Origin of the sequence: Oceanobacillus sp. FSL K6-0127, assembly GCF_037983385.1 — a bacterium.
In the GTDB taxonomy this organism is placed as follows: domain Bacteria; phylum Bacillota; class Bacilli; order Bacillales; family Amphibacillaceae; genus Oceanobacillus; species Oceanobacillus profundus.
In genome coordinates, this window is the sequence record NZ_CP150287.1 from 634,385 (window position 1) to 1,095,757 (window position 461,373).

Below are 461,373 nucleotides of genomic sequence, written 5' to 3' on the forward strand. Positions count from 1 at the left end.
TCGTATGCAAGGTTAAGTGGAAGACACGGAGCCGCAGCGAAAGCGAGTCTGAATAGGGCGAATGAGTATGCGGTCGTAGACCCGAAACCGTGTGATCTACCCATGTCCAGGGTGAAGGTCAGGTAACACTGACTGGAGGCCCGAACCCACGTATGTTGAAAAATGCGGGGATGAGGTGTGGGTAGGGGTGAAATGCCAATCGAACACGGAGATAGCTGGTTCTCTCCGAAATAGCTTTAGGGCTAGCCTCAAGAAATAGAGTACTGGAGGTAGAGCACTGATTGGACTAGGGGCCCTCACCGGGTTACCGAATTCAGTCAAACTCCGAATGCCAGTTACTTTTACTTGGGAGTCAGACTATGGGTGATAAGGTTCATAGTCGAAAGGGAAACAGCCCAGACCGCCAGCTAAGGTCCCAAAGTATACGTTAAGTGGAAAAGGATGTGGAGTTGCCCAGACAACCAGGATGTTGGCTTAGAAGCAGCCATCATTTAAAGAGTGCGTAATAGCTCACTGGTCGAGTGACTCTGCGCCGAAAATGTACCGGGGCTAAACGTATCACCGAAGCTGCGGATTGTTCTTACGAACAATGGTAGGAGAGCGTTCTAAGTGCTGTGAAGTCAGACCGTGAGGACTGGTGGAGCGCTTAGAAGTGAGAATGCCGGTATGAGTAGCGAAAAAAGAGTGAGAATCTCTTTCACCGAATGCCTAAGGTTTCCTGAGGAAGGCTCGTCCTCTCAGGGTTAGTCGGGACCTAAGCCGAGGCCGAAAGGCGTAGGCGATGGACAACAGGTAGATATTCCTGTACCACCTCATGATTGTTTGAGCGATGGGGGGACGCAGTAGGATAAGGAATGCGCACTGATGGATATGTGCGCCCAAGCAGTGAGAAAGTCAGATAGGCAAATCCGTCTGGCAATTTCAAGCTGTGATGGGGAGGGAAATTTAGTACCGAAGTTCCGGATTTCACACTGCCAAGAAAAGCCTCTAGTTAGATCATAGGTGCCCGTACCGCAAACCGACACAGGTAGGCGAGGAGAGAATCCTAAGGTGAGCGGGAGAACTCTCGTTAAGGAACTCGGCAAAATGACCCCGTAACTTCGGGAGAAGGGGTGCTTCATTTACATGGAGCCGCAGTGAATAGGCCCAAGCGACTGTTTAGCAAAAACACAGGTCTCTGCGAAGCCGAAAGGCGAAGTATAGGGGCTGACACCTGCCCGGTGCTGGAAGGTTAAGGGGAAATGTTAGCCGCAAGGCGAAGCTTTGAACCGAAGCCCCAGTAAACGGCGGCCGTAACTATAACGGTCCTAAGGTAGCGAAATTCCTTGTCGGGTAAGTTCCGACCCGCACGAAAGGTGCAACGACTTGGGCACTGTCTCAACGAGAGACCCGGTGAAATTATACTATGCGTGAAGATGCGCATTACCCGCGACAGGACGGAAAGACCCCGTGGAGCTTTACTGTAGCCTGATATTGAATGTCTGTGCAGCTTGTACAGGATAGGTGGGAGCCTTGGAAACCGGAGCGCTAGCTTCGGTGGAGGCATCCGTGGGATACCACCCTGGCTGTATGGACATTCTAACCCAGGACCGTGATCCGGTTCGGAGACAGTGTCAGGCGGGCAGTTTGACTGGGGCGGTCGCCTCCCAAAAGGTAACGGAGGCGCCCAAAGGTTCCCTCAGAATGGTTGGAAATCATTCGTAGAGTGTAAAGGCACAAGGGAGCTTGACTGCGAGACCTACAAGTCGAGCAGGGACGAAAGTCGGGCTTAGTGATCCGGTGGTTCCGCATGGAAGGGCCATCGCTCAACGGATAAAAGCTACCCCGGGGATAACAGGCTTATCTCCCCCAAGAGTTCACATCGACGGGGAGGTTTGGCACCTCGATGTCGGCTCATCGCATCCTGGGGCTGTAGTCGGTCCCAAGGGTTGGGCTGTTCGCCCATTAAAGCGGTACGCGAGCTGGGTTCAGAACGTCGTGAGACAGTTCGGTCCCTATCCGTCGTGGGCGTTGGAAGTTTGAGAGGAGCTGTCCTTAGTACGAGAGGACCGGGATGGACACACCGCTGGTGTACCAGTTGTTCCGCCAGGAGCATCGCTGGGTAGCTACGTGTGGAAAGGATAAGTGCTGAAAGCATCTAAGCATGAAGCCCCCCTCAAGATGAGACTTCCCATCACTTCGAGTGAGTAAGATCCCTCAGAGACGATGAGGTTGATAGGTTCGGTGTGGAAGCGTGGTGACACGTGGAGCTTACGGATACTAATCGATCGAGGACTTAACTAAATTCTTTATTTGATGTCTTGTTTTCTCTTATTTAGTTTTTAAGGTATAAATTCAAAAAAACCTTGCATTTTTATTCAGAAATGCATATAATAAAACTTGTCCTTGTTTTTGAGGATTGTCTGGTAGCAATAGCGAAGAGGCCACACCTGTTCCCATGCCGAACACAGAAGTTAAGCTCTTCAGCGCCGATGGTAGTTGGGGCTTTGCCCCTGCAAGAGTAGGACGTCGCCAGGCAGATGAAAAAGAGTTAAAATACAGATAATGTATTTTAACTCTTTTTGTATATCTATAATAAATTATGGCTTGCTAGCTTTTTCAATAAAAATGTAAGGATGTATATAGATAACGATGATATTGAAATGAATAAGTGCAATATCATCGTTTATTTTTATCTTCTATAGATATCAATAGAAGCAACTCACAAAGTAGGAACTTGATGGATACTATAAGGCGGTTTCTTGAATCCGGAATAATGGATTTAGAAACCTATAAAATAATTCGATTTTATTGTAAGAGATCATTGTAGTTACGGTGAATATATTGAAGACCTGGTGGCTAGAGATAATACTGGAGTTCTGCGTGTAGAAATATATAGGATGCTGTAGAAATACCATTTAAAATCTCTTATTTAGTTTTTTTCGACATAAAACAACTTATTTTATCTTTGCTAAGTTAAAATCCGGTAAAGTTTGAGCTTTTCAAGGAGCGTGTCAAATCTTATACAAGTTTGGAAAAAGCAAGTCGTTTTACTGTTTTAATTTTATCCAGAAAATCTCTTTCATCATTATGAATTGTTTTCATATAGTTAATAAAAGGTTTAACAATCTTTTTAACAAGGAATAAACTCGAGAAGGGTATTTCCATAAAAAATTCTTATATAAGATTAGAAAGTCGTGATGAAACGATTTATATATAGAAACAGATAGTAATTCTTAAAGGGGGGATAAACTTTGCAATCATGGGCAGATCAGCTATTAGGGGAAGACTTTTTATTAATTATTACAAGATTGCTTGTTGCATTAGTATTATCTGGTTTAATTGGTTTTGAACGGGAGATTAATAATCACTCTGCTGGGTTCCGCACGCATATTCTTGTTGGTGTAGGTGCTTGTTTAATGATGATTTTGTCCCTATTTGGGTTTAGTACATTTAATGAAGTAAATGATAATATTCGATTTGATCCTGCGCGTATCCCCTCTTATGTTATTAGTGGAATTGGATTCCTTGGAGCAGGAACGATTATTGTTTATGGTGGAACAGTCCGTGGGCTGACAACAGCAGCTTCTATCTGGGCTGTAGCTGGAATTGGCCTTGTTGTAGGATCAGGTATGTATAGTGTTGCTATTTTCACAACGCTTATTATATTAATCAGTCTGATTTTCCTCAATCATATTGAAAGAATATTTCCTAGGTCAAGGACTACCACGTTTATTGAATTGGTTGTTGATGAAACGATTCAAATCAATCAAGTAGTAGAGGTAATCGAAAAACAGCAATTTTCTATAACAAATATCGAGATTATAAGGCAAGAAAGCAGCTTAAGGAAATTCTATATAAAAATGGGTCGGAAAGATAAACAGAGTCTGATTACCATTTTTGAAGAGATCTCCCGATTTCAGGGAGTAAAAAACATCTCCGAATTAACGAAATAATGCCATTTCAAAAACCTTCCACAGATAATTTGTGGAAGGTTTTTGGTTTCGTTTTTGTTAATTTTGTCTAAGATATATACATAAGTTGTTTGCATCTCCTTCATTTTGGCGTATAATGAAACTATAGTCAAAGATAGTCAAAGTCAAAAGACAACGTGCTGGATAATTCATACAGAAAGGTGTAGGGCAGATGAGCAATATTTCGGATGTAATTGAACAGTATCTGAAAAAGGTTCTACAGGCGAAGGGGCAGAATGCAATTGAAATTAAGCGAAGTGAAATTGCAGATCAATTTCAGTGTGTTCCCTCGCAAATAAATTATGTAATTAATACGCGTTTTACTGTAGAAAAAGGGTATATAGTAGAAAGTAAGCGGGGTGGTGGAGGTTATATTCGTATCATGCGAATTAAGCATCAGGATAAGTCCGAACTTATTGATGAAATTATCCAGATGATTGATGGCTCTATTTCCCAGCGATCGTCTATTGATGTTTTAGAACGTTTATTAGAAGAAGCCATCATTACAAAGCGCGAGGCAAAGATTATGCTTAGTGCAATGGATCGTACGACATTAGCTTTTAAACTTCCATTACGAGATGAATTACGTGCTCGTATACTATCAAAAATGCTTTTGACCTTAAAGTATGCAGGTGAGTAAAGCAGTATTTTACAGATGATTTTGTAAAGAGGTTGTATGTAAAGGGGGAATAGATATTGGAATGTCAGGAATGTCATGAACGGCCAGCTACACTTCATGTAAAACAGGTAATTAATGGACAAGAAACTAAAGTAAGTATGTGTGAGACATGTGCTAAGAAAAAGGGGTATATCACTTATCCAGAGGAAGGCTATTCTCTTCATGATTTACTAACTGGTTTATTTAATTTTGACACGATAAAGATGACGAGCATGAGTGATAATCAATTAAACCAGGTAAAAGAATTGCAATGCTCGAAATGTGGAATGACATTTTCAAAGTTTAAGCAAGTTGGTAAGTTTGGCTGTGCCCATTGCTATGAGTCTTTTGCTTCCAAGCTAGAGCCAATTTTTCGTAGAGTACATTCCGGCAATACGAAGCATTTTGGCAAAATACCAAAACGTGCTGGAAGTGGCTTACAATTAAAAAAACAACTGAAAAGCTATCGAGAAGAGTTGCAACAATTAATTGAAGCAGAAGCTTTTGAAGAAGCTGCAAAAGTTCGGGATAAAATAAAAGCATTGGAAAAAGGGGATAAAGAGCCGGAAGCAGGTGATGAATCTTGAGCTTAGAGCATTTTATCAAAGAAGCACTTAGCCCCTGGATGCACGAACAAGGGCCTGATAATGATATTGTGATGAGTAGTAGAATTCGCTTAGCACGGAACTTTGCAAATGTTACGTATCCAATCCTTGCTGAACAGGAGAAATTGGATGATATTCGTAGTTTTTTTAAGAAGGAATATGAACATCAAACCTTCCAAAACTATAAGAATTTAGAATTTGTCTCAATTAAAGATTTGACACCTGTAGAAAAAAGCGTGCTTGTTGAAAAGCATTTAATTAGTCCTCATTTAGTAAAGCACGATGAGCATGCTGCTGTTATGATTTCACAAAATGAGCAAGTTTCAGTCATGATAAATGAAGAAGATCATATTCGTATTCAGCTTTATTTCCCTGGTTTACAGTTAAAAAAGGCATTGGAAGAAGCTTTTGATTTCGATGATTGGATTGAAGAGAAGGTAAATTATGCATACGATGAAACAAAAGGTTATTTAACTAGCTGTCCAACAAATGTAGGAACAGGAATGCGAGCATCTGTTATGATGCATCTTCCCGCCTTATCGATGACAAAGCAAATTAATCGAATGATTCCAGCGATCAGTCAGCTTGGCCTTGTTGTTAGAGGGATTTATGGAGAGGGCAGTGAAGCGCTTGGTAACATTTTCCAAATATCCAACCAAATTACGCTTGGAAAGTCTGAGGAAGATATTGTAGAGGACTTAGAGAGTGTTGTGAATCAGTTAATCGATCATGAACGAGTCGCACGAAATTATATTATGAAGCGATCAGGTATAGAACTCGAGGATCGTATCTTTCGTTCCTACGGTGTACTGCAGTATAGCCGGAAAATTGAATCAAAAGAAGCTGCAAAATGTATTTCTAACGTGCGATTGGGCATAGACTTAGGTATTATAGAAAATACATCAGGAAATATACTAAATGAATTGATGGTTCTTACACAACCGGGTTTTCTTCAACAATATGCGAATAGAACTTTAAATGCAGGTGAACGTGATGTATTGCGTGCATCGCTCATACGCGAACGATTAAAATTGGAAAACTAGGAGGGAAATCCAGATGATGTTTGGACGATTTACAGAAAGAGCACAAAAAGTATTAGCATTATCACAAGAAGAAGCAGTACGACTTGGCCATAAGAATATTGGCACAGAACATATTTTATTAGGACTTGTCCGTGAAGGTGAAGGAATTGCGGCAAAAGCACTGCAGTCCCTAGGCCTTGAAGTCTCGAAAATTCAAGAAGAGGTAGAAAAATTAATCGGTGTCGATAAGCAGCCGATGCAATCGATTCACTATACCCCACGTGCAAAGAAGGTCGTTGAGTTATCACAGGATGAGGCAAGAAAGCTAGGCCACTCTTACGTAGGTACAGAGCATATTTTACTTGGGCTTATCCGCGAAGGTGAAGGTGTTGCTGCACGCGTATTGAATAACCTCGGTGTGAGCTTAAATAAAGCAAGACAGCAAGTGTTACAGCTATTAGGAAGCAATGAATCACAGGCGGGAAGACAAGGGCGTTCTGGACAACAATCGAGTGCAAGTACACCTACATTAGATTCGTTGGCACGAGACTTAACCGTTAGCGCAAAAGAGGGTAAAATTGATCCTGTAATCGGGCGTGCGAAGGAAATCGAACGGGTTATTCAAGTGTTGAGCCGTCGTACGAAAAATAATCCGGTATTAATTGGTGAGCCAGGTGTCGGTAAAACGGCTGTAGCTGAAGGTTTGGCGCAGCAAATTATTGATAACGAGGTTCCAGAAACCCTTCGTGATAAGCGCGTGATGACATTAGATATGGGTACAGTTGTTGCAGGTACGAAATATCGTGGTGAATTTGAGGATCGTTTGAAAAAGGTGATGGAGGAAATCCGCCAAGCTGGAAATATCATTTTATTTATTGATGAACTTCATACATTAATTGGCGCTGGTGGAGCAGAAGGTGCAATTGATGCATCAAACATTTTAAAGCCATCCCTAGCTCGAGGCGAATTACAGTGTATCGGTGCAACAACACTTGATGAATATCGTAAATACATTGAAAAAGATGCTGCATTAGAACGAAGATTCCAACCGATTCAAGTCGATGAACCAACATTGGATGAAACCATCCAGATTCTGCACGGATTACGCGATCGCTATGAAGCACATCACCGTGTAACGATAACGGATGAAGCAATTGAAGCAGCAGCAACACTTTCTGATCGTTATATTACGGATCGGTTCCTTCCAGATAAGGCAATTGATTTAATTGACGAAGCAGGCTCTAAAGTACGCCTGAGCTCTTATACTGTTCCACCGAACTTGAAAGAACTTGAGCAGAAGCTTGAAGAAGTACGAAAAGAAAAAGACGCTGCTGTACAAAGCCAAGAATTTGAAAAGGCAGCATCTTTACGTGATTCAGAACAACGTTATCGTGAACAACTCGAAAAAACGAAAAATGAATGGAAAGAAAAGCAAGGACAAACCGATTCAGAGGTTACTGTTGAAGATATTGCAAGTGTTGTATCGATCTGGACGGGAGTACCTGTAGCGAAGCTAACGAAGGATGAGAGTGAGCGTCTCTTAAACATGGAAGAGATCTTGCATAATCGTGTGATTGGCCAAGGAGAGGCAGTAAATGCGATTTCGAAGGCTATTCGCCGAGCGCGTGCGGGCTTAAAAGATCCGAAGCGACCAATTGGCTCCTTTATTTTCCTAGGACCTACAGGTGTTGGTAAAACAGAACTTGCTCGAGCTTTAGCGGAAGTGATGTTTGCAGATGAAGATGCGATGATTCGTATAGACATGTCTGAATACATGGAAAGGCATGCGACGTCTCGTCTAGTTGGATCCCCTCCAGGATATGTTGGTTATGAGGAAGGTGGTCAGCTAACAGAAAAGGTGCGACGTAAGCCATACTCTGTCGTGCTTTTAGATGAAGTTGAAAAAGCACACCCTGAAGTATTTAATATTTTATTACAAGTGCTTGAGGATGGTCGTTTAACAGATTCCAAAGGAAGACTTGTTGACTTCCGTAATACGGTAATTATTATGACATCCAACGTTGGAGCAAGTGAGCTAAAACGGAATAAATATGTTGGCTTTAATATTGCTGATGAAGGAAAAGAATATAGCGATATGAAGTCAAAAGTAATGGAAGAATTGAAAAAAGCATTTCGTCCTGAATTTTTAAACCGAATTGATGAGACGATTGTATTCCATTCATTAGAGAAGAAGCATATGAAGGATATTGTGACACTTATGCTCGAACAATTGCAACGTCGCCTGAAGGATCAAGATATTCATTTATCATTGACTGATAAAGCGGTAGAAAAGGTTGCAAATGAAGGGTTCGATCCGGAATACGGTGCCCGTCCATTGCGCAGATCGATTCAGAAAAATATCGAAGACCTTCTATCTGAAGAGTTGCTGAAAGAAACAATTGATAAAGGGCAAGAGGTAAAAATCGGTTTAAATAATAAAGGAGATTTCATCGTTCTCTCGTAATGAGGAAAGCATAAAAGCGCGAATGCCGGTTAGTGAGGTAAAAACTGCGCACCGTAATATGGACCTGTTTACGTTGTTATGGTAACTAAAGGTATCCAGGTAATTCAATTTTTATAAATTCAAGAGAAAGTAAAAAGCTAGAAGAGCAGTATCTTCTAGCTTTTCCTTCCATATTGAGGGGTGTTCTAAACCCTCTTTACCCTACTTTAAACACCCAATTCTAGTGGAAAGGGTACTAAACGACCCAGTTGTGGCATAAATAAGGAAATATGTTTCATAAATTGATAGGAAGCTGTAACCTATTTGAGCCAAAAATGTTTTACAATAGTAAGAGAAGGGGATAGTGATTTGGCTAAGCGAAAAACGAAGTATGTTTGTCAAGATTGTGGATATGAATCTGCGAAATGGATGGGCAAATGTCCTGGGTGTAATAATTGGAATACGATGGTGGAAGAAGTTGAAGCAACCACTGTCAGAGGAAAACAAGTAAGTGGTACACATGTCGTTAGTAAGCCAGAAAGGATTACTTCGATCGAGTCACAGAAAGAACCGCGTATCACCACAACGATGAAGGAATTCAATCGTGTGCTTGGTGGCGGTATTGTTCTCGGATCGCTTGTTTTAATTGGTGGTGATCCTGGGATTGGCAAATCTACCTTGTTATTACAAATCTCTTCACAGCTTGCAGGGAAGCAATTGCCAGTTCTGTACGTTTCTGGTGAGGAATCGATCCGCCAAACAAAGCTGCGTGCTGATCGACTAGGAGTAAAAGAGGATCTGCTATATGTCCTTTCTGAAACGAATTTGTTTGATATTCAAAAACAAATTGAGGAGATTCGCCCCTCATTTGTCGTAATTGACTCCATTCAAACGATTTTTAAGGAAGATGTAACGAGTGCTCCTGGTAGTGTTTCACAAGTACGAGAATGTACTGTTGATTTAATGAAGGTCGCAAAATCAAACGGCATTCCGATATTTATAGTTGGTCACGTGACGAAAGAAGGGGCGATAGCTGGTCCAAGACTGCTCGAGCATATGGTTGATGCCGTATTGTATTTTGAAGGAGAAAGGCATCATACGTATCGAATATTACGAGGTGTGAAGAATCGCTTTGGAAGTACGAATGAAATGGGTATTTTTGAGATGAAAGAAGAAGGCCTTCGAGAAGTAATGAACCCTTCGGAGATTTTTCTAGAAGAGCGTTCAGAAGGATCAGCAGGCTCTACTGTCGTTGCATCGATGGAAGGGACAAGACCTGTACTCGTTGAAATTCAAGCATTGATTTCTCCAACTAGCTTCGGTAATCCACGCCGCATGGCCACAGGAATTGATCATAACCGTGTTCCTTTATTGATGGCAGTTCTCGAAAAGCGTGTCGGCCTTATGCTGCAAAACCAGGATGCCTACATTAAGGTAGCTGGTGGTGTGAAGCTTGATGAACCTGCAATTGATCTAGCGCTAGCTGTAAGCATTGCTTCAAGCTTTCGGGATAAGCCGACGAATCCAGATGATATATTTATTGGAGAAGTTGGGCTTACTGGGGAGATCAGACGTGTGTCGCGTATCGAACAGCGTGTTCAAGAAGCAGCTAAGCTTGGCTTTAAACGTGTCATTTGTCCGGAAAACAATCTGGATGGCTGGACATACCCGAAAGGAATTCAAGTACATGGGGTTCGTACCGTACAACAAGCATTAGATATAGCGATGGCCCAGTGATTCTTAGCGATTTTTATCATAAAAATGACATATTTATACTGTTATTTGTGAAATACAATGCTTTTTTCGCCCATTTATGAGGGTTAAATTATAAATTTCTAGGCAATACTAAACATTAGGAGGTGACGATGTTGCTCAAAAAAATAGTGCATTTATTTTTTATTGTTCTAGGCGGTACTATAGGTTATCTATATGTACCAGAAATAATTCGGTTATTGAACATTACAAATTTGGATTGGGCAAGATCCCCATATTTAGGCATGATCATCGGTGCAATTATATTCTTTATTCTTTCTTATTGGCTGGCAGATTATATTGTTGACTTTTTGAGGTGGGTAGAAGACGCACTGATAAAGCTCCCAGCAGTTGATTTATTCTTTGGTAGTATCGGTTTAATTGTCGGATTGGTTATTGCTTACTTTGTTAACATGCCCTTACAAGATATTAATATTGAGGTTGTATCACAGGTTCTGCCACTCTTTATTATGATTGTTCTTGGTTACCTTGGTTTCCAAGTGGGTTTCAGGCGGAGAGATGAATTTGTCAATCTAATGAAAACAAATAAAAAGGACAAACGCCGACCTATTGAAGGTGACGATGTAGATGCAATCGTACCAAAGGCAAAAATTCTGGATACAAGTGTTATTATTGATGGTAGAATCGCAGATATTTGCCAAACGAACTTTTTAGAAGGAACCGTTATAATACCGCAATTTGTACTCGGGGAACTGCAGCATATTGCCGATTCCTCAGATACACTCAAACGTAATAGAGGCCGCCGTGGACTAGATGTATTGAATCGCATCCAAAAGGAATTGCCAGTGAAAGTCGAGATTTATGAAGGAGACTTTGAAGAAATTCCAGAGGTTGATAGTAAGCTAATTAAACTTGCGAAGGTAATTGATGGTATTGTTGTAACAAATGATTTTAATTTGAATAAAGTTTGTGATTTACAGGGTGTTAACGTGTTGAATATTAACGATCTTGCCAATGCTGTGAAGCCGGTTGTACTTCCAGGTGAAGAGCTAATTGTACAAGTAATTAAAGATGGGAAAGAGCATAATCAAGGGGTTGCCTATCTTGATGATGGTACAATGATAGTTGTGGAAGAAGGTCGGGATTATATCGGAAAAACGATCGAAGTAATTATTACAAGTGTACTGCAAACATCAGCTGGCCGGATGATCTTTGCAAAACCAAAATTACTTGAAAAAGCACTGTAAAAGAGGTATAACTGATTAAGGTGAAGTAAAGTGATAACATGAATGATATGTTATCACTTTTTCATATAGAGTGCGTGTTCAAAAGGGAGGATGAAAAGGACCGAGAAGTTAGATTCGGCGTAGCTTTGAGCAGCGGAACGTATGGGTTTAATACGTGAGCAGTGGAAAAGCAAGCCAACGAAGAAATTCGATGTGTCATTTTTACCGGACTTTTTGAACAACCTTATAGACGTAAATTTATACTTATATCGGAATCCATAATTAAGAGAGGAGCAACACCATGAGTAAGGAAGTTCGTGTGCGTTATGCGCCAAGTCCGACAGGCCATCTGCATATTGGGAATGCACGTACAGCTTTATTTAACTATTTATATGCAAAACATTTTAACGGGAAGTTTATTATTCGTACAGAGGATACGGATGAAAAACGGAATGTAGCGGGTGGAGAAGAGAGCCAGTTGAAGTTTTTAAAATGGCTTGGATTAGAATGGGATGAAGGTGCTGATATTGGTGGTGACTATGGTCCATATCGTCAAACAGAGCGCTTAGATTTATATAATAAATATGTTAATGAACTACTGGAAAGAAACCTTGCCTATAAATGCTATATGTCAGAAGAAGAGCTTGAGGCTGAACGTGAGGAGCAACGTGAAAAAGGACAAGTACCTAAGTATTCTGGAGCCCACCGTAATTTAACGGAAGAGCAAATCGCGGCTTTCGAGGCGGAAGGTCGTAAGCCGAGTATCCGTGTTCGTGTTCCAGAGAACAAAACGTACATGTTCCAAGATATTGTTCGCGGCGAAATTACGTTTGAATCGAGTGATTTCGGTGACTGGGTTATTGTGAAGAAAAATGGTATCCCGACGTATAACTTTGCTGTAGCCATTGATGACCATCTGATGGAAATCACACATGTATTGCGTGGTGAGGAGCATATTTCCAACACACCGAAGCAAATGATGGTCTATGAAGCATTTGGCTGGGAAGCGCCAAAATATGGCCATATGACCCTGATTTTGAATGAGGAGCGTAAAAAGCTAAGCAAGCGTGATGAGCATATCCTTCAATTTATTGAGCAATATCGCAATCTAGGATATTTACCTGAAGCAATGTTTAATTTTATAAGCTTATTAGGCTGGTCTCCAGTTGGAGAGGAAGAGATCTTTTCTCAAGAAAAGCTAATTGAAATTTTTGATCCGGAACGTCTATCTACATCTGCAGCGATTTTTGACCAACAAAAACTGAAGTGGATGAACAACGAATACATCAAAGCGGCTGACATAGAAACGGTGATTGATCTAGCGATGCCGCATTTGATTGAATCTGGTAAATTACCGGAGGATATGGATGCAGATAAAAGAACGTGGGCAGAAAATGTGATTAGCTTATATCGTGAACAATTACGTTATGGTGCGGAGATTGTGGAACTAACGGAACTATTCTTTAATGATGAGATTTCCTATGATGACGAAGCGATGGAGGTCTTAAAAGGGGAACAAGTACCAGAAGTATTGCAAGTTTTTACAGATAAGCTGATCCATTTAGATGAGTTTAATAAAGATACAATTAAGGCACAATTTAAAGCAACACAGAAGGAAACTGGTCACCGTGGAAAGAAACTATTTATGCCAATCCGGATTGCGACAACTGGACAAATGCACGGTCCAGAGCTACCGTTTGCGATTGAGCTTTTAGGAAAGTCTGTTATTATCGCAAGGCTTGATAAAGTATTGAAGCAATTAGGAGCGTAATGGTTCACATTTCGCCGATTGTATAATATAGTATTACTAAATAAGTGAACGTTGAAAAGGGAAAGTAAGAATCGATCTGCTTATTCAGAGAGAATCACCAAGGGCTGTGAGTGATTTTAAGCATCGTTTCTGAAGTGCCCCTTGGAGTCTGTTATGGAAAATGAGTAGTCTTTAGTACATGACAGCGATACTCTCCCGTTACGAGAGCCAAAGTTGGAAGGATACGTCCTTCAAACAGAGTGGAACCGCGCTAATCTAGCGTCTCTGTGTATAAACTACACAGGGACGCTTTTTATTTTGGCAAAAAGTAAGGTATAAAACGTTCCTTTCTGCGTAAGGCGGGATAAGGCATTCACTCTGGAATTAGCCAAAATAAAAAAGATTCTATGAAAGTAGAGAGCCCCATCTAAAAATCCCTTTTACGAAAGCCAATTTTACTAACTATAAAGGAGGAAGGCACATGGGAATTTTCAAAACAATGAAGGAAGATATGGATGTTGTGTTTGAACAGGATCCTGCTGCACGTACGTATATCGAAGTGATGCTAACGTATTCGGGTCTTCATGCCGTATGGGCACATCGAATTGCGCATCGTTTTTTCAAAAGAAGGCTTTTCTTTATTGCACGCGTCATTTCTCAGGCTAGCCGCTTCTTTACAGGAATTGAGATTCACCCAGGAGCAAAGATTGGGCGACGTCTTTTTATCGACCATGGTATGGGAGTAGTTATTGGAGAGACGTGTGAGATTGGGGATAATGTTACCATTTTTCAAGGAGTAACGCTTGGCGGTACTGGTAAAGAAAGAGGGAAACGACATCCAACAGTGAAAGATAATGCACTCATTTCTACAGGGGCAAAAGTGCTTGGGGCAATAACAATCGGTGAAAGCTCGAAGGTCGGAGGCGGTTCTGTTGTGTTAAAGGATGTGCCTGATCATTCAACGGTAGTTGGTGTTCCTGGGAGAGTTGTAATCCAGAATGGGGAAAGAGTAAGAAGGGACCTTGATCATCATAAGATTCCTGATCCTGTAGCTGATCGTTGTGAACATATGCAGGTGCAGATTGATGAACTGAAGGCTGAAATTGCAAAATTGAAACAAGGGAGTGTAAAACAATATGTCGATTAAGTTATATAATACATTATCGCGCAAGAAGGAAGATTTCACACCATTAGAAGAAGGAAAGGTTCGTATGTATGTATGCGGACCGACTGTATATAACTATATTCATATCGGTAATGCACGTCCGGCTATTGTTTTTGATACAGTAAGAAGGTATTTCGAATACAAAGGCTTTCAAGTTGACTATGTATTAAACTTTACCGATGTCGATGATAAAATAATTAAAACAGCAAATGAATTAGGGGAAGATGTTCCTGAGATAGCAAATAAATTTATACAGGCTTATCTAGAGGATGTTGGAGCTTTAGGTGTGAAAGAGGCAACACATAATCCACGTGTTATGGAAACGATGGAGGATATCATTCGTTTTATTGATGTGCTCGTTCAGAAAGGGTATGCCTATGCAGCAGAAGGAGACGTCTATTTTAAACCGAGAGCGTTTGAAGGATATGGCAAATTATCCCATCAGTCAATTGATGAGCTTCGCTCTGGTGCGCGAATCCAAGTTGGAGAGAAAAAGAATGATCCGCTTGATTTTGCATTATGGAAAGAAGCAAAGTCTGGAGAAATTGCTTGGGATTCACCGTGGGGGAAAGGCCGACCAGGCTGGCATATCGAATGCTCTGCAATGGCTAAGAAATACCTTGGAGATACGATTGACATTCATGCTGGTGGGCAGGATTTAACATTCCCGCATCACGAAAATGAAATTGCTCAGTCTGAAGCCATGACAGGTCATACATTTGCGAATTATTGGATGCATAATGGGTATATAAATATTAATAATGAAAAAATGTCGAAATCACTCGGAAATTTTGTTTTAACAAGAGATTTAATTGCAAAGCATAATCCGGAAGTGCTACGTTTCTTCATGCTAAGTGTGCATTATCGTAATCCGATTAATTTTACAGAGGAGCTTCTGGAAAGTGCTAAAAATAGCTATGACCGAATTAAAACGGCATACGAAAACTTAGAGCATCGCAAACCGACGAGTATGAACCTTGTTGATAATACAGAGGAATGGTTAACGAAAATAGCGGAAATGAAACATCGCTTTGAGCTGGAAATGGATGATGATTTCAATACAGCGAATGCAATTTCTGTCCTGTTTGATTTAGCAAAAGAAGCAAATGTCTATTTACAATCCAACCAAACATCAACAGAGGTAATTGATGCATTTCAGGAAGTGCTCAAGACTTTACTAAATGTACTTGGGATTACTCTTGATACAGCAGATGAACTGTTAGACGAAGCGATTGAGGCGTTAATTGAAGAACGGAATGAAGCAAGGAAAAACCGTGATTTCGCTCGAGCAGATGAGATAAGAGATTTGTTAAAAGACAAAAATATCATATTGGAAGACACACCTCAAGGGGTTCGCTGGAAAAGAGGCTAATCATGAAGTTGGATCCAAAGCAATTGAAAAGCCTAGCACTCGCGTATATGGGAGATGCTATATATGAAACCCATGTCAGGGAGCATTTGCTTCAAAAAGGAACCGTAAAGCCGAACCAGCTACATCAAGAAGCGATTACTTTTGTTTCTGGAAAATCCCAAGCGGCTGTCATTCTTAACTGGGCAGCCAAAGCGGATTTTTTAAATGAGGAAGAACGGGCTGTTGTAGGGAGAGGGAGAAATGCTAAGTCTGGTTCTATTCCGAAAAACACAAGTGTACAAACCTATCGTTATAGTACGGCATTTGAAGCATTAATCGGCTATCACTATTTATCTGGAAACGAAACACGTCTTAAGGAACTGTTAGAAAGTGCGATTGAATTTGTAGAAGAGAGGAGTGGATAACATGGATCAAGAGTTAATAATTGGAAAAAATCCAGTAATGGAAGCATTAAAATCCGGCCGTTCTGTTAATAAAGTGGTTATATCGGAGCAATTGAATCCGAATGTGCAAAAGAAATTGCAACAAATGGCGAGAGAAGCTGGAACGATTGTACAAAAAGTGCCGAAATCAAAGCTTGAACAACTTGATTCCGGTAATCACCAAGGTGTGATTGCTTATGTTGCGTCCTATCAATATGCAACACTTGATGATTTATTTCAGCGGGCAGAAGAAAGAAATGAAGACCCCTTCTTCATCATTTTGGATGAATTGGAGGATCCACATAATCTAGGATCTATCTTGCGGACTGCGGATGCAACAGGGGCGCATGGAGTCATCATTCCGAAGCGGCGCTCGGTAGGTTTAACCGCAACTGTTGCGAAAACAGCTGCAGGAGCGATGGAGCATATTCCAGTAGCGCGGGTGACGAATATCGCCAATACAATTGATGAATTAAAAGAAAGACAGGTATGGGTTGTCGGTACAGAAGCAGAAGCAACGGAGGACTATCGCAAGTTGGACGGGGCATTGCCGATCGCTCTTGTAATTGGCAATGAAGGAAAGGGTATTAGTCGACTTGTTCGGAAGAAGTGTGATTGGACAGTAAGCTTACCAATGAAGGGAGCAGTATCTTCCTTGAACGCCTCAGTTGCCTGTAGTTTGCTTCTCTATGAGGTATATCGTAAAAGATACCCATTGGGTGATGTATAGATGGTCGTTCTTATTGTAGATGGCTATAATATTATTGGAGCATGGGAAGAGCTGCAACAACTAAAGGAAAAAGAAATTGGACAAGCTCGTGACCGTCTGGTTGAGTGGATGGCTGAATACCAAGCGTATTCCGGCCATCGTGTCATTATCGTATTCGATGCGTACTATGTTAAAGGGATTTCAAGTAAATTAAAGCAATATAAAGTTGAAGTAATTTATACAAAGGAAAAGGAAACAGCTGATGAATGTATCGAAAAGCTTGTGAAAGAAGTAAAAAATGTGAAGACACAAGTATATGTAGCTACATCTGATTATGCAGAGCAGCGTACGATTTTCGGACAAGGAGCTCTTCGTAAGTCTGCTCGTGAACTATTTATTGAAATGCAGGACATTGAAAAGGAAATTGAAGTTAGCATTGAACTGCATAAAAAAATGCAACCACAATCTAAAATTAAGTTGGACGAAGAAATCCTTCAGAAATTTGAAAAGATGAGAAGGGGAGAAATATAGCATAAAAATAGTGTTCAAAAAGGGGGATGAAAAGACATGTCGGAAATTAGTCGAATGCCCTATTTCTCGGGGTGTTATTTTCGCCGGACTTTTTGAACAACTAAAAAGTTTGATTTTTGCGCTATTTCGACATGTTTTGCATGTAAACGCTTCTTATTCATGTTGACGGTTCTGAAACGAGTACTGTATACTATGTCCTAAGTGACAACCGAGATAGTCAGGGGGCAATCTTAATGAGCGTCGAGCAAATAGTAAAAGACAATCGAAGTATTAGTAAGCTTGAAGATGACGATTTGCTGCAACTTGTTCGTCGAGGCGACAGTCGAGCGCTGGACATATTAATTAACAGGTACATTAATTTTGTCCGAGCAAAAGCACGAACGTATTTTTTAATTGGCGCAGATAAAGAGGACATCATTCAAGAAGGAATGATCGGATTATATAAAGCAATTCGCGATTATAATGGGGACAAGCTATCTTCATTTAAAGCATTTGCTGAGCTCTGTGTGACGCGTCAGATTATCACTGCAATTAAAACAGCGACAAGACAGAAGCATATTCCACTTAACTCCTATGTTTCCCTCGATAAGCCAATCTATGATGAAGAATCAGATCGCACATTGTTGGATGTAATTGCAGGATCGAAAGAGATTGATCCTCAAGAGCTTCTCATTAACCGAGAAAATTTCGGAGATATGGAAATGAAATTATCCGAATTATTAAGCGAGTTGGAAAGACAAGTGCTCCATTTGTATTTGGACGGAAGGTCCTACCAGGAAATATCGATTGAATTGAAACGACATGTCAAATCGATTGATAATGCTTTGCAACGTGTAAAACGAAAGCTCGAACAACTGATGGATGTGACTGAAACACCATAAATAATCAAGATTTAGATTGGGAGAATAACAGAAAGCTAACCTTCACCGTTTTTGTTTAAAACATTTGATATTATTTGGCTCACGGGTTGTTGAGACGTTGACACGTTATGGCAAAACGTGCTAAATTAGAACAAAAGGAAAATACCCTATGTGTGGGGTGAAATAGATGAGTAATAAAATCACGTTAGCGTGTGCAATTTGTTCAAGCAGAAATTATTCAACGAATAAGAATGTATCCACAAAGGCTACGAGATTAGAAGTACGTAAATATTGCAAAACATGTGGGCAACATACATTGCATCGTGAAACAAAGTAAGTGCGCATTTTAAGCGGAGTTTTTGGGGGGTACAAGCATGTTCAGATTCTTTAAAGATGTATCTAGAGAAATGAAAAAAGTTAGCTGGCCAAAAGGTAAAGAGCTGACCAATTATACCATTATCGTTATTTCAACCGTAGTATTTGTAGCACTATTCTTTTTTATTGTTGATTTAGGTATTTCTCAAGTTTTAAACTTATTTTGAATAAATGTGTTTAATTATGCTATAATGAAAAATAATATACCCTTTTAAAAACCCGGTCAAAGCGGGTTTTTTAAATTGGAGAAAATGGTAGACGATTCGTGATTGAATGATAAATCAAGCTGCTATAAAGTGTGTGTTCAAAAGAGGATAAAAAGGACCGAGAAGTTCGAGGTGGTGTAGCTCCTGATAGCGGAACGTATGGGTTTAATACGTGAGCAGACGTTCTTGCACGCGGGAAAAGTGTTTTTCTTTTGCAAGGAATGGAAAACCAAGCCAACGAGCTTCCGCAGGATGTGGTGACTTCGATGTTCGACACAGGACGTGTCGGTATTTAATCGAAGGTCTACTGTTCTCGATGTGTCATTTTTACCGGACTTTTTGAACAGCCTTATAAGGGAGGGAGCCCTGTATAAATGGAGAAAAATTGGTATGTTGTTCATACGTATTCCGGTTATGAAAATAAAGTAAAGATGAACTTGGAGAAACGTGTAGAAACAATGGGAATGGAAGATAAGATCTTCCGTGTAATCGTTCCAGAAGACGAGGAAACAGAAATTAAAAACGGTAAAAAGAAAGTCATGAAAAAGAAATCATTCCCTGGTTATGTATTAACAGAAATGATTATGACAGACGATTCCTGGTATGTTGTAAGAAACACGCCTGGCGTAACTGGTTTTGTTGGATCTAGCGGGCACGGTGCAAAACCGACACCATTACTTCCAGATGAAATTGATGTTGTTTTAAAGCGTATGGGTGTATCAGAACCGACCGTACAGGTTGATTTTGAAATCAAAGAAAATGTACGAGTTGCTGACGGCCCATTCACTGATTTCACAGGATCAATTGAGCACATTGATATGGACAAGCAAAAACTAAAAGTTCATGTTAATATGTTTGGTAGAGAAACCCCTGTTGAATTGGATTTCTCGCAGGTTGAAAAGCTGTCTTAAAATGAACTTCTAAAAAAAGAGACAACAAAACCTTGCATTATTTAGCATTTCATGCTAAAATTTTTTTGTTATTTATGCTCTGAATAGGGCGTTGATAAATGGAGTGGGAGGGTATACCAATACAATCATAGGACCCTATTACCACATCACGGACTTTAAGGAGGTGTGTCTCGTGGCTAAAAAAGTAATCAAGTTAGTGAAATTGCAAATCCCAGCTGGTAAAGCAAACCCAGCACCGCCAGTAGGACCGGCACTAGGTCAAGCAGGTGTTAATATCATGGGATTCTGTAAAGAATTTAATGCTCGTACACAAGATCAAGCGGGTTTAATTATTCCTGTTGAAATTACGGTATTTGAAGACCGTTCATTTACATTTATTACAAAGACTCCACCAGCAGCTGTTCTTTTGAAAAAAGCAGCAGGTCTTGAATCTGGTTCTGGTGAGCCTAACAAGAACAAGGTCGCTACATTGAAACGCGATCAAGTAAAAGAAATTGCGGAATCTAAAATGCCTGATTTAAACGCAGCTGATGTTGAAGCGGCAATGCGTATGGTTGAAGGTACTGCACGAAGCATGGGAATTGTTATCGAAGATTAATTTTTGCAAATAGGAAAGTGTCAAACTTTGCTATTTGTACAAGTGCAACTAAGGCATTTGCCTAACGCTTGGCGATTGCTGAGTTTTCTAATACGGTATAGGTTGCGGTTGGCTGACCATTCGCAACCTTTTTCGTGGGTGTGATGGACCTAGTTTTAGGTTCGTTACACGCTTTATAAAAGCTGTTTGCTTTTATAAGTGGGAGGTATTACCGTTATAACCACAATAGAGGAGGAAATAAAATGGCAAAAACAGGTAAGAAGTATCAAGAAAATGCAAAGCTTGTTGACCGTACAAATTTGTATGAAATTAAAGAAGCTGTTGCATTAGCGAAACAAACTGCTAAAGCAAACTTTGACGAAACAGTTGAAGCTGCATTCCGTCTTGGAGTAGATCCGAAGAAAGCAGATCAACAAATCCGTGGAGCAATGGTATTGCCACATGGAACTGGTAAAACACAACGCGTGCTTGTGTTCGCTAAAGGTGAAAAGGCAAAAGAAGCAGAAGCTGCAGGAGCAGATTATGTAGGAGAGACAGAATTCATTGAGAAAATCAACAAAGGTTGGTTTGAATTTGATGTTATTGTAGCGACTCCTGATATGATGGCTGAAGTAGGTAAGCTTGGACGTGTGTTAGGACCAAAAGGTCTAATGCCAAACCCTAAAACTGGAACAGTTACTTTTGAAGTAGAAAAAGCTGTTAAAGATATTAAAGCTGGTAAAGTAGAATACCGTGTAGATAAGTCTGCAAATATCCATGTTCCAATTGGAAAAATCTCATTTGAAGATGAGAAATTGGTTGAAAACTTCGTAGCACTTACAGAACAACTTGTGAAAGTAAAACCGCAAGCTGCTAAAGGTACGTACATGAAGAATGTTTCAATCGCTTCTACAATGGGACCTGGAATCAAAGTTGACGTATCTGATTTTCGTTAATTAGGTGTTGACTTTGTCGCAGTGTTCCGTTATACTAAATTGCGTCATAATAAAATGAATATGTTATACCGTAGACAGTAGGTGCGGATTTCCGCTTAATATCCTGCCGAGGTTTGTTTATATACAGATGAGTTAATCTATGTTAATGTCCATTTGTTATATTAAGCTCCCATGTCTACGTGGGAGCTTTTCTTATATATCCCAGCGGTGTAATGATATGAAGGAAATGATAATAGGAGGTGGAACAATGTCTGCAGTAATTGAACAAAAGAAACAATTAGTTGAAGAAATCACAGAAAAATTCCGTGCTAGTCAAACTTCAATAGTGGTTGACTACCGTGGTCTTGATGTGGCAGAAGTTACAGCATTACGTAAAGAACTACGCGATGCGGGAATCGACTTTAAAGTTTACAAAAATACAATGACTCGCCGTGCTGTAGAAGCAGCTGAACTTTCAGGCTTGAACGATGTGTTGGTAGGACCAACAGCTATCGCTTTCAGTAACGATGATGTAGTAGCACCAGCAAGAATTCTTAATAACTTCATGAAAGAACATGAGGCATTAGAAATCAAAGGTGGCGTTATCGAAGGTCAAGTAGCTAGCCTTGAACAAATTCAAGAGCTTGCTGAGCTTCCGAACTACGAAGGTATGGTGTCTATGCTGCTTAGCGTGCTTCAAGCACCTATCCGTAACTTTGCTTACGTTACGAAAGCAGTTGCAGAACAAAAAGAAGAACAAGGCGCTTAATAATCGCCTGACGATATTACTAAATTAAACTAAAATATTAGGAGGAAAATATATCATGACTAAAGAAGAAATGATTGGCGCAATCAAAGAAATGTCCGTTTTAGAATTAAACGATCTTGTTAAAGCAATCGAAGAAGAATTTGGAGTAACTGCTGCTGCACCTGTAGCTGCTGCTGGTGCTGCTGGTGGAGCTGCTGTTGAAGAGCAAACTGAGTTTGATGTAGTACTTACAAGTGCTGGAGCATCAAAAATCAAAGTTGTTAAAGCTGTTCGTGAAATCACTGGTCTTGGTCTTAAAGACGCAAAAGACTTAGTAGATAACGCGCCAAAAGCAATTAAAGAAGGCGTAGCTAAAGAAGAAGCTGAAGAAGTTAAAGGTAAACTTGAAGAAGCTGGCGCTGAAGTAGAAGTTAAATAATTTTGCTAATAGAAAATGATAGAGCTCGTCGAATTTCGGCGGGCTTTTTATCACGCGTTAATGGAGTGAAGAACCCCAACCTCTAATTGCGAGGGGGATCTTGTGGTATGAACAGCCGTAATCTCCTGATTCTGTTTAACTAACATCCAGAAGGCTGACTGCCTGAATAAAGTTTCGCTTTATTATTGATGCGGTATTTTATTGCCGGATCAAAATAATTAAGAGTAATTCATGTCGATTGTATAAAAGAGAAGATCTTGATCTAACTACTTTCGGCATTTTCTTTTTTGTGCCTGTCGATGTATATGGTGCAAGAGAGGTATCTTCGATTGAATTAAGTTTTATATATTATCTGGAGGTAGTTTGCTTTCAGGTATCTTCTAATTTTAAATATAACTAAGAAGTAGGTGCCCAAATGTCTGAGCATTACTTTTCTAATAAACCTCAATCTAAAACTTTACCAAAAACATGGACGTACCAACTAAGAGGAAAAAAATATACGTTTACAAGTGATGTTGGCGTGTTTTCAAAAAACGAAGTCGATTTTGGTTCGAGACTTTTAATAGAGCAATTTCAGGAGCCAAGTGTTCCTGGCGATCTATTGGACCTTGGTTGTGGTTATGGTCCAATTGGAATCGCGCTTGCGAATGATTTTGTTAATCGCCAAGTTGTGATGGTGGATGTAAATGAGCGTGCGCTTGCGCTTGCTGAGAAAAATGCGGCTATCAATAATCAAATAAACACTGAGGTTATCCAAAGTGATCGTTTGTCAGGTTTGCCTGGACGGAAGTTCGCGGCCATCCTCACGAACCCGCCGATTCGAGCGGGAAAGCAAGTGGTTCATCAAATGTTTGAGGATTCGAAAAAAGCTTTGCTTCCGGATGGTCAATTATGGGTGGTTATTCAAAAGAAGCAAGGAGCACCTTCGGCGATGGATAAGATCGAGGACTTGTTTGGAAATGTAGATGTTGTTATCAAAAGTAAAGGATACTATATATTAAGAGCTTTAAATGTTTGACCACATAGAATTAGTGTGGTAAGATTGGAAGATGGTAACATGGGGATTCTTTTGTCAAGGGAATCTTTATAAAATATGGGACGTATATTTGATTGCTGAACGGCAACACTGGTAGAATCGGAAAAAATGCAGGGTTTTATAATAAAGCCTTTTTTCTAGTTTACCAAAATAAATGCTATGTGTACAACTAGTATTTGTTGTATTGCTTTCAAATGCTGGTGAAGGGTAAGAGATGTAAAACACTTCGACGGCACGCTGGCAAGCATGTTCCATGAATTTCAATGCTTTAAAATTTGTTCGGCATATTGCTGAGCGAAAAGTTTAGCTAGGTAGATAGGATAGTGAAAAGCTTACTATTTACATCAATGCAACGAAGGTATTTACTTAAATAATTTGTGAATGCCTAAGTTTTGAAAAGTTAGGTTCGAAAAACAAAACTGAGAATCACTTTTTCTCGTATTGTTTTTTTCTAAATATGATTCTCTTTTTGTCAGACAGCGACAAAAAGACACGATTTAAGGGGTGAAGCAGTTGACAGGTCAACTAGTTCAGTATGGACGGCACCGCCAGCGCAGGAGCTATGCACGTATCAGTGAAGTTTTAGAATTACCGAATCTAATCGAGATTCAAACCGCTTCATATGAATGGTTCCTCGAAGAAGGCTTAAGAGAGATGTTCCAGGATATTTCTCCAATTGAAGATTTTACAGGAAACCTATCACTTGAGTTTGTAGATTACAGTTTAGGTGAGCCGAAGTATCCTGTAGATGAATCAAAGGAAAGAGATGTTACGTACAATGCTCCGCTTCGCGTGAAGGTTCGTTTAATTAATAATGAAACCGGTGAAGTGAAAGAACAGGAAGTATTTATGGGAGATTTCCCACTTATGACAGATACAGGTACATTTATTATTAATGGAGCTGAACGAGTTATCGTTTCACAGCTCGTACGTTCACCTAGTGTCTACTTTAATGAAAAAATCGATAAAAATGGTAAGCGTGGTATTGCTGCTACCGTTATTCCGAATCGTGGTGCATGGCTTGAGTTCGAAACGGATGCGAAAGACATTGCATATGTCCGCATTGATCGTACACGTAAATTACCAATTACAGTATTGTTACGTGCATTAGGCTTTGGCACAGATCAGGAAATCGTCGATCTATTAGGCGAGAATGAATACTTACGAAATACACTTGAAAAAGATAATACAGAGACCACAGAAAAGGCATTATTGGAAATCTATGAGCGTTTACGCCCGGGTGAGCCACCTACAGTGGAGAATGCGAAAAGCTTACTAATTTCCCGTTTCTTTGATCCGAAGCGTTATGACCTTGCGCATGTTGGTCGTTACAAGATGAATAAAAAGCTTCATATTAAAAACCGTCTGTTCAATCAGATTTTGGCTGAGTCTATTGTTGATCCTGAAACAGGAGAGGTTTTAGCTGAAAAAGGTGAACGATTAGAACGGAAACTATTAGATAAAATTCTTCCGTATTTAGAAAGGGAAGAAGATCGTTTCGGCGAGCGAATTCTTGAACCGAACGATGGTATTTTAGAAGATGAAATCAATATTCAGTCCGTTAAGATTATGGATCCAACTGATCCGAGCGGTGAGCGTGAATTAACTGTAATCGGAAATGGCGGCGTAACAAAAGAAGTTAAAAATATAACGCCAGCAGACATTTTAGCTTCTATTAGCTATTTCTTTAATCTGCTTTACAAGGTTGGGGACACAGATGATATTGACCATCTTGGAAACCGCAGACTTCGTTCGGTTGGTGAGTTGTTGCAAAATCAATTCCGTATCGGATTATCTCGTATGGAGCGAGTTGTACGTGAAAGAATGTCAATTCAGGACACGTCAAGCGTAACTCCACAACAGTTAATTAATATTCGTCCAGTAATTGCTTCAATTAAAGAGTTCTTCGGTAGCTCTCAGCTTTCGCAATTTATGGATCAGACAAACCCATTAGGCGAATTGACGCATAAGCGTCGTCTATCAGCGCTAGGGCCAGGTGGTTTGACGCGTGAACGCGCTGGTTTCGAAGTGCGTGACGTTCACTATTCTCACTATGGTCGTATGTGTCCGATTGAAACGCCAGAGGGGCCAAACATTGGATTGATTAACTCTCTGTCAAGCTATGCAAAGGTAAATAAATTTGGTTTTATTGAATCGCCATACCGTCGTGTAGATCCGGAAACCGGTGAAGTAACGATGAAAATTGATTACCTAACAGCAGATGAACAAGATAACTATATCGTGGCACAAGCAAACGCGAAACTTGATGAGAACAATAAGTTTGTTGATGCTGAAGTGATCGCTCGTTTCCGTGAAGACAATATCATTGTTTCCCGTGATAAGATTGATTACATGGATGTATCGCCGAAACAGGTAGTTTCTGCTGCGACAGCTTGTATCCCGTTCTTGGAAAACGATGACTCTAACCGCGCATTGATGGGTGCGAACATGCAACGTCAGGCGGTTCCGTTAATGAAGCCTGAAGCACCAATTGTGGGCACTGGTATGGAGTATGTAAACGGGAAAGACTCTGGAGCTGCGGTAATTAGCCGTGGTGAGGGTGTTGTGGAACGTGTAGAAGCGAAGGAAATTGTTATTCGTCACATTTCGGAAGTTGACGGTAAAGAAGTTCAAGGTGATGTTGTTCACTATAAGCTGCAAAAATACAAACGTTCGAACCAAGGAACTTGTTATAATCAACGCCCTATCGTTAGTGAGGGTGACCGCGTAACAAAGGGTGAGGTACTTGCTGACGGGCCTTCAATGGAAGATGGAGAGCTTGCTTTAGGTCGTAACGTTCTTGTTGGATTTATGACTTGGGAAGGTTATAACTATGAGGATGCGATCATCATGAGTGAAAGACTCGTGAAAGACGATGTATATACATCCATCCACATTGAGGAATTTGAGTCCGAAGCCCGTGATACAAAGCTTGGACCGGAAGAAATAACAAGAGATATCCCGAACGTTGGGGAAGACGCACTGAAGAACCTGGATGAGTATGGAATTATCCGTGTCGGTGCAGAAGTAACCGATGGAGATATTCTAGTTGGTAAAGTAACACCTAAAGGGGTTACGGAATTATCTGCAGAGGAAAGACTATTGCATGCTATCTTTGGCGAGAAAGCTCGTGAAGTGCGTGATACGTCCTTACGTGTTCCACATGGTGGAGGCGGTATTGTACTGGATGTTAAAATCTTCAATCGTGAAGATGGAGACGAACTGCCACCAGGTGTTAACCAGTTGGTTCGTGCGTATATTGTACAAAAACGTAAAATCCATGAAGGGGATAAAATGGCCGGTCGTCACGGTAACAAAGGGGTTATCTCCAAAATTTTACCGGAAGAAGATATGCCGTTTTTACCAGATGGTACACCAATCGACATTATGCTTAACCCACTTGGCGTTCCGTCACGTATGAACATCGGACAAGTGTTTGAGTTACATTTAGGAATGGCTGCTAGACAGCTTGGTATCCATGTTGCAAGTCCTGTATTTGATGGAGCAACAGAAGAAGATGTATGGGAAACACTTGAAGAAGCTGGTATGCCAAGAGATGCGAAAACAATTCTTTATGACGGCAGAACTGGAGAAGCGTTTGATAACCGTGTGTCTGTAGGGGTCATGTACATGATCAAACTTGCGCACATGGTTGATGATAAGCTTCACGCACGTTCAACTGGACCTTACTCACTTGTAACACAGCAGCCACTTGGTGGTAAAGCACAATTTGGTGGACAGCGTTTTGGTGAGATGGAGGTTTGGGCATTAGAGGCTTACGGTGCGGCGTACACACTACAGGAAATTCTTACTGTGAAATCGGATGATACAGTAGGACGTGTGAAAACATACGAAGCAATTGTGAAAGGTGATAATGTTCCAGAACCAGGAGTACCAGAATCTTTCAAGGTACTAATCAAGGAATTACAAAGTCTTGGTATGGATGTTAAAATGCTTTCGAGCGATGAACAAGAAATCGATATGCGTGAACTAGAAGAGGAAGAAGTTCAGGCGGCAACAAAGCTTAATATCGATGTAGAAGAGAATTAATGACACAATCCAGAATTGGTTCCAGGGTCTTTTCAAGGGCCCTCTGAACCGTTCTGTTGTATATAATTATTTTTACATGAATCCAGAGGTAAAATTGCACATTAAAAAGGGAGGATTGCCCCTTGTTAGATGTAAATAATTTTGAGTATATGAAAATAGGTCTTGCTTCACCAGAAAAAATCCGTTCTTGGTCTTACGGTGAAGTGAAAAAACCAGAAACAATTAACTATCGTACGTTAAAGCCAGAAAAGGATGGCTTGTTCTGTGAGCGTATTTTTGGACCACAGAAGGACTGGGAATGTCATTGCGGGAAGTACAAACGCGTGCGCTATAAAGGCGTAGTTTGTGATCGTTGTGGTGTTGAAGTGACGAAGGCGAAAGTTCGCCGTGAACGCATGGGTCATATTGAACTTGCTGCACCTGTTTCCCATATCTGGTATTTTAAAGGAATTCCAAGTCGAATGGGCCTTGTGTTAGATATGTCTCCGCGTGCGTTGGAAGAGGTTATTTATTTCGCTGCGTATATCGTTACAGATCCAGGCGGCACTCCTTTGGAGAAAAAACAGTTATTATCGGAAAAAGAATACCGTGCTTATTATGATAAGTATGGCAATACATTTAAAGCACAAATGGGTGCAGAAGCGATTCGTAAGCTTCTTCAGGATATTGACCTTGAAAAAGAAGTAGATGCATTGAGAGAAGAACTAAAATCAGCACAAGGGCAACGAAGAACACGAGCAATCAAACGTTTAGAAGTGATGGAAGCATTCCGTCATTCTGGTAATGATACGAGTTGGATGGTATTAGATGTTCTTCCGGTTATACCACCAGAAATTCGTCCGATGGTACAATTGGATGGTGGACGTTTCGCAACTTCCGACTTGAACGACTTGTATCGCCGTGTAATTAATCGTAACAATCGTTTGAAACGCTTATTAGATCTTGGAGCACCAAGCATTATTGTGCAAAACGAAAAACGTATGCTTCAAGAAGCGGTTGATGCATTGATCGATAATGGTCGTCGCGGCCGTCCGGTTACAGGACCAGGTAATCGTCCATTGAAATCCTTATCTCACATGTTAAAAGGGAAGCAAGGACGTTTCCGTCAAAACTTACTTGGAAAACGTGTGGATTATTCCGGACGTTCCGTAATCGTTGTAGGTCCAAACCTAAAAATGTACCAATGTGGACTGCCTAGAGAGATGGCATTAGAGCTTTTCAAACCATTTATCATGAAAGAGCTCGTAGAACGAGGTCTTGCACATAACATTAAATCAGCTAAGCGTAAAATTGAACGTGTACATCCTGATGTATGGGATGTATTGGAAGATGTGATTAAGGAGCACCCTGTTCTCCTTAACCGAGCACCAACCTTGCACCGATTAGGTATCCAAGCATTTGAACCGACATTGGTAGATGGTCGTGCAATTCGTCTGCATCCACTAGTATGTACTGCTTATAACGCTGACTTTGATGGTGACCAAATGGCTGTTCACGTACCTTTATCAGCAGAAGCGCAAGCAGAAGCTCGTATTCTAATGCTTGCTGCTCAAAATATCTTAAACCCGAAAGACGGGAAACCGGTTGTAACACCGTCACAGGATATGGTATTAGGAAACTATTACTTGACGCTTGAGCGTGAAGATGCTGTCGGTGAAGGAAGTATCTTTAAAGATGCTAACGAAGCGTTTATTGCATATCAAAACGGTTATGTTCACTTGCATACGCGTGTGGGTGTAGATGCCTCTAGTCTTCATAACAAGACATTTACAGAGGAGCAAAACAGCCAAATAATGCTAACGACGGTTGGTAAGTTAATTTTCAATGAAATCTTACCAGAGTCATTCCCATATATTAATGAACCGTCCAAAACAAATCTTGAGGAAAAAACTCCAGAGCATTATTTTGTAGAACGCGGCGCTAATATTAAAGAGGAAATTAAAAAACGCGAAATAATCAAACCGTTTAAGAAAGGCTTCTTAGGCGATATTATCGCAGAAGTATTTAAACGATATAAAATCACGGAAACGTCTAAAATGCTTGACCGAATGAAGGATCTTGGATTTAGCTATTCAACAAAAGCTGGTATGACAGTTGGTATTTCGGATATCGTTGTATTGGCTGAAAAAGAAAAGATCTTAGATGAAGCACAAATAAAAGTAGACAAAGTACTAAAGCAATTCCGTCGTGGGTTGATTACCGAGGAAGAGCGCTATGATCGAGTTATTTCGATTTGGTCTCAAGCGAAAGATGTCATTCAAGATAAATTGATGGGTTCATTAAGTAATCGAAACCCAATCTTTATGATGAGTGATTCTGGAGCGAGGGGTAACGCTTCTAACTTTACACAGCTTGCAGGTATGCGTGGACTTATGGCCGACCCGGGTGGACGTATCATTGAGATCCCGATTAAATCAAGTTTCCGTGAAGGTTTAACAGTACTTGAGTACTTTATTTCAACACACGGTGCACGTAAGGGACTTGCGGATACAGCACTAAAAACTGCTGACTCTGGTTACTTAACAAGACGACTTGTTGATGTAGCACAGGATGTTATTATCCGTGAAGCAGATTGTGGAACTGATCGTGGCTTGTCCGTGTCTGCATTAGTCGATGGTTCGGAAGTCATTGAACCACTACTCGACCGTTTGATTGGCCGAACTGCTTTCATGAATGTAAAACATCCAGAAACAGGAGAGCTGATTGTCGGAAAGAACGATCTGATTACAGAAGACCAAGCGAAAGTAATTGTGGAAGCAGGTATTGAAGAGGTAACGATTCGAACTGCGTTTACATGTAATACGAAACATGGTGTTTGTCAGAAATGTTATGGCCGCAACCTAGCAACAGGTGCTGATGTGGAAGTAGGAGAAGCTGTAGGTATTATTGCAGCTCAATCGATCGGTGAGCCAGGTACACAGCTTACAATGCGTACGTTCCATACCGGTGGGGTTGCCGGAGACGATATTACACAAGGTTTACCGCGTATTCAAGAATTATTTGAAGCACGTAATCCAAAAGGGCAAGCAGTAATTACTGAAATTGATGGTACTGTTCTAGAATTTAAAGAGGTCAAGGATAAGCAAGAGGTTGTTATCCAAGGCGCTGTTGAGCAACGCTCGTATGCAGTTCCATACAACGCTCGCATGAAGGTTACAATCGGAGATACAGTTGTAGCCGGACAAGAGCTCACTGAAGGTTCTGTTGATCCAAAAGAACTCCTTCGTATAAAAGGTGTAGACGGTGTTCAAGATTACTTGCTTCGTGAAGTGCAACGCGTTTACCGTATGCAAGGGGTAGAAATTGGTGATAAGCACGTAGAAGTAATGGTTCGTCAAATGCTTCGTAAAGTTCGTGTTAATTCTGCTGGTGATACTGACGTTTTACCAGGTTCCTTACTTGAATTACACCAATTCAAAGATGCCAACCATACCGTGCTAAACACTGGCGGAGACCCGGCAACAGGTCGACCGGTATTACTTGGTATTACAAAAGCATCTCTTGAAACAGACTCATTCCTTTCTGCCGCATCATTCCAAGAAACAACTCGTGTTCTTACGGATGCAGCAATTAAAGGAAAGCGCGATGAATTACTCGGCTTAAAAGAAAATGTTATTATCGGTAAACTGGTTCCAGCAGGTACTGGAATGCAACAATACCGAAGCATTAAAGCAGATATGGATCGTCCAGAGGAAGCGCAAGTTGAAGAAGAAACAGAAACAGTTCAATAATAACGGCTGTTTTAAGTTAACGTGATGATTCTAGTCCGTTCCTGATTAAAGAACTGATAGAAGCTAAACAAGTAAAAAAATCGGGATCACCAAAAAATATAGCCATTTATATGTTGACATTAAAAAACGAGAATGGTACTATATTCAAGGTGCTCCCGTTATACTTGTTACTTTGGAGGATAGCAAAATGTCTTATGAAAAAGTGACAAAGCTCAAGTCAAGTATAATCGTTGGGAAGAAGCAAACACTGAAAGCCATGAAAAATGGTGAGGTAAGTGAAGTGTATATTGCTGAAGATGCTGACAAGCAATTAACACAAGAAGTAGTCAGTCTGGCAATTGAACAAGGTATACCATATCAGCGTGTGGATTCCATGAAAAAGCTTGGTGCCGCTTGTGGCATTAAGGTAGGTGCAGCAACAGTAGCGCTTAGGAAATAACTATTTTAGTGTGTCAAATCACTAAAATCTTATTTTTTACCTAAATATGAACCACCTGGATGTGTGGTATTACAATCGGTGTTCAGGAAGATCTGATTGCTGATTTTAATTTAATAATTTAATTTGGAAGGGAGGACATCAATAATGCCTACTATTAATCAGTTAGTCCGCAAAGGACGTGTTAGTAAAGTAAAGAAATCCGATTCACCAGCACTTAACAAAGGGTACAACAGTTTCAAAAAGAGACTTACGGACCAAAGCTCTCCACAAAAACGTGGTGTTTGTACACGTGTTGGTACACTAACTCCAAAGAAACCGAACTCTGCACTTCGTAAATATGCGCGTGTTCGTTTATCAAATAACATGGAAGTAACTGCATATATCCCAGGTATCGGACACAACTTACAAGAACATAGTGTTGTACTAATTCGTGGTGGTCGTGTAAAAGACTTACCAGGGGTACGTTACCACATCGTTCGTGGTGCGCTTGATACTGCAGGAGTAGAAGGACGTATGCAAGGACGTTCTAAATACGGTACGAAAAGACCAAAAGAGAAAAAATAAGCTTTAAAATATAATAGATAGGAAAGGAGGATACTAGTATGCCTCGTAAAGGACCAGTGCCAAAACGTGATGTATTGCCAGATCCGCTTTATAATTCAAAATTAGTAACTCGTTTGATCAATCAAATTATGATTGATGGTAAACGTGGGAAAGCACAAAAAATTCTTTATAATGCGTTTGAACTAGTTGCTGAAAGAAGCGGTCAAAACGCAATGGAAGTTTTTGAGCAAGCTATGAAAAACGTAATGCCTGTACTTGAAGTTCGTGCCCGCCGTGTTGGTGGTTCTAACTACCAAGTACCAGTTGAGGTTCGCCCTGAGCGTCGTCAAGCATTAGGATTACGTTACATCGTTAACTATTCACGTCTGCGTGGAGAGAAAACAATGGAAGAGCGTCTTGCTAATGAAATCTTGGATGCTTCTAACAACACAGGAGCTGCTGTTAAGAGACGTGAAGAAATGCATAAAATGGCAGAAGCGAACAAAGCATTCGCTCACTACCGTTGGTAATATAAATCTAACAAAAGCTTTTAAGAGGAAGGAGAAGAATACATGGCTAGAGAGTTCTCCTTGGAAAAGACGCGTAATATTGGGATTATGGCGCATATTGATGCAGGTAAAACCACTACTACTGAGCGTATTCTTTTCTATACAGGACGTATTCACAAGATTGGTGAAACACATGAAGGTGCTTCACAAATGGACTGGATGGAGCAGGAGCAGGAGCGTGGAATTACAATTACTTCCGCTGCAACAACTGCTGCTTGGAAAGAACACCGCATCAACATCATTGATACACCTGGACACGTAGATTTCACAGTTGAAGTTGAGCGTTCATTGCGTGTACTTGATGGAGCTGTTACAGTTCTTGATGCACAATCAGGTGTAGAACCACAAACAGAAACGGTATGGCGCCAAGCTACAACGTACGGTGTACCACGTATCGTTTTCATTAACAAAATGGATAAAACAGGTGCAGACTTCTTGTATTCTACTGGAACATTGAAAGATCGCTTGGGTGCAAACGCACATCCGGTTCAGATGCCAATCGGTGCTGAAGATCAATTCAGCGGCATTATCGATTTAATCACGATGGAAGCTTATTCTTATAAAGATGATTTGGGTACACTTTCTGAGTCAAGTGAGATCCCGGCAGAATTGGTAGAACAAGCTGAAGAATTACGTGGTAACTTAATCGAAGCTGTCTCTGAAACTGATGAAGAGCTGATGATGAAATACCTTGAAGGAGAAGAAATCTCTAACGAGGAATTAAAAGCAGCGATTCGTCAAGCAACACTAAATGTTGAATTCTACCCAGTATTCTGTGGTTCAGCATTTAAAAACAAAGGTGTTCAATTGATGCTTGATGGTGTTATTGACTATCTTCCAGCTCCAACAGATGTACCTCCAATCGAAGGTATCGTGCCTGGAACTGAAGAAGCTGTATCTCGTCCATCATCTGATGACGCACCATTCTCTGCTTTAGCATTTAAAGTTATGACAGATCCATTTGTTGGAAAGTTAACTTTCTTCCGCGTATACTCTGGAACGTTAGATTCAGGCTCTTACGTGAAGAACTCCGTTAAGGATAAGCGTGAACGTGTAGGACGTATCCTTCAAATGCACGCAAACTCCCGTGAAGAGATTTCTACTGCATATGCAGGTGAAATTGCTGCTGCGGTTGGATTAAAGGATACATCTACCGGGGATACACTATGTGATGAAAAAAATCTTGTTATTTTAGAGTCCATGGAATTCCCAGAACCAGTTATCTCGGTTGCTATTGAGCCAAAAACAAAAGCTGACCAAGATAAAATGGGTACTGCTTTAGCTAAATTAGCTGAAGAGGATCCAACATTCAGAACTGAAACAAATCCAGAAACTGGTCAAACAATTATCTCTGGTATGGGTGAGCTTCACCTTGATATTATTGTTGACCGTTTGAAGCGCGAATTTAAAGTAGAAGCAAACGTAGGTGCACCTCAGGTTGCATACCGTGAAACGTTCCGTCAAGCTGCTGAAGTTGAAGGTAAATTCGTACGTCAGTCTGGTGGACGCGGACAATTCGGTCACGTTTGGATCAAATTCGAGCCTAACGAAACAGGTGCTGGATTTGAATTTGAAAACAAAATCGTTGGTGGTGTAGTACCACGTGAATACATTCCTGCAGTTGAGCAAGGTGTATCAGAAGCGATGGATAACGGTGTATTAGCTGGATTCCCACTAATCGACGTAAAAGCAACATTATTCGATGGAAGCTATCATGATGTTGACTCCAACGAGATGGCATTTAAAGTAGCTGCATCAATGGCATTAAAAGCTGCTAAAAACAAATGTAATCCTGTCCTTCTAGAACCAATGATGCGAGTAGAAATCGTAATTCCGGAAGAGTACATGGGAGACATCATGGGTGATGTAACATCACGTCGTGGACGTATTGAAGGTATGGAAGCACGCGGAAACGCACAGCTTGTTAAAGGTTTTGTACCATTAGCAGAAATGTTTGGTTACGCAACTGCCCTACGTTCAAATACACAAGGTCGTGGAACATACACAATGACATTCGACCATTATGAAGAAGTGCCGAAAAGCATTTCTGAGGAAATTATCGAGAAAAACACAGGTAAATAATTGATTTTTTCCTTAATCTAACGTATAACAATTAGTATAAAGGCTAAGGGATAACTTGAAGTTGTTACTTCTTAGTTGATTATATAATTTTAAAAAAACACTTTTATTTATTTAAAGGAGGAACTATAAATGGCTAAAGAAAAATTCGATCGCTCCAAAAGCCACGTTAACGTTGGTACTTTAGGACACGTTGACCATGGTAAAACTACATTAACAGCTGCTATCACAACTGTACTTGCAAAACACGGTGGTGGGGAAGCTCGTGGCTATGACCAAATTGATGGTGCACCAGAAGAAAGAGAACGTGGTATCACAATCTCAACTTCTCACGTAGAATACGAAACTGAAACTCGTCACTATGCACACGTTGACTGCCCTGGTCACGCTGACTATGTTAAAAACATGATCACTGGTGCTGCACAAATGGACGGAGCTATCCTAGTAGTATCTGCTGCTGATGGCCCAATGCCACAAACTCGTGAGCACATCCTTTTATCTCGTAACGTTGGGGTACCAGCTTTCGTAGTATTCCTTAACAAAACAGATATGGTAGATGATGAAGAGCTTCTTGAATTAGTAGAAATGGAAGTTCGCGATCTATTAACTGAGTACGATTTCCCTGGTGATGATGTACCAGTAATTAAAGGTTCTGCACTTAAAGCTCTAGAAGGCGATGCAGAATACGAAGAAAAAATTCTTGAGTTAATGGCTGCAGTTGATGAGTATATCCCAACTCCAGAACGTGACAAAGAAAAACCTTTCATGATGCCTGTTGAGGATGTATTCTCAATCACTGGTCGTGGAACAGTTGCAACTGGTCGTGTTGAGCGTGGAGAAGTTAAAGTTGGAGATGAAGTTGAAATCATCGGTCTTGCTGAAGAAGCAAGCAAAACAACTGTAACAGGTGTTGAAATGTTCCGTAAGCTTCTTGACTATGCTGAAGCTGGTGACAACATTGGTGCACTACTACGTGGTGTGTCTCGTGATGACATCAACCGTGGTCAAGTACTAGCTAAGCCTGGTACAATTACACCACACACAAACTTCAAATCTGAAGTTTATGTATTATCAAAAGAAGAAGGCGGACGTCATACTCCATTCTTCTCAAACTATCGTCCGCAGTTCTATTTCCGTACAACTGACGTAACTGGAGTTATCCAACTTCCAGAAGGCGTTGAAATGGTAATGCCTGGCGATAACATTGAAATGACAGTTGAACTAATTTCACCAATCGCTATCGAAGAAGGAACTCGTTTCTCTATTCGTGAAGGTGGACGTACAGTAGGTTCAGGTGTTGTATCTACTATCCAAAAATAATAAGTTTTTCTATGAAAACAGGTGACGTGACGACGTTACCTGTTTTTTTGCATTTTGCACGTTTGCTTACCTTGCTATCGGAACATTGTACGCAAAATATATAAACTTCGAACTAATGTGTATTAAGAGATTGTACGTATACCGCTCCGGAAACACACTACGCTTTCCGCGGGTGACCCGTGAGCCTTCTTGAACTACGTTCTGCGAAGTCTCACTCTGGCCACGTATCCCGCAGGAGTCTTCGTGTGTTTCCTCCGCTAGTGCTGGTTCACTGGCTATACTGACATGGTTTATCAAAATAAAAATGTTGTTCTAACCAGTCCGGGTGAGTGTAGGGCGGTGACTCCTGTGGGAACAGCACGTGTCTGAAGACTCGCAGGAAGTGGTTTTCTTCCGCAGAGGCTGAAGCCGTGCCCACGGAAAGCATCCGCCCGGAGCGATCCCGGACGGCGATTGTTCCACAGATTAAGCAAATAATCACTAGTTCGGATTTTCTTTCAAATACCAATCAAGTTTATCCAATATGCTATCTGTCAAAGAAACGCAAAAAACTTCTGTATATCTAAAAAACTTTCTAGAATAACTTGCAATCATTAGGGCACATATGTATAATATAGAAATGCGCAAACGACTATGTGAAAATAGTGGTTGCAAAGACTAGACATTTTTAGTATACTAATAATGTTGGTCATAAGGCGATGATGTGAAAGGTTGTTGGCACACCCGGCCCCTTTGCCATGGCGGGGTGCTAAGAAATTTTCGCGGAGAATGTCTATAATAATATGGGCGAGAAGGAGGGAAAATAATGGCAAAAGAGAAAATCAGAATTCGTTTGAAAGCATATGATCACCGTATTTTAGATCAATCTGCTGAAAAAATCGTAGATACTGCGAAACGTTCAGGTGCTAAAGTGTCTGGTCCGATTCCATTACCTACAGAGAAATCAATCTATACTGTACTTCGTGCGGTGCACAAGTATAAAGATTCTCGTGAACAATTCGAAATGCGTACACATAAACGCTTAATCGATATTGTTGAGCCAACACCAAAAACAGTTGATGCATTAATGCGTCTTGACTTACCATCTGGTGTGGACATTGAAATCAAATTATAAAATCGTGTTTAATATAGGAGGTGTAACGGATGACGAAAGGAATCTTAGGTCGTAAAATCGGCATGACTCAGCTTTTTTCTGAAAATGGAGAGTTAGTTCCAGTAACAGTAATACAGGCTGAGCCCAATGTAGTTTTGCAAAAAAGAACATTAGAAAATGATGGTTATGAAGCAATACAAATCGGTTTTGCTGATAAAAAGGAATCACGTACGAATAAAGCGGAAAAAGGTCATGCTGAAAAAGCAAGCACAGCCCCTAAGCGCTACGTTCGTGAAATCCGTAACGCAAATCTTGACGAGTATGAAGTAGGTCAAGAGATTAGTGTAGAAGCTTTCCAAGCTGGAGACAAAATTGATGTAACTGGAACTTCCAAAGGTAAAGGATTCCAAGGATCAATCAAACGTCACGGACAGAGTCGCGGACCAATGGGTCACGGATCTCATTTCCACAGATCTTCAGGTTCTATGGGTGCAGCAGCTTATCCAGCTCGTGTATTCAAAGGTAAAAAATTACCAGGACAAATGGGTTCTGAGCAAATCACAATCCAAAACCTAGAAGTAGTAAGTGTAGATGCAGAACGTAATCTACTATTAATTAAAGGTAATGTACCTGGTGCAAAGAAATCATATGTGAAAATCACAAGTGCATTAAAAGGTAACTAATCACACATACGAAGGGAGGATATGTCATGCCTAAAGTAGCACTTTTAAAACAAGATGGAAGTAATGCTGGAGAATTCGAATTAAACGATTCCGTTTTCGGTATTGAGCCAAATACACATGTATTACATGAAGCAGTAGTGATGCAACGCGCATCTATGCGTCAGGGTACTCACGCGGTAAAAAACCGCTCTGAAGTTCGCGGCGGTGGTCGTAAACCATGGCGTCAAAAAGGAACTGGTCGTGCTCGTCAAGGATCTATTCGCTCACCACAATGGGTTGGCGGTGGAACTGTGTTCGGACCAACTCCACGCAGCTACAGCTATAAACTACCAAAGAAAGTACGTCGTTTAGCACTTAAATCTGCATTGTCTTCTAAAGTAAAAGAAGATAGCTTAGTTGTTTTAGATAGCATTGCAATTGATGCTCCGAAAACAAAAGAAGTTATTAAAATGTTAGACGCGCTAAGCGTTAATGCAAAAGCATTGATCGTGACTGCTGAAACAGACGAAACAGTAATTCGTTCTGCTAACAACCTTCAATCTGTAAAGGTATTGACTGTTGATGAAATCAATGTACTCGACTTGCTTGCGCATGACAAGCTGATCATTACAAAAGATGCAGCTGAAAAAGCAGGGGAGGTGCTTGCATAATGAAAGACGCACGCGATATAATTAAACGCCCTGTCATTACAGAGAATTCCGCTGATTTAATGGCAGAGAAAAAATATACGTTTGAAGTATCCCCGAAAGCAAACAAAACTGAAATCAAAGATGCTGTTGAAGTTATCTTTGGTGTCAAAGTAGAAAAAGTTAACACAATGAATGTTAAAGGTAAGTTCAAGCGAATGGGTCGTTACGGCGGGTATCGCTCAGATCGCAAGAAAGCTATCGTACAGCTTACAGAAGACAGCAAAGAACTGGACTTCTTTGAAGCATAATCTAAAAAATTCGTGAAGGAGGGAAAAAGATGGCGATTAAAAAATTTAAACCAACCTCAAACGGTAGACGTAACATGTCTGTGCTAGATTTTGCAGAGATTACTACGGATACTCCGGAAAAATCCTTGTTGGCACCTTTAAGTAAACGTGGTGGTCGTAATAACCAAGGTAGATTAACTGTTCGTCATCAAGGTGGCGGTCATAAGCGTCAATATCGTATCATCGATTTCAAACGTGATAAAGATGGTATACCAGGACGCGTTGCTACAATTGAATATGATCCAAACCGTACAGCTAATATTGCTCTAATCCATTACGCAGATGGAGAAAAGCGTTATATCTTAGCTCCAAAAGGACTTAAAGTAGATCAAGTAATTGAATCAGGTGTAGATGCAGATATCAAAGTTGGTAATGCACTTCCACTTGTAAACATCCCAGTAGGTACAATCATTCACAACATTGAATTGAAGCCAGGACGCGGTGGACAAATCGCTCGTTCAGCTGGAGCAGAAGCTCAAATTCTTGGACGTGAAGAAAAATACACGCTTGTACGTCTAGCATCAGGCGAAGTTCGCATGATCCTTTCTACTTGCCGTGCATCCATTGGCCAAGTTGGTAACACGGAACATGAACTAGTTCGTGTAGGTAAAGCAGGTCGTTCACGCTGGAAAGGTATCCGCCCAACAGTTCGTGGATCTGTAATGAACCCTAACGATCACCCGCACGGTGGTGGTGAAGGACGCGCACCTATCGGACGTAAGTCACCAATGTCACCATGGGGTAAACCGACACTTGGTTACAAAACGCGTAAACGTAACAAACCATCTGATAAGTATATTGTTCGTAAACGTAAAAAATAAACGTAAAGTAAGGACGGGAACTAATGCCCGTCTGCAACTCTGGAAGGAGGTTTATTCATGGGTCGTAGCTTGAAAAAAGGACCTTTTGCAGATGACCATCTAATGAAGAAGATTGACAGCCTAAACGAAGGTGAAAAGAAACAAGTTATTAAGACTTGGTCACGTCGATCTACAATTTTCCCAACATTCATCGGTCACACAATTGCTGTTTATGACGGACGTAAACATGTACCAGTTTATATTACAGAAGATATGGTCGGACATAAATTAGGTGAATTCGCGCCAACTCGTACGTACAGAGGGCACGCTGCCGACGATAAGAAAACAAGACGCTAATAAGAGAGGAGGTACTAAGGCATGCAAGCTAAAGCCGTTGCGAAATCAGTTCGTATTGCTCCTCGTAAGGTTCGTTTAGTAGTTGATCTAATTCGAGGAAAAAATGTTGGCGAAGCAATTGCGATTCTACGCCACACACAACGCGGTGCTTCTCCAGTAGTAGAGAAAGTTCTAAAGTCTGCTGTAGCAAACGCAGAACATAACTATGAAATGGATGCAGATAATCTAGTGATTTCTGAAGCATTCGTAAATGAAGGTGCTACATTGAAACGTTTCCGTCCACGTGCACAAGGACGCGCAAGTAAAATTAACAAACGCACAAGCCACATTACAGTTGTGGTAACTGAAAAGAAGGAGGGATAGTCAGTGGGTCAAAAAGTGAATCCAACAGGTCTTCGCGTAGGTATCATTAAAGACTGGGAGTCAAAATGGTATGCTGGTAAAGACTATGCAGACTTACTACATGAAGATATTAAAATCAGAGAATATCTTGAAAACCGCTTAAGCACAGCTGCTGTTTCTTCTATCGAAATCGAACGTGCAGCTAACCGTGTTAATATTACAATTCATACTGGTAAGCCAGGAATGGTAATTGGTAAAGGCGGTTCAGAAGTTGAAGCTTTACGTAAATCATTAAATAGCTTGACAGGTAAAAGAGTTCACATCAATATCGTTGAAATCAAGAAAGTTGATCTAAACGCTAAATTGGTAGCTGACAACATTGCTCGTCAATTAGAAAACCGTATTTCTTTCCGTCGTGCTCAAAAGCAAGCAATTCAACGTGCAATGCGCGGAGGAGCTAAAGGAATTAAAACACAAGTATCCGGACGTCTTGGTGGAGCAGATATCGCTCGTGCGGAACATTATAACGAAGGAACAGTACCACTACACACTTTGCGTGCTGATATTGATTATGGTACAGCAGAAGCTGATACAACTTATGGTAAATTAGGTGTTAAAGTGTGGATCTATCGTGGAGAAGTCCTTCCAACTAAAAACAAATAAATAAGGGAGGGTGCTCATTACTATGTTAATGCCTAAACGTGTTAAATATCGTAGACAACATCGTGGTAAAATGAGAGGCCAAGCAAAAGGCGGTACAACAGTTGCTTTTGGTGAGTTTGGTTTACAAGCAACAGAGGCTTCTTGGATTACAAGCCGTCAAATTGAGGCAGCTCGTATTGCAATGACTCGTTACATGAAACGTGGTGGTAAAGTTTGGATCAAAATTTTCCCAGACAAACCATACACTGCTAAACCGCTCGAAGTTCGAATGGGTTCCGGGAAAGGTGCTCCTGAAGGATGGGTAGCAGTAGTTAAACCAGGAAAAATTATGTTTGAAATCGCAGGTGTATCCGAAGAGGTTGCTCGTGAAGCATTAAGACTTGCTTCTCACAAACTGCCGATTAAAACTAAATTTGTAAAACGTGAAGAAATTGGTGGTGAAAGCAATGAAGGCTAATGAAATAAGAGATCTAACCACTGCCGAAATTGAACAAAAAGTTAAATCATTAAAAGAAGAACTATTTAATTTGCGTTTCCAACTTGCTACAGGTCAGTTGGAAAACACTGCACGTATCCGTGAGGTACGTAAAGCAATCGCACGTATGAAAACTGTAGTACGTCAACGTGAATTAAGCGTAAATAACTGATTCTACAGAGAGGAGGTTAGCCTCAATGACTGAGCGTAATAATCGTAAAGTTTACACAGGACGTGTTGTTTCTGACAAAATGGATAAAACAATCACTGTTCTAGTTGAAACATATAAATTCCATAAATTATATGGAAAACGTGTTAAGTATTCGAAGAAATTCAAGGCGCATGATGAAAACAACCTTGCAAAAACAGGAGATGTTGTTCGTATCATGGAAACTCGACCACTATCAGCTACGAAGCGTTTTCGTCTAGTTGAAGTAACAGAAGAAGCCGTTATTATATAATTAAAGTTCGCTCGGAAGGTATCCGAAGGGAGGTCACAGTGTTATGATTCAACAAGAAACTCGTTTAAAAGTTGCAGATAACTCTGGTGCTCGTGAAGTATTAACCATCAAAGTATTGGGTGGATCAGGACGTAAAACTGCTAATATTGGTGATGTAATTGTTTGTACTGTAAAACAAGCAACACCAGGCGGCGTTGTCAAAAAAGGCGAAGTTGTAAAAGCGGTAGTTGTACGTAGTAAATCTGGTGCACGTCGTAAAGATGGATCTTATATCCGTTTTGATGAAAATGCTGCCGTAATTATCCGTGATGATAAAAGTCCAAGAGGAACACGTATTTTTGGACCAGTTGCGCGTGAATTACGTGATGCTAAATTCATGAAAATCGTATCTCTAGCTCCAGAAGTTCTATAATTGTTGTTCATATGAAGGTAAAAGACCATGAAGTTCGACGCAGATAAGCTCTGTATTCGGGATGGCAGTTACAATGATAACTCGTTAACTGTGATATTCAGGAAACGTAATGTTTCGAAGAACAATAAAGCATATCGCCAGAATTTCGATGTGTCATTTTTACCAACAGTTTCGAACAACATCGATAAGTAAGAATTACCTTGTCAAGGAGGTGCGTTAAGCATGCATGTAAAAAAAGGTGATAAAGTTAAAGTATTATCCGGTAAAGACCGCGGTAAAACAGGTACTATTTTAGAAGCATTTCCGAAGAAAGAGCGTGTGCTTGTAGAGGGTGTTAACATGATTCAAAAACACGCAAAGCCTTCTCAAGACAATCCGCAAGGCGGAATTCTTAACATAGAAGCTCCTATTCATGTTTCTAATGTAATGCCGATTGATCCAAAAACCGGTGAACCAACTCGTGTTGGACACGAAGTGCGAGACGGTAAGAAAGTCCGCATTGCGAAAAAATCCGGTGAAGCATTAGATAAATAATTTGTGCTGAAAGGAGGGCGCCACTATGAACGAATTAAAACAAAAATATCAAGATGAAATTTCACCATCTTTAATGAAAAAGTTTGAATATAAATCCGTAATGCAAGTACCAAAAATTGAAAAGATCGTGGTTAATATGGGTGTTGGTGATGCAGTTCAAAACTCAAAAGCATTAGATAGTGCAGTTGAAGAACTTGCATTACTATCAGGTCAAAAACCATTAATCACGCGTGCGAAAAAATCTATCGCTGGATTCCGTCTACGTGAAGGAATGCCAATCGGTGCGAAAGTAACCCTTCGCGGTGAGCGCATGTACGAATTCCTTCAAAAGTTAATTGCGGTATCACTTCCACGTGTACGTGACTTCCGTGGTGTTTCTAAAAAAGCTTTTGATGGTCGTGGGAATTACACTTTAGGTGTGAAAGAACAATTGATTTTCCCTGAAATCAATTACGATAAGGTAAGCAAAGTTCGTGGTATGGATATTGTTATTGTTACAACATCTAATACTGACGAAGAAGCTCGTGAACTACTAACTCAGCTAGGCATGCCTTTCCAAAAATAAGCTTACAGCTAACAAGGAGGGAAATTTGTGGCTAAAAAATCGATGATTGCGAAGCAAAAACGCCCGCAAAAATTCAAAGTACAAGAATACACACGCTGTGAACGTTGTGGTCGTCCGCATTCTGTAATTCGTAAATTTAAACTTTGCCGTATTTGTTTCCGTGAACTTGCCTATAAAGGTCAAATTCCTGGTGTCAAAAAAGCAAGCTGGTAAACCCCGATTCGGGAAGGAGGTAATTAGTAATGGTTATGACAGATCCAATCGCAGATATGCTTACTCGTATTAGAAATGCAAACATGGTTAAACATGAAAAATTAGAGCTTCCTGCTTCTAAAATGAAAAAAGAGATCGCTGATATCCTGAAACGTGAAGGTTTTGTTAAAGATTATGAATTCGTTGAAGATAACAAGCAAGGTGTTCTACGTATTTTCTTAAAATACGGTGTAAATGAAGAACGAGTAATCACAGGTATCAAACGTATCAGTAAACCAGGTCTACGTGTATATGCTAAATCTACAGAAGTACCACGCGTGCTTAACGGTTTAGGTATTGCTATCGTTTCAACATCTAAAGGTGTGTTATCTGACAAAGAAGCACGTTCACAAGCTGTTGGTGGCGAAGTTCTAGCATACGTCTGGTAATTATTATTTTTTAATGAGGAGGTGCATGGAATGTCTCGTATAGGACTTAAACCGATTGAAATTCCACAAGGTGTAGAAGTTAAACTTGACGGTGTTACAGTTACTGTTAAAGGACCTAAAGGTGAATTAACAAGAGATCTACACCAAGATATGAAAGTTAACATTGAAGAGAATGTAATTACAGTTGAACGTCCAAGTGACCATAAGGATCATCGTGCCTTGCACGGAACTACTCGTAGCTTGATCGCAAACATGGTTGATGGCGTAAGCAAAGGTTTCGAAAAATCACTTGAAATCATTGGTGTCGGATATCGTGCTCAAAAACAAGGAGACAAACTTGTAATTAACGCTGGATATTCACATCCAATCGAGATCGATCCAATTGAGGGAATCGAAATTGATGTTCCTAAAAACACAGAACTTACTGTAAAAGGTATTGATAAAGAATTAGTTGGTGCAGTTGCAGCTAACATCAGAGCAATCCGCTCACCAGAACCTTACAAAGGCAAAGGTATTCGCTATGCTGGTGAATATGTACGCCGTAAAGAGGGTAAAACTGCTAAGTAAGAATAGTTAATAGTTAGGCGAGAAAGGAGTGACCTAGATGATCACAAAACCTGCCAAAAATGTTGTACGTAAAAAAAGACATGGTCGCGTTCGTAAAAACCTTTTCGGAACTGCTGAGCGTCCTCGTCTAAACGTATATCGTTCAAATAAAAATATTTATGCACAATTAATAGATGATATTACTGGTGTAACGGTTGCGAGTGCTTCAACAGCTGATAAAGAGCTTAACATTGGAGCTGGATCGAACGTTGACACTGCTAAGAAAGTCGGAGAAGCAATTGCTAAGCGTGCTCAGGATAAAGGTTACAAATCAGTCGTTTTTGACCGTGGAGGATACCTGTATCATGGACGTGTAAAGGCATTAGCTGATGCTGCTAGAGAAGCAGGACTTGAATTTTAGTTGATAAGGAGGGGACCATTGGAATGAGAATTAACATTGATCCGAACAAATTAGATCTTGAAGAACGCGTTGTGACGGTCAACCGTGTTGCTAAAGTTGTTAAAGGTGGACGTCGTTTCCGCTTTGCAGCACTTGTCGTTGTTGGTGACAAGAATGGCCATGTTGGTTTTGGTACTGGTAAAGCACAAGAAGTACCTGAAGCTATCAAAAAAGCTGTTGATGATGCAAAGAAAAACTTAATTAAAGTACCAATCGTTGGAACAACAATTCCTCATGAAATTCATGGAAGATTTGGTTCTGGTAACGTACTAATGAAGCCAGCTACAGAAGGTACTGGAGTTATCTCTGGTGGACCGGTTCGTGCTGTCTTAGAATTAGCTGGTGTCGGTGATATTTTAACTAAATCACTTGGTGCAAATACACCAATTAATATGATTCGTGCAACATTAAATGGCTTAACAAACTTAAAAACAGCTGAGGACGTAGCAAAATTACGTGGAAAGTCTGTAGAAGAACTGTTAGGATAAGGAGGGAATCACTATGTCTAAAAAATTAGAAATCACCCTCACACGCAGTGTCATTGGTGGAACTGCTGTACAAAGAAATACTGTTCAAGCATTGGGCTTGAAAAAGATTCGTCAATCCGTTGTACTTGAAGATACTCCAGCCGTACGTGGTATGGTAAACCGAGTGTCCCACTTGTTGACAGTGAAAGAAATTTAATTTTACATTAGCGTAAAGAGGAGGTGCTCGCATGAAACTTCATGAATTGAAGGCGGCAGAAGGAACTCGCAAAGAGAGAAACCGTGTTGGTCGTGGAACGGCTTCTGGAAACGGAAAAACATCAGGTCGTGGACACAAAGGTCAAAAAGCTCGTTCAGGCGGCGGTGTACGTCCAGGATTCGAAGGTGGACAAATGCCTTTGTTCCAACGTCTACCAAAACGTGGATTCACAAATATCAACCGTAAAGATTACTCAATCGTAAACTTAGATACATTAAATCGTTTTGAAGAAGGCACTGAAATCACACCAGAGCTATTACTTGAAGAAGGTGTCGTAAGTAAGCTGAATGCTGGTATTAAAATACTAGCAAGTGGCACTATCGAAAAGAAACTGACAGTAAAAGCTCACAAGTTCTCAGCTTCAGCTAAAGAAGCAATCGAGGCAGCGGGCGGTCAAACTGAGGTGATCTAATGTTTCGTACAATCTCCAATTTTATGCGCGTAGCTGATATTAGACGGAAAATAATTTTCACATTATTAATGTTGATTGTCTTCCGTCTAGGCACTTTTATACCTGTTCCATTTACGGATAGAGCAGCTATTGATTTTATGAACCAACAAAATGTATTTGGGTTTCTAAACACCTTTGGTGGTGGAGCCCTTCAAAATTTCTCCATTTTTGCAATGGGAATTATGCCATACATTACAGCATCCATCATCATGCAATTATTGCAAATGGATGTTGTGCCTAAGTTCACCGAGTGGAAAAAACAAGGTGAAATGGGACGTAAAAAGATCGCACAGGTTACTCGCTATGGAACGATTGTGCTTGCATTTATTCAAGCAATTGCAATGTCAGTTGGATTTAATGCGATGGCTGGTGGTTTACTAATTGTAGACCCTAACTTTATGAAGTTTCTTGTCATTGCAATCACACTGACTGGTGGAACAGCATTCTTAATGTGGGTTGGTGAGCAAATTACCGCAAATGGCGTCGGTAACGGGATTTCAATCCTAATCTTCGCCGGAATCGTAGCAGCAGTACCAAATGGTGTAGGTCAACTATTCAGTCAGTATTTTGTTAATCCTGGCGATGAGTTGTTTATCAATATCATTATTGTACTATTAATTGCTTTGGTTGTTGTTGCAGTTACCGTTGGGGTTATATTTGTAAACCAAGCATTACGGAAAATACCAATCCAATATGCAAAAAAACTTGTTAATCGTTCTCCTGTTGGAGGGCAATCAACGCATTTGCCAATTAAAGTAAATGCTTCAGGGGTTATTCCTGTTATCTTTGCAATTGCATTTATGATGGCTCCAACAACGATTGCTGGTTTCTTTGAAGGCAATCAAGTAGCATCAACTATTATGTATCTATTTGATTATACGCAGCCAGTTGGTATGGTAGTATACGTAGCATTAATTATTGCTTTCACTTATTTCTATACCTTTGTTCAAGTAAACCCTGAACAGATGGCTGAAAACCTACAAAAACAAGGTGGGTATATCCCGGGGATTCGTCCGGGGAAAAATACAGAAACCTATCTAACACGTGTTTTGTATCGCTTAACATTTGTTGGAGCTATTTTCTTAGCAGCTGTTTCTGTGCTGCCTATTCTATTAGGTAGTCTTGCAAATCTGCCTACCGCAGTACAAATCGGTGGCACAAGCTTACTAATCGTTGTAGGGGTTGCATTACAGACAATGAAGCAATTAGAAAGCCAGCTAGTGAAGCGTCACTACAAAGGATTTATTAAGTAATTTCCTGCTGCCAATGAGAGCGAGGGGAAAATGTTGAATTTAATTTTAATGGGATTACCTGGTGCTGGTAAAGGTACACAGGCAGAGAAAATAAAAGAGAAATATAACATCCCTCATATTTCAACTGGGGATATGTTCCGTTTAGCAATCAAAGAAGGTACTGACCTTGGTTTGAAAGCTAAAGGATTTATGGATCAAGGTGAACTTGTTCCAGATGAAGTAACCATTGGAATTGTAAAAGAACGTTTAAGTAAAGCTGATTGTGAAAATGGTTTTCTTTTGGATGGATTTCCAAGAACAATTGCACAAGCAGAAGCTTTACAAGAACTTCTAACAGAGCTAAACCGAAAAATTAACTACGTATTACATGTAGATGTACCAGAAGAAAAATTGGTAGAGCGTTTAACAGGACGGAGAATTTGTCCTACATGTGGAACAACGTATCATGTTGTATACAACCCACCTAAAGTGGAAGGTGTATGTGACAAAGATGGTTCTACATTAATTCAACGGGAAGACGACCAACCAGAGACAGTTAAGAAACGTTTATCCGTTAATATAAAGCAAACAAAACCGTTACTTGATTTTTATCAAGATAAAGGATATCTTGTGACAGTAGATGGAGATCGAGATATCGATGAGGTCTTCCAAGATATTCAAGCAATTCTTGAGAAATAAGTTATTTATGTAACTTTTAACACAGAATAGATGCAATTCTATTCTTGAAAAGTTATAATATATGACGTAAGTAAACAGGGAATATACATGTATTACTTTATATAAACTGGCACAGGATGATAATAGTTATGCCCTGTCCTGTGGAACTTTTAAACTAAAGCCTAAGTGATGGTGATCGCTGTTGTGCAAAAAAATTCGGGTTCTCTGCTCGGTCAGATGGTTCGTATTAAGCAAGGACGTGAAGCAGGCCAATACGCAATAATCATTGGAGTTTTAGATGATCAGTTTGTCCTGTTAGCTGATGGGGAGAAGCGTAAAACGAATAGACCAAAGAAGAAGAATCTGCATCACGTTGAGATGGTGGATTATATTTCCCCAGAAGTCCAAAACAGCCTTCTAGAAACTGGTCGCGTCACAAATGGGAAATTGCGATTTGCCATAACCACATTTATAGGTAAAGTTGTGACTGATTTAAAGAAGGGAGATCTACACGATGGCGAAAGATGATGTAATTGAAGTAGAAGGTACTGTAACGGAAACATTGCCAAACGCAATGTTTAATGTTGAGCTTGAAAATGGCCATACGGTCTTAGCGCATGTATCTGGTAAAATCCGTATGCACTTCATCCGTATCTTACCGGGTGATAAGGTAACGGTTGAACTTTCTCCGTATGATTTAACCAGAGGACGAATTACGTACCGTTATAAATAAACGAGCTCCGATATAAAAGGAGGTAAAGATGATGAAAGTAAGAGCATCTGTAAAACCAATTTGTGAAAAATGCAAAGTCATCAAACGCAAAGGCAAAGTAATGGTGATTTGCGAAAATCCGAAGCATAAACAAAAACAAGGCTAACAGTAGGAGGTGCAAGTATAGATGGCACGTATTGCAGGTATTGATATTCCACGTGATAAACGTGTAGTAATTTCATTAACGTACATTTATGGAATTGGAAAAGTTACCGCACAGAAAGTCCTCAAAGAAGCAGGCGTTTCTGAAGACACTCGTGTACGTGATTTAACAGAAGACGAGTTAGGAAGAATCCGTCAAACGATTGATGCATACACAACTGAAGGTGACCTTCGTCGTGAAGTTTCCCTTAACATCAAACGTCTAATCGAAATCGGCTCTTATAGAGGTTTACGTCACCGTCGTGGATTACCAGTTCGTGGACAGAAAACGAAAAACAACTCACGCACACGTAAAGGCCCACGTAAGACAATGGCTAACAAGAAAAAGTAATGTAAGGAGGTAAGCTAATCAATGGCACGTAATACTAATACACGTAAACGTCGTGTGAAAAAAAATATTGAAACAGGTATAGCACATATCCGTTCTACATTTAACAATACGATCGTTACCATTACAGACACACGAGGCAATGCTGTTGGCTGGAGCTCTGCAGGTGCATTAGGCTTTAAAGGTTCTAAAAAGTCAACACCATTCGCAGCACAAATGGCTGCTGAAACTGCAGCTAAATCAGCAGTCGAAAACGGCATGAAAACTTTGGAAGTAACAGTAAAAGGACCAGGCGCTGGACGTGAAGCAGCTATTCGTTCACTTCAAGCAGCAGGTCTGGAAGTTACAGCAATCGTGGATGTAACTCCTGTTCCTCACAATGGTTGCCGCCCACCAAAACGTCGTCGTGTTTAATTATACCGTATAGAATTTGTCACCCTGTCTATAATGGGTTATGATAGCTTAAAAATAAAGCAATAATCTAACAGCATCCGAGACAGAATCGTACGAAAGAAATACAGGTAGCGCAGAAACGCCAACTGCCTTAATTGAGGAATTTCGGTTAGACAATCAGTCTAGCCGGGGTTTCGACGTTTTAAAGGAGGGTTTTATTGAATGATCGAAATTGAAAAGCCGAAGATTGAAACGCTTGAAATTAGCGAGGATGCTACATTTGGGAAATTTGTAGTGGAGCCGCTTGAACGTGGATATGGTGCCACTCTTGGAAACTCCTTGCGTCGTATCTTATTATCCTCACTACCAGGTGCTGCTGTTACATCTGTTCAAATCGATGGAGCACTGCATGAGTTTTCAACGATTGATGGTGTTGTTGAGGATGTAACAACAATAATTTTGAATCTAAAAAAACTCGCTCTAAAAATCTATTCTGATGAGACGAAGACATTGGAAATTGATGTTCAAGGTGAGGGGAAAGTTACAGCTGCTGATCTAACTTATGATAGTGATGTAGAAGTAATGAACCCTGATTTGCATATTGCTACGCTAAACAGCAAAGGCAGCTTGCATATGAAGCTAACTGCTGAGCGTGGACGTGGTTATCGCCAAGCTGATGATAATAAAAATGATGAGCAACCAATCGGGGTAATTCCGATTGATTCCATTTTTACACCAGTTTCACGTGTTACGTATCAAGTTGAAAACACACGTGTCGGCCAAGTAGCAAACTATGATAAATTAACATTGGATGTTTCGACTGATGGAAGCATTCGTCCTGAAGAAGCTGTTTCTTTAGGCGCTAAAATTATTTCAGAACACCTTAATATCTTTGTAGGTTTAACAGATGAAGCGCAAAACGCTGAAATTATGGTGGAAAAAGAAGAAGATCAAAAAGAGAAAGTCATGGAAATGACAATCGAAGAACTTGATCTGTCTGTAAGATCTTACAATTGCCTAAAACGTGCTGGTATTAATACTGTTCAGGAGCTTGCTAACAAGTCTGAAGAGGATATGATGAAAGTGCGTAATTTGGGCCGTAAATCTTTGGAAGAAGTAAAAGTTAAATTAGCGGACCTAGGTTTAGGTTTACGCAATGATGACTGATTTATACAGTCACCTTTAGAGTTTCAGAAAAGGGAGGGATAGTCCGTGGCTAGAAAGTTAGGACGTACAACAGACAATCGTATGGCGCTACTTCGTAACCTTGCATCTGATTTAATTATTCATGAGCGGATTGAAACAACAGAAGCAAAAGCGAAAGAGCTTAAATCGATCGTAGATAAAATGATTACACTTGGGAAACGCGGTGATCTTCACGCACGTCGTCAGGCTGCAGCGTTCTTATATAACAAAGAAGCTAATGAAGAAAACAGTGTTCTTCAAAAACTTTTTGATGATGTTGCTGCTCGTTATGAAGACAGACAAGGTGGATACACACGTGTTCTTAAACTGGGTGAACGCCAAGGTGATGGAGCTAAAATGGCAATCATTGAATTGGTTTAATCAAGCAAAATGCGGCAAGGGCAGGACTCAATCTCTCTCGAGGTTAATCCAAGCCCTTTTTTTGTAGAATGAAAGGCGGAGGCGACTGTTCAGAAACGCACGCATAAGCAAGGCACCGAAAAGCGCATGGTTTTGGCGCTTGAAGTGTGAATTGCTTATGACGGGAGTTTCTAGGAGCCATAGCTGGATCTAGAAAGAAAAGTAAAGCGGGCTTGTTCAGAGACGCAGGACATAAGCAGGAGACCGCAGAGCGCATGGTTTTGGCGCTCGGAGTGTCTAATGCTTATGCTCCGTAGTCTCTAGCCCACGCGATACTAGACAGAGAATGCGCCAGGATACTGCACATTTTAAAGTAGACAATACATAATTCAATACATAAAACCAGGGCTATAGCAAGGTAGAGGGGGATTTTAGATGAGAAAAAAGATAATTGAGTTTAGAAATGTATCGTTTAGATATGGAGATGAGGGGCCCTGGGTGTTAAAAAACTGCTCTTTTGAAATCTATGAAAATGAGTGGGTAGCAATTATCGGACACAATGGATCAGGGAAATCGACAATAGCTAAGTTGTTAAACGGTTTGCTGTTTCCTCAAGAAGGAGAAATTATTATTGATGGCGAGGTAGTGAATGAGGAGTCCATCTGGAATATTCGTAAAGAAGTAGGAATGGTTTTTCAGAACCCAGACAACCAATTTGTTGGAGCGACCGTACAGGATGATGTTGCATTTGGAATGGAAAATCGCGGGGTTCCTCGTGAAGAAATGAAAAAGCGGATCATAGACACATTAGCAGCCGTTGGTATGCAGGACTATCGTATAACAGAACCACATCGTCTGTCTGGTGGTCAGAAACAGCGGGTAGCGATTGCAAGTGTATTAGCAATTGCTCCAAAGGTTCTAATTCTAGATGAAGCAACCGCAATGCTTGACCCAAGCGGTCGTCAGGAGATCATGCAAACTGTGGCAAGTATTCAAGGCCGGGAAAAGTTATCATTAATAACCATAACACATGACCTGCAAGAGGTTGCCCAGGCTGATCGAGTTATTGTTATGAATAGTGGTGAAATTTGGAAAGAGCAGACACCTAGAGAGATATTTTCACAAAAAGAAGCTCTAAGAGAAATTGGACTGGATGTTCCGTTTGTCGCTATTCTAGCAGGTGAATTGAAACAAGCAGGAGTAGCTATTTCTACCGAGCCGTTAAATCATAAAGAACTGTTGGAGGACCTATGGACATTACATTCGAGAACGTAACCTATATCTATCAACAAAACACACCCTTTGCACATAAAGCGATTGATGATCTGTCTTTTCAAATAAAATCGGGCTCATATGTTGCTATCATTGGTCACACTGGTTCTGGGAAATCAACATTAATTCAGCATCTCAACGGGCTTGCAATTCCAACAGAGGGTAAAGTATCCATTGGCAGCTATCACTTATCAAAGGAAGAGAAGCCAAAGGATATGAAAGAATTGCGCAGTAAGGTCGGCGTTGTATTCCAATATCCGGAGCATCAATTATTTGAAGAAACCGTTGCAAAAGATATTGCATTTGGTCCACAAAATTTTGGTGTATCAGAAGCAGAGATTCAAAATCGGATTAACGAAATTACCCCTGCAGTTGGACTTGATGAATCACTTCTAGAACGATCTCCCTTTGACCTCAGCGGTGGCCAAATGCGCCGCGTTGCGATTGCTGGAGTGCTCGCCGTGAAGCCTGATGTCCTTGTGCTTGATGAACCAACAGCAGGGCTTGATCCAAGAGGTCAAAAAGAAATTATGGATATGTTTTATAAACTCCATCAGGATCAAGGCTTAACCACTATACTTGTGACGCACAGTATGGAGGATGCTTTAAAATATGCTGACCATGTACTGATTTTAAATAAAGGAACAAAGTATATGGAAGGTTCTCCTGAGGAAGTTTTCAGCCAAAAGGAAGCACTTCAGCGTGTACAACTCGATGTCCCGGAAATAGTTCAATTCTTGGATGAATTCCAAGAGAGATTTGGTACGTCAATTCCATTTAAAAAGCAATCGGTAAAAGAACTTGCAGAAGCGATTCAGCAGCAAATCAAGGGGGCTGAATCAACATGAATAACACCTTAATTATTGGACAATATGTGCCAGGGGATTCAATCGTACACAGACTTGATCCGAGAACAAAGATAACCATCATTTTCTTTTTTGTCTTTATCGTATTTTTTGCAAATAATGTAGCGGGATATAGCTTGCTAACCGTCTTTGCCCTAACGTGTATGCTTACCTCAAAGGTGCCAATACGGTTTATTATAAAAGGCCTAACACCGGTTTGGTTTTTAATTGTGTTTACCTTTATTTTGCACTTATTTGTTACGAAGGAAGGAACAGTCATACTCGACTTCTGGATTTTTGAATTTTATTCTGGTGGCGTGGTTCAAGGGTTTGCGATTTCAATTCGGTTCTTCTTGCTTATTCTTGTTACATCGTTATTAACACTCACAACAACACCGATTGAAATAACCGACGCTATTGAGGATATGCTGCACCCATTGAAACGATTTAAGTTTCCTGTTCATGAATTAGCATTAATGATGTCTATTTCCTTACGATTTATTCCAACGTTGATGCAAGAGACAGACAAGATTTCCAAGGCACAGGCATCTCGTGGCGTTGATTTCCGCACAGGGCCGATTAGAGAACGAATTAAAGCGATTGTCCCACTCCTTGTGCCGCTTTTTGTTAGTGCATTTAAGCGAGCAGAAGAGCTGGCAATGGCTATGGAAGCTCGTGGATATCAGGGTGGGGAAGGTCGAAGCAAGCTTCGGGAATTAAAAATTGAAAAACGTGATATTTTTGTTCTTATTTTATTTATTCTCGTAGTGGCGGGTTTAATCCTCGCACGTATGTATGGGTAAGGAAAGGCTGGAAGGCGATGCCAAGGTTAAAATGTAAGATTAAATATGATGGCTCCCGATTTTCAGGGTTTCAGAGACAACCCCAAAATCGGACCATACAGGGGTCTATTGAGGGCGTTTTGAAAAAGATGCATAAAGGGTTGGAAATCCATCTGCAAGCGTCAGGACGCACTGATACGGGTGTACATGCCATTGGTCAGGTAATTCACTTTGATTCACCATACACCATACCAGAGGAAAACTGGAAACGAGCAATGAATACACTGCTCCCCGATGATATATACATCGATGAGGTGGAAGAGGTCTCTGAAGACTTTCACGCAAGGTATAGTGCAAAGGAGAAGGAGTATCACTACTTCGTTTGGAATGCAGAAGAACCGAATGTTTTTAAACGAAATTATTCCTACAATTTTCCGTATGCATTAGACATGGAAAAAATGCAGGAAGGCTGTACCTACTTAATTGGCACACATGATTTCACAACCTTCTCATCAGCAAAATCGACAGCAAAGGGCAGTAAAATTCGTACACTTTACCAGGCTTCATGTCAAAAAAATGGTGATGAGATCGAGTTTGTTTTCAAAGGGAGCGGTTTCCTGTATAACATGGTACGCATTATGGTTAGTGTGTTATTAGATATTGGACAAGGAAAGCGAGAACCTAGCGATATTATTGTTTTACTAGAGAAAAAGAACCGTCAGCTAGTAGGAAAGACAATATCCCCACAAGGGCTCTATTTGTGGAATGTAACCTATGAAAAATAATATGTTGATTATCGTTTCTTTTTGCAAAATAAATTGCAAGTTAACTTGACAAATCTGTGTGATTTGGTATATTATGATTTATGGCATTTTATTTCTAAACCATGATTAGCCCCGGAATCTAATTATGTTAAGAATATAAAAATCGAATTAAAATTAAATCAAATAAAATGATTAAATATATGGAGGGAACTTATCATGCGCACAACTTTCATGGCGAATGAATCTAATATTGAACGCAAATGGCTCGTTGTGGATGCGGAAGGCCAACGTCTTGGTCGTCTGTCAAGTGAAGTTGCTGCAATCCTTCGCGGAAAGCATAAACCAACTTACACACCACATGCAGATACTGGTGACAATGTTATCATTATCAATGCAGAGAAAATCGAATTAACTGGAAACAAAATCAATGACAAAATGTACTACCGTCACTCAAACCACCCAGGTGGATTAAAAGAGCGCAACGCTGACGAAATGCGTACAAAATACCCTGAGCAAATGCTAGAGCTTGCTATCAAAGGGATGTTACCAAAAGGGCCATTAGGTCGTAAAATGGCTAAAAAATTGCACGTATTCAAAGGTGCAGAGCATAATCATCAAGCACAAAAACCAGAAGTTTATGAGCTTCGTGGGTAATTAAAAGGGAGGTAAAACAATTGGCACAAGTACAATACTATGGAACAGGTCGTCGTAAAAAATCAACTGCCCGTGTACGTTTAGTACCAGGTACAGGTAATGTTACAATCAATGGTCGTGATGCAAAAGACTATTTCCCATATGAAACACAACTTTTGATTCTTAACCAGCCATTGGCTGCAACAGAAACTCAAGGAACATATGACGTTTTAGTAAACGTTCATGGTGGAGGATTCACTGGTCAAGCTGGTGCTATCCGTCATGGTATCGCTCGCGCACTATTAGAAGCAGATCCAGAATACCGTTCAACTCTAAAACGCGAAGGTTACCTAACTCGTGACGCTCGTATGAAAGAACGTAAGAAATACGGTCTTAAAGGCGCACGTCGTGCACCTCAGTTCTCAAAACGTTAATAAACCTTATATACCAAGGGTTTTCCCTCTTTGCTTTTATGAAGCAGAGAGGGTTTTTTATATTCTAATTTAGAATTGAATACCCCTTAAATACCCCGAGCTTAAAACGTCATGTACTCCTGGAACATCTCTGCTGTTTTCTCCTTCGCTTCATCGGTAACATGCGTGTAAATATCCATCGTGGTTTTAATATCGGTATGACTGAGCCGGAATTGGACATCTTTGATAGAAGCACCGGCTGCAAACAACAAACTGGCTTTAAAACGAATCAAAATAAAGAAAACCGGCACGAAATGTACGGTGCGAGTGAGGTTATCCTACAAGGAGAAAAGGAAATAATAAATGTTTCAGATGAACCCCCTAAATCAAAAAAGAAATGTTGGATGCATTAGGGCTCCGGTGGTAAATAGTATGAACCTTCAAATAGGAGGTTTATTTTTTTTAACACTTCTTAACAGTTCAGTTCGAGTAATGAAACCAATATAAATAGTTATTTAGATGCTTTCATCTACATTAGAATTCTTTCAAAGTGTAATGCAAGGCCAAATTAAGTATTTTTAAAATTTCTAATATGAGGTAAAATAATAATCATAATGTAGTAAGGTAAAGAGGACAGGAAATACCTTTTAGGGGGAATTAGTTGAATAGGGACAACGAAATAGCAAAGCCGGATAATGAACCTGCTGCAAAAGCAAAGAGAAAAGGCATTATCATCAGTTTATTTATGATATTAATTGTAGGGTGGGCATTGCGATATATGTATCTCGAATATGAGATTTATATAGCAAAGGAAAAGGTGGGTAATTTATTTGAGGTGGTAGACGAAGATGAGGAAAAACCCAGCAAGATAAAAGCCTCAACAAATCAGGCGCTAATTAATGATGCACAGAAAGCGGTCAATAACATTAATACAAATGGCGAAGAAGAGGGTAGAAACGAGGGGGTTGTTTTTGCACTACAATCCGCTTTGGTAGTTGCCCAGGCGCAACTAATGAAGCGAGAAGGTGAGATTGAGTCAACGACATTCCCTGCCCCAGACCCCGAAGAGCAGCAACAATTGGTAGATTATCAACCGAATGTAGATGATGTTGTATCAACTTATGACGATGTGGAAAACAGAGATATACTTGAAGAGTTTATCGAAATCGCTGGAGAAAACGGAAAAAATGATGAAAGTGAGATCAGAATAGTAAAAAATGAAGGGAAAAACGGGGTGATTATTTACGATTTAAAATCAAGATATGATAAAAATGCCGACCAAGGATGGATTGATGTTACTCCAGATTTGAGTCACTATAATCCCCCGGAAGATTACGTACAAGAGATTTTCAATAATGCGTCTCAACAATGTGGATATATGTCAAAAGATGAAACGCAGGGGTTTTATAAATTGTATGAATGCAGAACTCATTGGGAATATCATCTTCTTCCTATTGATAAGAGCAAACTACCTTAGCGATTCTTTAGGGAATAATGATTCTTCCTAACTATAAATCTCCTTTGAATTCGGGTATAATAGATTATGTTGATTTATCCCACTAATTGGCAAATTAGGTAAATTATAAAAATAAACACATCTTAACAAAATCTAATGAACACCATCTAAAGAAAGTTTTAGAAAACCAGGGAGTGTTACGATGAAAAGAACAATGATATGGTTTTTAGGCACACTACTGATCTTAGCGAGCTGTGCGCCAAATATGGAGGAAGAAACATCACAAAAAACGGATAACGAACAGGAAGTATCAGTTCTAAGTAGTCAATCATCTAAAGAAACATACAGAATGATTGCTCCATATAAAACGAATGTGGCAAGGGGATTAATTACAAACCAGATCTCGAATCGTGTAGATATAGACGAAATAGAGGAAGGGCTGAAACATCACTCACAAGATGTATTTGATCCAAGTGAACTGTACTTTCAAGAGGGGCAATATTTAACGGAAGATATTATACTAAGTTGGATCACTGATTTAAATCCGGCCAGGGAAGATGACTGGGATGTAGAAACACATAGAAAAAACCCCCGTATTTTTTCACATGTTTTAGAACATAATTATTTAAGACAAGTTGGTGACAAAGAGGTTGAATTGGCGGGAATCTCTATTGGGATTGCATTAAAGTCTGTCTATCATTTTCGAGTTCCTGTGAATGGTGATCCCTATAGTGAAGAGATTGAAATGAACGCCATGCTAGAAAAAGGGTATGAAGTAGCTCAAGTAGTATTGGAGAACATGAGGGAAACGGAAGGACTTTCTGACATACCCATAATGATTACCCTATATCGTGAGGAAGACCCATACTCTCCCGTACCTGGAAACTTTGCAGCCAAAACGAGCGTACCTGGTGGTAGTAATTCAATTGAGGATTGGGAGACCATTAATGAAGAACATATCCTTTTTCCTTCTTCTGAAGGGGAAAAAAAATATCCGGAAGAACATGAGATTTTGAAGCATTTCGGGAATGAAATCGCACAATATTTTCCGAATTATGTAGGAATAGTTGGGGATGGTTTCTATGTTGATGAAGAATTACAATCGTTAAACATTGAGATTCCAATTGAAACCAGTGGAAAAACGGAGCTAATTGGTTTTATGCAGTATGCATATGGTCTAGTACAGGACGTGTATGAAAATTATTACGAACTGGAAATTAATATAACTTCAGGTGGTAAGGTAGTGGGTTTGATTTATCGAGAAGCTGGTGGAGACTCTCCTGAAGTACACGTTATTCATTAGACCATAACTTATCTTTTTTTATAAATTCAACAAATAATGTTGCTTATCTGGTAGCACTCCTCTTTTGAATAATAAGGGAAGCGAAGAAGAAATGTACGGTATATTTATAGCAATTGCAGGGCAGTTTTAGTTTGTCTAAATTCATAGATGGTAATTTACTCAGGAACCTTAAAAAAATAACAGTTGTTGCACAAACCTATTGAGTTAATTCAACAAAAGTATCATTTTACTAAAACGCTATCCTTTACGATAGTGGATGTCATCAAAGTGCATACTTATCTTAAATTCTACTTTCTATATAATGAGGGTATCCCAGGAAATCGGGACACTTGGTACAGGCATGTGGAACCGGATTGGTTCCTATTATATTGGATGAGGATAAAATATTTTTTACACTACCCGAAGCTCAAATAACATCAATTGATCATCATGAAGATATAAAAGAACTTGCAGATGCTCTAGGTGTATCTTCAGATAACGTACAGAACCAAGGCTTTCTCAAAAAAATCAAGTATATCCTTATTTTTATATCAAGCAATACAAAACAATATTAACGTTGTGCACCTAAGTTCTCAAAATGAATAATTAAAACAGTTATATATCAACATTTACAGGCTATCTCATTTATGAGGAGACAGCCTGTTTTTTAAAACAGAGTGTATGAATAAAACTTTGGGAGAGCCACTATCCAGGTTATTTTGGGACAGTTCCGTCTAATAAGTTTGCACAAAAATTCCGTCGTCTTCTAGCCATTCAGCTATAAAAACACTTTTATAATCTGCCACATTTTTCGATAAGAGCTGTGACTTTAACCAGTCTTCATCAAACCCGAGATCATTAACTTCATCCCATAATACTTTACTATCGCGAATGAGCGTAACAGGAGCATAAACAGGTTTAACGGGTAAATTGAAATCCTCTACTGTTGTTTTCTGGTATGGTGTTTTCTTTAAAATGCTTATTGATCCGTTCGCCTCCAAGTAACAAAAGGCAACTTCCCGAATAGAAAATGTTTCGCTTTGGCGAAGTAAGCTTTGCAGTTGATTGATATTCATTCGATGTTTTTTCAGTGCCTCTCTGTCGACAATACCATTTTTTATAAGAGCAGCAGGTTTTCCCTCAAAAAGACCACGGAAAAATAAAAGCTTCTGACCCAAAAATTCAACAATAATTAATAAAAATCCCCATAAGCACATGGAATAGAAAATATAAAAAGCTCCAATTTTATCTTCATATACAGCGTTTCCAAGTAATTCTCCCAAAATGATAGAGGCAATAAAAGTAAACGGTGATATTTGATTAATGATTTTCCTTCCAACAATCTTAACAATAATAAACAACAAGAAAAACCCGAGGATAAGTTCGAAAGTTAGCTTAATAATCATTATAATTCCCCAATCTATTCCCATTCTAGTAAATCATTTTATTTATTGCCACTTAGCATAAAATTATTACATATCCTCAAGAATGATTTACAGGTAACAATTCATAACATTAATGTTACACCATGTTGATAGACGGTCAATTCAATACATAGCATACTAAGGGAGGAGGTGTGAAATGTATGATAAATATGAATTTGAAACGACTCAGGCAACAGTATCAATATACACAGGAAGATTTAGCAGAAAAGTTAGGCGTCTCCCGCCAAGTAGTTGCCAAATGGGAAAAGGGGGAGTCGACACCTGATTTGTATTTCTGTATCAAACTAGCGGAACTATACGATGTTACGATTGATAATTTGGTGAACTATGATGAAGAGAAATCCGGTGTATCTGTACCGCCGAAAGGGAAGCATTACTTTGGTGCAACGACAGTTGGAGAACGTGGGCAAATTGTTATCCCGAAAAAAGCGCGAGAACTTTTTCATATTGAAGCAGGTAATACTCTTCTTATTGTTGGTGATGAAGAACGAGGACTTGCGATTGTCCCACAAAATTATATGCAAGGATTTTTCCCGCAAAATGTCCTCCTTAATAAAAAGGAGGAATATGAATGATTGCAATTGAAACAAGAAATATAACGAAACAATATGGTAATAAAAAGTCTATAAATGACGTGTCACTGACAATTAAAAAAGGCGAATTATTTTCACTGCTTGGTGTCAATGGCGCTGGAAAATCAACACTTATCAAAATGCTATCTTGTCTTGTTAAGCCAACTGGCGGCAAAGCCTCTATTTTCGGGTATGATGTGACGAAAGAGCCAGAACAAGTGAAAAATGTTATTTCTGTCTCCCCGCAAGAAACAGCGATTGCACCGAATTTAACGGTATATGAAAATTTAGAGCTAATGACAGGAATACATGGTTTTTCAAAAAGGGACCGTGAACAAAGAGTGAGAGAAATAATGGATACCTTTTCGCTTATGCCCTTCCAAAGGCAACGAAGCAAGACATTATCAGGAGGATGGAAGCGTCGTTTAAGTATCGCGATGGCTTTAATTACTGAGCCAGATATTTTATTTCTAGACGAACCAACTCTTGGGCTTGATATTTTAGCAAGGCGTGAACTCTGGAAAGTTATTAAAGGGTTAAAAGGCAATGTTACAATTATATTAACGACACACTATTTAGAGGAAGCGGAAAGTTTATCAGATCGTATTTGTATTTTAAAGCAAGGTGAAGTGAAAGCGCTTGGTACAGCAGAGGAATTAATCGTCAAAACATCCACGCTATCTTTTGAGGATGCCTTTGTTGCTTTAGTAGAAGGGGTGTCGATATGAAAATGATGATGTTTGGCTTCCGCACAACGAAAGAAATCATACGTGATCCTTTATCCATGTTCTTTGGCTTAGCGTTTCCGATTATTCTATTATTATTACTAACATTCATTAACCAGAATATTCCGAACGATTTGTTCCATATTAGCAGTTTGGCGCCTGGTATAGTAGTCTTTGGCTTGTCGTTTATGACTTTATTTTCAGCACAAATGATTGCAAAAGACCGAGTTAGTGAATTATTAGCACGTTTGTTTACGACTCCAATGAAAGCATATGATTTTATACTCGGCTATACGCTGCCCCTAATTCCGATGTCGTTGGTGCAGGCAATGATTTGTTATGGCGTGTCAATCATGTTAGGAATGGATTTTACATTAAATGTTTTATTAGCGATTATTACTGTTTTACCAGTAGCGATTCTATTTATAGGGATAGGACTTTTATGTGGCAGTATTTTCAATGAAAAGGCGGTAGCAGGTATTTGCGGGGCATTGCTAACGAATTTAACAGCTTGGCTCTCAGGAATATGGTTTAGTTTAGAATTAGTTGGCGGTTGGTTTGAAAAAATCGCGTATGCTCTTCCATTTGTGCATGCTGTTGATATGGGGAAAGCAGTGTTTAGTGGAGATTATGCAAACATCTTTCCTCATATATGGTGGGTAGTAGGTTATGGTTTAGTGATTACCGTGTTAGCAATTTATATCTTTCAATGGAAAATGAAAAACAGATAAAGTGATGCAAAAGGTAAACATTTAGCATCAAAACGTTTCAAAGGCTCTTTTCATTTATGTAAAAAAGGGTCTTTTTTGTGTTTTTAACGGAGAAAATCATAATTAGACAACGACATGATTTTCTATTGTTGAATAAATCGCTATAGGAAAAATGGAGCTATATCTATATTATAAACTCGTGGCTTTTCTAAGCTTACCTGCCAACAAATAAAGTATAGGAAATGAATCTAGAATTAAAAAAATTCTTGACAATCTATTAAAGTTAGCATAAATTTGATAATGATAATCATTATCAACATAATGGGGGGTATGTCAAATGAATACATATCGAAAAAGTTTAATTAGCGCATTACTATTTTTAATAGTGTTTATGATTGCTTTAGTTGGCTGTTCACAAAAATCAGATACAGCACCTGCACCGGCTGATGATAATGACGCATCAGAATCCGCGTCTGCAGAATCTGAATATCCAATTGTTATCGAGCATGCTTTCGGCGAAACGGAAGTAACTAGCAAGCCTGAACGTGTAGTTACGGTTCAATGGGGCAATCATGATGTTGCACTTGCTCTGGATGTTGTACCTGTAGGCTTCTCTGCAGCAAATTTTGGCGTTCAGGATGATAGTGGTCTTTTGCCTTGGACAGCTGAAAAGCTTGATGAGCTTGGTGCAAAAGATCCAAATGTCTTCCAAGATACAGACGGTCTTGACTTTGAGGCCATTTCAGATGCAGACCCAGACGTCATTTTGGCAGCATACTCTGGTATAACACAGGAGGATTACGACCTTCTCAGTCAAATTGCTCCAGTCGTAGCATTTCCGACAGCTGCTTGGGCAACTACATGGCGTGAGCAAGTTAGTTTAAATGCAGCGGGAATGGGCATGAAGGAAGAAGGCGAACAGCTTATTAAAGACATCGAAGACATGGTAAACGAGAAATTGACGGAATATCCGCAGATTGAAGGCAAGAAGGTTGTTTGGGTTAACTTCTCGGCTGACGATATGTCTAAATTGCATATTTACACTCCGATAGACTCTCGAGTCTCTTTCCTGCATGAGCTTGGGATGGATTATCCTGATAGTATTACGGAACAAATTACGGACCCTAACAGCTACTCGCTGAATTTAAGTGCTGAGAATGCTGCGGATCTTTACGATGCTGATCTAATTATTGGTTATGGTAATGATGAATTACTACAAACTCTTCAAGCAGATCCATTGCTTGGAAAAATCCCTGCAATCGAGAGAGGTTCTGTTGCGTTCATTGAAAGTGATACACCTTTAGTAGCTGCTGGAACTCCGAATCCACTTTCGATTACGTACACGATTGATGAATACCTGGAATTAATAGGAGGAGCTATTGACAAGATAGATGAAAAGTAGTTCAGCAGTTTCAAAGATGCATGAAGTCAATTCACATATACCGAAAAATTTCATGGTAGTTTTAGTAATTGGTTTTGTCTTGCTCGGGTTGAGTGTGTTTCTCTCCTTATCACTAGGCTCTCGAATGGTAGGCTTACAGGAAGTACTGGACGGCTTATTCCGTCAAGATATAGACTCTTATGAAGCAAATGTTGTCCGTAAAAGGATATCACGTACCGTTTTCAGTTTGTTTTGCGGAGCGGCACTCGGAGTTTCGGGAGCGCTTATGCAGGCGGTCACTCGCAACCCGATTGCCGACCCAAGTATATTGGGAGTGAACACGGGAGCATCCCTATTTGTTGTTTTTGGAATAGCATTTTTGAATATAAGCAGTGCACATCAATATATATGGCTAGCGTTGGCTGGTGCTGCAATTACTTCGGTTTTCGTATTCGGAATCGGTTCTCTTGGGCGTAGTGGGGCCACGCCGATCAAACTTGTTCTTGCGGGGGCTGCCACAACTGCAGCCCTTTCCTCTTTGGTTGTCGCAATCATGATTCCACGTTCTCATGTTATGGATCAGTTTAGATTTTGGCAGGTTGGAAGCGTCGGTTCGGCAACTTGGGATGGTATTGCTACCTTCATTCCCTTTTTGCTAATCGGAATACTGATAGCTATTCTGTCTGCACCAGCACTAAACGCATTGGCATTAGGGGACGCTATTGCGACTGGACTAGGTGTCCGGATCGGAATATTAAGGCTTGTTGCAGCTCTTGGGGCTGTTCTTTTATGTGGTGCAGCTACAGCGTTGGCGGGTCCAATTGGCTTTGTGGGACTTTTATCTACTCATGTTATGCGCCTTGTACTTGGTCCCGATCTGCGTTTTGTTATTCCGATGTCGGCAATTTCAGGTGCAGTCATATTGACGATTTCTGATGTGAGCGGCAGGGTAATCGGGAGTCCTGGCGAGCTTGAAGTCGGCGTGGTTACAGCATTTATTGGGGCTCCATTACTAATTATATTAGCTATGAGATCGAAAGTGAGTTCGTTATGAAAAATGAAACTATTGCGTTTATTATGGCGGGAAGGCGTCAAAGGCACCGCCGATGGATACTGGTTACCAGCTTTCTAGTTGTTCTTGCATGCATTCTTTGCGGTGCGATGCTTCTATTAGGAAATACGATTCACCCAGTGAAAGATGTAATCCGAGCACTTTTGGGAGAGCAGATTCAAGGTGTCTCATTTGCAGTTAATACGATACGTCTGCCGAGAATGCTAGCAGGTGTTTTTGCTGGTTTTGCATTCGGTGTTGCGGGTGACATTTTCCAAACGATGTTGCGTAATCCACTTGCAAATCCGAATGTAATTGGTATTACCACAGGATCCAGTGCAGCGGCTGTTTTTTGTATTGTTATTTTGCATGCAAGTGGTGCTGTCGTTTCAATTGCTTCCGTGATTGCCGGTCTTGCTACAGTAACATTCATCTATATTTTATCCAGAGGAAGGTCCTTTTCCATCGGACGATTAATCCTGATTGGAATAGGCGTCCAAGCAATGCTTAATGCGCTGATATCCTATCTTTTGCTAGTTGGTGCGGAGCAAGATATACCAGCGGCGCTCAGATGGCTCAGTGGTAGTCTGAATGGCTCTCAAATGCATGAACTGCCACCGCTTATCCTATCGGTTTTTATCTTTGCGCCTATCGTTATCATGCTAGCGAAGCAGCTTAGTATATTAGAACTCGGAGAACAGTCGGCAACTTCTCTTGGGGTAAATACCGACAGGACAAGAATGTTGCTGATTTTGAGTTCCGTCTGTATGATTTCCCTTGCGACTTCTACTACTGGACCAATAGCCTTTGTATCTTTTCTTTCAGGTCCAATCGCAAAGAGGCTGGTCGGTGTTGGGTTCTCAAATGTAATTCCAGCAGGCCTTGTTGGTATTAATTTGGTTTTGGCAGCAGATCTAATCGGGCAGTTTGCTTTTGTGGTCAGATATCCTGTAGGCATCATAACGGGAATAATCGGAGCACCGTATTTGATTTACTTGCTAATCCGAATGAATCGAAAGGGGGAATTATAATGAAACAGACACATCTTTTCGAAGCTGAGCAATTAGTAGCAGGCTATGATAATAAAACGGTTATCCAAGAGGTAAGCCTTACGATTCCCAGTAATAAAATAAGCGTTATTATTGGAGCGAATGCTTCTGGAAAATCAACACTTCTTAAAACATTAGCACGGCTTATAAAACCGATATCTGGAAAAATCAATCTGGATGGGAAATCAATTACCAAAATACCGCCAAAACAGTTGGCGCGGGTTTTAGGGCTGCTGCCACAATCGCCCATTGTGCCAGAAGGAATCTCTGTCGCAGATTTAGTAGGAAGGGGAAGATTCCCGCATCAATCCATGCTTAGCGGATGGACAAAGAAAGACTATGAGGCAGTTGCTGAAGCGATGAGAATTATGGATATAACAAAGCTTGCCAATCATAATATTGACGAGCTGTCAGGTGGCCAAAGACAGCGTGTCTGGATTGCAATGGCGCTAGCGCAACAGACAGATATTCTATTTCTCGATGAACCGACAACCTTTTTAGATATTACATACCAGGTTGAAATTCTTGATATGCTTACAGACCTTAATCAAAAGATGGGAACTACAATTGTAATGGTTCTGCATGATATCAACTTGTCTGCCCGTTATGCGGACAATATATTTGCTATTCATAATGGAAAACTTGTTGCTGAGGGGGAGCCATCAAATGTCATTACAAGCTCTTTAGTGAAGGACGTCTTTGGTCTTGATTGCATTGTGGTAGAGGATCCGATTTCAGGTTCCCCTTCTGTGGTGCCGATAGGACGACATCATGTTAACAATGCGTATACGCCTTGAAGACATGTATAAAGCAGTGGATATCTTTTTATATCCACTGCTTTATATTAGCTACTTAAATAGCTATCCTGGGTTTTCCATCATTAAAAGTTTATTTTTTGTAATTCTTTCGGTTTCAATACACCTATATCTTTAATCAAGATGTGTAGCATAACTAAATTTGACCACTACGATTTAAAAATCCGATCAATCGTTTCAATTTCCTCATTTGTTAATGTAACATCAAGTGTTTTTAAATTGCTTTGCACCTGATCAGGGTTTTTTGCCCCAGGAATAATGACATCAATGGCACCTCTTGTTAAATACCAAGCAAGCACAATATTTGCAACATCTGTATCTTTTCCATTTGCAATGTTTCGAATCTGTTCTACCTTTTCAAGATTGTTTTTAAATGTCTCTCCCTGGAAATATGGAAGTCCTGCGCGTAAATCATCAAATTTCGAGTCTTTATTGTATTTCCCCGCTAATAAGCCAGCTACAAGCGGGAAAAACTGCACAAAGGAGATGTTTTGTTCCAACGCGTAAGGCAATAATTCTTTTTCTGCCTCACGATTTAGCAAACTGTATTCTCCCTGGTATACATCGACATAGCCATCTTTATTGGCCTCTTTTAATTGATCCATTGAAAAATTCGATAGGCCAATTGCTCTTATTTTCCCTTCATCCTTCAATGCTTTTAATGCGCCAACTGCTTCATCTTTAGGTGTATTCTCATCTGGATAGTGAATATATAATAAATCAATATAATCGGTTTTCAATCGTTTTAGGCTTTTTTCAACCTCTTCTTTTAAGAAAGCAGGAGAATTATCATGGCTCATTTCATTTCCATTGAAAATTGGAGAAACCTTTGTTGCAATGACTAGGTCAGAGCGCTTTCCTGTTTCTTGCACGACTTCACCGATCAATTCTTCTGAGTAACCGGGACCATATAGATAGGCGGTATCAATAAAGTCTACTCCATTGTTAATTGCAAAACGAACCGTATCCTTACCCTGTTCATTATTCAAATTAGGGAAAAGGTTATGTCCACCAATCTTATTTGTCCCAATACCAACCGGATTTACATATAAATCTGTCTTGCCAATTTGCACTTTCTCTGTCATAGGGAGCACTCCTTTTACAGTTTTATATATTTTAAATAACCTCCTATTGGAGATTAAATAATTAATGCCGTGTTGAAATGGTAAATTCTAAATTACGCATAAATTTAAAAATCTTCTTCTCTAAGGAAGTATATATCAGCTGTGTTTCTTGGGCAATAAATCTGCTTTTTTATTTCATCGTAAAATAATAAGTGTTAGTTCCTTAAAAAAGGCATGGTATATAGGTTATACTGAAAGCAATTAGATAAGAAATAACAGTAAAACTTAAAAGGACGGTTTCCGATGGCGAAGATTTTAATTATAGAAGATGACCCAAAGATCGCATTACTTCTGCAAAATCACCTTGAAAAGTATGGATATAAAGCGGTTATAACGGAACAGTTTGATGCGGTAACCGAAGTGTTTAAACTGGTGCTGCCAGATCTTGTTTTATTAGATATTAATTTGCCGAGCTTTGATGGGTTCTATTGGTGTCGCCAGATTAGACAAATTTCAACTTGTCCGATTTTATTTATTTCGGCACGATCTGGAGAAATGGATCAGGTAATGGCATTAGAGAATGGCGGCGATGATTTTATCACGAAGCCATTTGCTTATGAAGTGGTCACGGCAAAAATTCGCAGCAGTCTGCGCCGGGCATATGGAGCGTATGCCCCCAAGGTAAAGGAACGGGTAGTTGAATTGAATGGTTTGACACTTTATGTGGAACGAATGGAACTAGGCAAGGATAAAGGACTTGTTTCGCTTACAAAGAAAGAGGCTGTTCTGCTTGAGGTGCTAATGAAGCGTTCGCCGCGGGTGGTTGCAAGAGAAGTGCTATTGGAAAAATTGTGGGATGATCAATCATTTGTCGATGAAAATACGCTTAATGTTAATGTAACGAGAGTTCGTAAAAAGCTGCAGGATTTGAGTATAGAAGATGCTATTGAAACAATTCGAGGTGCAGGCTATCGACTCGTGCCGAATTGGGAGACTTCCTAATGGTAAGGTTATTTTTACGTGACCAGTTCCCTCTTATTCTAATCAATTTTATTCAGCTGCTGCTCGTTCTGTTTGTTGTTTGGATGAGTGGCTTCCAGCAATTTTCCTTGTTGATCTATGCCTTATTTCTCGGAATTTTTCTTTTGACCATTTATTTAGTTTTCCGTTATATAACCCACCGCAGGTTTTACCACCGATTAACAAGGCAAATTAGCAGTCTGGATGAGGTTTTTGAATCATTGGATACTGCTCCTGTTTCAGCAGCTCTCAGTGATTTGCTCAAAGCGCAGCATCGACTCTACGTAAATGATATGCAGCAACAAGAGAAAAAGCGAAAAGACCATTTAACCTTTATTAATCAGTGGGTCCACCAAATGAAGACGCCATTGTCTGTCGTGGAATTGATCATTCAGGATCGTGATGATGAGCAAATGATGAGTATCCAAGAGGAAACGGATAAATTAGAAAAGGGACTTGAGATGGTTTTATATGTCGCGAGATTGGACGCTTTTGAACAAGATTTCCATGTACAGCCCGTATCACTGAAAGCTGCAGTTGACGAAGCGATCCAGGATAATAAACGTCTTTTCATTAAGAATCAGGTTTATCCGGATGTACAAGTTTCTCCCGCAATGGTTGAATCGGACGAAAAATGGCTGGAATTTATCTTTAATCAGGTTATAACCAATGGTATTAAATACTCTAGTGGAATTGGGAAGAAGATATCGATATACGACCAAAAAACGGAAAACGGAATAGATTTAGTGATTCAAGACATGGGTGTTGGAATTCCGATGACTGATTTAAAGCGTGTATTTGACCCATTTTTTACAGGTGAAAATGGTCGCGTTTACCGGGAGTCTACAGGTATGGGGCTATATCTTGTAAAAGAAGTTTGTGAAAAGCTGGGACATGAGGTTCACATAGAATCCGCGCAGGGAGAAGGCACACTGGTTAAGGTAAGTTTCATTTCTTAAATCAAAAAACAAAACCTTACATGAATGTAAGGAAAATGAAAGTTAGAGCGATGTTTAAATTCCCCATTTTCTTTTACACTGTATATAAGAGGAAAGGGGATTTTGAATTGGATATATTAAAAATTAAAAACTTAAGCAAGGTATACGACGGAAAAGTAGCCCATAAGGCATTAACAAATATAGATTTAACAATTGAAGAAGGAGAATTCGTAGGAATCATGGGGCCTTCTGGGAGCGGGAAATCAACCTTGCTCAATCTGGTAGCAACAATTGATCAGCCAACCTCGGGGAGCATTATGGTGAATGACAAGGATCCGTTACGAATGAAGCATAATGAGCTAGCGATATTTCGGCGCAGGGAGTTAGGCTTCATTTTTCAGGATTTTAACTTGCTGCCTACATTAACGGTAGAAGAGAACATTGTTCTCCCGCTCACGCTTGAGGGTGTTCGCGTGAAGGAGATGGAGGAAAGGGTAGTGGCTGTTGCAGAAAAGCTTGGGATTACGCCAATCTTGAAAAAACGGATTTACGAAATATCAGGTGGACAGGCGCAGCGAACTGCCATTGCCAGGGCAATTATTCACCGTCCTAAGATGGTTTTAGCGGATGAACCGACAGGTAATTTGGATTCGAAATCTTCCCGGACTGCAATGGATATGATGGAGAAAATCAACAAGCAGGATAAGACAACGATGATGATGGTAACACATGACCCCGTAGCAGCAAGCTATACAGAGCGAGTTGTTTTTATTAAAGACGGAAAGCTGTTTAACGAAATTCATCGCGGGGATAATCGCCAAGCTTTCTTCCAAAAAATTATTGACGTGTTATCGCTGTTGGGAGGGGATGCAAGTGACCTTTCGTCAATTCGCGTTTAATAACGTTTTACGAAATAAGCGTATCTATGCAGCATATTTCCTAAGTAGTCTTTTTTCGGTACTCGTCTTTTTTGTGTATGCAATCTTTGCTTTCCATCCAGGATTATCAGCGGTACACCCAGCTGTGTCCAAGGGTCTTCACTTTGCCGAAGGGATTATTTACGTATTTTCCTTTATCTTTGTCCTTGTATCGATGAGTGCCTTTTTACACTCGCGAAAAAAGGAATTCGGTCTAATGGTGATGCTCGGCATGACAAATCAGCAATTACGCCGAATGGTCTTTTTAGAGAATATACTAATTGGCTTTTTAGCAACGGCTTCAGGAGTAGGGCTAGGGCTCGTATTTGCTAAACTGTTCTTGATGACAGCAGAAACAGTCCTGGATTTAAAGGAAATGCTGGATTTTTATATCCCGTGGCAAGCTGTTGTTTTAACATGTGTTGCTTTCTTGTTCTTATTTATTGTCATTTCCTTCTTTACAGTCATGATATTAAAAGGAAATAAATTAATCGACTTGATTAAAGGAAGCTCAGCACCTAAGAAAGAGCCTAAAGCTTCTGCTGTCCTTTCGATATTGTCATTCCTTTTATTAGCAGCTGGCTATGCAATTGCATTGGCAGTAAGCGGAGCGATGGTCGTTGCTGCAATGATACCTGTTACGATTATTGTTATTATCGGCACGTATTTTCTTTTTACCCAGTTAAGTGTATTTATGATTCATCAGCTAAAGAAACGCAAACTCTTGTTTTGGAAAAAGACAAATCTTGTCCTGTTTTCTGACCTGGCCTATCGAATGAAGGATAATGCTCGTGCCTTTTTCTTTGTAGCGATTGTTTCAACTGTTGCTTTTACTGCAATTGGCAGCCTTGTAGGTTTTCGCTATATGTCTACGACTTCAATGGTAGAAAATACACCATTTGCAATGGATTATGTCTCAAAATACGATAATGACGATGAAGAAGAGCATATTAAGCTAATCGAATCAAATTTAGCTGATTTCCCTTATACAAAGGTGGCTGTTCATATCAAAAAGGTGTCCATACCTAGCTTGGCTAGTGAGTATGTTCCTCTTACAGGGATTATATCGGAGTCTGAATACAATGAGCTCGCTAAGGAAGCTGGTCAACAAGACCAGCAGCTTGAACTGACAGATAATCAGACAATCTTCCTTTACTATCAAAATTCTACCTCTGAAGCAACAGAGCATGTGGAGAGTATGGATCTAGAAGTTGATGGTAAAGAACTGAATCAGATTTCAAATCAGGGTTCAAATCTGATTCGAACGTATGATGACTACCTTGTAGTAGATGATCAATTCTATAATGATATAGAAGCAACCGAATCAGAGAGTTATTATGGGTTTCAAGTGAAAGATTGGAAGGCTACCGGAGAGGTTGGTGAGCAGCTTCTCCAGGAAATGGATGTAGCTGAAACAAGCGGATATGGAGAGGATTTTCGCTATGCTAGTCTTGGCTATGATTGGATGGAGCTAAACCAGGCATTAGGTGCCACGTTATTCATTGGATTATTTATCGGTGCAGTATTTTTTGTTGCTGCGGGAAGCTTTTTATACTTCCGTTTATATGCTGATTTAGAAAATGAGAAACAGAAATTTGCTGCGATTAGCAAAATAGGTCTTACGGATAAAGAATTATCCAAGATATTAACGACTCAATTAGCTTTGTTATTCTTTGTTCCAATTGCTGTGGCAGTCATTCATGGGGCAGTAGCTTTAACTGCACTGCAAAATATGTTTGATTTCAGCTTGTTTAAGAGCTCAGCTCTCGTTTTAGGAAGCTTTAGTCTTATTCAAATTGTTTACTTTATAGTTATTAGACATAATTATATCCGAAAAATAAAAAGTTATTTATAAAGTGAAACTTCATTCAGTGGGGGTTTCCCTTCCTCCCCACTGAATGTTAGTTGAACAGAATCAGGAATTTATGGGCTGTTTATCCCCCGCCTTTACATGTTTTTGGTTCCCTTATGCATAGAGGCGGAGGTGTTACAGCCCGTGAATGCGTGATAAAAAGGAACACGGGAGAAGTGCTTATCTTCTCTTGTGTTCTTTTTTACTAGATAAAAAGATACGGGATAACGCAGCAAAAATCTATTTTTACCAGGACAAACAAAGGCAAATGGATTTTTTACATACAATGGATAAAAAAACACAAAAAAACTTTGCAAAACTCCATGTACAAATAACGAAAATTTGCTATTATTTTAATTGAGGATGATTATCATTATCATCATGTTGCTAGTGTTTAAGAAAAGGTTACATATGGCTGGGTTAATTTAAAAGAGTTTTCCGCATATTAATTGCATATTGTGTATCCCATAGGATTATTTCCCTGCATCTGAAGGAGTGGGTAGGAGATATGACAAATATGGAGCAAATAAAAGAATTATATACAACAGCTCCACTATCCTTTGTTGATATTATTACGCAAAAGGTTACATATACAAATTCAGTCCGAACCATTTTTACGAATGAAAAATTAAGTGGGTTGGTATTCCCTTTAAGAGGAAAGGCACAATTTTCAATTGATGGGTTGACCTATGAAATTGAACAAGGATCCATTTTACATGTAGGGCCTAACATGGAGATGAAGCGCACGGCTGAGAATGACGAAGTTTTTGAATATGCAGTGATTCACTTTGAACTTTCGAGTGAATCAGCAAATCGATTTCCGATTTTTAGGGAGCACTTTATGCTTCGGATTGGCGATAGTATGAAATTAAATAATCGTGTTCAGCAGCTTATGCAAAACTTCCTAATTCCTGGTGGTTTGGCATTTTTACAATCGAAGCGGTTATTTTTAACGATTTTGGCAGAGATGATTGTGGCAAGTGAGAAGACGGATTTAGAAAAAGCAGAAAATATGGATGTCATTATTCAGTATATGCATCAATTTTTTCCGAAGGGGATAACCGTTCTACACGTTGCAAAGCATTTTCAGATAGACCGCAGGAGACTATCGTCTTTATTTGAAAGACAAATGGGTGTTAGCCCAAATATGTATTTAACCGACTTGCGGATTCAGAAGGCGAAGTTATTGCTTCGCACCTCTAATCTATCAATTGCTCATATTGCTGAAAGCATTGGTTACAGAGATCATTTTTATTTTAGCAGAGTTTTTAAAAAGGAAACTGGATTATCCCCCACTCTTTACCGGAGGCATTTGGGATAATAATTCACTACAAAATGAATCTAAAGGGAGCGTTACGATATGAAGCTAAAATCACGGTTATGTATTCTATTATTTATTAGTCTGCTTGCATTAGGCGGATGCAATACAGGGGATGCGTCGAAGGAATCGGAAGCATCCGTGAACGGGGGAGAAAAGAGTGAATCGGACACACGGGAGATTACCTATTTAGGAGAAACGTATACGGTTCCTGTCGATGTGGAGCGCATTGTCATTACTGGTGCAATGGAAGCGATGGAAGATGCTACGGCATTGGATGTTGAGCCTGTAGGGGCTATTACGCTTGGCGGAGAGTTCCCAGAGGTATTTAAGGAATCGATGGGGCAAGCAGAATCAATTGGGGAGAAGCAAGAGCCTAATTTTGAGAAAATATTACAGTTGAAGCCCGATGTTATTTTGGGAACAACTAAATTTCCGGAAGAGGTTGTAAGTAAGCTGGAACAAATTGCTCCAACCATTTTAGTTTCCCATATTTCAACAGATTGGGAGGATAATCTGCTGTTAATGGGAGCGCTAAACGGAAAAGAGAAGGAAGCTGAAACATTATTGAGTGATTACGGTCAGCTTGTTGATACGGCTAAGGCAGATCTAGCAGAGGATTTCGAGGATAAAACTGTTGTTGCAATTCGCGTTCGGGCGGGTAAAATGTTTATTTATCCAGAAGACGTCTTCTTCAATCCAATTTTGTATAGTGAGCTGGAATTAAATGCTCCAGAAGCAGTAAAGAACGCTAAAGCACAAGAGGAAATATCGATCGAACAGCTTGCCGAAATGAATCCTGACTATATTTTCATGCAGGTACAGCAGACAGGAACGCAGGAGAATGAACAAGCTTTTGAGCAATTAAAACAAAATTCGATTATCCAAAATATCGATGCATTTAAAGAGGAACAAGTCTATGTAAACATCGTTGACTCCTTATTAGAAGGGGGATCCGCATTCAGTAAAAGTGAATTTGTGAAAGCATTAGAGAGTAATTGAGATTACAGGAGGAAATAGGGGTAACGTGCATGTCTAGTATCCGAAATAAAACGATTCTATTACTGATTAGCATACCAATTGGTCTCGTGATTACAATATTTTGTTCGGTTATGTATGGTGCGAACACCTATAACATATCGACCGTTTTTGAGGCTATCTTCCATGCTGATCTTTCTAATATGGATCATCTGATTATTCGCACGTCCCGTATTCCGCGTGTTATCGGGGCTCTGTTAGTCGGACTGTTTATAGCCATTTCAGGTGCATTAATGCAGGGGATGACGAGGAATTATCTCGCATCCCCTAGTATTATGGGAGTTTCAGATGGATCCATTTTTGTTATTACGCTGAGCATGATATTTTTACCGAACACAACACCATTGACATTAATTATTTTTTCGTTTATTGGGTCTGTTCTAGGTCTATTATTTGTGTTTGGAGTTGCTCGTTTAATACCCAATGGATTGTCTCCCATTTCTTTGGCCATCATTGGGACGATTCTTGGTATGTTCCTGAATGGCGTTTCCCAGGCGCTTGCTACATATTATCAGGTTTCACAGAATATTAGTTTTTGGTATAACACAAGGCTGCATCAAATTGACCCGCTTGTTATTAAATGGTCAATTCCTATTGCAATCATTGGGCTCCTTCTGGCATTGGCGGTTAGCAAAGCAATTACAGCAATTTCTTTAGGAGATGAAGTCGCCAAAGGATTGGGAATTAAACTGATGAAGATGAAATTACTAACAATACTAAGCGTAGCAATTCTAACCGGTATTTCGGTAGCGATGGTTGGGAAAATAACATTTATTGGGTTAGTTATCCCGCATATCGCCCGCTTTATTGTAGGAGAAGATTATAAACGGATTATTTTTTTTGCTGGCATACTAGGGGCGTTTTTCTTAGCTTGGGCAGATATTATCAGCAGGGCAATCAATCCGCCATTCGAAACTCCAATTGGCGTCGTAACAGCCTTAGTCGGTGTCCCGTTCTTCCTTTATTTAATTCGAGTAAAGGGAGGAAAACAACATGCATAAACGTAGGGAAAATCGGCGTTTTATTCGAATATTTTTGTTGGGAATCGTGTTCACCATTTTCATCATGTATATGAGTTTAGCAACTGGCATATTTGATCTAACGCATTTGGAAATCATCCAGACTCTCCTGGGACTTGATGCCCTCTGGGAAAATCATCTTGTTATCTATGAATTTAGACTGCCCCGTATTGTGATTGGTGCATTTGTCGGATGTGCTTTAGGAATGGTAGGTTCTGTTTTACAAGGTGTAACAAAAAATTACTTAGCAGATCCAGGCATTTTAGGAATACAAGCCGCAGTTGGGTTTTCTGTAGTTTGTTATATGCTTATCGTTCAAAGTAATGTAACTGGGATGAGCGAGCTGTCTATCATTAGTATGTCCCTGTTTGGTTGGATTGGGGGCATACTGGCTGCTATCTTTCTCTTTTTGTTTTCAATGAAGCGAGGGGAAATCGATCCAAGACGGCTGATCTTAGTCGGGATTGCGCTGAATGCTGGATTCGGTGCACTTACCCTTTTTGTATCATTAAAGATGAACCCGCAAGATTTTGAAATGGCAACAGTTTGGCTATCTGGAAGTATTTACAGTGCCTCTTGGGAACAAATTTATTCGATGATTCCATGGTTTATTCTGGTAGTCCCGCTTTTTTTGTCGAAGGCTCGTATATTGAACCTTTTACAGCTTAATGAGATGACTATCATTGGTTTAGGAATACGGGCTAACCGAATCCGTTTCTTGCTTCTTTTAGGAGCGGTAGGATTAATCAGCTCCTCTGTGATTGTCTCTGGGAGTATTGGTTTTGTTGGCCTGATTGCTCCGCATATAGCAAGACGCTTGGTAGGAATCCACTATCCATACATATTGCCAATTAGTGGTCTGACTGGCATGCTATTGGTTGTGGTGGGAGATTGGATTGGCAGAACCATCTTTGCACCTGCTGAATTGGCTGTAGGAATAGTCATATCCATAATTGGTGTTCCATATTTTATATATTTATTAATGCGTTCAGCGCGCAACGTTTAACATTATGAAAAAAGGGGGGCAGGTAGACTATGCAACACGAATTAATACAGACATTTCGACATCCGATATCTGATATATCTTATCAAGTAAGCATATCGATTCCTACTGATCGTGCTCCTAAGGAAGGTTTCCCGGTTTTATATGTTTTGGATGGAAATGCATATGGAACGTTATGTAGAGAGATTGTAAAGATACAGTCCAGGCGCGCTGAGAAGACGGGAGTATCTCCGATGATTATCGTTAGTATAGGATACGCTGTAAATGATATTTTCCCTTCTTTAAGAGTATATGATTTTACACCTGCATCAGATGCTGCGTCCCTTCCGCCCAAGCCAGATGGTGCATCATGGCCAACGCATGGTGGGGCAAAAGAATTTCTCGATTTTTTAGAGACGATTGTTCAGCCATTTGTATATCAGTCAGCTCCTGTTAATCCACATAATCAAATACTGTTTGGCCATTCATTAGGTGGGTTATTTGTTTTAAATACGTTGTTTGAACGTCCCAATTTATTTCGGAATTATATTTGCTTTAGTCCATCCATTTGGTGGAATGACAAGGAGATTTTAAATAAGGAACGAGCGGATTTTCTCATGCATGATCGAAATCTGTTTATAGCTGCGGAAAGAACGGAGAAAATGGATATGCACGAAAATGCCTTCCTCCTTTTTCAAAGGCTGCAAGTAAATAATCCAAGAGCTGTTGCTTTTCGTTCTCCCACGGGAGAAAACCATATGTCGATTGTTCCTACTGTTTTAAGTGATGCGCTTCGTTACTTATTTAGCCGTTAGCAAAAGCTACAAACGTCGCTAGCTGCTTAAATGAAACGAAAGTAATGATTCAGGAAGGTTGAAATCTCTGAATGCCTAGAAGAAATTAGAATCATACATACTATCATCCAGATGTGGCACCATAGAAGCATGGAGGTGCTTATCTGTGAGCAAATCAGGAAACAATAAACGTGAAGTCGTAAGTGACAAGCATGCAGTAAGAGAAAAGCTATCGACTGAATTTGACCATGAATTTGCTAATGAACCATTAACAGCAGAAGAAAGACATAATAATAAAAAAACGAAGAAACGACAATAGTAAAAATGACACTTCTTAGGGAAATCCCGGGAAGTGTCGTTTCTTAATGAATTTTGGAAAGATATGTACACAAAAAAGGGTAGCTATCCCTTGAATATTAAACCGGTTACATATATTATAAACATATAGCAATCAAATAATTTGTTGAACAAACAAACTATTTGATTTTTTAAAAAATTATTTTTATATGCTTTTGCTGTTTCTATTTATAATAGTCTTCATGCATCGTTTACATCAATTTCCCAATGTTGGGGATTGCTATAGAAACAAAAGCAGTATTCTCTAATAGGTTTAGTTTCATCAGGGCAAATGATATAATATACAACGAAAAGGATAAATTTGAGTTGCTATATTGAACAAATCGTTCTAAATGAGTGAGTAGCTCGATTTTAACATCTAGTGTTAGAGGTATAGTCTTGACTAAGACTAGGTGTTAGGAAAAGTTTATAGCATATTGTGTAATGGTTTTTAAAATAAAGGTATAAAGGAAGGTAATAAGATGTCACAACAACAAATTGGTGTTATCGGTTTAGCGGTAATGGGGAAAAACTTAGCTTTAAATATTGAAAGCAGAGGATATTCTGTAGCAGTATTCAATCGTTCTTATGAGAAAACAGAGGACTTTCTTCAGAACGAAGCACAAGGAAAAAACTTTGTTGGAGCCAAAACCATTGAAGAGTTTGTGAATTCACTAGAAACGCCTCGTAAAATTCTATTGATGGTTAAAGCAGGAGCGGCAACGGATGCAACAATTGAATCTTTACAACCTTACCTAGAAAAAGGCGATATTCTAATCGATGGTGGAAACACGTTGTTTGAGGATACGATGCGCCGTAATAAAATGCTTGATGAAACAGGTATCCACTTTATTGGAACAGGGGTTTCTGGTGGAGAAGAGGGGGCTCTAAACGGCCCATCTATGATGCCTGGAGGACAAAAAGAAGCTTATAAGCTTGTTGCACCTATCTTTGAAGCTATTTCTGCGAAAGTGGATGGAGATCCATGTGTCACATACATTGGACCAAATGGTGCTGGGCACTTCGTGAAAATGGTACATAATGGAATTGAATACGGTGATATGCAATTAATCGCAGAGGCGTATGATATTTTAAAAAATGTACTTGGCATGGATGCTGGGGAGCTGCATGAGGTATTTACAGAGTGGAACAAGGGTGAGCTTGACAGTTACCTGATTGAGATTACTGCAGATATCTTTACGAAAACAGATGACGAAACAGGAAAGCCTCTAGTAGATGTCATCATGGATAAAGCGGGACAAAAAGGAACTGGAAAATGGACAAGTAAAAATGCGTTGGATCTAGGTGTTCCACTACCACTTATTACGGAATCTGTATTTGCACGATTCATTTCTTCCTTGAAGGATGAGCGTGTAAAAGCTAGTGGTGAACTATCTGGTCCAAGCGTACAAAAACACGAAGGTAATCGCAAAGAGCTAATCGAAGCGGTTCGTAAAGCACTATATATGAGTAAGATTGTTTCCTATGCACAAGGATTTGCACAAATGCGTGCAGCATCTGAAGAGAATGGCTGGGATCTTCAATATGGTGATATTGCGATGATCTGGCGTGGAGGCTGTATTATCCGTGCAAACTTCCTGCAAAAGATTAAAGATGCATACGATCGTGAACCACAACTAGCTAACTTGATGCTAGACCCATATTTTAAAGAAGTTGTGGAGAACTATCAATCTGCCTTACGTGAAGTTGTTGCTTTAGCAGTACAAAACGGAATTGCTGTACCAACATTCTCTAGTGCAGTTGCTTACTACGATAGCTATCGTACAGCTGATCTACCAGCAAACTTAATTCAAGCGCAACGTGACTACTTTGGTGCACATACGTATGAACGCAAAGACAAAGAAGGTACGTTCCATACAAATTGGTTTTAATAATTCTGTACATCTTATAATTTAAATACCTAAGCCCTTCATACTCTGTGTGAAGGGCTTTTTCACGGTTGAAAGTTGGATCATTGTGTTACGAACAGACCGAGAGTATATCTCACAGCTGGAACTCGAAACATTTCGCTCCAATACGAGACCGTGATAGACAATATTTCAGCCGCGTATCCCTTCTTTTTTAAACAACCGAGAAAATAAATTCGGGAATGCGTGCAAGAGCAAGATTGAGGGATGGAAACTTATCATTATATAAAAAATAGAGTGTAAAAACCTCGAAAGATTTCCACACTCTTGACTAGCTCCTAACAATTAAACGCTAATAAACCAGATTTATTACCAAAGTTAGTTTTCGCCGTTCTTAAAACTAACTTCCTGTACATCGAGAAAATTTTGAATTGCAAGTGCACATGCGCCTTGAACGATTGCGTTTCTACCTAAATCAGACAGTACAATTTTACGATAAACACTCACAGAAGATTGGAGGTTATTTTCGATTTCTTCAATAGCATTCGGATATAAATGTAATAGTTCACTGTTTAAAACTAATGTCTCTGGATTATAGGAATTAATCATATTATTGAGTCCGATAGAAACATAGCTGATAAATGTCTTCATCTCTTCACATGTCGTCGGATCGTTTTCTGCTATTAACCGTTTCAGGTCTTGGTGTGTTAAGTTTGGACGATCAAGCTTTTCAGCAAGACTTGAAAACACAGCAGGTTCGGCTGCATAAAGCTCCCAGCAGCCATGATTTCCACATCTGCAAGCTTTTCCAAAAGGAGAAATAATCATATGCCCAATTTCACCAGCATAACCATCATGGCCTTTAACCAAATTGCCGTTGTGCATGATTCCAGCTCCAATACCAGAACTAAGGACAATGGCTAATAAATTGTTGCTATGATGATGCTTGTATACTCTTTCAGCATAGACGGAAAGGTTGGCAGTATTTTCAACAGAGACATCGACATCTATTTCCCGTTCTAAATCTGACTTTAAGTCTTTGTTTCGCCATTGATATCTAGGAACAAAAAGGATGGATTGATCATTATTTACAGTACCATGAACGCCGATTATGGTTTGGACCAAACCATAATAACAGTCAGCATATTTTTGCTTGTATTTTTTAATCTGTTTGATTAGAATGTTTACGACTTCTTCATAAACTTCGGTGTCAAGCTTTGTAGTATTAGTTTCAATTTTATTCCCTTGAAGGTCGGATATTCGGTATTGAATTTCTTTGTAGTCAAGGTCAATTCCAAGTACATATCCAGCTTCTCCATTAATGGAAAGCATGATTGGCCGTCTTCCAACAGCATTATGTTCCTGCTGTGTTTCACATACGAGCTTTTCTTCAAGTAAATCAACAACCTGAACAGAAATGGTTGCCTTATTTAATCCAGTAATCTTGGAAAGCTCGGCCCTGGATATAAAACCGTGTTCAATTATTTTTTGTAAAATGATACTTCTGTTTATCTTTTTGATGTAAGCTCCATCGCCTGTAACCATGATGTTTCTCCCCCTTTGTCATAACGAAATGAGAATTATGTATAAAAACATGTTATTATTTGTTTAGTAAACAAATAATAAATCATTGCAAAAAAAATAGATAGCTGCCATACTATTGTGTTCGGTTGAAAAGGCTTTCAAAATGTTGTGCGCTAATAGTAATTCTATTATAACAAAAAAAGGAGATTTTGGAATGAAAATTCTATATTTTGATTGTTTTTCTGGTATAAGTGGAGATATGACGATTTCATCATTAGTTGATGCCGGTGGGGATCCGATTCATTTAGAGAGTGAATTGAAAAAGCTGGGCATGGAAGATGAATATCAATTAAAATGGAATAAGGTTGTTAAAAATGGTATCACAAGCACGAAGTTTGATGTTGTACTTTTAAACGAAGAAGGACATCACCACCATCATAGTCATGGACATAATGAGGAAGGACATCACCACCATCATGATCATGGACATAATGAAGAAGGACATCACCACCATCATGATCATGGACATAACGAAGAAGAGCATCACCACCACGCAGACGACCATGGCCACCACCACAGCCATGAACATCATCATGCGCATGACCATCGCTCCTATAAAGATATTGTAAACCTGATTAAAAGAGCGGAGTTTTCGGAACCAGTAGAGGAAACTGCATTAAAGATTTTTAGAAAAATTGGTGAGGCAGAAGGGCGTATTCATGGGATGCCACTAGAAGATGTCCATTTTCATGAAGTGGGTGCAGTAGATTCTATTATAGATATTGTTGGGACAGCTATACTACTCCATCAGATGGAAATCGATTTGGTTATATCAGCTCCAGTTCCAGTGGGAAGTGGGAAAATACGTATTGACCATGGGATATATCCAGTACCAGCACCAGCAACTTTAGAGATTTTGCGTGGTGTACCAATTGCTGCCAGTGAGCTGAGAGCAGAATTGACAACACCAACTGGAGCGGCAATTATTGCAGTTTTAGCGGAGGAGTTTGGTAATATGCCGACGTTGAAAGTTGATGCAATTGGATATGGTGCAGGAACCAAAGCATTCCCAGAACATCCGAATGTATTGCGTACCATTGTAGGTGAGAGGTATTAACATAAGAAATGAGGGATAACGATGAAAATAGCATTGATTGCTCATGACAAAAAGAAGACAGATATGGTTCGATTTACACAAGCTTATAAACACAGTCTCCAAAAGCACGAGCTGTATGCAACTGGTACGACGGGAATGAAAATAGCTGAAAATACTGGGCTAACTGTCCATCGTTTTCAGTCCGGGCCACTTGGTGGAGATCAGCAAATCGGCGCAATGATTGCAGAAAACAAAATGGATATGGTTATATTCTTTCGCGATCCACTTACTGCTCAACCACATGAACCAGATGTTTCAGCATTAATGCGTCTTTGTGACGTATACGCTGTCCCGCTGGCTACCAATATGGGTAGTGCTGAAGTATTCATTCACGGCTTAGAGCGGGGCGATTTACAATGGCGTGAAATTATTGAGGACAATCAGGGCGAGTAATAGCTAAATGAAGGTTTATATCAGTTAATCAGTTGACTGTAAAAAACCTTCATGTTATGCTTTTTATATAATTAGTTTGGCGGACAAATTAATTAAAGTGCTTTTTGAAAGGGATTACAAAAATAGCTTGCAGTTAGTAAAGCAAGAGTGGAACGAGAAATCAATCTCATGTTTTACCAAAGAGGAGCTTTCACATAGCATACCAAAAGGGTAATCCTTTGCTTGCTAGGGAATTATAGTATGTAGTTATTTGTTATAGATAATTTTACAGTGAAATGGAGTGAATCGCTTTATGGGTATTTTGCAGGAGCTGCTACAGGATATTCCTGTACCGAAATTGGCAAAAGTAAAGCAAACGTTTGACAGCACAAAAGAAGAAGATGTTGCTGGAACATTACAGGCACAGTTAGAACAGGTCAAGGATACCGTCAAACCGGGCATGGAAATTGCTATTGCAGTTGGTAGCCGAGGGGTGGATCGACTTGTTGATTTAACTGCAGTAACCGTTAAGTTTCTGCAAGATTTGGGAGCGAAGCCTTTTATCGTCCCATCTATGGGTAGTCATGGGGGAGCGACAGCAGAAGGGCAAAAAGCCGTACTGGAGCATTTAGGTGTTACAGAAGAAGCAGTAAATGCAGAAATTCGTTCTTCCATGGAAGTAGTAAAAATCGGGGAGCTTTCGAACGGCTTACCAGTATACATTGATAAACTTGCGTCACAAGCTGATGGTATCGTTGTCATTAATCGGGTCAAACCACATACTGCATTTCGAGGTCCAGTAGAAAGTGGCATCATGAAAATGATCAGTATTGGTCTTGGAAAACAAAAAGGTGCAGAGGCTTGTCACCAGTTAGGCTTTAAGCATATGGCTGAGCATGTTCCTGCAATGGCTAAAATGACAATGGAAAAAATGCCAATTATATTCGCTGTAGCGACAGTTGAAAATGCCTTCGATAAAGTGGCAAAAGTGGAAGTACTTCGCCCAGAAAACATTGAATCAAGAGAAACAGAGCTTCAAAAGCTTTCGAAGCAGCTGCTGCCGAAGCTTTTCTTTGATGAAATTGATGTACTCATTATTGATGAGATTGGTAAGAATATCAGTGGAGACGGGATGGACCCGAATATTACAGGTAGATATCCGACACCATACGCACATGGCGGACCAGATGTATCCAAAATGGTCGTTTTAGATGTAACACCACAGTCAGAAGGAAATGCTAATGGGGTTGGTACAGCAGATTTTACAACTGAGCGACTAGTAAACAAGATGGATAAGCATGGAACATATGCAAATGGTTTAACTTCTACGGTTGTTGGACCGACACATATCTCAACAACGTTGCCGAATGATAAGATGGCGATTCAGTCTGCGATTAAAACATGTAATATTCTTGATTTTACTAAGGTGAAATTAGTTAGAATCAAAAATACGTTAGAAATAAGTGAAATTGAAGTATCCGAAGCATTTCTTGAACATGTGCAGGAGCATGAGAATTTAGAACAAGCTTCAGAGCTATATGAATTTGATTTTAATAAAGAAGGTAACTTATTTTAATACATTAGTAGGGGGAATTTAGAGTGAGTAATCTATTTGATTTAACAGGGAAAATTGCAGTTGCGATCGGTGGAAATAGTACATTAGGCGCTTCTATGGCAAAAGGGCTTGCTGCGCACAGGGCAACGGTAGCAATTGTTGGTCGTAATTTAGAAAAAGCTGAAGCAGTTGTAAAAGATATTGAAGCAGACGGTGGATCGGCAAAAGCTTTTCAAGCAGATGTAAGTGATTTGGAATCCGTAGAGAAAGCTGCAAAAGATATTGAAGCATGGTCTGGTGGCTGGGACATCGTTTTAAACGCTCCTGGTAAAAATAGCTCTACGCCGTTTCTTGAGCTTGAAACAGATGAGTGGGATGACATTATGGATGTAAACTTACGTGGCCTTGTATTCGCTACGCAGATTTTTGCAAAGCGTATGATTGAGCAAGAGCGCAAAGGGAGCATTATCAATATTTCATCTGTATCATCAACAACACCATTGTCTCGTGTGTTTACGTATTCAGCATCTAAAGCTGGTGTTAACAGTGTAACACAATATTTGGCGAAGGAATTTGCACCTTATAGTATTCGGGTAAATGCGATTATTCCAGGTTTCTTCCCAGCAGAACAAAATCGTAAAATTCTTGATGAATCACGTATTAATTCGATCATGAATCATACACCAATGGAGCGATTCGGTGAACCGGAAGAACTGCAAGGTGCAGCAATTTACCTTGCATCCGATAAAGCATCTGGCTTTGTAACGGGATCTTTACTTCGCGTTGACGGTGGTTACGGGAGCATGACAATATAAAGAGATAGAGGCTCCTTGTGAATTAGGAGCCTTTGGTTAATATAGGTCTGTAAAGGGTGAGATTACTTTGAAAAGGAAATTAGTTATTGGACTGGACATAGGGACGACAAGCGCAAAAGCTGTCGTCTTTGATATGAAAGGGAAGTTAATTGCAGAAGCAGAAGAAATGATTGAAACATATTATCCACAGGCAGATTGGGTAGAACAGAACCCCATAGAAGTAGAGGCTGCTTGTTTAGTAGCGATGAAACAGGTTGTGAATAAAGCGAATGCTAATCAGGATGAATTTCTCGCCACGGGAATTTCCTGTGCCATGCACTCGCTCATTTGCATGGGCGAGCAGTTCGAGCCACTATCCAACATGCTGATTTGGTCAGATGGCAGAAGCAGCAAACAAGCAGAAGCGCTTATGCAGTCAGAGCAAGGGAAAGAAATCTATGCTCGCACTGGAACACCGATTCATCCAATGACACCATTGATGAAGCTGATATGGATGCGCGAGAACAATTATGAAGCTTATGAAAAGGCAGCCCATTTTATGACAATGAAGGAGTATTTATTGCAAAAATGGTTTGGCAAACGCGCTATTGATTATGCGATGGCATCTTCTACTGGTTTAATGAATGTAAAGGAGTTAGATTGGGATAGCACTGCACTTGCTGCAGCAGGTGTTGAAAGGGAACAGCTTTCTGCGATCGTGGCGCCAACAGAGACCTTCACAACAATTGATACTCAAATTGCAGCGGAAATCGGAATTGCTCATGACCATCCATTTGTGATTGGAGCGGCTGATGGCCAATTAGCGAATCTTGGAAGCGGTGCTACTGCGCCAGGGGAAGTTAATATTTCAGTTGGGACGAGTGGAGCAATAAGACAGTTTGTTCAAGGTTCCCCAGTTAATGAGGTAATGGAAACATTTACGTATGCCTTTTCAGAAGAGCGTTCGATTATTGGCGGACCAACGAATAATGGCGGAATTGCCCTGCAATGGTTCAAAGACATCATTGAATTTAATGGTACGCATGATGAATTGCTTGCGGGTGCAAAGGACGTAGAACCAGGAGCAGATGGGATTATTTTTCTCCCTTATGTAAATGGAGAGCGTGCGCCACTTTGGAATCAAAAGGCAAAAGGGAATTTCTTCGGACTTTGCATTGGGCATAAAAAAGAACATATGACGCGTGCTGTATTAGAAGGAATCGCATTCAATATTTACCAAATCAGCCAATCATTAGAGAAGATGGCAGGAGAATCGAAAAAAATCAGTGTTAACGGTGGACTTTCCAAATCCGAGCTTTGGGTACAAATTCTTGCCGATATTTTCGGCAGTGACATCCATATATCTGATACACATCATAACGCCGCATGGGGGGCAGCTTGGACAGCTTTGGTAGCTATTGGTGAAGCAGAAAGCTTTGACGATATTAAGGAGAATATGCCTGCTGAGAAAGTAATCCATGCAAACAATGATAATCATGAAATTTACTTAAAAATCTTTGAAAAGTATGAGAGAATGGTTAGTGACTTAATGGTGTATTTTACTTAAAGAGGTTATTTAATAAAGGTGTTCAATATGTCCTATCAGTAAATAGGAGTTGCAAGGTGAGGAAACGTGATGGATGAAATTTTAAAACAACTGCAAGATGGAAAAATCAGTATTGAACAAGCAAAGGGACAATTGGCTCCATACGAGAACCTAGGCTTTGCTAAGGTTGATCATCATCGCCCGAAAAGGCAAGGATTTCCAGAAGTAATTTATGGTGAAGGAAAGACTGTGGAGCAAATTCAAGCAATTATCCATGCAATAAAAACGAAGGGTAATAATGTACTTGTTACGAGAGTTGCAAAAGAAAAGGCGAGTGCTATTTTAGAAGAGCATCCAGAATTGCACTATGATGAAACTGCAGCGTTAATTTATTGGAAACGTGAAGTATCACCAGCCAATCGAGATCAAGGATACATTGCTGTTGTCTGTGCTGGAACATCAGACTTAAAGGTGGCAGAAGAAGCAGCAATAACAGCTGAGGTTATGGGTAGCAATGTCAGACGTATTTATGATGTCGGAGTTGCAGGACTCCATCGCTTACTAGATAATTTAGAAGCGATTCAACGAGCAACTGTAACCATTGTAGTGGCAGGGATGGAGGGTGCACTTCCAAGTGTTGTCGGAGGACTTGTCGCTAATCCATTAATTGCTGTTCCAACGAGTGTGGGATATGGAACCAATTTCCAAGGGCTCTCTGCACTGCTTTCCATGTTAAACAGTTGCTCATCTGGTGTAAGTGTTGTCAATATTGATAATGGCTTTGGTGGAGCGTATAATGCAGTGTTAATTGATCGTTTAGCGAATAAAGTGTAATGGTAAAGAAGGTGTATTGATCTGAATTCTTATCGACCTCCAAATGAAGAGCATATTGATAATCACATGATTAAAATGGAAGTTAATTTAGATGATATTTCTGGTGAGTGGCTAGGGTATGTGATGGACATGCTTTTTAATGCTGGTGCAAATGATGTGTTTTACACACCTATTTACATGAAAAAAAATCGGCCAGGCGTGTTACTACAGCTGCTTTGCCGCGAAGAAGCCATTGAAGAGATGAAGGAAATATTACTGCGGGAAACAACCACACTTGGTATTCGTTATTACCCATTAACCGTCCATCGAATGGAACGGGTCTTTACGAAAGTAGATACGAAATGGGGACCTGTAACGGTGAAACAGGGAGTTCGGAATGGAGAAGTATTTCAAAGTTCTCCAGAATACGAAGAATGTAGAAAGATTGCAGAAACTCACGATATTCCATTGAAGCGTGTTTATGAGGAAGTTTGGAGTCAACTGAAAAAAGGGGATTAATCATTATATCTCTGAAGCACGTTGTGTCAGTTTAGCTTTTGATAAATCGTTTAAAAAGACCTTAAAGATGCCGCATCAGCCCATCTTTAAGGTCTTTTTTCTGTAAATAGATGCTGAAGGTATACGATAATTCTAAGATTAATCTTTAGATAAGCGAGCAATAATTATTGTTTATTTCCAAAAAAGGAATCTTATAAAACACTTGTTATTCTAAACGCTTACAACTATAATAGGTAATGTTGTAAATTTGTTGAGTATACAAATTAAAAATTCATGCTAATGTGATAATATATAATTTTTTGATTGTTGCATTTAAATAAGTGATTTCAGAGGTGAAATAATGAAAGCGATTAGAATACCTGAAGCGCATATTATTGAGGTTTTGGATATTCCAGTACCAGAGCTTGAAAAGGAAAACGAAGTGAAAGTAAAAATTAAGCGAGTAGGAATTTGTGGCTCGGACATGCATATTTACCACGGTACAAATCCACTTGCAACGTACCCAAGAATTGTTGGACATGAAGTGACAGGGGAAATAGTCGAAGTTGGTTCTGGGGTTTCTAAAGTATCGATTGGAGATCATGTTGTTATTGAACCAATTACCTACTGTGGGGAATGCTATGCATGTAAAAACGGTAGACCAAATGTCTGTAAAGAAGTTTCTGTATTTGGTGTCCATGAAGATGGTGGAATGAGAGAATTTGTAGTTCTAGAAGACAAACAAGTTCATAAAGTAGATTCCGAGATTGAATGGGATGAAGCTGTAATGGCTGAGCCTTATACAATTGGTGCCCAAGCTACATGGAGAGGAAACGTAGGGGAAGGTCAAACTGTATTTATTCAAGGAGCAGGACCTATTGGAATAACGGTTCTAAAATTGGCCAAGCTTCGTGGGGCAACCGTTATTATTTCAGATTTTACAAACGAACGCTTAGTGTTTGCGAAAGAAAATGGAGCAGATTATACGATTAACCCATCTGAGGTTGATGTAAGCGGTCAAATAAATGAAATTACAAATGGTGAAGGTGCCAATGTTGTCATTGATGCAGTAGGTGTGCCGCAAACATTCGAATTAGCTGTTGAAGTAGCATCTCCTGCAGGTAATGTTGTTACGTTAGGTTTCAATGCAACTCCTTCATCAATTGCAATGATGCACATCACGAAAAAGGAACTGACAATCACTGGTTCAAGGCTACAAACAAATCAGTTTGGGAAAGTGGTAGAGCTGATTAATTCTAAGAAGTTAACGCATAATGGTCTTGTGACACATCGTTTCCATGTGGATCAAGTAAAAGAGGCATTTGAATTTGTTGAGAAAAACCCAGACAAAGTGAGAAAAGCAGTTATTGAGTTTGAATGACTAGATAAATAAGAACAAAAGCGCAAGCGCCCGGTTAGCGACGTACGGACTGCGCCCCGAACTTTGGGGTGGTTCGACCTGTCGAACATTCCTACGTAGGAGATTCACTCCAAAGTATAAGATGAACTATGACTTTCGCCGTTATGGGCGAAAAGTCAAGTTCATCTAAAAGGAAACATGCCCCTTTAGGGGTATGCCGATGTTAGGCGTAGCCTGGTTTTAGTCGGCCATCCTTTTACCTGGAGTCGATGTTGACTTTCACCGCCAGGGTATAAGTGCGACTAAGCCTCTGGCGCAGCCAATCGGCAAGTCTTCTTTATCGTGTCATGAGGTGAGGGAAGTCTCGCTAGTCGTTGGGCGCTTCGTGGACTTGGCTGCTCCGGCATCTAAGTTATACACAGCATTCAAATTTTATAGTTTCCAAGGCTATAACAAAGGATTTAGATGTTTGCTAAATCCTCATACAGCCTTGAATGAAAACGGTTCATTACACATCTAAGTAAAGACATAAGGGGAGAGAAAGTTATGCCATTACTAATTGTTGCATTAGGTATTGTTGTATTACTCATTTTAATTATGAAGTTTAATTTGAATACATTTATTTCATTAGTTGTTGTGTCCTTCTTAATTGCATTGGCACTAGGTATGCCAGTTGATCAAATCGTTAAAACGATTGAAGCTGGAATGGGAGGTACACTGGGTGGTATTGCATTAGTATTCGGTCTCGGAGCAATCCTTGGAAAATTGATTGCAGATGCAGGCGGTGCCCAGCGTATCGCAATGACATTAATTGATAAATTTGGAGAAAAACGAATTCAATGGGCTGTTGTAGCAGCTGGATTTATTCTTGGTATTGCACTGTTTTTCGAAGTAGGCCTAGTATTATTAATTCCAATTGTTTATCAGATATCCAAACAAATTAATAAATCATTCCTTTGGTTAGGATTGCCAATGACGACGGCTTTATCTGTTACACATGCGTTCCTGCCGCCGCATCCAGGCCCGACGGTCATTGCCCAAGAATATGGTGCAAACGTAGGGATGGTATTGGTTTATGGATTTATCATTGCTATCCCGACGGTTATTATTGCGGGTCCGCTATTTACAAAAATCGCAAGAAAATACGCACCATCAGCATTTGAGAAAACGCCTACAGGCAGTATGGCTTCAATTGGTGATGCCAAACACTTTAAATTAGAAGATACACCAAGCTTTGGAATTAGTGCTTTCACAGCATTATTCCCTGTTATTCTGATGGCAATTTCAACCATTGTTTCGTTATTAAGGGAGCCAGAAACAGATAATGCTTTCTTTGATTTTGTTGCAATGGTAGGTGCGCCTACTACAGTTATGCTGATCTCTGTTTTGCTTGCTGTGTACACAATGGGTGTAGCAAGAAAGATTCCAATGAAAGACTTAATGAAGTCTGCCGAGAGCTCAATTGCAGCTATTGGTATGATGCTATTAATCCTTGGTGCTGGAGGCTCATTAAAGCAAGTATTAATTGATGGTGGTGTTGGCGATTATGTCGCACAGATCTTTGAAGGAAGTACAATTTCACCATTAATTCTAGCTTGGCTGATTGCTGCTTTAATTAGACTTGCACAAGGTTCTGCAACTGTTGCCGCATTAACAACCGCTGGTCTTGTTCTGCCGATGATGGTAGGCACAGATGTTAATGTAGAGTTAATGGTACTTGCAACTGGTGCAGGTAGTATTATTGCCTCTCACGTAAACGATACTGGATTCTGGATTGTAAAAGAATCCTTTGGTTTAACAATGAAAGAAACATTTGCAACGTGGACGGTGCTCGAGACACTGATTTCTGTTTGTGGTTTAGTGTTTGTACTGGCGCTGAGTTTGTTTGTATAAGAAGTTTTGGAAAGGCTTTGGGTTTATATCCCAAAGCCTTTTTTGTATTCGAAACAAATTGTTTTTAAAGGGATTTAATATCGAGTTTTTGTACCAGCGAAGGTTAGAGAGCTGAAATTAAATTAGTATTATGGAAGGTATATTTCACCACTATTATCAAAATGAAACATTTAAAAATTGTTTGGAGATGAAGTTAGGGGTAATATGTTACATATTGATACTGTGATTGTTCATGTATGTGGAAACAATTGATTCTTTGGAATGAAGTAATAGACGGGCTGGGGGTGTTATGTTGGGAAATCAAAATATATTGAAAAACAGTATTAGGATTAGAGAAAATAAACATAAAGATAGAAATTTAGTTCAGAAACACTATCACCAGATACATCAAATTCTATACGTATTGGAAAATAGCGGAGAGATTATATTGAATGAGCAAGTTCATTCATTTACACAAGACAGTTTAGCATTTATTACTCCGTATTCTCCTCATTCCATTACTTCTGATACAAAAATGACGGTGCTTGTTCTTGAGTTTGAAATGGACGAGTTTGGAAACGACATGAAAATGCTGCTTCATCAACATTGTTTTGATGAAACAAGGTTAATCAACATGAATCTATTCACGTCAGGAAATGTTAGGCAGCTATTAAGAAGAATGCTTTACGAGCAATCACAGGGGAAAGTGATTAATCAAATGTCTATGAAGATTTGTTTATCTGAGTTATTACTTATTCTTCTTAGAAACAGAAAAGAACCAAGTATAACGAATGCAAATACTTTTCGCGCGGAGCGCTTGCGTAAATATATGGATACACATTATTTTGAAGTTACAAATGCTACAGAGTTATCTCAGAAAATCGGAATCAGTACCCGCCATGTCAATACTATTTTTAAAGAACAATATAACACTACTCCAATGAAATATTTGAATGAAGTACGTATGGAAGTGGCTAAAAAGTTACTGGTGGAGACAGATAATGATATTCCTTCCATTTGCTTTGAAATAGGTTTTGAATCACTTGCTACTTTCTATAGGAGATTTAAAGAATTCACTGAAGTCTCGCCAAAAAAATTTCGCTTAGAAAATAAGTACTCCGGTTAAAAGGGATTTTTTGAGAAACTATCAACCGAATAAATTGAATTTATGTAAGCACGTTTATCATATGAACTGATTTAATCGCATTTCATAACGTGCTTATTTTTTATTTCCGAAAATGAGAATTAAATTCTTTGAATAATAAGACTTATCATAAAAATGATTGTATGATAGCGCTAAGAAATAAATATTCAGGAGGATAAATATGACTGTACATCAAATTGGGATAATTATGAACGGAGTAACAGGACGTATGGGTACAAATCAGCATTTAATTCGCTCAATTGTTGCGATACGTGAACAAGGGGGAATTGAGTTATCTAGTGGTGATAAGATTATGCCTGATCCGATTTTAGTTGGAAGACGTGCAAATCGTTTAGAAGAATTAGCAAAAATCCATCAATTATCACGTTGGACAACAAATTTCGATGAGGCATTATCTGATGATTATAATCAGATCTATTTTGATGCACAAACAACGGTAAGAAGGTCTGAAGCAATCCGCAAAGCAATTGCAGCAGGAAAACATATTTATTGTGAGAAACCAACTGCAACAAATTTTGAGGATGCGATTGAACTTGCTCAATTAGCAAGTGAAGCTGGAGTAAAAAATGGGGTTGTTCAAGATAAATTATATCTTCCAGGACTATTAAAATTAAAACGCCTAATTGATTCGGGATTCTTTGGGAAAATTCTTAGTGTTCGGATGGATTTTGGTTATTGGGTTTTTGAAGGGGACTGGCAAGAAGGTCAACGCCCATCTTGGAATTATCGAAAAGAAGATGGTGGTGGAATGATTGTCGATATGTATCCACATTGGAGTTATGTCATACAAGATCTTTTCGGGAAAATTGATTCCGTTTCCTGTCTTGGAGCTACTCATATTCCGGAACGCGTTGATGAAGGCGGTAACATATATACTGCAACAGCAGATGATGCAGCGTATGGGATGTTTGAACTGGAAAATGGTGTGATTGTTCAAGCGAATTCTTCCTGGGCAGTCCGTGTAAATCGTGACGATTTGTTTACGGTACAAGTGGATGGTATCGAAGGGAGCGCTGTGGCAGGTTTAAGAGATTGTAAAGTCCAGCATCGTGTTAACTCGCCAAAGCCAGTCTGGAATCCAGACATTCCAAATCCATTTGATTTCCAATCGCACTGGCAAGAGGTACCAGACAACAAAGTATTTGATAATGCCTTTAAAATTCAGTGGGAAATGTTTTTAAAACATGTTGTTGCAGATGAAACCTATACATTGGATTTATATAAAGGAGCAGAAGGGATTCAGCTTGCAGAAGCTGCACTGCAATCATGGAATGAACGTCGATGGGTTGCAGTACCGGGGGTTAAAAATAAGGTGAATGTGTAGGAGGTAGTGTTGGTGAATTCTATAAAATTGCCGAACAAAAACGGAGAGTTATATACGTATACACCACAAGATCCTGTTTCTGTTCATATACCAGAGGTCCCATTTAAAAGCCGTATTGTTTATTCGGCAGCGCATGTGGTTGCCAATCCGCTTGCAGATACAGACCCAATTCAAAACAGTAAAATTGATTGGGAAACAACTCTAAAATACCGCCACTATTTATGGTCTTTAGGTTTAGGCGTAGCCGAAGCAATGGATACTGCCCAACGCGGGATGGGGTTGTACTGGGAACATGCAAAAGAGTTAATAAGACAATCTGTAAAGGAAGCGAATTCTGTAAACGGATGGATCGCTTGTGGAGCTGGAACAGATCATTTGCTTCCACATCCAAGTTTAAAGCTAGAAGAAGTCGAAAGAGCCTACGCGGAGCAATGTGAATTTGTTGAGAAACAAGGTGGTCGTATTATCATGATGGCAAGCCGCGCCTTAGCTGCGTGTGCGAAGACTCCAGAAGATTATGAGCGCGTCTACCGAAATGTATTGAATGAGGTTTCCGAACCAGTCATCTTACATTGGCTTGGTGATATGTTTGATCCAGCATTAAAAGGTTATTGGGGTCATGAGGATGTCGATCAAGCGATGGATGTTTGTCTACAAGTGATTAAAGAGAACGAGAGTAAGATTGATGGAATTAAAATATCCCTACTGGATGATAAAAAGGAAATATTGATGAGGCGTCTCCTTCCTGATAGCGTCAAAATGTATACAGGGGATGACTTTAACTATCCTGACCTGATTAAAGGCGATGAACAAGGTTATTCTCACGCCCTACTAGGAATCTTTGATGCAATTGCGCCTGCAGCAGCAAATGCAATGCACGCACTGGATGCGAATAATATCGAACAGTATGATGCAATTTTAGAAAAAACCGTTCCATTATCGCGCCATATTTTCCAAAAACCGACGTATGCCTATAAAACTGGTGTTGTGTTTATGGCATATTTGAATGGCCATCAATCCCATTTTCGTATGATTGGTGGAGCAGAAGGGCAACGTTCCATCATTCATTTGTCTGACTTATTCGTGATGGCTGATGATGCAGGATTATTAAAGGATCCAGAGCTAGCTGCGGAAAGAATGAAAATTGTCCTGGCTCAAGCGGGTATCATGCAACCATCCAAGCAATTTATGTAACATAGTAGGAGGCGTAAGTAATGACAGAAGACACATCCTTGTTAAAATACCTTAGTTTGAATCAAATTACAACGGAACAGTGGAACCTAAAGGAAGCAGCTATCGGCTGTGCACAAGCTGAAGTTCCATGGATATCAATATGGCGCCACAAATTAGAAGCACTCGGGATTGCAGAAAGTAAACGAATCATAAAGGGTACAGGTCTGAAGGTTTCAAGTCTATGCCGTGGTGGGATGTTTCCAGCAGCGACAGAGGAACAACGTCGGAAAAACCTAGATGATAATAAACGAGCAGTGGAAGAAGCTGCTGAACTTGGTACGGATGTGCTTGTACTGGTCTGTGGACCAGCACCTGATCGTAATATCGATTTATCTCGTCAGTGGGTAGAAGAAGGAATTGAACAACTTGTTCCATTTGCTGAATCCTGTGGTGTGAGACTGGGAATCGAGCCACTTCATCCGATGTATGCAGCTGATCGTTCCGTAATCGTGACACTTGGTCAAGCAAATAAAATAGCACAAGAATATTCACCCGATCAAGTTGGGGTTGTTGTCGATGTCTTTCATGTATGGTGGGACCCAGAACTATATAAACAGATTGCTCGTGCAAAGGAAAGGATTCTCGGTTTTCATGTATCGGATTGGAATGTGCCAATTACGGATACTTTTAAGGCCCGCCGAATGATGGGGGATGGGGTAATAGAAATTCGTCGTATAAGAAAAGCAGTTGAAGAAGCGGGCTATCATGGACCAATTGAGGTTGAAATCATGAATCAAGAACTATGGGATATGCCTGGGGAGGACGTACTTAAGCTTATGAAGAACAGTTTTGTAAAACATGTGTAAGGAAGGATGGAGAATAGTTTGATTCGCTATTCTCTTTCCTGCGTCCTTAAAGAATAATAGTGTTGACGTCGTATTAAAGGGCCTATTCATTTAAAAGTAAAGTAGTAGATTTGGTTTATTCGAAATGAATAAGACATTCCATTATTTGTAAGCGTTAACATTAGGACTGAGGAGGAGTTATATGAATGGTAAGAGAAAAGACATTATCGCTGGGGGTGCATTTTTAATATTGTTATTGATTGCTGTTGGTTTTGGTCATGATAATAAAGCTTTAAGTGAAGGTCATGGGAATTATACGATTAAGTTTGCACATGTTGTGACTCCCTCTGTAGCAAAAGGGAAAGCCGCAGAAAAATTTGCGGAAATGATTGAGGAAAGAACGGATGGTCAAATCAAAGTTGAAGTATATCCGGATTCACAACTAGGTAGTGATAGAGAAATAATCGAACATATACAAACAGGGACAGTACAAATGAATGCACCATTTACTGGTGTGCTGCCAACTTTTGTAAAAGAGTTTGAGATATTTGATTTACCTTTCTTATTTGAAAGTAGGGAAGAAGCTTATCAAGCTACTAATGGAGAATTAGGTGAAATATTAGGTGAAAAGCTAAAGTTGCAAGGTTTGCATTTACTTAATTTTTGGGATGGTGGTTTTAAACATCTTACAAATTCTGTACGGCCAATCGAAACACCGAAAGATATAAGCGGTTTAAAGATGAGAATATCACAAAGTCCTCTCCTAATAGCGCAATTCCAAGAAGTTAATGCTGGCGGTGTTTCTATAGATTTTTCCGAGTTATATACTGCCCTACAAACAAAAACGGTTGATGGACAAGAGAATCCGCTATCAAATGTTGTAAGTAAAAAGTTTTACGAGGTGCAAGATTACCTTACGTTAAGTGGACATGGATATATGGCATATCCTCTAGTAATTAGTAGCGATTTTTATAATAAACTCCCAGAAGATCTGCAAGTCGCTATAGATGAAGTCGCTCAAGAAGTTACCGATTGGCAATGGGAAGAAGCTTTAAAAGACGAGGAAGAGTACATGAAAGTGTTAAATGAGTCCAATATTCAAATAAATGAACTATCTTCAGAACAAAAGAAAGCATTCAGAGAGGCGATGTCTGGAGCCTATGATCAATTTAGTGAGATGGAAGGAAGTAACATATTGCTGAATATAATTGATAATTAATGATTTCACAACCTCAGCATGGTACTTTATTTTGTTTATAGAAGGTGGGATTTCTTTGGATAGAGTAAATAAAATTTTAAACCATATGGAAGAGTATTTTGCGGTGATTTCTCTTCTTATAGCTTCTTTACTTGTATTTATTCAAGTTGTTTTAAGATATGCTTTTAATAATTCTTTAGTGTGGTCTGAGGAAATTGCAAGGTATTTAATTATTTGGTTAGTTCTTATCGGTAGCAGTATTGCTGTGAGAGAGAAAGCACATGCAACTGTTGATGCAGTTGTAGCATTTTTACCACCATTACCAAAAAGGATTTTTTCCATTATTGCTAATCTAATGGGGATAGCCTTTTGTTTTATTCTTGTAAGATCTGGTACGATAACAGTTTCAAATGTAGTTGAATTCGGCAATGTTACTCCAGCCGTTGGAATTCCAATGGCAATCCCTTACTTATCACTTCCAATAGGCGGAGCCCTTATGCTTTACAGATTTATACAATTACTATTTGAGGATGTCGCAAGCCTAAATCAAATCAGAAAAGTGAAATCCTCGTCAGTAGAGGAGCGTGCAGAAAAATGATCATACTAATTTTTGCTATCTTGTTAATAATTGGCGCTCCTATAGCAATAGCAATTGGTTTATCTAGCTTTATTGCAATGATTCAAGAGGGAATGTCAATAGATGTATTTGCTAGAAATATCTTTTCGGGAATAGATTCTTTTACTTTAATGGCGATTCCATTTTTTATTTTTGCAGGAGATTTAATGTTAGTGGGCGGAACATCAAGGAGATTGGTTGACCTTGCAAAAAAACTAGTTGGATGGGTCACTGGAGGTTTGCCAATTGCTGGGGTTATATCTTCGATGTTCTTTGCATCGCTTTCTGGTTCAAGTCCAGCTACAGTTGCAGCAATTGGTGGTGTAATGATTCCCTCGTTGGGAGAATCAGGATATTCTCGTAAATTTGCCATCGGGTTAATGACTGCTGCGGGAACTCTAGGTATAATCATTCCGCCAAGTATAACTTTACTGGTATATGGTTCTTCTGCTGAAGTATCCATTAGTGATTTATTTATTGCAGGAATAATACCTGGTATATTTATTGGATTTGTTTTAGTTATTGTAAGTTTCATAATTGCAAAGAGAGAAGGTCATAAGCCAGAAGGTAAAGCTAGCTTACAAGAGTTATGGAGCTCTTTTAAATCAGCGATATGGGGTATCTTACTACCTGTAATTGTTTTAGGTGGTATCTATGTAGGTGTTTTTACACCTACGGAAGCAGCAGCCGTTGCGATTGTATATAGTTTGATAATTGGTTTCTTTGTCTATAAAGAAATGGACGTCAAAAAATTATTTGAAAGTACTAGAAAGTCTGTAGTCATTTCTTCAATGATTATGCTTGTAATTGCAGCGTCTAATGTATTTAGTTGGTACTTAACCTATGAGCAAATCCCTACAAAACTCGCATCTATTTTTCTTGAATATGCAAATACTCAAGTGATTTTTATACTAATGGTCATAATAATTCTGCTAATTGTAGGGATGTTTATGGACACAAGTGCAGCGGTTCTAATCTTTGTTCCTCTATTTCTACCGTTGGTTTACGAACTAGGAATAGATCCCATACATTTTGGTATCATTATGATCGTTACATTATCAATAGGAATGATTACCCCTCCGTTTGGATTAAACCTATTTGTGGCACAAGGGATAACTGGAGAGTCGCTTACACAGGTCATAAAAGGAGCGTTCCCATTTATCATTGTTTTAATTCTAACGGCAGTTGTAATTGCATTTATTCCACAGATATCATTACTTTTAGTTAATCTGTGAATCATTTTTAAATTAGTATAAATAACCGACCCCTCTTTGCAATGAATATTGCTCAACAAATGAGAAATATTCATTGTGAAGAGGGCTTTTGATTGCGCAGAAGCAAATCGAAACAAATTGGATATAGTGTCCATAGAAAATCAAGGTTTTATTTTACTTTACACTTGAAAAATAAAGCGGTTACATATAGTATTATAATATAGTCATGTTTGTTTGTTTATCAAACAAATTATAAAACGGAAACAGATCGAAGGTTCATGTTTTAACTAATATATAAAGAATGAGAGGTTGATTGAAAATGAAAACGTTTATAACAGATGATTTTTTACTTTATAATGAGACAGCACGTGAGCTCTTCCATAATACTGCAAAGCATTTACCAATTATTGACTATCATAATCACTTGAACCAGCATGAAATTCTGCAGGATAAAAACTATTCGAATTTAGCTCAAGTGTGGTTAGGCGGTGACCATTATAAATGGCGTGGTATGCGTGCTAATGGGATTGCTGAAGATTATATTACTGGAAATAAAAGTGACTATGAGAAATTTCTTGCATGGTCAAAAACAGTGCCTAACACATTAGGGAATCCTTTATACCACTGGACACATTTAGAACTGCTACGCTACTTTGACATTGATGTGCTGCTTAATGAAGATTCTGCGCCAGCAATATGGGAAGAAGCGAATGCCAAGCTTCAGGCGCCAGAGCTATCAACTAGATCTTTATTAAGGAACAAAAATGTTGAATTTGTAGGAACAACAGATGATCCAACAGACGATTTAGAAGCACATAAAGCACTTGCTAAAGAGGATTTCTCTGTAACTGTATCACCATCATTCCGTCCAGATAAGGGCTTAACTATTGAAAATGATGACTTTTTACCTTGGGTGGAAAAGCTAGAAAAAGCTGCAAATATGTCGATTGATAACTATGGTGCCTTTTTGGATGCGCTTGCGAATCGTGTCGATTACTTTGACGAGCAAGGCTGCCGTAGTTCAGATCATGGAATTAATGTGCTTTTTTATGAAAAGGCGACGAGGGATGATGTTGCATCCATTTTTGCAAAACGTTTAAAGGGTGAAACGTTGTCTGCGAAGGAAGTCGAGCAGTTTAAAACATACACACTAGTTGTTCTTGGCGAATTATATGCAGATAAGGGATGGGTCATGCAGCTGCATATCAATCCATTACGTAATAACAGCACAAGAATGTTTAAGCATGTAGGGCCCGATAGTGGGTTTGATTCAATCGGTGACAACCTTCTTGCTGATAAATTATCTAATTTGCTGGATGCAATGGATATTCAGAATAAGCTTCCAAAGACAGTATTATATAGCTTAAATTCACGTGATAATAATATTCTTGCTGCAATGGCAGGGAATTTCCAAACGGATGAGGTTCCTGGAAAGGTTCAATTTGGAACAGCATGGTGGTTTAATGACACAATCGATGGAATGGAAGATCAGATGAAGACATTAGCCAATATGGGATTGATTAGTAACTTTATCGGGATGTTGACAGACTCAAGAAGTTTTCTTTCCTTCCCTAGACATGAATATTTCCGCAGGATTTTATGTAACCTGTTAGGAACGTGGGTAGAAGAAGGAAAGGCTCCCAAAGATATGGTGTTGCTTGAAACGTATGTTAGAAATATTTGCTATGAGAATGCGAAACGATTTTTTAGGGTTGGATAGTCTATCTCTTAAGTATATATAAATTTATTAGAAGAAAAGTTTAAAAATTATCCTTTACGATTGAAGTAGCTATCTGTACTTCTATTGTAAAGGATTTTTTGTTATTTAATGGAATAAACAAAACTCGAATGGCATAAAGCACACTCGAGCTTAAATTGAACGTTAACGGTTTCCTTTATTCTCTATTTCCAGATTTCCAGCAATTCAGCAGCACAGGCATAAAGCTTTTCATACCCCTCTTTAGAGATAAAATCTTTATCGTAGTGCTGATGCAATTTTTTATTAAACTTTTTAACGTGCTGAACAACCTTTTTGGCATTTCCTTGATTTTCGAATTTTACTACCGGGTTTAATTGTGCCTGGAGGGAACGAGCAGCCCCATGATTCGCAAATTCTCCAGCTTCTGCTAGACGGTTAATTTCTTCGATCAATAGTGAAGCGCTTACATACGATAGACCAAATCCTAAAGCGTAGTCATCACCAACCTATAAAATAGAATTAATTGAGTATCTTCAATTCTAATTGATTGTATTTTTAATGAATAATCTTGAAATTGCTTGCGCTTACATATATGATAGATTTGTTTGATGTATAAACAAATAAATTGTTACTCAATTGAATTGACAATTGCTCAGAGGTGAGTAACGAAGGGAGGACATAATGAAACACCATCCAGTCTTTAGCTATTTATATATCTTCTATTCCAGTGTATTTATCATACATATCGTTAATGTGTTTATCGAAAGTGATTCCCTTAATTACATCATCGGAATATTCGCTTTAATGATGGTAGCAATATCATTCATCGGTGCATCTAATCTATTTAGAATACTTGGAGCGGCATTTATTTTAGTTGGGGGTATTGCTTTTTTAACATCAAATCACTCACTGCTAGAGATTCCTAGCTTGCTTACATCGAACATGTCACTTCTAACTCTCTTAGCAATGCTGCCATGGATGAACAGTGTTGTAAGAAGTGGCCGGTTTGATCGAAGTTTGAACAATCTACTAAACGTAAATGTTTCGGATTTGGGTAAGCTCTATCCACGTGGATCAATTACAACCCTCACCTTAGCAGCTTTCTTAAATTTATCAGCCGCAAATATTTCGCAAGATGTGTTAAAAGATAACTTACGCTCCTTGAATAAAAAGGTAAGAAATTCATTTGTTGGCACCGCGACACTTAGAGGTTATACATTAGCACTATTATGGAGTCCGCTAGAGATCTTATTAGCTGTATCGATTTTCACCACGGGTGCTGATTATGTTTCGTTATTGCCTTGGCTTCTGTTGATTGCAGGTATTACATTTCTACTTGATTCATTTTGGGGACGTTATCATTATAAGAAGTATTCCTATGATAATCCTGCGTCAGAAACGATAAGTATGAAAGAGATAGCAAAAAAAATTATTCATTTAATGTTTGCTCTTGTTGTATTTCTAACGCTTGTGATTACGTTAGGAAATCTATTTAATATAGATTTTATTTTTACAGTGACAATTATTATTTTTCCTTTTGCGTTTATATGGGCTCAACTTATGAAAAGAGGACGCAGTTTTTGGATAATTGGTTGGAATACATGGAAGCAGAAGACAAATGCAATGCAAAATTTTGTTGTTTTATTTATTACCTTGGCGTTCTTTGCGAATAGTATTAGTGGCACATCGTTTTTAGAGTTTATTCAGCAGCCGGTTTTAGCTATTATCGATTATCCATTTCTTATTTTTATTGTAATTCAGCTCATTTTTATTTTTATGAGTATGTTTGGGGTACATCCAATTGCGACGATTGGAATATTAAGTGGAGTGATTGCTACTTTGCTTGAAACAATGAATCCTACCAGTCTTGCGATTGTTTTAACAACAAGCGCAGTTTCTACATTAACGGTCGGCTCTTATGGACTTGTTGTTCAGTTAACCTCGATGAACATTGGACAGAATCCGTACCGAATTACATTAAATAATATGCCATATGCGCTTATGTTTGGCGGGATAGGGTCAATAGTTGCATACCTGCTTTTGTAGTAAATGAAGCAGATAGTACAGGATAAATGTACTATCTGCTTTCTACTACCTAATAATCATAAAACTTAAACGGGAAACTGAAATATCACATTATTTTGTGTATAAAAAACCTTGAAAATAAAAACGCTTCATTTATAATGAGATTAACATTTAGTTTGTTTGGCTAACAAATAATATTTAGGTGGGAATTAAATGAAAAAGAAAGCGTTGACATTAATCTCGGTTTTGTTGTTTGTAGCTATGTATTAGCGGCATGTGGAGGAGCGAGCGCTGGAATGGATCCCGTTCATTTTGGAGTTGTATTAATTTTAGCCTTAGGTATTGGACTAGTTACACCACCAGTTGGTTCGGTGCTTTTCGTTGGTTCTGCTATTGGTCGAATATCGATAGAGAAGTCAGCAAAGGCCATGTTACCTTTCTATGGTGTTATGATTCTCGTGTTATTATTAGTTGCGTATATACCAGAGTTTTCGTTGTTCTTGCCAAATTTATTTGGACAATAAGAAGTCTAGCTTAGACACCACAAATCATCGTTTACACGGATGGTTTGTGGTGTTTTTTGGTAAGTCTTTTTCAATCTTTAAGTTCTGACATGAAAAATAGATATTATTGGCTACTTACAGACCCTTTTTGTTACGCTATTATCTAAGATAATTTTTAAAAAAGCACTCTCAGTCAATTTTTGATAAATAACAGACAGTTTAGGCTAATGCTATTATTATATCATTCATATAAAATTAAATTAGACCTCTGAAAGGAGTGGTCTGTTTGAACCAATCAATGATAGCGTTTTATCGAATGCGAGGTACGAATGAGCCATTTGACTACCACGCCCACGAAGAATATGAAATCTACTTCTTTCACGCTGGTACATGCCGTTATTTGATTCATAACCAAATATATGACTTGGAACCGGGGGATATTCTAATCATGGATGGGATGACATTGCATAAACCACATGTCCATCCAAATAGTGAGTATATTCGTAGTGCTGTTCATTTTTCACCAAAATGGGTGAAGTCTGTACTTGAGGAATTAGGAGCGATGTATTTATTAGAAGCATTTCAACGGCTGCACCACTGCTTAATTCGAACGAAGGAAAATGAAGAATCAAAGGCATTAGAGAAGCTTATTCAACAGCTCTCTGAATTGAGCCAGGTAACGAATCGCCAGGAGCTTCATCTAGAAACGGAGCTGAAAGTACTCTTACTCCAAGTGCTAATCAGTGTATATAATTTAGGCCAAAAGGATTCCAAGAAGCTAATCGACAAAAAGTCGGAAAAAGCGGAGCATGTTGAAAACATTTTGAAATATATTCAAGCGCATTATATGGAAAAATTAACAGTTGGATCGATTGCTGAGGCATTGAATTTAAGTAAGTCCTATGTTTCTCATTTATTCAGAGAAATGACGGGGTTTACAGTAATGGAGTATGTGATGGCATCCCGATTGACACAGGTGAAGTATTTACTGGAGATGGAACCAAAAAAGAGTATAAAGGAAATTGCGATTGAAAGTGGTTTTGAAAGCGCTTCGCATTTTAGTCGTTATTTTCGTGAACATGTAGGCATGACAGCGGGCGAATTTCGTCGCAAACGTCTAAAAATATATAGTGAGGAGAATGGATAATGGAAAAAGTAAGATTAGGTATTATTGGCTTAGGTGCACAAGGTGGGGCTTATGCAGGGTTTATTACTGAAGGAAGAGTACCGAATATGGTAGTTGGGGCAATTTGTGACATAGATCCTGATAAAAAAGCGTTGGCACAAGAGAAGTATCCAGATGTTCCTTTTTACGATAATTACATTGATATGTTGGAGAGTGGAGATGTAGACGCAGTTGTTACGTGTGTTCCACATTACCTCCATCCAGAAATGGGGATTGAATCACTAAAAAGAGACGTTCATGCATTGGTTGAAAAGCCAGCAGGTGTTTATACAAAGCAAGTTAAGGAACTAAATGACTTTGCTGCAACAAAGCCAGAGCTTACATTTGGCATCATGTTTAATCAACGAACTAATAAATTGTATCAAAAGGTTAAAGAAGTTATTGATAATGGTGAAATTGGAAATATCCGACGTACGAATTGGATTATTACGACTTGGTGGCGTCCACAAGGATATTATGATCAAAGCGCATGGAGAGCAACATGGGAAGGTGAAGGTGGAGGAGTTCTTGTGAACCAAGCACCACATCAATTGGACTTGCTTCAGTGGATTGCTGGTATGCCAAAGAAAGTTTACTCCAATGTAAAATATGGCTACCAAAGAGATATTGCTGTAGAAGATGAGGTAACAGCATTGCTTGACTATGGAAATGGTGCTACAGGTACATTTATCACATGTACACATGACATTATGGGTACAGACCGTTTTGAAATCCATGGCGATAAAGGGAAAATTGTTGTTGACGATAGTGAAACCGTTACAATTAAACGCTTGAAAACTCCTGAGTCGGAGATGAGTGCAACAATGGATATGCAGGACGTAATGCGAATTTTCATGGGTGCTGGTCCTGGAGAGATTTATGATGAAGAAGTAATAAAGTTTGAAAGTGTATGGGGAGAACAGCATACTTCAGTAATGGAGAACTTCGCAGCCAACATCCTTGAAGGAACACCATTACTTGCTCCTGGTAGCGATGGAATCAATGGTGTTGCACTAGCAAATGCGATTCACTTATCTAGCTGGTTAGGAAAAGAAGTAGAGTTACCAGTTGACGAAGACGAATACTTTGCCGCGTTAACGAAGAAAATCGAAGAAGAAAAGAAGAGCCCTATCCCAAAATAAGGAGATAGGATCGCTTATAGATAGAAAAACAAGGGCCCCGCAGCCCTGTTTTTCTAATAAGCTTTAGTGAAGGGAGTACCAAATAATGCTGAAGGTAGCAGTAATTGGTTTAGGTGATATTTCCAAAATCCATATACCAGCTATAAAGGAGAATTCAAACGTAGCTTTAGTTGCAGTATGTGATACAAATACAAACTTAAAGGAATCGTTCCCAGATGTTCATTTTTATCATGACTATCATGAAATGCTAGAAAAAGAGGAATTAGACTGTGTCCATGTTTGTTTGCCACATCACCTGCACTACCCGGCTACAAAAGCATGTGTCGAAAAAGGGGTGCACGTTCTTTTAGAAAAGCCTCTTGCAAGAAATGCAGAAGAAGGTATGTTTTTAGCTGAATTAGAAGAACAGCATAAGGACGTTAAGATTTGCGTCGCTTTCCAAAATCGTTTGAATGAGTCATTTGAAATGCTTCAAGAACTAATTCGGAGTGGAAAATACGGCAAAGTAACAGGAATAAAAGGGTTAGTAACGTGGTTCAGGCCAAAGGAATATTACGATGTAAAGCCATGGCGAGGAACGTTTAAACTAGCGGGCGGTGGCGTCATGATTAATCAAGCTATCCATACGTTAGATCAAATGCAATTAGTTGGCGGGAAAATCGAAACGATACGAGGTTCGATCGATAACCTAGTTGACTATGGCTATGATGTCGAAGATACTGCGACAGCGAATATTCAATTTGCAAACGGGGCAACAGGACTGTTTTTTGCAACCGTCACAAATGCAACGAACTCATCGGTTGAATTTCAGGTAATTCTAGAAAAAGGAAAGTTAACAATTAAAGATAGTATCCTTACAAAAACAAATGAAGATGGAATAAAAGAAAGCGTAATAGAGGACAGTAAGCTTCCTGGATCGAAATTCTATTACGGTGCAAGCCATTCTAAATTGATAAATCACTTTTATACCTGTATTGAAAATGATACAGACAATTACATTCATGTCAAAGATGCACAGAAGTCCATGGAAATGATTAGTGCAATTCGCAGATCATCTGAAATTAAGAAAACGATAAAAATGGAGGTATACCAATGACAAAAGGCAAAATTGGCGTACAAATGATGATGCTCAAAGGTAAAGTCGAAGAGATCGGTGCATACGAGACAATGAAACGACTGCATGAACTTGGCTTTCGTGCTGTTGAGGTTTCGCAAATTCCGATGACAGTAGAAAATGTGCAGGCGTTAAAACAAGCAAGTGAAGAATTTAATATTGAAATTGCTGCACTTTCTGCTGGATTAGAGCCGATGCTGCCAGGTGCTCCAGGGGAAACATTAAGCAAGGACTTCGAAAAAATCGTGGAGGATTGTAAGACACTTAACTGTAACTATATACGTATTGGGATGCTTCCATTAAATGTAATGGGTGATAAAGATCAAATTCTTGCATTTATTGAACGTGCCGAAGCAATGGCTGAGAGATTAGCAGCGCATGGAATCGAATTATACTATCATACACACCATATTGAATTCCAAAAGTATGATGGCGAATACCTACTTGATATGATGAAAAACAATACATCAAAGCTTGGCTTTGAGCTCGATGTTCACTGGATTCAGCGTGCGGGAGTAAACCCGGTAACATTTATTCAAGAATACAAAGATCGAATTGCCTTATTACATTTGAAGGACTATCGAATTGGAAAGCTAGATGTGAACGAAGATGATTTAAAAGATATGGCTGCGTTTTTCCACAAGTTTACCAATCTCATAGAATTTGCTGAAGTAGGCGAAGGAAATTTGGATATTCCGGCAGTAATTGCAGCTGGTCTGGAAAGCGGAGCAAAATACTTCCTAATTGAACAAGATGATACGTATGGCAGAGATCCATTTGATTGTCTGCAAACATCAGCTGAAAATTTGAGAAAGCTTGGATACGCAGATTGGTTTTAACTGGGGGACTATAAGCTGATTATTACTTACGAGAGATTATATTTGACTTAAAGGAGCTGGTGAGATATGGGAAACGGAGATGGAATGAATTATGCGCCAAAAGGAAAGCCAAATCCTGTCGTTAAAGCAGGGGAGTTTCCAATTGCTGCTGCCGCATTAGACCATGGTCATATTAACGGGATGTGTAACGGTTTAATAGAGGCAGGGGCAACATTAAAATGGGTGTATGATCCAGATCCTGAAAAGGTGCAGAAGTTTGTTGAACAATTTCCTGAAGTAGAGGTGGCATCGTCACTCGAAACTATTTTACATGATGAATCGATTAAATTAGTAGCGGCAGCAGCCATTCCTTCTGAAAGAAGTGCTTTAGGAAACAAGGTTATAAAGGCTGGCAAGGATTATTTTACGGATAAAACGCCATTCACAACGATGGAGCAGCTTGAAGAAACGAAGCGTATCGTGGAGAAAACAGGACAAAAGTATATGGTTTATTTTAGCGAACGTCTTCATGTAGAAAGTGCTGTATTTGCTGGTCAGTTAATTAACGATGGGGCTATCGGCCGCGTTATCCAAGTGACAGGCTTTGGTCCTCATCGTCTAAACGCGGATAGTCGTCCCGATTGGTTCTTTAATAAAGAGCAATATGGAGGAATTTTATGCGATATTGGCAGCCATCAAATTGAACAATTCTTACACTTTACTGGAAATGAAAATGCGCGTATCTTGCATAGTAAAGTTGGAAACTATAACAATCCGAACTATCCTGAGTTAGAGGATTATGGAGATGCTACACTCGTAGGAGACAATGGAGCAACGTTTTACTTCAAGGTCGATTGGTTTACACCAGATGGTCTGTCCACATGGGGAGATGGCCGTACATTTATTACAGGAACAGAGGGTACGATTGAGATTCGTAAATACGTTGATGTAGCAAGAGAAGAAACAGGGGATCATCTTTACCTTGTTAACAAAGATGGCGAGAAGCACTATGCGCTGTCCGGTGAAGTTGGCTTCCCATTCTTTGGTGAGTTGATCAAGGACTGTATTCATCGTACTGAAAATGCAATGACCCAAGATCATGCCTTTAAAGCAGCAGAATTATGCTTAAGAACACAAGAGGAAGCTGTAGTAATTACTAAATAGAGCTGGCCGTCCTGAATATTATAGTTCGGGACGGTTTTTTGCTGTTTAGTGAGCGTAATTCCAAGCGCTTTCGCTTTTACTCAAATTTTGTTGCTCTTTGCGTTAATAGAGACGGGGGTTTTGTAGAAAATATTCCTCTTAAAATACTTGCTTAAATAGCTAAAAAAAATGCTTGTTATTTAAAGCGCTTTCAATTATAATCAAGAAAAGCTTTTAGTTTTAGTTTGTTTGATGAACAAATAATATTGTATCGAAGGAGGGCAGATTTGTTTATTGAATTAACTAATTTTTAAAATAATTATAAATGTTTAAAGTGAAAGAAAGTATTAACAGGTGTACTACAAAGACTTTTGTTTTTTCTCACATAAGATTGGAATCTAATGAAATACCAACAAAGCCCCATAATTTCTGCATTATAAGACGTCTTCATTAGCTGAATATCGTTTAGTTAGTTTGCATGCCAAACAAACAAATAAATTTAAATTAGATTTTCTCTGTAATACCTGTAATTTCATAAAAAAATCGACAATTTGAAAGCGCTTAATTATAGCTGAGGGGGAAATGAAATGGCAGATACAATAGTGGATAATGGAAAAGTTTACAACAGAGCGAAAATATGGCAAATAGGCCTTTTTGCATTAAACAATACGGCGACAAACCTTTATATGTTTATTCTCATGTTTGTTACCTATTATGCTACGGGAATAGCTGGTTTAGCAGTTGTAGCAGTAAGTACAGTTTTAACAGCTATGCGGATTTTCGATGGTATTACAGACCCTATAGTAGGTTTCATTGTTGATAAGTTGGAGTCTAGATTTGGGAAGTTTCGTCCGTTAATGATTTTGGGGAATATTATCTTAGCAACATCTGTTTTGCTAATGTATAATGTGACACATATATTGCCAGAGTCCATGCAATTTATATTCTTCGTGCTGATTTATGCACTCTATGTAATTGGCTATACCTTCCAGACAACAATTACAAAAGCTGCTCAAACCGTATTAACGAATGATCCAAAACAGCGACCGCTCTATGCAGTTTTCGATGGGGTATATAATACAGTTCTGTTTACAGGTGGTCAGGTTTATGTTGCATCTTATTTGGTTGCAAAATATGGCGGCTTTACGATGGGGCTATTCACAGAATTAAATGCACTTGCATTAATTGCTTCTGCCATCTTTACAATTTTAGCAGCTATTGCAATCTCAGGAAAAGATCGTAAAGAATTTTATGGTTTAGCAGAAGACACAACAAATACAAGATTTCGTGATTACTGGAAAATTCTTAAAGGAAACCGACCATTACAATTGTTAAGTATTGCAACAACGTCAGACAAGCTGGCATTCTCCCTATTGAGATATTCTGTAGTTATGGTTATGTTGTTCGGAATATTATTGGGTGACTATGGGATGAGTGGCACGGTTTCCATGATTACAGTTATTCCGGTGTTATTAATAACATTTCTAGCTGTCGGGATCGCTAGAAAATCTGGAATGAGGAAATCCTTTATTCTATCATCCTGGATAACATTCCTTTCTTTTGTTGGTCTTATTGCATTATTCTTATTAATAGACGATCCAACCTCGATGTCACTTTCAAGTATTGGTATAGGGATGATTCTATTCATTGTTTTATATACACTTGCACTTGGATTCGGCGGCGTTCCGTCAGCACTTGTAAATCCGATGATAGCCGATGTTTCTGATTATGAAACATCCAAATCTGGCCGCTATATACCTGGAATGCTAGGAACACTGTTTTCATTTATTGATAAGCTAGTGACTTCTTTAGCACCTGCAATTGTGGGGGGCGCTGTTGCAATGATTGGTTTTAAAAACGAATTTCCAACGATAGATGATCCATTAACAACACCACTGTATACAATGACCATCTTATTAGCATTCGGAATTCCAGCCTTATTATTAGGAATATCTATTACAATGATGAAATTCTATAAACTGGATGATAAGAAAATGGAGGAAATTCAGGCTACAATTGCAGAAATGAAGGATAAGCCTAAAAACATTGAAGACCCAGCAATATAATACACTTTGTTAATATAGATGAATGCTGTTCACTACTTGTGATCAGCATTTTTTGCATGAGCTATTAATAAATTTGAATCATGTGTCGATACATTGTGGGCAATAACTTTTATTCATTAATAGTGGTAAGTAAATAATCCTGGGTAGTTTTTCGCTTCTATAAAATTCAGACGTAACCATTTAGTCACAAAAAACAGAAAAAAGCACTTGATTTTACAAGCGCTTACATGTAAAATAATATTTAGTTAGTTTAGTAGACAAATTAATCAGAAGACAAATATCAATGAAATTAATTTTAAAATTGCATATATTGAAAGCGATTTAGTTATTGGTTTGTTAAATAGAGGCATAGAGTTAATAAATAACCTCCCGTATGGCTTGCTTAACCAGAACCAAATCATTCTTCCTTTTTAGTTTGTTTATAAAACAAAATAATTATTTACATATAGAACATGTAACTATTCATAGTATTCGGGTATGGAATATTCGCTATTATGAAAGCGGTTTTATGTTGTGGATATGATACTTAGGTAGGTTGAGAAGTTAAAGATAATCTTCAATGAATCAAATTCTTAGGAGGAATTAAAATGAGTCAAGCTGCATTAAAAACACCTGAACAATCACCAAACGAGCTAAAACCATCCGTACGCCCATTTGGGATGAGAGACAAGATAGGTTATTTATTCGGTGATTTTGGAAACGATTTCTCATTTATTCTTGTAAGTACATTCTTAATGGTATACTATACCGATGTCTTCGGTATCAGTGCTGCAGCAGTAGGTACACTTTTCTTAATTGCCCGATTGTGGGATGCGGTTACAGATGTTCTTTGGGGACGTTTTATCGACTCGAGGAAGACAACACCAAAAGGGAAATTTAAGCCTTGGATCTTTCGAATGTCATTCCCGCTCGCGATAACTACGGTGTTACTTTTTGTTCATATTCCTGGTATGGGCGATGGCTTTTATTTAGCTTATGCGTATGTTACCTATATGGCGTGGGCGGCACTATACGGAACGGTAAACATTCCATATGGTTCTATGGCTTCCGTTATGTCTAGCGATTCCACTGATCGTGCATCACTATCTGGATGGAGAACAACGGGTGCGATGGCTGCGAACCTTATAATTAGTGCAGGTGCACCACTCATCGTATTTGTGAATAATGAAGTTTCTCCAAGTCGCTTATTCACGGTGGCTGTCATATTTGCCGTTTTAGCTATTGCATGTTATATGGCTTGTGTAAATTTATCAACAGAACGTATCCAGCAACCAGAGAAAAAAGCTGGTGAAAAACTCAGTTTTGCGACAACGGCTAAAGGTCTTTTGAAAAATAAGCCATTAATTACGCTCTTGATTGCTTCCTTATTATTTATGTTGACCATGATGCTTGTTGGTTCCATTAACGTATTTTTATTCAAAGACTACTTTGAAAATGCAGCCCTTTTAAGTATATTTAGTTTACTTCAAAGTGGTGCCGTATTTCTTGCAATGCCAGCCCTGGCACCGCTCGTAAAGCGTTTTGGTAAAAAAGAGCTTGGTGCAGCTGGGATGTTAATAGCAGGTATTGCTTATTTAATACTATATTTAATTCCAAATATATCTTTACCACTATTTTTCACAATCAATGCTATTGGGCTTTTCGGTTTTGCGTTTTTACAATTAATTATCTGGGCCTTTGTTTCAGATGCAATTGACTATCAGGAGTATTTAACTGGTTCTCGTGAAGATGGTACGGTCTATGCGGTGTATTCCTTCGCACGAAAAGTGGGACAGGCATTTGCAGGAGGACTAGCAGGATTTGCACTTACATTTGTCGGCTATAATAATGCAGCTACCGTGCAAGCACAAGAGGTGAAGGATGGAATTTATACAGTGGCAACACTGACACCAGCTATTACGTACTTTGTAGTATTCCTTATTCTCGTATTCTTCTATCCATTAAATAAAAAACGTACGAAACAACTCGAACTTGATTTAGCGGAGAAGCGAGAAACAATACAGTAAGGCGATTTAATAGTGGTCCTCACTTAGGTGGGGACTTTTGTTTTAGGTTGTTTTTTTAGAATGCAACAGTATAACAATAGGCTAATGCGCAAAAATCTAAATTTAGAAGTAGTTATCCACATAAACCAAGTAAGTTTGAATTTAATTATCCTCCTCTATATACCCGATTACTTTTCAAACATCTCCACCTCCAATTAAATGATTAGCCACCCCTTACATTTTCCTAGTATGATAGAGTAAGACATCGTGTATAAGGAGGATGTACATATGAATCCAATTAAAGAGTTATCTCCAGCTGATTATAACAAGATTTTTGAGTTATCTCAGTTTGCTTTTCAATATAAATTATCAGAAGCCGATTTATTAAAGAAGAAGGAAGAGGCTGATCGACATACCATTTGGGGATGGATGGAGGAAGAGGAGATTGCTGCTAAGCTCCATTTAATACCACTTTCTGTATATATAAATGGTAAGACCTTTGATATTGGTGGTATTAGCTCTGTGGCAACATGGCCAGAATACCGCAGAAATGGAATGGTAAAGGATCTGCTTGCTCATGCCTTAAAATATATGAAGGAAAATGGGCAAACCTTGTCATATTTACATCCATTTTCAGTTCCATTTTATCGGAGATTTGGCTGGGAAGTTGCATTTGATGAAAAACACTACACCATTCCAATGGAAGCATTAAAACAGAAATGGGATACAGCTGGCTGCGTCCGAAGAACTCCCGTGAATATCGAACTTTTTCACACTATTTATACTGATTTCGCCAAGCAATTCAATGGAGCGCTCACTCGTGATGAAAAATGGTGGAAACAGCGTGTTTTAGCGAAGGATACGATGATGGCAGTTTGTTACGATGATAGTAATCAAGCAGAAGGATACATATTCTACAATGTAAAAGATAAACAATTTGAAGTAAAAGAATTTGTATATCTGTCATTAAACGGTTGGAAGCTGCTTCTGAATTTTATTGCTAATCATGACTCCATGGCAAATGAGGTCAAGATGGTGGTTCCTGAAAATGATAAATTACCATTATTGATCGATGAGCCGCGCTTTAAGCAAACAATTGAACCATACTTTATGGCGCGTATTGTTGACGTGCCAGGATTTTTGTCAATCTATCCCTTTGAGGAATTACCAGACGTTTCCATGCAGCTACATGTAGAAGACAGTTTTGTGCCAGAGAATAGTGGGACTTATGAAATAAGTGGAACAGACGGTAATGTAACGATTTCCAATTTGAACACGAATCTAAGTGGAAGTGAAGGAATGCATTGTACGGTCCAACAGCTCACCTCCATGTTGCTCGGTTATAAACGTCCACAAGAGCTAGCAGAATTGGAGCTAATTTACGGAGATAGGCATACGATTGAAAAAATGGAAAAACTTATCCCGATGAAACAGACGTTTTTTGCGGATTATTTCTAAGGATGTAGAAACACTTGTGAAAACCGGTATGTCTACTGATATAGCGGTTTTCATTAATCAGTTACTGTAAATATCCGAAAATAAGACACCTCTCATCCGGTTATAGCGCAAAACGCGAAAATAAGACACCTCCCCGTCCGGTTATAGCGCAAAACGCGAAAATAAGACACCTTCCCGCCCACTACCGCCCGAAACCTAAACTACCGCACCGCATCAGCCCTTCCAGCCACCCAGCATAGGGACTAATGTCCTGTTATGAGTCAGAAAAGACAAAATTCATAGAATTTCTTCAAATTGTAAGTTAAAATAAAGTCATTACGGCAAGAAGAAAAGGAATGGGGTTTATGACATATCGTGTTCATTTATTTAGGCTCCTCTTTTCGATGGAGGACGATTTATTTCGCATAAAAAAAGCAGAACGCATAGAGCAGTTGTGGAAGGTGAACGTTGTCCTTGTTGTTGCTGCAATCGCAATTTATCTATGGATGGCATTCCTTGGATTAGGAACAGAACGTATTTCAGGTATTGCGGTAACACTAAGTGATACGGCTTATGAAACAAGTAAGCTATGGTTCATACTAGGCAGAGCACTCTATGCGATTTTGTTTGCAGCATTTATCTTATTTTTTCCGAGCCTTTTGTTCTACCTGCTCACTGGAATACCATATCAAAAGCTAGTTATTATGCAGCAGGTTGTCTTGGTTGTCATGTTAATGGAACGACTGCTTTGGATTCCACTTGTTATTTTTGTTGGGTTAAACTGGCAGGTGTCACCATTATCATTAGGAATTATCGCCTCTTACATAACGGAAATACCTTGGGTGATTCTCTTTTTTGGAGCCATTACATTATTCCAATTATGGATTATTTGGTTTCAAGTAAAATATATCTCCGCTTTTTCGGAGATGAAACAGTACGTCATCGCTATAAACGTTATTTTATTGCATTTTCTTGGCTGGTGTCTTACAGCACTTATTGCCATGGGTGATTCTTACATATTAGGCGGGTGGTTTGGGTGATGCGTAAGAGACTGATTCTCATGATGATGATTCTTTTCATCGCTGTAAACTTTCTGCTGGTATTCCTGGACGATGAAGGAAAAGTGGAACGGACATCGTATGTGAATGAATGGACGAAGAGTTTTGAAAAAGATATGAGGGAGAAGATTTTTAAGCCTGGTGTGCTTCGCGCTGTTGGGGAAGAGCATGTTTACTTCGACAAACAGCTTGGAAGCTTTCAGGAATTTCTTGTCGAAGAAGGAGAGCAGGTAAATGCCGGTGATGCATTATATACATACCTCGTTCATGATTATTACGAAATGGAAACTAATTTGATGAATCAAGCCGATCAAATTCAGGGAGAGATTTCGGCAATTGAACAAGCGATTTCGCAAATGGAAATGTATCAGATCCCGTCTGATGAGATTGGTTCGCCACATGCCGTCAGCATTACGGAGGAGTTAATTGAAGTCGAGTACCCGCAAACGTCGATTGAAGCTGATTTGCTGAAGGAGCAATTTCTTGTCGAACAAGAGTTGGAGCTGTCACAAAAAAATGCTCAGCTTCAGACGATTAATAATCAATTAGCCGAGCTGCGGACAACAGGGGATACTCTAACAGTAGAAAGTCCTTATGAAGGGACAATTAGTCAGCTGCATGTAAATCTGGATGATCCCGTAATTACGATTCAAAATAATGATGTGCTTGCAGTCGGTGAATTGACAGAGCAAGAGCGGGCCCAGATGGAGGAAGGGCGGGCCGCTGAAGTAGCTGTTCATGAAATAGGTACTCGCTTAGATGGAGTTGTCGAGGAAGTTAGTAAATCACCAAATGAGATCGAAATCGAAAAAGAAAGTATCTATCCTTTCAAGGTTGCTTTTGAAACAGGAGATGATGCAGAGGAATTGCTTCCAGGCTATCACGTAGATATTGCCATTACAATGGATGAGTCACTAGGTGCAACGGTGCTTTTTGAGAAAGCAATTTTTGCGGATGCTGTTTGGAAAATGACGGAAGAAGGAAGAATCGAAAAAGAAAGCATTGAAAGAGGTCTGCATGTAGAAGATATTGTAGAGGTAGCTGATGGAGTAGAGCGGGGGGAATTCGTTGCTGTTAAACAGTCAAACTCTTTTCAGCACGGTGCTCAATTCATTACCCCACTACAAACGAAGCAATTAACAAAAGAATCGTTTGAGGATGCGAAGTGGCTGGAGTCTTTTATAACAGGCTTATTGTCTAGGTAGTAGTATAGAAATGTAAAATCGGAAATGAGGTTACCTTATGAAGATCCATCATTCTTTAATTAAAATAGGGGAAAAATTAGATGAGAAGAATCTAGAATGGGCACTTGGCGGCTCTCTATTATTGAATCACTACCGAATAGCTGATTCACCAAATGATATCGATTTATTGATTGCAGAAAAGGATATCGATCCTATCAGGTATGCGATGAGTCGGGTTGGGAAAGAGAAAACAGCTTCTAGAAAGGATCCATTTCGCACAACCTATTTTTATCAATACGAGGTAGATGGTGTTGGGGTTGATGTAATGGGGAACTTCGCTATCGAACATGATCAAGGGATTTATCAATTGGTCTTTGATGCAAATCACATTGTTGGAAGAAAAAATATTCAAGGCGTTTCGATTCCTTTGGCAGCATTGGAGGATTGGTTTGTTTTATATCAGTTAATTCCAAATAAGCAAGAAAAGGCAAAACGAATCGAGAAATATCTTCAATCAAATCCTGTTACACGTCCTGATTTATTGCATAAAGCAATGGAACAACCTTTGCCTTTTAAGGTGCGAGAAAGTATTAATGCTATTCTCCGTCGGTAAATGAAGGCTTGGAGATATGCTCCAAGCCCATTCGTACTATATATTTGCAGCCTTATGAATTTCTTTATTCTCCCTCGTTGCCTTTTGGTGGTACATCACACTAAGGAGAGCACCAACGAGGAGAATGATAGCCGTTAAGAAAAACCAAATCATTAAGACGATGATTCCTCCAAGACTTCCATATGTGGCAGAGTAGTTTCCGAAATTACCTACGTAGATGGAAAAACCAAATGAGATAACCTGCCACAGAATGCTTGCTCCTATTGCACCAGGGAGTATATGCTTAAATGGGATTCTTTTATTTGGTGCGAATCGATAGAGACACATGAGCAATACAGTAATAATAATGAGACTAATTGCATATCGTAACACTTGCAAGAGCCATGTCATTTCGGCGTTTATGCCAAGCAATGAAATAGTGAACTCTAAAAGAACATCACCGAACACAGGTAGTAAAATAGCGGTAACCACTGCTAAAATTAAGCTTAGAGTTAACCCAAAAGCAATGAGACGAACAACGATAAAGGATCGGGTTTCTTCGACATCATATGCTTCGTTCGATGCTTTAATAAACGCATTAATTCCATTTGACGCAGACCAGAGCGCACCAATAATACCGACGGTTAACAGACCTCCGCGTGGTGTTGCTACGAGACTGACGATGTTTTCTTCAAAGACAGAAACGAGCTCACCAGGGATGATAGAGCCAATAAATTCCATCGCATCATCAGGACTGATTTGAAAATAGGGAATAATAGCGAATGCTACGATTAACAGCGGAAAAATAGCTAAAAGAAAATAGTATGCTAAAGATGCGGCAAGTAACGTAACATTTTGTTCGTTGAATTTCTTCATAAATTCTTGTGAAAATTGTTTAACAGTAGCCATTGGGAATCCTCCAATTCGTTCGTTACTTTCTCTATACCCATGATTTGCTCTTATCAATCTTCTGGATCTGCGCGTAAACGTTTTATTTATTAGGTCGCGTGGTATAATATAGTAGTGTTAAATTAAGGAGGGACCATTACATATGGAAATCTTTTACGTCAGTATTTTGTTCGTTTCGATCGCCTTTGCAATTGTTGCCATTTATCTATCCTTTGTATTAAAACGTGTTGCAAATATGGTGAAAACGCTCGGAACATCGCTAGGAGAACTTGAGAGAGAATTAGAATACATGACCCCACATCTTACGAAAACATTAAATGAATCAAGTAAACTGGTTGATGACATACGGGAAAAGATAAATGCTACGGATAGTGTTTTTGACTCTGCAGAAAATGTCGGAAAATCAGTCATATCATTGAATGAAGTCTATGATGAAAAAAGCAAACAGCTATCAGAGCAAAAATTAGAACAAAAAATGAAGCCTTTTGTCGCAGGAATGACATGGAGTGAGGTTGCCATACAGTTGTTTTCAAAATGGCAAAAGGGAACAAAGGAAAAAAATGAATTGATGGTACAGCATACGGAAGTTGTTCCGGTAAATACAGGAAAAGAGGGATCAAGATGACGTTAGTTGGGATTGGTGTACTACTTATTGGAGTGGCGTTTCTTGTTTTAGCGTTCTTCATTGGACATGCTTTGAATAACCTTGCAGGTGTCCTGGGTGGAATAGATAAGACTGTAAAAGAGCTGCCAAAGCAATTGGATGATGTATTTAAAGAAACAGGTAATATGATTAATGAAAGTAATCAAACGTTAGTAGATGTAAATGACAAACTAAAGCATTTAAGCCCGCTATTTTATGTGATTGGTGATGTCGGAAATGTTACGCGTAAATTCTCTTCTTCACTAGTAGATGTAACCGACTCAATTAAGACGAAAACAGAAGGCGGTAAGGAAGTTGCAGAAAGCAATAAGCTTGGGGGCGTCTATGGCACCTTTGCCTTAGGATACTACTGGCTTAAAAAGCGTCAGGAACTGAAAAAAGCAAAAGGGTGAACAATATGAGAGAAGGCAAAAGGAATTTCGCCATGCTTGCAAGCGCTGTTGCAGGAGTTTCTCTTGGCTGGCTGGCGGTCGATTACTTATCGAAAAGGCAAGAGCAAGGAGAAAATAAGTCGGTTTTTGAGTGCGTGAAAAATTTTGAAAAGAAACTCTATGCGGATGGAGCAATGCGGGCGAATGATATCGAGCGCATTAAGCAAGAAGTAAACGATAAGATTGTTAAATAATCCCTCTAGAGAAATAATAAGAGACGAGTCGTTAAAAAACGACTCGTCTCTTATTTAATTTCAAGTTCTTGTATTTAGAGTTACTTCCTCGCTTTTTGAAAAAGAAAAAAACCAAGCGTTAATGCTCCGTATAGTCCCTCAAGGTTTTTTCTTGTTGCAAAATCATTGGCTTGCTGTGTATTTTGCTTCATATCTTCAACTGCATCCACCATTTTTGATGACAGCTGGTTAGCAGCATGTCCAGCGTCCCCAACGATTTGGAAGATGGGGCTTAAATGTTTAACCTGACTATTTACCTGATGAAGTGTATCAATTCCTGTTCCGATTGCTTCTGTTGTTTGGGAAGTTACATCATCCACTGTTTTTGGAAGCTTATCCGTTGTCTTCTGTAAGCTATTTAAAACACTTGCAAGCTTGTTCAATGGTTTAATAAGGAAAACAACCAATCCAATAAATGCAACTCCTATAATGATTAAACCAATACCAATCCAAATCATACCGTTTTCCCTCCTGTTCATTTGTCTATTTGTAATTAATAGCCTTTTTCAGTCTTCAGTAAACATTTTCTCATCTTTAGCATACCACAAATCGGTAGTCATAAACCCGTAACTTGTCCCATAAATTTAAGAATAGAATAGTTAAAATACGTGTTCAGAAGAAGTGGGATATTTTGGCCGGACTTCTTGAACAATCTCTAGAGGAGCGGGTAAGATGGTGCGTAGGACGAAGGTAATGTATTGGGTGCTTGGGGTATTTGTGTTAGTGTTTTTAATTCAAATTCCAATTACTCAAAGTGATTTTGAAGCGAGTGGTCCATGGTCGCCACCACTTTCCGGAAAAACGATTGTGATTGATCCGGGACATGGTGGTCCAGATGGTGGAGCTGTTGGGTCAGATGAAACAGAGGAAAAGGATATTTCGCTAGCTGTTTCGAAAATGCTGCAAAGCTATCTCCAGCAAAATGGTGCGCTCGTTTATTTGACGAGAGAAGAAGATACGGACCTTGCTGATGAGAGTACGAAAGGGTTAGCAAGAAGAAAAGCTGAGGATATTCGAAACCGACTGGAGTTTATCCATGAAAAAGAACCGGATTTTTTCTTGACTGTTCATTTAAATGCTGTTCCTTCCAGCCGCTGGAAAGGTGCGCAAACTTTCTATTACCCTTCATTTGATGAAAATGGGCATTTAGCAAAAATGATTCAAGAAGAGATTATTCGTAATCTAGAGAATACAAATCGCTCACCATTAGTTATTAATGGGGTCTATTTATTGAAGCACGCAAAGGCGCCCGGGGCACTCGTAGAGATTGGTTTTTTGTCGAACCCGGAGGAGCAGGCGTTATTGACACAAGAGGATTACCAACGGAAAATGGCAGTGAGTATTTATGAAGGGGTTCTGAGATATTTAACAGAGGATATGCAAGAGGAAGAGTGAAACCGTAACCATAGTGCAAATCACTTAGATTTAGCTCGAATTATGTTATACTAACAGTACGTGTTCAAAAGAAGGATAAAAAGGATCGAAGTCGGCTAATTTTGCAACGACCTTTTACGGACGCTGACACTAGCACGTTCTGTGCGTCGGAGTTCGAGGTGCGGAGTTATGAGTAGAGGGCATCCACAGGATGGTGACTTCTGTGTTGTCCACAGGACGTGGATGGTTTTAACAGAAGTTCATTGAATCTTTTAATATGTAAGCAGACGTTTTTGCAGGAAAAGCTAGCATTCGTGCGAAATTCGATATCATTTTTACCGGACTTTTTGAACGACCTATAACAGATGCAGTACTTCATTTGTTAGTACATAAGATAAGGGGTGGTGACTTACGATGATAACGCAAGAAGAAGTAAAAGAACTACTAAATCCTATAAAGGATCCTTTTTTACATAGAACACTGGAAGAAACCGGTGGAATTATCAGTGTAACGATTAAGGAGGACAAGAAGCACGTCAGTGTCAAAATTGGTATCTCGAAAACAAATACCGCTGAACAAATGCAAATGCAGCAGGAAATCGTCGGCATTTTGAAAAGAAGTGGCGCAAACACTGTTGGACTACGATTTGAACAGCTGCCGCATGAGGTTATTCAAAAATATCAACCTGCAGCAGACGAAGCGAAGGAAGCTTCACTAATGGGTGGAAACACCAATACGAAGTTTATTGCAATTGCCAGTGGTAAAGGTGGCGTAGGAAAGTCTACTGTTACGGTTAACCTCGCTGTTTCTCTTATGCGACTTGGTAAAAAGGTCGGTATTATTGATGCTGACATTTACGGTTTCAGTGTTCCTGACATGATGGGTGTAGAAGAACGCCCTGTTGTTCGTGGCAAAAAGATTCTTCCTGTTGAACGATTTGGTGTAAAAGTAATCTCAATGGGCTTCTTTGTAGAAGATAATTCACCGATTATTTGGCGCGGACCAATGCTTGGAAAAATGATTAACAGCTTCTTTTCAGAAGTGGAATGGGGCGATTTGGACTACCTTCTCCTTGATTTACCACCAGGAACAGGAGATATTGCAATGGATGTCCATGAGCTTCTGCCAACGTGTAAAGAAATTATCGTAACAACTCCGCACCCGACAGCGGCATTTGTAGCAGCAAGGGCAGGGCAAATGGCTCTGAAGACGGATCATGAAATTTTAGGTGTTGTCGAAAACATGGCCTATTTTGAAAGCAAGAAAACTGGCGAGATTGAATATGTGTTTGGTGAAGGCGGCGGTAAAAAGCTTGCGGAGGTCCTAAAAACAAAAGTATTAGGACAATTACCAATTCAACAGCCATATGAGGAAGAAGATGTATTTGCTCCTTCCGTGTACCAAGAAGACCATCCGAATGGCAAACAGTTCCATAAAATTGCAGCGAAGGTCATTGCCAAGCTGGAAGATGAATAAAAGAGGGGATTTTTTCCCCTCTTTGTTGTATTTTCCAGACATATGAAGTAGATAAGCAAGTGATGTTGCTAATTGCCGCCGCCACCGCCTCCACTACCGCCGCCAGGTTCTTCTTCTCCGCCGTTGCCTTGACCGCCACCCTGTTGCTGAGAACCGCCTTCACCTTGTTGCTTAGCTTGTTCTTCAGCTGCTTTAAGCAAGATTTCTTGCATTTTTGCTTGAAATAATGGGGTTTCAAGTGTCTGTGTGATGGATTCCTCTAAGTGCGCTTTAAATTGCTGGCTTTTTAAGAGACTTAGCATTTGATTGGTAACTTCAGGATTTTGTAATAATTCCAGCATTTGCTTCTGATATTCTGCATCACTCATTAAGTCTTTCATCAATTTCTTATGCTCTTCTGACATGGACTTGGCATAGCCCTCGACAAACTTCGGGTCTTCGAATAATGTCGACCACATTTCTTTCCCCTTGTCAGATACAAGAGTCTCATTAATTGACTTTTTTACCACATCAGACTGAATGACAAGCTCTTGCTTCAGTTTCTCATCGGACATAATTTCTGCTAACGCCTTTTTTCCATCTTCTGTTTGTAATATATCAACAACCATTTTCTTTGTTGCTTCATAATCTCCCTCTTTTGGGGAGCCACCTTCACCATTACATGCAACTAATAACATGAAGGATATTGCAAGGAGTGTTAAACATACTTTGCGTAACATGTGATATTGTTCCTCCTTCCTATATCCTTAATATGAGTGACAAATTTATAAAATATTCACTTGGGGTGGGAAAAATAAAGCGCTTCATGTTAGAATATGTACGTAAAGGATGTACTATTAGAGTCACTATTATGATCATGAAAGTTGTTCATTGCCACAGATTGTAGGGGGATTTTATATTGAATAGTCGTAACTTGGTAAATTTTTTATGGAAAACATTTATTATTGGGGGAATTGCAGGTCTTGTTGTTAGCTTCTTTGTAAAGCCACAAGATTATGCAACGTATTTAAGTCCGTTTGATTTCATAGAAGTAGTTGGACTCATTTTGTTTTTTGTTGGACTAGGTCTGACATTTAGCGTTGTCAGTATGACTGGTTTTTTTGCCTATCTATTTATTCACCGAATGGGATTGAATATGTTTCGTTCCTTTTGGCCAACTGTTCAAGTACTCGTCATTGCATTTGTTCTATTTGATTTAGTTTACTTCCCATATCGAGCAGCTGATGGAATGGTAGCTATTTATTGGTATATCTTAGGTGCAGCTGGCTTATTAGCATTTGGTTGGGTTGTGGCGAAGAGAAAAGCAAAGGAAACAAACCCTAAGGCGTTTGTACCAGCACTATTTTTTATGGTTGTTATCACAACGGTTGAGTGGGTTCCTGGATTGCAAGTGCAAGGCAGTGATTATGCTTGGTTAATGATTGTTCCATTACTTGCATGTAATACATATCAATTGCTTACCTTGCACCGAATAACGAAAAAAGCAGAGGAGAAACAAACAGAAGGAAAGAAAACGAGCAAGTTAAGTAAAAATGCGAAGGCTAGTAAAGCATAAATAAAGGACCTCTGACTAAAATTCGGTCAGAGGTTTTTGAGCTTTTTTATTCAACTGGATTGGTTTCAGCATGTGCTTGGTTGATTAATTCAGAAATTGTTACAGGTTGGAATCCTTTATTTTTTAACCCAGGCAAAATCGTTTTTAGAGCATCTGCTGTTTGTTTAGCGGCATCAGAAGCATGGAATAAGATAATATCCCCGTTGCTTGTATCTTTCATCACCTTATCAACAATTACAGAAGTTCCTGGGTTTTCCCAATCATTCGGGTTAATGTTCCAATGAATCACATCAAAATCCAAACTTTCTGCCAGCTCCATGACTTCTTCATTGAAATGCCCGCTAGGTGTTCGTAATAGGTTAACATCCTCATATCCAAGCTTGTTGAAAATATCACGAGCATAAAGCAAATCCTTTCTTACTTGTTCAATTTCCTGATCCAGGTAGCTTTTATATCGATAACCCATCATTCCTAACTCATGCTCACCTTCTGAAATTTGTTCCAGTATTTTCGGATGACGTTCTGCCCATTCACCACTGACAAAAAATGTTGCTTGTACATTTTCATTTTTAAGCTGATCCAAAATGTCCAATACTCTTTCTTCGCCCCAACTAATGTTAAATGTTAATGCGATAGCGGGTTCATCTTCGTTTCCCTTTGAAAGAGCAGTTGGTTTCTCATTAGAAAAAACAGAAATAACAGCATCCCTTTGTGTCCATATAAATAATGATGTAAAAAGTGCAAGCGCAATAATAATAATTAGGCTTTTCCGCCGTCTTAAGCCGATAGCATAAAAATGATCCATAATTTCTCCTCCATTTTCTCCATTGACTCTTACTATTATGTTTATGAGCAGTGATGAGAAATATGAACAAGCCTTAGGATTTCTTATGCATTAACGAACTGTACTACAACTCCATTAAGCATAAGAGAGATAAAACGTGAATGTTTGTAAGGGGCTTATGTTCAGTGAAGGAGGAAGTGAACCCCATAACTGAATGTATTTTCACTTTCTAAGAAAATCGATAGTTGAAGAATTTAGCAAAAAAGGGGATGAAAATAGTGGAAATAGGGGAATAGTAAGTTTAACAAAAGATACCGTGCTTGATGATGTTCGAGAAATACCGCCTTGATACGAGTGAAGATAACAACAACCGACAAAATTCACTCTGAGCGACGAATGGTTGTAATGTACCTTTTCTGAAAATAAGTTATGTTTTTGGCAAAGGGATTTAGTGATGAATGGTAGTAATTGAACGATGACACAGCTGTAAAGCTGTCTAGATAGTAGAGAAGGTTATGAGGTGAATGAGATGTTGGGCTTATTGATTAATGAAATGGAACAAAAAGAGATTGAGTATTTATTAAAAAGAGAGCTTGAAGAGTTACTATTAGATATGGGAGACAGTAGAATTGATCATATGGTTAAACGGGCGATGAGAGAAAGATACCGTAACCTTTTTCAATTACTTCGTCGTGTAGCCAGTGAACAGGAATGTGTGAAATACATGCCAAAGCGACAAGAAAATCAGTAATTGTAAAGCTCCTCACATTGAACTCGTCGTTAAGTATGTGAGGAGTATTCAATTATAAGGTTGATGCTGGGTGTAAGTCATGCTGAATAAATATTTATTGTGGCAATAATGTAAACTAAAAATAAAAACTAATCATAATTATTGTTTTTTTGTTTTACCTATTGCTCAACTGTTTTTATTATGCTATATTAAATTCTGTTGTCGCTTAATAAAACAATTTCTGGAAAACAGAAAAAAGTTTTTTGCAAAAACATATTGACAACAATTTGATACCATGTTATATTATATCTCGTCGCTAAAAAACGACATTATAACAAATTGATCTTTGAAAACTGAACAAAACAACCAGTATGTCAAGAAAAAGGAAACTCGTTTTTCTTTTTAAAACAAGTAGAAGTCAGCTTCTACAAAAGCTAAGTATTACAAACTTTTTATGGAGAGTTTGATCTTGGCTCAGGACGAACGCTGGCGGCGTGCCTAATACATGCAAGTCGAGCGCAGGAAATAAACAGAACCCTTCGGGGTAATGTTTATGGAATGAGCGGCGGACGGGTGAGTAACACGTGGGCAACCTGCCTGTAAGATCGGGATAACTCGCGGAAACGTGAGCTAATACCGGATAACACTTTTCATCTCATGGTGAGAAGATAAAAGACGGTTTCGGCTGTCACTTACAGATGGGCCCGCGGCGCATTAGCTAGTTGGTGAGGTAACGGCTCACCAAGGCGACGATGCGTAGCCGACCTGAGAGGGTGATCGGCCACACTGGGACTGAGACACGGCCCAGACTCCTACGGGAGGCAGCAGTAGGGAATCTTCCGCAATGGACGAAAGTCTGACGGAGCAACGCCGCGTGAGTGATGAAGGTTTTCGGATCGTAAAACTCTGTTGTTAGGGAAGAACAAGTTGGGTAGTAACTGACCCAACCTTGACGGTACCTAACCAGAAAGCCACGGCTAACTACGTGCCAGCAGCCGCGGTAATACGTAGGTGGCAAGCGTTGTCCGGAATTATTGGGCGTAAAGCGCTCGCAGGCGGTCTTTTAAGTCTGATGTGAAAGCCCACGGCTTAACCGTGGAGGGTCATTGGAAACTGGAGGACTTGAGTACAGAAGAGGAGAGTGGAATTCCACGTGTAGCGGTGAAATGCGTAGAGATGTGGAGGAACACCAGTGGCGAAGGCGACTCTCTGGTCTGTAACTGACGCTGAGGAGCGAAAGCGTGGGTAGCGAACAGGATTAGATACCCTGGTAGTCCACGCCGTAAACGATGAGTGCTAGGTGTTAGGGGGTTTCCGCCCCTTAGTGCTGAAGTTAACGCATTAAGCACTCCGCCTGGGGAGTACGGCCGCAAGGCTGAAACTCAAAAGAATTGACGGGGGCCCGCACAAGCGGTGGAGCATGTGGTTTAATTCGAAGCAACGCGAAGAACCTTACCAGGTCTTGACATCCTCTGATACCTCTAGAGATAGAGTTTTCCCTTCGGGGACAGAGTGACAGGTGGTGCATGGTTGTCGTCAGCTCGTGTCGTGAGATGTTGGGTTAAGTCCCGCAACGAGCGCAACCCTTGATCTTAGTTGCCAGCATTCAGTTGGGCACTCTAAGGTGACTGCCGGTGACAAACCGGAGGAAGGTGGGGATGACGTCAAATCATCATGCCCCTTATGACCTGGGCTACACACGTGCTACAATGGATGGAACAAAGGGAAGCGAACCCGCGAGGTCAAGCCAATCCCATAAAACCATTCTCAGTTCGGATTGTAGGCTGCAACTCGCCTACATGAAGCCGGAATCGCTAGTAATCGCGGATCAGCATGCCGCGGTGAATACGTTCCCGGGCCTTGTACACACCGCCCGTCACACCACGAGAGTTGGTAACACCCGAAGTCGGTGAGGTAACCTTTTGGAGCCAGCCGCCGAAGGTGGGACTAATGATTGGGGTGAAGTCGTAACAAGGTAGCCGTATCGGAAGGTGCGGCTGGATCACCTCCTTTCTAAGGATTATTACGGAAACATACTTGGTTGTTTGGTTCAGTTTTGAGAGATTAATTTCTTTCATGAACATGATACTTATAATAGATGGGCCTGTAGCTCAGCTGGTTAGAGCGCACGCCTGATAAGCGTGAGGTCGGTGGTTCGAGTCCACTCAGGCCCACCATCTATTTTGAATTTTATATCGTGGGGCCTTAGCTCAGCTGGGAGAGCGCCTGCCTTGCACGCAGGAGGTCAGCGGTTCGATCCCGCTAGGCTCCATTTTTGTACCTTGAAAACTAAATAAGAGTAACAACGACATCAATATTTTTAAATAAAAGCAAGGCTAATAAATTAGTACGCTTATTTACTGTAACTTAGTTAAGTGAATAAGGGCGCACGGTGGATGCCTTGGCACTAGAAGCCGATGAAGGACGGGACTAACACCGATATGCCTCGGGGAGTTGTAAGTAAACTTTGATCCGGGGATTTCCGAATGGGGGAACCCACTGTTCGTAATGGAACAGTACATGCATCTGAATACATAGGGTGCATGAGGTAGACCCGGGGAACTGAAACATCTCAGTACCCGGAGGAAGAGAAAGAAAAATCGATTTCCTGAGTAGCGGCGAGCGAAACGGAAAGAGCCCAAACCAGAAAGCTTGCTTTCTGGGGTTGTAGGACACTCCACTCGGAGTTACCAAGGAATTCTTTAAATGAATCGACCTGGAAAGGTCAGCCACAGAAGGTAACAGCCCTGTAGTTGAAAAAGAATTCCCTCCGGAGTGTATCCTGAGTACGGCGGAACACGTGGAATTCCGTCGGAATCCGGGAGGACCATCTCCCAAGGCTAAATACTCTCTAGTGACCGATAGTGAACCAGTACCGTGAGGGAAAGGTGAAAAGCACCCCGGAAGGGGAGTGAAATAGAACCTGAAACCGTGTGCCTACAAGTAGTCGAAGCCCGTTAATGGGTAACGGCGTACCTTTTGTAGAATGGACCGGCGAGTTACGATCGTATGCAAGGTTAAGTGGAAGACACGGAGCCGCAGCGAAAGCGAGTCTGAATAGGGCGAATGAGTATGCGGTCGTAGACCCGAAACCGTGTGATCTACCCATGTCCAGGGTGAAGGTCAGGTAACACTGACTGGAGGCCCGAACCCACGTATGTTGAAAAATGCGGGGATGAGGTGTGGGTAGGGGTGAAATGCCAATCGAACACGGAGATAGCTGGTTCTCTCCGAAATAGCTTTAGGGCTAGCCTCAAGAAATAGAGTACTGGAGGTAGAGCACTGATTGGACTAGGGGCCCTCACCGGGTTACCGAATTCAGTCAAACTCCGAATGCCAGTTACTTTTACTTGGGAGTCAGACTATGGGTGATAAGGTTCATAGTCGAAAGGGAAACAGCCCAGACCGCCAGCTAAGGTCCCAAAGTATACGTTAAGTGGAAAAGGATGTGGAGTTGCCCAGACAACCAGGATGTTGGCTTAGAAGCAGCCATCATTTAAAGAGTGCGTAATAGCTCACTGGTCGAGTGACTCTGCGCCGAAAATGTACCGGGGCTAAACGTATCACCGAAGCTGCGGATTGTTCTTACGAACAATGGTAGGAGAGCGTTCTAAGTGCTGTGAAGTCAGACCGTGAGGACTGGTGGAGCGCTTAGAAGTGAGAATGCCGGTATGAGTAGCGAAAAAAGAGTGAGAATCTCTTTCACCGAATGCCTAAGGTTTCCTGAGGAAGGCTCGTCCTCTCAGGGTTAGTCGGGACCTAAGCCGAGGCCGAAAGGCGTAGGCGATGGACAACAGGTAGATATTCCTGTACCACCTCATGATTGTTTGAGCGATGGGGGGACGCAGTAGGATAAGGAATGCGCACTGATGGATATGTGCGCCCAAGCAGTGAGAAAGTCAGATAGGCAAATCCGTCTGGCAATTTCAAGCTGTGATGGGGAGGGAAATTTAGTACCGAAGTTCCGGATTTCACACTGCCAAGAAAAGCCTCTAGTTAGATCATAGGTGCCCGTACCGCAAACCGACACAGGTAGGCGAGGAGAGAATCCTAAGGTGAGCGGGAGAACTCTCGTTAAGGAACTCGGCAAAATGACCCCGTAACTTCGGGAGAAGGGGTGCTTCATTTACATGGAGCCGCAGTGAATAGGCCCAAGCGACTGTTTAGCAAAAACACAGGTCTCTGCGAAGCCGAAAGGCGAAGTATAGGGGCTGACACCTGCCCGGTGCTGGAAGGTTAAGGGGAAATGTTAGCCGCAAGGCGAAGCTTTGAACCGAAGCCCCAGTAAACGGCGGCCGTAACTATAACGGTCCTAAGGTAGCGAAATTCCTTGTCGGGTAAGTTCCGACCCGCACGAAAGGTGCAACGACTTGGGCACTGTCTCAACGAGAGACCCGGTGAAATTATACTATGCGTGAAGATGCGCATTACCCGCGACAGGACGGAAAGACCCCGTGGAGCTTTACTGTAGCCTGATATTGAATGTCTGTGCAGCTTGTACAGGATAGGTGGGAGCCTTGGAAACCGGAGCGCTAGCTTCGGTGGAGGCATCCGTGGGATACCACCCTGGCTGTATGGACATTCTAACCCAGGACCGTGATCCGGTTCGGAGACAGTGTCAGGCGGGCAGTTTGACTGGGGCGGTCGCCTCCCAAAAGGTAACGGAGGCGCCCAAAGGTTCCCTCAGAATGGTTGGAAATCATTCGTAGAGTGTAAAGGCACAAGGGAGCTTGACTGCGAGACCTACAAGTCGAGCAGGGACGAAAGTCGGGCTTAGTGATCCGGTGGTTCCGCATGGAAGGGCCATCGCTCAACGGATAAAAGCTACCCCGGGGATAACAGGCTTATCTCCCCCAAGAGTTCACATCGACGGGGAGGTTTGGCACCTCGATGTCGGCTCATCGCATCCTGGGGCTGTAGTCGGTCCCAAGGGTTGGGCTGTTCGCCCATTAAAGCGGTACGCGAGCTGGGTTCAGAACGTCGTGAGACAGTTCGGTCCCTATCCGTCGTGGGCGTTGGAAGTTTGAGAGGAGCTGTCCTTAGTACGAGAGGACCGGGATGGACACACCGCTGGTGTACCAGTTGTTCCGCCAGGAGCATCGCTGGGTAGCTACGTGTGGAAAGGATAAGTGCTGAAAGCATCTAAGCATGAAGCCCCCCTCAAGATGAGACTTCCCATCACTTCGAGTGAGTAAGATCCCTCAGAGACGATGAGGTTGATAGGTTCGGTGTGGAAGCGTGGTGACACGTGGAGCTTACGGATACTAATCGATCGAGGACTTAACTAAATTCTTTATTTGATGTCTTGTTTACTCTTATTTAGTTTTTAAGGTATAAATCAATATTTTACCTTATAAAGTTGTCTGGTAGCAATAGCGAAGAGGCTACACCTGTTCCCATGCCGAACACAGAAGTTAAGCTCTTCAGCGCCGATGGTAGTTGGGGCTTTGCCCCTGCAAGAGTAGGACGCCGCCAGGCTGCTTTTTTCGTATTCTGGATTTTTTACATAAGACTATTCCACAGTAGCTCAGTGGTAGAGCAATCGGCTGTTAACCGATCGGTCGTAGGTTCGAATCCTACCTGTGGAGCCAATTGCTTCCATAGCTCAGCAGGTAGAGCACTTCCATGGTAAGGAAGGGGTCGTCGGTTCAAATCCGGCTGGAAGCTTATATGTAAAACGCTTGTCTCATTCGAGATGAAGCGTTTTTTTTGAATAAAAATTTAACTAGTATCCGTTCTACAGTCGCAGGTTCCCGCGGATCTGGAGATTTAGCACGTGATGTTCGTGGGTTTGCGACAAAATTTTATACAGAAGAAGGGAATTATGACCTGGTATAACGTATACAAAATCTTCACCAGCCCTAAGCCAGGAGAACACCACGAAGAAAACAGATACACGCAAGGTAGCTGTCATTGCAGCAGACGATTACCCAGAAGGTTTGTCTGAAATGATGGATGAATTAAAGGAAGCTGGTATAAACGCCGAGGTTGTAAGTGACCATCAGGGTACCATTAAGGGTAGTGACAATACAGTACTTCCAGTTGCCCACACATTGATGACCGCAGACTCTGTTTTATTCGATGCCGTCCTGTTAGCGAGCGAAAATGGCAAAACGCCATTATTCAGTTTTGAAGCACCTTATTTTGTCAAGGAAGCCCTTCTGCATTACAAACCAATCGGTGCCATAAAAGCAGGAGCATCTATCCTGGAAGACCTGCAAATTTCTGGACAGAGTGGTGTTGTTATTGATGACAGTCAGCAATTTATAGAAGCAGTACGTAAAACTAGATTTTGGAATCGCGACGGTAAAAATTAATATATACTATACGGATGGATAGGAACGTCAACGCCCCAAATATGATATTAAAATCGTATATGGGGCGTTTTATGTCTGCTAGCTGCCTCCCTCATCTTTATCTATCAAATAACGCTTTCCTTCCTACTCTTCATTGTTAATCCATTCAATGAAGAGAAAAAATGCATTACCCTCTAGAAAATAGGACTGCAATAATAGCGAAAATAAATTGACAATATAAAAAACTAGTACTTAAGTACCTAATAAAGTAAACTAATGGTATAATTGGATTAGCTATTCTTTAATGGGAAACTAATGTAATGATACATAAATTAACCATTTAATATGCTGATATGGTAGGAAACAATTGAATATCTAAAAAAACTTTGCTTCTAGTTAGTGAATATTATGTGAGAAGCAGAGTTTCTTTTATGTTGCAAATCAATAAAGGCTTTTGATGTTTAATCTAAATTATGTGAACCACATAAACTATTACCGGATCATATCACAACGAGTAGCATCATCAAAATACAAGAAAGAAGGAATTTATGGTGGCGGCAAAAGAAAAGAAAAAGAAGTCGGTACGATTTAATTGGATTCGCAAAAGTATATCAACAAAAGTAGCTGCAGCACTTTTTATAGCTATATTTATTGTGTTTTCTGCAACAGGATTCTTTATACATATGTATACAAAGGCATTATTAGTTGAAAATGTTGAAACTGACTTATCAACTAAAAGTGATGCAATCGCTGCACAGGTTAATAGCATGTTTAAAGAAGAAGCGACCATTGTGCGGCAAATGGTAACGAATCAAGAGTTTGGCAAGTTCTTAAATACAACTGACTCTCGAGATGAAGCTTTAGAAAATGATTATTATGATGGTGTATTACAGTCGCTTGATGAGATTGTTGAAACAGATGATTCAATCGCAATGGCATGGGTTGCGAGTAATAAATCAAACTTTTTAATTGGAAGCAATAATGTTTTATCAGACCCTAGCTTTGACATAACGAGTAGGCCTTGGTATGAGGCAGCTATAGCGGAAGAGGATGTTTATTTTACCGAACCATACATGGATGAAGTATTTGGAAAAATTATTTTGAGTGCAATGAAGCCAATTAAAGTGAATGGGGATACAGTCGGTATTGTTGCAATTGATATCTTTCTAGACCAGTTACCAGAGCTTATGCAATCTTATAAAATGGGTGAGAGCGGGTATTCTTTCTTAATCTCCAGTGATGGAACGGTTTTATATCATCCAGATGAAACATTAATCCTTGAAGAACAGCTGCAGTCTATGTCTGGTGAACTAGGAAATATAGGTAATAAAATGATTGCAGGTGAAACAGGTCTTCAATTAGCGCAAATAGGTGACAGTTTAGAATATATTGGGTATTCACCAGTTCATACAACCGGCTGGTCCATTGGCACAGCGTTACCAGAAGATGAAGCTTTAAGTGAACTTGGGACGTTTACGATAATGATGGTCTTGTTTTTTAGCATTGCCTGTTTAATTCTTGTTGTAGTAGTGGTTGTTTTATTAAAACGTATGTTAAAAGATCTTCCTCAAATTATGAAAGTGATGAAGGATTTAGAATTAGGTAATTTAAGGGAAACAAATTTGCAAGCTAAATCGGATGATGAAATAGGTCAATTGGTAAGCTCTACAAATACGATGAATGAAACACTACGAGAACTCGTAATGAAAATCAAAAATGTATCCGAGACGGTTACCAGTAAAAGTGAAGAATTAACGCAGTCAGCAAATGATGTGAAGATAGGATCTGAACAAGTGGCGACTACGATGCAGGAATTAGCGTTTGGCTCAGAGTCACAAGCAAATACAACAAGTGACCTTTCTTCCTTAATGGCTACATTCAGATCAGATACCGATCAAGCATATACGAACAGCAATCAGGTATATGAATCTTCTAATCAAGTATTGAGCCATACAAATGAAGGCAGAAACTTAATGGAAAAATCGACAGAACAAATGGAAACAATTGACAGCATTATTTATGATTCTGTACAGAAAGTAGAAAACTTAGATTCACAATCTCAGAAAATCTCTGATTTAGTATCTGTTATTAAAGATATCGCTGATCAAACGAATTTATTAGCTTTAAATGCTGCGATTGAGGCAGCTCGGGCTGGAGAAAGTGGAAAGGGATTTGCAGTTGTTGCCGATGAGGTTAGAAAGCTTGCAGAACAGGTTGGGTCATCGGTAAGTGGCATCACAGATATTGTTGGAAATATTCAAAGCGAAACAAGTCAGGTAACGAAGTCTTTACGAGATGGATATAAAGAAGTTCAACAAGGAACAAGTCAATTAAAAGTAACAAGAGATACGTTCCAAACAATAAGTACTTCAGTCACGCAAATGGTAAATGATATTAAAACAATTTCTGATAAACTATCTACCATTTCTGATACCAGTGACAATATGAATACTTCCATTCAGGAGATTGCAGCAATCTCGGAGGAATCTGCAGCGGGTGTTGAACAAACCTCTGCATCTTCACAGCAGATTAGCAGTTCAATGGAAGAAGTTGCACTAAGTTCAGACGAGCTCGCTAAATTAGCGGAAGAATTAAATGAATTGATACAGCATTTTAGGAGTTAAAAAGATTATAAGATGAGCCCAAATAAATGGCTTTATACGAAAACAACGCTATCTTCCATAGAGTAGCGTTGTTTTTTTGTAATTTTAAAATTGCTATCAATTTGTTGTATAGGTGAATAGCAATTTCCTATATTTGCGGCTTGTTATCCCACCCTCAATGACACAGCTAGCTTTGGTTTGCCAATCCATCCCAATAAAAGTCTACAATCTGCGTTACTAAATCATCCAGTGATCGGAATGAATTTTTAAAATTAGTATCCATATTGTTTCCGGTTGTTACCAAAGATACAAATAGAAGCGCTCCTAAGCGTGGGTTACTTCTGGAGATTTCTCCATTATCCATTGCCTTTTTTAATGCATGCTCTAATTCTTCATACATTTTTTCTTCTGCTTGCTGCATCAATTGCAGTTGCTCCTGTGAAAGAGATGTCTTTGCTTCCTTCATAAATGAATGGATATCAATATCCACAGTCGCTTGTAAATGGCCTTTGGCAAACTGAAACAGCTGCTTTTTCAATGGCTCATTGGTTGAGAGAATCGCCACAATTCTTTCATGAATTCGATTCATTAACTGGACCATTGCATCCGTAAAAAGGTCTGCCTTTGTTTTGTAATAGTAATACACCGTTGCTTTTGTGACATCACATTGTTGGGCAACATCGTCCATGGATACTAACGGATATCCCTTTTCCAAAAACATTTCTGTAGCGATGTGTAGGATAGTATCTTTTGTTGAGATTCCATCCTGTTCTTTACGAGGTCTCCCTAATGTTCGATGTTTGCGTTGCATCATGAATTCCACTCCAAATTATTTAAACTAGACTTATTATACCATAATTTGAAAAAAACTTGATTAATTAACCTACTAGTATATATAATTACAAGATACATGGTTAAGTGCATTGATAAAATTTGCGCTAGAAAGGATGAGATTTGTGAAAGGTCTATTGAAAAATTGGGGAGGTATTGTTGCGAATACCAAAACCCGTTGGGCGACCTTGTTTATTTGGGTTTTATTGATTGGAATATTTTCATATATTTGGCCACAAGTTAATGATCGAGAGACGTCGGATACACAATTATTACCAGAAGATATGATGTCTGTCGAAGCAGGTAAAATTACGGACGAAGAATTCTCTAATGATGCTGGTACACCATTGCTTTTAGTGTGGCATCGTGATGGAGGGTTAAATAATTCGGATTATGAGATGATTCAATCTCTTTATCAGAATCTAAATGATGAGCCGGTTAATCATCAAACATTTATTCCACCATTTCAGGATGCTCCTGTTGAAGCTTTAAGAGGAAGTGCTTCTGAAGATGGAAAAGCACTGACAACACCGGTATTTTTTGATGACACTGCAGCAACAAAGGAATTACAAGCGGCACTCGACCAACTAGAAGTTAAAATAAATGATGCATTTGGCAGTGAGGTGCTGAAAAGTGATATAGACGAGTCTGGCTTACATGTGCGTTTTTCTGGACCTATTGGAATTCAGACTGATACCGTTTCCTTGTTCAGCAATGCAGACTTTACCTTGTTAATTGCAACTGTATTGATTGTATTTATTTTACTTATTTTATTGTATCGCTCACCAATTTTGGCACTTGTCCCGCTTGTTGCGGTTGGGATCGCCTATGGAATTATTAGTCCACTGCTTGGATTTTTTGCGGATCAGGGCTGGATTGTTGTGGATGGGCAAGCGATATCGATTATGACGGTTCTTTTGTTTGGAGCCGGAACAGATTATTGCTTATTTTTAATTTCACGGTACAGAGATGAGCTGCGAATTGAAAAAGATAAACATGTTGCATTAAAACGTGCGATTAGCGGTACTGGCGGGGCCATCATGATGAGTTCCCTTACTACTGTTTTAGGATTGCTTTCACTCGGGCTAGCCTATTACGAATCCTATGATCGTTTTGCTGTACCTTTTAGCTTATCGATATTTATTATGGGACTCGCAGCATTAACCGTGCTTCCTGCGATTCTGGCCTTACTTGGCCGCTTTGCTTTTATCCCATTTATCCCACGACCTGAAGAAATGATTCAGGAAATTGAGAAGAAAAAAGGGAAAAAGCTGCGTCGTCCGAAACCAAGTCATCGATTTGGGAAGAAGATTGGAAAAGTGGTTACAGAAAAACCATGGACCATTATTCTTGTTAGTATAGTTATTCTTGGTGGCCTGGCTGCTTTCGTACCAAAAATGCAATATACCTATGCTTTATTAGATTCTTTCCCAGAGGATATGCCATCACGAGAAGGATTTACATTAATTGCAGACCATTATCCTCCAGGTGAAATTGCTCCTGTCAGTGTGATCGTCGATACAAATGGAGCGGATGTCTCGTTACAGAACGAATTGGCAGAGCATCCTTACGTTGAGATTGTTGATGACCCTGTGGAAGGATCGGAAAATAAGGATATCCAGGAATGGAAAGTGACACTTTCGATTGATCCGTACTCCACGGAAGCGGTAGAAAGCGTTCCAGAGCTCCAGGCTATTGCAACGAGTGCACTAAGCGATGCTGGTGTAGCCAATGCAGATGACTATGTATGGCTTGGCGGTGAAACGGCGACATTATACGATACAGATCAGGTAACCAATCGAGATCAGGGGTTAATTATACCTGCCCTTCTGCTCATTATAGCGGTATTACTTATCGTTTTCCTAAGGTCCATTGTGGCAATGGTCTATTTATTGTCAACCGTTATCATTTCGTATTTATCTGCGCTTGGTTTAGGGTGGATTGTGCTCCATCATATATTTGGAGTTACAGAAATTCAAGGATTAATTCCGCTCTATGTATTCGTCTTTTCGGTTGCCTTAGGTATTGACTACAACATATTCCTTGTTTCTAGTCTATGGAGCAATCGAAAGGAAATGCCGCTCAAACAGGCTATTTCTAAAAGTGTTGCAGAAACGGGAAGTGTAATTAGTTCAGCAGGGCTTATTCTAGCTGGTACGTTTTCGGTTCTAGCTGTAATGCCCTTGCAGGTGCTTGTTCATTTCGGTACGATTACCGCAATTGGCATCTTATTGGATACGTTTATCGTTAGACCATTGCTTGTTCCTGCGATTACGACGGTGCTTGGACGTTTTGCGTTCTGGCCGGGTAAGTTATGGAAGCTAAGGGATGATGAGAGTTTTAAAGATCGTGTAAGTGAAGAATGATTTTGAGTTTGGCTGCTGTCTGGGTTGTCAGCGGCCACTTTTTTATCAATGAAGTTCAACTTATAGTTTGGCAGAAAAGGCGAAACGAAGATATTGGTAGAATAAAGTAATTTCATATCACTAAAACAGGAAAGTATCCTGATGTCAGAATTACATTATTGATGATGTAATTGATAGTTTTGCTAGAAATGTATAATACGAATGGAACGAGGCAAAACCTCATCCCATTCGTATTATAAAAACTCATAACCATCCTCTTTTAATTGCTTGGAAAGATTAGTAGCTATGGACCCATTTTCCCAATCACCATTAGCTATTAGGTTTAAGGAGTTAATTTCATTAGCTTGTAATTCTTTTACTTTTTCTAAAATATTAAGTGCTTCTTGGGGTGGAATTACAACAATTCCATCTTCATCACCTAAGATTATATCTCCTGGATGAACGACTTGACCGCCACAAGAGATATCAACATTTATTTCTCCAGGACCATTCTTGTATGGGCCACGGCCCGTAATTCCAGCTGCGAAAACAGGGAACTCATTGTTTATTAAATAATCAACGTCTCGTATGCTTCCATCAACTACAAAACCAGCTATGTTCTTACTCTTAGCATATGAATACATAATCTCACCGCAAACACTATGATTCATATCTCTCCCAGCATCTACTACGATAACATCACCAGGATCGGCCATTAATAATGCCTGATGGAATAGCATATTATCTGCAATAGAGGCTTTTACAGTGAGTGCTTGTCCAATTATTTTCTTTTCTTTCCCCATTGGCCTAATATGGGCATTCATACTATAAAGTCTACCCATACAATCAGATACATTGGCACTTGGGTATTTTCTTAATGCTTCAACTAATTGTTTATCTAGATTATTTCTGTGCTGAATTATTCGTTTTCCAACATTCATCATTATCTTCCCCTTTATACTATACAACTCTATAGTTAGGTGTCTTACCTTCTAACACAGTTATAACTTCTTTTACCACCGTTGAACCCATCAGTTTCATCGCTTCTACTGTGTTTGCGCCAATGTGAGGAGTAGCAACAAAGTTATCTAAACTAAGTAATGGATTTTTTGATGTGGGTGGTTCATGCTCAAAAACATCACTTGCAGCTGCAAATATTTTCTTTTCTGCTAAAAATTTATACAAAGCCTTTTCATCAATTACTCCACCTCTAGAAGTGTTTATCAAGACTGCATGTGGTTTCATAAAACGTAAAGCCTTTTCATTAATTAAATGCTTGGTATCTTTTGTTAGTGGAACACTTACCGATACAAAATCAGCTATCATCATCAAGTCTTCTAATCTATCTACTTTTTCAATCCCAACCTGAGAACACTGCTGTTCTGTGACAAATGGATCGTATACTACAATCTTCATATCAAATCCGTGCTTGGCGATTTTTGAAGTATTTAATCCAATCTTACCTGCTCCTATCAGTCCCAATGTCTTATTATTTAGCTGGTAGCCCATCAGCTCTTTAGGTGCTATTGATTTATTTTCATCTTTCTTTCCCTTCTCAAAGCTTAAACTTATATTACGCACAACATTCGTCATAAGAGCGATAATTAACTCAGATACAGATTGAACATTAGCTTCCGGTGTATAGACAACTTTTACATCATATTCTTTGGCGGCTCCTATATCAATTGAGTCATAACCAATACCATGTTTACCAATAACTTTTAACTTTTTTGATTCCTCAATCATGGAACGAGATACCTTTTCTGCCCGGATTATCATGGCATCGATATCCTTTAGCTCATCAAGATTATTTGTTAATGTGGCATATTTTTGAAGTGTGTTTAGAGCATCTTCATCTATGTGTTCATTAAGATAGACCTTATACTTTGGCACTTTATCTACTCCTTTGTTTGATAGCGCTAACAATTAATTATATACTAAGTATAAATATTGCTAAATGTAATGTAAAATACATAAGAACTGTATTAAATACTATTTATTTTAATATTAGGAGGATCGAGAATGAACCTGAACTTTATCCCGACGTTTTTAACGATTGTACGAAAGCAGTCGATTAGTGCTGCAGCAGAATCGATGCATGTTGCTCAAACGACAATTAGCCAAAGACTAAATGTTGCGGAACAAGAATTTGGTTTTAAACTCATCGAAAGAGGAAGGGGTATTAAAAAAATTACGTTAACACCTGCAGGCGAGGAATTTTTACGTTTAGCAGAACAGTGGGAAAACATCTATAACGACTTAAAAATCCTAAAAGAAAAAGGACCTAAGCTAACGTTGAGCATTGGTTCGATAGATAGTTTTAATACATTCTATTTACCAAGTGTCTATAAGGAAATTAACAAAACATCATCGTCTGTGCTACTACATAGTCATACACTACATTCAAATGAAATTTATTCCGGAATTGATAATAAGACACTTGATATAGGTTTTACGCTAATTCAAAGGAGTCATTCAAACGTAAACGTAGAGAAATGTTATGAATCTGATTTAGTCGTATTACGCAGTGGCAATGTTAGCGATTCAAAAGTAGATCCTTTAGCGTTAGATCCTTTATATGAACTATTTATGCCTTGGGGAGAAGAATACAAAATATGGCATGAGTTTTGGTGGGATCCGTTAAGTGTTCAAAAAATAAAACTAGACGATATCCACTTATTATTCGATTTTTTACAAAACCCAACTTACTGGGCAATCGTTCCTGAATGGATTGCGAAAAAGGCAAATAAAAGCAGAGGGTTTTCGATTCAGTATTTTACTGATCCGCCACCAAAGTACACCTGTTACAGGCTTACTCATAAAAATCCAAGCTTGTCTAAGAGTTCTGCTATTGAGTTTTTTGATAATCAATTGAAAAAATGTATCTCTATGTCATGACAACGTCTTTATTTTTTATATAATGTATTCACAAATAAAACCCCTAGAATGTTACTTGCTCAACACTCTAGGGATTTCGCTTCTATATTAAATATAAATCTAACATATTATTACGTGGCGGATAGAAAACTCATAACTAAAATTGTTAATACTCCACCAATACGTGTAGTTACCTGTAAGAAGGGATACAATTGCATTCGATCACTTGCTTTTAGAACAGCAACATCTCCTGAACCTCCCATATCAGCTAACGAAAGTCCAGAGATGATGGAAGACTCAATGAAATGAAAACCAATTAGCCATCCAGCCAATCCGGCGATAATTGAAATAATCACTACAATAGTAACAATTAAGAAGATGTGTGATGGATCTGTAATGATTTGTAGGATACGGTCAATATCAATTAAGCTTGCACTTATAGCTACTAATATAGCTGGGATCCAAAGCTTACTTATAAAATTAAACCATACCTCTGCACAAACGGTGATATATTCAGGGAAAATATTCCAAACCTTTAATATTGCAGTTAAAATTATGATCCATACAAAAGTATGTAGTGCGGGGACAAGTTCACTTAGCAACATTCCTGCCATATATAATCCGCCAGCTACCATCATACCTATTCCGATATTGCGAAGTGATTCTAGCATACTTGTATCTTTTGTAGTTTTAAATCCTGCATCTTTTTTTCTAAGAGGATTCCCTTCTCCTGAGAATCCTTTTACAAACATGTTTTTATTTTTCTTCCCTAAAAAGTTAAGTACAGACGCTAATAGTATACAAATAATATTAGAAACGATTACTGCAGGTGCAAGAATATCGAAATAATCTACTGGCAAACCTCCCATATTATCAGCATAAATCTCCGAAAGCGGAATGGCCCCTGTAGTTATTCCGCTTGCCATAATCGGTGCCACTATCATAAGAATCGTTTGTTTAAATCCTATACCAAATAGTTGCCCTAGCAAACCACCCGCTAATGCTGCCAGTAATATCGTCGTTAATAAAGGAATTAACATTTTTAAAGCTACATTAATAAGAACTTCCTTTTTTATTCCTAATATACTTCCGACAATTAATCCTGCAACAATTAGGTTAGAGAATCCAAAACCACTATAGAAATCAGCAGCTAATTCAGCAGTTACTTCAGGCAAAATTCCGATATAAATTAGTAGAGAGGGTAGGAAGATGCAAAGTATAGTACCTCCTCCAAAATCAGAGAATTTTGGAATGGAATCCCCCATCCACATGAACAAACCACCTAAGCCCATCGTAATCATAAAACCAGTAATTAAACTAGAAGGAACGACATCAAGGTATAATCCTACTATTGCAGGTACTAATAGTAAAAGATATATTGGAAGTTTTATTCCGTAAATCTCTTGATTAAAATTATTATTCTTTCTTTTTGTATTCACAACATTTTCACTGCCCATTAATCCCACTCCTTTTTTAGATAAGTATTTCCCTAACAAACAAATTTTGATAGCGCTTTCTATTAATTGGAACGTATACTTGCTTTGATTTCTATTATCCATCATAAATATTAAGAATTATAATGTAAAACTAATATATTTGCTAATAAATATCAGAATATGTGATGTTATGATGTTTAGAATCTCATTGTAAGGAAAAAGAGCTATTCTCATAGTTAATTAGTTTGTAATTAAAAACATTGAATGCTATTATATATTCAATTCAAAGTAAATTCATCGGTATTATTGAATAATTGAATTGAGAGATAGACGTTGCTAGGAGGGGGATATAAACTGTTCTTAAAATAACTGAACAGATCATAATAGATACATAATTGATTGAGGATAATGGAGAGTAAACAATCATAGAAATTAAAAGTAGTAAAAATATCAACACGTGGAGTGTGGTTAAATTGAAAAAAGCATTATTATTTATTTTACTTATAGCTGGTTTATTGGTTATTTCTGCATGTGCTGGTGACGGAGCAGATGAATCAGAGAATGCAGAGGAACAAAAGGATCTGACAGTTGGATTAGCTGCAGAGCCAGTATCGCTGGATCCGCACGCTGCAAATGATGGTAACTCCTTATATGTGATGAATGCCATCTATGATACGTTGGTTGAACAAAACACAGATTTGGAGATTCAACCAGCTTTAGCTGAGAGCCTTGAACAAATTGAAGATACTGTCTGGGAAGCAAAGCTTAGAGAAGATGTTACGTTCCATGATGACAGTGCATTTAACGCGGAAGTAGTAAAAGCGAACCTGGATCGCGTTCTTGATCCTGATATGGGCTCACCGCTAGCCTTTTTATTCGATATGATTGATTCCGTGGAAGTAGTAGACGAATATACGGTACAGATTCATACAAAATATCCTTTTTCAGCATTGCCATCTCATTTGGCACATCCGGGCGGGCATATGATCAGTCTTGAGGCGATTGAAAAGGATAATGAAGCAATAGCTAATGGTGGAGAACCGTTTGCAACAGTTAATGAGAACCCAATCGGTACAGGATATTTCAAATATGATGACCGAACAAGTGGAGAACAAATAAAAGTTGTAAAAAATGAAGACTATTGGGGAGATAAGGCCGGTGTAAATTCGGTAACCTTTAAATTTGTCCCAGAGGATTTAACACGAATTGCAGAGCTGCAAACGGGTGATTCGGATATCATTTATCCAGTAAATACAAGCAATATTGACGAAGTGGATACGAATGAAGGTACACACGTTAAACAATCGGATAGCGCAAGTATGTCTTATCTTGGCTTCAATGTAGAAAAAGAACCATTTACAGATCCTAGGGTAAGACAGGCGATTGCAAAAGCAATTAATAAAGAAGAAATTATCGAAGGGGTACTAAATGGTGTGGCTTTACCAGCAAAAGGACCGCTCGCGCCTACCGTGTTTGGGTATGATGAGGATGTAGAGCCTATCGATTATAACATTGAGGAAGCAAAGGAACTATTAAAGGAAGCGGGCTATGAGGATGGTTTCAATGCGACAATCATGGCCTACGATACAAATACATCGGATATCGCGCAGGTTATCCAAGCAGAACTAAAAGAAATTGGTATCACTATTGACATTGAGATGACCGAAGTAGGAACTTATTTAGAAGTGACTGGTAATGGCGGTGTTGATATGTTTATCGGAAGCTGGGGGACTGTAACATTGGATGCGGATTACGGACTGTACCCGATGTTTCATTCAGCAAATGCCGGAAATCCAGGAAACAGGTCTTTTTATGCGAATGATGAGGTAGATGAGTTGCTGGAGGAGGCAAGACAAGAGGGAGCGGAAGAAGAAAGACTGCAACTATATAGTGAAGCACAACAAATAATTGTAGATGAAGCTCCAATCGTTCCACTTTACCATTCTGTATTGCTAGCTGGTTTAAGGGATGAAGTGAGTGGATTTTATCAGTATCCAAGTAGTTTCCCATTTTTGCGTGATGTAACGATTGATTGACAGATAAATTGAATTTTAAAATAACATTGACTTTTTCATCGTGAAGGTGTAATTTTAATACAATTGAATATTGAACTTCTTATCAAGAGAGGTGGAGGGATATGGCCCTTTGATACCTCGGCAGCGGGCTCAATTTATTGAGTACTGTGCCAATTCCATCAGACACTGGTCTGAAAGATAAGAAGAGGTGCCCTGAATTTATCTACCCTCTTCTTATGGAAGGGGGTTTTTGCTTTGTCTTTGTAATTGAATATTTGTTTGGAATAAGGTGATGTAAATATTAAGGGAGTGACTAGTTGTGACAGAATATGGTGTATGGACAATTATACTGGCATTAGGATATACATTTGCGCTCATATCGGCAGGGCAAATTGCCAAAAGACGTGTGACAAAGAAAGATAGTTATTTTGTTGGAAATCGGAATTTCAATAAATGGATTGTTGCGTTTTGTATAACTGGATTATTCTCGGGATCCACATTTATCTCTATTTTGGAGTTATCTTATTTAACCGGTATCTCCGCAATCTGGTATGGGGTGGCGGAAATGGTTCAAATATTTATTATTGCTTTGTTGATTATCCGTTCTTTCCGGAAAAAGATGCTTGTAACGGTTTCTGGTTTGATAGGAGATACGTATGGTAGAACGGCAAAAGGCTTATCAGGAGCAATTACTGCATTTGCCTTTCCCATGTGGTCCGTTGCCACGGCAATCGCATTTGCTTCTGCATTTCATGTGTTTACAGGTATTTCATTGAGTTTATCCGTTGCGTTTACTGCTATTTTACTTTTTATCTATTTACAAGCTGGTGGCATGTGGTCCATTGCCTTCACACAAACGATGAATATGTTTGCATTCGGATTAATGATCGTAATTGGAGTTGTTGCCTTTTTCATCAATCCCGGAATATCAGGTTTAGCTGCATTGAACATGGAGCGTCCAGAAATGTTTAACTTTGGAAGTGTCGGACTGCAAGTAATTGTCGTCTGGTTTGGGACGTTCCTCGTTAACGTCATTCTGGCTCAGGCTGCTTTCCAAATGGCATTATCCTCCCGCTCGCCAGAAGAGGGTCAAAAAGGACTTGTCATGGCTGGATTCATGGCGATTCCATTCATAGTCGGTGGCGTTATCTTCGGAATATCAGCTGCCACCGTTGTGCCGAATGCATCCACTGGACTTATCGCGATTCCCCAGTACTTGATGGAAGTCTTGCCTGCCCCATTAGTAGGTTTGTTTTTCCTTGGTGTATGGGGTTGTGCACTCGGATGGGGTGGACCTTGTCAGTTCTCAGGTGCCACAAGTCTCGGACGTGATGTGGGAAGTGCGATTAATCCAAATGCCACAGGGGACCAGCTTATTAAATATACGAAAATCTCGCTGCTGCTTTTAACCGGCCTGATGATTGCGTTTGGCTTATTGCGAACAGAGCAATCGGCATGGTGGAATGTATTTGCTTGGACGATACGAAATAGTGCCACGTTTGCACCGGTAGTAGCCGCATTATTCTGGCCGGTGGTAACGAAGCGAGCTGTAGTTGCTTCCTTGTTCACTGGATTTACTAGTGGACTGTTATGGTATTACCTGGGCGGCTGGCATCCACAGGAATTTTATCTAAACATACATCCGGTTTGGATTGGAAGCTCGGTTAATATCCTGACAATTACGTTGGTGACGTTGGCTAATAGAAGAACGAGTTTAAGATTGCGAAAAACAGATCGCTTTGGTTACTTGGGATTAATTGGAGGAGTAATTTTTACACTGGTTAATATTTTATACTTTGAACAGGCGTATAATAGTGGATTGTTTGGGTTGTTTATGTTTGTAGCTATATTGAGTTACTTTATAGCAGCAATTCGGTTTGTGAGGTTAGATGAGCGGGGAGCGGTAGTTGCAGAAGAACAGGAATACATTGCGTCCAACAGTTAAGAACATAACACCATTAAATTTCTAAAAGTTTATCTCCCGATTAATAGGGGTATAGATGATTTATCGCAATGAAAAGTAATGAGTAAAAGTGTTAATAGGGAATGGAGGTAGAATGAGTATGGATTTAATTATCACTGCTTTCGTTGTCTTGATTGGTGTCTTTGTATTAACCATTAGGGCGTTTACAGCAGTTTATAAAAATAGATTGAAGGATTCTAATTAGGAGAGAGATTTCTATTAAATAATGCATAAGGGCATCCTTCTTTAGGAGGAGGTCCTTTTTTGGGTAACCAAGTAGTACTGTGGTCTATTTATGACTAATCTACCGACATAATAAAAAGTTTAATAAAATTGCTAAAACATTCCTAAACCATGCCGATATAAATAATGAAGCGAGACACAAGGATGTGACTTGCTAAAAATTAAAAACATGGAGGTAGATTGATCATGATTATCAATCACAATATTTCTGCTCTTAACGCACATCGTCAATTAGGAGCAAACCAAGGTGCAACACAAAATTCATTGGAGAAACTTTCTTCAGGTCTTCGTATCAACAAAGCTGGAGATGACGCTGCAGGTCTTTCGATTTCTGAAAAAATGCGTGGTCAAATTCGTGGATTAGAAATGGCTGAGAAAAATGCTCAAGACGGTATTTCTATGATTCAAACTGCCGAAGGAGCTTTGAATGAGACTCATTCAATTCTTCAACGTATGCGTGAGTTAGCTGTTCAAGCTTCAAATGATACAAACGTGACAGATGATAGAGATGCAATTGGACAAGAATTGGCAGAACTTGGTAAGGAAATAACTCGTATAAAAGAAACAACACAATTTAACGAGCAAAATCTTTTAGATGGAACTGCTGGAGACGGAGCTGGAAGTGTTGTTTTCCAAGTTGGAGCTAACACAGACCAAACTATGACAGTTGATTTTGCTACAGCAGGAATAAATTTAACTGATATTGAAACAGCGGTAGGAACTTTAGATGGAACTAGTGTTGCTGATACAGCAACAGCAACAGCATTAATTGACACAATAGATACTCAAATTAAAAGTGTTTCATCAGGTCGTTCACTTCTAGGTGCGACTCAAAACCGTCTAGATCACACAATCAACAATCTAGGTACATCAGCAGAAAACCTAACTGCTGCAGAATCACGTATCCGTGACGTTGATTATGCCGAAGCTGCTTAAAGCTGAATGAGGCACAGTCGTCCTAACTGGTAACGGTTAGAGATTACGACCGGGTGAAATGCTGGAAAACCCTTAGAGCTCGTCTTACCACAACGCAGCTGGAAACAGTAATCGTGAAGGTTTGAAAAAAGATGAGATTGGGCAATCAGCAGCCGAGCTCCTGTGAGGAAACTTTGGAGAAGGTTCAACGACTAGAATAAACCACCTAACGTTTATGCTAAGGTGATGAAATTCGTAGGTGAATGATAGAGCCGCTAAGTCTATCAGAATCCGAAGTTCCCGGCCCCTACTAGAATTAGAGGGTGAAGATATAGTCTAGTCATTTGTTAAAGCAAATGTTCGCACGATGGCGAAAGAAATGATGGAGTTCACTAAGAACAACATTCTTTCACAAGCGGCACAATCTATGTTAGCTCAAGCTAACCAACAACCACAAGGTGTTTTACAATTATTACAATAAGATTAGCAAGTCTGGAAGAGACTCTAGCTTTGGCTAGAGTCTTTTTTAACAATACATATTTAAAATGTTAATGCATCAATAATTTCATTTTGCTCTTTAACATATTCATTCCAAATAGCGGTTGATACAATTTTTTCTATATGCAAATTATTGAAAAATTCATGGCTAATCTTAATTTTGTTCACTAGTGCTGAATCAATTAACTGATTAATGTATAATACCGCTAGGTTACTATACCAACCGAATCCGGTTGTGAATTTATCCATTAACATATGATTATTGCTTTTTGTAAGAATATAACTCTCAATTTTATTAATATACCTAAATCCATGTGCCATATCTTTTTCATTTATCTTTTTGTAACCCTTCATAAATAATACCTCCTTCTTGGTAATTAAGTATATTATAAATATATAGTTATTTATTGAGCAATGTTAGTTTTGAAGTGTGTAAGTACATATCAAAAGGCGCCTTGCTTATAGAACTTAAATATACATAGTTTTTGTATATTACCTCGTGATTTAGGGTTTTTCCTTTAAAATCTAGGGTGAGATAAATTTTCTTGAAAGGATAATTCAGTTATCCCACTTAGAGATAATCCTGTAACGTTGTTTAAGAAGTAAAGTCTCTTTAAATTTGATTGGCTCACAATTATTTGATAAGGTTTTGGCTCTATTTGCAATTGTTGTATCTTTGAAATGTACTTTTCATAGAAAAGACCAGATTTGTATATTTTTATAAGGTTATCCAATTTAACTAGCATTTCATTGATTTCTTTAGTTGGTTTTTTTATTTCTAGTTGTTTTGGCAAATACAAGGTCGTCCTTTTTGCTTTAATATCAAATGAATGATTAAAGCGATTGGGCATTTTTCTATGCATGCTTACATGCGTGAAGGGGGTAATTAGATGAAAAAAGTAATGAATTTGGTATTGATCATATAGAATGATACGGTTTTGATTGTCTAAGCGAAAAGATAAATAAAACTTGCTAGAAAGAAACTTGATCAATTGCTTATTTTCTAGTCGGGAGAAATTGTCCGTAGATAGAATGATTTTTAAAGGAACTCCATTTTTCTGTTTGAAATGCCCGTCGTCCATATACCACCACGCCAGCGATTCTACGGTAAAATACTTATAAAGCATATCAAAAGGTATCAACTTCTTGTTATCCTGATACCACGTATTTCTAAGAAAGGTAACAAGAGAGGAAGTCTTTGATTGAGTATAGTGAGACAGACTATATCCTTTTCTTAGACGAACATCTTTAATTTTTCTTAATTTAGGTGGGTTAAGGGGCAAATACGTTTTTAAACTATGAAAGCAGTGTATATTCCATTCGTAATCTTTAGCGGAATGTATAAATTGAAAACGTGGTTTTCTGCCCTCTTGTTTAGTAAGACATCCATCGCCAAGTAGCTTTCCAATTACTTGCGCTTTGAAGAAGGATGATGTATCAATCCAACTTTTTTCACTGTCCATGAATTTCATCCTCTCTATTTGAGAATACATGTTCTTATATGATATAACTATTTTCTCACAAATAAATTGTTATAGCTATGGTTGAACACTCTTATTTATATTGGAATGTATAATAAATACCTTTTCTTTATAATTGAAATGAAAGATCAATATTTGTAAGCGAATTAACGTTCAAATATACTAAGTCAATATATATGTTAGCCCAAGCGGTTTCTGTTACTTTACTACAAATTAAAGGAGACCAAACTCGTGAGCATTCCACACTAGAATCAGTCTGTTTTAACAAGCTAAGACTAGAGGTTGGAGATGTTATTTAAGTATAAATGTCTGTAATAATAATTTGGAGCTGATTCAAATAGATAGACGTTAAGACATCGAGATTGTTTTGCGCGAGTGTGACCATATACTTGTGGAAACAACAACCAATCTCTATTACTCTTCAATCTACCCTTGACCCACCACCCGCCAACCTGCTATCATTTCCCTATTATCTAAAAACAAATAGCTACATCTTGTATAAGTCCAGGAATATGGCTTGGACGTTTCTACCAGCTACCATAAATAGCTTGTCTACAAGGGATGGGAATGTATTTTTCTATACCTTTTACTGTTACTTTGGCTGCTGGAAAGAAGTCAAGGTTTTTTATATACAAAAGTAGCAAATGGGAGATACTGCACATCATGAAAAACTTTTTTGGTTTTACAGAAAGAAATACATCCTATAAACAGGAAGTTTTCGCAGGGCTGACAACGTTTCTTTCCGTATCGTATATTTTAGTCGTAAACCCGCTTATTCTTAGTCAAGCAGGGATGGATCGGGGGGCTGTGTTTACAGCTACTGCACTTACTGCAATCATTGGTACATTACTTATTGGGCTGCTTGCAAATTATCCAATTGCTATTGCGCCTAGTATGGGGCTGAATTCATTCTTTACCTTTTCGGTTGTTATCGGGATGGGGATTGAATGGCAAGTAGCTTTGACTGGTGTCTTTATTGCGGGAATTATCTTTATGATTTTAAGCTTGATGAAAATCAGGGAAAAGATTATTAATGCGATTCCGGAGGATTTAAAACATGCGATTGCTGCTGGAATTGGTTTTTTCATTGCGTTTATCGGGTTTAAAAATGCAGGAATTATTGTTGCTAATCCAGATACGTTTGTTTCGATTGGTGATTTAACTTTACCTGGAACAGCATTAGCTATCGTAGGCCTCGTCATCACAATTATTATGCTTGTTCGTGGTGTGAATGGGGCAATTTTTTATGGGATGGCGATTACAACGATTATTGGAATGCTTGTTGGATTAATTAAAATTCCATCCTCGATTATCGGTACGATTCCGAGTCTTGAACCAACATTTGGTGCTGTGTTTATGAATTTGGATGCAATATTTACACTTGATGTATTAGCAGTAATTTTCACCTTTTTATTTGTTGCCTTTTTTGATACAGCTGGTGCGTTAATTGCACTTACGAGCCAAGCGGGAATCATGAAAAACAATAAGATTCCAAAGATAGGAAAAGCATTGCTTGCGGATTCTTCAGCTGCTTCAATCGGAGCAATATTGGGGACATCTACACCTGCAACAAGTGTTGAATCCTCATCAGGAATTGCGGTGGGAGGAAGGACTGGATTTACATCGATCATCATTGCACTTTGCTTTGCGATTGCATTATTCTTTTCACCAATTCTAGCTGTTATAACGACAGAAGTTACTGCTCCTGCCTTAATTATTGTTGGGGCATTAATGGCGATGGATATTCGGAATATTAACTGGGGTAAAATCGAAATTGTTATTCCAGCATTTTTGACGATCATTATGATGCCATTAACTTCCAGTGTGGCTATGGGTCTTGCATTTGGATTTATCCTTTATCCATTATCGTCCCTTGCGCAAAAGCGTTATAAAGAAATACATCCGATTATGTATGTGCTTTGCTTGTTATTTATTTTATATTTTATCTTTATTGCATAGCGAATTAAAATAAACCTCAGGGTTCAGACACCCTGAGGTTTAATGTATTTAGTGCACATACCGTTTCCGTTTCAATACTACCTGCCAAAGTCCTCGCATTTCACCAATCGCGATTGCTCCTAGAATCAGCAAAACCCCAAACCATCTAGATGGAGCAACATATTCTGCTAATCCAATGTATGCAACGACTACTGATACAGGAAGCTCAATTGCACCAAGGATAGTAGCTAAGCTTGATGGTAGATGTGGCGTCGACATGGCAAACATGAGTGGTGTTAAAATCAGTCCGCATAGCGCAAGTGCTCCTGCATAGATCCAGATGCTTCCACTGCTTAAGACATTGGCATTTAATGTCATGTGCGGAGGAAATAGAATAAAGATTAATAGAGCAGCACCTGTTACCATAATTGGGGAACGAATCGTTGCTGGAACATCAACTGCTACACGTCCACTGACAATAATAAAAGCGGAATAGGTAAATGCAGAGCCGATTCCAAGCAGGAAGCCAATAAGTGTTATCTCGCTTAATCCGCCATTAAAGACATCTGCTGCGAATAATACACCAACTAATGTTAGTGCAACAGTGAGCAATGTCTTGCCACTTGGTTTTCGACGATAAATGATCCATTCAAACAATACCCCAACCCATACGAATTGGAATAATAAAACAACAGCTAGTGATGCTGGCAGATATTGCATGGAGCCATAATAAAGGACACTTGTTAAACCGGTGAAGCTTCCTGCTGCCATGAGTGAGAGTACGGTTTTGAAAGAAAGCTTTTTAACTGCTTGTGGGTTTCGTTTGATGGCAAATAACCCTATTATCCAGAGGACTGTAAAAGCGATGATTGCTTGTATAACATTGATTTCATTGAGGCTCCAGCCGGCAGCAAAACCTAATTTTATAAATAACGGGTTTAATCCAAAGAAAAAAGCTCCTAAAGAGAAAATAATAATCGCATGGTGTCTTTTCATATAATTTCCCCTCCGTTACGATTAAAAATAATATAATATGAATTGTATTTAAAGAAGACCATCTTATCTATTATAGCATAGCTTCGTGGGTATTTGGATACTACTCACTGTTAAGAATTGCTGGCAAGAGGAGGGGATAATATCAAATTATAGTTAATTGGAGTTTTTTTCTAAATTGGAGGGGCACGTTTTGTAAAACGAAAACGAGGATAAGGCATAGCCTCTTCCTCGTTTAGAAGTTTAATAAGGTGCTTTACTCAACTCCGCTAAACCTCTCGAACGACCGTCCCGGCAACCTCGTCATGCGGTAATACGGAACCATCTTCACCTTCAAATGCTTTTCGGTCCTTCATGTATTTAAACGTACTTAATGAATCACGGTAAGCCATGCGTTTAATGATTTGACCAGATGTTAGCTCAGAGCCGTTCTCATTTTCAAGGGCTAGTCCCATTGTTTTATACCCAAGTGTTTGACCGCAAGTTTTTAGTTGTGCATATTCCAAAGACCACATCACAAGAGTTGGAGTAACGAGCGCATGGAAAGCTTCATTTTTAATTTTCTTCTTTAATAAATATTCGACACCGACTGACGCGACACCTGAAATAACACTGTCGATTAAAACCGCTTTTGTACGTTTTTTTGTAATTGCCTTCACAGAAATTCCCCCTGTAAATTTAGTTGTTTCTATTATGTACGAGTACTGCAAGGAAAGGTTTCGCTTTATCGTGAGAAATTTGTTGTTTAATGTTTTTTATCGTGGGATGCAGCTCCTGAACGATCATCAATCCTCACAATATGCCTTATACCAATGGAAAGGCTGAATTTCAGCAAGTGCTTTAAAAGTGATATCTCCACTTGTTGTAGTGATTGCGGCTTTCGTCGTTGGTCCCCAATAAAATAGTCTTTCCTGACATACCCCACAAGGAGTTAATGTTTTAAATGAGCTATTTTCATCATCCCTTACGACACAGATGCTGTGGGTGATTTTTGTATTTAGCTTGTGAGCCTCTAAAATCGCGCCGGTTTCAATACATAATTCAGTGGAAGCGTTGATAACGTCAGGTGCAACACTGGTAAGGATTTCTCCATCATCTGTATACATCGCCGCAGCACCACCCCAGCCAGTGGGGTATCTCTTGACAATTAATTCGGTGGCTGCTTGGTAAAGTGTCCGTTCTAAATTCAATTGTTTCCCTCCTCTCCTTATATAATTAAAGCATAAATGTTGCGCTTCGTTAGGAAAGTACTATCTTATTTGAAAAAAGACTTAGAAAGTCCAGTGGAAAATCGAAACAAGTATGAGTGAAAGTAAATAATTACCGGTGAGAGAAAACGCAAGTACTTGAAGAATTTATGAAGTTGTCGAAAGAAGAATTGGATAAGTGCTGTAATTGCCAAATTCAAATTTTGATGAGGAGGCAAGCTTGGTTTCGAACAATGGAAGAAGTATGAAACAATTGGAGTTGCAAAGGGGCTGATATCCAAAGAAATATATATAAGCAACGTTGCGAAAATAACAGCTTTGAACAGAAAAGGTAGAGCGCCTTGAAAAAACGAGAATTAATATAGAAGAAATCCAAGATCAATTAAAAAGCTCTCATAACACTGCTAAGAAAGCCCCTTCCGACAGATTCGGTAAAAATAATAAAGCCCGATAAACACAACAAGACCCAGTAAAGTTAACTGAAGATAATAGTTCGCCCCGCTACCAAGTAAATCAAGCGGGCTGCTTGTGCTTGGAGGATTTGCAAGATATAAATAGTTGGATTTTATATTAGGATTAACAAAAAAACCAATGATACCTGCGTATACTAATAAATAACCATACGCTTCAAACGTGGATTTTAACGTTAATTGGACATCATTTATGAGAACTAGAAATAGTGGTGCAACGAAAGAAATCGTAATATGATGGATGAAAAAAATAAAGAAACGAAAATTTGGGAAATCGTATGGAAGCTCTGGTGTGAGCAGTGCTAGAAAAGGTGGAATAAATCCAATAAAAAATGTAATCGTAATTAACTTTTTATGTTGTGTTATAAGTGCAATTGCTCCTACTATGCTGGCGATACTGCATAGATGAAGTGGTAGTTGCTCCTTCATACTCCAAATGCCATTGGTTGCTGCCCATACTTGATAGGAGAGTTCCGCTAATATTAATATGCTAAATAAAACCCACCGTAAAGTGTGGTACTGTTTTTTATTGATTTTTTTGTACGTGAAAATGAGCGTAAGCAATACAATAAAATAGATGAGAATTATCGTAATATGACTTGTTCCGAACGCCGTAAAGGGCTCGCCATCTAAGGTTCCAAACCATTCCTTCATCCATATCCATCCTTTCTAAAAGTTAAAAAGACGCTTTGAATCATGGGCTGATAGCAAAGCGTCTTATTACATTTAATTAAGAAAGCATAAAAATTATGCGACTTTATTTATCACGAAGGATAGTTACGGCTATGAAACGCTATAAATAGAATGACGCTTATACCTCTAGAAGCTATATGCTTGCAATTCATTCTCCGTTTTAGCCACCAATAATATGGAATCCAGAATCAACATGAAGTACTTCACCTGTCACACCACGTGAAAGATCACTAATAAAGAATAAAGTTGCGTCACCAACTTGATCTTGATCGACATTGCGACGAAGTGGTGCTTTTTCTACAATAACATTTGCTTTTTCGTTAAAGCCGGATACACCTTTAGCTGATAATGTACGAATTGGACCAGCAGAAATAGCGTTAACGCGGATGTCATATTTACCTACATCTTCTGCTAGGTAGCGGACGCTTGCCTCTAAGGAAGCTTTTGCAACACCCATGACATTGTAGTTTGGAATAACACGTTCAGACCCTAGATACGATTGTGTTACGATACTTCCGCCTTCGGTCATCAACTCTTTTGCTGCTTTCGTAACGGCAACAAGTGAGTAAGCACTGATTTCCTGTGCTATTAAGAAACCATCTCGGGAAGTGTCCGCATATTCTCCTTTTAATTCTTCGCGTTTTGCGAATGCAACTGAATGTACTAGACCATGAATAACGCCTACTTTTTCTTTAATCTCTTGGAATGCTTCTTGAATACTTTCATCACTAGCAACATCACAGGAAACGACTAGCTTTGGCTCGATATCGTTTTGTTCCAATAATTTAACCAACTTTTGGTGTGAACGTTCCTGTCTATTTGTAAAAATTAAGTTTGCTCCAGCATTATGAAGTGATTTTGTAATTCCCCAAGCAATACTTCTTTCATTGGCAACACCCATTATAACAACGTTTTTTCCTTGCAGTAGATTTGACATAATAAACCTCCATCAAAATATCTTTTTTCTATTATAACCTATTAGGACCTGGTGATGAAACTAAAATAAAAATCCGAGTAACTTCTTACAATATCTAGCATAATCTAGCATAAATTCCGTTTGTAATATTCTTTTTATTGTCTTGGAAACCTTAATATATAAGGGGTGTTGCGACTTTTTATAAAAAAACGTAAAAAAAATCAAATTTACCCTTTACAAACATTTCATTCCTGGTTATAATAAAATTCGTCAGTCTGCGACAGGGTGTTTCAAAGTTGTCGTTATAGCTGACTTGAAACCAAAGTATGGCCCGTTGGTCAAGCGGTTAAGACACCGCCCTTTCACGGCGGTAACACGGGTTCGAATCCCGTACGGGTCACCAATATGGAGGATTAGCTCAGCTGGGAGAGCACCTGCCTTACAAGCAGGGGGTCGCAGGTTCGAGCCCTGCATCCTCCACCATTTGCCGGCCTAGCTCAATTGGTAGAGCAACTGACTTGTAATCAGTAGGTTGGGGGTTCAAGTCCTCTGGCCGGCACCATTTTTCGGTATAAGATTAAAGAAATGGTTCATAATATGGAGGGGTAGCGAAGTGGCTAAACGCGGCGGACTGTAAATCCGCTCCCTCAGGGTTCGGCAGTTCGAATCTGCCCCCCTCCACCATTTGTATTGTTGGGCTGTAGCCAAGCGGTAAGGCATCGGGTTTTGATCCCGTGTACCCTAGGTTCGAATCCTAGTAGCCCAGCCATTTTTTATTTTTTTAGGATTGTTCAAATAGTCCGGTAAAAATGACACGTCGAATTTCTTCGTTGGTTTGCTTTTCCGCTACTCACGTATTAATTGCATACGTTCCGTTGCTCAAAGCTGCACCGCCTCGAAATTCTTGGTCCTTTTCATCCTCCATTTGAACTTACATTTTAGGGTTATTTACAAGCTAGCTCTAACGAACACATTTCGTTTTCTACATGAGCCATTAGCTCAGTCGGTAGAGCATTTGACTTTTAATCAAAGGGTCGAAGGTTCGAATCCTTCATGGCTCATCATTTTAACATTATCCAATATTGGATTATATACAGCAGAGATAAAATAAACAAGGTCGTTGTGATAGATGCATACTACCTTGTTTATTTGCATTTTATGTGAATTTTTAACATAATAGATACAGTGAATTTAATTTTAGCGTAGCATTTTTTGGCAATGGGAGCAGGTAGCTTCTAATGAAAAAAACTACGATATCGTGTTATAATTTATTCAATGAAAAATGTAACGATTGAAGTATTGTTTTTTTATATAATCAATATTAAAGGATGATCCAGGATGAAATCTTCCAGAATCCCCGGTTTCTATAATATGTCTGTTGTACAACGACGAGAGCTTTTAAAAGATAATTACCATTTTTCTCCGGAAGAATGGAATAATCTATATAGGAAAGAACCTCTATCTACAGAAACTGCAGATAAGATGATAGAGAACGTGATTGGAACATTTCAACTTCCGTTGGGGTTGGGGTTGAATTTTCTTATAAACGGGAAAGAATATATAGTGCCGATGGCTGTTGAAGAAGCTTCTATTATTGCATCTGCCAGCCATATCGCTAAAATTGTCAGAAGTGCCGGTGGATTCCAAACGGAGGCAACGGAACGCGTGATGATTGGTCAAATTCAAGTAGTTGGCTGCTCTGATTTTCAAGCTGCAAAGCAAGCAGTGCTTCATGCAAAGAAAACACTAATCCAAGCAGCAAACGCAGCTTACCCAAGTATTGTTGCTCGTGGTGGCGGTGCACAAGACATGGATGTTCGTATTCTGAATGAAGCAGCGGATTCTGCCTATAGTCAGATGCTCGTCATGCATATGCATATCAATACGTGTGATGCAATGGGAGCGAATATCATCAATACAATGGTTGAATCAATTGCACCAATTGTCGAAGAATTAACGGATGGAAAAGTCTATTTACGAATTTTGTCAAATTATGCCGATGAATGTTTGGCACGGGCACGATGTGTTATCCCTCCTGCATTACTTGCAACAGGTGATTTTTCTGGGGAGGAAGTACGTGATGGGGTGATCCATGCGTTTGAATTTGCTGCATCTGATCCGTATCGTGCTGTTACGCATAATAAAGGTATTATGAATGGAATTGACCCGGTTGTTATTGCGACTGGGAACGATTGGAGAGCCGTGGAAGCTGGTGCCCATGCATATGCTGCAAGGAATGGCAGCTACGGCTCGATGACAACTTGGTCAAAGGATGAAGCAGGTAATTTGGTTGGAGAAATTGAATTACCGATGGCTATTGGAACAGTCGGTGGAGCAACACGAGTGCATCCATTAGCGAAGCTTTCATTATCTATGATGCACATTGAATCAGCCAAAGAGCTTGCCCAAGTGATTGTGGCAGTTGGATTGGCGCAAAATCTCGGAGCTTTGAAGGCATTAGCTACTGATGGTATCCAAAAGGGCCATATGGCTTTACACTCTCGCTCTGTTGCGATCGCGGCAGGAGCTACTGGGGAGATGATCGATATCATTGCAGAACAACTAGTTGAACAAAAACAAATCCGTGTCGGAAAAGCTAAAGAATTGGTGGAACAGTATACAAAATGAGTGCAGAAAAAGTAACAACTTCAGAAAAAACAGCTATTGGTATAGCTCATAGTAAGCTAATTTTGATTGGAGAGCATGCGGTTGTACACGGACAACCAGCAATTGCCATTCCATTTCCATTAATTGGTGTTGAAACAGTTATTGAACGTGTACCAGGGTCGGTTAAAATGGATAGTTCTTTTTACCATGGACCATTACATTTAGCGCCGGAATCCTTACAAGGAATCGTCCAGTGTGTTGAAGCGTCGCTAGAATATTTACAAATCCCTTGTAAAGACCTGCTGATTCGAATTAATTCCTCTATTCCGCCTGGAAAAGGGTTAGGCTCGAGTGCATCTGTTGCAATCTCTGTGATTCGGTCATTATTTGACTTTGCTGACCGAGAATGTACGGACGTCGAGCTGTTGGAGCTTGCAAATGTAGCGGAGACGTATGCACATGGGGCTCCAAGCGGGCTTGATACGCTCACCATTACATCTCGTTCTCCAGTTTGGTATAAGAAAGAAAACCCAATTGATTACATTGACCTTGGAGAGGATTTTCACTTTATTGTTGCTGACTCTGGAAGAGTTGGTGACACACGTACATCCGTAGAATCCGTTGCGAGGCTTCTCAAGTCAGCACCGAAGCGAATTCAGCGAAAAATGGATCGAATTGGTGAATTAACCCATCAAGCAAAGCATGCACTAGAGCGTGCGGGTAAACATTTCCTTGGACATCTATTAAATGAAGCGCAAAAGGAATTAGAAGCACTTGGCGTTAGTGATGCTGGTTTGAATAAATTAATTTATTTTGCTCGGAAAGAAGGAGCTTTAGGAGCCAAATTAACAGGCGGGGGCAACGGTGGCTGCATTATCGCGCTTGCCCAAAATGAAGTACATTCGAAATTGCTTGCAGAGAAGCTAAGAAAGTATGGCGCGACAGCAGTGTGGCCATTTGTATTGAAAAAGCAGAAATAGGAAGAATAGAGAGACAAGGGAGATAAAACGATGAAAGCTACAGCAAAAGCACATACAAATATTGCTTTAATTAAATACTGGGGAAAGCGTGATGAACGGCTGATTTTACCTACTAACAGCAGTCTTTCCCTAACATTGGATGGCTTTTCAACAACAACTACTGTAGCTTTTCAGGAGGGTTTATCTGAAGATCTATTTATGCTCGATAATCAGCTTGTAGAGGGTGAGGCATTCCGTCGCGTGACGAAATTCCTTGATTTGATCCGCCAGCTTGCAGGAAAAGAACAGTTATATGCTAAAGTGAATTCAATCAATGATGTTCCAACTGCAGCTGGGTTTGCCTCATCCGCTTCTGGTTTTGCGGCACTAGCGGCAGCGGGTACAAAAGCAATCGGATTAGATTTGGATGATCAAGCATTATCCCGTCTTACACGTCAAGGTTCGGGATCGGCTTGTCGTTCTATCTATGGCGGTTTTGCAGAATGGGAAATGGGTGAACAAGCAGATGGTTCGGATTCGTTTGCTGTTCCGATTGCTCCAGCCCGGCATTGGGATGTTCGTGTTGCTGCTGTTGTCCTTTCGTCTACAATGAAAAAAGTCTCGAGTCGTGCTGGGATGAAGCGAACGGTGGAGACATCTCCGTTTTATTCAGGCTGGATAGATAGTATTCCAAACGACTTGAAACAAATAAAGGAAGCAATTGAAGGGAAAGATTTTGAGAAAGCAGGAAGTATTGCTGAGGCAAATTGCCTCAAGATGCATGCAACGACACTAGCTGCGAACCCTCCATTCACGTATTGGCATGATACGACAATGCGTGTGATGCATGCCATTCAAGACATGCGAGCAGATGGAATTCCAGCATATTTTACGATTGATGCTGGACCAAATGTCAAAGTCCTTTACTTGCCGGAGGATGAAGCACGTGTTAAGCAAAGACTTTCTGAAATATCCGGTGTTTCGGATGTGATTTTAAGTAAACCAGGGCAGGGAATAAGCTATCTTTAGGGGTTGGAACGTCTTGGATAATACATCAATGACTATAAAAGTACCAGGGAAATTAATGATTGCCGGAGAATTTGCTGTTCTTGAGCCATATCAAAAACTAGCGGTTACAGCTGTAGACCGGTTTGTTTATGCTTCAATTGAACAAAGTGAAAGAAACACGCTAACATTGCATGATTTCGACCTCGAGGAATTGGAATGGTCGTACGAAGCGGAGGAAGTGAAAATCCATTCGGATGACAAAAGAACGCAATTCGTATGTGATGCAATGACGGTTGTTTATACATACTTAAAAGAAAATAATGTCCAACCGGGAAAGTTCCACTTAGCGATTCGCAGCGAATTGGATGACAGGTCTGGTATTAAATATGGGCTAGGGTCAAGTGCAGCGGTTGTAACATCTGTAATCACGGCTATACTTAATAAATTCCATGTAGAAAAGCCTGCATCAGAGCTTGTTTTTAGACTTGCGGCTATTTCTCATGTGAAAACACAAGGAAATGGTTCAGGCGCAGACGTTGCTGCTTCATCCTTTGGCGGCATGCTGCAATATGCATCGTTTCAAGCAGAGTGGCTGTTGGATGCATATAAGAATCGAAATTCAATAACAGATTTAGTAGAAAGCACATGGACGTATTATGACGCAAAATCGATACAAATGCCGAAAAATGTCTATTTTTGTGTAGGTTGGACTGGTAAGCCAGCATCGACCTCGAAGCTTGTCGACCGAATTTTACAATTGAAATCAGATAATCCAGAAGCCTTCCAGCGCTTTTTGAATGCAAGTAAATTGGCAGTAGATCAATTTTTGCAAGGGATGGAGAATGCTGATGTGGAGCTTTTATTAAAAGGTGTAAAACAAAATAGAGTGGCGTTAGCAACTGTTGGTAAGGATGCGGATACACCGGTTGAAACGCCCTTGCTCGGCACACTATGTGATTTGGCAGAGTCCTTGGGCGGAGCGGGTAAGCCTTCAGGAGCCGGCGGAGGAGATTGTGGTATTGCTTTTATGCCATCGAAACAACAAGCTGATGAATTGATGAAAGCTTGGGAGGAGGCAGGCATTAAAGCCTTAAGCCTACAATCGTATCAATATGGCGCTAATATTATAATAGAATAGATGGGGAATTTGATCACTTTATATTTAATTTTTGCCCAAATAAAAAAGACATTCATTTCCTGCTCCGATGGAGAGCACTTTGATGTCTTTTTTTACCCTATTTGTATCATCTTTATCTAGTAGTGCTTTTGATACGTATTAATTAATTGGTCTAACTTAACACTTGATGCGATAACAGCTTCAGAAGTCAGGTCATGTGTTATAGAAAGTGAAATCATTTCTTCGCGGCATTCTTCAATTTTTTCAATTAAATGATCTTTATTCACAATTCTGTCCTCCTATCTAGTATACTATAATAGAAAAATACCCGAATTATTGCAACAGTAAACGTCTGTGAACATTTTGTGTCTTTTTGATAAAATATTATTTGTACGATTACTTTAGATGAGTTCGATAATTGCCAAGCCTTGGGGCACATGACTTAGTGGGACTATGCAGTGCAGGTAGGAATGTTTTATACTTTTTGTTAAATAAAGTTTGAAACCTTTTTGCTAGATAATCGTATAACAAGTACCGCATAGTAAGCGGAGGTAACCTGATGGATCAATTTATAATAGAAAAAATAAAACAAGTTAAAAAAGGAGATCAATCTGCATTCGCGGATGTCGTTTCCTTTTATCAAGATAAGATATACCAGCATTGTTTGCGGATGCTTGGTAATGCACATGAAGCAGAGGATATGGCGCAAGAGGCTTTTATTCGTGCATATGTGAATATCCATTCGTTTGATGATCGCAGAAAGTTTTCTACATGGTTGTATCGGATTGCGACGAATTTGACAATCGACCGGATCCGTAAACGAAAGCCAGATTATTATCTGGATGCAGAGATCAGAGGAACGGAAGGGTTGGATATGTATTCCCAGCTGGCGAGCGAGGAGCGGCTACCTGGTGAGCAAGTTGAAAGCTTAGAATTACAACGCTATATTCATCACGAAATTTCCCAGCTTCCAGTGAAATATCGAAGCATTATTATGTTGCGTTACCTGGAAGAGTTTTCCCTACAAGAAATAAGCGACATCTTAGATATACCTTTAGGAACGGTGAAAACCCGTATTCATCGTGGGAGAGAAGCTTTAAGAAAAAGGCTTCGTCATGTGTAAAGGAGTGTGAAACACTTGAAATGTAATAAAGAATCGGTTGAATTGATGCATAAATATTTGGACGGTGATCTTTGTAAGGAGGAAGAGATACAGCTAAGGACACATCTGGAAACTTGTGAAGCTTGCCAACATCATTTCCATGAACTAAAGCGTACGATTACATTGATTAAAAGTGCGGAGCATTTCGCGGCGCCTAACGACTTCACGCAGAAAGTCATGGATAGACTTCCGACCGAGAAGAAACGTGTAACCTATAAGCGATGGTTTAAAACGCACCCGGTACTCACCGCTGCAGCAATATTCTTCGTATTAATGATGACTGGAATGTTTGCTTCTTGGAGTGAGGATGGTCAATTAGTTGTCTCAAAACAAGAAGAACTAGTCATTCAAGGAGATACGGTAATTGTACCAGAAGGAGTAACCGTTCCGGGTGACGTACTTGTTAAAAATGGGAAATTGCTAATTAAAGGTACAATTGATGGGAATGTGACATTAGTGAATGGAAAGCTGATAAGCGATGATGAAACGCTAAATGGAGATGGACTCATGGCTTCAGCTGGCGGCGTCAATGGCGAATTAGAAACAGTTGATCAGATGTTTGAATGGATGTGGTATCAACTGAAGAGCTTTTTTAGTGGCGTTTTTTCCTTTTAAACATGTTAAAATAAACCCAGGTAAGGTGGGAAATCTTATCTGGGTTTTTGCCTTCCTAAAGTAATATGTTTTAGCAATATTGTGTTATAATAGATAACGTTCCTATCTTTTGAAAATCAAGCTACATAAGCGTGCTTGTTTTAGTTGAGCGTATAATTAGAATAAATTTTTATTGCAAAAGGATGTGTGCACATGCTTGATGGGGGATTCGATGTAATAGATCTGCTAAGAATAGGCGTAGATATAGCTCTCGTCTGGTATGTATTATATAAATTAATGATGCTGATTAGAGGTACAAAAGCAATCCAGCTTTTAAAAGGGATTGCCGTTGTACTTGTGGTCTGGCTTTTGAGTATATTATTGAATTTACAAACCATGCAATGGCTGACGAATCAAGCCATTTCTTGGGGTTTAATTGTAATCATCATTTTATTCCAGCCGGAGCTACGGAGGGCACTCGAGCAGCTTGGCCGGGGAAACCTTTTTGCTCGGAGTGTAAAGTCAGAAGAGGAAAAGATGCAACAAGAAATCGATGCGATAGTACAGTCGTGTAGCTACATGGCGAAACGTCGAATTGGTGCATTAATTTCGATTGAGCGGGAGACAGGTATTGGTGATTATGCTGAAACAGGTATTGCGATTAATGGAAAATTGACGCATCAGTTGCTAACAAATATTTTTACTCCGAATACACCTTTGCATGATGGTGCTGTCATCATTAAAGAAGGGGAAATCACCGCAGCTGCTTGTTATCTTCCTTTATCAGAAAGTCCATTTATTTCGAAGGAGCTAGGGACGAGGCACCGTGCAGCAATGGGGATCAGTGAGGTTACCGATGCATTGACAATTATTGTTTCAGAGGAAACAGGTGCAGTTTCCTGTACAAAGAACGGAGAACTTCACCGAGATATTGATCAGGACAATCTTCGTACGATGTTAGAAGCCCATTTATCCCTAAATCAAAAGGCTTCTGAGAAAAAGTCGTGGAAACGAAGGGGGAACAAGAATGGATAATTGGTTTAAGAGTAAATGGTTTGTCCGACTTGCTTCTTTAGCTTTTGCGGTGTTCTTGTATATATTTGTGAATGTTACAGTTAATTCTTCACATTCTGATCCAACTTTTTCTGGTAGGTCTGAACAAACACAAACACTTGATGATGTTCCGGTCGAAATACGAATCGATGAAGCAAATTATGTGGTTAGTGGTGTACCAGAGTTTGTTACGGTTAGCTTGCAGGGGAATCCTGGAAACCTGACCCCCCTTATTTTTCAACGTAATTTTGATGTGTATGTTGACTTGCAAGGATTAGAAGAAGGCGATCACGAGGTGAAATTGGAGCACAATATCTCCAATGATCTTACTGTCTTTATCGAGCCAAAGACGATTGAGGTTACGATTGAAGAAAGAGCGAGCGAAGAGTTTGCTGTTGTTGCTGATTTTATTAATGAAGACAAAATGGCACCTGGATACGAGCTGGTTGATTATACGCTCGACCCACCTACAGTTACGATTACAAGCTCAAGGTCCGTTATTGACCAAATCGGTATTGTTAAGGCCTATGTTAATTTAGAAGGACTGGATAGTTCAATAAATAATCGCGAGCTGCCTGTAAATGTGTATGATACACAGGGGAATGAGTTAACAGTCCGAATAGAACCAGAGAATATACAAATATCAGCCGAAGTTGATAACCCAAGTAAGTCGGTACCTGTATCAGTCGAGACAACAGGAGAACTGCCAGAAGGTTATGCATTAAATTCTATTTCTGCTAATGTAGATGAGGTGGAGGTTTTCTCCACGAGTGAAGTACTTGAAGGAATTTCTGAACTTGAGACAGAGGCAATTGATTTATCCGAAATCACCGAATCTGGTACAATAGACGCGCAACTGTCATTACCGGAAGGTGTAAATGTTCCCGATATGGAAACAATTGAGGTAACAGTCGATGTAGAACAGACACGTGTTTTGGAAGGACTAACAATTGAAGAAGAAGGGCTGACGAGTGGCCAAGCAGTTACTTTTGTTGAACCTGATGCCGCCGAAATGGATATTACGGTTACGGGTGACGAAGCCGATATAAAAGAACTAACAGCTGAGGATATTCGTATATTCATTGATTTAAGTGATCTGGAGCCTGGAGAGCATCAAGTTCCAATTACGATTGAAGGGCCAGATACTGATAATATAACGATTACTGGAGAATTTGAAGAAGCTACAATTGAGATTAGCGAAGTGGAACCTGAGTAATGAAATCATTTGTAAGCAGATAGCTGAATTGGATGTAAGTTAAAGGAGAGGTAACGAATGGGAAAATATTTTGGAACGGATGGTGTGAGAGGCGTAGCCAATAAGGATCTAACACCAGAATTAGCATACAAGCTAGGACGTTATGGTGGTTACGTTTTGACGAATGGAATGGAAAGACCTCGCGTTGTTATCGGACGTGACACCCGAATTTCAGGCCATATGCTGGAAGGAGCTTTATTAGCAGGGCTCTTATCCATCGGCGCAGAAGTAATGCGACTCGGAGTAATTTCGACACCAGGTGTTGCCTATTTAACGAAAGCAACTAGTGCACAGGCTGGTGTTATGATTTCAGCGTCGCATAACCCTGTTGAGGATAACGGAATTAAATTTTTTGGACCAGATGGCTTTAAATTGACAGATGAGCAAGAAGCAGAGATTGAAAAGCTAATGGACACAGAAGATACCCTACCTCGTCCTACAGGTGCTGGTGTTGGTATTGTCACCGATTATTTCGAAGGCGGACAAAAGTATCTTTCCTATTTGAAGGATACAATTGATAATGATTTTGAAGGCTTTCAAATCGCAATTGACTGTGCCCATGGAGCGACATCTAGTTTAGCTACACACTTGTTCGCTGACCTGGAAGCAGATATTTTTTCAATTGGATCTGCCCCAGATGGACTCAATATAAACGACGGAGTAGGTTCCACGCACCCAGAAAAACTGCAAGCATTTGTTGCGGAAAAAGGTGCAGATATTGGTCTTGCATTTGATGGAGATGGTGATCGTCTCATTGCAGTTGATGAAAAAGGGAATATTGTTGATGGCGATCAAATCATGTTTATTTGTGCGAGACATTTGAATGAAAAAGGACTACTCAAGAAAAATACAGTTGTATCAACGGTAATGAGTAATCTTGGTTTCTATAAAGCAATTGAGGAAAACGGCATGCGAAGTGATAAAACTGCAGTTGGTGACCGATACGTGATGGAGGAAATGCGTAATGGGGGTTATAACCTTGGTGGAGAACAATCCGGCCACATTATCTTCCTTGATTACATCACAACAGGAGATGGCATGCTATCGGCAATCCAGCTTGTGAATGTCATGAAAGAAACCGGCAAACCTTTATCCGAGCTTGCTAGTGAAATGACAATCTTCCCGCAAGTATTAAAAAATGTGAGAGTTACCGATAAAACGGAAGCATTAAGTAACCCAGTAATTCTAGATGAGATTAAAGCAGTAGAAACGAAACTTGCTGGACAAGGACGCGTTCTTGTAAGACCTTCTGGTACAGAGCCGCTTGTTCGTGTCATGGTTGAAGCTCCAACTGCTGACGAATGTGAAAAGTATGCCGACCAAGTTGTAAAGGTTATTGATGACTTGCTAGGATTAAAAGAATAATTTTTATGAACTGCTCTCTTATTTAAATGGAGGGCAGTTTTTTGTTGTGCATATATGTAAAATTAGTAAGCATTTAGAGAGGGGGCTGAAGTTCACAAGAGAAAGACTGATATTGACGAGGAAAAGACTGATATTCAGGAGAAAAAAGCTGAAGTTCACAATAAATTGGCTGATGTTCACAAATTCAGGACATGATGAAATGAGGTAGGTGCTCAAGCTCAACGCAAGCCGAACATGAATCAATCAAAGGAGATATGGTATGGTAAAGTTATTACAGGTTAGGAGGTTCAGACGCGATGATTACAATTTTGATTGTTGATGACGATCCGCATATTCGAGAATTGCTTCGTTTTTATTTGCAAAAAGATGGTTATAAGACGATAGAAGCTGCTGATGGACAAGATGCATTGCAGCAATTAGAAGAAAACAGCATACATTTGGCTGTTGTCGATATTATGATGCCGAATGTAGATGGCTATCAGCTCTGCGAGGAAATACGTAATAATTATGATATTCCTGTGCTCATGCTTACCGCAAAGGATGGGATTTTAGATAAAGAAAAGGCTTATTTGGCTGGAACAGATGATTATATTGTAAAGCCATTTGAACCGAAGGAAGTGCTTTTCCGTATAAAAGCATTGCTTAGACGATTTCAAATTACCAATGAAGAAGTTATCCGGATTGGGAAAACAACGGTGGTTAATCGAAAAAACTATGAAGTACAGGTGAAAGGTAAAACAATGATTTTACCTTTAAAGGAATTTGAGCTGCTTGCACAATTAGCGAATTATCCAAATCGAATATTTTCCCGGGAGCAATTAATTCAATTGATTTGGGGAAATGATTATGAAGGGAATGATCGAACAGTGGATGTACATATTAAACGGCTTCGTGAGCGTTTTGCACCAATGGAAGCGGGTTTTTCGATTAATACGATCCGGGGGTTAGGATATAAACTAGAAGTGAATTAGAGAGTTGGAGGAGCAGATATGCGAACGCTCTATGTACGAATTATTGTAATGACAATGGCAATTATGATTGCAAGTGCCCTGATTGCATTTGCTGCAACAAACATTTATTACCAGCATTTTTTAAAGCCGGAGAATGATAAAAAGGTAACCCATATTGCTGAAAATATTGTAGATCTATTTGAAGAAAGTCCAAATCAATCGATAGCGGACTATTTAACAGCAATGACAGATTTAGGATATACCTTTTATCTTGTGACGCCGGCAGGGGATGCAGAAACGTTCGGAAACCCTTTTTCATCTGAAGAGCTGGATCAAAGGGAAATCAATCATGTTTTTCGTGGGAATACCTATCACGGAATTGCGAATTATCCTTGGAAGCCCTTTGTAACTGGCTTTTTTGATAATGAAGTGAAGAATACAATTGGAGTTCCGATTCAGGTAAACGGTGATACACATGCACTATTTATTCGTCCGAATTCTGCCCAGCAATTTGGTGAAATGCGGATATTTCTAGCTATACTACTCTTTTTGGCATTGCTATTTAGCTTTTTATTAGTATTAGCAAGCACTCGTTTTATCGTGAAACCGATTAAGAAATTGACAGAAGCAACGAGAAAGATTGCTGCTGGAAACTATCATTTAAAGCTTGATGTTAATCGCAAGGATGAGATTGGAAGACTGGCGAGTGACTTTTCTACGATGAGCAGTAGTTTAGCCCGAACAGAAGAAAAGCGTCAAGAGTTCGTGTCGAATGTTTCTCATGAAATCCAGTCTCCATTAACATCGATTCAGGGTTTTTCTCAAGCTTTGCAAGAAGAGGAAATGTCTGAAGAGGAAAAGCGGCGTTATCTTGCTATCATTGAGAATGAAAGCAAGCGATTATCAGCTTTGAGTAAACAACTTCTTACCTTATCCAATTTGGATAGCGAAGTGGATATCAATGACTTTGTACCGTTTGATCTAGCAGAGCAATTGAAGGAAGTTGTTTTAACAATGGAATGGCAATGGCGGGAAAAACAAATTGCGATAGAACTCGATATTCATCCTACTACAATTGTTGGTGATCCGAAGCTTCTACAGCAGGTATGGGTAAATTTAATCTCAAATGCAATTCGGTATACAGATCTCGGAGGAGAGATATCGATTCATATAGCGACCGATAAATACCATGTGCAGGTTATGGTGGAGGACACGGGCATTGGAATTAGCGAGGTAGATGTACCCCAGCTTTTTGATCGCTTCTATAAAGTCGATAAAGCCCGAACAAGGACAGAAAATAGCACTGGCTTAGGTCTTTCAATTGTGAAAAAAATAATGGAGGTACATGGCGGCACAATTATGGTAGAAAGTGAGCTTGGGAAAGGAACTGTATTTACAGTATCCCTTCCTCAAAAGTAAAAGTAACGATTCGTTCATCCTCCGTTCATATTCAGCGTATATGCTTGAAACATAGAGAAATAAAGGAGTGAACAGAATGTTTCTAGCTATACGGGAATTAGCACATGCGAAAATTCGTTATGCTTTAATCGGCTTGATCATTGTATTAATTGCTAGTCTGATTTTTATTATCTCGGGACTAGCAAAGGGATTATCTGCAGATAACGCATCAGCAATTCAAAATATGCAGGCAGATTATATATTGATGGATACCGATGCTGAACTTGAGATGACAAAATCGTTTATTTCAAGAACAGACCTAGATAATGTGTTACAGATGGATGGGATTGAACAAGCGAATTCTCTTTCGGTTCGAATGATGAATGCATCTGTTAACGGATCCGATCAGAATGAGGATGTAGCTTTATTTGTGACAGATGGGGATAGTATGCTCTTGCCATCTGTTCGTGATGGCAGCCCAATTACGAAAGAAGATGAAGCAATTGTAGATGCATCCTTACAACGAGAAGGTATTGAAATCGGTGATAGACTAGTATTTGGAGAAGAAAGTGAGTTAACGGTTGTAGGTTTTACCGATAATCAGCGCTACAGCCATACGCCGGTTGTGTTTGTAGATGGTGGAGGTCGCGAAACGATTAATGCCATTGCAATCAGCGTTGATGAATCGCGCGCTGATGAAATTCGAAATGCTGTTGGTAATTCGTTCGATATGGTAACGAAAGACGAAGCATTAAAAGGAATCCCTAGCTACTCGCAGGAGCAAGCTTCCTTAAATATGATGATTGTCTTCCTATTCGTAATTACAGCATTTGTTTTAGCTGCGTTCTTTTATGTAATCACATTGCAAAAGCGAGATCAGTTTGGCGTGCTAAAAGCGTTAGGTGCGAAAACGACGTATCTTGCACAAAACTTAGTCGGTCAAGTTGTGCTTATATCTATTATGTGTATTGGCATTGCGATGGGACTAACGTTGGGAATAGCTGAACTCTTACCAGAGGAGATGCCATTTCTATTAACAGCGGAAGAAATGGTGCAGACCTCTATCCTTATTCTAATTGTCTCGATTATAGGTGCCTTTCTCTCGCTTATTCAAATCGTCAAAATTGATCCGATCGAAGCAATAGAGGGGGCTGGCAAATGACAATCGTTATGGAGAATGTATCAAAGGTATATCAAGATGGTCCGAAGTCCTTTACAGCATTGGACTCCATTTCTTTGGAAGTGAAGGAAGGAGAGTTTCTTGCGATTATCGGTCCTTCTGGATCTGGAAAAAGCACGATGTTATCAATAGCGGGAGCCCTCTTATCGCCAACGAAAGGAACGGTTTTGCTTGATGGAGAGAATCTTGCAAACCTATCATCTAAACAAATTACTGCTCGAAGATTAGAGAAGATTGGATTTGTTTTTCAAGCGGCAAATTTAATCCCTTATTTAAAGGTGAAAGATCAGTTAAGTGTTATCAATATCTTAGCGAAACATAAAAGCAAAGCAAATGAAGGAGCACTTTTGAGGCATTTTGGCTTAGCACATCGAGCTGTAAACTATCCGAATGAGCTTTCAGGAGGAGAAAGGCAGCGTGTAGCTATAGCACGAGCGCTAATTAACGATCCCAAGCTAATTCTTGCAGATGAGCCAACTGCAAGCTTAGATTCGAAGCGTGGACGAGAAGTTGTAGAAACACTAGCGAATGAAATTAAGTCGCGGGGAAAATCGGGAATTATGGTCACGCATGATGAAAGGGTTCTTGATTTATGTGATAGAGTCGTTACGATTCGTGATGGTCGGTTAGAAGAATAGATTGGAAAAGGAAAATGAGCTTGGGGAGCTTTCTCCAGGTTCATTTCCATTTTTCCTCCCCTTCATTATAACCCCTACTCCGCCTAAGGTCTGAACAAATATCCCACTCCAGCAGGTTCACTATGATGCGAATCTTGATACAATAAATCTGAATACAGACATTTACTGTGCAGGGGTAAATCGTTTATAATAAAAATATCCATTATTTTATGTTTTTTCAGAATAAATGATTCGAAAATCGAGGAGGATAAGGATGATTCAATTTCCTAAACCGAAAGTGGAACAGTTTTTCCGTACGTCCAATATTTATGATTTTGCTGTAAGTGGTGATGAAAAGCGGCTTATTTTTAGTTCTAATTTAAATGGAAAAGTTAATTTATGGGCGATTGATTTGCCAAACACATCTCCTTATTTATTTGCCCATCATGATGAATCAACCAATTTTATTAAGTTTGATCCAGAAAATCGCTATGTATTAACTGGCTATGATAAGGATGGTGATGAGAATTATCAGATCTATGCTGTTCCAAGTGAAGGAGGACTCCCCCAGCCATTAATAACTGGTGATGCCAAGGAGAAATATTTCTTTTGTCATTTAAGTGAGGATGGAGAACGAGTCTATTATATGACTTCTGAGGGGAACCCATCATTTTTAAATGCGCGAGTACGTAATCTGAAGGATAATGCAGATACGTTATTGAATGAAGGAGAACTTTCGCCAACGTATTTAGCTGCTGTATCGGATAATGAGGATGCTTTTGTATATACGCGTATGTTCGCAAATACATATGTGACAGCTTTTGTGAAGGTCGAGGATGAGACACACTATTTAACACCTGATCAAGAGAAAATTCATGTTGTTTTCAGCCCTGTTTTTACAGATGATGAAACGGTTTATTTCGTAACTAATTATGATAGTGAATATAATTACCTGGCTAAATATAATTTGAAAACAAAAACATTTTCTTCTGTTTTCTCTATCGATAAGGAAAGCATCGATATAAAATGGGATAAGGAAAATAAAGTGTTTTATCTCACGACAGAAAAAGGGGTAGAGGATTTATTCTACCGTTTTGATCCGGCGACAGAAAAGCTTGAGAAATTAGCTTTGCCAGTTGATGTGATTGAAAAAGTGCATGTCGCTAAATCAGGTAATCTTTATGTGCTTGGTAGAAGTGCAACCCTTCCATTCAATATCTTTACATCAGAGAACGGAAAGGATTGGGAGCAGCTAACAGATAATCGGGTACTCGGGATTAGCAGGGAGGATATGGTAGAACCAGAAGTAATCGCTTATGAATCTTTTGATGGGATGGAAATTGAAGCATTGCTTTTCAGAGCAAAGCCTGAAAACGATAATGGCTACACAATTTTTTGGCCTCATGGAGGTCCACAGGCATCTGAGCGCAAGATGTTTCGCGCGATGTTCCAAAGCTTTTTAAACCATGGTTATACAATATTTGCTCCGAACTTCCGTGGGAGCACAGGCTATGGCTCTTCTTTTGTAAAATTAGTGGAGCAGGATTGGGGAGAAGGTCCACGCTTAGATAATGTAGCTGGAATTGAATGGTTGTTTGAAAAGGCTATCGCTGATCGGGAAAAGCTTTTCCTTGTAGGTGGAAGCTATGGTGGATATATGGCGCTGCTGCTGCATGGACGGCATCCGGAATATTTTAAGGCAGTCATCGATATTTTTGGACCATCAGATTTGTTTACGTTTGTAAAATCTGTTCCACCACACTGGAAGCCAATTATGGACCGCTGGCTTGGTGATCCAGAACGGGATAAAGAGCGTTTTATTAAAGACTCGCCTGTTACGTATCTTGATACGATGACGAAGCCAATGCTCGTTATCCAAGGTGCGAAGGATCCACGTGTTGTAAAAGAAGAATCGGATCAAATCGTTGCTAAGCTCGAAGCAAAAGGGCGTGACGTCGAATACCTCGTGCTAGAGGATGAAGGTCATGGGTTTTCGAAAAAGGAAAATGAAATTAAAGTGTATAGCTTGATGCTGGAATTTATGGAAAAGCATAAAGGATAAGCGGGATCTCTGTATGTGCTAAAATAACTTTAGCAATGGAAAAAATCTCCGCCTAAAATCACGTATTTCTCTTGTTAACCTATGTGGTTGGGTTAACAAGAGAAATTTTTATTCGTCCATCTATAATAAACAAAAGACAGCTTCTGTCCATTCATTTCAAATGTTTCCTTATCCGCCCTCATATAAGCAAATCCATTTTTCTCTAGAATCACTCTAGATGCCACATTATTGGTTGTGGTTTTGGCATGAATCTGCTTGATATTCTGATTGGCGATGACGTTTTCTAATAATAATTGCAATGCTCTTTTGGCGACGCCTTTCCCAGTATAGAACTTGCCAACGCGATAGCCGAGATGAGCTGCTTTTTGAGCAGAAGTAATATCCACTAGATTAATCCTGCCAACAATCGCATTATGCTGATCCTTTATTAAGTAAAAATACGAAGTACCTACTGTTTGCTCTTTCAGCAAAGCCTCGTGGTTCCTTTTAAAAATATCTGGCTTATAATAGTCGTCCCCTCGAGATGGTACTGTTTCCTCGAAATAATCTCTATTTTCAAGTTCAAATGTGAATAAAGCGTCTGCATCGGCAGCTTTTAATTTTTCAATTGATATTTCCATCTGCAAATCTCCTATCATTGGTTATGTGTTTATTATAACGAAAAAATAGGGTTCCTCCGTCTGATTTAATGTTTATAAATAAAAATCTAACGGATCGTTATATAACCTTATCTATGATATAAATCGATAAGGAACTTTGACGCCTTGACCATCATATACTAATCAATAACTCCTTCTAAAAAATAGGGGTTAGGTATTGACCAAATTGATAAGTTTCAGTTAGAATGAAGAGTGTTCGTTTGGAAATATTTCCAACAGAACCGTTTATTTAAAAAAAGAAAGGAGCATAGAGGTTATCGAAGTAACAAAAAGCGCCAGGACTATTTTTCAGGTCGAAATGGAAAAATAGTTGACGAGGTGGAGGTTATCGAAGTTTCGGCGGGTGCCTCCCGGTTGCACATCTCAATCGTTTCGCTTTATCTATAAAACAATGAGGCGACTTATTGGACAAAAGGATAAAGCAAGATGTCCACTATAAAAATACACGAGAGAGGGGCAGAAAGACGCCCCTTGTACAGCAAAGAAAAAGGTTCGTTTTGTCTGCCCCTTATTAGGAGGACAACGTTATGTGCGGAATTGTAGGATATATCGGACAAAATGATACGAAGGAAGTTTTATTAAACGGACTGGAAAAGCTGGAATACAGAGGTTATGACTCTGCGGGTATTGCTATGCTGAATGCAGAAGGCATCAACCTGACGAAGGTGAAAGGTCGCATTGCTGCACTACGTGAACGTGTGGATAACTCGATCCAAGCAACAATGGGAATTGGCCATACTAGATGGGCAACACATGGTGTACCAAGTATCACGAATGCACACCCACATCAAAGTACAACAGGCAGATTCACTCTTGTTCATAATGGAGTTATTGAAAATTACAATGACCTGAAAAAAGAATACCTTCAAGATGTTAGTTTTGTAAGTGATACGGATACAGAAGTAGTTGTGCAATTGATCGATAAGCTTTATCAAAAACATCAGGATACGGTCGAGGCGTTTCGTGAGACGATGCGTTTATTAAAAGGTTCTTATGCGATTGGTCTAATCGACGTAGAGGATCACGAGACACTGTATGTTTCCAAAAACAAAAGTCCACTTCTGGTTGGTTTAGGTGATGGATTTAACCTTGTTGCAAGCGACGCTATGGCAACATTAAAGGAAACAGACCAATACCTTGAAATTTTTGATAAAGAGATTGTACTTGTTAATCGCAACTTTGTTGAAGTTCAAACATTAGAAGGTTCTGTTGTGGAACGCAAACCCTACACTGCTGAAATTGATGCAAGTGATACTGAAAAGGGTACGTATGCCCATTACATGTTGAAAGAAATCGATGAGCAGCCAATTGTAATGCGTAACATCATCAAGAACTATCAAGACGAAAACAATAAACTAAAGCTTGATGCAAACATCCGCAGTGCAATGAAAGCGGCTGACCGCATTTATATTATTGCGGCAGGCACAAGCTACCATGCAGGCTTAGTTGGAAAAGAACTCATTGAGAAACTAGCAAACATTCCAGTGGAAGTTCATGTTGCAAGTGAATTTTCATATAATACACCGCTGTTATCCGAGAAACCACTATTTATATTCATCTCACAAAGTGGTGAAACAGCTGATAGCCGTGCCGTTTTAGTTAAAATAAAAGAAATGGGCCACCCGGCATTAACGATTACAAATGTGCCAGGATCCACCCTTTCTCGTGAAGCGGACCATACATTGCATTTATATGCAGGTCCCGAAATTGCTGTGGCTTCAACAAAAGCATATACTGCACAAATTGCAGTACTAGCTATTTTGGCAGTCGATACAGCAAATGTAAAAGGAATTCAATTAGATTTCGATCCATTGCAGGAGCTTGCTATTGTTGCAACAGCAATGGAAACTCTAACTGGTCAGAAGGAAGAAATCGAACAATTAGCAAGAGATTACTTTGAGACAACTCGTAATGCTTTCTTTATCGGTAGAAGCGGTGATTACAATGTTTCACTGGAAGCTGCATTGAAGCTGAAGGAAATCTCCTATATCCAGGCAGAAGGTTTTGCTGGTGGAGAATTGAAACACGGAACGATCGCCCTAATCGAAGAAGGAACACCAGTAATCGCGCTTGCTACACAGGAAAATGTAAACTACTCTATTCGCAGTAATGTGCAGGAAGTCGTTGCCCGTGGTGCAAACGCAATGATCATCAGCATGAAAGGCTTAGAAGAAGACGATGATAGCTTCGTGGTCCCACATGTGCATGAACTCTTAACACCATTAGTAAGTGTGATTCCAATGCAATTATTAGCTTATTATGCTGCGTTGCATCGTGGCTGTGATGTTGATAAGCCAAGGAATTTAGCTAAGAGTGTTACGGTGGAGTAAGAGGGATTCTAACTACTGTTGTGTTCGTGGCTTTAAAATAAATTCGCGAAGTTTCGCCCCTTTGGATAGATTGTCTAAAGGGGTGTTTTTTATTGTTTGAATTTTACCCTGACCCCAACATATATTTCAGAGCCAAAAAAAGAACAACTATTATTGAACACCGTTCGAATTATTTGAACGGTGTTTGATTGTTTGCTTTATTTGATTAAGAAAAGATTGCTGCGGTTGTTGGATTTAAACCTATGATTACTCTTTACTATGGCCGCTTTGTAAGGATATGCGATTCTAGTAACCAGTAAAATTAAGTATTCAAACGGTTATGATTTATTACGAAGATGACTACTTCAATCAGTTCCGTTTGGTGTAGGATTTTTCTAAATTGGGTATAGTACTTATGGACATCTCAGTGGGAGATGAAAACATGAAATACTGGTAATATGACCTGAGCTTGACAATTGACCGCGAGCTTTTTCACAGGAACCACTGTTTAGTGTAGACAGCCTATTGGTTTCATATTAGCAGACATGAAGGAAATATCCTTTTCTATTATTCTCAACTTACATTACAACGATTTTTAAAGGAGATGAGACTTTGACTAGAGATAATAGTTTTATTTTAAATGATGGCTCAGCGCTTCCCCTTGTGGGATTAGGCACGATCGGCATTGATGGTGATCAGGGTACATTTGAAATTTTAAACGCCTTAAACACAGGATACCGTTTAATCGATACTTCAACAAACTATAACAATGAAGGTATTGTCGGTGAAGCTGTACGTCGATCCGCACTGCCCAGGGAAGAAATTTTAATCAGTACGAAATTGCCCGGCTCGCACCATGAATACGACAAGGCGTTTATCTTTATTCAAGAATCTTTACGCCGCACTGGATTAAACTATTTTGACAAGTATTTAATTCATTGGCCGAATCCCAAAGATGGCAAATATGTAGAAGCTTGGAAGGCTTTAGTAGATGCTCAAAAACAAGGATTAATCAGAACCATTGGTGTTTCAAACTTTGAACCTGAACATCTGGACAATATTATCGAAGAAACAGGTGTGACTCCTGCTACAAACCAGGTGGAGCGTCAGCCGTATTTTAATAATAACCGTATGGTTGAAGAAAATAAAAAACGGGGTATTCTTACTGAAGCCTGGAGTTCTTTTGGTCGGGGTTATCTGAATGACGTGCTGGAAAATGCCACAATTAAAGAAATCGCGGATAAATACGATAAAACTCCGGCACAGATTATTTTAAACTGGAACTATCAGGCCGGCGTATTTTCTATTCCAAAATCGAGTAATCCAAAGCATCAAAAGGATAATATCAATAGTACCAGCTTTGAATTAGCCCCTGAGGATATGGAAACAATTGATTCACTGGATAAAGGGGAAGCCGGCCGTATAGAAGGACAGGACCCCAACGAATATCATGAATATGTATAGACAGCCCACTATCTGAGTTAGATATTTTGAGCAATAGATAAGAAATGGGTCTGTTTTAAGCAAATCCACCTTTTATTTTTAAGAATTTTGCTGTTAACGGGCACGATTGTTTAAACAACATTATCGTTACATCCATAAAGTTCTACTTGGAAGTTGCCCTAACAATTAAATAACTTAACTTTTACACCGTCCTCAAATGAGGGCGGTGTAATGTGTATTTTCGGCCTCATTTTTAATAATTTTATTCTCTTTATACAGCAAATGAAACCAAAATAAATATCAAACGTATAACAAAGACAAGCATTTTTTAAATAAAAACAAATTTGAGATAAAGGGGTTTTGTATACCTGATGCTTCGTTTTATTCGTCGTAGAAAACGTCGTCTGAAGATGAAAAAAGTTAAAGAGGGAGATGGTCATACATTAAAAGAGTACCGCCTATGGAATATTTTCACTCGCTCATTATTCCATATAGAAATAACCAATGATCAGAATGAGAAAACCGATTACGCTATAAGCTGTAAATATTTTGCGGAGGAGCCTAAAGCTGATTTATACCGCAATGGCATACATATTGCCTACTCTAAGCTTCCAGCTGCTTTCGTAGTAGAAAATGGAGTAATTGAAATAGAAAAAGGTGGGTATGGGATAAATCGGATTCGTTATGATTCGGACAAAGAAGAGACCTTTTCAGTTTATCCAGATAAACGTTCGATTAGGGGTTTACGCATGCGATTGCATAAACGATTTCCCAAAATTAGCTCCCTCATTGGGATGATTGCTATTTTAATTTTATTGACTTCAATAGCCTTGAGTGCACCTCAACTAATAGAAAAGATTACGGAAATTCCTTGGGTTTCTGAAAATATAGGTACATTCGAATCACCAATAGCATTTTCGTTGCAGGTTAATATTTGGATATGGGTTGCGGGTGCGGTAGCTGGGGTAGAACGAACTCTCATGCTTCGTAATCATTGGTTAATTGATATGGAAACAAGCTATTGGGATAGTTAATTTTCTTTCGGTAGTACAATTGCTTCAATCCCGGTGAATTATTCGATCTGCAAGTTTTTTGGTTAAAATAAACTTTATTCTAAAACAACAAAAACCTATAAATCATGCATACTTAGTATGTATTGTTTATAGGTTTTTTTATATATTTACAAATAATTTAGGTGTTAATTAGTGTTTTCACTTCATTTTATTATATACTTAGTATATAATAAAATGAAGTTAGGGATAGGAGGAAGTAAAACATGATTAAGGTAAACAATTTAACAAAGTCGTTTATACAAGGGCAAGTAAGAACGCAAGTATTAAAAGGTGTTGATTTGCACGTTGAAGAAGGTGAATTTGTAGCTATAATGGGGCCAAGTGGCTCTGGGAAAAGTACATTACTACAACTTTTAGGTGGTCTTGATATACCAACTGAAGGGGATATATTAATAAATCAGAATAATTTGAGTGAGATGACGGAAAAAGAAAGAACGATATTCCGCAGAAAATATATAGGGTTTATTTTTCAAAATTACCAGCTGCTACCAACATTAAATGTAGAAGAAAACATAGCTTTTCCTCTTCATGCAGATGGCAGTTTAACGAAAGAAAAATACCAGTTTATTTTAGAATTACTTGATTCTGTTGGATTAAAAGAGCTTGGTCGAAAACGTGCTAATTTACTTAGTGGTGGTCAGCAACAACGAGTAGCTATAGCCAGAGCGCTTGTCAATAATCCCTCCGTATTATTAGCTGATGAACCGACGGGAAATTTAGATAGAAATAAAGCCGAAGAAATTCTCGGGTTAATAGCAAGATTCAACCGAGAAAGCAATCAAACAATCATAATGGTTACGCATGATATTTTCGCAGCTGGGTTTGCAGATCGTATTATTCTTTTTAAAGATGGAGTTATTGATCAAGTGATTTCTAGGAAGGATGATGATTATGCTAAATATGTGGCGAATTTCATGGCTTAACATAATACAAAATAAAAAACGTTTTTCCATTTCATTGCTTGGGATTATTTTAGGTATAGCGTTCGTAACATCTATGCTTATTGCAGACAAAACAACAAATGATGTTTTTGATTATTACGAACAAATGTATGTGGCAAATGCAGATTACTGGGTTCTAAGCGATGAACATACATACTCTGAAGATATTGTTTCGTCAGTTCTGACTAGTTCAGCGGTAACGGAAACACTGCTTGCGCTTGATAAACAAGCTTTCTTTGAGCTTGAGGGTGATCAATCCCTAAATCAAAGATCTGTACGAATTACAGGTGTGAATGATCAAGATAGTTCTTTGCTAAAACTTCCTGTAATTGAAGGAAGTTTAGATAATGAAGGATTGGTAATACCAGACGTTGTTGCAAATCTGTTAAATAAAAAGGTAGGAGATACAATTAGGTTTACCAATTTGGGAGAAGCTAAGGTTTCCGCCATTGTTGAATACACGCAGCTGCTTGCAAGCCCGAGTGACTGGGAAGGTGCTGAACAGAAGAGCTTCCGAATTATGGCTCCACTTGATTTGTTAAGAGATTGGACTGGTATGGATAATGAGCTTTCATATGTAAGGTTCCAAACAAATGATGAAGGAGAGAAGCTTTTTCAATCCCTCCAGGAAGAATTTCTTAATTCAAATGTATATGTACAACCAGTTGTCGCGGATGATCTACAAAGTAATGACATTGGGGGCCTTTATACATTTTTTTACCTAATCGCTGGGTTATCCATGTTTATCAGTGGGTTTATTGTTTTTAATATGATTTATACAAGTGTTATGGAGAGAAAAAAAGAATTTGCGATAATGAAGAGTTTTGGTTATCTTCAACGTTCTGTTTCTAGACTTATTCTTATTGAAGTACTACTTTTGGCATTAATAGGTGTAGCTATTGGAGTGCCCATTGGAATTTTGCTTGGAGATATGTTCATGCAAACTTTGCTTAGCGTGTTTGAGTTTGACATGGTTTACACATTAAATTGGCAGATGCCTACACTAACAGCTGTAGTAATTGGAATTTTATTTCCTGTTGTCTTTTCTTTATTTCCAATTTATAATGCGGGGAAAACCTCAGTTTTATTGACGTTAAAAATGGCAGATCAAACACAATCATCGAAGAGAGGATACATATTTAGGGCTGTTCTGGGAGCTGGCTTGTTAATCTTTGTATTTATCGATCACCCTGTCTCTTACTTAGCTATTTTGGCAAGCATCATTTTGTTGTTTCCATTATTGTTACTGGGTGTGAATCGGATATTTAAACCTATTTTGAAGCTATTCTTTGGCTATTCTGGTAGTCTGGCAGCTAAAAGCCTAAAACAGCAATTAAATCGAAACGCCAATACTTCCGCTATTCTTGCCGTTGGAATAGCAGTGATATTATTACTAAGTGCTGTTATCGAATCTGCTCCGGAAGGTTATGAAAATGAAATTAGGAATACGTATGGTGGCGACCTAAGAGTTACATCAGAAGCGCCTTGGTCTGATCAGGATAGGGCAAAACTGCTAGCCTATGATTCTGTTGCGAATGCTGAGCCCTTAACGGAAGCTACGCCAATTACATGGGAAACAATAGACGGAGAGAAGAGACAGTTTTCTATTTTTGCTGCAGATAAAGAAGGACCCACTTTATTTGAGCGTTCTGAAAAGGATAAATCATATAATGAGCTGACAAAGGAACCATCTATTCTCCTTGGTGAAAGAGCCTTTGATGAATGGGGCGGAAGTGTAGGGGGATATATTTCCATTAATACACCTTCAGGTAATCAGCAATTTAAAGTCATTGACGTTGTGAAAACATCGAATTACGCAGGCTATACCGCATTTATGGATGAGAATCATTTAAATAATGAATTTGGTTGGGCGAATAGTTTTGACATGCTGCTAACTTTAAATGACGGATATACGGCTGAACAATTACGAGATCAGTTATGGCTGGATTTCAGCAATCATCTCTCAAAAGTTGAAACGGTAGAAGATGAAATTAAATCATCTACTTCAGCATTATCTGGCATGAACGAGTTAATTCTAGTCATGTTAGTTTTAATTATCGGGCTAGCAAGTATTGGTACAGCTAACACTTTACTGATGAACACTTTGGAGCGCACCTCTGAGATAGGGACAATGCGAGCGCTTGGTCTTACGAAACAGCAAGTTAAAAAAATGATAATTGGAGAAGGTTTGCTTATAGGATTGTCAGGGGTTATTGGTGGTATAATTTCAGGTGTGGTTTTACTTTATGTTACTAGCCAATCCGAACTTTTAGAAGGGTTTATATCTTTTCAAATACCTTTAGGAAATATTATCCTGGCACTGATTGCTGGTATTTCTCTTAGCCTTTTTGCTTCTTGGATTTCTAGTGCTACGGCGGGTAAAATAAATATTATATCATCACTTAAAGAAGGTTGAGCAATTATGTCGGTTAAGTACGGAATATTAACATTGCTATATTTGCAAGAAAATCATGGATATGAATTAAAACTGGAGCTGGAATCCCTTCTAGGAACCAAAGGGAAAATTAATCCTGGTCAAATTTATACGACTTTGGATCGTCTTATTCGTGATCTGCTTGTCTCATCTGTAGGAATGGATGACCAAGAAAGAAAACTTTATGAAATAACTACGGAAGGTAAAAGGGAGCTGGAAAATTGGCTGCTGGAACTTGTACCCTATCATTCTACAAAAGATGATTTTCATTTTAAATGGAGCTGTGCTCGTAAGATTGGTTTCGAACAGGAAAAGGAAATGCTTGATCAACAAAAGGCCATGATAATGAAAGATGTTTTGGAATTGACTAAACTAAAAACGGAATTTCTTCTTCGAGGTGACGAGAATAGGTATTTATTAATTAGTGGTACCCTCTTGCATTTAGAAGCAGATTTAAACTGGATCCATCAAGTTGAAAGTCGAAATCGGTCCTAATTTAAAAAGAGTATGAAGTAATTGAAAGAAGTAAAAATCCCCAAAAATATATTGCGAAGAAACCGTTGAAGCAGTTTTAGATTTAATGTAGGCAAATAGCATCTATCTTTATAAGAAATACAAGAATAGAGCAACACCATCAAGGTGCTGCTCCTTGTTATTACATAGACTTATAATTAAACAACTTTATTGTCATTTAAAATTATTTTTTTATAAAAAATCGCTTTCGATCGAAGGTTTTTCCGGTTACGCTGGTTTCAAAATCAAATGATCCTTTTGAAGAAGTTCTACTAAGTGGACCTGATGAATTAACCAAAACCCAAGTTATTGTTTCTTTGTTAATTAAAAGTTCCCTATTTTATTGGTCTTATGAATATCTTCCGTTCCTGCATCCAATGCAGTCTGGTAATATTCACATTTATGATTTATAAGTTCCATTGTCTTCTTTAGCTCTTCCAATTGTGCTTCTGCAACAGCTTTTCGTTCCAAGAACATGTCATATCTTTTTTGTAGCGTGGAATCTCCATCGGAACACCAATCGATAAATTTTTTAATTTCCTTAATAGGCATCCCTGTAGATTTAAGGCATTCAATTACATTTAAAGCGTCTATATCGGATTCTTTAAACAATCTTGTTCCGTTAGGTGTCCGTTCTACAAAAGGCATTAGGCCCTCCTTATCGTAGTAACGTAAAGTATATACGGTGAGATTTAACTTTTTTGCAACTTCACTGATAGAATATGTCACAGTTGTTTAACTCCTTTTGATATAGATTTCGAGTTAACTCTAGGTTTTGGCGAAATTTTATCACGCTGAATACGGAATGTCAAAGTATAAATAAATCCTTATTTATTTGTTGACCTAGAGTTAACTATAGGGTTTATCCTAGTTTTGCAGGAGAATAATAAGTAAATTCTCTAAAAAATCAAGTTATTGGAGGGCTATACAGATGGTTACAGCTAAAGCACGAGCAGTAGACGGTCCGGATCAACCGTTTCGAGCTGCTGAAATTAAAAGACGTGATCTTGATTCGCATGATGTTCTGATTGAAATTAAATATGCAGGCATTTGTCATTCCGATATTCATACAGCTCACGGTGAATGGGGTCCAGTCAACTATCCACTTGTACCTGGCCATGAGATTGCAGGCGTTGTTACGGCTATAGGACCTAACGTTTTAAAGTATACTATCGGGGACCGAGTTGGTGTCGGATGTATGGTAGGCTCCTGTGGTGAATGTGAGAACTGTCGTAATGGTGAAGAGCAATATTGTCTCGAAGGTAAAGTCGATACTTACGCTGGCGTTGATAAATACGGGGAACCAACTCAAGGCGGTTATTCTACCCATATTGTCGTACCTGAAGACTTCGTACTCCGAATACCTGATAATATTGAATTTGATGTTGCAGCACCACTACTTTGCGCTGGTATTACGACATATTCTCCATTAAATCATTGGGCGGCGGGCCCTGGCAAGAAGATTGCTATTGTAGGTATGGGTGGTCTTGGGCATATGGCTGTTCAAATTGCCCATGCAATGGGTGCTGAAGTTACTGTTCTATCACAAACATTGAAGAAACAGGATGATGGTTATAAATTAGGAGCAGACAATTACTATGCAACAAGTGACACAGAAACATTCGAGAAACTTGCTGGTTACTTTGACTTAATTATTAACACGGTAAGTGCAGATATTGACTTGAATGCATATTTAGGATTACTAACTCTTGATGGTACTCTCGTAAATGTCGGTGCTCCTGCAGAACCGCTGTCACTCAACGTGATAAATTTAATCGGTCATCGTCGTTCATTTGCAGGTTCGATGATTGGAGGCATCCGTGAGACACAGGAAATGTTAGATTTCTGTGCAAAACATAACATTGTTCCTAAAATTGAAGTGATTACGGCTGATCAAATTGACGAAGCGTATGAACGAGTATTGGCTTCTGATGTAAAATATAGATTCGTGATTGACATTAGTACAATGTGAATTCTGCTAATACAAAAACAGGGCTGATCCAATCGGATTTTGCCCTGTTTTTTGTCCAATACGCCTTTAATTTCCTCTCAATGTGAATAAATAATACCATGATAATCTAAAGTATGATTAAATAAAGAAATAGAAAAATTGTTTGGAAAGAGGAAAGTAAATGAATGCAAATACAAGCACAAAGCAAAAAAGAACCATAATATTTAAAAAGGTACTACGTGCATTAGCAGTTGCGATAGGTGCCTTTATAACAGCATATGGTCTCGAGTCGGTCCTGATCCCAAACAATGTGTCAGATGGTGGTGTGACGGGTTTAAGTATAGTCGGTTCACAACTGTTCGGATTGCCTCTTGGAGTTTTAATTGCGATATTGAATATTCCGTTCGTGTTTTTAGGATATAAACAAATCGGGAAAAGCTTTGCGATTTACTCTGTTATTGGTATTGCTACACTTGCGTTTGGAACAAGCATTATGCACCATATACCAATTATAGTTCAAGGAGATACATTGTTAGTGACCGTCGTTGGTGGTATTATCATTGGCTTCGGTATGGGGTTAGCATTACGAAATGGTGGCGCATTAGATGGTATTGATATGTTAGCGGTATTGCTATCCCGAAAATTGCCTTTTGGAACAAGTGACCTTATTCTATTTTTAAATATGTTTGTTTTTATAGTCGTTTCCACAGTTTTCGGATTACAAGGGGCTTTCTTGTCAGGGATAGCTTATTTTATTGCTTCTAAAGTGATTCATATAGTTGAGGAAGGTTTAAGTGGTTCTAAGACCTATAAAATTATCACTAGTCAGCCGGATTTAATGGTAGAAACCATACGTGATCGTTTAGGTCGCAGTGCAACCTATAATCTGGTTGAAGGTGGTTATACAAATGAAAAATTTAAAGAAATTACGTGTATTATTAACCGTTTAGAAGATAGTAAGATGAAAGAAATTATTAACGAAATTGACAAACATGCTTTTATTGCTGTGTATGATGTGGCAGAAGTAAAAGGCGGTAGTTTCAAGAAGAAAGACATTCATTAATACAGGTCTTTGTTTTAAAAATAAATACAAATTGAGGCTGGATCCTTTATTGGATTCAGTTTTTTTATGTATTAAAAAGCGTTCATCTCTTGATTGAAAAAGTTGCTATTTTTATTGCGGATTCAAAGGTGTAATGATCTGACTTTTGAGATGGTACATCGGGGCAATAGCTACTTTACAGGAAAGCCGAACTCTTCTCAATTAAATTATAGCATATAAAAAAAGGGAATTATAGACTGTTTCTTCTTATATACTATTGCTAAAATCAATAGAACAATACTGGTTAGGAGAGATGTGGAATGAGCTCTTTGGTTATCGGTTTTCAGGAAATGGGGAAAACAGAGCATTTGCTTGTAGGCGGAAAAGGATTAAATTTGGGGGAATTATCCAAAATCCAAGGAATAGAAGTCCCAGAAGGTTTTTGTATAACAACGACAGGATACCAAATGGCCATTGAACAAAATGAAATGTTTCAAGCATTGTTGGATCAACTAATGGCGTTAAACGTAGAGGAACGTCATCAAATTAGTGAAATCAGCAGCAAGATTCGACAGCTTATGATGGACGTAGATATTCCTTCTGATGTTGTAAGCGCAGTTGATGAAAATCTCTCCGAGTTTGGTGAGAACCACGCTTATGCAGTTCGCTCTAGTGCTACCGCTGAGGACTTGCCACATGCCTCTTTTGCTGGACAACAAGATACCTATCTAAACATTAAAGGACTGGATGCAATCTTACATCATATTAGTAAGTGCTGGGCTTCTCTGTTTACGGATCGCGCGGTGATTTATCGAATGCAAAATGGGTTTGACCACAGTAAGGTTTCTTTATCCGTTATTATCCAAAGGATGGTTTTTCCTCAGGCTTCTGGGATTTTATTTACTGCTGATCCGATTACCTCTAACCGAAAGATAGTATCAATTGATGCCAGTTTTGGACTTGGAGAAGCATTGGTCTCTGGCTTGGTATCTCCTGATAATTATAAGGTACAGGAAGAAAGAGTCGTCGAAAAGATGATAGGAGATAAGAACATGGCTATCTATGGACGGGAGGGAGGAGGAACTGAGACACAGCAGATTACTTTTGATCAGCAGAAGTCACAGACACTAACAGACCAGCAAATTTTACAATTAGCACATATAGGAAGAAAGATTGAAGCGCATTTTGGGAGTCCGCAAGACATCGAGTGGTGTTTGGCAGAGGATATATTTTATATTGTTCACAGTCGACCAATCACAACTTTGTATCCCACCCCTGAAGCAGGGGAGTCCCAAGGAAATCACGTCTATGTATCTGTTGGGCATCAACAAATGATGACAGACCCCATGAAACCATTGGGATTGTCCCTTTTCCTGTTAACAACACCTGCACCGATGCGCAAAGCTGGTGGAAGGCTGTTTGCCGATGTAACAGATATGCTGGCTTCACCTGTCAGCAGAAAAATGATAATGGATAATTTAGGGGAATCTGATCCGCTCATAAAAGACGCGCTTATGAAAATAGTAGATCGAGAAGATTTTATAAAAACGTCCCCAGTTGTTGAAAAAAATCTGAGTCCTGACAAGCCTCATGCTCTCTCTGATACTCAAGCACAAATCGGAAACGATCCAACAATCGTTTCGGAATTAATTAAAAAAAACCAGACCTCGCTAGAAGAACTGAAGCAAAACATCCAGACAAAATCAGGTGCGGAGTTATTTGGTTTTATTCTGGAAGATCTTGAGGAACTGAGAAGGGTTGTATTTGAGGGTATGAGTGTGATAATAGCTGCACAGGATGCCACAACATGGATTAATGGGAAAATGAACAAGTGGTTAGGAGAAAAAAACGCAGCGGATATGCTTTCTCAATCCGTACCAAATAATATTACTTCAGAAATGGGTCTGGCATTATTGGATGTCGCAGATGCGATTCGTCCATATCCAGAAGTGATTAACTATTTACGACATGTAAAAGCGGAAAACTTTTTGGATGAACTGATTAACCTTGAAGGCGGACAAATTGCCCAAGATGCAATAACAGCTTATCTCAAAAAATATGGCATGAGGTGTGCCGGAGAAATTGATATAACGAGAAGTCGATGGAGCGAAAAACCAACGACACTTATCCCTATAATTTTAGGGAATATCAAAAACTTTGAGCCGAATGCTAGTCAGCAGAAATTTGAGCAAGGGCGAAAAGAGGCTTTGGAAAAAGAACAAGCGTTATTAGAAAGATTGAAACAACTGCCGAACGGAGAACAAAAAGCTAAAGAGGCGAAACGAAATATTGACCTAATTCGGAATTTCAGCGGGTTTAGGGAATATCCTAAATACGGTATGATTAACCGTTATTTTGTTTATAAGCAGGCATTAATGAAAGAAGCGGAACAACTCGTACAAGCGGGGATTATTCAAGGAAAAGAAGATATATCCTATCTTACTTTTGAAGAACTTGAAGAAGTTGTCCGCACCAATAAACTGGATTATCAAATCATTGACAAACGAAAAGAAGCGCATAAATTATATGAAAAATTAACCCCGCCACGTGTTATTACTTCTGATGGTGAGATCATTACTGGTGAATACAAGCGAGAAAATCTTCCAGCTGAAGCTATTGTCGGCCTGCCGGTTTCCTCGGGAGTTATCGAGGGGCGAGCACGTGTCATTTTAAACATGGAAGATGCTGATTTAGAAGAAGGAGATATATTGGTTACTTCTTTTACGGACCCTAGCTGGACACCGTTATTTGTATCCATAAAAGGTCTAGTAACTGAAGTTGGTGGGCTGATGACCCATGGAGCGGTTGTCGCACGTGAATATGGCTTGCCAGCAGTTGTGGGAGTAGAAAATGCTACAAAAATAATAAAAAATGGGCAACGAATTCTTGTTAATGGAACGGAAGGGTATATTCAATTATTGTAATTGCTATATGTGTTCAGACTATCGTCAGAGTAGGTGGCTAATCCGGATAAACAGAAAACGATTTAAGCTCTCTCACAACACGAGAGATCGGTAAGCCTACAACATTGTAATAATCTCCATTAATGTTTTTGACAAACATAGCACCAAGGCCTTGGATACCATATGCACCTGCTTTATCGTACGGCTCTTCAGATGAAACATACCATTCGATTTCCTGATCAGTAAGTGGCAAAAATTCAACTTGTGTACGTTCGATAAAAATGCTTTTCTGTTCCAGTGAGCGGATCATGACACCAGTATATACCTCATGTGCGTTGCCGCTTAGCGCTAAAAGCATTTGATAGGCCTCTTCCTTATTGTTGGGCTTTTCGAATATTTGCTGCTTATAAGCAACTACCGTGTCAGCAGCTAAAATGATAGTTTCTGGATGCTGGATAGGGACATTTTTACCCTTGATTAGGGCCAATTGTTTTACTTTTTCAACCGGGTCATTTGTTGTAATTTGGGATTCATCTACGTTTGGATTGCGTACTGAAAAGGGAATTCTTACTTGCGTTAAAAGCTCTTGCCTTCTTGGTGAGGATGAGGCCAGAATTAGTTTGTTTTTTGCCATGAATGTTCCTCCTAAGTAGTAGTGAGTTGATATAGGTTTATTATAGTCCATGGTTTGTAGTATTAGAGACAACGTATCCAAGGGAAGATGGAACCATTATAGCTGTACGTGTTTTGCTAATCAAATGTTATTGCCATCTAATCGGAAATACATTTTTTTTAAAACAAGACGAGTATTCAGAGAGAAATACACAAAGCATTCGCGTTTGGTACTTCTCTCTTTTATTTTGAAATTACCATTGTAAACTGTTCAAAAACGATAGAATATCAGCATGAATCTCTGCTTGATCCTCACCTACAACATTGCAAAGCATTAATTTGTGTGCTATTTGATCAAACATTACGAAATGTTAGGTAGCATGTAATGAATGATTTATTCCTCTATAGGATTTTCAGGTCCATTCAGCTCTAATTGATAAAAGGTTAAGTCAATCCATTTATTGAATTTAAAACCTGCCTTTTCGATTATACCTGAATAAACAAAGCCAAAGCTTTTGTGCATTGCAATGCTTTTTTCATTTGCTGCATCAATACCAGCAACCAATGTCATATATTCTCTTTCTTTCGCAATAGCGATTAATTCTTTCATTAAGGAAGTACCAACGCCTCTTTTTTGATATTCCTTATTTACATAAACGGAATGTTCAATTGTATATTTATAAGCCGGCCATGCTCTAAAGGGACCGAATGTTGCAAAACCGGCCACTTTATTATCTTGTTCGCACACCAATATTGGGTAACCTTCCTCCATCTTTTGTTCATACCATTGTTGTCTGCTTTCAAGCGTCTGGGGTTTATAGGCGTATACAGCAGTAGAATGAAGAATGGCATCATTATAGATATGTAAAATGCCCATTAAATCTTTTTCAGTTGCTTCTCTGATCATGTTGTTCTTCCTCTCGTAACAAATACTTTCCTAACTGTTTATTTTAGAACGATTTGTACTAAAGGTAAAATTGGATCTCTTAACCCTTGAATTTATAGACGCTTGAATCACGAACCGGAAAATGCTCGTGGAGGATTTCACCTGAAATTTCCCGGCATGCCTTTAATAATAAATAAGCATAAATAGTATTCCGGTAATAGAGGATGAAAAGATTTGTAAACAAACTGAAGAATGCTAAATAATATCTGATATGACTGAAAGTTCGGTTTTCTGTTAGAATAAAGATAGCTATTAAACTATTAAGATAATTATTAAATATATTCGATAGTAATAATTAAGAAAAGGAATGTTTATAAATGGAAAATAAATTTGCTAAGCGAGCTCATTTCGTTAAATCCTCGGAGACGCGTGAAATTTTGAAGGTAACAGAAAGACCGGAAGTAATCTCTTTTGCGGGAGGACTGCCAGCCCCGGAGTTGTTTCCGCTAAAAGCTCTTAAGGATGTGTGTAATGCTGTTTTGAATGAAGAAGGAGCGGCTTCTCTTCAATATAGTACGACAGAGGGATATGTTCCATTAAGAGAAGCTATTAATCGAAGAATGAAAGCTGTTGGAATTAATGCTACTGTTGAAAATGTTCTTATCACATCGGGATCACAGCAAGCAATCGACCTTACTGGAAAATTATTTATTGACGAAGAGGATACAATTATTTGTGAAAGTCCAACCTATCTTGCGGCAATCAATACATTCAAAACATACAATGCCAACTTTGTTGAAGTAGCGATGGATGATGATGGAATGGTTATGGAAGAGCTGGAGGAAAAGCTGCAGAAGCATCCTAACACAAAATTTATCTATACGATTCCAGACTTCCAAAATCCTACAGGTCGTACGTTAAAGCTCGATAGACGAAAAAGAATGATTGAGCTTGCGAATCAATATGATGTAGTGATTGTAGAAGATAATCCTTATGGGGCTATAAGATTTGCTGGAGAGGAACTTCCGCCAGTAAAACATTTTGATACGGAAGGTAGAGTAATTTATCTAAGCACTTTCTCTAAGATTTTCACTCCTGGCCTTCGACTTGGATGGATCTGTGCAGACCAAGCATTCATTGATAAGTACGTGGCTTTTAAGCAAACAGCTGACTTACATACGGACAGCTTTGCGCAAAGAATTACAGCCAAATATATGGAACTTTATGATATGGAAGAGCACATTAATCAAATCAAAGCTGTTTATAAAGAAAGATGTGCAGCGATGTTATCTTGTGTTGAAACGTTTTTTCCAAAAAATTTGTCTTACAGTAAGCCAGAAGGTGGATTATTTATTTGGGTTGAACTTCCTGAGGGCATTGATTCAACGCATATATTTACAGAGTGCCTGAAAAACAATGTTGCTTGTGTTCCCGGAACACCATTTTTCCCGAATGGTACAAAGAAAAGTACATTCCGTTTAAATTTTTCAAATATGTCGAAAGAGAAAATAATAGAAGGTATGAAGCGTATTGGTGAAGTGTTAAATCGTGAGTTAGAGAAAGAAACAGCTATTTTATGATTTAAAACTGACAGTAGTATAGGAGACAGATATTGTAAATATAAAAGTCGTGCAATTAAATGGTTGTGTAATACAAAAAGGTTTAAGAAACATGGTTCTATGCAATATGTTTCATAACTCTTTTTAAAACAATGCTTGGATAAAATTTAGGAATATTAGCCATAAACTAATCCTTTAATCATGGGTATATTTTCATAAAAAATCATCTTATTTACACTAAATTTACTATTTTTTAATAAAATAGTTGTACAATAAAAGAAGAGTGGAATATATGAGAATATTTGTTGCTGCCGATTAAATACGCACTCATGGAAGTGTGAATACAGAGGGGATTTTATATGCATGTTGTTATTGGAGATATTGCAAGAGAAACGATACCGGTATTACCAACTACAAATTGCGAAAACGTTTATGCTATTTTTAATGAGCAACCATCAACAGAGGGGATAGTTGTTGCTGTTGAAATGCAGCCTGTTGGATTAATTATGAGAGATACATTCTTTCAAAAGCTATCCACTAAATATGGGTTTGACCTTTTTATGCAACGGCCAATTGAATTGATGATGGACACAACAATGTTAGTTGTGGACTATATTACACCACTAACCAAGGTTAGTACGCTTGCCATGAAACGAGAGCAAGAAAGACTTTATGACTATGTTATTGTACAGAAGCAGAATGAGCTATGTGGAGTTGTAAGTATACGTGAATTAATAATGAAGTTGTCTGAGGTACAGATTAACATTGCGAAATATTCCAATCCATTAAGCGGACTTCCTGGAAACCACATTATAGACGATATATTAGAAAAAGTATTACATTATGAAAGCTATACGGTGCTTTATCTTGATCTCGATCATTTTAAAGCATTCAATGATGTATATGGATTCAAATCAGGGGATCAACTTCTCGTCGAGACGGCGAATATCATTCAACAAACGATTGGCAAAAAACCAAATTACTTTGTTGGTCATATTGGTGGAGATGACTTTATCGCGGTGATTCCTAATTATCAGCATGAGGATATTTGCAAAAGGATTATTGCCCGCTTCGAACAGACGATTATCAGCTTTTATAGTAAAGAAGATATTGAACAGGGATATGTCAAAACATTCAACCGAAAAGGAACCATGGAAAATGTTCCATTAGTAAGCATCTCGATTGCAGTCGTTCAGAATAAACATACATCCTTTTCCACACCAAATGCGCTAAGTAGAGAAGCAGCAGAGATTAAAAGGATTTGTAAAGCTTGTGAGGGAAGTATCTACCTGAGCAAAGGGGATAAGGAAGCTGGAAAATTAAATGCATAAAAAATGAGCGATATTCAAAAATCGCTCATTTTTTTGTATGTTATTATCTTTAAGAAGAGATTGGTACGGTGCCTTTACATAATGTCTCAACTGGTTTTCCTATCGCGTAGCCTTGCCCCATATCGACACCCAAATCTTGCAAAAAGGTGTATTCGGAAAAAGTCTCGATTCCCTCTGCAATTACTTTCGTTTCAGATTTATATGCAAAATCAAGAATAAGCTCAACTAAATATTGTTTTTCCGGGATCGTTTCGATATTCCGGATTAATGATTTATCAATCTTTATAAACTCAGGATTTAAGTAAAGAAGTGTTTGTAAACTATTATAACCACTGCCAGCATCATCTACAGCAATGCGAAAGCCCTGTTCCCTGTAGTGCTCTACTAGCTTCACAAATTGAGAATAGTTGATTCCTGCCTTCTTTTCTGTCAATTCAAGAACAACTTGCTTAGGAGAGATGTTATGTTTTGCTAATAAATTCATTGTAGTTCCTGCTTTATAGTTTGGGTCGGCTAGTACTTGGGGATGTATATTTAGGAATATAAAGCAATCTTCATTTTCATCTAAACGATTAACCTGCTCGTGATATCTTTTCAATGCTAAATTTCGTATAAAGCTTTCGACCATAAAAACATGTTTGCTGTCTCCAACATAGTCGTAAAAAGCATCCGTAGTAGGAAAGCTCTTCGTAGAATCTGGTCGATTCAAAATTTCATAACCTATAGTATCGCCGCTTATTAAAGATAGAATTGGCTGGAAAAAGGTTTGGATTCTACGTTTGCGAATAACATTTAATAATTCTTCATTTTTATTAAACTCTTGATAAAGTAATTTACGGTTTGTATTTAAAAATCGAATAAAATGAATCGATTTATGAACTAAATTTGTTTTCATATGTCCACCTTTGAGTTGAATAAAATTGTCATGATGCTTAATTTAATTCTATCGGTGAATTATTAAGATTGATAATCAGTTGTGTAAATTTCCTGTAAAACCTGTGGGTAAAGATTTGTGTTGGACATAAAAATCTCTGGCTAAACATCTAAACTTAAGGGAATACTTGACACGACACTAAATGGTGTCGTATTATAACGGATAAATAGGACACCTTTAAGTGTCGTATTAAAACGTAAGATCAGGGGATGGTGATATTGAGCGAAAAGAGAACGGAAAGAGATGTTTACGAAGCTATTTCCGATCAAACCCGACGGAGGCTGCTTCGTCTATTAGCCGATGCGGAAGAATTACCGCTATATGAGTTAACCGTTCATTTCGAAATGGGTCGTACGGCAGTTTCAAAGCACTTGACAATCCTAAAAGATGCTGGTCTTGTAGTCAGCAGGAAGATTGGCAGGGAAACGCGTTATCGGTTGAATGCCACCCCTTTGAAGGAAATTCATGATTGGGTATCTTTTTATGAAGATTTCTGGAAGGAAAGAATGTTTAAATTAAATCTTTTATTGGAGGAACAAAAAATGAAAGCAGATGTATCATTAGATTTTCAATATACAAGTTCAATTGAAGAAGTGTGGAAGGCATTAACGGATTCGGAAATGCTTGCAAAGTGGATATGGGAAAATGACTTTAAGCCAGTAGTTGGACATAAATTTCAATTCCGAGCAGAGCCAAATAAATGGTGGAACGGAATTGTTGATTGTGAAGTGCTTGAAGTGGAAGAACCTCATAAAATATCTTATACGTGGGCAAGCCAAGGTGAGAACACAACTGTTACATGGACGTTGAAGGAAGGTTCAGATGGAACTACTCACTTGCACTTCGAACAAGCTGGATTCAGTGAAGAAACAAAAGCCACCAAAGGTGCTATCGAGGGGGCAATATATAGCTGGACTAAAATGGGTGAGCAGCTTGGGGAAGTGTTGGATCAATAAGCGTTATTGTCTTTCTCCTTGCCTTATATAAAATCTTAGACGGTCTAGTGGAACGGCCCGAACCATCAAAGGCTATCAATTACCCAATTACTAACATGTGTAGGGGTAGCTAATATTAAAAGGGGAGATAAGAAAATGAGTTTTTTCAAAGATATGATAGCGGTGTTTAAGAAGAGAGAATTATTACTTTTAGAGCGCTATGAAGAAGCAGAAGGCGTGTATACCTTTCTGTTTGAAAAGCCAGATGATTTAACCTGGGAAGCAGGGCAACACGGTCTGTTTACTATTACGCATAAGAAAATAAAAAATGCTACGCGGCCATTTACCGTAGCCTCAGCTCCTGCAGAAAAAGTTGTTAAATTAACAATGCGGATTAAGGATAATCCAAGTGATTTTAAACAGGAAATGTTAGAACTCAAACAAGGAATGAAGATTAGTATAAGCGGACCTGTAGGATCATTTCACTTGGAAAATAACAGTCCTTCAATCCTCATTGCAGGTGGGATTGGCATTACCCCATTTCGATCAATTCTAAAACAAATAGAAGCGGAAGGAAGTCTCCGTGAGAACCCAATACATCTGCTTTATCTAGATAGTGATAAATCCCATATCTTTAAAGATGAACTTGATGAAATTGCTAACTATCCTGCCATACATGTAACTTACCTTGATACAAGGGAGGACTTGCATCAGGAAATAAATCAGTTTAGCGATTTATATCAGAACAACGGTAACTATTTTATTGCAGGTCCAAAAACCATGGTCGAGTCTATTTCAAGTCATTTAAGAAATAACGATGTTCCCAAAAGAAATATCAAAAAGGATGCCTTTTTTGGATATTAATTAAAAATGAATATGAGCCCACAATTATGGTATCATACAAAAATCCTATTTTGTTGAACTTCCCCCTGTCAAGTAGACAGTGGAAATAATAAAAGGATTTATACGGCTTTAGCTCTATATTCAATAGGGTTGAAGCCGTTTAGTCTTTCTTGATATCTATCATGATTGTAGAAGTAAATATATTTATCAATTGCTGTTGAGAGATCCTCAAATGTCTCATGATCGTTCTTCCCGTTGGCTAAAGCATCTTCTACAATTTCAATTCATTATATCTGTTGAGGTGATTACAGGGATGGGAAAGGAACTAGTGTTGATAAGTGATCATAGGGAGGTCTTGTTTTCAGCGGGGAAAATGGATCTTAAATTCCCAATTGTTTTCATCAATCTTGTATGATATAGTGTCAACGGTACTTATTAAACGTATTTAATAAGTCTTTTTATAGGTGGTGATGTTTGTGGAAGCTGCTTCAAAATCATTGAAGAGAGTAATTACTCTTGGTATTCGTAAATCTCTCTTAGAGCTTGGAAGTGCAACAAAGGCTGAGCTTAGCAGCAAGCTAGAAATTAGCTTTCCAACAATAAGTAAGTTCCTTGCACAGATGGAGAAAGATGGTGAAGTGATAGCAGTTGGTTTAGATGAATCAAGTGGTGGAAGAAGAGCAAAAAGATATACGTACAATTCAGAGTATATGCTTGGTCTTGCAGTCTTTATAGAGAAGGAAGAGACCTATTATACAATTTTCAATTGCTTAGGTGAAAAAAAGGAGCAAGGAAAAGCCCCAAGTGTACTAATAGATAATGGCATGAATTTATTAACACAACTGATTGAAAAAGTAATAACAACTAATTCTTCAAAAATTACTTCCATCGCTATCGGTGTTCCAGGGTCGGTTGATCACGGGAAGATTTTCTACATGCCAGGGTATGAGCAGTTTCAAAATGTTGATTTGAAGACGTATTATGAGGGTTATTTTAATATTCCTGTTGTGGTAGAGAACGATATGAATGCTGTTGTTCTTGGTTTTAACCACCAAAAAAGAATGGAAAATAATCAGTCTCTTATCTATTTGTATTTTGGCCAAAATGGCCCGGGGGCAGGGTTTATGATAAATGGAGATGTGGTAAGAGGAAGTACGTTTTTTGCTGGAGAGATTTCGTTCGTCCCTCAATATAGTGAACATAACTTTGGGCAGGTACTAGAAAAGGGAATTGGACAAAAAAAGAGATTGGTCAATGAGGATGAACAGATTGATGCAATAAGCAGATTAGTAGCCTCTTTTGTAGCTATCATAAACCCACATACCATTATTTTTAGTGAGGATGAAATCGAAAAAGGGATGTTAAGTAAAATCGCCATCGCTAGTTCAACATATATCCCGTCAGAACATCTTCCGGAACTTACGGTGAGTAATTGGAAACAGGATTATTTATTTGGGTTACAAAGGCTTTGCCTCGATCTTATGATAGCGAAATAGGGATATGGACGTATACGGAGCAAGGGACTGGATAGGTGCTTGATAATCATTATAGTGGAGAGTAGGTCATTTAAGATGAAAACGGAAAAAGAAAAAATGATAGCTGGAGAAATGTATAATCCCGCAGATTCAGAATTGGTAAAGGATCGTATGGCAGCAAGACGTAAGGTTAGGCAATATAATCAAACGTTAGAGACAGAGGGAGAAAAGCGAACAAAACTATTAGAGGGATTATTTGGTTCGACAGGAGAAAATATCTATATGGAACCAAATATACGATTTGATTATGGTTATAATACATACGTAGGAGACAATTTTTATGCGAATTTTGACTGTACGTTTTTAGATATTTGTGAAGTGCGTTTTGGAGATAATTGTATGCTTGGACCAAGGGTACAAATCTATACAGCAACACATCCGCTTCATCCAGTGGAACGAAATTCTGGGATAGAAAGCGGAAAACCGATTACAGTTGGCAACAATGTATGGATTGGAGGAAGTGCAATTATAAATCCAGGAGTAACAGTAGGAGATAATGTTGTGATTGGATCTGGAGCAGTCGTTACGAAAGACATACCAGATAATGTGGTAGTTGGTGGTAATCCTGCTAGAATCATTAAACAAATTGAACTATAAGATTCCTTTGGCTTAACTAATCAAGTTCTTTTAAACAAGTGGTGCAATTCCATTCACAAGGAATTGTACCTTTATTAATATAATTTTCCTTACTTTATATAATACATTTTAATACGAATTAGTACCAAGTAATAGTAACAAGTGATAAAATATGATGACACTATTATAAGGAGGGGAAACCGTGAAAACTCAAGTAACAGATCTATTCGGAATTCAGTATCCAATCATACAAGGTGGTCTAGCTTATTTAGGTTATGCAGAACTAGCTGCTGCTGTCTCAAATGCCGGAGGACTAGGGCAAATTACTGCAGCAACATTACGTACGCCTGAAAATCTTCGGAATGAAATTCATAAAGTACGTGAGTTTACGAACAAGCCTTTTGGTGTAAACTTTGCTATTGCAAAGTACAACGGTGAATACGAGGAATTATTAGAAGTGGCAATAGAGGAAAAGGTACCGGTAATCTCTATTACTGGTGGTAATCCAAAACCTGTGTTAGAACGACTCAAAGACGAGAATATTAAGACGCTTGTCCTTGTTTCAGGAGTTAGACATGCACAGAAAGCAGAACAGCTTGGAGCGAATGCACTTATTGCAGTTGGACAAGAAGGTGGAGGTCATTTAGGGCGTGACGATATTGGTACAATGGTGCTGATTCCTCGTATTGTAGACCATGTATCCATTCCCGTGCTAGCAGCAGGAGGAATAGGCGACGGCAGAGGTTTATTAGCAGCCTTTTCTCTTGGTGCAGAAGGTATCGTGATGGGGACTCGTTTTATTGCTACCCAAGAATGCGTACATGCACATTACGACTATAAAAATGCGCTTTTACAAGCGCAAGAAACAGACACGGTCATTATTAAAAAATCATTAGGTGCCCCAGGACGAGTTCTTCAATCAGATTTTGCTTTAGAAATTATCGATCGAGAACATCAAGGAGCAACGTACGAGGATCTGAAAGATATGATTAGTGGCAAAACGAATTGTAGATATATTTATGTTGGTCATGAAGAAGAAGGGTTTGGCTGGGCTGGGCAGGTAATTGGTCTTATCAACAACGTACCAACAGTACAGGAATTGTTTGCTGAGATAATTTTAACAGCAGAAAATAGTTTGAGCCGTATTCGTAATATTATAAGAGGGTAATCCAGTAGATAATATTAATAAAATAAATGCACATAAATAACTCTATGGAGCTTTTAATAGAAGTATCTGCGATGTGAATTATAGTAAAACATTTAGCGAAGGCAGAATTGGGGAATTGAAGGAAAAGCTGTAATCCGTTAGTTGTAACTGTAAACAATAAAGAGAGCAGACAGCTTGTAAAGGATATTGTAGTTCCATCCGCTATTAGGCTATAATAAAACATAGTATAGCAATGAGGAATGTGAGTGACAACACATGATAGACATAAGCAAGTTAACCCAAGGGAAGAATCTAACGGAATTGGATGCCCAGATTCTTAAATATATCGTAGAAAATATCGATACGGTTCTACAAAAAGGTGTGCGTGAAATTGCTAGAGATAATTATACATCTTCGGCAACGGTTATTCGTTTATCGAAAAAGTTGGGGTATACAGGATTTGTCGATATGTATTATCAACTCGTTCCACAAGTCAAAAAGGCAAGTCTACAACAAACGGAAGTGATTGGTGACTTTCCAGAAATTCGGCTTCAGGATTTTTTTGAATATAATACAATGGAAGAAGTCAATCTTTTTATTGAAAAGGTTCTACATTTAAGACAAAACTATATTTTTATATATGCAACAGGTTTCTCGGCGATTGCGGCAGAGTATCTATATAAAAAACTGCTTGTTCTGGGGAAAAAGACCATTATTGCCAGTGGAACGGATTCGATAGGAGTTTTTGAAAATAATTTAGAAGACATTGGTGTGCTGGTTGTCATATCGAAATCCGGTGAAACCCAACAAGTGATTGATAAACTAAAAGCGGCGAAAGAACATGATATCTTTACAGTTTCATTCACAAAGGAAACGGAAAATCGAACAACTGAAATAGCCGATCTCAATTTTAAGTTGTTTGATAACAATAAACTAGATGACCGGAATATGCTACCGAACATTTTCTTTCCTAGACTTTTGATGTTGTTTGAATATATTTTGAAAGAATATTTCGGGCGTTTAAATAAAAATAATGATGAGAAGTGAAACGTGTTTCAAGATATGAAACACGTTTTTTGTGGTCTTGAAACTATCGACATTAATTTGTTGGAGGGGTACACTATATGACGTAAACAGGAGATTCACTGGAGGTGTAAAAATGAAGGCCAAAATGATGGAAGGAATGCAAAGGTTTTCAAAAGCCATGTTCATTCCTGTACTTATTTTACCAATTGCCGGTATTTTAATCGCACTTGGAAATTTGTTGACCAATCAAAGGTTAATTGAAACCGTTCCCTTTATGGATAATCCAATCATGACAGGATTCGGTTCTATTCTAACTGGATCATTGGTTTCGATATTAGGTAACCTAGGGCTGATCTTCAGTGTAGGTATCGCAATAGGATTAGCAACGAAAGAAAAATCAATAGCTGGATTTACTGCATTACTAGGCTATTTAGTTTTTGTAAACGCTATGAATAAATTTATGGAACTAACTGGCCTTTTGACAGAAGCTGAAGCATTGCAGGGTACTGGACAAACATTGGTATTAGGCGTTCAAATCCTTGATATGGGTGTTTTTCTAGGTATTATTCTCGGTATTATAACCGCGATTGTTCATAATAAGTTTGTTGATACTGAGTTTAAAGGTGCATTCCAAATCTATGGCGGGTCACGTTTTGTATTTATTGTACTTATTCCGGTCGTTGTATTATTGGCAATTGCACTAACTTATATTTGGCCGTTTTTCCAAACAGGCATTAACAACTTAGGTACGCTGATTAATCGTAGCGGCAGCTTTGGAATTTTCTTATACGGAATGTTAGAAAGACTATTGATTCCAACAGGTTTGCATCACTTAGTATACACGCCATTCCTTTATACATCATTGGGTGGTGTGGCAGAGGTTGGCGGACAAGTATTCGAAGGAGCAAGAAATATTTATTATGCTGAAATTTCGGATCCATCTGTAACACGTCTTTCTGAAAGCGTAATATGGGATGCGCGTGGAATAGCAAAAATGTTCGGATTACTTGGTGCATGTTTAGCAATGTACCACATGGCAAGACCAGAAAATAAAGCAAAAGTAAAAGCGATCTTAATTCCAGCAGCATTTACTTCATTTATTGCTGGTGTAACAGAACCAATCGAGTTCTCGTTTATGTTTGTCGCACCACTTCTTTTCGTAGTTCATGCTGCGCTAAGTGGCTTGAGTATGGTGACATTGAATCTACTGGATGTCCGGGCTATTGGTCCAAATGGAATGATTGACTTTCTGCTATTCAATTTACCTTTAGGTTTCGAAAAAACGAGCTGGCCAATGTATATCTTAGTTGGATTACTTTTCTTTGGAATCTATTATGTGGTTTTCCGCTTCTTAATTACGAAATTTAACTTCAAGACAATTGGTCGGGAAGATGACGGTAAAGAAGCTAAACTATACTCGAAAAATGACTATAAAGAAAGCAAAGCAAAAGGGGAAAACACGGTATCAGATCAAGATCAGGGAGAACCAGCAATGGCAAGTGTTATTGTCGATGCGCTAGGAGGATCTGACAATATTAATACGGTAACGAATTGTTACACGAGACTCCGATTAACTTTAGATAAACCAGACATGGTCGACGAAGCGACATTGAAGAGTGAAACCGGGGCAAGCGGTGTCATTATTAAAGATCAAAATGTTCAAGTCGTATATGGATTACAAGTAAGCAACATTAGAAAAGCGGTAGATAACTATTTAGGTAGACAAGTAGACGAATAAATATAGAGAGGACGAAATAATATGAAACAATTTTCAGTCGTAATCGCAGGTGGAGGAAGCACGTATACACCAGGTATTGTAATGATGCTGTTAGATAACTTGGATCGTTTTCCAATTCGTACATTGAAATTGTATGATAATGATCATGAAAGACAAGCAGTACTTGGTGAAGCGCTTGAAATTGTGTTAAAAGAACAAGCACCTGATATCAATTACATTTTTACAACAGATCCAGAAGAAGCATTCACAGACATTGATTTCTGCTTTGCTCATATCCGGTCAGGTCAATATAAAATGCGCGAAATGGATGAAAAAATCCCGTTGAAACATGGTGTTGTGGGGCAAGAAACATGTGGTCCAGGTGGGATTGCTTATGGAATGCGCAGTATAGGGGACATGATTGAATTGATCGATACGATGGAAAAATATTCCCCAGACGCTTGGATGTTAAACTATTCTAATCCAGCAGCGATTATTGCAGAAGCATGCCGAATCTTACGCCCCGATTCTAAAGTCTTAAATATTTGCGATATGCCTGTTGGAACAATCCGCAGAATGTCACAAATCATTGGGAAAACACCAAAGGATCTAGATGTTCGTTACTTTGGATTAAATCACTTTGGCTGGTGGACAAGTGTAAAGGATAAAGAAGGTAACGAATACTTGCCACAAATCCGTGACTATGTTGCGAAAAATGGATACTTAACGCAAATTGAAGTGGATACACAGCATATGGACCAAAGTTGGCAAGAAACACACAAGAAAGCAAAAGACCTATTAGCGGTTAATCCTAGATTCTTGCCAAATACCTATTTGAAATACTATCTCTACCCTGATTATGAGGTAGCCAATGCTAACCCAGAATATACGCGTGCAAATGAAGTAATTGATGGTCGCGAAAAAGAAGTATTTTCAACTGCTAGAACGATTGTTGAAAAAGGTACAGGAGAAGGCAGTGAATTCGGAATCGGCAGTCATGCAACATTTATTGTGGACTTAGCTCGTGCAATTGCTTTCAACACACATGAACGAATGCTCTTAATTGTAGAAAACAATGGAGCAATCGCAAACTTTGATGATGATGCAATGGTAGAAGTACCATGTATTGTTGGTACAGATGGTCCAGAACCATTAAGTCAAGGAAAGATTCCCGAATTCGAAAGAGCTTTAATGTATCAGCAAGTAACGGTTGAAAAACTAGTAGTACAAGCATATATCGAAGGAAGCTATCAAAAATTATGGCAGGCTCTTACACTCTCTAAAACTGTACCGAGTGCCAAAGTAGCGAAGGATGTATTAGATGATTTGATTGAAGCAAACAAAGACTACTGGCCAGAATTGAAGTAATGACAAAGCTAAAGCGGGCGGATTGAATATGCAGTAAACGCGATATGCGTCAGTTGAGATGAACTCTTTATAAATGAAGGGAGCAGGCGAAAAAGGGAACTATTTTCGTCTGTTCCTATATATAATCGGAGGTAACAGCATGTTAAAGAAATTATTTGGCAAAAAAGAGACATTAGAAAATTTAGTTTCACCGATAACTGGGAACATCTTGAAAATTGAAGCTGTTCCGGATGATATGTTCAGTCAAAAAATGCTTGGTGATGGGATTGCGGTTGAACCGACAGAAGGAATTGTGGTATCCCCTCTCGATGGTGAAGTTGTTCAATTTTTTCCAACCAAACATGCCGTTGGAATTCGGGGAAACAATGGTTTAGAAGTTTTAATTCATATCGGTTTAGAAACAGTTGCACTTAACGGAGAAGGGTTCGAAGGTTACGTTCAACAAGGTGATAAGGTGCGTGCTGGTGATAAACTAATCAGCTTTGACTTAGAATTAATCAAAGAAAAAGCGGATAGTATTGTTTCTCCAGTTGTTATTACGAATTTTGATCAAGTTCAAGAATTAGTAAAAAGTGAGGGTAGTACTGCGAATCATGGTGAATCTGTATTGTTGAAGGTGAAAATAAAATAAGGCGAGTGTATAATCATTCTCTATCTGTAAGGCTGTCCTAATTACGGACATCTTTTTTTGTAAGCAGATATGATTGGACCAGTAACAAGCGGGCATCCGATCTAGTTATCCGTTAGGTTATAAACCATTCAACTCCGGTTTAACAAAGTATGTGGGAGTTGAATGGTGTTTTTTTCAATTAGATAAGTTAGTTCATAAAAAGCTAGTAAGAAGCTATCAAAACAACGGGAATTCTAACTTAGCCAAAACGATTACAGTTACTTCTTCTTGCAATATTTAAAGCCCCTTCAAATGTGGATCCTTCCAGAACATCGTCATTACGAAACCTAGTATAATCACAACTGCACTAAAATAAAAAGGGAAATTTATATCGATATCAAACAGCATACCTCCCAGAACTGGTCCAAACACATTGGCAAGCGAAGTGAAGAAGGAGTTCATCCCGCCAACAAATCCTTGCTCATTACCAGCGATGCGTGAGAGGTAGGTCGTTACAGCCGGACGAATAAGATCAAATCCGATGAATACCGTAAATGTCACTGCCATGATTGTCCAGTAGGTGTTTACGAGTGTCATCGCGAAAACTAAAATCGTCGAGAATAGTAATGACCAACGAATGATATTAACTTCCCCCATATATCTGGTTAATGGATCAAATAATAGAATCTGGAAGAGTGCACCGATAATTGCACCACCTGTAATGGCAATAGCTATATCCGACGGGCTAAATGCAAATTTATGGTCAACATATAGGCTGAATAAAGAATCAAATGCAGCTAAACCAAATGATGCTATGAAAATTACGATAAAGGCAATAAAGAACATTGGCTTTAACATTTTCTTTAAGCTGTTCTTTCCAGCTAATGGTGATTCATCCAACGTGTCTTCTGCTTTAGAGCTAGGCTCCTTCAATGTGAAAATGGATAAAATCGCGACTACAAAAGCAAAAGCAGCGGCTGAAAAAAATGGAACTCTTGTACCGATTTCCGCCAAAAAGCCGCCGATGCCAGGCCCGATTATAAAACCGGTGTTAATTGCTGCAGACATATAGCCAAGTGCTTTTGGGCGTTTCTCTATTGTGGTAACGTCGGCAATAAATGCCGTCACAGCAGGCATGATAAAAGCACCACTTACGCCACCTAAAATACGTGATATAAATAGAACTTCTATTGTTTTTCCCAGCCCGAATAATAGTTCGGAAAAACTGAAAATAAATAAACCGATCACAATCATAATTTTCCGGCCGAATTTATCAGCCGCTTTTCCAGCAAATGGAGAAAAAATTAATTGTGTTAAAGCAAACGCTGCGGTTAAATAGCCAACAACGGTACCACTAATATTTAACTCATTCATTATTGTTGGCAGTACAGGTATAACTAAACTGATTCCTAAAAAGACAAAAAATATGTTCATAAGTAGTATGGCTAATGTCATTTCTTTTCTCTTCTTCATCTTATGTCACCTATATTCTTTTCCTAAGTAATATTAGAATTCTACTCTTTTTCCCTCATACATGCAATCTTTATTTTTCGATTTTTGTTTCGTGTACATACCCACTCTATTTAATAAAAAAATGGATTGCAATTAAACTTCTTTTAACTCTTGATATTAGGTTTTAACTATCAATTATCTGCATGATTATAATTTAACTTAACAAACAATTTACAGTTAATTAATATAATTCTGTTAAAATTATCGGTATTAAGGCTTAGGAGGATTGTTACATGAAGAAAGTTATTTTATTTGCTGCAACATTACTATTTGCAGTAGTTTTAGCAGCTTGTGGTGATCAGACGGAAGAAAGTGATGCTTCTACAGAAGGCGCTAATTCTAGTGATACAACAGAAAATGAATCTATTGAAAAATTGTCCATTGGATTTGTACCTTCTCGTGAACCAGAGGAAATTATTACTGCTACAGAACCGTTGAAGGAGTTATTAACAGAAGAGCTATCTGGCTTAGGATATGACATAGGTGAAATTGAAATAAATGTAGGTACAAATTATGAGGCAGTTGGAGAAGCACTCTCAGCCGGAACAACGGATATTGGATTTATTCCAGGCGGTACATATGTATTGTATGATGACGGTGCTGAAGTTATATTAACAGCAACACGTGCAGGTTTAAGCAATGACTCGGATAACGCTGCAGATTGGAATGAAAATGAACCAACAGAACCAACGGATGAACAAACAACTTCATATCGTGCATTATTAATTGCTGGTCCATCAGAGAACGGACAAGCTTTAGCCGAGAAAGTAAATAATGGGGAAGAGCTGACATTTGAAGATGTAGATAATGCGACTTGGAATGTGATGTCATCGTCATCTCCAGCGGGTTACATTTACCCTGCATTATGGTTGCAAGAAAACTTTAATAAGACAATTACGGACTTATCAAAAGCGGTACAAGCTGATTCATATGGAAGTGCATTTGCTCGTTTAGCTACCGGACAAACAGATGTATTAGTTACGTATGCAGATGCACGTCGTGACTTTGTAGACACATGGACGACGGAATACGGTCGTGACGCTGATATCTGGGAAGAAACAGATGTCATTGGTGTTATGCCAGCAATCTATAATGACACCATTAGTGTGAGCAAAAACTCTGAAATAATGAATGATGATTTGAAAGCAGCATTAAAGAAAGCATTTATGAATATTGGAGAATCAGAAGAGGGAAAAGAAGTTATTGCGATCTACAGTCATGAAGGGTATCAAGAAGCGACAGATGAAGACTATGATAATGAACGAAAGGCCCAGGAAATTGTGCAGCAAGTAGGGTCAAACTAAGGATCAGAATGCAAATAGAATGATAGAAAAATGAGAACGTTATTCTATGTTCTCATTTTTTTCTAGGATTGGAGTATCATCATGATTGAATTTAAACAAGTCCACAAACAATATCCCAATGGTTTATTGGCGTTAAAGGATATTGATCTTCAGATCGATCAAGGAGAATATGTAGCTATTATTGGGCTTTCAGGCGCTGGGAAATCGACGTTACTGCGTTGCGTTAATCGTATGCACGATATATCAAGCGGCTCTTTGAAGGTAGACGATGTCGAAATCAGCACATTAAGAGGAAAGGGAATACGCCAATTGCGTCGCAGCATTGGAATGATTTTTCAGTCATTTAACTTAGTCACCCGTATCTCGGTTATGAAAAATGTGCTTGTTTCTTTTGTTCCTGAAATACCTTTATGGAGAAAGGTGCTAGGTGTGTTTACAGAACAAGAGAAAAAACAGGCGTTAATTGCACTTGATCGGGTTGGTATTTTAGATAAGGCATTCGTTAGGGTTGATCAATTGTCAGGCGGACAGCAACAGCGTGTAGCTCTCGCACGTACACTTGCGCAAAACCCCAAAATTATTTTAGCTGATGAGCCTGTGGCATCACTTGATCCAGTAACTGCAAATCAAGTAATGGGAGACTTCAGGCGAATTAATCAGGAACTTCATATGACCGTTATCATGAACATTCATCATGTCGAATTAGCACTGGAATATGCGAGTCGAATTATTGGCATACGTGCTGGAGAAATTGTCTATGATGGACGCACAGAGGATGTAACAGACGAGATTTTAGAACAGATTTATAAAGGGTCTGTTGAAAAAGGGGAGGACATTGCCCATGCTCGCGAAGCTGTTACCAACTAAGAAATTAACACTTCCAAATGGAAAAGTAGTAGTGGAAAGGAGGTCCATGACGCCCGTTATTATTCTGCTTTTACTCGGATTTTCCTACTGGTCTATTCAAATTACGGGGTTCGATCTTGAAATTCTAATCACTAGAATCCGCCAGTTCTTTGTCATTATACAAGAGATGCTTTCACCAACATGGGCTTATGTTCCGCACATTTGGAAGCCATTATTAGATACTATTAAAATGTCACTACTTGGATCACTTTTAGGTGCCATTTCTGCATTGCCGTTAGCGATACTTGCAGCAAGTAATATTGCGAAGGCAGCCTGGATTTCATCTGCAACCAAATTTGCCCTAAGCTTATTGCGCACACTTCCAACATTGATTGTTGCTCTTATTGCTACCTATATTTTCGGACTTGGAACGTTTGCGGGAACAGTTGCAATTTACTTATTTACAATCGCATATGTAGGCAAATTACTATACGAGCAAATAGAGAATGTCAATATGGATGCATATGAGGCGATGCATTCGATGGGATTAACAACAATCCAATCATTTCGGTATGCTATTTTCCCGCAAATACTACCGAATTATTTATCGACTTCCTTGTTTTGTTTTGAGGGAAATGTTCGTTACGCAGCTATTTTAGGGTACGTTGGAGCAGGTGGTATTGGACTGCTGCTAAATGAAAGTCTTGGATGGCGAAACTACGCAAATGTAGGCATGATTTTACTGATGCTAGTTGTTGTTGTCTATTTGATTGAATCGATTAGTGAACATTACCGAAAGAAATTAAAGTAGGAGATTACATATGAATCATATCGATAAACAGTACGAACTGGAACCGAATCGCCGTCTTACACAAATAATGACAGCATTGATCTTGATTATCCTTTTTGGTTGGTCATTGTCTGCCATCCAGTTTGATGAATTAACAGTGAATGGACTTACAATCGCCAAAAATATCCTGTTGGGTCTCGTTCAACCAGATGTAGAATTGTTGTTTAATTTTACGAATGGGGTACCTTATTTGCTCATTGAAACAGTAGCAATTGCTTTCTTAGGTACCATTGTAGGAGCAATTCTGGCAATTCCGCTTGCTTTTTTATCCGCATCAAATATTGTACCGAAGCCAGTAGCAATTATCATTCGCTTATTGCTCGTTTTTATTAGGACAATTCCTGCCATTGTTTATGGACTAATGTTTATCCGGGTAACCGGTCCAGGCCCTTTTGCAGGGGTTTTAACAATGTCTCTAACAAGTATAGGAATGTTGGCAAAGTTGTATGTAGACGTTATAGAAGATTTAGATACGTCTATTCTGGAGTCGATGGAATCATTAGGATGTACCATGATAGAAAAAATACGTTTTGGTATACTGCCACAGCTTTCAGCTTTGTTCCTGTCCATCATCATCTATCGATTTGATATGAATCTGCGTGATGCAGCTGTTCTAGGATTAGTTGGAGCAGGTGGAATTGGTGCTCCGCTTATATTTGCCATGAATTCATATCGCTGGGAAGAGGTTGGTTCAATTTTAATTGGTCTTGTTATACTTATTTTAATTGTTGAATATGTGTCCAATAAAATTCGGACAAAGTTAGTAAGGGGATAACGCTCGGAGCGCTGATATGGCTTATTGTAATAATGCCGTTTCCAGTTGGAATGTTATTACTCTATTTATTTTTAAGGCGGCCATTATATATTTGGTTTATCACATATTTAACAACATTGAGCTTGTATACGCTCATACATATTTTAGTAAGTTACTTTTCCCATTTCCATTCTTTAATTCCTGCTTGGAAATTATCTTAAAAAACTTCTAAACAAAATGGTGCATTAGTTGAAAAGGCAAAAGGAGCTTGGGTGCCGAGCTCCTTTTTGTTCTTTTTATATTTGGTTTTCAACAAAAAAACATCGAAAATCGTAATTTATTTATTGTAAAACGATAAATATAATGATAAAATCAAATAGAATAATAAAGTGAGGTGTATTTAATGAAATATGGTTCAACACTCTTTTTAAAGTTAGCATTATTTCTTATTGGAACTCCGGTTCTTGCTTTATCTATATTCGGAGTGTATTGGTTAGTTAATAATCCAGCAAATCCAGAATATGATCATATTCTGTATCCCATTATAATTGGTATGTATGTATCAGTGATTCCGTTTTTCTTTGCTTTGTACCAGGCTTTTAAACTTTTAAGCTATATTGACAAGAACCAGGCTTTCTCTAAATTATCTGTTGTGGCTCTAAAGAAAATTAAATGGTGTGCAATAACAATCAGTGGGTTGTATGTGCTTATTATTCCTTTTGTTTATATCGTAGCAGAGCTAGATGATGCACCAGGTCTCATCATTATCGGAATGGTCCCTATTTTTGCTTCTATGGTGATCGCAGTCTTTGCTGCGGTTCTCCAAAGACTTTTAGAAGAAGCGATTCATATAAAATCCGAAAATGATTTGACGGTATGAGGTGATAATATGGCGATTATAATTAATATTGATGTGATGTTAGCAAAACGAAAAATGAGTGTGACGGAATTATCTGAGCGGGTTGGCATAACGATGGCAAATCTTTCTATATTGAAAAATGGGAAGGCAAAAGCAATTCGGATTTCAACGTTAGATGCCATTTGTAAGGCATTAGAGTGTCAGCCGGGTGATGTATTGGAATATCGAGCCGATGAGGGTGGCACCAATTAAGTAACCTTTTTCCAAATCCAGTAGTTATAAAAAAGACTGCCTTCAAGTGAGGACAGTCTTCTTTTTCGTTTATACAGTAGTAGAAACAGCTATTTCATCCACTGGAACGCCAAGCGCTCTGGCTACACCTTCGCCATATGCTGGATCTGCTTTATAACAATTGTTAATATGTCTTAATTGAATTTCCTTCGTAGTTCCTTGCATATTTTTTGCTGTGTTTTCAAATAACCTTTGCTGCTCTTCTACAGTCATTAATCGGAATAACCTACCGGGTTGTTCATAGTAATTATCATCATCTTCTCGGAAGTTATGATAATCCGCAGTACCAAAAATATCTAGAGCTGGTTCTTGGTGTTCCTTGCTGTCTTCCCATTCACCATAGCTATTTGGGCTATATGTGACTTGATTTCCATGAGGGATGACTCTCATAGCACCATCACGATGATAGGGGTTGAAATTCTTCGCGTTTTTCGGATAGTTGACTGGGATTTGCCAGTGGTTTACACCTAAACGATAGCGTTGTGCATCTCCGTATGAGAATAAGCGACCTTGCAACATTCTATCTGGAGAGAAACCAATACCAGGAACAATGTTGGTTGGAGCGAATGCAGCCTGCTCAACTTCTTCAAAGTAATTCTCTGGGTTGCGATTTAATTCAACCTCACCAACTTCAATTAGTGGGAAATCCTCTTTATACCAAACCTTTGTGATATCAAATGGATTATCTTTCATGTTTCTTGCATATTCTTCTGTCATAACTTGGATAAATAAAGTCCATTTTGGATTATCTCCGCGTTCAATTGCTTGAAATAAATCTCGTTGATGGCTTTCACGGTCGCGACCAACTAATGCTTCAGCTTCTTGTTCAGTCAGATTTTTAATTCCTTGTTGTGTTTTGAAGTGGAATTTTACCCAAAATCGTTCATTTTCTGCATTGAAAAAGCTATACGTATGACTACCAAACATATGCATGTTTCGATAGCTTGCTGGAATACCACGGTCACTCATCGTGATTGTCACTTGATGCAGTGCTTCCGGTAAGCTTGTCCAAAAATCCCAGTTCGCTTGAGCGCTATGCATATTCGTTTTTGGATCACGTTTTACAACATGGTTTAAATCTGGGAACCGCTTCGGATCTCTCATAAAGAACACAGGCGTATTATTTCCGACAAGATCCCAGTTACCTTCCTCTGTATAGAATTTCATAGATGTACCACGAATATCACGTTCTGCATCAGCAGCCCCGCGTTCACCAGCAACAGTTGAGAAGCGGACAAACATATCGGTTTTCTTACCAACCTCTGAGAAAATGTCTGCTTTCGTATATTTTGTAATATCGTTCGTAACGGTAAATGTCCCGTATGCACCGGAACCTTTCGCGTGCATACGGCGCTCTGGGATTACCTCACGATCAAAGTGAGCTAGTTTCTCGAGGAACCAGTAATCTTCCATTAATAACGGGCCGCGTGGACCGGCTGTCTTAGAATCTGAGTCATTTGGTACAGGATTACCAAATGCAGTAGTCATTCTTTTTTTGTTTTCATTTATATTCCCCAAAATAAATACCTCCAAAGTATAATAGTTTTTAATTTATATTAATTATAATTTATTTCTATAGATGCTATTTTATATAAAGATATTTAGTAAGTCAAGAACGAATGATCTTATTTTAAAATATTTTTTTCTCAATTAAATTATATAATTGATAATTATAAACTTTGGTGAATTTAGGGAATTTTGTGTGGTATAGTTTTTATTAACAAATGAAGGAACACTAAATTTAGGTGGTATAAAGTTATTTTTAAAATCTGTCGATAGAATTTCGGTAATATATATTGACTCTGTGGCGCACCCCACAGTTTATAATTTAAGACGAGCGGGAGGGACAGGATGTATAAGGTTAGTGATTTTTCTGAGATGACCGGATTAAGTAAAGAAACATTACGATACTATGCCGAAATAAAATTGCTTGAACCAGCATTTATTGATCCAAATAACAACTATCGTTATTACGATGATGGAAGTTACTTCCTGGCAATCCTCCTCGTTAAGTTGCGGAGACTTGGCTTTACCATACAGGAAATGGTCTGTGTCATGGAGGATGAGTCATTTGCAAATTTAGATGGGCTGTTAATACAAAAAAGACATAAAATTCAGAGGGAAATAGACGATCTTCTGCTTCGGGTTGAAGAGATCGATGCTTTTCTTGAATCTGGGAAGGAAGAAAACAAATGATCCAATGGAAAGAAGAAATCACTATTGATACAAATATTGAAAATGTATGGAGCCTATTTTTAGATAGAAACATCAAACAGATTATGCCTAAAGTAGAGAAACATACGGTGATTGAAAAAAAGGAAGATGAGGTTGGAGCAAAGCACGAACAAACCTATCGGGAAGGAAAACGGCTTGAAACGTATATTGTAGAAACGTTAGCTTATGAAGACTTAGAAGATAAAAAGTACAAGCAAATACGTTTTGTTTTAGGTAAAGCTTTTGAGATTAATCTATCTTTTAAATTACTTAAAATTAGTGATACACAAACGGCATTTATTTATGAGGGTAGTAATAAAGGGGTTAATTTTGTAGGAAGAGCGATGTTGAAGCTAGGAAGTGAGAAAAGCAACAATAAAGTTGTAGAAGAGTTTATGCAAAAAGTGAATGAGGAAGCAATGAAAATCTAGATTCGTAATTTGTGACTTCGAGAACGATTAAGCGATTGAAGTCCTACAAACATAGCGTACCCGTTAATTGGGGAATAAAAAGCAAAGATCGCCGGTTCGAGTTGATTACGAACTGGCGAGCTTTTTGATTCTTTAAGCTAAAAAATGATAAAATTGGTATAGACAACTAGTTTAACGTGGGATACAATATATTTCGTTGTTATCTTTAATTTTTTACGGATGAAATAAGGAAGGGTTCGAAAGTTATAACCTTAAATGAAAGCGTATTTTTGGGGTAGAATACTATATTAAGTTCGTTACACATTTTTTAATTTATACACTCCGTAATTAACAACATATATAAAACTTTTGATAGGAGGAAAACAGGATGATGAAATATCTCCAAAGTATAGGTCGTTCATTGATGTTGCCGGTTGCAGTATTACCTGCAGCGGCAATTTTAATGGGGATAGGTTATTGGATTGACCCATCAGGCATGGGGGAAGGAAGTGCGGCAGCTGCATTCTTAATTAAAGCAGGGTCTTCCATTATTGATAATATACCAATCTTATTTGCAGTAGGAATTGCGTTAGGTATGTCCAAGGAGAGAGACGGTGCTGCTGCACTAAGTGGGCTAGTTGCCTACTTAGTCGTAACTACACTACTTTCCGTTGATACTGTTGCATTATTGCAAGGAATTAATGTGGAAAATGTAAACCCAGCCTTTGAGAATATAGAAAATGCGTTTATTGGAATTCTTTCTGGGGTTGTAGCATCAATTATGTTTAATCGATTTAGTCATGTACAATTACCAGCAGCGTTAGCTTTCTTTAGTGGGAAGCGAGTTGTACCGATTATGACATCTGCTTTAATGCTTGTTGTTGCTGCAGCATTATTCTTTGTCTGGCCTGTAGTTTATACAGGATTAGTTAATTTCGGTGAAATGATTAGTACATTAGGGGCTATTGGTGCAGGGATTTATGGATTTCTTAATAAATTATTAATTCCAATTGGATTACATCATGCGCTTAACTCTGTGTTCTGGTTTGATGTAGCGGGAATAAACGATATTGGAAATTTCTGGGCGGGAACTGGTGAAAAAGGAATTACAGGTATGTATCAAGCCGGATACTTCCCGATTATGATGTTTGGCTTACCTGCAGCAGGACTTGCGATGTATCATGCGGCAAAAACAAAAAGGAAAAAGCAAGTAGGATCCTTAATGCTTGCAGGAGGTTTTGCTTCCTTCTTAACTGGGGTTACCGAACCTATTGAATTTGCTTTTATGTTTGTAGCGCCGTTTTTATATGTTGTTCATGCCGTATTAACAGGTATCTCCATGGCGATTGCTGCTATGTTTAATTGGACAGCTGGTTTTGGTTTTAGCGCGGGGCTAATTGACTTTATATTAAGCTCGCGTCTGCCAATGGCTAATGAACCGTACATGCTATTGCTCCAGGGACTGGTATTCTTTGTTATCTACTATATTATATTTAGATTTTTAATTGCAAAATTTAATATCAAAACTCCTGGTAGAGAAGATGATGATGTGCTTGAAGCGGAAGAGGTAGAATCTACTGAAAATGCCGATGACAATAAATTCGCAGCAATGGCAGCGAAAATTTACGAAGGTTTAGGTGGGGAAGAAAACGTTACCTCTATTGACAATTGTGTTACCCGATTAAGACTGGATGTGAAAGATTCGTCTGCAATTGATCAAAGTAAAATTAAGGCTACAGGTGTACCAGGGGTAGTTGTTACTGGTAAAAACAATGTTCAAGTTGTTGTTGGCACACAAGTTCAATTTGTAGCTGACGAGATGAAGAAAATTCATAAGTAATACATGATTGGGAGTGTCCTAATCGCTTGAACAGCCTAGCGTGGATTATCTAGAACGATAGCTTACGTATTAAAATATAGTCGAACGTAATAATTAAATATCCGATACAAGACATCATTGCTTTTACGTAACGATAAAAGGAACGTGTTTTCTAAAATGATAATCAAAGAATCGCCAATACCACTTTATTTTCAATTGGAACAAGTGATAAAAGAGATGATTGAAAAGAAGGAGTTAAAACCTGGAGACTTAGTTCCTTCTGAGCGTGAGTATGCTGAGAAGTACCAAATTAGTCGAATGACGGTAAGGCAAGCAATGAATAATCTTACAAGTGAAGGCTATTTACAGCGTGAACGTGGGAAAGGAACTTTCGTTGCTTATAAGAAATTCGAACAGGATTTGGAACACTTAACAAGTTTTTCGGAGGATATGCGTTTACGGGGAATGGTAGCAGGAACAAAGGTATTAGAATTTAACATTATAAAAGCAAGTGAATGGTTAGCCAAGAAGTTAGGACTGGAGGAAGGCTCATCAGTCTATGAAATAAAAAGATTGCGTTTAGGGGATCAGCTGCCAATCGCATTTCAAATCTTTTATACGTCAGTAGATCGTATTCCAGGCCTTACGAGAGAAATTGCAGAACAATCCATTTATCAACATATTGAAAATGAGACTGAACTTCGGATTTTGTCCGCTGAACAGGAAGTGGAAGCAACAATCGCTCGTAAGCACATGGCTGACGCGCTTGATATTAAAATTGGTGATCCGATTCTCTATATTTCCCGAGTTAGTCTCACTGAAAATGATATACCTTTAGAGTATGTACAATCATACTATCGTGCTGACCGCTATAAATACAAAGTTAAAATTAATCGATAACATAGAAGTATGAAGAAAGGGGAAATTTTTAGTGAAAAGATTATTAGATTGTACGGCTTCTGATTTTCAAAAAATGAATGGCCAAGACTTAAAGCAGTCCATTCAAGCCTGTGAAGGAAGAGTAATGCTATCAGAGACAATGACTTCTGTAGCGCCATTATACCCGAGCGTCACCAATGCTGAACTTGCATCTGCGTTCGGTGCTGATTTACTCTTATTAAATTTATTTGATGTGTTTAACCCTGCTGTTGAAGGGGTTGAATGTGATCAGAATGAATCAGTCATACAAAAAGTGAAGGAACTAACTGGACGTCCTGTTGGCCTGAATTTAGAACCAGTCGACCTTCATGCCGAACAAATAGAAAAATTAGATACAGTTTCAAAAGGAAGATTGGCTACCGAAGAATCCTTAAGGGAAGCGAGAAAATTAGGTTTTGATTTCATATGTTTAACAGGTAATCCTAAAACAGGTGTGACAAATAATGAAACGGTTGTTGCTATTCAGAAGGCCCGTGAGGTTTTTGGTAAAGAAGGATTAATTATTGCAGGAAAAATGCATGGTGCTGGAGTTGCAAATGAAACAGGCAGCAGTATTATTTCAGAAGATGCACTATCCAGTTTTATTGATGCGGGAGCGGATGTTATTTTAATGCCTGCTCCTGGAACAGTCCCTGGAATCACATTGGATACTGTCCAAAACTATGTTCAATTTGTTCATTCAAAAGGTGCGCTGGCAATGCTCACGATTGGGACAAGCCAAGAAGGAGCTGATGAGGCAACGATCCGCCAAATCGCTTTAAATAGTAAAATGGCTGGTGCAGATATTTATCATATAGGGGATACAGGATTTTACGGAATTGCTGTCCCGGAAAACATTATGACCTATTCCATCGCTATCAGAGGAAGACGCCATACGTATGTAAGAATGGCTGCATCTGTAAAACGTTAGAAGTTTGCAAAAAGGTTGGTGAAAGATATGAATTTGGAACTGATTGTACAAAATAAGCAAGAAGCTATTCAGGCAGAAAAACTAGGGTCTCACCGTCTAGAACTCGTATCCGCAATGAAAGAGGGAGGGCTAACCCCAAGCTATGGAGCGATCAAACAGGTCCTGCAAAGCGTAAAGATTCCTGTCCAGATCATGGTTCGCCCCCATAGCTATCATTTTTACTATACAGAAGATGATTTTCAGGTGATTTGTGAAGATATCGAAATGATTACAAAGCTTGGAGGCAATCGAATTGTCTTCGGTGCACTAAATCAGAATGGTACCATAAATGAAGAAATGCTTCGTGAGATTATTCGGCGGTTCCCAGATATAGATATAACCTTTCACCGCGCGTTTGATGAGGTTTATTCACAAGAAGCCGCCTACCGTACTTTACTCCAATTCAAACAGAATGTAAGGCGGATTTTGACATCCGGCGGGGAAGTAAATTGTGAGAAAGGCAAAGACCAGTTAGCAAAATTGGTAAAACTATCTTTCGGGCAAAACGGACCGAGTATCATGCCTGGTTCAGGACTATCACCAGAAAACATTGCGGGTATTCATCAAATGGTAAGTGCAGAAGATTATCATTTTGGTAGTGCTGTAAGGGTGGATGGCTCATTCGCAAATGAATTTTCACAATCCGCAATTCAACGAATACAAAAGGAATTGATGTAAGGTTTATTTGTCCTTAAGTACTATTTGGTGGCTCAACAACTTAAAAATCCAGTATTAGTGTCCAACAACCTAATGCTGGATTTTTTATGTTTCGATTACTTTCTACCAAAGATTCCATGATACATTAGAATAGGATCTTTGCGATCTGCATAAAACCATGCATAACATGTATGCAACCATCCGTTGACAAAGTGCATTTGCTCCGTGATAGAAAGAAAAGCATTGTTATCCTAAACTAGAACTAACAAAATGAAAGGGGTTTCGTGCATGACCTTTGGTGAAAAACTTTTTAAACTAAGGAAAGAAAAAGGATTTTCTCAAGAGAATTTGGCTGAAAAACTAAATACAACAAGACAGGCGATTAGTAAATGGGAAAACGGGCAAGGATTTCCAGAGACGGAAAAGCTATTGATGATCGGAAATATTTTTGAGGTTTCCATTGACTATTTGCTTAAAGAGACTGCGCAATCAAAAGAGTAAAATGATGATGGATATTATGTTAGCAAAGAAATGGCAGAAGGGTTCTTGCTGAACCAGAGGAAAGTTAGTAAATATATTGCTTTCGGACTATTTGTTATGGCTTTAGGTTTTATACCTTATTTCTTTTTTAATCAAAATCCGTCAATGTATGCATTGCCAACTATCATTATTGTAACCATAGGAATTGGAATTACTGTATCAGCAAGGTATCTAGAAGAGGACCAATATAAAATACTGAAGCAAGAACCTTTACTGTTTGATGAAAATTATCTTAAAGAACTGAAAGTTAGATATGGAATGATAAAACGAAGAAATGCTTTAGTTATGTCAGTTGGTGCTTGTGTATTTATTGCAGGATTAATACCAATATTCTTTGAAAGAAAAGGGTATACTTCAGGATTTTTCACCCCTTATTATCCGATTAGTATTGCTTTTATTGCGATAGGGATCGCTATATTGAGCCGAACTTCAACTGTGCTGAATGGGTATAAACTTTTGGCAAGCAATGAGGAACGCGCAAATAGCATTGTTTTTAAACTGAGGAAAATGTTAAGAAAAAAATTAGATGGGATGTAATGTTAAACGTAATCTGTACTTAAAACAATTCATTAACGAGAAGTATGGTCGAGAATATTAATAGTCTGAACCCAGGGCTCTCACATTCATTACTTATCATTTTGTGTCTTGAAGATATTGTATTTTTAACAAATAAAAAATCTAGAGGCTAAATATTCTTTATCGATTTGAAATGCAAGGTTTTCTATTAACATGCATGAAAGGAGTGCACTCAAATGACAAATAACAGAAAAAAGGACCGTCCCATTCCAATTAAAAGTTGGTTAATTCTAATAGTTGTCTTTATAATTGTGCAACTTTTATTTATTGCTATTGACGGTACGGGATTTGAACCGAATATAAATGATTCGGGAAACATAGCAAGTAGAGTTTTAGATTCAAGGCTTTTTACAGAATGGTTTACTCCTTACGATTTCCCTTTTTTTAATATGGCAACGGCAATTTTCGCTATAGCTATCTTGGGAAAAACAGGTACCGATATATTTTCTAGTATCTTTCATAGGAGATGAGACTTCGTATCTATTTTGTCAGTAAAATATTAAACTATTAAGGAGCTAATTAATTTGCGCGATTTAATTATTCAACTATCTGAGGTTAACTATTTTTACCAGTATATAGGTGTATTTCTTATAGGTGCAACCCCATTTCTTGAGGCCTTTTTAGCAGCAGCTGTAGGAAAAATTATTGGCGTTTCACTTGTTTTCGGTATCATCGGTAATTGGATTTCAGTCATGCTTATTATTTTACCTTTCGATGCATTACTGACGAGAATTCGCAATCGTAAATCAAAAGAGAAAGGGTTTATTCAAAATCGAGTAACCAAGGCAAGTGAACTATACGAGAAATACGGAGTACCAGGGGGTGCAATACTTACCCCATTAGTCGCTTCTGGTCATATTGCTGCCTTTGCCTCATTAGTTGCAGGCGCAAGTAAGGAGAGGGTAATCATCTGGCATACGGTAAGTATTGTTATTTGGGGAGTGATTGGTGCAGTGTTCGGGAATTATTTACGTTATGATATCATTCAATAAGACTCTATTCAATTGAGTATTAAGGTACTTTGAAAAAAATAAGTTAATAACACACTTTAAATAGATTGTATTTTACAAACTTTATAAAATTTTATATGATCAATATAGATTTTGGGATAAGCTGTAATGGTTGCTTCTCCTATGCCTAAAGTAATTGGAGGTATCAGCAATCTGAAACAGTAACATTCAATAAAAAATACGGGAGCGGTAATAACGTGGAGAATATCTTGCCGATAAAAAATCAAATGAATGGTGTGTTTGTACATGTGTCGGATTTGAAAGCTTCTGCAAAATGGTATTGTGACCTATTAGGAATGGATGTTGATTTAGAACAAGTTGTGTCACCGGTTTTAACGTCCCGGTAGTAGGGACATCATCGCTCACTTTAGATGATCACACCTTTGATCCGTTTTTCAAACATCATGTGAGCCCTAGTCCGATTTTCAATTTTTATGCACCCAATATTGATGTTGCTTATAAATACGTGAAAGAAAAAGGGATCGTAATTGTGAGAGAAATGGAGTGGGTGGAAGACACAGCCTAGTTTAATATAAAGGATCCAGATGGAAATGTCGTCATGATTTGTAATTGCTAAGGACTCCATGATCGGTTAGTTAGTGGGGAACCTTTCTTACTTTGATTTATACAACAGCATATATAAGAAGGATAGTGTTCATCTACCTCAAAATTTGAATTGAATCTATAATAAGGGGTGATTTTAATTACCTTTGAAAATGAGTACCTGACAACTATAATTGAACAGTTTAAACATTTTAAAGAACGTGCAGAAAAGGGAATCGAACAATTATCTGAAATGGATTTACACTGGAAGTCAAATGAAGAGTCGAATAGCATTGCAATTATTATCAAACATTTGAGTGGGAATATGCACTCTCGATGGGTAGATTTTTTAACGGCAGATGGAGAAAAAGCTTATAGAAATAGAGACTTAGAATTTGTTGATCGTAATGAGTCAAAGAAACATCTGATGCAGATTTGGGAAGATGGATGGAAGCTGCTTTTTCATACAATCGGGAACCTTAACGGAGAAGATCTAAATAGGAAGGTTACACTAAGGGGGAAATCGATTAGTGTGCTTCAAGCAATTCAAACAGAAGTCGTTCACATTAGCTATCACGTAGGGCAAACTCTTTATATCGGGAAACAAATCAAGGGAAAAGAATGGATCATTTTAAGCATTCCGAAGAACAAATGATTAGGATAGCTATAATCTGCAGTGATGTTAGAAGAAATTGTATAACAATAACTAAACCAGTCGAAAATCAAAAAGGGCTTCCCTATCCCTATATGATTCATTGTTTGGCTGAGCTTAAAGAGGAGATTGATTAGATGACTGATAAGATACGAACAACTGAGAAAGTTGATCAAATGATTGATCAATTGTCACCTGACATTCAAGAGATTACAAATGCATTGCGGAAAGTTATTTTTGATGCTTCGCCCAAGCTTATTGAAGAGTTCAAATGGTCAATGCCTAGCTATTCATATAAGGGGCTCGTATGCTATCTGCAACCTGCTAAGAAACATGTTAATTTAGGGTTTTATAAAGGAAATGAAATTGAAAGTGACTTATTGAAGGGTACAGGAAAAGCGATGCGCCATATAAGAATTACAAAGCTTGAGGATATTCAAGAGGACATCTTCACTTCGCTTGTTGAAAAAGCAATCACATTGAATGAATCTAAAGAGTGAAGACTATAAATACTAGAACGCTACAATTATCAATTTTACTTGTGATACTTTCTGTAAAAATGATAAGTAGCTTTTATACGGTTATGTTTAGGTGTGATGAGCCAAATGAAATGAATAACCGAATCAATTGGATGAGAGAGCAGAGCCCAAGTGAAATAGGTTAGGTTGGGGGCGATTAAATGGAGAAGTTTGTGGAGCTTGAGCATATTAGTAAAGCGTACAATAATCAACAGGTTTTACGTGATGTTTCGCTTACCATTGATCAAAAACAAGTTATTGCAATACTGGGCGGGAATGGTACTGGAAAAAGCACCATTTTACGATTGATAGCGGGACTTGAGAAGCCAACTTCTGGTAAGGTTATTTATCCTAATAAAAAGATTAGAATAGGATATGTACCAGAGAGGTTTCCAAAAGATATACGTTTAACTCCAAGTGAGTATTTGTGTTACATAGGTACAATTACTGGAATTTCAAAAGCGCGTATTAAGAAAAATATTCCAGCATTTTTACGTCGATTTCAGTTAGAAAAGCTGGATAATCACCGGATAAACGAACTTTCAAAAGGAAACATCCAGAAAGTTGGGATCATCCAAGCTATCATGCAAAGACCAGAGCTTTTAATCCTGGACGAACCTATATCCGGACTTGACGCTCAAGCCCAACAGGAATTACTCCTAGTAATCAAAGAATTGAAAGAACGAGGGTCGACAATACTATTAACCTATCATGAATCAAACATCTTTGAGGATATAGTGGAAACGACTTACTATATATATAATGGCCTTCTTTCAAAGACAAAGATGAAAAACGAAAAGGATTCATTGAAGTTAATAGAAGTAAAGCGGTTGGATGATTCTCAGGTGAAACAATGGGAGGAAGTATTGCACATGAAGGAAATGGATAATGGGTTGTTACTATATGTTCATGCGAATTATAGTGATAAAATTTTATCGAGAATCCTAGCATTACAAGGAAGCATTAATCAAGTAACAACTGTAGATAACGATGGAGAGTGGGAAAGGGAATAAGATGTCCCGCTATTTCCAATTATAAGGAGGGATCTATTTGAAAGAACTGATTAAATTTAGTTTGCACGATTATTTGCGATCCCATAAATACTTTCCTCCCATCTCTACTTTCTTCGTCTTAGTATTTGTCCAATATACATATACTCCAAATCCAATCATTGATAGTTATGCTGTGACTGCGTTGATTATATATGTTATATCGTCCTGGTTGTGTATCAGTGTTTTATCACTGGATCCACCAGTACAAAGACAAATTATGATACTTCATGGTAAAGGGAGAAATCGTTACTATATTTCAAAATTATTATCTGTATGGCTAATAGCCGTGCTGCTAACTGTATATTCTTTTGTATATCCGATTATTTTTGGTATGTTCGCTGAACCTGTGACATTAACAATTGGTTTTGTTTCTTTTGCAAACCATATTTTATTAGCAACTCTTGGTATTACGGTTGCTAGTTTATTTAGTGAAGCACTGATGGAAAGCCCTGTAAATTCCTATGGTGGGCTAGCACTTACTATTGTTCTTTCCATCGCAGCTCTTGGAATCCATGGTGCCCTGCCTACTGCTTTGAAAAATATAACCTGGGTTATTCCCCCTGCAGTAAACACACAGCAATCACTAATGAATTGGAGCGGGGAAAATCTTGGAGACCTATCCATATTTCCTTTTATCTGGATAATCATTTACACGATTCTTCTTCTAATTTTGTTTTTGAAATTGGCTAAAAGCTAGACTGAATAAAATTAAGGAGTTGTTATTATATTGGAGCGACAGGACTCCGTAGAAAGTATAAAGGATGGAAAGAACATTTCCTTTCTCCCATCCAATATAAAAGGCTATTTTCTGTCCCAAAACCGCTGCTGCGCTATGGCAGAAACAAAATCCTCACCAAAATCTGGATTATTTGCAGCAAAAACTACACCAGCCAAATTATTGTTTTCTGATGCATGAATAAAAGACTCTCCAGTTGAGGAAACACCAATTGGTTTATAGTGCTTATAAGCTACATGTACAAATTCCGTGATGTCTGAGTTGAATTTTGCCTGGTTTCTAGAACTTCCGCCAACAACGTAAAGTGAGTCTACAAGATAAGGGCTCGATGTAAGGAACGTTTTATCAACTTGGAGTGTTGTTCCATCATTTCCGGTAACCGTACCAAGCCTTTCACTTATGATGTCAACAAAAACACCATATTGCTGTAAGGTGTTAAGTGCATTGGTTACCTCATTACCGTTATAACCATCGCCAATAAGTACGCCTACTTTTTGTGTATATGCATATTTAGGTGTACTGGCCTGACTAAGAGAAGAATAGCTTGTAGAAACAGGAACATTGGATCCGCTTGGTCGATCCACCCCGATGTTATCCGCAACAATACTTGCCATATCTTTATCAACATTGACAAGTATATTAACAACCTGCTGACGAACCGACTCACTTTTTACACTGCCTACTTGATAGCTTAGCGCCTCAATCGTATGCTGCTTTTCTATTGGAGTTAAACTATTCCAGAATATCCTCGGTTGTGAAAAATAATCCTTGAACGATTCGCTTCTAGCTCTGATTTTGTAGCCATCTACTTTTCCGGGATAATCCTTATAGCCGCCTTCTTCTGGAGGTACTGTGTATGGTGTATTATCTGCAAGTGAGTTTTGGTGATAGTTTACTTTATCAACATCGATTCGTTGTCTCATAGCACCTCGTCGCTGATTATTATGAAACGGGCATATTGGCTTATTTATTGGTAATTCAACGTAATTGGCACTGCCAAGTCGATGTTGTTGGGTATCCCGATAAGCCATTAATCTTCCTTGCAAAACGGGATCATTGGAAAAATCAATTCCCGGAACGACATTTGCAGGGTTAAATGCGACTTGTTCAGACTCCGTAAAGTAGTTATCAATATTTCTATTTAATGTCAGCTTACCAATCATTTGAACAGGGACAAGCTCTTCTGGCCAAAACTTTGAAGGGTCCAGAACATCGAAGTCATATTTGAATTCATCCTCCATCGAAATCAATTGGACGCCTAGCTCGTATTCTGGATAAGCGCCATTATCAATGGCTTCCCTCAGATCCCTTCTGTGAAAGTCAGGGTCGAGTCCGCCGATTTTCAGTGACTCATCCTGAAGCAGAGAATGGACTCCGAGGACAGGTTTCCAGACATACCTCACAAAGGTAGCCACATCTTGATCGTTAACAAATAGGTACGTATTAATGGACCATGATTCCATCATTCGATAGCTTCTTAAAATACCCCGGTCAGACATAATCCAAAGTACCATGTGAAGTGCTTCATCGTTATTGGCCACATAATCCCAAAAACGGTCGTGCGCTCCGCTTGCGGTTGGTATGTCATCTGCTTGTTTAGCTTGGTATGCGTGCATTGCGTCCGGAAACTTCATTGCGTCTTGATTAATTAAAACAGGCATTGCAATCGTTGTTAAATCAACGTTTCCCTCTTCTGTATAAAGCTTGACCCCTTTACAGCGTAAATCCCTTGCAGTATCGTAGGATCCTTTCGCGCCTTGTACAGTAGAGAAACGGACAGTTATTGGCGTCTTTTTACCCGCCTCTTGTAAAAATCCTGCCTTTGTTACATGTGTCATAGACTCATAGCATTCAAATTCACCGTATGCACTGTAACCCCTTGCATGAACCACTCTTTCAGGTATTTCTTCATGAACAAAGTGTGACATCTTCTCTAAGAATTCATAATCCTGACGTAAGGAAGGCCCACGGATACCTGCTTTTAATTGATCCTGATCCTGTGATCTTTTTTTTCCTTCCTGTGTTGTCATTGGCTGGCCGTAGTCTCTTATTCGATATTGGTCTAGTTGTTCTTGTTTAAAATCTTGATTTACCCGTTTTTGGTTTTTTGATGATTTCTCATCATCCATTTAATCACCCTTTCAAACGGTTGAGATATAAGTACCATTTCTATACTTATGTTTTTTTTCTAATATTAGAACACAGATTTATTAGCGTAAGGGGTTCTGAGCATGACCCGCCTCTTACCTCTTGCAATGCCCTCATTATAGTTAGCGAAGTATCGATTGCTGTGCCTAAACCTTTATATTAATTGATACAAAGTATGGTGCTTTAATAGGACTTTTAAAAATGTACATACTTTTTGCCGTTAGCCCAAATAATATAGATGTTTTTAACAAGACTTTAATTAATATATAAAAACTTAAATGAACAACAAATCAATGTGAACAAAACTAAAACAAAGAAAAGTGGAGAATTTTTATGGAAAAAGACATACAAAATGGAATGCATGATTCAATGGAGGATCAGTTTCTGCCGATGTATTCGATGACGAGTGGAGTTGGGAAGGAGGTTCTTCCCGATCTTTACTGCTATACAAATCAAATTGTGAATTTGTGCTGTGTGGGTAATCCGGATAATTCAGGTGAGTGGGTTTTAGTGGACACTGGTATGCCTGAATCATCCAATCGGATTGTGGAAATGGTAGAGGAACGGTTTGGAGAAGACAGTAAACCACAAGCAATTATACTAACACATGGACACTTTGATCATGTTGGCGCAGTTGTAGATTTAGTGGAGAAGTGGGGAATTAAAGTATATGCCCATGAGGCTGAGTTGCCTTTTTTAACTGGAAAACAAGACTATCCAGAACCGGATGGATCCGTTGAAGGGGGACTTGTGGCAAAAATGTCACCAATGTTCCCAAATGAAGCTGTTAACTTAGGAAGCAATATAGAAGCACTGCCTGATGATGGAAGTGTTCCACATATGCCTGGTTGGAAATGGATTCATACACCAGGACATGCTCCTGGTCATGTATCTTTGTTTAGGGAAAAAGATCGTGCTCTTATTGCTGGCGATGCTTTTGTTACCGTGAAACAAGAATCACTTTACAAGGTAATGACTCAAAAAGTGGAAATTAACGGCCCGCCAAGGTACTTGACGACTGATTGGACTGCTGCTTGGGAATCTGTTAAAAAGCTGGAAGAGTTAAACCCTGCTATTGTGGTAACTGGTCATGGAATGCCAGTGTCTGGGCAAGAGCTTTCAGAAGGATTAGCAAGACTGGTTAAAGAATTTGACCGACTAGCAATACCAGATTATGGTCGATTTGTAGACCCCAAACACTGATGCGAGAAATCGTAAGAACGAAGAAGGTGACTCAAGAGAATGAGATTTTGAGTCACTATTTTTAATCAATATGAAATTGTTCCTTTCGCTTTCTATTCACTTCTCTTATTCATGTATACGCGGAACTGTTACATCATTTCAAGTGCTACTTCAATTTGCAGTTTCACAATTTGGACACAGCTATTTCTTTTTTACTATGATAGCATACAATATATAGTGCTAATTCGTTTTGTTAACACCAAATGTAGTATTGAGGCTTGGGGGAATAAAACAAAATAAGAGAACTAGAAACAATAAAAAAGGGAGAGCGGAAAAATGAGTACAAGTATGTCAACGGAAGTGAAAGACTACTTCCCGCTAAACAAATTGGATGAGATTGTTTATACAAGTAATCATGATCTGATTCAAGAAAATGCCAATGTTGATGGGAACTCACCAATGGGACAAATGTCAAAGGTTTCTGCGGAAGTAACGAAGTCGTATGCGAAAGAATTGATACTTAGCGAAGATGTCAGACAAGCAATCGATGAAAATTATATCCACCCCCATGATCTTGATTTTCTAATTACGGGTACAACCACTTGTTGTCAGATTCCACTAGGAAAAGTTCTGAAAGATGGTTTTAATACTGGACATGGACATATGCGTGAACCGAAAGATATTGTAAGTGCGATGGCTTTAGCATCCATTATTTTTCAATCGAATCAAAACATGCAGCATGGTGGGCAAAGCTATCCCATGTTTGAATATGATCTTGCACCTTATGTTAATAAAACTTTCGAGAAAAATAAGAAACGTTTACAAAGCTATGCTACTTCATATACAGCGGAAGAAATAGATGAGATAGCATGGCAGGAAACGAATCGAGATGTATACCAGGCCTGCGAAGCTTTTATACATAATTGTAATTCGATGCATTCGCGCGGAGGTGGACAAGTTCCGTTTGTTTCCATCAATTACGGTACAGATACATCTAAGGCAGGTCGTCTACTTATCAAGAACCTTTTGTTGGCCACGAAAGCAGGCCTGGGTAATGGTGAGACACCAATCTTCCCTATTCAGATTTTTAAAATGAAAAAGGGAATTAATTTTGAACCTGGAGAACTGAATTATGACTTATACCAATTAGCACTTGGAACAACAGCGAAGCGATTATTTCCAAACTTTAGCTTTATCGATTCGACGTTTAATAAAGTGCATTATGATGGTACTCCAGAATCGGAAGTGGCCTATATGGGTTGCAGGACTCGTGTGATGGCAAATCGTCATGGTGAGGAAAATGGAGTGCAGCGGGGAAATCTGTCTTTTACTTCTATCAATCTCGTAAAGCTTGCACTTGCCGCAAAGAATGAGTTCGATTACTTTAAACTATTAGATTACTATACTGGACTTACAATAAAACAATTAATGGAGCGATTTGATTTTCAAACTAAAAAGAAGGCAGGAAACTTTCCATTTTTATATGGGCAGCATATTTGGCGAGGGAGCGAAAACCTTCAACAAGAAGATAAACTTGGTGATGTATTAAAACAAGGCACATTAAGTATTGGCTTTATTGGATTGGCGGAGGCTTTAGTCGCTTTAACTGGTAAGCATCATGGTGAATCAGAGGAATCTTATCAATTAGGATATCGAATCATTCAGTATTTACGAGACAGAGTTAATCAAGCGAGTGAAGATTACGATTTGAATTTCTCGTTGATTGCAACACCCGCAGAAGGATTATCTGGAAAGTTTACTCGAAAAGACCAAGCGGTTTTCGGAAAAATACCTGGTATAACAGATAGAGATTACTATACGAATTCCTTCCATGTCCCGGTTTACTATTCTATCAAGAGTATTGATAAAGCTAAAATTGAAGGCTCTTTCCATCGTTTATGTAATGGTGGTCATATTACATACATCGAATGTGACGGAGATGTTTCTAAAAATATAAAGGCATTAGATGTTTTAGTAAGAGCAATGGCCGCCGCTGATATTGGTTATGGTGCAATCAATCATCCTGTTGATCAATGTGGTGTATGTGGATATTCCGGAATTATAGAGAATGCGTGCCCAAACTGTCAGAATGCAGATGAGAGTAGAATTGGAAGAATCAGAAGAATTACTGGATATTTGGTTGGAGATATGAAACGATGGAATTCCGCCAAATGTGCGGAAGAAAAGGAACGGGTTAAACATCAATGAAAGTGATGAATATTATTCATGATTCTGTTGTTGATGGAGAAGGATTGCGAACGGTTATTTTCTTCGCGGGGTGTCCACATTTCTGCAAGGGATGTCATAATCCAAAAAGCTGGAATATCCGTAATGGTACAGAAATGACAGTTGAAGAGGTGGTTGAAGAGGTAGCGAGTAATCCGTTAACAGATGTTACTTTATCTGGCGGTGACCCGTTTTTCCAAGCAAGAGACGTATCTCAAGTAGCAAAACGACTAAAAGAGCTAAAGAAAAACATTTGGGCCTATACCGGTTACACATTGGAACAATTGCTTGAATCGCCTGATCCATATCAACAGAAATTACTCCATTATTGTGATGTGCTCGTTGATGGCCCGTTTATTTTGGAGGAGCGAGATTTAACCTTAAATTTCTATGGAAGTCGAAATCAACGTATTATCGATTTATCACAGGTATAAGGGCTATATCGTGGTTTTGTTATTGAACATGGATATGCTTTAAAAAAATAGAAAGAGTGATGAAGGGCGAGAACCATGAATTATTTATTATGGGTTCTGTCCTTTATTTATGGGAACTTTTATCACGCATTAACTGGCTGTAAGACCCCCACTTCAAGAATTCGAGGAGTACCAGGAATTGTAAGTGGGGGATCAACAGCCAGTAAATTCCTGATTCTGTTCAACTAACATTCAGTGGGGGAGGAAGGGAAACCCCCACTGAATGAAGTTTCACTTTATCGGTATTGTCCTCCTTTGTCATAAAGTAACCAAAAATGACTTATACATGTATTATTGTTAGAATAATAGATATAGATACTAATACATAAGTACCGGTTCTTTCTTTTTAATCTGAATAGATAAGAAAATAGCTAGGGATTTATTCGTAAGGAACCGAAAAAGGAGGATGTATGGACTTTAACGTTAATATAAACCAGAAACAAATGAAAAAGATCCAAAAGTTCGGTGGTTGGACTGGAGCGATTATTGGAATTCTGTTTCTTCTTTTCATTTTGGGTACGATCGCTTTCCAATGGATTACAGAATATATTTGGATGGATTCCATTGATTTTGGTAACGTGTTTACGACAATTTTAGGTAGTAAACTTACACTTGCAGCAGCTGGTTTTGTCATTTTTGGCTTTGTAACCTGGTTAACCGTATTTTGGATACGCAGAACCTATTTAAGCCATTTTGACCACCATCAGCTTCCTGCATTTTTCTCACAAAAGAAAGTAATTGTGAATGGAATAATTATCGCAATTGCCGTATTTGCAGGACTTATTGGTAGTATTATTGTACAGGGTGTGGGCTGGGAGCCGCTTTTAAAAGTCTTAAACTATGAAACGTTTGGAGAAAGTGATCCAATCTTTAACCGAGATATTTCCTTCTACATGTTTGTACTGCCATTTTTAGAAATTATCATCAATATTTTACTAGGATTAAGCTTCTTCATGCTTGTCGTTGTGATTGCAGCATACTCCGTTTTTCATATGTACCGCATGAATCGTTCTGCGCAACTTCATCTTGGACTAACCATTGCTATTATTGGCGTATTGTTAGCGGTCACACACTTACTATCACCTTTTCAAACTTTACTGACGAATCAAGTGAATGTGTTTCAAACTAGTGTGGTACATGGCCTAAGCTATACCGATCGCATTATTAATATTCCTGTATCCTATATTCTAGCTGCGGTTGCAGTCATTGGGGCAATTTGGGTTATTCTTACACTGCGAAAAGGTAATATTAATTCAATATTAATTCCAATTGTTTTATATATTGCTGTCATTATTCTTGGACAAGGGGTTTCCGCAATTGTTCAGAACTATATGGTAGAGCCAAATGAGTTTCAGCGCGAACAGCCTTATTTAGAACATAACCTAAATTATACAAGGCAAGCTTATGATCTTGAGAATATTAATATCTCAGAACATCCGGGTAACCAAGATTCATTAGATGAAGAGATGATTGAGAATAATGAGCTAACTATTAATAACGTGCGAATTAATGATTCGCGTCCGTTGCTTGATATTTACAATCAATTGCAGACATTCCGTACGTACTACCAATTTAATGATATTGATGTTGATCGTTATGAAATTGACGGCGATTACCAGCAAGTATTTATAGGTGCAAGAGAATTGAGTACGGATGACTTGCCAGAGCAAGCCCAAACATGGGTAAACCAGACATTGCGCTACACACATGGCTATGGGATTGCGATGAGCCAAGTCAATGAGGTTACTTCTCAAGGACAACCACAATATATTGTAAGGAATCTCCCGCCTGAAGGAGAGGTTGATGTTGAGCGTCCGCAAATTTATTTTGGAGAGTTGGATTATCCAAACGTGATCGTCAATTCAGCAGTCGATGAATTCGACTATCCATCTGGTGATGAGAATATGACCAACCGTTATGAAGCAGATAAGGGGATTCAGCTTAGTGGCTGGAACCGATTACTTTTTGCTATGAACGAAGGTTCTTTCCGTATGCTCGTGTCGGATCAGCTCTCGAATGAAAGTCAGTTGCTTGATACACGAAATATTGTGGACCGTGTGAACCGGATTGCGCCGTTTTTTGAATATGATGAAGATCCATATATCATTGTTCGAGATGATGGGTCACTAGCTTGGATTATTGATGCTTATCTTGTAGAACAAGGCTATCCATATGCAGAAAACTATCAAGACAACAAAAATTACATTAAAAACGCAGCGAAAGTGATGGTCGATGCCTATACTGGAGAAGTTAATTTCTTTGTAACCGAACCAGATGATCCATTACTCAAAACGTATCAAAATATATTCCCGGACTTGTTTACAACGGAAATTCCAGAAGATGTACAAAGTCATTTTCGTTATCCAGAAAGATTGTTTACCATCCAAGCAAACAAATATGGCACGTATCATATGACAAATCTGGAGATTTTTTATAACCGTGAAGATCGTTGGGAATTTCCGACGGAGCATTATTTTAATGAGGATATTGAGATGGAACCTTATTATGTAACGATGAAGCTTCCGGAATATGAGGAAGAGGAATTCATTCTAATGATGCCCTATACACCTAGAAACCGGCAGAACATGATTGGCTGGATTGGTGTGCGAAACGACGGCGAGCATTATGGTGAAAAGTTTGTCTATCGTTTTCCAAAACAGGAGAATGTCTATGGTCCTCAGCAAATTGAAAACCGGATTAACCAGGACAGTGTTATTTCTCAAGAGTTAAACCTATGGTCGCAGGGTGGTTCTCAAGTTATCCGTGGGAACTTGTTATCCATTCCGCTTGAAGACACGATGCTCTATGTGGAACCAATCTACATTGAGTCTTCAAATGAAACATCATTGCCAGAAGTAAAACAGGTTGTCGTCGCATATCAGGATCATATCGTGATGGAGGCAACTTTTGATGAAGCATTAGAGCGTATCCTTGAACTTGCCAGTGGTGATATTGACGCAAGTGATCTACAGCCTGAAGGGCCATCCCAAGAGGATATTGAAGGGGAACCTGAACAATCAACTGAAACGGAAGAGGAGGAGCCGTCAGCTCCGGAAACGTCAGTCGATTCAGATGAATTATTACAGGAATTCTCCGAGCTGTTTAGTAATTATCAAGATGCCCTTTCTAATGGGAATTGGGAAAAAGCAGGCGAAATTATGGCAGAAATTGAGTCGCGGTTAGAACAAGCAAATCAATAATAAGTTTATAAGAGATGAGCACTTTTATCTTTGGTGCTCATCTTTTTTCATGAAGAAATTACCATAAGACCTTAGTGGTTCATTTTGAGAAATGCGGTAGAATGTATAACCATTTATACGACGAACTAAAAGTGAAACATTTATTTAAAGTTGATCGTATGTTACTAAAACAAATAAAGGAGGAAGGTAAGTGAACGTTACGATGAATCAAGGAGATCTGGTGAACGTCGTATTTGTTTTTCAAAAAAATGAAGAAACAGAAGAAGTGACACTTAATACTGCTCAATTAATGGCATTATTGAATGCAAAGCAGGTTTGGATTGAAAGATTTAGTACTAACCTAAAAGTAGAAAACACAGTTTGGTCCTATGCCAATAAGAAGGTTTCATTGCAAATTTATTTGAAGTAATCATCGTTTAAAGGAAAAGGCTGATCAATGAAATTCTTGTTGAATCAGCCTTTTCTTTATTTATCATTTAGTCGAGAATACTCGCGATTTCAGTTGTGTAGAATCGCCTTCGGTTAGGCTGCTTTTTAAATCAACCGGCATCTATTAAAATTAAATAATGGTTAATTCCTTTTGTATCTATATTTTTATCAACACATGTGTGCTAAACCTTAACAAGTGGGGTAACTTTAGATGACTTTTGGCGGTTTTGGAAGAAATAAGACTTTTTTAAGTCTGATAAAAGACGTTATAAATGTGGAATAAAAATGGGGTTTTGTAGACAAGCTAATCGCAAAAACAAAGGAGAATAGAAAATATGTCAAATGTTAAATTAGCAGTTATTTTTTATAGTATGGGTGGTACAAACTATCAGTTAGCGAAATGGGCAGAAGAAGGAGCACAAACAGCAGGTGCTGAAGTAAGGGTATTAAAAGTAGAAGAATTAGCCCCTGAATCAGTGATTGAAGGAAATGAAGGATGGAAAGCAACGGTTGAAGCAACAAAAGATGTTCCAGTAGCAACCTCAGAGGATATTGAATGGGCAGATGCTATCATTTTCAGTGTTCCGACGCGATTTGGGAATATGCCATCTCAAATGAAGCAATTCCTGGATATTCAAGGCGGAATATGGGCAAAGGGAAAAACAATGAATAAAGTAGTAAGTGCAATGACTTCTGCGCAAAATCCGCATGGTGGGCAAGAAGCGACTATTTTATCATTGTATACTTCTATGATGCACTGGGGTGCTATTATTGCAACTCCTGGATACACGGATCCTATTATTTATGGAGCGGGTGGAAATCCTTATGGGACAAGTGTAACAGTCGATCAAGAAGGTAAAATGATTGAAGACGTTCAAGGTGCTGTGAAACATCAAGCAAAACGTACGGCGACAGTTGCGGAGTGGGTTAAAAGGGGAATTCAATAAAGTTATTTTAAAGAGGCATGAGCTCGATATATACATTGGGCTCGTGCCTTTTAATTTCCCCTGCATTATAAGTTTCAGCAGACCGGTGTTTAAGAATATTTTTACTTAGAAGGGGAAAAAGGTATATTAGAACTCATTATAGAGAGGTGTGTACGAGTGGAAAACTTTATAGAAAATTATAATAGAAATTATATTGATGGAAAGTGGGTAGAAGGAGCTGCAGGGATTACAGAAAATATTGTTAATCCTTATGATAATTCCGTAATAACCTCTGTTAATTTGGCATCGTTAAAACAATTAAAGCATTCGTTTGAGGTTGCTGAGGTTAAGCAAATAGAATGGGCACATTCTTCTGTGAGCGACAAAAAGGAAGTATTTCGAAAAGCTGCGGAGTTTCTGCAAAATAATTCAGAGCAGATTATAACTATAATCAGTAAAGAAACAGGTGGTACACTGCTCAAAGCAGAATTAGAATTAAATCTTACAATCGAGGTGTTAAAAGAAACATATAATTATATGGACACCATAGATAACGTAATAGAAATTCCTTCGACAATTGAAGGGAAAATAAATAAAGTTTATCGTCAGCCACTCGGAGTGATTTCATCTATTTCGCCGTTTAACTTTCCTATGAATTTATCGATGCGATCAATTGCACCTGCAATTGCACTGGGAAATACGGTTGTTCATAAAGCCGATTTACAGGTTGGATTGACAGGTGGATCTATTATTGCAAGAGCTTTTGATTATGCAGGATTGCCTAATGGAGTATTCCAATCAATCCTTACAACTCCAGATGAGATCGGCGATGAAATGCTGGAAAACCCAGTTATACAACTAGTAGCTTTCACTGGTTCGACTGGATTTGGAAAGCATATAGGCAGGGTTGCTGGGGAAAATCTCAAGCGTGTCGCATTAGAACTGGGTGGAAATAACCCATTTATTGTTCTGCAGGATGCGGACGTTGATAAGGCAGTGGAGGCAGCTATCTTCGGAAAGTTTATGCACCAGGGGCAAATTTGCATGTCCATTAACAGGATTATTGTTCACGATGATTTATATGAAGCATTTACAAATAAATTCATAGAGCAAGCTGCGAAATTACCGTACGGGGATCAAACAAATCCAGACACGGTTATTGGTCCGCTTATTAATGAAAATCAAATAAAAAAAGTGCTTGAAACTGTTGAAAAAGCAAAAAAGGATGGTGTCAAGCTTGGTTTAGAAGGAAAGCGTGAAGGAAACGTACTAACACCATATGTATTTGTTGATGTCGATAATTCGGACGAAATTGCTCAAACTGAATTGTTCTCACCAGTAGTTTCAATCATTAAAGCTAAAACGGACGATCATGCGATCGATATAGCAAATGATACAATTTACGGTCTGACTTCTTCCATATTTACATCGGATATCAAAAAAGGTGAGGCATATGGATTGAAGATTGACAGTGGGATGACACATGTTAATGACCAAACTGTTAATGATGCATCCAATATACCATTTGGTGGAAATAAACAAAGTGGTTTGGGTAGATTTGGAAATCCGTGGGTAGTTGATGAATTTACAAAACTGAAATGGATTTCTGTACAAAATGAATATCGAAAGTTTCCATTTTAATTTAGGAAAGGCTCCTATGTATATAACATGGGAGCCGCAAACTTCGATGATCCGGGCACATATCATCTTTATTTTGGTGATGACGGAGGGAAACCAGGTACGATCATTACCTTTTTCCCTTGGGCTAACGCCTATCAAGGAAAGATTGGCAGTGGACAAGTTGGCGTAACCACGTATATTATTCCGATCGGTTCTATGAACTTCTGGGAAAATAGATTAGCGAAATTCAATATCGAGTACCAAATAACGCAACGATTCGGGGAAACATATTTAGAATTAGCCGATCCACATGGTTTGCAGCTAGAACTCGTAGAACGAGAAGGCGGCGTATCTAATAATTGGAGACACATGGTGATGTTACATCAGATGTAGCTATTAAAGGGTTTGGCGGGGCAATCCTGTTATCTACTAATCCAGAAAAGACTGGGGAAACATTGCAAAATGTGATGGGCCTTGAAAAAGTCGGTGAGGAAGAGGATTTAGTCCGCTTCAAATCTTACGGTGATATCGGCAATGTAATTGATGTAAAACAAACTCTAATTGGAAGAGGAAAAATTGGGGTTGGAACAGTTCACCATATAGCATGGCGGGCAAAAGACGATGAAGATCATTTGGACTGGCAGCAGCATGTAGCTAACAATGGTTATGGCGTTACAGCAGTAAGAGATAGGAACTATTTTAATGCCATTTACTTTAAAGAACATGGCGAAATTCTGTTTGAAATTGCAACAGACACGCCAGGATTTGCTCATGATGAGTCATACGAAACAATGGGAACAGAGCTGAAGCTACCTGCCCAATATGAACAGTACCGTGATCAATTAAATAAAGCTTTAATACCGATTGAGGTAAGAAGCTTGGATAAATAGGGATAATGGATCCGTTCTTCGACTGGTCTCAAATATCAATTGCATAGAATGCTGTAACTATTATTAGAAAAGTAATTTAGACGTCCATGTGTAATGCGTGGACGTCTTTTTGTAATGTTTGTGATTTTGAGTGTAGCCATTCAATGGATCTGTTTTTTAATCTCCCAACCACCGTAAATTATATTTATTTTACCGATATCCATTAAAATTGACGAAATCTCCTACTGGTCTACGATAGCCCCGTGGACGCACCTTATCAACACTTTTACCAATCGTGATCATCATCATTGGTTGGAGATAATTTGGAATATTGAACGCTTCTCTTAATTGGTCTACATGATGGACATGCATTGGACAAGTATCAAATCCATAATGCTTGGCATTTAGCATGAATAACATTGCATTAATACCAACATTTCGCGCCAATTCTATATCTAGAGCATTTGAATTTCCCTTTAATCCATCACTATATTTCTTTATTGCGTCCATTGTCATATCATAATCAATTTCATTCATCATCTTTAGCATTTTCATCGGCTTATAGATCTCTTCAACCTCGGACATTTCAATGCTCTTTTTATTTCCCATTACAATAATAACGGCACTAGCTGTATGTATTTTATATTGGTTATAACTTAACTCTTTTACTCTTTCCTTTTTGTTTTCATCCGTTATTACTAAATAATCCGTAAACTGTAAATTATAAGCACTTGGTGCGAGTTTTGTTAATTCAAATATTTTATGAAAATCATCTTCAGTCATTTTTTCATTTTCCATAAAATTAACTGCTGAATGTCGAGTGGTTACTAACTCTTCGTAATTCATTCTGATTCCCTCCTGAAATATAAAAATAGTTCTTTTTACCTAACTATAACTTGGATGATAAATATTTCAACTTAAATGCTTGGAAAACGAAATAGATAATCTCCAGATTTTCGTGAGGTTAGAGGAACAAATTTGAAACAGATGAGGAATTCAGGCGTTTTAGAAAAAAATTAACTTTTTAATTGATGGAGAATCTAATTCAGTAATTAAACAAACATTTGATCAACTGAAAATATATTGTCGGCTCTAATCCAATAAGAATGTTTTTGAATAGGTTAAGAATTTAACGATTTCTTAACCATTTTTCATCCCTATATTTTTTAGGTGTCCGGTGAAATGACTTCTTGAACTTATCAATAAAGTAACTAACACTAGAAAACCCACATTCTATCGCAATTTCAGTAATAGTGCTCCTGGTCCCGATTAGAAGATCAATGCTGCGCTCTAATCGGTAATCAAGGATATACGTAAAGGGAGTTCGCCCAACATGTTTCTTAAATAATCTGTTCGTTTCAGACTTACTTAAATAGGCTATTTCAGCAAGTGTTTCTAATTTAATTTGTGTTCGGTAATGGGTATGAATGTATTCTAGAATATTTTTTACCCGTTGGTCGTAAATCGGATAACGATTGGATGAATCAAGTACAATCTCATGAAGTAATTCCTTGATGCATGTTAGATATTGAATGGTTATGATTAATTCAAATGATTTTTCTTTTTTAACGTAACAATCATAGCTAGTTAAAATGGCCTGTATGATAAGGTTATGTCTGTCTTTTAAAGGGTTTAGTATTACATATGGTGTGCTCCCTTCCTGAATTATAGGAAGGATGTATTTCGTTTGAATGTGTTTATCGAATAATGTAATCCCGATATTCCAGCAAATAAATGCAGTATTCCATGTTTTTGCATGGATTTCATGAATAACCCCAGAATTGATAAAAAAGCCGGATCCTTCTGGTAAGTTTATTTTTCTTCCTAAAATATGAAGTTCTATCGTACCTTTTACCACGGCCACAAATTGTAACTCTTCATGCCAATGTAAGGGGATATATCCTAAGAGTCTCTCTGAAATAGTTGTGTATTCTAGGGAGTGTTGCCAACCTGGTTCTGTATAAGGAATGAGTTCTTCGTTCAGTGAATTTAAGATAATCTCTCTCTTCATTGCATCACCTCAATATTTATATATTTTTTGACTCTATTTATATATAATTATACGGTTTACTTAGATATAGTAATCATATCTTAATATTATAGGTGATGTAATGAAAAATACAAACAAACGTATAGTGGGCATTATTTTTGTTCTCATGGGTGCAAGTTTTTGGGGAATTGGTGGAACGGCAGCAAACTATTTATTTGAAACTGCCGATATCAGTGTAAATTGGTTTGTTTCAACAAGACTCGTTATTAGTGGGATATTATTATTAGGAATACAATTACTTCTAACAGGTAGAAAAACAGTTTTTACAATATGGAAAAATCCCCAAAAAAGATTGTCTCTAATTATCTTTAGCTTGTTGGGGATGTTATTAGTTCAGTATTCTTACATGGCCTCCATTGCAGAAGGTAACGCTGCAGTAGCTACTTTATTACAGTATCTAGCTCCCATTTATATTATTATCTGGGTTATTTTTAGAGGGCATCAAAGGTTACATGTTTCAGATGTGATTGCGATTCTGTTAACGATTATCGGAACACTGCTTTTATTAACGAATGGTTCCTTTAAAGGATTATCAGTCCCAGGTATTGCTATCGTTTGGGGGATTATTTCTGGTTTATCATTAGCATTTTATACACTTTATGCCCGTAATCTGCTACGTTTTTATTCATCTGTAACGGTTGTTGGGTGGGCTATGATTATTGCTGGGGTGTGTATGAATATCATTCATCCAATTTGGAGAGTTGAAACACAGGATTGGTCTGCAGCAACTATCGGCGTATTAGGCTTCTCTATTATATTTGGTACAACACTTGCCTTCTGGATGTTTATCAAAAGTCTAGAGTATCTAGAAGCGAAAGAAACAACATTACTGGGCACTGTTGAGCCGTTAACAGCAGTTGTTAGCAGCATCATTTGGTTAAGTATTCCGTTCGGACTTTGGCAAGTAATCGGAATGGCCTTGATATTAATTTTAATTGTTTATCTATCGTTAGTGAAAAAGTAATAAAAGTGTCACAACAGATAAAAAAGGCTATCCCAATACTTACCTGGAATAGCCTTTCCACGATCTCAAGAAATTTTAAAGGTACGATAAGAACAATCCACCGATTGCACCAGATAGCACAACTACCCATGGTGGAAGCTTCCAATAAACAAGCATACTGAATAATATTGCAGCCAGAGCAAAGTCGATTGGAGCATGAATAGCACTTGTCCAAATTGGGTTGTAAAGTGCAGCAATTAAAATACCTACAACAGAAGCATTTACCCCGATTAATGCAGCTTTAATTTTCGGGTTGCGACGTAGTGCATCCCAAAATGGCAATGTACCTAATATAAGAAGGAATGCTGGTAAGAATATTGCAAATGTAGCAAACAAACCGCCTTGCCAGCCATTTATAACTGCCCCAATGTATGCGGCGAACGTAAATAATGGACCGGGAACTGCCTGTGCTGCTCCATAACCTGCAAGGAACTCCTGTTCATTTAGCCATCCAGCAGGAACAAATTCCTGTTCTAATAACGGTAATACAACATGTCCTCCACCAAAAACGAGAGAGCCCGAGCGGTAAAAACTATCAAACAAAGCAATCCATTGTATCGATGTAAGGTTGCGTAATATCGGAAGCAGGATGAGCAAGCCAAAAAATAGAGATAAACAAGTATATCCGAATCGACGGGAAATATGGAAATTACTAACCGCTTTTTCTTCCATGTTGGTTTGCTGCTTAAAAAGGAGAAAACCGACAACTGCTGCTAGAAGAATTGCGCCAATCTGTGTGTAAGCTGTTTGCCATAGTAGTGTAACAACGAGCGTAAATAAAGCAATTGTTTTCCTTTTTAAGTCTGGTGTTAAGTTTTTAGCCATTCCTAAGACTGCATGAGCGACAACGACAACAGCAACAATCTTAAGTCCATTGATCCATCCAGCATCTTCAATTCCAAATGTATGAAGAAGGGAAGCAAAAACAATAAGTGCAATCACAGATGGTAATGTGAAGCCAAGAAACGATATAATGCCACCTATTACTCCTCCGCGCATGACTCCAATCCCAATTCCAACCTGACTGCTAGCAGGTCCAGGAAGAAATTGGCAAAGCGCAACTAAATCTGCATAGCTTTTCTCGTCCATCCATTTTCGCCTTCGAATATATTCTTCGTGAAAGTAACCTAAATGTGCAATAGGTCCACCGAATGAAGTTAAGCCAAGTCTAGTAGAGACGATTAAAATCTCAAACCATGTTTTAAGTTTATAATTCATATTTGAACTAGCCTCCTATTATTTAATCTCTTTAAACAGCTCATAAGCCTTAGCCCGGGCTTGATCAAGAATTTCTTCTCCCTTGCTAGTAGCTGTATAATATTTTCTTATTTTTCCTTCTACATTTCGATTTTCTTTCGTCAAAAGCCCATCTGATTCCATACTGTGAAGAATTGGATATAATGTACCCGCACTAATCTCATAGCCATGTGACTGTAGCTCTTCGTGCATCCAAGCTCCGTAAATCGGATGTTCCTTTGCGTGATGTAAGATATGTATTTGAATAAATCCTAAAAAGAGCTTTCGCAGTATCTTATCTTCCAATTTTACTTACTCCTTCCTAATATTCTTTCAATATCGATTTCCGATATTGATTTTCGATATGTAAAAGATAACATGTGTCAATATCCAATTCAATGTACATCATTGAAACTTAACAAACTTTACATTATCTATAAAATGGAGTTCATTAAACTTGATTTAAATTAGAAAATAAAATAGAGCTTATAGAAGAAATTTTGTTATAGTAAATATATAAATATGAAGGAAAGCGCATTCCAGAATGCATAACAAATTTACGTACATAGGAAGTAGTAGACAATATTCATCGTCACTTAGGAAAAGCTAACATTATCAGTGTTCATGCATTGCTATAAAATAATAGTAGAATGAGAATTGTATTTCTGATTTTGGGTTTGAAATGGATGGCTTATATTGATTTAATTTGCATTTCAAAGATATTTTTCCTTTATAAGGAGGGAATCAGATGGATAACATTAATAATATATTAAGAACACACTATAATCTTGAAGTTCTTAATGTATCAAATCAACAAGGTGGTTGGGCATCCCTTGCTTATAAGGTGGATGATGGAAAGAGTAGTTACTTTTTAAAAGTATACGAAAAGAAAAGAGCGTCTACACCAAAATTAACAGCACTTATTGACCAATATATACCTATACTGATGTGGTTAAAGGAATATAGTAATTTAAAACATCATATCATTGTACCGATTTTAACAAAGCAGAGTGCGTATACATGCGAAGATGAAAACAACATTTATATGCTGTACGACTATATCGAAGGGGATACAATTGGTAATCAAGATTTAACAGATACCCAGATAAAGCAATTTTCACAGATTGTCTCAGAGCTTCACTTATATGCAGAGGATATTCCTATTAAAACAGATGCAATCAAAGAGGATTTTGATGTAACGTTTATAGAACAGTTACAAGGTACAGTGAACAATGGCAATAATTTTCCTATCGACATATGGCAATTAATTCGTTCCTACATGAAGCCATTACAAGAGATGATTATACGTGTTGAAGGACTTGCAAGGAAACTAAAAGCAGCTAATCTGAAAATGAGTCTGTGCCATACCGATTTACATTATTGGAATTTAATGCAATCTGATCATTTAATATTAATCGATTGGGAGGGGCTAAAATTAGCCCCGGTCGAAGCGGATTTAATGTTTGTTGTGAATAAGGACTATTTCAATAAATTTATTACGATTTATCGAAAAAATCATCCAAACTTCTCAATTGACTCGAACGTATTACAATTTTATCAAGAAAAAAGAAAGCTAGAGGATATTTGGGAGTTTATCGAACAACTTTTATACGATAAGCAAGAAGAGCAAGAACGAGTTACGACAATAAATTACTTAGTAGATGAGTTGAAACGTATTGGTGAATGATTAAGCCAGAACCTATTTCTCCTGTCACGAAAGTGTCATCACAGTCGTTGTAAAAGGATAATAACTATTATTATAAAAAGGAATTACGATGATTGAAGAGAACTAATATAAAGATGAGGTAATAATTCATCTTTATAATGTGAGGATGAGAAAAAGTGAGGTTAGATAATCCATTTGCTACCGGTAATACAGCAAAAATTTATATCAGTAATAATCGAGTAGTGAAATTGTTTAACGATGACTTGCCACAAAATGAAGCTATTTATGAAGCGAAAAAGCAAAAATATGCTTATTCGTGTGGAATTTTTGTCCCTAAAGTTTTAGATGTTACGAAAATTGATGGGAAACAAGCAATTATAATGGAGTATATAAAGGGAAAGACGTTAGGTGACCTTTTAATGGCAAACCTAGAACGAGCAGAGCACTACATTAAGATCTCTGTTGAGGTACAACAGAAAATACATGCCCATGCTGCAAATACACGACTTGAACAAATGTCTGATAAACTATATCGTCAAATTAACGCAACGAGCTACCTAGATGGAAAGCAAAAGACGAGGTTAATACAGAAGTTAGATGCCATGACATTTGAAAAACGCTTATGTCATGGAGACTTTCATCCATTTAATTTGATTCTGAGCAATGAAGATGTGACAATAATTGATTGGGTTGATTCTAGCGCAGGTGATGTTCGAGCAGATGTCTACCGTACGTATCTCTTGTTTTCACAGATTGCAACGGAATTAGCTGATCGATATATCCATTTATATTGTGAGAAAAGCGGTTTTTCAAGAGGAGAAATACTTCAATGGGCTCCTATCATTGCGGGGGCACGTTTGTCTGAAAATGTATCTTCAGAAAGTGTTGAACGTCTAATAAAGATTGTAGACGAGTCAACTCTTATGTAATTACTACCTTAGAATCAAGGTGTTTTTCTGTAAACAGTTTATCATGTATTGAATTGCTAAGCAGGCTTTGTTTTGTTATGTTTTTCCTAACGTATAATTTCTGAAGAGACAGTCTAGTTTAAAGATAATTTTATAGGAAAATGATGATAAAAGGATGATAAAAATGAAAAGAATACGTTTAAAAATGGAAAGAAAAAATCTATTAAATATTCCGGAATTTCCCCTTCCAGATGGGTATCAAATTCGGATGTTTAAAAAAGGTGATGAGCATAACTGGGCTAGAATTGAAGCGAGTGTGGATGAATTTAAAGATGAAAAGGCTGCCCTTGAACACTTTGCGAAAGAATTTGGTCCATACATAGATGAAATGGAAGAACGCTGTCTATTCGTTGAGAATAGTAATGGAGAAGCAATTGCAACAACAACAGCATGGTATGGAGATTTAAAAGGTGGTGGTGAGATTTTGGGCAGAATCCATTGGGTTGGTGTTGTTCCTGAATATCAAGGGAAGAAACTTTCGAAGCCTTTGCTTAGTGAAGCTTTGAAAGTTTTAGCGCAGCATCATGAAAGAGCATATCTTACATCGCAAACAACGAGTTATCAGGCTGTTAATATGTATTTAAACTTCGGATTTGAGCCTTTCCTTACAGAACCTAGCTGCCACGAGGCTTGGGATTTGATGGAAAGCGTATTAGCACGGCAGATCGTAACTAAATAAACGGTTTTATAAAAGACAATGATTTAAAAAAGTACCTAATGGAGGCGGAATATGATTAAAGCAGTAATCTTTGATTTCGACGGATTAATATTAGATACAGAGACAGCTTGGTTTCATTCATATAAGGAAGTTTTGCATGACCAATTTAAATTTGATTTACCGCTTGAAGTCTTTGTGAAATGTGTTGGTTCAAATGATACAGCATTATTTACATATTTGGAAAAAGAGATTGGTGATCAGCTGGATGCAAATGCTATTCGTGAACACGCAGGGGTGTTACATGCACAACTGGTTAAGGAAGCAAAGGCACGAGAAGGCGTGGAAGCCTATCTTGCGGATGCACACGAGGCAGGCCTGACAATTGCTTTAGCAACGAGTTCAACTAAGAAGTGGGTGACTACCCATTTGACCAATTTAAATTTGATTTCCTATTTTGATTATCTCATTACACAGGATATGGTGGAACATGTTAAGCCTGCGCCGGATTTGTTTTTGAGAACGTTAGAAATACTTGATATTGAGCCGGATGAGGCAATCATTTTTGAAGATTCCTTAAACGGTTTAATAGCTGCATTGGAAGCGAAAGTACCAACGGTTATTATTCCGAATCCAGTTACAGAATCGTTACCATTTGAAAACTTTCATTTAAAGTTGAACTCAATGGCGGATATGACCTTACAGGAAATTATAGGGTCTTTAAATAAATAGGTGCGGTAATTCAAGATTACAACCTTCCTTTGAAGCATGTGAAGGAATAGTGAGCGCTTCACATAAAAATCTATCTGTAAGTAATTTATGTTAAAGTTTGAGTTATTGAACGTGATAAAAGGATCTGAAAAAGAGGGAGAGGAAGGTCTGTATTTAAGATGAACAAAAAAATTCTTGTGGCTATTGGATTTGCATTGGTAGTATTAGTAGGATATTTGTTTACAGTAAACGACAGTAACATGACACAGAAAGATAATGGATCGAAAGACATTAAGGATTTGGTGCATGATTACAGCATTGGCAGTGTAGAAGATCAGTCTGCTTCCATTACATCACATGAACTGATTGTGACGGATCAAGATGGAAGTCAGCAAAGCTATGCTTTACCGGAAGATGAGTTTTTTGTTTCCATCGCTCCTTATATGGAGCAAACCCATCCTTGTGCTATTCATAGCTTAACAGGCTGCCAAGGAGAACTAGTAAATGAAGAATTTGATGTATACATTGAAGATCTAGAAGGTAATGTGATAGTAGATGAAAAAATCAAGTCCCATTCTAATGGGTTTATTGACTTATGGCTTCCTCGAGATAAAACGTATCGTATTACAATTGCAAATGATGGGAAAGAAGTGAAGTCAGAGATTTCTTCATTTGAAAATGATAATACGTGCATTACAACGTTACAATTGGTTTGAAGTATGTGTGATTTGTCGATTAAATAAATGAACCTTTGCCTACAAACGATTCGACGCCCCTGATTTTTCATGAATGCAATGAAAGCTTGAAAAAAGATTAAAGGCAGAAGTTCGGTCATTTATAAAGGAACTAAGACTTACTAGACAAAGATAGAGGGAATTCATATCCAGGTGATTAGTATTTTCCGACCACTGTCACGAGTATGACTCTGTATTGGATTACTAGAAATTACTCAGTAAAAAAATAACAGCTTACCTATAAGGAAGCTGTTATTTTATGTCCTTATTTCAGCAACTTTAAAACATTTTTAAAATCCTTGCTCTCAGCTGTCTCCATTAATTCATATAATGCCATTTCCACACTTGATGGCAGGACTCCGGATGCTTGCATTTTGTGAAGCCCAATTTCTTTATTTAACTTCGTTCGTGATGATACTGCGTCTGCTACAACCTGCACCTCATATCCTAGGGATTTTATTCCTAATGCTGTTTGATACACACAGATATGCGTTTCAATGCCAGCTATTAGAATCTGTTTTCGTTTCGTAGCAGTTAGTGCCTCCACAAATGCTTGGTTTTTGCATGCATCAAAAGTAATTTTATGAATCGGTTTAACGTGTGTTAAGTATTTTGCTAATGCTTCATTTGTTTGTCCAAGACCTTGCGGATATTGCTCTAGCCATACGATTGGAATTTGAAGAATGTTGAGCCCTTGAATGAGGACTTTTAAATTATCGATTAAGCTTTTGCTATCCTGTACAATGTTAGCCAGCTTCCCCTGTACATCCACTAATACAAAAACAGTACTTTCTTTATTGAGCATCCTATCCCTCTTCTCAAAACGAGCATTTAATTTTCTGCTTACTAATTAAGTTCGTTATTTCTTCATTTAAACCTTCTTTTCACTCTATTATTGTGAAAAGATTAGGCGAACCATTAAAGCGCAAGTCTTCATCCTCCTGTCAAAAAACAGACATAAATAATTTGGAAAAAGGTGTTGTCAAAATGATAAAAGCATTGTATTATTAAATTGTGAAATTATTCACAAACAATAGGGCCCAAAAGAAGCTAGTATGTAATGAAGAAATGGCTTCACTGTATACTAGATTATTAATTTAAATCCAATTTACCAGTTTAAGTGAAACAAGTTAACAGCATTTATTTTTTTGGTGTTTAATGTGAAATTATTCACAAACTTTGAGATATCTTAATAGATTTTAGGGAGGAAACGACTATGAATTTTGCAGAGGTTTTTGCTAGTACAATTACAAATCCAAAGGTAATTAGTGCGGTAAGTTCTGCAGTGTTGATTATATTACTCGGTTTTTATTTACGGAAAAAGGACATCATCAGCAAACAGACATCTAAGATGCTGAGCGTGCTTCTATTGAGTGTTTCGATTCCAGCGCTTGCATATACAGCTTTTATGCAGGACATCGATACGGAAAGTTTAACACAAGGTATTAACTTATTAATTTGGGGATTTATTATCTATATTGTGCTCATTATTATGGGTAAATTCTTCTTTATGAATTTTACAGGAGATAAAAACAAAGTATTACATGTACTAACGATTTTCGGTTCTACAACGTTTTTTGGTATTCCGATTGTTGGTGTGATGTATGGTGCAGAAGGTGTTATGTACGCATCTATTTTTAACATTTCATATCGCGTGTTCTTGTACTCATACGGATATATTAAAATGTCAGGTCTGAAGTTTACGAAAGATAATATTAAAACCATGTTAATGAACCCAATTATCATTGCAACCTTTCTAGGCCTTGCTGTATGGATGTTCCAAGGCTATCTTCCTCAGGTACAAGCAACAAATGCTGAAGGACTCGCTGTCTCTGCTGCATTCTTGCGTATTGATGTTACAGCGCCATGGTTATTTGAAACATTGAACTATCTTGCTAAGCTTTGCTCTCCGCTTGCATGGATTGCGATCGGAGCACAGCTTGCAGAAATTCCATTAAAAGATGCATTCCGTGATAAACCGTCCTTGCAATATAGTGCTGTAAAAGTAATCTTCGTTCCAGCTTTCATCTTAGCGTTAATTACAGCTGGAAGTATGTTGGGTATTTTCCCAGTTAATCATGTTGCAATGGCAACCGCAGTAATTATGATGGCTACTCCTACTGCAACAGTTGCTGCAGCATTTGCGATTAGCTTTGATAAAGAAGCTTTATTAACATCAAATTGTTCCTTGCTATCAACGATTTTGGGAGTTGTAGCAATGCCGCTATGGGTAGTAGTTGTTGAATTGATGAAGGGATTTAGTATCTTTTCTTAATAGAGGTTGTTCAAAAAGATTTGGATGAACAATAATATAACGAAAAAGGCAGGTAATGAAAATGACAATTCAATTAGTATGTTTCGGTGTAAGAGACGTAGAGGTAGAATTTTTCAATTCCTTAAATAAATATAACTTTGATTTAACACTTATTGAAGAGCTAATGAATGATGAGAATGTGGAGCAATGTAAGGGCGCGGATGCAGTAATGATTCGGGGAAACTGTAAAGCGGATCGGGCAAACCTGACGAAATTAGCGGGTTATGGTATTCGCTATATTCTAACAAGAACAGTTGGCTATAATCATATTGATCTTGAAGCAGCGGCTGAATTGGAATTAAAAGTAGCGCGTGTTCCAGCTTATTCACCAAATGCAATTTCAGAGCTTGCGTTAAACCTTGGAATTAACCTTTTACGAAATATCCCATATACAACTGCTAAAACGCATCAAAAAGATTTTACCGTGGACGCCATGATGTTTAGTAAAGAAATTAGAAAGTCAACGATTGGAATTTTAGGAACAGGAAAAATCGGTTTGACAACTGCCAAGCTATTTAAAGGGTTAGGAGCCCGTGTTGTAGCTTATGACATCTATGAGTCAGAAGCAGCAAGGGGAATTGTAGAGTACCTTCCATTGGAAGAAGTGTTAGCTATAGCGGATGTTGTGTCTGCCCATGTTCCACACTTTAAAGGTGTTAATGATCACTTTATTAACGAAGCTTTCATCAATAAAATGAAGGATGGTGCAGTATTAATTAATACGTCTAGGGGAGAAATTCAAGACCATTCAGCTATTCTGCATGCACTTAAAGAAAATAAGCTTAGTGGATACGGTACAGATGTATTTGAAGGGGAGAAGGATTTCTTCTTCCGCAAATTAACAGGTGAGAAGCTGGATGATCCTGTGATTGAAGAATTAATTAGTCTTTATCCAAGGGTACTTGTTACACCACATATCGGTTCTTATACAGATGAGGCATTAACAAATATGGTTGAAATTTCTTATGATAACCTTCATGCGTATTTAATGTATGGCCGCTGTGAGAATGAGGTTCCACTACCTGAAATAGCGCTTGTTTAATCAACCAAGCCGACCAATCGAACTGGTCGGCTTTCCTATTGCATAAGTAAAACGAAGGCATTCGTCTTGCTTAATAGTGAATACCTGGTTTTCTACTATCCACCTTATATTCCATCTATACAATTGATGCACTTTTTGGTAAGGTGAAGGTGTAGAAAATGAAAAATGAGGTGTATGAGATGCTGTCTTTAATTAACAAACTACCGAATTACTTTCGCTGGATGTTGTTTATACCTCTTTTCTTTGTATCGTACCTTTTATTTAATAAATTCCTATCCTTTAGTTTGACGCCAGTCTTTGGGTTATATGATGAAAATGATCCGTTTACGTTTATTGCTTATAACCTTTATCTTAATACGATTAGCACAGCTTTAGCTATTATTTGCAGCGCCTTTTTTGCACCAAAGCTCCGAAGAATTGTTGCTCTTTCTCTTGTTCTATTCATCGCTCTCTACTTTTTAGCACATATCCCTTTTATCGTGAGTGGTTTACTGCACATGGCTATATGGAAACTATTATTTAGCATGCTCACCATGCTCCTTGGCGGGTTTTGGGGTGTGCGTGTTGTTTATCGAAAAACTGTTCAACTTCAATGTTAGTTGTTAACGTCTACAATAGTTATAACCACACAACGATCTTCCGCCATTGGGATCGTTGTGTGGTTATGCTTGCTTCTGGATAGAAGGCAAAAGTCGCTTACTGCCAGCTATAAAAAATAACGCGCTAGCAATCCAGCCGCTATTCCAATTATAAGGGAAGGTAGAAACGTATGGATAACTTTTAAGGTAATTGCTGTAGCAAGACAGCCAATTAGTACTGGTAACGAAAGAGCGATTCCCCCGTCTGTTGGTACTAACATTTGATTTGCAATTAGTGCGGCTATAATTGCAATCGGTACATAATTAAAATATAAACGTAAGGTTGCGTTCATTTCTCTTCCAGCCATGATCTCGACGCCAATGACTCGTGATAGGTACGTAGAAATAGTTAATAATGCAATGAGCATCCAGTTATTCATTATCTCTTGTCCTCCTGCTTACATATAACCCTATGAGTGGTGATAAACCACCTGCTAAAATAATCGTAAATTCATTCCCTGGTGTTACATATTGAAGGATAACCGTTATCGTGACAGCAACCAGTGCTGTTGCAATGACTGGCTTTCCTCTTAAAGAAGGAATAAGGATAGCTGTAAAAGTAACTGGGAAGGCCAAGTCCAAACCCCATTTAAGCGGATCAACCTGGCTGCCGATAACCGCTCCTATATAGGAAGAAGTAATCCAAGCAAGATAAAAGGTAGCTGCAACAATACCAAAATAGAGTGGGTCTGGACCGTGCTTTTGAAATCTTGCGCTGCCTAGAACAAATGCTTCGTCGGACACGCCGAAGGATAATAAACCTCTCCACTTTCTTGGAGCGGGAGATAGTCCTTCAGCAAGTGCGGCTCCATATAATAAATTACGCAGGTTTAACAAAGCAGTAGCAATTAGAACACTTGTAGCTGTTGCTCCTGCTGCTAACATTGCGACAGCTACCATTTGAACGGAACCGGAGAACACAAATAATGACATTGCTAGTGCACTTGCTAGGCTTAAGCTTGTTTGAGTTGTGAGCACACCATAAGATAAACCATATGCTGCAATAGCTATTGCTAGTGGTAAAGCTTCAGTGACCCCCTTTTTAATTGTTTGTTTTTTGTTATTCATCTACTTAACAGCTCCTTCCCTGTGTAAAAGATTGTCTATTTTGGTATAATTAAAATATAAGTTATAGTTAACTATACTATACTATATTATAATTAAACAAAAAGTTTATTAAAGTATACTGTTTTAGGGGGAGCTACATGACTATTGAAAAGCCTTGGAGTGAAGAAGATGTAGGAAAGCGCATAGGGGCTAATCTACGGAAATATCGCACGAGTAAAGGACTAAGTATGGAGGCATTTGCTAAACAGATTGGTGTTAGTAAATTAACATTAATCAAGGTCGAGCATGGGGAAGCTAACCCAACATTATCTGTAATTTGGAAAATTGCAGATGGACTAAAAATATCGATTACGGAACTACTGGAAATGGAATCTGATGTGTCTATTATTCGTAAAGGAAATGGGGTGAAGCTATCAAGCTCAGATAAGTTGTTTGTTGCTGAGCCATTATTTCGTTCCCGTAGCTTCGAATTATATCGAGGATACCTTCAGGGGAGAAGCGAATATGTTTCAGAAGCACATCAACCAGGGGTAATAGAATTTGTTACCGTTATGTCAGGAGAACTAACCATGGAGCTTGATGGTGAAGTGCATCATTTGAATGCATTCGATTCTATTCGCTTTAAAGGGGATCGGCTCCATAAATACGTTAACCCATCTTCATCTGTATCAATTTTACATTTTGCTATTACCTATAATAATCACTAAAAAAGCTGTATTTATTTAATGACATAAAAAAAGAGTCCTTTTAATCAGATTTTGATTAAAAGGACTCTACTAGTTTATATTATCTTTGGTAGAAGAAAGTATAAAATTTTCTATCTGTATAAGTACAACCAGAGATTTATCTAAAGATTTGACGGAAACCAAGTTTTTTAAAGATCACATATTACTCTTTAAGCGTTTTAAAATACGATGGTAGTCATCACGATCAATCCCTGGTGCAAATTGCTCTGGAAGCTCTGGTAAATCGGGGACTGCTGCACCCTCAGGCATTCCATCGATTACGTGCAGTGGATCACCAGTTTCAGGGTTTGGCCCTTTCCATATTTGGTTGATGTCCCGATACTCTGGTTCTCCCCATGTATACAACACATTAAACAATCCTCGATCCATGAACTTCCTTGCGTAGTCAAACTGATTATTATCCAAACTTGGAACAGGCAGCATCTTACCTACTTCTACGCCTGTAGCTACTTCGATTGCTTTTGCATAAGCAATGACGTGCGTCCCTCCGCGAACGAGTAGGTAGCCAATCATTTCTAAAGCGGTTGGATGAGTTGTCATTTCGTAAACACGCATTTTATGATTTCTTGCTCCGATTTCCAATAAATAATTGGCGAGAAGATCTTCAACGAGAGTACCGCTGTTATTTACATAAGATCCATTCCACGGCCTGCCCATCCCATCACCTGGATAAGCTGTTTGAGCTGTGGTGGTAAAGTGCGTTGAATAACGTGCATCCTTTCCATTTTGCAGTGGAGCGGTGTCAGGGTCACCAGGTACAGTATTGCCAATAGAAAGTAGATTAATAGCATTAGCTACTAGTTCAACATGACCAAATTCTTCCGCTGTAATACTTGCGATTAAATCATAAAAGGGCTTTAGCTTTTTTTTACCACGGAAATTAAAGGATTGGAACATGTAATTGTTTAAGGTGGACATTTCACCGAATTTGCCTCCCATTAATTCCTGAACAGCTGCTGCAGCATTCATATCGCCATGTTCTGGAATAGGCAGTTCAATGGCGATTTTATTCACACGTTTCATCATGAGTTTTTGCGCCTCCATCCATAGATAATAACCATTGTCATCATATGATGGAGGGTGCTTGGCTTATTCTCCCTTTAATTGCTGAAACCAAATTATTTGAGCTGTACGGACATAAAAAGGTGATCCTCCCATATGGATTACAATATGATCTGGCATCACCTTTTTCAATATACCTCGTACCGAGCCGTGTGTCGTTTGAACGGCAAGTGATTTATTTTGAAACCCTGTTAAAGCTTGATAAACATACGGATCACTAAGATTCCATTTTTCATTCATTGTTCAACACTCCTTTTTTCTCGAAGCCCATAGCAGTATATGCAGGGCAGCGAAAATGTGTATCGGTCTAGTTGATATTTTGGTTTTCTAACGTATTATTCACTCACGCTCATCCGTTTTTAAACCGAATGGAGAGCAAGTTTAAAAAGCTTAGCTGGTAAATGCGAGAGGTCTTTAGTATGTATGAATAAAAATGTATATGATTAAAGTATGGTTTTTTTATCCCTTTTCTTTAAAAAATGGATATATAGACCGATATAAAAGATAGGCACTGTTATTCCTCTTGGTTAATGTATATCTATAGGTTCGAAGTATAACGATGAAGCAATAGCATTGGATATATAAATGGATTGAAAAAAATGGGTATTCCTGTATAGTGAATAGCCATTTTTAATTGTTGTGTTATCAACGAACGTAGGCTCTTGCTGAAGAATAGAGTCATAAAGGAGATTGTTTGAAGGAGGGTACTTATTCTAATAAAAATTCAATCTTCAGCATGAGAAGTATTGTAATTTTAGTCTGAAGGGCTTTTAGGTTGTGTGACTTTCTGAATCCATTCAAGTTAAAGGCCCCTTTGCATAAACAATATAGGTATTAATAGCGTTGGTACAGATTGAGGAAAGTAGCTATGTTATCAATTTATTAAATGGTAAAGGAGAAAAAGATGAAAAAGTTATTAAACTTCAAGAGTATTAAACATAAAATCATATTTGCATTTTCGTTTGTTATTTTATTTGTCATTGTATTGGGTGTATATAATTACATAGCAGTTAAGGAGATAAATAAAAATACGACAAATATTATTGAAAATGAGCTTCAAGGATTAATTGCAAATTTGGGAATGGAAACAACAATGGCTAATCGGATTTCTACTGCTCGTGGCTTTGTGCTAAGCGGTGAGAGTGATTTTAAAGATCGCTTTGCGGCATATACGGAGCAGGGCATCGAGTTTGAGAGTCAAGCTAGAAGTGTGGGAGTTACGGAAGAATTTGATGATTTAATTGATAAAACTGTTGCGTGGCGGACAGCAATTGATGAGGACGTATTTGATGTATATGATAGCGGAGATGTGGAGCTAGCTACAGAGAATCTAAATGAGTTAACCCCTGTCGTACGTGAAATCATGGCTGGATATGAGGAGATAGCACAAAGTTCCGAAGATGACATTAACCGACTTGGTGAAGAAATCATATCCAGCGGTGAACAAACGCAAAGAATTGTCGTTATTGTATCACTTTTAATTGTCGTGCTTAGTATAGGAGCGGCGCTTATTACTGCCGGAATGATTTCGAGACCAATCAGAACGGTAATGGAGAGAATGAAGCTTATTGCAAATGGAGATTTAAGCCAAGAAGTACTGCGAACAAATGCTAGAGATGAAGTTGGGCAGTTAGTTAAAGCTACCAATGAGATGGCTATCAATACACGGGATCTCCTCACGCAAATAAATGTTGTATCTGAGACGGTTACAAGTCAAAGTGAAGAATTAACACAGGCAGCGAACGAAGTAAAGTCCGGTTCTGAGCAGATAGCAGTCACGATGCAAGAGCTGGCGACAGGATCAGAGACACAGGCAAACAGCGCTAGTGATTTAGCATCGATTATGGGTACATTTGCGGTTAAGGTAGATGAAGCACATGATAATGGTGGGCGTGTGCAGCGGTATTCAAATGAAGTGCTTGGAATGACATCTAAAGGAAGCGAATTAATGACCTCTTCCACCGAGCAAATGGCTAAAATTGATCACATTGTACAAGGTGCGGTTACGAAGGTAGAGGGATTAGATGAACAATCTCAAGAAATATCACAGCTTGTTTCAGTAATCCGAGATATCGCGGACCAAACAAATCTACTTGCATTAAATGCAGCGATTGAAGCAGCGAGAGCGGGCGAACATGGTAAAGGATTTGCTGTTGTAGCCGATGAAGTAAGGAAGCTTGCAGAACAAGTTTCTGTTTCTGTTACGGATATTACTGGCATTGTTTCCAACATTCAAAATGAAACAAGTTTTGTCGTAGAATCATTAAAGGATGGATATACGGAAGTTGAACAGGGGACAAGTCAAATCAAAGTTACCGGGCAAACATTCCATGAGATTAGTGATTCCGTATCTAAGATGGTGGACAGTATTAACTTAGTGTCCGATAACCTAGCTGATATTGCAGTCAATAGCCAGAAGATGAACGGATCGGTTGAAGAAATAGCTTCAATTTCCGAAGAAGCAGCAGCTGGTGTTGAGCAAACTTCTGCTTCAACACAACAAACCAGCAGCTCTATGGAAGAGGTGGCAGGAAGCTCTGAGCAATTAGCGCAGCTTGCTGAAGAGTTAAATGGGTTAGTAAGGAGATTTAAGCTTTAAGTCAGCAACTGTGACGCTTAAGACTGTAATTTTCATTGAGTTTAGAACTTATAAGGTTTGATAATAGGAATTGTGGCATTTTGATTGATGCCCACAATTCCTTTTTATCTAAGGGAAATTTTTAGTCTGTAAAGAAACACTGGTTAGATTATTAGATATGATCTTATCATATCCGTAATAGGTTAGCTTTGAATAATTTGGTGCGTTGGTCGGAAAATTTGTGTTAAAATTTATTGTTAAGAGCGATAATAAGTCTGATTCGGGGGTGCCAAAAGTGAAAATCAATATTATAACTTTAGCTGTTCATCATCTTGAAAAAACAGCGGCTTTTTATAGGGAGGTCCTTCAGTTGCCAGAGGATCAGGTATCTAAAGGAGAGGACCATATAGCTTTCTTTTTTGATGAAAATTTTTCGCTAGTTCTCTATCCACGTGAGGAGGTTGCGTCTACAACTGGTCAACTTAATCTAAACCCCAGTTCTAATGAGTTAATACTAAGTTCTTTTGTAGAAAGTCGTCAAGATGTAGACGGTATTTTAAGGCGAGCAACGTTAGCTAATGGTAACGTTATAAAGCAAGGAATAGCAAATGAATGGGGTTATTCAGGATACTTTGCTGATCCCGACGGTCACGTCTGGGAAATTAGTACAACCTAGAATAAATCCATTGGATCTATAATTATATCTCTATAATAAATTTTGAATTTGGAGGAGAAAGCTATGCATTCATATGGAACTCTACATAAAGTAGATGAACGATATAAATTAAGATTTGAACGTGATTATGCTTATTCGGTTGAGAAAGTTTGGGATATGGTAACGCAGCCCCAATATTTTACACAGTGGTACCCATTTGCAACAGGGGAGATGGACTTGCGAACAGATGGAAAGATTTACTTCGATGATGGTGAAGGAACGACTTACGAAGCAATAATAACCAAATTTAATCCACCTCATTTCTTTGCTTTCCGTGAGATCGATGACTTACTTTCTATCGAATTAAATACTGAAGGTGATGGTTGTCGCTTGCTGTTTGAACACACATTTGACGATGCTTCTATGAGTGCTTCTGTTGCTGCTGGATGGCATCGTTGTCTGGATGTTTTAGGAATGATTATAGAAGGAAAGCCGGTCGAATGGCTGGATAATGCCGCATCGTTACGTGAGAATTATATGGAAACATTCGATTTATAAGTATCGAAAGTTGGGTGGAGAATAGGTTATGAAACAAAATAAATATGATGATGCTCACTTTTTTGCAGCATATGAAAAGATGCCACGCTCCCTAAATGGATTGGAAGGCTCAGGAGAATGGCCATTATTAAAGAAACTGCTCCCAGAATTGAAGAATAAACGTGTACTTGATTTAGGGTGTGGCTTTGGCTGGCATTGTCGCTATGCAAGAATGGAACAGGCTCATTCCGCAGTTGGTATTGATATATCAGAAAAAATGCTGCAAAGAGCTCGTGAATTAACGGATGACCCACATATCGCTTACCGACAAATTCCAATGGAAGATATTCACTTTGCTGCAGACTCATTTGATGTTGTGTTTAGTTCTCTTGCGTTTCATTATGTGAGAGCATTTAAAGCAATTTGTATAAAGGTTCATGATTGTTTAACATCGGGCGGAAAGTTTGTTTTTTCAGTAGAACATCCTGTTTTTACTGCTAGAGCGGAACAAGATTGGTGGTATGATGAGCAGGGAAGTCGTCTGCATTGGCCGATTGATCATTATCAACACGAGGGAATTCGCCATACACCTTTTCTGACTGAAGATGTTATAAAGTATCATCGCACACTAGCAACCTATATAAATACACTAGTTGATGCGGGATTTACGATTAAAACAGTGGAAGAGACTTTCGCAACAGAGGAAATGATACAAAATAATCCAGCGATGTTTGATGAAAATCGCAGGCCGATGTTTTTGCTAATTCGTGCTGAAAAAATGATGTGAAGCTTTTAGTCTATCTTCGGATTACTTGGGCATTAACAAAATCGAGCTGGATTCGATGGTTATGTTATCATGTTGGTAGGAGGGATCTGTTCCTAATGATATACATAGGTTTAACAGGGTGGGGAGATCATCACACACTGTACCCGCCTCAAATGAAGTCAAAGGATAAATTAGCTGAATATAGTAGTCATTTTCTGACAGTTGAAGTGGATGCGTCCTTTTATGCCGTGCAGCCTGTAAGTAATGCTTCCAAATGGGTAAGTGAAACACCGGAAAACTTTCGCTTTGTGGTGAAGGCATATCAGGGAATGACTGGTCATCAAAGAACGGATATTCCGTTTGAAACGAGAGCGGAAATGTTTCAAGCGTTTATCGATTCATTAAAACCTTACCGGAAAGCCAATAAGCTAGCAATGGTCTTATTTCAATTTCCCCCTTGGTTTGATTGCAAGAAAGAGAATGTGAATTACTTACGATATTGCAAAAAAATGATGGGAGACATCCCTGTTGCGCTTGAATTTAGAAATCAGTCTTGGTTTCGAGAAACATTTCGTTCCGGTACGCTTGCCTTTATGAAAGAGAATGGCTGGATTCACACTATTGCGGATGAACCGCAAGCTGGAGATGGATCCATTCCAATTGTTCCAGCAGCTACTGATCCAAATATGACATTGATCCGAATGCACGGCAGGAACATTCATGGCTGGACAAAGCCGAAAAATGCGGATACAAACTGGCGCGATGTTCGTTATTTATATAAATACAACGAGAAAGAGTTGTTAGAGTGGAAAGAAAGAGTATCAGAGCTTGCCAAAAGCTCAACAGATATCATTTTCTTATTTAATAATAATTCGGGTGGGGATGCAGCAGGCAATGCAAAAGAGTTTCAAGCCATGCTAGGTATTGAATACGAAGGACTTGCACCAAGGCAGCTCGGTTTGTTTTAATCAGGTATAGAAAAAGAAAGCAATCCTTTTTAAAAGGATTGCTTTCTTTGGTTTCACTGCCCTAGTAGTTTTTTAATACTTGCTAATTTCACGCAGAGACAAAATACGTCCATTGCAGCTTCTAATTCTGTTAGGCCTGGGAAGGTAGGTGCGATTCGAATATTTCGATCCCTTGGGTCTTTTCCATATGGGTAGGTTGCCCCAGCGCCTGTTAGCGTAACGCCAGCTTCGGACGCTAATTTCACTACTTCTGTAGCACAGCCGTCAAGTGTATTTAGACTAATAAAATAGCCGCCTTCTGGCTTACCCCATGAAGCAATATCATCGTTGCCAAACTCCGACTCCAGCTTATTTAAGACGAGGTCAAATTTCGGTTTGATAATTTCAGCGTGCTTTTTCATATGAAGCTTCACGTTCTCTGCATCTTTTAAGAAGCGAACATGGCGTAATTGATTTATTTTATCCGCACCAATCGTCTGTACACCTAGCAGTTTTTTGGTAAAGCCAATATTTTCTTCACTTGCAGCAATTACAGCAACACCTGATCCAGGAAAAGTTACTTTAGATGTCGAAGCAAAGATAAAGACACGGTTTGGATTTCCGGCGTCTTTACAGGCTTTCAAGATGTTTTTTAATGCAGGTGGGTTATCTGTCAGATGATGAACAGTGTATGCATCGTCCCAGAAAATCCGGAAATCTTTGGCTTTCGTCTCCATATTAGCAAGACGATCAACAACCTCATCACTGTATGTTGTTCCTTCAGGATTACTGTATTTTGGTACACACCAAATACCTTTTATCGTATCATCATTGCGAACAAGCTCTTCCACCTGATTCATATCTGGACCATCATCTAACATATCAATTGTTATCATTTCAATGTCATACATTTCACAGATGGCAAAATGTCTATCATACCCAGGACTTGGACATAAAAATTTAACTTTAGGTGCTTTGACCCAAGGAGCATCACTGTCGACAACGCCTTTAAGCAATGCTCTGGAAATTGTATCATGCATTAAGCTAAGACTGGAGTTGCCACCCACAATCACTTCATTCGTGTCAACCTGTAGGAGCTGAGCGAATAACTCTTTCATTTCTGTTAATCCATCGAGCCCACCGTAATTTCGGATATCAATAGAATCTTTAACATTAATTGATTCGATTTTGTTAAGAAGGTCCATAGATAAATCCAACTGTTCTGGACTAGGTTTACCCCTTGCCATATTTAAGGATAAATTTTTCGCTTTAAAAGCATCATACTCTTCCATGAGGCTGGAATACATTGTACGTAATGCTTCTTGATCTAATGCGTTTATAGTAGTCAATGAAATATGCCCCTTTATCTTCGTGTTATTAGAAACATTATAACAGATGGGTTTTAAACTCGGGAGTGAAATTGTAAAGTTTATCAAAAAAATGCAGAAAATAATAGCTTATAAATAGTAGGGGAACCGAGCTGGTTTTTATATAATAAAAGTAATATTTCAGATGAATATGGAGGGTATGTCACATGCGGTCTAAACAAGAAATGATGGAGCTTATATTAAATGTTGCAAAAGAAGATAGCAGAATTAGAGCGGCAGCAATGAATGGTTCAAGAGTAAATCGTAATGTTCCTAGCGATCCTTTTCAGGATTACGATATTGTTTATCTTGTTTCAGATATGGGTTCTTTTATAAACGATCCGAATTGGATTGATGTATTTGGGGACCGCATTATGATGCAGACACCGGAAAATATGACCATGTTTCCACCAACGCTTGGGGGCAGGTTTTCTTATTTGATGCTATTTAAAGATGGTAATCGGATTGATCTAATACTTGCCCCGATAGAAGAGAAAGAAGCGTATTGTCGTGAGGACGGATTAACGGTTGTTTTATTAGATAAGGATGATAGCTTGCCGATACTGTCTCCTCCGAGTGATAAAGGGTATTGGGTGAAAAAGCCATCTGCTTTCTTTTTTGCTGATTGCTGTAAGGAATTTTGGTGGGTATCTACGTACATTGTAAAAGGATTGTGGCGCAAGGAAATTTTGTATGCGTTTGATCATATGACTATCTGTCGGTCGATGCTTATGAAAATGCTTGAATGGAAGGCAGGTATGGAGACTGATTTTTCTTTAAGCATTGGAAAAAATGGGAAGTATTTAAAGCGTTATGTTGATAACGAGACATGGACGCGCCTTTTAAAAACTTTTCCCAGCGGTTCGTATGAACATGCATGGCGCACTTTATTCACAATGACAGCGTTATTTGAGGAAGTTGCCATTGAGGTTGCAAAGCATTTTGGTTTTACGTACTCCTTTGAGGAAGCAGAAAACGTGAAAGCATACTTGAAGCATGTTCAACAGTTAGGACCAGATGCTTAGGATATTTATTGGTCGCAGTTTTAAAATAAATGATCTTTAACAAGGGGGATAATGTACAATGCATGATCGGCGTATTTATTATCATACTTTCAGAGGTACGAAAACGAGTAGATGGTGGTATCAACGGCAGATCGATTGGGATTACAATACTCCTAATGGTGATTACTGGAGGACTTTCAAGCCTGATTCGCTTGTAATTGTATGGAACATATTTATTTTTAAACTAACCCTTGACCTTTACGTAGCGTAAAGGTTTAAGATGGTAACTGTCAGGAGGGTTACAGATGGAATATACCGTAAAAAAATTAGCTCTGATTTCTGGTGTGAGCGGCCGCACACTCAGATATTATGATCAAATCGGACTGTTAAAACCAGCACGAATTAATTCATCCGGCTACCGAATTTACGGACAGAAGGAAGTTGATTTGCTTCAACAAATTTTGTTTTACCGTGAATTGGAAGTAAGTCTGGAAGACATCAAGAAAATAGTAAGCGATCCAACATTTGATCAGACAGAAGCATTAAAATCGCATTATCAGTTGCTAGCACAAAAGCGTGCCCGTCTTGACAAACTAATGGCAACCGTTAAAGGAACGATTGCAAGTATTGAAGGAGGTATTCCGATGCAGGATAAAGATAAATTCGCAGCGTTCAAGGAAAAATTAATTGAAGAAAATGAGAAAAAGTACGGGGAAGAAATCCGTAGTAAATATGGTGATAAAACGATTGATTCAAGTAATGCTAAGCTAAGAGGGATGTCTGAGGAAGACTTCAAAGCAATGAATGATTTAGGAGAAGAAATCATGGTGCTCCTTAAGAAAGCTTATGAAAAAGGAGACCCTGCTTCTGTGTCAGCACAGGAAATAGCTGCAAAGCATAAGCAATGGTTAATGTACTCCTGGGGCAGTTATTCAAAAGAAGCACATGCAGGTCTTGCAGAAATGTACGTTGCCGATGAGCGATTCACAGCCTTTTATGATAAGGCTGCAGAGGGGGCAACTGAATTTTTAAGAGATGCTATTCTCATTTACCTTGGTATGGAAAAATAGGATATATATGAAGAGAAGTCCCATGTTTGATTTCAAAATGGGACTTCTTTATTTGATGAAATGCCTATCGAACTTTATGCATTTACTACAATAAGATAAGCTGTCAGTTCCTTGATTTTCCCATCTTTAAATTTATTTAACTTATATATGTCGCAAAAAGCATAGGTTTTATCAATTCCCTCTTCATCGGGTATTGTCATGGATCCTTCAATTACTGCAGAATCTCCATGGGTAATAATTTGCTTTGTTACATAGTTTTGTGGTGTATACCCACGCATTTTTTCCATCTCTGCAGCAAATGCAGCTTTACCTTCGAACACTGCTTGTCCAACGTGATTCCACACGACGTCCTCGGCTGTGTGTTCAAGAATAAAGTCAACATCTCCAGTAGCAAATGCCTCGTTAATCTTTTGAAAAAACTCCTGATTCTTTGTCATTTTTCAATCAACTCCTTTTTGATTTGTATTACATAAATAATTCGTTTCATATTAGAAATATCCTGCATTTTTTGTGTAATACTTGAAATAGAAGCAACAATCAAATAAAATAAAAGAAACAAACGAACGGAGGTGGAAAGGGATGTTTAATCAAGCTGTGTTTGTGTACGGTTACTGGACGAATTATTTATATTTTAGCCGTGCAAAATTTGCTGTTTTAGTTGATAACGGGATACGTATGCCCTTTTTTAGCAACTTTATAGCAAATGTAAAACGGTGAAAACATCTCTAAATCCACATAATTGTAGGGGTTTTAAAGGGAGGGCTTTTCATGCTCTCCCTTTTGTGTGCCCTTATTTAGTTGAAAGCCATGGGATTATTATGTTTCCTATGGCTTTTTTGTGTTGTATCACGTGCCCATCATTAAAGAAGTGCACTTAGGAACTGTATTAAAGGAGGAACTTTACTATGATTGTATGCAGTGTGAATCAAATAACGAAAATGTATGGGGGAAGCTCCATCTTTGAAAATATATCATTTGAAATTATGGGTAATGATCGGATTGGTCTTGTGGGTCGAAATGGAAGCGGGAAAAGTACGCTATTTCGATTATTGTCTGGTGAAGAAGCACCTGATTCAGGAAAAATCCATTGGAGAAAAGGAACAAAAATAGGTTATCTCGCCCAAATTCCAGAAGCATATTCTAAGTTGACAACAAAGGAGGTATTAAAGACTGCCTTTTCAGAGCTAGTCCAAATGGAAGAAAGGATGATGCAGCTCGGGGAGGCGATGAGCAAGGAAACCAATGTGGAGCGGTTAGATAAATTAATGCGGGATTACGGCAATTTTCAAGACCATTTTGCGCGAAAAGGTGGCTATGAGATCGAAGCGAATATCGAAAGAATCGTTAATGGATTAAATATCGATGACTTGCTTGAACAGCAATTTTCTAGCTTGAGCGGTGGAGAGAAAACAAAGGTAGGTCTGGGTCTCTTGCTTTTAAAAAAGCCTGATTTATTATTACTAGATGAACCGACGAATCATTTAGACTTAATGTCAGTCGAATGGCTAGCTGATTTTTTACAGAGTTATCAAGGAACTGTCGTCATTGTTTCGCATGATCGGTATTTTCTTGATGAGGTTGTAGGTAAGGTGTTGGATTTAGAAGATGGAGAAATCACGAGCTATCCCACGAATTTTTCTGGTTATATAAAGGAAAAAGAGGCACGTTTATTAAGAGAATTCCAGGCGTATGAAGAACAGCAAAAGAAAATAAGGAAAATGAAAGAAGCTATTAAGCGATTGCGCGACTGGGCAAATCGGGCTAACCCACCAAATGAAGGGTTGCACAAACGTGCACGAAACATGGAGCGAGCGTTAGAAAGGATGGAAAAAATAAATCGTCCTGTATTGAATCGCAAAAAAATGAACCTTGAAATGGAGACAACGGACCGAAGCGGAAAGGATGTCATTATTTTAAAGGATGTTGCAAAGTGGTTCGGTGACAGGGAGCTTTTTTCCAAAGTAAATATGCATATTAGATACAAGCAACGTGTTGCCATTGTTGGAGGAAATGGAACAGGTAAATCTACATTAATTAAATTAATTTTAAATCAACTGCCTGCAGACGAAGGAGAAGTAAGAATCGGAAGTAATGTCAAAGTAGGATATCTATCTCAACAAGTCTTTACGCAATTCCAAGATGAAACTGTTCTTGAAGCATTTCGAGATGAGGTACATGTTACGGAAGGTGAAGCGAGACGTATTTTAGCTAGGTTTTTATTTTATGGGCATATGGTATTTCAACAAGTTTCACAGCTTAGTGGAGGAGAAAGGATGCGTCTTCGCTTAGCGCAAATGATGTATCAAGATATAAATGTTCTCATTTTAGATGAACCAACAAACCATTTGGATATCGAGGCACGTGAAGTATTGGAAGAAGCACTGGAGGATTATAAAGGAACCATTGTAGCAGTTTCTCATGATCGTTATTTTTTAAATAAGCTGTTTGAAGAGATCTATTGGATTGAAGCCAAAGCTGTTTATCATTTTGAGGGGGATTATACTTGGGCACGGGAAAAGCTGACTGCACTGAAGCTTGATGGGAAAGAAAAATTAAAAACAGTAGTGCGAGAGAAAAAACAAGAACCGAAAAAGAGGAAAAGTCAGGATTTAGATGGTGAGAGACTGAAAAAGGATTTAGAGGAAGTAGAACGTAAAATTACCTTATTAGAGGAAAAGTTAGTAGAAATCCAAGACTTGGAACAAATGCAAGAAGTGTATATGGAAAAAGAAGGGCTGGAGAAGGTTTGGGAAGAGTTGTATATGCGTTTGAATGTTTAGGAGGGTACAGTTTAGATTAGATTAGATGAAAGATGGGGACAAATAAGAAGGAGCTCTTTGATATGTCATGTGCATGTTAGAAAAGAGCTTCTTTTTATATAGATGAACAGGCTTTAGCAAAATGGAGGATGCTGAGCTTATTAGACGAAATTAGTGGGGTTGAAACTTTTTTTGCGTTTTTTTTACAAAAGTTTAATTTAGGCATTGACTTTAATACAATTATGTAATAAGATAAATCTCGCTGTTATATTATTCCACAGTAGCTCAGTGGTAGAGCAATCGGCTGTTAACCGATCGGTCGTAGGTTCGAATCCTACCTGTGGAGCCATTTAATTTTTATGAAGTAAATGTCGAATAATACATTTGTTGTCGAATTTGTTCATAAATAATATTGGCCCGTTGGTCAAGCGGTTAAGACACCGCCCTTTCACGGCGGTAACACGGGTTCGAATCCCGTACGGGTCACCAATACGGAGGATTAGCTCAGCTGGGAGAGCACCTGCCTTACAAGCAGGGGGTCGCAGGTTCGAGCCCTGCATCCTCCACCATCTTTTCTTTTAGATGAAATATATTTGTTATATCGCGGGGTGGAGCAGTCCGGTAGCTCGTTGGGCTCATAACCCAAAGGTCGTAGGTTCAAATCCTGCCCCCGCAACCAAATCTTTTGGTTTAATTAGATATGTTATTTGCAATATGGTCCGGTAGTTCAGTTGGTTAGAATGCCTGCCTGTCACGCAGGAGGTCGCGGGTTCGAGTCCCGTCCGGACCGCCATTTAAATATTCGGAGGTATACCCAAGTCTGGCTGAAGGGATCGGTCTTGAAAACCGACAGGCGGGTCAAACCGCGCGGGGGTTCGAATCCCTCTACCTCCTCCATTTATAATTTGAGTTTTGTAGTTAAATAACACTTGGCTCGGTAGCTCAGTCGGTAGAGCAACGGACTGAAAATCCGTGTGTCGGCGGTTCGATTCCGTCCCGAGCCACCATTTATCTTTCGGAAGTTGATTCTTTCTATATAAATCTAATAGTTTACAGGAAGCCAACAAGCCGGCCTAGCTCAACTGGTAGAGCAAGCCGTTTACTTCATCGAGTAACTACCATGTGCAGGATTGCGAGGAGTGGAACTTCTCCGAGTGTTCTTGCAACACGACGAGCCTACTTGATGGACTTGCTGTTAATCATTTGGTAACTAGATAATCATTTGCCGGCCTAGCTCAACTGGTAGAGCAACTGACTTGTAATCAGTAGGTTGGGGGTTCAAGTCCTCTGGCCGGCACCACTTTTTACAAGTAAATAATAATTATCATTAATACCTAATATATATTTTTGAGCCATTAGCTCAGTCGGTAGAGCATTTGACTTTTAATCAAAGGGTCGAAGGTTCGAATCCTTCATGGCTCACCATTCGCGGGTGTGGCGGAATTGGCAGACGCGCTAGACTTAGGATCTAGTGTCTTCGGACGTGGGGGTTCAAGTCCCTTCACCCGCATTACTTTTTACTTAAGAGGAATTTTTGTTGCAAATTCAGTATCCTTTTCTTTGCCCTTGCCGGGGTGGCGGAACTGGCAGACGCACAGGACTTAAAATCCTGCGGTAGGTGACTACCGTACCGGTTCGATTCCGGTCCTCGGCACCATATGCGCCCGTAGCTCAATTGGATAGAGCGTTTGACTACGGATCAAGAGGTTAGGGGTTCGACTCCTCTCGGGCGCGCCATAACGGGAAGTAGCTCAGCTTGGTAGAGCACTTGGTTTGGGACCAAGGGGTCGCAGGTTCGAATCCTGTCTTCCCGACCATTTTATTTATACGGGGCCTTAGCTCAGCTGGGAGAGCGCCTGCCTTGCACGCAGGAGGTCAGCGGTTCGATCCCGCTAGGCTCCACTTCTTAAAAAAACGATATAATTCATGCGGGTGTAGTTTAGTGGTAAAACCTCAGCCTTCCAAGCTGATGATGAGGGTTCGATTCCCTTCACCCGCTCCAACTTACCAATATGGGCCTGTAGCTCAGCTGGTTAGAGCGCACGCCTGATAAGCGTGAGGTCGGTGGTTCGAGTCCACTCAGGCCCATTCATCTTTTTTGAAAAAAGATGTTGACATCTTTTTGCGAAGATGATATGATATAAAAGTTGTCGAAAGCGAAGAAATATTTCGAAAGTAAAATATTTTAAAAAGTTATTGACAACAAATTGGAAGACATGATATATTAATAAAGTCGCTTTAAAAGAACGACAAACAAATTTGCTCTTTGAAAACTGAACAAAACAACCAGTATGTCAAGAAAAAGGAAACTCGTTTTTCTTTTTAAAACAAGTAGAAGTCAGCTTCTACAAAAGCTAAGTATTACAAACTTTTATGGAGAGTTTGATCTTGGCTCAGGACGAACGCTGGCGGCGTGCCTAATACATGCAAGTCGAGCGCAGGAAATAAACAGAACCCTTCGGGGTAATGTTTATGGAATGAGCGGCGGACGGGTGAGTAACACGTGGGCAACCTGCCTGTAAGATCGGGATAACTCGCGGAAACGTGAGCTAATACCGGATAACACTTTTCATCTCATGGTGAGAAGATAAAAGACGGTTTCGGCTGTCACTTACAGATGGGCCCGCGGCGCATTAGCTAGTTGGTGAGGTAACGGCTCACCAAGGCGACGATGCGTAGCCGACCTGAGAGGGTGATCGGCCACACTGGGACTGAGACACGGCCCAGACTCCTACGGGAGGCAGCAGTAGGGAATCTTCCGCAATGGACGAAAGTCTGACGGAGCAACGCCGCGTGAGTGATGAAGGTTTTCGGATCGTAAAACTCTGTTGTTAGGGAAGAACAAGTTGGGTAGTAACTGACCCAACCTTGACGGTACCTAACCAGAAAGCCACGGCTAACTACGTGCCAGCAGCCGCGGTAATACGTAGGTGGCAAGCGTTGTCCGGAATTATTGGGCGTAAAGCGCTCGCAGGCGGTCTTTTAAGTCTGATGTGAAAGCCCACGGCTTAACCGTGGAGGGTCATTGGAAACTGGAGGACTTGAGTACAGAAGAGGAGAGTGGAATTCCACGTGTAGCGGTGAAATGCGTAGAGATGTGGAGGAACACCAGTGGCGAAGGCGACTCTCTGGTCTGTAACTGACGCTGAGGAGCGAAAGCGTGGGTAGCGAACAGGATTAGATACCCTGGTAGTCCACGCCGTAAACGATGAGTGCTAGGTGTTAGGGGGTTTCCGCCCCTTAGTGCTGAAGTTAACGCATTAAGCACTCCGCCTGGGGAGTACGGCCGCAAGGCTGAAACTCAAAAGAATTGACGGGGGCCCGCACAAGCGGTGGAGCATGTGGTTTAATTCGAAGCAACGCGAAGAACCTTACCAGGTCTTGACATCCTCTGATACCTCTAGAGATAGAGTTTTCCCTTCGGGGACAGAGTGACAGGTGGTGCATGGTTGTCGTCAGCTCGTGTCGTGAGATGTTGGGTTAAGTCCCGCAACGAGCGCAACCCTTGATCTTAGTTGCCAGCATTCAGTTGGGCACTCTAAGGTGACTGCCGGTGACAAACCGGAGGAAGGTGGGGATGACGTCAAATCATCATGCCCCTTATGACCTGGGCTACACACGTGCTACAATGGATGGAACAAAGGGAAGCGAACCCGTGAGGTCAAGCCAATCCCATAAAACCATTCTCAGTTCGGATTGTAGGCTGCAACTCGCCTACATGAAGCCGGAATCGCTAGTAATCGCGGATCAGCATGCCGCGGTGAATACGTTCCCGGGCCTTGTACACACCGCCCGTCACACCACGAGAGTTGGTAACACCCGAAGTCGGTGAGGTAACCTTTTGGAGCCAGCCGCCGAAGGTGGGACTAATGATTGGGGTGAAGTCGTAACAAGGTAGCCGTATCGGAAGGTGCGGCTGGATCACCTCCTTTCTAAGGATTATTACGGAACCCTACCTTCGGGTAGGAAGGGCATACTGTGTTGTTTGGTTCAGTTTTGAGAGAGTAAAAAAGATCTCTCAAAGGATTGAAGGATCTTCTGTTAAAACCCGTCACGTCCTGTGACGAACACAGAAGTCACCACATCCTGTGGAAGCTTGTACCTTGAAAACTAAATAAGAGTAACAACGACATCAATATTAATGTAAAAGGCTGAAGCGACTGTTCAGAAACGGACGCATAAGCAAGAGACTGGAAAACGCTTGGTTTTTAGCGTTTGGAATGTCAATTGCTTATGACGGTAGTTTCTAGGAGCTGAAGCTGAATTAAATAAAAGCAAGGCTAATAAATTAGTACGCTTATTTACTGTAACTTAGTTAAGTGAATAAGGGCGCACGGTGGATGCCTTGGCACTAGAAGCCGATGAAGGACGGGACTAACACCGATATGCCTCGGGGAGTTGTAAGTAAACTTTGATCCGGGGATTTCCGAATGGGGGAACCCACTGTTCGTAATGGAACAGTACATGCATCTGAATACATAGGGTGCATGAGGTAGACCCGGGGAACTGAAACATCTCAGTACCCGGAGGAAGAGAAAGAAAAATCGATTTCCTGAGTAGCGGCGAGCGAAACGGAAAGAGCCCAAACCAGAAAGCTTGCTTTCTGGGGTTGTAGGACACTCCACTCGGAGTTACCAAGGAATTCTTTAAATGAATCGACCTGGAAAGGTCAGCCACAGAAGGTAACAGCCCTGTAGTTGAAAAAGAATTCCCTCCGGAGTGTATCCTGAGTACGGCGGAACACGTGGAATTCCGTCGGAATCCGGGAGGACCATCTCCCAAGGCTAAATACTCTCTAGTGACCGATAGTGAACCAGTACCGTGAGGGAAAGGTGAAAAGCACCCCGGAAGGGGAGTGAAATAGAACCTGAAACCGTGTGCCTACAAGTAGTCGAAGCCCGTTAATGGGTAACGGCGTACCTTTTGTAGAATGGACCGGCGAGTTACGATCGTATGCAAGGTTAAGTGGAAGACACGGAGCCGCAGCGAAAGCGAGTCTGAATAGGGCGAATGAGTATGCGGTCGTAGACCCGAAACCGTGTGATCTACCCATGTCCAGGGTGAAGGTCAGGTAACACTGACTGGAGGCCCGAACCCACGTATGTTGAAAAATGCGGGGATGAGGTGTGGGTAGGGGTGAAATGCCAATCGAACACGGAGATAGCTGGTTCTCTCCGAAATAGCTTTAGGGCTAGCCTCAAGAAATAGAGTACTGGAGGTAGAGCACTGATTGGACTAGGGGCCCTCACCGGGTTACCGAATTCAGTCAAACTCCGAATGCCAGTTACTTTTACTTGGGAGTCAGACTATGGGTGATAAGGTTCATAGTCGAAAGGGAAACAGCCCAGACCGCCAGCTAAGGTCCCAAAGTATACGTTAAGTGGAAAAGGATGTGGAGTTGCCCAGACAACCAGGATGTTGGCTTAGAAGCAGCCATCATTTAAAGAGTGCGTAATAGCTCACTGGTCGAGTGACTCTGCGCCGAAAATGTACCGGGGCTAAACGTATCACCGAAGCTGCGGATTGTTCTTACGAACAATGGTAGGAGAGCGTTCTAAGTGCTGTGAAGTCAGACCGTGAGGACTGGTGGAGCGCTTAGAAGTGAGAATGCCGGTATGAGTAGCGAAAAAAGAGTGAGAATCTCTTTCACCGAATGCCTAAGGTTTCCTGAGGAAGGCTCGTCCTCTCAGGGTTAGTCGGGACCTAAGCCGAGGCCGAAAGGCGTAGGCGATGGACAACAGGTAGATATTCCTGTACCACCTCATGATTGTTTGAGCGATGGGGGGACGCAGTAGGATAAGGAATGCGCACTGATGGATATGTGCGCCCAAGCAGTGAGAAAGTCAGATAGGCAAATCCGTCTGGCAATTTCAAGCTGTGATGGGGAGGGAAATTTAGTACCGAAGTTCCGGATTTCACACTGCCAAGAAAAGCCTCTAGTTAGATCATAGGTGCCCGTACCGCAAACCGACACAGGTAGGCGAGGAGAGAATCCTAAGGTGAGCGGGAGAACTCTCGTTAAGGAACTCGGCAAAATGACCCCGTAACTTCGGGAGAAGGGGTGCTTCATTTACATGGAGCCGCAGTGAATAGGCCCAAGCGACTGTTTAGCAAAAACACAGGTCTCTGCGAAGCCGAAAGGCGAAGTATAGGGGCTGACACCTGCCCGGTGCTGGAAGGTTAAGGGGAAATGTTAGCCGCAAGGCGAAGCTTTGAACCGAAGCCCCAGTAAACGGCGGCCGTAACTATAACGGTCCTAAGGTAGCGAAATTCCTTGTCGGGTAAGTTCCGACCCGCACGAAAGGTGCAACGACTTGGGCACTGTCTCAACGAGAGACCCGGTGAAATTATACTATGCGTGAAGATGCGCATTACCCGCGACAGGACGGAAAGACCCCGTGGAGCTTTACTGTAGCCTGATATTGAATGTCTGTGCAGCTTGTACAGGATAGGTGGGAGCCTTGGAAACCGGAGCGCTAGCTTCGGTGGAGGCATCCGTGGGATACCACCCTGGCTGTATGGACATTCTAACCCAGGACCGTGATCCGGTTCGGAGACAGTGTCAGGCGGGCAGTTTGACTGGGGCGGTCGCCTCCCAAAAGGTAACGGAGGCGCCCAAAGGTTCCCTCAGAATGGTTGGAAATCATTCGTAGAGTGTAAAGGCACAAGGGAGCTTGACTGCGAGACCTACAAGTCGAGCAGGGACGAAAGTCGGGCTTAGTGATCCGGTGGTTCCGCATGGAAGGGCCATCGCTCAACGGATAAAAGCTACCCCGGGGATAACAGGCTTATCTCCCCCAAGAGTTCACATCGACGGGGAGGTTTGGCACCTCGATGTCGGCTCATCGCATCCTGGGGCTGTAGTCGGTCCCAAGGGTTGGGCTGTTCGCCCATTAAAGCGGTACGCGAGCTGGGTTCAGAACGTCGTGAGACAGTTCGGTCCCTATCCGTCGTGGGCGTTGGAAGTTTGAGAGGAGCTGTCCTTAGTACGAGAGGACCGGGATGGACACACCGCTGGTGTACCAGTTGTTCCGCCAGGAGCATCGCTGGGTAGCTACGTGTGGAAAGGATAAGTGCTGAAAGCATCTAAGCATGAAGCCCCCCTCAAGATGAGACTTCCCATCACTTCGAGTGAGTAAGATCCCTCAGAGACGATGAGGTTGATAGGTTCGGTGTGGAAGCGTGGTGACACGTGGAGCTTACGGATACTAATCGATCGAGGACTTAACTAAATTCTTTATTTGATGTCTTGTTTTCTCTTATTTAGTTTTTAAGGTATAAATTCAAAAAAACCTTGCATTTTTATTCAGAAATGCATATAATAAAACTTGTCCTTGTTTTTGAGGATTGTCTGGTAGCAATAGCGAAGAGGCCACACCTGTTCCCATGCCGAACACAGAAGTTAAGCTCTTCAGCGCCGATGGTAGTTGGGGCTTTGCCCCTGCAAGAGTAGGACGCCGCCAGGCCAATGAAAACCCCAGTATATAATTGCATATACTGGGGTTTTTGCGTTTTGGTGTATAAAAGCTGTAGATGACTTAGTTACCTCGATCATGACCACAAAGTGCTAAATCCGTAGCGAGACTCCTCCGTAGTAAATCAAGGTGGCATCGCTATTGTTCTTTATTCTACTTTCTTCCATCATTTAGTCTTCTAGCTTCTTCAGGACTAGACATTTTTGTTGCTCCTTTATAGCGAAGTCCCACATCTCGATCAGATTCTACGCGTCCGCTTTCTCTCAATTTCTTTTCTTGGCGGTCTCTTCCCATAATTAGCACCTCCCAACATTAACATTAGCGATTTTGAGACTTTTATTCATGACTTCACTATCTACTCGACATACTTAAATATCATTCAAATTGGATAAGTATGAAAATATTTTCTTTGTTAGGAGATTTTGTGCGAAAATAGAATGGGTGATACAATTAATTTGGTAAATAAATTTTTCAAATGTGTTTACATAACTATAATGATATGAAAATAAATATCGACTAAAGAACATTTTGGAGGGAATATATGGTGAAGAAAAAGTTAGGTTTATTATTTGGGGGAAAGTCTGCGGAGCATGAAGTTTCTTTACAATCAGCTAAAAACGTGATGGAAGCAATTGATCCTTCGAAATACGATGTTGTGTTAATTGGAATTGATAAATCAGGGAAATGGCATTTAAATGATGCTTCCCATTTTCTTTTGAATGCTGAGGATCCAAAATTAATAGCATTAAATAAAACAAATAAAGGAATTGCTGTGGTACCCGGTGAAACTGAAAATCAACTTGTAAATAGAGAGGGAATGGAAGCATTAGGTCAATTAGATGTAATTTTTCCCATTCTCCATGGAACTTTAGGAGAGGATGGAAGTATTCAAGGGATGCTGCGAATGGCCAATATTCCTTTTGTTGGTTCAAATGTGTTAGGCTCAGCAATAAGTATGGATAAAGATATTGCCAAACGATTACTTCGAGAAGCGGGTTTAACGGTTGCCAATTCATATACGTATACATGGGCGTCAAAAAATAGTATTTCATTTGATGAAATTACACAGCAATTAAATCTCCCTTTGTTCATTAAACCAGCTAATCAGGGGTCATCTGTTGGTGTGAGTAAAGTGCAGACACAGGAAGAATTTGAAAAAGGCGTCGCAAGTGCCTTTAACTATGACCACAAAATATTGATTGAGGAAGCAATTCAAGGTAGGGAAATTGAGTGTTCTATTTTGGGAAATGAAAATCCAATTGCATCAATACCTGGAGAGATTGTCGCAACAGCTGACTTTTATTCTTATGAAGCTAAATACATTGATGAAAGCGGAGCAGCACTTGAGATTCCGGCTCAGCTAAGTGAAGATGTAACAAAGCAAATACAAGAAGTAGCGATAAAAGCATTTAAAGCATTAAATTGTGATGGAATGGCAAGGGTCGATGTTTTCTTAACAAAAGACAATGAAATTGTAATTAATGAGATTAATACAATACCTGGATTCACCAAAATAAGTATGTATCCAAAACTATGGGAGCTAAGTGGTATACCATATAGTCAGCTAATTGATAAACTAATTAATTTGGCTTTAGAGCGACACCAACGTGATTCGTTTTTAAATAGTTCTTTTGAGGATAAATAAACCCATTAGCAAATTAAAAAACCCCTTTAAGAGTTTCCGCTCTTTAAGGGGTTTTTTAATTCTATTTCTTCTGTAAGGCCTTCTTCTTGGTCATTAACCTGACTTCTGCATTAAGCGCTTTGTATAACGCAATTCCCATTAGAATCATGACAAAGGAAAATGGTAATGCAGCAATAATGATTGTGTTTTGTAATGCTGTTAGACCACCAACATAGAGCAAAATTAATGCTACTGTTGACTGGGATACGCCCCAAATAATTTTTACATTGTTTGGTGGAGTTAAGGAACCGCGAGTTGATTGCATTCCTAAAACAAAGGTTGCTGAATCGGCTGATGTAATAAAGAATGATGCAATTAATAATATTGCAAGGATCGATAAAAGGAATGAGAGTGGTAACTGATCAAACATGTTAAACAATACCAACTCTGTATCAAATTGTGCAATGTTTGTTCCATTATCTTGAACGTTACCAGCTGTTGTTCCAAATGCTGCAAACCAAACAGAAACAACTAACGTAGGGATGACCATAACGCCCATAAGAAATTGACGGATAGTACGTCCCCGGGATACTCGTGCGATAAACATTCCTACAAACGGCGCCCATGAGATCCACCATGCCCAGTAGAAGATGGTCCACGAATCTAACCATCCACGATTATCACCTTCAAGTGGGGCTGTTTTAAAGCTCATTTGCACAATTTTTTGTATATAAAGGCCGAATGTTTCTGTAAACATATTTAGAATGAGTAATGTCGGCCCGAGAATAACCACAACAATAAAGACTAGTATAGCAAGAATCATATTTAAGTTCGATAAATATTTGATTCCTTTACTTAAACCAGACCAAGCTGACATCATGAATAATACGGTTACGATTAAAATAATAACTAGCTGTGGAATAAATCCAATTTCAACTCCGAATAAATGTGATAATCCAGCGTTAATTTGAACTGCACCAAACCCAAGTGAGGTCGCTACACCGAATACGGTAGCAAAAACAGCTAGTACATCGATTAATGTACCTAATGGACCATTCATACGGTCTCCAAATAAAGGCCTTAGTGTAGAAGAAATTAATCCAGGCATACCTTTTCGAAATTGAAAGAAGGCAAGTGCAAGCGCGACAATACCATACATTGCCCATACATGAAGACCCCAATGAAAGTAAGAATACGCTAAACCTTCTTTAAAGGCCTCTGCAGTGCCAAGCTCTGCTTCTGGAGCATTTGAAACATAGTGGAAAAGAGGTTCTGCAGATCCGTAAAAGACAAGACCAATTCCCATACCAGCTGAGAATAGCATGGCAATCCAAGAGCCTGTAGAAAAATCCGGTTTTTCATGATCTTTTCCAAGACGAATTCTCCCATAAGGGCTAAATGCAATAACGATTGCAAAGATAACTAATGCTGACATGAGCAGCATATAATACCAACCAAAAGTTGTAGAAACGAAATTTTTAACATTATTTGTTATTTGTTCAAACTGGGTAGGAAAAGATGCTCCCAGAATAACAGAAATAATAACTAACGCTACAGCTATGTAAAAAACCTTTGAAATACGCTTCATGATTCCCCCCTAAGAATAAATTTGACATATGTGTAATAAGCATACGGATTATTATACCCGTTTTGAAAAATAATGAAACCCTAAATAAGGAAAGTTCACAATTTAAGATTTCGTTATCTACTGATAGGATTGGCAATGATTAACGGTTATATGTATGATAGAAGGGGAAGTTTGAGTTTTTTAAAATTTAATTTTTTCATTTAATTGCAAAGTAAGGATTACTGCTAATTAAATTCGGATAATAACCTAATTTTTAGAAAAGAGAAGGGCTTATGATAGATTATAAATTTGATAAATTATTACATGTACGGACGGGTCCAGAGAAGAAATTGTCTTTCCCGGACTCGATTCAGTATAATCCGTATGAACCAACACCGTACCATGCACTTGAAATACTGTTTCAGCAATATGAGGTGAGTGAACAAGATCATTTTGTGGATTATGGGTGTGGGAAAGGGAGGTTGAACTTCTATATCCATCATTTTTATCGTGCATCTGTGAAGGGGATTGAAATGGATGAAAATTTCTATCAGGAATCGATTGTCAACCTAAGAAAGTATTTGCAGCATACGAATAATAGGAAGGATACAATTGAGTTTATTTGCTGCTTGGCAGAAGAATATATTATCGATCCCATGGATAATCGATTTTACTTTTTTAATCCATTTTCCGTTCAAATATTTCAGAAGGTGATTAATCGGATTTTACGTTCAATTGAAGAATCGAATCGAGAGGTAGAGTTAATTCTATACTATGCGCATGAAGATTATGTGTATTTTCTAGAGGATAAGACAATATTTGAATTGAAACAAGAAATCCAGTTGCCTGGACTATATGAAGCGAATCCATATGAACGTTTTCTCATTTATCGAGCTGGCAATTAAGTTGGAAAAAGAGCTAAGAATCTTCTTAGCTCTTTTTGGTGAGCAGCGTTTTCGAATAGTTAACGTTAAAGATCGGTTAATTTCAGCTGCTGATCCTCTAGGACAAAGACTGTATCAGCAACGCGCTCTGTAAATGTACGGTCATGTGAGACAAGGATAACCGTTCCTTCATATGCCTTTAAAAATCGCTCTAGTGCTTCGATACAAAAAATATCAAGAAAATTAGTTGGCTCATCTAAAATGAGTATATTGTATCTTCCTAAGAAAAGCTGGCATAATACCAGTCGAATGGCTTCACCACCACTTAACGCAGAAGTTTTCTTTTTCAGATCATTGCCTGTAAAATTCATGGCATGAAGCACTGCACGAATCTTGCTTTCATTGTAGTCACTTTTATCCTTCATATAGGCGAGGACTGTTTCAGCCTTTTCGAATTGGTAGCTCATTTGGTGATAAGCCCCAATCACAGCTTTAGGAGAAAGGCTTATTCCTTCGCCATGCTGTATAATATGTTGGAGTAAAGTTGTTTTTCCTGAGCCGTTCTTTCCAGTAATTGCGATTGTACTGCCTAATGGGAATTGAAAGCTCGCCTCTTTAAGAATCCTGTTATTTCCAACTTCCAATGTTAATCGATCTGCCATAATCGGAAACTTGTTATGAAGCTTGAGTGCGGCTGTTTGATGGAAATGTAGGGAGCGTTCCTTTTCTGGAGCGTCCACCGCTTCAAGCTGTTCCACACGTTGTTCGATACCTTTCGCTGCCCGTTGAACCGCTTTTTGACTGGTTCCTTTTGATTTTGTTTCGAACATTCGATTTGCCATTGCCTTTGTATCCTTTTTTGCCATCCGCTTATTAGCATCTGTTATTTTTTCTGCCTTCTTCATCTTTTCTTCAGCAGCTTTTAAGAGACGATTTTTCTCTTTCACATATTTTTCGTGCTGTTCTTGCTGCTGTTTATGCTGGAGCTCCTTTTGCGCTACATAATCTGAAAAATTTCCTGTATACTCGGTTACTTTTCCGTCTTCAATTTCCCAGATTTTTGTTACAAGCTTATCTAATACAAAGCGGTCATGGCTTACAAGTACAAGTGCTCCGTAATAATACGTTAACTCATCGATAAAGAAAGTTGTTCCAGTTGTGTCAAGATGCGTAGTCGGCTCGTCAATTAATAGTCCTTCATGATACGTGGAGAACAGCTGGGCAAGTTTCATACGAGTCTGTTCTCCACCGCTTAGATAACGAATATCAGTTGAAGGGACGGCTAGTTTCCCTAATAGTTCATAGTCCGTCTCCTTTTCAACTGGTTCCGCCAACTGGTCGAAATAGCCAAAATCGGAAAAGCGATGCACATCTCCTCTGTCCGGTTGAATTTGTCCGTGAAGGAGCTTTAATAATGTACTTTTTCCAGCTCCGTTTTTACCAACGATGCCAATTCGATCAAATTGGTGTACTGCTAGTCTTGGTATATCCAAGATGACTTTATCAAAAAAGGTGAGTTCTATATTTTCTAGTTCCAAACATACTTTTTCCATTATGCTTTACCCCCTATATAATTTCTGGTTGATGCATTTGTGCCGATTAATATTTCTAAGTCAATTGTGATTGCAGCTGCATCCTGCCTATAAAATTGCTTGATTTGTGCTTGATTGGAAGTCCAAGTTAGTGGCGTCATACGGACCAAATCTTCAAGCGCTGTTTGATGAAGCTCTCCTGTATCCTGTACACGGATGACTTCTAATAAGTCAAAATGCCTTTTAAATAAATCTACTGTTTCTGTATTGTGATGCTTTGTTTTTTGGGAAAGCATCTCTCGTAATTCACGGAGATAGTTAGGTCCGGGAACTACTTTGATAACGAGTCCGCCAGGCGTTAAAATCCGTTTGAATTCCCGATAATTAGCTGGCGACAGGATATTTAAAATAAAGGAACATGCTTTGTCGGCAAGTGGCGATTTGGCCAAATCCGCGACAAGCCATGTAGGTGTATCATGATTTTTTGCTGCCATAATAATTCCTTCTTTTGATATATCAATACCAACACCAGTAATTTTAGGCTGCATACACTTATCTAAAATTGCTTGTAAATGAGATCCTTCTCCACAACCTAGATCTGCTACCATCAGAGAAGCAGCTGATGTGCGTGGTTGTTGATTAATTACATGTGCGATAGTGTCATGCAGCATAGTGTATAAGCTGCTATTTGTAATAATTCTTTGTCTTGCTTCAAACAATTCCTTGCTATACGGACTAGTAACTTGATGTGTCAGCATATTGATATAACCTTGTTTGGCAAAATCAAATGTGTGGTTTTGGGAACATACGAAGCTCTTCGGGTCGATAACTTCCATAGCGCTTTGACAAATTGGACACTGGAATGCAGTGTTATATTGATGGAAGCGTTTTGCGGTTTTCATTTTTTTAGTCATGTTTTACCTCATCCTTCCCAATAAAAAAATCACAGGCAGTCTGCCTGTGATTTAGAGTAAAGGGAAGAAGCCCCGTCCTTATTCAGTTAGGAGTTAAGCTAAGATAGCTGTCCACGAAATGACTCTTTCTATTATGGAAAGAAATTACCAGAAGGAAACTTGCTTGCCACATAGGTGCCAAATAGGCATTAACAAATGTGAATGACAAATTTACAGATGCGTATCTGATACCAAATTTTCCATTGAAAGAGTACAAAAATAAAGAAAGGCAGAATAAACCCACCTTTCTACATCCTATCTATATATTATACAAAATGAAGATGATTAAAAAAGGACAGACTAATCCCTTTACCCTGTCTATACAAACAGAGTCTTTGAACGTATTAAATTACTTAGTTCAAAGTTAGGGAACGTAATCTGATTGAATGCATTTTTTAACCATCCTCCTTAAATTAGTTGTTATCGTATCATATTAATTATAGAACTTCTAGGAGTAAATGTCAAAAAGAGGGGGAGCGACTTTTCCTTAGAAGTGCGAGTTCAAAAAGCAAGTCAACGAGCTTCATAGGATGTGGTGACTTCAACGTGTGCAACAGGACGTGTTGGAAGAGTTAGTCAATGGTCCTCTGTTCTCGATGTGTCATTTTCACCGACTTTTTGAACATCCTCTATAAGGTGATTTCCCAGAATTCCCGATCCTCTATAATAAGGTCATCGGGCTTCTTGATATCTTTCCAGTGTTTCTTACGCTTTACAGAAATCGGCAGATGCTCTTCTCCATTTATACAGGTGAAATATTCAACGACATATGCAGTTCCAACAGCTTTCTCCAAATACGAGTAGAGCAATGCTAAGCATTTCCTTTCAAACTCTTTTCTATTCCATTGTTTGGTCGAGATCCACTCGTGCTTTAATGGTAGCGAGTTATTCGTAGTTGTTACTTGGTGTTTGAAAGAAAAGTGAGGGCTGTAGGAAAAACGTTCCTTGCTTTCACTGTCATAATTATTTTCAAAATGTAAATGTGTAAAATCCAACTCACTTGCGAATACGTTTGGTTGTTCTGGTGAGATTGGGTTTAAACCGAACGTACCAACAGGTAATCTCATGGGTGAAGCAATATAAATATACTGTGTCATGCTTGGATGCTCCTTTTCCAAATCGAATGGGTAAAAAGGCAGTAGCAACTAATCAAACGTTTGATTAGTTGCTATTACTACAATTATCAGTAGTTATTTTATGCTTGCCATATCCTCAATGATTGGGATCAACTGATAAAGCTGGTCGTTAATTGGCGTTGGAATGCCATACTTTCTACCAAGCTCACACACTTTTCCAGCGAAATACTCCACTTCGGTTTTACGTTCTTCTACAATATCCTGAAGCATAGAGGTTTGCCCATCTGGTGATAGCTTCATTAAAATTGGTCGATAGCTATGGACATCTGCTTCTGTCAGATTCACACCAACCTTTTGTGAGATGGCAACAACCTCGTACATCGCCTGTTCCATCCACTCGTGGAGTGAAGGTACCTCCTGAAAATATTTATAAGGTGCACGTAATACGGCAGAAACTTGGTTAATACCAACGTTAAACATGAATTTTGCCCAAATTGTATGCCAGATGTCTTCTGGTATCTCATAAGGAATACCGGCGCGTTCAAACAAATCTTTTGCGGCAAGAACATCCTTCGAGAGGCCTCGATCCTTATCTCCGAAGCAGATTTTTCCGATACTAGAAAAGCGAATACGATTATCTCTTCTTACTGCATCGATACCAACACACATGCTGTATAAGATATGGTTATTTTGTTTACGATTATAGATTTCCTCTTCACTAGATATTCCGTTTAAGAGTGATAGAATAATTGTATCTGGGCCAATATAGTATTTCATATCAGTAAGAGCCTGTTCGAGCTGATCATTTTTCACAGCAAAAATAACGAGGTCTACAGGATCAGCATTTGTCTCGGGCGTTTTATAATTAAAATGAAACATCGTGTTATTTACATCTAGTCCGTTAGCTGTGTAGCGGTTAATTCTATCCTTGCTTGCGACAACTGTAAAATCGCTGCCTAATAATGTATGTAATTTGCTACCGTAAGCAGCGCCGATTGCACCTAAACCTATTAAAGCAACAGACTGGATTTTTTTCATCTTATTCCCCGCTTTTCAATGTTTTCAATTATAATTAGTATAGCATAAATATTCATAATTCAAAAAAAGAGGGTGAAACCGTGATTTTTGAAAAAGGGAATATAATGGTTCGTCCATTACAAACAAATGATAATCATTTGTTGGTTAGATGGCTTTCAAACGTTACTGTTCTTGAATTTTATGAAGGAAGGGACAATCCTTTTGATCTAAAGAAAGTCAATAATGATTTTTATAATCTGGATGACGGTGTTGTTAAATGCATTGTTGTATATAAAGCAAAAGCTATCGGCTACATACAATTTTATCAAGTAAATAATAAAACAAGTACAATACATGATTATAGTCAGGAAGAAATTACTTATGGAATGGATCAGTTCATTGGTGAACCCGAATATTGGAATAAAGGAATTGGAACATTACTTGTTCGTTCAATGGTAGACTATTTACTTGAGAAAAAGCGAGCTGATAGAGTTATAATGGACCCTCAACGAACAAATTCACGAGCTATAAGATGTTATGAAAAATGCGGATTTAAAAAAGTTAGAATCTTACCTAAGCATGAATTTCATGAAGGTGAGCTACGAGATTGCTGGTTAATAGAATTTAACCGGTCCATTTAGCTTATTATACGGTCGAGAATTAGTAATAACTTTAAGGTAGCTTTGTCTTCAAGCTACCTAAGAAAATATTTAAAACTATTTTAGCTTAAGGACTCATCTAAAAATGCTAGTATTTTAGGCCAAGAGTCTTTAGCAGCTTGAGCATTAGCATTTGCACTCCCGCCAAATGTTAGGGTAAACGGTCCATTTGAAAGCAAAACCTCTGGTGGCATAGAAGGAAAAGTAAACGGAAAGCATAGAAAATGGCCTGCGTCTTTATAGTGCAGATGGACATTTGGGTACGGGTGATTTTTCTCTGTGAGGCGTTCCATAATCATGTTGGAAAATAGAGAGGAAGGCCATAATTGATCATCTCCCCCCGATATTAGCATGATAGGTGCTTGGATTCTTTCAACTGGAATGCGTGCTGCATCAATCTGTCCTTTATTTTTTAAGGTGTTATGAAATACAGAGAGGTTGGATATTGGTTTACGAGTCAACAACTTGGAAAAATAGCTAAAAAAAGAAGAAACACTATTCTTCGGCTGTAAATAGATTAATGGCTTATTTTCATAGGTCCAAGCAGGGTCAGGTACTCCCATAAAGTTTCGTAAACCAGCATAGCGAACTCCGCTTGGTGAACCAGCAACAACTGCTTTAATTTCAGGAAACATTGTCCCCAATTGTAGTGCAAGCTCTCCACCTCGTGAGAAGCCGACCACAGCAATTTGATTTGCATGGACATGAGGCTGCTGTTGTAACCAGTGTATAGCTGTTTCGAAGTATTCAAGCGGAATGTTAACCAAGTCTTCCGGAACATCCTCTATACCAAAATACGCTAATGAAAAAGCAGCATAACCATGGGAAGCAAGTAGGGCCGCAGCGCTTTCCCGCATACCGCCATCCGACCCACCTAGTATAAGTACTCCCGGATGAGAATCAGGACCAGTTGGTTGATAAAGTGATCCAATCATTCCTTGCTCGTCAACCTGGGTTTTCGATACGTGAGGTGCTGCAAACGCCCGAATAACATCCACACTTGCAATGATATCCCCATTTAATTCAGCGGTGATTGTCACCGTGAAAGGGGTAGATTTAGACTTTGTGAATAATGCATGTTTTTTTGGATCATCCAATTTCATGGACCACAATAGTCCCATGGAATCGATTGCCTCGTATGTACCGCTTATAGGCTTTTGTTTACTTAGGTCAATAACACCTTGTTCATCTGTTTGAAAAAATCCATAGGATTCAAATGGATTACGATTCCCGTCTGTACTTCTTGCCTGTATCTTGACAGTTTGTTTTGGGTTACAGCCTGATAATCGGATTTGTAAGGGTTCATCTACAAGAGCAATCTGTGGAGTGATAATAAATTGAGGTGCTTTGGTGGCTAATTTAGTCATTTATATTTTCCTTTCACATCTAAATTTTAAATTATCATTCAATTCAGTAATTATTCTATCCTAAACGCTTTCTTATCTCAAGCATATTCAAGAAGAGATTATTAAAGTTCATTGCTTTATAAACATATGTAAAAAGTATTTGACATATGTTTGAAAAGTTTTATAATTATAAATGTCAAATACTTTTTACATTCAATGAATCAAGGTGGGGATTATAATGGATTGGTTTATTTTAATTATCTTCTTTGGCTTTTTGTTATTGATGGTTTTGCTTATTGGTATGCTACTCTATTCGTTAGCGAAGCAAGGGGACGAACGGAAAAATTTTATCAAAGCAAAAGCTATGTCGTATACATTCGCGATTATAGTAGGAGTTTTACTAATAGAAATTGGTATGTCTATATACATGGTTAGTGTAAAAGGGCAGACCGTAGAAGGAATGAGTCCTTTTATATTTCTTGTAATCATTTCTATCGTATACCTTGTAACACTACTATATAACAAAAGGAAATATGGGAATTAATATGGAAAATAACATTCGGCAACTAAGAAAAGCAAAAAAGCTATCTCAAGAGGAAATAGCTAAACTATGTAAGGTTTCTAGACAAACGATTAATGCGATTGAAAACAATAAATATGATCCCAGTTTACAATTAGCATTTGATATTGCAAAACAGTTAGAGGTTACCGTAGATGAATTATTTATACCTATTAAATGAGGTGAAGGGATATGGATAGAACAAAGAAGTTTATGCTTATTGTTAGTATCTCCGTTTTTTGTATATTCGCAGGATTTATTGTATATAACTGGGTGCGTTTTGAAGCCCTTGATGCAGGCCAGATATTTTTTACGTTCATTGCATTATCATTCATTTTTAACATTCTAACGTGGGGAAATCATGAAGGAGCCGGAGAAAAAGATGAAATGGATTTTCATATAATGGCACAAAGTGCAAGAATAGGATATTTTGTATTAATGGTTCTTGCAAGTCTCATTTTATTCATTTCAGAGGGGACTGGCAATTTCAATCAGATTACGAATTATCCACTTCTCATTTTAGTCGGTCTCACATTTGTTATATTGCCAATAACTGAATTTATCTATGCGAAAAAATTCAAGTGATGTATTTAAAGGAGGAAATAATATGTTATCACCAAAAGTACGAGAAACTTATGAGAAATTAGTGGCAGATGAAAGAGTAAACCGAATATATAAATTCATAGAGTCGGATCATGAAAATACGGTTTCTGAGCAAATTCAGCTTACAGAAATCCCAGCACCGCCATTTCAAGAAGAGATTCGGGCTCAAGATTTCAAGAAACGCCTACAAAGGCTTGGTCTGAAAAATGTCAAAATGGATAAAGAAGGGAATGTATTTGGGGTCCGGCCTGGAATTGGAAATGGACCGAAGTTGTTTGTTTCGGCCCATTTAGATACTGTCTTTCCAGAAGGTACAGATACAACGGTAACAGATAAAGGTGGGAAATTATATGCACCAGGAATTGGAGACGATACGAGGGGATTGGCAGAGGTATTGGCAATCATTCGTGCACTTAATGCGTCATCGATTTCTACAATTGGAGATATTATCATAGGTGGAACGGTTGGAGAGGAAGGCGCTGGCGATCTCCGCGGTGTAAAAGCATTTTTTCAAGAAAACATGGTAGACGGATATATATCCATTGATGGACCGAATATGAATGTTATTACGTATTTGGGTACTGGAAGCTACCGTTATCAAATTACATACAAAGGTTCTGGCGGTCATAGTTTTGCAGATTTTGGCTCTCCCAGTGCAACACATGGATTGGGCAGAGCTATTGCAGCGATAGCTCAATTGGAAACGAAAGCAAACCCCAAAACAACCTTTACAGTTGGCGAGGTTCGTGGAGGGACATCGGTGAATGCAATTGCTCAGGAAGCTAGTATGCTTGTTGATTTGCGCTCAAATGATCAGCAGGAACTCGACAAATTAGATAAAGCGTTTTTAGAGATTGTAAGAAATGCTTGTGACGAAGAGAATAAGCGATGGAAAAGTGAAGATCTTACAGTAGAAATGGAGCGGTTCGGTAACCGGCCGCCTGCAAGTCAACCATCTGATGCTGTTATTGTGCAAGCGGCTTGGGCTGCAATCGAATCAGTAGATGGTGACCCACGACTTGGACAGCCAAGTAGTACGGATGCGAATTATCCGATGAGCCTGGAGATCCCCGCTATTACCACTGGGACTGGTGGAAATGCTGGAGGAGCACATACACTGGAAGAGTGGTATGATCCAACAGATGGTCACCGCGCAATTCAAAAAAGCTTTACATTGATTTTAGGTTTGGTAGGCGTAAAGGATGTTTGTGAGCCTTTACTTCCTGTTATAGCGAAAAACGATTAAGAGTCTTTGTTATAGAGTGAAAATAGCTTTTAGGGATATGAATCACTATGGATTTCATATCCCTATTTTATATGTATTCCCTCATTTGTTTTCTAATTCGCAATTTGATACGATAACCTCAGAAATAGGAAAGGAACACGTATATGAAAGTATATTGGATATGGCTATTGTTTAATATTAGTCCATGGATATTTGCTTTAGCATTCTTCTCTGTAAGTATGGTTGAATTACTATGGCGCTTACTCGGTGTTGCAATCTATTTTGTCATTTTTTTTGTTATGCCATTGGTAACAAACAAACCGGTATTTACAATGATTCTGCTCAGCCTGAATACATGTATTGCGGTAATTACTTTATTCCCGTCACAGGGGGACGGATTTAATCCTTTTCTTATCCTGATTCTTTCTCTGCTTATTGGTGAAGCCTGTTACTACTTGAATTTCCGACAAGTTAGCGTTGTTGTAATGGTCGGTATGGCAGGGATTATTGCTTTGCTTTTATCTGCAGAACTCTCTATCTTTACAACAGGTTTTATCGTGATATACTTTGTATTTTTATTAATTGCAAGCTTTAAGTATAAGCAAACAAAGTATCAAAATGATGACCTACGTGCTCGATATGACGCTTTGCTCAGTGAATATCGAAGTGTGAAGAGACGTCTTTCATCGGATGAAGAATTAGCAAGGCAGGAAGAGCGTGTTCTAATTGGTCATGAAATCCATGATTCTGTCGGTCACAAGCTTACAGCCCTTCTTATGCAGCTTGAAGTATTTCGATTACAAGCAGCAGAAGATGATAAATCGCAAATTGAATCGTTGAAGGAGCTTGCGAATCAAAGCCTGGAAGAAACACGAAATGCAGTAAAAATGTTAAAAAGTAAAGATGTTGGTGGGCTTGCCGGAGTTTTACGTTTAATTCGTAAATTGGAAACAGAAAGCTTTATTCGCATTCATTTTTCAGTTAAGCATGGTGCATTTGCGGCACCACTTACGGGAGAACAGTCATTTGTCATCTACCGTTCGGTACAGGAAGCATTGACGAATATCATGAAGCATAGTAATGCAAGAGAGGCAGAAGTTATGTTTGAAGCCCCTGGCGGGAGTATTTTCCGTTTTGAAATTAACAACCCTGTAAAAAATGATAATCGATTTCAGGAAGGGTTTGGTCTAGCTTCCATGCGGGAGCGGATTGAAAAAACTGGTGGCGAGCTACATGTGCAGAAAACAGATGGACAATTTATTGTCCGTGGTTTATTAAAAATAGCTGACCTGGGGGAAGTGTATGATTCGAATACTACTGGCTGAAGACCAAGTGATGGTAAGGCAAGGATTAAAAATGATGATAGAGACAGATGAGGAAATAAGAGTAACAGGGGAAGCAAGCAATGGAAAGGAAGCGATTCAGCTTTGTGAGCAGCAGTCATTTGATGTGGTTATTTTAGACATTCGTATGCCTGTTATGGATGGTATCGAAGCTGCAAGGATAATCCAGAGCCGCTGGCCAAAGTCCAGGATTTTAATATTAACGACATTTGATAATAATCAGTATGTCATGAACGCACTAAAGATTGGGGTTAGTGGTTATATTCTAAAAAATGCCGATACAGATTCGTTGATTCGATCAATTCGCAGTGCCCTCCAAGGTGGATTAGCTGTAGAGGACCAGGTTGCAGCGAAAGTTATGCCGCTATTACTTAACAAGCAAGTGGAGAAAACGGTCGATCCCTCCTTAACACCCCGAGAACGTGCCATTTTAACGTGCATTGGTGAGGGGCTTAATAATAGTGAAATTGCGGAACGATTGGGATTATCGGTAGGAACAGTGAAAAATAATACAAGCCAAATTTTGAATAAATTAGAGTTAAGGGATCGTACGCAGTTAGCTATTTATGCCATACGACATAACCTTGTATGAATAACAACGTGTCATTAGCAAAATAAAATGACTAAAGTAATTCCTGATTAACTTGGTAATGACTAAAGACAGTAGTGATGCTGTCTTTATTTTTGTATGCTTTAAATACAACCAATTGAGGGAGTGTGTCCATATGATCGAAACGATAAAGTTAAGTAAAACATATAAGGGCAAGAAAGCCGTAGATGAAATTAACATTTATTTAGATGAAGGAGAATCAGTCGGGTTGCTTGGTCCAAATGGAGCTGGAAAGTCAACTACAATTTCTATGATATCCTCCTTGCTGAAACCAACATCAGGTGATGTGAAGCTAGATGGTAAAAGTACAATAAAAAATCCAGCTGAAATTAGAAAGGTGCTTGGTGTGGTACCGCAAGAAATTGCATTATATGAGGAACTTTCGGCTTATGAGAACTTGAAGTTTTTCGGAGAAATTTACAAGGTTAAAAAGAATGTACTTGAACAGCGGATTCAGGATGTACTGGATATGGTTGGATTAAAGGAGCGGCAAAAAGAGCTTGTGAAAACATTCTCTGGCGGGATGAAAAGGAGAGTGAATATTGCAGCTGCATTGTTACACAATCCGAAAATCCTTGTATTGGATGAGCCAACTGTTGGGATTGATCCACAATCGAGAAACCATATTCTTGAAACGGTTCGCAAATTGAATGAAGAAAATGGTACAACGGTACTTTATACGAGTCATTACATGGAAGAGGTAGAGCAGCTATGTAAACGGGTCTATATTATGGACCATGGCAAAGTCGTGGCGTCTGGAAGTAAAGCAGAATTATTAAGTATTTTATCGAGTGAAGACACAATCCGCGTCAATTTAAGTGAAACAAGTGATGAGCTAATTAAGAAGATCAAGTCTTTAGAATATATCCGTCTTGTTGATGAAACAAGTGAGGGAATCCGAATTATTTGCAAAAAAGGTGCTAATATTCTTGGTGACCTGGTGCGTGCAGCGGAAAGTGAAAGGATCCAATTAACGAATTATCAAATGGAGACACCGAGCCTTGAAGATGTCTTCTTGCATTTAACCGGTAGAACATTAAGAGATTAGGAGGAGGTAACGGAGGATGCGTTCATTTTTAAGAAAAGATTTACTTGTCTTTTGGAGAGATCGTAAAGAAGTGCTCATTTCTTTGCTAGCACCAATTTTATTGATTGTTGTTTTGAATTTTGCCTTCTCTGATTTGTTTGGTGAGGATGCAGAAGGGTTGGATATTGACTTAGGAATCGTTTTAGAGGACGATGAGTCTCTTGGATTTGAGCAGTTTACGGAAACAGTTTTAGGAATGGATTTATCGGAAGAAGAAAAGGAAGCGATGATAGCACAGGCATCATCGATTTCACCCGGCGGTTTAATGACTTCCTTTTTTAGTGATCCAGAATTAAGTGGATGGATTACGACAAGGGAATTAAGTGAGGTAGATGCAAAGGAAAAAGTAGCGAATGGGGACTTAGATGCGTTCGTTAAGATTCCAGATGGTTTTACGTATGATGTTCTTAGCCAGCTTATGCTTGATCAGCCTGCAGAAAACGCTCTAACCATCCAAATCGAAGAGCAATCTACCGAGTCGGATACAATTCACAACATCATCTCGAATTATCTCGATACGCTTAACTTTCAATTTGCCCTTCAAGGTGTAACGGATGGGGAATTACAGGATCCGATATTACCCCAAGGAGGAAGGGAAGTTATTGAAGGAGTCGAGTCGTTTGGTATTTCGCAGTATTTTACAGTTGCAATGAGTTTTTTGTTTGCGCTATTTATAGCCTCAACCGTTGCAATGAAGACTACCACGGAAAAAAGAGAACGTGTATTTAATCGGATTATTTTAACGAACAGTAACCCGATTTCCTTTTTAATGGGAAAGACAATTTCTACCTTTTGCTTCGTGTGGCTACAGTTAATGATTGTGTTTACAGTTAGTCATTTGCTGCTTGATGTGTTTGAAGGAAAAGCAATGGCATTTTGGTTTGGGGCAATCATCATTATTACGTGCTTCTCTTTAGCAGTAGCTGGACTATCCGCAGTGTTTACAACAATTACATTAATTATAAACAATACAGATGCGGCCAATGGAGCATTTAATTTAGTCATCATGCTGTTTGCAGCAGTTGGAGGGAACTTTTTTCCAACTCAAGGGTTACCAGAATGGCTGCAAAAAATAGGTGAATGGACACCGAATGGGCTAAGCTTGTCTGTCTTTATGCAGTGGACACAGTTTGGCGATTTTCAGACTTTAATTATTCCAATGGTTAAGTTATTTGTATTTTTTGTTGGCTGTCTTCTCATTGGAATAGTTCTATTTCCTAGAAGGGGGAGAGCATAATGTTCCCAGTATTTAAGTCTCAATGGAGGAAGGATAAACGCAAGCCATTGATGGTTATTCTTTTTCTGGTAGGAAGCATTGCATTAACACTTATTTTTACGAGTAGTAATATGGTGCCACAAACGACCGTAGCGATATTTAGTAGTGAAACGAATTCTAGTGAAATCATGGATAAATGGGAGCCGTTACTAAATCGTAATGAGTCATTTAACTTTGTGATAGCAGATGAAGAAACTGCACGTACAGATGTAGCAGAAGGAAGAAGGGACATAGCAATTAACTTAAAGGAACATGATTATCGATTCATTACAGCCTATGATATCCCGACCTTACCACTGATTGATCAATACGTTCAAAAGGTATTTGTAGAGGAAGCACAAATTGAAGCAGCAGCAGGTTCACAGGGTATAGACCAGATTCGAAATGATGTGGAGAGTTATTTGGAAAATCCGCCATTCCAAATTCAAACCGAATCACTGAATGGTGGAGAAGTATCCAATTATGATATGGGAATTCAGTTACTATTTGGATTTACGCTTTTTATGGCTATGTTCACAATTGGGTTTAAAGTGAACGGTGTCTTGTCAGATAAGGTGAGTGGGGTTTGGAATCGAATGATTTTATCACCTGTGAGCAAGACAGGAATGTATACGGGACACCTGCTCTATAGTTTCGTAATCGGTTTTGTTCAAATCGCTGTTGTGCTTGTTATTTTTCAGTATGTGATGAATTATGATTTAGGTAATAATTTCTTTATACTCCTTGTAATAGCTGCAATTTATGCACTGAGTATTGTTAGTATGGCGATGTTAATAACTGGGTTTGTGAAGACACCAGAGCAGTTCTATATGATCTATCCTTCTGTTGTACCGATTATTCCAGTTATCAGTGGGGTTTATATGCCACCAGGAACAATAAGTAATGCGGTTCTTTTGTTTATCGCTGATTTATTCCCGTTAACACATGCGATGGAAGCGATGATAAATGTTGCATTTTATCATGAAGGCTGGAATGAGATTGCTTTACCATTAGTTCTAATGCTTTTAATTGGAGTCATTTGTATGGGGGTAGGGATTAATTTAGTTGAACGAAGAAAAGGTTAAAAACTTAGTGCTAGGAAGCCATAGGGAAAGCTCATGATTGTCGATCTTTTACTATGGCTACTTTTTTACGCTCCTATGTAAATCCTTACTTATTCTACAAAATTAACACATTTTTAATATTTACATGCTTCATCATTAAGATATAATTATAGTTACTGCAGATTTGGAGTTAAGCAAAAAATGCTGGATTCGCGTTAAGTACGCAGTCTTATAGCAAGTATATTTGCAGATTATCAAATTACAATTACGCTCAGCTAATCTATTAACTAGCTGGCAAGGAGCATATTGATGTATAGGAGAATAAAGTAATGGAAAACTGGATTACAAGTATAATGGAGCAATTTGGCTACATCGGAATTTTTTTATTAATTATGGTAGAGAATCTTTTTCCTCCAATTCCATCTGAGGTAATTTTAACATTTGGCGGATTTATGACGACCCATTCGAATTTAACCATTCTAGGAGTAGTAATTGCAGCTACTATTGGTTCCGTTGTAGGAGCGATTGTTCTTTATGGAGTAGGATTTGTCATTAACGTGGATCGAATTGAAAAAATAGTGGACAGGTGGGGACATATTCTCAGACTTACCCGAGAGGATATTCATAAAGCAAACGCTTGGTTTGAGAAGTATGGTGTATGGACGGTATTCTTCTGCCGCTTTATCCCTTTAATTAGAAGTTTAATTTCTCTGCCTGCAGGAATGGCTCGTATGAACTTTTGGGTGTTTCTAGCATTAACTACGGTAGGGACATTTATTTGGAATGTTGTTCTCGTTAATATTGGTGCTGCAGTTGGCGATTCTTGGGAAACAATTGTTGGTTATATGGATATCTATTCCAATATTGTTTATGCAGTACTCGCAGTTCTATTCATTGTATTGGTTTGGTTATTTATTAAGAAGCGATTTAAAAAATAATTGATTAAAATGTATTTGAAGGTGGGCGATTAGGAGAAATCGCCCACCTTCTGTTTGCAAGCAGCTAATTAAAGCCCAAATGCCTTTGCTAATAATTGAATTGCCTTCTTTCGATTTGCAGCTCCTGGAAGGTTTGGAACAATTGTGACCTCGTCTGCTTGATAAAATTCCGCTAATTTCAAAATTTCTTCTTTGACATGATGGGCATTTCCGACAATCGCTCCTTTCCGTATCTGAGTGATCTTTTGTTTTTCAAAAGAGCTATAACGTCGCTTTTGTGCTGTTTGAACCGAGGGGAAGTAGGGTGGGTTCTTTGCAGTTTCAAGCGATGCCATCCAAAGTTCAAAAGCTCCTGCAAAGCTTTGAGCTTCCTCTTTTGTTTCACCAATAATGGTAAAAACAGCAATAGAAACAGTTGGCTTTTCATGAAAGGGAGAAGGTTTAAAGTTCTTACGATAGGTAGAAATAATCTCCTTACCGACCTCTGAGGGCTTGAAAAAATGGGCATAGGTATAAGCTGTACCTTGTTCTGTGGCGATTTTCGTACTTTTGCCGCCAGATCCGAGCATCCAAATTTCAGGTAAGGTATCGGTAACTGGAGTTGCAACTAATTGGTGAAAACGATGTTCAGGATCAGAATCATCGGTTAAGTATTTTTGTATATCTATTACTTGTTGCTCATAGGTTAGACGTTCATCTTTCTCCTCATTCAAGGCATGGTTTACAAGTCTGCCACCAGAGCTATTGCCAATCCCGAGATCAATTCTCCCTGGATGAACTGCTTCGAGTGTTCGAAATGTTTCTGCGATTTTGTACGGACTATAATGTGGAAGCATCACTCCAGCAGCACCAATTCGAATGTTAGTAGTAGAGGTTGCTAAGTGCATCATAAGCATTTCTGGTACACTGCTAGCGATGGAGAGTGCCTGATGCTGCTCTGGTACTAAGTAACGCTTATAGCCGAGGTTATCTGCAAGTTGTGCGAGCTCTGTTGTATGTTTTAATGCTTCATTTGCATTTGTACCTTCATCAATAAGTGCATAATCGAGTATGTTTAACGGAATCATAGATTGGCCTTCCTTTCTAATTCAAATTTAGAAAGAAGCTGAGACATAACAAAAAATGTTAAAGACGAACGATGCATAAGCTTGGTGTAGGAAATATACGTAGACTCCAGCCGCCTCTGGATGCGCGAAGTATATTTCCAGAGCGAGTTATTTGCACCAATCATGTTCGGTTTTTATTTCATAAAAACACTTTTGTCTCAGCCTCAATGTCTTGGAAAAATAAGCTTGAAAACATTAATTGCCAGGTAATACAACTGCTACTTCATTTGTTGCTCTATTTCGTGTCTTTTGAAAAACAATAATTTCATAAGCATGGATACCTGTAAATTCGCCAATGATGTCTTCCTTTTCAGAAACGCTATTGGATACCGCTCTTTTCCATTTTCCAGAAGAGGGAAGATGGAGGTCGAATTCTTCCTTCGTTGGATTAATATAAATAGAGAAGTCATCCGTATCTCCTAATAAGGTGAAGCCAAAAACAGGGTATGGCGTTTCAAGCACATGGAATCGTTGCTGAATTTCTTTTTGTGAAGTCATTCGAAAAACAGTATATTTTTTTCTTAAAGCTATCAAAGCCTTCACAAATGCAATGTTTTCCTTTTCCTGCTCTCTTTTCTTCCAATCCAGCATATTAATCGAATCACCAGAAAGGTAACTATTTTCGTCCCCTTGTTTACTGCGAAACCATTCTTGACCTGCATGTAGAAATGGAACGCCTTGACTTAATAGTGTAATGCCTGTAGCCAATTGATGCATTTTTTTACGGTCATGATCATGAAGGTCTGGATGTGTTAAACATAAGCGGTCCCATAGTGTATGGTTATCATGGCATTCTACATAGTTAATAGTTTGGTTAACATTTATAGAAGCATGATTGTTTGGATCTAATGCAGCACCGGAGAGCAAATGAGGCATTCTCTCTAAGAAACGCCCAGCACCATTGATATAGCCAGTATCTTGCTGTTCGAATAAGTTTCCTTTCATTGAATCTCGGAAATAATCATTGAAAAAACGAATCTCGCTTAATTGGCTTGCATTATAACTTGTTGCTTTTAAGCTGCTATCAAGTGCGGTTGGCAAATCCCATCCTTCACCGAGTAGCATAATTGGAGCTTCATCTTTCTGACATCGTTTTTCAATTTGTTGCATTGTCTCTATATCCATTGCTCCCATTAGATCAAAGCGAAAGCCGTCCACGTGATATTCTGAAAGCATGAAATCAATTGTATCCAAGATAAACTTACGTACCATTCTTCTTTCCGAGGCGATATCATTTCCCACTCCAGTTCCATTACTTAAGGTTCCGTCTGGATGATAGCGGAAGTAGTAGCCAGGAACAAGCTGTTCAAATGGCGACTCTTCCATGACAAAAACATGGTTAAATACGACATCTAGAATAACAGCGATTCCTTCCTTGTGGAATGCTTGAATCATTGCTTTTAGTTCATTAATTCGTGCGATTGGTCTGTCAGGCAATACGGAATAACTTCCCTCAGGCGTTTGGAAAAACAGGGGGTCATATCCCCAATTATATGCATCATTTGGATGAAACTCATCAACACGTGCGAAATCATTAATGGGTAATAGCTGTACATGCGTACAACCTAACTCTTTTAGATAGGATAGCCCCGTAGAAAATCCATTTTTCGTAGTTGTTCCTGTTTCGGCTAAGCCTAAAAATTTTCCTCGATTTTGAACACCACTTTCTTGATCGATGGTTGCATCTCTAACATGTAGCTCATAAATAATCGCATCTTGTAACTGTTGGATAAATGGGCGCTTTTGATTTATACTGAATTGTTCTGTTCTTGTAAAGTCGACGACAACTGCTTTTTGACTATTGGCAAGCAATGCTTTGGCATATGGATCATTGACTCGCTTATTACTCCCATTTACAGTTACTTCATATTCGTATGATTGACCATGCCAGTTACCTTTTAGTTCCAGCTTCCAAACCCCTTTTTCAAGCTTGTTTAATAGATAGCTGTTTTCATTTAAAATGACTTTGACTGAAGTAGCGGTAGGAGCCCAGACAGAAAATATAGTGGCGTTTGGACTGCAAATTGCTCCTAATGATTGATCAATGGCAGCATAACGCTTGTCAAACCAGTCTGTTCGTACAATCCCTCGGGGATAGACAGGTATCTCTGTGTCACCACAATGAAGAAATAGGTCCTCACCAAGGGGAATTTCCTCAGCAACCTCTAATTCTACAGTAGTATCATTAATATTTTTGATTTGCTTTATTGGTAAAACTTTATTTTCCGCCTTCCAAAACAAGTAAGGCAACTTGTTGTCGGTATTAATTAATGATTGTATATGATGATCGCTGTAAGTCAGCGTTCGAATGTTATCAATCCAAGCAACTTGTTTTTCCACAAAAAGCATCTCCTCTTCCAATGCATTTCACTTCTTTTAGTATATGTTATATCCACTTTTTCGGGAATTTCTCGCTTGTCAATAAAATAATATAAATATTTAATATGAATAAACCGATTGCTCCAGCTTTTGCACTGTAATTCTAAAGAATTCTTTACTAACTTTACCACAATTATACATAAACATACGTAGGCAGACATATTCAAGATACTTCGACAGGATGTGACATTTTTATTAGGAAAGTGTCGAAGGAATTTTCTGATAACTATCTTGAAATATCATAGGATTGTATCTATAATGATGATTATTGTTAGAAAAAACTGGTTTATCATGAGACATGTGAATACCAAGTTGCCTAAGAAGGAGGCCCTTTTTTGAACTACAATATTTCAGAACAGGATATCTATTTATTCCACCAAGGAACCAACTATGAAAGTTACAAAATGATGGGCTGCCATTTCATCGAATGGGAAGGAGTAAAGGGATACCGTTTTGCCGTATGGGCACCAAATGCGAAACAAATTAATATCGTTGGTGACTTTAATCAATGGGATGGAAAAAGCCATCCATTGGAGCGACTGACGGAGCAAGGGGTTTGGGCGGGCTTTTTTACGGACGTTACAGGCAGCTTACCTTATAAATATGAAATTATTACTCCAGAAAATCAAATCTTGTTAAAATCAGATCCCTATGCATTTCAATCAGAGCTTCGACCAAATACAGCTTCATTAACTCCAAAAAAAGATTCTACGTATACATGGAATGATCATGCTTGGAAGCAAAGTAAGAAATCCTTTGATGCTTATTCATCACCTATTTCGATATATGAAGTTCATCTTGGTTCGTGGAAAAAGCAAGATTCTGGTGAGTTTTATACGTACATAGAGCTAGCGGAGGAATTGATTCCCTACGTGAAGTCGATGGGCTATACCCATATTGAATTATTACCACTTGCAGAGCATCCATTCGATTTGTCTTGGGGCTATCAAATTACAGGCTATTATGCGGTTACTTCACGTTATGGACCCCGTCATGAATTTAAACACTTCGTGGATCAATGTCATCAAAATCAGATTGGCGTAATTATGGATTGGGTTCCGGGGCATTTCTGTAAGGATGATTTTGCTTTACGGCGGTTTGATGGAGAACCGTTATACGAGTACGCGGATCCATTGAAGGCTGATAAAAGAACCTGGGGAACATTAGCATTCGACTTTGGAAGGCCGGAGGTTCAAAGTTTTCTCGTTTCCAATGCATTATTTTGGTTACAGGAATATCATATTGATGGTATTCGTGTTGATGCTGTTGCAAGTATGCTGTATTTAAATTTTGACCGACAGGATGGAGAGGAAAGAATAAAAAATTCGTATGGAGGAGAAGAGAACTTAGAAGCTTATGCCTTTATTCGTAAACTGAATGAAGTTATTTTTTCCTATGAGCCACAAACACTCATGATGGCTGAAGACAGTTCGGACTTGCCTCTCGTTACATCCCCAACCTATTCAGGTGGGCTCGGTTTTAACTTTAAGTGGAATATGGGTTGGATGAATGACATGCTGACTTTTATGAAAAAGGTTCCGATTCATCGGAAATGGCATCATAACTTGCTTACCTTTTCTTTTATGTACACACATTCGGAGAACTTCCTATTACCTCTTTCACACGATGAGGTTGTGCATGGGAAGAAATCATTATTGGATAAAATGCCAGGAGATATGTGGCAGCAATTTGCAAACTTGAGGCTGTTATATGGTTATATGATGACCCATCCAGGAAAGAAACTTCTCTTTATGGGAGGAGAGTTAGCCCAATATGCGGAATGGAAGGACAAAGAAGAACTAGACTGGCATTTATTAGATTATCCATTCCATCAAGGGATTTTCCAATATGTAAAAGCATTAAACCTGTTTTATACAAGCAACCCTGAGCTTTATGATCTGGATCATGATCCAGCTGGATTTGAATGGATTGATCCACATAACATAGATCAAAGCATTATTGCTTTTAGACGCAGGGGGAAGAAACAAGATCAAGAACTAATTATCGTTTGCAATTTTACGCCTGAAATTCGCTATGACTATAAAATTGGTGTTCCAATTCCAGGAACCTATCAGGAAGTGTTTAATTCTGATCAAGAGAAGTTTGGCGGTTCTAATCAGCTAAATAGTAATAATCATTTTAGTTTCCAAGAAAAGTGGCATGGATTACCACAGCATATTAAGATAAAAATTCCGCCATTAGCTATCGCAATATTCAAATATAAAAAAGATGTCGAGGAGGCGTTGTAATGAAGGAATGTGTTGGTATGTTATTAGCTGGAGGGGAAGGAAAACGTTTAGGGGAATTAACGCATCATCTTGCTAAACCTGCTGTCCCTTTTGGTGGGAAATATCGAATCATTGATTTCACCTTAAGTAATTGTACCAATTCAGGCATTTCAACCTTAGGCGTGCTAACACAGTATTCGCCACTCGAGCTGAATAAGCATATTGGGAATGGGAAACCGTGGGATATGGATAAACAAAGTGGCGTAACCGTGCTTTCTCCATATACAGCGAAAACAGGTGGTGACTGGTATTCAGGAACTGCGGATGCAATCTATCAAAATATGCATTTTATTAATCAATTTAATCCGGAGTATGTACTTGTTATATCCGGTGATCATATTTATCAAATGGATTACCAGAAAATGCTTGAACAGCATAAGGAAACAAATGCAGATGCGACCATTTCTGTTATTGAGGTTCCATGGGACGATGCATCACGTTTTGGGATTTTAAATGCATCGGATAATCTAAGGATTTTTGAATTTGAAGAAAAGCCAAAGAATCCACAGAGTAATCTAGCGTCGATGGGGATTTATATATTTACTTGGAATAAATTGAAGGCCTACTTACTTGAGGATGCACAAAATAAAGCATCCAGCCATGACTTTGGCAAGGATATTATTCCTGCTATGCTTGATGATACGCAGCGCCTATTTGCATATCGATTCCATGGCTACTGGAAGGATGTAGGAACAATACAAAGCTATTGGGAAGCAAATATGGACCTGCTTGATGAAAATCTTGGCCTTATTTCCAATCATAAAGCGTGGAGAATTTACACCCATGATTCGAATTTGCCTCCACAATATATAAGCCAAACGACAACTGTAAACAATTCGCTCATTAATTCTGGTTGCTTTATACATGGGACTATTGAAAACTCCATTTTGTTTGAAAATGTACGAGTGGAGCAAACGAGCACTGTCCGTCAATCGATTATCCATCCGGGAGTGAGAATTGGTGAAAATTGCAGGTTGAATCGTGTCATTATTATGGAAAATACGGTAATTCCAGCAGGAACAACAATTGAAATAGATGAATTTCAAGAACCATTTGTTATTAACCAGGAAACTTTAGGTGGCATGCTGACACCAGCCGGGGGAGAAAGTAAATGAAAAAAATGATGGGACTAATCAATTTAGACCATGAATACCATGTGTTTAATGAGCTGACATATTTTCGCAATAGTGCATCGATTCCTTTCGGTGGGCGCTATCGAATGATTGATTTTACATTATCCAATATGGTGAATTCGAATATTAATGAGGTTGCAATTTTTGCTCGCAACAAATACCGCTCTTTATTAGACCATTTAGGAACTGGGGAAAATTGGGATTTAGATCGAAGGAACGGAGGATTGTTTATTCTTCCGCCAGATTGGAATGATCCTTCCGATAGATCACAAGGCGATTTGCGTTTTTTTCATAATAACCGTGATTATTTCCATCGAAGCCAATCTGAATATGTATTAATCAGCGGCAGTCAATTTGTATCAAATTCCGACTATAAAGATGCATTTACGTACCATTTGGAACAAGAGGCAGATATAACATTAATTTCGACAAATGTCAAAGAACTATTTCCTGAGCACTACCCTTATTTCCGCATTGAAGCAGATGAAAATGGGTGGGTAACCGAGATTACAAACGATCAAACAAATGCAGAGTTATTTACAGGCGTCTATATTATAAACAAGAATCTATTAATGAGATTAGTAGATGAATGTATTGCTTATCATAAAGATAACTTTTTTATATGCGGTGTTAAGGATAAGCTTGCTGACTTAAAGGTACAACGATTTGAACACACAGGGTACAGTGCATTTATTAATTCAATTGAAAGTTATTTCAGGCAAAATATGAACTTACTAGATGCGGATAGTTATCATGATTTATTTTTAAGCAACCATTTCATTCGAACAAAAATATCCAGCAATCCACCAGTAAAATATCGTAAAGGCTCGGAGGTAAAACATTCCTTGTTAGCCAACGGATGTGTAGTTGATGGAAGAGTGGAGGAAAGTATTCTATTTCGTGACGTTTCCATTCAGACAGGAGCTACTGTGAAAAACTCCATTATTATGCAACGCTGCACCATTGAAGAAGGTGTTCATCTGGAGAATGTCATTCTTGATAAGGATGTCCATGTAACCAAAGGCCAGAAAATAATCGGCTCAAAAGAAAAGCCATATGTAGTTGCCAAAAGACAGGTTATTTAATAGACAAAAGCGGAAGCGCCGCTAGTGACGATATCTACAGGACAATTCATATGCCCTGCAGATATCGGATTTATTGTTGTAGGAGAGAGGGCAATTTTTTCGTAATGAATTTTTTAAAAATAAAAGGAAGGTGAGAAGACATGAGCAATATGTTATTTGTTGCATCTGAATGCACCCCATTTATTAAAACAGGTGGGTTAGCGGATGTAGTAGGATCACTTCCACAAGCACTGCAGAAAGAGGAAAAGCTGGAAGTCCGCGTAATATTACCATTGTACGATGAAATCGATGATGTATGGAAAAATCAAATGGAATATCTCACGGCCTTTGACGTGCAATTAGGCTGGCGGAAACAAGAAGCACAATTATTTATGCTCGTACATGATCAAATTACGTACTATTTTATTGCTAATGACTATTATTTTACGAGGAAAGGGATTTACGGCTATTACGATGATGGGGAACGTTTTGTGTTCTTCAGTCATGCTGTTATGGAATCATTAAGGCATCTTGATTATCGTCCCCAAGTGCTTCATGCGCATGATTGGCAAGCTGGAATAACGGTGGCACTTGCGAACATTATGAAGCCGATTGAAGAGATGAAGACAATCTTTACGATTCACAATCTCAAATATCAAGGTGTTATGCCACTACATATATTTGATGATTTCTTCAATCTTGGGAAAGAACATATTGCTGGGATGGAATGGGATGGAATGTTCAATTGTCTTAAAAGTGCCTTATTCCATGCGGATAAAATTACGACTGTGAGTCCAACCTATGCAGAGGAAATTAAGAACCCTTATTATGGTGAAGGGATACACGGTATGCTGCAAGAGAGGTCAGATGACCTTCTTGGTGTACTCAATGGAATTGATACAAAGGAATATAATCCATCATCTGATCCAAATCTATTTGTAAATTATCGAACAGCACGATTGAAGAAAAGACAAAATCGAATCAAACTCCATGAAGAAATCAACCTTCCTTATAAAGAAGGAACCCCATTGTATATTATTATAACGAGACTAGTAGAACAGAAGGGTCTTTATCTTGTCCAGCATATTTTAGATGAATTTCTTGAGGAAGATGTTCAGTTTATCATACTAGGAACTGGAGACCCTGAATTTGAAAACTACTTTGCGGATTTAGCGAGTCGTTACCCGGATAAAGCACAAGCGATTCTATCGTTTGATGAAGGGCTTGCTCGAAGGCTTTATGCAAGCGCGGATTTCTTTTTGATGCCATCCAAATTTGAACCGTGTGGGTTATCTCAGTTGATTGCTTTGCAGTATAAGACGGTTCCGGTTGTTCGAGAGACTGGCGGATTAAAAGACACAGTCATATCTTATAATGAGTTGACGGGCGAGGGAAACGGTTTTAGCTTTGCGAATTATAATGCACACGACCTATTAAATGTTTTACGTTACACAATAAAAATATATGCAAATACAACTGAATGGCAGAGCCTATTGAAAAACGTAAATAAAAGTCAATTCAGCTGGAAGAATTCAGCACAGCAATATGCTGAAATTTACACAAAACTTATACCGGAATCAATTATCGGATAGGGGGAATTTTTCCTTGGCACACGTAACGGTAGATACATTGAAACAGGAGATTTTAAGAAGGCTTATTTCCGATAAAGGAAGAGAAGTGAAGGAAGCGACATCCAAGGACATCTATTATGTGCTTGCATCGATTGCCAATGAAGAGATAAAACAGCAGTGGTTTCAAACTCGCAAAAGCTATCGGGATGGCAAGCATAAAGAAGTCTATTATTTATCGATGGAATTTTTAATCGGCAGAATGCTTGCAAGTAATCTTTTAAATTGTGGCATGCTCGATACAGCGAAGGAAGCTTTGCAAGAGCTTGGTCTTGATCCAGAAGATGTTTTTGCTGAAGAGCATGATGCTGCGTTAGGAAATGGTGGTTTAGGACGTCTTGCAGCATGCTTCTTAGATTCCTTGGCATCGTTAAAATTTCCTGGTCATGGATACGGGATTCGCTATCGTTATGGGTTATTTGAGCAGCGTATTATCCACGGCAACCAGGTTGAATTGCCGGATTACTGGCTGAAAAATCCATATCCGTGGGAAACGAGAAATGAGGAAGAAGCAGTCGTTATTCAATTCCATGGTGATGTACATATGTTTAAGAAAAATGATGGCTCACTTGAATTTGAATACCGGAATACAGATAAGGTAATGGCAGTTCCGTATGATATTCCGATTGTCGGTTATAAGAACGATACAGTAAATACGTTACGTTTGTGGAGTGCTGAAGTAATTCATCAAAATAATGGGGATGGCTTGCTGGAAGAAAATAAGGAATATTATCATGACCTTGATCATCAGCATTCCATTGAACAAATATCAGGATTTTTATATCCTGATGATTCTAGTTATGAGGGAAAAGAGCTGCGTTTAAAGCAACAATATTTTTTAGTGTCTTCAAGTATTCAGAATATCTTAAAGCATTTTAAACGAAATCATCACTTACCACTTAGTCGTTTGGCAGAAAAAGTAGTTATTCAAATTAATGATACACATCCAAGTTTGGCCATTCCAGAATTGATGCGGATTCTAATGGATGATGAAGGCTTTAGTTGGGATAATGCTTGGGCAGTAACGACGAAAGTAATTGCTTATACGAATCATACTACATTGAGTGAGGCTTTAGAGACGTGGACGGAGGAGATGATACAAAATCTTTTACCGAGAATTTATATGATTATTGATGAAATCAACGAAAGGTTTTGTAAAGGCATCTGGTTTGATCATGAGGAGTTAAGGGATTCCATACCCGATTTAGCGATAATTGCACATGGTCGCGTCCATATGGCAAGACTGGCAATTGTTGGAAGCTTTAGTGTCAATGGAGTAGCACGAATTCATACAGAAATCCTGAAGAAAAAAGAAATGAAAAACTTTTACACCTTGTATCCAGAGAAATTTAATAATAAGACAAATGGAATTACCCATCGTCGTTGGTTATTGCAGGCGAACCCAAAGCTTGCTAGTTTGATAACAGACATAATTGGACCGCAGTGGGTGAAGCGGCCAAAGCAGCTGATTAGTTTGTTAAAGTACTCGAATGATAATGCTTTGTTGGAGAAATTCGACCATGTAAAGCACGAGAATAAAAAAGTGTTAGCGAATTATATTCATCAGCATTTAGGAATCACGGTGGATGAGCGATCGATCTTCGATGTGCAAATCAAACGGCTGCATGAATATAAGCGTCAGCTGTTAAATATTTTTCATGTGATTTATTTATATAACGAGCTGAAGGATAATCCGAACCAGAATATTACACCACGAACATTTATTTTTGGGGCTAAAGCAGCTCCAAGCTATCATTTAGCGAAGGAAGTTATTAAATTAATTAATACGGTAGCTTCTATTGTAAATTATGATCCGGATGTAAGGGATCGATTAAAGGTCATTTTCCTGGAGAACTATAATGTGAGCCTTGCAGAAAAGATTATTCCGGCTGCTGACATTAGTGAACAGATTTCAACCGCGAGTAAAGAAGCATCTGGAACGGGCAACATGAAGATGATGATGAATGGGGCTCTGACATTAGGTACAATGGACGGAGCGAACATTGAAATTCATGATTTAGTCGGTGATCAGAATATGTTTATTTTTGGACTGACAGCGGATGAAGTGTTGGATTATTATCAGCACGGTGGCTATCATGCTCGAGATCTATATAATACAGATGATCGAATCAAGCGAATTTTAGATCAGTTGAATCAAGGGGAGTTCGGTGTGCATAATATCGAATTTAAGGATATTTATTACAATATTCTATACCACAATGATCCGTATTTTGTACTTAAGGATTTTGAACCGTACTTGGAGGCACATGAGCTTATTGAACGGGCTTACCGGAATCGAAATACGTGGTTGAATATGAGTGTTACAAATATAGCTTACTCGGGAAAATTCTCAAGTGATCAGACGATTCAGGAGTATGCAACGGAGATATGGAAAATTAAAAAGGTATAGTAAAACCGGGCTGAGTTGCCCGGTTTCTCTATTGACGTGACTTTACATTGCTCACTTACGAACTTGTATCCGATTTAAGTTGAAATCTGGAAGTCCAATCTAGAGAGAATACGATCCGATTTGGGAAAAATACGGTCCAATTCAGGAAGAATACAAGCTAAAATACGATCTAATTATTGAAATTTACGATCTAAGCCTCTACTTTGCTTGGTCTGTTATTCAGAACAGCATCATCAGTCAATTGCTCAACAGCTTCAGGTGTATATCCAAGCTCTGTTAAAACTTCTTTATTATGCTGTCCAAGGAGTGGGGCAGGCTTCACAAGTTGTCCAGGTGTTTCGGAAAATTTAGCTGGGAATCCAAGCGTTTTCATGGAACCGACAACCGGATGTTCATAATCCAAAATCATGTCACGTGACTTAATCTGTTCGTTATTTAATGTTTGATCATAGGATAAGATTGGGCCAGATGGAATTCCATGCGTATCTAATAGATCGAGCCAGTAGTCACTGGATTCAGTTGTTAGAACTTGTTCCATTACCGCTTCAAGTTCTGCTGCATTTTCTGCCCGTATACTGTTTGTTAAAAAACGTTGTTCTTCTATCCATTCCGGTTTTTTCAAAACATGACGACATAAATTTTCCCATAACTTTTGGTTTCCTGCTCCGATTAGAATAAAGCCATCTTTCGTCTTAAAGCCTTGATAAGGTGCAGATACACGGTGTGCAGTGCCGTTCCGGCGTGCAACCTCACCTTTACCAAAGTAAGCAGCAGCTTCCCAAACCGTCCAGGCTAGTCCAGAGTCGACGAGTGAAATGTCGATATACTGGCCTTTTCCCCCTTTTAGTCGGTGGATATAGGCAGTAAGTATCGATTGAATAGCTGTTTCTGCTGCAGCAATATCATGAATGGCGATCCCAACTTTAGCAGGGTTTCCTGACCTTTCGCCGGTCATATCGATTAAACCAGAAAGGCCTTGCGCCATAATATCAAATCCGCCCTTATTGCTGTATGGTCCGGTTTGTCCATAACCAGAGATGGAGCAATAGATAAGATTTGGGTTAATTTCTTTTAACGTGTCATAATCAATGCCTAGCTTCTTTGTTACACCTGGACGATAGTTTTCTACAAAGACATCCGCGTCTTTGATAAGATCATATAAAACTTGTAAACCTGCTTCATTTTTCAAGTTGACACACATGCCTCTTTTATTCCGGTTGACCATCATATACATATAGCTTTCTTCATTGATATATGGTCCCATTGTGCGTGTATCATCGCCAATTGGATATTTCTCTACTTTAATGACATCGGCACCCATGTCACCTAATACCATCGTACAGTAGGGTCCTGCTAAAACCTGAGATAGATCAACCACTTTCATGCCTTTTAATGCTTGTTCCATTGGATGCCCACTCCTTAAGATTGTTATGCTATCGTTGCTAGTTTTTTACAACATGTATATGACGAGCTTGCTTCACATTAGCTGCTCCAGAAAGTGCGAGTGAAACTTTTGTCTCTTGAATGAAGTTTTCGAGTACTTTTTCGACACCGGTTTGTCCAGCGATTGCTAGCCCATATACGTAAGGTCTTCCATATAATACCGCATCAGCACCTAGTGCGAGAGCTTTGACAACATCTGCTCCGCGACGAATTCCACTATCAAGTAAAACAGGGAGTTCTCCACTTACTTCTTTTGCAACCGCTGGAAGTGCATCAATACTAGAAATAACTCCATCCAGCTGACGGCCACCATGATTGGAAACAATAATGCCGTCGACACCACTTTCGATTGCAAGTCTTGCATCAGATGGGTGTAAGATACCCTTCAATAAAATTGGTAGGGATGTACGCTTTTTCAGCTCAGCTACATGTTTCCAATTGAGTGTAGGATGATAAATATTTTGCAATATCTCTTGAATCACAGAGTCGTGATCATCATGTGCCAGAGTAGATAAGAAGACGTTATCCGTAATGTAATTTGCCTTTCCATAACCTTCTCTTAGAGGAGAGAAACGATTTCGCATATCTTCTTCCCGCCAGCCAAACATAAATGTATCAATCGTCAAAACAATTGCTTCATAACCAGCTTCTTCCGCTCGTTTTACCATACTGTACGAAATATTTTCGTTATTGGACCAATAGAGCTGGAACCATTTTGGACTTTTGGCAGATGCAGCAGCTACTTCCTCAATGGAGTAGCTGGACACCGTACTTTGAATATATGGCACATGGTATTTTGCAGCTGCCTTTGCTACTGCGATCTCTGCATCCTCATGTGTTATTTTTAACATTCCGACAGGTGCAAGCAGAAATGGATGTGCGTAAGTACGGCCAAATAGTTCAATGCTCGTATCAGCGACAGACACATCGTTTAAATATTTAGGAACAATTGAATACTTTTCAAAGCTAGCGATGTTTTTTCTTAATGTTTCTTCACCACCAGCACCAGATCGGGTGTAACCAAATGCAGCTGTATCGATTTTACCTTTAGCCGCTGCTTCTAATTCCTCTGCGCTAAAAGGGAATACTTCGGATGAAACGATGCTTTCGATAAATGAGTCATTTTTCTGTACGGTTGTCATTCGTGTCACACCTTTATAAGAAGTTTGGTTTTCGTTTCTCTAAGAAAGCTTGTATGCCTTCCACATAATCATCCGAGCTGTAGGATTCCAGAATGAGATTTGAAATAGCATCGGTTTCTGTATTATCTCCATCTATAATAGCTTGAATGACTTGTTTAATACCTGCGTTTGCTACTGGGGATTTCTTAAGGATTTGTTTAGCGAAATTAGAAACGTCTTCCTCAATTTCCTCAGGAGCACATACATAGTCAATTAAGCCAATTTCCTTACCTTCTTCTGCGGTGATCAGCTTTGCTGTATAAAGCAATTCTTTTGTTTTAGAAGGACCAATTAAATTAAATAGTCGTTTTGTACTTGTCAGATTATACACAATACCGATGTTTGCAGAAGTAATCCCGAGCTTACTCCCTGACGTTGCAAATCGGAAATCACATGCATTAGCAAGCTCCAGACCTCCGCCGATAGCCAGCGTTTGAATCATGGCAATTGTTGGTCTTGGAAATCGATATAGCTTTTCAATTGCCCCTAGTGCAAAGTCATTATACGCTTTTGCCTTTTCTGCATGTAAACGAACTTCTAGAAATTCTGTAATATCTGCGCCTGCAGAGAAAGCTGTTTCATCAACACCACGGACAATGAGGAGATTTATGGCGTTATCTTGTTTGAGTTCATCTAGTAATACTTCTAATTTTTGGAACATAGCGAGTGAAAAACAGTTCTTCTTTTCAGGGCGATTAATAGTAATCGTTGCAATCGCACCATGTTTTTCAATATAAAGATCATTTGACATGCAAAAAACCTCCAAGTAGTGTGTGTTCAAAAAGGAGGATGAGAAGGTCCGAAATCGGCTAAGGTCGCAATGTACTGGGGCTGTGATTACTAGCCCATCGAAAAGCTTTGCTGCGACACCGACATTAGGACGTCCTGTGCGTCGAAGTTCCTTGTTCTCGATGCATCATTCTCACCGGACCTTTTGAACCTGCTATACTAATCTTTTTTCAAACGTGCTGCGAGTCTATTACCAAGCGATTGAATTCCTTGAACGAGAATAATAAGAATAAAGACAGTCGCATACATAACATCAACTTCATATCGTAAATGGCCGAATCGATATGCCAGATCCCCAAGTCCACCTGCACCAACAAGACCAGCCATTGCAGTAGCCCCGATTAGGCTGACGGTTGCAATTGTTAATCCTAAAATAATGGAAGGGCGTGCTTCACGGAGCATCACATTCCAAATAATTTGCCTTGTTTTAATACCCATCGCTTTGTATGCTTCGATTATACCGTTATCTACTTCCAACAAGGATGTTTCTAATAACCTTGCTATATATGGTGCTGTGTAGATAACAAGCGGAACAATTACCCCTTGTACACCAATCGTTGTTCCTACTAGGAATTTTGTGAATGGTAAAATAAAGAACAATAGAATAATAAATGGGATCGAACGAACAACATTTATGAATAAGTTGAGCAGCTGATAGATAAATCTATTTGCTAATGCTTGACCAGGGCGTGTAAGGACTACGAGAATTCCTAATGGAACTCCAATTAATATTGCAAAAAACAATGAAATAATGACCATCTGGAAAGTCTCAATGACAGACTGCCCGATAATTGGCAGCCATTCTTGGATGAATGCTTCCATGTTATTCTCCCTCCACTTCTTCTGTTGCGACACCTTGTTCGTTTAGGAATTGCAAGGATGCATTGATTTGTTCTGGTTCACCAACAAGGTGAATGACTAAGTTTCCAACGATGCCATTCTTTAGTTCCATAATGTTTGCCGTTAGAATATTTGGTTCCACATTAAATTTTTGACTTACCTGTGAAAGTAGAGGCTGTCCTGTGTTTTCACCGATAAATGTAAGTCTTGTAACAGTGCCATTCAGCTTCAATTGAGAAATAAGTGATGCTGATAATTTACGTTGGGAAATGGTATCTAAGAATTTCTTCGTCGTATGCTTACGTGGGTTGGTGAACAGTTCTATGCTTGAGCTCTGTTCGATGACTTCACCTTTTTCAAGCACGTACACATAATCGCATATTTTTTGGATTACATTCATTTCATGGGTAATAAGTAAAATCGTTATTCCGAGATCTTCATTAATTTTTAGAAGCAAGTCGAGAATCGAGTTTGTTGTTTCTGGGTCAAGAGCGCTTGTTGCTTCATCACTGAGAAGTATTTCTGGTTCTTGTGATAATGCTCTAGCAATAGCGACCCGTTGCTTTTGCCCACCAGATAGTTGAGAAGGATAGCTGTTTTGCTTTTCTGCTAAATCAACAATCTTCAAGTATTTTTCAACACGCTTCTTCACTTCCTGTTTATCATAGCCAAGAAGTTTTAATGGAGTTGCGATATTGTCATAAACTGTTGCAGTTTTTAATAGATTGAAGTGCTGAAAAATCATTCCAACCTTCTGCCGCGTCTTTCGCAGTTTTTCTGGTGGCAGGGAGGTCAATTCGGTTCCGTTGATTGAGACACTTCCGTTCGTAGGCTTTTCAAGTAAATTGACAAGCCTAATTAATGTACTTTTCCCCGCACCACTATAACCAATTACGCCGTGGATTTCTCCTTTTTTAACATGAAGGTTAACATTATTTACAGCTGTTACGTCCCCATTTTTAGATGGGAAAACTTTCGTGATGTTTTCTAATTTGATCATCTAACCTACATTCCTTTCGAAAAAGAATGCTGCTCCAGTAGTCGCAACATTCTTTTGTTAAAATACTGAAGTATAAAATTTGGCTGAATTATTTCTACGCCTAACATCGGCATACGCCTAAAGGGGCATGTTTCCTTTTAGATGAACTTGACTTCCGCCCATAGAAGAGAAAGTCATAGATCATCTTATACTTTGGAGTGAATCTCCTCCGTAAGAATGTTCGACAGGCAGAACCATCCCAAAGTTCGGGGCACAGTCGGTATGTCGATAACCGGGCGCTTCCGCTTTTATTTACTTATTCATCCCAGCTTGGAATTACAGAGCCTTGAAATTCTTCTTCAATAAATGCTTTCACTTCATCAGATTGGTATGCTTCAACGAATTTTTTAACGACTGGGTCATTTTCATTTTCAGCACGTACAACGATATAGTTTATATATGGAGAATTGGTGGATTCTAATAGAATTGAATCTTCTTTTGGACTAATACCTGCTCCTAAAGCGAAATTCGTATTAATTGCAGCTGCATCGACTTCGCTAAGTTGATTTGGAATTTGTGCTGCATCTAATTCAATGAATTCCAGGTTTTTCGGATTATCTACAACATCATGAATGGAAGCTGTCTCTTTCTTGTCTTCTTCCAACGTAATAATCCCGGCTTCTTCCAAAATAAATAGTGCGCGACCACCGTTTGTTGGGTCATTTGGAAGGCCAAATGTTGCACCATTCGGAATATCATCGATGCTCTCATATGTTTCAGAGTAAACACCCATTGGGTTTAAAATAGTTTTACCAACCGGCACTAAACTTGTCCCATGATCCTCATTAAATTGATCTAAGAATGGCTCATGCTGATAACTGTTCACATCTAAGTCGCCTTCAGATAATGCGGTATTCGGTAGGACATAGTCAGAGAATACTTTTAGTTCCACCTCAAGTCCGTTTTCAGCAGCAACATCAGCAGCAGCTTCTACAATTTGTTCATGCGGACCAGCAGTAACACCAACCACTATTTTATCCTCATTTAGTGCGTCGGTGCTGCCAGAGGCGTCATTACCACAAGCAGCTAGTACTCCAGCTAATAAAATAATTGATAACACAATTCCAAATTTTTTCATTTTGTTACCCCCTGTAATATAGTAAACTTGCTGATAATTAAATAGCCTCTCTTTAAAAGAAAGAGAGGCTTGTATATATACAGAGGTCCTCTCTCATCTTTCAAAACGTTATGTTTTGCAGGATTTAGCACCTTTCTATGCTGTAACATAAAAGGTTGCCGAGCTTCATCGGGCCAGTCCCTCAGCTACTCTTGATAAGAGATGTAGTCTATTCAATTCTATTTATTTAAATTAACGTATAATTCTAATTCAGTCAATACTTATTTTATTTATTCTTGCATTTCTTTTGGGACTCCCCTTATTATTGAGATAATTAGAATTTTCAGTTTCGTGAGTGGGAGAGATGAATTGTGTCATTGTGTCGTGCACATTTTGCAAAAGGGAAAGCAGGAACAGTTCTTGCGGCTAGGTTATTAGCAGAAACGGATCTTCTAACCGGAATTGAGCGGCTATGTCAAGAAAATGATATTGAATCGGCTGTAATCAGCAGCTGTTTTGGCAGCTTTAAGAAAGCCGGTTATTTATATTTAATAGCAAATAGTGAATCAAAAGTTGGTGCTGGCTATGGAGATTTGCAGGTAAGACAAGGACCAATTGAGTTTTTACAAGGGACTGGGGTTGTATGTCAGCGTGATGGTGACTATGATATTCACTTTCACGGTACGATGTGTGATCAAGAAGGAAATGTTTTCGGCGGTCATCTTGTAAAAGGGGAAAACCCCGTTATTACAGTAGACCTTGTACTTACGGCTATTGAAGGGATGAGCTTCAATCGAAAGTACGATGAAGAGACAGGCGGGAATCAGTTTTATCCTGTAGAGCATGGAAAGAACGTGACGTATAACCTATCGAAAAATTGAAGCTGGGACATACAAAAGTGTTTAATGTTAAAGACGAACGATGCATAAGCTTAGCGCAGGAATTATACGTAGACTCCAGCGGGAGGTAAGGCATAGGTGAGACACCGTAGTGCGATAGCGCAAGGGGGGATCACCAGCCACCACTGGATGCGCGAATTATATTTCCAGAGCGAGTTATTTGCACCAATCATGTTCGGTTTTTATTTCATAAAAATACTTTTGTCCCAGCCTCAGTGGCCGAACAAGAATGAACCATAAAAGGGGATCTTAATCGAGCTATAACTTTACGATCACCTTTTATGAGTTGGTTATTTAGGGAAAATATTAAGTTTTTCAATACGCTGAATAGCTTCCTTGATACGCTGCTCTTCAACGAGCAAGCCAATTCGGATATACCCCTCACCAAATGATCCGAAACCATTTCCGGCAGCTACTGCCACATCTGCTTTTTCTAGCAGAAAATCAGCGAATGTTTCACTTGTAAAACCATCCGGAACTGGCAGCCAGGCAAAGAAGGATCCTTTTGGAGCCTCGACTTCCCAGCCGATTCGTTGACATTCAGCTATTAATGTATTTCTGCGACCTTCGTAAAGTGCAACTAACGCTTCAACACATGCTTGGTCATCTGATAACGCGACAGCTGCAGCATGCTGGACAGCTGGGAAAATACTAACAAATAAATGATCCTGTAATAGATTAATTGCCTCTATCATTTCCTTGTTGCCTACTGCAAATCCGACACGCCAGCCGGCCATATTATACGTTTTCGAAAGCGTATAAAGTTCAATTCCAACATCCTTTGCACCTTCTGCCTCCAAAAAGCTAATTGGTTTATTCCCGTCAAAACCAATTGCTCCATAAGCAAAATCATGTACGACTCCAATGGAGTGCTCTTCGCCCAGCTTCACCGTTTTTTCAAAAAAGGCTTTCGAAGCAGTTGCACCTGTAGGGTTATTTGGATAATTTAAATAAAGAAGTTTTGCTTTATCTAAATGGCTAGAACTAAGACTATCATAATCTGGTAAAAAATTATTCTCTCGTAGTAATGGCATTGTTTCATGACGCACATTTGCCAATCCGACGCCTGATAGATAATCTGGATAGCCAGGGTCAGGCAGCAAAAGCAATTCACCGTCATTCATTAAAGCAAGCGGTAATTCTACTAATCCAATTTTTGTTCCAAATAAAATAGCAACCTCTGTTTCCGGATCCAAGTCAACGTTGTATTCTTTTTTATAGAAATCAGCTGCTGCCTGTTTTAATTCGGTTGTTCCGCGGAATGGGGAATATTTATGTGTAATCGGCTCTTGGGCAGATTGTTGCAATGCTTTAACGATGTGAGCAGGGGTTGGTTGATCGGGATTTCCCTGCCCTAGATTAATAACATCGCGACCTTCTGCATATGCTGCTGTAACTTTTTGAACGAGTGTTGCAAAAAATTGCGCAGGCAACCCTTTTAAACGATTCGAAAATTCCATTTGATATGACCTTCTTTACTAATAAGATGAATTGTTGAGTAAATTCTATAATCTTTTAATGGTTCTGTCTAGCAATGAAAAATTGTCGTATAAAAAACTATAGTGGCTAATCTGTTTGGATATTTTGAAAAATATCAAAAAATATTCTGTAATATATTGCATTTTTGTTAGGAAAATAGTATGATTATCAACATCAATCAATAGAACATGGCTCGAGTAAATTGTCGGAAAATTTTAATTAAATAGACGAGCTTAATTAGCGACGAGGGGGAACATTCGATGAATAATAAAATAACCTTTTCATCATATCTAGCAATCGGTTTTATGCTGTTTGCATTATTTTTTGGGGCTGGTAATTTAATTTTCCCAGCACAGTTAGGACAATATGCAGGGTCAAACATTTGGCCAGCAATTATTGGATTCTTAGTAACAGGTGTTGGATTGCCGTTACTTGGGATTCTGGCAATGGGCTTTTCAGGTAGTAGGAACCTTCAAGAATTATCTAGCAGAGTTCACCCTGTGTATGGTATTTTCTTCACGGCATTGCTCTATTTAACGATTGGCCCATTCTTTGCAGCTCCAAGAACAGGGACGGTGGCATATGAGGTTGGAATCGCGCCATTTATTAGCGAAGGTGCACAACAGACAGGTTTACTTGTTTTCACGATTCTATTCTTCGCGGTAGCACTTTTATTCTCATTATATCCAGGGAAAATAGTCAACAATGTAGGGAAAATATTGGCTCCAGCATTAGTTGTATTGCTTGTTATTCTGTTGTTGGTTGCTATATTCAATCCAATGGGTGCGATGCAGAACCCGCAAGAAGCCTATCAAGGTGGTGCATTTGTGACAGGTTTCCTGGAAGGCTATAATACAATGGATGCTTTAGCGTCACTTGTGTTCGGGATAATCGTAATTAACGCAATTCGTGCATTGGGTATTACCTCAAAAAGTGGAATTCTTTCTGCGACAGCAAGAACAGGGGTTATTGCAATTACGCTACTTGGGATTATTTATGTAGGAATTGCAATACTAGGAGCTACGAGTACAGAAACACTAGGTTTATTTGATACTGGTGGTCCAGTATTGAGTGGTGCTGCATCACATTATTTTGGAACGTTTGGATCTATTATGCTTGCAATCATGATCATCCTTGCTTGTTTAACAACAGCAATCGGGTTGATAACAGCCAATGCAGAGTATTTTAATACATTATTTCCAAAGCTTAGCTATAAGGTATTGGTTGTTTTCTTTAGTGTGTTAACATTTGTTGTTGCAAACTTTGGGCTCGCGAATATTATTACCTTCTCGATTCCGGTTTTAATGTTCCTATATCCATTGGCAATTGTATTAATGCTTTTGACATTTGTATCTCCACTATTTAACCATGCTCGTATGGTTTATGTAGCAGCGATTGCAGTTACATTCTTAATTAGTATATTTGATGGTTTAGTGGCACTTTGTGATTCGCTAGGAATAGATAATTTCAGCTGGATGAACCCGGTATTAAACTTTTATGAATCAGTTCTGCCATTCTATAATCAAGGGCTGGGCTGGTTGCTCCCCGCAGCGATTGTTATTATTATTACAGGTATTATTGCTAAAGTAGTTAATGTAGGATCAACACAGGAAGTCTAATAATGAAATGAAAACCCGAATCCCCTAAAATGGGATTCGGGTTTTTGTATGTAGAGCTGGTTTTGGACAGATGGCCAGAGCAGGCAGTAGAAAGAAGTGCACACCTGAAGTAAATGAATGCTCCGAATCAAGTGCGAATTTGTATTACAATTGAGTCTGATTATTAAACCAAAAGCGAATCACCATAGCTGTGAGTATCGATGAAGCCAGATTGAAATCGTTTGGTATAATTAAAAAGCATCCAGTGTACGAAGCCAATTTTCATTCATGACAGCAGAGAGAGTTTCGGTATCCCTCTTTTCCATTAACTCAATAATTTTCCAGTGGTCATTAATCGAATTGTTAGTCAGTACAATGGAATTATGGAAAAAGAGCCTTCGTACATGTGCTTGTAAGGAATCAAGTATTGCTTGTATATATGTATTGCCTGCTGTATCAACAATAATTTTGTGAAATTGCTCGTCAACCTTCAAGGCAGAATAGTAATTTTCTGACTGAATCGCGTCGGAAAATTGCTGATTTGTCTTTTTAAGTAATTCCAACGTTTCCTGAGTCAAATTTGTAACAGCTAACTCTGCAGATAATGCCTGTAATGCAGCTAGAGGTGGAAGAATGTCATTAATGGACTCCTTTTCTATCTCTGTAACCTGTGTTGCCTTACCAGGATACATTTTTACAAAGCCTTGGAATTCCAGCAATTGCAAGGATTCGCGAATTGGCGTCCTACTGACACCTAACGCTTTAGCAAGCTCCGTGTCATTTAATTTTTCACCTGGAAGTAAGGTTCCGTCAATAATCCACTGTTGAAGCTGGTTGAATGCGTTTTTCTTTGCAGATAAGCGAACAGGTTTTAAGTGATTCGTTGGTATTGGCAATGCAGTTCACACCCTCCAGAAGAAATTTAAAAGCTTTAATCAATAGTATACATGAAAATTCCTCATTTTGGAATATGCAATATATCGCAGGTGAAAAAATCCTGAATCAACCGCCATAACTATAAATAAGTGAGCAGACAATTTAATGCAGCCTGCTCACTCATTTTTATTCAGTATGCTCTTTACGAAAGTTGTCCAATCAACTACCCTTGGAATATCTTGCAAGTGGCGGTTATAGCTTTGGTCTTTTACATAGACCTTGGTAGTGCTGTTTCGCAATGTTTCAAGTACGACTGGTTTATCATCTATATAATAATCTAGTTCAAGCTGGTTGATGATATCCAGCTTTTCTTCATCTTGCATACCATAGAAAAATCGACTATCATCAACAGGGAAGCCTTGCTGTTGCATCCAGGCTTTCGTTCGTTCGCCATGTTCCTTTGGTCTAGCGGTAATATAGTAAACCTCGTGACCAGCCCGGGTAAGTGTATGTAATGCTTCTACAGCACCCGGGAAAATCGGGCATGATGTATAATAGATTTCTTCCAAGGAGCTGTTCCACATTTCTTTTCCTTCGTCGTTCGATAGTCCAAATGCTTCATGGATTTCTACACTTGAAATGTTTTGAAAGACATCGATGCCGACCGTTTGCTTCAATTTTTTATTATAGAGATGGAAGGCATGCTCCCGTAAATTAATGAGTGTATCATCAATATCAAAACCAAATTTCACCTTATCATTCCTTAGTTATTCATTATCGTAGTTCGGGTAACCGATAAATTTAAAATCCTGACCAATCCGCTGAATGTCGGTATTAATTAAATTCACGGCATCGGTCATTTGATCGATACCCGTTCCTTCTAAAAAGGTTGGTGCATTTTTGCCACCAATTAGCTTCGGTGCAAAATAGAGGATAACTTTGTCGACAAGCTTATTCTCCAGAAACGTGGCATTTATATTGCCGCCACCCTCAATAAATAGAGAAGAGATCCCTTGTTCACCAAGCCTCGTTACAACTTCAAGTGGATTTACATGTTCGATGCCACTTGTTTCTGCAACAATTACATTTAAATCCTCTAACATTTTCCGTTTCTCTTTGTCATAGCGCTGACTAGTAAAAATAATTGTTTTTGCTTGTTTGTCCGTAATAACCTGAGCTTCCAGGGGAATTTTTAGGCTGGAATCCATAATGACACGAATGGGGTTTCTGCCATTTTGAATTCGTGCAGTTAGTGCAGGATCATCCTTGAGCACGGTATTAATACCAACAAGGATAGCCATATTTTCGCTTCGCAGCTGATGAACATCCTGCCTTGATTCCTCAGAAGTTATCCATTTGCTGCTAAACATATGGGAAGCTACTTTTCCGTCTAAGGTGATTCCGGCCTTTAAAGTGACAAATGGTTTTCTCGTCACAATGTATTTATTGAAAACCTCATTCATCTTACGTGCTTCGTCTTCCATCACACCGGTAATTACTTCGATCCCTGCATCTTCTAAAATTTTTACACCATTCCCGGCAACAATCGGATTTGGATCGAGTGTTGCAATGACAACCTTTTTAATTCCAGCTTCAGCGATTGCGACTGCACATGGACCAGTTCTCCCATGATGGGAACAAGGTTCAAGTGTTACATAAATAGTACCGCCCTTTGCCTTATCGCCAGCCATTCGCAAAGCGTTTATTTCAGCATGGGCTTCGCCTGCCTTAAGATGTGCTCCAACACCAACGATACGATTATCATTAACGATGACAGAACCAACAAGGGGGTTGGGGTCTGTTTGTCCTTTCATGGCTTGGGCATTTTTTAAAGCGAGATCCATATAAAATGCATCGTTAGTCATTCAAGCAAGTCCTTTCTTCTTTGAGATGACCGGATTTTGTAATCTTCGTTTGCAAGTATTTTTCGTTGTACTCCGAAACATCTCCCCAAAGCGGTGTGCGCCCAGATACATGCATGCCAGCATTCTCCAATGCTTCCAGCTTTAATGGATTATTTGTAATTAACGTTACTGGTTTTGTGCGTAAAGTTTTTAGAACACGAATAGCATCATCATAGTTTCTTGAGTCATTCACGAATCCAAGCTGTTCATTAGCTTCTACTGTATCATAGCCGTTTTCCTGCAGCACATAAGCCATTGCTTTGCTAAATAGTCCAATACCTCTTCCTTCATGATTCGCTAAATAGAATAATGCACCAGTCCCGTGCTCTTTAATTTTCTTCAAGGATTCCTTTAATTGGAAGCCGCAGTCGCAACGCTTACTGCCAAAAATATCCCCAGTGTGGCAAATGGAGTGCATACGGATTAGCGCATCGTCTGCATTCTTAAAGTCTCCATAAACGAGGACGCTGGATTGCTGAAATTCTGCCAGGTTTGCGGTAGATAGTTTATCTATTATCTTTTGGTAATCCTCCGTAATTTCCTCGCAATTCAACCAACAGTACCACTGAAAGACAACAGTCTCTCCATATAAATTCACCGGAAGCTGGATTGGTCCTACTAAATATATAGCTCGATCCTCAGATCGTATTAATTCAATTTTATCTTTTAAAATAGAAAAAGCTTTTGATTCTAGGTTTATTTGTCCCATTGTAAAATCTCCTTTCACTCTCATTTAGTATAATTAAAAAAGGCTCTAGCTTCAATTTTATTTCCTTGGATTATATTTATTTAATACTTTTCACTTCCTTGTGAAATTGGATTGTATCGATTAGTATATGCAAACTCTGTAATAGATGTCATTTACTTTGCCTTTTTTCTTTAACTGAATTCATACGATGCTTATACAGTATTTTTAAGTAAATGGACAAGTATAAAGTTTTCGAAAGTAGTTGGTCATAATGTTTCATATGTCGAAAAATGGGGATATTATAGGAATAGTAAGACAAATATTTAGGAGGAGATAAAATGGTAGAATTACGAGATTCTAAGTATGGAAAAGAAGTATTTATTGAAGAAAATCCATTATCTAGGTGGTTATTTTCCAATACAAAGTCCGCTTGGATTTGGCTAATATTACGTGTTTATATTGGCTATACATGGGTTACTTCTGGATTTGGTAAAGTAACGGACGATGCTTGGACTGGATCTAATGCCGGAGTTGCCCTTGAAGGCTACATGACGGGTGTAATGTCACTTGCTGAAGAAGGTGGAGTAGCGGGGTGGTATGCTTGGTTCTTGGATTCGGTTATCATTCCGAATGCAAGCATATTTTCTTACATCGTTGCTTGGGGAGAATTGTTAGTTGGAATTGGATTAATTGTCGGTTTCTTAACTGGAATTGCTGCTTTTTTTGGTGCACTTATGAATATTTCATTTTTACTTGCAGGTACAGTTAGCTCAAATCCAGTAATGCTCCTAATTGCAATGCTATTGGTGTTAGCATGGAAGGTTGCTGGCTGGTATGGTGTTGATCGCTGGGCATTGCCAAAGCTTGGAACTCCATGGAGTATAAGGCGCAAATAACGAATAGCTTTTTAAACAATCAAACGGTTAGGTCAAATTGGCTTAGCCGTTTTTTCTATCAATAGAGTTATTTGGATTTAGAAAAGTGTTTTTCAGCTTAATAAGAATGATTATGATAAATGGAACTATTTCCTTCTGCATAACGTATAACTACATATAATAATGCAAGAGGATGATTTAATAATGAAAGATTATGAAATGAAAGCATATGAAGAGGTCCAGGCTTGGCGATTAAAGATTATGAAGCGGTCTGGGATGTTCAATAAGTTATCTAAACAGGCACAAAATAAAATAAATAGTTGGATTCCAGAGAAAGTACATGGGATTGTTACAGATAGTATTAAACATATGGTTAAGGCAACGTTGGTCGGCTCAAATTGGACGACGAAAAAACAGCTCGCAATAACTGGCGGTCTTGCTGAACGGGACGAGCTGCTAAGAGAAAAACATACCTCGTATCGCAAAACAGCAGTAATAGAAGGTGCGGGAACCGGAGCTGGCGGCATTTTGCTTGGAGCTGCGGATTTTCCATTGCTGTTGACCATTAAAATGAAATTCCTTTTTGAAGCAGCAGCAGTTTATGGGTTTGACACGAGCAAGTATGAAGAACGTTTATTTCTTCTTCATATTTTTCAGCTTGCGTTCTCTAGTGAAGACAAGCGAAGAGAGACATTGTTTATTGTGGAGAACTGGGAGAATCAAAAGGATAAGCTTGTCGACATGGACTGGCGCGTATTCCAACAAGAATACCGGGATCATATTGACTTAATCAAGATGTTCCAATTAATTCCCGGCTTTGGGGCAATTGTCGGTGCCTATGCCAACTATAATTTAATGGATCAGCTTGCAGAAACGGCGATGAATGCGTATCGAATGCGGGTTTTAGAGTCGGGTGGCCCGTTGGATTATTAGATAAGTGGAGTTCATGTTATATAAAATAGTAATAATGGAAGATGGGGGAAGGGTTATGGAGCAGACACAGTATCCGATTTATACACCACCAAAGCATATTGTTTCAGCAGCAACAATAGTAATAAACGATCAACGTGAAATTTTATTAATTAAAGGACCTAGAAGAGGCTGGGAAATGCCTGGTGGACAAGTTGAGGAAGGGGAGCCTGTAAGAGAGGCTGCAATTCGAGAAACAAAGGAAGAATCCGGAATTGAAATAGAAATAATAAAGTTCTGTGGGATTTTTCAAAATGTAACAAAGTCAATTTGCAATACACTTTTTTTAGCTAAGCCAATCGGAGGCAAGTTAACGACCTCTCCAGAAAGCCTGGAAGTAGGATTCTTCCCAATAGAACAAGCTCTAGATAAGGTGACTTGGGATAACTTCAGACAACGGATTGAATATTGTTTGGATGAAAACATCCAACCATTTCTTATTGAATTTTAAAAGCTCAAGGTGCATGCCTTGAGCTTTTGTTCTGTGTCTTTTACGATTGTTTTTCCTTCTTGCCAACAATCCCATAAAAGAATAGCTTTGTAAGATCCTCTGATAAAGGAAGTAATGTATGAACAACATCATCACGCTGCATATATTCCTGAAACATTTGTAAATAAAATAATATGGCTTCATTTGATAACGATGGATCAATAAATCCTTGATTCTTTCCATCGTTTACAAACTCAATGAGTAATGGCAAGCCTTCCTTTAGATAAACCTCCTCCACATAGCTTTGCCCTGTTGCATAATCCTTTAGGAGATCTTGAAAAAATTTATTATTCATCGAATGGTTGGCCATGTTTTTTTCAAAGGAAATCATCTGTTTTATTTTATCTTCATAGGGAAGATTACTTGCAAGCAATACTTTCATTTCATCCCAGATCTGATCAACATAAAATTTAAAAACGAGATGGATTAAATTATTTTTGCTGTCAAAATAATTATATATTGTAACCTGTGACACGTTTGCCTCTTTCGCAATCTCTGCTATCGAAACCTTCTGAACACCATATTTCATAAATAATTCAAGTGCGGCTTCTAAAATGTCCTTTTTCTTTAATTCCCTGCGACGTTCAAATCCGTCCATATTGTTCACCTCATATGTAGTTTAATAAAAAATATGTAATAAAACAATAAACATCTTTCATAAATTGGTTGCATAAAGCATTTGTTTTGTATATTATGAACTATATAAGTTAAAATATTTCATAACTAAAAGAGGAGAATGAAATATGCCAATTTTAAAAGCGACAGGCTTAACGAAGCGATTTGGGAAATTTACTGCTTTGGATGGAGTAGATTTGGAATTAAATAAAGGTGAGGTATATGGGTTTATAGGACCAAATGGTGCAGGGAAATCAACGACAATCCGGATTTTACTCGGAATGTTAAAGGCAACTGCAGGGGAAGCACATATTTTTGGAAAAGACGTATGGAAAGATGCTGTTGAACTGCATAAAAAAATTGCATACGTTCCTGGAGATGTGAATCTATGGCCCAATTTAACAGGTGGTGAAGTAATTGATCTGTTTATGAAAATGCGAGGTGCTAAAAATCAAGGTAAAAAAGAGGCATTGATGGAACGGTTTAAATTTGATCCAACGAAAAAAAGTCGAACTTATTCGAAAGGGAACAGGCAGAAAGTTGCATTAATTGCTGCTTTTGCATCGAATGCGGATTTGTATATTTTAGATGAGCCAACATCAGGGCTCGATCCATTAATGGAGCGGATATTTCAAGAATGTGTGCAGGAAGCGAAAGATGCGGGGAAAAGTGTGCTGCTTTCAAGTCATATTTTATCAGAGGTAGAAAGGTTATGTGATCGAGTTGGGATTATTCGAGAAGGCAAAATTATAGAACGAGGGACATTAGATGAATTGCGACATCTCACTCGGACAAATTTAACAATTCAAACGAAAGAACTGATTACAAATCTGGAGGAATTCACAGGTATTCATAACTTGGAAAAAGAGGGGCACAATCTATCCTTCCAAGTTGATACAGAAGAGATGGATGCCATAATCCGCCATATTAGTCAATTTGGAATCGTTAAATTGGAAAGTGCACCTCCAACGTTAGAGGATTTATTTATGCGTCATTATCAAGGAGGGGAACGTGTTTCTTCTGAAATGGGAGGGCTCAGGTAATGTCGCAAAAGCTTTTTACCGGAACAGGTTATTTGACGAAATTAATGGTGCGGCAAAATCGCTTCAAGCTACTCCTATGGCTAGTTGGATTAATTGCAGTAACACTCGCAACAGCTGTGGCGTATCCCGATATCTACCCAGACGAACAATCGCGTGCTGCTTTTGTTTTAACGATGGAAAATCCGGCGATGATCGCAATGCTTGGAGTTGGTTATGAAGATTATGCAACCATTGGATCTTTATTTGCGCATGAAATGTTGCTTTTTACGACGATTGCAGTTGCAATAATGAATATTTTACTCGTCGGACGGAGTACACGAGCAGACGAAGAAGATGGTCGTGTAGAACTGATTCGTTCCTTGCCAGTTGGTCGTTTAGCGTACTTGAACGGAGCGGCGATTGTTGCAGTAGTAACGAATGTGCTAGTAGCCGTTTTGATTGGAACGGGCATCCTTTTGTTGGATATCGACGGCATGGCTGTACAAGGGGCCTACTTGTATGGAGCGACTCTAGGAGCGACAGGACTTGTTTTTGCAGGCTTTACCGCATTATTCGCCCAGCTTGCGGAAACATCAAGAGGTTCCACGATGCTTTCATTTGGAACTTTAATAGCGGCATATCTCGTCCGGGCAAGTGGAGATGTCAGCAGTGAGGCACTTTCACTCGTATCACCACTCGGCTGGACAGTAAGGACGGAAGTATTTGTAGAAAACCATTGGTGGCCAGTTTATGTCATGCTAGCTGTTGCGGTAGTGTTAGGGCTTGTAGCCTTTTATTTGAATGCGATTCGTGATTTGGAATCAGGATTTATTCCAGAACGAGCAGGTAAGAGGAGTGCATCCGTCTTTTTACAAACAACAATGGGGCTTGCTTTTAGACTGCAGCGAACAAACCTGATTGCTTGGGCAATTGGTATATTTTTGCTTAGTGCCTCATTCGGAGCAATTTTAGGGGATTTAGAAGTATATTTTTCCGATAATGAGTTTGTTCAAGCCTTTTTAGCTGAGGGAGATAATTCCATGATGGAACAGTTTATTGTCCTGCTTATGGCAATTATGGCATTGATTAGTACGGTTCCAGTTGTGATGACGGTGTTGAAGTTGAAAAGTGAGGAAAATAAGCATCTGACAGAAAATTATTATAGTCGTGCTGTTTCACGTTCGCGTGTACTGGGAAGCTATGTATGCCTTAGTATGATTGCAAGCTTTGTCATGCAGGCGCTTGTTGCGACAGGGCTCTGGTCTGTTGGCGTGATGGTTGTTGATGATGCGTTAGCATTTGATACAACGTTTGCTTCAGCACTTGTCTATTTGCCAGCAATGTGGATTTTAATAGGTCTGGCAGTCTTCTTTATCGGTATTGCACCAAAGGCAGCGAGTTTCACATGGCTTTATGTTATTTTTGGTTTTGTGGTGATTTATCTTGGCGATATTCTCGATTTTCCAGAATGGCTAAATAATCTTTCAGCCTTTCATCATACACCACAAATCCCAACAGAAGATATGGATTTTATGCGGGTTTTGATTTTAGTTGGTATTGCGATAGTGTTAACTGTGATTGGGTTTGTTGGTTATAATCGCAGGGATATTCAAGGGTAGTCTAAATTTAGTGATCGATTTAGAGCATTGCTGCAGTTAAGACAGGAAATGTTGAAGTTCTAAGTTAAATTCCTGAAGTTCACAATAAAATTGCTGAACGTTCAAAGTAGATCGGAAGCAAGACGCTGAATTTGGCATAAGTTTGTTCTTAGAACTTTAGGTATAGTAATTTATTCATGAAAATATCATCAGGTACTTTCCCGAAATGGAGAACACTTTTAAAGGGTTAAAAGTAAAGTACCAACAGTGAAGAGACCAGAGATACTTTTAATTTTGAATGCATAATAAGATAAGGCTTCTAGTTTAAGAGCTGGAAGTCTTTTTTCTGTAATGTAAATTTATAAAACAGTACCTTGCAATGTACAGTACCGTGTGGTATATTTTTCTGTAGAGGTACTTGTTATAAGTCAGTACTATATAATGAATAGTACTAGTTAGAGAGATGAGGTGTCATGTAATCAATGAACGTCCAATTTAAAAAAGGTGTATTAGAGCTGTGTGTTTTAGTTTTGCTTGATAAAAAAGATCGTTATGGGTATGAGCTTGTGCAAAAAATTTCGGATCAGATTGATATCTCTGAAGGGACTGTGTATCCCCTTCTAAGAAGATTAACGAAGGAAGGCTATTTTACAACATATCTAAAGGAATCAACAGAGGGGCCACCGCGTAAATATTATAAGCTAACGGATAATGGAAGAATATATTACCAAGAGTTACTCCAGGAATGGAGAGAGTTTACGAACGGAGTAAATCAATTAATTAAAGAAGGTGATTTGGATGAATAAAGAACAATTTTTTGCGAAATTAAATGCCCCTTTAAAAAAGCTTCCTGCTCAAGAGAGAGAGGATATTTTGCAAGACTTTGAGGAACATTTTGCAATGGGATTTGAGGAAGGAAAAACGGAAGAACAAATTGCAGATTCGCTAGGTTCGCCACAGCAAATTGCGAAAGATTTAGTAGCGACCTACCATGTGGAAAAGGTAGAAGAAACTGCGACGACAGCGAATATATTTCGTGCAGTTTGGGCTTTGATCGGGTTAGGATTTTTCAATTTGGTCATTGTGCTGGGGCCATTTATTGCATTGGCAGCACTGATAGTCTCCGGTTGGGCGGTCACCGTTGCTTTTATTGGTTCTCCATTACTTGTCATGATAAATACGGTAATGTATCCAGAGGCATTCCAGTTTTTTGATTTATTTTTCTCCGTTGGATTGACAGGTCTTGGATTGTTCATTGGTGTTGGAATGTATTTTGCAACTCGTGCAGTGACAAACGGATTTGTTCGGTACTTGAAATTTAATATGCGCATTGTTAAAGGAGGAATGAAAGATGCTTAATGTAAAAAAAATAGCTGTAACTGCACTAGTCTTGCTGTTAGTTGGTATCATCGGAACAATCTTCACAGTTGGATCCATTGCTGAAACGACTGTCCCAGAAACAACTGAATTACATGAAGAGAATTATGATGACATTGTTATTCAGACAAATAATGCTGTAGTAGAAGTTTTACCGACAAGTGACGAATTTACAACGGTTGAATTTATTGGAAACAGTGAAAACAATCAGAAGTATGAAGTTAAAGCAGATGTAAAAGAGGATACGCTTGCTGTTAATGTGAAAGAAAGATGGTATAAATTTTTTAACTTTGATTTTTCAATTCAATCTCCAAAATTGACAGTTTATGTTCCGGAAAAAACATATAATTCCATTCAAGTCGAAACAGATAATGGACGTGTCGATGCTAATGGTTTGGAAGCCAATGACATCCGTATATCATCGAACAATGGGCGCGCGAATGCGAGTGAATTAGATGTAAAGGAATTGCACGTAACAACGAACAATGGTCGGATTGAACTGCAAGATATTCAAAGTACACATGTTACGAGTGAAGCAGATAACGGACAAATACACTTAGAAAATGTAGATGGAGAGCTTACAGGAAGAACAAGCAACGGGAAAATTACTCTAATTACGGAACACTTAGATCGTCCGATTGATTTTAGCACCAATAATGGGCAAATAAATATCCAAGCGGAAAATGAACCGACAAATGCCATTTTTGATGTGAAGGTAGATAATGGAAGTGTAAAAATCTTTGGTAATTCTAATTGGGATACAGTTGTAGGGAATGGAGATAATCTTATTAAGCTAACAACCGATAACGGTAGTATTACAGTAGAAAAATAGAGATTGTGTAATCGCGTTTAAATTAGATTTTCAGCTAATTTAAACGCGATTTTTTTGGCAGGTAAGAAAGTATAAAACTTTTTCTATCTGCATAAGTGCCTAAGGCTTGCATTTAAGAGTATAAGAGGTTATGAGAAAGCAAAATGCATTTTCTAAGAATCACTTTCACGAATGCCGGGTTTACTAAAAAGGTGTTTCAAGAGCGTTTGATATTAATGCGTAATCTTTACGTAATCATTCTGTAAAAATACATCCAATTTTTTTATAATGATTTTTTCTATGAAACTATATATCCTATTAACATAGAAATAAGGAGGATATAAATTATGTTCAAAAAGATTAGCACATTCATTTTTGCGTTAGTTATTTCAATATCATTACTAGTACCAACTGCTGCGTTTGCAGCTAGTTCTTATACCGTAGTTCCTGGTGATACAATGTGGAAAATCGCTCTGAAAACTCAAACAGGAGTGAGTGAGATTATCAAAGCGAATGCACAATTAAAAAATCCAAATCTTATATATCCAGGACAAAGCTTGCGGATTCCAACAAATAGTGACGATCTAGTGGAACAAGAAGTGATCAAGCTCGTAAATGCGGAAAGAGCAAAGGCTGGACTACCTGCATTGAAATATGATTGGGAGCTTGCTAGAGTTGCAAAGCATAAGTCGCAAGATATGAAAGACAAAGGATATTTCAGTCATACAAGTCCTACATACGGATCACCGTTTACGATGATGAAAAACTATGGAATCAACTACAAATCAGCTGGTGAAAACATTGCAAAAGGTCAAAGCACTGCACAGCAAGTTGTTAATGCTTGGATGAACAGTTCAGGTCACAGAGCGAACATCTTAAGTAAAGATTATACGCATATTGGTGTCGGTTATGTGAAGTCCGGTCACTACTGGACACAAATGTTTATGAAAAAATAAATAGATGTTGATTTTTAGTTGGAATTCATATATACTAACGAAAATTATATTGAATTCGATGATGAAGAGAGTAGTTATGATGGTAACGCAAGCGAGTTGGGGGATGGTGTGAGCCCAATCGTTCTATCCTAATGAAGCGGACTTCTGAGAAACAGCCCGAAATGCAACAGAGTAGGGTGTAGTCGGGTAATGGCCGTTATCCATTTATGAGTTGGTTTTGATGAACAATAAGAGTGGTACCGCGGGTAATCTCGTCTCTATATAGAGGCGGGATTTTTTTGTGTTTACTGATGAAAAGGAGGCTGAAAATAATGGATGCCGTAAAAGCATATGCAGTGGAAATGACCGTACATTTAAACGGTCTGCTAAAGCTGGGAGAAGTTATGAATCTAATCGAAAAGCCGAAGTTTGAGGAGCAAGGTGATTTAGCATTTCCATGTTTTACACTTGCTAAGGAATTGAGAAAGGCTCCAAACATAATTGCGCAAGAGTTAGCAGAAAAAATAGACCATCCAATCTTGGAGAAGGTTGTCGCGGATGGTCCGTATGTCAATGCCTTTTTAAATAAAAGAATGGTTAGTAAACATGCCTTAACATCCATCCTTAAGGATGGTTCGGCATATGGTTCGATAAATTATGCTGAAAAGAAAAATATTACAATTGATTTTTCATCTCCAAACATTGCAAAGCCCTTTTCAATGGGGCACTTACGTTCAACCGTAATTGGTAATTCACTTGCAAATATTGTTGAGAAATGTGGCTATCAAGCGATTCGAATTAATCATCTTGGTGATTGGGGCACACAATTCGGAAAGCTCATCGTGGCATATAAATTATGGGGCAATGAGGCGCGTGTAAAAGAGGAGCCAATTCAAGAACTGCTAAAGCTGTACGTACAGTTTCATGCTGAAGCGGAAAACGACTCAAGGTTAGAAGACGATGCAAGAGCTTGGTTCAAAAAGTTGGAGGATGGTAATGAAGAGGCTCTTTCCCTTTGGACGTGGTTCCGAGATGAATCTCTCCAAGAGTTCGGGAAAATTTATAATTTATTAGGAGTTCATTTCGATTCCTACCATGGGGAAGCGTTTTATAATGATAAAATGGAGCGAATCGTCAGCCGTCTGGAGGAAAGTGACCTGCTGCAAGTATCCGATGGAGCAGAAGTGGTAGACTTAGCTGAACATGACTTAGCGCCTTGTTTAATCAAGAAGTCAGATGGTGCAACCCTCTATGCGACGAGAGATTTAACCGCTGCTGTTTATAGACAGGAAACCTATGAATTTGAAAGATCATATTATGTTGTTGGTCACGAGCAAAGCTTGCATTTTGAGCAAATTTTCTTAGTGCTCCAAAAGCTTGGATACGATTGGGCAAAGCAATTAACACATATTCCATTTGGTTTTATCCTGAAAGATGGAAAAAAGATGTCTACGCGAAAAGGGAAGGTCGTTTTATTAGAAGAAGTTATTCAAGAGGCGATTCGACTCGCAGAACAGATTATTGCTGAGAAAAACCCAAGCTTACAAAATAAAGCAGATATAGCAGAAGTGGTGGGAGTTGGGGCGATTATTTTCCATGATTTAAAGAATGACAGACAAAATAATATTGAGTTCTCATTGGAAGATATGCTGAAATTTGAAGGAGCAACTGGACCTTATGTACAATACACACATGCAAGAGCCTGTTCCATCTTGAGAAAAGCCGAATATGAGGATACAGCAACGAAAGGCTTAAATGATAGCTATAGCTGGTCTGTTGTGAAATTGTTAATGGAGTTTCCGGCAGCCATTGAGCGAAGCTTTAATTACCAGGCGCCTTCCCAAATTGCCAAATACCTTATTGATCTATCGCAGGAATTTAATAAATACTATGGGAATATTAAAATTTTATCTGAGGATGAGGAACTAGAAAGTCGACTTGGATTGGTAAAAGCGACAACCATTGTTTTAAAAGAAGGATTGCGATTGCTTGGAGTGAAAGCTCCGGATGAGATGTAATTTGCTTGGGTTAACTTCCCCTCGAAGTCAACAGAGGGGAGAATAATCCTTACCCAATCGGCGTACCATTTTCCACGACTTCATCTGGCGCAAGCAGGATAACGTCATTTTCACCTGCAACACCTCCAAGTACCAATACTTCTGATTTATACCCAGCAATACGCATTGGTGGAAAGTTCACGACTGCAACGACTTGTCGGCCGATTAATTGTTCGGGAGTATACCGTTCTGTGATTTGAGCGGATGAATTTTTTTTGCCGATTTCTGCTCCAAAATCAATTTCTAGCTTTATTGCAGGTTTCCGGGCTTCTTTAAAAAGCTCAGCATGGATGATGGTACCAATTCGAATATTTAATTTTTGAAAGTCCTCAATTGTTGCCATGTGAAATACGCTCCAATCCTTGAATATTTTTCTATTACTATACTACAAGTGTTTCATAATTGAAAAAATATAATACTTAGTTATTTTATATAGCAGTCAAAAACAGTACCGTAGTGATAAAAATGAAGGCAATATTAAAAAGCCAACTATCACTCAAGAAAAAATACAATAATTATTCTGTAAAGAAGTGTGACATTTTCCAAGTGTTACACTTCTTTTACTTTTTCCTGGTATAACTGTCCGTATGATTCTATCTTATTCAATAAGTCTTAAGTCCACACAACAGGAGCTCCTAACCGATATGATTCTTATCTTCGTTATCTCTATTTTCCTCGTATACCTAGTAATGGCCGTGCAATTTAACCATTTAGCACATCCAATTATTGTAATGTCGGTTATTACAATGGCCTTTGTCGGGGTTGTTTTAGGTTTATTCGCCACACAGCGGGAGCTAAGTATCCTGTCAGGTATGGGGATTATCATGCTTATTGGGATTGTATTAAATAATGCGATTCTACTTATTGACCGAACAAACCAATTGCGCAGAGAAGGTATTCCTGTGAATGATGCAGTAGTCAGGGCGGGTAAAGATCGTATTCGGCCAATTTTTATGACGACTTTTACAACGGTTGGTGGTATGCTGCCACTTGCATTAGCAACCGGAACAACTGGGAATTATCAAGCAACAATGGCGACAGCAGTTATTTCTGGACTGATGTTTGCAACATTGATTACATTGTTTTTAGTTCCAGCAGTTTACCGTACATTCAATGCAATAGGAAATGGTTTCGGTCGATTGTTTAAACCAAGGAGTAAAGAACAAAAGACAGTAGAGGATCAAGCGGTATAAAAGATAAGAGTTCCTTCCAAAATAGAATTGGGAGGAATTTTTTATGGATTGCTATTTTCAAGCTATAATGTAAAATAACAATCAGCATTCACATAAAAATTAGTACCAGTTACTAATACTATATGCTAAAATAGATATATACTATTATTATAGAAAAGAGGAATAAGCCATGTATTATTTTGCAGCTTATTTATTAAAGTTCATTTTAAGTTTATTTGGCAGAATCAAGGTATATCAAAAAGAAAACTTACCTCAATCCGGAGGATATATTATAGCATGCACCCATACAGGATGGGTTGATATATTGTGGTTAGGCGTATCGGTATTACCCACCAAGATATATTATATGGCAAAGAAGGAGTTATTCCAAACAGGTTTTACAAAATGGCTAATGGAAAACTTACACGCCTTTCCGGTTGATCGTGAAAACCCTGGCCCAAGTTCGATAAAAACACCGCGAAAATTACTAAAGGATAACAAAGTAGTTGGGATTTTCCCTAGTGGAACCAGAACAAGTGAAGAAGCGCCGTTAAAAAGAGGGGCAGTAACGATAGCGACACATTCGAAAGCTCCGATTGTTCCTGTTGCTTATACAGGACCAAATAATTTCACGGAACTATTTAAAAGAAAAAAAGCAAAAATTATTTACGGCGAACCCATTTACTTGTCTGAAGATCACCCGAAAAAAGAAGCGATGGAAATGATGATGGATGAATTGAACGCGGAATTAAATCGCCTGCAGAAAGAAATCGAATTATAATATAAAGTACCTGTTCACAGCTTAAAAGTGATAGGTACTCTACCTATTAGGATATTCTTGTAAAGCAGGCGACTTCCAAGTGAAAGGTACTTATAGTAACTTGTACTCCTTGAATTTAAGATTGCGTGATGTTTATTGATGGTTCGGAACAAGAGTTCTATAATGAAATTAGGTATCAAACATGGAGGCGATATTGTTGAGGCCTAATTTAACAACAGACATGAGTATCCAAAGTTTTAAAGATTTCTATTGGTTAAAAGAAGAACTCCAAATATTTTGCAGAGGAAACGGAATAAGTGCTTCAGGTTCCAAAATAGAGATTTCTAACAGAATTGAGACTTTCCTTCGTACAGGAGAGATAAAAAAACCAATTCGAAAAGCAAAAGGGAACAGAGCAGCGCTACAGATTGAATTGAGTCTTGATACAGTTATTTCAGAAAATCATCGTTGCAGTCAACAAGTAAGAGCTTTTTTCAAAACCGTTATCTCTGACTTTCATTTTTCTACTTATATCCAAAACTATTTCAAAAACAATATCGGAAAAACGTATCGAGATGCTGTAGAAGCTTGGTATAAAGAGGAAGAACGAAAGAAAGATCCATCGTACAAGAAACAAATTGCACCTCAATTTGAATACAATCAATTTATTCACGACTTTTTTGGCGACCCTAGTAATCAAGGGAAAAGTCGCAAGGAAGCAATTGAAGCTTGGAATACGATTAAAAAACTCCCGGGAAGCAATAAATACATCTCTAAGCATTCATCTTTGTAGCAAGCCTTATAACAAGTGTAGAAAAACCAGCATACTGCCCGTTCGTATGCTGGTTTTTTTCTATTTCCCCCTAAGACACTGAATAAAGCTCAATTCGCCAAATAGATGAATCAGTTTCAAAGGTTTGCTCATGCTGGAGTCCAAGTTCTTCCGCATTCTCAATAGGAACAGCTGAAAGAATATAGTCTCCACCTAGGTTTTTCAATGCTTCTGTATCGATATCCAGCTGCTCGATAGCTCCATCCCTATTTTTTGTAAACATATAATCTTTACCATGCTCAGCGACATACATATATAATCTACCACCCCATGTATCAAAGTAGTTTTCTAATGTTGCGCTTTTATCTAGTTCTCCAGCAATAACTTCTCTGAATGCATGCTTATACTCGAGTGGAAAGGAGTTGTTGTACGTATCAAGTGTATAGAATCCGTTATATTGTGCGATGATTGGGTGCATGCCAATGCTCACAACCCGGTAATCCGATTGATCCCTTGCAATATATTCCTCAATTTCATCAAAGAGTTCCTCAGCATAAAATTCTTTAAACGTTGGTGTGTTAATGGCACCGTATCTTAGTTCCTCTGTAGATCCGAATGCTAGGAAACACTGGAGTAAAATTAGAATGCAGGCAATAGCTTTCCCAAATTTTAAATGCTTCCACAAAATTACAAGTGCTAGTGCGAAGCAAATATACCAAATTGGCGGATCGAGAAAATGCACACGAGCAAAGTTGAAGGTATTTGCTAGTGAGAAATTGTCTTTCACCATTCGCCAGCCTTCCCAATACCAAAATGCATACCAAACAGAAACAGCGAAGTTAAATACGAAAAAGCTCATCAACAGCCTCGGCTTTACATTGCTAAATGCTGCAATGAGTAAGGCTAATAAAATCGTTGGGATGATCAGATACGTTTGTAATGCCATGTCATGGGTATGACCGTAGAGAAAGTTTTCCCACGATAGTTCTACACTGCGTTCGAACGTATTATAACCAAGGTCTAATTCATCACGATGGGAAGTAAAGCCCTCATCAAAAAACATGGATACGATAAGCAAATAATCTTTGATTAAATAGATGCCTGTCATGGCAATAATTGCAGTGAAAAATGGCCAATTTATTTGTTTTGACCTTATCCAGTCAATCAACCAAAGAATGCCTAGTAATCCAAGGAAAAAGACAAAGCTAAGTACAAAATTCGAAAAGAATGGGATGATGAATAAAAGAATCCAAAGATATTTCGGTACATCCCAACCATTTTTTCGAATTGTTAAAAACAAATACAACGCTAGTGGGATACCAGCAATTGATAAAACCCCTGATGGCCAATAGGGAAGCATTGCAAACCCTAGAGAAGCTCCAACTGTAATGATGTGTATGTATGTATTAGAGCCTGCTCGGAAAATATGCTTCGACAGTAGAAAATACATGCCAAAAAGCGCAGCAAACCGCATAATCGTTTGACTGATACTATAAGCTGTCATTGGTTCAAAAAGCACATAAAGCCATACGACAGCATCGAATCCGGAAGGAAGGGCGCTTCTTGGTAAACCATTGATTACGTTTGGCAATGTGGTATCTGTCAATGTGAAAATCTGTCCACTCTCGGCAAGAATTTTATACCATACGATATTTGAATCTAAATTATCATGCAAACGAATATGCGTGTCCTCACCTAAAAGGTAATAGGGGAGGAGATATCCTATGAGGATAATACACGCAATCAACATGTATTTATTTTTGATAAAAAAGTTTAATCGTTTCGATAACATGGCTGACATCCTTCGTATTTATTCCATAATAAAGTGGCAGTCGAACGATTCTTTCACTACCCGACGTTGTGTACTGGTCCTTCCCGATAAATTTCCCGAACTCTTGTCCAGCTTTTGCTGAATGTAATGGGACATAATGGGAGACAGCCATCATATTATTTTCCTTTAAATAAGAAATGAGCTCGGAGCGCTCTTGTTCATCTTTCGTTTTAATATAAAACATATGGGCGTTATGCTCACAGTCCGCAGGTATATGCGGTCCCTCTATAATCCTTTCTTCGATTAAGGTTCCAAGTCCGGTCGCATACTGTTCCCACGTACGTAAACGGTTGTTATTTATCGTTTCTGCATGTTCAAGCTGAACAGCCAAATAAGCTGCATTCAACTCACTTAATAGATAAGAGGAACCAATATCTCGCCAGGTATACTTATCGACCATTCCTTTCATGAACTTGGAACGGTCTGTTCCTTTTTCTTGTAATATTTCTGCCCGTTCAATAAGGGATGAGTCATTAATTATAAGAGCTCCACCTTCTCCAGATGTATAGTTTTTTGTTTCATGAAAGCTATACGTTCCAAGGTGTCCAATCGTTCCGAGTGCCTTCCCTTTATAGGTACTCATGACACCTTGTGCAGCATCTTCAATTACCCAAAGCCTGTGCTCGTTCGCAATTTCCATAATGGCGTCCATATCACAGGCAACTCCTGCATAGTGCACAACGACGATTGCCTTAGTTTTGTCTGTCACTGCAGCAGCAATCCGATCTGGCGCAATGTTCATCGTGGATGGATCTACATCGACAAAACGCAGTGAGGCTCCTCGAAGTGCAAAAGCATTTGCTGTAGAAACGAACGTATAGGAAGGGAGGATTACTTCATCGCCTTCCCCGACCGCTGTTAGTAATGCAGTCATCTCCAAGGCCGCAGTACAGGAAGGCGTTAGAATTGCACGTTTACATGGAAGCTCGCGTTCAAACCAGTCTGTACACTTTTTCCCGAAAGGACCATTTCCGGAAAACTTGTTCTCTGCTAAAACATGTTGGATAGCTTCTATTTCTGTTCCGATTTTGCATGGTTGGTTAAAAGGAATCAATTTTTATCACCTCATTACGATAATTCCAAGTACAACAAATGCCATACCTATTGCTTTTTGCATGGTGATTGGTTCTTGAAAAAGGAAAGCTGACAAGATAAACACCAATACAAATGATATGCTCATAAACGGGTAAGCGTAGCTAATATCAAATTTTGTCATTGCCGCCATCCAGCATAGGGCAGCACAGAACGCTGCAAGAAACCCGGAAATAATCCATGGATTTAAGAGTAGCTGCAGCAAAAAGATAATCTTATCCATGAATGGCTCTGGCAAGTTTCCTTGTTGGTCAATCTTCCATTTTAAAATGAGCTGTCCATAGACGGTAAATGCGATGGTTCCAAAAATATACAAATAACCCATTTGTCAGCCTCCATACGGAATGGAACCATTTAATTTATGGTACACATCGGTTGATTTGCGTAGCCGGAATCCTAAACTAATAAATACGTTTAAAGATGCGACGTTAGACGGTGAGATGGATGTTTTTAATTCTGAGTGGCCCATGGCGAATTGCTCTTGAACACAATAGCTTGTAAAGGCCTTGGCAAGCCCTTTTCCGCGATAGTTTTTAGACATAGCCAGAAGCAGTATTTTATCATTTTCATAAGCATAAAACCCGGCAGTTTTCCCTTCATAGATAAGTGCTATAATAAGGTCCTTTTCGATCAGATCATGCACCCAATTCATGTAGCGTTTATCTGCCATATGGTTCGGAATGTTAAAGTCACGATGGAAACGTCCGCCTTTAAACGCTTCTTCCGCGATTTCTAAAATTTCATCTCGTTCATACTGACGTGACATTTCAATTCCTTGCTGTTCATACGGTTCAAAGTTCTCTGCCTTGCACATTGGTTCTGTAAGTGTATCCGCATAATAAAATCCATATTTCTTTAGATTTTCCGTGTTCTCCAACGGATCGACTTTTAATGTGAAATGACCTTCTATGTTATTCGTTTGTTTTAATGCCTCCTCTGAACTGGAGGTTACTTCGTACGTATCAATAATAAAACTCCGTTTGTCCCAGGGAGTAGATTGTAAGTAATTTTCCATTGTTCTAATCAGCTCCGATTTCCCATGTTCTAGCAAATAATAAAATTGAATGTTGTATATAATTCAGTTGCCGAAATAGCCACGTCCAGCTCCAGCGACTAGCGAGACTTCCCTCACCTCCGTACGATAAGTCAACATCGATTCGCTTTCGCTCATCGTGTTTCCTTTATCTCCTGCGGCTCAGTCCAGTCCGTACATCGCAAACCGGGCGCTTGCGCTTTTGTGCTGTTATCATCAGTCGTTTCTCGAATTAAGTATAATGGCCGTCCTTTTACTTCATTAAAAATTTTCCCGATATAAAGTCCAAGGATGCCAAAGTTGAAGAAGATTAGTCCCCCAATAAAGAATAGGGATACCATAACACTTGTCCATCCTGGAACAGGTACATCAAGAAAGAAGTAGCGTATAAATAAGTACAAACCATAAAGAAAAGATGCAACAGCAAGTATAAACCCAAATTGAATCGACAAGCGCAGCGGCTTATTTGACTGCGATATGATCGCATCGGTTGCTAAGTTGATAAGCTTCTTCAAATTATAAGACGACTTTCCTTCTTTTCTTGCATCATGTTCGATGGGAATATGAATGGTTTTATATCCCATCCATTGAATAAATAAGGGGAAGAAGCGATTTTGCTCACGCATCTGCCGGAATCCCATAACAACTTTTTTCGCATTAATGCTGAAATTAGCCGCCATATAATCGGAATTGCTATTTGTGAAATAGTCATAGACCCGGTAAAAGGCTTGTGATGACTTTTTCTTCCACCAGTTGTCTTGGCGTTCCATTCGCTTGCCGAAAACAACTTCATAGCCATCCAGTGCTTTCGCATATAATATAGCAATTTCTTCTGGTCGATCCTGAAGATCACAATCCATCACGACAACCCAGTCGCCGTTCGCGTAATCAAGACCAGCAGTAATGGCATGATGTTGTCCAAAGTTTCGTGCAAAATCAATTCCTTTAATCTGTTTATCCTGTTCACTTAACTGTTTAATCCTCTCCCAAGCATTGTCGGGGCTTGCATCGTTTACGAGAATAATTTCGTATTGGGCTGGAATAGCTGTAACGGTATTTTTTATTCGATTGCAAAGCTCAATTAAACAGGTCTCACAACCATAAACAGGAATGACAACAGAAATTAATGGATCAGGCTTGTTTGCTTCCATTTTTGTACATAGCCTTCCACTGTTTTCCGAAGTCCTTCTGTAAAGTCCTCGGTTGGTTTCCAGCCCAGTTCATTTGTAAGTTTAGAAGCATCGACAGCATATCGTCGGTCATGGCCTCTACGGTCTTCAGTAAACGTAATTAAGTCTTTAAAGCTATCGATAGAAAGTGCTGATCTTTTATTGTATGCTAGTTCATCAAGTATTTCGCACACCTGTGCTGCTATCTCGATATTCGTTTTTTCATTGCTTCCACCAACATTATACATGGCTTGAGTTTGTCCATAGTGGAAGATTAAATCTATAGCTTTGCAGTGATCCATTACATAGAGCCAATCGCGAATATTTTTTCCATCACCATAGATTGGAATTGACTTTCCCGCTAAAGCGTTTGAAATAATCGTTGGTATTAGCTTTTCCTCATGCTGTTTTGGTCCATAGTTATTGGAACTAGAGGAGATAACAACATTCATGCCATACGTATACCCGAAGCTTCTTGCAAGTAAGTTTGCACTTGCTTTAGAAGCACTATAAGGATTACGTGGATCATAAGGAGTCTCCTCTGAAAAGACCCCTTCACTATCTAAGGAGCCATATACTTCATCCGTAGAAATTTGATGGAAGCGTCGATTGCTTAGTTCTCCTTTTTTCTCCCAGTCTAATTGTGCTGCTTGCAGAAGTGTCAGTGTTCCAAGAATATTAGAATGGCCAAATGCTTTGGCATCATTAATTGATCGGTCAACATGCGACTCTGCTGCAAAATTGATAATTCCGGTAATATCATGTTCCTGAAATAACTGGTTAACAAGATTATCATCCGTAATGTCGCCATGAATAAAATGATAGTTTTCAAGGTTTTCCACTTCAGTTAAATTGTCTGTCTTGCCTGCATAGGTAAGTTTGTCTATATTTAGAATCTTTCTGTTAGGATACTTTTTCATAAAATAAGTAATGAAATTAGAGCCAATAAACCCAGCTCCGCCTGTAATGAGTATCGTTTGCTTTAGCTTATTCATTTTGCACCAGTCCTAACATTGGATGATGTTCAATCGAATCCCAATATTGCTGTGTATATTTGCGGTCAGCAATTTCGAGTAAATACTGGCCATAATCGTTTTTTTCCATGGCTTTACCTTTTTCATAGAGTGCTTGTTTTGAAATATAGCCAAGGTAATAGGCAATCTCCTCAATACAAGCTAGTTTGAATCCTTGACGCTTTTGGGTGATTCGGATAAATTCAGTAGCTTCAAATAGAGATTCGTGGGTTCCAGCGTCCATCCATGTAAAACCTCTTCCAAGTAATTCTACATCTAACTGGTTTCGCATTAAATACTGTTTGTTTAAGTCTGTGATTTCTAACTCGCCACGTTTGGAGGGTTTCAGCTTTTTTGCTAATTTAACAGCCTGCTGATCGTAAATATATAGTCCGGTAACAGCGAAATCCGATTTTGGATGCTCCGGCTTTTCTTCTATTGAAATGACTCTTTGATGATGGTCAAAGTCAACGACACCAAAACGCTCAGGGTCCTTTACACGATACCCGAAAACAGTTGCGTGTCGGTGATTTTTAATTGCTTTTCGGAACAATGTCGTAAACCCATGCCCAAAGAAAATATTATCGGCAAGAATGAGTGTTACCTTATCGTCTGCAATAAACTCCTCTGCGATTGTCAATGCTTGTGGAATACCCTTTGGCTCGCGTTGTACTTCATATTCAATCTGAATACCAAACGCAGATCCATCACCAAGCATCTCTTCGAACCTACCAATATCTTCTGGTGTACTGATAATCATAATTTCTCTAATACCGCCGAGCATAAGAACCGATAATGGATAATAAATCATCGGCTTATCGTAAATAGCTAATAGATGCTTGTTTACTGAATTCGTACTCGGGTATAGCCTAGTACCACTACCTCCAGCTAAAATAATCCCTTTCATTCCAAATCACTCCCTTAAAAGCAGTGCATCCTATGAAACGAACTAATAAGAGTTCCCTGTTCATTAAAATAGTTGCTTCTAATCTATGCCCTCCCCACAAAAAAATAATCTTACACTGTGATTACAATTTGATGTCATGCTTTGACATATAGCACTATCCACAGAAATAAGACACCATCTCTATAAAATAAAGCACTATCCACAAAAATAAGACACCATCTCTATAAAATAAAGCACCATTCGCAAAAATAAGGCACTATCTCTAAGAAATAAAGCACTATCCCTATGTCGTAAAGCACTACCCAGACATACAGCCCATTGATTACATCCCAACCAAACAGACAACCCTGCCAATCCTCAAAAGCATAAAAAAAAGAGATCACCTTCAACAGGGTGAGTCTCTTTTAATTGGAGAGGGTTTTACTTTCTCATATAATTTATACAGATAATATCCACCACGAAGCTGCTCCATAATTAAATAATCCATATAAACAAGAGAGTCCTTTGCTAGTTTTCTAGCATGTGCAAGATTATCATGATCGATTTCATTCACAACATCGCGAACAATATCTAAATAAAAAACAGCCGAACGTATCGTGCGAATAATTAATAGCTTTCGTATGTCAGAGCGGCTATAGATTCGATAACCATTCTCAGGATCTCGTTTAGGAGTAATTAATTTTTCCTTTTCCCAATGCCTGAGTGTAGAGGTAGGCACATCAATTTTATCTGCAACCTCACGTATAGAATAAAATTCCTTCGTTAGCCGAGTAGAGAAATGCTCAAGCTCTTCCAACTCTAAAGCTTGCAGTGCCTGCTCTGCTTTGAGCTTTTCCTGATGTTGCTTTGCTTGAGCTTCATTTACAATCCATAGCGCTTCCGTTAGTTTATTTTCTTGAATAAGTGGCATAATTTGACGTATTAGATGCATACCAAAACCTGAATTCATCGCCCGTATACATTCAAAGTAAGCGACGTGTTCCTCTGTATATATGCGATAGCCATTAGCTGAACGTTCTGGAGGTGGGACAATACCCCACGATTCGTAATGACGCAATGCACTTGTACTAATACCTAATTTCTTTGCAATCTCAATTGGTTTAATCATAAAAAAATCACCCTTATCCCATCCTAATTTAAAGACCAATTCCGACGTTCCAGAAAAGTATAAATCCATGTAAAAGAACCTTCAAGTACCATGACGGATTAATTTAAAAATAACGTGATGTATCAGTTGTTATTTACTATAACCTTATCAATTGCATTAATGTTATACAATAGTATTGTAAGAGGTTGTTCAAAAAGTCCGGTAAAAATGACACATCAAGAACAGTAGACCTTCGATTAAATACCGACACGTCCTGTGTCGAACATCGAAGTCACCACATCCTGCGGAAGCTCGTTGGCTTGCTTATTCGTTCCTTGGAAAAGAAAAAACGCTTTTCCTGCGTGCAAGAACGTCTGCTCACGTATTAAACCCATACGTTCCGCTACTCAAAGCTACGCCGCCTCGAACTTCTTGGTCCTTTTTATCCTCCTTTTGAACACATACTGTAACGCAAATGAATAGGAGGAATGAATTTGAACGAATCGATACGTATAAAAGGTGCGCGTGAGCACAACCTGAAAAATATTTCATTGGATATTCCAAAGCACAAGTTTGTTGTTTTAACTGGTCCTTCCGGGTCAGGAAAATCTACACTGGCATTGGACACGCTCCAACGGGAATGCCAACGACAATACATGGAATCAATGGGAATGGTTACAGACGGAATAAGTAAACCGAAAGTCGACTCTATGATTGGGCTTTCCCCATCAATCAGTGTTGGACAGCATGTCACGAATCGAAACCCTCGCTCAACCGTTGGAACCGTAACAGATATGTATACCTACCTGCGCCTGATTTACGAAAAGTTAGGAGAGCGCCCTTGCCAGAATTGCCAATATATGATTTTACCAACTATCGATAAAGAAGAATATAACGAAGAAACAGGGTTTAAGCAATTTATTCATTGTCCGCATTGTGATCATCGCTTGGAGAAATTAACACGGTCTCATTTCTCTTATAATAAGCCGGAGGGTGCTTGTGAGACATGTGATGGTCTTGGTAAAGTTTCTGAAATTCATCTCGACTCGGTATTTGATCAGGAGCTTAGCTTAAAAGAGGGTGGAGTTAAAATTTGGACAGGGGCATATGGAGATTATCTAAGAGATATCGTAAAAAATGCTGCTGCTTATTATGGAATCACTTTAGATGAAAACTCAGCCTTAAAAGAATTGGATGATGTCGCTCGTGATTTACTCTATTACGGAGTAGAAGATGAGAAGTTCACTACTCACTTTCCGGATGTAAAGCCACCAAAAACCGTTGCTAAAGGGAAATTCGAGGGTGTACTAACTGGAATGTGGAGAAGGTACATTGAAAAGGGTGGAAATTCAGGAGAAGCCGAGTTGTTCTTTTCGAATCAATGTCCAGACTGTAAGGGGAAAAGGCTAAAGAAAGAGATGAGAGAAGTGCTTGTAGCAAATACATCGATCACGAATGTATCAAGTTTTCCTTTAGAAGATATGCAAACATGGTTAACGGATCTTCATGCATCGCTATCCCGCGAAGCAGAAGAGGTTGTAGAAACATTTTTACTAGACTTGATCGAGAAGGTTACCCGAATTATTAATGTTGGTTTAGGCTATTTATCATTAGATCGCCAAACGATATCGCTATCAGGTGGGGAAGCGCAGCGACTTCGATTGGCCTCGATTATTGGTTCTGGATTAACTGGTGTACTTTACATTCTAGATGAACCGACAGCTGGGCTGCATCCAAAGGATACAAAAGGTCTCGTACGTGTAATGAAACAGTTACGTGATTTAGGAAATACCGTTCTTGTAATCGAGCATGATGCAGATGTGATGCGTGAAGCTGACCATATTATTGATATGGGACCTGGTGCTGGCAACCGTGGTGGAACCGTAGTTGGTGAAGGCAGCTTAGAGGAGCTAATGAGTCAAGAGAAGTCAATTACTGGGGCTTACCTAAAAGAAGGTCGTCAAGAAGCAAGGCAACGTCGTGAAGGAACAGGACAGTATTTAACAGTTCATCATGCGACAAAACATAATTTAAAAGATATTACTGTATCCTTTCCCTTAGGTAAATTTGTCTCTGGAACAGGTGTATCGGGATCTGGGAAATCAACGTTAGTCTTTGACTTGCTTGCTTCATTTGAAACGGGTGTATATAACGGCTGTCAGAAAGTTTCTGGTCATGAGAATATTGAACGAGTCATCACGGTGAATCAATCACCGCTTAGTCGAATGTAGCGTTCCAATATTGCTACGTATACAGACGTCTTTACACCATTACGCAACCTTTTTGCAAGCTTACCGGAAGCCAAGGAAAGAAAGCTTAAGCCAAAAGATTTTTCATTCAATACAGTTGGAGGAAGATGTGAACATTGCCAAGGACTTGGATTTTAACAACCAATATGCATTTCCTTCCAGACCTTGAGGTGCAATGTCCAGTATGCCGTGGCAACAGATTTAAAGAAACCATATTAGAAGTAACATATAAAGGCTATTCAATTACGCAGCTGCTTGATATGTCGATTGAAGAGAGTTTGCCACTTTTTGAAGGGCAAAAGAAGATATTCCAAGTAACACAGCTTTTATGTGAAATTGGACTCGGCTATTTAAATTGGGGCCAATCCGTTAAAACACTATCTGGTGGGGAAGGACAACGACTCAAACTGGCAAAGGAATTAAATAAACCGTCGAATAAATCGACACTCTACCTATTGGACGAGCCATCGACAGGCTTGCACCCCAGTGATGTTAAAAGACTGCTGCTTTTATTAAACCGGCTTGTAGACGCCGGGAACACGGTCATTATTGTGGAGCATAATAGTGATGTTATTCGTATATCAGACTGGGTGATTGATCTTGGTCCGGAAGGTGGTAATGCTGGTGGACTACTTGTAGCTGAGGGAACACCTGAATCGATTTCAAAAGTAGAAAAATCTCATACAGCAGCATTTTTGTAAAGATGCTAACGACAAAATTGAAAGTAGTTTCTCCATTGTAAACTTATATAGATTTTTTCCGATTCGCTCTTGAACCTCCAGTTACGTGAGGTCTTATAATAAGAATATGTTTATATGAGGGAGGAATTGTTATGGGGGAAATTAACAGGTATTCCATTGGAGAGTTTTCAGAAAAGACAGGGGTATCGATTCGTACGTTACATTACTATGATGAAATCGGTCTTTTACAACCTGAAAAACATCCATCATCGGGTCACCGTATATACAAACATCAAGATATTCTTACCCTGCAAAAAATTGTCAGTCTAAAGTTTCTAGGTTACAGCTTAGAAAAAATCACGAATTTATTACATCAATCGATTATTACTGTTGACTTAAATGAGACATTAGCCCTTCAGTTAGAAGTATTAAAAAAAGATAAAGAGCGAATCGAGCAGTCCATGACAACTATTCAGAGGGTCATTAAGGTACTTGAAGAAGAAGGAGGAGTGGATAGTGCCATTTTATTCAGCCTTATTCATAGTATGCAAACGGAAAGTATACAGAATGAATGGCTGGAAAGGCACAATCTTACGGTAGTGGTTGAGAAGTTGTCCAAGAAAACGGAAAAGGAGAAAATCACCTTAGATAAAACCTTTATACAGATGGCTAAAGAGGTTAAAAAATTATATGGAAAACCTATACAGGATCAAGAAGTGCAAAAAATGATTAAAGCCTTTATAGAAGCTTCATTTGAATTTCTTGGTGATGATTTAGTGCAGCAGCTAGCCGATGCTGAAGTAGAAGAACTGGATATTCAAGAGTTAGAAAATCTAGCCCCTTCTCCTTTCACAGAAGATGAACAGAAATGGCTTAATCAAGCGATGGAATATTATATGAAAGAAGCAGGGATGGAATAGAAATGCTGTTTCGATTTGTCGCGCATTAACGGTCTGTAATACCCCCCATCTCTATACCGAAGGGAACCAAAACGTGTGAAGATGGGGGAAAACAGTCCGTAAATTCCTGATTCTGCCCAGCTAACACTCCGTGGGAGCAAAAGGGCCCCACTGAATGGAGTTTCACTTTATTAAAAGGGATAAAAAACAGTATAAAATCAGATTGCTATATTTCTATTTTAGAAAAAAAAGAAAGTAATTCGTTATAAAAGCAGGATTGCAGAGTCTGTGCTATAGTATTGAATGGTACAATAGTAGGAGGACTAAGGGGGCTTTTCCCCGTTTATAATTAAAATGCAATGACAGGAGTTTTCAAATGGAAAAATCACAAAAAAATGGAATTAAACCGTTTATATCTTTAATTGTTTCTGCAAAAATCCCAAAAGCAGCATTAACATTCGGTCTAATTGGGAGTCTGATTACAACACTTGTCGGATTGACTATTCCGATATTAACGAGAGAGCTAGTAGATGGCTTCTCTGTCGCTTCGCTAAGCGCAACACTCGTTATTGCTATTCTTGCGGTGTTTATTATTCAAGCAGTAATCGATGGGCTATCCACCTATTTACTCGCTGCAGTTGGACAAAAAATCGTTGCAAGACTGCGTCAGATGATGTGGCTCAAGCTGATCCGTTTGCCAGTTAGCTATTTTGATAAACAAGCAAGTGGGGAATCTGTTAGTCGCGTCATTAATGATACAGGGATTGTGAAAGATTTAATATCACAGCATTTCCCGCAATTTATTACTGGTCTTATTTCGATTATTGGTGCAGTAGTAATTTTATTTATTATGGACTGGAAAATGACATTAATGATGCTTATCGCTGTTCCAGTTACCGTAGCAATCATGATTCCTTTAGGTACTAGGATGGCAAAGATCTCAAAGAACTTGCAGGATGAGACTGCAACCTTTAATGGTAAAATTCAACAAACAATCAGTGAAATCCGTTTAATGAAGGCATCTACAGCGGAACAAGCTGAAGCAACAAAAGGAATTACTGGAATTGGAAAACTATTAAGCTATGGACTGAAAGAGGCTCGTATCTTTGCTTTAATCGGACCATTCATGTATACCATTGTCATGTTCGTTATTGTTGTCATTATTGGTTATGGTGGAATCCGTGTTGCAGAAGGAACGATGTCCACAGGTTCACTTGTTGCGTTTTTACTGTATTTATTCCAAATCATTTTTCCAATTACGACTTTTGCAATGTTTTTCACAGAATTGCAAAAGGCAAAAGGTGCTACGGAGCGGATTATTGAGATTTTGGAAATTCCAGAGGAAGCCGGTCAAGAAGGTAAAGATAAAGATATTGCGAACCAACCGATCGCTGTTTCGAACGTGTCATTTGCATATAGTGATGACGAACCGGTTATTAAAAATGTTACTTTCGAGGCACTTCCTGGTGAAATGATCGCTTTTGCAGGACCGAGTGGTGGTGGAAAGACAACCTTATTCGGATTGATTGAACGATATTATGAGCCAACAACAGGAGAGGTACGAATTGGCGATACGCCAATCCAAGAATTGTCACTTGCATCATGGCGCAGCCAAATTGGTTATGTTTCACAGGAAAGTGCCATGATGGCTGGAACAATCCGGGAGAATTTAACTTATGGACTAAGTGATGCAACGGATATTTCCGAGGAGCGTTTATGGGAAGTTGCCAAAATGGCTTATGCCGATCAATTTATTGAAACATTTGCAAAAGGCTTGGACACAGAAGTAGGGGAGCGCGGTGTGAAATTATCTGGTGGACAGCGGCAGCGAATTAATATCGCCAGAGCTTTCTTGCGTGATCCTAAGATTTTAATGCTAGATGAAGCAACGGCGAGCTTAGATAGCCAATCAGAGCATGCTGTCCAAGAAGCGTTAACACGATTAATGGAAGGCCGTACAACATTCGTCATTGCCCACAGGTTATCAACAATTGTTGATGCAGATAAGATTATTTTTATTGAAAAAGGGCAAGTAACAGGAATGGGTACACATCAGGAATTAACAGCATCGCATTCGCTTTATCGTGAATTTGCGGAGCAGCAGCTGACGTAGAAAGTAAGAAAACCACTGGTTCAAGTAGGACCAGTGGTTTTTTGATTACATTTATTTACGTGTTATAAGTTGAAACTTAATCAAAAACATTAGATGGTGAGTAATTCCGTACAATATTAATAATTTGTTTTCCATCACTGGCGTGCTTTTCAGAGTATTGCACAGGGAAAAGTGAAAAGAACATATAGTATATAGTAAAGTAACCAAACTGATAGAAAAATTGTGCCTCAGGCAACCAGCCTATTATAATAAACAGATTGACTAAGAGAATAGAAATTAGGTTTAATAATACTCCTCCAGCATGAACGAGAATATGTGTTAAACGCGTATTTTTTTTTAAGGATTCATAATGACAATAAGAATCTAAAAAATAATATCGATTCACTTGAATGGTGCCTAGTTTGAATAACAATTTTCCTCTACCTAGAATTATTTCGGATCTCCCTCCAAATAAAAGTGCCATTAAATAATGACCTAATTGGTGAATCAATGATACTAAAGGAAGCAATACAAAGAAAGCCCAAAATGCAGTTATTAAATCATTCCATTCGAACATCATCTCAGCTCCATTTCTACACTAGACTAATATCCGATTTTTTCGTTTTTAAACCGTGCTTTTATTTTAAATTGGTTTATATTAAGATTAGGTGATTTATATAGACTTGTACGGTAATGGGGGGATGTATAAAATGAACCATGAAAAATTAAAGGCCTTCATGACATTAAGTGCTTTGTCAGCTACTTGTGGCATTGTCATCATTTTATTTAGTGGATCAATTGGGACGGTTATAGCGGATAGTTGGCTAGCAGCTCAAGGTAGTGCTGACACCTTTATTTACGAATTTAAGATGAAATCTAATACGACGAACTTTTTGGTTATCGGAAGCATCTTTCTAGGAGTTGGTCTTGCTTCAGTCTTCTTTACGTATTATCAGGTGCTTCGGATGAAAGGTTGATCATTTAACAGAATGAGAGGTGAGTAGTCAAGCTCCCATTCTGTTCCAACAAACTATTCTTTTTTCCTTCGTTTAAAAATAGCTACAGAAAGGATGAAGCTTATTATCAATAGAGATCCAAACCAAAGAATTGTGAACCAAGCATTGTTACCAATTGGTGTTCCGATAAGAAGTCCTCGTAGCGTTTCAATCAGTGGAGTCATCGGCTGGTTGTCTGCGAAAGTGTGGAGCCAAGTAGGCATTGTCTCTGTAGGTACAAAAGCACTGCTAACATATGGCAGGAATAGCATCGGAAATGTAGCTGCATTTGCTGTTTCTACGCTTTTTGTGATTAAACCAATGGCTACAAATAGCCAGTTGAGAGAGAACATAAATAGAGACAACAGGCCAATAATACCAAGCCATTCTGTAAATCCAGCATTCGGTCGAAATCCTATGAGCATTGCAACAAGAAAGATGACAGTTGTAGCAATCGCATTACGAACGAACCCTCCAGTAACGTGACCGACCATCAAGGAAGAAGGGAGAAGAGACATGCTGCGAAGACGCTCAAATAAACCACCGACCATGTCCTGTGTAACACTTATTGCTATAAGCGAACTTCCAAATCCTGCACATGTGATAATTACTCCTGGAACAACATAATTAACATATTCTGTTCCAGTCTCAATAGCTCCCCCAAAAATGTAGACAAACATGACCATGATCGCGACTGGTAGCCCGATAGCCATTAATAGGGACTCTGGTTCACGGAAAATATGCTTTAAGCTTCGCTGTGACATTGTCCAGCCATCTGATAGTGCCCAATAAAGTTTTGATTTACGCATGGACGGATCGCCCCCTTCTTTTTCGACTTGTTATATCTATAAAAACATCATCAAGTGTTGGTTTGCGGAAGTTGATGGAGCTAGGTTCGATTCCATGCTCATGTAATGTGTTGAGTAGATTGCGCAAATTTTTTGGTGAACCGTTTTGAATGGAAATACTACGCTCTTTTTCATTTGCTTGCGCTTGTAAAAGTTTTGAAGCGAGTTGAAATACCTCCAAATCATCAAAGGTTAATTCTAGCTTTTCATCACCAATCATTCGCTTTAGTTCTTCAGCAGTTCCTTCTTCTACGATCTTTCCATTATCAATAACAGCAATTTTATCCGCAAGCTGATCAGCTTCCTCCAAGTATTGGGTCGTTAAAAAGATAGTTACGCCGTCCTCGGAAAGCTGTTGAATCAGGTTCCACATATTCCTCCGGCTGCGTGGGTCTAGTCCTGTTGTAGGCTCATCTAGGAAAATAACTTGTGGAGAGACAAGCAGGCTAATTGCAATATCAAGCCTTCTACGCATCCCGCCGGAATAGGTTTTTACACTTTTTTTTGCAGCATTTACTAACTCGAATTGTTTTAGCAGTTCGGATGTACGCTTCTTCACCGCATCACGATTCAAGTGATTTAAACGCCCCATCATCATCAGGTTTTCTTCACCTGTCAGCAATTCATCTACTGAAGCATACTGACCTGTCAAACTAATCTGCTGTCTCACAGATTCAGGTTCACGATGGGTATTGTATCCAGCGATTGTAGCAATACCACTATCGGCTTGGATTAATGTTGCTAAAATACGTACAGTTGTGGTCTTACCAGCGCCATTTTCCCCAAGCAATGCAAATATTGATCCCCGCTCTACTTTAAAATTTAGGCCATCTAAAACAATGTGTTTTCCATAGGATTTCTTTAAGTTTTGAACAGAAATAATGTCACCCTTCATTTTATCACCCCTTATTGATTGACTTAATCAGTCAATTTAAAGTCAAAAATATTGACTGGTTCTTTGATTGATTAAACCAGTCAATATAAAAGTATAATGAATCCCCTCGTTTGTCAACAATAAATTTTGATGTCAAATGGAGGGGAGATGAATAAGGGGTTAACGTGTCGTAATCATCCGCAAGAAAATAGCGATTTTACGGTCCATATTTTCCTGCCAATAATCGGGGTCATCTGCTATTACCCCAGAAATAATGGTTAGAAATAATCCAACCAGCTCTTCCGGATCTTCTTGAATGATTTCGCCAGCTGCTTGTCCTTCAATAAAAATGGGAATAAAAAATTCAATATACATCATCCCAACTTTTTTTGTGAAATCTAGTATATGAGTAGGAACACCTTCTGTATGCTCTAGGTGTTGAATAATACGAAATATATCACTGCTTTCATACTTGCTTGATGAGAGGGCGAATTTTGTAAAGTCACGTATTTTTTCTGTCGGAGTAATCGCCATCTCAGATAGCTTGTTAAGATATTTCTTCGTTTCATTTAACTCCATTGCCCATTCCAGACTTTCGTATAACACTTCTTCCTTGGATTTAAAATAGTGATAAACTAAGCCATGACTAATTCCAGCTTCCTTTGCAATTAAACTGATTTTTGTTAGTTTAAAGCCATTTGCTGCAAAGACTCTAAGCGCAGCTCGCATAATTTGTATTTTACGTTCATTTCGGATATTTTCTAATTGGTCTTCGTTTAAAGGCGCCATACCTATCAGCTCCCTAAAGTATTGGTATCATGATTTTACCACATCGCAGTAAAAAGACTAAGCAGAACTGTTTTTGCTTAGCCTACCTCAGCGATTTGTTTTGCGATCCTTGACGGCTTGCTGACCAACAAGACCGATAATTAAAATGATAACCGAAATAATGCTATAGTCTTGAAAGAAGCTCGTAAACGGAATATCTAAAAAGAGGAAGATTGCTGTTAGAATTCGACCAAGTAACAGTATTAATCCGATAACGGTCATCCAATCAAATAATCGCTTTAACATATATGAACTAGCCCCCCTTACTATCTGTTAATGGAAAAGAAGGTTCAACGAATGAACATCTTCAGATATACTTTCAATATGCTATACTACGTCTAAGTGCATAAAGACTTTTCATGGTTAACCATACTTTTTAAGAACGGATTCTATGCTTAATATAACATGAATCAGCTGATGGGGTTGCCTCAATTCGTCAAATTCGGAATAGTAAAGTTAGGATGAAGGAGTGAAATTATGGAGACGTGGGATGTTTACGACAAGGACAGAAAGCTGACAGATAAGCAAATGAATCGTGGGGATACATTCGGACAAGATGCGTACCATTTAGTGATTCATGTCTGTCTATTTAATCAACTTGGAGAAATGCTGATTCAACAGCGACACCCCAATAAGGAAGATTGGAAGAACATGTGGGATATTACCGTAGGAGGCAGTGCGAAAACAGGTGAAACGAGTCAACAAGCTGCGGAAAGAGAAGTAAAAGAAGAAATTGGTTATACCCTTGACCTTCAAAATATGCGTCCTTCTCTAACTGTAAACTTTGAATATGGATTTGATGATTATTACCTTATTGAAACCGATTTAAACATCAAAAACCTTACACTGCCGACTGAAGAAGTGAAACAGGTAAGGTGGGCGTCGAAAAATGAGATCATCAATATGATTTCAGAAGGCTTATTTATTCCTTATCATGAGCCGCTAATTGCATTATTGTTTGATATGAGATTCAACTTGGGAGCGCACAATCAAAGATTAGGCTCCTAGTAGAAAGAGTAAAAATGCGTAATGCATGTACTAAAGCTGAAAAGGGGTTGGTATTCATGTCTCATACATTATCCATAAAGCATCTAACAATCGGAGAAGGTGCTCCGAAAATTTGTGTTCCATTAGTTGGTAAAACGCATGCAGAATTAATTGAAGAGACAAAGCTCTTAATGTCTTTGGATGTGGATTTAGTGGAATGGCGTGTTGATTTTTTGGAGATGGTAGAAGACATTGAGCAAGTTAAATCGGTACTAATCGATATTCGAGAAAGATTAAAAGATATTCCTTTAATCTTTACGTTTCGTAGTGCAAAAGAGGGCGGAGAAAAGGAACTATCATCTGGCGCTTACATAGCATTAAATAAAACAATAATTGAAACGGGACTAATCGATATTGTTGATGTTGAGTTGTATAATGATGAACAAACTGTGAAAACGCTTATACATAGTGCACATGAAAATCAAGTTTATGTTATTCTTTCCAACCATGATTTTGAAAAAACGCCACCAAAAGAAGAAATTGTAAATCGCCTAAAAAGAGCGCAGGAGCTCGGAGGAGATCTTCCTAAAATTGCAGTAATGCCAAAAAACGCTAGAGATGTCTTAATTTTATTAGAAGCGACTAACGAAATGAAGGAATGTTACGCGAATCGGCCAATTATTACGATGTCGATGGCAGGAAATGGAATAATTAGCCGCTTGGCAGGAGAATTATTCGGTTCTGCAATCACATTTGGAGCAGCAGAAAAGGCATCTGCACCCGGGCAGATTGCAATTCATGAATTACGATTGATATTAAATGTCATTCATAAAAATTTATAGTTTGTAATAAAAACTCTTTTCGATTTAAGGAAAGAGTTTTTTTATATTGCAGGACACTATAAAATTTGAATGCTGTGGATAACTTAGTTACCACAACAGCCACGTCCAGCTCCAGCGCCCAGCGACTAGCGAGACTTCCCTCACCTCCGTACGATAAGTCAACATCGACTCCCTGCGGTCGCCGTGTTTCCTTTATCTCCTACGGCTCAGTCCAGTCCGTACGTCGCTAACCGGGCGCTTGCGCTTTTGTTCTGAACAAAATTACTATCGCATCGTGGCAGATCTTCGTTCCAGGTTCTCTAAGGCGATAGCGAAGTCACCAATTGGGCGATTGGATCATATAAACATATTACCTATAAAAGTTTCCTTAAGGAAAAATAATATACTATCACAAAAACACTTGACAATAGCTAATAATAGGATTAAATTTATAAATAACAAATAAAGTTTACTTAGGTAAAAATAAAGGGGAGGATACAAAATGGGAGGATTTACTCAAAAGATATGGGGTCTTGCACTATTTGCGATGATTATTCTGCTTGCTGCATGTAATTCGGATGGTGGAGCGTCAGGTGAAACAAATGGATTAGGAGAGGAAAAGATAAAGGTTCTAACAACGATTGCTCAGATAGGAGAACCATTATCCGAAATAGGGGGGGATCGTGTAGAAGTTGAAAGTCTAATGGGACCATCAGTGGATCCGCATCTATATAACCCAACACAAAGCGATATTGCAAAGGTGGATGAAGCAGAGGTTATTTTTTATAATGGCTTGAATTTAGAAGTGAACATGGTAAAAGTATTTGACTCGATCGGTGATTCTAAACCAGTTCTGGCAATTGGAGATAGTCTTTCAGAAGATGCTTTATTACATGATGAGGACGGTGCGATTGATCCACATATCTGGTTTGATCTAGATTTATGGGAAGCGGCGCTGGATGCTGCGGTAGAAGAGCTGAAGGCATACTCACCAGAGGATGCGGATTACTTTGAGGAAAATAAAACGCAATATTTTGCTGAATTGGAAGAATTAAAGCAAGAAGCGGAGAAGCTAGCGGATATTCCGGAAAGTGGACGCGTTCTTGTGACAGCACATGATGCATTCGGGTATTTTGGTAGAATGCATGACATGGAGGTAATAGGTCTTCAAGGTTTGAGTACGGAAGATGAAATTGGGATTTCTGATATTAACGATACAATTGCAACTATTAAAGAATATCAGGTTCCTGCTATATTCGTAGAGAGCAGTATTAATTCAAGTTCTATTGAGGCTGTAATCGAAGGTGCTAAAAGTGAAGGGGTAGACGTTGAGTTAGGTGGAGAACTATTCTCCGATGCAATGGGTTCACCTGGAAGTGAAGAGGGCACATATATTGGAATGTACCGTCATAATATGAATACAATTTATGATGCATTAACTGGAGGAGCTGAGTAACGTGGCAACACCAATTTTACAGGTAGAAAATTTATCCGCTTCATACCGGAAAAACACGGTCCTTCACGATATTAATTTTGAAGTGAACGGCGGTTCCTTAACAGGAATTGTTGGACCGAATGGAGCGGGGAAATCAACACTATTAAAAACGATATTAAATCTTCATCCCTCATTGACAGGATCTGTAAAATTTTTCGGTCTTCCATTTATAAAAGCCAAAAAACGGATTGGGTATGTGCCGCAACGAGGTTCTGTCGACTGGGATTTTCCAACGGATGCACTTGATGTCGTGACAATGGGACTGTATGGTCAAATTGGATGGTTGAGGAGACCATCCCGTTTGCATAAAGAAAGAGCATATGAGGCATTGGACAAAATGGGGATGGCAGATTATGCGAATCGGCAAATTAGCCAGCTTTCTGGTGGTCAGCAACAACGCGTCTTTTTAGCCCGAGCTTTAGTACAGGATGCTGACTTTTATTTCATGGACGAACCGCTTGCTGGTGTAGATGCTGCTACAGAGCGAGCAATCATGACAATTTTAAAAGAGCTGAAAGCAATTGGTAAGACCGTTATGGTTGTACATCATGATTTGCAAACGGTAGAAGATTACTTTGATCATGTTTTATTACTAAATCGTACCGTCATTAAACATGGAAAAACAGAGCAGATTTTTACAAGAGAAAATATCGCCAATACCTATGGAGGAAATATGCGCTGGATGGGAGAGGAACAACGTCATGCTGTCCATTCTATTGAATAGTAATACAGGGTGGGTTCTATTGAGTACGATGACCCTAGGTATTGCTGCTGGGACAATTGGTTGTATGGCTTATTGGAAAAGACAAAATCTGATGAGTGATGCATTATCACATGCTGCATTGCCAGGAGTCGTTATTGCCTTTCTCCTTATTGGTGAGAAAAATCTGCTTATACTTATTATTGGAGCTGCAATCAGCGCTTTAATTGGTGCATTTTTAATCCAATGGATTACGACAGCGAGTCGGATTTCGGAGGATTCCGCAATGGGAATGGTTTTAGCTATCTTCTACGGCTTTGGTATCATGCTTTTAACAATAGCTAACCGGTCTGCTGGGGGAAACCAGAGTGGGTTAGACGGCTTTATTTATGGGCAGGCTGCAGCGATGGTTCGAACAGATGTTATAACGATGCTGGTATTAGCGCTCATTGTTGTTTTTATTGTATTTATTGGATTTAAAGAATGGAAGCTTTATCTCTTTGACGGGCAGTTCGCTAAAGGAATTGGACTATCACTTAAAGGCATGAATACATTGTATACGGCAGTGCTGGTTACAACCATTGTAATTGGGATTCAAGCTGTTGGTGTTATTTTAATGGCGGCGATGTTAATTATTCCAGCAGTAAGTGCTCGCTATTGGACACAGTCCTTTAAGATAATGATTCTGTTGTCTGCTATATTTGGTGGACTAGCGGGAGCAGCAGGTACATTAATCAGTGCTTTAGGAAGCGGACTGCCTACTGGTCCGTTTATTGTAGTGGTAGGTGCTGGATTTTTTGTTGTATCGCTCATCTTTGGGAAAGAAAAAGGTATACTAATCCATTATTTGCAATTTAAGTTGCACCAAAGGAATCAGCAATCAAATACTCAAACACTGAAGCAGGAGGGGTGAGGAAATGACATATACAGCATGGATTATTTTAACTGCTGCTCTGGTAGGACTTTCCTGTGGTGTGATTGGTGTTTTTCTTATATTAAGGAAGACAGCGATGATGGCAGATGCAATTAGTCACACAGTTTTATTAGGGATTGTAATTGCTTATATTGTTACACGTGAAGTTAGTGGGACAGCGATGCTAATTGGAGGGATATTGGCAGGGGTTTTTACAGCTTTTCTAGTACAATGGCTGCATTCATTGCGGGTACAGCATGATGCAGCAATGGGAATTGTTTTTACAACTTTATTTGCAATTGGTGTAATATTAATTGCTACTTCAGTTGGAAATGCACACCTAGATGTACAGCATGCGTTAATGGGTGAAATTACATTTATTCCGTTTCATATGATTACATTACCATTTATTGGCGCAATTCCCGAAGCGACAGCGTTGTTATTGCTAGTGCTAGCAGTTATTCTCTTTTTTATCATCGCTTTTTATAAAGAATGGAAAATCACATCCTTTGATCCAGCCTTAGCGGCAAGCCTTGGGATACCAGTAATACTCATGCATTATCTTTTTATGGGCCTTGTATCCGTCACAACGGTTGCTTCATTTGATGCTGTGGGGGCGATTATGGTTGTTGCGATGCTCATTACACCTGCTGCCTCTGCATATTTATGGACAGATAAGCTTTCGTTCATGCTTGTGCTCAGTGGCTCATTTGGGGTAGTTTCCGCAGTGACCGGTTACTATATTGCAGCCTGGATTGATACATCGATTTCAGGCTCTATGGCATTCGCAACTGGGTTGGTATTTATGATAAGCTTTATTTTTTCACCGAAACACGGCTTGATCGCAAAACGCGTGCGGCCAGCTGAAACAATGTAAAAGAGGTGCACCTTTTAGGGCACCTCTTTTCGTTTGAAAAGCTAATCGTTCGTTACTGTCAAAAGGACGACAATATGATCTGCCTGTATTGGTTAGTACTCGAAAAAACGATATTGCTGCTCAGTATTAGACAGTGTATGTGCAGGATTTAACCAATTGTTGCTAACCTATTTAGCCCGCTCCGGCCGGCTATCCGAATTGGTTTAGCTCCCCGTCTCTAATAAGGCTCTGCGTCATGTCCCTTATCAATTGCTTCTTTTACTGCTTTTCCAGCATCTTTCGCACCAAGTGGATGTATTTCTTCAGCAGATTCCATCATCGTTGAACTTGTTTGTTTACTGGCTTCAGCTATTCCTTCACGTAACCGGCGCCCATATTCTTCATCTGCTTGCTCTGCTAATGCAATCATCCTGTCTTGAATTTCCTTTTGACAGGTTGAAAGATCACCAACAAGATTGGAAATTAATTCGTCTTTTTCCCATTGTTCAAACCTGCGATAGGTTTCGCCTGCTTGTTTTGTATTATCGTTTCGGTCAATTGATTCGCGAACGAGGTTACCCTCAATCTTTGGAGTATATTCTTTTCCTGCTTGCTTTGCTTCTTTCAAACCGCCTAAGCTGGATGGCTCATAATTCACATGTGGATTCTGGCCAGGCGCTTTATCATTGTGATAGCGAAGTTGTCCACCCTCTTGGTTCGTCGCAACTCGTTTTTGGGGAGCATTAATTGGAAGCTGTAAATGGTTTGCTCCTACGCGATAGCGCTGTGTATCAGAGTAAGAAAATGTACGCCCTTGCAACATTTTATCGTCCGAAAAGTCAAGTCCATCAACGAGGACCCCAGTTCCGAAAGAGACTTGTTCAACTTCATTAAAGTAGTTTTCTGGGTTTTTATTTAGCACCATTTTTCCAACCGGCAGCCATGGGAACTGATCCTCAGGCCACAGTTTCGTATCATCAAGCGGGTCAAAGTCTAATTCAGGATGTGGTCCATCTTCCATAATCTGTACAAACATTTCCCACTCTGGGTAATCGCCCTTTTCAATGGATTCATATAAATCCTGTGTGGCGTGGTTGAAGTTCTTGCCTTGTATTTCTTGCGCTTCTTTTGCCGTTAAATTTTTGATTCCTTGCTTTGGCTCCCAATGGTATTTTACAAGAACGGCTTTACCTTCTGCATTTACCCATTTATAGGTGTTTACACCAGAGCCTTGCATCATTCGATAGTTTGCTGGAATTCCCCATGGAGAATATATAAAGGTCACCATATGAAAGGATTCTGGTGAATTGGAGCAAAAATCAAAGAAATGCTCACTATCCTGGATATTTGTTACAGGGTCTGGTCGAAAGGCATGGATCATGTCTGGGAATTTCATGGCATCGCGGATAAAGAAAATCTTGATATTGTTCCCAACTAAATCCCAGTTCCCGTCTTCTGTGTAAAACTTCACTGCAAACCCACGGGGGTCGCGAACTGTTTCTGGAGAGTGCAGACCATGTACTACTGTTGAAAAACGAACGAAGACAGGAGTTTGCTTTCCTTTTTCTTGGAAAACTTTCGCACGTGTATAGTTGGAAACAGGGTCATCTCCAACATTTCCATACGTTTCAAAGTAGCCATGTGCACCAGCTCCGCGAGCATGAACAATTCGTTCAGGAACCTTTTCACGGTCAAAGTGACTGATTTTTTCAATAAAGTCATAGTTTTCAAGTGTGGCTGGTCCACGATTACCAACAGTTCGGATGTTTTGGTTATTTGTGACAGGATGGCCTTGGCGAGTTGTTAACGTATCATCATGTTCAATATTTGTCTGTAAATTTTCATTTGATGGATCTTTATCCATTGATTATCTCCCTTTCTTTATGTTTTTCCAAATAAAGCTTAACCATCTATAGCGTGCCCGGTTATTCTAAAAATAATCGGGCATTTATAGGATTTAAGATGTTAAAGAAACAACACACTTCTGAGTAGACCTAGTTGCCCCAAAGTCAATTAGTAATGAATATCCGTATTAAAAGTGAATGCTAGAGCGATAACGTTAAATTTATAGTCATATGATTTTATTCCCATGCATATACCATGAAAAGTGGTAGAATAAAGTATGGATTGCTTCATATAGAAAGGAAGATTCATACATGACAACAAAGGTGACGCAACCTTTAATAACACCTTTAAATGATCCGTGGGAAGCTTATATGGATGTAGAAGAATATGGTGAAATGACTTTATCGAATATCGAATTTACAACAACTAACATGTGTAATATGCGCTGTGCTCACTGTGCGGTAGGATATACATTGCAAAGCAGTGATCCAGATGCGTTGCCAATTGAGTTGATTCTGAAGCGTTTGGATGAGATTCCGAAGCTCCGCACACTAAGTATTACGGGTGGAGAACCGATGATGAATAAAAAGTTGGTTCGTAACTATGTTATTCCTTTACTTGAATATGCGCATCGTCGTGGTGTTAAAACACAGATGAACTCTAATTTAACACTGCCATTCGAGCGCTATGAGGAAATTATTCCGTTTCTTGATGTGCTACATATTTCGCATAACTGGGGAACTGCTGAGGAGTTTGCTCAAACTGGATTTGCGATGATGGAACGTAAACCCTCGCTGGAAAATCGAATAAAATATTTTGACCGTTTAGTAGAAAATTCGCAACGCCTCTCAGCTAATGGTGTCATGGTTTCAGCAGAAACAATGCTGAACAAGCGGACATATCCTTATTTGGAACAAATTCATGATCATATTAATGAAATGGGTTGTGCAAGACATGAAGTGCATCCAATGTATCCGGTCGACTTTGCGAGCACAATGGAAACGTTAAGTCTAGACGAAATGCGGACAGCAATTGAGCGTCTATTAGAGCACCGAAATCCCGATATGTGGATGCTATTTGGAACATTGCCGTTCTATGCTTGTAGTGCAAATGAAGCGGACTTAGCATTGTTGAATCGCCTCTACAAAGAAAAAAATGTGACAGTTAGAAATGATCCAGACGGAAGGTCACGCTTAAATGTAAATATTTTTACAGGTGAAGTCATTGTAACAGATTTCGGTGACGAGCCATCTTTAGGGAACATACAAACGACTTCTTTGCTGGAATCATATAAGCGTTGGATGGATACGAGAACTGCTAAAAGCTTAAACTGTCATTGTCCTGCAGTAAAATGTCTTGGCCCGAATGTTTTAGTGAAAAATGCTTATTATTCAGATGTTGATTTTCAAAAACGAAAAGCAACAATTAGTCTTTAATTTTTGTTTTGAGAAGAAGCTGGGACATAACAAAAGTGTTTAATGTTAAAGACGAACGATGCATAAGCTTAGCGTAGGAAATATAGCCGCCTCTGGATGTGCGAAGTATATTTCCGGAGCGAGTTATTTGCACCGGTCATGTTCGGTTTTTATTTCATAAAGATACTTTTGTCTCAGCTTCATTCCAAATCGGGCCATCAATCCACGGTGAAATGCGATATCCCCTTACAAGCGCGCTCCACTCAATAAGGGAAAAGCTTTTTCCTCACCTAGTAAACGAAATTATCGAAATATAGCTAAACTTTTAACTTGAATTTTTTATTATAGGCTTTACAATGAATAATAACTTAACAGTATTTTTCCTGAGGGGGATAGAATAAAAATGCCAATTAGAATACCGGCACAATTGCCGGCGAAGGAGATTCTTGAGCAGGAGAATATATTTGTAATGGAAGAAGAGCGCGCGGTTACGCAGGATATTCGGCCACTTAATATATTAATTGTCAATTTGATGCCTGAAAAGCAAAAAACAGAAGCACATCTCCTTCGTTATCTTGGGAATACGCCAATCCAGGTAAACGTCTCATTTTTGAAGATGACGACACATGATTCAAAAAATACGAGTAAATATCATTTGGACACCTTTTATAAACCGTTTTCTGACATTAAAGAGAAGCGGTTCGATGGAATGATTATTACAGGATCGCCTGTTGAGCATCTTTCATTTGAAGAAGTGGATTACTGGGAAGAATTACAAGAGATTATGAATTGGTCAAAAGAAAATGTTACATCGACATTGCATATTTGCTGGGGTGCGCAGGCGGCTTTGTATCACCATTATGGGATTAATAAGCATGAATTACCGGAAAAATGCTTTGGTATTTTTGAACATGAGGTATTACACCGAAATGAGAATCTCGTGCGTGGATTTGATGATTATTTCCTTGCGCCACACTCTAGATATACCGATATTTCGTATGAGGAGATCGCAAACCATTCAAAACTGCAAATCCTGGCCCATTCCGATAAGGCAGGTATTTTCTTAATGTCCTCTAAAGACGGTAAGAATATAATGGCAACAGGTCATCTTGAATATAGTGCAAGTACATTGGCAGAAGAATATCATCGGGACCATCAGAGAGGTATTCTAACACAATTGCCAGAGAACTACTTCCCGAACGATGATCCAAATGAAAAGCCATTACATCGATGGAAAAGTCATTGTAGTTTATTGTTCTCGAATTGGCTGAATTATTATGTCTACCAAACAACACCATATGAATGGGATTAACCAAAGAAATTCGAGCTGAACATCCTCTGGAAGAGGCTAGCTGTTCAGCTCTTTTTGTTGGTTACAAAGTGGTGATCGTTACGTTCCATTCTTCAAAGGTTGCTTCCTCGTAGCTAGCGATTAATCCTTTAGCTGAAAGATCGGCTTTTGGTATTGCTTTTTGTTTAATAACGACGTCAAACGGCTGTTCAAATGGGAAGTCATCTAATACGACTGTGTTCTCATTTTTCCAGTGTAACTGTAAGTGTTCGTCGCAAAATTCGTGCAATGCTTGATTCATGGGAATCCCATCTTTAAAAAAGGAATGTCCGGCATTCATTGCATTACCCGGTTCATTCAAACAAAGATACAAAGAAAGGTTATCACTAAACTGAATAAGCCCATAATGAAAATTAAACAAACGTTTGTTGAATTCGTTTAAAGTGGCAATAATTGATTGCTGCCGTGTGTTTTCTGCTGTAACAAATTCCTGGGCTTCTAGAGAAGTATGATTTAAAAGGAAGCGTTTATAGTGTTCACTGCATAGAAGTGCAGCGTATGAATCTACTTGTTGGACCACATCAATCCCATGCTTATAAAGAACGATTTTCGGTAAGATCGGAAAATCGAAAAAAGAGTAGGGTATTGCTTCTTTGTCGTTCAGAAATGGCTGTTTGTCAAACTCCTTCCAGCCACAGTCATGCTGATATGCTGCGAATTCAACCGAGCTTCGTAAACCGTCTCCTAAAAAGTAATCTTTCTTCCATTGTTTCACAATATCACCGGAAATAGCTGCATGGTGATCCTGCTGAATCAATATTAATTCTTGATTGCGTTCTCGAACAATCATGCTATCCATCCTTTCCGATTTTACGTAACCTAAGTATAAGCAAAATCTGTGGATGATGGAAATAAAATAACCTCCTCATTCGTGAACGAACGAGGAGGTTATTTACATTAGACGATTAAATTTTAATCGCTTATTCAGGGCATATATAATTGGGATACCGATAGCTAATACAACGAACTCACCGACGGCTGTTGTATACCAGGTCAACAGGAACGGAAATTGTAAAGCAAGCTTCAATTCAAATGCAATAATGAACATATTGAATGTAAAGACAATGGTATTCGCAGCAAGCAGCACCCATATATTTTTTATATATTTTGCTATTAGAATGATAATAGCTAATGAAATTGCAGAGTGTGCTACACCAAAGACTAAATCAAACCAACCTAAAGGTGAAAATAATAGGTTATATAAAAATACCCCTATTACAATTCCAAAGAAGTAGCGCTTATCAAATACAATAAGATGGTTAAATACTTCAGAAATGCGGAATTGGATATTTGTAAATCCGAATGGAACAATGAGTGCGGATACAGCAATATATAAAGCAGCTATTAACGCATTCACCACAAGAGTTCTTACTTTCATGTTAATCTCTCTCCTTAGTTTTTTATCGTGGGATGGTTTCGAACCACGTGAAACATATGCTATCATACCAGTGTTTATAAGCCTTTGTAAATACTAATGTATAAAAATTATTTATGGGAAATAATTAAATAACTTTAAAACGGATGTTTTTATTCATATAGGCACGTTACTTAAACATGCCTCATACAATAAATTTGGAATAGAATGAAGGGAATGAGTAAAGTGTACTATTTTTATCCGTATCCTCTGCCTTACTTTACGAACATACCGCATTATCCTTACGAAAGACCGTTTTATTATGGAAGTCTAATGAATGAACAATTACAAAAAAAAGAAGATTTCCGAGTGAAGGATTATGGACCACAACCGTTTGTTATAAATATTAATAAGGCTACACGAAATAATAATACGTATCGTACTGCTATATGGACAGGAGAGCACATGCAAGTTACATTAATGAGTATTCATGTTGGTGATGATATTGGTTTAGAAATACATCCAGATACCGATCAATTCCTGCGAATAGAGCAAGGACAGGGGATTGTAAGAATGGGGAAAAGCAGTAATAACTTGAATTTTGAAAGAAGAGTATACGACGATACAGCAATTATGGTGCCTGCTGGAACATGGCATAATGTAATCAATACAGGCAATATTCCATTAAAGCTTTATACAATATATGCCCCCCCACATCATCCACATGGCACTGTTGAGACAACTAAAGCGGAGGCAATGCTGGAAGAATAGCACGCTGTTATGCCGCAGTATATTTCGTATTATTTTATTTGCCACTAGATGTTGGTTGTTGTTTAGAACGGAGTTTATTTAGCGGGATGGATAGTTTCAATCTTTAAAGAACTGTTTACGCCTATGGGGACTTAGACTTTCTCTTTCTATATTTAAAAGCTAACCAAGTAGTTTTCAATGAAGAATAGGTACCTACTGCCGCAGCACCATAAAAAGCCCCCATAAATATACCAGCCCATAAATCTCCTCTATGACTAATAAAGATGGAAATAATAAACCCAATAATGCTTGCTATGGTAGGAAAGTATTGACGTGGAACAGGAAATACTTTAAAACATTGGGTTAATAACACGACAGCTGGTACAGCAATAACTCCGTCCCAGAAATTTGTGTGAATGGTTGGGTAGTCCATGAGAATCGATTCCTTTCATGTTAAATACTAGAATCATTAATTGAACGATTTATTTTCTAAAACAACAATTTTACTATTTCTAGAAATACTTGCTTTCTTGGTCTGTTCAACTAATCGATTAATCTGATTACAGCACTGTTTAGCACCTGCTATAAGTAATGGAACGCCGATAAAGTCAATGTGTAGACCTCTAGAGAAAAATCCTCCAATTGATATAGCTATAGGTACGGTCGGTGAAGTGTTGGATATTACTATTTTTTCATTAAAATTATATTTTTCCTGTAATAGCTCAATAAGATTTTGTATTGCTGGCACAACATATTTATTATCTTTTCTGCCTATGGTATAAACAGCATTTCCATCTTCATCTAATCCATGAAATATTAATTTTCCAAGATCGTGTTTTGTTAATTTGTTAAAATAATCTACACTCATAATCTCCTCTTTTGTAAGAACTTTGTCAGTCGGGATTTTTTTTAGATGATATGCTGCTGCAAGAGAAGTTGTATGTGTTCCGCCATAGTCATTGTATATAAATATCACGATAATCATCCTCCACTACTATTGTGACCAAGTTCGTCTTTTTTAGCAGATAAGAATGTAAACTTTCATATGCTGCATAAGTGCAACTAGGCATTCGTCTAAAGCCTTGTTTTACTTCAAAGCATAAGAGAATGCATCATACACTTTCATACACTTTCTAAGAATCCCATTAACGAATGCCAAGTTTTGTAATAAAAGAGTAGAGATGTAGGTTTTTAACAAATTTACATTAATTGCATAAAGTTAATAAAATGATTGATTATTATCACATGTCACCTCCTTTAATCTACTTAAAGGAGGGTTATTTATATTTAGAGAATAGACCAAATGGAAGGCAACTGATTAAAAAGAAAAGCTAAGCCTAATCGAAAAAAATGAGTGGCATAGTAACACTTTTTTATGTAAACATAACACCATTAAAATGGAGAATACATTACGTAATCATAATGTATTTATTGACTACATCATTCCAAAATGATAAATTAGAATAGCTATTAAGTCGCGTGAAAAGTGCGATTTTTTTCGTTGTATCAGTGTTACGAATTTTTAAATTCGTGTTACTGGCATGTAGGAATACAATTAGAGTAAAAGTAATTTTTTAATTGATGTAATCAAGGTGAGCGGTTAAGGAGGAAATCATGGACGACTCTTCATTAAAAAGGTTTAGTGTGTCAATGGAAGGGCATTTGCTTGGGAAATTTGATGATTTAGTGAAACAAAGAGGGTATGAAAACCGATCGGAAGCAGTTCGTGACCTGGTTCGGGATGCATTAACACAGCACTCATGGGAGCAGGATGAACAAATTGTTGCTGGGAGTGTTCTTTTATTTTATAATCACCATCAGCGAAATTTAGTAGATGAGCTTACAAAGATTCAGCACCGTATGCATGATAATATCTTGGCAACGACACATTTTCATCTGAATCAAGCGAGCTGTTTAGAGCTGATTATCGTAAAAGGAAAAGCGAAAGACATCCAACAGCTAAGCAATCAGCTGACAAGTATAAAGGGTGTCGACTACGGTAAGTTTACATTAGCTCCTGTGGAGCGAATCTAATTTTGGATATTAAATGAAAATCGGAGTGAAATAAATGAATAAAAAAATAATCGGAATTAGCTTGTTGACTATGTTTATTTTTACTATCTTATTGGCGGGCTGTACACAGTCGGAATCTGATCAAGCAGATGATGCAACAAATGAGAAGGAAGAAAATAAAGATGAGCTTGTATTAGCATTTGGTTCGGAGCCGGAAACTGGATTTGATCCAACAACAGGGTGGGGGCGCTACGGCTCTCCGTTATTTCAAAGCACGCTCTTAAAAAGAGATGATGATCTTGAAATTGTATATGATTTAGCTACAGGTTATGAAGTTGATGGAGAAGTTTGGACGGTGTCATTACGTGATAATGTGAAATTTTCTGATGGAGAACCTTTAACCGCTGAAGATGTTGTGTTTACATTTGAAACGGCAATGGATAACGTATCTGTTGTGGATCTTAATGTAATCGATAAAGTGGAAGCGATAGATGAATATACGGTGGAATTTACGCTAAAACAACCTCAGTCCACATTTGTTAATTCGCTCGTAGCAACAGGGATTGTACCAAAGCATGCCTATACAGAGGATTATGCTGAGAATCCGATTGGATCGGGACCGTTTCAGCTTGTGCAGTGGGATAAAGGACAGCAATTGATTGTTGAGGCTAATCCTGAATATTATGATACAGAACCTTATTTTAAACAGATTACCTTTTTATTCTTAAGTGAGGACGCTTCCTTTGCTGCTGCTCAAGCAGGTAAGGTAGATATGGCATATATACCAGCTGCATTTAGTAACCAAGAGGTTCCTGGCATGAAATTAGAAGCAGTAGAAACAGTGGATAACCGTGGTATTGTCTTTCCTTTTGTAGAGTCAGGAGAAGTTACAGAGGACGGTTTACCAATTGGTAATGACGTAACAGCAGATGTAGCAATTCGTCAGGCGATAAACATAGCTGTTGATCGTCAAGCGTTAGTAGATGGTGTGCTAGAAGGATATGGCACCCCTGCTTATACATCTGTAGATGGGCTGCCGTGGTGGAATCCAGAAACGGTTATTGAGGATGCTGATATGGACCGCGCGCGTACACTATTAGAAGAAGCTGGATGGGAAGATACTGATGGCGACGGAATTTTAGAAAAGGACGGCTTAAAGGCTGAGTTCTCCCTTTATTACTTAGCAAGCGATGCGATACGACAATCACTTGCAATAGCTGTTGCAGATATGATGGAACCACTTGGAATTAAAATTAATGTCGAGGGCGGAAGCTGGGATGTTATCGGTCAGCATATGTATTCCAGTGCTGTATTGATGGGTTGGGGGAGTCACGACCCACATGAGATGTATAACATTTACGGCAGCGATAATGCTGGAATCGACTATTATAATACTGGCTATTATGAGAACGAAACTGTGGATGCATATTTTGAACAGGCACTTGCAGCTTCTAGTGAAGAAGAGGCAATCGATTTTTGGAAAAAGGCTCAATGGGATGGTGAAACTGGTGTAAGTGTACAAGGTGATGCTGCGTGGGCTTGGCTAGTAAATATTGATCACCTGTACCTTGTTAAAGATAATTTGGATATTGGTGATCAACGCATCCACGTACATGGTCATGGATGGCCGGCAACGGATAATATTGCTGATTGGAAATGGAGTAATTAAAGTGTGTACAACCTCTAAAAGGTGTGTTCGAAATGGTTAAAAAGCTGAGCTTTTTTCTTTTTATGAAAGGGATACGAATGGCTACATTACTAGTAGCCATTTGTTTTATTTCCTTTTTATTAGTTAAAAATTCTCCAATTGATCCGGTTCAAGCTTATATTGGAGCGGACATGTTAAATGTAGGTCCTGAACAACGTGCTAAAATAGCTGCATATTGGGGACTGGATCAACCAGTTGGTGTTCAATTTATGAATTGGGGGTCTGCAATTCTTTCTGGGGATTTAGGTACGTCGATGATATATCGCCGCCCTGTTGCTGATATTATTGGGGAGCGTTTTATCAACTCCTTGGTGCTTATGCTGACTGCGTGGGTATTATCAGGAGTTATTGGATTTATCCTTGGTGTTGTTGCCGCAATGAAAAAAGGTACTTGGCTTGATCGATTGATAAAAGGGTACTGTTATACACTGGCTTCCACACCGACATTCTGGATGGGTTTACTTGTATTGATTGTTTTTGCGGTGTGGTTGAAATGGTTTCCGGTTGGGATGGGAGTTCCTGCCGGTGTGCTTGCAGAGGATGTTACGTTACTTGACAGAATTAAACACCTTATATTACCTGCGATAACATTAAGTATACTTGGTGTGGCTAATGTAGCGCTTCATACACGTCAAAAGATGATTGATGTGCTTCAAAGTGACTATATACTATTTGCCCGCGCGCGAGGTGAGCGTGGCATTGTGCTTTTTTGGAGACACGGGCTGCGTAATGTAGCTTTACCAGCAATTACTTTACAATTCGCTGCGTTTAGTGAACTGTTCGGTGGCGCTGTATTAGCTGAACAGGTTTTTTCTTATCCAGGTTTAGGTCAGGCAACGGTTGAAGCTGGCGTAAGAGGGGATGTCCCACTATTATTAGGACTTGTTATTTTTAGTACGTTATTTGTTTTTATTGGCAATCTAATAGCTGATCTGATTTATTTGGTGCTCGATCCTAGGATGAGAGGGGGAGATCGTTATGCTTTCTACTCCAGAAGAAAAAAATAAACAGCCTCTCCTAAATCAGAGAAGGCGGATGCTTCTTACAATTGTTATCGCAGCTTTATTTTTATTAAGTATCATATTAGGTGGGTTATTGTTGGATGAAGGAAGGATAACGACCAATCTAACTGAACGAAACGCTCCTCCATCGTTCGACCATTTATTTGGTACGGATTGGCTGGGCAGAGACATGTTTGCGAGAACAATTATGGGTCTTTCACTCAGTATCGGGGTTGGTTTACTTGGGGCGACAGGAAGTGCGCTGATTGCTCTTGTTCTGGGAATGGCTGCTGCGTCGATGGGGAAAATAGCGGATCGCTTGATTTCCTGGATTATTGATCTTTTCTTGAGTGTACCACATTTGGTGACACTTATTTTAATTGCTTTTACATTAGGTGGAGGGTTTAAAGGAATTGTAGTTGGGTTGATGCTCACGCATTGGCCAAGCCTTGCTCGGGTTGTTCGAGCGGAGGTGCTGCAAGTTCGTTCCGCTGAGTATGTTCAGATGTCGAAACAAATGGGAAAACCGCGTTGGTGGATTGCACTGCATCACATCTTACCACATATAAGTCCGCAAATCTTAATTGGATTTATGCTACTATTTCCACACGTTATATTACATGAAGCGGCTGTTACATTTTTGGGGTTAGGTCTTTCACCGCACGAGCCGGCAATCGGAATTATTTTGTCCGAGTCAATGAAGTATTTATCTTCTGGAATGTGGTGGCTTGCCTTTTTCCCGGGGCTTTGTTTGTTAATTGTTGTAAGGACATTTGATCAAATTGGAGAATATCTGCGGGTGATGCTTGACCCAACAAGAGCACATGAGTAAAAAGTTTTCCAAAGGAAGAGGAGTTAATGAATGTCTATTCTTGAAGTGAAAAATCTATCTGTCTCGTTTAAACAATATACGACTGGTATGAAACAAAAGGAACTCCAGGTTATTTCCGATTTGAACGTTAATCTGGAAGCGGGAAAAATCCTTGCCGTTGTCGGTGCCAGTGGCTCTGGGAAAAGCTTGCTCGCACATGCAATATTAGGTGTGCTTCCAAGCAATGCAAAGATCAGCGGGTCAATGACATATGCGGGAGAAGAGCTAACATATTCTAGGAAAATCGCGTTAAGGGGAAAAGAAATTGCCCTCGTTCCACAATCGGTTAACTATTTGGATCCTTTAATGAAGGTTGGCAAACAGGTACGTACATCGGTAAGGTCTGGTGATCCAGCGAGGAAGCAAAAGGAAGCTTTCGAACGTTATCACCTAACGCAAAAGGTGGAGGAGTTGTATCCATTCCAGCTCTCAGGAGGGATGGCAAGGCGAACGCTATTATCAACTGCTGTTGTCAGTGGAGCAAAGGTAATTATAGCGGATGAACCAACCCCAGGCCTTGATCCTGCTGTGATGAAAGAAGCACTTCGTCATTTCCGGGAATTGGCAGACAGTGGGTGTGCAGTCATGCTGATAACGCATGATATTGATTCTGCTTTATCTATTGCAGATGAGATTGCAGTTTTTTATGCTGGGACGACAGTGGAGATTGCACCAGTTGCAGACTTTACTGGAAAAGGAGAAGCATTACGGCATCCGTATAGCAAAGCTTTATGGCGAGCTTTACCTCAAAATGAATTCATTCCGCTTCCAGGAACACAACCACATGCAAGCTCCCTCCCACCTGGCTGTTTATTCGAACCGCGATGTCCATGGGCAACAGCTGCATGTCGAAAGGGAAGCCCCGATATGAGAGAATTGAGAGACGGTACGGTGAGGTGTATCCATGCAACTTGATGCAAAAGATGTTGGGTTTCGATATGGAAATGGCGAGTGGTTATTTCGCGGAGTGAATTTCACGATAAATCCCGGCGAAATCGTAGGTATTGTCGGGCCAAGTGGGCAGGGGAAAACCACCTTTGCTCGCATATTAGCAGGATTTGAGGATCCGGTTGAGGGAACCGTTACCCTTGGTGGCTTGCCAGTAGAGAAAAAGGGTTACCAGCCGATACAGCTCGTGTTCCAGCATCCAGAAAAAGCAATTAACCCACGCTGGAAAATGCAAAAAAGCTTACGCGAAGGCTGGGAACCGGATCGGACGTTACTAGAAGCGTTTGGTATTGAACAGGAATGGTTAACCCGCTGGCCAAATGAGTTGTCTGGCGGTGAGCTGCAGCGCTTTTGTGTGGTACGAGCATTAGGGCCGGAAACGCGTTTCCTAATAGCAGATGAAATGACAACCATGCTTGATGCAATTACCCAAGCACAAATCTGGCATGCAGTTTTGGAGATAGCAAAAAAACGTGAAATGGGTGTCATTGTGATTAGTCATGAAGCAAATTTGATTGAAAGGCTTTGTAGTCGGGTAGTTACCTTGAATAAAAACGAATAATCAGAGGAAAATAAATGGGATCGAGTATACGCTCGGTCCTTTTGTATTTGCTGGAAGTGAATGTTTAGGATGGACTGCATTATTAAAATTTGATTTTATCATCCTGCTACTAGATTAAAAGGACTCAACTAGGATGTTATATTCCCTGTTCCAGCTTGACAGAGTAACTGATAAAACGTATAATACTTACATAAAGTAACAAAGTAATAATAAGTTATATTTATAAACCGAATTCTACAGAAGGTGGTTAATCGAATGGAGAAGAAATTTTTTGAAGCGCCGACGATTCATGTTGAAGAAGTTAATATAAATGTACGTGATTTATCAAATTCACTTTTATTTTATGAAGGTATTATGGGGTTCCAAGTGTTAGAACAAAGTGAACAGAAAGCAGTATTAACGGCTGATGGTAAGCGTCCGATACTTACATTAGAACAGCCGAAAGATGTAACTCCGAAACAGCAACGAACAACTGGCTTATACCATTTTGCAATTCTGCTGCCAAGCCGTGCTGATTTGGCTGCATTTCTCAAGCATTTTATCCAAACTGGTTTAGCGGACAGACTAGGGTTTGGTGCTTCTGATCATGTTGTTAGTGAGGCTTTATATTTCTCTGATCCTGATGGGAATGGTATTGAAATTGCGCATGATCGGCCCTCTTCAGCATGGGATTGGACAAATAGTCAGGTTACAATGCGGACAGATCCACTGGATGCAGAAGGAATTTTAGCTGAGCAAAAAGAGGAATGGCAGGGAATGCCTGCAAATACGCTTATGGGGCATATTCATTTACATGTTGCCGATTTAGATGCGGCAGAGAAATTCTATATTGATGGATTAGGATTTGATATTGTTACGAAATATCCTGGTGCGTTATTCACATCGCATAACGGCTATCATCATCACGTTGCTGTCAATGTGTGGCGTGGAATTGGCGCCCCTAGACCACTAGCGAACAGTATCGGACTAAATTGGTATTCACTTGTTTTTCCGGATGAAGCGACGCGTAAGAAAACAATCGACCAATTAGAGCAAATCGGCGCTGATGTGACAAATGAAAACGACGCTTATATGACGGAAGATCCAGCCGGTAACAAAATAAAATTAATTGTACGTTCCTAATCGGATTGCATAAATCATAAAAACACCGTTCACGGGCTAGGCTTAAATCAGCATCGAACGGTGTTTTTATTTTTAATTATTATACCAGGCAGCTGCCGCTTTCACTTCGGTCATTGTTAACTGATGTCCGTGACCTTCCCAATGTAATGTTACATTGGCACCCGCAGATTCCAGTAGAGAATGGAGGTCTTCTGATTCTTGTGCAGGGCAAATTGGGTCATTTGTTCCTGCGGCGATAAATACCTGTTTACCAGAAAGATCCGGTAAGTCGATGCCTCTTCTTGGAACCATTGGATGATGTAAAATCGCTGCTTTTAACGCAGCTTGATAATGGAACATTAAGCTTGCTGCAATGTTTGCCCCATTTGAATAGCCGATCGCGACAATGTTATGACGATCAAATTCATATTTTTCTGCTGCTTCATCCAGAAAGTCATTTAGTTCGGCTGTGCGGAAAATAAGATCTTCTTCATCAAAAACCCCTTCAGCAAGTCTTCTGAAAAAACGTGGCATCCCATTTTCGAGAACATTCCCACGTACGCTTAATACATTTGCATCTATGTCAATAATTTCTGCAAATGGAAGGAGATCTTGTTCGGTGCCTCCAGTTCCATGCAGTAACAACAATGTTGGTTTGGAAGGATTGCTTCCTTTTTTGAAAATATGTTTCATTTGTTACACTCCTCCTAGTTTGGCCGTTCTAGTGAAAATAACGCTCCAGTTTTTGCGTAATTACTTCCTGCTAAACGACTTACAGCTTTTAATTTATCTTGGTTAATTCTTCCCGACTCTTCATAAATGTGTTCATCAACATGAAAGCGAACGACCTTTCCAATTAAGAGATCAGTATTAATTGATTCGCCATCACCTAATTCAATCGCTCGTTCTAATTTACATTCAAATCGAACCTTAGCTTCCTTAATTCCCGGTACGGAAATCGCTTCACTTTCTGCAAATGTGAAATTTGTCAGGTCTAGTTCGCTTTCTGTAGCAGGAAGCGATGCAGCGGTTTTATTGACCTCCTCGACATTATACTCATCAACTATATGCACGACAAAGTCTTTGCTTTCTAGTATATTTCGGGCCGTATCCTTTAATTGTCCAGCTTTGCGTTGAATCGAAATGGAAAGCATTGGTGGATTAGAAGAAACAACGTTAAAATAACTAAATGGAGCTCCATTGATTGTTCCGTCATTTGCTTTACTGTTAACAAATGCAATTGGTCTAGGAATAATGCTTCCAGTTAATAATTTGTAATTCTCGCGTTCTGTATTGTTTTCAGGATCAAAGGAAAGCAATGTCATCCCTCCTTAGAATGGAATAGATCGTTACTACTTTTCATGTTCTCACTGTTCTTCACTTTTTTTGCCGACCGTTTTAAGCACGTGAATGATTGTCTTTTTCTCTTCATCAGAAATACCATCAAATAAGTCCTCGATTACTTTTTGATGCTTTGGAAAAATGCCGTCCATCAGTTGGCGTCCCTGGTCTGTCAGTTGTATATAAACAACACGACGATCATCCTTGCAATTACTTCGTTCGAGCAGCTCTTTGTTTTCGAGTTTATCGATTACATAAGTAATGGACCCCGTATTAATAAGAACAGCCTCGGAAATTTGGCGTATCGTTTGTCTGCCTTTGTGGTATAATGCTTCTAAAATAGCAAAATCGGAAGTGCGCATGCCATGACTGCTAATATCTTTTTTAATTCTCTCTTCAATTGACTTGTAAGCCTTCATTAATACGACATAAGCTTTTAATGACAGATTTTCACTCATTCTTTTCCCTCCTAAAGCGTATCTAATATATGTTATTCAGATATAATTAATTAAAATATCTTTAATTAATTATAATTATATAAAACTAAATGATTAAAGTCAACCATTATCATAACGTGTTTCAATCATCTACTATAACTTGATTCTCTTTTCCCGGTACATGTAAACTAAAAGATATTGCAGTAGTCATTGTTATTGAATGGAGGAAGGGGAAATGGATAATCAGCTAACGGACTTCAGTATTAACTTACAGCAGATTGAATTTTTAGCTCCAAAAATGAATCAAGGAATTGGAGTTATTTTTGTGATTCAAGGAGATTTAACCGTTGAAACAAATAGTCGATTTTATCAATTGAAAGAAAAAGATGTGCTTGTTATAAATCGGAATCAAGTATACCAAGCGAAAGGAAATAAGGGAAATCACATTCTGTTGTTACAAATTTCCGATCGATTTATGAAGCAGTACTATGAAGCGTATCCGAATAGTCGATTTGAGTGTTTCTCAGGCGACGTAGATATGGAAAAAGATGCGGTCATTAATCGAATCCGTAAACTTTTAGCCGAACTAATGATTGCCTATTTTCGAAGATCAGAGAGTTATCGGATTGAAATCCAATCTTATGTTAGCGAAATCCTGCTTATTCTTATTCGGCGTTTTAAGCAAATGGGAAGAATCCAGGAGCGCATTGATACAGGAGATCAACGAATCAGAGAAATCATTTATTATATGGAAGAAAATTATCATCAAAAAATTACATTAGATGATGTTTCGGAGAAGTTTTACTTATCGTCTAGTTATTTATCACGTTATTTTAAAGAGAAGGTTGGAACTGGGTTTAATCATTATTTGATGAATATTCGTCTTGAGCATGCAGTAAAGGAATTGCTGTATACTTCTGATTCAATCTCTCATATTGCAATGAATAATGGCTTTCCCAATGTAAAGTCATTTGTACATTATTTCAAAGAAGCATATAAAAAGACCCCGAAATTATACCGAGAAGAAAATCAGGAAACCGGTATGGACACGATGAAAACGTATGACATAAAGGATGCAGTTGAAATTATTCAATCATCATCTATTATTGGAGAATTAGGAATGTTACTGACGGATAGTGATGTTGTATTCACTAGTATCGAAACGGAAGCTGAAGAATTAAAGCTTGATATACGACAGGTTAGTCCATCTAAAATTAATCGGCCAATACATAATCTTGCTATCGGTGAGCTAAGTGAGCTATTAAAGGAAGGAGTCAGACTGCAAGTTCTAATGGCAAAGGAAGAAATAGGCTTAGAAAATATTGCAGTACGTAAATTAATTGGTGGTACTACATTTATTCCACCGGTAGAGACGGACGAAATTATCGCGACTACTTCGCCATATTACAATGCGGATTTCGTGTTGAATTTTTTAAGGAAGCATGATTTAGGACTGTTCATTCGGATTGATTACGTTGAAATTTCCCGTGATGAAGAGAATTATATAAGGGAAATGCAAGATTTCATAAAGCATTGCTTGAATGTGTATGGGACTTCCTATATTGAAAAATGGTACTTTATGTTTTATGAACCGTCTGCAACAGCTGTCCTTGTTAGTGAGCTTGAGCGTGTTTATTTGAAATTATATCGTTCGGTTAAGGCGCTTATTCCAAAAGTCAAAGTAGGAGCTTTTCTGCCATTTTCCTATAAAGATGAAAAAACGTCCAAGAATCATACTTGGTTAGTGGAGAAAAAAGTACCAATTGATTTCTATGGCTATGAAGCAAACCAAAATGAAATTATCGATTTTGAAGAGTTGGGAGATGATAGATTTTCGCTGGCGAAAGGGTACATAAAGGAAAAAACAGTTAAGCTAAAGACATATTTAAGAAAGCATGGGAAGAATCAGCCGATTAGTTTAATTAGCTGGAACACGCTTTCTGGGAATACACGATTTACGAATGGAACGTTTTTCCGTGGAGCATTAGTATTGCAAAATGCTCTGGACTTGGCTGATGAGGTCGAATCAATAGGTTTTTGGATTAATACAGAACAGCATGAGAAGTCAGGGCGTGATAGGAAAATTCGGATGGAGGGACTTGAGCTTTTTCACTTTTTTAGTGGCAAACGCCCTGCTTATTTTGCGATGCAGTTTTTTGACAGATTAAATGGGGATATTATTGCACGTGGTTCAGAATATATCATGACTAAAAACGACCGTGGCTATCAGCTCGTATTAATGAATATTAATAATGTGAATCCTCATTTTACGATTGAAGAGACATTCTTAAAGAAATTAAATAAAGAAGTTCGCGTAACGATTTCTGGTTTGGAGCCAGGAGAGTATCAAATACGCAAACGGGTTTTTGATAAAGATTTTGGCGCACTTTATACAAAGTGGTGGGACTTAAATAGTAAATACGGAATGGATGAAGAGGTTATTAATTATATTAACGAAACGAGTAAACCATCACTTGAATTATTCGATCAGGTGATTGATGGTGATTGGAGCATGTATGCTTATATGTCATTAAATGCGATTCACTTCTTTGATATACGTAGAGCTTTTTATTAAAAACCGATTAGTATAATCCAAATTATATCTAAAACCAGAAAATAACGGTAAAAAAATAACGGTTAATTTTTTACCGTTATTTTTATATGTGAATTTATGAACATGATTTAACGCTTATTATAATGAAAAATGACTTATTTAAAATGGTGGATTTTTTTATACTAAGGATGTGGTAAAAATGAGCTCAAGAAAGACCGCAGGCATTATTATCCAGTTATGACTTGTTAGAGATAGGTAAGAATAAGATTTACTACATTATTGGGCTGTATAATGCCCATGCCCAAAAATCGTGAAATTCTCAAAACGTGAAGCTTTGGGGTGAACAGACATGATTCTGTTGGACTGACATTCAATGAGAGGGAAGAATACCTCGCAGAATGGGTTTCACTTTATTAATTTTAAAAGGAGAGGTTGTACAATGGATACAGCTTACAAAGGCACCAATAAGATGATTACAGGAATTGTATTTGGAGTTATTACATTTTGGTTATTTGCTCAATCAATGGTTAATATTGTACCAGCAATTCAATCCGATTTAGGTGTTTCATTAAGTACGATTAACGTAGCAATTAGCTTGACTGCTTTATTTTCCGGAATGTTTATTGTAGTGGCTGGAGGTTTAGCAGACCGGATTGGTCGTAAAAAAATTACCTATGTTGGTTTGATTCTAAGTATAATTGGATCCTTATTACTTGTTTTAGCAAACGGATCTATACTTTTAATTGTAGGTCGTATTTTACAAGGTTTATCGGCAGCGGCAATTATGCCTGCTACGATAGCGTTAGTGAAGGAATACTTTGATGGTGAAGATCGTCAGCGAGCACTTAGCTATTGGTCAATTGGCTCTTGGGGTGGTTCAGGATTTTGTTCCTTCTTCGGTGGTGCAATCGCCACATCAATGGGATGGAAATGGATCTTCGTCTTTTCTATTGTTTTTTCACTTTTAGCAATGTGGTTAATTAAAGACACACCTGAAAGCAAAGCAGAAACAACAGGGACATTTAAATTTGATTTCGGTGGTCTAGGAATCTTTATTGTTACAATGCTTGCTTTAAATGTCTTTATTACACAAGGCGCGAGCTTAGGCTGGACTAGCCCATTAACAATAGGACTTGCAGTAATAACGATTGTTGGAGTAATTGGCTTTATTAAGTATGAAGCAAAACGAGATAATGCACTTATCGATTTTAAAATGTTTAAAAGCAAAGCCTATACAGGTGCAACTATTTCTAATTTCTTATTAAATGCAGTAGCTGGTACATTAGTTGTTGCGAACACCTATGTACAGGTGGGGAGAGGCTTCTCGGCGTTTCAATCAGGAATGCTTTCAATTGGTTATCTTGTAGCGGTGCTCGGGATGATTCGCGTAGGTGAAAAGATTATGCAAAAAACTGGCGCAAGAAAACCAATGGTATGGGGAACGGTTTTAACGTTAATCGGTGTAGGTGTGATGGGACTTACTTTCTTGCCAGACCTAATGTATACAATTGTTGTATTCGTTGGATTTATACTCTTTGGTTTAGGTTTAGGAATGTATGCAACACCTTCAACTGATACGGCTGTAACCTTTGCTCCAGCAAATAAAGTTGGAGAAGCTTCCGGAGTGTATAAAATGGCAAGTTCACTTGGAAATGCGTTTGGAGTTGCGATTTCAGCGACAGTATACAGCGCAATCACAGCAATAAGTAGTGTAGAGGTAGCGGCATCCTCAGGAATTATCGTTAATGTAATCTTTGCGATATTATCCTTGATTTCAATTATCGTGTTAGTTCCTAGGGAATCAGGGGAAAATGAAGATGACCCTATCAACGCATCCAATGTACGTCCTGTTGGGGCAAAACATTAAGAATTGAGTCAAAATAGAGGAGGCAGTTGGAATGAGAAGTAAATTGATGGAGATGTTAGAAGCACGCAAAGATGAAATGATTGAAATTCGTCGTTATTTGCATGAAAATCCAGAGCTTTCTTTTAAAGAAGAAAAAACTGCTCAATATATTGCCGACTTTTACAATGGTAAAGATGTAAAAGTAGAGACAAATGTTGGTAATGGTTATGGAATCATTGTAACGATTGTAGGAGGAAAACCGGGAAAAACAATCGGATTAAGAGCGGATTTTGATGCCCTTCCAATTACGGAAGAGGCAGATGTCCCATTTAAATCAAAAAATGAAGGGGTCATGCACGCATGTGGCCATGACGCTCATACAGCATACTTGCTTGTTCTTGCTGATTGCTTGATTCAACTTAAAGAAGAGTTAAATGGTACAATAAAAATTATCCATCAGCATGCAGAAGAGGTTCCGCCAGGTGGTGCAAAAAGCATCCTTGATTCGGGTAAGCTAGATGATTTAGATGCAATTTTTGGTATCCATGTACTTCCGATGGATCCTGCTGGAGTGGTTGGTTATCGCAGTGGCTATGCATTTAATGGCAGATCTTACTTTAAATTGAAAATTCAAGGAACTGGTGGACACGGTTCATCTCCACACACTGCAAATGACTCTATCGTCGCAGGTGCTCATTTTGTAACGGTTGTGCAAACCATTATTAGTCGTCGTTTAAATCCGATGGATCCAGGTGTTGTAACGATTGGATCGTTTGATGGGAAAGGGACATTTAATGTCATCAAAGACAGTGTGGAGCTTGAAGGTGATATTCGCTATATGAGCGCTGAAAGTCAGAAGATTATTGAGGAAGAATTTAAGCGAATTGTTAAAGGGATTGAAGCAGAATTCGGAGTAGAATGTATCCTGGAATATAAATCCGATTATCCACCATTGTACAATACTCCAGAGTATACAGAATTGGTAGCTGAAAGTCTGAAAAACGCTAATGATAAGGATATTAAAGAGGTAAAACAATATCCACCTTTAGCGCCGTCTGAGGACTTCGCTTACTATTTGGAAAAAATACCTGGCAGTTACTTCTTTATCGGATGTACACCAAAAGGAGTAGAAAAGCCTTACTTTAATCACCATCCGAAATTCGATATTGACGAGGACGCCATCCTTGTAGCTGCTAAAGCGGTTGGACATGTTGTTTGCAGTTACTTTGAAAAAAATGAATGATGAGGTTCTATTAAAATTGAAAATACCGCATGAAAATCAAATGAAAATTTTGATTTCATGCGGTTTTGTTTTTTCTGATTGAGATTTTATTACATCTTATCGCAGAGGATTTTTGACAGAATATATATGTGGGTGTATAATATACGCTTGTATCGAACAATCTAATTAAATTTTGAGGTGAATATTGTGAAGAAGTTAATATCTACAAAGATGGGATTCTTCGCTATCGCTGTATTCCTATTTTGGATAAAAACGTATTTGATATATAAAATTGAATTTAGTCTTGGTGTAAGTGGGCCTATGCAAGAGTTTTTACTATTCTTAAATCCGTTAAGTACAGGATTAATATTCTTAGGATTAGCACTCTTTGCTTCTGGTAGAAAAGCTGGCCGATGGATTATTATTCTATCGTTTATTCTAAGCTTTATCCTGTATGCTAATGTTGTATTCTATCGTTTTAATAGTGATTTTATCACGATAGCGACCATGATGCAGACAAGTAACTTTGGTAGTTTAGGTGGAAGTATTGCAAGTTTAGTAGAGTGGCGTGATCTTCTCTATGCATTTGATTTAGTTTTATTAATCGTATTGTATTGGAAGAATCGTACGAACTGGTCAATGGAACGACTAAAGATTCGGAAACCATTCATTGTGCTGGCCGCTGGTGTAATGGCCTTTGTTATCAATCTAGGCTTAGCTGAGGCAGATCGCCCACAGTTGTTAGAGCGTACATTTGACCGTAATTATTTAGTGAAATACTTGGGTGCATATAATTTTATGATTTATGATGCAATCCAAAGCTTTGAGTCATCGACACAACGCGTGCTTGCAGATAGTAGTGATATTACAGAAGTTGAAAACTATACGAAGAGTAAATATGCAGAACCAAATGAAGCTTACTTTGGAAAAGGTGAAGGAAAGAACATTATTAAAATTCATCTAGAATCATTCCAATCCTTTTTGATAGATTTTGAGTTACACGGGGAAGAGGTTACACCGTTCTTAAATTCCTTAGTGAACGATCAAAGTCAAGGATTCACGTATTTTGATAACTTTTTCCACCAAACAGAGCAGGGAAAAACAGCTGATGCTGAGCTGATCATGGATACTTCACTCTATGGCTTGCCACAGGGATCTGCTTTTGTAACACGAGGAAAAAATACGTATCAAGCATTACCTGCAATTCTTGATCAGGAACAAGACTATACAAGTGGAGTATTCCACGGAGATGGTAAATCGTTCTGGAACCGTGATGAAGTGTATAAGCATCTTGGGGTAACAGATTTCTATTATGATATCTTTTATGATATGAGCCCAGATCAGGTTATTAATTATGGATTAAAGGATAAACCATTCTTTGAAGAGTCCATGCCATTATTAGAAGAAATGGAACAGCCATTTTATGCCCATATGATGACATTAACGCACCATCATCCATATTTGATTGATGAAGATGAAGCGACGATTGCCCCTGCTGAAACGGGTGATGGTTCGGTGGACCGTTACTTCCAAACAGCACGTTATCTTGATGAATCATTGGAACAATTCTTTAATGATTTGAAGGAATCTGGACTTTACGAGGATTCAATAATTATGATTTATGGAGACCACTATGGTATCTCAGATAATCATAACCGTGCAATGTCCGAAATTCTTGGTGAAGAAATTACACCATTGAAAAATGCGGAGCTTCAGCGTGTGCCATTTATGATCAAAGTTCCTGGTGTTGAGGGACAAGGTACGAATCATACGTATTCAGGTCAAATTGATGTTATGCCAACGCTTCTGCATATTTTAGGAATTGATGCACGCGATTATATTCTTTTCGGTACAGACATGTTTTCTGAGAACCATAAAGACTATGTGCCATTCAGAAATGGTGGATATATGACGGAAGAATACAGCTTGGTAAATGGCGTTTATTATGACAATGAAACGAAAGAAATTATTGAAGAACCAACAGAAGAGATGAAGGAATTAAGTGAAACAGTTCTTCATGAGCTGGAACTTTCAGACCGGGTATTGAACGGAGACCTACTTCGTTATTACACACCAAATGATGAGTGGGAACCAATTGATCCTGCTGATTATGACTATAATTATGATTTGGAAGATAGCGAAGAAGCCAGTGAAGAAGAATAAGAGGAACAGCACTGACGGAGATGTCAGTGCTGTTTTTGTGTAAAGTGAATCTACATGAAGTAAACAAAACCTATTCCTCGCAATTTTGCCATGTTCAAGATTAGAGATATTACATAATGCGGTAAAATCTAAAACAATGGATTGAAAATATGAAAAAGAAGGTGAACTTCATTTGAAACAAATGATTCGGAGGTTCTTAGTTTGGTTCTCGGCATTGTTTCTATTAAATATCATCGTTAATGTAATCTTCAAATCATCTTTACACCTAACAACTGCTTTTTCTACAGCTTTAGGTGTATCAGCAGGCATCGTAATTGTAGGGAAATGGGTAGAAAGTAGATTGAGCAGATAAGAACATGCAGGTTTGCGGGACAAGCATGTTCTTATCAATTTATTCTGCCTTTTCCAGCTCTCGTTTCCTTTTTAAAAGTGCTTGAAATTCTAGTTCCAATGCTTTTGACGGTTCTAGACTGAGCTTGCTCAGTACTTCCGTTAATTTTGTTTCAATTACAAGTAATTCTTGCTCTATTGAATCAGCGGCCTGCTTTGGAACGTAATTTTTATACGCCTCAAAGCTTCCGTCAAAAAACGTAATTTTTTGTTTTTCGATTGCTAAAATGTGATCAGTGATATTCTCGACAAAACGTCGATCATGAGACACAAGAAGTATTGTACCTTCGTAATCAGTTAGAAGATCTTCTAATGCTTCGACTGCTTCAATATCAAGGTAATTCGTTGGTTCATCTAAGACGAGTGTATTTATATTGCTGACAAATAGTTTTGCAAAAGCTACTTTAACACGTTCTCCACCGCTTAATACTCCTACCTTTTTATATACATCTTCCCGATAAAAATGTAACCTTGCAAGCACAGTGCGAATAAAGGTTTCATCTTGGACAGCTGTTGAGCGAACGTTTTCCAGTATGGAGTCTGTTGTATCAAGGACGTCAAGATTCTGGCTGAAATAACCAATTTTGGCAGCGGGTGATACCGTGATGCCATCCGCTTCGTTCATTATTTTCTTTAACAGCGTTGTTTTACCAGCACCGTTTTTGCCAATAACCGCTATTTTTTGTCCACCACGAATATAGAAACCTGCTGGGTTCCAAAGGATGCGATTGGCTACTTTTCCAGTTAGCTCCTCTGCTCGGATAATAATCTGTCCTGTAAAAGCTTCCTGATTCGGTAAATTCATTTTAATGGCAGGTATTTCTTTTACCTTTTCTACTTTTTGAAGCTTTTCTAATCGAGTTTCTATTGATTTTGCTGTTTTTTGAAGCTTTTTTTGTTTTTTAGCGAAGTATGGCTTCGCTCCAGTAATTTTTGCTTCAGAAGCGCTGACTTGATTCGGTTTTTTCGTTGCGCGTTGTGCTTTTTGCTCCTTCAACTCGCGTGCATGTTCCAATTGTCTTTTCTTTCGTTGGTATTGTTCATATGCGCTTTCTTGTTGTCTGATTGCAAGTTCCTTTTGAGCAATATAATCCGAATAGTTCCCTTTATACACATTGATTTTTTTTTCGTCGATTTCCCAAATCTTCGTACATAGAGCGTCTAAAAAGCTTCGATCATGGGACACAATAACAATAGCTCCTTGCCATCTTTGTAATTGCTTTTCTAAGCTTTCGATATGCTCCGTATCCAAGTTGGTTGTGGGTTCATCCGCAAATAAAAGGCCAGCTTGTGTTGCTAAAGATTGGTTAATATATTCCTGTGTAACTTCACCACCACTTTTTGTTGTATCCGTGTTTTTTAATTGGGGGAGCAATTCACAGGTTGCTCGGAGGTTAATCATACCTTCTTCTGGCTGCCGCTTTCCTGCAAGTATTTCGAGCAGACTTGTCTTACCACTGCCATTTCTTCCAACAAGTCCAATTCGATCTTTATTCTGGATAGCTAAATGATCCGCAGCAAAAAGTAAACGATCCTTGACTTCATACTTGAGTCCGCTTATTTCCATAATAACCATATCTATCATCTCCGTTCTTATTTGGGAGACCAAAAAAAAGCCTCCAATTCTTTTCAGAATAGGAGGCAGAGGTGTACAGAAAAAAGAGAGACTACTCCCTTTGGCTGGAACACAAAAATCTACAATCCTATTCTGAAAAATTCCATGATTGTATGACAAAAACAGCAGAACAATCCGCTAATGTTGACATACTGTTCACCTGAATGTTTTCGAAAAAATAGGATTAGTACTTCATGTCCCCTTTGTTCACCCTTCCGTCTTGTAGTTGATATTATTATAAACGAATGGAATGCTCTGATGCAACCCCCTGTTTTTGGCTATTTGTAGAAACTCCGTCACAAAAAACAACTGTTATATTTGATAAAATAAACATATTGAGGACAGGAGGAGCCTATAATGGAAAGAGTAATCCGAAAGCAAGAGGCAGATACATTCATTGAAAATTTATATAAAGAGCTTGGCAAAACATCAAAAGAAATTGCTGAGAGACTGAGTCAAATTCACGAAGAGCTGGATGAAAAAGGGTACTATGAGCATACATATGAAGAGCTGTCTTATGGTGCCAAGCTTGCTTGGCGTAACTCGAATCGTTGTATTGGTAGACTTTTTTGGGAAAGGCTGGAGGTAATAGATGCAAGACATGCTGCACGTAGTGAGGAAGTATTTACTTATTTGCTTCACCATATAAGGAATGCAACCAATCATGGGAAAATCAAACCGATGATAACGATATTCCAGGCCGAAATCCATGGGGATAGACAGGTGAAGATTTGGAACCACCAATTACTTCGCTATGCTGGATATGAAACGGAAAATGGGATAGTAGGAGATCCAGCTTCTGTAGCTTTTACGAAGGAATGCTTGAAGCTTGGCTGGGTTGGTGAAGGAACTTCATTTGATTTGCTTCCACTTGTTGTTCAAATCGGTGGTCATGACCCGGAGTTTATGGAAATACCAATGGAGTACGTAATGGAGATACCAATTGAGCATCCTGACTTTTCACTGTTTGGAGATTTAGCGGTGAAGTGGTATACAGTACCAATTATTTCGGATATGCGCCTCGAAATCGGCGGGATTGACTATGTAACAGCTCCGTTTAATGGCTGGTATATGGGTACGGAAATAGGAGCGAGAAACTTAGCTGATGAAGGGCGATATAATTTGCTTCCTTTAGTAGCGAAACAGATGGGATTAGAAACAAAACATGAAAGCACTTTATGGAAGGATCGTGCACTTGTAGAGCTAAATGCCGCTGTATTAGATTCCTTTAAAAAATATGGGGTATCCATTGTCGATCATCATACAGCTGCAAAGCAATTTAAGGTTTTTGAAAATCGGGAACAGAAAACAGGGCGTAAGGTTACTGGGAATTGGACATGGTTGATTCCACCATTGTCTCCAGCGGTGACTCATATTTTTCACAAGCCTTATGATAACCATGTGCAAAAGCCAAATTATTTCTATCAAAAGAATTATTATGTATAATCAAAAAGAAAGGCAGTTCCAAACGGAACATGCCTTTCTTTTCCCCTAAAAGGGGTGCACGCGGAAAATTAAATTCATCTTCTCCAAACTGTTCTTTCTGACGATATTTTACAACTCGTCATTACAGGATGGTCTCACTGACTGTATTTGTTGCTTTAGAGATCGTTGAAAGAGCCTTTCAATCTGCTTCTCCAGAATTCAGTCAGATTACCAGTTGCACTTTCACAAAAAACCACTTACTGTTTTGAAAAACTAACCGTGAAATGGAACTTAAATCTTAAAGCTCCTGACGAGTCTAGCATTCGCCAGTAAAGTAAATTTTCCGCCAAGGCTGTGCATTTCCTCATTGGAATTCATTTGTAAACAAGTTGGAAAATGAAGTGGTTACATTTTCGCAAGTTGTCTGCAACAATCCTTCCAATGCAGTTCGCCTTGTACTATTTGTATTCCCGTATGAATATGAACTAAACCTCCTTTTTAAAAATAATTTTTGTAGTTTACGCTGGGGAAGACCTGTTGTGTTTCATAACATACCAGGCGTAACACAAAGTTATGAAGTTATTTTTTGTGAAAAAGCTGAATGAAGCTCTTTACAAAGAGGATAAATTTTTATATAGTAAAGATACCTAATAATTCTAGGTAGGTGAGAAAATGTTTAATCGCGAACTTGTAAAAGGCAGTACCTCCTTGCTGGTGTTACAGCTTTTAAATGAACGTGATATGTATGGCTACGAGCTCGTAAAGGAAATGGATCGACGTAGTGAAAACCATTTGCAAATGAAGGAAGGTACGCTCTACCCAGCACTTCATAAGATGGAAAAACAAGCGTACATTGAATGTTATTGGCAAAACCAAGAAAAGGGACCAGCTCGTAAATATTATCGTATTACAGAGCAAGGGAAAGAAATCCTTGCAGAAAGAACGTCGGAATGGCATCGATATGTTCAAGTGATGAACAACCTGATTGGGAGAAACGAGTCATGACCGAAGGGGAACAACATTTTTTAAATGAATTAGAGCAAGAGATTGGGCGTCATCCTGATAAGGAAGAGATTATAGCAGAATATCGCCTGCACGTATTTGACCTGCTCCAGGAGCAAGCGACCGATGAAGCAAAAGTATATGATGAATTGGTACATAGACTCGGTTCGCCAAAGGAGATTGCAGCACTATGGAAGCAGGAATCAGCCGTAACGCCTAAGAAAACGCAGCAATTATTTGTGTTTTGCAATATTGCCATTTTCACTTTTGGGGTGCTGCTTACAATTGGCTATAACGCATTTGATTGGTACTGGCTGGAAAGCTTATGGGCAGGCCTAACAAATGCTGCATCTATTATTATACTTATTTATGGTTTCTTTTGGGCGTTGCTCGGCTATGAAATTGGCAGAGAGTTTGGGTCCCGTGGTCATAAATTGTTGAAGAAGACATTTTTGTTTTCTATCATACCTAATTTGATCTTAATGTATTTAATTGTATTTAAGCTTATTCCACTTCAGTGGTTTCAACCGTTATTGAGTACGCCGTTTATTATTGTTTGCATTCTTTGTACGGCCGTATTGTACCCAATAAGCTGGCTGGGGTATCGGTGGGGAAAGAAAGCTTCAATATGAAATGGGCTGAAGCCGAGTAATGCATTCAGTCCTGATTCGTTATTATTTTTTTGTCTATATACATAGTAATTCTATGTATATAGACTTACAATGTATTGGAGGGATATAGATGGATGTTCAAGTGACGAAAAGAGATTGGCCATTTTTGCTTGTATGTGTAGGACTTGGAATACTTGCAGAACTTAGTTTTTTCCATGAAGAAATTGGCTTGTCATACCTCGTTTTCATCGCGGTGTTTTATGCAGTGTTTTTCTTAAGGATTAGCATACCGTTTCAGCGTCGCAGAATTGGTTTACTGCTTATGGCTGCTGTTTGGCTGCTGGCAGGGAGTTATCTTTTTTACAATAGTACCTTATTTTATCCTTTGAATTTAGTTGTGATACCTGCTCTCGTTTTCTTTCATCTGATTATGATCACGAGTCAGAACAAGATTGTCTGGAGTAAACCTGCGTTTTTAATCCTATTAATAATGAAATTAAAAGAAGCAATTCAATATAGCACGAGATTTTGTATAGGAACAGTTAAACCAATGGACGAAGGAGCAGGTAAAACAATAAAACGTATTGTAATTGGTTTGATAACAGGTATTCCATTATTGTTAGTTATTATTGGGTTGTTAATGTCAGCGGATAAAGTATTTCAGGATATGATTCTAAAATTGCCGTCGTTTATTATACGATTTAATTTTACGGAAGAGCTGCTCCGTCTGATCGTTGTTATTGTTCTTTCTCTTTTATTCTTCGGTATTTTTCAGGTACTGCCTAGAAGAACTGAAATAGAAACGAATAATGTTATGAATCCAGAAAAAAAGCATATATATTGGGATAGTGTTATTGTTGTAACAATCTTAGCGATGCTAAATCTGGTCTACGCCATATTTGTAGCTATACAGTTTGCGTATTTTTTCGGTGGAGGATTACAGGCCGAACTTACTTATGCAGAGTATGCGAGAAAAGGATTCTTTGAATTGCTGCTCGTAACGCTAATTAATTGGACATTGCTGATTTTCGTTTTGAAGCGCGTAAATACTCCGAATAAAGCTATGAAGCTCACATTAAAGATACTCAATACCTTGCTTATTATAGTGAGTGGTGTAATGCTGGTTTCTGCATTTGGACGTTTAAGTATGTATGAAGCTGCTTATGGGTTTACTGTGGACCGAATTTTAGCGCATGCATTTATGATCTTTCTTATGGTAATTTTTGCATATACCTTTATTCGGGTATGGGTCGAGCGGTTAGCGATATTACATTTCTATCTCATCACGAGTTTATTATTTTATGTCGTGTTAAATGTTATCCATATCGAACAACTTATTGTTACAAATAATTTAGAGCGCTATGAACAAACGGAAAAAATTGATATTTATTATCTGAGCACCTTATCATATACCGGAATAGAGGGACTAATCGAACTGTATAAAATAGAGCCTGATTATCCAGAACTGCAACGTTTGCTGAGAATAGAGCAACGAAAACTAGAAATGAAACAGCCGGATTCCTGGCAAACATTTAATTTTAAGAAGCAAGAAGTAATTGAAAAAATCCAACGTTTGGATTTGGAAGTATAGGGAGGTCTAGCACAGTGCAAAACCTAATACCGAAGCATGTTGCTATTATCATGGATGGAAACGGAAGGTGGGGGAAGAAGAGAGGTCTGACAAGGAGTCAAGGCCATTATGCAGGGGCTCAGGCAATGGAGCGAATGATCGATGCCAGTATTGAGTTAGGCATCCAGATACTGACGCTGTATGCATTTTCATCAGAGAACTGGAGACGGCCAAAAGACGAAGTTAATTACCTCATGCGCTTACCAGTGAAATTTCTCAAACAAAAGCTGCCAGAGTTTATGAAGAGAGATATTAAAATACTAGTATCAGGTAACATAGAAGCTCTTCCGAAAGCTACAAGAAGAGCGCTGGATGATTCTGTTGAAGCAACAAAAAATAATGCTGGCTTGATTGTGAACTTCGCTTTCAATTATGGAGGGAGAGATGATATCCTCCAAGCTGTTCATAAAGTAATTTATGAGGTTCAGCATAATCATGTGGAATTAGAAAAGTTAGACGAATCGCTGTTCCGGCGGTTTTTATATACGAAGGAACTGCCAGATCCAGAATTAGTCATACGTACAGGCGGAGAGAAGCGGATGAGTAATTTCCTGTTATGGCAATGCTCGGCATCAGAGCTATACTTTAGTGACATGTTATTCCCAGATGTAAATAAGCAGTTATTAGAAGATGCAATTGGTATGTTGCAAAAACGGTATTCTTTCGTCTGAAAAACACCCAAAACAGTGTGAGATAAGCTGTTTTGGGTGTTTTTTTGTGTTAGATTGTAAGGCCGCCAATCAACTTTGTAAAGTGAAGGGAAGCTTAAATTATATTTTTAGTGGGACCATATTAAACGAAGGTTCCATGATATCTATATGATTTCCATCTGCATAAAAATCTGCAAGCTTTCCTTTGTATACGAGCTGAAAATTGCCTACTTCCTGAATATCGTGAGGAGTTATTAAAGATACTGGCTTCGAGAAATCCAGAATATCACATTCCTTTAAAACAGATGCAACAAATTGCGAACAAAAAAATGCCTTTTCTCTGTTAATAGGCTTGTTTAAAATAACCCCAAATAAACCTAAGAAATTATAGCGATATTGCTCTTTTTCAGCTTCTATCTTTTGTAGATATGCATTAATTTTTTGAAGCTGATCTTCATTAACTGTACAGCTATAAATAGCTGCACTTGCATGCTTGAATAGACCTGATCGCATATTTTCCTGAACAAATCCGCCAATGAGAGGGTTTCGAGGTTTTTTCCTGCCGAAACTATATGCATTTACTAACTGGGGATCAAAGGAAATGGATGCGTGGTTATATGGTTTTTTGGTATATGATTTTATTAATCTAGTAAAAACAGTTCCTGTATCGGTTAAAAGTATATATAAATTCTTTTCGTTCATTATTAATCGCCCCTAAATTCATCATGAAACATTCAACTGCTGCCACCTTATAGACGAAATAAGATATACATAAGTTTCACTTTTTATTGTTAATCTTTCTTAATAGTAATGCAGAATACATAATCCCATAAGCAGCTTGAGTAATATTTCACCCTAGGTCTGGAGGCGTAGTCTAAGTTTTGCTGACAGCACACTTACGAAAACGGGACAAAAGTATGTATTTATAAGGAATAATCCTTGTTCAATTGACATATGTATGTTAGAGTTGGAGATACTATAAACAGAAACGGAGGTTTTCCTTGTGGCAACTATCAGACTTCGAATCCAAGGATTGAACAATTAATTGAATATGTTCAGCTCTGCCTGTGCGCAGAGTAAATGGGATTGGTCTGTCTTTTCATAAGGAAAACTTTTATATGAGGTTGTTCAAAAGGTCTGGTAAAAATGACGCTTCGAGAGCAAATGATCTTCGACTAACTACCGACACGTCCTGTGTCGAATGTCGAAGTCACCACTTCCTGTGGAAGCCCGGTACGGGGAGCTATGCCGCCTCGAACTTCTTGGTCCTTTTTATCCTCCTTTTGACCACATATTATATACGGTTTTTTATGCAGAAAAGAAGGGGAGTAGTCTACCTTCTTTTTTGCTGTCTGAAAGTGTAGCTGCTTTCGCGATGAAGGCAATTAAATATCCCTTTACAAAGCGCAGGCAGAAGTCTGTGCTTTATTAAAATTGGAGGAAATTAAATGAATAAAAAAGCGATATTAGTTGGTGTTAATATTTCTAAGCAGGAAGAAGAGTTTGCTTATTCCATGGAAGAATTGGGGAATTTGGCGGAAGCTTGTCATATTGATACAGTCGGGGAACTGAGGCAGAATTTGAATCGAATCAACCAAGGCTACTATCTTGGTACAGGTAAAATGGATGAATTGAAAGAAATAGCGGAAGCAGAAGATGCCGATATGCTTATCTTTGATGATGAATTATCCCCTTCGCAAATCCGAAATATTGAGGAAGCAACGGAATGTCAGGTTGTTGACCGCACGATGCTGATTTTGGAAATTTTTGCGAACCGAGCTAAAACGAGGGAATCAAAGCTTCAAGTAGAAGTAGCTCGCCTCAAATATATGCTGCCGCGATTAATTGGCAGCCGTGAATCACTTGGTCGTCAAGGCGGTGGATCTGGTTTGATTAACCGAGGGTCTGGTGAAACAAAGCTTGAGACGGACCGTCGTAAAATTGAAGAACAGATTGCTAAATTAAATCGCGAGCTGGAAAACCTCGTCAATCAACGGAAAACACAGCGGAAACAGCGTGAAAAAAATGATGTACCTGTCGTCTCGCTTGTTGGCTATACAAATGCAGGAAAATCAACAACAATGAATGCTGTATTAGATATTCATCAGACGGGAATAGATAAACAAGTATTTGAAAAGGATATGCTTTTTGCAACGTTAGAAACCTCGGTGCGAAAGGTTGAGCTGGAAACAAATCAAACCTTCCTGCTAACGGATACGGTAGGATTTATTAATAAACTTCCACATCATCTTGTAAAAGCATTTCGCTCTACATTGGAAGAAGTCATCGAAGCAGACCTTCTGATTCATGTATTGGATGTATCGAATCCGAATTATGAAGAGCATTGCAGGCTAACACATGAAATTTTAGCTGCGATTGGAGTTACAGATATACCGATGATCTATGCCTATAATAAAGCAGATCAAACGGAAATGAATTATCCAGTAGTTGAGAACAATCGCATTTATTTGTCTGCCAAAAAGCGTACCGGTATTCGTGAATTACTCGATTTGATTAAAGTGAATATTTTTAAAGACAATGTGATTTGTGAGTTGTTAATACCTTATTCTGAAGGACAGATTGTATCCTATCTAAATGACCAAGCAAATATTCTTGAGGAAGCGTTTGAAGAAAAGGGAACTAGGTTAAGAGTAGAATGTAAGCCTTCAGATGCAGAAAGATTTAAGCAGTATCTAATCGATGCGGATAGATAAGTAGGAATTAAAACATGAGAAAGTGGTGAATCACATGACATTATCAAACACACAAGTAGTTGATAAAGCAAAAGAGCATGGACTCTATATCACACCAGGATCTTTGAAGTACAATGAATCGGGCCTTGACTTTCAAGTGGTATTCGCAACAGATGAAAAGGGGGACCATTGGGTATTGCGCTTTCCGAGACGTAGTGATGTCATCCCATCTGCCAAACAAGAAAAGAGAATACTTGATTTAGTCGTACCTGAGATTGCCTTTCAAGCGCCGAAATGGGAGATTTTTTCCGATGAATTAATTGCTTATAAACTTTTAATTGGAATACCAGCAGGAACGATTGATCCAGAAAAGAAAGCATATGTATGGGAGCTCGATGAGAAAAATCTGCCTGAAGCATACGTAGAAACATTAGGGAAGGCTATGGCTGAATTGCATCAAATAAATCATGAAAAGGTTAAAAAAGCAGGTTTAACGGTGCAAACAGCGGAAGAAATTAGAGATGTAATGCGTAAGAGAATGGAAAAAGTAAAGGCAACATTTGGAGTGAGTCAACCGCTTTGGGATCGTTGGCAAAAATGGCTTTCGAATGACTCGATCTGGCCGCAGCATACTGCCTTCATCCATGGTGATTTGCACCCTGGGCATATTTTAATTGATGAAAACGCTCGTGTAACTGGGTTTATTGACTGGACCGAGGCAAAAGTGGATGATCCAGCAACCGATTTTGTATCCCACTTAATGGCGTTTGGTGAGGATTCGCTTAAACAATTAATTGATGCATATGAACGCGCTGGAGGAAATGTTTGGCCAAATTTGTTTGACCATGTAGTCGAGCTTCAAGCAGCATATCCAGTTGGAATTGCTGAGTTTGCAGAGAAATCAGGTCTAGACGATATGATGGAAATGGCGAAGCAGTCGCTCGGTGTAGGCAATGAATAAAGGAAACAAGGAAATATGTCCCCGCTAGTTTATACTGGCGGGGGCTTTTTCGCATTCAGACAGAAGCGAATTATCTGTCATGAAATTCCGCCAGCTTCTGTTTGAAAATCTCCCTAAACTTTTCTCTATCCTCATGGGTAAAAGCTTTCGGCCCTTTTGTGCGTTGCCCACTTTTTCTAGCCATGGCACTCAAGTATCTTGTTTGCAGGAGCTGATCAATATTGTCATTCGTATAGATAAATCCTTTATGGTGCAACACAATACATCCTTTTGCAAGGCCAAGTGATGCTAAACCGTAATCCTGTGTGACGATGAAATCGCCCTTTTCTGCAAGCTTCATAATGCGGTAGTCAGCTGCATCTGCACCGGAATCAACATAAATGGTTTCAACACCAGCGGGGTTTTCGGTACGGGAAAAATGCGACAGGCTTGTGACTAAAATAACTGGAATTTTAACAATACCAGCCTCTTTCATAATGACATCCTTTACTGGGCATGCATCTGCATCAACATATATTTTCATTTTTTTCGCTCCTTAATTGATTGTGATAATAAGCGGATATCTTGTATTTGTCAACTAAAATATAATTTAATATTTATATTAATATGCACTTTACAATAGTGTGCGACATACACTATAATGAGTTTAGGAGTTGATAACATGAGCGATGAAAAAGAACACTTAGATAAATTAATGCAGGAATTGCGCCGGGGAACGATTACGATTGGGGTATTAAATCAGCTTTCAAATCCTCAATATGGATACTCTCTCGTCACAATGCTTGCAGAGAAGGGAATTCAAGTTGAACCAGGGACATTATATCCATTGCTAAGAAGGCTGGAAAAACAAGGGTTGCTTGATAGTAAATGGGATACGAATGAAGCTAGACCACGTAAGTATTATCTGTTAAGTGAAACTGGGAAAAATGTGTATGATTTGCTTGTCGTTGAATGGAAAGGCATTGTTGAAAGCCTTAATCATGTAATTGAAAATAAAGGAGATGGTGAAAATGGAGATGGTTGATCGGTATATCTATGCGGTTACGCAAAAGTTACGACAGGATCAAAGGGAAGATATTGCGAAAGAACTGCGTAGTTTAATTGAAGATATGCTGGAGGAACGTGTTGGAAGTAGAGACATTAGCGATAAAGATGTTGAAGAGGTTCTACTGGAATTAGGAACCCCAAGAAAATTGGCAGATAAATACCGTGGCGCAAAAAAGTATCTAATTGGACCAGAGCTTTTTGATTCGTATTTGATTGTCTTGAAAGTTGTACTTGTAACAGTTGCCTCCATATTAGGCGTGATATTTGTTGTGCAAACCATACTCGATCCTGTTTCGATACTCGATCATTTTGTTGATTTAATTGTATCGAGCGTAACTGGAATTCCGATGGCTTTTGCCTGGACGACATTTGGATTTGCACTTCCGGAGTATCTCGGTGCCTATCAAGCGAAGGATATCCAAATTGATATGGAATGGAAACCATCTGACTTGCCGCCTATACCAGATGAAAAACGACAAATTAAACGTGGAGAATCAATTGCTGGGATTATATTTTATGCTATATTTATCGTCATTTTAGCATTTTCAAGTGATTATTTCGGTGTATGGGTATTTCATGATGGCTTTTCAGGAGTTGTTCCATTTCTAAATGAAAGAACATATGGTATGTATTTATTGTTTATCCTGCTTATATTTGGCTTTGGCATTATCAAAGAGTGTCTGAAGCTTGTCTCTGGAAAATGGACATATAAGCTAGCTGGGTATACGTTGATATTGAATGCAATCTCTATGGCAGTCATTTTGCTTATGGTTAATGGACCAACCTTCTGGAACCCTGATTTTATGAATGAGTTAGCTCAGGCTGGTGTTGTCACAGCTGGCAGTGAGGAATATGAAGTCGGACAGAAAATCTGGGACCAATCTACATTTTGGATTTTCGTATTGCTTGTCATTGGATTAATCTGGGATGCGATAGATGGATTTATTCGAGCCCGGAAAAAATAAAGAAAATGTATATTTTAAGACACAGAATGGTTTATAGCCATTCTGTGTCTTTTACAATTTCCCTTTTATAGACGTAGCAAAGTCTTGTCCCAACAAGGAATACATATACATATCATCAAATTTACCACAGGTATATTCATAATTTCTCAGTAATCCTTCTCTCACAAATCCCTGTTTCTCTGCTAGCTTTATTGAAGCTATATTAGGTGGTTCTATTAAGGCTTGGATCCGCTGGAGTTTCAATTGTTCAAATCCATATGCTATGACAGCCCCAAGCGCTTCACTTGCAATACCCTTTCCCCAATAATTTCTATGTAATTCGTAACCAATTTCACTTCGATAATGCTGTGAAGCAATATTAAGAAAGCCGCAGCTGCCAATAACCACATCTTCTTCTTCTTTTAATGTAATCCCCCATCTGATCCCTGTTTTTTCTATTAAGGTCGATTGATACCATGAGATTTCATCAAAAGCTTCTTCTATTGTTTGAAAAGGTTCAAGCCCGTAGTGTTTCATTACTTCTTTATCAGAAAGGTATTCCAACATGCTCGCTGCATCTGTTTCTTTAATTTCTCGTAATCTTAATCGGGTTGTTTCAAGTATTGGGAAGGAATTCATAGCAATATTCATGAAAATTACTCCTATTTTTATTTAGATTTAATAACTCTAATTTTACCATAATACTGAAAAATGTTACTGACTATATTGCAATTATCTAATTTAAGTAATATACTAAGTTACACAAGTAATGCACTAGTTTAGAGAGGGGGTTGCAGGATTGATTCTTAATGCGAATGGCTCCAAGCCAATCTATATTCAAATTTCTGAATGGATTGAAACGGAAATACTGAATGGCAACCTTACAAAAGATGATAAAGTTTATTCGCAATATAAGCTTGCGGAGTTATTTACCATTAATCCAGCAACAGCAGCCAAAGGATTAAACCTTCTGGCTGATGAAGGAATTCTGTATACGAAGCGAGGTTTGGGGAAGTTTGTGACAGCTGATGCACGCACAATCATTATGAATAAACGAAAAAACCAGACATTAAAAGGATTGCTTCAGGAGGTTGCTTTGGAAGCAGAGCGATTACATGTTACGGAAAATGAATTAGTGGAAATGCTTAGGCAAATTATGAAAGAGCGCAAGGGGGATTCGCGGTGAATGTAGTGGAGTGTAAAGATTTAACCAAAAAACAGGGGCAGCAAAACGCTTTAAATGACCTATCAATTACAATTAAAGAGAATACGATAACTGGATTGATTGGACGTAACGGGGCAGGGAAGACAACGCTTTTAAAAATTCTTGCAGGGTATTGGTATGAAACAGCAGGAGAAGTCCGCGTATTTAATGAACAGCCTTTTCAAAGTCTCTTCGTATCTGCGAATGTGATTTATGTGGATGATCAAATGAGTTTCTCAGGAAGATTAACCTTAGCAGATATTTTAAAGGAAGCTAATAGGTTTTATCCGAAATGGGATGCTAAACTTGCGGAGCGCCTATTTGACTATTTTTCTTTTCAACCAAATCAAATACACATTCATTTGTCAAAAGGAAAGAAAAGTACCTTTAATATGATTATTGGCTTGGCATCGAGATGCGCGTTGACCATGTTTGATGAGCCAACAACTGGAATGGATGCCTCCGTTAGAAAGGATTTCTATCGTGCACTGTTAAAAGACTATTTAGCTCATCCGAGAACAATTATTATTTCCAGTCATCATTTAGAGGAAATTGAGGATTTATTAGAGGATGTTTTATTGATTGAACAAGGAAAAAAATATTTTCATCTTTCCATGGATGAACTGAAGGAATATGCTGTTGGCCTAACGGGAAGAACTGAGATTATTGAACAGTGGACTGCAAATAAGGAAGTCATCTATAGCAGGCAGATAGGGAAGGATACAACGTATTGTGTTGTAAAGCGGGATTACATTCCGTTTGAGCAGGCGAAACAGCTTGGGATAGAGGTATCCTCTATAGCTGCTAGTGATCTATGTGTCTACTTAACTCGTAAACAGAAGGGCGGTATTGATGATGTCTTTAAATAAAATGAGTTTAGGAGAGATTGTGAAAAAGCAATTTCAATATAAACTGAAGGCATATGCTAGTGTGTTTAGCTCATTGGTTGTCCTGCAAATCATTGCGATTCTTTTTTCACTTGGAGGCAATGGATCAAGTGGTTCGTATAATAATAACTTATCTATCAATACGACACTCTATACCAATACAAGCGTACTTATATTAACAATGCTCTGGATTGTCATTCATGCGATTATGATAACAACTAAAGCTGAACGGGAGAATGGATTTACGTTTGTGTCCAATCAATTAAGTAATAATCTGTCTAATGCTTTATTTTTATTGTTGGCAAGTGTTCTGGGTGGGATCACTACTATTTTAGCAAGTTTTTTACTGCGTGTTATTGTTTATTTTTTCATTGATACGAATCCAATTATAGGGACTGGATTTACGTATCAGTTAAGCGATGTGCTTATCGGAATCGTTGCTATGATATTCTATTTAATACTTTTAGGCTCATTTGGTTATCTATTAGGAATGATTACACAGCTGCACCGCATGCTTCCGGTAATTGTACCAGTTTTAGTAATAGGGATGATCATTACCATTGCACAAACCGAGTCAGATGTAATTATTAGGTTCAGTGAATTTTATTATCAAGAAACGAATGCGTTATTTTTTATCTTAAAAATTCTCGTAACGTCAATACTCAGTTTTTCTGGTGCAATCCTAGTTTCGAGTCGTTTGGAGGCGAGAAGATGAGTATGATTTCAATGCTTCTTCCATTAGTTATTTCTGTTTTCATTATCGTGATGACTGCAGTAGCTGCTGGGAAGTTAAGTAAATTGTTTACTGCTAAAAGGGGATACTGGCTGCTTTTCGGGTACTCCCTGCTGTTAATTATTTCTGTTGGAGTTTATTACTTTTCTTCGATTTCAGAGGAAGAGGGTGTCCAATCTAAGGATTTCGATATGAATCGTGATGATCTATACAATGTGCTCTATGATGGAGCACCTATAGAATCCTACCAAAAGTATCTAGAAAAAGAATGGGAATTTCCATATGAGGGAGATACGCTTTATTTTGATTATTTAGGTGACGATATGAATACGATAAATGTTGCTGTTGAAAGATACGATGGAAATTCAATCGAAGCCTCTTTTTATCAAACACCCATTTATGTTAATGGTGAAAATGTACGAGAATACATGAACTCGATTGATCTTCAGCTGTACTCAGATCAGTTGGTCATTGAATTGGCGGAATCAAGGGAATTAAGATTTTCCTCCTTTGCAAAAGAATTTCCGATGCAGCAATTTAGGGAGGGAAATGATGATATGTGGAGTGGTTATGAAATAGATTGGGGAACCCAACTGCTTTATTTACGTATTCCTAATGGGATTAAGACTAGTAGTAACTATGATATTTATATTGAATATGTAAGTGAATGAAGATAGAAACGTGATACGTATTTTAGTATCGCGTTTTTATCTTGCTGGATAACTATAAGTCTTGGATGATATAGATAACTTTGGAAGCAATGCAAAGTAACCGTTTATCCTTAAATCAAAAATGAAAGATGCCTCTGTATTTTTGATTGCAACTCTATACTCAAACGAATTTTTATCTTTTGTTCAATCAAAAGTGATAGAAAAGAAAGTAATGAAATTAGGTTTACGTTGATGAACATGATAGAGAATGTATTTATTAATACCCACTCTGCTCATTAATAGGAACGGAGGCTTCTTTTGTTACTTTGGATTAATTGGATATACAACGCACTACACTATATTGAGCTAATTGTTGAGGAACTAGTAACTAGTAGTTAAGATAAATCATTTGGGCAATTTACTTTACCTTAAAAGTAAATAATTTATTTATAGAGAAAATAATCAACAACACACTCTGTTTTGATTGTTTTTTTAAACATTATTTTTTAATATTTTAAGTTATTTATATGTTTTCGGTTGCTTAAATACCTTGATATGACTCATCTTTTTGAGTTTAACTATAACAATTTCTAAGTAAAGGATAACGAAAACTCTGTAAAGGATAACAAAAACTCTGTAAAGGATAACAAAAACTAAGTATCTATCTATAACGATTTCTGAGCGAACTATAACAAAAACTGAGTAAAAGGGTTAACTATAACAATTTCTAAGTGAAGTATAACAAAAGCTAAGTGGAAGCGTTAACTATAACAAAAACTGAGTAAAAGAGAAGAAAAGCCGAGCAAACTATAACTACTTATGAGTGAATTAACTATAACGAAAAGTAAAAATAATCTAATCTAATTTTATAAAATTAAAACAATTTATTTTGGTTATCTGTTTTATAACTTTTTAATGGATGATAGCTTAATGTTTTTGTTATTTATCTATATTTAATAAAAGGAGAATATATATGGCTTCAAGAGGAATTAGTGAAACAAATATCATAACTAAATCCAATAAATTAGTTGAGGCTTCATATAATTTAACGGAAGTCGAACAAAAAATTATCTTGACTTTAATTAGTTTGGTACAACCAACAGATAAAGAATTTCAACCGTATATGTTCTCTATTAAAGACTTTATAAAGATGATCGGTGGAAATAGTAATACGAGATATAAAGAATTGGAGGAAATTACTAGAAATCTATTATCAAAAACATATGAAGTCCGATTTGAGGACACACTGTCCCAGGTGCAATGGCTATCACAAGCTGATTATAATTATAAAAAGGGGACTATTCAACTTACACTACATCGTTTTTTTAGACCTTACTTATTACAATTGAAAAGGGAATTTACATCCTATCAATTTAAAAATGTTAGTAAAATGAAAGGACGGTATTCGATAAGGATATATGAACTATTAAAACAATACGAAAGGTTAAAAGAAAGAACATTTGATTTAAATGAATTACAACATAGAGTTGGTGCATCAGATGTATATCCGGCTTATGGTAATTTTAAGCAGAGAGTATTAGTTCCTGCTCAAAAACAGATTAATATGAAGTCTGATATATCGATTGATATTAAAGAAATTAAACATGGTCGAGCAGTTAAAAAAATTAAATTTTTCATTGAATCGAAAGAGGCTTATATTGGTATCCTACCAAAAGTAGTATCTGGTAATACAGAGGATTACAAAAAACAAAAAATGAAAGTAATACAAACTAATCCCGTCGAGGAACTAGACCTGTTTAATGTTTTAGAAGAGGATAATATCTTAGAAGTACATAATTTAGCAATTGAAATAGGATTTAGTGTAAAAAGAACGGTTATCAAAGAATGGTTGAAATTTGGGAAGAAAAAAGTAATAAATGTCATGGAGTCCATTCGGTACAACAAAAAAATTCAAAATCCAATTGGTTTTATCTTCAGTCAGTTGAAAAAAGAAGAGGAAGAAATCGAGGATGTAATAGAGATTAACCTATCGCAACGGGTAATACGAGAACTAATAGCAGAGTTTACACCTAATTCAAAAGCAGTAAAAATGGATTTATTACCAGATTGGATGATTGAAAGGAGGGCCATTCCCTTATTTACTAAAGTGATGTCGGAAGAAGAAGCAAAACAATTATGGAATGATAAAAAAGATGAAATATATAAAGTGATAAATAAAAAAAGGGAAATGATGGTTTATTAACCCGCCAGCAGAAAACCCCCAAGGGAATAAGGAATAATTGGTGGTTTCCTTCGGATAGCTTTTTATATCATGAAGCAAAGATACCTATGCAATTTAACAAATTTAAGTTACAGTCATACCTCCTCTGTATTAACCAATTAAAGCGAATAATAAGGAGGATCCCTATAAGCAAAGTACAGGGGTGATCATAGTGTTTATTCTCCAATGCTATTACAGAAAACGATTAAACCATTTGTTTATATATCCCCTCGCAATGAACTTATTACCAAATTTCCTAACCACTATATACTCCGGCTAATGAGTTGAGAAGAATAGGAAAATGTCCTTATAACCCAATGGTAGAAACTGTTTTACATTTATAGTAAACGCTTTGAGCCTCTTGTCATAGCTTTTGTTAATCTGTATGGAGAATCTGCATTTAAAAACGAAACTGAATTTTAAAAAAGGCCGAGTAAAAAATCATCTTTGTAAAATTATTACTATTTCATTTTTAACTACTACCCCCCTGCCCAATAAAAATGTCCAATCTTTATTGGGATTTTTATTGGGAAAGAAAAGCAGAGTCTCTTTCTTGTTTTATTCCTATACTACAAATAGATATACATAAATTAGAAATTATATCCCTTTGTAGTAATTGAATATAAAAATATTAAAATGGAGCGAAATAGTAAGTAAGGGCACTAAAGGACTTTTAAATGAAAGGGGAAGATTGGATGGACCTCTCAAATACGAAATTAGTTTTATCGCTCATTAACGAAAGGCTTCAGAACAAATATCAACAATATATATACTCTTTATGGCTAATGCTTACCACGAATGATCAAAGATGGGTTGAACAGTTAGAACAAGATGAAAAGTCTTATAATGATGAAATATCTTCACCTAATCTGATTCATTTAATTCGATTATTACAAAAAGACCGTAACATGGACCTATTATCTAAAAGGCAAATATCATGTCTATACAATGAAATGCTTGAGTTATCGTTAAATCCATCTCTTCAACATCGGTACACCAAACTCTGGAACGAAGCTCACTATGTAATTGCAACGAATAAAACTGAATTTAAGGGGAAAAAATTAACAGAACAACAAGTTTTAAGAATTCTAGAAACGGAACAAAATAATAGTCAGAGAGAAGAGTTATGGTACCAATATATGAAGGTTGGAGATGAGTTGCAAAGTAGTCTAATAGAATTAGTAAATATCAGAAATAAGATCGCAAAAGAAAAAGGGTTTGAAAACTTTTATGATTTAAAATTAAGCAGCCAAGGTTTAGACAAAATAGAACTAAACTCCATTATTACTGGGATTAGAACCAATCTAGATGGAGAATATAGTTACATTAAAAAGAATATAGATAAACAATTACAGGACAAATTTAATATAAAACAATTGTATCCTTGGCACTATCCACATCCATTTTTTCAGGAAGTAAATCTTAGCTATCTAGAAGACCCAGCTATAACAGTAAAAACTGTAACGAGTAAATTAACTAATTGGTTTCAAGAAATTGGGTTAGATATAAAAGACATTTTAAAGAATAGCGATATTTCAGCCAATGAAGATAAAAGCGCTGCTAATTTTTGTCTGAATATTGATCGAGATAAAGATGTTCGAATATCCGCTCATTATCACCAAAACCAAAAATCACTTTCACTTCTTTTGCATGAACTTGGCCATGCTGTTTATGAGTATAACGTTAACATGGATTTACCATTCATCTTAAAAAAATCCTCTGAGATTTTCATGAGTGAAGCAAGCGCTATATATTTTGAAAGGTTAGTTTTTAAAAAGAGTTGGTATCGGAATGTTATTTCAAATGAAGGAACACTATCAGATAAATTTATTGGTCAACAAGATTTTGTCAGTCATCTTCTTGTTAAAGTTTATTGGACAATGACAATGACAATATTTGAACAGGAGTTATATCGTAATCCGAATCAAGATCTTAATCGTTTATGGTGGGATATTGTTGGTGATGTACAAAGAATAGAAAAGCCAATTAAATGGGATATACCAGTATGGGCTGTTAAGCCACATCTTACAACTTTACCCGCCTATTATCATAACTATTTACTAGGTGAGATCATTGCTTCCCAAATTGGCAATAACATGGCAAGAAAGTATAGATCATCTCATTCAAAAGAAGGAATACAATACTTGAAGGAAAACATCCTTTGGTTTGGCCACTCAAAAAGTTGGAGAAATATATTAAAGTCCTCCTTCCAGGATCAGTTAAATCCGGGTTACTTAATCTATGATATTAAACAGTTACTGGAGAATGAGATGTAATGAAATTAAACTCAAGATACTTTAATGATGTTCGGTATAATTCAAAGCAAAACACTATAAAAAAAACAAGTATAGATTCTACTAAACTAATCAATGAAATTTACTGGTATTTAAAACTGCCCAAATCACTACAAAGATATCTCCCTAAGATTGTCAACTATTCTGACAGGTTGGAAAATGCCTTTATAGAGATGGAGTATATACATTGGCCAACTGTATCTGAATTGTTTTTGAATGAAGAACTACCAATTCAGGATTGGAAAAGTACTATTCTTCCTAAAATAGATCATATTTTAGAAGTATTTTCTCAATACCAAGCGACTGTTAAGTATGAGGATTTATCCTCCATGTACATTACTAAATCAATTTCCCGATTAAAGCGTTTCATTGAACAGAATAGCACAGCTTATGGTATATACAAAAGGGGTTATCTAAATGTCAACGGAAAATTGATGCAATGCCCGATGCGTTATCTTGAAGAAAATAGTGAATTATTATCCTTTATTATAAATCAGGCCCAGCCAAGTATCATACATGGAGATTTATGTTTCTCAAATATTTTCTTTAATACTTCAACAAAGGAAGTAAAATTGATAGATCCAAGAGGGAGTTTTGGAAGGGCTGGTATACACGGGGATCAAAATTACGATATAGCTAAAATTAAACATAGTTTATCAGGATATGATCACATTATATCGGATAAGTTTCAGTTAATAATTAGAGGAATGGGGCTTGATTTTCAGATTAACCAGTCACCTTATCACCAAAAAATAAATGAAATATGGACAAGTTATTATCATAATCACCAAAGTATTAATGTAATAGAGGCATTATTATTCTTATCTATGATTCCTTTACATAAGGGAAATTACAAAAAGCAACTTACGATGTATGCACTTGGAGTATCATTGCTCGACAAATCAGATGCTGAAAGGAGAAGTATATGAGGATTGTAATAGACTTGGATGGAACAATTTGTGAATTGAAAAAACCAAATCAACGATATGAGGATGTATTACCAAAAGATGGAGCGATACAAATAATTAATCAGTTAAAAAAGGAAGGCCATGAGATTATTATTTATACTGCTCGTAATATGAAAACCTTTAAGGGAAACTTAGGAAAGGTAAATGCCAATATTGGCAAAATAACAATTGATTGGTTAAACCATTACGATATTAAGTATGATGAAATATTATTTGGAAAACCATATGGCGATATATACATTGATGATTTAGCAATGAAATTCACTTCTTGGAATGACGTTGAAACAAACTTGATGAAAGGTAATTATATATGAATATAGTCATCCCTTTAGCGGGTAAAGGGACTCGCTTTAAACAGGCAGGGTATACTGAACCAAAAGTATTAATTGATGTTTTAGGTAAGCCAATGTTTTATTGGGCGCTTGAAGGAATTAAGGATTTATTAGATGAATATCGAGTTACATTTATTTGTCTTGATCATCATCTCAATAGCACTGAGTTAAAGAAGAAAATTTACGATATTTGCCCCGATGCAATTATAGTATCGTTACACGAGTATACACATGGTCAAACTGAAACAGTCTTAAAAGCGGAAGCCTTTTTTAAAAAAGATGAACCACTCTTAATATTTAATGGAGATACGTATCAACAATGTTCGAATATCCGTACTAAGCTATATAACTCGATCAAAGGTATGGTTTTTGTATTTGAATCTAAAGATGATTCTTTTAGCTATGTCGACGTAGATAATAACAATAATATTTTGACTATAAAGGAAAAAAAGGTTATTTCAAAGTATGCAACAACAGGTCTATACTACTTTCCAAACACAGAGCAATTTTTAACTATAGCTAAGGAAAACAGTGATCTTTTTAAGGGTATAAAGCAAGAATACTATATATCTATGGTAATTGAAAAAATGCTAAATCTGGGTACCCAATTTGAGTCAGTAAAAGTGGAAAAATGTTATACGTTCGGAAATCCATCAGAAATTGAAAAGTTCATAAAAAAATATGAATGAAGGTGAAAATGTGATTAATTATAAAATATTTATAGGACTAAGCGGAGGCCTTGGCCCTTTATCAAGGACTTTTCCCATAGCTGAGGAGTGTTCTAAATCAGGTATGGAAGTATGTTTTAGTATATATGACGAAAGTGCTATTAAGATTATTGAAAGCGCTGGTTATAAAGTATTGATGGATGATGATCCAACAATGCCAAGAAAGGAATTTTTATTAAATCCTACCAGTACATTTTATAATCTCGATCAATACTATGCACAAATGGGGTTGTTAGATCCTAAATTCACAGATAGTTGGATAGCACATCGAATAAATATGTTAAACCGATATAAACCAGACCTTGTAATTACAGATTTAAGCCCAAACACAATGATAGCAGCTAAATTTTTAGGTATTCCTACATTATCTATTGTTCAGAGTTGTCTTCACCCTGATGGAATGCCGTTTCATGATGAGGTCCCACGTAATTTACCCAAAGTGACTACGATTATTAATAATATTTTAAAAAAGCTAGATATGAATCCCATAAATAGAATAGAAGAATTATCCATTGGTACAAAAACAATTGTTCCAAGCTTTCCTGAAATCGATCCTATCTTTTCTAAAGATATTGAATATGTTGGACCTATAAGTATGAACTTTATTCATTATGGGAATACCGTCCCTGATAAAGAGCGATACGTCTTAGTATACCCAGGGAGACTTCAGGATACTACGGGTGAAACAGGACTAAAAATAGTAGAACAAGTAACACAAGTGAGCAAAAAATTACCAGAGTTGCACTTTGTTATAGCTTCAACTGAAAAAGACCATCAAATGTTTACATGGGAATTGCCGAAAAATGTATCTTTGATTCCGTATTTTAATGAATATTTGTTAAGAAAAGCAAGTTTGTTTATTCACCATGGTGGTCATGGCAGTTGTTTATCTTCCATTGTAACTTCCACGCCATCACTTGTCCTTCCAACCCACAGCGAGCGTTTTTTTAATGCGAAACAAATTGCAAATTATAAATTTGGTGATTATATCATTCCTGACACAACCACAATCAACCAATTATCAAATATGATCGAATTTATGGTTAATGATCCTTCCTATCAAAATAACATAAGACTCTTTCAAAAAGAGATTAAAAGTAGAGATTATAAGGGGGAAATAAAGGTATTTGATATTGTATGTTCATTATTAAAAAGCGAGCAGAGTAAATTATGATTTATGGAATTGGAATAGATATCCAGGATATATCAAAATTTGAGGAAACGTTAAACAGAAGCAATCCACATTTTATTCAAAGAGTTTTCACAAAGAGAGAGAGAGAGTATGCAAAAGAATTAGATATAAATCAAACTTTAGCAGGGAAATGGGCTGTGAAGGAAGCTTTTTTAAAAGCAATTGGAAAAGGCATAACCAATCTAAGATCATTAAAAAATATAGAGGTAGATAATCTTCCAAATGGCAAACCACATATTAATTTATACAGTGACCTAAGGGACAAATTGAGTGACTTAGAATACAAGATTGACGTAAGTATTTCACATTCTGGTAACTATGCAGTTGGACTTGTTGTTATTAGTCGAAAACTATAAGCCAATGTTTTACTCCTAATGGGAAAAAACGGAGCATAGAAAAAAATATTATATTGTATGGGACCACCTATTACAGATATTGATGGATAGGGTTAATATATATTAACAGATAGGAGGATGAATATATTTTTGAAAATACTTGTAGTTTTTGATTCCAGCTCCCCTCCCAGTGATTTTAAAAGTAATAGTAATGTAATAGAAGTAGCTTATATTAAAACGGCCAATCAGTACAACAATTTAGTTAAAAAGAAAGAAATTAAAGGTAAATATAAGTTAATTGTATTTCTAACCTCAAAACATAGTCTGCCTTTTGATTGGAGGTTAAGCAAACTAGGAGATACGGCTTTTGTAACGTTTATTGGGATAAAACAATGTGACATCCCTCTAATCTGTGATTACCTCGAAACTATTGGAATACTTTCAATTAAAAATTCCACAAATAAAAATAAATCAACTTTAATTAATAATATAATCCAACATATCAATAATAATACCCATGATAATACTCTAAGTTTATTAAAAGTCTCCAAAGAATTTAATATTAGCACTTCATATCTTTCAAAGATATTTAAAATGTATTGCGGTATTGGATTTAAAGAGTATCTTATTAGACTTCGGATAAATAAAGCAAAGGCTTTACTTAGAAGAGGAGCATCAGTAACTGAAACTTGTTTAAATGTTGGTTACGGTAATTTAACCCACTTTTCTAAAATCTTTAGAAGATATGTTGGTTTAAATCCTTCCGCTTTTCGAAATCAAACAAGTTCATTAGTAGTCTATAAGGAGGATAATAATTACGAAGTTTAGATGTAATCAACTTTCATGTCACATTTTCCCTTGGGGTAATAATTATGTCAAGGCATTTCAAGAATTAAATAAAATGCAAATTAAAAAATGTGAAATTGGTAGTAATATTCTATTGTCTAACGACCCAGGTTGGATTAGGGATAAGGTATATGAAAATCAATTAGTAATATCAGGAGTATATGAATTTGGACATTTTGGGGTTTGGAGTCAGAGGAGAAGTATTTACTTACATCATGATAAACTTAGCAAACTACTTCGATATCTAGATATTAATTTCGTTATTCTGTGCTCTGGATTTCTTTTTAAAAACCATACTGATTCAAAAGAAAAAATGCTAGAGATGATGAGAGAAATTGTTAAAAGGTATACCAACATTGGAATCCATGTGGGAATCCATCCTCATAAGGCAACCTCTATATTTACTAGTGAGGATATCGATTTAGTGTTGGAATATGAAAAAGAAAATATTTCTTTAGTTCCAGACCTTAGTCATTTAAAAGCCGCAAATTTAAACCTGTATAAATTTTATGAAAAATACTATGATGTTATAACTGAATTTCATATTAAAGGAATGAAGAAAATCCATGATCAGCACTATCAAATTAACCAAGAGGAGGTAGATTTTTTGTCTTTTTTAATAAAGAGTAATTATCGCAAATTATTAACGTTGGAGATAGATCGAATTGAACCTAAAGCCATAGAAGTAGTCGAGGGCTCTTTAAAGATGTTCTATCAATAGCATAAAAAAAGAAGATTATTAAACATTTAAAAACAGAGCACTTGGAAGTTAAAAATGAGATTATATTATTGTCTCTAGAGACGCTAAAATAGAGGAGGGATAATTTGAATAAACTTAACACTGCTTTAAAGAAATCATTAAAATTAGAAACATCAACAAGTAGAACAATTCTAGAACTTGTTGACGGGCGTCGTGAAGAATTAGAATTTAAGCAAGAACGTCCAACTGAATTTACTGTAAGTGATTCAGAATTTAGCATCAAATCCGGAATTGATGTTGAAGTAGAAATTCAAAATGTAGATTTAGTGGCAACTTCTAAAGTGCTGTGGCCAGGAAAAGAGATTCGTGTTCGTGGTGGTATTGATGGACAAGGGGAGACAATTAAAGCGAGAGCGAAAATTCCAGTAAATAGTACCATTAATAATGGTGTTGATGCAGAATCATTCTTATACTGGGTTATTGAAACTCCGGAGGGTGCGCTCCATAATAAAAAGCCTATTTACATGAAGGGTTTAATTAAAGGACTTCCACCAAAAGATGCAGTTTTCCATTCACAAGATGTTGTTCCGATTTACGATAATAATGGAAATGAGGCAGGATCCTTATATAACTGCCTACAATCTAATTAATTATAATTGCAAAAGGGTCTTAATTGACCCTTTTGTTTATAGGAGGAAGTACTATTTTTGACGTTATAATAGTCGGTGCAAGATGTGCCGGAGCTTCTCTAGCTATATTTTTAGGAAGATTAGGTTATAAAGTTTTATTGCTAGACAAATCCTCAAAATTGGGACCAACACTCTCCACACATATTATTGGTGAAGTAGATATTTACAAGTCATTAAACATCAATTACAAAATAGAAAATTGTGGTTCCCCGATTTTAGAGAGGTTTAGAGTTGATGTGGAGGGACACATTTTTGAATCAGATACAGTAGTTTCTAATCGTGTAATAAGTATTAGAAGAGAGTTGCTTGATTCATATTTATTGCAGGAAGTAAGTAAATTACCTAATATCAAAGTGAATTTGGGGTTTAATGTTAATGACATTATAGAAAATAGTAAAGGTGAAATTATAGGAGTTACAGGTAAGAAAAAAGGTTGTACTTCTAATCAGTCCTTTTATGGAAACATCATAGTTGGAGCTGATGGAAGAAATTCACTGATTTCCCGTAAGGTTAGCGCCAAAACTACTTTAGTAAATAAGAATGAAGAACTTGGAGTGGTTTATGCATATATTAAGGGAATTAATCCAATGCCAGTAGGTACAGTAGAATGGTATTGGACCCCTAATGGAGTCGTTATTGGAAATCCAATCGATCAAAACATGCATTGCTTTGCAATTATGGTTCCTCCTTCCAAGTTTAAGGAAATATGTAACCCGAATGGCTTTATCCAACAATTATATCAGCTAAGAATGCTTGTACCGAGAATAGATAATTTAAAAATAGCAGGAAAAATAAAAGGCATTAAGAAAGTTAATAGTAACTTCAAGAAACCTTATGGTAAAAGATGGGTTCTTGTGGGTGACTCGAGCGCTTTTCTGCATCCGATAGCAGGGGTGGGTATTGATAATGCAGTTTGTACTGCAGAACAATTAGCGCTTCAACTTGATTTATATCTCAAAGAGAAGCAAAGTTGGGAGGAATCCATGTCTATTTATCAAAATTTGCGTGATAATAGAATACTTCCTCAATTTTATTCATCCGTAAGTACACAAAATTTCCAAAAAACGAATATTAACAGTGTTCAGCATGAACTGACTAGTATGTTATGCACGTTTCCGAGCCTAGCTAAAAAAATAGCACTTCATTCAAACCAAATTATGACAATGTTGCAGGAGGGTGGTTAATGTGTACTTCCTATTTGTTAAGATTAAGAGTGCTCATTCAATGGTTTGCACAAAGAAAATTCTATTGACGCTTTTTCAGTCTATGTTTAAAATCAACAAAGCAAACCAAGCCAGTCAAAAAACTGCCTATGTAAAAGGAAAAAAGAAATTGCAGGAGGTTTATGATGATGAAGAACGCTTCTGAATCTTTTCATATTGAAACCTATTTTGAAGCCCCAATTGACAAAGTATGGTATTCCATCGCAACCGCAGAGGGGATGAATACGTACTTAACATATAAAGCAGAATTAAGGGGGAAAAATGAGCAGCCGAAGCCAGGAGATCATTTTTTATTAAATTATGGGGACATCGAAAATGATCAGTATATATTACAGTTTGATAAAAATGATACATTTCGTGTAAAGGATACGTATGAATCAATTTCCCCTGATGGATCCGTTCAAACCTTTCAGGTTCAAACTTCAACAATGCTTATAAAGGAGAGGGATAATTTAACCAAACTTACGCTAATGGTTGAAGGATTCGAATCAGATACTTATGGACAATGGTTCCGAGAATGCATGAGGCTAGGTTGGACAAGATCGTTGCTCAATCTAAAATCAGTATTGGAATTAGGGATGGACTTGAGGACTCCGCTATTTAGTTATCCTAGACTCGGGGTATTAAATTGCACGGTCAATGAAGAACAGAAGTTAGAACATAATTATGCAGATACAGGTAATTATTTATTAGAAGTATTCCCTAACAGTCCTGCTAGTAAAGCAGGATTAGAAAAGGGTGATATTATCATCGCTTTGAACAACAAAGAAACAGCAAACTACGATGAATTTGTACGTGTAATATCATCGTTTAATATAGAGAAAGATGCAATTAATATTAAATATCTAAGAAATGGTTCCAGTCATTACACACAAGCATATTTATCATTAGAGGGAAATTTTACTGGACTAGTAGATACGGATGAAGATACATTTGATGATATTCGACAGAAAAGAGAGAACCTCGCAAAACAACGTTCGTCCTCTGGATCGCTTTGGAAAAAAGATAAAGGTGGAAAAAGATGAAGATAAAAGACAGAGTCATTGAACTATTAAGTGATAAATATTGTGGTTTATTACCGATAAAGTCTATTCATGAAGAAGATACAATAATAGATATTGGATTCGATTCTCTACGATTTATGGAATTTGTGGTGCTGATCGAAGAAGAGTATCATATTGAATTCCCGGATGATTTATTGGATATACAGAGTACAACAACAGTTAGAGAGGTAATTGAAAGGTTAGAAAAGGAGGTTTAATGTAATTGGACCTTCTAAAACTTATGAAAAAGAAGGCTGAACGTATTTGTATAAGAAACAATAATAGAAGTATTTGTTATCAAGAAATATATGAAACTACTAAAAATAATCAAGAACTTATTCGAGCATATACAGAATCTAATAAGAAACAAGGTCAACCAGTAATGTTTACAGACATAACTTTAGGTTGGAAGCTAATCCCTTTGTACCTGGCGTGTTTGGCAGAGAAAGTTACTATTATTCCAATAGACTTAATAAATAGTCCAAATCAAACCAAAAAAATACTTAACTCAACATTTGGGATAATAGTGAAGAATGCTCACGTTGATGATGATGGAAAATTAACTAAGATTGATATTAATCACAAGGTAACGGGATACAAAGAGTTAAGAGGTGTGGCATTTGTGCTTTATACATCAGGAACGACTGGGAGTCCAAAAGGCATCATGCTAACGTATGATAATATCATAAACAATGCTTTACAAATAAAACAGCAATTACAAATAGAACAAGAAGACAGACTTTTAATTATCCGTCCACTCCTCTATGCTTCTTCTATAACCGGAGAGTTAATGGCTGGGTTAATCGCAGGTGCCTCGTTTGTAGTGAAGAAACATACTGAATCCCCATTCCATAGTATAAAGCTTATAAAAATGCATCAGGTTACGATGATGTTTTTGACCCCCTCCCTAATGTTTAAAATCCTTCAACTAAAAAATTACAAACTATATCGATCACTTACAAAGGTAGTTCTTAGTGGTGAGAGGCTGTACAAGTACCAGTATTTAGATATCTCTAACAAGCTCCTGGAAACTATCCAAGTTTTTAATGGATATGGACTTACAGAGGCTTCACCAAGAATCAGTATGGAGAAGATGCAAGGAACCTTTCAAGAAGCGTCCGTCGGAAATCCACTAAGCAACCTCAAAATTAAAATTACCGATAAGAGTGGGAAACAAGTTAGTAAAGGGGTTAAGGGTTATTTAAACGTGAAGGGACCAAGTGTGATGAAAGGGTATTTTAGACAAAAGAAGTTAACTGAACAAGCATTGGTAGATGGTTGGCTAAATACGCATGATATAGCGAAAATGATTGGAGAGAATCTGTATATTTATGGTAGGGCAGATAATATATTTATACGGAATGGTATCAATATACAACTGGAGGACGTAGAGGAGTTATTAAGGGCTACGCCATATGTTGAGGACACGATAGTAGAGATAGTTAAAAGAGAAAATCATGCATTTGAACTGGTAGCACATATTGTCCCTACCAAAAGCTACGATCCTGTTTTATTAAGAAAAGAGATTAGAAAATGGGATACTAAGTTTTGGCCCGACAAGATTAAAATACAACAAGAAATACCGAACGGAAGTACAGGAAAGCTGAGTCGTATTCTATTAAAACAAACAAAATAAAAGGAAAGAAGATGAAGTTTTTTATGGAAAAATGGCAGAGTTTCTTTTCGAGTGATTACTTAAAATTCTCGGAAGAGATATTAACCAAAGATCGAACGAACGATGAACTTCAATTTCTGATTAACAATCTCGAACTACCTGGTGATGCTAAGATTCTTGATTTAGGATGTGGTCAAGGAAGGATTTCAATACCTTTAGCTAAATACGGATATAATGTTACGGGATTAGATGCTTCGCGTGATTTGTTAGAAGAAGCTAAAAATAGAGCAAAAAGGGAATCAGTGTCTATTAATTTCATCTATTCTGATATGAGAAATATGAATTATCTTAATGAATATGATGCTGTAATAAATATGGGAACAGCATTTGGCTATGTTGAAAGGCAACAGGATGATGAGATTACATTAAAAAATGTTTATCGAGCCTTAAGACCAAATGGAGTATTTATACAAGATTTGGATAATCGGGAAGCAAAGGTAAATAATTACAATAAGCAGTCTTGGTACTACATGAATAATAAATTCGTATGGAATCAAAGAGAGTTCAACTATCTAACTGGTCGATGGAATGAAATAATTAAATGGGAAGAACATGGTGAAGAGAAAGAGTTTTTACTAAATTTAAGACTCTACACGGCTTCTGAGATTATCCATATGAATCAAATAAGTGGTCTACAATTAAGGGATTCTTTTGGGTATTTCAATAACCAGCCATATTCCGCGACTTCCCCTAGAATGATTATGAAGTATCAAAAGAGTAAAGGTGTTTGACATGAACTATATGGATCTCTTACCACATCAATTACCCTTTCGCCTTGTAGAGAAGGTTGATACCTATCAACCTTCTAAACTTCTAAGGACAACACTAAATACCCAAAAGTTATATTGGCTGGACAATAAAGAAGAAGTTCCTTATTCAATCATGCTTGAAGGAGTTGCACAAACAGCTGTCATTTTTATTCAGCTTGAAACCAAACCACTTCAAAAAAATGAGTTTCCAGTTCTTGGATCTGTAAAAAGTGATTATATTCAAAAGGCACCTTTATATGGTGGCATGCTTTCGTTTGAAGTTAAACCGCTTCGTATTCATGACAAACAAGCTATTCTTGAAGGAAAAGTTACATCTAATAATAAAATAATAATGGGTTGTATTTTAACAGTAGGAGTACAAAAATGATGTTAGAATTTCAAAAGCCATGGTGCTTAATTGACCAAATAGAAGTAAGTCAAGATGAAATTAAGAGTCAAAAATATGTTAGCTATAGCGACTTTTTTCTACAAGGGCATTTTAAAGAATATAGTATCTTTCCAGGAATGCTAGTAGTGGAAGGTATGCTTCAATCAATCAAAGCAGCAAACAAGTTTAAGGAACTATCTATCTATAATTTATCTCCTAGTAAAATACAGTCTAGGTTTCTTCACAGCATATATCCAGGTGACATCATAAGTTATTCCATCACAGTAGAATATATTGATTATGAGCAAGTCATTTTTAAATCATTCGGTAAAGTAAATCAAATTACGGTTGCGAAGGCTAAATTTATTTTTCGAAGAGGGGTCTGTCATGACAATTGAGAGATTGATAGAACTTGAAGATCAGGGACGTCTAGCAGGAGTATTACATATACCAGAGAACTTAAAAGGGACCTGTCCCGCTGTCATTTACTGTCCGGGTAAGAACGGGGAAAGATACGAAGTGCATCGACTAGCGGTAAAATATGCCCGTGTGTTAGCTGAAAGAGGGATTGCTACTCTTAGATTTGATTATTATGGGATGGGTCTTAGTGATGGGTTTTATTATGATATGACAACTTCCACAAAAGTATCAAACATACAAGCTGCTTATCGTTACACAACAAATCTTGATTTTGTAGATAATAGCAAGATTGCTTATTTAGGATTTAGTGACGGTGCGAGAATTGCAATAATGGCAGCAAATCGAACAAAAGTTGATAAAGTGGTTATTTGGAGTCCTCTTTTCAATGAATACGGGGGAAATTATCCAAATAATAAAAGACCTAGATTCTCTCGTCATGAGGTGCAGAAAGATAAAATAGTAATGCCATGGGCAGGATTATGGATTAGTATGGATTTTTACCGTGATCTACAAAGGGTAAATATTATGAATGAGATTAAATCCTATAATGATAAATCCCTACTTATATTTGGAGGAGATGACCCTTTGGTAAAAGAGGAAATGGTACACATGGAAATAAATGAATTACCAATATATAATGAGAGCGCTAAAAATCAAACCCTTACTATACCGAAAGCAGGCCACTTATTTACTTCGGAGAAATTTGAAAACTTATTAATGACAAAGACGTTGAATTGGCTTTTATCACAATTCGGGTAGAATGGAGGATATTACATGTGGAAACAGCGCTGGTTGGGTAAAAATAAAGAGATATGTGGACTAATAGAATATGGTTCCAACGAGTGTGATAGCTTAGTTGTTACATTTCCTGGCTTAGGTCAAGCAATGAGTGAAAAGAATTATCTTTTTTCTAATTTAAGAAAACATCTTGAAAAAAGAGGGCAAAAGTTCATTCAATTTGACTATAAGGGATGTGGAGATAGCAAAGGATCAATGGAAGAGGTTAATCTTCAGACAATGTACGAGGATAGTCTTAGAGTAGTGAAAATTGGTATTAAGTTGTTTAAACCTCCGGTATTATATCTTGTTGGAAACGCGCTAGGTGGGATAATTGCTTGTAGAGTTTGCCAGCATATAGAAAAACTTTATAACATTGATTGCAAAGTAATAGCTATTTCTCCCATAATTGCGCCTATTCCGAAGTCAAGAGATATATTTGCCAAAGAAGTTCTTCAAAAACTAAACAGGATAGGATCGCTAGACTCCCAAGAATTAGTAACCGGATATGATTATTATACGTTAAGTGATTTTGATATTCATCAATATAATTATTTTACTAAGTTTGGATCGCATTTGTTATATCTTCATGGACAAAGAATTTCCTCTTCCCTTATCGAGCAGATAGACAAGCTAATCCCAATGAAAGAATTAATGTTAGTACAAAATCTAACGCTGATTATAGGTGAAAAAGATTGGAAATTCGAATTGATAGACCAGTTTAATAAGGTATATAAATTAGAGCAAGTAGAATATTATCATCAACATCCTTCTGCAATGGATAAGTTGATTGAAATAATAGAATTGTTAGTAAAAGGAAGGGAATGTACAGATTTCTGTCCCTTATTAAGGTAATACCAAAAAGGAGACAAAAAGTATGGGAATCGATTTAGAAGGAAAATACCTGTTTGATCTAAATTATTTGGATTGCAGTAAAAGTCAGTATGTTAGTTATTTAAAACAAATGGGATATCGAGTAGAAGCACTGTATTATAATTGCTTAGATTCAACAAATGAGATAATGATTCAGATTATTAAACAAAAAAAATCCAGATACCACTTTGATGAGCTGGGTTTTCAACATTCTGATTGGCAATTGATTGGACTGGAAAAGAGAGATATACATTCAGAATCTTTATATAATATACAAGAGGGAATTAAAGAGATTATAGATAGTGGGAATATTGTGTTTGTGTCAGTAGACACATTTCATCTCCCACACCGAAAGCAGAGTTACCAAAAAGAAAAATCACCTCATTCCATAATGATTAAGGTATTCCATGATAATTTAATAGATATTATCGACGAAACTGCACCAATCTTTTCAAAATTTCAGTATCCGATAAGTGAATTAGAGATTGCCTACAAAAATGGCTGTGGATTTAGATATATTAGTTATTTTGAGCCTATAACTTTCAACAATATGGATGATTTAAAAGAAAAAACTAAGAAATTATTTCAAGACTTCATAGACAACCGGAATGAAACATATGAATTATTTGATTCTGTGGATGACCTCTTGAAACTAAAATCTCCCTATTTCAATAACTTAGTTGAAACCCTACAGCATCTTAGTGCGTCGTTTACACTATTAGCTGGTTCAAGAGAAATGTTTGTTCATTTTGCTAATTTTGTTGATTTTGATGATGAGGTGCTAAACTTGGCTAAGAAATCATCCCGAATAGCAGATTCGCTACGGAATATGTTGAACAAAGGTATTTTACGTAACCGTGTGAAAGAAAACTTAGTTCTAGAAAAAGTCAATACTTTATGGGAAATAGAAATAAAATTAAATCAATTATTATTAAGATAGGGTGATGGTATGCTTTCAACCGTTCAACAAAAAGAAATAATACAACGATTAATAACCTCAAATCACATTCAAAAAGGAAATAAGGTAATGATAGATGTTCAAGGAGAAGTTAATAATTTTGTTAACGAAATTATTAAGGAAATATACAATCGAGGGGCACTCCCTTACTTACGAACGTACAAGACGAAACACATAAAAGAATTAATAATGGGTTCTTCGGAAGAAAGTTTAAAATTATGGCTTGATCAGGAATTGTATCGTTTAAAGAATATGGATGTTTATATTGGTATTAAGTCCCATGAGAACCTTTATGAGTTTGAAGATATCCCTAAAGATAAGCTGTCTCTATACAACAGACGATTCTTAAATCCTTATCAGCATGCATATTTGATGAAAGAAAATTGGACATTGCTTCAATACCCAACCTATGGAATGGCACAATTGGCCAAAATTGGTTCAACAGAGTTAGCAGATACGTATTATAAAGCGTCTACTTTTAATTATGAGAAACTTAAGAGAGATGTCATACCTCTACAACGTTTAATGAACAAAACCAACACGGTTGAAATTAAATCCCCGAATACAAATCTGACTTTTTCAATGAAACGAATTGGGAACTATCTATGTGATTGTAAATACAACATTCCGGATGGAGAAATATTTTCTGCACCGATAAAAGAAACAGTGGAAGGGTATATCCATTTTAATTGTATTACTTCACTAAACGGAGAACTATTGGAAGATGTGTTTCTTGAATTTAAAAATGGTAAGGTTATTAGCTTTAAATCAAGGAATCAAGATACTTTACACCGAATTATATCTACAGATGAAGGATCTCAATACATTGGAGAGTTTGGGATTGGGTTGAATCCATATATTAAAAAGCCTCTAAATAATCTCCTGTTTGATGAAAAAATGTTTGGAAGTTTACATCTTGCATTAGGACAAGCATTCCCAATGGCATATAACGGGAATGAATCATCTATTCATGTAGATTTTATTTTAAATCAACAAAAAGAATACGGAGGCGGTGAGCTGTTCTTTGATGGAGAGCTCATTAGAAAAGATGGGTTATTTATTCCAGAAGAGTTGCAGCAACTAAACTATTTAATGGAGGGAGAAAATTGAAAATAACGCATAATATCACAACACCATTAATTAGTGCTAGTAGTAATCATGCATTTCCCCTGTCCATATTGAGTGACCGTGAAGCAATATGGTACTTTGCACAAAGTATTCAATTGTACGGACATAAAGAAAAACAAACCTTAGATATTTTTGAATACCATAACGTAGCAAAAGAACCTACTCCATTTGTATCCATTAGTTCCCTTTCCTTAAAAGATAGATTAGTAGATGAATTTTTAATAGAATCACTACGTGCGGGATTCTACATTCGTTTATATCTTGATCAGTATTACCTCCAATATCAAACCTCTTTTTCCAGATCATCTAAAACCAACGATATATTGATATATGGGTATGACAGTAGTAAAGAAACTTTCATGTTTGTAGCTGTTAACAAAAATGGGATGCTCGAAAGAAAAGTACTTCATAAAAAACATATTTGCAATGCTTACGTTTACGCAAATCCTCAAGAATCTTCAAAAAGAAACGTATATCTTTATAAAGCTATCCATCATTATCAACCGGAAATAAAAAATATGTTAAATGAAATATCGTCCCAGTTAAAAGATTATTTAAATTCGAAGGACTGCATCGAAATACATTCTAATATAAAAAAGCTATATCCTAGCAAAGATTATGCATACGGTCTTGATAACTACAAGTTATTAATCCAACATTTGAAAGCAATAGGTAGTCAAGAAAGGGAGTTGAATATTAAAAATTTTCAAATTCTCGTTGAGCATAAATATATTATACAGTTTATAGTACGTGAAATACACAAACTAGGTTTAATAGATAAAAGTTATATTTATGAAATAAATAATATTGTAATAATGGTAGAAAATCTAAAGAAATCTGTTTTGCGTTATATGTTAAGGAAAAATGAACGTGTAATATTAGGACTCGTAGAAAAAATAAAGGATATACAGGAAAAAGAAATACAGTTATTACAGCGTGTTTTAAAGCGAATAGGTGACTCTACATGTATCTAGTTGATATATTTAAAAGATACTTAAGCAAACGCACTATACTTTATCTCATTGCTTTTACTTTTTTAATCTTTTCTGAAATATTACAAGTAATCCCCCCAAAATTAATTGGGGATATAATCGATTCATTGACGTCCGGGAATCTAACTCAGTCTAAGTTAATATCAGAAGTCATATTACTGGTCGCAATTGCTTTATTTCACTTTGTTGTGATTTATATCTGGTCATCCTCTCTATTTGGAGGAGAATTTTTTATTCAAAAGGAACTAAGGAAAGACATGTTTTATCGAACCTTGTACAACAAAAAAGCACCTAATGATCAGGGGAATGCTTTGACTATAATGAATAACGATATCAATACTATTGGATCTAGCTTCGGATTTGGAATCCTAAGTTTTATGAGTACTGTAATTGGACTTCTGGTTATTTTTACAATGAGTATAATGATCAGCTGGAAACTAACAATCGTTTCCCTGCCGCCCATGCTATTAATTATTTTTGTAGTAAAAAGGTTAGGAAAGCAAGTGCACCAAAATAGTATGGATGTACAAGATAAAAAAGGCTACCTTAACAATCACAGTCTAGAATTTTTTAATGGATTACGCTTGATTCGGATATTTATGTTAGAAAAAAAGTACGTGGAGAGTTTTTTTCGGTTGAATCAAGGTGTTACAAATTCTGAGATTGTTTTAGCGCGAACAGTTAGTATGTTTCATCCTATCATTGTTACGTTGATTCGTATTAATTACGTTATTACATTGGGGTATGGTTCATATTTAATTGCTGTGGGTGACATAACAATTGGCGCATTGATCACTTTTTTGTTTTATATAAACTTACTGCATTGGCCTATAAGAGCGTTAGGAGATTTTATAAATTTTTTCCAACAGGGAAATGCATCAGCAAGTCGGTTTATAGATTATGTGGATAACACGAAAAACAATTCAAGTTTTACTCGTAATATTAAATCACTAACAGATATACGTTTTGAGCATTTTAGTCTTAGAAGAGGAAATTCAAATGCCCTGAGTGATGTGAATCTGATAGTTAGAAGGGGAGAAAATATTGCAATAGTTGGGAAGACAGGTAGCGGGAAAAGTTCTTTAATTTCATTCTTTGCAGGAGAGTATGATACCTATGAGGGCAGCGCTAGTATTTCAAATGTTCCTTACAGAGAGCTTTCCCAAAAGAACCTATCAAACCTTGTTGCATATGTGCCTCAAGAACCATCAAATTTATCGAAAACCATTTACGAAAATTTAATCTTGGGTAGTTCATCTACAAAGGAGAAGATAGAGGAAGTTTTGCAAATTACCAGCCTTCATAAAGAAGTGAAAAATTCAAATTTAACTTTAAATTCGAGTATCGGGGGAAGTGGAAAGAATCTATCGGGGGGGCAACTTCAAAAATTAGCACTATCTAGAGCACTTTTAAAAAATTCCGAATTACTATTATTAGATGATATTTTTTCCTTCATAGATTCAAAGAGTGCGGTTGCGATTTTTGAGAAACTACTGAGGTTTCGACGAGAAAAAACAAATATAATTGTTACAAATAACTTTGAACTTACACAGAGGGTAGACAAAATTATCGTATTAATAGATGGAAAGGTAGTTGAAATGGGTAGCCATGAAACTCTCATTCAATCCAATAATTGGTATTCTAATCAATATCGTAAATTTAAAGAGTTAAGTGAATTGGAGGAAGAAGAGAGGAGGTTACAGTGTGAATAGAAAGACGATTAAAAGGTTGTTTGATTACTTATTGAATTATAAGTATCAATTTGTCGTCACCACTTTTATATTATTAATTGCGATTACAATCGATTTATACATTCCATATTTAATCAAGATTATATTGGACAACTATATAGAGCACAGCATAACGAATATACTCTCCAGTGCACTAATTGGATTAGTTATTTTGATTATATTGTCTGGTTTACTTAACTTTGGACATGAGTATATTTTCTCAAAATATACTCTTAGACTGGTACAGATAATTAGAAATGACTTAGTACAGTATCTAAATCAGCAACCAAAAATTTTTTTTGATAAGATACCACCTGGTGATATTATCAATAAACTAACAAATGAGTCGATGCAAATAAAAGATGTATTTGATAATTTTTTAGGGGGATTTATTGTTAGTCTACTTCAATTAATTGGCTTATATATAGCACTCTTTTTGATTAATCCCCTTTTTGGATTACTTTCACTCGGGATTCCAATTGTATTTATGACAGTGAATTACATCATAAATAAACCTGTTCATAAGTATATAACTAATATTCAAGAGTATTTAAACAAGATAAACATTTTATTTGTTGATATAATTAAAAATTTCTCTTTAGTAAAATTAAATAATGCAGAATCTCAGATTAATAGTGAATACGTAGAAACGAATCATAAGATATACCGAAATATGTTGAAAAGGATGCACACGCTTCATTTGACGGATGTAAACTTAAATGGTCTATTGCAAGGATTAGTAATCGCAGGTATGATTTGGTATTTTGGAGGTTCGATTATAGAAGGTTCTTATAGTATAGGTTTGTTATATTTATTGATTGATTACATTAGAAGAATCTTCGCATTATTTAAAGGTATAAATGGGCAATGGGTAGTATCGTTAACTGCCCTTGAAGCAGCAAATCGAGTATTTAGTGTTTATGATAACAATCAAGTCGAATCAAAGAATACTATTGTGAAAAAGATAGATAAAGGTAATATTGTTTTCTCGGATGTTTATTTTAATTATCAAGAAAACCAAGATATTCTAAAGAAGATAAGTTTTTCGGTAAGTCACGGAGAAAAGGTTGCTATTGTTGGTCCGTCGGGTTCTGGAAAAAGTTCTATCTTAAGTTTACTATTGAAATTTTATGCTCCCGGTAAAGGAAAAATACTAATCGATAATAATGATATAACTCTGCTTAATACAAAAACAGTTAGGAATCAAATTTCCTATGTTGATCAGCATAGTTATGAGTTCGAACTATCCTATTTGAAAGAGCTTAGTGAAAATCAATGGAATAAATGTATTACGATTTTGGAAAAGCTTGGTTCGGCAAAATTAACTGAAAAAATAAGAAAGCAAGGTTTTGCCTCATCTAACAATAATAGTATATCAACCGGGGAAAAACAGATTCTTGCGATTGCAGTAGCCCTGCTTAAGGATACAAAAATAATTATTCTGGATGAAGCAACATCCAGTCAAGACTATGAAACTGAACGAAAAATCTTTAAAAAACTTGTAGAAGAAACAAGGGATAAAACGCTTATTATGGTAACGCACCGTTTAACTACAGTAAAAGATGCTGATAAAATATTTGTCCTAAACAAAGGAATAATTGAAGAAGGTGGAACCTATAGAGAACTAATAAAGAAAAAAGGCTTTTTTTATAAATTAACCGCACTACAAACAAAACGACATAAAGTATTGGTTGAATAAAAAAGAGGGGTGATCGTTTGAACGTTTTAGGTATAGGGGGATCTATTCATGACTTTTCTTCATGCTTGTCTCAACACGGAAAAATATTAACGTATATTGAAGAAGAACGATTGTTGAGGATGAAACATTCGTTAAATATCCATAAGAAGATTGTATTAAATAAAGCGGCCGAATATTGTTTGTCGGTGAATAACATGAATGAAGAAGATTTAGATTGCATCGTGACATCGGATATTGTTGAGCCAGCATACTATTCTAGATTTAATCATCATCACGTACATCAAATTAACCACCACTTATCACATGCTGCTACGACATTTTATCCTTCACCATTCGACGAATCAGCAATCCTAATTGCAGATGGTAGAGGGAGCTTTTTATCAAATGGAGAAAGAGAGACTATCTCTTATTACTACGGTAAGGGGAGAGATATTATTGAATTAAAAAAAGTTAGCGGACTTGAAGAAAACGATTTGATAGAAAATTCAGTAGGGAAATTTTATGAGGAAATGACAGATTTAATTGGATTTGGATTTTTACAGGATGGTAAAACAATGGGATTAGCACCATTCGGAACAGAAAAGTATATTAAAGATTTTACTGAATTCTTTTGGTTCGATCATAAAGGTCAATTTAAACAATCTCTTTTACAGATTCAGAAAATGCGTGAGTTTGTAAGGCATCAGATGAAAAACAGTCAAGATAAACAACAAACAAAAGCAGATATGGCATATGCAGTACAGCACCATCTAGAAGAGGTTCTAATTGCTGCCTGTATAAATTTATACAGTATTACTAAATCAGAAAACCTATGCCTATCAGGAGGGGTTGCTTTAAATGGTGTGGCGAACGAAAAAATTCTAAGAAGAACGCCATTTAAGAACCTATATATTTTCCCAGCTGCTGGTGATGCTGGAACCGCCGTAGGTTGTTCATTATATGGGTATTATCAAATCGGAGGGTATGAAAGAATACCAAATACTGGGGACTGTAGCCCGTATCTGGGTAAAGAATATAGTGATTCTGACATAAAATCTGCATTTCATAAACATGCTTCTAACCTTACTATTGTTCAACATACAGAAGATGACCTATATGATGAAGTTTCAACGTTATTATCGGAAGGAAAAATTATTGGTTGGTTTCAAGGGAAATCAGAAGCAGGGCCTCGTGCACTCGGAAATAGAAGTATCCTCGCAGACCCAAGAAATCCTAATATGAAGGATATAATTAATAAACGAATCAAGCATAGAGAACCTTTTAGGCCATTTGCTCCAGCAGTATTGGAAGAATATGCCTGTGATTTTTTTGATTTTTCAAAGTCCTCTCCTTATATGCTATTTGTTCCAAAGATAAAAGTGAATGCTCAAGATAAAATTTCGGCAGTGACTCACGTAGATGGAACCGGCAGATTGCAAACTGTTTCAATAGCCCTGAATCCGCAATTTTATGAGCTTATTCGTTATTTTTATAATAAAACTAACATACCCATACTGCTTAATACATCGTTTAATGATAATGGACAACCAATTGTTGAATCCCCTCAAGATGCTTTAGATTCCTTTCTTCGTATGGATTTAGACTACCTTGTGATTGGAAATTATTTATTACAGAAAATAGAAAGTGTGGGTAATGGCTATGAATGATGGATATTATTTAGCAACGTACCTACACATTGATCCCATTGATCATTTGTTAGACACAATCGTTAGACATGATCAAAATATGGCATTATTTTATAAGATTGGAAACTCAATTGAACTCATTCATTATTGGGAGTTAGAAAGGTTCTCTGGTAAAAAGGAACACCATAAATCCTTTCATAGTGTGGAACAAGCCAAAAAAACAATCAATAAATTGTTGCGTCCGCTTAATCTTACATTAGATAATATGCAGGCAGTATGGGGGACTCCGGGTTTGAATACAACAGATGATTATCATTCACTTAGGCAATATGACGATTTATCATATCATAGTATTTGTCATTTGTTTTCTTCAATTCTTTTGGACCCAGATAAGTTTTATAACGATAAAATAATTGGTTTTGCAGTGGATGGTGGACCTGATGGGGTTGTCGATGAAACAGAACGAATCCATAAACCTTATTATGCGGGTTGTTATGTTAACAAAGGTAAAATCGAACTGTTTCCCGTTGAATCACCAGGACTGCTTTGGGGATGGGCTATGTTTTATTTTGGAATCAAAGAGGGGACGTTAATGGCATTGGCCAGTGCGAGCAAAAGTAAGGCTTATTATCAATACAGCCATGAAATTCCCCTGCTTGATGGTTCCGGTTATTTTGGTAAGGAAAATCCATTTGAAAAACTATATGATAAAATAAATTCACTTACGAAAGCGGATGAAGGAAAATTATTTAACTATTTTGATCCTCTTTTTACAGAAAAAGAGAATAAAATAAGTATGTTAATGAAAATTATACAAGAAGCATCATTTAAGGTAATGGATATTAATATTGAGAAAGTACTTGCTCATTATAATATTAACCCAGAGGAAACACATTTATCGATGTCAGGTGGATTTACATTAAATTGTCCAACGAATAGTTATCTTATGAATAAGTATCACTTTAAAAGTTTTATTGCTCCTCCTTGTGTTGGAGATAGTGGTTTATCCTTAGGAACTGGTCTTTATGCATTCTATAAAGAGATCGGACGTATTTCATTTACCTTTAGAAATGCATATTATGGAGAAGGCAACGAATTCTGTGAGATATCGACTCGAGAAAAATACGGTAAATTCATTAAATCTATTAGTATTCCAGATAAAGAAATAGTAGTAGATGATATAATAAACTATCCAGTTGTTTGGTTTAATGGAAGAACAGAGATTGGCCCAAGAGCTTTAGGAAATCGCTCTATTATAAGTGACCCAAGATCAGTCAAAATGAAGGATGAATTAAATAGAATTAAACAAAGAGAATGGTGGAGACCGGTTGCCCCAATTGTATTAGAGGAGTATTTAGAACAGTGGTTTGAAGGTGCCTATCCTTCTGAATATATGCTTCATACATTTAAAATTAAGGAGTCCATGGTTAACTATATTCCAGCCGTTTCTCATTTGGATGAGTCTGCAAGGGTGCAAACGGTTAACCGGGAAATGAATTCTCTAATCTATGATGTAATACGGCGATTTTATCAAAAAACAGGAATTCCAATTATTTGTAACACATCTTTAAATGATAAAGGAGAGCCAATAATAAATCGTATAGATGAAGCAATTAACTTTTGTTTACGTAAAGGAATCAAGGTGGGTTATTTTAATGGAAATCGAATTGAATTCCAGAACCATCATAAATTCCTCCATAGTGAACCTAGTCAACGCCCACTCACTATCGATGATTTAAATAGCGATCAAAAGATAGCGCTATGGAAAAAAGCAAATCCCTTCAATGTACCAAAAGAACTTTTAACCTTCTATAAGGACCCTTTAGAAAAAGTTCGATTTCTTTATAAATACGATCTCAAAGACCCAGATGATGCTTCAAGATTAGTAAATGAAATTGGTCCGTTAAAGAAATATCGTATGTTTGTTAGGAAGGACGAATAATCATGAAAATATTAGGGTTAGGTGGATCCATTCATGACTTTTCAGCTTGTATAGTTGTTGATGGGGAAGTTGCTGTTGCTATAGAGGAAGAACGATTGAGTAAAGTAAAAGGCTCCTATCATGATAGATCAACTTTTCGATGTAAAGCTGTTGACTACTGCTTAAAATACTTAGGTATTAACATAGATGATATCGATATTGTAATAGGAAATGACATTATTGAGTCAGATTATTATGTCAAGTTTGCTGATAAAATTAAGTTGATGAATCATCATTTATCACATGCATCTGCCAGTTATTATTTATCGAATTTTGAGAGGAGTGCAATTTTAGTTGTGGACGGAAGAGGTAGTTATACAGATGAGAAAAATCGCATCCGTGAAACGATAAGTTTCTATACGTCTAAAAACTGCCAAATAACTCTAAATAAAAAGGTAGAGGGAATCGAAAGTGATGATTTTGAAATAGTAACTAATTCATTGGGAATGTTTCTTCAATATGTCACCATAGGTATTGGATTTCATGAGATGGATGATAAAAAAACCATGAAGCTAGCTGCCAAAGGAAATGATCGATTTGTTCAGGATTTTTATCAATTTTATTCAATTAGCGAGGGCGAATTTATCCAAGCAAATGAGCAACTGGAAAGCTTAAAAAGGTATATCAAACAGAAGTTAGAAGATGCACATGCAACTAAAATAAGAGATCAAATTAAGGCTGATTTATCGTATGCGATTCAATACCATTTGGAGATCATTGTGCTTGAAATGTGCAATTATCTCTATGAGCGAACAGGGGAAGAAAATCTCTGTCTATCTGGTTCAATATTTGAGAATGCTACTCTTCTATCAAAAATAAAAGAGTTATCTCCGTTTAAACGATATTTCGTATCAACATTTATGGGGGATGCTGGAACTTGTTTGGGTAGTGCATTATATATGTATTATCAAGATAATTCAAAAAAACTATTAACTAACAGGAGTTACTCGCCGTTTCTAGGCCGAAAATATACGCAACAAGACATTAATACTGCACTAGGCGTGTATGATGCAAAGTATGAACATCTCGATAGTTACCCTGAGAAACGCTTAGCTGAATTGCTTGAACAAGGAAATCTAATTGGAATCTTTAATGGGCGAAGTGAATTTGGACGAGCTTCCTTAGGTAGTAGATGTATTTTGGGTAATCCAAGTTTTTTATTAAATAAAGTCAGATTAAATAAAATAAAGAATAGAAAACTGGAAAGTTCGTTTATGGCTTTCATTCTAGATAAAAATTGGTTAGGGATAGATAATAATAATCTATCCTCCCCTTATTTTGTTAACACTTGTTATTTAAACAGCTCAGAAATACCACCACCGTTAAATAACGGTAATTGGTCAACTTATTTTATTACAACAGATCAAAAGGTCAATTCCCTAATTCATAATTTAGTTAATGAATTTTATAACCTCACTGCGTTACCGATGGTTATCAATACTCCATTAAAAATTTCTGGAGCAACTTTAATTGAAACCCCGTTAGATGCTTTAGAATTTTTTTATCAATCTTACTTGGATTATCTTTATATTGATAATTATTTAATTACGAAAAATATGTAAGGATGTTGATATTCAATTTAAATAAAGAAAAACGAGCTCTTTAGCTCGTTTTTCTTTATTTATCGTTTAAAAACTATGGGGTTCAAATACGTATTTGCATAATCTCCTGAATTACGATTCGGGAAGTACGTTTTTATGTGATTAATCCTTTCATCGGTATCAGGATATGCGATTTTAGCTGGGTCTGCAAAGAAAGTGATAGTCATTACTTCCCTATCAAAGCTTTCGTTATTTTGACTGGCTGCGTGAAGAATCCATCCATCATGGAAAGTGGCATCTCCGGCTTTCATTTCACCGTAACTGACGGTTTCCAGATTCTCTCTTACAACTTGTTTAGTAGTCATACTTTTGTATCGGTGAGATTTAGATACAAAGCATAAAGAACCAATAGAACTTGGAATATCAATAAGGGGCATCCACATGGTTATTTTCTTTTCTGGGATTAGTTCGGCCATATAGTTATTATCCTGATGCCACGGGGTAGGTCCACCTCCCGTTTCTTTAATAAAAGATTGGTCTAAATAGAGTCGAACACAATCTACCCCCAATAAATCTGCAGCTATTTTTCCAAACCTACGAGCAGTTACAAACTTTTTGATTCGTTCATCCTTCCTCCACAGGTTAATAGTTTGTAAGAAAGCTTTACCAAAAGTATCACGATCTTCTAGTAATCTAGTTTCCTCATTGTAGTTTATAGCTACTTCATGAATTATTGGTCGATAGAAGGATAGTTCTTCTTTAGTAGCAACACCTTTTAGTAAAGAATGACCAAGAGTAGTGAAATTCAGTATTTGCTGTTTTGTTAATTCGTATTTGCTGTCTAATGAAGGTAATTTGTTGGTATTCAAATTATTACACCTTTCTTTTTACCATTCCCGCGAATATAGAATAGGAGTATAATGACTTGAAGCTTTGTCTCCAGGTTTTTTCGAGGGGAATAGTCTTTTTAAATGATAATTTCTAGCATCTTTAACCTTATTATCTTCTGGATCTATGATAGTTAAATCATCAGCTATATAGATGATGGTTAGTACTTCTCTATAATAGGGAGTTGGGTTTCCCGCAGCATAATGTAGAGTCAAGCCAGAATGAAATGTTGCATCTCCAGGATTCATTGCTCCATATTCAACTAAAGGATATCCTTTTCTGGCAGCTAATAAAACATTTTCAGTAGCTAATTCATGTGAACGCGACACAAATCCCATTGATCCAATTTCTTCTGGAAGGTAATTGAGCGCCATCCACATGGTAATCGTTTTATCTGGATAAGTAGGTAGCATGTAACTACTATCAGTATGCCAGGGAATGGCTTTACCACCTGGTGGTAAAAAAATGGAGGAATCGTGATACAGACGTATACGATCTTCGCCAAGGAGATCAGCAGCAATTTTTGCGAACCTTCTAGCAAAGGTAATTCTTTTTATCACTGGATTTGTTTCCCACATATTCATAACAGATGGAAACGCCTTCTCCACACCATAATGATGGCGATCTTCTTTGGGAACATGATAGAGGTTATTCGATTTAACATGTTGGGCTACGAAGGTTCTATAGACGTTCACTTCTTCCTTTTTCATTACGGAAGGTAAGAAAATGTGTCCATCTCTCTGATAATTTTCAATTTGTTCTTCAGTTAAATTATATAAAGAGTCTAAATTTGGTAGTATCATATGCTTCACCTCAATATTTTAAAGTGTTTTTAAGTTCAGTTGAAGAAAACCGTTTTCTCTTACCTAAACATAAAACCTTCGTTCCAACTATGTGGGCTGTACGATGTTCAGGAATTAGTTTCCCTTTATAATCAATTCCTTTAACAAAATAATTAGGTTTTATCTTTTCAATCATATCTGCTAAATTAAATTCATCAATTTTTACAACGTAATCGACATATTCTAATGCGGAAAGAATGCTTACACGGTCCATAAAGGTAAAAAGGGGAGGCTTTCCTTTAACTTTTGTAAATGATTGATCAGAATTCACTCCAACAATAACAACTCCATTTAATAGTTTTGCTTCTCTTAAATAATCAAGATGGCCAGGGTGGAAGAAATCAAAACATCCCCCAGCTAGGATAATGTTGTGTTGCTTTTTTTTTTGTTCTTTTACGATGTCAACCAATGAATTAACGGTTACAAGTTTACTATTCATTTTAATACCTCAGCTTTTATATTAAATTTACTTGCTAAATAAAGGGATAAATCATGTATAGTATTTCGATGGGGATTATAAATAAAACAAAGAGGTGAAAATTGAAGATTGGTAAATCGGTATGAAAAATTTTTAAACTGCTCTGGAATAATAATTGCGCTAATGTTAAAAGGAGTATTGAAATAGTTATTTGCAGATTGATAGGATAAATTATCGGCTAGAATCTGATGAGAAGATATAACTAACATGGTAGTATCCTTCGGGTCTGTTTCTTCAATATTTGTAACCACACGGATAGTATTAACACCGAGCGCTTTAAGCTCCTTGGTGATAAGATTCTTATAATATCCTTCTAAATTAGCTGTCTCAGACAAGTTTTTTATCCAAATAGTTGACATTAGTATCACAGCCTTAAATTTCTTCTATGTTATATCCAGAGATAGTTTGATCAATAGTAATTCTTTCGGGACTTGAAAATTCAGATTCTAGTAACCTTATTAAATGTTTGAAAACCAATTCACTTGGTATATCGTTTATTTCGTTAGAGGTCGGACAAAGACTATAGTTTTGGCTGAGTACCCTAAAACTAACAAAGGGATTCTGTGGACTTGCAAGGGGTTTGTCCTTCCCCCATATTGTTATAGAAGGAGTTCCGACAACGCCTGCAATATGTCCACAGACACTATCAATACTTACTACAGCATCTAATTTACTTATTACAGTGAATAACTTAGAAATAGGAAGTAAACTTACATCTAAATCGACAAACTCATTTGATATGTGGGGGGATGGAGTTAGGTTGATTAAGGTTATGTGATTCTCTTTACAAAACCTCACCAATTTATTTATATGTTCCTCGTCCCAAGAACGTTGTCCGTCTCCGTTGTCTAATTGAATACCAACTATACTACTTCCTTTACATTTTAGGTACATTAATTGCTCTTCTATTTCAGTAGGTAGTAATGGATATAGTTCTTTAGAAATAAACGGAGAGACGGGCTCTGAAAAACCTAAAGATTTTGTTGCAACATCTAATAGGTGTAAATGGGGAGGATGATCTAGCCTTGTGTTAATAAAGTGCACATCACTATAGAAGTTGGATTTAGTAAGAAATTCATAGATGTAATAGCTATCAAAGTGGGTGTATATTCGACATTCAGGAAATAGGTCTTGTAGTAACTTCAAAGGCTTTCCTCTAGTTATAATATCAACCCTACAGTTTTTTTCTTCTAATTGAATAAACTTTTTTAATTGTTTATAGATGATTGCTACATCTCCATTCCCAAAAAACCAATCTAATAATACTGCCTTTATTTTTACTGGTTGCTTTTCTTTTGTATACTGATAATCGTTTCTAGTGGGGAGAAATACGGGATAAATCGTATGTTTTGATGGGAAAATGGTGTAAGAATAGAAAAAGTCACTATTATATAATGTGTTTATCAATCGGTCATTTAATAGGAAAGAGTCCACCTTTGGATTGATTTCAATTAAAATAGAACATGGATTCTCCAGAAGGTTTTTGTTGCATCCTGAATCGGTATTGTTTTCTCTAAGAAGGTGTTCTATTTTAGTAGGCATGTCAGATTTATCTAGCAAAATGATTTCTAAGTCGTGAAAAATTTTGGACAGTTGAATCGTACAATTCCCCTCAAATATTATGATACTTTTACTGTATATTTCTAACATAGAAATAGCATCAGATATATATTCTTTCTCGATTAAAAAAACATATTTATTACCTCTGCTTTTTAATAAGCTTCTGTTTTGTTTTACCTTTTCTCTAAAAAGATCCATATTATTATCTATCCACCTTTATTGAACGATAAGCGGTTTCTAATTCTTCTTTTTCAACAACAGCAGTAAAATCTTTTGAAATAGATATTGCTGCACTTAAATTGGCAAAGATGAATGATTTTAATACAAATCGGTGAGTGATTAATGAATAAACAAACCCTGCTATATAAGAATCACCAGCCCCCACTTGACAAATAACATTTTTAGCACTTGCTGGAATATGAAGAATGTTATTATGATTGACAAAGAAACTTCCGAATTTGTCTGCCTTTAAGAGAATGTAATTAATTTGATAAGACCTGTTTATGTCCCGTGCAATAGTAATTGCCTCGTTTACATGATTAAACTTCTGATTTTGGAGTTTCTCTAGTTCATCAATGTTAGGAAATAAGAAATCAGCATTAGAATAACAAGAATTAGGACGACTACCGGAAGGATCAATAAGAACAAGGATATTTGCTTTCCTTGCTTTATTAATTAATTTTTCTATTATAGCATCGCTGAATGTTCCTTTATTAAGATCAGATATAATAAGATACCCAATTCTGTCTTGTAATTTATCAAATAAAGATATGAGAAATTGATACTCAGATGTTGTTAAATCAGCATATTCCTCGTCGTCGACTCGTAACAGTGCTTGTTTTCGCTCGTCTAGATAACGCATTTTAAGCGGTGTCCTGTTATTGCTTTTGGAAATATAACTTTTGATGCTCGGATCTAATAACGTTTCTAGTTTATTTCCTAACACGTCATTTCCTGCCAAACCATACAAATGGACAGTTATATCTAATCTCGCCAAATTATTAGCAACATTTGCAGCATTTCCTGCTATATATGTTTTTTTTCTAACCATTAACTTATTTATTTTCTCATTTGATGCATAAGACCGTTTGCTTTCAATATAACAATCTAAAACAATATCACCTATAATCAATACTTCTTTTTTTTCGTTGTGTAGTTTATATCCTGGCAAGCGGATTCACCTTCTAAAATGGAATTACATCTATCTTAATATATTTTGTTGAATATATATCTGCTTAAATTGTTTAAATTTCTTTTAGGAGAAGCCGAGTCATATACTTTTTTAGAATGCAAAATTACAAGTACGCAAGCACACCTTTTAATATTTAACATATTTCTTTAGAGACTAACATTGGGACATATAGGAGGAAGTGCGTTGTTTGGTTATCCAATCTAACTAGAGTATTCTATGGGAGGAAGTAACTATGAAAGAATATGACGGCATTAATAAATTAATAGAACGATTGCCAGAAGTAAAGCAATGTAAATCTCAAATAAATCAGGCATATGAATATCTGAAAAATGCATTTATTTCTAAAAATAAGTATTTGATATGTGGCAACGGAGGAAGTAGTGCTGATGCAGACCATATGGTTGCTGAATTAGTCAAATCCTTTTATAGAAAAAGAATTTTATCACAAGAATTGAAACAAAAATTAGAACAACTTGGGGAAAGAGGTATTTACCTGGCTAATCACCTCGAGTCTTCAATACCTGCTTACTCTCTCTCTTCTCAAAGTGCAGCGATGACAGCTATTGCAAATGACCAAGGATACGATTTATCTTTTTCCCAACAAATAATCGGCTATGGAGAGAAGGATGATATCTTAGTTGCATTTACAACTTCCGGAAGGTCTGAAAATGTTATCAATGCAATCCATACAGCTCATGCTCTTGATATGCATATTATTTGTTTTACAGGTAACCATGAGAGTTTTATTGGGGCTAATTTATGTGACGTTATTATAAAAGCCCCGTCAAACGACACATACCGCATACAAGAATATCATCTATCGATATACCATACTTTATGTTTAATTCTGGAAAAAGAACTATTCCAGCAAAAATAAGCCGAGAATTTTGATACAAGCAATATTAAACTCAAAGCTAGATACTATTACAAAGGGCGTGTGATCGATTGGACATTGGCAAACATAAGAAAGAGTTCCATTATAATGGTTATACCATTATAAAGGAAGCTTACTCTAACCAGGAAGTGGAAGAGTTAAAGCGAGAATATGAAAAAGTTTGGCTGGAAAAGGTGGCTAGTGGTGAGATTAAACAAGACCCAACTAAACCCTTGAATAGTCTTTATCCTCGACAAAGGGATACTCATCTAGAGAATAAGGAAATATTAAAATTTGCCTTAAAAGAAAGTGTATTAAATGTTTTAGAGATGTTTATTGATGAGGAAGTTGAACTAATTTCTACTAACTTTTATTACAAGCCGCCGACTATGGAGGGCATCCCATTTCACCAAGATAATTATGGAATTGGCGTTTCACCAGGTACTTGTCATGCAATATGGACCTGCCTGGAAAAAACAGATGAAAATAATGGCGGAATGAGGTTTGTTCCGGAATCTCATAAGCTGGAACTATTAACACCTAAGAAAGTTTACAATGATGAAGCTGACACTTTTGGAGGGTATATTCAAACATTAGAAGTACCTGATGGTTACGATATAATCAGTGTAAATACAGAACCAGGTGACGTTGTAATCTACCATGGACACGCTATTCATGATTCCACAAAGAACAAATCTGCCTCGGATTTTAGAAATTCCATCATTTGTCATTACTGTGGTACAAGTAGCAAAAAATTAACACTCAACTATAACAAAATAATAAATAAAAAAGGAGAAAGAATTCGAAAACGAGTAAATATGTCAAGTTTTAAATAAAAGGAGGAACAGATGAAAAATCTAATATCAAAAGAACAGATTGAGGAGTTTCATAAAAAAGGTTTTATTAATGTTAAAGGAGTTTATAGTGTCCAAGAGGTGAATTCGATAAATAAGCAGTTCCGAAACCATTGGATACAGCTAGTCCAAAACGGTGAAATACATGCCAAAGAAGATAGACCACTTGAGAGTCTTTTTCCAAGAATGAGAGATTATCACCGGAAGAATCCTGTCATTATGAAGCACACGCTCAAATCAGAAGTCTTTGATTTGATGAAAGCTGTTATTGGAGAAGAGCCTCTAGTTATATCAACTAGTTATTACTTTAAGAGCCCAACAACGCGGGAACTCCCATTACATCAAGATAATTACGCTTTCGGGGTATTCCCCGGAACAACATATGCTGCTTGGGTATCGCTCGATTACACTGATGAACAAAATGGGGGGTTACAATTTGTGCGAGGAACTCAGGAAAAAGAATTGGAAGATCCTGAAAAAGACCCAACAAATGTAAGGGAGTATTTTTCGGATAAGGGACAGGAAATTAATGTACCCAAAGGTTCATATGTAGAAAATATCACAACAAATCCAGGAGACGTCGTGATATTCAACGGAAATATCATCCATGGGTCTACTGCAAATGTGACAAAGGATCGATATAGAAGATGCTTATTAACGCATTTTACAGGCGTCAGTGTTGAAAGGTTGGCATTAAACTTTAACAAGCTAGTTAATAGGGAGGGCGAGAAAGTTAGAAGGAGATTCAATAATAATACAAAAATCGCAGAGAAACAGGGCACCATTTTTTCCATTAAAGATGCAGGTTATTTTGATTCTTGGAGATAGGAGATGGTACTTGAGTGTTTTCAACAAAAGGAAGCCTTAGCCATGAATTTAATGAGAATGGTCATATCTTTATCAAAGGTCTAGTTGACAAACAAGAAATTAAACATCTGGAAAAGGAAATAGAACTGGTTCTCCAAGACCTATCCCAAAAAGAATTGTCTGATTCTGAACGCGATGATTTTAGTAAAGGATTTTTGGAGGTAACCAATCTATGGACAAGATCAGAAACCATCCGTAATTTTGTGCACTCACCTTTATTGGCTGAAGTTGCAGCTAAACTATTGGGTGTAGATGGAGTTCGGCTACACTATGATTGTATTCTGTTTAAAAAACCAAAAAGTAATTCTACACCATGGCATCAAGATCAAGTTGCATGGCCTTTGGATACGGATAATACAATCACTTTATGGTTGCCGTTAAATAAAATATCGGAGAAACTTGGTTCCCTAAAATTTATTAATGGCTCCCAAAAATTTGGTGAAATAAGCTTAAGAAAAGCCATTAGAGAGGGACTAAAAGAAATTAATTATGGCTGTCTTGAGATTGGTGATGTTACATTCCACAAGGGATGGACGCTTCATAGTGCTGATTCAAATACCTTTCATGAAACTAGAAAGGCTTTTGCTATAGTCTACTATGCAGATGGGGCGAGGCTTACAAAGCCTAAGCAAAATATTAAGCAGGATTTTTATAAATTTTTCCCTGGGATTGAAATCGGAGGCTATGCAAATAGTAATCTAAACCCACTTTTATACAAAGAGTAATCTCCAATTTCTCCATAATATTAGCTATTTGTTAGTGGTATCTTTTTAGAATTTAATAATAAACAATCCCCCAAAGGAGCTTGAAAATTAAAGATTCTTAGTTACAGATTGTTAACTAATTACTTTCTTAAATTAATTCAAGTTTTAGAAAATCCAAACCATTAATAGTTAATAATGCACTCTGCTTGGGATTATAAAGAACTAGCTTGTGATTTGAATTTTTAGTGTACCTCCGAATGGCCCTTTCTATATCTTCTACTCTTATAATTTGATAGTTAAATTGTTCTAACTGCAACATACGATAACCTCCAATATCTTTTTATTCATTATGGAGGACTAATAAATCCATCGGCTCGGCTTTAATCGTTCTTTTTTACAGGATTCCAATAATCTCGGTATTTTTAGGCGAGTTTTTTTATAACCATTTCATTTAAAATGGTAAAAACTAGAGAAAGGGTGATAGAAATGGAATATTGTTATTCTACTTCGAGTATCAAAACAAAAGACATCCCTGAGCTAATTAATCGCATTTATCTTTTATCAATAGATGTAACAAATGTGACGCAAACGGATAGACAATTAATCGTGACATATGAAGGCGACCAAGAAAAGAGTTTTCATGAGAACTTAAATAGATTAATTATGGAAAAAGACCGGCAGATCCGTAAAAAAGTGATTGATGAAAATAACAAAAACTTAAAGGTTTATGGGGACTTTATCCACCCTGTAAAAGAAGAGGAAGGTATTAGTTATAAAGGAGATATAGCGCTTCTATTTGAGGGAATAAGAAAACAGTTCGACCTATTGGCTCAAAAATATAATGCGACGTATACCAAATACCCAAGTATTATGTCTGAAAAACTCATGAAAAAAACCAATTATGCATTCCATTTTCCGCAAAACACATATAGAGTATTTGAGATAAAGCATCAAAAGGAAAATTTAGAGAAATACCGCCTTTACTCAGAATATAATCTAGATACTGGTGATCTATTTCAATCATCTGACTATTATCTAAGACCCTGCCTATGTTACTTCGCTTATAACGATAGAGAGGACCAATCACTTTCAGATGAACTTGAAGTAGTTTCCAGTTTTGGTCAATGTTTTCGGCATGAGAACAACCATCAAATATCTCCTTATCGATCAAGAGATTTTAATATGTATGAAATTATTTACTTAGGCTGTAAAGAGAAAGTGACTGAAACTAGAGACCATTTGCTAGAGGAAGTAATAAAACTATTTGATCAATTGGGCCTTAAAGGAAAAGTTGAAACAGCGAATGATCCCTTTTTTATGAAAGAAGATAGAAATAAAATAGCTTACCAAAGAGCCGGCGAGAGAAAATATGAGTTGATTTTTTCTCCAAACAAAGAAATAAGTTATTCGGTGGCTTCATTTAATTTATGCGACCATGTAATAACGGAATCTTTTAACATTAGTACTAACAAAGGAGATCTGGCTTACTCAGGATGTACTGCGTTTGGTGTTGAACGATGGGTACAGGCAATTGTGTATACGTATGGAACAAATCGGCAGCAGTGGCCAGAGTGTCTGCAAGAGTTGATCAAAAATGGTTAAAAAGCTTCCAATTATTAATAATCCAGGTTTATCAACTGAATGTTATCACAATTGTAGATTAAGTATCTTATTTGCACATACGCAATTTCATTCATGGATACGTAGCCATTTTATTAATTTAAAGGTTCAAAACGAGAATCCTGATCAATTCCCTATGGTACGGATGGAAGAACATCTAGACATTTATTCCGAAATATTATCTGAGGAGTTAATACAAAAGAAAAAATCTTGGATAGAATCTTTTATATCTAACTTAGAGGAAGAGAAATATATATTAGTTTTTTTAAACTGGAGATTAGTTCCTAGCTCTAAATATTTTATGAAAGAAGATATCATTCATGAAGCAATTATTTATGGCTACGATGATAAGAAAAAAATCTTCAGTGGAATGGGATTTGATGTAAATGGCAAAACATTTGGAGAGTTTGAAATCCCATTCTCGGAATTAGATACTTTAGTAGAGAATACGATTGAACATCATTTATATAAAGAGAAATGGTTCACTTTTTATGGATTTCCTGCTGTTTCCCTCCATATCAATTATTACCCAGACAAAGTAGTAGATAGAACTAAGCTATTCTTTGCTTTAGACCGTTCTACACAATTTGATGACAACGTTTTAAAAAAGGGTTCTTTTGCAAATGGGCATTACGTTTATCTTTACCTTTTCAATTATTTTAGAGAAATAATGACGTCTCAGTATCGTTTATCTCCGAAAGAGTATGGATTATGGAATATTATTCAATACAAACTCTTACAACACAAAAAGCTTAATATAGCGACTGCTCAACAGCTATTACACGAAAACAGAAGCGATTGTGGAGATATTATAAAAATATTAAATTTATATGATGATTCAAAAAGAGAATTAACTAACCTCCGGAGGTTATCACTTAAGTATCAACAACAAAGTCAAAAACAAATTATTGATGCACTTTGCCAAGGGTATTACAAAGTATATGAAATAGAAAAAAGAATTCATGCGTTATTTAAAAATTGGCTGGTACAAAGCAAGATAAACGAGGTTCTATTAGCGAAAAAATAGATTTTATTTATTTAATAAACCAATTCTTTATGGAAGGATAGATATTATAATGACTCACAATGAAGAGATAGTTATGAAGTGTTTAAAAAACGTTCTTCACAATGTTGCCTTTACAAAAGAAGATAATTTACATGAATTAGGGATAGACTCCATGACTTTTATTCGACTTGTAGTTGAAATAGAAGATGAATTTGATATAGAGATTGATGATGAAGAGATCATTTTAGATAACTTTAAATCGTTCTCAACGATTGTCGAGCTAGTGGAGAGAAATCTAAATGATAAATAATAAAAAAAGTTTTTACGATTTTATTTCAGTACCTAGAGTTGTAGATTGGAGGTTTCCCGATAAAGACGGTTTTTGTAATCGCACCTTAGATTGTAAACAGCTATGTATAAAAGAGGTTTTAAACTGGAAAGGGGAAACAGAACTAATAAAGGTTTTTTTAAATCCTTTCGACTGTTCTCACCATGATCTTCAATTACGGCGGTCTGATCCTACATTAAACATGGGATATGTTATTCAAACAATTAATGCTATTTCACCTGAACAAGTAAAAAAGTTGATAATACAGCATATTAATTACCATGGATATTGTCTGCTATTCTATAAATCATATAACACAGAATATTCAGGTTACTACCAAAGGTATGATATTGTACACTGGTCTCTAATCGTTGATGCGGATGAAAAGGGGATAACTATTATAGATGAGGCAGGTGATCCTAAGTATTTCGAAGGGCAACGAGGTAGAATTCCCTGGACAGACTTTTTAAATAATTGGAAGAAAGACCAATACCATGGTCTAGGTGAGATTCATTTAAGTCAGAACGAGAACCTGGAATGGGAGAATGAATTTTTTTACATTGTAAAAGAATCAGTCACTAATATGATCAATTTAAATGGATTGAATCAGTTAAAAGATTATATTTGTAGAATTAAAGACACACCATCTTCTCAGTTGGTTTCTATATTAGAAACCTTAGAGTTTGATGTACATTATTATAGGCGATTAAGAGAATTATGGTTACTTGCAGTAAATAAAAAAGTGATCCCCCAAAGGTTTTTGGATCCATCATGGGTAGAGGAGCTATTCTATTTGTGTAAATGTTGGTCGCTAATTATGGGTGTTCTTATGAAATGGAAAAGACAACCAGATAAAGATTACAAGCAAAAATTAGTAGATTTCTTAGAGCAGACTTTGGAAAATGAAAGAAAATTTTTCACAGCTCTTAAAGACGTAGTTGGAGCATAAAGATGGATGATGTTGCACAAGTCGTTCTATACAATTCCTTAAATATAAATAAAAGAGAAAAAATATATATATTATCCACTGGGGAGTCTCCATTAGTAGATAGTTTGATAAAGCGGTTAACTATAATCGGGGCCTATGCTTATGTGAAGCAAATAAAAATTAGTGAGTTAAAATCACTCATCAACTATGGAAACTCCTCATTCTTTAGAAATCTACTTAAACATGAATTGAAAATGCTTCATGAAATGGATGCTTTTATTGGTGTTACCCATGATATAAATACTTTTGAGATGAATGAAATCGATAATAAAAACCATCAATCGTATTATAAGTATTTTTACGAACCGATTATGAAATATGCACAACAAACAAATAGATGGATACTTATACATGCGCCATCTATTGCTTTATCACAACTAAGTAAACAGTCAAGTAAAGAGGTAAATCGTGTATTTGAAGATTCGATTATCAAGTTTGATTATAAAAGATTTTATAAAAGAGCGGTTGACATAATGAAACTTTTAGAAAACACGAACGAAGTAAAAATTATTGCACCAAACACCAACTTGAAATTTTCAATACAGGGTATTGATTCTGATTATTGTGATGGCAAACATAATTTGCCTGGTGGCGAGGTCTTTACAGCTCCCAATTTATCGACCGTACATGGCTATATTAATTTTAATGTTCCTTTTAACTCCTTTGGAGTAAATTTTGACTTTGTAACATTAGAGTATACAAATGGTGAACTGACTTACTTTAATACTAGTAATAATAAACGATTCAAGGAAATATTAGATTCTGATCATGGAGCAAACTACTTCGGTGAATTTGGCATAGGGTTAAATCCTTATATCATAAAGCCTTTTACTACTTCTGCATACGATGAAAAGATGTTAGGAAGTATCCACCTTGCATTAGGGCAGTCTTATAAAAGTGCTTATAACTATAATGATTCTACAGTTCATATGGATTTAGTACTTTCATTATTAGAGAGGGATGGAGGTGGAGAAATCTATTTTGATAATTCGCTAATTATGAAAGACGGAGTCTTTATAAAGTAACGAGATGAAAATGTAAAATTAGGTGGGACTTTAAATGGTTAAGGTGTTAATAAGTAGTCAACGGTTATTAGGTCACTTTTTACCAGCATTAAATATAGGGCTTGCCTTACAAGAGCAAGGATATAATGTTACTCTTTTGGGTCACGAACAAAATGAGAATTATGTAAGAGGAACAGGGATAAAATTTGTGAAAGTCGGTTGGGATAAAATTCCTAATCTATTTTTAGACGAATTTTATAATGAGATATTAGCAAAAATTAATCCACATTATTATGATTTATTCTTTTGCGATTCCACTCAGCCACCACCAGCATACATTGCTGAAAGGTACAAAATACCATGGATAAGTTTTCAAACTACCGTTCCTTTTCCGTTTGATTTGATTCCAGGTAATCCTATAGTGAATAAACGATTTCAAGTTAACTACGAAAAAAATTTAAATCATCTGCGTTCAATTATTCATCTTCCGAATCTATCAAAAGGGTCTGTTCGTTCAAGAGGAGATCTAGCAGGTATTTCTCCTTATAAACATCTAGTGTTTGTATACCCAGAACTACTAAATAATAAAATACAGTTACCTAAAAACACGTTACTCGTTGGAAATCTGAACAATCAAGTGGAGCAAAATAATAAAAGTAAGTATCAATTTGGTTTGAGTCCTTCCAAAACTAAAATACTAGTTTGTACATCTTCAATCCCAAGAATTGAATATCGAGAAGTAATGAACCGTTATATAGAATTAGTTATTGATGCATATGGAAATGACAATTCATATGAGGTTATCATTTCCGACCAAAGAAGTTGGTGGGGGAAAGAACTACCTTCAAACATTTATTGGATAAAAGATGTACCAATACATGATTACTTGTTGCCACAAGTTAATTATGTTGTAACCCATGGTGGATGTGGTACGCTGCAAAATGTAATCAAATACGGGAAACCTATGATTATTATACCGCTAGGTGATGATCATGAAATTTGGGCAGATTTATGTAATCAACTTGGAATATCGGAAACGATCTTACCAAGTCAACTAAATAAAAAAAATTTGCTCAATAAAATGTATTGTATAGCTAAATCTATGAACACATCTAGAAATCTACAAAAAACAGTACTTTCTTACAATCCTACAAAGCATACCGTAGAAATCATTCGAAATTTTTTAGGAGGAGACACATGAATAAAGAGGAATTTATAGAAGTTGCGAAAGAAATAGTAGAAAGTGATAAGTTAGAACTTGAAAGCTCGTTTAAAGAACTTGGAATGGATTCAACGCATGTAATTGAGCTTCTGATTGAATATGAAATAGAGTACAACATCGATATACTTGATGATAATTTAAATCTGGACGATATAAAAACGCTTGGTGATGCTTATGATTATATTTCAAAATTAGTATCAACCAAATAAGGAGGGAGTCCCTTGGTTGCATTCTTATCAAAAGAAGATTTGGATTTTTTTAAAAACGAAGGTTACTTCATTATTAGAAACGTATATAAATCTGAAGAAATGACCAAAATCAAACAGGTATTTAAGAAATTATGGTTAGAAAAATTCTTAAATGATGAAATCATAGTTGATGCAAAGCTGCCAATGGAGAGTTTATTTCCAACCATGCATGAAGTGCAGAATCAAAATGACATGATGAAAAAGTTCATGATAGATAATAGAAACTTCGAAATAGCAAAAGAGCTGTTAGGAGAAGAACCCTTAGTTATCGGAACTACATGTTTTTTTAAAGGGCCACAAACCAAGGCATTGCCATTCCATCAAGATAACATAGATAACGGGTGTATACCTTCGAACAATGTGGCTTTATGGATCAGTCTTGAGGAAACAAATAAAGATAACGGTAGTCTATGTTTTATTCCAAAATCGCATAAATTTGGGCTTTTTTCTATTAATCTATCTTCCGCACACCCTTATGGTGTTTTAACAACTGCCATCAATGAGGATAATCCTAATCTACCTGAAGATATGCAAATTGTCCATATAGAAACACAGCCAGGTGATGTGGTCGTATTTGATGGCAATACAATTCATGGTTCTAATGGGAATAATACTTTAAACAAATTTCGAAGGTCGTTTGCTATTCATTTCACAACAAGTGATGTAGAGAAAGTATTTTCGAACTTTAATAATTTATATGATAGAAAGGGAAACATCGTTAAGAAAAAAGTTAATAAAGATCACGGACTTATCCGAGATTTACTATTACCCGCTGGTGAAGTCAATAAAGGAGAAAAGATATATTAAATGGGGTCCTTAAATGGAATTTTTTCATGATATTGAACAGCAATTAAACAAATATAGTAAAAATGATATAAAGGGAAAGTTAGATTATTTAATCAATGAAAATTATCATCTATTAACTTTAAAAAATGATCTAACTCCAAAAGATTACTTTTTTTTCATTAGTAAGCTTTCAACTATATGCCACAATACAGCATTGTGCTTTGCAATGCACTTATACACGTTATGGGGTTTAAATTTAATTAAGAATAAATACAAGCTAGCAGTAAAGTATATTAATGCTGTAAAAGAAGAGGGCTACTTATTAGCCTCCTTAAATGAACCAGGGATTTATTTTGTATCACCTTATACCTTTAAGGAGAATGATTTTAATATTATAGCCAAGGCAGTGGATGGAGGATATATCTTAACAGGCGTAAAACCCTTTGTATCGATGGAGCCATCTGTCAATTATCTGCCTGTTTATTGTAGAATTGAAAAATACAATGGGAAAGACCTTGGGATATTTCTTGCTATTGTATCCAAAAATGACTTAGGAATCCAAGTTATCAATAATTGGGATTCTATTGCAATGGAGTATACACAAAGCAATAGTATCGTACTTGATAATGTTTTTGTTTCAAACAACGATATAGTTATACTGCCTAAAAATTCGGCTGAGGAAACAGATCTGTTTGGTTATTTATTTCGATTAAGTATTTGTGGAGTGTATTATGGAATGGCTGAGGGGGCTTTAGCGTATGTAAAGGAGCAAGCAACGAACCAAAAAATTCCCCACATGAATAAGCCACTGTCTTTCTTACCTGGAGCGCAATATAGTGTCGCTCAAATGATTATCTTCCTAGAAACTAGCTACTCCCAAATAATTCATTACTGTGATGCCCTTAAGAAATTTTTTGAATCCCCAACTGACTATAATACAAAAAAAGAAATAAAGAAAATCAGTTTAGTCACTAAGGAGTATACGACCAAGTCAGCGAAAGAGATTGTCGACATTGGTTTAAAAGTAGTAGGGATAAAATCTCTTTCAAAGAGCAATTATTTATCCGAACTCTATAAGGATGTTGTGGCTGGACTTTATCATCCTCCACAACACGATGTTCTGTATGAACTTGTTGCAAAAGACTTTTTTGGTATCATAACATTGAAAAACCGTTGGTAGGTGAATTAAGTGAAAATTTTAGGACTAGGAGGTTCAGGGCATAGCTTTTCTGCATGTATCATTGAGAATGGAAAAATTATTTCAGCTATTGAAGAGGAGCGGCTGAATAGAATAAAACACTCATTATTTACACGGGATACATCAAATATAAAACTTGCCAGGAACAAAGCAGCTAACTATTGTCTTCAATCGTCTGGTTATCACATAAATGAGATTGATATTATTACGTCAAACGACATTATAGACCCGCGTTATACTGCAAAATTTCACGACAAAACAATATTCTTCAATCATCATCTAACGCATGCAAGTAGCGCTTATTTTACATCTCCCTTTAAGGATGCCGCTATACTTGTCGTAGATGGGAATGGAAGTTACTTTGGAGAAAATAATAATAAATATGAAACGATAACATTATACACTGGGAAAGAAAATAAAATTCATAAATTATCTTCAACTTACGGAACAACAGACACCAATGAGAGTTTTGAATTCCATCCTCATAACTCGATAGGTGGTTTTTACCGAGCTGTTACGGAAGGGATTGGTTTTCATTTCCTTCAAGATGGAAAAACAATGGGGCTATCATCCTATGGCTGTGAAAAATACGTAAAATTATTTTACAAATTCTATCATCTTGATAAAGGATATTTTTTGCAGTCCAGAAGTGATTTAAATCGATTAAAGAACTTTATTAAAGAGGAATTGGCCACTACTGATCAACCTTTACAGACGAAAGCCGACTTTGCTTTTGCTGTACAGTATCATACAGAAGAAATATTAATTAAGCTAGCTTGTCAGTTATATGAGCAAACTAGATCTCCAAATCTATGCTTTTCAGGCGGTGTAGCATTAAATAGTGTGGCGAACACAAGACTTTTGAATGAAACCCCATTTGAGAATATATATATTTTCCCTGTTTCAAGCGATTCAGGTTGTTCAATTGGCAGTGCACTTTACTTATATTATTCAAAGTTAGGAAATATATGGGAACCTGCTAAAACCCCTTTTTCTCCCTTTCTTGGAAAAGAGTATTCGAAAGATGACATTCAACATGCCATAAAATTATTTCAGGATCAAATCAGTGTTAATTATACGGAAGATATCGATCAAATAACTTCAAGGAAACTATCAGAAGGAAATATCGTAGGCTGGTTTCAAGGGAGATCAGAAATTGGACCACGAGCTCTTGGTAATCGAAGCATTTTGGCCGACCCGAGGCAAATAAAGAATAGATACAAACTTAATCTGCTGATTAAAAAAAGAGAGGTATTTAGACCCTTTGCCCCCGCTGTAATGGCTGAATATCAGGATCAATACTTTGCTAGCAACGTGCATTCTCCTTTTATGTTAAATGTATTTCCAATTAAAAAAGAAAAAGTAAATCAATTACCTGCGGTCTCCCATGTTGATAAGACCGCACGAGTACAAACAGTAACAAAGTCAATACATCCAAAGTTTTACAATCTTTTAAATAGCTTCTACTCCATTACCCAAATACCAGTCTTACTAAATACATCTTTTAACACTAACGGTCAGCCTATTATTGAAACTCCAGCAGAGGCAATTAAAAGTTTTTTAGAGCTAAATTTAGATTACTTAGTAATTGGCAAATTTATTATTAAAAAGAGAGAGAGAAGGGACTGAGCATATGGGATTATTATTTGAAAATAACATATGTTGTACATTTATACATTTCGATAATCTTGAAAAAGCAAGTAATTGGTACGAAAAAACTTTGGGATTCTCTGTTAGAAAGAAAGATTTACCAAAAGGATTTGTGGAACTCCATATGGAGGGTGTAAACCTTACACTCTTAACTTGGAGATCAACTGAAAAAGTGCGCCCAAAACACCCGGTATTTACCTTTTATAGTTTAGATATTGAAGCGTCTCATCGGAAATTAAAAGATAAGGGAGTAAAGGTATACGATTTTAGCAATGCTGGTTCTGTTTCTGGGTTCTTGTTTGAAGATTTAGAAGGAAATATACTGATGGTTTGCAGCTAAAAATGTTTACAGTTGGCAAACTTTAAAATTTAATAGGGGAGCATTTTATTGTGTATAAAATAATAAACCTGAACTATTGGTTTAACAACAAAGGTTTTACAAACGAAGATGAGTTGGAGAAGGGAGAGCTTAGTTTAAGCTTTTCATCTTTGCCTCAAAAATTAATTAATTTTGATAAAAATATTATCTATAAAGGTATTCCATTTAAATTCTCTCAGAATAATTCAGGTGACAATATGGAAATGACTGGCCAGAGGATATATTTCGGGGAAACATGGAACATCCAAAATATCCATGTTTTGGGTACTTCAAACAATGGTTCGTTTTGTGAAGAGGTACATATTTATAATGGTTTCAAACATATTGCCAGTAAGTCTATTTGTTTCTCTGATTTTATTCAACCGTTTCCACAATTTAATGAAGAAATTGTGATTAAGTTTCCTTATACCCATACACAAAATGGAATAAATGATAATTTTTCTCCGATCATTTGGTATACATCTATCAATTTTGAAAAGCCTATGCAAGCAAATAATTTGTTATTTGAGGATAATCCTTCTATGCATATTTTTTGCATAACAATTGAGGTGAAGATAAATGAGTAGTAGTTTGATAAAAGATCATTCATTGAATTGTTTTCAAACAGTTATAACATCATTAGCAATACAACAAGGAATCCCTAAGGAAGAAATATGGTATCAATGCGGGCTATACTTTGATATTAAGGATGGTATTAATTTTTTGCTGGATCCCAAATATAAAACAATACACTCTCAGTTTAAAAATGATATTAATTTTTATTCCCAAGACTATGCTTTATTAGACAAATGCATAGAAAGCGTAGATAAACTTCTTGTATCGCATGGTCCAGTTGCACTAACAGTAGATGCGTTTGAATTAGACTATACTGTTTCCTATAAAAATCTTAACTTAGATCATTTTATAGAAGTGTATGAAAAAGAAGGAGAAGCATATAAGATTTTTGACCATTATTATCATTTTGAAGGGAAGATAACAAGAGAAAACTTAGTTAAAGCGATGGAATCTTATCAAGCTAATTTTAATAATGCCATTCTTCAACTATATTTTATTAAAGCTAAAGCGAATTTTAAAGGGTTGACACAAAAAGAAATTCTTTTAATCGTTGCTGAAAATTATAACGCGATGCTTGGGATTCGGACAATAAAAAATAAAGATTTAAAAGGATACTTTGGAATACAGGGCTTACCGCCGTTAAAAGATAGACTACTATTAACAATTAGAGATGGTGATAATAAAGAGTACGAGCAATTTGAAGATGAAATAGGTCACTGGTTTAACAGTCTTAAAGACTTTTCTAATTCACGTCTAAATTTTTATAGATTACTTGAGAAACACATTCCAAGTCATGACACCTCTTTTTTGATAACTGCCTCTCATAGTTGGTCTTCATTAAGCAATATGTTATTAAAAGGTCTGCACACAAACAAATTAACCCAAATGTATGAAAGAATTGAAAAGAAATTTAATAAAATAATTCAATGTGAACATGATAATCTAGTCAGATTAAGCACCTTAATAGTAGATTTAGAACGGAATTTAAATGAATAATAGGGATTTAAAAGTGCATGAAATGGAAGGTTTTTATACGAACACCTATTATGTGCAATTTTCCAAGAGTAAATTGGTGAATATCCTTTTATAATGATGACAATCGTAAGGGAGGTGTCATTATGCCAGCAGCTAAAATGAGAGTATAAGCGTTTGATGCATGGAAGCACCCGAGTACCTAATTTAGGTATTTGGTTGCTTCTTTATATCCTGACTTATTCAAGATACGAGAAAATGCAATCATGGACAAAATGTTTTTCTCTTATGATAAAGGAAATAACTTTAGAAGTGTATATGAGATATATTTCTTTTATCTTAACTCATAATTATGAAACGGTAGGTTTATAAATAAATGCTCATTATGAGCAATCTACCACGCGTAAAATGGTGAATATCCTTCTATAATGATGATAATTGTAAGGGAGGTGTCATTATGCCAGCAGCTAAAACGCCTGTTTAAGTGTAACAGAAGCATTGGAATACCTAATTTAGGTATTTCGATGCTTCGCTTCCTATTATCCAGACTTAATAAACTAAGAAATGTCTGCGTGCTTTATATGATGAAGAAAGCAAGTATAGACGAGTATATGAATTCTATTTCTTTTATTATTAATACATAATTATTAGATTATACAAAGCTGTAAAGGACTTTTTCTTGAAATATTAAATTGTGAGAAAAGAGTAATTTCGCTTCATTACAGTTTAGAGAAGAATGTAAAGGAGTTGAATCAAATGAAAGAAATTGATAAGGTTAAGGTTTTTAAAGAGGTAATGAGGAATTATCCAACAGGAGTAACAATTGTTACTGCTTTAGATAAGGATGATCAACCGATCGGTCTCACAGCTAATTCCTTTGCCTCGGTATCATTAGATCCATTGTTGGTATTATGGTCAATTGACCATAAAGTGTCTACTTTTAATGAATTTGCAAAGGCAGATAAGTTTGCAATTCATATACTAACTGGCGAGCAGACGGATTTATGTAAATTATTCTCCAGTAAAAACAAGGATCGATTTGCTAATTGTAATTGGTCTTTATCTGAAAATTCATTGCCAATAATCGCTAATACATGCAGCGTATTACAATGCAGAACGTTTAATAAAATAGAGGCAGGAGATCATCTTATTTTAATTGGAGAAGTATTTGCGGTTGATCATTCAAATCAAGAACCAATGTTGTACATTAAAAGAAATTTCGGACAAATACCAAACGAATTTTATTTATAAAACATTACTTAAAAACCTAATATTCATTTATCTATTGATAACGAGGTGGGGAATTTATGAAGGAACTGTTTAAATATTTAGCCTGGACCTGTTATATTAACAATTTAAAGTTTGAATATACTCCCTCATCAGGTGGACTTGAAATTTACTCCACCGATAGAACGTATGAATTGATTACTATTGGATACCTTAAAAATTGGCATAAAGATCCGTATGATGTGTTAGTCCAAATGGAGTATGAAGTAGATAACTTTATTAGATTAAATGGTATTGAGGATGAAACGCGTTATGTTAAGCGTCAGAGAGGGATTACATGGGAAGAGCAAGCAATGAAGGAAGCTGGACATAAATTAAGTGATTTTGAATAGAAATAATATGACTAAATAAGGCCTTTCTGCAACCACTATGGTTAATGCAGAAAGGCCTTATTTAGTATGCCCTTTGTCTGACTTAAGTTAGATAACGAATTATTAAAAGGTGGTGATAAGACAAATAATTTTCAAAAAAATTAATTCCTTTGAAAGGTTTCTGAAAGAAATATCGTTATAGTAAGAGAGGGGAATTATTAAAAACTGAAGGAGTGGTTTTGGAATGAACACAATTAATCGTTTAGGAGATGTATTGATTCATGTAAAGGATTTAAATAAGTCTGCGAAATGGTATGCAAAAATCTTAGAACTACCTCTTGCTGAAGAGGATATTCAAGGACCTGTACATTGGTTTAATATAGATGGAGGACGAGGAGTTCTTTTAGATGATAATCGCAATAACTCCTCACATGTCCGTCCTTCTTTCATGCTGCATACCGACGATATCGATAAAGCATATCAATTAGTTGTTAAAAATGGTGGGGAAATTATTCGAGAAATTGAAAGAGATGAGATGGTATCGTTTTTTAACTTTAAAGATATGGATGAAAATATGGTTATGATATGCCAACAGCATTATAAACAGGAGTAATATTCACAGGGGGTACTAATTATATGTACTCCCTATAAGTTTACTTTTTAATTTGGCTTTTTTCTATACGGATTTTTTCAACTAATTCTAACGGGGTCTCTTTTGGGTTAATCATTCCAGTAAACTGATCATCGTATGTTAATTGAATTTCTGTATTAATAACCTGTCCTGATCTAACAAATGTAAGAGTGACATTATTACTCTGATTAAAGTAACTCGACAATGTTTTAACAAATGTGTAATAAGTTTCAACAGGTTCATCGTTGATATGTGTGACAATATCTCCCTTAAGTAAACCGGCTTCATCGGCTGGACTATTAGGATATACCTTTAAAAGGTAATTCCCATTAAATTTAGAACATGATTTTTCTAATTGTTCTTTTGTTGCAGTGTAATTTATTACTCCTATTCTCGGATAATTAAATATATCATTTCGTAGATCTAATCCAAGTTCGATAATGCACTTTAAATTAAATAGAGTTTGTCTCCAACCCATTTCTCCGCATTCTCTAATCCATTGCATGATCTCACTACTATCATAACCATCAACCGTTACGATTATTTTCACTAACCTGTCATTTACTTGGGTTAAGGAGAAGGCAGTGTGGAGTTCATATATTTTTGTTGTTCCATCTGGGAGAAGTCCCGTATATCTATCCCAAAATACTATTTCATCGAGCTCTCTTCGAACAATACATATCGTTTTGTTGCTTAACTCTCCTATAATAAAGTCAAGTTCATCCCCAAGTTCAATAACTGGCTTATTTTCACTGTGTGTTGCAACATCGGTCAAGAAACTATTCCAACCTTCGAGAGTAGAAAAGTACCACCAGATATCCTCTATTTCCCCCTCAATATAAATTGTATTTACTGTGGAAAATTTATCTTTGTCCATGGTAAAACCTCCTTTATCCCATTTAATCGTTTACAAGGATAAAATACTCGGTATTTATTGATTTATTTAGCAAAAAAGTACGAGTCAATTCTGCCGGAAGTTTCTATAATGAAGACTATTAGATTCCTTTTAAAACATGATCCAATTTAAAATGGTTTAAGATGAAAATGAGGAGCTGAATATGAAAAATATTGGTGTAGTAATACCTGTCTATAATCAAGCATTACCATTACTGTGTACCTTACACGGCTTTATGAACCAGAATATTTCTTTAGAGCACTTTAAGATAGTTGTGGTCGATGATGGATCAACTGAAGATATAGAGACCATATGCAACTTGTTTCGTACTAAGCTTGATATAACATATATTCGAATTATAAAAAGCGGAAGGTCTATTTCTAGGAATGAAGGGGTAAGAAAACTTAAAGATAGTGACATTATTACATTTTGTGATGCCGATAGGATACCTGTTCCGGGATTTTTACAGAATCACTTATTTTCTCATGAGAAGAGCGAGGAAGATTCCATAGTTATAGGTAATATAAAAGATCTTTATCTTTCTGATCCTTGGAATAATATGACAAAAATTTTTAATAGCTATTTCACATTAAAGGGTTTGCGAACCCCTCAGTATAGCAAACTAGTATATAAGCTATTTGACGAAAAAGGGGAATCTATTTCAAATGTCCCTTGGCTAGCTACGTTTAGTGGAAATATGTCAATTCGATTAGATTTATTTAAAAAATTAAAAGGATTTGACCCGGACTTTCGTCATTGGGGATTTGAACATTTTGAATTAGGTTACCGTGCATATAAACTTAGAACACCTTTTGCTTATAATGCTAAGGCTACTAACATTCATATTTCACATTCTCGATACAGTTATAAGAATGATATGGGTGAAAGCCATAGGATTTTTTATAAAAAACATCCATTCTCTGAAATAAAAAATATAAAAAAGTTTATGAATGGAGAAATGAGTTTAAACGAGTTTAACCAGTTATCTGAAGGTAATGAGAATAAACGAAATTTACCTGACGAGTATGTAAAGATTACTAATTTTTGAGGAGTGTAATAAGTGAGTGAATCGTATAGTGTGCTTCATCCTTTTAGTTTTATGCCAAATCTGAAGCATAAAACGGAAGAAGATATTAGTAAAGAGTTTACCTATATAAAAGAAGGTATGGGAAGTTGGGTTTTTGATAAGGAAGGAAAAAACTATTTCTATGCAACAACTGCTGTACCGTCAGTGGGGCTGGGTAATCCTCGAATTATTAATGCGATGACCAATCAGTTTCATAAATTGAGTTTTAGTTCCACTTGTGGTCAGATGCACGAGTTGCTTCAACCATTGACAAAAAAGTTAATTGAATTAACAGATAATCAATTTTCTCTTGCTTTTTATACGAATGACGGAAGTGGAGCCGTAGAGACTGCCATAAAGCTTACAAGGCAATATTTCAATGAATTGAACCAAAAGGAAAAGAGCTGTTTTATTAGCTTAGATGGAAACTACCATGGAACAACAATTGCATCAGGTTCTGTTACGAACATGGGCATTAAAGAAGCGTTTGGTGTGCAGATTCCAGGTTGTTTTAGTGCACCGTTTCCTAATATGCTTAGACCACCAATTGACGGTACGGAAGATGAAATTGTGGACTTTTGTTTACAGCAATTAATAAATACAATTGAAAAAGTTGGACCGGAAAAGACTGCAGCAATCTTAGTGGAACCTGTTCAAGGTGTGAATGGTATCATTCCAGCAAATAAACGATATTTAAAAGAAGTAGAGAAAATAGCCAAGGCAAATAATATTTTACTTATTGCTGACGAGGTAACAACTGGACTTGGCAGGACCGGATATTGGACAGCTTCACAGTATTATGGTATAGAACCAGATTTACTGACTATATCAAAAGGACTTACTGGTGGTTATTTCCCAATGGGTGTGACATTTATGACAGAGAAGATAGAGAATGTCCTTTTAAAAGAAGGAGGAATATTTCTCCACGGTGCAACTCAATGTGGCCATCCAGTCGGTTGTGCAGCAGCACTTGAGCTAATTTCAATAATTGAGGAAGATAACCTTTTAAAAAATGCAAGAGATATAGGGCAGTATATTAAAACAAGGTTAAAAATAAGTCTGCAGGATATACCTAATGTAGCTGAAATAAGAGGATTAGGGATGATGATTTCTATTGAATTAGCAGATAAACAGACCAGAGAACCTATTAATTTTAAAGATGGTGAAATCTTATCTAAGAAGTTAAAGACTCAAGGTATTTTAGGTAACTATTTTAACAGCATTTTGCTCTTGTATCCACCATTAAACACAAGTTTATTAGATGCTGATTTTGTTATCGATAACGTTACAAAAGCATTTAAAAATGTTTTTAAATAAAGGGAGGATGACAGTGATGAATTTATTAAACCATACAATTATTCATAAAGAAGATATGGTCTGGGAAGAAGGTATGTATGAAAATACTGAGATGGCCTATCTTTGGGAAGATGAAGAAACAGGAAGGTATGCTTTTCTTGTGCGACTTTATCCGGGGGCAAGTATTCCATTTCATGACCATCCAAGAAGAGAAGTAGCATTTCTTGTGGAGGGTGAAGTTCAATTAAATGATGACATTATGAGAAAAGGTGACTTTCTAACTGCTATTGGTGATGAAGCACACGATGTATACAGTGATAAGGGCTGTGTATTCTTTATTTACATTGACTATAACATGAGCAAATTTAAAGTGACCAAAATAGCTGAAAAATAAAAAAGTGGAGTATCTCCAATTAGCTTGTAGAGAATGTACCCTAATTTCTCTACAAGCTTTTTTATATTTTATTGAAAACAGGCTCCTGCATACTTAGTTGATCCTTGCTAAGTGTGTCGCAGTCCTTTTTTATGTTTTGACAGGCGGCTTGACATGAACCCGCTTTCCGGATCAGTTGTACTGACTCAAATCTTTTTCGTTTCTTTCACTGCACCAATTTCTTTTATAGGCTTTTTCCACATTTCTCATAATCATCGGCAATAGCTTGATCCAGTTCTTCAATATAATCCCACATTTCTATTTCTACGCTTTCGAGTGAATTTATGCTTACTTGATTCGCTTTTAAATGGGTGGAATCCGTAAAAAGAACCCTGCCGCCAACCATTCGATGGTTGACAGATGGAAGAACCATTTCATCAAAGATTTCCTGGAATATCTCCGATTCTTAAAACGATTCCACCGGTTCCAGTTGATGGTGGAATGGTGTGGAACAGGATTAGAAATCCTTAATCCACGAAATCAGCGATAAGCCAAGTTTATCTGGATTTTCCGTTCCAGTGCAGTTTGGAACGAATGCCATAGAATTAACCGATGAACATTCAGTTTGAATAAGATGAGGGGATCAAGCCGACCGTTGTTTTATGGTTTAAGCATAAATTCACACAGCTTAAGTGGCTTATCTCCACTTTTTTATTTCTCTATTCTATTCCAAAACACCTCACTTTTATTAATAATCTGTTTAATAGTTTCCTCATTTCGATCTACATAAAAATAGTGAAAGTGAACGCCGCCTACTAATAATCCTACCCACCATCTATTAGCGCCTGTAACCGCCATATAATGCTGGCACCTTAGCTTAAGAGGTTCGAGTAGTTTCTTATTGGATATGAAGTCTTTATTTGAAGTAGCTTTACAAAGTAATCCAGCATCATAATCCACAATTAAACGATCAACATTCGCAATTAGAAAAGGATATTCTTTATGTTGTAGTATGGCATTTTTTCGCCGAACCTCCATGCCAGTTTTTATTTTAAATTCCTCAGCAATAAAGTCTTTTACTCTCATATGAAATCGAAATATTCCATTTGACTTTCTTATCTTTTCCCCACTTTTCTCTTTATGAAGTGTTTGAATACTTTTATCTGTTCCAAAAAGAGCGTTAATGTCTGATCCACCAATACCTTTATTTCTCCATTTAAAAACTTCATCTTCACTTAAATTATGCTTCCAAACTAATATTTTATAGTCCATCTTATCCTCCTTAAACTCTACTATCTTTAAGATAGATAACAATTAGAGTAGGAACTAAGGTTTTATTTCTAGATTTTCAGCTTTTTTCGATTAGACGACATTATTCTGCGTTAATTGTATTTTTATAATACATACTAATAGAAAAAATTATAATTTTGTCAATATAAGCAGAAATGGTAGCAATTAATCAAGAACAAACACACAAACATGTTGATAACATTATATTAAATTAGCCTAGGGGGAAGATTACGTATGAAACCAGCTATCTTGTTTTACTCAGATACCACTCAAAATGCAAAGATTGAATATTTTATTGAGGGACTGTCAAAAGAGGTTACTTTAATTATAGTAAGTAGCTTTAATGAGGTGAAACGATTAATCAGGAAGGAGGATTATTCTGTCTACATACTTCTAACCAACCTTGATTCATTTCCTTCCCATTGGCAGATGTCTGAATTGAAGGCAGAAAGAACAATAATGATACTAAACGGTTTAAGTCAATTAAATACCATGTTACTTAATTCGTTTTTAGAATCTCTTCGAACGTGTGTAAAACGATCGAGTGAAAATCCTCACTTTCTACAATCGTTGCATTACTTAGATGAAAATTATTGTGATAATGAATTGTCACTTGAAAAAGTGGCATCAAAGGCATATGTGAGTAAATGCTATTATTCCAGAATATTTCAAAAATATGTCGGGAAAGGATTTAAAGAATATGTAATAGACAAAAGAATCCAAAAAGCTAAGTTATTACTTCAAAAAGGAAATAGTGTTACGGACGTTTGTTTTTCTATTGGATATAGCGATTTAACTCATTTTGCACGTATTTTTAAGAGAATAGTTGGAGTAAATCCTTCAATCTATAAATCAGAATATATGAATTCGGAGGCTCGATTACATGGATAAGAAGATTTTGTTTGGTTTTTTATTTTTAGTTTTTTTCATTGCATTTGGAGCTGGAATGAAATTATACGATTTTTATAAGAGTTATGATATTCCGAGGTTAGATCAGAACGTTTCTCTAAATAATCTGAATTTAAATTTTGAAAAAGAAACAGAACTGGTACAGAATTTAACAGAACCTCAACAAATTATATCATTAGAAGATATAAATATAGATAACCTTGAAGAAGCTTATTCGTTATCTCGAAATTTAGCAAAGGAAGGAAATAAACAGGACGCTATTTCATACCTGAAAGAGATTGTGAAGCTTGATCCGACAAATTTAGTTTATATAAATGAATTAAGAATACTCTATCTGGAAATGAAAAAAACTGATTTATTTCTAGAATTCACACAGACTCTTACAGAAACATATGAAGTGAAACTTAATAATGCACTAGCTTATGTGGATTATTTACAATCTCCCGATTTGGGAACAGCCAATCTGGGACAGAAGTCTGTTCAATCAATCACTATATTAGATGAAATGCTAGAGGAAAATCCCTATGATTTACTCGCTAGGTATGCAAGAGGTTTAAATAATTTATATTGGCCGTCTGGATTGCAGAGGACCTCAAAAGCGATAGATGACCTAACTTTTTGTGTGTCCGCAGAGGAGAAATTTGGAGATCAATATTTTGAGTTTTGGCCAGATTGTTTTATTACCTTGGGAGATGCCTATGTAAAAGATGGGGATATTGAAAAAGGAAAACAAGTTTGGGAAAAAGGAGAACACAAGTATCCTAATAATGAAGGATTAAAAGATCGGTCAAATCTATCAGATAAGGAAGCTGTTAAATTGGTTACAGAGGTAAGAGGTATTGATATATTCCAAAGACCTGATGCCTCCATTACAAATTTAAATGTAATTTGGGAATAGAAAGGAGGGGGCATTATGAGTCCTATTGTAGTATCCGGTATAGCTGTAATGACATCCATAGGGGCAAATATTAATGATACCTGGGATGGATTATTAAATCAAAAAAATGGTGCGAAGCCGGTGTCTAGTTTTCCAATAAATGAGCATAAGAATCGAAATGCATGTGAAGTAACGGATATATCACTATTTTGTGATAGAAATGTTGTAAAGCTAGGAAGGGCCTCAAGTATGTTAATTACAACTATTGACGATGCCTTATCTGATGCAAAGGTCGAAATCAATCAAATAGAAAAATGCGGAGTATGTATCGGTACGACAATGGGAGAATTAAGTGGCATAACTAATAATAGTGGCGCAATAAATAAATATGGACCGCATATTTTATCCGAAAATATAAAAAAGCATTATAACATATCAGGTCCCTCGTGGACATTGACGAATGCATGTGCAGCGGGAAATTTTTCTATAGCAAGAGCTGTAGATGAGCTTGAGAAAGGTAATGCAGATGTAATGATTGCTGCTGGCGTAGATGCAATGTCGTGGGTAGCCTTTACGGGATTTAGTAGTTTAAGAGCAATGTCACCTGATATTTGTAGACCATTTGATAAAAATAGAAAAGGTCTAATCCTGGGAGAGGGGGCCGGTGTGCTTATACTAGAGAAACTTGAGCATCTATTGAAAAGGAAAGGTTTGGCAAAAGGAACAATCCTAGGATATGGATTTAACTGTGATGCGCACCATATAACTCAACCGGACCCAAATGCGATAGGAGCAATATTAGCAATGGAAAGTGCTTTAAAAAATGCAAATCTAACTATATCTGACATAGGATATGTAAATGCACACGGTACAGGTACACCTGCTAACGACTTAATGGAAGGAAAAGCACTATATGATTTCTTTGGTGAGTATATTAAGACAAGTTCAATTAAAGGGAACATTGGGCATACGCTTGGAGCGGCAAGTGTCATAGAAGCTGCTATCTGTATTAAAGTGTTGGAGGAGAAGCTAGTACCTCCAACAGCTAACATCGAAAACCTTGATCCCAATATTAAAGTTGAAGTAATAAAGGACATTCCCCAACACTTCGATTATAAATTTATTATGTCAAATGCATATGCATTTGGCGGCATAAATTCATCTATTATTATTGGAAGACTCAATTAAGGAGGAAATTATGTTTAATTTAAATGACCACAAATTTAAAGTGATAACCGGATGGCAGGACTATAAAATAGATCCCCGTTATTTTGTATTACTTTTTTTAGCTTCTTTTGTAATGGCAGGGCAATTTTATTTAGGCTTTTATCAAAAATGGGATGCAGTATTTGTTTCATTATTAACTGCTATAACTACGGAAGTACTTTTAACCAGACTGTTATATAAAAAGTGGAAATTCTCTATTAGTCCAATTATTACAGGCATGGGTGTATCGTTACTGGTTAGCTCTTACCTTCTGTGGGTTTATGTTTTGACATCTTTTCTATCAATATTGCTAAAGTTTATAGTTAAATTTGAAAAAGGACATATTTTCAATCCAAACAATATCGCCGTAGTTCTAGTATTATTTTTTCTGTATGAATATGCCGTAAGTACACCAAAACAATGGTCAAATGGCTATCTAGTTATGGCCATAATAATATTATTAGGTTTCTTTGCAACGTACATGGCAAATAGACTTGACGTAGTTTTAGCCTTTTTAGGTGGTTTTACTGTTTTTGCTTTTGTCCGACATTATCTATTTGGTGCACCTCTTTATGCAGCACTAGGTCCACTTCTAGGTGCAGGTCTACAACTTTTTGCTTTCTTTATGATAACTGATCCGAAGTCAACTCCAACTACAAGGAAGTCTAGAATTTACTTTGCATTGATCGTAGCCTTAATAGATGCGATTTTACGTATCAGTCGTATTCCTCACGCCCAATTCTATGCCTTATTTATTACAAGCCTTTTATTCACTGTTCCGTATCGTATATGGGCAAAACGTAAAATTAGCTCAGTAGTTTTCAAGGAAAAAAATAAAGTGGAGGGATAGAGTTTGATCCAAATAAAAGGTATCTCATCGATTACCCCACTGGGATTAGGGGTTGAAGAACTAAGTGCAAGATCTCTATTAAATGATAAGGCTAATCTATTAGCACCACCAGAGTTCTACAATTACAAGTATTTATCAGGATTAAATCTACTACCTAAGATAAGTCAATATGGTTGTATTTCTGTATATGAAGCTATTAGATTTGCGGGATATGCTGTAAATAGTGAAAAAGATAGTAAAACAGCGGTTATCGTCTCAAATAATTATGGGAGTATCCATGCAATAAAGGATATGTTTATTGATGCAGATAAGTATGGTCCCAAAGGGGTTAATCCACGCTTTTTTCCAGGTACAGTTTTGAATGTTGTAGCGGGTCATATATCAATCAAATTTAGATTTAGTGGGCCGAATATAACCATTTCAGAGGGTGTTGAATCAGGTTGTAAAAGTTTACTGTATGCGTATGAACTATTAAACAGGGAAGATTTAAAAAGAGTTTTAGTATGTGATTTGAACATTTTCCCGCCTACTGGATATAAAAAACCAGTAGAAAATTATCTAACAGAGTTTGAACATGTGAGCACGATTTTAATGGAGAAAGTAGATGAAGGTGTAGATAGAAAAGAAGGTGTTTCAATTGCTATTAATAATATATCTGAATCAAAGAATGAGTATTTCAACAATAAAATAATGGCATCTGAATTTACTCCAAAATTATTAACTAATGTATATAAAATATTAAAGTATGAGTATAATTCTCAAACTGAAATTCAAGTATCTACTGATGATAGTCTATTTAATATAATACTTAATTAGGAGAGAATCTGATGGAGGATGTTTTTATTACTGGAACAAGTATTATATCGAGCTTTGGAAATGAGAAGCAGACATGGGAAGGAATACTCAGTGGTGATAACTACCCGCAACAAAGGGAGTACACTTTGAGCAACCAAGAAAAACTTCAATATCCTGTTTATCAAATAGAAGACGATTTGATAGAAAGAATTAATAAACAATATAGTCATATAACGATTAGGGAAGAATTTCTTAGAGATGATAAAGATTTTAAATTACTATTTTTAGCAACACTGGAAGCTTTAAGAAATGCTAATCTTCATTTGCCTAATGAGAAACGAATTGGTTTAATAATCGGTCATGAGAATTTGGGGGTAAACCCTCTGATTGATAGTCTTTTACAAGAAGACAACAAAATGGATATAAAGAATCCAATTAATTCATTCAATCATTATAAGGATAAATTTTTTAGGTTACAAACATACACATATCTATATTATCTAGCAAAATTAATTAATATTAATGGCCCAACTTATGCTATTAACAATGCTTGTGCATCTGGCCAATATGCACTTGAATTGGCAAATAGCTTATTAAAGATGAATCATGCTGACATAGTCATTGTTGTAGCTGGTGACTATGCTCACTTCACAGAACATTTATGGCTAAGTGAAAAAGGCTTTAGCTCTAATAACGGTAAATTAGCACCGTTTACTGACACCTCTTCTGGTTCTGTTTTGGGTGATGGTGTAGGAGCTATCATACTTGAATCCGAAACAAATATAAGTAGAAGGAATGCAATATCCAAGGCAAAGTATATCAACTCTTCATTCTCACAGGATACATGGAGAATGAATTTACCGGATGTAACAACAAACTCCTACGAGAAAGTGATTAAAACTTCGTTAAGTAAATATAAAGGTAAACCTGAATTAGTAATACCTCATGGAACAGGTATTCCTCTTTGGGATAAATACGAGTCAAATGGAATAAAGAAAGCCTTTGAATCTTTCCGGTACTCGGTTCCAGATGTAACAGCATTTAAGGGTTATATTGGACATACGCTGGGAGCGAATAGCTTAATAGAATTAATATTAGGAATCAATATTTTTAAAAATAGTGTTATTCCTCCAATTACTCATCGTACAATTAATAATTCAAGTGAATATGACTTACCGTTAGTAAACACAATTATAGAAAAAGAAGTTAAGAGTTTTATAAAGACTGTAGCGGCCTATGGAGGATTTAATGCGGCTACAATAATAGAAAAAATCTAAAAAAAGGAGAACATAAGTGAAAGTAAATACAGATGAATATCAGAAAAAAACTGCACTCGTAACTGGAGGATCCAAAGGTATCGGTAGGGAAGTAGTAAAGCTATTAGCAAAGAATAATATAAATGTGATTTTTACTTATAACAAAAATTATAAAGCTGCCTATGCATTAATGGAGGAGCTAAAGGATTGCAATGTATTTATAACGGGTATCCCTTGTGATTTAAATAATCAATCTGAAATTGATCATCTCGTGACAACGATCTTATACACTTACCCCAACTTACACTTTTTAGTAAATAATGCTGGCACAAATATAGACAAACCCTTTTCACAAATAAAAGATGATGATTGGCATAATGTCATTCAAGTAAATTTAAATGCCACTGCATACTTAACACAAAAATTATTAAGAAGAATATTGATTCAACAAGGTAGTGTGGTTAATGTTACTTCTATTTCTGGAATAACAGGAGCTATTGGCCAAACTAACTATTCTGCAGCCAAAGCTGGAATTATTGGTTTTACTAGATCTTTGGCAAAGGAAGTAGGAACGTTTAATGTAAGGGTAAACTGTGTCGCTCCAGGTTATATCGAGACAGAGATGTTAGATAGTGTTCCATCTACAAATATAAAAAGAATAAAGAAGCAAACTGCACTTAAAAGACTAGGAAATAAGAAGGAAATAGCTGAAACAATATTATTTCTACTTTCAGATAAAGCATCTTATATTACAGGTCAAACGCTTATCGTAGATGGTGGATTAATTTAGAAAGGTGGATATTATGATTAACCAAGAGAAGAAGGACCATATTTTATCACTTATTGCTGAAATAGCTGATATTCAAAAGGATGATATTAAAGATGAGAGCACCTTTGAGGAAATCGGTATGGATTCACTTATGGCTTTAGAATTAGCTGTTCGGATTGAGAGAGAATTTGAGGTATTTATACAAGAAGAAGAACTGATGAATTTAAGAAAGGTGGAGGACGTTTTTTTATTTGTTGAACAAGGAGGTTTCATCGATTGAAATATAACCTTCTCCCCAAGAGGATGTTGTTTTTTTACTCCCATTATTTTAAACAACACAATGACTCCTTCTTTATAAATAGATTTAAAAATATTCTAAGGAGTTTTTTCATAGGAGCCTTTGCACCATTAGTAATACCTTCGCCAATACTCCTAAATAAACTCCTAGAAAGAACAAACTCACAGTTTTATAGAGGTTTTTCTTATGAAGGTACCGGAATTGGATTTGCTATCAAGTCTTTTTTTAGAAAGAATAAAGCATCGTCTTTTGAATCAAAAGTAAATCAACTCTCTCCTAATTCTATATATCAATATTATGTAGGGTTAGGTTGGTTATTACACTTTATTTATCGTTATAAATCTAAAAAGTATGCTGATTTTGGACAAAGTTTAAATCATAAATATTCCCTTATTATGTTCGATGGTGTTGGTTTTAAGATCGGACTATTCCAATACTTCTATTCCAAAGAAAGTATTAATTTAATAGAAAAATTTACCGAGAATCAAAAAAGAGTTTGTTATCAAGGTTTTGGCAGGTCTTTATGGTTTATAAGTAGATTTAATTGGGACACTACGCTAAAAAAACTAGAAGAATTAGGAGAAACATTCCCATACCGGAATGATATCTTGAGTGGAGTTGGATTAGCAGTAGCGTACAGTAAATTTGATGATTTATTACTAGGTTTTAAGATAATTGATTATCTAAAACATAAAAATCAAGAGGATTTTATTTCATTCTTACAAGGCTTTGCTTATGGTCTAGAAGCTAGAAGGCTCCAAGACCCATACTTATGGAGGTCTAATATAGACAATATTCCTGAGAGTTTAAAACATAAAGTTAACCAGTTAATTGACTATGTTTATAGTGTGAAAAATAATTTGGATAAAACTTGTAACAACCATAATTTTTACATGCATTGGGTAGATGGGGTAAGACAAAAAATAAAGGAGAATGTATATGTTTAAAAGGAAAGAAACCTTATTAATTATCCTTATTAGTATAGTCTTAGTTATTCTAACAGCTTGTAACGAGGAAGTTACAGAAGAAGTAAAAGACTATGGTTTTGAATATAAGGACGTTACGGAAAAAACAGGTATTGAATTTACGCATAAAAAGCCACAGTTTGATAATAAAGTTGATAATGTAATGCCCTGGTTATCATCCACTGGGGCGGGTGTGTTTTTAAATGATTATAATAATGATGGCTATGTTGATGTCTATTTAGTCAACTCCAAAAAAGGAACAAGTAATTATCTTTATAAAAATAATGGGGACGGTACTTTTACTGATGTAACTAAAGATTCAGGTATTGGTCTTGTGAATGAAGAGGGTATCTCGGAAACAGCATTATGGTTTGACTACAACAATGATGGATATCAAGATTTATTTGTTGGGGCATGGGGAAAAAGCCAGTTATTTAAAAATAACGGGGACGGTACTTTCGAAAATGTATCAGCAGAAGCTGGTGTAAATCCCGAAGGATACGCGGTAAAGGCAATTGCACTGGATTATAATCGAGACGGGTTTCTTGATTTATATATAGGAAATTATTTTCGAGATGAAACAAACCTATGGGACCTTAAATCAACCAAAATATTTCATAATGATTTTGAAAAAGCAAGAAATGGTGGAGAAAATATCTTATATAAAAATAATGGTGACGGTACATTCTCCGATGTTACAAAGGAAATGGGGGTAGAAGATCCAGGTTGGACATTAGCAGCAGGATCAGCTGATTTAAACAAGGATGGTTGGCCAGATATCTATAACGCAAATGATTTCGGCCCCGATTCCCTATATTTAAACCAAGAAGGGAAAGGGTTTCAAAAAATAGTTCAAAAGAGAGGGATTGGAGACGATACCTTTAAAGGGATGAATGTCGATTTTGGAGATGTATTCCACGATGGGAATCTAGCAAATTATGTAAGTAATATAAGTAAGGAGAAGTACCTACTAGAAGGAAACCAACTCTGGCATATGGATGAAAGTGGTAAATTTGTTGAAAAGGCAGAAGATCTAGGCGTTAAACAAGCAGGATGGTCTTGGGGAGCAAGGTTCTTTGATGTTAATAATTCAGGAAACATGAGCTTAGTTGTTACAAATGGATTTATATCTGGTAAGAAAGATGAGGATTATTGGTTTGAGATGGGGACATTAGCTACTACTCCTGGTGATGTCGTTCAAGATGCGAAAAATTGGCCTGCAATTGGAGAGAAGAGCATGTCCGGTTATGAACCAAAGGCTTTATTTTTATATCAGGATGGAAAGTTTACCAATGTAGCACAAGATGTCGGTATTGACTTTGTTTATGATGGTCGTGGGGTAGCGGTAGCTGATTTAGATAACAATGGTACTCTTGATCTGATATTTGCCAATCAAGGTGCTCCTTTAAAAGTTTATAGCAATAAACAAACTAATCAAAATAACTGGATTAAAATTGATCTAAATGGTGTCTTTCCCAGTAATAGGGAAGCTGTTGGTACCAGACTTACGTTTACTAATAATGGTGTGGAGACCGTAATCGAAAAAGACGGGGGAAATAGTTTTGGTGCACAAAGTGACCCTCGAGTCCATTTAGGTTTAGAAAAAAGTACGGTACTAGATAAATTAGAAATACAATGGCCGAGTGGAGAGGAACAAGTCTTTGAAGATATTAATGCAAATCAAATTATTTCTATTACCGAAGGAAATAACAACTATGAAATATTGCAAAAGGGAACTGCTTTTAAAGGTAGCGAAGTAGATAATGAGTAAATTAAAAGCAGGAATTATTGGCTCAGGAAAGATTGCACAAGTAAGACATATTCCTGAATACCTTCAAAGAAATGATGTAGAACTAGTTGCAATTTGTGACGTTAATCTCCAAAGGGTAAAGAAAATTGCTCAAACCCACAACATTTCGTTTGCTACCAATAAACAAAGTGAGATATTGCAGTCGTCCGATATAGATTTAATATCGATTTGTACTCCTAATGCACTTCATTCAAAGTATGCATTAGAAGCACTTAACCATAACAAACATGTACTTGTAGAAAAGCCTATGGCAACCAATCTCAAAGATCTTAAGAAACTATATAAGACTGCAAGAAAGCATAACCTTGTTTTGATGCCTGGTCATAACCAACGATTCGATCCGGTACACAGACAGGTAAAAGAATTAATAGATAACAAAGCTATAGGAAACATTATTCAATTCACTTCAAACTATCAACATCCAGGTCCACAATTTTGGAGTGTCGATAAAGAGAATAGTTGGTTTTTTAATCAAAAACTTTCCTCATTTGGAGCACTTGGGGATTTAGCAATCCATAAGCTAGACCTAATACAGTGGTTAATAAATCAAACTTTTAGTGAATGGTTTGTGGCAAAAAACAAGGCACATGATAGCCGAGCATCTATTTCTTTACGTACAAGGTCAGGAATTGTTGGATCAATTAATGTTAGCTGGAATAATCCCCTTCAAGATCATAGAACCGTCTTGTATGGTACAAAAGGAACTATTGTTTTTGGAGAGGAACTTCATGAGGTTAGTATTCACAGGTTTAATGGCGAAACTAAGATTGAACGAATTCAACCAATCCTAAGGAAAGACGGAAAGCCAAATTCAGGGATTATTGACCATTTTGTCGAATGTGTAAAGGGCACAGAAAGTTTATCGATTGATTCTAAACATGTAAAAAATTCGTTAAAAGTTATTTTAAGTTAATCGGTAGTATTTACCTCGCTAATTAATATACTTATTAAACAATAAAGATAATGTTACAAAAAAGGATGCCGCTTTGGCATCCTTTTTAAATGTGTGCCAGGCATGGGACTAGGATCTGAAGGTTATTTAATTTTCCCTTCTACTCGATTTCATACCAGTCCAAAGGAGGTTTATCTAATTGTATAGGAATATTTAACACCTTGCTTGCTTCTGTTAGCAATTCTCTGCAAAAGAAATAACTCTTGTGCACTACAATTTTATCCTCATATATTTCCTGGTAGTTAATATCATGGAGCTCGTATCCTTTATCTTTACGTGCCAAAACAATATTAACTTCTTTTCCCCATAACCAAATTCTCTTTCCGTAGTGACCTGGGAGACCAAAACGCAATGACCCATTCTTCACTTCGTCTTTATTATATTCTTGGAAACCAGGGGAAGCATCATTGAAAATTTGACTACTCATTAGATTTAATATACCTTCCACATTCCCATCATTAAATGCATTTAAGTATTTATCTATGATGGGATCTATGTTTTCAACATTGCGTGGCTGAGACTCCCCCTTGTCTTCTAACTTTTTTATTTCTTTTAATTTTTTCCTTGATCTATGGATGGATGAATAGATGCCATTCTCAGAAATATTTATCATGCCTGCTACTTCAGTAGCTTTAAAGTTAAATACGTCCATCAATAGAAAAATAGCTACTTGATTTGGTGGGAGGTGTTGTATTAATATTTCCAAAGCTTCTCTAATAAGGAATTTGGATTCTTCTTTTTCATCAGAAACTATTCCTTGGTAATCAAAAAGGTCTTCAAGGAATACTTTGCTTTTTCTGGTATTATCAATCCAGGTGTTGGTTGCAATTCTAAATAAAAAGGCTTTTGTATTGATAGTACTCCAACGTTGACTTAATGAGGCAAATGCTTTTATCAATGTATCTTGAAAGAGATCTTCACCGTCCCAAGCAGACCTGGTAAGATATTTGCAGTACCTCCATAAATCTATTCGATAAGGTTTAAGTATCTCATTAAAATCATTATGTAAAGTTCTTGTATGTTCTACTATAGTTTGCACTTTATCTTGTTCCTTCATATAGATCCCTCCTAATTTCAATTATATTAAGTATAAAAGGAACAGGGTGCAAAATACTAGTAATTTTCAAAATAAAATTATTATTCGCTGTATAATTAAATCGAATACCAAAAGTATCTAATAATAATCCTTAGAGAAAGAGATATAAAAATAAAAGCTATTATTTTATCTGTACGTATGCTGAATCCTCTAGTATATGTGAACAAATAATTATTCCTATAATCTACTTAGAATTAACCTTATACGTAATTGTTATTTCAAATCTAATCCAGAGGTTGGCTAGTCCAAAATCATTATTTTCGGCTCATTTATTTAAGCATTGCAGAAACCTACCCTTCTTAGCGTTCCGCCAAAAAGATGTTTTACTTTCCTGGTTTTGTTAGAGAATAGGTTTAACTTGGTTAATAACTCTATAATAATTTTTTCTGATTCTTTTTAGAAGCCTCGTACAATTCCAGTAGTATTTTCTCCGAATTCTTATTTTAACTTCTCGAAAGTTTATTTTGGCTAAAAATGCATCAAAAAGTTGCTTTATTTTTGAATTATTCCCTTGCTTCCTTTATATC

General features: G+C 37.9%; 440 protein-coding genes, 26 tRNA genes, 8 rRNA genes, 9 pseudogenes, 4 riboswitches and 3 other annotated features (1 of these 490 running past the window's edge). Of the genes and pseudogenes, 384 read left to right on the forward strand and 99 right to left on the reverse strand.

Annotated elements, in window-relative coordinates:
• The 67 genes from MHH64_RS03035 to rpsI all read left to right on the forward strand — a co-directional run.
• Positions 1 to 2,283 (forward strand): 23S ribosomal RNA (locus tag MHH64_RS03035); it begins 636 nt to the left of the window's first position.
• A 118-nt stretch (positions 2,284 to 2,401) separates the two neighbouring features.
• Positions 2,402 to 2,517, forward strand: a 5S ribosomal RNA gene (rrf, locus tag MHH64_RS03040).
• Between the two features lie 716 nt (positions 2,518 to 3,233).
• Complete coding sequence (locus MHH64_RS03045; protein WP_240033832.1) at positions 3,234 to 3,935, forward strand: MgtC/SapB family protein; 702 nt, start codon at positions 3,234 to 3,236, stop codon at positions 3,933 to 3,935.
• A gap of 190 nt (positions 3,936 to 4,125) precedes the next feature.
• The gene (locus MHH64_RS03050; RefSeq protein ID WP_095313606.1) at positions 4,126 to 4,593 is read left to right on the forward strand and encodes a CtsR family transcriptional regulator; all 468 of its coding nucleotides are present in this window, start codon (positions 4,126 to 4,128) and stop codon (positions 4,591 to 4,593) included.
• 56 nt (positions 4,594 to 4,649) lie between these two features.
• Entirely contained in the window at positions 4,650 to 5,198 is a 549-nt protein-coding gene (locus MHH64_RS03055; protein ID WP_251661003.1) for a UvrB/UvrC motif-containing protein, read from the forward strand.
• On the forward strand, positions 5,195 to 6,259 hold the full coding sequence (locus tag MHH64_RS03060; RefSeq protein ID WP_095313602.1) for a protein arginine kinase: 1,065 nt from the start codon (positions 5,195 to 5,197) through the stop codon (positions 6,257 to 6,259). Before MHH64_RS03055 ends, MHH64_RS03060 begins: the two co-directional genes overlap by 4 nt.
• Before the next feature lie 13 nt (positions 6,260 to 6,272).
• The gene (gene clpC / locus MHH64_RS03065) at positions 6,273 to 8,702 is read left to right on the forward strand and encodes an ATP-dependent protease ATP-binding subunit ClpC (RefSeq protein ID WP_095313600.1); all 2,430 of its coding nucleotides are present in this window, start codon (positions 6,273 to 6,275) and stop codon (positions 8,700 to 8,702) included.
• Between the two features lie 348 nt (positions 8,703 to 9,050).
• Positions 9,051 to 10,418 (forward strand): DNA repair protein RadA, encoded by a 1,368-nt coding sequence (gene radA / locus MHH64_RS03070; protein ID WP_118890037.1) that lies wholly within the window; start codon positions 9,051 to 9,053, stop codon positions 10,416 to 10,418.
• Between the two features lie 131 nt (positions 10,419 to 10,549).
• The gene (locus MHH64_RS03075) at positions 10,550 to 11,641 is read left to right on the forward strand and encodes a PIN/TRAM domain-containing protein (RefSeq protein ID WP_095313611.1); all 1,092 of its coding nucleotides are present in this window, start codon (positions 10,550 to 10,552) and stop codon (positions 11,639 to 11,641) included.
• A gap of 280 nt (positions 11,642 to 11,921) precedes the next feature.
• Complete coding sequence (gene gltX / locus MHH64_RS03080; protein ID WP_095313596.1) at positions 11,922 to 13,391, forward strand: glutamate--tRNA ligase; 1,470 nt, start codon at positions 11,922 to 11,924, stop codon at positions 13,389 to 13,391.
• Between the two features lie 42 nt (positions 13,392 to 13,433).
• Positions 13,434 to 13,660, forward strand: a binding site (T-box leader).
• Positions 13,661 to 13,851: 191 nt separating this feature from the next.
• A complete protein-coding gene (cysE, locus tag MHH64_RS03085) occupies positions 13,852 to 14,517 on the forward strand; it encodes a serine O-acetyltransferase (RefSeq protein WP_095313594.1) in 666 nt (221 codons plus the stop codon).
• A complete protein-coding gene (gene cysS, locus MHH64_RS03090; RefSeq protein ID WP_251661002.1) occupies positions 14,507 to 15,907 on the forward strand; it encodes a cysteine--tRNA ligase in 1,401 nt (466 codons plus the stop codon). The genes cysE and cysS overlap by 11 nt, the downstream gene beginning before the upstream one ends.
• 2 nt (positions 15,908 to 15,909) lie before the next feature.
• Positions 15,910 to 16,311: a Mini-ribonuclease 3 gene (locus tag MHH64_RS03095; RefSeq protein ID WP_118890039.1), complete on the forward strand. Its 402-nt coding sequence runs from the start codon at positions 15,910 to 15,912 to the stop codon at positions 16,309 to 16,311.
• A 1-nt stretch (position 16,312) separates the two neighbouring features.
• Positions 16,313 to 17,059: a 23S rRNA (guanosine(2251)-2'-O)-methyltransferase RlmB gene (rlmB, locus tag MHH64_RS03100; RefSeq protein WP_095313589.1), complete on the forward strand. Its 747-nt coding sequence runs from the start codon at positions 16,313 to 16,315 to the stop codon at positions 17,057 to 17,059.
• Entirely contained in the window at positions 17,060 to 17,569 is a 510-nt protein-coding gene (locus MHH64_RS03105) for an NYN domain-containing protein (protein WP_095313586.1), read from the forward strand.
• A 233-nt stretch (positions 17,570 to 17,802) separates the two neighbouring features.
• Positions 17,803 to 18,450 (forward strand): RNA polymerase sporulation sigma factor SigH, encoded by a 648-nt coding sequence (gene sigH / locus MHH64_RS03110; protein WP_095313584.1) that lies wholly within the window; start codon positions 17,803 to 17,805, stop codon positions 18,448 to 18,450.
• Between the two features lie 166 nt (positions 18,451 to 18,616).
• Positions 18,617 to 18,766, forward strand: a complete 150-nt coding sequence (gene rpmG, locus MHH64_RS03115; protein WP_118890041.1) for a 50S ribosomal protein L33 — start codon at positions 18,617 to 18,619, stop codon at positions 18,764 to 18,766.
• A 37-nt stretch (positions 18,767 to 18,803) separates the two neighbouring features.
• Positions 18,804 to 18,971 (forward strand): preprotein translocase subunit SecE, encoded by a 168-nt coding sequence (gene secE / locus MHH64_RS03120; RefSeq protein ID WP_095313580.1) that lies wholly within the window; start codon positions 18,804 to 18,806, stop codon positions 18,969 to 18,971.
• A 413-nt stretch (positions 18,972 to 19,384) separates the two neighbouring features.
• Positions 19,385 to 19,921 carry a transcription termination/antitermination protein NusG gene (nusG, locus tag MHH64_RS03125; RefSeq protein WP_095313578.1) on the forward strand — a complete coding sequence of 179 codons (537 nt, stop codon included), beginning with the start codon at positions 19,385 to 19,387 and terminating at the stop codon, positions 19,919 to 19,921.
• A 172-nt stretch (positions 19,922 to 20,093) separates the two neighbouring features.
• On the forward strand, positions 20,094 to 20,519 hold the full coding sequence (gene rplK / locus MHH64_RS03130; protein ID WP_144029223.1) for a 50S ribosomal protein L11: 426 nt from the start codon (positions 20,094 to 20,096) through the stop codon (positions 20,517 to 20,519).
• Positions 20,520 to 20,761: 242 nt separating this feature from the next.
• Entirely contained in the window at positions 20,762 to 21,454 is a 693-nt protein-coding gene (rplA, locus tag MHH64_RS03135) for a 50S ribosomal protein L1 (RefSeq protein ID WP_095313576.1), read from the forward strand.
• A 50-nt stretch (positions 21,455 to 21,504) separates the two neighbouring features.
• Positions 21,505 to 21,656 (forward strand) — a sequence feature (ribosomal protein L10 leader region).
• Positions 21,657 to 21,701: 45 nt separating this feature from the next.
• Positions 21,702 to 22,202, forward strand: a complete 501-nt coding sequence (gene rplJ / locus MHH64_RS03140) for a 50S ribosomal protein L10 (protein ID WP_095313574.1) — start codon at positions 21,702 to 21,704, stop codon at positions 22,200 to 22,202.
• Positions 22,203 to 22,257: 55 nt separating this feature from the next.
• Positions 22,258 to 22,620: a 50S ribosomal protein L7/L12 gene (gene rplL / locus MHH64_RS03145; RefSeq protein ID WP_118890042.1), complete on the forward strand. Its 363-nt coding sequence runs from the start codon at positions 22,258 to 22,260 to the stop codon at positions 22,618 to 22,620.
• A 415-nt stretch (positions 22,621 to 23,035) separates the two neighbouring features.
• Positions 23,036 to 23,638: a class I SAM-dependent methyltransferase gene (locus MHH64_RS03150; protein ID WP_118890043.1), complete on the forward strand. Its 603-nt coding sequence runs from the start codon at positions 23,036 to 23,038 to the stop codon at positions 23,636 to 23,638.
• Positions 23,639 to 24,169: 531 nt separating this feature from the next.
• A complete protein-coding gene (rpoB, locus tag MHH64_RS03155; RefSeq protein WP_118890044.1) occupies positions 24,170 to 27,706 on the forward strand; it encodes a DNA-directed RNA polymerase subunit beta in 3,537 nt (1,178 codons plus the stop codon).
• A gap of 122 nt (positions 27,707 to 27,828) precedes the next feature.
• A complete protein-coding gene (gene rpoC, locus MHH64_RS03160; protein ID WP_095313568.1) occupies positions 27,829 to 31,437 on the forward strand; it encodes a DNA-directed RNA polymerase subunit beta' in 3,609 nt (1,202 codons plus the stop codon).
• 187 nt (positions 31,438 to 31,624) lie between these two features.
• A complete protein-coding gene (locus MHH64_RS03165) occupies positions 31,625 to 31,876 on the forward strand; it encodes a 50S ribosomal protein L7ae-like protein (protein WP_095313566.1) in 252 nt (83 codons plus the stop codon).
• A gap of 144 nt (positions 31,877 to 32,020) precedes the next feature.
• Positions 32,021 to 32,440 carry a 30S ribosomal protein S12 gene (rpsL, locus tag MHH64_RS03170; RefSeq protein ID WP_095313564.1) on the forward strand — a complete coding sequence of 140 codons (420 nt, stop codon included), beginning with the start codon at positions 32,021 to 32,023 and terminating at the stop codon, positions 32,438 to 32,440.
• Positions 32,441 to 32,478: 38 nt separating this feature from the next.
• Entirely contained in the window at positions 32,479 to 32,949 is a 471-nt protein-coding gene (gene rpsG / locus MHH64_RS03175) for a 30S ribosomal protein S7 (protein ID WP_095313562.1), read from the forward strand.
• Between the two features lie 42 nt (positions 32,950 to 32,991).
• Entirely contained in the window at positions 32,992 to 35,070 is a 2,079-nt protein-coding gene (fusA, locus tag MHH64_RS03180; RefSeq protein ID WP_118890045.1) for an elongation factor G, read from the forward strand.
• Positions 35,071 to 35,199: 129 nt separating this feature from the next.
• Complete coding sequence (gene tuf / locus MHH64_RS03185) at positions 35,200 to 36,387, forward strand: elongation factor Tu (protein ID WP_118890046.1); 1,188 nt, start codon at positions 35,200 to 35,202, stop codon at positions 36,385 to 36,387.
• An 805-nt stretch (positions 36,388 to 37,192) separates the two neighbouring features.
• Positions 37,193 to 37,501: a 30S ribosomal protein S10 gene (rpsJ, locus tag MHH64_RS03190; RefSeq protein ID WP_095313553.1), complete on the forward strand. Its 309-nt coding sequence runs from the start codon at positions 37,193 to 37,195 to the stop codon at positions 37,499 to 37,501.
• 29 nt (positions 37,502 to 37,530) lie between these two features.
• Complete coding sequence (gene rplC, locus MHH64_RS03195) at positions 37,531 to 38,163, forward strand: 50S ribosomal protein L3 (RefSeq protein ID WP_095313552.1); 633 nt, start codon at positions 37,531 to 37,533, stop codon at positions 38,161 to 38,163.
• Between the two features lie 26 nt (positions 38,164 to 38,189).
• Positions 38,190 to 38,813 (forward strand): 50S ribosomal protein L4, encoded by a 624-nt coding sequence (gene rplD / locus MHH64_RS03200; protein WP_095313550.1) that lies wholly within the window; start codon positions 38,190 to 38,192, stop codon positions 38,811 to 38,813.
• Positions 38,813 to 39,100, forward strand: a complete 288-nt coding sequence (rplW, locus tag MHH64_RS03205) for a 50S ribosomal protein L23 (RefSeq protein WP_095313549.1) — start codon at positions 38,813 to 38,815, stop codon at positions 39,098 to 39,100. The genes rplD and rplW overlap by 1 nt, the downstream gene beginning before the upstream one ends.
• A gap of 29 nt (positions 39,101 to 39,129) precedes the next feature.
• Positions 39,130 to 39,960 carry a 50S ribosomal protein L2 gene (gene rplB / locus MHH64_RS03210; RefSeq protein WP_095313547.1) on the forward strand — a complete coding sequence of 277 codons (831 nt, stop codon included), beginning with the start codon at positions 39,130 to 39,132 and terminating at the stop codon, positions 39,958 to 39,960.
• A 57-nt stretch (positions 39,961 to 40,017) separates the two neighbouring features.
• A complete protein-coding gene (gene rpsS / locus MHH64_RS03215; protein WP_095313546.1) occupies positions 40,018 to 40,296 on the forward strand; it encodes a 30S ribosomal protein S19 in 279 nt (92 codons plus the stop codon).
• 21 nt (positions 40,297 to 40,317) lie between these two features.
• A complete protein-coding gene (gene rplV, locus MHH64_RS03220) occupies positions 40,318 to 40,659 on the forward strand; it encodes a 50S ribosomal protein L22 (protein WP_095313544.1) in 342 nt (113 codons plus the stop codon).
• A gap of 3 nt (positions 40,660 to 40,662) precedes the next feature.
• Entirely contained in the window at positions 40,663 to 41,301 is a 639-nt protein-coding gene (rpsC, locus tag MHH64_RS03225) for a 30S ribosomal protein S3 (protein WP_095313542.1), read from the forward strand.
• A gap of 22 nt (positions 41,302 to 41,323) precedes the next feature.
• A complete protein-coding gene (gene rplP / locus MHH64_RS03230; protein WP_026680240.1) occupies positions 41,324 to 41,758 on the forward strand; it encodes a 50S ribosomal protein L16 in 435 nt (144 codons plus the stop codon).
• Positions 41,748 to 41,948 carry a 50S ribosomal protein L29 gene (gene rpmC / locus MHH64_RS03235; RefSeq protein WP_087975050.1) on the forward strand — a complete coding sequence of 67 codons (201 nt, stop codon included), beginning with the start codon at positions 41,748 to 41,750 and terminating at the stop codon, positions 41,946 to 41,948. The genes rplP and rpmC overlap by 11 nt, the downstream gene beginning before the upstream one ends.
• A gap of 25 nt (positions 41,949 to 41,973) precedes the next feature.
• Positions 41,974 to 42,237, forward strand: a complete 264-nt coding sequence (gene rpsQ / locus MHH64_RS03240) for a 30S ribosomal protein S17 (protein WP_095313540.1) — start codon at positions 41,974 to 41,976, stop codon at positions 42,235 to 42,237.
• A 43-nt stretch (positions 42,238 to 42,280) separates the two neighbouring features.
• Positions 42,281 to 42,649 carry a 50S ribosomal protein L14 gene (gene rplN, locus MHH64_RS03245; protein WP_095313539.1) on the forward strand — a complete coding sequence of 123 codons (369 nt, stop codon included), beginning with the start codon at positions 42,281 to 42,283 and terminating at the stop codon, positions 42,647 to 42,649.
• Positions 42,650 to 42,871: 222 nt separating this feature from the next.
• Entirely contained in the window at positions 42,872 to 43,183 is a 312-nt protein-coding gene (gene rplX, locus MHH64_RS03250; RefSeq protein ID WP_118890047.1) for a 50S ribosomal protein L24, read from the forward strand.
• A gap of 25 nt (positions 43,184 to 43,208) precedes the next feature.
• Positions 43,209 to 43,748 (forward strand): 50S ribosomal protein L5, encoded by a 540-nt coding sequence (gene rplE / locus MHH64_RS03255; RefSeq protein WP_095313535.1) that lies wholly within the window; start codon positions 43,209 to 43,211, stop codon positions 43,746 to 43,748.
• 27 nt (positions 43,749 to 43,775) lie between these two features.
• Positions 43,776 to 43,961, forward strand: a complete 186-nt coding sequence (gene rpsN, locus MHH64_RS03260) for a 30S ribosomal protein S14 (protein WP_011064535.1) — start codon at positions 43,776 to 43,778, stop codon at positions 43,959 to 43,961.
• A gap of 29 nt (positions 43,962 to 43,990) precedes the next feature.
• Positions 43,991 to 44,389, forward strand: a complete 399-nt coding sequence (gene rpsH, locus MHH64_RS03265) for a 30S ribosomal protein S8 (RefSeq protein WP_095313533.1) — start codon at positions 43,991 to 43,993, stop codon at positions 44,387 to 44,389.
• A 30-nt stretch (positions 44,390 to 44,419) separates the two neighbouring features.
• Positions 44,420 to 44,956: a 50S ribosomal protein L6 gene (gene rplF, locus MHH64_RS03270; RefSeq protein WP_095313531.1), complete on the forward strand. Its 537-nt coding sequence runs from the start codon at positions 44,420 to 44,422 to the stop codon at positions 44,954 to 44,956.
• Positions 44,957 to 44,993: 37 nt separating this feature from the next.
• Entirely contained in the window at positions 44,994 to 45,356 is a 363-nt protein-coding gene (rplR, locus tag MHH64_RS03275; protein ID WP_095313530.1) for a 50S ribosomal protein L18, read from the forward strand.
• A 23-nt stretch (positions 45,357 to 45,379) separates the two neighbouring features.
• Complete coding sequence (gene rpsE, locus MHH64_RS03280) at positions 45,380 to 45,883, forward strand: 30S ribosomal protein S5 (RefSeq protein WP_095313528.1); 504 nt, start codon at positions 45,380 to 45,382, stop codon at positions 45,881 to 45,883.
• Positions 45,884 to 45,896: 13 nt separating this feature from the next.
• The gene (rpmD, locus tag MHH64_RS03285) at positions 45,897 to 46,079 is read left to right on the forward strand and encodes a 50S ribosomal protein L30 (RefSeq protein WP_095313526.1); all 183 of its coding nucleotides are present in this window, start codon (positions 45,897 to 45,899) and stop codon (positions 46,077 to 46,079) included.
• 31 nt (positions 46,080 to 46,110) lie between these two features.
• Positions 46,111 to 46,551 carry a 50S ribosomal protein L15 gene (gene rplO, locus MHH64_RS03290; protein WP_095313524.1) on the forward strand — a complete coding sequence of 147 codons (441 nt, stop codon included), beginning with the start codon at positions 46,111 to 46,113 and terminating at the stop codon, positions 46,549 to 46,551.
• Positions 46,551 to 47,843, forward strand: a complete 1,293-nt coding sequence (gene secY / locus MHH64_RS03295; RefSeq protein ID WP_095313523.1) for a preprotein translocase subunit SecY — start codon at positions 46,551 to 46,553, stop codon at positions 47,841 to 47,843. The genes rplO and secY overlap by 1 nt, the downstream gene beginning before the upstream one ends.
• Before the next feature lie 33 nt (positions 47,844 to 47,876).
• Positions 47,877 to 48,521 carry an adenylate kinase gene (locus MHH64_RS03300; RefSeq protein WP_095313521.1) on the forward strand — a complete coding sequence of 215 codons (645 nt, stop codon included), beginning with the start codon at positions 47,877 to 47,879 and terminating at the stop codon, positions 48,519 to 48,521.
• A 168-nt stretch (positions 48,522 to 48,689) separates the two neighbouring features.
• Positions 48,690 to 49,028, forward strand: a complete 339-nt coding sequence (locus MHH64_RS03305) for a KOW domain-containing RNA-binding protein (protein ID WP_095313519.1) — start codon at positions 48,690 to 48,692, stop codon at positions 49,026 to 49,028.
• Positions 49,015 to 49,233 (forward strand): translation initiation factor IF-1, encoded by a 219-nt coding sequence (infA, locus tag MHH64_RS03310; RefSeq protein ID WP_010095735.1) that lies wholly within the window; start codon positions 49,015 to 49,017, stop codon positions 49,231 to 49,233. Before MHH64_RS03305 ends, infA begins: the two co-directional genes overlap by 14 nt.
• 31 nt (positions 49,234 to 49,264) lie before the next feature.
• Entirely contained in the window at positions 49,265 to 49,378 is a 114-nt protein-coding gene (gene rpmJ, locus MHH64_RS03315; RefSeq protein ID WP_010095733.1) for a 50S ribosomal protein L36, read from the forward strand.
• Between the two features lie 21 nt (positions 49,379 to 49,399).
• Positions 49,400 to 49,765, forward strand: a complete 366-nt coding sequence (rpsM, locus tag MHH64_RS03320) for a 30S ribosomal protein S13 (protein ID WP_095313517.1) — start codon at positions 49,400 to 49,402, stop codon at positions 49,763 to 49,765.
• Positions 49,766 to 49,786: 21 nt separating this feature from the next.
• Positions 49,787 to 50,176: a 30S ribosomal protein S11 gene (gene rpsK / locus MHH64_RS03325; protein WP_095313515.1), complete on the forward strand. Its 390-nt coding sequence runs from the start codon at positions 49,787 to 49,789 to the stop codon at positions 50,174 to 50,176.
• A 201-nt stretch (positions 50,177 to 50,377) separates the two neighbouring features.
• The gene (locus MHH64_RS03330; RefSeq protein WP_095313513.1) at positions 50,378 to 51,322 is read left to right on the forward strand and encodes a DNA-directed RNA polymerase subunit alpha; all 945 of its coding nucleotides are present in this window, start codon (positions 50,378 to 50,380) and stop codon (positions 51,320 to 51,322) included.
• Positions 51,323 to 51,367: 45 nt separating this feature from the next.
• On the forward strand, positions 51,368 to 51,721 hold the full coding sequence (gene rplQ / locus MHH64_RS03335) for a 50S ribosomal protein L17 (RefSeq protein WP_095313508.1): 354 nt from the start codon (positions 51,368 to 51,370) through the stop codon (positions 51,719 to 51,721).
• A 414-nt stretch (positions 51,722 to 52,135) separates the two neighbouring features.
• A complete protein-coding gene (locus MHH64_RS03340) occupies positions 52,136 to 52,975 on the forward strand; it encodes an energy-coupling factor ABC transporter ATP-binding protein (RefSeq protein WP_340002665.1) in 840 nt (279 codons plus the stop codon).
• Entirely contained in the window at positions 52,951 to 53,820 is an 870-nt protein-coding gene (locus MHH64_RS03345; protein ID WP_095313505.1) for an energy-coupling factor ABC transporter ATP-binding protein, read from the forward strand. The genes MHH64_RS03340 and MHH64_RS03345 overlap by 25 nt, the downstream gene beginning before the upstream one ends.
• Positions 53,817 to 54,620: an energy-coupling factor transporter transmembrane protein EcfT gene (locus MHH64_RS03350; protein WP_118890049.1), complete on the forward strand. Its 804-nt coding sequence runs from the start codon at positions 53,817 to 53,819 to the stop codon at positions 54,618 to 54,620. The genes MHH64_RS03345 and MHH64_RS03350 overlap by 4 nt, the downstream gene beginning before the upstream one ends.
• 17 nt (positions 54,621 to 54,637) lie before the next feature.
• On the forward strand, positions 54,638 to 55,384 hold the full coding sequence (gene truA, locus MHH64_RS03355; RefSeq protein ID WP_340002666.1) for a tRNA pseudouridine(38-40) synthase TruA: 747 nt from the start codon (positions 54,638 to 54,640) through the stop codon (positions 55,382 to 55,384).
• Positions 55,385 to 55,579: 195 nt separating this feature from the next.
• Positions 55,580 to 56,017: a 50S ribosomal protein L13 gene (rplM, locus tag MHH64_RS03360; RefSeq protein ID WP_095313500.1), complete on the forward strand. Its 438-nt coding sequence runs from the start codon at positions 55,580 to 55,582 to the stop codon at positions 56,015 to 56,017.
• Positions 56,018 to 56,037: 20 nt separating this feature from the next.
• Positions 56,038 to 56,430: a 30S ribosomal protein S9 gene (gene rpsI / locus MHH64_RS03365; RefSeq protein WP_095313499.1), complete on the forward strand. Its 393-nt coding sequence runs from the start codon at positions 56,038 to 56,040 to the stop codon at positions 56,428 to 56,430.
• Positions 56,431 to 56,531: 101 nt separating this feature from the next.
• On the opposite strand, the pseudogene MHH64_RS03370 reads toward rpsI, so the two are convergent.
• Positions 56,532 to 56,687, reverse strand: a pseudogene (locus MHH64_RS03370) (site-specific integrase); the annotation flags it as partial.
• 383 nt (positions 56,688 to 57,070) lie between these two features.
• On the opposite strand from MHH64_RS03370, the gene MHH64_RS03375 reads away from it, so the two are divergent.
• The 3 genes from MHH64_RS03375 to MHH64_RS03385 all read left to right on the forward strand — a co-directional run bounded on the left by MHH64_RS03375 (position 57,071) and on the right by MHH64_RS03385 (position 59,722).
• Complete coding sequence (locus MHH64_RS03375; RefSeq protein WP_095313497.1) at positions 57,071 to 57,886, forward strand: hypothetical protein; 816 nt, start codon at positions 57,071 to 57,073, stop codon at positions 57,884 to 57,886.
• A gap of 181 nt (positions 57,887 to 58,067) precedes the next feature.
• Positions 58,068 to 59,168: a CamS family sex pheromone protein gene (locus tag MHH64_RS03380; protein WP_095313496.1), complete on the forward strand. Its 1,101-nt coding sequence runs from the start codon at positions 58,068 to 58,070 to the stop codon at positions 59,166 to 59,168.
• Positions 59,169 to 59,521: 353 nt separating this feature from the next.
• The gene (locus tag MHH64_RS03385; protein ID WP_148617407.1) at positions 59,522 to 59,722 is read left to right on the forward strand and encodes a hypothetical protein; all 201 of its coding nucleotides are present in this window, start codon (positions 59,522 to 59,524) and stop codon (positions 59,720 to 59,722) included.
• A 159-nt stretch (positions 59,723 to 59,881) separates the two neighbouring features.
• Here MHH64_RS03385 and MHH64_RS03390 read toward each other — a convergent pair whose 3' ends face one another.
• Positions 59,882 to 60,556: a DUF421 domain-containing protein gene (locus MHH64_RS03390; RefSeq protein WP_095313556.1), complete on the reverse strand. Its 675-nt coding sequence runs from the start codon at positions 60,554 to 60,556 to the stop codon at positions 59,882 to 59,884.
• Between the two features lie 176 nt (positions 60,557 to 60,732).
• On the opposite strand from MHH64_RS03390, the gene MHH64_RS03395 reads away from it, so the two are divergent.
• The 7 genes from MHH64_RS03395 (at position 60,733) to MHH64_RS03425 (ending at position 66,877) form a co-directional block, all read left to right on the forward strand.
• The gene (locus MHH64_RS03395; RefSeq protein WP_095313492.1) at positions 60,733 to 61,167 is read left to right on the forward strand and encodes a helix-turn-helix domain-containing protein; all 435 of its coding nucleotides are present in this window, start codon (positions 60,733 to 60,735) and stop codon (positions 61,165 to 61,167) included.
• Positions 61,164 to 61,892, forward strand: coding sequence for an ABC transporter ATP-binding protein (locus tag MHH64_RS03400; RefSeq protein WP_340002667.1), 729 nt, complete (start codon positions 61,164 to 61,166; stop codon positions 61,890 to 61,892). The genes MHH64_RS03395 and MHH64_RS03400 overlap by 4 nt, the downstream gene beginning before the upstream one ends.
• Positions 61,889 to 62,620, forward strand: coding sequence for an ABC transporter permease (locus MHH64_RS03405; RefSeq protein WP_340002668.1), 732 nt, complete (start codon positions 61,889 to 61,891; stop codon positions 62,618 to 62,620). Before MHH64_RS03400 ends, MHH64_RS03405 begins: the two co-directional genes overlap by 4 nt.
• A gap of 316 nt (positions 62,621 to 62,936) precedes the next feature.
• Complete coding sequence (locus tag MHH64_RS03410) at positions 62,937 to 64,001, forward strand: iron-siderophore ABC transporter substrate-binding protein (RefSeq protein ID WP_095313487.1); 1,065 nt, start codon at positions 62,937 to 62,939, stop codon at positions 63,999 to 64,001.
• Entirely contained in the window at positions 63,991 to 65,034 is a 1,044-nt protein-coding gene (locus MHH64_RS03415; protein WP_095313485.1) for an iron ABC transporter permease, read from the forward strand. Before MHH64_RS03410 ends, MHH64_RS03415 begins: the two co-directional genes overlap by 11 nt.
• A complete protein-coding gene (locus MHH64_RS03420) occupies positions 65,031 to 66,062 on the forward strand; it encodes an iron chelate uptake ABC transporter family permease subunit (RefSeq protein ID WP_340002669.1) in 1,032 nt (343 codons plus the stop codon). Before MHH64_RS03415 ends, MHH64_RS03420 begins: the two co-directional genes overlap by 4 nt.
• A complete protein-coding gene (locus MHH64_RS03425; protein WP_340002670.1) occupies positions 66,062 to 66,877 on the forward strand; it encodes an ABC transporter ATP-binding protein in 816 nt (271 codons plus the stop codon). Before MHH64_RS03420 ends, MHH64_RS03425 begins: the two co-directional genes overlap by 1 nt.
• A 167-nt stretch (positions 66,878 to 67,044) precedes the next feature.
• Here the strand turns inward: MHH64_RS03425 and MHH64_RS03430 are convergent, their stop codons facing one another.
• Positions 67,045 to 67,980, reverse strand: a complete 936-nt coding sequence (locus tag MHH64_RS03430; protein ID WP_095313479.1) for an aldo/keto reductase — start codon at positions 67,978 to 67,980, stop codon at positions 67,045 to 67,047.
• 282 nt (positions 67,981 to 68,262) lie between these two features.
• Between MHH64_RS03430 and MHH64_RS03435 the strand changes: the two genes are divergently transcribed.
• The 11 genes from MHH64_RS03435 (at position 68,263) to gndA (ending at position 80,065) form a co-directional block, all read left to right on the forward strand.
• Positions 68,263 to 68,961: a response regulator transcription factor gene (locus MHH64_RS03435; RefSeq protein ID WP_303449564.1), complete on the forward strand. Its 699-nt coding sequence runs from the start codon at positions 68,263 to 68,265 to the stop codon at positions 68,959 to 68,961.
• A complete protein-coding gene (locus tag MHH64_RS03440) occupies positions 68,961 to 69,938 on the forward strand; it encodes a sensor histidine kinase (RefSeq protein WP_340002671.1) in 978 nt (325 codons plus the stop codon). The genes MHH64_RS03435 and MHH64_RS03440 overlap by 1 nt, the downstream gene beginning before the upstream one ends.
• Before the next feature lie 113 nt (positions 69,939 to 70,051).
• Positions 70,052 to 70,816 (forward strand): ABC transporter ATP-binding protein, encoded by a 765-nt coding sequence (locus MHH64_RS03445; protein WP_340003254.1) that lies wholly within the window; start codon positions 70,052 to 70,054, stop codon positions 70,814 to 70,816.
• The gene (locus tag MHH64_RS03450) at positions 70,785 to 72,689 is read left to right on the forward strand and encodes an ABC transporter permease (protein WP_340002672.1); all 1,905 of its coding nucleotides are present in this window, start codon (positions 70,785 to 70,787) and stop codon (positions 72,687 to 72,689) included. Before MHH64_RS03445 ends, MHH64_RS03450 begins: the two co-directional genes overlap by 32 nt.
• Positions 72,690 to 73,203: 514 nt before the next feature.
• Positions 73,204 to 74,007 carry an AraC family transcriptional regulator gene (locus MHH64_RS03455; protein WP_158586290.1) on the forward strand — a complete coding sequence of 268 codons (804 nt, stop codon included), beginning with the start codon at positions 73,204 to 73,206 and terminating at the stop codon, positions 74,005 to 74,007.
• A gap of 39 nt (positions 74,008 to 74,046) precedes the next feature.
• The gene (locus MHH64_RS03460; protein WP_118890053.1) at positions 74,047 to 75,006 is read left to right on the forward strand and encodes an ABC transporter substrate-binding protein; all 960 of its coding nucleotides are present in this window, start codon (positions 74,047 to 74,049) and stop codon (positions 75,004 to 75,006) included.
• Positions 75,007 to 75,035: 29 nt separating this feature from the next.
• Positions 75,036 to 76,043, forward strand: coding sequence for an iron ABC transporter permease (locus tag MHH64_RS03465; RefSeq protein WP_340002673.1), 1,008 nt, complete (start codon positions 75,036 to 75,038; stop codon positions 76,041 to 76,043).
• Positions 76,036 to 77,067: an iron ABC transporter permease gene (locus MHH64_RS03470; protein WP_340002674.1), complete on the forward strand. Its 1,032-nt coding sequence runs from the start codon at positions 76,036 to 76,038 to the stop codon at positions 77,065 to 77,067. The genes MHH64_RS03465 and MHH64_RS03470 overlap by 8 nt, the downstream gene beginning before the upstream one ends.
• Positions 77,068 to 77,096: 29 nt before the next feature.
• On the forward strand, positions 77,097 to 77,858 hold the full coding sequence (locus MHH64_RS03475) for an alpha/beta hydrolase-fold protein (RefSeq protein WP_340002675.1): 762 nt from the start codon (positions 77,097 to 77,099) through the stop codon (positions 77,856 to 77,858).
• Between the two features lie 145 nt (positions 77,859 to 78,003).
• Entirely contained in the window at positions 78,004 to 78,156 is a 153-nt protein-coding gene (gene sspO, locus MHH64_RS03480; protein ID WP_340002676.1) for a small acid-soluble spore protein O, read from the forward strand.
• A gap of 499 nt (positions 78,157 to 78,655) precedes the next feature.
• Positions 78,656 to 80,065 (forward strand): NADP-dependent phosphogluconate dehydrogenase, encoded by a 1,410-nt coding sequence (gene gndA, locus MHH64_RS03485; RefSeq protein WP_095313461.1) that lies wholly within the window; start codon positions 78,656 to 78,658, stop codon positions 80,063 to 80,065.
• Between the two features lie 354 nt (positions 80,066 to 80,419).
• Here the strand turns inward: gndA and MHH64_RS03490 are convergent, their stop codons facing one another.
• Positions 80,420 to 81,586, reverse strand: a complete 1,167-nt coding sequence (locus MHH64_RS03490) for an ROK family protein (RefSeq protein ID WP_118890058.1) — start codon at positions 81,584 to 81,586, stop codon at positions 80,420 to 80,422.
• Between the two features lie 193 nt (positions 81,587 to 81,779).
• On the opposite strand from MHH64_RS03490, the gene MHH64_RS03495 reads away from it, so the two are divergent.
• The 17 genes from MHH64_RS03495 to uxaC all read left to right on the forward strand — a co-directional run bounded on the left by MHH64_RS03495 (position 81,780) and on the right by uxaC (position 100,786).
• Positions 81,780 to 82,682, forward strand: coding sequence for a LarC family nickel insertion protein (locus MHH64_RS03495; protein WP_340002677.1), 903 nt, complete (start codon positions 81,780 to 81,782; stop codon positions 82,680 to 82,682).
• A gap of 21 nt (positions 82,683 to 82,703) precedes the next feature.
• A complete protein-coding gene (gene mgsA, locus MHH64_RS03500) occupies positions 82,704 to 83,114 on the forward strand; it encodes a methylglyoxal synthase (RefSeq protein ID WP_095313456.1) in 411 nt (136 codons plus the stop codon).
• A gap of 292 nt (positions 83,115 to 83,406) precedes the next feature.
• The gene (locus MHH64_RS03505; protein WP_303449539.1) at positions 83,407 to 84,669 is read left to right on the forward strand and encodes a lactate racemase domain-containing protein; all 1,263 of its coding nucleotides are present in this window, start codon (positions 83,407 to 83,409) and stop codon (positions 84,667 to 84,669) included.
• A 23-nt stretch (positions 84,670 to 84,692) separates the two neighbouring features.
• Positions 84,693 to 85,463 carry an SDR family oxidoreductase gene (locus MHH64_RS03510; RefSeq protein ID WP_340002678.1) on the forward strand — a complete coding sequence of 257 codons (771 nt, stop codon included), beginning with the start codon at positions 84,693 to 84,695 and terminating at the stop codon, positions 85,461 to 85,463.
• Positions 85,464 to 85,530: 67 nt separating this feature from the next.
• Positions 85,531 to 87,009: a gluconokinase gene (locus tag MHH64_RS03515; RefSeq protein ID WP_340002679.1), complete on the forward strand. Its 1,479-nt coding sequence runs from the start codon at positions 85,531 to 85,533 to the stop codon at positions 87,007 to 87,009.
• Between the two features lie 66 nt (positions 87,010 to 87,075).
• Positions 87,076 to 87,822, forward strand: a complete 747-nt coding sequence (gene larB / locus MHH64_RS03520; protein ID WP_095313449.1) for a nickel pincer cofactor biosynthesis protein LarB — start codon at positions 87,076 to 87,078, stop codon at positions 87,820 to 87,822.
• Positions 87,823 to 87,843: 21 nt separating this feature from the next.
• Positions 87,844 to 88,320 carry a nickel insertion protein gene (gene larC, locus MHH64_RS03525; protein ID WP_095313446.1) on the forward strand — a complete coding sequence of 159 codons (477 nt, stop codon included), beginning with the start codon at positions 87,844 to 87,846 and terminating at the stop codon, positions 88,318 to 88,320.
• A gap of 340 nt (positions 88,321 to 88,660) precedes the next feature.
• Entirely contained in the window at positions 88,661 to 89,680 is a 1,020-nt protein-coding gene (locus tag MHH64_RS03530; protein WP_251660940.1) for a zinc-binding alcohol dehydrogenase family protein, read from the forward strand.
• A gap of 525 nt (positions 89,681 to 90,205) precedes the next feature.
• Positions 90,206 to 91,552 carry a gluconate:H+ symporter gene (locus tag MHH64_RS03535; RefSeq protein WP_340002680.1) on the forward strand — a complete coding sequence of 449 codons (1,347 nt, stop codon included), beginning with the start codon at positions 90,206 to 90,208 and terminating at the stop codon, positions 91,550 to 91,552.
• Positions 91,553 to 91,844: 292 nt separating this feature from the next.
• Positions 91,845 to 92,657: an AraC family transcriptional regulator gene (locus MHH64_RS03540; protein ID WP_251660939.1), complete on the forward strand. Its 813-nt coding sequence runs from the start codon at positions 91,845 to 91,847 to the stop codon at positions 92,655 to 92,657.
• A gap of 199 nt (positions 92,658 to 92,856) precedes the next feature.
• A complete protein-coding gene (locus MHH64_RS03545) occupies positions 92,857 to 94,020 on the forward strand; it encodes a Gfo/Idh/MocA family oxidoreductase (protein ID WP_095313435.1) in 1,164 nt (387 codons plus the stop codon).
• Between the two features lie 9 nt (positions 94,021 to 94,029).
• Positions 94,030 to 95,214, forward strand: a complete 1,185-nt coding sequence (locus MHH64_RS03550; RefSeq protein ID WP_340002681.1) for a dihydrodipicolinate synthase family protein — start codon at positions 94,030 to 94,032, stop codon at positions 95,212 to 95,214.
• Between the two features lie 20 nt (positions 95,215 to 95,234).
• Positions 95,235 to 96,059 (forward strand): sugar phosphate isomerase/epimerase family protein, encoded by an 825-nt coding sequence (locus MHH64_RS03555; RefSeq protein WP_340002682.1) that lies wholly within the window; start codon positions 95,235 to 95,237, stop codon positions 96,057 to 96,059.
• 181 nt (positions 96,060 to 96,240) lie between these two features.
• Positions 96,241 to 97,257, forward strand: a complete 1,017-nt coding sequence (locus MHH64_RS03560; protein WP_095313429.1) for a TRAP transporter substrate-binding protein — start codon at positions 96,241 to 96,243, stop codon at positions 97,255 to 97,257.
• Between the two features lie 55 nt (positions 97,258 to 97,312).
• Complete coding sequence (locus tag MHH64_RS03565) at positions 97,313 to 97,834, forward strand: TRAP transporter small permease (RefSeq protein ID WP_251660937.1); 522 nt, start codon at positions 97,313 to 97,315, stop codon at positions 97,832 to 97,834.
• Positions 97,831 to 99,087, forward strand: a complete 1,257-nt coding sequence (locus tag MHH64_RS03570) for a TRAP transporter large permease (protein ID WP_340002683.1) — start codon at positions 97,831 to 97,833, stop codon at positions 99,085 to 99,087. The genes MHH64_RS03565 and MHH64_RS03570 overlap by 4 nt, the downstream gene beginning before the upstream one ends.
• A 298-nt stretch (positions 99,088 to 99,385) precedes the next feature.
• The gene (gene uxaC / locus MHH64_RS03575) at positions 99,386 to 100,786 is read left to right on the forward strand and encodes a glucuronate isomerase (RefSeq protein WP_340002684.1); all 1,401 of its coding nucleotides are present in this window, start codon (positions 99,386 to 99,388) and stop codon (positions 100,784 to 100,786) included.
• Positions 100,787 to 100,968: 182 nt separating this feature from the next.
• On the opposite strand, the gene MHH64_RS03580 is transcribed toward uxaC, so the two are convergent.
• A complete protein-coding gene (locus MHH64_RS03580; RefSeq protein WP_340002685.1) occupies positions 100,969 to 101,217 on the reverse strand; it encodes a hypothetical protein in 249 nt (82 codons plus the stop codon).
• 229 nt (positions 101,218 to 101,446) lie between these two features.
• Between MHH64_RS03580 and MHH64_RS03585 the strand changes: the two genes are divergently transcribed.
• From MHH64_RS03585 to MHH64_RS03645, 13 genes are all read left to right on the forward strand, one after another.
• Positions 101,447 to 102,811, forward strand: coding sequence for a hypothetical protein (locus MHH64_RS03585; protein ID WP_251660934.1), 1,365 nt, complete (start codon positions 101,447 to 101,449; stop codon positions 102,809 to 102,811).
• Positions 102,812 to 103,086: 275 nt separating this feature from the next.
• Entirely contained in the window at positions 103,087 to 103,314 is a 228-nt protein-coding gene (locus MHH64_RS03590; RefSeq protein ID WP_303449518.1) for a TRAP transporter large permease subunit, read from the forward strand.
• A 265-nt stretch (positions 103,315 to 103,579) separates the two neighbouring features.
• Complete coding sequence (locus MHH64_RS03595) at positions 103,580 to 104,440, forward strand: AraC family transcriptional regulator (RefSeq protein ID WP_303449516.1); 861 nt, start codon at positions 103,580 to 103,582, stop codon at positions 104,438 to 104,440.
• Positions 104,440 to 105,600 (forward strand): Gfo/Idh/MocA family oxidoreductase, encoded by a 1,161-nt coding sequence (locus tag MHH64_RS03600; protein ID WP_187393175.1) that lies wholly within the window; start codon positions 104,440 to 104,442, stop codon positions 105,598 to 105,600. Before MHH64_RS03595 ends, MHH64_RS03600 begins: the two co-directional genes overlap by 1 nt.
• Before the next feature lie 85 nt (positions 105,601 to 105,685).
• On the forward strand, positions 105,686 to 106,696 hold the full coding sequence (locus MHH64_RS03605; protein WP_340002686.1) for a Gfo/Idh/MocA family oxidoreductase: 1,011 nt from the start codon (positions 105,686 to 105,688) through the stop codon (positions 106,694 to 106,696).
• Positions 106,693 to 107,553, forward strand: a complete 861-nt coding sequence (locus MHH64_RS03610) for a sugar phosphate isomerase/epimerase (protein WP_340002687.1) — start codon at positions 106,693 to 106,695, stop codon at positions 107,551 to 107,553. The genes MHH64_RS03605 and MHH64_RS03610 overlap by 4 nt, the downstream gene beginning before the upstream one ends.
• 66 nt (positions 107,554 to 107,619) lie before the next feature.
• Entirely contained in the window at positions 107,620 to 108,696 is a 1,077-nt protein-coding gene (locus MHH64_RS03615; RefSeq protein WP_340002689.1) for a Gfo/Idh/MocA family oxidoreductase, read from the forward strand.
• A gap of 566 nt (positions 108,697 to 109,262) precedes the next feature.
• Entirely contained in the window at positions 109,263 to 110,741 is a 1,479-nt protein-coding gene (locus MHH64_RS03620; protein ID WP_340002690.1) for an MFS transporter, read from the forward strand.
• A 587-nt stretch (positions 110,742 to 111,328) separates the two neighbouring features.
• Entirely contained in the window at positions 111,329 to 112,747 is a 1,419-nt protein-coding gene (locus MHH64_RS03625; RefSeq protein WP_095313405.1) for a glycoside-pentoside-hexuronide (GPH):cation symporter, read from the forward strand.
• Positions 112,748 to 113,014: 267 nt separating this feature from the next.
• Positions 113,015 to 114,184, forward strand: coding sequence for a GNAT family N-acetyltransferase (locus MHH64_RS03630; RefSeq protein ID WP_095313403.1), 1,170 nt, complete (start codon positions 113,015 to 113,017; stop codon positions 114,182 to 114,184).
• Positions 114,185 to 114,528: 344 nt separating this feature from the next.
• Positions 114,529 to 115,203: a hypothetical protein gene (locus tag MHH64_RS03635; protein ID WP_303449500.1), complete on the forward strand. Its 675-nt coding sequence runs from the start codon at positions 114,529 to 114,531 to the stop codon at positions 115,201 to 115,203.
• Entirely contained in the window at positions 115,203 to 116,426 is a 1,224-nt protein-coding gene (locus tag MHH64_RS03640; RefSeq protein ID WP_340002691.1) for an HlyD family efflux transporter periplasmic adaptor subunit, read from the forward strand. The genes MHH64_RS03635 and MHH64_RS03640 overlap by 1 nt, the downstream gene beginning before the upstream one ends.
• Positions 116,427 to 116,463: 37 nt before the next feature.
• Positions 116,464 to 117,018 carry a hypothetical protein gene (locus tag MHH64_RS03645; RefSeq protein ID WP_340002692.1) on the forward strand — a complete coding sequence of 185 codons (555 nt, stop codon included), beginning with the start codon at positions 116,464 to 116,466 and terminating at the stop codon, positions 117,016 to 117,018.
• Positions 117,019 to 117,054: 36 nt separating this feature from the next.
• On the opposite strand, the gene MHH64_RS03650 is transcribed toward MHH64_RS03645, so the two are convergent.
• Positions 117,055 to 117,906, reverse strand: coding sequence for a YihY/virulence factor BrkB family protein (locus tag MHH64_RS03650; RefSeq protein ID WP_095313394.1), 852 nt, complete (start codon positions 117,904 to 117,906; stop codon positions 117,055 to 117,057).
• A 142-nt stretch (positions 117,907 to 118,048) separates the two neighbouring features.
• Between MHH64_RS03650 and MHH64_RS03655 the strand changes: the two genes are divergently transcribed.
• Genes MHH64_RS03655 through MHH64_RS03665 form a run of 3 tightly spaced genes read left to right on the forward strand, consistent with a single transcriptional unit; the run spans position 118,049 to position 119,195 of the window.
• The gene (locus tag MHH64_RS03655; RefSeq protein WP_095313392.1) at positions 118,049 to 118,531 is read left to right on the forward strand and encodes a DUF948 domain-containing protein; all 483 of its coding nucleotides are present in this window, start codon (positions 118,049 to 118,051) and stop codon (positions 118,529 to 118,531) included.
• A complete protein-coding gene (locus MHH64_RS03660) occupies positions 118,528 to 118,962 on the forward strand; it encodes a DUF948 domain-containing protein (RefSeq protein WP_095313390.1) in 435 nt (144 codons plus the stop codon). The genes MHH64_RS03655 and MHH64_RS03660 overlap by 4 nt, the downstream gene beginning before the upstream one ends.
• 5 nt (positions 118,963 to 118,967) lie before the next feature.
• The gene (locus MHH64_RS03665; RefSeq protein ID WP_340002693.1) at positions 118,968 to 119,195 is read left to right on the forward strand and encodes a hypothetical protein; all 228 of its coding nucleotides are present in this window, start codon (positions 118,968 to 118,970) and stop codon (positions 119,193 to 119,195) included.
• 80 nt (positions 119,196 to 119,275) lie between these two features.
• On the opposite strand, the gene MHH64_RS03670 is transcribed toward MHH64_RS03665, so the two are convergent.
• Positions 119,276 to 119,692, reverse strand: coding sequence for a DUF948 domain-containing protein (locus tag MHH64_RS03670; protein WP_095313386.1), 417 nt, complete (start codon positions 119,690 to 119,692; stop codon positions 119,276 to 119,278).
• 214 nt (positions 119,693 to 119,906) lie between these two features.
• Here MHH64_RS03670 and cwlD point away from each other — a divergent pair, with 214 nt between their 5' ends.
• Together cwlD and MHH64_RS03680 are read left to right on the forward strand one after the other, a co-directional pair.
• Positions 119,907 to 120,629, forward strand: coding sequence for an N-acetylmuramoyl-L-alanine amidase CwlD (gene cwlD, locus MHH64_RS03675; protein ID WP_340002694.1), 723 nt, complete (start codon positions 119,907 to 119,909; stop codon positions 120,627 to 120,629).
• 393 nt (positions 120,630 to 121,022) lie between these two features.
• On the forward strand, positions 121,023 to 122,084 hold the full coding sequence (locus MHH64_RS03680; RefSeq protein ID WP_340002695.1) for an Mrp/NBP35 family ATP-binding protein: 1,062 nt from the start codon (positions 121,023 to 121,025) through the stop codon (positions 122,082 to 122,084).
• Between the two features lie 68 nt (positions 122,085 to 122,152).
• Here the strand turns inward: MHH64_RS03680 and gerD are convergent, their stop codons facing one another.
• Positions 122,153 to 122,803, reverse strand: coding sequence for a spore germination lipoprotein GerD (gene gerD, locus MHH64_RS03685; RefSeq protein WP_118890085.1), 651 nt, complete (start codon positions 122,801 to 122,803; stop codon positions 122,153 to 122,155).
• Between the two features lie 179 nt (positions 122,804 to 122,982).
• Between gerD and MHH64_RS03690 the strand changes: the two genes are divergently transcribed.
• On the forward strand, positions 122,983 to 123,639 hold the full coding sequence (locus tag MHH64_RS03690; protein WP_340002696.1) for a KinB-signaling pathway activation protein: 657 nt from the start codon (positions 122,983 to 122,985) through the stop codon (positions 123,637 to 123,639).
• Between the two features lie 46 nt (positions 123,640 to 123,685).
• On the opposite strand, the gene pdaB is transcribed toward MHH64_RS03690, so the two are convergent.
• Complete coding sequence (pdaB, locus tag MHH64_RS03695; protein ID WP_251660908.1) at positions 123,686 to 124,444, reverse strand: polysaccharide deacetylase family sporulation protein PdaB; 759 nt, start codon at positions 124,442 to 124,444, stop codon at positions 123,686 to 123,688.
• Positions 124,445 to 124,952: 508 nt separating this feature from the next.
• Here pdaB and MHH64_RS03700 point away from each other — a divergent pair.
• The 11 genes and pseudogenes from MHH64_RS03700 to MHH64_RS03750 all read left to right on the forward strand — a co-directional run bounded on the left by MHH64_RS03700 (position 124,953) and on the right by MHH64_RS03750 (position 134,073).
• A complete protein-coding gene (locus MHH64_RS03700; RefSeq protein ID WP_095313377.1) occupies positions 124,953 to 125,174 on the forward strand; it encodes a hypothetical protein in 222 nt (73 codons plus the stop codon).
• A 430-nt stretch (positions 125,175 to 125,604) separates the two neighbouring features.
• Positions 125,605 to 127,166: ribosomal RNA gene (locus tag MHH64_RS03705) — 16S ribosomal RNA — on the forward strand.
• A gap of 87 nt (positions 127,167 to 127,253) precedes the next feature.
• Positions 127,254 to 127,330: transfer RNA gene (locus MHH64_RS03710), tRNA-Ile, on the forward strand.
• A 22-nt stretch (positions 127,331 to 127,352) separates the two neighbouring features.
• Positions 127,353 to 127,425, forward strand: a tRNA-Ala gene (locus MHH64_RS03715).
• A 97-nt stretch (positions 127,426 to 127,522) separates the two neighbouring features.
• Positions 127,523 to 130,441, forward strand: a 23S ribosomal RNA gene (locus MHH64_RS03720).
• A gap of 74 nt (positions 130,442 to 130,515) precedes the next feature.
• A 5S ribosomal RNA gene (rrf, locus tag MHH64_RS03725) occupies positions 130,516 to 130,631 on the forward strand.
• The 16S, 23S and 5S rRNA genes sit together here with 4 tRNA genes alongside, the layout of an rRNA operon.
• 38 nt (positions 130,632 to 130,669) lie before the next feature.
• Positions 130,670 to 130,744: transfer RNA gene (locus tag MHH64_RS03730), tRNA-Asn, on the forward strand.
• Between the two features lie 3 nt (positions 130,745 to 130,747).
• Positions 130,748 to 130,820: transfer RNA gene (locus tag MHH64_RS03735), tRNA-Thr, on the forward strand.
• Between the two features lie 63 nt (positions 130,821 to 130,883).
• A pseudogene (locus tag MHH64_RS03740) lies at positions 130,884 to 130,988 on the forward strand (catalase); the annotation flags it as partial.
• Positions 130,988 to 131,470 (forward strand): DJ-1/PfpI family protein, encoded by a 483-nt coding sequence (locus tag MHH64_RS03745; protein WP_303449465.1) that lies wholly within the window; start codon positions 130,988 to 130,990, stop codon positions 131,468 to 131,470. The pseudogene MHH64_RS03740 and the gene MHH64_RS03745, both read left to right, overlap by 1 nt.
• 527 nt (positions 131,471 to 131,997) lie before the next feature.
• Entirely contained in the window at positions 131,998 to 134,073 is a 2,076-nt protein-coding gene (locus MHH64_RS03750) for a methyl-accepting chemotaxis protein (RefSeq protein ID WP_339315624.1), read from the forward strand.
• A gap of 166 nt (positions 134,074 to 134,239) precedes the next feature.
• Here MHH64_RS03750 and MHH64_RS03755 read toward each other — a convergent pair whose 3' ends face one another.
• Positions 134,240 to 134,863 carry a TetR/AcrR family transcriptional regulator gene (locus tag MHH64_RS03755; RefSeq protein WP_118890481.1) on the reverse strand — a complete coding sequence of 208 codons (624 nt, stop codon included), beginning with the start codon at positions 134,861 to 134,863 and terminating at the stop codon, positions 134,240 to 134,242.
• Positions 134,864 to 135,008: 145 nt separating this feature from the next.
• Here MHH64_RS03755 and MHH64_RS03760 point away from each other — a divergent pair, with 145 nt between their 5' ends.
• A complete protein-coding gene (locus MHH64_RS03760) occupies positions 135,009 to 137,249 on the forward strand; it encodes an MMPL family transporter (RefSeq protein ID WP_340002697.1) in 2,241 nt (746 codons plus the stop codon).
• A gap of 233 nt (positions 137,250 to 137,482) precedes the next feature.
• Here MHH64_RS03760 and MHH64_RS03765 read toward each other — a convergent pair whose 3' ends face one another.
• Together MHH64_RS03765 and MHH64_RS03770 are read right to left on the reverse strand one after the other, a co-directional pair.
• Positions 137,483 to 138,172 (reverse strand): RraA family protein, encoded by a 690-nt coding sequence (locus tag MHH64_RS03765; RefSeq protein ID WP_339315621.1) that lies wholly within the window; start codon positions 138,170 to 138,172, stop codon positions 137,483 to 137,485.
• 16 nt (positions 138,173 to 138,188) lie between these two features.
• Complete coding sequence (locus MHH64_RS03770) at positions 138,189 to 139,121, reverse strand: hydroxyacid dehydrogenase (protein ID WP_303449319.1); 933 nt, start codon at positions 139,119 to 139,121, stop codon at positions 138,189 to 138,191.
• A gap of 129 nt (positions 139,122 to 139,250) precedes the next feature.
• Between MHH64_RS03770 and MHH64_RS03775 the strand changes: the two genes are divergently transcribed.
• On the forward strand, positions 139,251 to 140,126 hold the full coding sequence (locus tag MHH64_RS03775) for a LysR family transcriptional regulator (protein ID WP_303449321.1): 876 nt from the start codon (positions 139,251 to 139,253) through the stop codon (positions 140,124 to 140,126).
• A gap of 110 nt (positions 140,127 to 140,236) precedes the next feature.
• Here MHH64_RS03775 and MHH64_RS03780 read toward each other — a convergent pair whose 3' ends face one another.
• Entirely contained in the window at positions 140,237 to 141,562 is a 1,326-nt protein-coding gene (locus tag MHH64_RS03780) for a 2-hydroxycarboxylate transporter family protein (protein ID WP_340002698.1), read from the reverse strand.
• Between the two features lie 452 nt (positions 141,563 to 142,014).
• Between MHH64_RS03780 and MHH64_RS03785 the strand changes: the two genes are divergently transcribed.
• The 4 genes and pseudogenes from MHH64_RS03785 to MHH64_RS03800 form a co-directional block, all read left to right on the forward strand.
• Positions 142,015 to 143,577, forward strand: a complete 1,563-nt coding sequence (locus MHH64_RS03785; RefSeq protein ID WP_340002699.1) for a glutathione ABC transporter substrate-binding protein — start codon at positions 142,015 to 142,017, stop codon at positions 143,575 to 143,577.
• Positions 143,578 to 143,653: 76 nt separating this feature from the next.
• Positions 143,654 to 143,761: riboswitch (SAM riboswitch) on the forward strand.
• A gap of 114 nt (positions 143,762 to 143,875) precedes the next feature.
• The gene (locus MHH64_RS03790) at positions 143,876 to 145,501 is read left to right on the forward strand and encodes a sodium:solute symporter family protein (RefSeq protein ID WP_340002700.1); all 1,626 of its coding nucleotides are present in this window, start codon (positions 143,876 to 143,878) and stop codon (positions 145,499 to 145,501) included.
• Positions 145,502 to 145,948: 447 nt separating this feature from the next.
• The gene (locus tag MHH64_RS03795) at positions 145,949 to 146,698 is read left to right on the forward strand and encodes a flagellin (protein WP_340002701.1); all 750 of its coding nucleotides are present in this window, start codon (positions 145,949 to 145,951) and stop codon (positions 146,696 to 146,698) included.
• A 346-nt stretch (positions 146,699 to 147,044) separates the two neighbouring features.
• Positions 147,045 to 147,158, forward strand: a pseudogene (locus tag MHH64_RS03800) (flagellin); the annotation flags it as partial.
• Positions 147,159 to 147,217: 59 nt separating this feature from the next.
• On the opposite strand, the gene MHH64_RS03805 reads toward MHH64_RS03800, so the two are convergent.
• Positions 147,218 to 147,529, reverse strand: coding sequence for a hypothetical protein (locus MHH64_RS03805; protein WP_340002702.1), 312 nt, complete (start codon positions 147,527 to 147,529; stop codon positions 147,218 to 147,220).
• 164 nt (positions 147,530 to 147,693) lie between these two features.
• Positions 147,694 to 148,638 (reverse strand): endonuclease, encoded by a 945-nt coding sequence (locus MHH64_RS03810; protein WP_340002703.1) that lies wholly within the window; start codon positions 148,636 to 148,638, stop codon positions 147,694 to 147,696.
• A 492-nt stretch (positions 148,639 to 149,130) separates the two neighbouring features.
• A riboswitch (purine riboswitch) is annotated at positions 149,131 to 149,231 on the forward strand.
• Positions 149,232 to 149,319: 88 nt separating this feature from the next.
• On the opposite strand from MHH64_RS03810, the gene MHH64_RS03815 reads away from it, so the two are divergent.
• Positions 149,320 to 150,615 (forward strand): NCS2 family permease, encoded by a 1,296-nt coding sequence (locus MHH64_RS03815; protein ID WP_340002704.1) that lies wholly within the window; start codon positions 149,320 to 149,322, stop codon positions 150,613 to 150,615.
• 48 nt (positions 150,616 to 150,663) lie between these two features.
• Here the strand turns inward: MHH64_RS03815 and MHH64_RS03820 are convergent, their stop codons facing one another.
• From MHH64_RS03820 to fabI, 5 genes are all read right to left on the reverse strand, one after another.
• Positions 150,664 to 151,590: a DMT family transporter gene (locus MHH64_RS03820; RefSeq protein ID WP_340002705.1), complete on the reverse strand. Its 927-nt coding sequence runs from the start codon at positions 151,588 to 151,590 to the stop codon at positions 150,664 to 150,666.
• A gap of 266 nt (positions 151,591 to 151,856) precedes the next feature.
• Positions 151,857 to 152,246 carry an RDD family protein gene (locus MHH64_RS03825; protein WP_095312960.1) on the reverse strand — a complete coding sequence of 130 codons (390 nt, stop codon included), beginning with the start codon at positions 152,244 to 152,246 and terminating at the stop codon, positions 151,857 to 151,859.
• A 126-nt stretch (positions 152,247 to 152,372) separates the two neighbouring features.
• A complete protein-coding gene (locus MHH64_RS03830) occupies positions 152,373 to 152,777 on the reverse strand; it encodes a cytidine deaminase (protein WP_340002706.1) in 405 nt (134 codons plus the stop codon).
• Between the two features lie 422 nt (positions 152,778 to 153,199).
• Positions 153,200 to 153,919, reverse strand: coding sequence for a TIGR02206 family membrane protein (locus MHH64_RS03835; RefSeq protein ID WP_340002707.1), 720 nt, complete (start codon positions 153,917 to 153,919; stop codon positions 153,200 to 153,202).
• A 199-nt stretch (positions 153,920 to 154,118) separates the two neighbouring features.
• Positions 154,119 to 154,895, reverse strand: coding sequence for an enoyl-ACP reductase FabI (fabI, locus tag MHH64_RS03840; RefSeq protein WP_118890154.1), 777 nt, complete (start codon positions 154,893 to 154,895; stop codon positions 154,119 to 154,121).
• A 307-nt stretch (positions 154,896 to 155,202) separates the two neighbouring features.
• Here fabI and MHH64_RS03845 point away from each other — a divergent pair.
• From MHH64_RS03845 to MHH64_RS03890, 10 genes are all read left to right on the forward strand, one after another.
• Positions 155,203 to 155,277: transfer RNA gene (locus tag MHH64_RS03845), tRNA-Glu, on the forward strand.
• Between the two features lie 4 nt (positions 155,278 to 155,281).
• Positions 155,282 to 155,357, forward strand: a tRNA-Val gene (locus MHH64_RS03850).
• 3 nt (positions 155,358 to 155,360) lie between these two features.
• Positions 155,361 to 155,436, forward strand: a tRNA-Thr gene (locus tag MHH64_RS03855).
• A gap of 37 nt (positions 155,437 to 155,473) precedes the next feature.
• Positions 155,474 to 155,558 (forward strand) — tRNA-Tyr (locus MHH64_RS03860).
• Positions 155,559 to 155,568: 10 nt separating this feature from the next.
• Positions 155,569 to 155,643 (forward strand) — tRNA-Gln (locus MHH64_RS03865).
• 219 nt (positions 155,644 to 155,862) lie between these two features.
• A tRNA-Lys gene (locus tag MHH64_RS03870) sits at positions 155,863 to 155,935 on the forward strand.
• A 277-nt stretch (positions 155,936 to 156,212) separates the two neighbouring features.
• Entirely contained in the window at positions 156,213 to 157,502 is a 1,290-nt protein-coding gene (locus MHH64_RS03875) for a hydroxymethylglutaryl-CoA reductase, degradative (protein WP_340002708.1), read from the forward strand.
• On the forward strand, positions 157,499 to 158,461 hold the full coding sequence (gene mvk, locus MHH64_RS03880; protein WP_340002709.1) for a mevalonate kinase: 963 nt from the start codon (positions 157,499 to 157,501) through the stop codon (positions 158,459 to 158,461). The genes MHH64_RS03875 and mvk overlap by 4 nt, the downstream gene beginning before the upstream one ends.
• 30 nt (positions 158,462 to 158,491) lie before the next feature.
• Positions 158,492 to 159,469, forward strand: a complete 978-nt coding sequence (gene mvaD / locus MHH64_RS03885) for a diphosphomevalonate decarboxylase (RefSeq protein WP_340002710.1) — start codon at positions 158,492 to 158,494, stop codon at positions 159,467 to 159,469.
• A gap of 13 nt (positions 159,470 to 159,482) precedes the next feature.
• Positions 159,483 to 160,586: a phosphomevalonate kinase gene (locus tag MHH64_RS03890; protein ID WP_340002711.1), complete on the forward strand. Its 1,104-nt coding sequence runs from the start codon at positions 159,483 to 159,485 to the stop codon at positions 160,584 to 160,586.
• Between the two features lie 116 nt (positions 160,587 to 160,702).
• Here MHH64_RS03890 and MHH64_RS03895 read toward each other — a convergent pair whose 3' ends face one another.
• On the reverse strand, positions 160,703 to 160,852 hold the full coding sequence (locus tag MHH64_RS03895; protein ID WP_095312977.1) for an aspartyl-phosphate phosphatase Spo0E family protein: 150 nt from the start codon (positions 160,850 to 160,852) through the stop codon (positions 160,703 to 160,705).
• Positions 160,853 to 161,124: 272 nt separating this feature from the next.
• On the opposite strand from MHH64_RS03895, the gene sigW reads away from it, so the two are divergent.
• The 10 genes from sigW to MHH64_RS03945 all read left to right on the forward strand — a co-directional run bounded on the left by sigW (position 161,125) and on the right by MHH64_RS03945 (position 172,201).
• The gene (sigW, locus tag MHH64_RS03900) at positions 161,125 to 161,688 is read left to right on the forward strand and encodes an RNA polymerase sigma factor SigW (RefSeq protein WP_095312980.1); all 564 of its coding nucleotides are present in this window, start codon (positions 161,125 to 161,127) and stop codon (positions 161,686 to 161,688) included.
• Between the two features lie 15 nt (positions 161,689 to 161,703).
• The gene (gene rsiW / locus MHH64_RS03905) at positions 161,704 to 162,342 is read left to right on the forward strand and encodes an anti-sigma-W factor RsiW (protein ID WP_118890159.1); all 639 of its coding nucleotides are present in this window, start codon (positions 161,704 to 161,706) and stop codon (positions 162,340 to 162,342) included.
• Positions 162,343 to 162,534: 192 nt separating this feature from the next.
• The gene (cdaA, locus tag MHH64_RS03910) at positions 162,535 to 163,356 is read left to right on the forward strand and encodes a diadenylate cyclase CdaA (RefSeq protein ID WP_095312984.1); all 822 of its coding nucleotides are present in this window, start codon (positions 162,535 to 162,537) and stop codon (positions 163,354 to 163,356) included.
• Positions 163,349 to 164,590, forward strand: a complete 1,242-nt coding sequence (locus MHH64_RS03915; protein WP_095312986.1) for a CdaR family protein — start codon at positions 163,349 to 163,351, stop codon at positions 164,588 to 164,590. The genes cdaA and MHH64_RS03915 overlap by 8 nt, the downstream gene beginning before the upstream one ends.
• Before the next feature lie 57 nt (positions 164,591 to 164,647).
• Positions 164,648 to 165,994 (forward strand): phosphoglucosamine mutase, encoded by a 1,347-nt coding sequence (gene glmM / locus MHH64_RS03920; protein WP_303449352.1) that lies wholly within the window; start codon positions 164,648 to 164,650, stop codon positions 165,992 to 165,994.
• 296 nt (positions 165,995 to 166,290) lie between these two features.
• Complete coding sequence (locus tag MHH64_RS03925) at positions 166,291 to 166,965, forward strand: response regulator transcription factor (RefSeq protein ID WP_251661261.1); 675 nt, start codon at positions 166,291 to 166,293, stop codon at positions 166,963 to 166,965.
• 18 nt (positions 166,966 to 166,983) lie between these two features.
• Positions 166,984 to 168,363, forward strand: a complete 1,380-nt coding sequence (locus tag MHH64_RS03930; protein WP_095312994.1) for a HAMP domain-containing sensor histidine kinase — start codon at positions 166,984 to 166,986, stop codon at positions 168,361 to 168,363.
• A 76-nt stretch (positions 168,364 to 168,439) separates the two neighbouring features.
• Entirely contained in the window at positions 168,440 to 169,504 is a 1,065-nt protein-coding gene (locus tag MHH64_RS03935; protein WP_340002712.1) for an ABC transporter permease, read from the forward strand.
• Entirely contained in the window at positions 169,501 to 170,160 is a 660-nt protein-coding gene (locus MHH64_RS03940) for an ABC transporter ATP-binding protein (RefSeq protein WP_095312999.1), read from the forward strand. The genes MHH64_RS03935 and MHH64_RS03940 overlap by 4 nt, the downstream gene beginning before the upstream one ends.
• 253 nt (positions 170,161 to 170,413) lie before the next feature.
• Complete coding sequence (locus MHH64_RS03945) at positions 170,414 to 172,201, forward strand: S9 family peptidase (RefSeq protein ID WP_303449360.1); 1,788 nt, start codon at positions 170,414 to 170,416, stop codon at positions 172,199 to 172,201.
• Between the two features lie 92 nt (positions 172,202 to 172,293).
• On the opposite strand, the gene MHH64_RS03950 is transcribed toward MHH64_RS03945, so the two are convergent.
• Positions 172,294 to 172,821, reverse strand: coding sequence for a GNAT family N-acetyltransferase (locus MHH64_RS03950; protein ID WP_303449363.1), 528 nt, complete (start codon positions 172,819 to 172,821; stop codon positions 172,294 to 172,296).
• A gap of 566 nt (positions 172,822 to 173,387) precedes the next feature.
• Here MHH64_RS03950 and glmS point away from each other — a divergent pair.
• The 7 genes and pseudogenes from glmS to MHH64_RS03985 all read left to right on the forward strand — a co-directional run bounded on the left by glmS (position 173,388) and on the right by MHH64_RS03985 (position 181,555).
• Positions 173,388 to 175,190 carry a glutamine--fructose-6-phosphate transaminase (isomerizing) gene (glmS, locus tag MHH64_RS03955; RefSeq protein WP_095313004.1) on the forward strand — a complete coding sequence of 601 codons (1,803 nt, stop codon included), beginning with the start codon at positions 173,388 to 173,390 and terminating at the stop codon, positions 175,188 to 175,190.
• A 188-nt stretch (positions 175,191 to 175,378) separates the two neighbouring features.
• Positions 175,379 to 175,474, forward strand: a pseudogene (locus MHH64_RS03960) (GNAT family N-acetyltransferase); the annotation flags it as partial.
• Positions 175,475 to 175,781: 307 nt separating this feature from the next.
• Positions 175,782 to 176,633, forward strand: a complete 852-nt coding sequence (locus tag MHH64_RS03965) for an aldo/keto reductase (protein ID WP_340002713.1) — start codon at positions 175,782 to 175,784, stop codon at positions 176,631 to 176,633.
• 350 nt (positions 176,634 to 176,983) lie between these two features.
• The gene (locus tag MHH64_RS03970; protein ID WP_251661273.1) at positions 176,984 to 177,646 is read left to right on the forward strand and encodes a hypothetical protein; all 663 of its coding nucleotides are present in this window, start codon (positions 176,984 to 176,986) and stop codon (positions 177,644 to 177,646) included.
• 242 nt (positions 177,647 to 177,888) lie between these two features.
• Positions 177,889 to 178,608, forward strand: a complete 720-nt coding sequence (locus MHH64_RS03975; protein ID WP_340002714.1) for an ABC transporter ATP-binding protein — start codon at positions 177,889 to 177,891, stop codon at positions 178,606 to 178,608.
• Positions 178,577 to 181,042, forward strand: coding sequence for an FtsX-like permease family protein (locus MHH64_RS03980; RefSeq protein WP_340002715.1), 2,466 nt, complete (start codon positions 178,577 to 178,579; stop codon positions 181,040 to 181,042). Before MHH64_RS03975 ends, MHH64_RS03980 begins: the two co-directional genes overlap by 32 nt.
• 6 nt (positions 181,043 to 181,048) lie before the next feature.
• On the forward strand, positions 181,049 to 181,555 hold the full coding sequence (locus MHH64_RS03985; protein WP_340002716.1) for a PadR family transcriptional regulator: 507 nt from the start codon (positions 181,049 to 181,051) through the stop codon (positions 181,553 to 181,555).
• A 342-nt stretch (positions 181,556 to 181,897) separates the two neighbouring features.
• Here the strand turns inward: MHH64_RS03985 and MHH64_RS03990 are convergent, their stop codons facing one another.
• The gene (locus MHH64_RS03990; RefSeq protein ID WP_095313015.1) at positions 181,898 to 182,302 is read right to left on the reverse strand and encodes a MerR family transcriptional regulator; all 405 of its coding nucleotides are present in this window, start codon (positions 182,300 to 182,302) and stop codon (positions 181,898 to 181,900) included.
• A 202-nt stretch (positions 182,303 to 182,504) separates the two neighbouring features.
• On the opposite strand from MHH64_RS03990, the gene MHH64_RS03995 reads away from it, so the two are divergent.
• The 3 genes from MHH64_RS03995 (at position 182,505) to ppsA (ending at position 187,490) form a co-directional block, all read left to right on the forward strand.
• Complete coding sequence (locus tag MHH64_RS03995) at positions 182,505 to 183,545, forward strand: NAD(P)-dependent alcohol dehydrogenase (protein ID WP_095313017.1); 1,041 nt, start codon at positions 182,505 to 182,507, stop codon at positions 183,543 to 183,545.
• Positions 183,546 to 183,705: 160 nt separating this feature from the next.
• Entirely contained in the window at positions 183,706 to 184,587 is an 882-nt protein-coding gene (locus MHH64_RS04000) for a YitT family protein (protein WP_303449369.1), read from the forward strand.
• A gap of 299 nt (positions 184,588 to 184,886) precedes the next feature.
• Positions 184,887 to 187,490 (forward strand): phosphoenolpyruvate synthase, encoded by a 2,604-nt coding sequence (ppsA, locus tag MHH64_RS04005; protein ID WP_340002717.1) that lies wholly within the window; start codon positions 184,887 to 184,889, stop codon positions 187,488 to 187,490.
• Between the two features lie 37 nt (positions 187,491 to 187,527).
• On the opposite strand, the gene MHH64_RS04010 is transcribed toward ppsA, so the two are convergent.
• Together MHH64_RS04010 and MHH64_RS04015 are read right to left on the reverse strand one after the other, a co-directional pair.
• On the reverse strand, positions 187,528 to 188,103 hold the full coding sequence (locus MHH64_RS04010) for a Maf family protein (protein WP_340002718.1): 576 nt from the start codon (positions 188,101 to 188,103) through the stop codon (positions 187,528 to 187,530).
• Between the two features lie 372 nt (positions 188,104 to 188,475).
• A complete protein-coding gene (locus MHH64_RS04015) occupies positions 188,476 to 188,988 on the reverse strand; it encodes an N-acetyltransferase family protein (protein ID WP_340002719.1) in 513 nt (170 codons plus the stop codon).
• A gap of 356 nt (positions 188,989 to 189,344) precedes the next feature.
• Between MHH64_RS04015 and MHH64_RS04020 the strand changes: the two genes are divergently transcribed.
• The gene (locus MHH64_RS04020) at positions 189,345 to 190,547 is read left to right on the forward strand and encodes a PLP-dependent aminotransferase family protein (protein WP_340002720.1); all 1,203 of its coding nucleotides are present in this window, start codon (positions 189,345 to 189,347) and stop codon (positions 190,545 to 190,547) included.
• A gap of 338 nt (positions 190,548 to 190,885) precedes the next feature.
• Positions 190,886 to 191,857 carry a GGDEF domain-containing protein gene (locus MHH64_RS04025; RefSeq protein WP_340002721.1) on the forward strand — a complete coding sequence of 324 codons (972 nt, stop codon included), beginning with the start codon at positions 190,886 to 190,888 and terminating at the stop codon, positions 191,855 to 191,857.
• Positions 191,858 to 191,906: 49 nt separating this feature from the next.
• Here MHH64_RS04025 and MHH64_RS04030 read toward each other — a convergent pair whose 3' ends face one another.
• On the reverse strand, positions 191,907 to 192,752 hold the full coding sequence (locus MHH64_RS04030) for an EAL domain-containing protein (protein WP_340002722.1): 846 nt from the start codon (positions 192,750 to 192,752) through the stop codon (positions 191,907 to 191,909).
• A gap of 248 nt (positions 192,753 to 193,000) precedes the next feature.
• On the opposite strand from MHH64_RS04030, the pseudogene MHH64_RS04035 reads away from it, so the two are divergent.
• The 3 genes and pseudogenes from MHH64_RS04035 to MHH64_RS04045 all read left to right on the forward strand — a co-directional run.
• Positions 193,001 to 193,195, forward strand: a pseudogene (locus tag MHH64_RS04035) (metalloregulator ArsR/SmtB family transcription factor); the annotation flags it as partial.
• Between the two features lie 138 nt (positions 193,196 to 193,333).
• Positions 193,334 to 193,747: an SRPBCC family protein gene (locus tag MHH64_RS04040; protein ID WP_303449469.1), complete on the forward strand. Its 414-nt coding sequence runs from the start codon at positions 193,334 to 193,336 to the stop codon at positions 193,745 to 193,747.
• Between the two features lie 135 nt (positions 193,748 to 193,882).
• Entirely contained in the window at positions 193,883 to 194,590 is a 708-nt protein-coding gene (locus tag MHH64_RS04045; RefSeq protein WP_340002723.1) for an FAD-dependent oxidoreductase, read from the forward strand.
• A gap of 98 nt (positions 194,591 to 194,688) precedes the next feature.
• Here the strand turns inward: MHH64_RS04045 and MHH64_RS04050 are convergent, their stop codons facing one another.
• Positions 194,689 to 194,853, reverse strand: coding sequence for an IS3 family transposase (locus MHH64_RS04050; RefSeq protein ID WP_303449471.1), 165 nt, complete (start codon positions 194,851 to 194,853; stop codon positions 194,689 to 194,691).
• A 192-nt stretch (positions 194,854 to 195,045) separates the two neighbouring features.
• Between MHH64_RS04050 and MHH64_RS04055 the strand changes: the two genes are divergently transcribed.
• From MHH64_RS04055 to MHH64_RS04085, 7 genes are all read left to right on the forward strand, one after another.
• On the forward strand, positions 195,046 to 196,065 hold the full coding sequence (locus MHH64_RS04055; RefSeq protein WP_303449379.1) for an ROK family protein: 1,020 nt from the start codon (positions 195,046 to 195,048) through the stop codon (positions 196,063 to 196,065).
• Between the two features lie 75 nt (positions 196,066 to 196,140).
• Positions 196,141 to 196,701 carry a sugar O-acetyltransferase gene (locus MHH64_RS04060; RefSeq protein ID WP_303449381.1) on the forward strand — a complete coding sequence of 187 codons (561 nt, stop codon included), beginning with the start codon at positions 196,141 to 196,143 and terminating at the stop codon, positions 196,699 to 196,701.
• A gap of 181 nt (positions 196,702 to 196,882) precedes the next feature.
• Positions 196,883 to 197,848, forward strand: a complete 966-nt coding sequence (locus tag MHH64_RS04065; RefSeq protein WP_340002724.1) for a nitronate monooxygenase — start codon at positions 196,883 to 196,885, stop codon at positions 197,846 to 197,848.
• A gap of 255 nt (positions 197,849 to 198,103) precedes the next feature.
• A complete protein-coding gene (locus MHH64_RS04070) occupies positions 198,104 to 198,874 on the forward strand; it encodes a MurR/RpiR family transcriptional regulator (RefSeq protein WP_340002725.1) in 771 nt (256 codons plus the stop codon).
• Positions 198,875 to 198,986: 112 nt separating this feature from the next.
• Entirely contained in the window at positions 198,987 to 200,591 is a 1,605-nt protein-coding gene (locus MHH64_RS04075; protein WP_303449387.1) for a PTS transporter subunit EIIC, read from the forward strand.
• Between the two features lie 21 nt (positions 200,592 to 200,612).
• Positions 200,613 to 201,938, forward strand: a complete 1,326-nt coding sequence (locus tag MHH64_RS04080; RefSeq protein ID WP_303449390.1) for a 6-phospho-alpha-glucosidase — start codon at positions 200,613 to 200,615, stop codon at positions 201,936 to 201,938.
• A 139-nt stretch (positions 201,939 to 202,077) separates the two neighbouring features.
• The gene (locus MHH64_RS04085; protein WP_340002726.1) at positions 202,078 to 202,569 is read left to right on the forward strand and encodes a PTS glucose transporter subunit IIA; all 492 of its coding nucleotides are present in this window, start codon (positions 202,078 to 202,080) and stop codon (positions 202,567 to 202,569) included.
• Positions 202,570 to 202,845: 276 nt separating this feature from the next.
• Here the strand turns inward: MHH64_RS04085 and norA are convergent, their stop codons facing one another.
• Positions 202,846 to 204,021 carry a multidrug efflux MFS transporter NorA gene (norA, locus tag MHH64_RS04090; RefSeq protein ID WP_095313045.1) on the reverse strand — a complete coding sequence of 392 codons (1,176 nt, stop codon included), beginning with the start codon at positions 204,019 to 204,021 and terminating at the stop codon, positions 202,846 to 202,848.
• 272 nt (positions 204,022 to 204,293) lie between these two features.
• Here norA and MHH64_RS04095 point away from each other — a divergent pair, with 272 nt between their 5' ends.
• From MHH64_RS04095 to MHH64_RS04120, 6 genes are all read left to right on the forward strand, one after another.
• Complete coding sequence (locus MHH64_RS04095; RefSeq protein ID WP_095313047.1) at positions 204,294 to 205,364, forward strand: PhnD/SsuA/transferrin family substrate-binding protein; 1,071 nt, start codon at positions 204,294 to 204,296, stop codon at positions 205,362 to 205,364.
• An 81-nt stretch (positions 205,365 to 205,445) separates the two neighbouring features.
• Positions 205,446 to 206,231: a phosphonate ABC transporter ATP-binding protein gene (gene phnC / locus MHH64_RS04100; RefSeq protein ID WP_303449397.1), complete on the forward strand. Its 786-nt coding sequence runs from the start codon at positions 205,446 to 205,448 to the stop codon at positions 206,229 to 206,231.
• On the forward strand, positions 206,206 to 207,021 hold the full coding sequence (gene phnE, locus MHH64_RS04105) for a phosphonate ABC transporter, permease protein PhnE (RefSeq protein WP_095313051.1): 816 nt from the start codon (positions 206,206 to 206,208) through the stop codon (positions 207,019 to 207,021). Before phnC ends, phnE (MHH64_RS04105) begins: the two co-directional genes overlap by 26 nt.
• 10 nt (positions 207,022 to 207,031) lie before the next feature.
• Positions 207,032 to 207,835, forward strand: a complete 804-nt coding sequence (phnE, locus tag MHH64_RS04110; RefSeq protein ID WP_095313053.1) for a phosphonate ABC transporter, permease protein PhnE — start codon at positions 207,032 to 207,034, stop codon at positions 207,833 to 207,835.
• A 382-nt stretch (positions 207,836 to 208,217) separates the two neighbouring features.
• Positions 208,218 to 208,694 (forward strand): DUF2975 domain-containing protein, encoded by a 477-nt coding sequence (locus MHH64_RS04115; protein ID WP_303449402.1) that lies wholly within the window; start codon positions 208,218 to 208,220, stop codon positions 208,692 to 208,694.
• Positions 208,695 to 208,703: 9 nt separating this feature from the next.
• Entirely contained in the window at positions 208,704 to 208,925 is a 222-nt protein-coding gene (locus tag MHH64_RS04120) for a helix-turn-helix transcriptional regulator (RefSeq protein WP_095313057.1), read from the forward strand.
• A 69-nt stretch (positions 208,926 to 208,994) separates the two neighbouring features.
• Here the strand turns inward: MHH64_RS04120 and MHH64_RS04125 are convergent, their stop codons facing one another.
• Positions 208,995 to 210,482, reverse strand: a complete 1,488-nt coding sequence (locus tag MHH64_RS04125) for a catalase (protein ID WP_095313059.1) — start codon at positions 210,480 to 210,482, stop codon at positions 208,995 to 208,997.
• A gap of 333 nt (positions 210,483 to 210,815) precedes the next feature.
• Between MHH64_RS04125 and MHH64_RS04130 the strand changes: the two genes are divergently transcribed.
• The 14 genes and pseudogenes from MHH64_RS04130 to MHH64_RS04195 all read left to right on the forward strand — a co-directional run bounded on the left by MHH64_RS04130 (position 210,816) and on the right by MHH64_RS04195 (position 221,540).
• Positions 210,816 to 211,160, forward strand: coding sequence for a MerR family transcriptional regulator (locus MHH64_RS04130; RefSeq protein WP_340002727.1), 345 nt, complete (start codon positions 210,816 to 210,818; stop codon positions 211,158 to 211,160).
• Complete coding sequence (locus MHH64_RS04135; protein ID WP_340002728.1) at positions 211,157 to 211,609, forward strand: SRPBCC family protein; 453 nt, start codon at positions 211,157 to 211,159, stop codon at positions 211,607 to 211,609. The genes MHH64_RS04130 and MHH64_RS04135 overlap by 4 nt, the downstream gene beginning before the upstream one ends.
• Before the next feature lie 367 nt (positions 211,610 to 211,976).
• On the forward strand, positions 211,977 to 213,428 hold the full coding sequence (gene nagE, locus MHH64_RS04140; RefSeq protein WP_095313066.1) for an N-acetylglucosamine-specific PTS transporter subunit IIBC: 1,452 nt from the start codon (positions 211,977 to 211,979) through the stop codon (positions 213,426 to 213,428).
• Between the two features lie 156 nt (positions 213,429 to 213,584).
• The gene (locus MHH64_RS04145; protein ID WP_340002729.1) at positions 213,585 to 214,307 is read left to right on the forward strand and encodes a GntR family transcriptional regulator; all 723 of its coding nucleotides are present in this window, start codon (positions 213,585 to 213,587) and stop codon (positions 214,305 to 214,307) included.
• 31 nt (positions 214,308 to 214,338) lie between these two features.
• Entirely contained in the window at positions 214,339 to 215,256 is a 918-nt protein-coding gene (locus tag MHH64_RS04150) for a haloacid dehalogenase-like hydrolase (protein ID WP_340002730.1), read from the forward strand.
• A 27-nt stretch (positions 215,257 to 215,283) separates the two neighbouring features.
• The gene (locus tag MHH64_RS04155; RefSeq protein WP_340002731.1) at positions 215,284 to 215,973 is read left to right on the forward strand and encodes a copper homeostasis protein CutC; all 690 of its coding nucleotides are present in this window, start codon (positions 215,284 to 215,286) and stop codon (positions 215,971 to 215,973) included.
• A 267-nt stretch (positions 215,974 to 216,240) separates the two neighbouring features.
• A pseudogene (locus MHH64_RS04160) lies at positions 216,241 to 217,029 on the forward strand (helix-turn-helix transcriptional regulator).
• Positions 217,030 to 217,244: 215 nt separating this feature from the next.
• Positions 217,245 to 217,538, forward strand: a complete 294-nt coding sequence (locus tag MHH64_RS04165) for a YfzA family protein (RefSeq protein ID WP_340002732.1) — start codon at positions 217,245 to 217,247, stop codon at positions 217,536 to 217,538.
• 54 nt (positions 217,539 to 217,592) lie between these two features.
• Positions 217,593 to 218,060, forward strand: a complete 468-nt coding sequence (locus MHH64_RS04170) for a hypothetical protein (RefSeq protein ID WP_340002733.1) — start codon at positions 217,593 to 217,595, stop codon at positions 218,058 to 218,060.
• A 215-nt stretch (positions 218,061 to 218,275) separates the two neighbouring features.
• On the forward strand, positions 218,276 to 218,425 hold the full coding sequence (locus tag MHH64_RS04175) for a VOC family protein (RefSeq protein WP_339315584.1): 150 nt from the start codon (positions 218,276 to 218,278) through the stop codon (positions 218,423 to 218,425).
• A gap of 347 nt (positions 218,426 to 218,772) precedes the next feature.
• The gene (locus MHH64_RS04180; RefSeq protein ID WP_340002734.1) at positions 218,773 to 219,276 is read left to right on the forward strand and encodes a DUF1572 family protein; all 504 of its coding nucleotides are present in this window, start codon (positions 218,773 to 218,775) and stop codon (positions 219,274 to 219,276) included.
• A 134-nt stretch (positions 219,277 to 219,410) separates the two neighbouring features.
• Positions 219,411 to 219,773: a DUF1801 domain-containing protein gene (locus MHH64_RS04185; protein WP_095313074.1), complete on the forward strand. Its 363-nt coding sequence runs from the start codon at positions 219,411 to 219,413 to the stop codon at positions 219,771 to 219,773.
• Between the two features lie 179 nt (positions 219,774 to 219,952).
• Positions 219,953 to 220,804 carry an ABC transporter ATP-binding protein gene (locus MHH64_RS04190; protein WP_340002735.1) on the forward strand — a complete coding sequence of 284 codons (852 nt, stop codon included), beginning with the start codon at positions 219,953 to 219,955 and terminating at the stop codon, positions 220,802 to 220,804.
• A 37-nt stretch (positions 220,805 to 220,841) separates the two neighbouring features.
• Positions 220,842 to 221,540, forward strand: coding sequence for a hypothetical protein (locus tag MHH64_RS04195; RefSeq protein WP_340002736.1), 699 nt, complete (start codon positions 220,842 to 220,844; stop codon positions 221,538 to 221,540).
• A 104-nt stretch (positions 221,541 to 221,644) separates the two neighbouring features.
• Here the strand turns inward: MHH64_RS04195 and MHH64_RS04200 are convergent, their stop codons facing one another.
• On the reverse strand, positions 221,645 to 223,708 hold the full coding sequence (locus MHH64_RS04200; protein WP_340002737.1) for a catalase: 2,064 nt from the start codon (positions 223,706 to 223,708) through the stop codon (positions 221,645 to 221,647).
• Positions 223,709 to 224,060: 352 nt separating this feature from the next.
• Between MHH64_RS04200 and MHH64_RS04205 the strand changes: the two genes are divergently transcribed.
• The 8 genes and pseudogenes from MHH64_RS04205 to MHH64_RS04240 all read left to right on the forward strand — a co-directional run.
• Positions 224,061 to 224,930 carry an MBL fold metallo-hydrolase gene (locus MHH64_RS04205; RefSeq protein WP_340002738.1) on the forward strand — a complete coding sequence of 290 codons (870 nt, stop codon included), beginning with the start codon at positions 224,061 to 224,063 and terminating at the stop codon, positions 224,928 to 224,930.
• 327 nt (positions 224,931 to 225,257) lie between these two features.
• Positions 225,258 to 227,117, forward strand: a complete 1,860-nt coding sequence (locus MHH64_RS04210; protein ID WP_340003255.1) for an anaerobic ribonucleoside triphosphate reductase — start codon at positions 225,258 to 225,260, stop codon at positions 227,115 to 227,117.
• Entirely contained in the window at positions 227,114 to 227,569 is a 456-nt protein-coding gene (gene nrdG, locus MHH64_RS04215; protein ID WP_095313079.1) for an anaerobic ribonucleoside-triphosphate reductase activating protein, read from the forward strand. The genes MHH64_RS04210 and nrdG overlap by 4 nt, the downstream gene beginning before the upstream one ends.
• A gap of 449 nt (positions 227,570 to 228,018) precedes the next feature.
• The gene (locus MHH64_RS04220; protein WP_340002739.1) at positions 228,019 to 230,808 is read left to right on the forward strand and encodes a UPF0182 family protein; all 2,790 of its coding nucleotides are present in this window, start codon (positions 228,019 to 228,021) and stop codon (positions 230,806 to 230,808) included.
• A gap of 190 nt (positions 230,809 to 230,998) precedes the next feature.
• Positions 230,999 to 231,217, forward strand: coding sequence for a hypothetical protein (locus MHH64_RS04225; RefSeq protein ID WP_240033846.1), 219 nt, complete (start codon positions 230,999 to 231,001; stop codon positions 231,215 to 231,217).
• 355 nt (positions 231,218 to 231,572) lie between these two features.
• Entirely contained in the window at positions 231,573 to 232,184 is a 612-nt protein-coding gene (wrbA, locus tag MHH64_RS04230) for an NAD(P)H:quinone oxidoreductase (protein ID WP_095313081.1), read from the forward strand.
• Positions 232,185 to 232,340: 156 nt separating this feature from the next.
• Positions 232,341 to 233,804, forward strand: coding sequence for an aldehyde dehydrogenase family protein (locus MHH64_RS04235; RefSeq protein ID WP_251661289.1), 1,464 nt, complete (start codon positions 232,341 to 232,343; stop codon positions 233,802 to 233,804).
• A 39-nt stretch (positions 233,805 to 233,843) separates the two neighbouring features.
• Positions 233,844 to 234,673, forward strand: a pseudogene (locus MHH64_RS04240) (ring-cleaving dioxygenase); the annotation flags it as partial.
• 189 nt (positions 234,674 to 234,862) lie between these two features.
• Here MHH64_RS04240 and MHH64_RS04245 read toward each other — a convergent pair.
• The gene (locus MHH64_RS04245; protein ID WP_095313084.1) at positions 234,863 to 235,498 is read right to left on the reverse strand and encodes a nitroreductase family protein; all 636 of its coding nucleotides are present in this window, start codon (positions 235,496 to 235,498) and stop codon (positions 234,863 to 234,865) included.
• A 283-nt stretch (positions 235,499 to 235,781) separates the two neighbouring features.
• A complete protein-coding gene (locus tag MHH64_RS04250; protein WP_303449428.1) occupies positions 235,782 to 236,663 on the reverse strand; it encodes an AraC family transcriptional regulator in 882 nt (293 codons plus the stop codon).
• Between the two features lie 100 nt (positions 236,664 to 236,763).
• On the opposite strand from MHH64_RS04250, the gene MHH64_RS04255 reads away from it, so the two are divergent.
• Complete coding sequence (locus MHH64_RS04255) at positions 236,764 to 237,666, forward strand: DMT family transporter (RefSeq protein WP_095313086.1); 903 nt, start codon at positions 236,764 to 236,766, stop codon at positions 237,664 to 237,666.
• 75 nt (positions 237,667 to 237,741) lie between these two features.
• On the opposite strand, the gene MHH64_RS04260 is transcribed toward MHH64_RS04255, so the two are convergent.
• Positions 237,742 to 238,923: a chromate transporter gene (locus MHH64_RS04260; RefSeq protein WP_095313087.1), complete on the reverse strand. Its 1,182-nt coding sequence runs from the start codon at positions 238,921 to 238,923 to the stop codon at positions 237,742 to 237,744.
• 18 nt (positions 238,924 to 238,941) lie between these two features.
• Positions 238,942 to 239,247 carry a PadR family transcriptional regulator gene (locus MHH64_RS04265; RefSeq protein WP_095313088.1) on the reverse strand — a complete coding sequence of 102 codons (306 nt, stop codon included), beginning with the start codon at positions 239,245 to 239,247 and terminating at the stop codon, positions 238,942 to 238,944.
• A gap of 442 nt (positions 239,248 to 239,689) precedes the next feature.
• On the opposite strand from MHH64_RS04265, the gene MHH64_RS04270 reads away from it, so the two are divergent.
• The 5 genes from MHH64_RS04270 to MHH64_RS04290 all read left to right on the forward strand — a co-directional run bounded on the left by MHH64_RS04270 (position 239,690) and on the right by MHH64_RS04290 (position 243,657).
• Positions 239,690 to 240,628, forward strand: coding sequence for a phosphotransferase (locus MHH64_RS04270; protein ID WP_340002740.1), 939 nt, complete (start codon positions 239,690 to 239,692; stop codon positions 240,626 to 240,628).
• Between the two features lie 155 nt (positions 240,629 to 240,783).
• Positions 240,784 to 241,536, forward strand: a complete 753-nt coding sequence (locus MHH64_RS04275) for an aminoglycoside phosphotransferase family protein (protein WP_340002741.1) — start codon at positions 240,784 to 240,786, stop codon at positions 241,534 to 241,536.
• A gap of 163 nt (positions 241,537 to 241,699) precedes the next feature.
• Positions 241,700 to 242,254 (forward strand): GNAT family N-acetyltransferase, encoded by a 555-nt coding sequence (locus MHH64_RS04280; RefSeq protein ID WP_095313091.1) that lies wholly within the window; start codon positions 241,700 to 241,702, stop codon positions 242,252 to 242,254.
• Positions 242,255 to 242,305: 51 nt separating this feature from the next.
• Entirely contained in the window at positions 242,306 to 242,962 is a 657-nt protein-coding gene (locus tag MHH64_RS04285; RefSeq protein ID WP_340002742.1) for an HAD family hydrolase, read from the forward strand.
• Between the two features lie 158 nt (positions 242,963 to 243,120).
• Positions 243,121 to 243,657: a CueP family metal-binding protein gene (locus MHH64_RS04290; protein WP_095313093.1), complete on the forward strand. Its 537-nt coding sequence runs from the start codon at positions 243,121 to 243,123 to the stop codon at positions 243,655 to 243,657.
• A gap of 283 nt (positions 243,658 to 243,940) precedes the next feature.
• On the opposite strand, the gene MHH64_RS04295 is transcribed toward MHH64_RS04290, so the two are convergent.
• Positions 243,941 to 244,480 (reverse strand): isochorismatase family protein, encoded by a 540-nt coding sequence (locus MHH64_RS04295; RefSeq protein WP_340002743.1) that lies wholly within the window; start codon positions 244,478 to 244,480, stop codon positions 243,941 to 243,943.
• A gap of 411 nt (positions 244,481 to 244,891) precedes the next feature.
• On the opposite strand from MHH64_RS04295, the gene MHH64_RS04300 reads away from it, so the two are divergent.
• The 3 genes from MHH64_RS04300 (at position 244,892) to MHH64_RS04310 (ending at position 247,630) form a co-directional block, all read left to right on the forward strand.
• Entirely contained in the window at positions 244,892 to 245,950 is a 1,059-nt protein-coding gene (locus MHH64_RS04300) for an AEC family transporter (RefSeq protein WP_118890200.1), read from the forward strand.
• A gap of 55 nt (positions 245,951 to 246,005) precedes the next feature.
• Positions 246,006 to 247,031 carry a 2-hydroxyacid dehydrogenase gene (locus MHH64_RS04305; RefSeq protein ID WP_340002744.1) on the forward strand — a complete coding sequence of 342 codons (1,026 nt, stop codon included), beginning with the start codon at positions 246,006 to 246,008 and terminating at the stop codon, positions 247,029 to 247,031.
• Between the two features lie 158 nt (positions 247,032 to 247,189).
• Positions 247,190 to 247,630, forward strand: coding sequence for a hypothetical protein (locus MHH64_RS04310; protein WP_251661559.1), 441 nt, complete (start codon positions 247,190 to 247,192; stop codon positions 247,628 to 247,630).
• Between the two features lie 107 nt (positions 247,631 to 247,737).
• Here MHH64_RS04310 and MHH64_RS04315 read toward each other — a convergent pair whose 3' ends face one another.
• Together MHH64_RS04315 and MHH64_RS04320 are read right to left on the reverse strand one after the other, a co-directional pair.
• Positions 247,738 to 248,049 carry an AzlD domain-containing protein gene (locus MHH64_RS04315; protein ID WP_240033848.1) on the reverse strand — a complete coding sequence of 104 codons (312 nt, stop codon included), beginning with the start codon at positions 248,047 to 248,049 and terminating at the stop codon, positions 247,738 to 247,740.
• On the reverse strand, positions 248,042 to 248,737 hold the full coding sequence (locus MHH64_RS04320; RefSeq protein ID WP_095313119.1) for an AzlC family ABC transporter permease: 696 nt from the start codon (positions 248,735 to 248,737) through the stop codon (positions 248,042 to 248,044). Before MHH64_RS04320 ends, MHH64_RS04315 begins: the two co-directional genes overlap by 8 nt.
• 137 nt (positions 248,738 to 248,874) lie before the next feature.
• Between MHH64_RS04320 and MHH64_RS04325 the strand changes: the two genes are divergently transcribed.
• Complete coding sequence (locus MHH64_RS04325; protein WP_095313121.1) at positions 248,875 to 249,444, forward strand: XRE family transcriptional regulator; 570 nt, start codon at positions 248,875 to 248,877, stop codon at positions 249,442 to 249,444.
• 174 nt (positions 249,445 to 249,618) lie between these two features.
• Here the strand turns inward: MHH64_RS04325 and MHH64_RS04330 are convergent, their stop codons facing one another.
• On the reverse strand, positions 249,619 to 250,509 hold the full coding sequence (locus tag MHH64_RS04330) for a manganese catalase family protein (RefSeq protein ID WP_251661563.1): 891 nt from the start codon (positions 250,507 to 250,509) through the stop codon (positions 249,619 to 249,621).
• Between the two features lie 63 nt (positions 250,510 to 250,572).
• Entirely contained in the window at positions 250,573 to 250,785 is a 213-nt protein-coding gene (locus tag MHH64_RS04335; RefSeq protein WP_251661565.1) for a YuzF family protein, read from the reverse strand.
• A gap of 664 nt (positions 250,786 to 251,449) precedes the next feature.
• Here MHH64_RS04335 and MHH64_RS04340 point away from each other — a divergent pair.
• The 5 genes from MHH64_RS04340 to MHH64_RS04360 all read left to right on the forward strand — a co-directional run bounded on the left by MHH64_RS04340 (position 251,450) and on the right by MHH64_RS04360 (position 256,049).
• A complete protein-coding gene (locus MHH64_RS04340; protein ID WP_303449448.1) occupies positions 251,450 to 253,144 on the forward strand; it encodes a methyl-accepting chemotaxis protein in 1,695 nt (564 codons plus the stop codon).
• 274 nt (positions 253,145 to 253,418) lie between these two features.
• Positions 253,419 to 253,799 (forward strand): VOC family protein, encoded by a 381-nt coding sequence (locus tag MHH64_RS04345; RefSeq protein WP_251661568.1) that lies wholly within the window; start codon positions 253,419 to 253,421, stop codon positions 253,797 to 253,799.
• 63 nt (positions 253,800 to 253,862) lie between these two features.
• A complete protein-coding gene (locus tag MHH64_RS04350; RefSeq protein WP_251661570.1) occupies positions 253,863 to 254,336 on the forward strand; it encodes an SRPBCC family protein in 474 nt (157 codons plus the stop codon).
• Positions 254,337 to 254,364: 28 nt separating this feature from the next.
• A complete protein-coding gene (locus tag MHH64_RS04355) occupies positions 254,365 to 255,102 on the forward strand; it encodes a class I SAM-dependent methyltransferase (protein ID WP_251661571.1) in 738 nt (245 codons plus the stop codon).
• 95 nt (positions 255,103 to 255,197) lie between these two features.
• Positions 255,198 to 256,049, forward strand: coding sequence for a DUF72 domain-containing protein (locus MHH64_RS04360; protein WP_251661573.1), 852 nt, complete (start codon positions 255,198 to 255,200; stop codon positions 256,047 to 256,049).
• Between the two features lie 53 nt (positions 256,050 to 256,102).
• Here the strand turns inward: MHH64_RS04360 and MHH64_RS04365 are convergent, their stop codons facing one another.
• A complete protein-coding gene (locus MHH64_RS04365; protein ID WP_340002745.1) occupies positions 256,103 to 257,377 on the reverse strand; it encodes an aminotransferase class I/II-fold pyridoxal phosphate-dependent enzyme in 1,275 nt (424 codons plus the stop codon).
• 185 nt (positions 257,378 to 257,562) lie between these two features.
• Between MHH64_RS04365 and MHH64_RS04370 the strand changes: the two genes are divergently transcribed.
• From MHH64_RS04370 to MHH64_RS04380, 3 genes are all read left to right on the forward strand, one after another.
• Complete coding sequence (locus tag MHH64_RS04370) at positions 257,563 to 258,420, forward strand: aminoglycoside 6-adenylyltransferase (protein WP_340002746.1); 858 nt, start codon at positions 257,563 to 257,565, stop codon at positions 258,418 to 258,420.
• Positions 258,421 to 258,482: 62 nt separating this feature from the next.
• Positions 258,483 to 258,617: a hypothetical protein gene (locus tag MHH64_RS04375; RefSeq protein ID WP_285845193.1), complete on the forward strand. Its 135-nt coding sequence runs from the start codon at positions 258,483 to 258,485 to the stop codon at positions 258,615 to 258,617.
• Positions 258,618 to 258,704: 87 nt separating this feature from the next.
• On the forward strand, positions 258,705 to 259,469 hold the full coding sequence (locus MHH64_RS04380) for a MerR family transcriptional regulator (protein ID WP_095313150.1): 765 nt from the start codon (positions 258,705 to 258,707) through the stop codon (positions 259,467 to 259,469).
• A 74-nt stretch (positions 259,470 to 259,543) separates the two neighbouring features.
• Here MHH64_RS04380 and MHH64_RS04385 read toward each other — a convergent pair whose 3' ends face one another.
• A complete protein-coding gene (locus MHH64_RS04385) occupies positions 259,544 to 259,906 on the reverse strand; it encodes a nuclear transport factor 2 family protein (protein ID WP_095313152.1) in 363 nt (120 codons plus the stop codon).
• Positions 259,907 to 260,048: 142 nt separating this feature from the next.
• Here MHH64_RS04385 and MHH64_RS04390 point away from each other — a divergent pair, with 142 nt between their 5' ends.
• From MHH64_RS04390 to rrf (MHH64_RS04490), 21 genes are all read left to right on the forward strand, one after another.
• Positions 260,049 to 260,186 (forward strand): RAxF-45 family protein, encoded by a 138-nt coding sequence (locus tag MHH64_RS04390; RefSeq protein ID WP_285845194.1) that lies wholly within the window; start codon positions 260,049 to 260,051, stop codon positions 260,184 to 260,186.
• 188 nt (positions 260,187 to 260,374) lie between these two features.
• Positions 260,375 to 262,249, forward strand: a complete 1,875-nt coding sequence (gene abc-f, locus MHH64_RS04395) for an ABC-F type ribosomal protection protein (RefSeq protein ID WP_095313154.1) — start codon at positions 260,375 to 260,377, stop codon at positions 262,247 to 262,249.
• Positions 262,250 to 262,502: 253 nt separating this feature from the next.
• Positions 262,503 to 262,577, forward strand: a tRNA-Asn gene (locus MHH64_RS04400).
• Between the two features lie 65 nt (positions 262,578 to 262,642).
• Positions 262,643 to 262,717, forward strand: a tRNA-Glu gene (locus MHH64_RS04405).
• A gap of 4 nt (positions 262,718 to 262,721) precedes the next feature.
• Positions 262,722 to 262,797: transfer RNA gene (locus tag MHH64_RS04410), tRNA-Val, on the forward strand.
• Between the two features lie 33 nt (positions 262,798 to 262,830).
• Positions 262,831 to 262,907, forward strand: a tRNA-Met gene (locus MHH64_RS04415).
• 37 nt (positions 262,908 to 262,944) lie between these two features.
• A tRNA-Asp gene (locus tag MHH64_RS04420) sits at positions 262,945 to 263,021 on the forward strand.
• Positions 263,022 to 263,032: 11 nt separating this feature from the next.
• Positions 263,033 to 263,125, forward strand: a tRNA-Ser gene (locus MHH64_RS04425).
• 34 nt (positions 263,126 to 263,159) lie between these two features.
• Positions 263,160 to 263,235: transfer RNA gene (locus MHH64_RS04430), tRNA-Phe, on the forward strand.
• Between the two features lie 217 nt (positions 263,236 to 263,452).
• Positions 263,453 to 263,528 (forward strand) — tRNA-Thr (locus tag MHH64_RS04435).
• Between the two features lie 49 nt (positions 263,529 to 263,577).
• Positions 263,578 to 263,653 (forward strand) — tRNA-Lys (locus tag MHH64_RS04440).
• Between the two features lie 3 nt (positions 263,654 to 263,656).
• A tRNA-Leu gene (locus MHH64_RS04445) sits at positions 263,657 to 263,738 on the forward strand.
• Positions 263,739 to 263,796: 58 nt separating this feature from the next.
• Positions 263,797 to 263,885, forward strand: a tRNA-Leu gene (locus MHH64_RS04450).
• 3 nt (positions 263,886 to 263,888) lie between these two features.
• A tRNA-Arg gene (locus MHH64_RS04455) sits at positions 263,889 to 263,965 on the forward strand.
• Positions 263,966 to 263,968: 3 nt separating this feature from the next.
• Positions 263,969 to 264,045, forward strand: a tRNA-Pro gene (locus tag MHH64_RS04460).
• A 12-nt stretch (positions 264,046 to 264,057) separates the two neighbouring features.
• A tRNA-Ala gene (locus MHH64_RS04465) sits at positions 264,058 to 264,130 on the forward strand.
• Between the two features lie 26 nt (positions 264,131 to 264,156).
• A tRNA-Gly gene (locus tag MHH64_RS04470) sits at positions 264,157 to 264,230 on the forward strand.
• Positions 264,231 to 264,242: 12 nt separating this feature from the next.
• Positions 264,243 to 264,316 (forward strand) — tRNA-Ile (locus tag MHH64_RS04475).
• A gap of 282 nt (positions 264,317 to 264,598) precedes the next feature.
• Positions 264,599 to 266,160 (forward strand): 16S ribosomal RNA (locus tag MHH64_RS04480).
• A 381-nt stretch (positions 266,161 to 266,541) separates the two neighbouring features.
• A 23S ribosomal RNA gene (locus MHH64_RS04485) occupies positions 266,542 to 269,460 on the forward strand.
• Positions 269,461 to 269,578: 118 nt separating this feature from the next.
• Positions 269,579 to 269,694, forward strand: a 5S ribosomal RNA gene (gene rrf / locus MHH64_RS04490).
• A 162-nt stretch (positions 269,695 to 269,856) separates the two neighbouring features.
• On the opposite strand, the gene MHH64_RS04495 is transcribed toward rrf (MHH64_RS04490), so the two are convergent.
• Entirely contained in the window at positions 269,857 to 269,997 is a 141-nt protein-coding gene (locus MHH64_RS04495) for a YpzI family protein (protein ID WP_095311915.1), read from the reverse strand.
• 247 nt (positions 269,998 to 270,244) lie between these two features.
• Here MHH64_RS04495 and ddlA point away from each other — a divergent pair, with 247 nt between their 5' ends.
• A complete protein-coding gene (gene ddlA, locus MHH64_RS04500) occupies positions 270,245 to 271,348 on the forward strand; it encodes a D-alanine--D-alanine ligase (RefSeq protein ID WP_095311917.1) in 1,104 nt (367 codons plus the stop codon).
• A 61-nt stretch (positions 271,349 to 271,409) separates the two neighbouring features.
• On the opposite strand, the gene MHH64_RS04505 is transcribed toward ddlA, so the two are convergent.
• Positions 271,410 to 272,915, reverse strand: a complete 1,506-nt coding sequence (locus MHH64_RS04505; RefSeq protein ID WP_340002747.1) for a BCCT family transporter — start codon at positions 272,913 to 272,915, stop codon at positions 271,410 to 271,412.
• A gap of 272 nt (positions 272,916 to 273,187) precedes the next feature.
• On the opposite strand from MHH64_RS04505, the gene MHH64_RS04510 reads away from it, so the two are divergent.
• Complete coding sequence (locus MHH64_RS04510) at positions 273,188 to 273,799, forward strand: class I SAM-dependent methyltransferase (RefSeq protein ID WP_118889272.1); 612 nt, start codon at positions 273,188 to 273,190, stop codon at positions 273,797 to 273,799.
• Positions 273,800 to 273,864: 65 nt separating this feature from the next.
• On the opposite strand, the gene abc-f (MHH64_RS04515) is transcribed toward MHH64_RS04510, so the two are convergent.
• From abc-f (MHH64_RS04515) to MHH64_RS04530, 4 genes are all read right to left on the reverse strand, one after another.
• Entirely contained in the window at positions 273,865 to 275,331 is a 1,467-nt protein-coding gene (abc-f, locus tag MHH64_RS04515; protein WP_340002748.1) for an ABC-F type ribosomal protection protein, read from the reverse strand.
• A complete protein-coding gene (locus tag MHH64_RS04520) occupies positions 275,331 to 276,224 on the reverse strand; it encodes a putative RNA methyltransferase (protein WP_340002749.1) in 894 nt (297 codons plus the stop codon). The genes abc-f (MHH64_RS04515) and MHH64_RS04520 overlap by 1 nt, the downstream gene beginning before the upstream one ends.
• 668 nt (positions 276,225 to 276,892) lie before the next feature.
• Positions 276,893 to 277,360: a hypothetical protein gene (locus tag MHH64_RS04525; protein ID WP_340002750.1), complete on the reverse strand. Its 468-nt coding sequence runs from the start codon at positions 277,358 to 277,360 to the stop codon at positions 276,893 to 276,895.
• Positions 277,361 to 277,453: 93 nt separating this feature from the next.
• A complete protein-coding gene (locus tag MHH64_RS04530) occupies positions 277,454 to 278,377 on the reverse strand; it encodes a ketopantoate reductase family protein (protein ID WP_340002751.1) in 924 nt (307 codons plus the stop codon).
• An 80-nt stretch (positions 278,378 to 278,457) separates the two neighbouring features.
• On the opposite strand from MHH64_RS04530, the gene MHH64_RS04535 reads away from it, so the two are divergent.
• Positions 278,458 to 278,997, forward strand: coding sequence for a GNAT family N-acetyltransferase (locus tag MHH64_RS04535; protein WP_240033769.1), 540 nt, complete (start codon positions 278,458 to 278,460; stop codon positions 278,995 to 278,997).
• An 80-nt stretch (positions 278,998 to 279,077) separates the two neighbouring features.
• Here MHH64_RS04535 and MHH64_RS04540 read toward each other — a convergent pair whose 3' ends face one another.
• Positions 279,078 to 280,382 carry an acyl-CoA thioester hydrolase/BAAT C-terminal domain-containing protein gene (locus MHH64_RS04540; RefSeq protein WP_303448253.1) on the reverse strand — a complete coding sequence of 435 codons (1,305 nt, stop codon included), beginning with the start codon at positions 280,380 to 280,382 and terminating at the stop codon, positions 279,078 to 279,080.
• A 217-nt stretch (positions 280,383 to 280,599) separates the two neighbouring features.
• Between MHH64_RS04540 and MHH64_RS04545 the strand changes: the two genes are divergently transcribed.
• The 10 genes from MHH64_RS04545 to MHH64_RS04590 all read left to right on the forward strand — a co-directional run bounded on the left by MHH64_RS04545 (position 280,600) and on the right by MHH64_RS04590 (position 289,045).
• Positions 280,600 to 280,905 (forward strand): hypothetical protein, encoded by a 306-nt coding sequence (locus MHH64_RS04545; protein ID WP_095311933.1) that lies wholly within the window; start codon positions 280,600 to 280,602, stop codon positions 280,903 to 280,905.
• Between the two features lies 1 nt (position 280,906).
• Complete coding sequence (locus tag MHH64_RS04550; protein ID WP_340002752.1) at positions 280,907 to 281,101, forward strand: helix-turn-helix transcriptional regulator; 195 nt, start codon at positions 280,907 to 280,909, stop codon at positions 281,099 to 281,101.
• Between the two features lie 11 nt (positions 281,102 to 281,112).
• Positions 281,113 to 281,505 carry a hypothetical protein gene (locus MHH64_RS04555; protein WP_340002753.1) on the forward strand — a complete coding sequence of 131 codons (393 nt, stop codon included), beginning with the start codon at positions 281,113 to 281,115 and terminating at the stop codon, positions 281,503 to 281,505.
• 22 nt (positions 281,506 to 281,527) lie between these two features.
• Complete coding sequence (locus tag MHH64_RS04560; protein WP_340002755.1) at positions 281,528 to 282,769, forward strand: M20/M25/M40 family metallo-hydrolase; 1,242 nt, start codon at positions 281,528 to 281,530, stop codon at positions 282,767 to 282,769.
• A gap of 143 nt (positions 282,770 to 282,912) precedes the next feature.
• Positions 282,913 to 284,073 (forward strand): sensor histidine kinase, encoded by a 1,161-nt coding sequence (locus MHH64_RS04565; protein WP_340002756.1) that lies wholly within the window; start codon positions 282,913 to 282,915, stop codon positions 284,071 to 284,073.
• The gene (locus MHH64_RS04570) at positions 284,051 to 284,683 is read left to right on the forward strand and encodes a response regulator transcription factor (RefSeq protein ID WP_340002757.1); all 633 of its coding nucleotides are present in this window, start codon (positions 284,051 to 284,053) and stop codon (positions 284,681 to 284,683) included. The genes MHH64_RS04565 and MHH64_RS04570 overlap by 23 nt, the downstream gene beginning before the upstream one ends.
• Positions 284,684 to 284,816: 133 nt before the next feature.
• Positions 284,817 to 285,749 carry an ABC transporter ATP-binding protein gene (locus MHH64_RS04575; protein WP_095311944.1) on the forward strand — a complete coding sequence of 311 codons (933 nt, stop codon included), beginning with the start codon at positions 284,817 to 284,819 and terminating at the stop codon, positions 285,747 to 285,749.
• Positions 285,750 to 285,765: 16 nt separating this feature from the next.
• Positions 285,766 to 287,025, forward strand: a complete 1,260-nt coding sequence (locus MHH64_RS04580; protein WP_118889269.1) for an ABC transporter permease — start codon at positions 285,766 to 285,768, stop codon at positions 287,023 to 287,025.
• Complete coding sequence (locus MHH64_RS04585; RefSeq protein WP_118889268.1) at positions 287,025 to 288,128, forward strand: ABC transporter permease; 1,104 nt, start codon at positions 287,025 to 287,027, stop codon at positions 288,126 to 288,128. The genes MHH64_RS04580 and MHH64_RS04585 overlap by 1 nt, the downstream gene beginning before the upstream one ends.
• Positions 288,129 to 288,436: 308 nt before the next feature.
• A complete protein-coding gene (locus MHH64_RS04590; RefSeq protein ID WP_118889267.1) occupies positions 288,437 to 289,045 on the forward strand; it encodes a DedA family protein in 609 nt (202 codons plus the stop codon).
• A gap of 68 nt (positions 289,046 to 289,113) precedes the next feature.
• Here MHH64_RS04590 and MHH64_RS04595 read toward each other — a convergent pair whose 3' ends face one another.
• Entirely contained in the window at positions 289,114 to 290,112 is a 999-nt protein-coding gene (locus tag MHH64_RS04595) for an LLM class flavin-dependent oxidoreductase (RefSeq protein ID WP_118889266.1), read from the reverse strand.
• A gap of 234 nt (positions 290,113 to 290,346) precedes the next feature.
• On the reverse strand, positions 290,347 to 292,491 hold the full coding sequence (gene pulA, locus MHH64_RS04600) for a type I pullulanase (RefSeq protein ID WP_340002758.1): 2,145 nt from the start codon (positions 292,489 to 292,491) through the stop codon (positions 290,347 to 290,349).
• Between the two features lie 374 nt (positions 292,492 to 292,865).
• Here pulA and glgB point away from each other — a divergent pair, with 374 nt between their 5' ends.
• From glgB to MHH64_RS04625, 5 genes are all read left to right on the forward strand, one after another.
• Positions 292,866 to 294,779: a 1,4-alpha-glucan branching protein GlgB gene (gene glgB / locus MHH64_RS04605; RefSeq protein WP_340002759.1), complete on the forward strand. Its 1,914-nt coding sequence runs from the start codon at positions 292,866 to 292,868 to the stop codon at positions 294,777 to 294,779.
• Complete coding sequence (locus MHH64_RS04610; protein ID WP_340002760.1) at positions 294,779 to 295,933, forward strand: glucose-1-phosphate adenylyltransferase; 1,155 nt, start codon at positions 294,779 to 294,781, stop codon at positions 295,931 to 295,933. The genes glgB and MHH64_RS04610 overlap by 1 nt, the downstream gene beginning before the upstream one ends.
• On the forward strand, positions 295,930 to 297,036 hold the full coding sequence (gene glgD, locus MHH64_RS04615) for a glucose-1-phosphate adenylyltransferase subunit GlgD (protein WP_095311961.1): 1,107 nt from the start codon (positions 295,930 to 295,932) through the stop codon (positions 297,034 to 297,036). The genes MHH64_RS04610 and glgD overlap by 4 nt, the downstream gene beginning before the upstream one ends.
• Positions 297,037 to 297,176: 140 nt before the next feature.
• Positions 297,177 to 298,607, forward strand: a complete 1,431-nt coding sequence (glgA, locus tag MHH64_RS04620) for a glycogen synthase GlgA (RefSeq protein WP_095311964.1) — start codon at positions 297,177 to 297,179, stop codon at positions 298,605 to 298,607.
• A 13-nt stretch (positions 298,608 to 298,620) separates the two neighbouring features.
• Complete coding sequence (locus MHH64_RS04625; RefSeq protein WP_240033768.1) at positions 298,621 to 301,053, forward strand: glycogen/starch/alpha-glucan phosphorylase; 2,433 nt, start codon at positions 298,621 to 298,623, stop codon at positions 301,051 to 301,053.
• A gap of 190 nt (positions 301,054 to 301,243) precedes the next feature.
• Here the strand turns inward: MHH64_RS04625 and MHH64_RS04630 are convergent, their stop codons facing one another.
• The 6 genes from MHH64_RS04630 to MHH64_RS04655 form a co-directional block, all read right to left on the reverse strand.
• Complete coding sequence (locus tag MHH64_RS04630; RefSeq protein ID WP_095311968.1) at positions 301,244 to 302,458, reverse strand: CoA transferase; 1,215 nt, start codon at positions 302,456 to 302,458, stop codon at positions 301,244 to 301,246.
• Between the two features lie 37 nt (positions 302,459 to 302,495).
• A complete protein-coding gene (locus MHH64_RS04635) occupies positions 302,496 to 303,638 on the reverse strand; it encodes an alpha-hydroxy-acid oxidizing protein (RefSeq protein WP_303448264.1) in 1,143 nt (380 codons plus the stop codon).
• A gap of 13 nt (positions 303,639 to 303,651) precedes the next feature.
• Entirely contained in the window at positions 303,652 to 304,428 is a 777-nt protein-coding gene (locus tag MHH64_RS04640) for an enoyl-CoA hydratase-related protein (RefSeq protein ID WP_340002761.1), read from the reverse strand.
• 197 nt (positions 304,429 to 304,625) lie between these two features.
• Positions 304,626 to 305,288, reverse strand: a complete 663-nt coding sequence (locus MHH64_RS04645) for a methionine ABC transporter permease (protein ID WP_095311974.1) — start codon at positions 305,286 to 305,288, stop codon at positions 304,626 to 304,628.
• Position 305,289: 1 nt separating this feature from the next.
• Positions 305,290 to 306,306, reverse strand: coding sequence for an ATP-binding cassette domain-containing protein (locus MHH64_RS04650; RefSeq protein ID WP_095311976.1), 1,017 nt, complete (start codon positions 306,304 to 306,306; stop codon positions 305,290 to 305,292).
• Between the two features lie 295 nt (positions 306,307 to 306,601).
• On the reverse strand, positions 306,602 to 307,423 hold the full coding sequence (locus tag MHH64_RS04655; RefSeq protein ID WP_095311978.1) for a MetQ/NlpA family ABC transporter substrate-binding protein: 822 nt from the start codon (positions 307,421 to 307,423) through the stop codon (positions 306,602 to 306,604).
• Positions 307,424 to 307,513: 90 nt separating this feature from the next.
• A riboswitch (SAM riboswitch) is annotated at positions 307,514 to 307,624 on the reverse strand.
• Positions 307,625 to 307,773: 149 nt separating this feature from the next.
• Between MHH64_RS04655 and MHH64_RS04660 the strand changes: the two genes are divergently transcribed.
• Positions 307,774 to 308,283 (forward strand): PPC domain-containing DNA-binding protein, encoded by a 510-nt coding sequence (locus tag MHH64_RS04660; RefSeq protein ID WP_240033767.1) that lies wholly within the window; start codon positions 307,774 to 307,776, stop codon positions 308,281 to 308,283.
• A gap of 308 nt (positions 308,284 to 308,591) precedes the next feature.
• Here the strand turns inward: MHH64_RS04660 and MHH64_RS04665 are convergent, their stop codons facing one another.
• Positions 308,592 to 309,761, reverse strand: coding sequence for a pyridoxal phosphate-dependent aminotransferase (locus MHH64_RS04665; RefSeq protein ID WP_340002762.1), 1,170 nt, complete (start codon positions 309,759 to 309,761; stop codon positions 308,592 to 308,594).
• Between the two features lie 279 nt (positions 309,762 to 310,040).
• Here MHH64_RS04665 and brnQ point away from each other — a divergent pair, with 279 nt between their 5' ends.
• The gene (brnQ, locus tag MHH64_RS04670) at positions 310,041 to 311,399 is read left to right on the forward strand and encodes a branched-chain amino acid transport system II carrier protein (RefSeq protein ID WP_095311982.1); all 1,359 of its coding nucleotides are present in this window, start codon (positions 310,041 to 310,043) and stop codon (positions 311,397 to 311,399) included.
• Between the two features lie 230 nt (positions 311,400 to 311,629).
• Here the strand turns inward: brnQ and MHH64_RS04675 are convergent, their stop codons facing one another.
• The 4 genes from MHH64_RS04675 to MHH64_RS04690 all read right to left on the reverse strand — a co-directional run bounded on the left by MHH64_RS04675 (position 311,630) and on the right by MHH64_RS04690 (position 314,867).
• Complete coding sequence (locus tag MHH64_RS04675; RefSeq protein WP_340002764.1) at positions 311,630 to 312,274, reverse strand: GntR family transcriptional regulator; 645 nt, start codon at positions 312,272 to 312,274, stop codon at positions 311,630 to 311,632.
• Positions 312,275 to 312,430: 156 nt separating this feature from the next.
• Complete coding sequence (locus tag MHH64_RS04680; protein ID WP_340002765.1) at positions 312,431 to 313,006, reverse strand: HAD family acid phosphatase; 576 nt, start codon at positions 313,004 to 313,006, stop codon at positions 312,431 to 312,433.
• Between the two features lie 15 nt (positions 313,007 to 313,021).
• Entirely contained in the window at positions 313,022 to 314,119 is a 1,098-nt protein-coding gene (gene ribD, locus MHH64_RS04685; RefSeq protein WP_340002766.1) for a bifunctional diaminohydroxyphosphoribosylaminopyrimidine deaminase/5-amino-6-(5-phosphoribosylamino)uracil reductase RibD, read from the reverse strand.
• Positions 314,112 to 314,867, reverse strand: coding sequence for a GTP cyclohydrolase II (locus MHH64_RS04690; RefSeq protein ID WP_095311990.1), 756 nt, complete (start codon positions 314,865 to 314,867; stop codon positions 314,112 to 314,114). The genes ribD and MHH64_RS04690 overlap by 8 nt, the downstream gene beginning before the upstream one ends.
• Before the next feature lie 317 nt (positions 314,868 to 315,184).
• On the opposite strand from MHH64_RS04690, the gene MHH64_RS04695 reads away from it, so the two are divergent.
• From MHH64_RS04695 to MHH64_RS04705, 3 genes are all read left to right on the forward strand, one after another.
• Entirely contained in the window at positions 315,185 to 315,742 is a 558-nt protein-coding gene (locus MHH64_RS04695; RefSeq protein ID WP_095311992.1) for a DoxX family protein, read from the forward strand.
• A gap of 183 nt (positions 315,743 to 315,925) precedes the next feature.
• Positions 315,926 to 316,654 (forward strand): EcsC family protein, encoded by a 729-nt coding sequence (locus MHH64_RS04700; protein WP_095311994.1) that lies wholly within the window; start codon positions 315,926 to 315,928, stop codon positions 316,652 to 316,654.
• 55 nt (positions 316,655 to 316,709) lie between these two features.
• On the forward strand, positions 316,710 to 317,141 hold the full coding sequence (locus MHH64_RS04705) for an NUDIX hydrolase (protein WP_118889261.1): 432 nt from the start codon (positions 316,710 to 316,712) through the stop codon (positions 317,139 to 317,141).
• A 40-nt stretch (positions 317,142 to 317,181) separates the two neighbouring features.
• Here the strand turns inward: MHH64_RS04705 and MHH64_RS04710 are convergent, their stop codons facing one another.
• On the reverse strand, positions 317,182 to 317,778 hold the full coding sequence (locus MHH64_RS04710) for a TetR/AcrR family transcriptional regulator (protein WP_303448268.1): 597 nt from the start codon (positions 317,776 to 317,778) through the stop codon (positions 317,182 to 317,184).
• A 145-nt stretch (positions 317,779 to 317,923) separates the two neighbouring features.
• On the opposite strand from MHH64_RS04710, the gene MHH64_RS04715 reads away from it, so the two are divergent.
• The 7 genes from MHH64_RS04715 (at position 317,924) to argS (ending at position 325,556) form a co-directional block, all read left to right on the forward strand.
• Complete coding sequence (locus MHH64_RS04715) at positions 317,924 to 318,838, forward strand: ABC transporter ATP-binding protein (RefSeq protein WP_340002767.1); 915 nt, start codon at positions 317,924 to 317,926, stop codon at positions 318,836 to 318,838.
• Positions 318,838 to 320,436 carry an ABC transporter permease gene (locus tag MHH64_RS04720; protein ID WP_340002768.1) on the forward strand — a complete coding sequence of 533 codons (1,599 nt, stop codon included), beginning with the start codon at positions 318,838 to 318,840 and terminating at the stop codon, positions 320,434 to 320,436. The genes MHH64_RS04715 and MHH64_RS04720 overlap by 1 nt, the downstream gene beginning before the upstream one ends.
• 461 nt (positions 320,437 to 320,897) lie before the next feature.
• Entirely contained in the window at positions 320,898 to 321,221 is a 324-nt protein-coding gene (locus MHH64_RS04725) for a PadR family transcriptional regulator (protein WP_095312004.1), read from the forward strand.
• Entirely contained in the window at positions 321,214 to 321,774 is a 561-nt protein-coding gene (locus MHH64_RS04730) for a DUF1700 domain-containing protein (protein WP_118889258.1), read from the forward strand. The genes MHH64_RS04725 and MHH64_RS04730 overlap by 8 nt, the downstream gene beginning before the upstream one ends.
• Entirely contained in the window at positions 321,767 to 322,624 is an 858-nt protein-coding gene (locus MHH64_RS04735; protein ID WP_118889257.1) for a DUF4097 family beta strand repeat-containing protein, read from the forward strand. The genes MHH64_RS04730 and MHH64_RS04735 overlap by 8 nt, the downstream gene beginning before the upstream one ends.
• Before the next feature lie 326 nt (positions 322,625 to 322,950).
• Positions 322,951 to 323,559 (forward strand): SafA/ExsA family spore coat assembly protein, encoded by a 609-nt coding sequence (gene safA, locus MHH64_RS04740; RefSeq protein ID WP_095312009.1) that lies wholly within the window; start codon positions 322,951 to 322,953, stop codon positions 323,557 to 323,559.
• Between the two features lie 49 nt (positions 323,560 to 323,608).
• Positions 323,609 to 323,821 (forward strand) — a binding site (T-box leader).
• A 79-nt stretch (positions 323,822 to 323,900) separates the two neighbouring features.
• On the forward strand, positions 323,901 to 325,556 hold the full coding sequence (gene argS / locus MHH64_RS04745) for an arginine--tRNA ligase (RefSeq protein WP_340003256.1): 1,656 nt from the start codon (positions 323,901 to 323,903) through the stop codon (positions 325,554 to 325,556).
• A gap of 49 nt (positions 325,557 to 325,605) precedes the next feature.
• Here the strand turns inward: argS and csaA are convergent, their stop codons facing one another.
• Positions 325,606 to 325,938 (reverse strand): chaperone CsaA, encoded by a 333-nt coding sequence (gene csaA, locus MHH64_RS04750; protein ID WP_340002769.1) that lies wholly within the window; start codon positions 325,936 to 325,938, stop codon positions 325,606 to 325,608.
• A gap of 244 nt (positions 325,939 to 326,182) precedes the next feature.
• Here csaA and MHH64_RS04755 point away from each other — a divergent pair, with 244 nt between their 5' ends.
• The 3 genes from MHH64_RS04755 to MHH64_RS04765 all read left to right on the forward strand — a co-directional run bounded on the left by MHH64_RS04755 (position 326,183) and on the right by MHH64_RS04765 (position 328,320).
• Complete coding sequence (locus MHH64_RS04755; protein WP_340002770.1) at positions 326,183 to 326,788, forward strand: efflux RND transporter permease subunit; 606 nt, start codon at positions 326,183 to 326,185, stop codon at positions 326,786 to 326,788.
• A gap of 169 nt (positions 326,789 to 326,957) precedes the next feature.
• A complete protein-coding gene (locus tag MHH64_RS04760; RefSeq protein ID WP_095312017.1) occupies positions 326,958 to 327,548 on the forward strand; it encodes a 1-acyl-sn-glycerol-3-phosphate acyltransferase in 591 nt (196 codons plus the stop codon).
• A gap of 196 nt (positions 327,549 to 327,744) precedes the next feature.
• Positions 327,745 to 328,320, forward strand: coding sequence for a DUF6434 domain-containing protein (locus tag MHH64_RS04765; RefSeq protein WP_095312019.1), 576 nt, complete (start codon positions 327,745 to 327,747; stop codon positions 328,318 to 328,320).
• A gap of 70 nt (positions 328,321 to 328,390) precedes the next feature.
• Here the strand turns inward: MHH64_RS04765 and MHH64_RS04770 are convergent, their stop codons facing one another.
• The 8 genes from MHH64_RS04770 to MHH64_RS04805 all read right to left on the reverse strand — a co-directional run bounded on the left by MHH64_RS04770 (position 328,391) and on the right by MHH64_RS04805 (position 336,452).
• Positions 328,391 to 330,091, reverse strand: a complete 1,701-nt coding sequence (locus MHH64_RS04770; protein ID WP_340002771.1) for a DUF6044 family protein — start codon at positions 330,089 to 330,091, stop codon at positions 328,391 to 328,393.
• Complete coding sequence (gene rffA / locus MHH64_RS04775; protein WP_340002772.1) at positions 330,054 to 331,184, reverse strand: dTDP-4-amino-4,6-dideoxygalactose transaminase; 1,131 nt, start codon at positions 331,182 to 331,184, stop codon at positions 330,054 to 330,056. Before rffA ends, MHH64_RS04770 begins: the two co-directional genes overlap by 38 nt.
• A gap of 6 nt (positions 331,185 to 331,190) precedes the next feature.
• A complete protein-coding gene (locus MHH64_RS04780) occupies positions 331,191 to 331,547 on the reverse strand; it encodes an EamA family transporter (protein ID WP_095312025.1) in 357 nt (118 codons plus the stop codon).
• Positions 331,548 to 331,550: 3 nt separating this feature from the next.
• A complete protein-coding gene (locus tag MHH64_RS04785) occupies positions 331,551 to 332,237 on the reverse strand; it encodes a GNAT family N-acetyltransferase (RefSeq protein ID WP_340002773.1) in 687 nt (228 codons plus the stop codon).
• Between the two features lie 152 nt (positions 332,238 to 332,389).
• Positions 332,390 to 333,406: a glycosyltransferase family 2 protein gene (locus tag MHH64_RS04790; RefSeq protein ID WP_340002774.1), complete on the reverse strand. Its 1,017-nt coding sequence runs from the start codon at positions 333,404 to 333,406 to the stop codon at positions 332,390 to 332,392.
• Positions 333,379 to 334,419, reverse strand: coding sequence for a dTDP-glucose 4,6-dehydratase (gene rfbB / locus MHH64_RS04795; RefSeq protein WP_340002775.1), 1,041 nt, complete (start codon positions 334,417 to 334,419; stop codon positions 333,379 to 333,381). Before rfbB ends, MHH64_RS04790 begins: the two co-directional genes overlap by 28 nt.
• Positions 334,412 to 335,344 (reverse strand): glucose-1-phosphate thymidylyltransferase RfbA, encoded by a 933-nt coding sequence (rfbA, locus tag MHH64_RS04800; protein ID WP_095312039.1) that lies wholly within the window; start codon positions 335,342 to 335,344, stop codon positions 334,412 to 334,414. Before rfbA ends, rfbB begins: the two co-directional genes overlap by 8 nt.
• Before the next feature lie 385 nt (positions 335,345 to 335,729).
• Complete coding sequence (locus tag MHH64_RS04805) at positions 335,730 to 336,452, reverse strand: MerR family transcriptional regulator (RefSeq protein ID WP_251661297.1); 723 nt, start codon at positions 336,450 to 336,452, stop codon at positions 335,730 to 335,732.
• A 473-nt stretch (positions 336,453 to 336,925) separates the two neighbouring features.
• Between MHH64_RS04805 and uvrA the strand changes: the two are divergent.
• From uvrA to MHH64_RS04820, 3 genes and pseudogenes are all read left to right on the forward strand, one after another.
• Positions 336,926 to 339,381 (forward strand): annotated as a pseudogene (gene uvrA, locus MHH64_RS04810) (excinuclease ABC subunit UvrA).
• 131 nt (positions 339,382 to 339,512) lie between these two features.
• Positions 339,513 to 340,280 (forward strand): MerR family transcriptional regulator, encoded by a 768-nt coding sequence (locus MHH64_RS04815; protein WP_095312043.1) that lies wholly within the window; start codon positions 339,513 to 339,515, stop codon positions 340,278 to 340,280.
• A 355-nt stretch (positions 340,281 to 340,635) separates the two neighbouring features.
• Positions 340,636 to 342,372, forward strand: coding sequence for an ABC transporter ATP-binding protein (locus MHH64_RS04820; protein WP_095312045.1), 1,737 nt, complete (start codon positions 340,636 to 340,638; stop codon positions 342,370 to 342,372).
• A 76-nt stretch (positions 342,373 to 342,448) separates the two neighbouring features.
• On the opposite strand, the gene MHH64_RS04825 is transcribed toward MHH64_RS04820, so the two are convergent.
• Complete coding sequence (locus MHH64_RS04825) at positions 342,449 to 342,928, reverse strand: hypothetical protein (RefSeq protein WP_095312047.1); 480 nt, start codon at positions 342,926 to 342,928, stop codon at positions 342,449 to 342,451.
• Positions 342,929 to 343,061: 133 nt separating this feature from the next.
• Here MHH64_RS04825 and MHH64_RS04830 point away from each other — a divergent pair, with 133 nt between their 5' ends.
• Entirely contained in the window at positions 343,062 to 343,328 is a 267-nt protein-coding gene (locus tag MHH64_RS04830; RefSeq protein ID WP_303448284.1) for a hypothetical protein, read from the forward strand.
• Positions 343,329 to 343,381: 53 nt separating this feature from the next.
• Here the strand turns inward: MHH64_RS04830 and MHH64_RS04835 are convergent, their stop codons facing one another.
• From MHH64_RS04835 to MHH64_RS04850, 4 genes are all read right to left on the reverse strand, one after another.
• Entirely contained in the window at positions 343,382 to 344,155 is a 774-nt protein-coding gene (locus MHH64_RS04835; RefSeq protein ID WP_303448285.1) for an ABC transporter permease, read from the reverse strand.
• The gene (locus MHH64_RS04840) at positions 344,148 to 345,089 is read right to left on the reverse strand and encodes an ATP-binding cassette domain-containing protein (RefSeq protein WP_340002776.1); all 942 of its coding nucleotides are present in this window, start codon (positions 345,087 to 345,089) and stop codon (positions 344,148 to 344,150) included. The genes MHH64_RS04835 and MHH64_RS04840 overlap by 8 nt, the downstream gene beginning before the upstream one ends.
• A 159-nt stretch (positions 345,090 to 345,248) precedes the next feature.
• Positions 345,249 to 345,857, reverse strand: coding sequence for a TetR/AcrR family transcriptional regulator (locus MHH64_RS04845; RefSeq protein WP_118889248.1), 609 nt, complete (start codon positions 345,855 to 345,857; stop codon positions 345,249 to 345,251).
• An 87-nt stretch (positions 345,858 to 345,944) separates the two neighbouring features.
• On the reverse strand, positions 345,945 to 346,142 hold the full coding sequence (locus tag MHH64_RS04850) for a hypothetical protein (RefSeq protein ID WP_118889247.1): 198 nt from the start codon (positions 346,140 to 346,142) through the stop codon (positions 345,945 to 345,947).
• Positions 346,143 to 346,373: 231 nt separating this feature from the next.
• Here MHH64_RS04850 and MHH64_RS04855 point away from each other — a divergent pair, with 231 nt between their 5' ends.
• From MHH64_RS04855 to MHH64_RS04880, 6 genes are all read left to right on the forward strand, one after another.
• The gene (locus tag MHH64_RS04855; protein WP_118889246.1) at positions 346,374 to 346,904 is read left to right on the forward strand and encodes an NUDIX domain-containing protein; all 531 of its coding nucleotides are present in this window, start codon (positions 346,374 to 346,376) and stop codon (positions 346,902 to 346,904) included.
• A 56-nt stretch (positions 346,905 to 346,960) separates the two neighbouring features.
• The gene (gene aroD / locus MHH64_RS04860) at positions 346,961 to 347,725 is read left to right on the forward strand and encodes a type I 3-dehydroquinate dehydratase (RefSeq protein ID WP_118889245.1); all 765 of its coding nucleotides are present in this window, start codon (positions 346,961 to 346,963) and stop codon (positions 347,723 to 347,725) included.
• Positions 347,726 to 348,206: 481 nt separating this feature from the next.
• Positions 348,207 to 349,160, forward strand: coding sequence for a zinc ABC transporter substrate-binding protein (locus MHH64_RS04865; protein WP_340002777.1), 954 nt, complete (start codon positions 348,207 to 348,209; stop codon positions 349,158 to 349,160).
• 1 nt (position 349,161) lies between these two features.
• Positions 349,162 to 349,923, forward strand: a complete 762-nt coding sequence (locus MHH64_RS04870; RefSeq protein WP_118889243.1) for a metal ABC transporter ATP-binding protein — start codon at positions 349,162 to 349,164, stop codon at positions 349,921 to 349,923.
• Positions 349,901 to 350,812 (forward strand): metal ABC transporter permease, encoded by a 912-nt coding sequence (locus tag MHH64_RS04875; RefSeq protein WP_095312068.1) that lies wholly within the window; start codon positions 349,901 to 349,903, stop codon positions 350,810 to 350,812. Before MHH64_RS04870 ends, MHH64_RS04875 begins: the two co-directional genes overlap by 23 nt.
• 4 nt (positions 350,813 to 350,816) lie before the next feature.
• Positions 350,817 to 351,689 carry a metal ABC transporter permease gene (locus MHH64_RS04880; protein ID WP_095312070.1) on the forward strand — a complete coding sequence of 291 codons (873 nt, stop codon included), beginning with the start codon at positions 350,817 to 350,819 and terminating at the stop codon, positions 351,687 to 351,689.
• A gap of 217 nt (positions 351,690 to 351,906) precedes the next feature.
• On the opposite strand, the gene MHH64_RS04885 is transcribed toward MHH64_RS04880, so the two are convergent.
• Positions 351,907 to 353,532: a catalase gene (locus tag MHH64_RS04885; RefSeq protein WP_340002778.1), complete on the reverse strand. Its 1,626-nt coding sequence runs from the start codon at positions 353,530 to 353,532 to the stop codon at positions 351,907 to 351,909.
• 292 nt (positions 353,533 to 353,824) lie between these two features.
• On the opposite strand from MHH64_RS04885, the gene yfkAB reads away from it, so the two are divergent.
• Both yfkAB and metA read left to right on the forward strand, forming a co-directional pair.
• Complete coding sequence (yfkAB, locus tag MHH64_RS04890; protein WP_095312074.1) at positions 353,825 to 354,949, forward strand: radical SAM/CxCxxxxC motif protein YfkAB; 1,125 nt, start codon at positions 353,825 to 353,827, stop codon at positions 354,947 to 354,949.
• Positions 354,950 to 355,331: 382 nt separating this feature from the next.
• Positions 355,332 to 356,240 (forward strand): homoserine O-succinyltransferase, encoded by a 909-nt coding sequence (metA, locus tag MHH64_RS04895; protein WP_095312076.1) that lies wholly within the window; start codon positions 355,332 to 355,334, stop codon positions 356,238 to 356,240.
• 61 nt (positions 356,241 to 356,301) lie between these two features.
• On the opposite strand, the gene MHH64_RS04900 is transcribed toward metA, so the two are convergent.
• Entirely contained in the window at positions 356,302 to 357,069 is a 768-nt protein-coding gene (locus MHH64_RS04900) for a DUF3891 family protein (protein ID WP_303448292.1), read from the reverse strand.
• Positions 357,070 to 357,171: 102 nt separating this feature from the next.
• The gene (locus tag MHH64_RS04905) at positions 357,172 to 357,657 is read right to left on the reverse strand and encodes a QueT transporter family protein (protein ID WP_340002779.1); all 486 of its coding nucleotides are present in this window, start codon (positions 357,655 to 357,657) and stop codon (positions 357,172 to 357,174) included.
• Between the two features lie 8 nt (positions 357,658 to 357,665).
• A riboswitch (PreQ1 riboswitch) is annotated at positions 357,666 to 357,710 on the reverse strand.
• 160 nt (positions 357,711 to 357,870) lie between these two features.
• Here MHH64_RS04905 and MHH64_RS04910 point away from each other — a divergent pair.
• The gene (locus MHH64_RS04910; protein ID WP_118889237.1) at positions 357,871 to 358,404 is read left to right on the forward strand and encodes a cupin domain-containing protein; all 534 of its coding nucleotides are present in this window, start codon (positions 357,871 to 357,873) and stop codon (positions 358,402 to 358,404) included.
• Between the two features lie 121 nt (positions 358,405 to 358,525).
• Here MHH64_RS04910 and MHH64_RS04915 read toward each other — a convergent pair whose 3' ends face one another.
• Together MHH64_RS04915 and MHH64_RS04920 are read right to left on the reverse strand one after the other, a co-directional pair.
• Positions 358,526 to 358,816: a hypothetical protein gene (locus MHH64_RS04915; protein WP_340002780.1), complete on the reverse strand. Its 291-nt coding sequence runs from the start codon at positions 358,814 to 358,816 to the stop codon at positions 358,526 to 358,528.
• 36 nt (positions 358,817 to 358,852) lie between these two features.
• Positions 358,853 to 359,359 carry a DUF3189 family protein gene (locus MHH64_RS04920; protein WP_340002781.1) on the reverse strand — a complete coding sequence of 169 codons (507 nt, stop codon included), beginning with the start codon at positions 359,357 to 359,359 and terminating at the stop codon, positions 358,853 to 358,855.
• 638 nt (positions 359,360 to 359,997) lie between these two features.
• On the opposite strand from MHH64_RS04920, the gene nikR reads away from it, so the two are divergent.
• The 7 genes from nikR (at position 359,998) to MHH64_RS04955 (ending at position 366,608) form a co-directional block, all read left to right on the forward strand.
• The gene (gene nikR, locus MHH64_RS04925; protein ID WP_095312083.1) at positions 359,998 to 360,417 is read left to right on the forward strand and encodes a nickel-responsive transcriptional regulator NikR; all 420 of its coding nucleotides are present in this window, start codon (positions 359,998 to 360,000) and stop codon (positions 360,415 to 360,417) included.
• 34 nt (positions 360,418 to 360,451) lie between these two features.
• A complete protein-coding gene (locus tag MHH64_RS04930; protein WP_340002782.1) occupies positions 360,452 to 362,065 on the forward strand; it encodes an ABC transporter substrate-binding protein in 1,614 nt (537 codons plus the stop codon).
• 32 nt (positions 362,066 to 362,097) lie between these two features.
• On the forward strand, positions 362,098 to 363,111 hold the full coding sequence (locus MHH64_RS04935; protein ID WP_251661059.1) for an ABC transporter permease: 1,014 nt from the start codon (positions 362,098 to 362,100) through the stop codon (positions 363,109 to 363,111).
• Positions 363,083 to 363,937, forward strand: a complete 855-nt coding sequence (locus tag MHH64_RS04940) for an ABC transporter permease (protein ID WP_095312087.1) — start codon at positions 363,083 to 363,085, stop codon at positions 363,935 to 363,937. Before MHH64_RS04935 ends, MHH64_RS04940 begins: the two co-directional genes overlap by 29 nt.
• Before the next feature lie 30 nt (positions 363,938 to 363,967).
• Positions 363,968 to 364,891: an ABC transporter ATP-binding protein gene (locus tag MHH64_RS04945; protein WP_340002783.1), complete on the forward strand. Its 924-nt coding sequence runs from the start codon at positions 363,968 to 363,970 to the stop codon at positions 364,889 to 364,891.
• Positions 364,881 to 365,486 carry an ATP-binding cassette domain-containing protein gene (locus tag MHH64_RS04950; RefSeq protein WP_340002784.1) on the forward strand — a complete coding sequence of 202 codons (606 nt, stop codon included), beginning with the start codon at positions 364,881 to 364,883 and terminating at the stop codon, positions 365,484 to 365,486. The genes MHH64_RS04945 and MHH64_RS04950 overlap by 11 nt, the downstream gene beginning before the upstream one ends.
• Before the next feature lie 255 nt (positions 365,487 to 365,741).
• Positions 365,742 to 366,608 carry a VOC family protein gene (locus MHH64_RS04955; RefSeq protein WP_340002785.1) on the forward strand — a complete coding sequence of 289 codons (867 nt, stop codon included), beginning with the start codon at positions 365,742 to 365,744 and terminating at the stop codon, positions 366,606 to 366,608.
• 72 nt (positions 366,609 to 366,680) lie between these two features.
• Here MHH64_RS04955 and MHH64_RS04960 read toward each other — a convergent pair whose 3' ends face one another.
• Genes MHH64_RS04960 through MHH64_RS04970 form a run of 3 tightly spaced genes read right to left on the reverse strand, consistent with a single transcriptional unit; the run spans position 366,681 to position 368,386 of the window.
• The gene (locus tag MHH64_RS04960) at positions 366,681 to 367,280 is read right to left on the reverse strand and encodes an alpha/beta hydrolase (RefSeq protein ID WP_340002786.1); all 600 of its coding nucleotides are present in this window, start codon (positions 367,278 to 367,280) and stop codon (positions 366,681 to 366,683) included.
• A 14-nt stretch (positions 367,281 to 367,294) separates the two neighbouring features.
• Positions 367,295 to 367,906: a flavin reductase family protein gene (locus tag MHH64_RS04965; protein ID WP_095312098.1), complete on the reverse strand. Its 612-nt coding sequence runs from the start codon at positions 367,904 to 367,906 to the stop codon at positions 367,295 to 367,297.
• Positions 367,907 to 367,954: 48 nt separating this feature from the next.
• Positions 367,955 to 368,386, reverse strand: a complete 432-nt coding sequence (locus tag MHH64_RS04970; RefSeq protein ID WP_095312100.1) for a MarR family transcriptional regulator — start codon at positions 368,384 to 368,386, stop codon at positions 367,955 to 367,957.
• 214 nt (positions 368,387 to 368,600) lie between these two features.
• Between MHH64_RS04970 and MHH64_RS04975 the strand changes: the two genes are divergently transcribed.
• The 5 genes from MHH64_RS04975 (at position 368,601) to MHH64_RS04995 (ending at position 376,502) form a co-directional block, all read left to right on the forward strand.
• The gene (locus MHH64_RS04975) at positions 368,601 to 370,940 is read left to right on the forward strand and encodes a helix-turn-helix domain-containing protein (protein WP_340002787.1); all 2,340 of its coding nucleotides are present in this window, start codon (positions 368,601 to 368,603) and stop codon (positions 370,938 to 370,940) included.
• 418 nt (positions 370,941 to 371,358) lie between these two features.
• Entirely contained in the window at positions 371,359 to 372,786 is a 1,428-nt protein-coding gene (locus MHH64_RS04980) for an MFS transporter (RefSeq protein WP_095312105.1), read from the forward strand.
• Positions 372,787 to 372,817: 31 nt separating this feature from the next.
• A complete protein-coding gene (locus MHH64_RS04985) occupies positions 372,818 to 374,008 on the forward strand; it encodes an amidohydrolase (RefSeq protein ID WP_303448299.1) in 1,191 nt (396 codons plus the stop codon).
• Positions 374,009 to 374,194: 186 nt separating this feature from the next.
• Entirely contained in the window at positions 374,195 to 376,150 is a 1,956-nt protein-coding gene (locus MHH64_RS04990) for an LTA synthase family protein (protein ID WP_251661049.1), read from the forward strand.
• A 172-nt stretch (positions 376,151 to 376,322) separates the two neighbouring features.
• Positions 376,323 to 376,502: a hypothetical protein gene (locus MHH64_RS04995; RefSeq protein WP_340002788.1), complete on the forward strand. Its 180-nt coding sequence runs from the start codon at positions 376,323 to 376,325 to the stop codon at positions 376,500 to 376,502.
• 39 nt (positions 376,503 to 376,541) lie between these two features.
• On the opposite strand, the gene MHH64_RS05000 is transcribed toward MHH64_RS04995, so the two are convergent.
• The gene (locus tag MHH64_RS05000) at positions 376,542 to 378,116 is read right to left on the reverse strand and encodes a Vga family ABC-F type ribosomal protection protein (RefSeq protein ID WP_340003257.1); all 1,575 of its coding nucleotides are present in this window, start codon (positions 378,114 to 378,116) and stop codon (positions 376,542 to 376,544) included.
• A gap of 396 nt (positions 378,117 to 378,512) precedes the next feature.
• Here MHH64_RS05000 and MHH64_RS05005 point away from each other — a divergent pair, with 396 nt between their 5' ends.
• The 5 genes from MHH64_RS05005 (at position 378,513) to MHH64_RS05025 (ending at position 383,494) form a co-directional block, all read left to right on the forward strand.
• The gene (locus tag MHH64_RS05005; RefSeq protein ID WP_340002789.1) at positions 378,513 to 379,601 is read left to right on the forward strand and encodes a nitric oxide synthase oxygenase; all 1,089 of its coding nucleotides are present in this window, start codon (positions 378,513 to 378,515) and stop codon (positions 379,599 to 379,601) included.
• 651 nt (positions 379,602 to 380,252) lie between these two features.
• The gene (locus MHH64_RS05010; protein ID WP_095312113.1) at positions 380,253 to 380,585 is read left to right on the forward strand and encodes a PadR family transcriptional regulator; all 333 of its coding nucleotides are present in this window, start codon (positions 380,253 to 380,255) and stop codon (positions 380,583 to 380,585) included.
• On the forward strand, positions 380,582 to 381,214 hold the full coding sequence (locus MHH64_RS05015) for a hypothetical protein (protein ID WP_095312115.1): 633 nt from the start codon (positions 380,582 to 380,584) through the stop codon (positions 381,212 to 381,214). Before MHH64_RS05010 ends, MHH64_RS05015 begins: the two co-directional genes overlap by 4 nt.
• A gap of 109 nt (positions 381,215 to 381,323) precedes the next feature.
• The gene (locus MHH64_RS05020) at positions 381,324 to 382,784 is read left to right on the forward strand and encodes a DUF4173 domain-containing protein (protein WP_340002790.1); all 1,461 of its coding nucleotides are present in this window, start codon (positions 381,324 to 381,326) and stop codon (positions 382,782 to 382,784) included.
• Between the two features lie 14 nt (positions 382,785 to 382,798).
• On the forward strand, positions 382,799 to 383,494 hold the full coding sequence (locus tag MHH64_RS05025) for an isoprenyl transferase (protein WP_340002791.1): 696 nt from the start codon (positions 382,799 to 382,801) through the stop codon (positions 383,492 to 383,494).
• Between the two features lie 99 nt (positions 383,495 to 383,593).
• On the opposite strand, the gene MHH64_RS05030 is transcribed toward MHH64_RS05025, so the two are convergent.
• Complete coding sequence (locus tag MHH64_RS05030; protein ID WP_095312120.1) at positions 383,594 to 384,175, reverse strand: hypothetical protein; 582 nt, start codon at positions 384,173 to 384,175, stop codon at positions 383,594 to 383,596.
• Between the two features lie 746 nt (positions 384,176 to 384,921).
• Between MHH64_RS05030 and hflX the strand changes: the two genes are divergently transcribed.
• Together hflX and MHH64_RS05040 are read left to right on the forward strand one after the other, a co-directional pair.
• Complete coding sequence (gene hflX, locus MHH64_RS05035; protein ID WP_340002792.1) at positions 384,922 to 386,187, forward strand: GTPase HflX; 1,266 nt, start codon at positions 384,922 to 384,924, stop codon at positions 386,185 to 386,187.
• Between the two features lie 34 nt (positions 386,188 to 386,221).
• Entirely contained in the window at positions 386,222 to 387,127 is a 906-nt protein-coding gene (locus MHH64_RS05040; protein ID WP_340002793.1) for a macrolide 2'-phosphotransferase, read from the forward strand.
• 70 nt (positions 387,128 to 387,197) lie between these two features.
• On the opposite strand, the gene MHH64_RS05045 is transcribed toward MHH64_RS05040, so the two are convergent.
• Positions 387,198 to 387,650 carry a YaiI/YqxD family protein gene (locus MHH64_RS05045; RefSeq protein ID WP_340002794.1) on the reverse strand — a complete coding sequence of 151 codons (453 nt, stop codon included), beginning with the start codon at positions 387,648 to 387,650 and terminating at the stop codon, positions 387,198 to 387,200.
• 138 nt (positions 387,651 to 387,788) lie between these two features.
• Between MHH64_RS05045 and MHH64_RS05050 the strand changes: the two genes are divergently transcribed.
• Both MHH64_RS05050 and MHH64_RS05055 read left to right on the forward strand, forming a co-directional pair.
• Positions 387,789 to 388,151, forward strand: coding sequence for a PadR family transcriptional regulator (locus tag MHH64_RS05050; RefSeq protein WP_340002795.1), 363 nt, complete (start codon positions 387,789 to 387,791; stop codon positions 388,149 to 388,151).
• Positions 388,138 to 389,139, forward strand: a complete 1,002-nt coding sequence (locus MHH64_RS05055; RefSeq protein ID WP_340002796.1) for a hypothetical protein — start codon at positions 388,138 to 388,140, stop codon at positions 389,137 to 389,139. Before MHH64_RS05050 ends, MHH64_RS05055 begins: the two co-directional genes overlap by 14 nt.
• A 51-nt stretch (positions 389,140 to 389,190) precedes the next feature.
• Here the strand turns inward: MHH64_RS05055 and MHH64_RS05060 are convergent, their stop codons facing one another.
• Positions 389,191 to 389,769 (reverse strand): GNAT family protein, encoded by a 579-nt coding sequence (locus MHH64_RS05060; protein ID WP_340002797.1) that lies wholly within the window; start codon positions 389,767 to 389,769, stop codon positions 389,191 to 389,193.
• 148 nt (positions 389,770 to 389,917) lie between these two features.
• Here MHH64_RS05060 and MHH64_RS05065 point away from each other — a divergent pair, with 148 nt between their 5' ends.
• From MHH64_RS05065 to MHH64_RS05220, 32 genes are all read left to right on the forward strand, one after another.
• Positions 389,918 to 390,304 carry a GntR family transcriptional regulator gene (locus tag MHH64_RS05065; protein WP_340002798.1) on the forward strand — a complete coding sequence of 129 codons (387 nt, stop codon included), beginning with the start codon at positions 389,918 to 389,920 and terminating at the stop codon, positions 390,302 to 390,304.
• A complete protein-coding gene (locus tag MHH64_RS05070; protein ID WP_340002799.1) occupies positions 390,301 to 391,191 on the forward strand; it encodes an ABC transporter ATP-binding protein in 891 nt (296 codons plus the stop codon). The genes MHH64_RS05065 and MHH64_RS05070 overlap by 4 nt, the downstream gene beginning before the upstream one ends.
• A complete protein-coding gene (locus MHH64_RS05075; RefSeq protein WP_340002800.1) occupies positions 391,175 to 391,924 on the forward strand; it encodes a hypothetical protein in 750 nt (249 codons plus the stop codon). The genes MHH64_RS05070 and MHH64_RS05075 overlap by 17 nt, the downstream gene beginning before the upstream one ends.
• A complete protein-coding gene (locus MHH64_RS05080) occupies positions 391,921 to 392,613 on the forward strand; it encodes a hypothetical protein (protein ID WP_340002801.1) in 693 nt (230 codons plus the stop codon). Before MHH64_RS05075 ends, MHH64_RS05080 begins: the two co-directional genes overlap by 4 nt.
• A 952-nt stretch (positions 392,614 to 393,565) precedes the next feature.
• Positions 393,566 to 394,795, forward strand: a complete 1,230-nt coding sequence (locus MHH64_RS05085) for a replication initiation protein (RefSeq protein WP_095312148.1) — start codon at positions 393,566 to 393,568, stop codon at positions 394,793 to 394,795.
• Between the two features lie 695 nt (positions 394,796 to 395,490).
• Complete coding sequence (locus MHH64_RS05090) at positions 395,491 to 397,089, forward strand: M3 family metallopeptidase (RefSeq protein WP_340002802.1); 1,599 nt, start codon at positions 395,491 to 395,493, stop codon at positions 397,087 to 397,089.
• The gene (locus MHH64_RS05095; protein ID WP_118889220.1) at positions 397,089 to 398,036 is read left to right on the forward strand and encodes a hypothetical protein; all 948 of its coding nucleotides are present in this window, start codon (positions 397,089 to 397,091) and stop codon (positions 398,034 to 398,036) included. The genes MHH64_RS05090 and MHH64_RS05095 overlap by 1 nt, the downstream gene beginning before the upstream one ends.
• On the forward strand, positions 398,033 to 398,389 hold the full coding sequence (locus MHH64_RS05100) for an HAD hydrolase family protein (RefSeq protein WP_118889219.1): 357 nt from the start codon (positions 398,033 to 398,035) through the stop codon (positions 398,387 to 398,389). Before MHH64_RS05095 ends, MHH64_RS05100 begins: the two co-directional genes overlap by 4 nt.
• A complete protein-coding gene (locus tag MHH64_RS05105) occupies positions 398,386 to 399,096 on the forward strand; it encodes a sugar phosphate nucleotidyltransferase (RefSeq protein ID WP_251661042.1) in 711 nt (236 codons plus the stop codon). Before MHH64_RS05100 ends, MHH64_RS05105 begins: the two co-directional genes overlap by 4 nt.
• Before the next feature lie 10 nt (positions 399,097 to 399,106).
• On the forward strand, positions 399,107 to 400,309 hold the full coding sequence (locus MHH64_RS05110) for a nucleotide disphospho-sugar-binding domain-containing protein (protein WP_187393144.1): 1,203 nt from the start codon (positions 399,107 to 399,109) through the stop codon (positions 400,307 to 400,309).
• Positions 400,306 to 400,683 carry a holo-ACP synthase gene (acpS, locus tag MHH64_RS05115; RefSeq protein ID WP_118889216.1) on the forward strand — a complete coding sequence of 126 codons (378 nt, stop codon included), beginning with the start codon at positions 400,306 to 400,308 and terminating at the stop codon, positions 400,681 to 400,683. The genes MHH64_RS05110 and acpS overlap by 4 nt, the downstream gene beginning before the upstream one ends.
• 129 nt (positions 400,684 to 400,812) lie before the next feature.
• The gene (locus MHH64_RS05120) at positions 400,813 to 401,490 is read left to right on the forward strand and encodes a helix-turn-helix transcriptional regulator (protein WP_158586237.1); all 678 of its coding nucleotides are present in this window, start codon (positions 400,813 to 400,815) and stop codon (positions 401,488 to 401,490) included.
• Between the two features lie 73 nt (positions 401,491 to 401,563).
• On the forward strand, positions 401,564 to 402,229 hold the full coding sequence (locus tag MHH64_RS05125) for a TIM barrel protein (protein ID WP_340002803.1): 666 nt from the start codon (positions 401,564 to 401,566) through the stop codon (positions 402,227 to 402,229).
• A 104-nt stretch (positions 402,230 to 402,333) separates the two neighbouring features.
• Complete coding sequence (locus MHH64_RS05130; protein WP_095312175.1) at positions 402,334 to 402,858, forward strand: hypothetical protein; 525 nt, start codon at positions 402,334 to 402,336, stop codon at positions 402,856 to 402,858.
• 23 nt (positions 402,859 to 402,881) lie between these two features.
• Positions 402,882 to 404,081: an NAD(P)/FAD-dependent oxidoreductase gene (locus MHH64_RS05135; RefSeq protein WP_340002804.1), complete on the forward strand. Its 1,200-nt coding sequence runs from the start codon at positions 402,882 to 402,884 to the stop codon at positions 404,079 to 404,081.
• Between the two features lies 1 nt (position 404,082).
• Positions 404,083 to 404,265 (forward strand): hypothetical protein, encoded by a 183-nt coding sequence (locus MHH64_RS05140; RefSeq protein WP_095312183.1) that lies wholly within the window; start codon positions 404,083 to 404,085, stop codon positions 404,263 to 404,265.
• A complete protein-coding gene (locus tag MHH64_RS05145; RefSeq protein ID WP_118889212.1) occupies positions 404,246 to 405,145 on the forward strand; it encodes a PDZ domain-containing protein in 900 nt (299 codons plus the stop codon). The genes MHH64_RS05140 and MHH64_RS05145 overlap by 20 nt, the downstream gene beginning before the upstream one ends.
• A complete protein-coding gene (locus MHH64_RS05150; protein WP_095312188.1) occupies positions 405,142 to 405,381 on the forward strand; it encodes an acyl carrier protein in 240 nt (79 codons plus the stop codon). The genes MHH64_RS05145 and MHH64_RS05150 overlap by 4 nt, the downstream gene beginning before the upstream one ends.
• Positions 405,382 to 405,386: 5 nt before the next feature.
• Positions 405,387 to 406,799, forward strand: coding sequence for a class I adenylate-forming enzyme family protein (locus MHH64_RS05155; RefSeq protein WP_095312191.1), 1,413 nt, complete (start codon positions 405,387 to 405,389; stop codon positions 406,797 to 406,799).
• Positions 406,800 to 406,822: 23 nt separating this feature from the next.
• Positions 406,823 to 407,569: a class I SAM-dependent methyltransferase gene (locus tag MHH64_RS05160; RefSeq protein WP_303448317.1), complete on the forward strand. Its 747-nt coding sequence runs from the start codon at positions 406,823 to 406,825 to the stop codon at positions 407,567 to 407,569.
• A gap of 1 nt (position 407,570) precedes the next feature.
• Positions 407,571 to 407,975 carry a hypothetical protein gene (locus MHH64_RS05165; RefSeq protein ID WP_095312196.1) on the forward strand — a complete coding sequence of 135 codons (405 nt, stop codon included), beginning with the start codon at positions 407,571 to 407,573 and terminating at the stop codon, positions 407,973 to 407,975.
• Positions 407,972 to 408,373, forward strand: coding sequence for a hypothetical protein (locus MHH64_RS05170; protein WP_095312199.1), 402 nt, complete (start codon positions 407,972 to 407,974; stop codon positions 408,371 to 408,373). Before MHH64_RS05165 ends, MHH64_RS05170 begins: the two co-directional genes overlap by 4 nt.
• Positions 408,363 to 409,154 carry an alpha/beta hydrolase gene (locus MHH64_RS05175; RefSeq protein ID WP_095312203.1) on the forward strand — a complete coding sequence of 264 codons (792 nt, stop codon included), beginning with the start codon at positions 408,363 to 408,365 and terminating at the stop codon, positions 409,152 to 409,154. Before MHH64_RS05170 ends, MHH64_RS05175 begins: the two co-directional genes overlap by 11 nt.
• Positions 409,155 to 409,169: 15 nt before the next feature.
• Positions 409,170 to 410,027: an alpha/beta fold hydrolase gene (locus tag MHH64_RS05180; RefSeq protein ID WP_340002805.1), complete on the forward strand. Its 858-nt coding sequence runs from the start codon at positions 409,170 to 409,172 to the stop codon at positions 410,025 to 410,027.
• Between the two features lie 22 nt (positions 410,028 to 410,049).
• A complete protein-coding gene (locus MHH64_RS05185; RefSeq protein WP_251661029.1) occupies positions 410,050 to 410,985 on the forward strand; it encodes a BtrH N-terminal domain-containing protein in 936 nt (311 codons plus the stop codon).
• 9 nt (positions 410,986 to 410,994) lie between these two features.
• Positions 410,995 to 412,113 carry an aminopeptidase gene (locus MHH64_RS05190; RefSeq protein WP_095312212.1) on the forward strand — a complete coding sequence of 373 codons (1,119 nt, stop codon included), beginning with the start codon at positions 410,995 to 410,997 and terminating at the stop codon, positions 412,111 to 412,113.
• Complete coding sequence (locus tag MHH64_RS05195; protein WP_095312214.1) at positions 412,110 to 413,105, forward strand: hypothetical protein; 996 nt, start codon at positions 412,110 to 412,112, stop codon at positions 413,103 to 413,105. The genes MHH64_RS05190 and MHH64_RS05195 overlap by 4 nt, the downstream gene beginning before the upstream one ends.
• Entirely contained in the window at positions 413,096 to 414,835 is a 1,740-nt protein-coding gene (locus MHH64_RS05200) for an ABC transporter ATP-binding protein (RefSeq protein ID WP_340002806.1), read from the forward strand. The genes MHH64_RS05195 and MHH64_RS05200 overlap by 10 nt, the downstream gene beginning before the upstream one ends.
• Positions 414,828 to 416,552: an ABC transporter ATP-binding protein gene (locus MHH64_RS05205; RefSeq protein ID WP_251661022.1), complete on the forward strand. Its 1,725-nt coding sequence runs from the start codon at positions 414,828 to 414,830 to the stop codon at positions 416,550 to 416,552. Before MHH64_RS05200 ends, MHH64_RS05205 begins: the two co-directional genes overlap by 8 nt.
• Before the next feature lie 17 nt (positions 416,553 to 416,569).
• Positions 416,570 to 418,198: a carbamoyltransferase C-terminal domain-containing protein gene (locus MHH64_RS05210; RefSeq protein ID WP_095312224.1), complete on the forward strand. Its 1,629-nt coding sequence runs from the start codon at positions 416,570 to 416,572 to the stop codon at positions 418,196 to 418,198.
• Entirely contained in the window at positions 418,185 to 420,119 is a 1,935-nt protein-coding gene (locus MHH64_RS05215) for a carbamoyltransferase C-terminal domain-containing protein (RefSeq protein WP_251661018.1), read from the forward strand. Before MHH64_RS05210 ends, MHH64_RS05215 begins: the two co-directional genes overlap by 14 nt.
• 2 nt (positions 420,120 to 420,121) lie before the next feature.
• Positions 420,122 to 421,720 carry a carbamoyltransferase N-terminal domain-containing protein gene (locus MHH64_RS05220; RefSeq protein WP_095312227.1) on the forward strand — a complete coding sequence of 533 codons (1,599 nt, stop codon included), beginning with the start codon at positions 420,122 to 420,124 and terminating at the stop codon, positions 421,718 to 421,720.
• A gap of 59 nt (positions 421,721 to 421,779) precedes the next feature.
• On the opposite strand, the gene MHH64_RS05225 is transcribed toward MHH64_RS05220, so the two are convergent.
• From MHH64_RS05225 to MHH64_RS05250, 6 genes are read right to left on the reverse strand one after another with little or no spacing between them, the layout of a single operon-like run.
• Positions 421,780 to 422,568 (reverse strand): phytanoyl-CoA dioxygenase family protein, encoded by a 789-nt coding sequence (locus tag MHH64_RS05225; RefSeq protein WP_095312231.1) that lies wholly within the window; start codon positions 422,566 to 422,568, stop codon positions 421,780 to 421,782.
• An 18-nt stretch (positions 422,569 to 422,586) separates the two neighbouring features.
• Positions 422,587 to 423,390, reverse strand: a complete 804-nt coding sequence (locus MHH64_RS05230; RefSeq protein ID WP_095312235.1) for a phytanoyl-CoA dioxygenase family protein — start codon at positions 423,388 to 423,390, stop codon at positions 422,587 to 422,589.
• A gap of 10 nt (positions 423,391 to 423,400) precedes the next feature.
• Positions 423,401 to 423,868, reverse strand: coding sequence for an adenylyltransferase/cytidyltransferase family protein (locus MHH64_RS05235; RefSeq protein ID WP_095312238.1), 468 nt, complete (start codon positions 423,866 to 423,868; stop codon positions 423,401 to 423,403).
• The gene (locus MHH64_RS05240) at positions 423,865 to 424,266 is read right to left on the reverse strand and encodes a hypothetical protein (RefSeq protein WP_095312241.1); all 402 of its coding nucleotides are present in this window, start codon (positions 424,264 to 424,266) and stop codon (positions 423,865 to 423,867) included. Before MHH64_RS05240 ends, MHH64_RS05235 begins: the two co-directional genes overlap by 4 nt.
• Positions 424,267 to 424,279: 13 nt before the next feature.
• Positions 424,280 to 425,665 carry a glycosyltransferase family 9 protein gene (locus tag MHH64_RS05245; RefSeq protein WP_095312244.1) on the reverse strand — a complete coding sequence of 462 codons (1,386 nt, stop codon included), beginning with the start codon at positions 425,663 to 425,665 and terminating at the stop codon, positions 424,280 to 424,282.
• A gap of 4 nt (positions 425,666 to 425,669) precedes the next feature.
• Complete coding sequence (locus tag MHH64_RS05250; RefSeq protein ID WP_340002808.1) at positions 425,670 to 426,638, reverse strand: PfkB family carbohydrate kinase; 969 nt, start codon at positions 426,636 to 426,638, stop codon at positions 425,670 to 425,672.
• Between the two features lie 253 nt (positions 426,639 to 426,891).
• Between MHH64_RS05250 and MHH64_RS05255 the strand changes: the two genes are divergently transcribed.
• The 4 genes from MHH64_RS05255 (at position 426,892) to MHH64_RS05270 (ending at position 429,979) form a co-directional block, all read left to right on the forward strand.
• Positions 426,892 to 427,536: an SIS domain-containing protein gene (locus MHH64_RS05255; protein WP_095312251.1), complete on the forward strand. Its 645-nt coding sequence runs from the start codon at positions 426,892 to 426,894 to the stop codon at positions 427,534 to 427,536.
• Between the two features lie 68 nt (positions 427,537 to 427,604).
• Complete coding sequence (locus MHH64_RS05260) at positions 427,605 to 428,369, forward strand: phytanoyl-CoA dioxygenase family protein (RefSeq protein WP_095312254.1); 765 nt, start codon at positions 427,605 to 427,607, stop codon at positions 428,367 to 428,369.
• 12 nt (positions 428,370 to 428,381) lie between these two features.
• Positions 428,382 to 429,215: a phytanoyl-CoA dioxygenase family protein gene (locus MHH64_RS05265; RefSeq protein WP_095312257.1), complete on the forward strand. Its 834-nt coding sequence runs from the start codon at positions 428,382 to 428,384 to the stop codon at positions 429,213 to 429,215.
• Between the two features lie 14 nt (positions 429,216 to 429,229).
• Positions 429,230 to 429,979 carry a phytanoyl-CoA dioxygenase family protein gene (locus tag MHH64_RS05270; RefSeq protein WP_095312260.1) on the forward strand — a complete coding sequence of 250 codons (750 nt, stop codon included), beginning with the start codon at positions 429,230 to 429,232 and terminating at the stop codon, positions 429,977 to 429,979.
• A 127-nt stretch (positions 429,980 to 430,106) separates the two neighbouring features.
• Here MHH64_RS05270 and MHH64_RS05275 read toward each other — a convergent pair whose 3' ends face one another.
• Complete coding sequence (locus tag MHH64_RS05275) at positions 430,107 to 430,277, reverse strand: hypothetical protein (RefSeq protein WP_251661012.1); 171 nt, start codon at positions 430,275 to 430,277, stop codon at positions 430,107 to 430,109.
• A 167-nt stretch (positions 430,278 to 430,444) separates the two neighbouring features.
• On the opposite strand from MHH64_RS05275, the gene MHH64_RS05280 reads away from it, so the two are divergent.
• From MHH64_RS05280 to MHH64_RS05355, 16 genes are all read left to right on the forward strand, one after another.
• Positions 430,445 to 431,560 carry an aminoacyl--tRNA ligase-related protein gene (locus MHH64_RS05280; protein ID WP_340002809.1) on the forward strand — a complete coding sequence of 372 codons (1,116 nt, stop codon included), beginning with the start codon at positions 430,445 to 430,447 and terminating at the stop codon, positions 431,558 to 431,560.
• Positions 431,553 to 432,605: a hypothetical protein gene (locus MHH64_RS05285; RefSeq protein ID WP_095312267.1), complete on the forward strand. Its 1,053-nt coding sequence runs from the start codon at positions 431,553 to 431,555 to the stop codon at positions 432,603 to 432,605. Before MHH64_RS05280 ends, MHH64_RS05285 begins: the two co-directional genes overlap by 8 nt.
• Positions 432,606 to 432,678: 73 nt before the next feature.
• The gene (locus MHH64_RS05290) at positions 432,679 to 432,894 is read left to right on the forward strand and encodes a phosphopantetheine-binding protein (RefSeq protein WP_158586230.1); all 216 of its coding nucleotides are present in this window, start codon (positions 432,679 to 432,681) and stop codon (positions 432,892 to 432,894) included.
• Complete coding sequence (locus tag MHH64_RS05295) at positions 432,884 to 433,861, forward strand: hypothetical protein (protein ID WP_303448323.1); 978 nt, start codon at positions 432,884 to 432,886, stop codon at positions 433,859 to 433,861. Before MHH64_RS05290 ends, MHH64_RS05295 begins: the two co-directional genes overlap by 11 nt.
• 2 nt (positions 433,862 to 433,863) lie before the next feature.
• Positions 433,864 to 434,925 carry an aminopeptidase gene (locus tag MHH64_RS05300; protein ID WP_095312275.1) on the forward strand — a complete coding sequence of 354 codons (1,062 nt, stop codon included), beginning with the start codon at positions 433,864 to 433,866 and terminating at the stop codon, positions 434,923 to 434,925.
• A gap of 34 nt (positions 434,926 to 434,959) precedes the next feature.
• The gene (locus tag MHH64_RS05305) at positions 434,960 to 436,105 is read left to right on the forward strand and encodes a glycosyltransferase (protein WP_095312278.1); all 1,146 of its coding nucleotides are present in this window, start codon (positions 434,960 to 434,962) and stop codon (positions 436,103 to 436,105) included.
• Positions 436,102 to 436,335 (forward strand): phosphopantetheine-binding protein, encoded by a 234-nt coding sequence (locus MHH64_RS05310; protein ID WP_095312281.1) that lies wholly within the window; start codon positions 436,102 to 436,104, stop codon positions 436,333 to 436,335. Before MHH64_RS05305 ends, MHH64_RS05310 begins: the two co-directional genes overlap by 4 nt.
• A gap of 12 nt (positions 436,336 to 436,347) precedes the next feature.
• Complete coding sequence (locus MHH64_RS05315; protein WP_095312284.1) at positions 436,348 to 437,181, forward strand: phytanoyl-CoA dioxygenase family protein; 834 nt, start codon at positions 436,348 to 436,350, stop codon at positions 437,179 to 437,181.
• 13 nt (positions 437,182 to 437,194) lie between these two features.
• Complete coding sequence (locus tag MHH64_RS05320) at positions 437,195 to 438,340, forward strand: acyl-CoA dehydrogenase family protein (protein WP_095312287.1); 1,146 nt, start codon at positions 437,195 to 437,197, stop codon at positions 438,338 to 438,340.
• A 9-nt stretch (positions 438,341 to 438,349) separates the two neighbouring features.
• Positions 438,350 to 439,987, forward strand: a complete 1,638-nt coding sequence (locus tag MHH64_RS05325; protein ID WP_095312290.1) for a carbamoyltransferase C-terminal domain-containing protein — start codon at positions 438,350 to 438,352, stop codon at positions 439,985 to 439,987.
• 4 nt (positions 439,988 to 439,991) lie between these two features.
• A complete protein-coding gene (locus MHH64_RS05330) occupies positions 439,992 to 440,348 on the forward strand; it encodes a VOC family protein (protein WP_095312293.1) in 357 nt (118 codons plus the stop codon).
• 50 nt (positions 440,349 to 440,398) lie between these two features.
• Complete coding sequence (locus tag MHH64_RS05335) at positions 440,399 to 440,953, forward strand: hypothetical protein (protein ID WP_095312295.1); 555 nt, start codon at positions 440,399 to 440,401, stop codon at positions 440,951 to 440,953.
• Positions 440,946 to 441,938 (forward strand): hypothetical protein, encoded by a 993-nt coding sequence (locus tag MHH64_RS05340; RefSeq protein WP_118889183.1) that lies wholly within the window; start codon positions 440,946 to 440,948, stop codon positions 441,936 to 441,938. Before MHH64_RS05335 ends, MHH64_RS05340 begins: the two co-directional genes overlap by 8 nt.
• Positions 441,939 to 442,670: 732 nt before the next feature.
• Positions 442,671 to 443,165, forward strand: a complete 495-nt coding sequence (locus MHH64_RS05345; RefSeq protein ID WP_095312301.1) for a flavin reductase family protein — start codon at positions 442,671 to 442,673, stop codon at positions 443,163 to 443,165.
• Between the two features lie 56 nt (positions 443,166 to 443,221).
• Positions 443,222 to 443,533, forward strand: a complete 312-nt coding sequence (locus MHH64_RS05350; RefSeq protein WP_095312304.1) for a hypothetical protein — start codon at positions 443,222 to 443,224, stop codon at positions 443,531 to 443,533.
• 223 nt (positions 443,534 to 443,756) lie between these two features.
• Positions 443,757 to 444,125 carry a VOC family protein gene (locus MHH64_RS05355; protein WP_095312307.1) on the forward strand — a complete coding sequence of 123 codons (369 nt, stop codon included), beginning with the start codon at positions 443,757 to 443,759 and terminating at the stop codon, positions 444,123 to 444,125.
• 40 nt (positions 444,126 to 444,165) lie between these two features.
• Here the strand turns inward: MHH64_RS05355 and MHH64_RS05360 are convergent, their stop codons facing one another.
• Positions 444,166 to 445,020, reverse strand: a complete 855-nt coding sequence (locus MHH64_RS05360; RefSeq protein ID WP_095312310.1) for a PDZ domain-containing protein — start codon at positions 445,018 to 445,020, stop codon at positions 444,166 to 444,168.
• A gap of 181 nt (positions 445,021 to 445,201) precedes the next feature.
• Between MHH64_RS05360 and MHH64_RS05365 the strand changes: the two genes are divergently transcribed.
• The 3 genes from MHH64_RS05365 to MHH64_RS05375 are packed head-to-tail and all read left to right on the forward strand — an operon-like array spanning position 445,202 to position 447,794.
• Complete coding sequence (locus MHH64_RS05365) at positions 445,202 to 446,086, forward strand: glycosyltransferase family 2 protein (RefSeq protein ID WP_095312313.1); 885 nt, start codon at positions 445,202 to 445,204, stop codon at positions 446,084 to 446,086.
• A gap of 12 nt (positions 446,087 to 446,098) precedes the next feature.
• Entirely contained in the window at positions 446,099 to 447,421 is a 1,323-nt protein-coding gene (locus tag MHH64_RS05370) for an aminotransferase class III-fold pyridoxal phosphate-dependent enzyme (RefSeq protein WP_095312316.1), read from the forward strand.
• 16 nt (positions 447,422 to 447,437) lie between these two features.
• Positions 447,438 to 447,794: a cupin domain-containing protein gene (locus MHH64_RS05375; protein ID WP_095312319.1), complete on the forward strand. Its 357-nt coding sequence runs from the start codon at positions 447,438 to 447,440 to the stop codon at positions 447,792 to 447,794.
• Positions 447,795 to 447,982: 188 nt separating this feature from the next.
• Here MHH64_RS05375 and MHH64_RS05380 read toward each other — a convergent pair.
• Together MHH64_RS05380 and MHH64_RS05385 are read right to left on the reverse strand one after the other, a co-directional pair.
• A pseudogene (locus MHH64_RS05380) lies at positions 447,983 to 448,433 on the reverse strand (transposase); the annotation flags it as partial.
• Positions 448,434 to 448,484: 51 nt separating this feature from the next.
• Positions 448,485 to 449,045, reverse strand: coding sequence for a YqaJ viral recombinase family protein (locus MHH64_RS05385; RefSeq protein WP_095312324.1), 561 nt, complete (start codon positions 449,043 to 449,045; stop codon positions 448,485 to 448,487).
• A gap of 252 nt (positions 449,046 to 449,297) precedes the next feature.
• Here MHH64_RS05385 and MHH64_RS05390 point away from each other — a divergent pair, with 252 nt between their 5' ends.
• The 11 genes from MHH64_RS05390 to MHH64_RS05440 are packed head-to-tail and all read left to right on the forward strand — an operon-like array spanning position 449,298 to position 459,711.
• A complete protein-coding gene (locus tag MHH64_RS05390; protein ID WP_095312327.1) occupies positions 449,298 to 449,954 on the forward strand; it encodes a helix-turn-helix transcriptional regulator in 657 nt (218 codons plus the stop codon).
• Positions 449,947 to 450,870 (forward strand): hypothetical protein, encoded by a 924-nt coding sequence (locus MHH64_RS05395; protein WP_340002810.1) that lies wholly within the window; start codon positions 449,947 to 449,949, stop codon positions 450,868 to 450,870. Before MHH64_RS05390 ends, MHH64_RS05395 begins: the two co-directional genes overlap by 8 nt.
• A 15-nt stretch (positions 450,871 to 450,885) precedes the next feature.
• Complete coding sequence (locus MHH64_RS05400) at positions 450,886 to 452,037, forward strand: beta-ketoacyl-[acyl-carrier-protein] synthase family protein (RefSeq protein WP_340002811.1); 1,152 nt, start codon at positions 450,886 to 450,888, stop codon at positions 452,035 to 452,037.
• Between the two features lie 10 nt (positions 452,038 to 452,047).
• Positions 452,048 to 452,905, forward strand: a complete 858-nt coding sequence (locus MHH64_RS05405) for an RnfABCDGE type electron transport complex subunit D (protein WP_095312336.1) — start codon at positions 452,048 to 452,050, stop codon at positions 452,903 to 452,905.
• 3 nt (positions 452,906 to 452,908) lie between these two features.
• On the forward strand, positions 452,909 to 453,721 hold the full coding sequence (locus MHH64_RS05410; protein WP_095312338.1) for a beta-ketoacyl synthase N-terminal-like domain-containing protein: 813 nt from the start codon (positions 452,909 to 452,911) through the stop codon (positions 453,719 to 453,721).
• An 11-nt stretch (positions 453,722 to 453,732) separates the two neighbouring features.
• Entirely contained in the window at positions 453,733 to 454,977 is a 1,245-nt protein-coding gene (locus MHH64_RS05415; RefSeq protein ID WP_340002812.1) for a beta-ketoacyl synthase N-terminal-like domain-containing protein, read from the forward strand.
• Between the two features lie 16 nt (positions 454,978 to 454,993).
• Positions 454,994 to 455,746: an SDR family NAD(P)-dependent oxidoreductase gene (locus MHH64_RS05420; protein WP_095312344.1), complete on the forward strand. Its 753-nt coding sequence runs from the start codon at positions 454,994 to 454,996 to the stop codon at positions 455,744 to 455,746.
• Positions 455,747 to 455,759: 13 nt separating this feature from the next.
• A complete protein-coding gene (locus MHH64_RS05425; protein WP_095312347.1) occupies positions 455,760 to 456,005 on the forward strand; it encodes an acyl carrier protein in 246 nt (81 codons plus the stop codon).
• The gene (locus tag MHH64_RS05430; RefSeq protein WP_340002813.1) at positions 456,002 to 456,970 is read left to right on the forward strand and encodes a DUF1702 family protein; all 969 of its coding nucleotides are present in this window, start codon (positions 456,002 to 456,004) and stop codon (positions 456,968 to 456,970) included. The genes MHH64_RS05425 and MHH64_RS05430 overlap by 4 nt, the downstream gene beginning before the upstream one ends.
• Positions 456,963 to 458,759, forward strand: coding sequence for a CRTAC1 family protein (locus MHH64_RS05435; RefSeq protein WP_340002814.1), 1,797 nt, complete (start codon positions 456,963 to 456,965; stop codon positions 458,757 to 458,759). Before MHH64_RS05430 ends, MHH64_RS05435 begins: the two co-directional genes overlap by 8 nt.
• Positions 458,752 to 459,711, forward strand: a complete 960-nt coding sequence (locus MHH64_RS05440) for a Gfo/Idh/MocA family oxidoreductase (protein ID WP_340002816.1) — start codon at positions 458,752 to 458,754, stop codon at positions 459,709 to 459,711. The genes MHH64_RS05435 and MHH64_RS05440 overlap by 8 nt, the downstream gene beginning before the upstream one ends.
• Before the next feature lie 139 nt (positions 459,712 to 459,850).
• On the opposite strand, the gene MHH64_RS05445 is transcribed toward MHH64_RS05440, so the two are convergent.
• Entirely contained in the window at positions 459,851 to 460,807 is a 957-nt protein-coding gene (locus MHH64_RS05445) for a sigma-70 family RNA polymerase sigma factor (RefSeq protein WP_340002818.1), read from the reverse strand.
• Positions 460,808 to 461,373 lie beyond the last annotated feature (566 nt).

Bases quoted from the DNA above. Each gene is read 5' to 3' on its own strand.
- MHH64_RS04630 (WP_095311968.1), bottom strand. From the start codon at position 302,458: ATGGAACAAGCATTAAAAGGCATGAAAGTGGTTGATCTATCTCAGGTT.
- rplW (WP_095313549.1), top strand. From the start codon at position 38,813: ATGAAAGACGCACGCGATATAATTAAACGCCCTGTCATTACAGAGAAT.
- rplD (WP_095313550.1), top strand. From the start codon at position 38,190: ATGCCTAAAGTAGCACTTTTAAAACAAGATGGAAGTAATGCTGGAGAA.
- MHH64_RS04310 (WP_251661559.1), top strand. From the start codon at position 247,190: ATGAAAAATGAGGTGTATGAGATGCTGTCTTTAATTAACAAACTACCG.
- MHH64_RS04935 (WP_251661059.1), top strand. From the start codon at position 362,098: ATGGTTAAAAAGCTGAGCTTTTTTCTTTTTATGAAAGGGATACGAATG.
- MHH64_RS04695 (WP_095311992.1), top strand. From the start codon at position 315,185: ATGGTAGAATTACGAGATTCTAAGTATGGAAAAGAAGTATTTATTGAA.
- MHH64_RS05075 (WP_340002800.1), top strand. From the start codon at position 391,175: ATGATGTCTTTAAATAAAATGAGTTTAGGAGAGATTGTGAAAAAGCAA.
- fusA (WP_118890045.1), top strand. From the start codon at position 32,992: ATGGCTAGAGAGTTCTCCTTGGAAAAGACGCGTAATATTGGGATTATG.
- MHH64_RS05095 (WP_118889220.1), top strand. From the start codon at position 397,089: ATGAAATTAAACTCAAGATACTTTAATGATGTTCGGTATAATTCAAAG.
- MHH64_RS03410 (WP_095313487.1), top strand. From the start codon at position 62,937: ATGAATACATATCGAAAAAGTTTAATTAGCGCATTACTATTTTTAATA.
- MHH64_RS05215 (WP_251661018.1), top strand. From the start codon at position 418,185: ATGGCTATGAATGATGGATATTATTTAGCAACGTACCTACACATTGAT.
- MHH64_RS05055 (WP_340002796.1), top strand. From the start codon at position 388,138: ATGGAGATGGTTGATCGGTATATCTATGCGGTTACGCAAAAGTTACGA.
- MHH64_RS03950 (WP_303449363.1), bottom strand. From the start codon at position 172,821: ATGGAAATATCAATTGAAAAATTAAAAGCTGCCGATGCAGACGCTTTA.
- MHH64_RS04545 (WP_095311933.1), top strand. From the start codon at position 280,600: ATGGATTGGTTTATTTTAATTATCTTCTTTGGCTTTTTGTTATTGATG.
- gerD (WP_118890085.1), bottom strand. From the start codon at position 122,803: ATGTTACGCAAAGTATGTTTAACACTCCTTGCAATATCCTTCATGTTA.
- MHH64_RS05185 (WP_251661029.1), top strand. From the start codon at position 410,050: ATGGGAATCGATTTAGAAGGAAAATACCTGTTTGATCTAAATTATTTG.
- glmM (WP_303449352.1), top strand. From the start codon at position 164,648: ATGGGAAAATATTTTGGAACGGATGGTGTGAGAGGCGTAGCCAATAAG.
- MHH64_RS04930 (WP_340002782.1), top strand. From the start codon at position 360,452: ATGAATAAAAAAATAATCGGAATTAGCTTGTTGACTATGTTTATTTTT.
- MHH64_RS05310 (WP_095312281.1), top strand. From the start codon at position 436,102: ATGAATAAAGAGGAATTTATAGAAGTTGCGAAAGAAATAGTAGAAAGT.
- MHH64_RS04270 (WP_340002740.1), top strand. From the start codon at position 239,690: ATGGATAACATTAATAATATATTAAGAACACACTATAATCTTGAAGTT.
- rpsQ (WP_095313540.1), top strand. From the start codon at position 41,974: ATGACTGAGCGTAATAATCGTAAAGTTTACACAGGACGTGTTGTTTCT.
- MHH64_RS03105 (WP_095313586.1), top strand. From the start codon at position 17,060: ATGGTCGTTCTTATTGTAGATGGCTATAATATTATTGGAGCATGGGAA.
- nrdG (WP_095313079.1), top strand. From the start codon at position 227,114: ATGAAAGTGATGAATATTATTCATGATTCTGTTGTTGATGGAGAAGGA.
- MHH64_RS04495 (WP_095311915.1), bottom strand. From the start codon at position 269,997: ATGGGAAGAGACCGCCAAGAAAAGAAATTGAGAGAAAGCGGACGCGTA.
- MHH64_RS04380 (WP_095313150.1), top strand. From the start codon at position 258,705: ATGGAATATACCGTAAAAAAATTAGCTCTGATTTCTGGTGTGAGCGGC.
- MHH64_RS04835 (WP_303448285.1), bottom strand. From the start codon at position 344,155: ATGCGTAAATCAAAACTTTATTGGGCACTATCAGATGGCTGGACAATG.
- mvaD (WP_340002710.1), top strand. From the start codon at position 158,492: ATGAAAGCTACAGCAAAAGCACATACAAATATTGCTTTAATTAAATAC.
- MHH64_RS04900 (WP_303448292.1), bottom strand. From the start codon at position 357,069: ATGATTGTTCGAGAACGCAATCAAGAATTAATATTGATTCAGCAGGAT.
- MHH64_RS05390 (WP_095312327.1), top strand. From the start codon at position 449,298: ATGAAACCAGCTATCTTGTTTTACTCAGATACCACTCAAAATGCAAAG.
- rplA (WP_095313576.1), top strand. From the start codon at position 20,762: ATGGCAAAAACAGGTAAGAAGTATCAAGAAAATGCAAAGCTTGTTGAC.
- MHH64_RS04805 (WP_251661297.1), bottom strand. From the start codon at position 336,452: ATGATTAAACCAATTGAGATTGCAAAGAAATTAGGTATTAGTACAAGT.
- MHH64_RS03985 (WP_340002716.1), top strand. From the start codon at position 181,049: ATGTCGGTTAAGTACGGAATATTAACATTGCTATATTTGCAAGAAAAT.
- nusG (WP_095313578.1), top strand. From the start codon at position 19,385: ATGGAGAAAAATTGGTATGTTGTTCATACGTATTCCGGTTATGAAAAT.
- MHH64_RS04595 (WP_118889266.1), bottom strand. From the start codon at position 290,112: ATGATTCCGTTAAACATACTCGATTATGCACTTATTGATGAAGGTACA.
- glgD (WP_095311961.1), top strand. From the start codon at position 295,930: ATGAAAAAAATGATGGGACTAATCAATTTAGACCATGAATACCATGTG.
- MHH64_RS03545 (WP_095313435.1), top strand. From the start codon at position 92,857: ATGACTGTACATCAAATTGGGATAATTATGAACGGAGTAACAGGACGT.
- MHH64_RS03450 (WP_340002672.1), top strand. From the start codon at position 70,785: ATGCAAGTGACCTTTCGTCAATTCGCGTTTAATAACGTTTTACGAAAT.
- MHH64_RS05200 (WP_340002806.1), top strand. From the start codon at position 413,096: ATGTATCTAGTTGATATATTTAAAAGATACTTAAGCAAACGCACTATA.
- MHH64_RS05400 (WP_340002811.1), top strand. From the start codon at position 450,886: ATGAGTCCTATTGTAGTATCCGGTATAGCTGTAATGACATCCATAGGG.
- MHH64_RS04540 (WP_303448253.1), bottom strand. From the start codon at position 280,382: ATGACTAAATTAGCCACCAAAGCACCTCAATTTATTATCACTCCACAG.
- rpmC (WP_087975050.1), top strand. From the start codon at position 41,748: ATGAAGGCTAATGAAATAAGAGATCTAACCACTGCCGAAATTGAACAA.
- tuf (WP_118890046.1), top strand. From the start codon at position 35,200: ATGGCTAAAGAAAAATTCGATCGCTCCAAAAGCCACGTTAACGTTGGT.
- MHH64_RS04155 (WP_340002731.1), top strand. From the start codon at position 215,284: ATGAATTTGGAACTGATTGTACAAAATAAGCAAGAAGCTATTCAGGCA.
- MHH64_RS05280 (WP_340002809.1), top strand. From the start codon at position 430,445: ATGGAATATTGTTATTCTACTTCGAGTATCAAAACAAAAGACATCCCT.
- rplB (WP_095313547.1), top strand. From the start codon at position 39,130: ATGGCGATTAAAAAATTTAAACCAACCTCAAACGGTAGACGTAACATG.
- rpsE (WP_095313528.1), top strand. From the start codon at position 45,380: ATGAGAATTAACATTGATCCGAACAAATTAGATCTTGAAGAACGCGTT.
- rpsK (WP_095313515.1), top strand. From the start codon at position 49,787: ATGGCACGTAATACTAATACACGTAAACGTCGTGTGAAAAAAAATATT.
- MHH64_RS04950 (WP_340002784.1), top strand. From the start codon at position 364,881: ATGCAACTTGATGCAAAAGATGTTGGGTTTCGATATGGAAATGGCGAG.
- MHH64_RS03490 (WP_118890058.1), bottom strand. From the start codon at position 81,586: ATGGTTACAGGCGATGGAGCTTACATCAAAAAGATAAACAGAAGTATC.
- MHH64_RS05125 (WP_340002803.1), top strand. From the start codon at position 401,564: ATGCAAATTAAAAAATGTGAAATTGGTAGTAATATTCTATTGTCTAAC.
- MHH64_RS03615 (WP_340002689.1), top strand. From the start codon at position 107,620: ATGGGAAACGGAGATGGAATGAATTATGCGCCAAAAGGAAAGCCAAAT.
- MHH64_RS04555 (WP_340002753.1), top strand. From the start codon at position 281,113: ATGGATAGAACAAAGAAGTTTATGCTTATTGTTAGTATCTCCGTTTTT.
- MHH64_RS03680 (WP_340002695.1), top strand. From the start codon at position 121,023: ATGATAACGCAAGAAGAAGTAAAAGAACTACTAAATCCTATAAAGGAT.
- MHH64_RS03930 (WP_095312994.1), top strand. From the start codon at position 166,984: ATGCGAACGCTCTATGTACGAATTATTGTAATGACAATGGCAATTATG.
- MHH64_RS03340 (WP_340002665.1), top strand. From the start codon at position 52,136: ATGAGAAAAAAGATAATTGAGTTTAGAAATGTATCGTTTAGATATGGA.
- MHH64_RS05405 (WP_095312336.1), top strand. From the start codon at position 452,048: ATGTTTAATTTAAATGACCACAAATTTAAAGTGATAACCGGATGGCAG.
- MHH64_RS03645 (WP_340002692.1), top strand. From the start codon at position 116,464: ATGAAGATCCATCATTCTTTAATTAAAATAGGGGAAAAATTAGATGAG.
- MHH64_RS04865 (WP_340002777.1), top strand. From the start codon at position 348,207: ATGGGAGGATTTACTCAAAAGATATGGGGTCTTGCACTATTTGCGATG.
- MHH64_RS04575 (WP_095311944.1), top strand. From the start codon at position 284,817: ATGATCGAAACGATAAAGTTAAGTAAAACATATAAGGGCAAGAAAGCC.
- MHH64_RS04080 (WP_303449390.1), top strand. From the start codon at position 200,613: ATGAAACAATTTTCAGTCGTAATCGCAGGTGGAGGAAGCACGTATACA.
- secY (WP_095313523.1), top strand. From the start codon at position 46,551: ATGTTTCGTACAATCTCCAATTTTATGCGCGTAGCTGATATTAGACGG.
- MHH64_RS04815 (WP_095312043.1), top strand. From the start codon at position 339,513: ATGGGGGAAATTAACAGGTATTCCATTGGAGAGTTTTCAGAAAAGACA.
- rplF (WP_095313531.1), top strand. From the start codon at position 44,420: ATGTCTCGTATAGGACTTAAACCGATTGAAATTCCACAAGGTGTAGAA.
- MHH64_RS03670 (WP_095313386.1), bottom strand. From the start codon at position 119,692: ATGATTTGGATTGGTATTGGTTTAATCATTATAGGAGTTGCATTTATT.
- MHH64_RS04200 (WP_340002737.1), bottom strand. From the start codon at position 223,708: ATGGATGATGAGAAATCATCAAAAAACCAAAAACGGGTAAATCAAGAT.
- wrbA (WP_095313081.1), top strand. From the start codon at position 231,573: ATGTCAAATGTTAAATTAGCAGTTATTTTTTATAGTATGGGTGGTACA.
- MHH64_RS04975 (WP_340002787.1), top strand. From the start codon at position 368,601: ATGGATAATCAGCTAACGGACTTCAGTATTAACTTACAGCAGATTGAA.
- MHH64_RS03650 (WP_095313394.1), bottom strand. From the start codon at position 117,906: ATGGCTACTGTTAAACAATTTTCACAAGAATTTATGAAGAAATTCAAC.
- MHH64_RS04295 (WP_340002743.1), bottom strand. From the start codon at position 244,480: ATGCTCAATAAAGAAAGTACTGTTTTTGTATTAGTGGATGTACAGGGG.
- nikR (WP_095312083.1), top strand. From the start codon at position 359,998: ATGGACGACTCTTCATTAAAAAGGTTTAGTGTGTCAATGGAAGGGCAT.
- MHH64_RS04165 (WP_340002732.1), top strand. From the start codon at position 217,245: ATGACAAATAACAGAAAAAAGGACCGTCCCATTCCAATTAAAAGTTGG.
- rpsS (WP_095313546.1), top strand. From the start codon at position 40,018: ATGGGTCGTAGCTTGAAAAAAGGACCTTTTGCAGATGACCATCTAATG.
- MHH64_RS05105 (WP_251661042.1), top strand. From the start codon at position 398,386: ATGAATATAGTCATCCCTTTAGCGGGTAAAGGGACTCGCTTTAAACAG.
- MHH64_RS04000 (WP_303449369.1), top strand. From the start codon at position 183,706: ATGAATGCAAATACAAGCACAAAGCAAAAAAGAACCATAATATTTAAA.
- hflX (WP_340002792.1), top strand. From the start codon at position 384,922: ATGAATAAAAAAGCGATATTAGTTGGTGTTAATATTTCTAAGCAGGAA.
- MHH64_RS04730 (WP_118889258.1), top strand. From the start codon at position 321,214: ATGAATAAAGAACAATTTTTTGCGAAATTAAATGCCCCTTTAAAAAAG.
- MHH64_RS04205 (WP_340002738.1), top strand. From the start codon at position 224,061: ATGGAAAAAGACATACAAAATGGAATGCATGATTCAATGGAGGATCAG.
- MHH64_RS05235 (WP_095312238.1), bottom strand. From the start codon at position 423,868: ATGAATAGTAAACTTGTAACCGTTAATTCATTGGTTGACATCGTAAAA.
- rpsH (WP_095313533.1), top strand. From the start codon at position 43,991: ATGGTTATGACAGATCCAATCGCAGATATGCTTACTCGTATTAGAAAT.
- MHH64_RS03350 (WP_118890049.1), top strand. From the start codon at position 53,817: ATGAATAACACCTTAATTATTGGACAATATGTGCCAGGGGATTCAATC.
- MHH64_RS05060 (WP_340002797.1), bottom strand. From the start codon at position 389,769: ATGAATATTGCTATGAATTCCTTCCCAATACTTGAAACAACCCGATTA.
- norA (WP_095313045.1), bottom strand. From the start codon at position 204,021: ATGAAGAAGAGAAAAGAAATGACATTAGCCATACTACTTATGAACATA.
- MHH64_RS03975 (WP_340002714.1), top strand. From the start codon at position 177,889: ATGATTAAGGTAAACAATTTAACAAAGTCGTTTATACAAGGGCAAGTA.
- MHH64_RS04505 (WP_340002747.1), bottom strand. From the start codon at position 272,915: ATGAAGCGTATTTCAAAGGTTTTTTACATAGCTGTAGCGTTAGTTATT.
- MHH64_RS03555 (WP_340002682.1), top strand. From the start codon at position 95,235: ATGACAGAAGACACATCCTTGTTAAAATACCTTAGTTTGAATCAAATT.
- gndA (WP_095313461.1), top strand. From the start codon at position 78,656: ATGTCACAACAACAAATTGGTGTTATCGGTTTAGCGGTAATGGGGAAA.
- brnQ (WP_095311982.1), top strand. From the start codon at position 310,041: ATGAATAATAAAATAACCTTTTCATCATATCTAGCAATCGGTTTTATG.
- mgsA (WP_095313456.1), top strand. From the start codon at position 82,704: ATGAAAATAGCATTGATTGCTCATGACAAAAAGAAGACAGATATGGTT.
- MHH64_RS05145 (WP_118889212.1), top strand. From the start codon at position 404,246: ATGATGAAGAACGCTTCTGAATCTTTTCATATTGAAACCTATTTTGAA.
- truA (WP_340002666.1), top strand. From the start codon at position 54,638: ATGCCAAGGTTAAAATGTAAGATTAAATATGATGGCTCCCGATTTTCA.
- MHH64_RS04350 (WP_251661570.1), top strand. From the start codon at position 253,863: ATGCATTCATATGGAACTCTACATAAAGTAGATGAACGATATAAATTA.
- rlmB (WP_095313589.1), top strand. From the start codon at position 16,313: ATGGATCAAGAGTTAATAATTGGAAAAAATCCAGTAATGGAAGCATTA.
- MHH64_RS05085 (WP_095312148.1), top strand. From the start codon at position 393,566: ATGGCTTCAAGAGGAATTAGTGAAACAAATATCATAACTAAATCCAAT.
- MHH64_RS05220 (WP_095312227.1), top strand. From the start codon at position 420,122: ATGAAAATATTAGGGTTAGGTGGATCCATTCATGACTTTTCAGCTTGT.
- MHH64_RS03590 (WP_303449518.1), top strand. From the start codon at position 103,087: ATGGATCCCGTTCATTTTGGAGTTGTATTAATTTTAGCCTTAGGTATT.
- rpsM (WP_095313517.1), top strand. From the start codon at position 49,400: ATGGCACGTATTGCAGGTATTGATATTCCACGTGATAAACGTGTAGTA.
- MHH64_RS03095 (WP_118890039.1), top strand. From the start codon at position 15,910: ATGAAGTTGGATCCAAAGCAATTGAAAAGCCTAGCACTCGCGTATATG.
- MHH64_RS04025 (WP_340002721.1), top strand. From the start codon at position 190,886: ATGCATGTTGTTATTGGAGATATTGCAAGAGAAACGATACCGGTATTA.
- MHH64_RS03980 (WP_340002715.1), top strand. From the start codon at position 178,577: ATGCTAAATATGTGGCGAATTTCATGGCTTAACATAATACAAAATAAA.
- rplC (WP_095313552.1), top strand. From the start codon at position 37,531: ATGACGAAAGGAATCTTAGGTCGTAAAATCGGCATGACTCAGCTTTTT.
- clpC (WP_095313600.1), top strand. From the start codon at position 6,273: ATGATGTTTGGACGATTTACAGAAAGAGCACAAAAAGTATTAGCATTA.
- MHH64_RS04030 (WP_340002722.1), bottom strand. From the start codon at position 192,752: ATGAAAACAAATTTAGTTCATAAATCGATTCATTTTATTCGATTTTTA.
- MHH64_RS03750 (WP_339315624.1), top strand. From the start codon at position 131,998: ATGGTGGCGGCAAAAGAAAAGAAAAAGAAGTCGGTACGATTTAATTGG.
- MHH64_RS04245 (WP_095313084.1), bottom strand. From the start codon at position 235,498: ATGAATTACGAAGAGTTAGTAACCACTCGACATTCAGCAGTTAATTTT.
- MHH64_RS04970 (WP_095312100.1), bottom strand. From the start codon at position 368,386: ATGAGTGAAAATCTGTCATTAAAAGCTTATGTCGTATTAATGAAGGCT.
- MHH64_RS04700 (WP_095311994.1), top strand. From the start codon at position 315,926: ATGAAAGATTATGAAATGAAAGCATATGAAGAGGTCCAGGCTTGGCGA.
- MHH64_RS03345 (WP_095313505.1), top strand. From the start codon at position 52,951: ATGGACATTACATTCGAGAACGTAACCTATATCTATCAACAAAACACA.
- MHH64_RS05320 (WP_095312287.1), top strand. From the start codon at position 437,195: ATGGAATTTTTTCATGATATTGAACAGCAATTAAACAAATATAGTAAA.
- MHH64_RS03775 (WP_303449321.1), top strand. From the start codon at position 139,251: ATGAACCTGAACTTTATCCCGACGTTTTTAACGATTGTACGAAAGCAG.
- MHH64_RS04340 (WP_303449448.1), top strand. From the start codon at position 251,450: ATGAAAAAGTTATTAAACTTCAAGAGTATTAAACATAAAATCATATTT.
- rpmJ (WP_010095733.1), top strand. From the start codon at position 49,265: ATGAAAGTAAGAGCATCTGTAAAACCAATTTGTGAAAAATGCAAAGTC.
- MHH64_RS04790 (WP_340002774.1), bottom strand. From the start codon at position 333,406: ATGGAAGCAAACAAGCCTGATCCATTAATTTCTGTTGTCATTCCTGTT.
- rpmG (WP_118890041.1), top strand. From the start codon at position 18,617: ATGAGTAATAAAATCACGTTAGCGTGTGCAATTTGTTCAAGCAGAAAT.
- argS (WP_340003256.1), top strand. From the start codon at position 323,901: ATGACCGTACATTTAAACGGTCTGCTAAAGCTGGGAGAAGTTATGAAT.
- MHH64_RS05265 (WP_095312257.1), top strand. From the start codon at position 428,382: ATGAAAAATCTAATATCAAAAGAACAGATTGAGGAGTTTCATAAAAAA.
- MHH64_RS04780 (WP_095312025.1), bottom strand. From the start codon at position 331,547: ATGGGTTATTTGTATATTTTTGGAACCATCGCATTTACCGTCTATGGA.
- sigW (WP_095312980.1), top strand. From the start codon at position 161,125: ATGGATCAATTTATAATAGAAAAAATAAAACAAGTTAAAAAAGGAGAT.
- MHH64_RS05305 (WP_095312278.1), top strand. From the start codon at position 434,960: ATGGTTAAGGTGTTAATAAGTAGTCAACGGTTATTAGGTCACTTTTTA.
- MHH64_RS05385 (WP_095312324.1), bottom strand. From the start codon at position 449,045: ATGGACTATAAAATATTAGTTTGGAAGCATAATTTAAGTGAAGATGAA.
- MHH64_RS04785 (WP_340002773.1), bottom strand. From the start codon at position 332,237: ATGGAAAATTACTTACAATCTACTCCCTGGGACAAACGGAGTTTTATT.
- MHH64_RS04635 (WP_303448264.1), bottom strand. From the start codon at position 303,638: ATGACAACCGTACAGAAAAATGACTCATTTATCGAAAGCATCGTTTCA.
- safA (WP_095312009.1), top strand. From the start codon at position 322,951: ATGTTCAAAAAGATTAGCACATTCATTTTTGCGTTAGTTATTTCAATA.
- MHH64_RS05355 (WP_095312307.1), top strand. From the start codon at position 443,757: ATGAACACAATTAATCGTTTAGGAGATGTATTGATTCATGTAAAGGAT.
- MHH64_RS04565 (WP_340002756.1), top strand. From the start codon at position 282,913: ATGAAAGTATATTGGATATGGCTATTGTTTAATATTAGTCCATGGATA.
- MHH64_RS03150 (WP_118890043.1), top strand. From the start codon at position 23,036: ATGTCTGAGCATTACTTTTCTAATAAACCTCAATCTAAAACTTTACCA.
- uxaC (WP_340002684.1), top strand. From the start codon at position 99,386: ATGAAAACGTTTATAACAGATGATTTTTTACTTTATAATGAGACAGCA.
- MHH64_RS04325 (WP_095313121.1), top strand. From the start codon at position 248,875: ATGACTATTGAAAAGCCTTGGAGTGAAGAAGATGTAGGAAAGCGCATA.
- cysE (WP_095313594.1), top strand. From the start codon at position 13,852: ATGGGAATTTTCAAAACAATGAAGGAAGATATGGATGTTGTGTTTGAA.
- MHH64_RS03970 (WP_251661273.1), top strand. From the start codon at position 176,984: ATGCTTCGTTTTATTCGTCGTAGAAAACGTCGTCTGAAGATGAAAAAA.
- MHH64_RS03635 (WP_303449500.1), top strand. From the start codon at position 114,529: ATGACATATCGTGTTCATTTATTTAGGCTCCTCTTTTCGATGGAGGAC.
- MHH64_RS05395 (WP_340002810.1), top strand. From the start codon at position 449,947: ATGGATAAGAAGATTTTGTTTGGTTTTTTATTTTTAGTTTTTTTCATT.
- MHH64_RS03425 (WP_340002670.1), top strand. From the start codon at position 66,062: ATGAAACAGACACATCTTTTCGAAGCTGAGCAATTAGTAGCAGGCTAT.
- MHH64_RS03940 (WP_095312999.1), top strand. From the start codon at position 169,501: ATGACAATCGTTATGGAGAATGTATCAAAGGTATATCAAGATGGTCCG.
- rplM (WP_095313500.1), top strand. From the start codon at position 55,580: ATGCGCACAACTTTCATGGCGAATGAATCTAATATTGAACGCAAATGG.
- MHH64_RS04650 (WP_095311976.1), bottom strand. From the start codon at position 306,306: ATGATCAAATTAGAAAACATCACGAAAGTTTTCCCATCTAAAAATGGG.
- MHH64_RS04220 (WP_340002739.1), top strand. From the start codon at position 228,019: ATGGACTTTAACGTTAATATAAACCAGAAACAAATGAAAAAGATCCAA.
- MHH64_RS05360 (WP_095312310.1), bottom strand. From the start codon at position 445,020: ATGGACAAAGATAAATTTTCCACAGTAAATACAATTTATATTGAGGGG.
- MHH64_RS04355 (WP_251661571.1), top strand. From the start codon at position 254,365: ATGAAACAAAATAAATATGATGATGCTCACTTTTTTGCAGCATATGAA.
- MHH64_RS04690 (WP_095311990.1), bottom strand. From the start codon at position 314,867: ATGGGACAAATAAACCTAGAATCAAAAGCTTTTTCTATTTTAAAAGAT.
- MHH64_RS05080 (WP_340002801.1), top strand. From the start codon at position 391,921: ATGAGTATGATTTCAATGCTTCTTCCATTAGTTATTTCTGTTTTCATT.
- MHH64_RS05445 (WP_340002818.1), bottom strand. From the start codon at position 460,807: ATGAAGGAACAAGATAAAGTGCAAACTATAGTAGAACATACAAGAACT.
- MHH64_RS04755 (WP_340002770.1), top strand. From the start codon at position 326,183: ATGATTCTATCTTATTCAATAAGTCTTAAGTCCACACAACAGGAGCTC.
- MHH64_RS04770 (WP_340002771.1), bottom strand. From the start codon at position 330,091: ATGTTATCGAAACGATTAAACTTTTTTATCAAAAATAAATACATGTTG.
- MHH64_RS03405 (WP_340002668.1), top strand. From the start codon at position 61,889: ATGAAAATGATGATGTTTGGCTTCCGCACAACGAAAGAAATCATACGT.
- cysS (WP_251661002.1), top strand. From the start codon at position 14,507: ATGTCGATTAAGTTATATAATACATTATCGCGCAAGAAGGAAGATTTC.
- acpS (WP_118889216.1), top strand. From the start codon at position 400,306: ATGATTTATGGAATTGGAATAGATATCCAGGATATATCAAAATTTGAG.
- MHH64_RS04320 (WP_095313119.1), bottom strand. From the start codon at position 248,737: ATGAATAACAAAAAACAAACAATTAAAAAGGGGGTCACTGAAGCTTTA.
- MHH64_RS03935 (WP_340002712.1), top strand. From the start codon at position 168,440: ATGTTTCTAGCTATACGGGAATTAGCACATGCGAAAATTCGTTATGCT.
- MHH64_RS03915 (WP_095312986.1), top strand. From the start codon at position 163,349: ATGGATAATTGGTTTAAGAGTAAATGGTTTGTCCGACTTGCTTCTTTA.
- MHH64_RS04510 (WP_118889272.1), top strand. From the start codon at position 273,188: ATGATAGATTATAAATTTGATAAATTATTACATGTACGGACGGGTCCA.
- MHH64_RS03625 (WP_095313405.1), top strand. From the start codon at position 111,329: ATGAGTCAAGCTGCATTAAAAACACCTGAACAATCACCAAACGAGCTA.
- MHH64_RS03305 (WP_095313519.1), top strand. From the start codon at position 48,690: ATGGTGATCGCTGTTGTGCAAAAAAATTCGGGTTCTCTGCTCGGTCAG.
- MHH64_RS04290 (WP_095313093.1), top strand. From the start codon at position 243,121: ATGAACAAAAAAATTCTTGTGGCTATTGGATTTGCATTGGTAGTATTA.
- MHH64_RS05045 (WP_340002794.1), bottom strand. From the start codon at position 387,650: ATGAAAATATATGTTGATGCAGATGCATGCCCAGTAAAGGATGTCATT.
- MHH64_RS03600 (WP_187393175.1), top strand. From the start codon at position 104,440: ATGGAAAAAGTAAGATTAGGTATTATTGGCTTAGGTGCACAAGGTGGG.
- rpsJ (WP_095313553.1), top strand. From the start codon at position 37,193: ATGGCAAAAGAGAAAATCAGAATTCGTTTGAAAGCATATGATCACCGT.
- rplR (WP_095313530.1), top strand. From the start codon at position 44,994: ATGATCACAAAACCTGCCAAAAATGTTGTACGTAAAAAAAGACATGGT.
- MHH64_RS04825 (WP_095312047.1), bottom strand. From the start codon at position 342,928: ATGTTCGAATGGAATGATTTAATAACTGCATTTTGGGCTTTCTTTGTA.
- MHH64_RS05170 (WP_095312199.1), top strand. From the start codon at position 407,972: ATGATGTTAGAATTTCAAAAGCCATGGTGCTTAATTGACCAAATAGAA.
- MHH64_RS05100 (WP_118889219.1), top strand. From the start codon at position 398,033: ATGAGGATTGTAATAGACTTGGATGGAACAATTTGTGAATTGAAAAAA.
- gltX (WP_095313596.1), top strand. From the start codon at position 11,922: ATGAGTAAGGAAGTTCGTGTGCGTTATGCGCCAAGTCCGACAGGCCAT.
- MHH64_RS04250 (WP_303449428.1), bottom strand. From the start codon at position 236,663: ATGAAGAGAGAGATTATCTTAAATTCACTGAACGAAGAACTCATTCCT.
- MHH64_RS05180 (WP_340002805.1), top strand. From the start codon at position 409,170: ATGTGGAAACAGCGCTGGTTGGGTAAAAATAAAGAGATATGTGGACTA.
- MHH64_RS04885 (WP_340002778.1), bottom strand. From the start codon at position 353,532: ATGGATAAAGATCCATCAAATGAAAATTTACAGACAAATATTGAACAT.
- MHH64_RS04145 (WP_340002729.1), top strand. From the start codon at position 213,585: ATGATAATCAAAGAATCGCCAATACCACTTTATTTTCAATTGGAACAA.
- MHH64_RS03050 (WP_095313606.1), top strand. From the start codon at position 4,126: ATGAGCAATATTTCGGATGTAATTGAACAGTATCTGAAAAAGGTTCTA.
- MHH64_RS04960 (WP_340002786.1), bottom strand. From the start codon at position 367,280: ATGAAACATATTTTCAAAAAAGGAAGCAATCCTTCCAAACCAACATTG.
- MHH64_RS04070 (WP_340002725.1), top strand. From the start codon at position 198,104: ATGATAGACATAAGCAAGTTAACCCAAGGGAAGAATCTAACGGAATTG.
- MHH64_RS05415 (WP_340002812.1), top strand. From the start codon at position 453,733: ATGGAGGATGTTTTTATTACTGGAACAAGTATTATATCGAGCTTTGGA.
- ddlA (WP_095311917.1), top strand. From the start codon at position 270,245: ATGGTGAAGAAAAAGTTAGGTTTATTATTTGGGGGAAAGTCTGCGGAG.
- MHH64_RS03925 (WP_251661261.1), top strand. From the start codon at position 166,291: ATGATTACAATTTTGATTGTTGATGACGATCCGCATATTCGAGAATTG.
- sigH (WP_095313584.1), top strand. From the start codon at position 17,803: ATGAGCGTCGAGCAAATAGTAAAAGACAATCGAAGTATTAGTAAGCTT.
- rpmD (WP_095313526.1), top strand. From the start codon at position 45,897: ATGTCTAAAAAATTAGAAATCACCCTCACACGCAGTGTCATTGGTGGA.
- MHH64_RS03415 (WP_095313485.1), top strand. From the start codon at position 63,991: ATGAAAAGTAGTTCAGCAGTTTCAAAGATGCATGAAGTCAATTCACAT.
- ppsA (WP_340002717.1), top strand. From the start codon at position 184,887: ATGAGCTCTTTGGTTATCGGTTTTCAGGAAATGGGGAAAACAGAGCAT.
- MHH64_RS04135 (WP_340002728.1), top strand. From the start codon at position 211,157: ATGATCCAATGGAAAGAAGAAATCACTATTGATACAAATATTGAAAAT.
- MHH64_RS04190 (WP_340002735.1), top strand. From the start codon at position 219,953: ATGGAGAAGTTTGTGGAGCTTGAGCATATTAGTAAAGCGTACAATAAT.
- cwlD (WP_340002694.1), top strand. From the start codon at position 119,907: ATGGTGCGTAGGACGAAGGTAATGTATTGGGTGCTTGGGGTATTTGTG.
- MHH64_RS03440 (WP_340002671.1), top strand. From the start codon at position 68,961: ATGGTAAGGTTATTTTTACGTGACCAGTTCCCTCTTATTCTAATCAAT.
- MHH64_RS04085 (WP_340002726.1), top strand. From the start codon at position 202,078: ATGTTAAAGAAATTATTTGGCAAAAAAGAGACATTAGAAAATTTAGTT.
- MHH64_RS04905 (WP_340002779.1), bottom strand. From the start codon at position 357,657: ATGAAAGTAAGAACTCTTGTGGTGAATGCGTTAATAGCTGCTTTATAT.
- MHH64_RS05000 (WP_340003257.1), bottom strand. From the start codon at position 378,116: ATGGTTATTATGGAAATAAGCGGACTCAAGTATGAAGTCAAGGATCGT.
- MHH64_RS04735 (WP_118889257.1), top strand. From the start codon at position 321,767: ATGCTTAATGTAAAAAAAATAGCTGTAACTGCACTAGTCTTGCTGTTA.
- MHH64_RS05425 (WP_095312347.1), top strand. From the start codon at position 455,760: ATGATTAACCAAGAGAAGAAGGACCATATTTTATCACTTATTGCTGAA.
- MHH64_RS03795 (WP_340002701.1), top strand. From the start codon at position 145,949: ATGATTATCAATCACAATATTTCTGCTCTTAACGCACATCGTCAATTA.
- rplX (WP_118890047.1), top strand. From the start codon at position 42,872: ATGCATGTAAAAAAAGGTGATAAAGTTAAAGTATTATCCGGTAAAGAC.
- MHH64_RS03530 (WP_251660940.1), top strand. From the start codon at position 88,661: ATGAAAGCGATTAGAATACCTGAAGCGCATATTATTGAGGTTTTGGAT.
- MHH64_RS03420 (WP_340002669.1), top strand. From the start codon at position 65,031: ATGAAAAATGAAACTATTGCGTTTATTATGGCGGGAAGGCGTCAAAGG.
- MHH64_RS04260 (WP_095313087.1), bottom strand. From the start codon at position 238,923: ATGAATTATAAACTTAAAACATGGTTTGAGATTTTAATCGTCTCTACT.
- MHH64_RS03475 (WP_340002675.1), top strand. From the start codon at position 77,097: ATGCAACACGAATTAATACAGACATTTCGACATCCGATATCTGATATA.
- MHH64_RS04375 (WP_285845193.1), top strand. From the start codon at position 258,483: ATGATCGGCGTATTTATTATCATACTTTCAGAGGTACGAAAACGAGTA.
- MHH64_RS04980 (WP_095312105.1), top strand. From the start codon at position 371,359: ATGGATACAGCTTACAAAGGCACCAATAAGATGATTACAGGAATTGTA.
- MHH64_RS04520 (WP_340002749.1), bottom strand. From the start codon at position 276,224: ATGACTAAAAAAATGAAAACCGCAAAACGCTTCCATCAATATAACACT.
- MHH64_RS03810 (WP_340002703.1), bottom strand. From the start codon at position 148,638: ATGGACAGTGAAAAAAGTTGGATTGATACATCATCCTTCTTCAAAGCG.
- MHH64_RS03460 (WP_118890053.1), top strand. From the start codon at position 74,047: ATGAAGCTAAAATCACGGTTATGTATTCTATTATTTATTAGTCTGCTT.
- MHH64_RS03330 (WP_095313513.1), top strand. From the start codon at position 50,378: ATGATCGAAATTGAAAAGCCGAAGATTGAAACGCTTGAAATTAGCGAG.
- MHH64_RS03570 (WP_340002683.1), top strand. From the start codon at position 97,831: ATGATCATACTAATTTTTGCTATCTTGTTAATAATTGGCGCTCCTATA.
- MHH64_RS03455 (WP_158586290.1), top strand. From the start codon at position 73,204: ATGGAGCAAATAAAAGAATTATATACAACAGCTCCACTATCCTTTGTT.
- MHH64_RS04120 (WP_095313057.1), top strand. From the start codon at position 208,704: ATGGCGATTATAATTAATATTGATGTGATGTTAGCAAAACGAAAAATG.
- MHH64_RS04610 (WP_340002760.1), top strand. From the start codon at position 294,779: ATGAAGGAATGTGTTGGTATGTTATTAGCTGGAGGGGAAGGAAAACGT.
- MHH64_RS04060 (WP_303449381.1), top strand. From the start codon at position 196,141: ATGAAAACGGAAAAAGAAAAAATGATAGCTGGAGAAATGTATAATCCC.
- glgA (WP_095311964.1), top strand. From the start codon at position 297,177: ATGAGCAATATGTTATTTGTTGCATCTGAATGCACCCCATTTATTAAA.
- MHH64_RS03815 (WP_340002704.1), top strand. From the start codon at position 149,320: ATGAAAAACTTTTTTGGTTTTACAGAAAGAAATACATCCTATAAACAG.
- MHH64_RS04880 (WP_095312070.1), top strand. From the start codon at position 350,817: ATGACATATACAGCATGGATTATTTTAACTGCTGCTCTGGTAGGACTT.
- MHH64_RS03400 (WP_340002667.1), top strand. From the start codon at position 61,164: ATGATTGCAATTGAAACAAGAAATATAACGAAACAATATGGTAATAAA.
- MHH64_RS03665 (WP_340002693.1), top strand. From the start codon at position 118,968: ATGAGAGAAGGCAAAAGGAATTTCGCCATGCTTGCAAGCGCTGTTGCA.
- MHH64_RS05190 (WP_095312212.1), top strand. From the start codon at position 410,995: ATGCTTTCAACCGTTCAACAAAAAGAAATAATACAACGATTAATAACC.
- phnE (WP_095313053.1), top strand. From the start codon at position 207,032: ATGAATCATATCGATAAACAGTACGAACTGGAACCGAATCGCCGTCTT.
- MHH64_RS05090 (WP_340002802.1), top strand. From the start codon at position 395,491: ATGAAAGGGGAAGATTGGATGGACCTCTCAAATACGAAATTAGTTTTA.
- MHH64_RS04330 (WP_251661563.1), bottom strand. From the start codon at position 250,509: ATGATGAAACGTGTGAATAAAATCGCCATTGAACTGCCTATTCCAGAA.
- csaA (WP_340002769.1), bottom strand. From the start codon at position 325,938: ATGGCAACAATTGAGGACTTTCAAAAATTAAATATTCGAATTGGTACC.
- rfbA (WP_095312039.1), bottom strand. From the start codon at position 335,344: ATGAAAGGGATTATTTTAGCTGGAGGTAGTGGTACTAGGCTATACCCG.
- MHH64_RS04985 (WP_303448299.1), top strand. From the start codon at position 372,818: ATGAGAAGTAAATTGATGGAGATGTTAGAAGCACGCAAAGATGAAATG.
- MHH64_RS04830 (WP_303448284.1), top strand. From the start codon at position 343,062: ATGAACCATGAAAAATTAAAGGCCTTCATGACATTAAGTGCTTTGTCA.
- phnE (WP_095313051.1), top strand. From the start codon at position 206,206: ATGCTCGCGAAGCTGTTACCAACTAAGAAATTAACACTTCCAAATGGA.
- MHH64_RS04570 (WP_340002757.1), top strand. From the start codon at position 284,051: ATGATTCGAATACTACTGGCTGAAGACCAAGTGATGGTAAGGCAAGGA.
- MHH64_RS04185 (WP_095313074.1), top strand. From the start codon at position 219,411: ATGACTGATAAGATACGAACAACTGAGAAAGTTGATCAAATGATTGAT.
- MHH64_RS04130 (WP_340002727.1), top strand. From the start codon at position 210,816: ATGTATAAGGTTAGTGATTTTTCTGAGATGACCGGATTAAGTAAAGAA.
- aroD (WP_118889245.1), top strand. From the start codon at position 346,961: ATGTCTCATACATTATCCATAAAGCATCTAACAATCGGAGAAGGTGCT.
- MHH64_RS03700 (WP_095313377.1), top strand. From the start codon at position 124,953: ATGTTGGGCTTATTGATTAATGAAATGGAACAAAAAGAGATTGAGTAT.
- MHH64_RS05350 (WP_095312304.1), top strand. From the start codon at position 443,222: ATGAAGGAACTGTTTAAATATTTAGCCTGGACCTGTTATATTAACAAT.
- abc-f (WP_340002748.1), bottom strand. From the start codon at position 275,331: ATGGAAAAAGTATGTTTGGAACTAGAAAATATAGAACTCACCTTTTTT.
- MHH64_RS03805 (WP_340002702.1), bottom strand. From the start codon at position 147,529: ATGAAGGGTTACAAAAAGATAAATGAAAAAGATATGGCACATGGATTT.
- MHH64_RS04280 (WP_095313091.1), top strand. From the start codon at position 241,700: ATGAAAAGAATACGTTTAAAAATGGAAAGAAAAAATCTATTAAATATT.
- rplO (WP_095313524.1), top strand. From the start codon at position 46,111: ATGAAACTTCATGAATTGAAGGCGGCAGAAGGAACTCGCAAAGAGAGA.
- MHH64_RS04315 (WP_240033848.1), bottom strand. From the start codon at position 248,049: ATGAATAACTGGATGCTCATTGCATTATTAACTATTTCTACGTACCTA.
- MHH64_RS05165 (WP_095312196.1), top strand. From the start codon at position 407,571: ATGAACTATATGGATCTCTTACCACATCAATTACCCTTTCGCCTTGTA.
- infA (WP_010095735.1), top strand. From the start codon at position 49,015: ATGGCGAAAGATGATGTAATTGAAGTAGAAGGTACTGTAACGGAAACA.
- MHH64_RS04020 (WP_340002720.1), top strand. From the start codon at position 189,345: ATGGAAAATAAATTTGCTAAGCGAGCTCATTTCGTTAAATCCTCGGAG.
- MHH64_RS04915 (WP_340002780.1), bottom strand. From the start codon at position 358,816: ATGGACTACCCAACCATTCACACAAATTTCTGGGACGGAGTTATTGCT.
- MHH64_RS04720 (WP_340002768.1), top strand. From the start codon at position 318,838: ATGTCGCAAAAGCTTTTTACCGGAACAGGTTATTTGACGAAATTAATG.
- MHH64_RS04360 (WP_251661573.1), top strand. From the start codon at position 255,198: ATGATATACATAGGTTTAACAGGGTGGGGAGATCATCACACACTGTAC.
- MHH64_RS04855 (WP_118889246.1), top strand. From the start codon at position 346,374: ATGGAGACGTGGGATGTTTACGACAAGGACAGAAAGCTGACAGATAAG.
- MHH64_RS05290 (WP_158586230.1), top strand. From the start codon at position 432,679: ATGAAGTGTTTAAAAAACGTTCTTCACAATGTTGCCTTTACAAAAGAA.
- MHH64_RS05020 (WP_340002790.1), top strand. From the start codon at position 381,324: ATGGATGTTCAAGTGACGAAAAGAGATTGGCCATTTTTGCTTGTATGT.
- MHH64_RS05040 (WP_340002793.1), top strand. From the start codon at position 386,222: ATGACATTATCAAACACACAAGTAGTTGATAAAGCAAAAGAGCATGGA.
- rplP (WP_026680240.1), top strand. From the start codon at position 41,324: ATGTTAATGCCTAAACGTGTTAAATATCGTAGACAACATCGTGGTAAA.
- MHH64_RS03820 (WP_340002705.1), bottom strand. From the start codon at position 151,590: ATGAAAAGACACCATGCGATTATTATTTTCTCTTTAGGAGCTTTTTTC.
- MHH64_RS04705 (WP_118889261.1), top strand. From the start codon at position 316,710: ATGGAGCAGACACAGTATCCGATTTATACACCACCAAAGCATATTGTT.
- MHH64_RS03605 (WP_340002686.1), top strand. From the start codon at position 105,686: ATGCTGAAGGTAGCAGTAATTGGTTTAGGTGATATTTCCAAAATCCAT.
- MHH64_RS04585 (WP_118889268.1), top strand. From the start codon at position 287,025: ATGTTCCCAGTATTTAAGTCTCAATGGAGGAAGGATAAACGCAAGCCA.
- MHH64_RS04390 (WP_285845194.1), top strand. From the start codon at position 260,049: ATGTTTAATCAAGCTGTGTTTGTGTACGGTTACTGGACGAATTATTTA.
- MHH64_RS05295 (WP_303448323.1), top strand. From the start codon at position 432,884: ATGATAAATAATAAAAAAAGTTTTTACGATTTTATTTCAGTACCTAGA.
- rfbB (WP_340002775.1), bottom strand. From the start codon at position 334,419: ATGAATAAGCTAAAGCAAACGATACTCATTACAGGCGGAGCTGGGTTT.
- secE (WP_095313580.1), top strand. From the start codon at position 18,804: ATGTTCAGATTCTTTAAAGATGTATCTAGAGAAATGAAAAAAGTTAGC.
- MHH64_RS05010 (WP_095312113.1), top strand. From the start codon at position 380,253: ATGTTTAATCGCGAACTTGTAAAAGGCAGTACCTCCTTGCTGGTGTTA.
- MHH64_RS04530 (WP_340002751.1), bottom strand. From the start codon at position 278,377: ATGAAAAAAATCCAGTCTGTTGCTTTAATAGGTTTAGGTGCAATCGGC.
- rplL (WP_118890042.1), top strand. From the start codon at position 22,258: ATGACTAAAGAAGAAATGATTGGCGCAATCAAAGAAATGTCCGTTTTA.
- MHH64_RS03535 (WP_340002680.1), top strand. From the start codon at position 90,206: ATGCCATTACTAATTGTTGCATTAGGTATTGTTGTATTACTCATTTTA.
- MHH64_RS03655 (WP_095313392.1), top strand. From the start codon at position 118,049: ATGGAAATCTTTTACGTCAGTATTTTGTTCGTTTCGATCGCCTTTGCA.
- MHH64_RS05330 (WP_095312293.1), top strand. From the start codon at position 439,992: ATGGGATTATTATTTGAAAATAACATATGTTGTACATTTATACATTTC.
- MHH64_RS03755 (WP_118890481.1), bottom strand. From the start codon at position 134,863: ATGCAACGCAAACATCGAACATTAGGGAGACCTCGTAAAGAACAGGAT.
- MHH64_RS04210 (WP_340003255.1), top strand. From the start codon at position 225,258: ATGTCAACGGAAGTGAAAGACTACTTCCCGCTAAACAAATTGGATGAG.
- MHH64_RS04010 (WP_340002718.1), bottom strand. From the start codon at position 188,103: ATGGCAAAAAACAAACTAATTCTGGCCTCATCCTCACCAAGAAGGCAA.
- MHH64_RS05300 (WP_095312275.1), top strand. From the start codon at position 433,864: ATGGATGATGTTGCACAAGTCGTTCTATACAATTCCTTAAATATAAAT.
- MHH64_RS04370 (WP_340002746.1), top strand. From the start codon at position 257,563: ATGCGGTCTAAACAAGAAATGATGGAGCTTATATTAAATGTTGCAAAA.
- MHH64_RS05365 (WP_095312313.1), top strand. From the start codon at position 445,202: ATGAAAAATATTGGTGTAGTAATACCTGTCTATAATCAAGCATTACCA.
- MHH64_RS04645 (WP_095311974.1), bottom strand. From the start codon at position 305,288: ATGGAAGCATTCATCCAAGAATGGCTGCCAATTATCGGGCAGTCTGTC.
- MHH64_RS03620 (WP_340002690.1), top strand. From the start codon at position 109,263: ATGGCAGATACAATAGTGGATAATGGAAAAGTTTACAACAGAGCGAAA.
- MHH64_RS04715 (WP_340002767.1), top strand. From the start codon at position 317,924: ATGCCAATTTTAAAAGCGACAGGCTTAACGAAGCGATTTGGGAAATTT.
- MHH64_RS05275 (WP_251661012.1), bottom strand. From the start codon at position 430,277: ATGTTGCAGTTAGAACAATTTAACTATCAAATTATAAGAGTAGAAGAT.
- MHH64_RS04560 (WP_340002755.1), top strand. From the start codon at position 281,528: ATGTTATCACCAAAAGTACGAGAAACTTATGAGAAATTAGTGGCAGAT.
- MHH64_RS05230 (WP_095312235.1), bottom strand. From the start codon at position 423,390: ATGATACTACCAAATTTAGACTCTTTATATAATTTAACTGAAGAACAA.
- glmS (WP_095313004.1), top strand. From the start codon at position 173,388: ATGTGCGGAATTGTAGGATATATCGGACAAAATGATACGAAGGAAGTT.
- yfkAB (WP_095312074.1), top strand. From the start codon at position 353,825: ATGACAACAAAGGTGACGCAACCTTTAATAACACCTTTAAATGATCCG.
- MHH64_RS04590 (WP_118889267.1), top strand. From the start codon at position 288,437: ATGGAAAACTGGATTACAAGTATAATGGAGCAATTTGGCTACATCGGA.
- MHH64_RS03470 (WP_340002674.1), top strand. From the start codon at position 76,036: ATGCATAAACGTAGGGAAAATCGGCGTTTTATTCGAATATTTTTGTTG.
- MHH64_RS05340 (WP_118889183.1), top strand. From the start codon at position 440,946: ATGAGTAGTAGTTTGATAAAAGATCATTCATTGAATTGTTTTCAAACA.
- rplJ (WP_095313574.1), top strand. From the start codon at position 21,702: ATGTCTGCAGTAATTGAACAAAAGAAACAATTAGTTGAAGAAATCACA.
- metA (WP_095312076.1), top strand. From the start codon at position 355,332: ATGCCAATTAGAATACCGGCACAATTGCCGGCGAAGGAGATTCTTGAG.
- MHH64_RS05255 (WP_095312251.1), top strand. From the start codon at position 426,892: ATGAAAGAATATGACGGCATTAATAAATTAATAGAACGATTGCCAGAA.
- MHH64_RS03435 (WP_303449564.1), top strand. From the start codon at position 68,263: ATGGCGAAGATTTTAATTATAGAAGATGACCCAAAGATCGCATTACTT.
- MHH64_RS04955 (WP_340002785.1), top strand. From the start codon at position 365,742: ATGGAGAAGAAATTTTTTGAAGCGCCGACGATTCATGTTGAAGAAGTT.
- MHH64_RS05030 (WP_095312120.1), bottom strand. From the start codon at position 384,175: ATGAACGAAAAGAATTTATATATACTTTTAACCGATACAGGAACTGTT.
- MHH64_RS04580 (WP_118889269.1), top strand. From the start codon at position 285,766: ATGCGTTCATTTTTAAGAAAAGATTTACTTGTCTTTTGGAGAGATCGT.
- abc-f (WP_095313154.1), top strand. From the start codon at position 260,375: ATGATTGTATGCAGTGTGAATCAAATAACGAAAATGTATGGGGGAAGC.
- MHH64_RS04840 (WP_340002776.1), bottom strand. From the start codon at position 345,089: ATGAAGGGTGACATTATTTCTGTTCAAAACTTAAAGAAATCCTATGGA.
- MHH64_RS04875 (WP_095312068.1), top strand. From the start codon at position 349,901: ATGCTGTCCATTCTATTGAATAGTAATACAGGGTGGGTTCTATTGAGT.
- MHH64_RS04305 (WP_340002744.1), top strand. From the start codon at position 246,006: ATGAAAATGACAATTCAATTAGTATGTTTCGGTGTAAGAGACGTAGAG.
- MHH64_RS03995 (WP_095313017.1), top strand. From the start codon at position 182,505: ATGGTTACAGCTAAAGCACGAGCAGTAGACGGTCCGGATCAACCGTTT.
- pdaB (WP_251660908.1), bottom strand. From the start codon at position 124,444: ATGGATCATTTTTATGCTATCGGCTTAAGACGGCGGAAAAGCCTAATT.
- nagE (WP_095313066.1), top strand. From the start codon at position 211,977: ATGATGAAATATCTCCAAAGTATAGGTCGTTCATTGATGTTGCCGGTT.
- MHH64_RS03505 (WP_303449539.1), top strand. From the start codon at position 83,407: ATGGGTATTTTGCAGGAGCTGCTACAGGATATTCCTGTACCGAAATTG.
- MHH64_RS04820 (WP_095312045.1), top strand. From the start codon at position 340,636: ATGGAAAAATCACAAAAAAATGGAATTAAACCGTTTATATCTTTAATT.
- MHH64_RS04940 (WP_095312087.1), top strand. From the start codon at position 363,083: ATGCTTTCTACTCCAGAAGAAAAAAATAAACAGCCTCTCCTAAATCAG.
- MHH64_RS04045 (WP_340002723.1), top strand. From the start codon at position 193,883: ATGAGTTTTTTCAAAGATATGATAGCGGTGTTTAAGAAGAGAGAATTA.
- MHH64_RS03630 (WP_095313403.1), top strand. From the start codon at position 113,015: ATGAATCCAATTAAAGAGTTATCTCCAGCTGATTATAACAAGATTTTT.
- rplV (WP_095313544.1), top strand. From the start codon at position 40,318: ATGCAAGCTAAAGCCGTTGCGAAATCAGTTCGTATTGCTCCTCGTAAG.
- MHH64_RS03465 (WP_340002673.1), top strand. From the start codon at position 75,036: ATGTCTAGTATCCGAAATAAAACGATTCTATTACTGATTAGCATACCA.
- MHH64_RS05240 (WP_095312241.1), bottom strand. From the start codon at position 424,266: ATGTCAACTATTTGGATAAAAAACTTGTCTGAGACAGCTAATTTAGAA.
- MHH64_RS05375 (WP_095312319.1), top strand. From the start codon at position 447,438: ATGAATTTATTAAACCATACAATTATTCATAAAGAAGATATGGTCTGG.
- MHH64_RS03640 (WP_340002691.1), top strand. From the start codon at position 115,203: ATGCGTAAGAGACTGATTCTCATGATGATGATTCTTTTCATCGCTGTA.
- MHH64_RS04665 (WP_340002762.1), bottom strand. From the start codon at position 309,761: ATGGAATTTTCGAATCGTTTAAAAGGGTTGCCTGCGCAATTTTTTGCA.
- MHH64_RS04015 (WP_340002719.1), bottom strand. From the start codon at position 188,988: ATGATCAGAGAAGCAACTGAAAAAGATTTAATGGGCATTTTACATATC.
- ribD (WP_340002766.1), bottom strand. From the start codon at position 314,119: ATGACTAACGATGCATTTTATATGGATCTCGCTTTAAAAAATGCCCAA.
- MHH64_RS04525 (WP_340002750.1), bottom strand. From the start codon at position 277,360: ATGACACAGTATATTTATATTGCTTCACCCATGAGATTACCTGTTGGT.
- MHH64_RS03430 (WP_095313479.1), bottom strand. From the start codon at position 67,980: ATGACAGAGAAAGTGCAAATTGGCAAGACAGATTTATATGTAAATCCG.
- MHH64_RS05345 (WP_095312301.1), top strand. From the start codon at position 442,671: ATGAAAGAAATTGATAAGGTTAAGGTTTTTAAAGAGGTAATGAGGAAT.
- MHH64_RS04300 (WP_118890200.1), top strand. From the start codon at position 244,892: ATGAATTTTGCAGAGGTTTTTGCTAGTACAATTACAAATCCAAAGGTA.
- MHH64_RS04640 (WP_340002761.1), bottom strand. From the start codon at position 304,428: ATGTCAAATGATCTTTATATTGAAAAACATGGTGCGATTGCAACGATT.
- MHH64_RS04335 (WP_251661565.1), bottom strand. From the start codon at position 250,785: ATGAATGAAAAATGGAATCTTAGTGATCCGTATGTTTATCAAGCTTTA.
- fabI (WP_118890154.1), bottom strand. From the start codon at position 154,895: ATGTCAAATCTACTGCAAGGAAAAAACGTTGTTATAATGGGTGTTGCC.
- MHH64_RS04040 (WP_303449469.1), top strand. From the start codon at position 193,334: ATGAAAGCAGATGTATCATTAGATTTTCAATATACAAGTTCAATTGAA.
- MHH64_RS04760 (WP_095312017.1), top strand. From the start codon at position 326,958: ATGTATTATTTTGCAGCTTATTTATTAAAGTTCATTTTAAGTTTATTT.
- MHH64_RS04095 (WP_095313047.1), top strand. From the start codon at position 204,294: ATGAAGAAAGTTATTTTATTTGCTGCAACATTACTATTTGCAGTAGTT.
- rpsL (WP_095313564.1), top strand. From the start codon at position 32,021: ATGCCTACTATTAATCAGTTAGTCCGCAAAGGACGTGTTAGTAAAGTA.
- MHH64_RS03165 (WP_095313566.1), top strand. From the start codon at position 31,625: ATGTCTTATGAAAAAGTGACAAAGCTCAAGTCAAGTATAATCGTTGGG.
- MHH64_RS05440 (WP_340002816.1), top strand. From the start codon at position 458,752: ATGAGTAAATTAAAAGCAGGAATTATTGGCTCAGGAAAGATTGCACAA.
- MHH64_RS04910 (WP_118889237.1), top strand. From the start codon at position 357,871: ATGAGTAAAGTGTACTATTTTTATCCGTATCCTCTGCCTTACTTTACG.
- MHH64_RS03780 (WP_340002698.1), bottom strand. From the start codon at position 141,562: ATGGGCAGTGAAAATGTTGTGAATACAAAAAGAAAGAATAATAATTTT.
- MHH64_RS05015 (WP_095312115.1), top strand. From the start codon at position 380,582: ATGACCGAAGGGGAACAACATTTTTTAAATGAATTAGAGCAAGAGATT.
- MHH64_RS03610 (WP_340002687.1), top strand. From the start codon at position 106,693: ATGACAAAAGGCAAAATTGGCGTACAAATGATGATGCTCAAAGGTAAA.
- MHH64_RS04285 (WP_340002742.1), top strand. From the start codon at position 242,306: ATGATTAAAGCAGTAATCTTTGATTTCGACGGATTAATATTAGATACA.
- MHH64_RS05005 (WP_340002789.1), top strand. From the start codon at position 378,513: ATGGAAAGAGTAATCCGAAAGCAAGAGGCAGATACATTCATTGAAAAT.
- MHH64_RS04115 (WP_303449402.1), top strand. From the start codon at position 208,218: ATGAAATATGGTTCAACACTCTTTTTAAAGTTAGCATTATTTCTTATT.
- MHH64_RS04845 (WP_118889248.1), bottom strand. From the start codon at position 345,857: ATGGCGCCTTTAAACGAAGACCAATTAGAAAATATCCGAAATGAACGT.
- MHH64_RS03585 (WP_251660934.1), top strand. From the start codon at position 101,447: ATGAAACACCATCCAGTCTTTAGCTATTTATATATCTTCTATTCCAGT.
- MHH64_RS03945 (WP_303449360.1), top strand. From the start codon at position 170,414: ATGATTCAATTTCCTAAACCGAAAGTGGAACAGTTTTTCCGTACGTCC.
- phnC (WP_303449397.1), top strand. From the start codon at position 205,446: ATGATTGAATTTAAACAAGTCCACAAACAATATCCCAATGGTTTATTG.
- MHH64_RS04385 (WP_095313152.1), bottom strand. From the start codon at position 259,906: ATGACAAAGAATCAGGAGTTTTTTCAAAAGATTAACGAGGCATTTGCT.
- MHH64_RS04255 (WP_095313086.1), top strand. From the start codon at position 236,764: ATGAAAAATACAAACAAACGTATAGTGGGCATTATTTTTGTTCTCATG.
- MHH64_RS04655 (WP_095311978.1), bottom strand. From the start codon at position 307,423: ATGAAAAAATTTGGAATTGTGTTATCAATTATTTTATTAGCTGGAGTA.
- rplN (WP_095313539.1), top strand. From the start codon at position 42,281: ATGATTCAACAAGAAACTCGTTTAAAAGTTGCAGATAACTCTGGTGCT.
- rpsG (WP_095313562.1), top strand. From the start codon at position 32,479: ATGCCTCGTAAAGGACCAGTGCCAAAACGTGATGTATTGCCAGATCCG.
- MHH64_RS05285 (WP_095312267.1), top strand. From the start codon at position 431,553: ATGGTTAAAAAGCTTCCAATTATTAATAATCCAGGTTTATCAACTGAA.
- MHH64_RS04945 (WP_340002783.1), top strand. From the start codon at position 363,968: ATGTCTATTCTTGAAGTGAAAAATCTATCTGTCTCGTTTAAACAATAT.
- MHH64_RS04710 (WP_303448268.1), bottom strand. From the start codon at position 317,778: ATGGACGGATTTGAACGTCGCAGGGAATTAAAGAAAAAGGACATTTTA.
- MHH64_RS04850 (WP_118889247.1), bottom strand. From the start codon at position 346,142: ATGTTAAAGCGATTATTTGATTGGATGACCGTTATCGGATTAATACTG.
- MHH64_RS05050 (WP_340002795.1), top strand. From the start codon at position 387,789: ATGAGCGATGAAAAAGAACACTTAGATAAATTAATGCAGGAATTGCGC.
- rplE (WP_095313535.1), top strand. From the start codon at position 43,209: ATGAACGAATTAAAACAAAAATATCAAGATGAAATTTCACCATCTTTA.
- MHH64_RS04075 (WP_303449387.1), top strand. From the start codon at position 198,987: ATGAAGGCCAAAATGATGGAAGGAATGCAAAGGTTTTCAAAAGCCATG.
- MHH64_RS03380 (WP_095313496.1), top strand. From the start codon at position 58,068: ATGAAAAGAACAATGATATGGTTTTTAGGCACACTACTGATCTTAGCG.
- MHH64_RS05150 (WP_095312188.1), top strand. From the start codon at position 405,142: ATGAAGATAAAAGACAGAGTCATTGAACTATTAAGTGATAAATATTGT.
- MHH64_RS03835 (WP_340002707.1), bottom strand. From the start codon at position 153,919: ATGAAGGAATGGTTTGGAACCTTAGATGGCGAGCCCTTTACGGCGTTC.
- MHH64_RS05435 (WP_340002814.1), top strand. From the start codon at position 456,963: ATGTTTAAAAGGAAAGAAACCTTATTAATTATCCTTATTAGTATAGTC.
- MHH64_RS03560 (WP_095313429.1), top strand. From the start codon at position 96,241: ATGAATGGTAAGAGAAAAGACATTATCGCTGGGGGTGCATTTTTAATA.
- MHH64_RS03495 (WP_340002677.1), top strand. From the start codon at position 81,780: ATGAAAATTCTATATTTTGATTGTTTTTCTGGTATAAGTGGAGATATG.
- MHH64_RS03875 (WP_340002708.1), top strand. From the start codon at position 156,213: ATGAAATCTTCCAGAATCCCCGGTTTCTATAATATGTCTGTTGTACAA.
- MHH64_RS03765 (WP_339315621.1), bottom strand. From the start codon at position 138,172: ATGATGAATGTTGGAAAACGAATAATTCAGCACAGAAATAATCTAGAT.
- cdaA (WP_095312984.1), top strand. From the start codon at position 162,535: ATGCTTGATGGGGGATTCGATGTAATAGATCTGCTAAGAATAGGCGTA.
- mvk (WP_340002709.1), top strand. From the start codon at position 157,499: ATGAGTGCAGAAAAAGTAACAACTTCAGAAAAAACAGCTATTGGTATA.
- MHH64_RS05245 (WP_095312244.1), bottom strand. From the start codon at position 425,665: ATGGATCTTTTTAGAGAAAAGGTAAAACAAAACAGAAGCTTATTAAAA.
- MHH64_RS03660 (WP_095313390.1), top strand. From the start codon at position 118,528: ATGACGTTAGTTGGGATTGGTGTACTACTTATTGGAGTGGCGTTTCTT.
- MHH64_RS05175 (WP_095312203.1), top strand. From the start codon at position 408,363: ATGACAATTGAGAGATTGATAGAACTTGAAGATCAGGGACGTCTAGCA.
- MHH64_RS03395 (WP_095313492.1), top strand. From the start codon at position 60,733: ATGATAAATATGAATTTGAAACGACTCAGGCAACAGTATCAATATACA.
- MHH64_RS04550 (WP_340002752.1), top strand. From the start codon at position 280,907: ATGGAAAATAACATTCGGCAACTAAGAAAAGCAAAAAAGCTATCTCAA.
- MHH64_RS04725 (WP_095312004.1), top strand. From the start codon at position 320,898: ATGAACGTCCAATTTAAAAAAGGTGTATTAGAGCTGTGTGTTTTAGTT.
- MHH64_RS05160 (WP_303448317.1), top strand. From the start codon at position 406,823: ATGGAAAAATGGCAGAGTTTCTTTTCGAGTGATTACTTAAAATTCTCG.